The sequence below is a fragment of the Mesorhizobium erdmanii genome (assembly GCF_013170725.1).
GTDB classification, from domain to species: Bacteria; Pseudomonadota; Alphaproteobacteria; order Rhizobiales; family Rhizobiaceae; genus Mesorhizobium; species Mesorhizobium erdmanii.
This window is the reverse complement of sequence record NZ_CP033361.1, coordinates 1772506-2226552: the sequence shown is the minus strand read 5'-3', so window position 1 is coordinate 2226552 and position 454047 is coordinate 1772506. Positions and strand designations below refer to the sequence as shown.

Here is a 454047-nt window from a genome sequence, read left to right as displayed (position 1 = left end):
ACTGGAGCACATCGTGGCACTGACGCAGATGTACCGCGAGCAGGGCCGCTATCTCGAACGCATCTACAAATGGGCCAAGCGCATCGGCATTCCCGAGATCAAGCGCCAGATCATGGACGATCAGAGCAAGCGCGGGGCCTATTACGAGCGCTTTGTCTTCAGCCAGAAATTCGCCCAGGTCGACCCATGGTCGGAGCGCGTCTCCGGCAAGGACAAGCACGAGTTCCGGCCGATGGCTTCGGTCGAGTTTGCGCAGGCGGCGGAGTGAGCGCGTGTTCCCGAAAAGTGGAACCCGGTTTTCGGTCAAGAACGTGCAAAAAGGAAATCTAGATGACCTGGATCGCCATCGGCACCCTCTCCGACATCCCCCGCCGTGGCGCGCGCTGCGTGGCCACACCGCAAGGCAAGGTTGCCGTCTTCCGCACCCAGGACGACCAGGTTTATGCCATCGACGATCAATGCCCGCACAAGGGCGGACCGCTCAGCCAGGGCATTGTCCATGGCACGGCGGTGACCTGCCCCTTGCACAATTGGGTGATCTCGCTGGAAACAGGCAAGGCGCTCGGTGCAGATGAGGGCGTGGTGCGCACGATTTCCGTCAAGGTCGAGGGCGAGCGCCTGTTCCTGGCGCTGGAAGCCCTGGCCAGCCGCGCCGCCTGAACATGGAGATCGACGCAGCACGCGAGGTGAGGACCACCTGCCCCTATTGCGGGGTGGGCTGCGGCGTGCTGGCGAAGGTCGCCGCGGACGGGCAAGTGTCCGTCCGCGGCGACCCCGATCATCCCGCGAATTTCGGCCGACTCTGCTCCAAGGGCTCGGCGCTCGCAGAGACCATCGGCCTCGACGGCAGGCTGGTCCATCCCGAAATCCACGACCGCCGGACAGGCTGGAACGAGGCGCTGGATCTTGTCGCCTCGACCTTTTCGCAAACCATCGCCGAGCATGGGCCGGATGCGATCGCCTTCTACGTCTCGGGTCAGTTGCTGACCGAGGATTATTACCTCGCCAACAAGCTGATGAAGGGCTTCATCGGCTCGGCCAACATCGACACCAATTCCCGGCTGTGCATGGCCTCGTCCGTCGCCGGTCACCGCCGCGCCTTCGGCGCCGACACGGTGCCGGGAACCTACGAGGATCTGGAACTCGCCGACCTCATCGTGCTGGTCGGCTCCAACCTCGCCTGGTGCCACCCTGTGCTCTACCAGCGCATTGCGGCGGCCCGCGAAAAGCGGCCGGAGATGAAGGTCGTGCTCATCGACCCGCGCCGCACAATGACATCCGATATCGCCGACATGCACTTGGCGATCGCGCCAGATGGCGACGTCGCCCTGTTCACCGGCCTGCTCGCCTGGCTCGGCCAGCACAACGCGCTCGACCGTGCCTATATCACGGCGCACACGACCGGCTTCGGCCAGGCCCTTTTCGCCGCCTCCGCGCTCGATCTTGCCGGCGTGGCGGCGGCCACGGGCTTGAGCGAAGACGAGCTCAGCCGTTTCTATAGCCTGTTCGCCGCGACCGCGAGGACGGTGACGGTCTACAGCCAGGGTGTGAACCAATCGTCGTCCGGCACCGACAAGGTCAATGCCATCATCAACTGCCATCTCGCCACCGGCCGCATCGGCAAGCCAGGGACAGGACCGTTCTCGGTGACCGGCCAGCCGAACGCCATGGGCGGCCGCGAGGTCGGCGGCATGGCCAACATGCTCGCCGCCCATATGGAGATCGACGACCCTGGGCATCGCGAACGCGTGCAGCGCTTCTGGAGCGCCCCGGCGATTGCCGGAAAGCTAGGCCTGAAGGCGGTTGAGATGTTTCAGGCAGTAGCCGGCGGGCGCATCAAGGCGCTGTGGATCATGGCCACCAACCCGGTCGATTCGATGCCGGACGCCGATGCCGTCGAAGCGGCGATCAAGGCTTGCCCGTTCGTCGTGGTGTCGGACGTGCTGGCCGGCACCGATACCATCCGCCATGCTCATGTCCGGCTGCCCGCCACCGCCTGGGGCGAGAAGGACGGCACCGTAACCAATTCCGAGCGCCGCATCTCGCGCCAGCGTGCCTTCCTGGCAGCGCCCGGCGAGGCGCGGCCCGACTGGTGGATTGTTGCCGAAGTGGCGCGGCGGATGGGGTTTGGCGAGGCGTTTGGACATGTCACGCCGGCGGAGATCTTTGGTGAGCACGCGGCACTGTCCGGCTTCGAGAACGATGGTGCGCGGGATTTCGATATCGGGATTTACGCGGGGATCGATGGGGAGGAATACGAGGCGCTGGCGCCTTTCCAATGGCCGGCGTCGAGCCGAGCCGCCCAATCTCCACGGCGTCCTGAGCAAGGCGCTCGCGCTGTGCGTGGCTCTTCCACCACCCGCTTCTTCGCCAACGGCAACTTCTACACCTCCGATGGCAAAGCCCGCTTCATCCCCATCCGCGCCTCGACCGACACCCGCACCAATCCCGACTTCCCGCTCATCCTCAACACCGGCCGCATCCGCGACCACTGGCACACCATGACGCGCACCGGCAAAAGTGCGCGTCTGTCCCAGCACATCGCCGAGCCTTTCGTCGAGATCCACCCGGCGGATGCGCAGCACCATGGCATCGGTGACGCCGACATCGTGCGTATCTCCAGCACGCGCGGCGAGGTGCTGGTCCGCGCCCTGATCACGCCCCGCCAGCGCCGCGGCAGCGTCTTCGCGCCGATGCACTGGACCGACCAGTTCGCCGCCAGGGGCCGGCTCGATACACTGACCGCGCCGCTCGTCGACCCGGTCTCGGGCCAGCCGGCGTTGAAACACGTCGCGGTTCGCATCGAGAAATTTGCCGCAAAGGCATTTGGCTTCGCCGTGACGCGGCACCGCCCCGAGGCGATCGCCGCCGATTATTGGGCCGTGGCCCGCTGCAAGGGCGGCTGGCGGATCGAGCTGGCCTTTGCCGACGACGCTGCCGACTGGACAGCCTTCGCCAGCCGGCTCTTCGATGCCTCCTCGGTCGAAATGCTCGCCTATCACGATCGCGACACCGGCCAGCACCGGATCGCCGCCTTTGATGGCGAGCGCCTGGTCGGCGCCTTGTTCGTCGCGCCCGGCCCCGTCGCAGTGTCGCGCGGCTGGGCGACAGAACAGCTCGAAGAGGTCCACGCCAGCCAGCGCGAACGCTTCAGGGTCGTCGCTGGCCGAGCCGGTGCCGAACGGCCCGATGCCGGTGCCACCGTCTGCTCCTGTTTCAATGTCGGGGCCAACCAGATCGTGGCCGAGGTGGCGGCCGGCTGCACCACGGTTGAAGCCATCGGCGGCGCGCTGAAGGCCGGCACCAATTGCGGCTCCTGCCGCTCCGAGATCCGCGCCATCATCCAGGCCAACCGCGTTCAGGCCGCCGAGTGAGCCGCACGCAGGGCCATTGACCCGGCCGGGAAAGCCGCGCCAAACCTGTCCAACTGTTAATTCGACTTCGCGCGGGTTCGGCCATATTGGTTGATGGGGGTAAGAGATGCCGCCATGGACCAGCAGTTGGAAATGCCCCTGCCGACGACCGTCGCGCCACGCCGTTCGCATGGCTGGATTCCGTGGCTGATCTTCATTGCCATTGTCGCCGCCACCGGCGCCTATTTCTATCAGCGCCCGCATGTCGAGGCGAGGCAGCCCGGCGGCAGGCGCGGCGCGCAGCCGACGACGATCGGCGCCGCCGCCATCGAAAAGGGCGCGATAGACGTCACCCTCAATGCCCTCGGCACGGTGACCTCGCTCTCCACCGTCACCGTCAAGCCGCAGGTCACCGGTCCGCTCGTCCACGTGAATTTCAAGGAGGGCCAGGACGTCAAGAAGGGCGACCTGCTGGCTGAGATCGATCCCCGCCCCTACCAGGCGGCGCTCGCCCAGGCCCAGGGCCAGCTGGTGCGCGACCAGGCGATGCTCAAGGATGCCCAGCTCGACCTCGTTCGCGACCAGAAGCTGGTGGCCCAGGGGACGGCGACGCCACAGACCCTCGACGCGCAGGTCGCCCTTGTCGCCCAGGACCAGGGTTCCATCCAGGTCGACCAGGCGATGATACAGACCGCCACCCTCAATCTCGATTATTGCCGCATCCTGGCTCCAGTCGACGGACGCGCCGGACTTCGCCAGGTCGATGAGGGCAACTACGTAACCCCCAGCGATGCCAACGGCATCGTCGTCATCACGCAGGTCCAGCCGATCAGCGTGCTGTTCACCGTGCCCGAGGATGAACTGCCCGCGATCGCGCAACGCATGCGGCAGGGCGCCACGCTGCCCACATCAGCCTTCGACCGCGCCGGAGCCAAGAAGCTCGCCGACGGTCAGCTCGAAACCTTCGACAGCCAGATCGATCCGAGCACCGGCACCATCAAGCTGAGGGCGGGCTTCGCCAACGAAGCGCGCGTCCTCTATCCGAACCAGTTCGTCAACGTCGCGCTTCTGGTCGACGAGCACAAGGACGCGGCCATCGCCCCCATCGCGGCGATCCAGCGCGGCCTGCCCGGCACCTTCGTCTACCTGGTCAATCCCGACAGCACGGTCGCCGTGCGCAAGGTCACGCTCGGCGTCACCAATGGCGAACGCGTCGAGATCCTCGCCGGGCTGAATCCCGGCGACCGCGTCGTCGTCGACGGCGCCGACAAGCTCCGCGACGGCGCTCATGTCAACCTTCAGCAGGACGGCCAGGCGCCGGTCTCGCCTCGGGCGACGGCGCCAATCCCGGCGAGCGAGACCCCATCAGCTCAGACCCCTGCCCCGACCCCGCCACAGGCAGCAGCCCCATCGGACGGACAGGCGTCGGATGGGCAGACACCAAGTGGGGAGACAACCAACGGACAGACGCCCGATGGCACGGCACACAAGCATCAGGGCCACAAGCATCGTCGTTCACAGTCAGGGCAGCCGGAGTCCGGACAGCAGCAATGAGCCCGTCGCGAGCCTTCATCCTGAGGCCGGTGGCGACATCGCTGTTCATGGTCGCCATCATGCTGTCAGGCCTGCTGGCCTATCGCTATCTGCCCGTCTCTGCGCTGCCCGAGGTCGACTATCCGACCATCCAGGTGCAGACCTTCTATCCCGGCGCCAGCCCTGACGTCATGACCTCCTCGGTCACGGCACCGCTGGAAGTCCAGCTCGGCCAGATCGCCAACCTCAACCAGATGAACTCTGTAAGCTCGGCCGGCTCCTCCGTCATCACGTTGCAGTTCAGCCTGGCGATCTCGCTCGACGTCGCCGAACAGGAGGTGCAGGCCGCCATCAACGCCGCCGGCAATCTGCTGCCGGCCGACCTGCCGGCGCCGCCGATCTATGCCAAGGTCAATCCTGCCGACGCGCCGGTGCTCACCCTCGGCCTGATCTCGGCGACCATCCCGCTGCGCGACGTGCAGCAGCTTGCCGACACCAGGCTGGCGCAGAAGATATCGCAACTGCCGGGCGTCGGCCTGGTCAGCCTCTCGGGCGGCCAGCGCCCCGCCGTACGCGTCCAGGCCGATCCGCGCAAGCTCGCCGCCTACGGCCTCAACCTCGACGATCTGCGCACGACGCTGGGTAGCGCCAACGTCAACACGCCGAAGGGCAATTTCGACGGGCCGTCGCGCGCCTACACCATCAATGCCAACGACCAGCTGAAGAGCGCCGACGAATACCGTTCGCTGATCGTCGCCTACAAGGACGGCGCTCCGGTGCGGCTGAGCGACGTGGCCGACGTGGTCGACGCCACCGAGAACAACCGGCTGGCGGCCTGGATGAACAGCACGCCGGCGATCATCCTCAACATCCAGCGCCAGCCCGGTGCCAACGTCATAGACGTGGTCGACCGCATCAAGGCGCTGCTGCCGCAGCTCCAGGCCTCGCTGCCAAACGCCGTCGACGTCAAGGTGCTTACCGACCGCACCACGACCATCCGCGCTTCCGTGCGCGACGTCGAATACGAGCTGACGCTGTCGATCATCCTGGTCGTGCTGGTCATTTTCGTCTTCCTGCGCAGCGCGCGCGCCACGCTGATCCCGAGCCTTTCGGTTCCCCTGTCGCTGGTCGGCACGCTGGGCGTCATGTACCTGTTCGGCTTCAGCCTCGACAATCTGTCGCTGATGGCGCTGACCATCGCCACCGGCTTCGTCGTCGACGACGCCATCGTCGTCATCGAGAACGTGGCGCGCTACGTCGAAGAGGGCGCCACGCCGCTGCAGGCGGCGCTGAAAGGCTCGCAGCAGACCGGCTTCACCATCATCTCTTTGACCGTTTCGCTGATCGCGGTGCTGATCCCGCTTCTGTTCATGGGCGATGTCGTGGGCAGGCTGTTCCGCGAATTCTCCATCACGCTCGCCACCACCATCCTGATCTCGGCCGTGGTGTCGCTGACGCTGGTGCCGATGGCCTGCGCCAAATTGCTAAAACCGGTGGCGGCGGTGCGCGAGAACGCCCTGCAACGCGCCAGCCGCGACTTCTTCGACTGGGTGATCCGGGGCTACGGCAGGGCTTTGACTTGGGTGCTCGACCGGCAGACGCTGATGCTGGTAGTCGCCGCCGCGACCTTGGTGCTGACGGTGGCCCTGTACGTGGTCATCCCCAAAGGGTTCTTCCCCGTGCAGGACACCGGCGTGATCCAGGCGATATCGGAGGCGCCGCAGTCGATCTCCTATGCCGCCATGGCGGAGCGCCAGCAGCAGCTGGCCGCCATGATTCTCAAAGACCCCGATGTCGACAGCCTGTCGTCCTTCATCGGCGTCGACGGCACCAACACCACGATGAATGTCGGCCGAATCCTGATCAATCTCAAGCCGCATGAGGAGCGCAGCGCCGACATCACCACGGTCATCGCGCGCCTGAAGCAGGAAGCCGCTTCGGTGGCGGGTGTGACGCTCTACATGCAGCCGGTCCAGGACCTGACCATCGACGGCCAGGTCAGCCGCACCCAGTATCAATTCGTGCTGCAGGACGCCAATGCCGACGAGCTCGGGGAATGGACGCCGAAGCTACTCGCCAGATTGAACACGCTGCCGCAGCTCGCCGATGTCGCCAGCGACCTCTCGAACAGCGGCCTTGCCGTCTTTGTCGACATCGACCGCGACCAGGCCGCGCGCTTCGGCATCACGCCGGCGACCGTCGACAACGCGCTTTACGACGCTTTCGGCCAACGCATGGTCTCGACCATCTACACCACGTCGAGCCAGTCCCGCGTCATTCTCGAAGCCGCCCCGTCGGAACAGGATTCACTCAAGGCGCTCTCTTCCGTCTACTTGCCGTCGTCGACGGGCGGCGCCCCGGTGCCGCTGTCGGTGGTGGCGACCACCCATGTCGCCACCACGCCGCTGCAGATCACCCATATGGGTCAATTCCCGGCCACCACCGTCTCGTTCAACCTGGCGCCCGGCGCGTCGCTCGGCGAAGCCGTAACCGCGATCCAGCAGGCGCAGGCCGATATCGGCATGCCGCTCAGCATCATCACCAGTTTCCAGGGCGCGGCGCGCGCCTTCCAGGCTTCGCTCGACAACACGCTCTTCCTGATCCTGGCGGCCGTGGTGACGGTCTACATCGTGTTGGGCGTGCTCTATGAGAGCTTCATCCACCCGATTACCATCCTCTCGACGCTGCCTTCGGCCGGCATCGGCGCGCTGCTGGCGCTGATGATCGCCGGCCAGGACCTGACCATCATCTCGATCATCGGCATCATCCTGCTGATCGGCGTGGTCAAGAAGAACGCCATCATGATGATCGACTTCGCGCTCGACGCTCAGCGCCATGAAGGCAAGGCGCCGCGCGAGGCCATTTACCAGGCCTGCCTGCTGCGCTTCCGCCCGATCCTGATGACGACTCTTGCCGCGATGCTGGGCGCCCTGCCGCTGATGCTCGGCACCGGAGTCGGCTCGGAACTGCGCCATCCGCTGGGTGTCTCCATCGTCGGCGGCCTGCTGCTCAGCCAGTTGCTGACGCTGTTCACCACGCCGGTGATCTACCTCTGGTTCGACCGCCTCGCCGCCCGGTTGCGGGGCATCGAACCCAATCTTCCCCGAACTCCCGATCTTCCCCGCACCACGGGCGCGGACGCCAGGCGATGAACCTGTCGGTTCCCTTCATCCGGCGGCCGGTGGCGACGACGCTGCTGACCTTCGGCCTGCTGGCGGCCGGGCTGGTGGCGTTTCCGCAACTGCCGGTGGCGCCATTGCCCGCGGTCGACTACCCCGTGATCTCGGTGACGGCCTCGCTGCCTGGGGCCAGCCCGCAGGTGGTGGCCAACACCGTCGCCAGCCCGCTCGAGCGGCATCTCGGCGAGATCGCCGACGTCAATGAAATGACCTCGTCGAGCAGCGTCGGCAGCGCCCGCATCACCTTGCAGTTCGGCCTCGACCGCGACATTGACGGCGCCGCGCGTGACGTCCAGGCGGCGATCAACGCCGCCCGCGCCGACCTGCCGTCCGGCCTGCGCTCCAACCCGACCTATCGCAAGGTCAATCCCGCCGACGCCTCGATCCTCATCCTGTCGATGACATCCGACACCCTGTCCAAGGGCCAGCTCTTCGATGCCGCCAGCACCGTGCTGGCGCAGAAGCTTTCGCAGGTCGACGGTATCGGCGAGGTGTCGGTGGGCGGCAGCTCGCTGCCGGCTGTGCGCGTCGAACTCAACCCGCAGGTGCTCTACGATTACGGCATCGGGCTGGAGGACGTGCGCGCCGCCCTTGCCTCCGCCAACGCTCACAGCCCAAAGGGCGCCATCGACGTGGGCCAGCAGCGCTATCAGATCTACGCCAACGACCAGGCCAATCAGGCGGATGCCTATCGCTCGCTGATCGTCGCCTACCGCAACGGCGCGCCGGTCAGGCTTTCAGATGTCGGCCAGGTCAATGATTCCGTCGAGAACATCCGCAATGCCGGTCTCGCCAACGGCAAGCCGGGCGTGCTGATCATCCTCAACCGCTCGCCCAACGCCAACATCATCGCGACGGTCGACCGGGTGAAGGCGATGCTGCCGACGCTGCGCGCCTCGATCTCGCCTGCCGTCGACCTGTCGGTGGCGGTCGACCGCTCGACCACTATCCGCGCTTCACTGAGCGAGGTCGCGCACACGCTGATGATCGCCATCGGCCTGGTGATCCTCGTCGTCTTCGCCTTCCTGCGGGACGTCCGCTCCACCCTGGTGCCGATCGTTGCCGTGCCGGTATCGCTGATCGGTACGCTTGGCGTCATGTACCTGATGGGCTTCAGCATCGACAATCTTTCGCTGATGGCAATGACGGTCGCCACCGGCTTCGTCGTCGACGACGCCATCGTCGTGCTCGAAAACATCACCCGCCACACCGCTTCCGGGATGGGCCGCATGGAGGCGGCGATCAAGGGCTCACAGGAGGTCGGCTTCACCGTGCTGTCGATGAGCCTGTCGCTGATCGCGGTCTTCATCCCGATCCTGCTGATGGGTGGCATTGTCGGCCGGCTGTTCCGCGAATTCGCCATCACGCTGTCGGCGGCGATCCTGGTCTCGCTGGCCATATCGCTGACCACCACGCCGATGATGTGCTCCATCCTGCTGCGGCCCGAGGGACAGCGCCAGCACGGTCGGCTCTACCGCTTCAGTGAGCGCATCTTCGAGGGCATGCTGGGCTTCTATCGCCGCTCATTGTCCTGGGCGCTGAACAACCCCTTGCTGATCATGGCGGTGCTGGCGGCAACGCTCTGCCTCAACGGCTACCTCTATGTCACCATTCCGAAGGGCTTCTTCCCGCAGCAGGATACCGGACGGCTGACCGGCTCGATCCAGGCCGACCAGGCGACCTCCTTCCAGGCAATGTCGCAGAAGCTCAGCCAGTTCGCCGGCATCGTCAGCAAGGATCCGGCCGTCGACACCGCGGTCGGCTTCACCGGCGGCGGTCAGACCAATTCCGGCTTCATGTTCGTATCGTTGAAGCCGCTGGCCGAGCGCAAGATCTCCGCCGACCAAGTTATCGCCAGGCTGCGGCCCAAACTGGCTGGTGTGCCTGGCGCCACGCTCTTCCTGCAGGCGGTGCAGGACATACGCGTCGGCGGGCGCCAGTCGAACGCGCAGTACCAGTACACTCTGCAAGGCGACAGTTTCGACGAGTTGGCGGAGTGGGCGCCCAAGCTCGCCGCCGCGCTGCAGACGGAACCCAAGCTCACTGACGTCAACTCCGATCAGCAGAGCAAGGGCCTGGAAGCCGACGTCACCATCGACCGCGACACGGCGACCCGCCTCGGCATATCAGCCAGCGAGATCGACAACACGCTCTACGACGCCTTCGGCCAGCGCCAGGTGTCCACTATCTATGTCCAGCGCAACCAGTATCACGTCATCATGGAGGTGGCGCCGCAATACTGGCAGAACCCGGACGCGCTGAACAAGGTCTATGTCAGCACGTCGGGCGGCTCGGTGCATGGCTCGCAGGCAAGCAATGCGGTCGCCGGCACATTCGTCACTTCGGGCCAGCGCACCAGCGCCCAGTCGGTCGCCGCCGACGCGGCGCGCAACCAGGCCAACAATTCGATCACCAGCACCGGCAGGAGCGCCGCCTCGACCGGTTCGGCGGTCAGCACCGGAGCCGAGACCATGGTGCCGCTGTCGGCCATCGCGCATTATGGGCCCGGCAGCACGCCGCTCTCGGTCAACCACCAGGGCCTGTTCGTCGCCACCACGCTGTCGTTTAACCTGGCGCCGGGCGTGGCCCTCGGCGAAGGCGTCGCGGCCATCAACGCGGCTGCCGACCGCATCGGCATGCCAACAACCATCCACGGCAGTTTCCAGGGCACGGCGCGCGTGTTCCAGGACTCGCTCTCCGACCAACCGCTGCTGATCCTTGCGGCGCTGATCGCCGTCTATGTCGTGCTTGGCATTCTCTACGAGAGTTACGCCCACCCGCTGACCATTCTCTCGACCTTGCCCTCGGCCGGCGTAGGCGCCCTGCTGGCGCTGACGCTGGTCAACATCGAATTCTCGATCATGGCGCTGATCGGCATCATCCTGTTGATCGGCATCGTCAAGAAGAACGCGATCATGATGATCGACTTCGCGCTGGCCGCGGAGCGCAACGAAGGCAAGCCGGCGCACGACGCCATCTACCAGGCATGCCTGCTGCGCTTCCGCCCGATCATGATGACGACAATGGCGGCGCTGTTCGGCGCCGTGCCGTTGGCGATCGGCCTTGGCGAAGGGGCCGAACTGCGTCAGCCGCTCGGCATCGCCATCGTCGGCGGCCTGATCCTGAGCCAGATCCTAACCCTCTACACGACCCCGGTCATCTACATCTATGTCGACCGCTTCGGTCGCTGGTGCCGGCAATTGCGCCTGGCGATGCCGCGCTTGCGAACGCTGCGCCCGCAAGCTGGAGAATGAACGCCGTCGCGCAGCCTACCGCATCGACCCGGCACCACAGACACATCGAAGCGGCAAGCATGGCGGACCGCCCGCCACGCGCCCCGGACCTGCTGGAAACAGACAAGCCTTCGGCTTGTTGGCCAATCGCGATCTTGCTTCTATACTTCACCCGGCCACTCGTTATTCGAGGTAGTATGCGGACAAGGCTTCGCCGCCGGGCGATCGCAGATCGCTCGTCTTCGCAGCCATTTCTCGAATTCATGTCCGAAAGGCGTGCCCCCGCCGCTCGGATGACGCGGAAACTATGCCCGGCATTTGTGAAGGTCAATTCAACGGACGGCCGTTAGACTGACTATTATTGGGAGGAGTTTTCCCAGCCATAGCAATCAGTTAGCGAATTGGATCATGAGCCCTTCGCCGTGGGTGCTCGTCTCGGCTGGCCCTGTTCTCCGTAATCGGTACGTCTGGACACACGTGTTGAAGGCTGGAAAATGGGGAACGCAACTTCGCTATCCGAGTTGATTCCAAGCACCGGGAGATCAGCGCTGAATCTGGAAGACATAGCGGCCCATCCGGCCTTGCACCGCTCCGTTCAGGAACAGTCTCAGTCCCTGATCCGCATCTATGAGGAAACCCCGCGACTGGCTTCCATCTTTGCCACGCAGCAGCGCTGGCTGTTGGCGCATGTCGGCCTTGCCATGCACTTCAGGCGTGACCCCAACGACCGCCGCAAGGAGCTGACGGTCTCGCGTTTCATCGAGGTCGTGCACAAGAACGCCGTGGCGAGCCGCAACACGGCGGACGCCTTCATCAAGGAGATGCTGCATTACAACATCGCCGAGTATGTGGCCGGCGGCGACGGCCGCACGCATCCCCTGCAACCGACGGCGGCCACCATAGAGAGATTCACAGGCTGGGTAACCGCCCATCTACGCACGCTCGACCATATCGATGGCGGCGACCGGCTGGCCAGATTCCTGGATCGGCCTGACATGCTTGCCACGCTGCAGCCGCTGGTGGCTGACGGCCTGCTTGCCTCAAAGCCGGTGCGCGAACCCAACCAGACTTTTTCCCTGTTCATCTGGCTCAACAATGGCGGCATCGTCATGGATTGGCTGATGTCGGGCATCGATCCCGCCCATGCCGGGCTGGAGCGGATTCCGACCAGTGTCGTTTCGATCGGCGACTTCGCCAAATGGCTCAAGCTGTCGCGGACCCATCTCGGCCGCAAACTGCGCACCGCCGAAGAACTCGGCAGCATTGGCTGGCTGGGCCAGCGTGGCCATTCGGTGATGTGGGTGTCGCAGGGGTTCTACAAGGAATACATGACCGTCCAGGCCGCCAAGCTGGCCGTCGTCGATGGCGCCTTTCAGGCTTGTTTCCCCCCTTCGCAAGGCGACAACTGAGCCGCTCCGCGCACAACCCACGGTACACATTCACCCACTATTGACCCCGGCATCTGGACATGGGCGCCGAAGGCTGAAAATGTGTCCCTGCGTCGTCGCGACAAGGGGGCTTATCGCAGCGGGGGAGAATGACGCTCACATTGGAAGATATTGCCGGCCATCCGGCATTGCATCGCTGTGTCCGCGTCCAGGCGCAGGCGATGAACCGGACCTACGAGACGAACCCGCGGCTTTCCTCGGTGTTCGCCACGCAGCAACGCTGGCTGATGGCCCATATCGGTCTCGCACTGCATTTCAGGCGAGAGCCAGACGACTATCGCAAGGAGCTGACGGCGGCGCGTTTCATCGACGTGATCGGCCAGCATTCCGTGGCCAGCCGCAACACGGCCGACGCCTTCATCAAGGAGATGCTGCACTACGGTTTCATCGAGTATGTGCCCGCGCCACAGGACGGCCGCATCCGCCCGCTGCGGCCGTCGCTGGCCTCGCTGGAGCCGGTTACCCTGTGGCTGTTGGCACATCTGCACACACTGGACAGTCTCGACGGTGCGGACCGCGTGGCCCTGTTCCTGGCACGGCCGGACGCACTCGCCAGGGTGCAGCCTGGGATTGCCGATGGCTTGCTCTCGTCCCATCCGGTGCGCGAGCCCAAACAGACCTTTTCGCTGTTTACCTGGCTCAACAATGGCGGCGTCGTGATGGACTGGCTGTTCTCAGGCGTCGATCCCGACCATGTCGACCGCGATCGGATCCCGACCGGCATCGTCTCGATCGGCGATTTCGCCAATTGGCTGAAATTGTCGCGAACGCACCTAGCGCGCAAACTGCGCGATGCCGAGAACCTCGGCAGTGTCGGCTGGCTCGGCCAGCGCGGCAATTCGGTGATGTGGGTGTCGCGCGATTTCCATCAGGAATACATCACCGCCCAGGCAGTGAAGCTGGCCATCATCGACGCCGCCTTCGCCGAAGCCTTTGGCTCGACGGCAGGCCGTTGAGGGGTGCGGCATCCCCCGCACGGGAGAAGCACGAATCCGTCACGCCCGTTGGCACTCCAATGGCCGCCATGCGCGGCGCCGTGATCGGCGAGGACCCGTATGAAGAGACGCCACGAAAAGCCGACGCTGGACAAGCGTCAGAAGCTGTCCAGCGTCACGGCGGCGTGTACGCCTTCCACCTGTGTCGATTGATGCTCGCTTAGCTTGGTCGACACTGACCTCGGGTAAGCCTGGATCTTCTCAATCGATGTCGAACGAGACGCCCTGGGCAAGCGGCAGCGCCTTGGAATAGTTCACCGTGTTGGTGGCACGGCGCATATAGGCCTTCCAGGCATCGGAGCCGCTCTCACGGCCGCCGCCGGTTTCCTTTTCGCCGCCGAACGCACCACCGATTTCCGCCCCCGAAGTGCCGATATTGACATTGGCGATGCCGCAGTCCGAACCGTCGACACCGAGGAAACGCTCGGATTCCTGCAGGTCGCGGGTGAAGATCGACGAGGACAGGCCGGCACCGACCGCATTGTGCTCGTCGAGCACAGCGTCGAAATCCGAATATTTCATCACATAGAGGATCGGCGCGAAGGTCTCTTCGGTCACCGGTGAAACCTGCTGCGGCATCTCGACCAGCGCCGGATGCACATAATAGGCATCCGTGTGGCCGTTCTCGACCCGCGCGCCGCCGGTCACCTTGCCGCCATGGGCGGTGGCTTCCTTGAGTGCTTTTTGCATGGCGTCGAAGGCGGCCTTGTCGATCAGCGGCCCGACCAGCGACGAGGTCTCGAGTGGATTGCCGACCGAGACGCTCTGATAGGCCTTCTTCAGGCGCGGCAGCAGCGCGTCATAGACACTTTCATGCACGAACAGGCGCCGCAGCGTCGTGCAGCGCTGCCCGGCCGTGCCCATGGCGCCAAAGGCAATGGCGCGCAGCGCCATGTCGAGATCGGCTGTCGGACAGACGATGCCGGCATTGTTGCCGCCCAGTTCCAACACGGCGCGAGCGAAGCGCTTGGCCAGCCGCGGCCCGACATCCCGGCCCATGCGGGTCGAGCCGGTGGCCGAAACCAGCGGCACCTTGGGATGGTCGACCAGGATTTCGCCGACGGCCCGATCGCCGATCAGCACCGGCGCCAAGCCCTGCGGCGCGTCAGTGCCGAAACGCTTCACGGCGCGCTTGAAGATCGCCTCGCAGGCGAGCGCGGTCAGCGGCGTCTTCTCCGACGGCTTCCACACCACCGCGTCGCCACAGACCAGCGCCAGCGCCGCGTTCCACGACCACACCGCGACCGGGAAGTTGAAGGCCGAAATGACGCCGACGACGCCGAGCGGATGCCAGGTTTCCATCATGCGATGGCCAGGACGCTCGGTCGCGATGGTCAGGCCGTACAATTGCCGCGACAGACCGACGGCGAAATCGCAGATGTCGATCATCTCCTGCACTTCGCCCAGACCTTCGGACGGAATCTTGCCGACCTCGATCGACACCAGCCGGCCAAGCTCGGCTTTGTGCGCACGCAACTCCTCGCCGAGAAGCCGGACGAGTTCGCCACGCTTCGGGCCCGGCACCAGCCGCCAGGTCTGGAACGCCTTGTGCGCGGCGTCGATGGCCATGGCCGCATCGGCCGGCGAGATCGTTGTCAGCGCCGCGATCTCTTCGCCCGTCACCGGGCTGCGCACGACAAGGTCGCCGCCGACAAGCGCGTCCTTGGCCACACCCAGTTTCGCCAGAAGCTCGGCCGTTTCCTTCGCTATGGTCATTCTTGTTCCTTTCAAATCCCATCATATGGCGTCGGGTCAAAACCTTCGCCATGCCGCCCGCATGCCGAAAAGGCACTTCAGGCACAATCATGGCGTGGCCTTACTCGTTTCAAGGGAAAATCGCCACCCCGGCATGGTCCAAGGCCAAATGACACGATTGATCCAGGCGACACGCCAGGCAACACGAACGGCCATAGGGGCAAACGTGGCTCAGTTGGCCTTTTTCGCCGGCGTGCGCACGGCACCGTCCTTCATCAAACGGTCGATATGCATGCGGATATGGGCCGCTTCCGCCGCCGTGTTGGCAAGAGCGATAGCGCGGTCGAAGGCGACCCGCGCCTCCTCGCCCCGGTCGAGCTGCATAAGCAGCCCGCCCTTCAGGCCGAAGAAGTGGAAATAGCCGGAAAGCCTAGGCTCCAGCGGCTCGATCATGGCAAGCGCGGCTTCCGGGCCGCGCACCTTGGACACCGCCACCGCGCGGTTGAGTGTGATGACCGGCGACGGCTGCATCTGTTCGAGCAGGCCGTACAGCAAGTCGATCTCCACCCAGTCGGTATCCTCGGCCTTCTCTGCCCGGGCATGCAGCGCGGCGATCGCGGCTTGGATCTGGTAGGGGCCGGGCTTGCGATGGCGCAACGCCTTGTCGACCAGCGCCAATCCCTCGTCGATCATCTTGCGGCTCCACATCGAGCGATCCTGGTCCTCGAGCAGCACGATCTCGCCGTCCTCGTCGAAACGGGCCGATGCGCGGGCATGCTGCAGCAAAAGCAGCGCCGTCAGTCCCATGATCTCCGGCTCGGTCTGGAACAGCCGCAGCAACAGCCGGGCGAGCCGGATCGCCTCCTCGCACAGCGGCGCCCGGGCCGGGGCCTCGCCGCTGTTGGTCGAATAGCCTTCATTGAAGATCAGGTAGACCATGGCGGCGACAGCGGCGAGCCGTTCGGAGCGCTCGACCGCGCCAGGCGTCTCGAACGGCACGCCGGCATCGGCAATGCGCGCCTTCGCGCGGGTGATGCGCTGCTCCATGGCGCTCTCGCCGACCAGGAAGGCGCGCGCGATCTGCTTTACGGTGAGACCGGAGACGATGCGCAGCGCGACCGCTATCTGTTGCGTTGCCGGCAAATCGGGGTGGCAGCAGATGAACAGAAGCCGCAATATGTCGTCGCGATAGTGCGCGCCGTCCAGCCGCTCGGCGATATCGCTCTCGGCATCTTCCAGATCGGAGATCTGGTCCTCTTCCGGCATCGGCGCCTGCTTGGCACGCTTGCGCACCGCGTCGATGCCGCTGTTGCGGCCGACAAAGATCAGCCATGCCGCCGGATCACGCGGCGGCCCGTTCTGCGGCCAGTTCTTCAATGCCCTGAGGCAGGCATCCTGGAAAGCTTCCTCCGCCGTGTCGAGATCGCGGAAATAGCGCAGCAGCGCACCCATCGCCTGCGGGCGGGCGGAGCTGATCGCCGAGCTGATCCAGGCAAGTTCGGTCATACGGCCACCTTGGTGGGGTTGAACACCGAGACCGGCCGGATCTCATAGGAGCCGCCGCTCGGATTGACATCGGAGAGCTCACGGGCGAATTCGACTGCCTCGTCGAGGTCGGCGCATTCCAGCGTGTAGAACCCGAGGAACTGCTCCTTGGTCTCGGCGAATGGTCCGTCGATGACGATCGCCTCACCCTTGACCTTCCGCAGCGTCGTCGCTGCCGTCGTCGGCAAAAGCCGCGCCACGGGACCGAGCCGGCCGGCCTTGGCGTACTTGTCCTGGACGTTGAGGAGATTGGCCATGACTTCGTCGTCCTGCGCCTTGCTCCAGGAGCTGACGACGTCTTCGGAGGCATAGCAGAGGATGGCATAAAGCATGATTGGCCCTTTATCTCAGTCAAAGGACGAAACAGTAGGACCGATCCCGACACGACGTCGACAAAAAAAACCGGATGGGACACCGCCAATTGCTACCAGTCACCGTTCGTGCGTCTGCAGCCACCGCAGCACGAGAACTTCCTCGTCATCGAGACCGTCGATCGACCGTTTGCGCTTGTTGGCTTCCGCCATTTCGGCCAGCAGCCGTCCCTGCGACCAGGCCTCGAAAACGCGCGGGTGGATATAGCATTTGCGGCAGACGGCACGGGTGTTGCCCAGCCGCTCGGCGACCTTGTCGATGACGCTGTTCATCGCCCGCTTTTGCTGTGCCTGGCTTTCCGGCAGCTCCGTCCGCGCGAACAGCGACGCGGCATGGATGGTGCCGCCCCACGTGCGGAAATGCTTGGAGCTGAACGCATCGCCGGCAGCGTCCCTGATGTAGCGATTGACGTCGTCGGAACGGACAGGCCGCCTGTTGCCGCCCTCGTCCAGATACTGGAACAGCTTCTGGCCAGGCAGCTCCTGCGCCCCCCGCACGATCCCGGCAATGCGGCGATCGACCAGCTTCAATTTCCATTCCTTGCCGGATTTGCCCTTGAAGGCGAAGCGCAGGCTCGAGCCCACGATATCGACATGACGGTCTCGCAACGTCGTCAGCCCAAAACTCTTGTTGTCGCGCGCATAGGCGGCATTGCCGACGCGGATCATCGTGTTGTCGAGCAGCCAGACGACTGCGGCGACGACACGCTCGAACGGCAGTCCGCGACGGCGCAGATCGCTGTCAATCATGCCCCGCAAGCCCGGCAGGCTTTCGGCAAAGGCGACAAGGCTAGAATATTTGGCGCCGTCGCGTTCTTCGGCCCATTGCGGATGATAGCGATACTGCTTGCGGCCCCGTTGATCCCGACCGGTCGCCTGGATATGGCCATCGGCATCGGGCGAGATCCAGACATCGGTCCAGGCCGGCGGAATGACGATCGCCTCGATGCGCGCCCTTGCGGCATCCGAGACCGCTTTCCCGTCCGGTCGCTTGTAGGAAAACCCGTTGCCGACCTTCAGCCGGCGTATGCCGGGTTCGGCGTCGCTGACATAGGTCAGTGCGGCGTGTTGGGCCGAGCTGTGCCCATGCCGGCCGAGGCTGTCTTCCTCTGCGGATGACCGTCGAAAATTCACCTTCGGCTTGTCCAGCATGATGTCTCCACCAGATCCGATCCGAAGATAAGCAACGGATACGCCACCGGTTCCGAAGAAGTTGCTGGATTGCCGTTATTCCGTGATGCCGCTCGCAAGGTCGGCCATCCACATCCCGCCATCATCGATATGGATCGGCTGGTAATCACGCCCCGGCGAAATGGTCTCGAACCGGGCATCGGTTTCGTCGGCTAAATAGTCGTAGCCGATATCCTGCATCTCATGATTGGGATCGAGATACTGATACAGTGCCTGTCGGCCGAGACGTCGCCTGGGTTCGATCATCTTCAGATGGTACAGGTTGAGACCGCTATCTCGCTCCTTGAACGCAAGGTCCGCAGGGTACCAAAGTCCATGCAGATCCTTTGCGTGGTAGTGTATCGGATCGTATGCGCTGAAAAGGCGATGTTGCATTTTGTCACCCCACAGGCCGTCAACCCTGTAATCCGTTGAGGAATACATCTCGCGGAACCGGAAGCCCCATGCGGTCCTTCGGCGGCGATCCGTCAGTTGCCCGATGCGCTCGGCCGCTGCGCGCTCCAGCCGTTCGTCAGGGTCGACAGCCAGAATCCAATCGGCTCCCGCATCATTCGCGGCTTCGAGCAGCAATTGCCGTCGCTGCGTCTCGCTGCTGAAAACGCCTTCCGCTTGACGATCGTCGAAGGCTATCCAGCCGTCGACAACGGAATCCAGATTGGCAATCAGATCGGGAACCAGATGCGCATCATAGCGATAGCTGAAGACAGCAATTGTTCGCTGGCGCGTCCATAACAGTCTGCCGCGTCGCCAGCGCCTTGGCTTGATGTGGCTAGAGATCATTCTTGGCTCGCCCCGCCATTTTCAACTGGGCGCGAGCGCCTCGATAAACGCCGAGCGATTTCGCCAACAACGCCAACAGGACGAGCGGCATCGAGCGCCTGGCGAAAGCCAGCTCCGCGCCAGACAGTCCAATCTGCACCAATCTTCGAACCTGACGGCGATCGCTGAAAGTATTGCGGGCAAGCCGAAGAGGTTTGGACGGGGTTGTCCCTGTGTAGTAGGCGCCAGTGCGATAGCCGCGCCCATACTGGTCGACGAGCAAACCAAGCAAGCGCGTTTGGTTGCGATGAATAGTTTTGACCCGTGGATACCAGAGTGGCTCGAGTTCCGGCGGCAGCCGCTTCAAAAAATCGGTGTCCTCGGCAACCCGCATCGATTCGTCGAACACGCCGTACTTTTCAAACAACCGGCGATCGAAGGAGACACCGTAGCGAAGCGCAAGCTCCGCCGGCAGGCCAGGAAGCCGGCGGACGAACAAGGCAAGATATGCGGCACAGGCAAATGGATTTTGAGGATGGCTGTTCAAGATCGCGCTCGACACCATCGGGGCGCCGGACAGATGCTGAGATAACCGCGCCTCTGCCCAATCGGGGCAGGCGAGGCAATCATCCGCAAGAAATGCAACAAATGGCGCCTTAGTGGCGGCAATACCGATATTGCGCGCGGCCCCGACAAATAGCCGGTGGGAAATTTCAATCACCGGCACATCCAAACCCGCCTCAGAGAGAAGCGACTTGGCGTCGCCTCCGCCAGAGTTGACCACCAATATCTCGAGAGCCACGCCTTGATCGAGGAGTGATCTGACCGATCCGATCATGCTTGGTGGCGCACGATAGCCAATCACAACGACCGCCAAATTCGGCTTGGCTGTCATAAAGCACTTTGCAAGGGGATTCTTGGCGCCGAAAACCATCGCCAGCAGGAGACTTTGGCCTTGTAACGCATACAACGCCAAGCATCCGACGGTCGCTTGGGCGCGGCGGCGGCCACGGCCAGGAAGCGCGCGGCCATATCCAGGTTTCCGCGAGCGTAGTGAACACGGGCGATTTTGAGGGCGACGAGCCCTTCCCGGGTCTTGAGCGCCGAGACGGGGATATCGCTGTCGACGAGTTTGCGCAATTCCTTGCGCCACTCCAGGAAGCGTCGCACGGGATTGATCGTGAACCGATTGTCGGAACGTTCAACGGAAACCTCGTAGATCATGACCGGCTGCGGGATCATGCCAAGAGATGCTTTGCTCATCAGCCGTGCCCAGAACAGCGTGTCCTCATCATAGGCAAGGCCGACTGGAAACCGCGTCTCGCCGATCAGGTGCCGGGATGCGAGCACGCTGCCCACGGCGACTGACCTGATATCGCCCTTAACATAGGCCGAGGCATTGGCCAGGCACCCTGTTTGGTAGCCATTGGGCACTTTGATCTGCCGATCCTGGCCATTCACCCGTCGCCGGTAGGCACCAACGATCATGCCGGCTTCCGGCTGGCTCTCCGCCTGCCGCAGCAGCGCGCGCAATCCACCCTGGAGGTGCAAATCGTCGGCGTCGATCAGGTACACCCAGGGATGGAGCGCTTGTGCCAGCGCGACGTTGCGGGCACCTCCGGCATCGCGGCAAACGGTCGGCAGAACGCGCAACGGCAGTCCGAGTTGCGCCGACGTCTCCCGTGCCACATCAGCCGTGTTATCGGTCGATGCGTCGTCTACCAGCAAGACCTCGCCGATGACCTCGGCTTCACTGCCAAGCGACGCCAGCGTTCTCGCAATGGTTGCCGCCGCATTGTGAGCAGGAATAACGACGCTGACCGCTTTCAATTACAAGACCCCGCGTCCGTGCGTTTTACCAGTACAATTGGCTGTCCCTCGAAACGACTATAGATTAGCGGCCCTTTCCGCATTTGAGAAGTCGCTTCGCTCTCCAGAATTGCAGCCGCGGAACGCCTCGCGCATTTCGACCCGCTTTCACGTCTTCTCCAATACAACCGGAATGACGTCGACAGCTTGCTCGCCGACCTGTCCGCCGGTGGTTTTCAGCACCCCAACGATCGGTGCCACGTCGGAATAGTCGCGGCCATAGCCGACGGTTATATGGTCGTTGCTGGCTCGCATGCCGTTGGTCGGGTCGAATTCCTGCCAGCCGGCGTCACGCCCGCACCAGACCTTGACCCAGGCATGCATGGCATCGGCGCCTTCCAGCCGCGGCTTGCCCTTTGGCGGGATGGTGCGCAGGAAGCCGCTGACATAGCCGGCCGGAATGCCGAGCCCGCGCAGCCCGGCGATCATGATGTGCGAAAAATCCTGGCAGACGCCGCGCTTCAGCCTGAAGGCATCGCTGGCGCGGGTCCGCACCGTCGTTGCCTCGCCGTCATAGGTGAAATCGCGATAGATGCGGTTGCACAAATTCATCGCCGTCCCGGCCGCCGAGGTGCCGACGCTGTCCTGCGCATAGGAGGTGATCGCACCGTCGAGGCCGGAATGAGCGCTTCCCGCCAGAAAATGGTGCGGGGACGCGGACGCCAGCGATCGCACCGCGGCCAGTTCCTGCCTCAGACGCCCGATATCAGGCGACACGTCGAGCCCCGGCTCGGGCCGCGACACCGAAACGCGCGCGCTCATCCTTATGTCGAGTTCATCATGCGCATCGCGAAAGGCGATCGAGGTGACGATGTTGCCGAAGAAATCGGAAAAATCCGACCGTTCGTTGGGCGCCGGTGCGAAAGACAGGGATGCCGCGATCACGCGCTGGACCCCTGGTATCGTCGACGGCAGCACACGGATCTGATGGCGGCCGCCGCCCGCCGCCGCCGCATAGTCGTAATGGAGGTGAAGCCTGATGTCGTAAAGCATGCCTACTTTTCTTGTTTTGTCGCAGGTTCTTGCCGCAAAACCGCGCGACACTTTCGCGGACCCTGCTTAGCCGAAATAGGCCTTGGAAAGGCTGTTGTAGAGGCCGCCGATTTCGTAGGCGAGTTCGTCCAGCGCCTCTGCGGTCATGTCCGAAGGCTCCTTGATGGCGATGGCCGTGTTGAGTTGCAGGATCTCCTTCGCCGCCGGCGACATGTGCCCCTCGCCGCCTACCGACGGCAGCAGCCCGATCTCCGCCTTCAGCCTTTCCAACTGGAACAGGATGGAGCGCGGATTGAGCGGATCGAGCGCCAGAAGATCGATCACCGTGCGCCGGCCCGCCTGCACCGGATATTGGCGGCGGTGGGTCATGACGCTGTCGCCGATCTCCAGCATCATGTCGAGCGCGCCGTCCGGCGCCTTGGCGCGGGTCAGGCGGGCAAGCGTACGGGCAATCTGGATGCCGCGCTCCAGCCGCCGGCCGATCTCGAGGAACCGCCAGCCGGCGAAACGGTACATATTCTCGTGCAGCAGACCGGAAAAACCGGCGAGCTTACGCAGGATCACCGTCATGGCCCGCGTCGCATCGTCGCCCGGCGCCACCGTCGTGGCAAACTGATGGATGGTCTTCGACAGGTCCTTGAGCGCCAGCCAGCCATCGGGCGAGAAGCGGTCGCGGATCTGGCCGGCACTGTAGACGGCACTGTCGAGCGTGCCGATCAGCCCCAGCGGGATCGCCGTATCGACATCGATGCCGAACGGTTCGAGATAATCCCTCATGTCGGCCAGCAGCGGCATGTCGGGGTCGGACGTTTCGGCGAGCCGCACGTGATAGGCGCGCAGGATGCGCACCGTGTCTTCCGAGCGTTCGATATAACGGCCGAGCCAGGTCAGGTTTTCCGCCGCGCGGCTGGGCAAGCTGCCCGGCCTGGTGCGGGTGAAACTGTCGCCCTCTTGCGGCAGCAGCGTCTCGCGTTCCACCGGCCGGTCGCTGACCACCCAGACGTCGGCCGCATGGCCGCCGCGCTGCATGGCGAGCGCCGTCGGGTCGAGCGAGAGGCCGACGCGGGCAAAGCCGCCCGGCATCACCGTCCAGCCCGCCGGCGTGCGCGCCAGATAGACGCGCAGGCTTGCCGGCCGCGGCTCCAGCCAGCCGCCGACATAGACGGGTGTCGTCGACAGCGTCACCGCTTCCTGGCCAACGAAGGCGTCGCCGCACTCTTCGATGCGCGCCACCAGTTCCGCCCGCTCTCCGGCCGACAGCGCCGAACCGAGCGTGGTCTGGCCATCATCCTCGAAGGCAAGCCTGGTCGACAGCGCCGGGCCGATCACCATGCGGTCGATATTGGCAAGCACATGGGCGCGTTCGGCCGCTTGCCCGCACCACCATGTCGCGACACTCGGCAGCAACAACTCCTCGCCACGCAAGGCGCGTGAAATCTTGGGCAGGAACGCAAGCAGCGCCCGCGTTTCCATTAAGCCGGAGCCCAATGCATTGACCGTGGAAACCGCCCCTTGCCGGATCGCCTCGACCAGCCCCGGCGTGCCGATCTGCGAATCCGAGCGCAATTCGAGTGGATCGGCGAAGGCGGCGTCGAGGCGTCGCCACAGTACGCTGATCGGCATCAGGCCGGAAACGGTGCGCACCATAAGCCTGCCGCCGGAAACGGTCAGATCCTCGCCTTCCAGCAGCATGATCCCGAGATAGCGGGCGATGTAGGCGTGCTCGTAGTAGGTTTCGTTGAGTGGCCCCGGCGTCAATATGGCGACGCGGCCGTCGCTTTCCCTGGCCATGCCGATCAGCGCATCACGGAAACGGCGGAAGAAGCCGGCGAGCCGGTGCACATGCATTTCGCCATAGATGTCGGACAATGCGCGCGTGGTGGCGACGCGGTTTTCCAGCGCGAAGCCGGCCCCCGATGGCGCCTGAGTGCGGTCACCCAGCACCCACCACTGGCCGTCCGGCCCACGGCCAAGTTCGAATGCACAGAAATGCAGATAATGGCCGCCAGCCGGCGTGGTGCCCACGACAGGCCGCAAATATTCGGGGCTGGCCGCGATCAATCCCGCCGGCAAGATGCCTTTTTCGATGAGCCGGTTGGGCCCATAGATATCGGCGATGGTTTCCTCGAACAGCTCGGCGCGCTGGACGAGCCCGGCGCTGATCGCGGCCCATTCTGCATCCTCGATGAGCAGCGGCACATGCGCCAGCGGCCATTCGCGCTCATTGGCGCCGGCCTTGTCATAGACCCGGTAGTAGACGCCGGCATCGCGCAGATACTGGTCGGCGCGAGCAAAGCGCTGGCCGAGCTTTTCAGGCCCCAGTTCGTCGAGCGCCTCGATGAAATGCTTCCAGACCGGGCGGGGATTGCCGGCGGCGTCGACCATCTCGTCGACGACACCGTCGATCGGCCGGTAGTGCTCCAGCAGGCTGTGGACCTGCGGCTTGCCGCGTACCCTTTTGTGATTCCCCTTTGCCATGTCCGATCACAGTCTGGGTGGGCGCCGAAGGTCAAGGGTCATCGGGAAATCTTCCCCCGGCTGTTCCTCGCGCAGCACATAGCCCGATGGTGTGTGGCCACGCGGTTCGAAGCGGGCGAGCCGTCGCGCTTCCGCCTCGTTGCCGTTCACCGGGAAGGTATCGTAGTTGCGCCCACCGGGATGCGCGACATGGTAGACGCAGCCGCCGACCGCCCGGCCTGACCAGCGGTCATAGATGTCGAAGACCAGCGGCGTGTTGACCGGCAGCGCCGGATGCAGGCCCGAAGCCGGCTGCCAGGCCTTGAAGCGCACACCGGCCACCGCCACCTCACGGTTGTCCGTCACCTTCATCGGTACGATGCGGCCGTTGCAGACGATGGCATGACGCTCGGGATTGAGACCTTCGGTCTTGACCTGCAGCCGCTCGACCGAGGAATCGACGAAGCGCACGGTGCCGCCGATCGCGCCCTGCTCGCCCATGACATGCCACGGCTCCAGCGCCTGCCGCAGCTCCAGCTTGATGCCGGCGTGCTGGACCTCGCCGCAGAAGGGAAAGCGGAATTCGAGCTGGGCGTCGAACCATTCGGGCCGGAATTCGAAGCCGTTGAGCTTGAGGTCATCGAGCACGTCGAGAAAATCGGCCCAGACATGATGCGGCAGCATGAAGCGGTCATGCAACGAGGTGCCCCAGCGCACGAAACGGCCGTCGAGCGGGTTCTTCCACGCGCGGGCAATGATCGCCCTGACCAGCAATTGCTGCGCCAGGCTCATGCGCGCATTGGGCGGCATCTCGAAACCACGGAACTCGACCAGTCCCAACCGACCGGTCGGCCCATCCGGCGAGAACAGCTTGTCGATGCAGATTTCCGAGCGATGCGTATTGCCGGTGACGTCGGTCAAAAGATTGCGGAACAGCCGGTCGACCAGCCAAGGCAAAGGGGCGTTGCCTTGATCTGGGTGCGGCACCTGCGCCATCGCGATCTCAAGCTCATACAGCGAATCGTGACGCGCCTCGTCGAAGCGCGGCGCCTGGCTGGTCGGGCCGATGAACAGGCCCGAGAACAGATAGGACAGCGAGGGATGCCGCTGCCATTGCAGCACCAGGCTCTTCAACAGATCGGGCCGGCGCAGGAACGGGCTGTCATTGGGCGTCGCGCCGCCGACCACGACATGGTTGCCGCCGCCGGTGCCCGTGTGGCGGCCATCGATCATGAACTTGTCGGCGCCAAGCCGCGTCCGCCGCGCCTCTTCGTAGATCGCCGTGGTCGTCGCCACGCAATCCTGCCAATTCGACGCCGGATGGATGTTGACCTCGATGACGCCGGGGTCGGGCGCGACGCGGATGACGTTGAGGCGCGGATCGTGCGGCGGACCATAGCCCTCTATGTGCACGGGCAGGCCGATGGCCCTTGCCGCATTCTCGGCGGCGGCGACCAGTTCGAGATAATCTTCCAAAGCTTCCACCGGCGGCATGAACACGCACAGCCGCCCATCGCGCGGCTCGACCGAAAGCGCGGTGCGCACCGCGCCGCCGATCTCGGTGATCTCCTGCTCGACCCGATCCTGCCGACCGGTCGCGGCGGTGAAGGATGCCGCTTGCTGGCGCCTTGCCATTTCGTCGGCACCTTCGAGCTCGGCCGGAGCCGCTGTGGGCAGGATCGCTTCACGCGTCGGCAGCGCCCCACGCGGCAACGACGGATCGACCGGCACGATATAGGGATACTGCGCCGGCGGCACATGGGGCAGCGTTCCGAGTGGCAAGCGATAGCCAACCGGTGAATCGCCAGGGACGAGAAACAGCCGGCCGCGCCGCGTTTTCCACTTTTCCGAGCGCCAGCGCGGCCCCGACGCCTGGCTGTTCCAGCGCTGCACCGGCAGCACATAGCCAGATGGCTTGGTCAGACCGCGTTCGAACACTTTCGCCATGCGGCTGCGTTCTTCCGGGTCTTCCAGCTTCGAATTGGACGGATCGACATTTTCAGGCAGCTTGCCTTCCTTGAGCAACCATTCGGCCGGATCCTCATAGGCTTCGCTGACCATGGCCTGGTCGATACCGAGTTCACCGGCAATCGCGGTGAGCAGGCTTTCAGCCTGTTTTGGACCGATATCAGCCGAACTCTTTTCGCGGGCGATCAGCGACGGATCGCTCCACACCGGCTGGCCGTCGGTCCGCCAGTAGAGCGAGAAGGTCCAGCGGGGCAGGCTTTCGCCCGGATACCACTTGCCCTGGCCGTAGTGGAGAAAGCCGCCCGGCGCGAAACGCTCGCGCAGCCGGCGGATCAGCGCATCGGCCTTTTCGCGCTTGGTCGGGCCGACGGCGGCGGTGTTCCATTCGGCGGATTCGAAATCGTCGATCGACACGAAGGTCGGCTCGCCGCCCATCGTCAGCCGCACGTCGCCTTCGCCAATTGCTGCATCGACCTTGTTGCCGAGCGCGTCGAGCGCCTGCCAGCTTTCATCCGAGAATGGTTTGGTGATGCGCGGATGCTCGGCAATGCGGTCGACCCGCATGTCGAAGCCGAATTCGACATTGGCAAAGCTTGCCATGCCGGAAATCGGTGCCGCGTTGCGGAAATGCGGCGTCGCTGCCAGCGGCACATGGCTTTCGCCGGTCAAGAGGCCCGAGGTCGGGTCGAAACCGATCCAGCCCGCGCCGGGCAGATAAACCTCGCACCAGGCATGCAGGTCGGTGAAATCGACCGATGTCCCGGCTGGCCCATCCAGCGCGACGAGGTCCGGTTTGAGCTGGATCAGATAGCCGGAGACGAAGCGCGCGGCGATGCCGAGATTGCGCAGGATCTGCACCAGCAGCCAGCTCGAATCCCGGCACGAGCCCTTGCCGGCCGCCAAAGTTTCCTCCGGCGAAAACACGCCGGTCTCCATGCGCACTATATAGGCGATCTCGCGTTGCAGACGCGCATTGAGGTCGACGAGGAAATTGACGGTGTTGGGCGCGCTACGGTCGATGGTTTTCAGAAACGCCGAGAGCAGCGGCCCCGCCGGCTCCGGTGTCCGGTAGATGGCGAGATCATCCCTGATCTCTTCCGGATACTCGAACGGAAATGTCTCGGCCGACGGTTCGACGAAAAAATCGAACGGATTATAGACTGTCATGTCGGCGACGAGGTCGACCTCGATCTTCAGTTCGCTTACCGGCTCCGGAAACACGAAACGGGCAAGGAAATTGCCGTAGGGGTCCTGCTGCAAATTGACGAAGTGGTTCGCCGGTTGGACCTTGAGCGAATGGCTGAGCACCTTGGTTCGGGAATGCGGCGCCGGCTGCAGCCTGATGATCTGAGGCCCGAGCACCACCGGCCGGTCGTATTTGTAATGGGTCAGGTGGTAGACGGCTGCCAGAATTGCCATGGGACCCCGGGGATCGCGTTTAACTGGCCGAACCCTGACACAAGTCCCGGGCATTCTCCAAGCACAGATGTTGCGGTGCACCTAAATTAAGCAGCTAAGGACTGTATGGCCGGGTTTGCAGACTGGTTCCACCAGCCTCCAGAATTGGCAAAGGCCTTCGCGTCTTCGTCATCCTTGGGCGAAGCAAGGAGCGCAGCGAGGCAGCGCAGACCCCAGGATCCATTCGGTTAAGCCAGACGTAGAGCGCGTGGGTGCAGGAAACGTTGTGCTCTGTCCTGAAAAATCCTGTACCGCAGTGCCGTCTTGACGTGGCGGCATGGATCCTCGGGTCAATCCCGAGGATGACGAAGCAGAGGGCTCAGAAGAATGCCTGGATACCCGTTTGCGCCCTTCCCAGGATCAGAGCATGCACGTCATGCGTGCCCTCATAGGTGTTGACGGTCTCCAGATTCTGGGCGTGGCGCATGACGTGGTATCCGATCTGGATGCCGTTGCCGCCATGCATGTCGCGGGCCTGGCGGGCGATGTCGAGCGCCTTGCCGCAATTGTTGCGCTTGACGATCGAGATCATTTCCGGTGCCATCTTGCCTTCATCGAGCAAGCGCCCGACGCGCAACGATGCCTGCAGCCCAAGCGCGATCTCGGTCTGCATGTCGGCGAGCTTCTTCTGGTAGAGTTGCGTGCCGGCCAGCGGCTTGCCGAACTGCTTGCGGTCGAGGCCATACTGGCGGGCGCGATGCCAGCAATCCTCAGCCGCCCCCATCGAGCCCCAGGAAATGCCGTAGCGAGCCCGGTTGAGGCAGCCGAACGGACCACCAAGGCCCTTGGCGTTGGGCAGCAGCGCGTCCTCGCCGACCTCGACGCCTTCCATCACCACTTCGCCGGTGATCGACGCCCGCAGCGACAGCTTGCCACCGATCTTCGGCGCCGACAGCCCCTTCATGCCCTTTTCGAGCACGAAGCCGCGGATCTCGTCCTTGCCGTTCTCACCCTTCAGCTTCGCCCAGACCACGAACACGTCGGCGACCGGCGCGTTGGAAATCCACATCTTGGAGCCGGAGAGCTTGTAGCCCTTGGCGGTCTTTTCCGCGCGGGTCTTCATGCCGCCCGGGTCGGAGCCGGCATCCGGCTCGGTCAGGCCGAAACAGCCGATCAACTCGCCGCTGGCGAGCTTGGGTAGATACTTCTTGCGCTGTTCGTCCGAGCCGTAGGCGTAGATCGGATACATCACCAGCGACGACTGCACCGACATCATCGAGCGGTAGCCGGAATCGACGCGCTCGACTTCCCGCGCCACCAGCCCGTAAGTCACATAGCTGGCGCCGAGCCCGCCGAACTCTTCCGGAATGTTGATGCCGAGCAGTCCGGCCTCGCCCATTTCGCGAAAGATCGCCGTGTCGAAGGTCTCGTTGAGATAGGCCTCCTCGATGCGCGGCGCGAGCTTGTCGGCGGAGAAAGCCGCCGCACCGTCTCGCACCATGCGCTCGTCTTCCGAAAGCTGGTCCTCGATCAGGAACGGATCTTCCCAGACGAATGCATTCTTGTCGGCGGCCATGGCTTCTGGTCCTCGAAAACGGGTGAAGCCCGGCTTATCGGCCTCCAGCCTGAAAAAATCAAACGAAATTGCTTCACCAATCAATGAGCGTTAGGAATAGATCATGAGTGTCCAGCGCCGCCTCCTGCCCAACATCAGCGCCCTCGCCGCCTTCGAGGCGGTGGCTCGCCTTGGGTCTTTCACCGCAGCCGCCCAGGAACTGGATCTGACCCAGGGCGCCGTCAGCCGGCAGATCAGCGCCTTGGAAGACCAATTCGGGCGCCGATTGTTCGAGCGCGACAGCCGCAACGTCCGGCTGTCGACGGCAGGGGAAATTTATGCCGAAGCGGTGCGTTCGGCACTTGGCCAACTGCGTGATGCAGCCCTTGGATTGATGAGCAATCAACATGGTGGCATCCTGAATCTGGCCATACTGCCGACCTTCGGCACACGTTGGCTGATGCCGATGATCCCCGACTTCGTCGAAAACAATCCCGATATCACCATAAACTTCGTCACCCGTGTCGGTCGTTTCGACTTCGCCAGGGAACGGCTGGACGCGGCCATCCATTACGGCTTGCCGGACTGGCCGGAAGCGGACTCGACGCTTCTTGTTCGCGAAACCGTGGCGCCGGTGGTGTCGCCGGCATTCCTCGCCGACCGCGCCATCGCCACCCCTGCCGATATCGGCCGCCTGCCCCTGCTGCACATGGCGACGCGCCCTGGCGCCTGGACCGAATGGTTTGAACATCAGGGCCTCAGCGCGCCGACCGGACCGGGCATGCAGTTCGAACAATTCGGCACCGCCGCCCAGGCCTGCATGGCCGGGCTCGGCGTGGCGCTGTTGCCGCTGCTCTTGATCGCCGGCGAATTGCAACGCGGCCAGCTTGTACCTGCGCCCGGCCAGCCGATGCAAAGCCGCAGCGCCTACTACCTCGTCGTCCCGCACGACAAGCGCGGCCATCCGCCCGTCGCCAGTTTTCGCGACTGGCTGCTGGGCCATGTCGAGAAGGACCCCGCGGTCCTGGCTTGGTAGCTACTTCCGCTTCAAGGCATCCGCCAAGGCCGCGCCGAACGCGCCTTGCTGGGCCGGGCGCTCCGGCTGGCGTTGCGGCGCTGGCGAGCGTGGCGCCGGCCTGCCGCCGCCATTGTCGCGCGGCCCGCCTTTCGAGGCACCGCCCTCGCCGCCGTCCTTGCGCATGGAAAGCGCGATGCGCTTGCGCTTGATGTCGACGTCGACGACGCGCACCTTGACCACGTCGCCTGCCTTGACCACCTCATGCGCGTCCTTGATGAACCGGTCGGCCAGTTGCGAGACATGCACCAGCCCATCCTGATGAACGCCGATATCGACGAAGGCGCCGAAGGCGGCGACATTGGTGACCGTGCCTTCGAGCAGCATGCCGGGCTTCAGATCCTTGATGTCGTCGACGCCGTCGGCGAAGGTCGCCGTCTTGAAGCCGGGACGCGGATCGCGGCCGGGTTTTTCCAGTTCGGCAAGAATGTCGCGCACCGTCGGCAGGCCGAAACGCTCGTCGACGAAGACGCGCGGATCGAGCGCCTTGAGGGCCGCGCTGTCGCCCATAAGCGAGCGCACATCGCGGCCGCATGCAGCGACGATCTTCTTGGCCACGCCATAGGCTTCCGGATGCACCGATGAGGCGTCGAGCGGCTCGCTGCCATTGGCGATGCGCAGGAAGCCGGCGGATTGTTCGAACGCACGTGGTCCAAGGCGGGACACCTTCAACAGGTCCTTGCGGCTGGCGAAAGGCCCGGTCGCGTCGCGATGCGCGACGATGGCGTCGGCCAGCGACGCGCCAAGGCCCGAGACGCGCGCCAGCAGCGGCGCCGAAGCGGTGTTGAGATCGACGCCGACCGCATTGACGGCATCCTCAACCACCGCTTCCAGCGAGCGGCCGAGCCGGTACTGGTCGACATCGTGCTGATACTGGCCGACGCCGATCGATTTCGGTTCGATCTTGACCAGTTCGGCCAGCGGATCCTGCAGACGCCGAGCGATCGACACCGCGCCGCGCAGCGACACGTCGAGACCGGGGAATTCCGCCGCTGCCGTCGCCGACGCCGAATAGACCGAAGCGCCGGCCTCGCTGACAATCACCTTGAGCGGCTTCGGGCCACCGTCGGAAGGCATATCGGACAGCATGTCCGCCACCAGCTTTTCGGTTTCACGGCTGCCGGTGCCGTTGCCGATCGAAATCAGCTCCACCTTGTGCTGCCGGATGAGCCTGGCGAGTTCCGCTTGCGTGCCGCGTACATCGTTCTTCGGCGGGAACGGATAGACCGTCGTCGTCGCCACCAGCTTGCCGGTGCCATCGACGATCGCCACCTTGACGCCGGTGCGGATGCCAGGGTCGAGCCCCATCGTCGGACGCGAGCCGGCGGGCGCTGCAAGCAGCAGATCCTTGAGGTTGCGGGCAAAGACGTGGATCGCCTCTTCCTCGGCCCGCTCGCGCAGATCGCGCATCAGATCGAGCGTCAAGTGCAGCGAAAGCTTGATGCGCCAGGTCCAGCCGGCGACGTCCATCAGCCAGCGGTCGCCCGGCAGGCTGGCGCCGATGGCATAGGCGTTGGCGATCATCCGCTCGACCGGCTTCACCGGCGACGCATCGTCGGCATCCACCTCGATGTCGAGCGACAGCACTTCCTCGTTGCGGCCGCGCAGCATCGCCAGCGCGCGATGGCTCGGCACATTGGCCCAGCGCTCGACATGGTCGAAATAGTCGGAGAATTTGGCCCCGGCCTCCTGCTTGCCGTCGACCACCCGGGCGCGCATGAAGGCGCGGTCCTTCATATAAGTCCGCAGCTTGCCGACCAGGTCGGCATTCTCGGCGAACTGTTCCGAGAGGATGTCGCGGGCGCCTTCGAGCGCCGCCTTGGCATCGGCCACCTCCTCGGTGACAAAGGCCAGCGCCGCCTCGGCGGGTACCAGCGACCGGTTCGCAAGAATGGCCTCCGCCAGCGGCCCGAGCCCGCGCTCACGGGCGATCTCGGCCTTGGTCCGGCGCTTCGGCTTGTAGGGCAGGTAGATATCTTCCAGTTCCGCCTTCGTGGCGGCGGCGGCGATCTTGGTCTCAAGCTCCTCGGTCAGCTTGCCCTGCTCGCGGATCGAGCTGAGGATGGTGTCGCGGCGCGCATCGAGTTCGCGCAGATAGGCGAGCCGCTCGGCAAGGTCGCGCAGCTGCGTGTCGTCGAGCCCGCCGGTCACTTCCTTGCGGTAGCGCGCCACGAACGGCACCGTCGCACCCTCGTCGAGCAGTTCGATCGCCGCAGCCGCCTGTTCCGGCCGCGCCTTGATCTCGGTCGCGATGATGGCCGCGATGCGCTTGATGTCGGATGCCATGTCGTTCCTATCGTCACCAAAAGAGCGGCGACCATAGGCGCAGATGACCGCCCCGCCAACCGCGACGTTTTCAGCCATCGCAGGCGGTCCACAGGAAAGCATGCGGCAACGGGATCGCGCCCGACGGGTCAGACCAGCCGAGTCAGCCCTTCGAAGAAGGCGACGATTTCGAGATCAAGTGGATCGTCCACCGGCTCCGGCTGTGACGACATCTTGGCGATCACCACTTCGGTCCTGGGATCGACATAGAGCCACTGCCCATGGATGCCGATGCCGCAATAGGCGCCGTTCGCGAAGCCGGTCTGATACCACTTGTTGCGGTAGCGGCCTTGCGGAAACAGCGGCACCATCGATCCGCGCTGCCATGCCTCGGAACTGCCGCCCGTGACCGTCGTATCGCGTACCCAGGCCTCCGGCACGATGCGGTGTCCATTGACGGTGCCGCCTTGCCGCATCATTTCGCCGACACGCGCCAGGTCGCGCGGTGTCACCGAAATGCCGCCGGCGGTGCGCGCCGTGCCTTCCATGTCGACGCCGATCGAAGCCTCGCTGACGGCGCCGAGCGGCAGCCACAGTCTCTCGCGCATGAGGTCGGTGAAACGCTGGCCGGATGCGCGTTCGAGCAGCAGCCCGAGCAGGTCGGAATTGGGCGAGCGGTAGCGGAAAGTCTGGCCATGCGGCTCGGCCAGCCGCTGCAGGGTCAGGATGAATTCGCGCAGGCTTTCCGTGCCGCCGCCCGGGTTCCACAGCGTCGCGCGGCGATAGCGGGCAAAGGCGCTTTCCGGGTCGAGATATGCCTCCTCGAAGTCGAGGCTGACACTCATGTCGAGCACATGCCGGCAACTCGCATCGCCATAGGCCGAACCGACTGCTTCGGGGATGTACTGCGTCACCGGCGCTTCGGGATCGAACACGCCCTCGCCTTCCAATATGCCGGCAATGATGGCGGTCACCGACTTGCTGATCGAGAAGATGATGTGGCGGGCGCCGAAATCCATATGCGGCGCGAACCAGTCGCCAATGATCTTGCCGCCTTTCATCACCGTCAGCGCGTCGGTGCTCGAGCGCGCGAGGAAGTCGGCCACTGTCTCCGGTGCGCTCCCCACCGAAACCTTTTCGCCGAGCAACCCGCTGAAATCCCGCACGGGTGCCTCGGCACTACCCGATGTAGCGGCCACGCGTGCCGTCGGCACCAGTTCGCCAAGGTTCTGAAACGCCCATCGATTGAACGGATTTTCCCGCCAGTTGGAAAGCAGCACCTCGTTGCGGCGGAAGCCGTAGCGGGTCTCGAACGCGGTCTTGCCGGTCATGGCGTTTCCTTCCAGGTCGTTTCTTATGGGGGCTAGGCCAGTGCGGCGGCGATGGCGTGCACGGCCTTCAGTGTCGCGGCGGAATAGGCGAGGCTGCTGAAATCCGGCCAGGTCGAAAGCTTCACCACGACCATTCCTGTGTTCCAGTCGATGTGGATCATCTGCCCGAACACACCCCGGCACATCAGCGCGCGCGAGCGGGGATTCTCGATCCAGAACTGGTTGCGATAGCTGCCTTCCGGCAGGCTGGGGCTGAAGTCCGGCCCGTGCCTGCCATTGCGCGTCGCCTCGATCCAGTCGGCCGGCACGATGCCGCCACCATTGTCGAGGATCAGCTGGCCAAAGCGGCCATAGTCGCGCAGCGTCGCATTGAAGCCGCCATCGGCCACCGCATAGCCGGCGCTGTCGACGGTGAAGCAGGCGCTTTCATCGGCGCCGAACTTCTGCCAGAGTTCTTCCGAAACCAATTGCGCCAGACGCTTGCCCGTTACCCGCTCCATGAGGAAAGCGAGCACGTCCGTCTCGATCGAGCGGTATTCGAACTGGGCACCATGCGGCCGGACCGTGTCCTTCAAGCCCAGGATCAGCTCATACATATGCGAAGGCCAGCGGAAATCCGGATCGCTGCCAGGCGGCACCGGCTTCCAGCCGGTGGCGACATCGACCTGGCCAATATCGGAATAGCGGTCGGTGTATTCCTCGGAGAAACGCACGCCTGTCGTCATGTCGAGCACATGCTGGACGCTGGCGCCGGCCCAGCCGGTGGCAGCGAGTTCCGGCAAGTAATCGGTCACCGGCCTCGCCGGGTCGATCAGGCCGCGTCCAGCCAGTATGCCGAACACCGAACCGGTGATGGACTTGGCCATCGATTGCGACAGGTGCAGCGTGCGCTCGTCCATACCGTTGAAATAGCGCTCATAGGCAACCTTGCCGTGCTTGAGCACCAGGAAGCCGTCCGTATAGGTCTCGTCGAGCAACCCGGCGAGCGTTGTCGGCTTGCCCTCGCTATCCTCGACCGCCAGCCCGTCGAGATCGACCTCGGCGCGTTCGAGGCGGTGGCGATGGCCGTTGCCGCGCCAGACTTCGGCGGTCGGCAGGATTTCCCTGATGTGCTGGAACGCCCAGCGGTTCCACGGCGGCCGGTCCCAGTCGAGCTTCGGCGGAACCATGGCGGGCGGCGAGCCTTGCATGATCGGCGGCCGCGGATCGCTGTTGCGATAGGAGTCCATGAAAGGCCATTCCCGGAAAAGAAAAAGACCCGGCGTGTACCGCCGGGTCTCTCACGCAGCGATTACTTCTGCAGTTCGGTCCAGATCTTGGTGTAGAGTTCCTGCGTTTCCGGCGCGCACATCTTCTGGAATTCGCCCTTCGGCTTGGCGTCGGCCGGAATGACGACTTCCGGCGCGTCCTTCATGTCGGCCGGCATGTATTTGTCCGAGCCGGTGATGGCGTTGGCATAGCGGTGGAAGGCCGAGAGGCCAGCCGCGTTTTCCGGATCCATGATGAAGTTCTGGAACAGCTTGGCGTTCTCGACGTTCTTGGCTTCCTTGAGGACGACGACGTTGTCGCTCCACAGGCCAAAGCCTTCCTTCGGATAGTTGTAGTGGATGGCCGGGTTGGCCAGCCGCTGGCGCAATGCCGATCCGTTCCAGTCGCTTGTCGCCTTGAAGTCGCCGGCGCCCATCTTTTCGATGGTGTTGTATTCCATCGCGATCCAGTTCGGCTTGGCCGCTACCAGCAGGTCGCGCACCTTCTTCAGCACCGCCTTGTCGTCCGTGCACTGCTCGCCGCCGACATATTTGATCGCCGCGAAGATTACGTCACCCATCTCGGGAACAACGTTGACCTTGCCTTTCAGCTCGTCCGGCGTGTTGAAGACGATACCCCACGTGTTGGCCGGGCCCTTGTAGGCATCGGTGTTGACGACGACGCCGATCGTGCCCCAGGCCCACGGCACGGAATATTTGCGGCCCGGGTCGAATTCAGGATTGGCCCATTCCGGCGCGACGTTCTTGAAGTTCTCCATCTTGCCCGGATCGGTCTCCAGGACGAGGCCCTCCTTGATCCAGATCGGAACATAGGTCTGCGAGGGCACCGCGATGTCGAAACCGGTGCCGCCCTGCCGGACCTTGGCCAGCGCGGTGTCATTGGAATCGTAGTCGGTGATGGTCACCTTGATTTTGTATTTGTCCTCGAACTTCTTGATCACGTCGGGGCTGGTGTAGTTGCCCCAATTGTAGATGTTGAGCACGCCTTCGGCGCGGGCGAGGCCCGTCGAAGCGAGCAGCGCCAACCCCATGGCGGTCGCCGTTGTCTTCCAGTTCATCGTTCTAACTCCCATTGTCGGTTTCAGTCTCTTTTCCTGCTGACAAAGAAAAACAACGTGACGATCGCGACCGAAAGCAGCAGGAAGGCGGTCGATATCGCGTTGATCTCGGGCGTGATGCCGCGGCGGATCTGGCCGAGCATGTAGGTGGGCAGCGTGTCCTGGCCGCCCGATTTGACGAATTCGGTGATGACCACGTCGTCGAGCGAGATGACGAAGGCCAGCATCAGGCCGGCCAGGATGCCGGGCCACAAAAGCGGCAGCGTGATGCGGCGGAATGTCTTCCACGGCGTGGCGTAGAGATCGGCGGCGGCGCGCTCCAGCGTCAGGTCCATATTCTCCAGCCGCGCCCGGATCGGCAGATAGGCGAACGGAATGCAGAACGCCGTGTGCGCGGCGATCAGGTAGCCGAGGCCGGAATAGCCAGTGAAGATCTTGATGCGCGAAAAGAAGATCAGCAGCGCCACCCCGGTGACGATCTCGGGCACCATCAGGGGCTGGTTGATCGCCGCATATTTGAAGGTGAGGCCGGGATACGACGCGGTGCGCGTAGTGGCTAGCGCGGCCATGGTGGCGAAGATCGTCGACAGCACCGCCGCGATGGCGCCGATCTGGAACGAGCGCAGCGTCGCGTCGATGACCTGCGTGTTCTGGTACGCCGACTGGAACCATCGCAGCGATAGGCCGCCCCATTCGGACGTCGAGTTCGCCGCGTTGAAGGCGTAGATGACCAGCACCACGATCGGCAGGTAAAGGACGACGAAACAGGTCGCTGCGATCGCGGTGAAGCCGGGTTGGTGCTTGATGGAGAAGTTGCTAGCCATGACGCACTCCCGACTTGCCGGCATTGCGCACATAGGCAAGCAGCGCCAGCATGACGATGATCATCACCGTGATCGACAGCGCCGAGCCGAGCGGCCAGTTGCGGCCTTGTCCGAACTGCAATTCGATCAGGTTGGAAAGCATCATGTTCTTGCCGCCGCCGAGCACGCTAGGCGTCACATAGGCGCCGAGCGCCGGAATGAAGACAAGGATGGAGCCGGCGATGACGCCCGGCTTGACCAGCGGGAAAATGATCTTCCGCAGCACCTTGAAGCGTGTCGCGTAGAGATCGTAGCCCGCCTCGACGAGGCGAAAGTCGAGCTTCTCCATGCTGGCATAGATCGGCAGCACCATGAGCGGCAGGTAAACATAGGCCATGCCGATCAGGATCGCCGTGTCGGTGTAAAGAATCTGGATCGGCGCCGAGATGATGCCGAGCTTCAGAAGGATGGTGTTGATGATGCCTTCGTTGCGGATGATCTGCAGCACGGCGAAGGTGCGGATCAGGAGGTTGGTCCAGAACGGGATGGTGATCAGGAACAGCCAGAGATCCCTGGTCTTTTCGCTGCGGGTCGCCATGAAATAGGCGGTCGGGAAACCGAGCGCCAATGTCGCCAGCGTCGTCACCACCGCGAGCTTGATCGAGCGCCAGAAGATGGTCACATGCGCCGCCGCGAGCGAAAGCGTGTCGTCGAAAATGTCGCGCTCCAGAAACACCGATGTCCAGGCGTCGGACGAGAACTGCCATTTCACGTCGCCATAGGCGCCGGGCGTCAGGAACGAATAGACGAGCACGATCAGCAGCGGGCCGGTCGCAGCGAGGAAAATGACCAGCAACGCCGGCGCTGACAACAGCCAGCGATCGCGGACATCGCGCCGCTCGGCTGCCTTGGCGACTTCTTCCGCGGTCGCCATGATCAGTCCTTCAACACTTGCGCGGCGTCGTTGCCGATCGCGATGCCGACCTGGCCACCCTGCACGATGCCGTCACCGGCACCGCGGCTGTTCTGGCGCCGCACGATGAAGGGCTCGCCACCAGCAAGGCGTAAATGGAAGTGCGTGTCCGTGCCGAGATAGACGATGTTCTCGACGGTGCCCGACAGTGACGCATTGGGGCTGGCCGCGCTCAACTGCGCATGTTCGGGACGCACGACGATGGTGACCTTGCCGCTGGGGCTGAAACCTTCCGGCAGCGAGGCAGGGATTTCCGTGCCGGACGATAGCTTAACCGTCGCACGGCCGCCGGAGACCCCGACCACATCCGCCTTGAGAAAGTTCGACTCGCCGATGAAGTCGGCGACGAAACGCTCGGCTGGCCGGTCATAGATGTCACGCGGCGAGCCGACCTGCAGGATCTTGCCCGACGACATCACCGCTATGCGGTCCGACATGGTCAAGGCTTCTTCCTGGTCATGGGTCACGAAGATGAAGGTGATGCCGGTCTCATGCTGCAGCCGCTTCAACTCGATCTGCATCTCCTTGCGCAGCTTGTAGTCCAGCGCCGACAAGGGCTCGTCGAGCAACAGCACTTTCGGCTGCGGCGCCAAAGCGCGGGCCAGCGCCACGCGCTGCTGCTGGCCACCGGAAATCTGCGCCGTGCGGCGACCCGCCAGCGCTTCCATCTTGACCAGCTTGAGCATTTCGGCGACCCGCGCCTTGATCTCGGCCTTGGGCTTGCCGAGCATCTCCAGGCCGAAGCCGATATTCTCGGCCACCGTCATGTGCGGGAACAGCGCATAGGACTGGAAGACCGTGTTGACCGGCCGCTTGAAGGGCGGCAGTGGCGCGATGTCCTGGCCGTAGAGCAGGATCTCGCCGGCGGTTGGAAAGTCGAAGCCGGCAATCAGCCGCAGCAAGGTCGTCTTGCCGCAGCCCGATGGTCCTAACAGCGTGAAGAACTCATTCTCGCGGATGGATACCGAGACCGTGTCCAGGGCAGCGACCTGCCCCTCACCCGATCCGAAAATTTTGCTGACGCCTACTACTTCAATCGCATTCCGATCCGGTTTGTCCGGCACGATACGCCTCACTGTTGACCCCGCTCTTGCTGGCGGAGCTGTTCCCCTGTTCGATGTGACCACACGCCCGGAAGGTTGGCAAGTCCGGCATTGAATCACAGTTCAGTAGTCATTTGGCCGGCACGACCCGTGCCAGTGTCAGGCCTGATAGGTGACCTTGCCGCCGCAGATCGCCGTCACCGGGCGCAGTTTGTGCAAGTCGGCCGGCGCCGTCTTCTCGATATCGGCCGACAGGACCACGAGATCCGCCAAGTAGCCTGGTTTCAGCGTACCTTTGCGGTGCTCGGCGAATTCCGCATAAGCGCCTTCGACCGTGTATGCCGCAAGCGATTCATGCAGCGAAAAGCTCTGGTCCGGATCGCTCTCTGCCCATGGTTTGCGCAACAATGCCGCCTGAATGCCCAGGATCGGGTCGATCGGCGATACCGGCCAGTCCGAGGCGAAGACGACATGCGCGCCGGCATTCTTCAAGGTACGCCAAGCATAGCTCAGCGGCCAGCGGGCAGGCCCGATGCGCGACACGGTCGGCTCAAGCGGGAAATCCATTGCACCGGGCGGATGCGGCGGCTGCATCGAGGCGATGACACCAAGTTCGGCGAAACGCGGCACGTCCGATGCGGTGGTGACTTCGATATGTTCGACGCGATGGCGGCTGTCGCGCTTGCCATTGGCCTTTTGCACCGCCTCGTAGCCGTCAAGCACCGCACGCACCGCACCATCGCCGATCGAGTGGACCGCGATCTGCAGGCCGCGCTTGTCGACGGCAACGGCCAGGTCGATGAACTGCTGCGGCGTGAACAGCGGCTCGCCGACCCAATCCGGACGGTCGGCATAGGGCTCGACCATGACAGCGGTCCAGGAATCGAGCACACCGTCGTAGAATACCTTGACCATGCCCGACGAAAGCCACTCGCTGTCATAGCGCTCAGCCATGGCTGACGCTTTGTCGAGCATGTCGAGCGTCATGAAGTTCTTGTAGTGGAAGGGGATCTGCACGCGGCAGGGCAGGCCTTCCTCGGCCTCTATCTCGGCCAGCAGTTCAAGCTGGTAGAGGTTGCCGTCCATGTTCTGGATGGAGGTGATGCCGTGGCGTGCGCACCAGGCGAGCCCGCGCCGCATGATGTCACGGTCGGCGGCGCGTTCGGCTGCCGACGGCATCGGGTCCGGTTCGCCGCCGGTCGCCAGCCCAAGCCGCACCCGGCCTTCACCGGCAAGGTCGAGTACCGGTCCGAAGGCTTCGCCCTCACGCAGCTCGCCCGCTGCCAGGCCATCGTCACCCATGACGATCTCATTGCCCGGACCAAGCGCGCGCCCGTGCAGGATGCCGGCCATCTCCAGCGCTCTGGTGTTGGCCCACATCGTGTGATGATCGGGCGCCGCCATGCAGAAAGGGCGATCGGGCAGGATCGCATCGAGATGGTGACGCGTCACCCGCTCGGCTCCGAGCACGGTGTAGTCGACGCCCTGCGCGACCAGCATCGCGGCATTGGGCCGTATTGATGCATAGTCGCGGATCGCCTTTTGCAGCGCCTCGAATCCGTGGACGCCGCCAAGCTGAAGATGCGCGAGCTCGGCCCCTCCCGAGAACAGATGCATATGGGCTTCAATGAAACCGGGCAGGACCGAACCGCCCTTGGCGTCGATCACCTCCGTGGCCGGTCCCTTGAGTTCTTCGATAGCGGCGCCGCTGCCGATGGCGATGATGGCGCCGTCCTTGACGGCAACGGCCTCGGCGACGGGATTGCCTTCGTCCATGGTCAGCACACGACCATTGATGACGATCAGATCCGCATTACGACCCGCACCCGTAACAGACATCGCGACTCCGCGCTTTTGATGGCCGACTGAAACTGGCAATCGTCTTGTCCGGCAAACTGCCACGTCACCGCGGCTGCGCAATCGGACGAAAATGATGCCAGTGCGCCGTCTTCGAAATTCCCCTTGTGATCTCTTGAAACAGCGTGGATAAAAGAATGCGACTAATTATTCGCGTTTGTCAACGTACCGAATTTCGAATGTATTGTGGACAGCACCCTGCACCTGTGTTGAGGCGCGGCAGGGAACGAGGACGTCGAGCAGTGAAGCGCAGTCTCAGTCGCGAAACCAGGATGGCGCTCGAACCGCGCAAGCAGCCGCGGCAGCAACGCTCGAGCAAGGTGGTGGACAGGATTCTCGACGCCGCGCTGACCTTGACGCGGGAACAGGGAACCAGGACACCGACGACGCTCGCCATTGCACAACGCGCCGGCCTGTCGGTCGGTTCGGTCTACCAATACTTTCCCAACAAGGAGGCCATCCTTCTGGACCTCGCCCGGCGCTGGCTGTCGTCCTTTCCCGAGGTGATCGAGAAGCGCATCAAGGTTCCCCGGCCTACCAACCGCGACGAGTTTCGCCAGGAAGTGCGCAAGCTCTTTATCGACACATCCACGATCTATCTCGACAACGCCACCCTGATGCCGGTGATCGAGGCGATATCCGGCAATGCCGATCTCAGGCCTATCCAGGACGAATACGACGAGCAGATCATCGCGCTTTACGCCGCCTGGCTGCGGCATGTGAATCCTGCGCTCGAAGACAAGATCGCCAAGCGGCTCGGCCTGGTGATGATGGAGGTCGGGCACGCCTGCCGGCTTGTCGGACTGAAGAGAGATCGCAGGACATTCGACCTCATCGAGGACGATGTCGAAGCCATGTGGCTGGCTCTGGTGAACCCCTATCTCAACCTTGACTGATTTCGCATTTCGAGAGGAATTTTATGAAGACTGTCTATTCGCCGCTTCATGCCGGCCATGCCGGCCAGATGGAACTGGTTACATCAGCCATCGTGCCGGGCTTTGAAAAACCTTCGCGCGCCGAATTCATCAAGGCTCGGGTCGAGAGCGAGAAGCTCGGGCCGATCATTCCACCGCTGGAACATGACCTCGCCGCCGCCAAGCGCGTCCACAAATCGGAATACATCGACTTCCTGCCGACCGTCTGGCCGCAATGGGTAGCCGAAGGCCACACGGGCACGGCAATGCCCTTCACCTGGCCGACGCGCGGCCTGCGCGGCGACGTGCCGCCAAAGCGCATCGACGCCCTGCTCGGCTACTATTCCTTCGACGGCGGCGCCACCTTCGTCGAGGGCACATGGGCAGCGATCAAGTCCTCCTACGACGTGGCGCTGACCGCGGCCGGCCTGGTCAAGAGCGGCGAGAACTCGGCGTTCGCGCTCTGCCGGCCGCCCGGCCACCATGCCGGGGCCGGCTTCATGGGCGGCTATTGCTACATCAACAACGCCGCCGTCGCCGCGCAATGGTTCCTCGACCAGGGCGCCAGCCGTGTTTCCATCCTCGACGTCGACTACCATCATGGCAACGGCACGCAGGAGATTTTCTACGACCGCGCCGACGTGCAGGTCCTCAACCTGCATGGCGATCCCATGGTCGAGTATCCGTTCTTCCTCGGCCATGCCGATGAACGCGGCGCCGGCGCCGGCGAAGGTTTCAACATCAACTATCCCATGCCCTTCGGCACCGGCTGGGACGCCTGGAATGCTTCGCTGGAGGATGCGTGCGCCAGGCTCACTGCCTACGCGCCTGACATCGTCGTCGTCTCGCTCGGCGTCGACACTTTCGAGAAGGACCCGATCAGCCAGTTCAAGCTGAAGAGCGCGGACTATCCGAAGATCGGCCGCCGCATCGCAAAGCTCGGCCTGCCGACGCTGTTCGTCCAGGAAGGCGGCTATGCCGTCGAGGAGATCGGCATCAATGCCGTCGGCGTCTTGACCGGCTTTGAAGATCGGTGAGCCAGCAAAGCCGGGACAGATACCAACAGGCGTGAAAAGAGGGCGGGATGACCGCCCTTTTTCTTTTCACCCAGCTACGTCGCGGCACCGGTGCTCGCAGTCCCCATAGGTACGGCCGCTTTGCGTGAGCGACCGGGATAGTCGCCCGCCGGCCCCGCGATCACACCTGCCGCAAAAGCCAGGCAAACGAGGTGCGTGCCCCTTCGGGCGCCTGCGAATCTACCCCGACGGCCCGCATGCCGATATGGGCGGCTTGCGCGGTCCCGGCATTTTCGCGGCGCAACGGTCGCGAGAACCGTCTCCTGAGTCGCACGTGAGTCCATCGGATTCGATTTTGTCAAATCGCGTTTGATGTCGGATTCAACTGCGGGTAGATTAGAACCGAATCAGCCGGTCCTCGGGGGGCGCGGCAACCACCCAAAGTCTCACGTTCCGGAGTTTCCGGCGCCAGACGCGGATGTCGCGTTCCCTGAATGGATTCCGTCTGATTGGCGCGGCCACGCGCCTCGTATGAGTCTCGTGAAAGTAACGCGTTTTCGGTTTCGGCGGCTGGCCTCCAGCATCCGGACAGCAGAAACGATTCCGGCCAAAGCAAAAAATGAGCAGTCCCGCCGCGCTTCTTCAATCCGACACATTGGGCTCGCGCCTGGCGTCGCGCGGTGATCTGACCAGCTTTTTCATGGAACTGACCGCTGAGATCGGCGCCGACAGCTACATGCTGGTTGCCATCGTCCATGACCAGGACCGCAATGACGCGCGCATCGTCTCCTCGAACTGGATCTTCGACGCCATCGAACTGATCGGCAAGCGACTGATCGCCAGCCTTGCCCAGGGGGCGCTCACTGTCGCGCCAGGATTCCGCCCCAGATCGCTGGTGGCCACGCAGGCACCGGATACGGATGGGCTTGTCTCGGGCGAAGAAGCCCGCCTTCTCGATGTACTCGGCCACGCCGAGATCTATTCGCTGCGGCTGAATGTCGGTCGGCAGCGCTTGTTCGCTCTGTTCTCGGCGGCGACGGCTGGCAAGATCGACCAGCCGGCTCTGATGAAGGCGCAGCTGAAATGCTGCTACGCGCTCTCGCATATTCCACAGCTGATCGCCGCCGCGGCGATGCAGGATCCGCTGTCCGACCGCGAGCGCGAATGCCTGTTCTGGGTCTCGGAAGGCAAGACCACCGATGAGGTGGCGGTCATCCTCGGCGTGTCCTCCAACACCGTCAACAGCTACATCACCCACGCCATCCAGAAATTCGCGGCCTCGAACCGCGCGATGGCAATCGCCACGGCGATCAGGAGTGGCATCATTTGAAACACGCTGAAATCAAGGACGCGGCGGAGGCCCTTTTCAACCAGCAGCGCAGCCCCTTCGGTGCCTTCTCGCTCGGCTCCGAAACGCACCACGCCGTCACCGTTCCCGACGCCGTGCGCCGCTGCCGCTGGATATCGGTCGACATCAACGCCTCGGCTTTCGGCTTGTACTTCGTCAGCCCGTCGCCGGAGCGGGCGCGGCTGGTTCCGTGTTTTGATTCCGACTACCCCGGTATTGCCGTGGCGACGAAGTTCATCTCGGGCGCCAATGGCGAGGAGATCGTGCGCCATACCCACAACTCGACGGAGCCACGCTGGTGGACGGATGACGGCATGGCGGCCATGGCCGAAATGTTCGGCAACCTCGCCTGGACCGCACAGATGGCGCCGCTGGCGCCCGGCACCAGCGGCATAGCCTTTCCCGTCCATGCCGATCGCGGCCAGTGCGGGCTCGTCGTCTTCCTGGGATCCGAGATCACGCTGCCGCAGGACGCGCTCTACGAAATCCACGCCCGCTGCTTTTCGCTGTTCGCCGCGGTCGCGCGTATCCGTCCGGGTGATGCCGGCAGGATGCGCGCCATCTCCAAGCGCGAACTCGAATGCCTGAAGCTGACCGCCAACGGCAACACCAGCGAGGAGATCGCGCGGCTCCTGAAGCTGTCGGTGCACACGGCCAATCAGTATCTGACCCAGTCGACCCAGAAGCTCAACGCCACCAACCGCAATCAGGCCGTTGCCAAGGCGCTGCGGCTCGGTCTGATCGAGTAGCCATCTGGTCGAGCAGTCAAGCGACGAGCCTTCGAGGTCTGTTTGGATTCAGGGAGCCGCCATTTGCAGAGCGGCCTCGCCTGCATATCGACAGACCTCAGAAGGCCAGCGGCTCGACCTTGCGGATCCGGGCCTGGTCGATCACCGCCTCCAGCAGCGCGGTGTTGTGCTCGGGATCCTCGCCAGGCTTTTCGAACGACACGTAATTGACCGCGACCGAATTGCCGGCCCCGCAAAGCGTCAGCTGGAAATAGACGGTCACCCCCGGCGGCCGAAGCTCCAGATCGAGCACGATGCGCGGATTGCCGCTCCAGTCGACATGCGCCTCGCCGCCATGGCCGAGCCTGAGCGTGCCCGGCATGAAGAACAGCTCCACCGCTGAATCGACAAGGTCCGACAGGCAGGCGAAATGCTCCAGCCGGATGAAGGCGATGTAGTCGGCGACATCGATCAGCCTCAGTTCGCCGACCACCTGCTCGATGGCCCTGGCGACGATGATCTCACGGGATTTTGCGTGCGGTTGGCGGTTCATGAAATCTGTCTGCGCTCAGCCTTTTTCGAGTAGATGATCCGCACCAGTTCGGCGACGGCCTGGTAGAATTGCGACGGGATCACATTATCGACCGAAACTTGCTTGTACATGGAGCGGGCGAGCGCCACGTCCTCGAAGATCGGGATGTTATGCTCCTTGGCGATCTCGCGGATTTTCAGCGCCACCAGGTCCTGCCCCTTGGCCACCACCAGCGGTGCCGAATCTTCATCGCGCACATATTTCAGCGCGATCGAGTAGTGCGTCGGGTTGGCGATGATCAGCGTCGCGCGCGGCACCGCCGTCATCATCCGCTTGCGCGCCCGGTCGCGCGCCAGCGAGCGCAGCCGCGACTTGACGATCGGGTCGCCCTCGGACTGCTTGAACTCGTCCTTGACCTCCTGCTTGCTCATGCGCAGGTCCTGCTTCCAGTGGAAGCGCGACCAGACGATGTCGATCGCCGCGATCAGCCCCATGACGAAGACGATCGCCACCAGTATGTCGACGGCAATGCCGCGGATGACGAGGCCGAAAGCGACCGGGTTGGTGATCATTCCGGCGAGCAGCTTGCGATGATCCTCCGACAGCGTGAAGGTGAGCACGGCGATGGCGAAGCCCACCTTTGCTAGGGATTTCAGGAACTCGACCCAGCCCTGGGCACCGAACATCCGGCTCCAGCCCTTGGTGATCGAAATGCGCGAAAGCTGCGGCCTGATCCGCTCGCCGACGAATTGCGGCATGTTCTGGAGCACCGAGGCGCCGATGCCCGCGACGGTCAAAAGCACCAGCAGGCTGACGACGGCGCGACCCACTTCCAGCATGACGATCTTGTAAAGCTCGATGACATCGGTCTCGGTGTCCATCGGCCACGCCTCGGGCTTCTCGAGGAACATCGACAGGAACATGCCGAGGTTGACGACCGCATCCTTGGCATAGAAGACGGTGAACACCAGTATGGCGACGAAGGACGCGAGGATCGCGGTTTCCCTCGAATGGGGCAGCTTGCCCTGTTCTATGGTGTCGCGGACTTTCTTTTCCGTCGCCTCTTCGGTTTTGGAGTCCTTGTCGGTGGCGTCGGACATCCCTTAAGCAGCGTTTTGCGTCGAGGGAAGTTCGAATGCGCCTTCGCGCGACAGCCGGATGGTGGTCGTCACGATGGTCTTGCGCGCCGTCATTATATCGGCGGCAGGGACGCCGTCCGACCCCTGTCCGAGTTCGGCTTCGATCATGCGCCGCGACCGCGCGCCGATCGCCGACAGGACCGCTTCGGCGAGCGCCGCCGACGAGCCGCGCAGCGCCAGCGTGACAAGCTCGGTCGACAGCCCGTCGAACAGGAGCACGCGCGCCTTCTGGGTGAGCAGCGGCAGGTCGTCGAAAGCGAAAAGCCGTGCCCGCACCCCGTCCAGGTCGGGCGTGCCGGCGGCTTCCAAGTCCTGCATGACCTCCTCGAGCAGCGGCTTGTCCAGCTCGTTGAGCACGCTGGCGACGCGCGCCTGCCCGGCCGACGTGTCCTTGGTCGAGGTTTCCGACAGCACGCTGGCGCGCAACCGGTTCTCCACGATTCTGGCGGCGGCGTCGGGAACGTTGGCCATCGTCACCATGCGCTTGATGATTTCGCCGCGCATGGACTTGTCCAGCGTCAGAAGCACGCTTGCCGCAGCCTGCGGCCCCAGCTTCGACAGCACCATGGCCGCCGTCTGCGGATGTTCGCCGGCCAGGAAAGTGCCCAGCCGCGAGGGTTCGAGCTTTTCCAGATCGGGCCAGATCGGCGGCGGCCCTTCGGGTGCCGCCTCCGGCTTCTTGTTGCCCATGATGGCGTTCATCTCGTCGGGTGACAGCGATTCGTTGAGGATGGTGTCCATCCTGTCGGCGGAATCGAGCAGGCCGGCGCCTTCGGTGAACTCTGCCTCGAATTCGGCGACGATGCGCTCGAGATCGCTCTGCGGAATGGTCCTCAGCAGCCGGGCGCCCTCGATCAGCGCCTTCAGTTCTTCCTGCTTGAAGAATTTCAACAGGCGGCTGGCGGACGGCTTGCCCATCGCCACCAATATGGCGGCCGCCTTCTGCGCGCGCGTCAGGGTCGTCAGCGGCGTCATGCTGCCTCTCGCCTCCGCTGCAACCGGCAAGCCCCACCAACCATGTCTAGGCGCCCTTCGTGCCGGCGATGATTTCGGTCAGCCTGATACCGAAGCGTGAAGGGTCGCTTTCAAGCACCGTGATCTCGCCACGCGCGATCTTGCGGCCATTGACCACGACGTCGACCGGTTCGCCTATGCGGCGGTTCAGGGCCACTGTCGACCCCTTCTGCAGGGCCATCAGATCGGAAACCGCCATCTCGGTGCTGCCGAGGATGATCTGGACATCGACGGGAATGTTCATGATGACGTTCGAATTGGCGCCAGCGGCCGCCCTGAACGCCGCATCGGGCCGCTGCTCTTCCTCATGCAGGACCCCGCGCAATTCCTCGATGGCGCGATCGAGTTGCTCGTCCGGCTGGTCGAGCTCTGCTTCCACTTTGGTCTTGGCCATGCGTCGTCTCCAAAAGCTCAGGCGCGCCCGGCACCGGCCGGCATGAGCCCATCGATGAAATCCTGCCCGGCATCGAAAGGATGCCTGATTCGGACGGTGTAATTCTGCCCCAGTTTGCCGAACTCGCATACGAACAGCGTCTGGCCCCGGGCGCTGAGACGAGCCCGTGATTGCGCCGTTTCCTCGAAGTCGATGACCTGTCCCACTTCGAGATTGGCAAGGTCGCCAAGCGTCAGCCGTGCCAGCGGCATGGTGGCTTCCAGCGCCACAGTCGAGCGCATCACCTCTTCCGAAAAACGTGCGCGCCAACTGGTGCTGTGATCGTCCTCGCTGGCGCTGGCGGTGCCGTCGCGGCCGGCAAGCACGACACGCTGCGGCATCGTCACGGTGATGGAGCCACTGTCGACCGGTGTCGAGATGCCAAGAACGATACAGATGGCAGCACCGTCGCGCAGTACATGGTGTCTGGCCTCGACGCCGGATATCGCCCGCGGTACCGGCAGCCGCAGATCGAGCGAGCGCCGCCCCGATCCGTTCAAGGCCTGCGCCACCTCCTGGAACACCATGGTCGAAACGTCGGTCTCGATCGGTGACAGGTCGCGCTCGATCGGTGATGTCGGCATGTCCGGATCGCCGCCAAACAGCGTGGAGACCATGATCGCGATCGCGGCAGCGTCGATGACGAGCGTCATCGCATCCGAGGAAGCCGGCGAGCCGACGACGGTCATGGCGAACGTGTCGCCGGCATGCGAGCGCGCCTCGGGGACGCGGCTGACCTCGACGGCCCTGAGGTCGACGATCACGGGGACGCCGAGCTCGCCCGAAAGCCCCTTCTGCAGCAGTGGAACTGCGCGCTCGGCCATGGCTCGGCCGGCATCGATGACCTGATCGGCCTCGCCGCTGTCGCCGACCAGACGCTCGATGATCAGCGAGCGCGCTTGCGCGGGGCTGCCTGGGCTGGTCATGACCGTGTCGGCACCGATCTGTCGTGCATCGCTCAAGCGGCCTTCTTCTCGGCGCCGCCGGTGTTCATCGTGCTCTGTTCGACGGCATCGATGGTCGGCCGTTCATAGGATGAGATGGTCTTGCGGCCGAATTCGATCGCCACCTGCGGCAGCGCGCCGTTCATGTAGGCGAGCAGCGTCTGCTTGACGATGATGTAGAGGCGGTTCTTCTTTTCGCGCACCGTTTTGATCTTGGTGGCCACGGGCCCGACCACGGCGTAGGACAAAAAGATGCCGAGGAAGGTGCCGACCAGGGCCGCGCCGATCAGGCCGCCGAGGATTTCCGGCGACTGGTCGAGCGCGCCCATCGCCTTGACCACGCCGAGCACGGCGGCGACGATGCCAAGCGCCGGCAGGCCGTCGCCGACCGCGACCAGTGCGTGATAGGCCTTCATCTTGTCGGATTTGATGGTCTGGATTTCCTCGTCCATCAGCGCCTCGATCTCGTGCGAGCGGGCATTGCCGATGATGATAATGCGGCAGTAGTCGCAGATGAAACTCATCAGGTCGTGATTCTTCAGTACCGTCGGAAAGGCCTGGAAGATGGCTGATTCTTCCGGATTGTCGATATGCGCCTCGACCTCGCTGCGCGACTTCGAGCGCAGTTCACGCATCAGACTGTGCAGCACGCCGAGCGTTTCCAGATAATCCTGTTCCTTCGGCACCGCCTGCTTGAAGGCTTCGAGAATGCCCCTGCCGGTGTCCTTCACCGTCTTCATCGGGTTGGCGACCAGGAAGGTACCGAGTGCGGCGCCACAGATGACCACGGCTTCCCAAGGCTGGACCAGCACATGCAGATGCCCGCCCATGGCCATGAAGCCGCCAAGGACGCAGCCGAGCGTCACCACAAGTCCAATGAGAATGCCCACGGCATGTCCTTCCGCATTTCACGTCAGTTGAAAGGGATAGTCCCCGTGCCTTGTGTGAGGCTTGAATCCGGGCTGCCTTGGATCCGAATGTCGGCGATTCAGTTTCGCGCAAGGATGTCAGGTTATGGTCGCGATATTAAGCTTCGGCCGGAGGCATGACGTTGCTCAATACCTTTACCAGCTACCAGTTGATCGCCAAAGATATCAACAAGTCGATCGACCGGATCGAGCAACAGCCGACGGTCGATCGCGACACCCAGTATTATCTCGCCAACATCACCAAGGTGAAATCGATCGACGATTTCGTCAACAACGACCGGCTGTTCAAATATGCCATGAAGGCCTTCGGGCTGGGGGACATGGACTATGCCAAGGCCTTCATGGTCAAGGCGCTTAAGGAAGGCGTCACCGATCCCAACAGTTTCGCCAACAAGCTGACCGACAAGCGCTACGCCCAATTCGTGAGCGCCTTCAACTTCGCCGCCAATGGCCCCGATGCGACCATCTATAACAGCGCCCAGCAACTGGTGACGAAGAATTACGCCACGCAGGCGCAGATCGCCGGCCTCGATCCGAACTCCGACTATGTGAAGGGCGAGACGACCTACTACCTCGCCAACATCACCAAGGTGAAGTCCGTCGACGACCTGATGTCGAACAGCCGGCTCTACACCTATGCCCTGGCCGCATACGGTCTCGACTCGGCGACCGAGGACAAGGACCTGATCAAGCAGGTCCTGCAAAGTAAGGTCAGCGACCCTGGCAGCGTCGCCAACACGCAGACGAACCCGGCTTACGCAGGCTTGGCTTTGGCCTTCAATTTCCAAGCCAATGGCGAGAACGCCACCACCATCAATCCGGCGCAGCAGCCGACGGTTGACAAATATCTGCGCCAGACACTGGAAGAGGACGCCGGCCAAACCAACGAAGGTGTTCGGCTGGCGCTCTATTTCCAGCGCAAGGCGCCCGACATCACCAGCTGGTACGACGTGCTGGCCGACACCGCCCTTGCCAGCGTCGTGCGCACTGCGCTGGGGCTCCCGGATTCCTTCGCCACGGCCGACATCGACAAGCAGGCGCAGTTGTTCGAGCAGAAGCTCGACCTCACGGATTTCACCGATCCCGCGAAACTCACCAAGTTCCTGACCCGCTTCACCAGCATGTACGAGATCAACAATCCAACGTCTCCGGCCGTGTCGTCCGTCAGCGTGCTATTCGCCCAGCCGGTCACGTCGGGCATTTCCACCGACCTTATGATGGCCATGCAGAAGTTGAAGTTCTAGTCATGCAGGACAGTCTCTACGTCGCCCTTTCCGCGCAGATGGCGCTCGAGCGCCGGCTCGACACGATCGCCGACAATGTCGCCAACGCCAACACCGTCGGCTTTCGCGCCACCGGTGTGAAATTCGAGGACGTGGTGTCGGGCACCGGGCAGAAATCGGTGTCCTTCGCGTCGTCGGGCAAGACCTATCTTTCGGGCGCCCATGGTTCCCTGAGCGAGACCGGCAACCCGTTCGATTTCGCCATCCAGGGCGATGCCTGGTTCGCCATCGATACGCCGGCCGGCACCGTCATGACCCGCGACGGCCGCTTCTCGATGAACGATAATGGCGAGTTGATGTCGCTCGAAGGCCATCCGGTGCTCGATGCCGGCGGCGCACCGATCCAGCTCGACCCCCGCAACGGCCCGCCCAAGGCCGGCGCCGACGGCTCGCTGCGCCAGAACGACCAGCTTGTCGGCTCGATCGGCCTCTACAATTTCGACCCGGGCGAGAATTTCGTGCGCTACGGCAATTCCGGCATCGTGCCTTCGCGCACCCCCGAGCCGGTCACCGATCGCTCCGATGTCGGCATCGCCCAGGGTTTCGTGGAGGAATCCAACGTCAATCCGGTGATGGAGATGACGCGGCTGATCATGGTCCAGCGCGCCTTCGAGAACACAGCTGCCCTGATGCGCCAAACCGATTCATCCACCGACGAGGCGATCAAGACGCTCGGCTCGAAGTCGTAGTATGACATCAGGCCAGCCCTCCATCCGCGCACCCGAAAGACAGGTCCAGCCGGCGCCGGAGGATCGGCTGGCGGCGTTGGAACGGGTCATCAGGCGCTTCGGCAACGGCGACGGGCTGGTCAAGCGTGGCGGCCTCGTCACCGAAGTCACGCCCACCCACTACAAGGTGCGCGGCCTTTCCGATTTCGCCAGGCTGGGCGACATCGTCGAGCAGCGCGGCCAGGCCGGCGCGCGCCGCGGCGAAATCGTCAAGATCAGCCGCGACGAGGTTGTCGTCGCGCCCTTCGAACGCAGCGCCGATGCCGGCATCGGCGATGCGGTGTTCCGCAGGGGTCCGCTCGCCGTGGCGCCGCACGGCTCATGGCGCGGCCGTACCATCGACGCGCTCACCCGGGCGATCGATGGCGGTCCGCCGTTGATCAGGGGCGACGACCTCTCGGATGGCGTCACCACGCCCGGTGCCATGGCACGGCAGCGCGTCGGCACCGCCTTCATGACCGGCGTCAAGGTCATCGACATCTTCACCCCGCTCTGCTTCGGCCAGCGCATGGGTGTCTTTGCGGGTTCGGGCGTCGGCAAATCGACGCTGCTCGCCATGCTCGCCGGCGCGGACGCGTTCGACACCGTCGTCGTGGCGCTGATCGGCGAACGCGGCCGCGAAGTCCGCGAATTCCTCGAGGACACGATCGGCGACAGCATGGCCAAGACCGTGGCTGTCGTCGCCACCAGCGACGAGAGCGCCATGATGCGCCGCCGCGCGCCCGACACCGCCATGCGCGTCGCCGAGCACTTTCGCGACCAGGGCCAGCGTGTGTTGCTGGTGCTGGATTCGATCACCCGCTTCGCCCATGCGCTGCGCGAGGTGGCGACGGGAACCGGCGAGCCGCCGGTCGCCCGCGGCTATCCCGCCTCGGTTTTCACCGAACTGCCCAAGCTGCTCGAGCGCGCGGGGCCTGGCGCGGAGGGAAAGGGCTCGATCACCGCGATCATTTCGGTGTTGGTCGACGGCGACGATCACAACGATCCGGTCGCCGATTCCGTGCGCGGTATCCTCGACGGCCATGTCGTGCTCGACCGCGCGATCGCCGAACAGGGCCGCTATCCGCCGGTCAATCCTCTGTCGTCCATATCGCGCCTGGCAGGCAAGGCCTGGAGCGCCGAACAGCGCGCCTTGGTGACACGGCTGAAGTCGATGATCTCCCGCTTCGAGGACACGCGCGACATCCGCCTGCTCGGCGCCTATCAGGGCGGCGTCGACGCCGAGCTCGACATCGCCGTGCGCCAGGTGCCGCTGATCTACGAGGCGCTTACGCAATCGCCCAGGGACCGCCCGTCGACCGATCCGTTCTCCGATCTCGCCCGCCATCTCAAGGGAAAGCTGAATGCCGAATCAGGAGACTGAACGCCAATATACCGAGCGCATCCTGAACGAGATGATCGCCGAGGCGAACGCCGCCGAGCGAGCGCGCGCCGAGGAAGAGAGGGGCGCCAAGGCAAAGGCGGCCAGCGCCATGGCCGCCAAGACCGCGGCTGTTCTGGCCAGAGCGGTCAAGCCGGCTCTACCCAGATCAGAGCCTGTTCTGGGTCGGACCGCCGTGCCGGCCACCCACATGATTCCCCGCGTCGATCCTGCCGAGATGACGCAGGCAAGCCGCGAATCGCTGATCGACGGCCTGTTTCCCGTCACCGAATGGCCACAACCGCCAAAGCCGCAATTTCCAAAGTTGAGCAAGAAGCCGGACCGCCGCAGCGACTTCGTCATCGCCGCGCTCGGCGTCACGCTTGGCCTGATCTGTGCACTGTTTCCCTGGTACATCTTCTTCAACCAGGAGCAGTTCGGCGTCCAGGCGATCAAGTTTGGCGGCACGGGCACCAATTCGGGACGCGAGGGTGGCGGCGTGGTCGCCTCGCGCAGCGCGCCGCTGACGGCCAAGGACCTTCCCAATACCAGCATCGACCTGTTCGCCACCGGAGCAGTGCCTAAAGATGCCGCTCCGGCACAGCCGCCCGGCGACCAGCCCTTCCCCGCCGATGTCGCTAAATTCCGCATGGTCCATGTCGCCAACGGCCGCGCCATGATCGAGGACGACACCGGCCTGTGGATCGTCCAGCGCGGCTCGACGCTGCCGGACTCCAGCACGGTGTCGTCGATCGAACAGCGCAACGGCAAATGGGTCATGCTGACCAGCACCAACCAAGTGATCCAGCTTTCCAGGTAGGGCCGTCGCGGTACGACCTTGCGGGCGCCCGCAAGGTCCGCGCAAGACTGGCGGCCTAGTCTTTGGGCACATGCCCGGAGATTCCCATGGAGCCCGTTTCCCTTTTCGATCTTGCCGCCAAGCAAGCGCAGTGGCTTTCGGTGCGCCAGTCGGCGATCGCCGGCAACATCGCCAACGCCAACACGCCGGGCTATACGGCAAACGATGTCGAGCCTTTCGAAAAGGTGCTCGACCGTACCGCGGTGTCGCTGCAGACCACCGAGGCCGGCCACCTCGGCAGCGCGGCCACCAATGCCGGCTTCACCATCAAGCCGCAGGAAGATGACGGCGTCGTCATGCCGTCCAAGAACTCCGTCGTGCTTGAGGACCAGCTTCTCAAGGCCGGCGAGGTGCGCCGCTCCTTCGAGCTCAACACGGCGATCGTCAAGGCCTTCCACTCGATGATGATGATGGCGGTGAAGAGCTGACCATGGACGCGCTGACCGCAGCCCTGAAAGTCGCAGCATCCGGCCTCGGCGCCCAGTCCGAGCGCCTGCGCGTGGTTTCGGAAAACCTCGCCAACGCCCAGTCGACCGGCACCACGCCCGGCGCCGACCCGTATCGTCGCAAGACCATCAGCTTCGTCTCCGAGCTTGACCGGGCCTCCGGCAGCTCGACGGTCCAAGTGAATTCGATCGACCGCGATCCGAGTGATTTTCCCATCGAGTTCCAGCCCGGCAACGAGGCCGCCGACGAGAAGGGCTACGTCAAGATGCCCAACGTCAACGTGCTGATCGAAATGGCCGACATGACCGAGGCCAACCGTTCCTACGAGGCCAACCTGCAAGTCGTGAAGCAGGCGCGCGACCTCATTTCAATGACCATCGACCTGATGAGGAACCAATGATCGTGAACGGCATCGGCGCGCTTAATCTGAAGCCCGGGCTGGGCGATACGGCGACCGACTTGCTGCAGGGCGGTGTCGCGCCGGCGACGTCAGGCAACCTCGGCACCTCCTTCGCCGAAGCGGTCAGCCAGGCCGCCGCCAAGACCGTCAACACGCTGCAGAATGCCGAGCAGGTGTCGCTCCAGGCGCTCAAGGGCGATGCCGACACCCGTCAGGTCGTCGATGCAGTGATGAGCGCCCAGCAGGCGCTTCAGACCGCCGTCGCCATCCGCGACAAGGTCGTTTCGGCCTATCTCGAAGTCAGTCGAATGGGTATCTGAGGAGTAGGCCATGAAAGCACTTGCCATCGCCGCAACCGGCATGAATGCCCAGCAGACAAATCTGGAAGTCATCGCCAACAACATCGCCAACATCAACACCACCGGCTACAAGCGGGCGCGCGCCGAATTCTCCGACCTGCTCTATCAGGTCGACCGCACGCAAGGCGTGCCCAACCGCTCCAACGCCTCGCTGGTGCCGGAGGGCGTTTCGATCGGCCTCGGCGTCAAGACGACGGCGGTGCGCAACGTGCACACACAGGGCGAACTGACCAGCACCGGCAACAGCTTCGACATGGCCCTGACCGGCAGGGGCTGGTTCCAGATCGAGGGCGCCGATGGCGGTACGCTCTATACCCGCGCCGGCGCCTTCAACACCAACGCCACCGGCCAGCTGGTGACGGTGGATGGCGCCAATGTCATTCCGGCCATCACCGTACCGACCAACGCGGTCGAGGTGATCGTCAACAAGACCGGCCAGGTCTTCGCCCGCATCGACGGCCAGACCGCCTTGCAGACGCTTGGCCAGCTTCAGATCGCCAATTTCGCCAACGAGGCCGGTCTAGCACCGCTCGGTGACAATCTGTTCCAGGAAACGACGGCCTCCGGTCCCGCCAATGTCGGCGTGCCCGGCGATCCCGGCTTCGCCACCATCCAGCAAGGCTATCTCGAGGCCTCCAACGTCGACCCGGTCAAGGAAATCACCGAACTGATCTCCGCGCAGCGCGCCTATGAGATGAATTCCAAGGTGATCCAGGCCGCCGACGACATGGCCTCGGTCGTCTCCAAGAACATCAGGTAAGGGATGATGGCCATGCCGATCTCCTGCTCCGCATTCCGCCGCACCGCGCTGATCCTTGCGCTGGTGGCTGGCGGCGTGCCGGCTTTCGCCCAGGAGTCGACAAATCAATCGGCCAATCAATCGGCAACGCAGATCGCCAGCAACCAACCCACCGGCGAGGTCGTGCTGATCCCCAACCGCGTCATCTATCCCGGCGAGAGGATCGAACTCGCCGCCCTGAAACAGGTGACCCTCATCCCCGGCAAGCACAAGCCCGATGCAATGGCGACCCGTATCGAAGAACTCCAGGGCAAGATCGCCAAGCGCACGCTGCTGCCTGGCCGCTACATTCCGTCGTCCGCCATCCGCGAGGCGTGGCTGGTCGAACAGGGTGCTGCCGTGCAGGTCTTCTTCATCGCCGGCGGACTGACGATATCGGCCACCGCCGTGACCTTGCAGCCAGGTGCGGCCGGCGACTTCATCAAGGTTCGCAACAGCGACAGCGGCAAGATCCTCTCCGGCACGGTGATGGCCGACGGAACCATCCAGGTCAGCGCTTCATGATGCGCCTGCTTGCCCTTCTTCTCGCGGCCACGCTCGGCTTGCAGCCGGCGCTGGCCGACGGCCTGACACCCAAGGCCAAGCGCGAGCTCGCCGCCAGGAACGGCGGCGTCGACAACGATCCGGAATATGATCCAGCCACCACCACCCGCATGTTCCGCGTCTCGCCCGGGCCAAGCTCGCTGCCGCCTGGCCAGGTCGCCTCGCGCATCAAGGACATCGCCCAGTTGCAGAGTTCGCGCGACAACCAGCTGGTCGGCTACGGCCTGGTCATCGGCCTCGCCGGCTCGGGTGACAGCCTGCGCAATTCGCCGTTCACCGAACAGTCGATCCGCGCCATGCTCGAAAATCTCGGCATCGCCACCGAAGGCGGCAGCGCGCGCGCCAAGAACGTCGCCGCCGTCATCGTCACCGCCAACATGCCGCCCTACGTGCAGTCGGGCGCTCGCATCGACATCGACGTGTCCTCGATGGGCGATGCCACCTCGCTTGCCGGCGGTACGCTGATCATGACGCCGCTGAAGGCGGCGGATGGCGAAATCTACGCCGTCGGCCAGGGTGCCGTCATCGTCTCCGGCTTCATCGCCCAAGGCCAGGCCCAGCAGCTGACACAAGGTGTGCCGACTGCTGGCCGCGTCCCCAACGGCGCTATTGTCGAGCGCTCGGTGAAGGCCGAATTCGATGATCAATCGACGCTGACGCTGCAATTGCGCAATCCCGATTTCTCGACCGCCATCCGCATCGCCGATGCCATCAACGACTATACCAGCCAGCGCTTCGGCATGCGCGTGGCGGGTGAGCGCGATTCTCGCACCGTGCAGATCAGAAGGCCGAACGGCGTTTCGGCTGCCCGCTTCTATGCCGAGATCGAGAACCTGGTGGTCGAATCCGATACGCCGGCTCGCGTCGTCATTGACGAGCGCACCGGCACCATCGTCATCGGCAACGACGTCAAGATCTCGCGCGTTGCCATCAGCCACGGCACGCTGACCGTGCGCATCACGGAGGCGCCGCGCGTCGTGCAGCCCGAGCCCTTCTCCAAAGGCGAAACCGCTGTCGAACCGTTCACCGCCATCGATGCCAGCCGGCCCAACGGCCGCGTCGCGGTGCTCGACGGGCCCGACCTGCAAACCCTCGTTTCCGGCCTCAACCGCCTCGGCGTCAAGCCGGACGGCATCATTGCCATCCTGCAAGGCATCAAATCGGCCGGCGCCCTGCAAGCCGATCTGGTTCTCCAATAGGCGATGCCGATGATCCCCTCCTTCTCATCCCATGAAAGACGCTCTTCCCGCGCAATCCTGTTTGCGGCCGCGGCCCTCGCGGCTGTCTCCGTTTCCGGCAATGGTGCATATGGCGAGGATGTTGTTCGCCAGGTTCTCCCTGGAGCGCAGCCCGCGGTGGCGCCGCAGCAACTGACGCGGGAGAAGGCGCCCGACCAGAGCGAGATCGAGCGCTTCTGCTCCAACATCGCCGACGCCGCCCGCGACCGCCGTTATGCCTTGCAGGCCGAGGAATTGAAGAAGCTGCAGGCCGGCATCGACGAGCGTATGAAAGCCCTCGACGCAAAAAAGGCCGAATACGAGACCTGGCTGAAGCGGCGTGAAGTCTTCCTGGCCCGAGCCGAGGACGGCGTCGTCAATATCTACGCCGGCATGAAGCCCGATGCGGCGGCCGAACGCCTGGCAATCGTCAACGCCGATCTGGCCGCTGCCATCCTGATGAAGCTCGATCCACGCAAGGCCAGCGTCATTCTCAACGAAATGGACCAGAAGGCGGCGGCGACGCTCACCGGCATCATGGCCAGCGCAGCCCGAAGGGTAGATCCGTCATGATCCGCAAAATGCTCATCCTGTGCGCGGTGGCGGTCCTGACCGGCTGCGGCACCAACCTCAAGGAGGTCGGCAAGGAACCGTCGCTGTCTCCGGTGGGCTCGGGCATCGACGGCGGCAACACCGGATCCCTCTACAAATACCCCCAGACGCCGCGCGCACCGGTCAAGAAATTCTCGCTGTGGGACGACCGCCAGAGCCGGTTGTTCACCGACCCGCGGGCGCTGCAGCAGGGCGACATACTGACCGTCAAGATCAGTATCAACGACCGCGCCAACTTCAAGAACCAGAATGACAGAAGCCGAACCGCCAATCGCAAGCTCGGCTACGACATCAGCGCGCAGTGGGACAAGTTGAGCACTGCGGGCAAGGGTTCCGGAGCGCTCAGCTCGGGTACCGACACAACCGCGGACGGTGAGATCAAGCGATCGGAAACGCTGGAACTCAACGTCGCCGCCATCGTCACCGACGTCTTGCCCAACGGCAATCTGATGATCACGGGATCGCAGGAAGTGCGTGTCAACGCCGAGCTCAGGGTACTGACCATAGCCGGCATCGTGCGCCCGGCCGATATCGGCGCGGAAAACACGATCCCCTACGAACGCATCGCCGAGGCGCGCATCTCCTATGGCGGGCGCGGCCGCATCACCGAGATCCAGCAGCCGGCCTACGGCCAGCAGGTTCTCGACCAGGTTCTTCCGTTCTAGGGATTGGAGACCAAAAGCACCGTGGCCAATGCCGAACAGATCCAGCCTCGCAAAGGCCCTTCCCTTATCGTCCAGGGCGCCATGCTGCTGGTGGTGACGGCGGCCGCCATCGGCATGGGCTGGATGTCCGGCGGCTATCTCAAAGGTGTCGGCGCGCCCTCGTCGGTGCCGGCGGCACCTGAAAATGAGGGCAAGGCTACTCCACCGGCCGCCGCACAACAGCCCGGTACGGGGCCGACGCTCGTCGCGCTGGCGCCGATCACCACCAACATCGCATCCCCCGCCGACACCTGGATCAGGATGGAAGTATCCGTGGTCTACGACGCGCCGCAGCCGCCGGCGATGTCGGAGGACATCCAACAGGACCTTCTGGCCTTCGTTCGCACGCTGAAGATGCATCAGGTCGAGGGCGCCAGCGGTTACCAACACCTGAAAGCCGATCTCGAGGAACGCGCCTCGATCCGCAGCCAGGGGCACGCCAAACAGGTTCTCATCAGGACATTGCTGCTCGAATTAAGAAGCTCCTTCTCGCCGCGGCGCTGATCGGCGCCGCCACCTCCGTCGCGGCGGCGCAGCAGCTGGACCTGGGCGGCATCGGCAAGGCCGACGGCGCCACCGTCGGCTATATCATCCAGATGTTCGGCCTGCTGACCGTGTTGTCGGTGGCGCCGGGACTGCTGATCATGGTGACGAGCTTCACCCGTTTCGTCATCGCCTTCTCGATCCTGCGCGCCGGCATCGGCCTGCAGTCGACGCCGGCCAACCTCATCCTGATTTCGCTATCACTGTTCATGACCTTCTACGTCATGGCGCCGACCTTCGATCAGGCCTGGAACACCGGCGTCAAGCCGCTGATGGACAACCAGATCAGCCAGACCGAGGCCTTCGAGAAGATCTCTGATCCGTTCCGCACCTTCATGCTGCACAATGTGCGCGACAAGGACTTCGACCTTTTCGCCGATCTCGCCCGCGAGCGCGGCCAGGTCGTTGCCAAGGAGACGGTCGACCTGCGCATCCTGGTGCCGGCCTTCATGATCTCCGAGATCCGCCGCGGCTTCGAGATCGGTTTCCTGATCGTGCTGCCTTTCCTGGTCATAGACCTGATCGTCGCCACCATCACCATGGCGATGGGCATGATGATGCTGCCGCCCACCGTGGTGTCGTTGCCGTTCAAGATCCTGTTCTTCGTCCTGATCGACGGCTGGAACCTGCTCGTCGGCAGCCTGGTGCGTTCCTTTACCTGATTTTGTCGTTCCGGCCCGAAGCCTCGACCGCTCGGCAGAACCGGGCGGCGCCGGGGCCGCGTCGAATTTTCCCAAATTATTTTCGATTAACCCTCAGGTTTAGCCCTTTGGTAGGAACTCGGAGCCATAGTCGCTCGCAGATGGCGGGTGACCCAAACGCAACGGTCATTGGCATGATGCCGCTCCGTCATACCGGAAAAGCCGGTATGCAAAAAAACTTGTAAAATCAAGGTATGAGTAGCCATGTCCAGTATCATGACGAACAGCGCTGCATTGACGGCGCTGCAGAGCCTTAACGCCACCCAGAACAACCTCTCCACCACCCAGGCCCGCATCTCGACCGGTTATCGTGTCTCCCAGGCTTCGGACAACGCCGCCTACTGGTCGATCGCCACCACGATGCGCTCCGACAACCAGGCCATGTCCACCGTTTCGGACTCGCTCGGCCTCGGCGCCTCGAAGGTGGACACCGCCTACACCGGCATGAACAGCGCGATCACCACCATCAACTCAATCCAGCAGAAGCTGACCGCTTCCTACGGTCAGACCGACGCCTCCAAGGAAAAGACCCAGGTCGAAATCGCTGCCCTGCAGGCACAGCTGAAGGGTTACGCCGACTCCGCCACCTTCTCCGGCACCAACATGCTTTCGGTGTCCACCGCTTCGGGCACCGCTGCCGACGTTCAGATCGTTTCGGCCTTCAACCGCAGCGCCACCGGCGCGGTTTCGCTTTCGACGATCAATGTCAACGTAGAAAGCATCAAGCTCTATGACTCCGGTGCGGCGCCGACCGCCAAGGGCATCCTCGATGCGGCTCGCCTCGGCACCACTGGCGCTACGACCACCACTGCACAGAACCCGACACTGGGTGCCGCTCCGGCAGCCGGCGATACCTATTCGGTTGCCAGCCTGTCCATCTCTACGGGTGGCACGGCCGCTAGCGACGCTCAGATCTCGCAGATGATGACCGTCGTCGACGCCGCTCTCAAGGACATGACGACCGCGGCCACCAAGCTCGGCGCTGCCAAGAGCTCCATCGACCTGCAGAAGACCTTCACGCAGAGCCTGATGGACTCCATCGACCGCGGCGTTGGCCAGCTCGTCGATGCCGACATGAACAAGGAATCGACCCGCCTCCAGGCCCTGCAGGTTCAGCAGCAGCTTGGCGTCCAGGCGCTGTCGATCGCCAACGGCTCGTCGCAGTCGATCCTGTCGCTCTTCCGCGGCTGATCTTTCTCGAACGGCTAAACCAGACAGAAGGGCCGCGCCAAAAGCGCGGCCCTTTTTTTGCGCTTGCTCCAGCCCGGCGCAACCCTCGTTTCTTACCCCTTGAAAGCGGGCCTTTAACAGGCCGTTAACTATAACGAGCTAGTCATGGTTAACCAAAAGCTTACAACGGATTGACGAATCGGCCCGATTGGCACGACGGCAATCCATGGGCGGGCGAGCGGCTCGCGAGGGCAATGCCGGTTTTTGAGAGACCGGCCCGAAAAAAGGAGCGAGTTTCTTGTCGAGCATCATGACGAACGCCGCGGCGTTGACTGCACTTCAAAGCCTCAACGCCACCAGCAAATCGCTCGAGATGACACAGGCCCGGATCTCGACCGGCTACCGGGTCTCCCAAGCCTCGGACAACGCCGCCTACTGGTCGATCGCCACGACGATGCGCTCCGACAACCAGGCACTGTCGACCGTGCAGGACGCACTAGGGCTCGGCGCCTCGAAAGTCGATACCGCCTACACCGGTATGAACAACGTGCTGACGACCGTCGGCCAGATCAAGACCAAGCTGCTCTCCACCATTGGCCAGACCGATGCCGCCAAGGCAAAGACGCAGACCGAAATCACCGCGCTCCAGGCGCAAATGAAGTCCTTTGCCGATGCCGCCACCTTTTCGGGGTCGAATTACCTTTCAGTGACTTCAACGCAGGTCGCCGCCCCCAATGACGGCGTCCAGGCCGACTCCAAGATCGTCTCGTCCTTCAACCGCTCCTCGTCGGGCGCCATTTCGCTTGGAACGATCGACATCGATGTCGAGAGCACGAAGCTGTTCGATTCGGGTCTCTCCACCGCCGTCAAGAACCAGGGCACGCTCGACCGCCAGACCTCGGTCTATTCCACAGCGGCCGCCCAGAGCCTGTATGACAACGCCTATGCGACCGCGCTCGCCGGCGGCGCCACAGACATCGCCGCCAACACCGCCGGCCAGACCGCCGCAGGAGCGGTTACCAAGGTCGACAACGTTTCCGCTTACAACGTCGACATCACGGCAGCCGGCGTGACCGACGACATCATCACCCAGATGATCGGCAAGATCGACAAGGTCATGAGCCAGCTGACCGACCAGGCCACCATCCTCGGCGCCGCCAAGAGCTCGATCGATCTGCAGAAAACCTTCACGCAGAGCCTGATGGACTCCATCGACCGCGGCGTCGGCCAGCTCGTCGATGCCGACATGAACAAGGAATCGACCCGCCTCCAGGCGCTGCAGGTGCAGCAGCAGCTCGGCATCCAGTCGCTGTCGATCGCCAACAGCTCATCGCAGTCGATCCTGTCGCTGTTCAAGAACGGCTGATCCGGCCGTAACCGAGGAATACATCTACTTCCAATTCACGGGCCGCGCCGCAAGCGCGGCCCGATTTCATTTTCGCACAAGCTTCGGGGGCTAGTGTTCCGGCGGACAATCATGCTGGGAGTCGCTCTATCGTGCCGGAACAGATCCAGAGCATCATCTCGAACCTCCGCGGCTTTGGTGTGAAGCGCCTCGCCATGCTGGCGGGCATCGCCGTTCTGGTGATGGGCGTCATCGGCATCGCCTCGGTCTACCTTAACCGCCCGGCTTACGACACGCTCTACGTCGGCCTCGACCGCTCCGACGTGAACCAGATCGGCCTGGTGCTGGGTGAGGCCGGCATCGGCTTCGACGTCGGCGCCGACGGCACCTCCGTTCTGGTGCCGGCCGGCACCACGGCGCAGGCGCGCATGCTGCTTGCGGAGAAGGGCCTGCCGACCAGCGCCAATGCCGGCTACGAGCTGTTCGACAATGTCGGCGCGATGGGCCTCACCTCGTTCATGCAGCAGATCACCCGCGTGCGTGCGCTCGAAGGCGAGATCGCCCGCACCATCCAATCCATTTCAGGCATCAAGGCGGCGCGCGTCCACATCGTCATGTCCGAACGCGCCAACTTCCGTCGCGACGAACAGCAGCCCTCGGCGTCGGTCGTCATCCGCTATGCCGGCATCGACGCCGAGAAAAGCGCCCAGTCTATCCGCCATCTCGTCGCCGCCGCCGTCCCCGGCCTGTCGGCCGACAAGGTGACGGTGCTCGATTCCAACGGCAACCTCTTGGCCGCCGGCGATGATCCCTCCAACACCAGTGCCGCCCGCACGCTCGGCGTCGAGCAGACCGTGGAGGCGCAGATCGGCGACAATATCCGCCGCGCCCTCACCCCTTATCTCGGTCCGGACAATTTCCGCGCCAGCGTCAAGGCCGAGGTCAACACCGACACTCGTCAGACGGAAGAAACCATTTTCGATCCGAATTCCCGCGTCGAACGCTCGGTGCAGTCGGTGCGCGCCAATGAGAACAGCAACCAGAAGCAGGCCTCCACCCCGTCCAGCGTCGAGCAGAACCTGCCGGAGACCCAGGCGACCAGCACCGAGGGTCCGCAGACCTCTTCGGCGAACGACCGCAAGGAAGAGATCACCAACTACGAGATCAACTCCAAGAAGATCGCCACCGTCTCCAACGGCTACACCGTCACCAAGATGTCGATCGCGGTCGTCGTCAACCAGGATCGCCTTAAGACGATCCTGGGCAAGGACGCGACCCCGGAACAGATCGCCAAGCGCGTCGCCGATATCCAGAAGATGGTCAGCTCCGCCACCGGCCTCGACGACAAGCGTGGCGACGTCATCGACGTCTCGGCGGTCGAATTCATCGACGGGCTGGATGGCGAGGCGATCCCGCAGGCCGGAATGCTTGACTCCATCGGCCAGCATGCGGGCACGCTGATTAACGCCGGCGCTTTCATCGTCGTGGTGTTCCTGGTGGCCTTCTTCGGCCTGCGGCCGATGGCGGCGGCGCTGACGGCAAGGGCAACGCCCGCCTTGTCGGGCCCGAATTTCGATGAAGTCCAGCGTTCGCTGCCGACTCCGGAGGCAGCCGCTTCCGCCGATGCGGGTGCCGCCATCGGCGCCCTGCCCGGCGCACGGCCAGGCACTACCCCGCTCGACGATCTTCGCCAGAAGATCAGGCCGGCGCCACAGGAGCGGCTTGCCCGCATGGTCGACCTCAACGAGGAGCGCACCGCGCAGATCCTGCGCAAATGGGCGGCCCAGGAAGTCGCGGCGTAAACCATGGCCTCCGCAGCCCTTTTCGATCTCCTCCCTGATTTCGGCACGCGCGCGCCACGCGCCAGCCAGCCTCAGGCCGCATCCGAGCACAAACCGGAAGCATCCGCGCCGCAGGCCGACATCGGCACGCTGATCGCCGAGGCGGTCGCCCAGGCGGAGGCAACCTTGGCGGAACGGCTTGTCGCTGCCCATGACGCGGCGCTGGAGGCGGAACGCCGGGCGAACGCCGAGGAAGCAAGGGTTTTCCTCGAGAGCTTCGGCGGCGATATCGGCACGGCGGTCTCGCTGCGCATCGACGCCATGGAGACGCGCGTGACGGACCTCGTCACCGCCACGGTCGCCCGCATCATCGGCGGCGTTGTCAGCGACGATCTGCAGAAGCGCTCGCTTGAGGCGCTTGCCGGCGCGGTTCGCGAAGCCGTCGGCGATAGCGAAGCGGTGCGCGTCGCCGTCCGCGGGCCGCTGTCATTGTTCGAAACCCTGAAGGCATCGCTTGGATCGCGCGCTGCAAATCTCGACTTCATCGAGGCGCCCGGCTTCGACCTGACGGTGACCATTGACGAGGCGGTGTTCGAGACCCGCATCGCCGAATGGTCGGCAACCCTTTCCGAGGTCTTGTCATGAGCGTCGCCGAGGCCGACCACGGCAGGCACGAGATCATCATCGTGCGGCATGCCCATGGTGATCACGACGAGGCACACCACGGTGGCGTCTGGAAGATCGCCTTCGCCGATTTCATGACCGCCATGATGTGCTTCTTCCTGGTCATGTGGCTGATCAACGCCGCCAATGAACAGACCAAGGCAGCCGTCGCCAGCTACTTCAACCCCGTCAAACTGGTTGACCGCAATTCGAGCCGCAAGGGGCTGGAGGATCTCGGCGACGGGCCGAGCGCCATCGGCGCTACGGCCGAAAAACCGCAACAGACGAAAGCCAAACCCGGGCAGGGTGGCAGCGGTGACGCGGGCTCGTCCGACGCCAAGAAGGACAAGCAGCAGGCGCAACAAACCGACGATCACCTCTTCGCCGACCCTTACGCGGTGCTCTCGGAAATCGCGACCGACACCGGCGTCATGCAGAATGTCAGCCAGAAGGGCGACGGTGGCGCGCAAGCCGCCGGCCCGGCGACGGGGGCCTCGGGTGGCGCGTCCTACCGCGACCCCTTCGAGCCGGATTTCTGGTCGCAGCAGGTGGCCACGCCCGTCGCCGAAGCGAGCGCGCAGCGCCCCAAGATCGAGGGCGACCCGCTCAAGCCCGGCGACAAGGCCGCCGAGACGCAGGTGGCCAAGGTCAAGGCCGTGCCACCCGCGCCGCCGATTGAAGACGCTCCGCTCGAGCCGCTTGCGACGGATGGCAAGGAGGCTGCCAAGCCTATCGCCAAGGCCAGTGCGACCAAGGCCAGCGATGCCGAGGCAAAGGATGGCAAAGTCGCCGATGCCAGGTCGGCGGATGGAACCCAGGCGGATGGAACGATCGGCAAGCTAGAGACAGCAAAACCCGAGACCGCGGAAAAGGCGCCCACCGCCGCCGCGTTGAAGGCGGCTGCCGACGTCAAGCAGCAACTGGCTGATGCCTTCAAGCCCGGCGACAAACTGCATGACGGCGTCTCGGTCGAAGCCACCGACAAGGGTGTGGTCATCTCGATCACCGATCAGCTCGACTTCGGCATGTTCGAAGTCGGATCGGCGGTGCCGAGCCGCGAACTGGTGCTGGCGATGGAAAAGATCGGTCGCATCGTCAACAGCCAGAAAGGCACCATCAGCATCAACGGCCACACCGATGCGCGCCCCTTCCGCAGCGCCAGCTACGACAATTGGCGGCTGTCGACGGCGCGCGCGCATTCCGCCTACTACATGCTCGTGCGCGGCGGCGTCGACGAACGCCGCATCACCGAGGTCGCCGGCTTCGCCGACCGGCAGCCGAAGGATGCGGCCGACCCCATGTCGGCGGCCAACCGCCGCATCGAGATCTTGATGACGAGCGGCGGATGAGGGGGGCGGCCGTCACCAGCCGGCTGATGGGCCTGTTGCTGCTGGCAGTCGGATATCCGTCGGCCGGCTTCGCTCAGGACGCGTTGCAGCCTTACCAGTTGGTGCGCTCGCTGCAGCTCGTCCAAGACCGCATCGCCGCCGGCGATCACGCCGCGATGCCGATGCAGGCAAAGCTGCTCGAGATGACCGATGCACGCATGCGCGAGGCGGATGCGGAGGACTTCAAGGATCCCAAGAACTTTCGCGCGCTGCTGGTCTACGGCATGAGCGGCGGCAATCCATCCACCGTCGAGGCGGCGGTCTCTCGCGCCAACTCGCTGGATCCCCAAGACCTCGCAATTGCCAAGGGCGTCATCAACTATCTGGTTGGCCGGCCCGCCGGCGCAATCGAGGTCTTGAAGCCAATCGATCCCATGACGCTGCCTGGCGACCTCGGGGCCTTTCTTGCCCTGGTCAAAGGATCGTTGATGGCGACGGACGACCCGGCGGCGGCGCTCACGCTGCTCGACGAGGCCAAGCTGCTCAGCCCAGGTACGCTGGTCGAGGAAGCGGCCTTGCGGCGCTCGGTCGGCATCGCCGTGACGCAGGGTGACGCGGCGCGTTTCGCGCTTGCCTCCACCCAATATGTCGAGCGCTATCTCTATTCGCCCTATGCCAGCCAGTTCGCCGATTCCTTTGTCTCCGGCGTCATCGCGCTGCACCTGTCGATCAGCCAGGACAAGCTCGCCGACATCACTTTAATGATGGATCCCGAGCGCGAGAAGGTGATTTATCTGCGCATCGCCCGCCGCGCCGCGATCGATGGCCTGAGTGACTTGTCGGCCTTCGCCTCGGCGCGGGCGGAAGAGGGCCGCGACGGCAATACCAACCAGGGCGATCCGCGCGCCCTGCTCTATTCCAGCCTGTCCACGGTGACGTCGGGCACGATCGAGGACGTGCGCACTAAACTCGCCAAGATCGACCGCGGCAAGCTGTCGGATGGCGACCGCGCCCTGCTCGACGCCGCCCAGGCGATCGCCGGCGAGGTGGTGGCGCCGCCTGTTTCCCTTCCCGCCATGAGCCCCGCGACCGTCACGTCGCGGCCCGGACCCGAAGCCGCCGCTACACACGCGGCCGACGAGGCCGGCTTGCCGCCCGTCGAAGGTGCTGTCTCCGAACAGCCAGCGGTCGCCCCCTCCGGCGGCACGGCAGCCGCCGTGCCAAACGCGCCGGCGCCTTCGGCCGCGATCGTGCCGACATCGGCGCCGGCAACTTCCGCCGGTCCCGACACGACCGACCCGACCGATGCCGCCATGATGAAAACCCGTCGACAGCTCGACCTGATCGACCAGATGCTTGGAGCCGCCCCGAAATGACCCCCAGCCTCGGCCCGGCCCTGTCGGGATTTGCCACTGCCCGCACGGCGGAGCAGCCGGCCGCGCCCGGCAAGAAGGATGATGCCGGTTTCGGCAAGATGGTGCATGGCGGCCCCAGCCACCCGGAAAAGCAGCCCGCGACCGAGGCCGGCGCACGCGATCCGCGCTGGAGCAAGCTTGCCGCCGGCCTTGCGGCGCAGGCAGGCGAGGACGAACCGATGCCGCCGAGCAATCCGCGGGCTACGCCGGCCGGATCGACGGCCGCGAAATCCATGAAGGACGGCAAGGATGTCCGAGCGGACAAGGACGCCGATGCCGAAACGCCGACGACCGATGCCGGCGCAACGCCGCTCGACGACCACCTGCCCTTGCTGATGGCGTTTCATGACCTGCGCCATTTCTCGACATCGGCCAAGTCAGCCGGCGCAAACGAGACCGGACAGGAACCGGCGCTCGACGGGCAGGTCCTGCCGAAGGCCTATCGTGCGACATCTGCCGCCGGGCAGGACGACCTCGAACCGATGTCGAAGCCCGAGCGGGTCTCGCTCGTCGACGGTCCGCCGACGAAGCTCGACGGCCACTCCGCCGCCGGTGCTGGCGCCGGCGTGCCGCGGCGTGACAATGCAATCGTTGCCGGCCCGCTGCCCGAGCCGGCGCCGGCCGACGTGCCGCACGTGGAGGCGAAGCAGGCGGCGCCGCAGTTCCAGTCCATCGCCGACGTCCAGTCTTCGTTGCGGTCGGAACCGGGAAAACAGGCGTCGGCGCAGGCGCGCGTCGACGTAGTTTCCGAACGCAGCTTCCCTGCCCCGCCGCAGGCGCCGATCAGCCAGGCGGCGCTCAACGTAATCAATGCCGTAGCGGCCGATGTTAGCCCGCGGCAGGCGTTTTCGGCGGCCTCCGCGACCAGCCAGGTGGCTAGCTCTGTTGCCGTTCCGACACATGTGTTGAAGATCGAACTTCACCCGGCCGAACTGGGCATGGTCACCGCCCATCTTCGCCTCTCCGGAGAACAACTCTCGATTGAACTGAAGCCCGAAACGCACGACGCCTACCGTCGGCTTTCCAGCGACAGCGAGGCAATCGTCAAGTCGCTGCGCGGGCTTGGTTTCGAGGTTGATAAGGTCACCATCATGCAACCTTCAGTAGCTGTTCCGGCTACAACCCGGACAGATACAACCGCCACCCTCACCACCGCACCTGGCCGCGACCAGTCCGCCTTTCAGCCCGGAAACTCCAGCGGCGGCAACAGTGGGGCCGGCGGTCAGCAACCGGGCCAGCAGTCCGCAAGGGGTAACCATGATGACGCGCAAGCACACGGCCGCGCCGCTCCGCCATCTCGCGAGCGCGCTGGCGGCGATATGTTTATCTAGCTTCGCCAACGCCGCCCTCGCCGCCACCAATCCCTGCGAGCCCGAGATCCTGCGCGCCGCCGACCGCTATGGCGTGCCCGCCGGCATTCTCTACGCCGTCGGCCTGACCGAAACAGGCAAGAAAGGCAGCCTGCAGCCCAATGCATTGAATATAGAGGGAAAAGCGGTCTTCCCAAGGAGCCGCGCCGAAGCGCTTGCCACCTTCGCCAATGCCCAGCGCGAGGGCAAGACGCTGATTGATCTCGGCTGCATGCAGATCAACCACCACTATCATTCCTCGCATTTCCGCAGCGTCGAGGACATGCTCGACCCGCGCCAGAACGTCGACTATGCGGCGCGTTTCCTGGCCAGTCTCCACGCCCGCCACGAAACCTGGTCGATGGCCGTCGCCCGCTATCACGCCGGCCCTGACAACGACCCGGCGCAGAAGGTCTATGTCTGCCGGGTGATCGCCAACATGGTTGCCACCGGCTTTGGCAAATGGACAGCCAATGCCCGCTCCTTCTGCAACCCGTAAGCGTATTTTCTGCTCCTAATACGCCAAGTGCACTACTTCTGGCGCGAGGTTTAACTAGCCCACAACTTCCCTCACCGGGCATATCTGGCTGCACGCTAATGCAACCGACGCGATTCCAGACTCCCAAGAAACTAGTTACAAGAAATGACGGTTGTTCAGGATTCCCGCCAGCGGTTACGCCTTTCCCCACGGGGCAGATGTGCTGATTCGGAAGGCGGGGCCGATGATCGTGATCGTTGACGAGCGAGAGCTCGTAACTGAGGGATACAATTCACTTTTTGATCGTGAGGGCGTCGCCTGCGCGGGCTTCGCGCCCGGCGAATTCGGCGAGTGGGTGAACTCGGCCGCCGACACCGACCTGCGTTCGGTGAGGGCCTTCCTGATCGGCGACTGCCGCGACGGCGCCATCTCTCCGCGCCAGATCCGCGACCGCACCGGCGCTCCGGTCATTGCGCTGAGCGAACAGCATTCCCTGGAGAACACGCTGCGGTTGTTCGAGAGTGGCGTCGACGACGTCATCCGCAAGCCCGTTCACATCAGGGAGATCCTGGCTCGCATCACCGCCATCCGCCGTCGCGCCCATGAGGATGTTGCCTACACCGAGATCGGCGCCATGCGCATCTTTATGGACGGCCGCGACCCCGAGATCGACGGCCAGCCATTGCCCTTGCCGCGTCGCGAACGCCGCATCCTCGAATATCTGGCGAGCAACCGTGGTCGCCGCGTCACCAAGACCCAGGTCTTCAACGCGATTTACGGCATCTTCGACGAAGAGGTCGAGGAAAACGTGGTCGAAAGCCACATCAGCAAATTGCGCAAGAAGCTGCGCGAGAAGCTGGGCACCGACCCGATCGACTCCAAACGTTTCCTCGGCTACCGGCTGGTGTTCTGATGCCGCGCCGCGCCAGCCTCGCGCAAGACAGGACGCGTAGCCTCGCTGCCAGTGGCATGGATATTGCGGAGACATCTCGATGAGCCTCTACGGAATGATGCGGACCGGCGTTTCCGGCATGAACGCCCAGGCAAACCGCCTCTCGACGACAGCCGACAACATCGCCAACTCCGATACCACCGGCTACAAGCGGTCCTCCGCCGAATTCTCGACGCTGATCATGCCGTCGACGGGCGGCGCTTACAATTCCGGCGGCGTCACCACGACGATCCGGCAGGCGGTAAGCGATCCCGGCGTGCTGCAGTACACCACCTCGGTGTCCGATCTCGCCGTCAGCGGTGATGGTTTCTTCGTCGTCCAGGACCCGAGCGGCACGCCATTCCTGACCCGCGCCGGCGCCTTCGTTCCGGACGCCCAGGGCAGGCTGGTCAACGCCGCCGGCTTCCAGTTGATGGCCTACAGCTACGCCAACGGTGTGCCGGCAGCGACCGTGAACGGTTTCGAAGGCCTGGAGCCCGTCGTCATCGCCGACCAGGGACTAACCGCAACGCCGAGCACCGAGGGTACCTACAGCGGCAATCTGCCGGCAGGCGCCACGCCGGTCGTCGCCGCCAACCTGCCCTCCACCAACTCGGCAGGCGCGCAATACACCTCGAAATCCTCGATGGTCGCCTACGACAATCTCGGCAACAAGAAACTGCTCGACGTCTATTTCACCAACACGGGAACCGGCACATGGGAAGTGTCGGTCTTCGATCAGTCCAAGGCGACCGCCGGAACATCGTTCCCCTACACGGGCGGTGCGCTGGGCACGGCCAACCTGACCTTCGACACCACCACCGGCAAGCTCACCGGCGCCGTCGACAGCGTCTCGCTTACGGTGCCCGGCGGCAGTGCCTTTTCGCTCGATCTGTCGACGCTGACGCAGCTGGGCGCCGGGTTCACGGTTTCCGACGCCCAGGTCAACGGCAACGCGCCTAGCACCATCGACAAGATCCAGATCAGCAAGGACGGCACCATCTACGCCCAGTACAAGGATGGTTCGACCAAGCCGCTCTACAAGATTCCGCTGGCCGACGTGCAGAGCCCCGACCAGCTCAAGGCGCTGCCCGGCAACGTCTACGCGCAAGGCACCGAGTCGGGCGCGATCCGTGTCGGTTTTGCCAATGAAGGCAGGGCCGGCTCGATCATCTCGGGCGCGCTCGAGAATTCCAACGTCGATATCGCCGAGGAATTGACCGACATGATCGCGGCGCAGCGCAGCTACACCGCCAATTCGAAAGTCTTCCAGACCGGTTCCGACCTGATGGACGTCCTTGTCAACCTGAAGAGATAAACCGGGCGTGGCCCGTGAAAGACCAGCATGTCGTTATCTTCCGCATTGAGCATCGCCCAATCGGCGCTTATGAGTACCTCGCGCCAGACCAGCGTTGTCACGCGCAACGTCTCGGACGCTTCCAATCCGGATTATACGCGCCGCATCGCCGTCGTCACCAGCACGGCGCCCGGCGCGCGTTCGGTTGATATCCAGCGCGTAACCAACGACCTGCTGTTCCGGCAGAATCTCAGCGCCTTGTCGGCCTATAGTGGCCAGAACGCGCTCTACAGCGGCATGGATCAGTTGGACGTGTCGGTCAATGGCGTCGACAACGCCTCCTCGCCCTCGACCGCCATCGCCAATCTGCAGCAGGCGCTGCAGCTCTACGCCACCTCGCCGTCCAACCAGAATCTCGGCTCGAGCGTCATCGACGCGGCCAAGCAGGTCGTTCGCTCCCTGAATGAAGGCTCCCAGGCCATTCAGGATTTCCGTACGCAGACCGATGGCCAAATCGACACGGCGGTGAAGGATCTCAACTCGCTGCTCGGCCAGTTCCAGGATGCCAACCAGGCGGTTATTTCCGGAACCCGCTCCGGGTCGGATGTTTCCGACGCGCTCGACCAGCGCGACGCGCTGCTGAAGAAGATCGCGGACTATGTCCCGATATCGACCTTCACACGCGGCGACAATGACATGGTCATCACCACCGGCGATGGCACCACTTTGTTCGAGACGATCCCGCGCTCGGTGAGCTTCACGCCATCGGCCGGCTACGCCGCCGGGGCCGCCGGCAACACCGTCTATATCGACAACGTGCCGGTCTCGGCGGGAAGCGGCGGCAACACCACCGCCAGCGGCAAGCTCGCCGGCCTGCTGCAGTTGCGCGACGGCGTCGCCTCGACCATGCAGGGCCAGCTCGACGAGACCGCGCGCGGCCTGATCACGGCCTTTGCCGAGACCGCGCCTTCGATGCCCAACGCCGCCGGCCTGTTCACCTGGTCCGGCGCGCCGGCGGTGCCGGCGGCGGGCACGTTGGTCAATGGACTGGCCGGCACGATCAGCATCAATGCGGCGATGGATCCGAGCGCCGGCGGCAATGCGACATTGCTGCGCGACGGCGGCGCCAACGGTGCTGCCTATGTCGCCAACACCAGTGGCGGCGCTTCCTACTCCAGCCTTCTGGTTGCCTATGGCGACCGGCTCGACCAGCCGATGACGTTCGACCCCGCGGCCGGCATTTCAGCTACCTCCAGCGTTTCCAACTACGCTGCCAATTCGATCGGCTGGCTCCAGGGCATGCGCCAGCAAGCTTCGACCGCCGCCGACGCCAAGGAGGCGCTGGCGCAGCGCAGTTCCGAGGCGCTGTCCAACGCGACCGGCGTCAATGTCGACCAGGAAATGTCGCTGATGCTCGACCTCGAACACACCTATCAGGCATCGGCCCGGATGATGAAGACCGTCGATGACATGATGACGGCCCTGTTGAACGCGGTGGGATAATCCATGACCTCAGTCTCCTCGGTCGCCCTCTCCAACGCCATGCGCTATCAGCAGATGCGCATGCAGGCCGACCTCGTCAAAGCCACGAAGGAATCTTCGACCGGCAAGGTCGCCGATGTCGGCCTGGCGCTGGGCGGACGCACCGCCCAGTCCGTCACCTTCCAGCGCGACCTTGACCGGCTGAACGTCATCGTCGATTCCAACGGGCTGGTGACCGCAAGGCTTGCGTCGACCCAGACCTCGCTCGGCCAGCTCTCGGGCGTGGCGCAGACCTTCCTCTCCAGCCTGACCACCGCGTCGTCGGGTGACAACTCCGACAGCCTGACCCAATCAACCGGCCAGACGACTATCCAGCAGCTTACCTCGATCCTCAACACCAGCGTCAACGGCGAATATCTGTTCGCTGGCACCAACACCGACGTCAAGCCGATCAATGATTTCACTGCCGCCGGCTCACCGGCCAAGGCCGCCTTCGACACTTCCTTCGTCGCCAAATTCGGCTTCACGCCCAGCGATCCGGCCGCGGCCAACATCACCACCGCCCAGATGGACGATTTCATCACCAACTATGTCACGCCGCAGTTCCTCGGCGCGGGTTGGCAGACAAACATGTCGAACGCCACCGACCAGCAGATCGTCAGCCGCATCGCGCTCAACGAAACCAGCGACACGTCGACCAGCGCCAACAGCGACGGCATCAAGAAGCTCGCAATGGCGTCCGCAATGGTTTCGAGCCTGATGTCCACCAACATCAGCCAGGCGGCGAAGGACAGCATCATCAGCCACTCGCAGACACTAGTCGGCGAGGCGCTGAGCGGCATCGCCCAGGCCCAGTCGGAGACCGGTATCGTGCAGAAGCGCGTCTCCGATGCCAGCGACCGCATGAAGACGCAGATCGACCTGTTCGAACGCCATATCCTCGATCTCGAAGCCGTCGACCCGGCCACGGCCGCCACCAAGGTCGCCGACCTGACGCAGCATATCGAGACGTCCTTCGCTTTGACAGCGCGCCTGCAGCAGCTCAGCCTGTTGAAATACCTGACCTGACAACTCGAGCGGAACGGTAGAGCCGACGATGTATCAATTTTCCTACGCCGACGTCCAAAGCACCTCCGTCTCGGACGCAAAGGAACGTGAGCGCGAGCTCCTGACCCGCTCGATCGACATGCTGTCGGCGGCCGCCGCGGCCGGTCAGGATTCGATGGAGGCGGTCGAGGCACTTCGATTCACCAACCGCGTCTGGACCGTCTTCGTCGAGGACCTCGGCTCCAGCGACAATGCGCTTCCCAAGGAGTTGCGCGCCAACCTGATTTCCATCGGCCTTTGGTTGCTGCGCGAGGCGGAGGACATCCGCCAGGGCCGTACCAACAATTTCGAAGGGCTGATCGAAGTGTCCCAGATCATCCGCGACGGCATTCAATGACCAACACGCTGAAGATATCGCTGAAGCCCAACGAGAAGATCTACATCAACGGCGCCGTGATCCGGGTCGACCGCAAGGTAACCATTGAACTGATGAACGACGTGCAGTTCCTGCTCGAAAGCCATGTGATCCAGGCCGACGATGCATCGACGCCGCTCAGGCAGCTGTATTTCATCGTGCAGGTCATGCTGATCAACCCGGTCGGCGCCGACGAGGCCCGCGAAATGTTCCGTCGCTCGCTGCCGCTGCTCATCGCAAGTTTCGAGGACGCCGAAATCTGCAGCGCGCTGAAGCAGATCGACCGCATGGTCGGCGAAGATCATATATACGAGGCATTGAAGGCGATACGTTCGCTCTATCCTCTCGAACGCCGCGCACTTGGCGGCAATGACGATGTTCCGGGCGCGCCGCGCCCGCTGGCCGTGGGAGCACGCTACTAATGACCGTGGACATGACGACGACAATACCGGTTGGCGCCAACCAGACCAGCACGCAAACCTCGAAGACAGCGGTCGACTACAACTCGTTCCTGAAGCTTCTGATCGCCGAGATGAAGAACCAGGATCCGACCAAGCCGATGGATTCGACGCAGTATGTCGCCCAGCTCGCCACCTTCTCGCAGGTCGAGCAGTCGGTGCAGACCAACACCAAGCTCGACCAGATCATGCAGTCTTCGGCGTTGTCGCAGGCCGACGCTCTGATAGGCCGCAACATCACCTCGGCCGACGGCAAGACCACCGGCACGGTGGCTTCGGTGACGCTCGGCAGCAACGGACTGATCGCGGTGCTGCAGGATGGCACCACGGTCCCCGTCGGCGCGGGCGTGTCGATCAAGCCGGCTAGCTAGGCCAACCTCTGATATGAACGAGGCCGACGCACTCGACATCGTCCAGTACGCAGTGTGGACGGTCCTGACCGCGTCCGCTCCGGTCGTGCTGGTCGCCATGGCGGTCGGCATCGGCATCGCCCTCATCCAGGCGCTGACGCAGGTCCAGGAAATCACCTTGACCTTCGTGCCGAAGATCGTCGCCATCATGTTGGTGGTGGCGCTCACCGGACCATTCATCGGTGGCCAGATATCGGCCTTTACCAACGTCATCTTCGAGCGCATCCAGAACGGGTTCTGACGCAACGGACGATGAGTGCGGCGATCTCCGTGCCGATGCGTCAGGATGGAACCGCTGCTTGCGGGCAGCTGGGTTGCGGTTAGACTGCCATTGTATCATCCGGCGCATCGCCGGGGCCAGATATCGCGGTATTTGTCTCAATGGCCTCTCATAAATCCCTGGATCAGCACAGGCAGACCGGCGAACCATGTGCGGCATAGCCGGCGTCTGGCGCAAGCGGAACCCGATCGGCGGCGGCGATCTCACCGATGTCGGCCGCATGATGCAGGCACTGGCGCATCGCGGCCCCGACGACCATGCCAGCTGGAACGACAGCCGGCTGGCGCTCGGTCACCGGCGTCTGTCGATCATCGATCTCTCGACACAGGCGCGCGAGCCGATGCTCACCGCCTGCGGCCAGGGCGTGCTGGTCTACAATGGCGAGGTCTACAACTACCGGGCCCTGCGCGCGACACTTGAAACAGAAGGCAGGCGGTTCAGGACGGTTTCGGATGCCGAAGTGGTGCTCGAAGCCTTGCACCATTGGGGACCGGACAAGGCCATCCCGCTGTTCGACGGCATGTTCTCGCTCGCCTATTTCGACGCCCGAGCGACCACGCTCTGGCTGGCGCGCGATCGCCTCGGCATCAAGCCGATGTCGGTGGCCGAGACGCCTGAGCGCATCCTCTTCGCCTCCGAGGACAAGGCGATCCTGGCCTGTGACGACGCCGCCCGCGCCATCGATGCGCGCGAAATCACCTTGCGTCTTGCCTGGCAGAGCCGCGACTCCAGCTCCAGCCTGTTCGAAGGCATAGAGCGGCTGCCGCCGGCGGGACTGTGGAAGATCACCGATGCCGGGATTGAAAAGCGCTGTTTCTGGCATGTCCTCGATGTGCTCGATGCGGCCCGCATTGCCGGCGACACCGCCACCGACGCCGAGCATATGGCATCGCTGGAAGCGCTGATCGAAGACAGCGTCGGGCTGCACTGCGTTGCCGATACCAGGCTGGCTGCGGCCTGCAGCGGCGGCGTCGATTCCGGTCTCGTCACGACGCTGGCAAAGCGGTTCCGGCCGGAGCTGACGGCCTATGTCGTCGATCCGCGCCTCGGCCACAGCGAAGCCGAAGACGCCGAACGCACCGCCCGTCATGCCGGCGTGCCGCTGAACAGGGTGGCCGTCGACAAGGACCGGTTCCTTGAACTCTGGCCAAGAACCATCTGGCATCTCGAAAGCGACGGCTGGCATGCAAGCCATGCCTGCCTGCTGGCGCTTGCCGAGCAGTGCCGCGCCGACGGCATCAAGGTGCTGTTGACCGGGGAAGGCGCCGACGAGCTCTTTGGCGGCTACGACTGGCAGGAAGCCAGCATGCGGCCGTGGCGACCCTGGTCATGGCCGCAGCGGCTGTTTCGCTCCAAGGCCCGGCTTGCCCGCCGGTTCGAGCGCCAGCGTCACGCCCCCTTTCGGACATCGCTCGCCGGTGACCGTGGCTGGGACCGCAACATCGTGCTCAGGGCGTTGTCGCCGGAACTGAATTTCCTTCAGACGAAGATCTTCGACCGCCTCGAGCCTGTCGCATCACTCAGCGATCGCGCCTTCCTGGGATGCTGCCTTCAAGACATGTATGCGCATCTGCAGGACCTGTTGAACAGGCATGACCGGCTCAGCATGGCGGCTTCGGTGGAGCTCAGGGTGCCGTTCCTCGAAAACCGGTTGATCGACTTCGCGATCCACCTGCCGAGGCGGCACAAATACCGCCACAAGCAGGGAAAATGGCTGCTGAAGAAGGTCGCTGAAAAGCACATTCCGCTTCAGAACGTGAATGCTCGCAAGAACGGCTTCCAGGTATCGAACAATTTCACCACGGGTACGGAAGGCCTGCTGCGCGCCGGCTTGCTGCGCGACGTCATGAAGTGGCCGGCGGCTTCGGTCGAGGACCTGATCGGCTTGGCAAGGCGAGACGAGCCGTCGCGGCTGCGGCTGGTCGGCATGGAGCTCTTCCTCCGCCTGCACGCCGACGGCCAGACCACCGGCCAGCTCACCGAAGCGCTGCGTGCCGCGGTCAGGGACGCGCGCTGAGACCATGTCAGCGGCGCCGATACCGGCGTGGCCCTCCTCTATCCCCTGGTTGGACCATGATCTTGCCCGCATGACATTCGCCCTTTCCGGCGTGATGCCATAGTTTCGGCAAACGATGCGGAGAAACCGCAGAAATCAGCACGCCGAGGCAGGAACCCATCGATGATTGACGAGAAACCGGACAGCGAAGGCGTTTCGGCGCTGGCGCCATTCCGGCATGGCATTTTCCGAGCTGTCTGGTCCGCAAGTCTCGTTTCCAATTTCGGTGGCCTGATCCAGGGCGTCGGCGCCGCCTGGATGATGACCACGATCGCCACCTCGTCCTATCAGGTCGCCCTGGTCCAAGCCTCGACCACCCTGCCGATCATGCTGTTCGCGCTCGTCGCTGGCGCCATCGCCGACAGCTTCGACCGGCGCAAGGTGATGCTGGTCGCGCAGACCTTCATGCTGGTCGTTTCGGTGCTTCTGACCGTATTCACTTACTATCACCTGCTCACGCCCTGGACGCTGCTGGCCTTCACCTTCCTGATCGACAGCGGCACGGCGCTCAACAGCCCGTCCTGGCAGGCGTCCGTCGGCGACATGGTGCCCCGCAACAAGGTCCCGGCGGCCGTGGCATTGAACTCGATGGGCTTCAACCTGACGCGCAGCGTCGGCCCGGCGATCGGCGGCATCATCGTCGCGGCCGCCGGTGCCGCCGCGGCCTTCGCGGCGAACGCGGTGAGCTATATCGGCCTCATCATCGTGATGGCGCGCTGGAGGCCTGACGTGCCGGTATCGACCTTGCCGCGCGAGTCGCTGGGTGCCGCCATGGGGGCCGGCCTGCGCTATGTCGCCATGTCGCCCAACATCGGCAAGGTGCTGGTCAGAGGCGCGGCCTTCGGCTTCAGCGCCGGCGCCGTCCTGGCGTTGTTGCCGCTCGTCGCCCGCGATGTCGTCAAGGGTGATGCCTTGACCTACGGCATCATGCTTGGCTCCTTCGGCATCGGCGCCGTCGGCGGCGCGCTGATCAGCGTGCGGCTGCGGCAATTGCTCTCCAGCGAGACGATGGTACGCAGCGCCTTCGCCGGCTTCGCCGTCTGCGCCTTCAACGCAGCGATCAGCCATCACGCCTGGCAGACCTCGCTCGGCCTGCTGGTCGGCGGCGCCTGCTGGGTGATCGCGCTGTCGCACTTCAACGTCACCGTGCAGATGGCGACGCCGCGCTGGGTGGTCGGCCGGGTGCTGTCGGTCTACCAGACCGCGACCTTCGGCGGCATCGCTCTCGGCAGCTGGATCTGGGGCGTCGTCGCCGACGCGCATGGCGCCGAGACCGCGCTGATCGCCGCCGCCATCGCCATGCTGGCCGGCGGCGCCATCGGCCTCGTACTGCCGCTGCCGCAGCAGCAGGTGCTCAACCTCGACCCGCTCAACCGTTTCAAGGAACCGCATCTGGCGCTCGACCTGAAGCCGCGCAGCGGTCCCATCGCCATCATGATCGAGTACATCATTCGCCACGAGGACGAGGCGGAATTCCTCCTCACCATGGCCGAGCGCGGCCGCATCCGCCGCCGTGACGGCGCCCGCAACTGGACGCTGGCGCGCGATCTCGAAAATCCCACAATATGGATCGAGCACTATCACACGCCGACCTGGCTCGAATACGTGCGCCACAATGGCCGCATCACCCACGCCGACGCCATGGTCGGCGAGCGCCTGCGAGCTTTGCACAGCGGCGACGAGCCGCCGCGCGTGCGCCGCGTCATCGAGCGTCCGACCACCGCCGGCACCGCGCTGGTGATGGCCAAGGGACCGATCGAGCACTGATCCGGTGCAGCTGATACCGATCGATCAGCCGGCCGACTGGATCATGTAGAGCTTGCGCGTGGTCTCGCGGATCCGCCATTCGCCCTTCCATCCCTGCGGCAGCACGAGAAGGTCGCCCGGCCCCAGTTCACGCACCTCACCGTCGGCGCGGCTCACTTCCACCCGCCCCGAAATGATGTGGCAGATCTCCGACGATCCCGACCGGTCGGCGGTGAAGCGGCCGGGCGTGCATTCCCAAATGCCGATATCGACGGTTCCGTCCGGTGACTGGAAAAGCGAACGCGCCGCCTCGACCTGATTTCCCTCGATGGAAGTCGGCTTAGGCGAGAACGCACCGATGTCGGTCTCGGCGAGATCGTGGAAGGTCGACAGATCGATCAAATTGGACTCCATTGATCAGTGGCCCGTGAGGCTATCGGCAAGCGCGGCCAGTTTCGATGTGTGCGCAAGGCCAGCGGCTTCACGGCCATCAGCGATGCGATAAAGCTGGTACATCGAATGGACGCCGAGCCAACGGAAAGGCTCCGGCTCCCATGGCCGGACCTTGCGGTTGACCCAGGGCAGGCGCGTCAGCTCCGTCTCCTGGCCAAGGATCAGGTCGGCGAGCGTGCGCCCCGAAAGATTGGAGCTCGATACGCCAAGCCCGACATAGCCGCCGGCCCAGCCGATGCGGGTCGCGGGATCGAGACCGACGGTCGTGCACCAGTCGCGCGGCACGCCGAGCACGCCGCACCAGGCGTGGTCGATGCGGCACCCCGCCGTTTGCGGCAGAAGCGTCGTCAGGATCGTGTGCAACTGGTCGATCGTCGCCTGCTGCGTCTGCCCGTTGACGTCGGTGCGCGAGCCATAGCGGTAGGGCACGCCGCGCCCGCCCATGGTGATGCGCCCCTCGCGCGTGCGCTGGGCATAGCAATAGGCGTGGGCGGCGTTGCCGAGAAGCTCATGGCCCTCCCACCCGATCTGACGCCAAAGCTCCGGCGACAGCGGCTCGGTGACGATCTGCGCGCTGTTGAGCGCCAGCCAGGTCCGCTCCTCGCCGGGGATGCCCGCCGTAAAACCCTCCGTCGCGCGGATGATGGTTTCCGCCCGCACCGTGCCGCGGTCGGTCGTCACGCTGCCCTTGGCGATGGCCGTCACCGTCGTCTTCTCGTAGATCAGCACACCCAGCCGCTCGACGGCGGCGGCAAGCCCGCGCACCAGCTTGGCCGGCTGCACCCGCGCCTGGCCGTGAACGACGAAGCCGCCCATGACATCGCGCACATTGATGCGCGCCCGCGTTGCCGCCTGGTCCAGCATCTCGACGCGGTCCGGGTCGACGTCCCAGGCGCGAATCGTTTCGCACTCCTCGCGCGCGCGTTCGAGCTGCGCGGGATTGGTCGCCACCGTCAGATTGTCGACGCGGCGGATATCGGCATCGATGCCTTCCGCGCTCGCCACCCGGATCACCTCGTCGACGCAGCCCGCCATCGCCGCCTGCATGGCGCTCACGCCTTGCCGGGTCGATGTCTTGAGATATTTTTCGCGCGACCAGCTGAAACCACCCGACAGCCAGCCGCCATTGCGGCCCGAGGCGCCGAAGCCGGCGAACTCGCGCTCGATCAGCGCGATGCGCAACGAAGGCCTGGCCTTCTTCAGATAATAAGCGGTCCACAGCCCGGTATAGCCGGCGCCGACGATCGCGACATCGGCGTCGATATCGCCAGGCAAGGGTGGCCGGAATGCTGGAACCCCTCCCATATCCGCATACCAGAACGATATGTCGCCGTTGCGTTTGGCTTGCATGGAATGACTTCCGCTAGAGCAATTCCAGGAAAAGTGTGAAGCGGTTTTCCGTCCGGAATTGCGTTGAAACAAACATGATCAGGTCAGTGTCGCATCGGCCGTGCTGTCGTCGGCCAGAAGCTTGGCATCGGCACCGTCGAAGCAGAGCTCCACCTCGTCGCCTAGGCCAAAACTGTCGCCGGTCAGCGGCGAGCGCACGATCGCCGTGGAGCCGTCAGCGAGCCTGACTTCATATTTCGATCCCGAGCCTAGATAGATGGCCTCGGCGATCGTCCCCGGCAGCCGGTTGGTGGTGCCTGCCGCGTCCTGGCCGGGCCGGCGGATGGCGAGCTTTTCGGGGCGCAGCAGCATGACCGGACGCGCTTCGCCGGCGATCCGCCGCGGCGCCGTCACCGTCTCGCCGGCAATGGTCAGCGCCGTGCTCGCGCCGTCGCTTCGCCCCTCTCCGCGCAGCACCGTGGAATCGCCGATAAAGCGGCCGACGAACAGCGTCGCCGGTTCATCATAGAGCTCGCGGCCGCTGCCGACCTGCTCGATCCGCCCGCGATTGAACACGGCGATGCGGTCCGACAGAACCAGCGCCTCCTCCTGGTCGTGCGTCACATAGACGAAGGTGGTGCCGAGCTCGCGGTGGATGCGCTTGATCTCGAGCTGCAGCCATTCGCGCAGCTTCTTGTCGAGTGCGCCGAGCGGCTCGTCCATCAGCAGCAGCGGCGGGTCGAAGACGATGGCGCGTGCGAGCGCCACGCGCTGCTGCTGGCCGCCCGACAGTTCGCTGGGATAGCGATGCGCGAAGTCGCCCATCTTGACCATGTCGAGTGCATGGCCGACGCGACGTTCGCGTTCCGCCCCAGTGATGCCACGCAGCGTCAGCGGGTAGGCAACGTTGCGGCCGACGCTCATATGCGGGAACAGCGCGTAGTGCTGGAAGACGACGCCGATGTTGCGCTTGTGCGCCGGCACGCCGACGACGTTCTTGCCGCCGACCAGCAGCTTGCCGCTCGTCAGATCGGTGAAGCCGGCCACGACATTCAGCGTCGTCGTCTTGCCGGAGCCGCTCGGGCCGAGCAGCGTCATGAACTCGCCGGGCTCGATCCGCAGCGACACGCCGTCCAGTGCCTTGAAGCCGCCATAGGCCTTGCTGACCCTATCGAGATCGATCGCCGCGCCCTTGCTCTTTTCTCCCGGCTTCATTGGCGTCCTTTCCGCTCGCGACCAAGAAGAAGCATGCCCCCGCCGATCAGGATCGTGGTGGCGAAAAGTAGGATGGTGCCGACGGCGGCAACGGTCGGGTCGGCGTCTCGGGTGATGGAGGAGAATATCTGCACGGGCAATGTCTTGAGGTAGGGGTTGGTGATGAACAGCGACACGACGATCTCGTCGAAGGACGTGGCGAAGGCGAAGAGCAGGCCGGACAGGATGCCGGGCAGGATGAGCGGCAGCGTTACCGCGCGGAACGCGGTCAGCGCTCCCGCGCCGAGGCTCGCCGCCGCCGTCTCGAGGCGCCTGTCGAACACTTCGAGGCTGGCGGAGACCGCGATCAGCACGAAGGGTAGCGCAAGGATGGTGTGGGCAAGCACGAAGCCCAGCAGCGTGCCGACGAGATGGGTGTCGAGATAGACGGCATAGATGCCGATGGCCAGCACCACGCCCGGCACCACCATCGGCGTCAGCATCAGCATCCGCAACAGATTGGCCGGCCCGGCCCGCATGCGATCGAGGCCGAAGGCCGCGAGCGTGCCGAGCACCGTCGCCAGCACCGCCACCACCGAGGCGACCTTGAGCGAGTTGAGGAAGCTCGACGACCAGTCCGGATTGGTGAAGAAGTTCTGGTACCACTGCCAGGAGAAGCCCTGCGGCGGAAAGGCGAGCGACTTGTTGGCGTTGAACGACATCGGCACGACGACCAGCGTCGGCGCCACGAGCCAGATCGCCACCAGCAGGCAGACGAGGCCGAGGATCGCGCGGGTGAGCGGCTTGATCTCCATCAGTGCCGCCCCGCTTCCCGGTATCGCGAGCGCATCACCGGTGCTGCAAGCGCCAGAAGCACGAACGTGGTGACGAGCAGGACCACGCCCATGGCGCCGCCGCGACCCCATTGCAGCAGGCTGAGCACCTGGGTCTGCACCAGCGTCGACAGCATCGTCGAGCGCGGTCCGCCGAGCAGCGCCGGCGTGATGTAGAAGCCCAGTGCCAGGATGAAGACGATGATCGCGCCGGCATAGACGCCGGGCAGCGACAGCGGCAGGTAGACGGTGAAGACGCGCGTGAAGGTCGTGCACCCAGGCTTTGCGCCGCCCGCATCAGCCTGAGGTCGATGCCCTTCATCACCGAATAGAGCGGCAGGATCATGAAGGGCAGAAGCACCTGTGCCATGCCGATCACCACGCCGGTCTGGGTACGGATCAGCCGGATGCCTTCGAAACCCGCCGACCTCAGCAGCGAATTGATGACGCCTGAATCCTGCAGCAGGATCACCCAGGAAAGCGTGCGCACCACGCCGCTGACCCAGAACGGGATGAGCACGCAAAGCACCAGGACGAGCCGCACGCGCGGTCCGACGGCGGTCATCAGATAGGCGTAGGGATAAGCGCAGATCAAGCAGACGATCGTCACCCAGGCCGAGATGGTGAAAGTGCGCTGGAGCACGATGAGATTGACCGGCGCGCCGAAGAACCAGACATAGTTCTGAACGCCCCATTGCGGCTCCGACAGGCTGCGCAGCACGATGGTAAGCAGCGGGTAGCCGATCACGGCGACCAGCAGGAGGAGCGCCGGCAGCGTGAGCGCGAACGGCCGCCATGCCCATCCTGCCCGGTTCGGGGCGGACGGCGTCGTCGGTTCGAGCGCGCTCACGGGCCTAGCCTCTTTCTCAGCCGGTCAGTTGCCGGCCATCAGCGCCGACCATTTTTCCTGCGCCACCGCGAAGTTCGGGACCCAGAACTTGAAGTTCTGCTTGTAGCCCTGCTTCTGGCGGTCCGCAGTATTGGTCAGGAAGGCGGCGACGGAAGCGTCGACCTTGGGGTGCGCGTCGCTGTTGATCGGCGTGTAGGACGTCTGTTCCGCCAGGACTTCCTGCGCGTGCTTGCCAAGATAGGCATTGAGCAGCGCGTAGGATGCGTCCGTATCCTTGACGCCGACAGGGATCGTCATCTGGTCCATCACCACCAGCCAGTCCTGCCAGGCGGGCGCATATTTGGCGCCGTTCTTGACCGCGGTCATGGCGCGGCCGGTCCACATCATCAGCATGTCCGCCTCGCCGGATTCCGCCAACTGCTGCGATTCAGCACCGGTCTTCCAGAAAATGGTATCCGGGCCGAGCTTGCGGACCACGTCGATCGCCTTGTCGATATCGGCCACCGTCATCGCCTTCGGGTCGCCGCCGGCAACCTTGAACGCCTGTTCGAGCAAGCCGCCGGTCGGGCTGCCGGAGCCGTCGATGCCGCGCACGCCGGGGAATTTCTGCGTGTCGAAGAAGTCGGCCCAGCTCTTGGGTGGGTTATCCTTGTACTTTTCCTTGTTGTACATCAGCACGACGCCGTAGTTCATCGCCGGCACCGAGCATTCGCCGACCTGGCCTTCCGGGATTTTCGAGACGTCGAGCTTGGTCAGATCCAGCTTCTGGAACAGCTTGCCGCAGTAGACGTATGGCGGCAGGTCGTCGATATCGACGACGTCCCAGGTGACATTGCCGGACTCGACCTGCGCCTGCAGCTTGGCGATCTCTGTCGGGCCGTCATTGAGCAGCTTGACGCCGGACTTGTCGACGAATTCCTTCAGCGCCGCCGCCTGGCCGTCCTGGTAGATGCCGCCATAGGAAACGAATGTCAGGGTCTTGCCCTTGAGCGAACCTTCCCTGACCTCGCCCGCCACTGGCTTGTCCTGCGCAAAGGCCGCGCCGGCCACGACGCCAAGCGCCAGAATGGCGCCAAGGCCTGCATATCTCGATTTGAACATCACGCTAACTCTCCCATTCATGCCCGCGTTTTGGATAGGACCTACCTGGCCGCGAGCGGTTTCCAGGTCGTGTATTGGTCGAGTTCGGCGCGCACCGAGGTCGGCGGCGCGATGATCCACATCACTTCGGCCCGGCCACTGCCGATGTTCTCTGAGCGATGCGGTGTCGATGTCGTGTATTCGATGCTGTCGCCCTCTTCGAGCACGTGCCTGGCCTCTCCGAGCGAGACCTCGACGATCCCGCGCAGCACGACGAGCATCTCGTGCGCGTCGCCATGGGTGTAGCGATCTGGCCCGGTCGACCCGCCAATGTCGAATTCCCCGACATAGACTTCCATGTCGCTCAGCGGCGGGCGCGACAACAGCATCTTGCGGCAACCGTCGCTGGGCGGCAGGCTTGGCCGCTCGCTTCGTCTCAGAACGCCATGGTTTTGCGCCGTGCTTTCCTCGAACAGCATGGCGACGCTGACGCCGAGCGCCGAAGCCATCTGGTTGAGTGAGGCGGTGCTGGCGCCGGTCAGGCCGCGTTCAAGCTGGCTGATGAAACTCGCACTCGTCCCGGTCGCCTCCGCAAGCTCCCGAAAGGACAGCCGGCGGGCGAGGCGAAGGCTCTTGAGGCGCATGCCCAGCACTTGATGGGCATGCGTCGCGGCCGATGCATCGCCTGCCTTTACCGAAACCTGGCCGGAAACCTTGCGCATGCGGTCTTCCACTCCACTTAACGGTTTGTACAGTGAGACTGTACAAATGGCAAGACGCGCGCGGACGCAATCACGCTATGTCAGAGCCGGATTGCAAGCAGCGGGATATGTCAGCGACAGCAGGATGTGCCTACCGGTCGACATAGGGAGGTGCAGAAGACTTCCCTAGCCCTCGCCCGACAGGTCGCGGCGGGCCTTTTCGAGTTCTTCGGCATAGCGCCGCATCAGATGGCCCTCGGTCAGCAAACCGAGCACGATGTGGTCGGTGAAATCCTCGACCACCGCCAATTCCTCGGCGCCGGCGCGCTGGAACGTCTCGGCTGCGGTTTGCACGTTCATGCTGGGCACCAGGACGGCATTCTTGTACTGGGCAAGATCGCGCACCGGCACCTCGCCGTCGGACGGATCGCTGTGCAGTTCGGCGACGATCAGCACGCCGACATACTGATCCCCCGGGTCGACGGCGATGACGCGCTGTGCCGAACCGAGCGGGATTTCCTTGCGAAAGGCGGCCAACGTCGTCGAGGCATCGATGGTCTTGATGTCCTCGCGCATCATCGAGCCGACGGTGAGACTGCGCATCCAGCCGACATCGTGGGCACTGCGGATCGTCTCGCCGCGCAGGTGGAAGCGCCATGTCGAGAACGAATAGCCGAAGGTTTCACGCACCAGGATCGCCGCCATGATCGAGGCCGCCAGGACGACGCCGGTGAGCGTCAGGTCACGGGTCGATTCCAGTGCCAGGAAGGTCATGGTCAGCGGCCCGCCGACGACACCGACGGCAAGCGAGGTCATGCCGACGACGGCGGCAACCGAGGGGTCGATGCCGGTCGCCGGCGAGAGCAGCGCCATCACACCGGCGAATGACTTGCCAAGCAGAGCCCCGAGAAACAGCGAGGCGAAGAACAGGCCACCGCGAAAGCCCGAGCCCAGCGAGATTGCCGACGCCGCGAGCTTGAGTACGAAGACGCTGGCGACCGCGGCCAGCCCGTAGTTCATGGCGAATTCGCGGTGCAGGGCGCCATGGCCGCTGGACAGGACCTGCGGCGTGATCAGCCCCAGCAGGCCGACGAGGACGCCGCCGATGACCGGGCGCAGCGAGGCATCGACCGAGAGCCTGTTGAAACCGCGTTCGATCAGCGTCACCAGTTGCATGATGGCGATCGAAGCCGCGCCGCCCAGCAGGCCGAGCAGCAGGAACGGCACGTACTGGCTCGCGGTGAGCTGCGGCAATCCTGAAAGTTCGAGCGGAAACGGCACGCCGCCGAACATCTCGGCGGTGAGCGAGGCTGAGATCGCTGCTGTCATGACAGGCGCGACATTGGCGACCGAATAGATGCCGATGACCAGCTCGAAACCGTAGAAGGCGCCGGTCAGCGGCGCGTCGAAAGCGGCCGCGATGGCACCGGCCGCACCACAGCCGACCATGATGCGGACATCGTTGCGGCGCAGCTTGAACAAACGCGCCAGCCGCGAGGCCAGACCGGAGCCGACTTGCGTGTAGCCCGCCTCCAGCCCGACGGAAGCGCCGAAACCGCTGGAGATCATGGTCTGGCTGGCGATGATGAACGTATCGGTCAGCGACATGCGCCCGCCATAGAGCGCGTTGGCCTCGATCGGATCGACCGGCGTGCGGATCCTGCGCTTCCTCAGCCAGATGACGCTTAAACCCAGCAGTATGCCGCCGATCGCAGGCACCAGCGCCTGCAGAGGATTGCCGAGCGAGAACATGCCGGATAGCCGGCCGCCGGGCTGGACCCCAAACAGCAACCCATGCAGGTCCTGCACGATCTGGCTCATCGCGGTGACCAGTATGCCCGCCATGACGCCGACGATTCCGGCCAGGAGGACCACGGCGATGCCGCGCGCCTCGAGCAGGGGAATTGACCTCAGAAGCACCGCGCGTAGCCGGCGGGCGTAGACTTGTGGTTGGTTTCTGGAAAGCACCGGATGGCTCGCCGATAATCGAAAGGCTATGGCAGACCCGCCTGATACGCCGGGCAGCATGACATGACAACCACAATGGCGACATCAAAGGCGCCATTATGGCCGTGAGACCGGCTGATTTCGGTCTTTGCCGCACTGCACGGGTGACGCAACCGGTTCGCCGTCAGTCCGGTATGGTCAGCGGCCCGCAATCGTCGTCGGCGATGAAGGTCGCCAGCAATTCAGCGGGCTCGGTGGTGCTGGCATTCTCGGCAAAGAGATGGACTGTGCCGGGCGGCTCGAACCAGGTCTGCCCCTTTGTGTAGGTGCCGGCGGGACCGCCCTCGAGTTGCGAGCGCAGCGTGCCCTTGAGGACAAAGGCGCTGACCGAGCCTGGATGCCGGTGGCGCGGCGTGAACCCGTTTGGCGGAAATGCCACGATCACCGTGGTGATCGACTTGCCTGGCACGTTGGGCAACTTTTCGCAGGAGATCGGCGTGACGACCGTCTTCGGCCGCGCCCCGGCGGCGCCGTCCGCATTGATGTTTGCCATGTCCATGTGCGTTTCCATGCCATCAGGCACGGTGCCAATGAGACCCGGGCCGGCCCACTTTGCCGTCAGCGTGAACAAAATCCCGACAGCGCTGACGGCGATAAGGGATTGGCCGGCGCGCGAACGAACTTGATTGCCGATCATATCGAAATCTCCGAATTCAGGCAGGCAAACGAAAATCGGCGCGCCAGCCCAACTGCTCGACCGCCTTTTGCGTTGCGACCGCCTGGTTGGGTTCGGCCACGTTGAAGGCGCCCGTCGCGCCCTTGTCGAGTGCGAGCAGCGCTGCATATGCGGCAGCGTCGACATGCACCGGCGATGCGCCGGCAGGCTTCTCGGTTCCCGTTCCCGGCCCATAGAGCTGGCCGTAGCGCAGCACGACACCGGCGAACGGTGCGTTCAGCACTGCCTTTTCCAAGGCGATCACACCGCCGACACTGATGCCGCGATTGCCGCACGCGCCGCCCTCCAGCGGATCGGATTCGGCATGCGGCTCCGGGCCTGGCGCATAGGCCCAGGCGATGCTTTGCGCCACCATGCGCCGGACACCGGACGCGACGGCGGCTGCAACCAGGTTGCGTGTGCCCTCGTCGCGGATACGGGCATTGCGCACGATCGCCTCGCCCATTCGGCTCGGGTCGAGGCCCGATGGCAGGTCGGTCAACTGATGCACGACGATGTCGGGGCGGACGGAACCCATTGCCCGCGACAGCGCCTCGGCATCAAAGACATCCACCACGAACGGTTCGACGCCCAGGGCAAGCAGTCTCTCGGCCTTGTCCGCACTGCGCGTGGTGCCCATCACCTCATGGCCGGCGGCCAGAAGCTGCGGGATCAACCGCTGGCCGATGGCGCCCGCAGCGCCGGCAAGAAAAATACGATGACCCATCGTCATGGACTCCATATCGTCGTAGTATCAGTGCACGAATAACATATAAGAGCTCTTACATCATGCGCAAGCCCAATCAGCATTCGTCCATTCCGGCTCCCGGCGAAGGCAAACGCGGCGAGGAAGGCTATCTCGGTTATCTCCTGCGGCAGGCCGCCGGCGCGCATCGGCTGAGAATGGATCGGGCGCTGGGCGACCTCGGCGTGACGCAGCCGCAATTTGTCACGCTGACCATGCTTGCCGCCTATCCCGGGCTTTCCAACGCCGACCTCGCCCGGCTGGCGCTGCTCACCCCGCAGACGCTCAGCGTCATCGTCGCCAATCTTGAACGGGCCGGCTCGCTGATGCGCAAGCCGCATGCGGTTCACGGCCGCATCCAGCACATCGACCTCAGCGATAGCGGCCGCGCACTCCTGAAAAAATGCCGCGAGCGCGTGCAAGCCATCGAGGCCGAACTGACCGAAGGCCTGTCGGCTGCGGAAGAACGCGCTGTCAGGCGCTGGCTGGTCGGCATCGCCACGGCCGACTCCTGATTGTTTGCCGTTGCCGGCCAGCCAACGGCGACCGCTCAGGTCGGCATCGGCTCGCCGGCCTCATAGAGCACGAGGTTGCGTTCGCCGATGCCAAGCGTCGGCCAGCTCGAACGCCAGTCGGCAATGTGCCGCGAGCGGAAATGCGCGTCGAGCGAAGCCCTGTCGCGCCACACTTCGGTGACCCGGATCAGCCCGGCATCGAGCACGTCGCGCGCATAGGAATATTCGAGGCAGCCGTCCTCGCCCCGGCTGCCCGAGATCATGCGCTCCATCACGGGCTTCGCGTCTTCGAGCCTGTCGGGCGGCAAACGGATCGTGCCGATGATCAAGAGCATGGGTCTTCCTTCTCGCAAGCTGTCGGTCCAGCCACTCTCCCACCCTCGCGCAAGCTTGGCCAGCTACCCTCGCCGGGCTGTCGCATGCGCGGCAATCTATGGTTCGAGGATTTCAATGGCGATCAGCGAAAGCATCCAGCCCGGCGCGGTGGCCAAGAATGGCCGCGACATCTTCTTCGCGCTCGGCATCGTCATCATCCTGGCCGTGCTGTTCCTGCCGATCCCGGCCTTCCTCATCGACATCGGCCTCGCCTTCTCGATCGCGCTGTCGGTGCTGATCCTGATGGTGGCGCTGTGGATCCAGCGGCCGCTCGATTTCTCCTCGTTCCCGACCGTGCTGCTCATCGCCACCATGCTCAGGCTATCCCTCAACATCGCCACCACGCGCATGATCCTGTCGCATGGCAATGAAGGCACGCACGCCGCCGGCTATGTCATTGCCGGCTTCTCCAAGCTGGTGATGGCCAGCGACTTCGTCATCGGCCTCATCGTCTTCATGATCCTGATCGTGGTGAACTTCATCGTCATCACCAAGGGTGCCACCCGTATCGCCGAAGTCGGCGCCCGCTTCACCCTCGATGCCATCCCCGGCAAGCAGATGTCGATCGACGCCGACCTCTCCGCCGGCATGATCGACGACAAGACCGCGCAGTTGCGCCGCCGCGAACTGGAAGAAGAGAGCTCCTTCTTCGGCTCGATGGACGGTGCCTCGAAATTCGTGCGCGGCGACGCCATCGCCGGCCTCATCATCACCGCCATCAACATCGTTGGCGGCATCGCCATCGGCTATATCAGGCACGGAATGGGCATGGGCGAGGCCGCCGACGTGTTCATCAAGCTGTCGGTCGGCGACGGCCTGGTCACCCAGATCCCGGCCCTCATCGTCTCGCTCGCCGCCGGCCTGCTGGTGTCCAAGGGCGGCACCCGCGGCTCGACCAACCAGGCCGTGTTCGGCCAGCTCGGCGCCCACCCGCGCGCGCTCTACGTGGCGGCGGCCCTGCTGGTGCTGCTCGGCTTGATGCCCGGCCTGCCATTGTTCCCATTCTTTGCGCTCGCCGGCGGCATGGCCGGCCTCGGCTACGTCATTCCGCTGCGCGCCAACCGCGCGCTCGCCCAGGCCGAAGCGCTGAAGACCCAGGAAAAGGCGTCCAAGGCGGAAGAGGAGAAGAACTCGGTCAAGGCCTCGCTCGCCACCGCCGAGATCGAACTGCTGATCGGCAAGCAGCTGTCGACAAGGCTCCTGGTCTCGCATCAGGAGCTGGTCTTCCGCATGGGCAAGATGCGCAAGAAATTCGCCCAACAATACGGTTTCGTCGTGCCGGAAGTGCGCGTCGCCGACGACTTCGCCATCCCGCCGAAAAGCTACCAGATCAAGGTGCACGGCACGGTGGTTGCCGAATATTCGATGCGCGTCGGCGAAATCATGGTGCTGCTCGGCAACCGCGACGTGCCCGAAATACCGGGCGAGGAGATCCGCGAGCCGGCCTTTGGCATGCGCGCCTATTCCGTCATGGAAACCTTCGCCGAGGATCTGAAGCGCGAGAACTACACCTTCGCCGACAACATGTCGGTGCTGCTGACCCATCTCTCCGAGGTCATCCGCAACAACCTGCCGCAGCTCCTGTCCTACAAGGACATGAAAGCGCTGCTCGAACGCCAGGACCAGGAATACCGCAAGCTCGCCGACGAGATCTGCACCACGCACATCTCCTATCCCGGCCTGCAGGCGGTGCTGAAGCTGCTGCTGGCCGAGCGCGTCTCGATCCGCAACCTGCACCTGATCATCGAGGCAATCGCGGAGATCGCGCCGCATGTGCGCCGCACCGAGCAGATCGTCGAACATGTCCGCATCCGCATGGCCCAGCAGATATGCGGCGACCTTTCGGAAGGCGGTGTGCTCAAGGTGCTGCGCCTCGGCAACCGCTGGGACCTCGCCTTTCACCAGAGCCTCAAGCGCGACGCCAAGGGCGAGGTGCGCGAGTTCGACATCGATCCGCGCCAGCTTGAGGAATTCGGCCAGGACGCCACCAAGGCGATCAAGAAATTCCTCGAGGCAGGCGAGCGTTTCGTGCTGGTCACCGCGCCCGACGCGCGCCCCTATGTGCGCATGATCATCGAGCGCCTGTTCACCACGCTGCCGGTGCTCTCCCACGTCGAAATCGCCAAGGGCGTCGAGATCAGGGTGCTCGGGACCATATCGTGAGCGTTCTTTCGCAGAGCGTCGTCATCGCGGCGTTCCTCGCCTTCTGCCGCATCGGCTCCTGCTTCATGCTGATGCCTGGCCTGTCCAGCGCCCGCGTTCCGGCACAAGTCAGGCTGTTCGTGGCGATCGCCGCCACCGGGGGCCTGCTCGCCTTCCTGTGGGACAAGATCATTCCCTTCGTCGATCCGCGCCCGCAGATCCTGGTGCCCATGATCATCTCGGAACTCCTGGTCGGCGGGCTGATCGGCGCCATGACCAGGCTTTACATGGAAGCGCTACGCTTCATGGGCTCGGCCATCGCCATGCTGATCGGCTATGGCGGCTCGGGCGGGCCGGCGATCGAGGAGCCGGAACCGCAGGCCGCCCTTGCCGCCATCATCTCGTTCTCGGCGCTGTTGATGCTGTTCGTCTTCGACTTCGACCACGAGATCGTCCGCGCCCTGGTGTCGTCCTACACGGTTGCGCCGGTCAATGTCTTCTTCAACCCGCAGGCCGCCCTCGTCGACATCACCGACACCGTGTCGGACACCTTCTTCCTGGTCATCCGCCTCGGCAGCCCGTTTGTCGCCTATGCCATTCTGGTCAATCTGACGATCGGGTTCGTCAACAAGCTGACCCCGCAGATCCCGATCTATTTCATCTCCCAGCCCTTCGTCATCGCCGGCGGCATGCTCATCTTCTATTTCGCCATCGGCACCATGCTGTCGTTGTTCGTCGATGGCTTCGTCGACCTGACTTTGGCGAGGTGACGATGAGCACGCGCAAGGACCGTCTCAAGAAACTGGTCAAGGTGCAGGAGCAACTGAAGGCATTGCACGAAACCCGTCACGCCACCTTCCTGGCCGAGGCGAACGCCGCCGAGGCCGAGGCCCAGGAACTGGTCGGCCATTTCGACCAGGACAATTCGCTGTCCGGCCTGTTTCCCGATCTCTATCATCGCCGCATCGCCCAGGCGGTGGTGCGCCAGGAGAAGAGCCTGGAAAGCGCCAGGCAGGAGGCCGGCCTCATCGCCACGGCAAACGCGCGCACCAACATGGTCGAGCGCGCCTACAGGGACGTGCGCAACCGCGACGAGCGCGAACGCTCGGACCGTGAACGGCTGGATCTGATCGCGCAGAAGCGAAGCGAAGAGTAGCCGCGCTCGGGTTTATCTGCGGACAGCGACCGGCCGCGGCTCGTTGGGCAAGTTCCGCGCGGGACCTGCAACCGTCGGGCTCGGATGGAAGCGCGCGCCCTTCAGCCAAAGCTTCAGCGCTTCCCAGTGAATGCCGGCGATGATCTTCAACGTCACGAAGGGAAACTTGATCAGGCACGCGCCAAGGTCCGGCGTGGCAAGCGGGCGAGCGGCGCCGGTAAAGGTTGCCGACAGCAACGGCTCGTTATTCTCCGTCTCATGGATACGCAGCCTGACTGTCTTGCCGGGCGGCAGGATGCGGAAATGGTAGCGTGCGTCCATGCCGATGAACGGCGACACGTGGAAGAGCTTGGCTCGTGTCTGGCGTATCCCGGCTGGCCCGAGTTCGCCCGACTTGATCGGCGCCACGTAAAAATGCCGCCCCCCGAACGTATTGCGCACGGCATAAATCAAGGCGATCAGCGCCTCGCTTTCATCGTAGCAGAAATAGACCGAGATCGGATTGAAGACGTAGCCGAAGATGCGGGGATAGGCGAGCAGCAGCACGCGCGCCGCCGGCTTCTCGAGCCCAGCACCGGCGAGCAGCCTGTCGGCGAAGGCCCGCAGGCTTTCGCCCGGGGTTTCCACGTGGTCGCTCTCATGGAACGACGCCAGGCCGGGACGGTTCACTCCCAACAGCCGCGTCATGCGGCCGAGCTCGACAAGCCTGTCTATGTCGACCAGCAAAGAGAACACGCGGTAGACAAAGCGGTGGCCGAACGGCTTCAGCCGCGCATGCATGACCTCACCCGGATAGAGCACCCCCGCCGCCAGTGGCGTTGGACCGTTCTGTTCCAGTGTCGTGATCCGTTCGTCCATTCCGACAGAGGTCCTATTCCGCCGCCAGCAGCGCCTTGGCCGCCTCGCGCCGCCGCCACGGCACGTCCGCACCGAGCGCGATCGCCGCGTCGAGGCCCGAGCGCAAGCCGTCCTCATGAAACCCGTGGCCGGTCCAAGCACCGGCAAAATAGGTGCCGCGCACGCCCTGTATATCATCGAGACGAGCCTGCGCCGACAAGGCACGCGCATCGTATTGCGGGTGGTCGAACATCCACTCGCCGAAGACCAGTTCCGGACGCGGCTCGACTGCCGGATTGAGCGAAACGAAAAGCGGCTTTGCCGCGTCGATCCCCTGCAAACGGTTCATCCAGTACGTGACCGAGACTTCCGGTTCCTCCCCGTCACAGGAACAGCGCAGATAGTTCCACGCCGCCCAGGCGGCGCGCCGCTTCGGCATCAGGCGAGGGTCTCTGTGCAGGACGACCCGATTGGGACGATATGGTATGGCGGACAGGATCGTTTCCTCGACGCTCGTTGCGTCGCCGAGCATGGCCAAGGCCTGGTCGCTGTGACCGGCGATGATGACATTGTCGAAGCGCTCAGGCGCGTCATGGCCCGCCCACACGGTGACGCCGAACGCGTCGCGCACCAGTGTCTTGACCGGCGACGACAGACGCAGCGCCGAGCCGAGCGGCGCCAGCAGCTTTTGCAGGTAGTTGCGAGAGCCACCGCTCACGGTGCGCCAGATTGGTCGCGTATCATTGTCGATCAGGCGATGGTTCTCGAAGAAGCTGATGAAGCTCGCGGCCGGATAGTCCAGCATCTTGGCGCGTGGCGTCGACCAGATCGCCGCCGCCATCGGTATGAGATAATTGTCGCGAAAGCCGGCGGAGAAACCGCGGGTGCGAAGATAGTCGCCGATCGAGACGTTGCCCAGCGTGCCGCTGTCGCGCTCGGCGATGCACGCCTTGTTGAAGCGCAGGATTTCCCGCAGCATCCACAGGAAGCCCGGCGAAAAGACATTGCGCTTCTGGGCGAATATGGTGCGCAGCGTCGAGCCGCACCATTCGAGTTTGCCTCCGTCGAGCGACAGCGAAAAGCCCATGTCGCTCTCATGCGTGGCGACCCCGAGATGAGAAAACAGCGCGGTGAGATCCGGATAGGCCAGCTCGTTGTAGACGATGAAGCCCGTGTCGACCGAGATCGGCGTGCCGTCATAGTCGATGTCGACGGTGGCGGTATGGCCGCCCGGGCGGTGCGAAGCCTCATAGAGGGTAACGTCGGCGTCCGGATGCAAGGCCCATGCGGCAGCCGCGCCGGAGATGCCCGAACCGATGACGGCGATTTTCTTCCTGTCGGCTGGGCGACCACGGCTGATGGGCACGATGTTCATCGACAATCCTTGTTGGAAATCAAGTCTGTAGGGCGCGGGCGGCACCCCAGGACATTGGTAGATACGGGGCGATCGGGCGCGAGTTTCACTGTGGCGGGAGCGATATTTTGTCGTGAGGCGAAGGCGGTCGGACGAGACCTGCCGCGCCCATTGTCAGCGGGCGCGGGACCAGTTCACCGACTTGCAAACCAGTCCGCCGACAACGCAGCCGCGCGTGACAAGGCTCTGCCCGGCCACCTTGAGCTGGATCGCATAGGTCATCGCACGCTTTGCGTCGTAGGCCTTGCCGCTGAGCGTATCGGCGGACTTCGGCTTCAGCGTCATCACAAGCTTGTCGCCGACGGCTTCGCCGCCGCTGGTGTCCTTGATCCAGACATTGGTGGCACAGATGTTCGAGCCGCATGGGGCGATGCGGACTTTCGCATTACCGTCGCCACGATTCCATGTCCCGCTGGGGTCAGGTGCCGATGCGGCAAGCGCCGATCCGCAGAGTGAGACGCAAAGTATCAGGCCTGCCGCCGCTGCCAGTCGGTTCATCATTCGCCCTATCATCCGTTTTGCAGAGCTACGGATGACAGCAAGAGCGAGTTTCGCCCGTTCGAAACTATCGGCGTTGAAAACCGTTTCTGGAGACAACAGCCAACGGAGTTTGGGGCGAAAATGATCAAGACATACGGCATCGCCTATCTGACGACGGCGGTCGTGTTCCTCTGTATCGACGCCGTCTGGCTGACGGTGATGAGCAGCCGCCTTTACAAGCCGCTGCTGGGACCGATCCTGCTCGATGATTTCAACGTCAAGGCGGCAGTGCTTTTCTACGTAATCTATATCGCCGGCGCCGTCTATTTCGCGGTGCAGCCTGCCTTTCAGAGTGGATCGTGGATGACTGCCTTAGTGAACGGCGCGCTGTTCGGCTTTTGCGCCTACGCCACCTACGACCTGACCAACCAGGCAACGCTCAAGAACTGGCCCGTCGCGGTCACAATTGCCGATATCTGCTGGGGGACCGTGCTCACCGCGATCGCGGCGACGGCTGGGTTTCTCGTTTCCAGTGCTTTGTCGCGAACGGCATAGTGGTCGTCAGCGCTTGGCCGGCGAGGCCATCAGGTTCATCACGAGAAGACCGATGAAAGCGGTGAGCGTACCTGCGCTTAGCGAGTTCATTTTCAAGAACCCTGCATATTCCTCGGCCGAATAGAGATGTACCGGGGCGCCGTAACGCCCATGCAGGAACGTGAAGGCCAGCATGCCGACAGCCGCAATGGCGATCGCAATGATGCGTTCGCGCGGCCGAAACAGCACGAAGCCGAGCAGCACGCAGGGCAGCAGAAAGATCTCCACGCCGGAGGCGACGCCGAACACCTTGGCACTGAGTACCGTGTTGCCGATTCCGACCAGGGGCAGCAGAGCACGGCCGGCACGGCCGTTGATGCGGCCAACCGCCGGGACGGCGAGAAAGAACGGCGTCGAAATGAACGTATAGAAAGTCGGCGCAATGACGGGACCGACGGACCAGTAGACGTAGAGCGGATAGAAGGGCTGGTTCCACAGCACGACCAGCGCAACAAGATTGGCGGTGGCGACGAGAGGATCGTCACTCGCGAAATAGGCCTCCGCCGCGCTCCATGACGTCCACAACATTCCCGATCGGACCGGCGTTTCCAATCTTATCTGGCCGCGCGCAGGCGATAGTGGCTGACGCCCCATTCCTCACCGTTCGCGTGTCCGAAGAGACCGGCGGTGGCGAGGAAAAACAGCCGCCAGCGGCGGCGCCAGACCAATGCGTCCTTGCCGTAGACCCCAGCGAGGATGCGGTCGATCTCGGGCAGGTTGGCATCCATATTGGCGAGCCACTGGTTTGCCGTGCGCTGGTAGTTGCGGCCATTCCATCGCCATTCCTGCTCGACGTCGAACAGGCCGGGGAAATGCCGGATCAGATCATGGCTCGGCATGATGCCGCCGGTGAAGAAGTGCTGCGCGATCCAATCGGATTTGTCGCGATGGTCGAAACGGTACGACCGGCTCTTGTGGGTGAAGACATGGATGAAGAGCCGCCCCTCCCGCGTCAGCCAGGATTGCACCCGTTCGAGCAGCTTTTGCCAGTTCGACATATGCTCGAACATCTCGACCGACACGATGCGGTCGAACAGGCCGTTCGGATGGAAACTGTTCATGTCGGCGGTGATGACGCGGATATTTGCGAGGCCCCTCTGCCGAGCCTGCGCTTCGATATACGCCCTTTGCGGCGCCGAGTTGGACACCGCCGTGATCCTGGCGGCGGGAAAGCGCTCGGCCATGAACAGCGTCAGCGAACCCCAACCGCAGCCGAGTTCGAGGATGTCTTGGCCATCGGCCAGATCGGCGTGGGCAACGGTCTCTTCCAGCGCCAAAAGCTCGGCCTGCGCCAGGCTTTCATCGCCACGCCGGTAGAGGCAGGACGAGTATTTGCGGCGTGGCCCTAGCACCAGCCCGAAGAAAGCCGGCGGCAATTCGTAGTGCTGCTCGTTTGCTGCCTGCGTGTGCTCGGCAATCGGATGATCGGCCATGGCGTGGACGAAGGCCTGCTCATGCGTGGCGGGTCTTTCGAGCAGGTTTCGGCGCGTGCGCCCGACCAGGAAGCCTATCCCCGTTCGGGTCACGGGATCGGGCAACGGGCTGCGTTCTACGGTGCGGATGGCGGATGCTATGAGGCTCACAAGGCTCGACCTTTCGAGGTTTGCGGAGAAGTATGGCGGGACGGCCCCGGCCAGAAGGCATTGACGCGCGCCTGGTAGGCACGGAATTTTTCGCCACGCGATTTCAGCATGTGCGCTTCGAGCGGCGGAATGCCGGACACATGAACCAGCAGCCAGTACATGAAAAGCGGGCCGGACACGGCCAACCAGCCCCATGCGTAGGCACCGGTGAAATCCAGCGCGATCGCGACATAGGCCAGCCAGCCGAACCACTCGAAGAAATAGTTGGGATGACGCGAGAGTCCCCACAGCCCGGCGTCGCAGACTTTTCCCCTGTTGGCCGGGTTGTCACGAAACCGCGCAAGCTGGCGGTCGGCCAGGCCCTCGCCGAGGATGGCAATCACCAGAATGGCAATGCCAAGCCAGTCGCCGATTTGCAGGTGCGGTACCGGGTTGCGCGCGGCCACGAAGATGGAAAGCGCTAGCAGCAAGGCAGCGCCGGCCTGCGCCTGCAGAAACCAGAACAGCCGGCGCGCAAAATCTGTGCCCCATTCGCCGCGCAGTTGCGCATAACGCGGATCGTCGCCGCCGCGCAGGGTTCTGACTGCTATGTGCAGGCCAAGCCTGATCGACCAGATCGCCGCGAGCAGGGCGACGATGACGGGCCTCGTCGCCGATTGCTGCCAACCGGATAGTGGAACAAGCGCCATGGCGATGCCGGCGGCACCCGTCGCGAACGACCAGGTAGCATCCACCCAGCCCGACCTGCCGCCTCGAACGACAATCGCCCACGCGATCGACATAACGATGCACAGGCCAATGCCCACACCGACAAACAACACCGCAAACGTCACATCATCGCCCTGCATCATCACGCTGACCTGTTGCGTGAGTTACGGATCGGCGACGCGGCAAGTTTCCGACGGGCCCAGAGTTTTGCCGAACCGGCAATTCTACCGTTGGCGCGGTGGTGTGGCAGACTCGGGATAGAGGCAAGGCAGCCCCGGTTTTATCCGGAGCCGCTTTGTCGTTTCGGCGGTTATTGCGCTCAAGCTTTAGGTGGAGGCGGCGCGTCATCGCCCGGGCCCCGCCCATGCGCGTCGGGGCCGAAATCACGCCAGCCGTGACGCGGGCCGCGAGGATGTGGGGGCCGCAGTTCGTCGACCCGACCGTCGCCATGGATCACCATGCCGGCATGGATAAAGCCTTCATCGTAGCGTCCTTGTACCGTCACCTCTTCGTCTTGCGCCACAAGCTTGGCATTGCTGCCTTCAGGCCCGACATCGACCAGTGTCCGGCCGGTGCCGTCCGAAATAACGAACTTGTTGCCGAAGATCTCGGCAACCTTGCCCTTGACCGCGACCAGGCTGTCATCGGCCATTGCATTGATCGTGACTGGCGGAAGCAATGCCTGACGTTCATCGTGGCGCGACACCTTCATGGCCACCGCACCTGCCACGGCGCCGACCAGAAGCATGCCAACCAAGGCTGAGCCACCGACCATTTTGGCGCCAAGCCGGCGTTTGGACGATTTGTCGGTTGCGGTGCCGCTGGTTTCCGCCGGGCTCGAGGGTCCGATATTGTCTTGGTTCGACATTCCAAAAATCCTTTTATGCGTTGTAGACACCGCATTTCTAGCGGAGCAGGTCGAACCGAAGCTGAACCGGGCCGTTCAGGTTGAGTTAAGCCGGAGCGCCTATCCGGCATGCTGGAAAGGACATGGTCCAACAGATGCGCATCCTGCTCATAGAAGACGACAAGACGCTCTCTGACGGTATCGCCAAGGCGCTCCGATCGGAGAACTTTGCTGTCGATGTGGCGCGTAACGGTGAAGACGGTATGCATCTTGGCGACACCGAGGCTTACGACGCGGCTGTGCTCGACCTTGGTCTGCCCAAAGTCGACGGAATCAGCGTGCTTACATCATGGCGCAAAGCGAACCGGACGATGCCTGTCCTGATCCTAACCGCGCGGGACGGATGGTCGCAAAAGGTCGAGGGCTTCAAGGCCGGTGCCGACGACTACATGACCAAACCATTTCGCGTAGAAGAGCTTGTCATTCGGTTGCGAGCCCTCGTGCGACGCGCGGCAGGTCATTCAGCCCCACTAATCAGCTGCGGTACGCTGAGCTTTGACGCGCAGCTCGGAATGTTTGAAAAGGACGGACTCCCGCTCAAGCTTACGGCGCTGGAATGGCGGGTCCTGCAATGTCTCATCCTGCGCAAGGATACGACAATCGATCGGTCCAACCTGATCGAACGTGTGTATGAAGGCGACGCAGACGTCGATTCGAACTCCATTGAAGTCATCATTGCCAGGCTCCGCCGAAAGATCGGGCATGAGATGATCGCGACAGAGCGTGGCCGAGGGTACCGTCTGGTATCGTCTCCATGATGCCGCTCGGTCGTCTTCGGCGGTTGACCCCAAAATCCATCGCGGCGCGGCTGGCGCTGGGATCAGCCGTCCTGGTTTTGGCCGCTTTGATCGCCACGGGCATCAGCACGGGGATCGTTCTGTCGCGTTTCATCCGCGACCAGATCGACCAGCGCCTCGATACGCAGATCGGCGCCGTGACGAGCGCGCTTGAGAACAGGCCATCATTGCCGGACGTCCTGACGTTGAACGATCCGCCACCGTTCGATCGACATGGGGCTGGCTGGTACTGGATGGCAACGATCGACGGCCATACCTACCGTTCAGCCTCGCTGGATGGCGCCGATATAACCAACCGGGGATCGGATCACTGGTGGGGCGGGTGGCATGACGGGCCAGCGGACGCCAACACACGTCCTCGCCCCTTCAACGGGGTCGGCCCGCGAGGCGAACCGCTCTATCTGCGTGTCCAGGTCGTGCCTACGAACGGTACATGGATGACAATTACGGCTTCCGCACCCGCTCATGCGCTGGTGCGGCCCCTTCGTGATGCGTTGGTGCCGGTCATTTTGGCGATGCTGGCACTAGGGATTCTGCTCGCGGCTGCAAGCGTCTTGCAGATGCGACTGGGGCTTCGGCCCCTCAAGCGCGTGACAAAAGGCCTGGAGGATGTTCGCGCAGGGCGCGCCAGCCACATCGAAGGCAACCAGCCCAGGGAATTGCGTGGATTGGTGGGTGAGCTGAACTCGCTGATCAAGCAGAACGCCGAAGGCCTGAGACGAGCCCGCGGTCACGTCTCGAACCTTGGTCACGCGCTCAATACACCGCTGGCGGCGTTGTCGTTGTCGCTCAGTGGCAGCAGGAGCCGACGCGATGCCGAGCGTCTGAGGCTTGTTGCCGAGATGCAGGAGCGCATACGACATCATCTTGGGCGAGCGCGCGCCGCAGCGCTTAACGGACCCGCCCACATCAGCACTGCGATCAGGCCGCGCGTGCTCGACTTGAACGTTGTTCTTTCAAAAATCAACGCCGAGCGCGGGTTGAACGTGGCCGTCGATATACCGGAGGCTCTTGCCGTCGCCTGCGAACCCCAGGATCTGGATGAGATGCTCGGCAACATGCTGGACAACGCCTTTAAGTGGGCTTCGAGCACAATCTCCATCAAGGCTCGCAATGCCGGCACCCAAGTCTTGATCGAAGTGGCCGACGACGGTCCTGGCATAAGTATGGAGAAAATCCATGAGGTACTGCAGCCCGGCAAAAGGCTTGATGAGAGCATCGTCGGCCATGGCTTCGGTCTGTCGATCACCCGCGAACTCGCAGAGCTCTATGGCGGGGATCTCAATCTCGGCAAATCTTCGCTAGGCGGACTCGAGGTCGTGGTTCGACTGCCAGGCCCGGTCGCGACGAATGGTTAGGCGACCCGCTTGAGCTTGCCCTCCCGCGCAAGCCTGCCACAAGCTTGTTGAGGCATGGTCGCTCCAGGAAACCCGACAAAAGGCGGACTTTCTTGGCGATTTCTCCACCCAGCGACATCGTTATGGATGTCGCCCGCGCTGTCGACCCGACGGACATCGAGGCTGCCCGCGCCGCGCTGGCGAAGCGTGCGAACGGTGTTGCCGGCACGTTCTCGGTCGATACCTCGACCTCGGTCGACACGACCGCGTCCGGCGATGCCGGCTCGATCCTGTCGCGCGCCACCGCCGACAAGGCGGCGGCGACAGCCGACCCGGCCAAAAAATTCAAGAAGTTCGAGGCGATGGTCCTGCAGACCTTCATCCAGAACATGCTGCCCAAGGACACCGAGGGCGTCTACGGCAAGGGTCTGGCCGGCGACATGTGGAAATCGCAGCTCGCAGAACGCGTCGCCGACGTCATGGCCGAGCGCGGCGGCATTGGCATCGCCAAGTCGCTGGTGGCCGACCACTATATGGACGGCAAGCGCAAGGTGCCGATCGGCCCGGTTTCGAATGGACCGGAAAAGACCGAGATCGACCAGCAAACTCGTCTGTCCACTTCGCTCGTCCAGGAATTGCAGCGCAAGGCCGCCAGGTCGATGACCGGCGACGAGACAACCATAAAGACAGACATCAAGATCTAGGACTGGGAAACACCATGGCCGACTCTTCCGAATTCACCGCCAACCTGCCGGCGCGCGCGACAGCGTCGGAATCGCCGATCCCGTTCGCGCGCCCCGGAAATCTCGCCGCCATCATCGGCCGCATCGAGGAGGTGGTCGAGGAAGAGACGGCCGGCATCCGCACCGATACCGGCTACGACCTCAAGGCGTCGAATGCCCGCAAGAGCCGTTACCTCTACGAACTGACGCGCGCCATGAAGGGCGGCAGCGAAGCCGAATTCCTCGAACAGCACCGCGAGGGTCTGATCCGGTTGCGCCAGAAACTGGCAAAAAACGAAGCCGCGATCCTGGCGCATCTGAGCGCCGTCAACGAGGTCGCCAGCCTGCTGCGCAGCGCCATCCAGCGCGCCGAAACCGACGGCACCTACTCCGCCGGCGAATTCGGCCGGCTGAAAGGGTAGAGCGCGATGATGTCGGGCTCGGCCTCTGAATGATCAAGGTCATCGCCATCGCTGTCTGGATCTGCGCCGCCACGCTCGGCGCGGTGTTCTATTCGTTCCAGGCCGCCGGCGAAAAAGGCGTCGGCGAGAAGCCCAAGCCGATGCTGGGCGGGCTGGATTACGTCAAGACCGACGTCATTTCGGTGCCGTTGATCCGGGACTCCGGGATCGGCGGCTACTTCCTGGCCAAGCTCGTCTACACCGTCGAACCGGAGCAGATAAAGAAGCTGTCGATTCCTGCCGAGGCGCTGATCACCGATCAGGTCTACACCTACCTCTATTCCAATCCCCAGATCGACTTCAGCAAGAAGGCAACGATCGACCTCGATGCCTTTCGCGCCGCGATCCGCGATGCCATCAACACCCGCGTCGGCGCGACCCTGGTGCACGAGGTTCTGATCGATCAGGTGAATTTCCTGAGCAAGGACGAAATCCGCGACAATTGGCTGCGCCGTCGGCAGGATTCCACCACCCCCGCGCCCGAGACAGCCAAGCCGGGCGAAACCGAGGCGCCGCCGGCCCACTGACCGGCGGGCTTGTCCCGGCAGCTCGCCAGGTGCGGCGATAGGAACCACTCCGAGCAATTCGCGTTGACGTAAACGTCAACCCGCCGCTATATGCGGCAGCGATTGTAATCGCCTCGAGGCAGCAAGGGCTTCGGCCGGACCGAAATTCCCTGCATGACGGATGCAACCAGACAGGAGAACAGCGTGAGCGTTCAGGAGATTGCCGAGAAGATCAAGTCGCGCGTGGCCAGCAGCGGGTTCGATCGTTCCGTGAAATTCGACACCGGCAGCGACGGCGTCATCGTCATCGACGGCGCAACCGTCTCGAACACCGATGCCCCCACCGACTGCACCATCAAGCTCTCGCTCGACGATCTGGACTCGCTGATATCAGGCGACCTGAACCCGACCATGGCGTTCATGACAGGCAAGATCAAAGTCGAAGGCGACATGACGGTGGCGATGGCGCTCAGCCAGCTGATCGGCTGAGCGGAGGCTGCTGCCCGTTGGGCTCATGAACCGCAAAAAACGCCGCCTTCCGGGCGGCGTTCTTGTTAGGGAGACAGCGGGGCGGCCTCAAGCGGCCATCGTCGCCTGCGCCTTCAGTTTGCGTCCCGCCGCCTTCAGCGTGCCTTGCGCGCCGTCGAGCGCGCCTTCCACCAGTTCCAGTGCCAGCAAGCGGTGCCGCTCATAGGGCCCTGGCATGGCGAGCGAACCGGTCCTGGCGGCTGAGAAGCCGAAGCGTCCGTAATAGGGCGCGTCGCCGACCAGCAGGATCGCCGCGTGGCCCAGCCGCGCGGCTTCCGCGACCGCATGGCGCATCAGCGCCGAGCCGATGCCGGCATTCTTGAGCGACGGATCGACGGCGAGCGGGCCAAGCAGCAACGCCGCCCGACCGCCCTCGCCCAGCCTGACATCCCACAGCCGCACCGTACCGGCGACGCCGCCCGATGCATCGCGCGCGACGAAAGCCAGCCCTTCCGAAGGCCGGCGACCGCGCCGCAGCTTCTCCGACGATTTTTTCCGCCGCATCGGCCCCATGGCACGATCGAGCAAGGCTTCGCGTGCCGCGACGTCGGCACCGGTTTCGGCGACCATTGCGAAGGCCGGCGCATGAGCTACGATTTCAACTGACATTTCCATTTCCGCAATCCTTGGCGAGCGGAGATCTGTTCCACAAGCGAAGCCGGGCGGACGGCAAGCGCCCGCGCCGGATGATCTGATCGGTTCTCAACGCATTTTCAGGCGAAGTGGTGGCCGAAAATGCGCCAAATAAAGAACCGTCAGATCACGTAGGATCGGAGAGGCTCGAAGCCGTTGAACGCCACCGCAGAATAGGTGGTCGTGTAGGCGCCGGTGCCTTCAATCAGCACCTCGTCGCCGATGGTCAGCGACAAGGGCAGCGGATATGGCGTCTTCTCGTACATCACGTCGGCCGAATCGCAGGTCGGGCCGGCCAGCACGCACGGCGCGGTCTCCGAGCCGTCATGGCGGGTAACCAGGGGATAGCGGATCGCCTCGTCCATGGTCTCGGCCAGGCCGCCGAACTTGCCGATATCGAGGAACACCCAGCGCACATTGTCATTGTCGGCTTTCTTCGAGATCAGCACGACTTCCGACTTGATGACGCCGGCATTGCCGACCATGCCACGACCCGGCTCGATGATGGTTTCCGGAATGGCATTGCCGAAATGCTTGCGCAGCGCCGAGAAGATCGCCTGGCCGTAGGCCTGGGCGACCGGCACGTCACGCAGGTAACGCGTCGGGAACCCGCCGCCCATATTGACCATCTTCAGCACGATGCCCTCCTCGGCGAGCGTCGCGAACACCTTCTTGGCGTCGGCCAGCGCACGGTCCCAGGCGGTCAGGTCGGTCTGCTGGGAGCCGACATGGAACGACACGCCATAGGCGTCGAGGCCGAGCCCCTTGGCATGGCGCAGCACGTCGACGGCCATCGCGGGCACGCAGCCGAACTTGCGCGACAGCGGCCATTCGGCGCCCTCGCCGTCGGTCAGCACGCGGCAGAACACGCGCGCCCCCGGAGCGACGCGGGCGACCTTCTCGACCTCCTCGACGCAATCGACCGCGAACAGGCGGATGCCGAGCTGATAGGCACGTGCGATGTCACGCTCCTTCTTGATGGTGTTGCCGAAGGAGATGCGGTCCGCGGGCGCACCCGCGTCCATCGCCATCTCGACTTCGGCAACCGATGCGGTGTCGAAGGACGAGCCCATCGCAGCAAGCAGGCGCAGGATTTCCGGCGCCGGGTTTGCTTTCACCGCATAGTAGATCTTGGAATCGGGCAACGCCTTCTCGAAGGCGCGGAAATTGTCGCGCACGACATCGAGGTCGACGACGAGGCAGGGGCCGGACGGACGTCGGGTGGCGAGGAAGTCGAGGATGCGCTGGGTAGCCATCGGGTTTCTCCATCACGCCTTTCGGCGCGCACAAGGGTGCGGACGCGGGCTGTCGGCCTCGCGAACACGCGGTCAAACAAAGGCGGGACGGAAATTCCATGGAACCAGCCGGTGGAGACCCCGGAACCATGAAACGCCGTCTCGCGGCGATGAACCTCGGCCTTGCCCGGCTTCGGTCCGCTTTGTCTGCCTTGGCTTGGATTGGGAGAACCCCGTTCCGCACTGCCGGCAATGAAGGTGTGCCTCTTCAGTAACCCCGGTCTTTGGACGACCGGCAGAGAACCAGAAAGGCCCGCACCGTCGTTGCTTCAAGGTGTCCTCGGTCTGGCGGTTGGCCGCTAAACCGACTGGAGGGGTTGGCTCCAGTTACCTTACCGATTTCCCTCACCATTCGAGGATCGGCGGACACCCACAGGCACGTGCGACTTTGGGCAAGCGCGATATATGGCCGGTGGCCGTCACAATCAATAAAAATCGTATCCAAGGTTGTAAAATTTCTGGCATCGAACAATGTAGACGCAATCGTATCCGGATATCGAACGATGACAGGCACGCACGGCCCTCTCAACGCCTTTCTCGATCTTCGCCAGATGCCGGTGGCCAACGCCGAGCTCGGCCCGCTCGCCGGCCTGCGTCTGGCCGTCAAGGACATTTACGACGTCGCCGGCTACCGCACCGGCTGCGGCAATTTACGGAAGTTCGCGCACAGCAATGCCGCCTCGCGCACGGCACCCGCCGTGCAGACGATTCTCGATGCCGGCGCGCGCTTCGTCGGCAAGACGCAGACCGACGAGCTTGCCTTCGCGCTGTTCGGCCAGAACGCGCATTTCTCGTTTCCGGTGAACCCCGCCGCACCCGACCGCGTCACCGGTGGCTCGTCGTCGGGGTCGGCGTCCGCAGTGGCCGGCAGGCTGGCCGACATCGCCACGGGCTCCGACACCGGCGGCTCGATCCGCGCGCCGGCTAGCTTTTGCGGGCTGATCGGGCTGCGCACCACCCATGGCCGCATTTCGCTCGATGGCGCCATGAAGCTGGCGCCGAGCTTCGACACGTTCGGCTGGTTCGCCGACGACATCGAGACCTACGAGACCGTCGGCAAGCTGCTGCTTGGCCGCGACCCGCACCAGCATTCCCTCGACCGCCCACTGACGCTCGGCTGGCTGGACGAGATGGTCGCTCGCCCAGCACTTGCCGAATATGCCGGGATGAAGGCACTGGCGAGCGCGGTTTTCGGCGCCCTGGCCACAACGGCGACGCACTTCAGCTCGTCCCCGGATGAACTCTACTGGTGCTTTCGCCGGCTGCAGGCCAAGGAAGCCTGGGGCGTGCATGGCGAATGGATCACCAGCGGCGAGCGCGAACTTGGCCCCGGCGTCGAGGAGCGATTCGGCTTCGGCCGCGCCGTCGATGACCGCACGGCGCAGGCCGAGAAAGTGCGCCGCCTGACGTTCCGCGGCGAACTCGGCGCCCTGCTCGGCACGGACGGCTTCCTCGTCCTGCCGACGGTGCCGGGTCCGGCGCCCTACGTCGACAGCACCCCGGAACAGTTCCAAACTTATCGCGAGCGAGCCCTGCATCTTCTATGCTTGGCGGGGCTGTCCGGCTTTCCACAGATCACCTTGCCCATCGGCTCGGTCGCCGGCGCACCGTTCGGCCTGTCGCTGCTGGGCCCTTCCGGCAGCGACATTGCCCTGATACGGCTCGGCCGAAAACTTCTCGACGCAGCACAAAGGGCCTGAACAACCATGGACACACTGACCCGCATGCGCGCCTTCATCGACGTCGTCGAGGCCGAGGGCTTTTCAGCGGCGGCGCGCAAGATCGGCCGCTCCAAGGCACTGCTGTCGAAATATGTGCGCGAGCTGGAGGACGAACTCGGCGCGCTGCTGCTCAATCGCACGACGCGCCAGTTCTCGATGACCGAGGCCGGCCACACATACTACCGGCGCGCCTCGGAGATCGTGCGCGAGGTCGACAGCCTGGCCGACGCCGTGCGCGAATCCTCCGGCGACGTACGCGGCAGGATCAAGCTGTCGGCGCCGCGCACCTTCGCCGACGCCCCGGTCGGCCAATCGCTGATCGACTTCGCCAAGCAGCACCCCGACATCGTGCTCGACATCCAGCTCGACGATCGCTTCGTCGACCTCGTCGAGGAAGGTTTCGACCTCGCGGTGCGCATCTCCAGGCTGGAAAATTCGTCGTTGATCGCCCGGCGCCTGGCGCCGTTTTCCGTGAAGCTGTGCGCCTCGCCCGAACTGATTGCCAAGCATGGCATGCCGACGCGGCCGCAGGATCTCGGCCACATGCCCTGTATCGTCGACACCAATGGCCGCGGGCTCAACAACTGGGGGTTCAAGGGCGACAACAACGATCAGCTGAGCGTCGCCGTGTCAGGACCGATCGAGGTCAACAGTCCGATGACGGCGCGAGCCGCCGCCCTGTCGGGGCTCGGATTCTGCATGCTGCCGGATTTCATCGCCGCGCCCGACCTCAAGTCCGGCCAGTTGGTGACGGCGCTCGACGACCGCATCCTGTCCGGCGGCGGCATCTTCGCCGTCTATCCGCACCGCCGTTATCTGCCGGCCAAGGTCCGGGTTTTCGTCGACTTCCTGGTGCAGTGGTTCCGGACGCGCGAGATCGCCTGAGTGTTCTTTGCCTCGTCGCGGTCCCAATTTCGCCCCCTTTCTGATAGCCCCTCGCCCTCACCTCCAAAGCCAAGGGAATCGCGACCGGGAATGCAGTTCAAACGGCACGCAATGATGCTGGCTTCGGCCGTGGCGGCGACCTTTGTCGCCACGGGGCCGGCTTACGTGCATCCGCACGTCTTCGCCGAGGCCCGCCTCGACGTGATCCTCTCTGCGGATCACCAAAGTGTGAAAGCGCTGCGTCATCTCTGGCGTTTCGACGACCTGTTTTCGAGTACGGTGATGATGGAGTTCGACAAGAACTCAGACCTGAAGCTTGACGACAAGGAGCTGAAGGATGTCGCCGACACCGTTCATGCCTCGCTGGCCGAATTCAACTATTTCCAGCTCGTCACGCAGAACGGCAAGGATGTGACGATGGTGCCGCCGCCACATTTGATGGCCAATTTCGACAACGACCAGTTGATCATCCTGTTCGAGTCGGAACCCAAGGTGCCGATCAAGCTGACCGGCACGATCGACATCGGCGTCTACGATCCGACTTTCTATACGGCGATCGACTTTACCGAGGATTCCAACATCACGGTCGAAGGCCTGCCGTCGAACTGTACCAAAAAGGTGATCCGTCCAGATCCGGATGAGGCCATCAAGGAAAACCAGAAGACCTTGACCGATGCCTTCTTCAACGACCCGACAGGCACCGACATGAGCAAGATCTTCGCGACCAAGCTCGAACTGACCTGTCAGCCAGAAGGATGAAACCGGTGACGAAACCGTCCCTGCGTTTGGCACTAGGCCTGTTGGCCCTCACCTTTGCCGCGATGCATTTCGCCAATGCCGCCCATGCCCAGTCTTCGCTCGGCATCGGCGTCAATGACGGCATGGCGCCGACCACCGGTCCGTTCGCCCACATCCTGATGTGGATCAATCTCAGGCAGCAGGAATTCTACCGCGCTCTTGCCGGTGCCATGAAGGCCATGCGCCAGGATGGCAGCAAGATCTGGATCCTCATCGGCCTGTCCTTCGCCTACGGCATTTTCCACGCCGCCGGCCCCGGCCACGGCAAGGCGGTGATCTCCTCCTACATGGTCGCCAATGAAGTGGCGCTGCGGCGCGGCATCCTGTTGTCCTTCGTCTCGGCGCTGCTGCAGGGCCTGACGGCGATTGTGGTGATGCTGCTTGCCTATTTCGTCCTGCGCGGCACCACCATCTCGATGACCGACGCGGCGTGGTTCATGGAGATCATGAGCTTTGCCCTCGTCACCCTGTTCGGCGCCTGGCTCTTGTGGCGCAAGCTCGGCCCTTCCATCCTGCGCCTGTTCGGCAGGGCGCCCGCCTACAGCCTGTCGGCGGCCCACGCCGGCCATTCGCACGGTGGCCACTCGCATGCTGGCCACGCGCACGCGGGTCATTCCCACGCCGGCCATTCGCATGCCGCGCACGGCCATTCGGCGCCTGCCCATTCGCACGCGCTGCGGGTCCATGACGACCACGACCATGTGCATGACCATTCGGCGCATGATCATCACGACCACGGCGCGCATGACCATGACCACGGAGCGCACGATCACGCCCATCATGATCACGCCCATCATGACCATGGGGTGGGCGAGGTCTGCGAAACCTGCGGCCACTCGCATGCGCCCGATCCGGCGTTGCTGTCGGGCGACCGCTTCGACTGGCGCACCGCCTGGTCGGCGGTGGCGGCTGTCGGCATCCGCCCCTGCTCCGGCGCGTTGATCGTGCTGAGCTTTGCCCTCCTCAACGGGCTCTGGCTCGGCGGCCTGCTGTCGGTGCTGGCAATGTCGCTGGGAACCGCCATCACCGTCTCGGCGCTGGCGACGCTTGCCGTCACCGCCAAGAACTGGGCGGTGTATTTCGCCGGCGACGGCCGCATGGGCAACCGCATCCATTCGATCGTCGAGATCGGCGGCGCCGCCTTCGTCTTCCTGTTCGGATTGTTGCTGCTGTCGGCCAGCCTGGCCGGCGCTTGAGTGGCGTCAAATGTCTGGGTTCTAAGATTTAGCTGCTGATTTATGAGGCTCTTCGACTTGCCATTTCCGAATGGCGAATAAACTATTTTAACGAGTTGCCGTCTTTCGTGTGGGCGTGTCAGGCTCATGCGGGTATCTCGCGATGAACAAAGACTTCAGGACGTTTTTGTCGCGTATGGCGCTCGGCATCCCCGCCGTCGTTGCAGGAGTGGTATTACGCCCGTTTTGGCTGTCTGAATGGGGAATGCCCACTTTTATTTTTTTGGCATGGCTCGCAACGTCAATAGCGATAATTTGGGCAGGAAAAGGAACCCGAAATTCGTTCCTCATGGGCATCATTGTGGGAGGCAGTTTTGCACTGGCTCTTGTTGTAGTAGCTCTTACCCACAGCGTCCTTGTCGGAATAGGTTTATTGCTGGCTTTGCTTTACGTGGGAGCAAAGACGAGATTCTTCGCGAGGTGGGGCGAACAAGACAATTCTCGTTCGAAAGAGTAGCGGCTTCAGCGGATTTCAGACGCTATGCTTGCCGCCCAGTTCATCCTCGATATGCGCGCGGATAATCTCGTCAAAGCTCTTCTCGGCGCTGAAGCCGAGTTCCCGTGACCGCCGCGCCTCGAACCGGGTCGGCCAGCCCTTGACGATCGCCCAGATCGTTTCGTCCGGCACCTCGCGGATCAGCTTTGCCACCTTCGGCCCAGCGATGCGCTCCAGCGCCTCGATCTGCTCGCCGACGGTGACGGCGACGCCGGGCATCGTCAGGTTGCGGCGCGGCCCGACCGCGGCGCCGTCGATCCCCGCGGCATGGATCAGGAAACCCACCGCCGAGCGCGGACTCGCGTGGGTGTGGACGACGGAGCGCGGCACCGGGAGGATCGCCTCATGGCCGCTCAGCGGCTCGCGGATGATGCCGGAGAAGAAGCCGGAGGCCGCCTTGTTCGGCGCGCCGGGCCGCACGCAGATTGTCGGCAGACGGATGCCGATGCCGTCGAAGAAGCCGCGCCTGGAATAGTCGGCCAGCAGCGCTTCGCTCATCTGCTTCTGCGTGCCGTAGGAGGTCAGCGGCGTCGGATGGAATTCATCGGGAATGACGTCCGGGAACGGCGCACCGAACACCGCGATCGACGAGGTGAAGACGACGCGCGGCGCAAAGCCCGCCAGACGGATGGCATCGAACAGCGCGCGCGTGCCGTCGAGATTGACGCGATAGCCGAGATCGAAATTCGCTTCCGCCTCGCCCGACACGATGCCGGCAAGATGGAAGACAACATCGGGGCGCGACGAGACCAGGCTCTCGGCGGCACCCGGCGCGGCGAGATCGCCGGTATGGGTGCTGATGGTGACGCCAGCCATGGCCGGGGCCTCCGGCGGCACGATATCGTGCAGATCGAGCGCGGTGATCGTCTTGCCGCTGAGCTGTCCATCCTTGGCCAGCCGGGCGATGAGCTTGCGGCCGACCATGCCCGCGGCGCCGGTGATCAGAATGCGCATGTCAGAATTCCCTTACTTGCCCTGATTTTTGCGCTGGGTGCGCGCGCGCAGCCAGAACACGAGGAAGAACGCCAGCACGAAGACGATGCCGAAGATGCCGGCCAAAACGGTCGAAAAACTGCCGAGAGCCAGCATCACCGTCGGCAGGTAGAAGGCCGCAATGCCGAAAAGAAGCATGATCCACAGCGCTGCGATAGCCGCATTCCTGGTGTCGCGGTCCATCAGGCCGCACCGGGGCAGCGGGCATTCGTCGAGCTGACTTTCAAGGCTGTGGAACTCCTGTGACAAGGCCGATCGATAGCAATGGACCGGGCCTAGTGATAGTGGCGGTGATGCGGGGCCGCATCATGTGCATGACCGTGGTCGTCGCTTTCATCGGCGCACTGGCCGAATTCCGGTTCAACCGTGGCATGGCTGATGCCGTGCTCGCTGGCAAGCCGCTTCTTGATCGTGCTCACCGCTTGATGCGCGTCGACGCCCTCGTCGAGGCAGGCATGCAGCGTCGCCATGGTGCTGGCGCCATCGAGCGACCAGATATGCATATGGTGCACCTCGCGCACCCCCTTGACCGCATTCTGGATGTCGGCCGCGATCAGGTCGCGGTCAAGGCTTGGCGGCACGCCTTCGAGCAGCACATGGGCGGCGGCACGCATCAGCGACCAGGCCGTCGACAGGATCAGCAGCGAGACCAGCACCGACAGGATCGGGTCGATCGGCGTCCAGCCGGTTGCCAGGATGACGATGGCCGCCACGATCGCCGCGGCCGATCCGAGCAGATCGCCCAGCACATGCAAGATGGCGCCGCGCATGTTGAGGCTCTCGCGGTCACCGCCATGCAGCACCAGGAAGGAGCCGATATTGACCAGCAGGCCGAGGATCGCCACCACCAGCATCGGTCCGCCCAGCACCGGCGCCGGTGTAAGCAAGCGTCCCCAGGCTTCATAGACGATCCACAGCGCGATGACGAAGATGGCGATGCCGTTGGTATAGGCCACCAGTGTCTTGACCCGGCCGAATCCATAGGTGAGCCGTCCCGTCGCCGGCCGCCCGGCGAGATGGAAGGCGTACCAGGCGAGACCGAGCGCGATGGCGTCGGCAAGCATATGGCCGGCATCCGCCAGCAGCGCCAGCGACCCGGTGAAGAAGCCGCCGAGCGCCTCCGCCACCATGAACCCTGCCGTCAGCCCGGCCGCGATCAGCACGCGCCTCTTGTCGGTCGAACCATGCACATGGCCAGCGCCATGATCGTGCCCGCCGTGATCGTGGGTATCCGCCAATGGCTACTCCCGTTACGCCCCAAATTCCGCGCGAAAATCCTCGAGCCGTCGCTTCTGCTGGCCGGCGCCATCGAAATTGGCCGGATCGAGCCACGCTTCGTAGGCCCTTCGCAAGGCCGGCCATTCCTTGTCGATGACCGAATACCATGCGGTGTCGCGGTTTTCACCCTTGACGATGAGGTGCTGGCGGAAAATGCCCTCGAACTTGAAGCCGAACCGTTCGGCGGCCCGCTTGGATGGCTCGTTGCGGTTGTTGCACTTCCATTCGTAACGGCGGTAGCCGAGCGCCTCGAAGATGTATTTCATGAACAGGAACTGCGCTTCGGTCGCCGCCGCCTTGCGCGAGATCAGCGGGCCCCAATAAATGTTGCCGATCTCGATGACGCCATAGACTGGATCGATGCGCATCAATGTCTGGCGCCCGGCGACCTTGCCGCTGGCCTTGTCGATAATGGCGAAGAACAGCGGATCCTCGCTCGCCTCGGCCTTGTCCAGCCATGGCTGGAAGGCCGCACGGGTTTCCGGCGGATAATCTGGCAGCCAGGCGAAGCGGCCGTCGACATCGGGCACGGAAGACGCTTCATAAAGCCCATCGCCGTGCTTTGCGGCGCTCAGCGGTTCAAGCCGGACATATCGACCGTCGATCGCCTTGCGCTCCGGACGCGGACGTGGCTGCCAATTCGCGAGATTTTCCGACACCGAACACTCCAATCCGTTTGACTTTTGCGGCCCAAGGCTCACAAAAACGCGACCCAACAGTAAGAACCACACGGACGGGAAAAATGCTCCACACGATTTCGGCCTTCGACCGTCTCGGCGAGGAAAATGCCTTCGCGGTGCTCGCGAGGGCAACCGCACTTGCCCAACAGGGCCGCGACATCGTCAACCTCGGCATCGGCCAGCCGGACTTCAAGACGCCGCAGCACATCGTCGAGGCGGCGATCAAGGCACTGCGTGACGGCCACCATGGCTACACGCCGGCCAACGGTCTTCTGGCAACGCGCGAGGCGGTGGTACGCCGCACGCTGACCACCACCGGCGTCGAGGTCTCGCCCGAGACAGTGATGATCCTGCCCGGCGGCAAGCCGACCATGTTCGCCGCGATCCTGATGTTCGGCGAGCCGGGCGCCGAGATTCTCTATCCCGACCCCGGCTTTCCCATCTATCGTTCGATGATCGAGTTCACCGGTGCGGCACCAATACCGGTGCCGATGCGTGAGGAGAACGGCTTTGCCTTCTCGGCCGAGGAGACGCTGGCGCTGATCACCCCGAAGACCAGGCTCTTGATCCTCAACTCGCCGGCCAACCCGACCGGCGGCGTCACGCCGCGCGCCGAGATCGAGAAGCTGGTCAAGGGGTTGGAGAAGCACCCCGACGTCGCCATTATGTCCGACGAGATCTACGACGTGATGACCTATGACGGCGAGACGCATTGCTCGCTGCTCGGCTACCCCGAAATCCGCGACCGGCTGATCGTGCTCAACGGCTGGTCGAAGACCTGGGCGATGACCGGCTGGCGCATGGGCTGGTCGATCTGGCCGAATGGCGACAAGGGCGCGCATCTCTACGACAAGGTGCGCAAGCTGGCGGTCAATTGCTGGTCCTGCGTCAACGCGCCCAGCCAGTTCGCCGGCATCGCGGCCATCGACGGCCCCCAGGACGACGTCGACACGATGATGCGCGCCTTCGACCGCCGCCGGAAGGTCGTGGTCGAGGGCCTGAACGCCTTGCCCAACATTTCCTGCATCACGCCCAAGGGTGCGTTCTACGCCTTCCCCAATGTCTCGAAGACCGGCTGGAAGGCCAAGAAGCTAGCCTCCGCGCTGCTCGACGAAGCCGGCGTGGCGCTGATCGGCGGCCCTGATTTCGGCATTCTCGGCGAAGGCTATGTCAGGCTATCCTACGCCAATTCCGAGGAGAACATTCTGCGCGCGCTGGAGCGGATCGGAGCGTTCCTCGCCAGGTAGATTTCAAAGCAGGCCGGTGCCCTTTCCAGGCAGTTTGCGGCTGGCCGCCATGACGGTGTCATGATCCGTCCGGAGGCTCGAGGCCGAGACTGTGCGTGCGTGTCGGGAAGGGGTACCGTCCCAGAAACAGGATCGAACGGGGACGCCGGATGTTTTATGCAATCCTTGCCTATCACGTGGAAGGTGTGATCCAGGCGATGACGCCGCAGGAAGATGCGGCGTTGATGGCCGACCTGCTTAGGATCAACACCCGGCTTCATGAGGAAGGCACGCTTGGACCGTCGGCGCGTCTGGGGGCGACCGCGGACGCCTGCACGCTACGCGGCCCTGGCGACGGCACGATCATCGACGGCCCTTTCGCCGAGACCAAGGAACAGTTGCTCGGCCTCTATGTCGTCGACTGCGCCAAGCGGGACGAGGCTATCGCGATCGCCCGCGACCTTCGCCGCGTCAATCCGACCGCGGTCTACGAGATCAGGCCTATTGTGCTATTCAAGCCGGGCGTGCCGCTGGCCGGCAAATGAGCCGGCGGCGAAAGCGCGGCCAGCGTCCGCCGCTCACCCGCGTCCCACGAACGGCATCTTGGTCGCCATCACCGTCATGAACAGCACATTGGCGTCGAGCGGCAGGCTGGCCATGTGGACGACGGCATCGGCGACGCGCTGCACATCCATCACCGCTTCAGCTGATATCGAGCCGTTGGCCTGCGGCACGCCGACGGTCATCGGCTGCGCCATGTCGGTCAGCGCGTTGCCGATATCGATCTGGCCGCAGGCGATGTCGTAGGGACGACCGTCGAGCGCCAGCGTCTTGGTCAGCCCGGTAATGGCATGCTTGGTCGCCGTATAGGGCACCGAGCCCGGGCGTGGCGCATAGGCCGATACCGAGCCATTGTTGATGATGCGACCGCCCATCGGACGCTGCTTGCGCATGGCGCCGAACGCGGCGCGGGCGCACAGGAACGAACCGGTGAGATTGACGCCGACGATATCGTTCCACACCTCGACCGGGATCTCGTCGATCGGCGTCGACTTGTAACCCATGCCGGCATTGTTGAAGAGCAGGTCGACGCGGCCAAAGGCTTCCGCCACCGTCTCGAACAGGTCGTCGACCTCGCCGGCCTTGCTGATGTCGCAGGCAACCGCCAGTGCTTTGGCCTCGGTCGGTCCGGCCTCGGCGACGGCGGCATCCAGCACGGATTTGCGGCGGCCGCAGAATACCGTGTTCCAGCCTTCCTTGAGCAATGCCGTGGCGACGCTCTTGCCGATGCCCGTGCCGGCGCCGGTGACGATGGCGGTTCTTTGCTCGGTCATATCTATCCTCCGGCCGCGCCGCGCGTGCCTAACGTATCTTCGGGATCTGGCTCGGGAAGAAGGCATCGCAAATGGCGGTAGCGATGGCAAGCGCAGCCGCCGGCGCATGCCGTCGAAAAGTGGGAGCCGGTTTTTGAAGGAGCCTTGCAAGGGCCGACAAAAAGGGCGGTCATTGGCGACCGCCCTGATCTGAACCGGGCTTGGGAGGAGGAAAGCCGATCCGACTGTGTAGAATCATGCGCTTCCTGAGTTAACGAAAGGTTAACGCCGGAAAGGGCCGCCTGTGCCGATTTGGCCTACCAGCGCGGATTGGGCGAAGTCCCTGCCTTTGCTGCCGGAACCTTGGCCGCCGAAACCGTCGCCTCGACATGGTCGACCAGCGCGTCCGGCAGGCCAAGCCGGCCGGCGAGCAGGTCGAGATAGCCGCGCTCGGCGCGCGTGTCGGGATCGATGGTGAGGCGCGATGCCGTATAGAGTTCAAGCTTCTGCGCGTCAGTGTGGGCGCCCGCCACCAGCGTGTCGAGGTCGAGCGGGCTCTCCAGTTCCGCCATCAGGAATTTCTCGGCATCGGAGCCGATCCCCGAAAGGCTAAGCTTGCCGGCGATCTTCTTGCGCTCCTCGTCGTCGACATGGCCGTCGGCCTTGGCCGCCGAGATCATCGCCCGCACCAGGGTCAGCGTGAATTCGTCCTCGCCTTGCGGCGCCTGCGAGGGATGGAAGGCGGTGTCCCTGGGGGGCGGCAGCAATTCCGGCTCGCCGGCGGCAGGCGTCTGCTCCGGCGCGTTGCCGGCCTTGTAGTTCTGATAGGCCTTGTAGGCGAGGCCGCCGATCGCTGCCAGGCCACCGAGTTTCACCGCCGCACCGGTCACTTCGCGGCCGGCACCGGTCCCAAGCAGCACCGCCGCCAGGGCACCGGCGGCCAGTGGGTTATCCTTGGCCATCTGCACGGCCTGTCCCGCCTTGTCGCGGACGGTGCCGCTGGTGCCGGGAATTTGCGAGCCGAGGAGATCGTCGAGAAGCTTCTTGGGATCGAACATTCAGTGCCTCCAGCTTTTGCCCGGCCGAACGGGCAGGTTTCGAACGCCGAAGACGTAGGTCCCGAAGCTTGACATTGCAATGACAGGCGGCCGCTTTGCCGGGGGCTCCGATGCCCCGGGGGGTCACGACCCGATATGCGGCCCCTTGCCGCGCGCTTGCGCCAGCTCGACCTGCCGCTGGCGCTCTGCATAGCGCTGGCGGTCCTCGTCGCTACGGGCGTCGAAGCAATGCGGGCAAGAGACACCGGCGGCATATTTTGGCGACGCGAGCTCGCCTGCCGTCAGCGGATGGCGGCAGGCGCGGCAAAGCTCGGCATCGCCCTCGGCGAGGCCGTGCGACACCGAAACCCGTTCGTCGAAGACGAAGCACTCGCCTTGCCACAGGCTCTCTTCGGCCGGAACCTCTTCGAGATATTTGAGGATGCCGCCCTTGAGGTGGAACACGTCCTCGAAGCCGAGCGACTTGACATAGGCGGTGGCCTTTTCGCAGCGTATGCCGCCGGTACAGAACATCGCCACCTTGCGCCCCTCGAGTTCCGCCCGATGCGCCTCCACCCAGGCCGGAAACTCGCGAAAACTCGCGGTCGCCGGATCGACCGCACCCTTGAAGGTGCCGATCGACACCTCGTAGGCGTTGCGCGTGTCGATGACGATCGTGTCGGGCTCGGAAATCAGCGCGTTCCAATCGGCGGGCACGACATAGGTGCCGGCACTGGTCGCCGGGTCGATCGTCTCGACGCCCATGGTGACGATCTCGCGCTTCAGCCGCACCTTCATGCGGTGGAACGGCATTTCCACGGCTCTGCTGTACTTGACCTCGAGGCCCGCCAGCCCGTCGACGGTTTCGATATGACAGATGAGCTCGGCGATCGCCGCTTCGCTGCCGGCGACGGTGCCGTTGATGCCTTCATGCGCCAGAAGCAGCGTGCCCTTGATGCCGCGCCCGCAGCAGAAGGCCGCGAGCGGCGCGCGCAGCGTCTCGAAGGCGTCGAGCCGGGCAAACTTGTAGAGCGCGGCGACGCGGACAGGCTGGGATGGTGCGGACGGTGTCATTGCCAGAGCAACTAGACGCTCGTAAAAGCCGATTCAAGGCGAAACGGCTCGGCGGCTTGTCTTCGGTACCTGTCATGGCGGTGTCGGACAAGAGCCGGTAAGCTGTGCGATGGTGCGTGACATCGCGACGCGACCGGTTTCGTGGACAGGCCAACACCCGTCTGCTAATCGGTTGAAATCACCTTGAGATGGAGAGACAGATGCCAAGCAAGACCGAAAAACTCCTGTCGCTCCTCAACGGCCAGCGGGTCATACCGGTGCTGAAGATCAATGATGTCGCCAACGCGGTGCCATTGGCCCGTGCCCTGGCACGCGGTGGCCTGCCGGCGATCGAGATCACGCTGCGAACCGCGGATGCGCTGGAAGCGATCCGGCGGGTTGCGGCCGAAGTCGAGGAGGCCATCGTCGGCGCCGGCACCATCCTCGACAGCAGGCAGTTCGACGCGGCAGCCAGCGCCGGCTCGCGCTTCATCGTCAGCCCCGGCATCACGCGCGAGCTTCTGGCGGCCGCCGCCGACAGCGAGGTTCCATTGCTGCCCGGCGCGATCACGCCGGGCGAGATCATGGCCGCGCGCGAGGCGGGCCTGCGCTTCCTGAAATTCTTCCCAGCCGAGCAGTCTGGTGGCATCGCTTCGCTGAAGGCCTTCGCCTCGCCGCTCGCCGATGTCAAATTCTGCCCGACGGGCGGCATCACCGGCAAGAACGCCGCCGAGTACCTCAGCTTGCCCAATGTCATCTGCGTCGGCGGCTCCTGGGTCGCACCCGACGACATGGTGAAGGCCGGCAAGTGGGACGAAATCGAAGCGCTCGCACGCGCCGCCAGCCAGCTCAAGAAATAGCCGGTGACCATTCACCAGGGCAACGAACCGTTCTCATCGAAATAGCCACCGGTGGGGCCGCCGGCCTCCAGCGTCGCCAGCTGCACGATGATCCCGGCCGCCTGCTGGACCGTACGGCCGCCCTTGTTCGCATTGAGATCGGTCGCGGTGTAGCCGGGAGCGGCGGCGTTGACCATGATGCCGCGCGAAGAAAGCTCCTTGGCGAAGGCCACCGTGATGGCATTGAGCGCTGTTTTGGAGCTGCCATAACCCATGACATTGGGCGACTGGCCGTTGCCGGCGGCGCGCGCGATCGAACCGAGATAGCTGCTGACCATTACGATTCGGGCGGCGGGCGATGCCAGGAGCAGCGGCAGGAAGGCTTGGGTGACGCGAACCGGGCCGAAGACGTTGACGTCATAGGTGGCCTTCATATCAGCGACATCCTCGCGGCTTGGCGGCCGTTCGTAACGGCCGTTGGGACCGAGCGCGTCGACATAGCCGGGCGCGATGCCGGCATTGTTGACCAGCACGTCGAGGCTGGAGACCCGCGCCGTCAAGGTTCTGGCCGCGGCCGCTACACTGTCGTCGCTGGAGACGTCGAGTTCGAGCCATTCGACATCGAGCCCGTCGTCACGCAGCGCCTTTGCCGCGGCCTCCCCGCGCCCGGCATCGCGGGCGCCGAGCCAGGCCTTGAGGCCCGTGCCCCCCAGCCGGCGAACCGTCTCGAGGCCGATGCCCTTGTTGGCGCCGGTAACCAGCGCATTCATTTGCGTCGTCATTTCCATGTCTCCTTCTGTGAACCCAGAAATGACGTGCGCCCGCCAATTTCGCACGCCGGATACTCGCGCACTCTTGCCTAATCCTCTCAACCGGTTGCGCGGCCCGCATGGATCGGCAATGCTGAAGACATGGAAGAAATCTTGCAGGAATTGATCGCAATCGCTGGGCGCCATGCGCATGGGCGACGCACCAAGACAGCCATCCCGCGTGTCACCATTGGCCGCAGCGAGGTTGCGACCCCGCCGCTGCCCGAGCTTTGCCAACCGACGGTATTGCTCGTGCTGCAGGGGACGAAGGCCGTGCTGATCGGCGACCGCACGCTTGGCTATGGCGCCGGCAGCTATTTCGTCTATGCGGTGGAGACACCCGCCACCAGCCAGTTGATCGAAGCGAGCAGCGCCCGCCCCTATGTGGCCATCGCCTTCGCCCTCGATATCGGGCTGATCGCCAGCCTGCTCATCGACCACAAGCAGGCGGTCGATGGCGACAGCTTCGTGACCAACCGGGCCGATGACGAACTGCTCGATGCATGGCGCCGGATGCTGCGGCTGCTCGATCGGCCAGCCGAGATTCCGGTGCTCGCGCCCATGCTCGAACGCGAGATCGCATTCCGCCTGCTGCAAGGCCCGCAAGGGGCGAAGCTGCGCGAACTCGCACGCGCTGACGGCCGCCTGGCACAGATCCGCCGCGCCACCGCCTGGATACGATCGCACTACAACGAGCCAGTCGACGTGACGGAGCTGGCCGCGCTCGCGCATATGAGCAACGCTTCGTTCCATCGCCACTTCAAGGCGGCGACGGCGATGAGCCCGATCCAGTATCAGAAGCAGGTCCGTCTGCTGGAGGCGCGTCATCTGCTGATCGCGGAGCCGGGCAACGCCACGCGTGTCGCCTTTGCCGTCGGCTATGAGAGCGCCTCCCAGTTCAGCCGCGAATATGCGCGCCATTTCGGGCTGCCGCCGGCGCGCGACGCCGCACGGCTTTTGGCCAGGGGCGAAACAGCGACGCTGGAAATAGACTAACCTAGATCCTGGAGAAGGGTGAAACCGTTGCCCGCCTGGAACATCTGAAACCATCCGAAACAGATCCGGTCCGGCGGTTCCATCAAACGGGCAATCACGAAGCGATCTTGGAAAGCCCGCGATGACTTTCCACCAGCTCGGAGCCAACACGCATGAACCGCGCGAGGCGGCAAACAAAAAACCGGCCGGCTTCCGCCGACCGGTCCTTCAAAATCGACTTTGATCGATCAGTTGCAGACCTTGACCTCTCTGGTCACCTTGTGATGGTGCTTCCAACTCGTGACCACCCTGGTGTGGCAGTGCTTCTTCATCATATGCATATGGTTGTGGGTCTTGACGACAACGGTCTCTGCCTGTGAGGGAGCGATGGCCGCCGAAGTGGTTGCCAGCGCAATGACCGATGCCAATAGAATGTTCTTCATGGATATCCCCGGGGGTTTGAACGTACCCACACCAACCAGGTGATCAGCAAGCCGTTCCGGCCTCACGAGAAGTTCAGCCGCGCGTGATCTTGCGGGATCGAGGCGCCGCATGCATCACGCCTTCGGAAAGCAAGAAGCCGCGCCGGTCGCCCGGCGCGGCTTCTGGCGTTTCTGGCCAGCCGGTTACTTCGTCTGGAAGCGGGCGACCGACATGAACTTGACTGCATTGCCGGTGAAGCGATTCACGTCGGCCACCTCGTTGCTCGCCTGGAAGCCGGCCGTATAGACCTCGCTCGGCGGCGTATGCACGATATTGTAGGCGTAGCCCGGCGCCGTCGTCGCGCTCGAAACGGTGGCGACGTTCTCACCGCTGGTCAGTGCCCAACGGGCCGCCTGCGGTGCCGCGGCGACCACCATGGCCCTGGGGCCGGGCTTCTGGTCGCGGGCGGTGGCCCTGGCTTCCTTGCGGGTCGTCTTCACGCCGGCGCCAATTGCTGCGGCCGGATCGGAACCGGCCGGACGGGCGGCAACAGCCAGACGCGGCGATGCGGCATCGACACCAGACGGATCGTTGAAGGCCGAGCGCGGCTCTTCAGCCAACGACGCGACCTTGTATTCGTCGGCATTGCCGACCTGGGCCCCCACTTGGGCCCCGACTTGGGCATTGGCCTCCTCGAGCACCGCTTTGACGGCGTCGGGCTTGGCCGGCTCCGGCCGCGCCGACGGCAACACCGAGAACGCATCCGTCGCGGTCTTGCCCTGTTCGGCCGTATCCGCCAGCGCCATCAGCACATCCTTGCTGGGCGGCGTCGGTGCGAGTTCCGCGGGCAGCGTGCGTTCGGGACGCCATGTCGGCAAGGGGATGTTGTTGACCGCAACCTGCGCCGGATCGGCGGCGGCGGCAGCCGCCAGCGCCGCAGGGTCGGACTTGCCGAAAGGCATGTTCGCCGGCGCCTGCGCGGTCGCAACGGCTTGTTCAGTAGTCGTCGTCGCATCCGCCATGGCGAAGGGAACATTCTCAGGCTGCGCGCCGACATCCACCTTCGGCCGCGGTGCGAAATCCGGCAGCGGAATTTCCTTGGCCGGCAGCGCGGCAATGATCGTCTCGGGCGTATCCTGTTCCGGCTCCGGCGCCTGTTCGTCGGCGACCTGCGGAATGTCGGCGCGCTGCGCGTTCTCGGGCGCCACGATGGCGATACCCGGCAGGTTGCTGCTCTTGGCGGTCGCGGCCGGCTTCAGGTTCCTGGGCGCCGGAGCAGCCGAAGCGGTCTCTACGTCGGCGCTGTCGTCGGCCTCGTCTGCGCCGCCACCGCCGAAGAGGGCAGAAAGGAATCCGCCGGACTTCTTGCCGCTGCCGCCGGCGCTGGCCAGTTCGATGTTGGGTGTGCCCGAACCTTTGCGCGACTTGTAGGAGGCCAGCGCCTGTTCATAGCCGGGCAACGGCCGGCCGTCGCTCGGCACATGCAGCGTCTTGCCGTTGGGAAACAGGCTGACCAGTTCCTGGCGGCTGATGCCGGGCCAGTGGCGCACATTGCCGACATCCATGTGAACGAACGGCGAACCGGAAGTCGGATAGTAGCCGACGCCACCGCCCTGCATCTTCAGGCCGATATTGCGCAGCTTCTTCAGCGGCACGCCGGGAATATAGAAATCCATCGCCTTGCCGAGCATATGCTGGCTCTTCTCGGCGACACCGCGGCTGCGGCTGCGCAGCATCGAGTTGGTCGACGGCGAACGGTAACCGCAGACGACCTGGATATAGTCGGTGGCGCCGCTTTCGCGATATGCTTCCCAGACCAGGTCGAGCAGGCGCGGATCCATCTTGGTCGGTTCATTGCGGCGCCAGTCGCGCAGGATGATGTTGATCTTGCGCAGGCCCTCGGGAATGTAGCGGCCGTTTCGCTTGTAGACGATCTCGGCCTTTTCGTGCGTGTGGAGGTGATAGAGCTTCAGCGAACGAACTTCGGCCTGGGCGCCGGTGGCGGCCGCGGCAACAAAACCAAAAGCGACGATCACCGCTGCCAGCCATCTCGGCCAGACGCTCAAATGATTATGACGCCCGTTTCTGAATCGTTCGATTCTGTTCAAATCAAAAGGCCTTGCAGGCTGCCGTTTGTCCCCGGATTTGCCCAAACGGACGTGCGGTTTTCACATCCGAATATCGATCCTAATGGTTAATCATCGCTTATTGAAGCCGAAATGCGGTAACACCATGGCGATATCCCGTCAAAAATTGTTCACAAGATTTCTTGGTAAACCGCTGGTTTAGATCAGGATTCCGGTTTTGGCCGAACACGATCTGTTACCGTTAGCCTTAATGCGTGAACAGGCATGTCCACAGCCTCGCCCTATTTCAGCCGAACCGCCCGATACAGGGCCAAATCTGGCATTGCAGGCTGGTCTGGGCCTTGCGTCCGCTTCAGGACGCGAGGCGATCGACGCGTCCGGTTTCCGGGTCGATGCCGTATTCCTTCAGCTTACGGTAAAGCGTCGAACGGCCGATGCCGAGGCGGCGCGCGACTTCGCTCATCTGGCCGTTGTAGTGGTCGATGGCGAGCTTGATCATCTCGAGTTCGACATCGGCCAGCGCCCGCACATTGCCGCGTTCGTCGAGCGCCCGCAGTGTGCCGAACCTGGGCTGAAGCACGGCCGGCCGATCCGGCTCAGCCGTCGGCACCTCCTCGTCGAGCAGTCCAGGCGGCGATGAAAACTGTGGTGTCGCATCGTCCGTTTCGAGGTTGACGGTGCCTTCCACCTGCGCACGAATCTGGGGAAAATCGTCGACATCGAGCACGTCGCCGTCACACAGCACCGAGGCGCGGAAGACGGCGTTTTCCAACTGCCTGATGTTGCCGGGCCAATCATAGGCCTGCAGCACGGCAAGGGCTGCGGCCGAAATGCCCTGCAGGCGGTGGCGCGGGTCGGCGGGCGCTACCTTTTCCATGAAATGCGTGACCAGATGCGCAATGTCGTCACGGCGGTCGCGCAGCGGCGGCACGAAGATCGGGTAGACGTTGAGGCGGTAGAACAGATCCTCACGGAATTTGCCGTCCTTGACCTGCTGCAGGAGGTTGCGGTGCGTCGCCGAAATCAGCCTTATGTCGACCTTGACGGTCGAGCGGCCGCCGACCGGATCGACCTCGCCCTCCTGCACCGCCCGCAACAGCTTGACCTGCACGTCGAGCGGCAGGTCGCCGATCTCGTCGAGAAAAAGCGTGCCCGAATGCGCTTCGACGAACTTGCCGGTGTGCTTGTCGGTAGCCCCGGTGAACGAACCCTTCTCATGGCCGAACAGGATCGATTCGACGAGATTGTCGGGAATGGCGCCACAATTGACGGTGACGAAGGGTTTCGAGCGGCGGTCGCCGCTGCCCTGGATGGCGCGTGCCACCAATTCCTTGCCGACACCGGATTCGCCTTCGATCAGGATCGGGATGTTTGAGGCAGCCGCTTTCTGTCCGAGGCGTATCACCCTGTCCATGGCCGGACTGTGGGTGATCATGTCCTTGAAGGTCAGAAGCCCGCCGCGCTTGCGCGATGTGCGCTTGACCTCGCCTTCGACCGCTTCGACCTTGAGCGCGTTGGCGATCGAGGACTGCAATCTTTCGGGCGAAGCCGGTTTGACGACGAAATCGAAAGCACCATGGCGCATTGCCGAAACCACGGTTTCGATGCCGCCCTGCGCGGTCTGCACGATGACTGGAACGGTGATGTCACGTTCGCGCATCGCCTTCAGCACGCCGATGCCGTCAAGACCGGGCATGACCAGATCGAGAATCACCACCGAGATGTCGCGGGCGCCACGGCCATCGAGCACTTCGAGGCCGGCGGCACCGCCATCGACGACGACTGCCGTGTGGCCGAACCGCGTCACCGCCGCCTCGAGAAGCCGGCGCTGCACCGGATCGTCATCGACTATGAGTATGGAACCTGTCATGACTGTCTTGAACTGCCCGCGCCCGAAATCCCCATGGATCATCTTGGCACAGGGTTCTAAATAAGGTTTCAAAAAACCCGGTGAACGAATTCCTTAGGATTTGACCGGCTTCCCTGTTCCCCCTGATTCTGCTGCTTGATTCCGATCCCATAATTCACAGAAGGTATTGTCGATGCGCATGATGTTTGGTCGGCGGCTTGCGGCACCGGCGTCCGGTCAGGGCGCGGCCGAGCTTGGCGATCTGCCGGAATGGAACCTTGCCGACCTCTATGCCGGCATGGAAGCCCCGGAACTGAAGCGTGACATCGCCAAAGCCGCCGCCAACGCAATCGCCTTCGAGACTCGCTGGAAGGGTACGCTCGCGGCTGAGGCCGGACGCGGCAACGCCGGCCGACTGGGCGAGGCGCTGGTCGCCTACGAGGCACTTGAGGAACTGATCGGCCGCATCGTCTCCTATGCCGGCCTCGTCTATGCCGGCAACACCGCCGATCCGCAGCGCGCCAAGCTCTATGGCGACATCCAGGAGAAGATGACCGATGCCAGCGCGCATCTGCTGTTCTTCGCCCTCGAACTGAACCTGATCGATGACGCCGCGATCGAAAGCGCCCTCGCCGCCGATCCGGCTTTCGGCCACTACCGGCCTTGGGTCCTCGACCTGCGCATGGACAAGCCCTACCAGCTTGAGGACCGCGTCGAGCAGCTTTTCCACGAGAAGTCGATCACCGGACGTGGCGCCTGGAACCGCCTGTTCGACGAGACGATGACCGACCTTCGCTTCGACGTCGATGGCGAGGACATGACGCTGGAGCCGGCGCTCAACCGCCTGCAGGATGCCGATGGCGAGGTGCGCCGGCGCGCCTCCGAGGCGCTGGCCGCGACCTTCCGCAAGAATTTGCGCACCTTTACCCTGATCACCAACACTCTGGCCAAGGACAAGGAAATTTCCGACCGTTGGCGCGGCTTCGAGGACATCGCCGATTCACGCCATCTCGCCAACCGTGTCGAGCGCGGCGTGGTCGATGCGCTGGCCACCGCGGTGCGCGAGGCCTATCCACGCCTGTCGCATCGCTACTACGCGATGAAGGCCCGGTGGCTCGGCATGGAGGTGATGAACCACTGGGACCGCAATGCGCCGCTGCCCGAGACCCCCCAGGCGGTGATCGGCTGGGACGAGGCCAGGAACACCGTGCTCTCCGCCTATCAGCGCTTCTCGCCGGAGATGGCCGAGATCGCGCGCACCTTCTTCGACCGCAAGTGGATCGACGCCCCGGTTCGCCCGGGCAAGTCGCCCGGCGCGTTCGCCCATCCGACCGTGCCGTCGGCGCATCCCTATGTGCTGCTCAATTACATGGGCAAACCGCGCGACGTGATGACGCTGGCGCACGAGCTCGGCCACGGCGTCCATCAGGTGCTGGCCGCCGGCCAGGGCGCGCTGATGGCGTCGACGCCGCTGACGCTGGCCGAGACGGCGTCCGTCTTCGGCGAGATGCTGACGTTCCGTTCGCTGCTCGAGCAGACGACCGACCGGCGCGAGCGCAAGGCCATGCTCGCCCAGAAGGTCGAGGACATGATCAACACGGTCGTGCGCCAGATCGCCTTCTACGAATTCGAGCGCAAGGTGCATGCCGAGCGCCGCAACGGCGAACTGACATCCGACCGGCTCGGCCAGTTCTGGCTGGAAGTGCAGGCCGAAAGCCTCGGCCCCGCGATCAAGCTGCGTGACGGCTACGAAGTGTTCTGGACCTACATCCCGCACTTCATCCACTCGCCCTTCTATGTCTACGCCTATGCGTTCGGCGACTGCCTGGTGAACTCGCTCTATGCCGTCTATCAGAACGCCGAGCGCGGTTTTCAGGACAAGTATTTCGAGATGTTGCGCGCCGGCGGCACCAAGCATCATTCGCAGCTGCTGGCGCCCTTCGGTCTCGACGCCACCGATCCCGCCTTCTGGCAGATCGGGCTCGGCGTCATCGGTGGCCTGATCGACGAACTGGAATCCCTCGACAGCTGAGACACCTCTCGAATGAACAGAACAGTTTAGCCGGAATGCATGTTGGGATCGAACTATTCTTGCGCTAAATATTTGTTCTAGAACAACTCTAGGCGGAAGTTTTTCCCATAGCTTTCCACAAGCCCTATGATAGCCTTCGCTGCAAGCTCAGCCGGAGCGCATGCGGATCGGCGAGGGAAAATCTCGGCCGGCCGTGACGCTCAGGCGAACGCGACAACGGTCGTTGGCCATAGGCAAGCAAAGCCGAGCGCCGACGGCTCGAACCGAAGCCGGCAGTTCCGTGCATCAGCGGAACCATCATCGAGTAGTCCATCGCCGAAGGTCATGACCCACGGCAGACGGATCTGACTGGAGAGAGACAATGGGCACTTTTTTCTACGTGGTCCTGGCGTTCCTGGTAGGCGTGTTGGTCGGTTGGTTCATCTGGGGTCGCCTGCGTGGCGAGCTCGACAGCCTGCGCGGCGACCTCGACCGCACCCGCGGCGAGCGCGACAGGCTGCGTGCCGACAGCGACCGCCTCACCGGCGAACTCAATGCATGCGGCAAGACCCGCGCCGATCTCGAGCGCCAGTTGCGCGATGCGGGAGCCAGCGCGGCAAAGGCCGCCGGCCAGCCGCCGGCAGCGTTGATGTCGACGCCGACCGCGGCCAAATCCGCTCCGGCGGCGGCCAAGCCTGCTCCTGCCAAACCAGCCGCGAAGGCCGCGCCGGCGAAAGCCGCCGCCGCCAAACCCGCGAGCAAACCTGCGGCCTCCACTGCCTCGGCGGCAAAGAGCTCGGCCGCGCCCAAGCCGGCAGCCGCCAAGAAGGCTGCGCCGCCGGCGGCCAAACCGACGGCGGCCAAGCCAGCAACGGCCCAGCCCGACAATCTGCGCCGGCTGATCGGCATCGGCCCGGTCAACGAGAAGCTGCTCAAGGCGCAAGGCGTCACCACTTTCGCCCAGATCGCCGCGTGGACCGCAGCCGACATTAAGCGGATCGAGGATGTGATGAATTTCGACGGCCGCATCGCGCGCGAACGCTGGATCGACCAGGCCAAGCTGCTTGCCGCCGGCGACGAGAAGGAATTCGCCAAGCAGTTTCCGACAGCCGGAACCGCCAGCAACACCTGAGCGGAAGGGCAGATCATCAAGCCGGCGGTGCCAGAAGGTCCGCCGGTTGGTTTTTGCCGGCAGCGCCCGCGCAGGTCGGCCCAAAGGTTGACCCGGAAGGCGGCCCAAAAGGTCGGCCCAAAAGGTCGGCTTTGAGGGGCAAGGTGCCGTTCCCTCGATTGCATGCGGCCGGCCCCCCATATAGAGCGGTCGACGGCTTCATCGATCCCGGTTCCCATGTCCCTGCCCGCCGCCATTTTCCGCAACGACGAAAGCGCGCGCCAGCTCGTTTTCGACCGGCCGGCCGACATCATCGTCGCGCATGCGGCAAAGGACTTTCCTGCGGCATTGGAAGCAGCGCAGGCCGCCCACGACGCCGGCAAGTGGCTAGCCGGCTATTTCTCCTACGAGGCCGGTTATCTGCTGGAACCGAAACTCGTTCCCTTGCTGCCGGGTCGGCGCCGCGCTCCTCTGGTCTGTCTCGGTGTCTTCGATGCTCCGGTCGACGAGCCCGTGCAGCCGCGCGACGCAGCCGCGACCAATGGCCCGATCTTCGACGCAAGGGCAGACTGGTCGTTCGAGGACTACGAGAAACGCTTCTCGCGGCTGCACCAGCACATCAGGCAGGGCGATTGCTACCAGGGTAACCTGACCTTTCCGGTGCGGGCACAATGGTCGGGCGATCCGCTTGCCTCCTTCGATGCGCTGACCGAACGCCAGCCGGTGAAATATGGCGCGCTGGTCGCCCTTGGCGATCCAATCGTACTGTCGCGCTCGCCCGAACTGTTCTTCGAGATCGATGCCGCTGGGATGATCGAGACGCATCCGATGAAGGGCACCGCCCCGCGCGGCGCGACCAGGGACGAGGACGAGCGGCAGAAGAACTTCCTGCGCAATGACGAGAAGAACCAGGCCGAGAACCGGATGATCGTCGACCTCCTGCGCAACGATATCTCGTTGATCAGCGAGGTCGGCACGCTGGAGGTGCCGGAACTGTTTCGCATCGAGAGCTACCCGACGGTCCACCAGATGGTGAGCGACGTCAGGGCGAAGCTGCTGCCGGGACTGTCGATCCGGCAGATCTTTGCAGCGCTCTTTCCTTGTGGCTCGATCACCGGCGCGCCCAAAATCCGCGCGATGGAGATCCTGCACGATCTGGAAGGCACGCCGCGCGACGTCTATTGCGGCGCCATAGGCTGGATCGCGCCCGGCGGCACGATGCGCTTTTCCGTGGCGATCCGCACCATCTCCCTCTTTGCCAGTGGCGAGGCCGTCTACAATGTCGGCGGCGGCATCGTCTTCGATTCGACACCTGAGGAGGAGTATCAGGAGTGTCTGCTCAAAGCCCGCTTCGCGACGGGGACGCCGCCAGTGTCCCGATTCTGAAATTCGTATTCGTTTGATACAGGGGGCAGAGCGAATTTCAGAATCGAAAGGACACTGGCAAACTAATGAGTCCTAGTGTCGTTCTTGATTTCGAAATTCGATGAGAGCGTGATGTCAAATTCAGACGAACTTCGAAATCACGACACTAGTTTCGAGCTGATCGAGACCATGCGCTGGGAGCCCGGTCCGGGCTTCCTGCGCTTCGATCGCCACCTTGCACGCCTTTACAGCTCGGCGGCTGAACTCGGCTTTGCCTGCGACCCGCAAAGGATCGCCGAAGTGCTGAGCGACGCCCTCGACGGCTCCCGAAACGCCATGCGCGCGCGGCTCGCTTTGGCGCGCGACGGCGCAGCCACCGCCTCGGCGCAACCCTACGAACCGCTCGCCGCCGACAAGGTCTGGATGCTGCGGTTGGCGCGAACGAGGCTCGATTCGCACAACACGCTGCTGCGCCACAAGACCAGCTGGCGGCAACTCTACACCCATGCCCGTTCCGAATATCTCGTCACCCAGGCCGACGAGGTGATCCTGGCCAATGAGCGCGGCGAAATCTGCGAAGGCACCATCACCAATGTCTTCGCCGATTTCGGCGACGGCGTGCTGGCAACGCCCCGTCTCGACTGCGGCCTGCTGCCTGGCGTATTGCGCGCCGAGCTTCTGGATGAAGGCCGGGCGCGGGAGGCGATCTATAGCTACGACGAGCTGAAGTCGGCCAAGGCGCTCTTTGTCGGCAATTCGCTGCGCGGCCTCATTCCCGCAAGGCTGGTGTGATCGGGAGTACACCATGTTCGTCGTTTCGCTGAATTACAAGGTGCCATTGACCGAGATCGACCAACTGCAGGCGGCACATGTCGAATGGCTGAAGGCCTGCTATGCGGAGGGCGTCTTTGTTGCGTCCGGGCCGAAGAAGCCGCGGACCGGCGGCATCATCATCGCGCAATGTCCGCGCGACATCCTAGACGCCCGGCTGGCCGCCGACCCCTTCGCCAGGGCAGGTGCCGCGGACTACGAGGTCACTGAATTCCTGGCCAGGATGACCGGCCCCGGTCTCGAAGCTTTCAAGGAAGCATGAACTTGGTCGAGACCCTGCCCACCCACACCCCCTATGACGGCTCGTCGAAGCTGTTCAATATCGGGCTGAAGCCGCTTGACCCCGCAAACTGGATCGAGGTCGACGGCCATCTGCTGCCCTATCTGGCCGAGAAGCGCCGACTCTACGGCGAAATCCCGGAGCGGGTCTTCGTCGAGGAGGCCGGCACGCGCGACGCCCAGCAGGAAGTACTCGACTTGCTCGGCGCGTTTCTGCCGGAGCGGTTTGCGCACACCCACCGCCGCACCGACGCAGGCATCGAGGTGGTGGGGGCCGCGAGCCATCCTGCCTTGCCTGCGGGTCTCGCCGACGCGCCGCTGGTCGCGGCCTCGTTGCTGGTCCAGGAAGACCTGATCCTGATGCGCCGCGACGACAGCGGCTGGCGGCTCGCTGCCGGTTCGCTGTGCTTTCCCTCATCCTGGTCGCTCACCGAGAAATTCGGCAAGCCGCTGCAGCAGATCCACGAGCCCGTGCCGGGCTTCGGACCGGGCACGCGTCCCGCCGCCTTGATCAACCGCATGTTCGATGGCCTGCAGGGCCAGGCGGTAGAACGCTTCAACTGGTCGATCCAGGCCGACAATGCGCTCTATCATCCCCTGTCCAACGTCGAGCGCATCGACCGCGCCACCAACCGTCCGTCGCGGTTTCCCGACGGTGACGTCGAGGCGCACGCCTTCATCCGTGTCGAGCGCCAGACTCTGCGCAAGCTGCCGTCCTCGCGCGACATCCTGTTCACCATCCGCATCCATCTCGACCCGCTCGCCGTGCTGGCGCGCCACCCCGACCGCGCGACGCTTGCCATGTCTTTTGCCGCTCAATTGGAAGCGCTCGATCTCGACCAGCTCGACTACAAGGGCCTGACATCGGATCGCGACCGGCTGATCGAACGATTGAAGACAATGGCCGGCTGAAGCGCCTATAGGCTGCCCGCCAGGAAATCGACGAATGTCCTTGCCCTGGCGCTGGCCTTGCGTCCGGCCGGAAACAGCGCCCACAGTTCGACAGGCGGCAGCGCCCAGTCGACCAGGATCGGCCGCACCACACCGCTGCGCAATTCCTCCTCGAACATCCATTCGGAGCCGACCGTGAAGCCGATGCCGGCAAGTACTGCCTCACGTATCCCTTCGGCGGAAGTCACGCGCAGCCGTCCCTGGCCGGCAAGCGAAACCTCTTCGGCGCCCCGCTGGAACGTCCAGCGGTTGGAAGTGCCTGCTCGGACGAAAAGGATCGCCTCGTGCCGCGACAGCTCATCCGGTGCGATGGGTTCGCCCTCGCGTGCGAGGTAGGAGGGTGCCGCAATCACGAGACGACGGCAGGTGGCGATCTTGCGCCCGATCTGGGCGGGGGCGAAGCTTTCACCCAGACGCAGCATGACATCCACCCCTTCCTCGACGAGGTCGACATTCCTGTCGTCCATCGCCACCTCGACGTTGAGTTTCGGATGAGCGTCCAGGAAGGTCTTCAGCCGGGGCACGACATGCAGGCGGCCGAAAGTCACGGATGTGCCGATGCGCAACAGACCGGTGAGCGCCGCCGACGCCCCCCTTGCCGTGTTTTCGGCTTCGTCCGCTTCGTCGACCGCGCGCTTTGCACCTTCGTAGAAACCCACGCCGGCGTCGGTCGGCGACAGACCTCGGGTGGTACGCGACAGCAGACGCACGCCCAGCCTTTCCTCAAGCTGCGCGATCGCCTTCGAGACTGCGGGCTGCCCGACGCGCAAATGCCGCGCGGCGGCCGAGAACGAACCAGTTTCGACGACCCGTATGAAGGTGCTCATCGCTGCCAGCCGGTCCATTTATTCCTCCCTGGAATTAGTTATATGGCAATTGTTGCCCTACTTGAGCGATTCCGGAATAGCCAATTGCCCGATTGTCAAATCCTTCCAGCCATTCGGAGAAACAAATGGGCAAGCTCACCAACAAGGTCGCCATAGTCACCGGCGCCGCGCGCGGCCATCGGTGCAGGCATCGCCAGACGACTGGCGGCGGAAGGCGCCGCCGTCGTCGTCAGCTACGCCACCAGCCATGAGGCCGCCGAACGCACGGTGAAGGAGATAGTCGCCAGCGGCCGCAAGGCGACCGCGGTTCAGGGCGACGTGGCCGAGGCCGCGGATGTCGAAAAGTTGTTCGAGGCTGCAAGGATCGCGTTCGGCAAGCCAAGCATTCTGGTCAACAATGCCGCCACGGCTGTCTTCGGCGCCTTCGAGGAAGCGAGCGAGGCCGACTATCGCCGATTGTTCGATACCAACGTGCTGGGCACTATCCTGATGATCAAGGCGGCGATACGGCACTTTCCCGAGAGCGGCGGCAGCATCGTGAACATCGGCACGATCAGCAGTTGGAACCCGGTACCGAACACCAGCCTCTATTCCGCGAGCAAGGCGGCAATCGACACGCTGACGCTCAGCCTGTCGAGAGAGCTTGGGTCCCGCAACATCCGGATCAACATCGTGGCGCCCGGCTATACCCACACGGAAATGACCGAGGGCATGGTTGGCACCGATTTCGGCAATATGCTGATTGCCGGCGTCCCGCTTGGCCAGCGCTTCGGCAAGCCCGAGGACATTGCCCCGAGCGTGGCCTTCCTCGCCTCGGATGAGGCAGCCTGGCTGACCGGCGAACGCATCAGCGCATCCGGCGGCGCTCGCTGATACAACGCCGGCTCAACATTCGCCATCGGGCAGGCCCCGGCCTGCCCGATGGCCTCAGCTAGCTCCTCCGACAGCGGGCAGCCGAAGCGTTTTCGCTGCTTTTCCCTTTATTGTGACAATGATCTATGGTTTGTCGCGCGGCGGCCAAGCTGCCGCGGCAAAGCGTTGTCTGAAGGAGTGCTCGATAAAATGGCGAATGAAAACTGGCCCGTTTACGGTGAGATCACCGGCCCCGTGGTGATGATCGGCTTCGGCTCGATCGGACGGGGAACGCTGCCGCTCATCGAACGCCATTTCAAGTTCGACAAGTCGCGCATGACGGTCCTCGACCCTCGCGACACCGACCGCAAGCTGCTCGACGAGCGCGGCATCGCCTTCGTCCAGGAAGCAGTCACCGAGAAGAACTACAAGAAGCTCTTGACGCCGCTGCTGAGCAATGGCGGCGGCCAGGGCTTTTGCGTCAATCTGTCGGTCGATACCGGCTCGGTCGACCTGATGCGGCTCTGCCGCAAGCTTGGCGTGCTCTATATCGACACCGTCGTCGAGCCTTGGCTCGGCTTCTATTTCGACGCCAAGGCCGACAATGCCAGCCGCACCAACTATGCGCTGCGCGAAGCGCTGATCAAGGAAAAGCACGACAAGCCCGGCGGCGCGACGGCCGTCTCCACCTGCGGGGCCAATCCCGGCATGGTTTCATGGTTCGTCAAGCAGGGGCTGGTCAACCTCGCCACCGATCTCGGCCTCGAGTTCTCGGAGCCTGCGCAAGAGGACCGCGAGGGCTGGGCCAAGCTGATGAAAAAGGCCGGCGTCAAGGGCATCCATATCGCCGAGCGCGACACCCAGCGCACCAAGAAGCCGAAGCCGATGGATGTGTTCTGGAACACCTGGTCCGTCGAGGGCTTCATCTCCGAGGGGCTGCAGCCGGCCGAGCTCGGCTGGGGTACGCATGAGAAATGGATGCCCAAGAACGGCAAGAAGCACAAGCACGGCTCCAAGGCCGCGATCTATCTGGAACAGCCCGGCGCCAACACGCGCGTGCGCTCATGGTGCCCGACGCCAGGTCCGCAATACGGTTTGCTGGTGACGCATAATGAGGCGATCTCGATCGCCGATTTCTTTACCGTGCGCTCCAAGAAGGGCAAGGTTCAGTACCGCCCCACCTGCCACTACGCCTACCATCCCTGCAACGACGCGATGCTGTCGCTGGACGAGATGTTCGGCGCCGCCGGCAAGCCGCAGCCGGTGCACCACGTGCTTGACGAGAACGAACTGGTCGACGGTGTCGACGAGCTCGGGGTCCTGCTGTACGGCCACGACAAGAATGCTTACTGGTACGGCTCGCACCTCTCGCTCGCCGAGGCGCGCAAGCTGGCGCCCTATCAGAACGCCACCGGCCTGCAGGTGACCTCGGCGGTTCTGGCCGGCATGGTCTGGGCGCTCGAAAATCCGGATGCCGGCATCGTTGAAGCCGACGAGATGGACTACAAGCGCTGCCTGGAAGTTCAGTCGCCCTATCTCGGACCGGTCGAAGGACACTACACCGACTGGACGCCGCTCGACAGGCGCCCGGGGCTCTTCCCCGAGGACCTCGATCGCAGCGATCCGTGGCAATTCCGCAACATCCTCGTCCGATAGCATCGCGCGCACCATATGCCATTGCCTTGCAATCGCCCGGAAATCGGGCGATTGAAGAAATGCGGCCTGGGGCAGCGTGCGTCTTGCGGGGCGCCCGCCCGTCCCAGCACTTTGGACGTTCGCATCGTGCCTTCCAAAATCGAATCCGATTTTGAGCCGATGTGTTTGGAGAGGATTTCAGATGACTATTGCGCGCAAAGTTCTTTCGATGGGCATGGCGGGTGCCATCGCCACATTGCTCGCGGCCTGTACCACCAGCGGCCCGGAACAACCACCAATGGCGGCAGCCACGCCGAAAGGCGTTGAAGGCTCCTGGATCGATGCCAAAGGCACCGGCCTGTCGACCTTCGCCAACGGCAAATTCACGACTGTCGCCACTGACACCGGGCAGAAGCTCTCCGACGGAAGCTACACCATGGTCGGGCCTACGTCGGTCGAGATCAACGGTACGTCGCTGATCCGCCAGACTGCGGTGAGCTTCAACTGCCTGATGGTCTCTACCAGCCAGCTGAACTGCACCAGCGCATCCGGCCAAAACTTCGTCCTGACCCGGCGCGCCTGAGCCGCCAACTATTGCCTGTTCAAGAGCGGCGGCCAAATGGCCGCCGTCTTTTTGCGCCGTCAGCGACGCGCGCCGTTTCCGCTTGCCTCAGCCCGAACGCGATGGGAACATGACCTAGCCGCTGACTGTTATATCCCAGTCGAGCAAGCGCGTTAAACGCCTCCGATCAGCCCGCCGGGAGACTTAGATGAAGAAGATTGCCGCCATTCTGGCCTTATCCGCATCAACGCTCGGCCTGTCGGCCGGCGCATCCTTTGCCGACTACACATTGAACATTTTGCATTTCAACGATTGGCACAGCCGCATCGAAGGCAACAACAAATACGAGTCGACCTGTTCGGCCGACGAGGAGACCAAGGGCGAATGCATTGGCGGCGCCGGCCGGTTGATCACCGCGATCGCCCAGGAGCGCAAGAAGCTCGAAGGGCAGAACGTGCTGTTGCTCAATGCAGGCGACAGCTTCCAGGGATCGCTGTTCTACACTACCTACAAGGGTGCGGTGGAAGAGGAATTCCTCAACCAGATAAAGCCCGACGCGGTGACGCTCGGCAACCACGAATTCGACGATGGCGAAAGCGCGCTGGTGCCTTACCTCGACAAGGCGAAATTCCCCATCGTCAGCGCCAATGTCGTGCCCAACGACAAGTCCGGCGCGGCGGGCAAGATCAAGCCGTCGATCGTCGTCGAGGTCGGTGGACAGAAGATCGGCATTGTCGGCGCCGTGACCAACGACACGCCCGAACTCGCTTCCCCCGGCCCCAACATCGCGATCGCCGACGACGTCAAGTCTATCACCGCGGAAGTCGAGAAGCTCAAGGCGCAAGGCGTCAACAAGATCATCGCCGTGACCCATATCGGCTACAACAGGGAGCGCGATGTCATCGCCAAGATCCCGGGCATCGACGTTGTCGTCGGCGGCCACAGCCACACGCTTTTGTCGAACACCGATCCGAAGGCGGCGGGCCCCTATCCGACGATGGTCGACAACCCCGGCGGCTACAAGGTGCCGGTCGTGCAGGCGGCCTCCTATTCGAAATATCTCGGCGAGTTCAAGGTCGTGTTCGACGACAATGGCAACGTCAAGTCGGCGAGCGGCGACCCGATCTATCTCGACAAGTCGATCACGCCCGATCCCGCCGTGCTTGCCCGCATCAAGGAACTCGGCGCGCCGATCGAGACCTTGAAGAACAAGGAAGTCGCCGAGACCACCGACGTGATCGACGGCAGCCGCGAGAATTGCCGTACCAAGGAGTGCGCGATGGGCAACCTCGTCTCCGACGCCATACTCGACCGCGTCAAGGGACAGGGCGTCGAGATCGTCATTTCCAATGGCGGCGGCTTGCGTGCCTCCATCGACAAGGGCACCGTCACCATGGGCGAGGTGCTGACCGTGCTGCCGTTCCAGAACACGCTGGCGACCTTCCAGATTTCGGGCAAGGACCTGGTCGCCGGTCTCGAAGGCGGCCTCAGCCAGATCGAGGACGGCGCCGGCCGCTTCCCGCAGGTGGCGGGCCTCAAATATTCCTTCGACAAGTCGGTCGCCCCCAATGCCGGCCGCGTCAAGTCGGTCGAGGTGATGGAGAACGGCGCCTGGACGCCGATCAATCCCGACAAGGACTATCTTGTCGCCACCAACAACTATGTCCGCCAGGGCGGCGACGGCTACAAGGTCTTCGCCGAAAAGGCCAAGAACGCCTATGATTACGGTCCTGGCCTCGAACAGGTCGTGGCCGACTATCTCGGCGCCCACCGGCCCTACACGCCCAAGCTCGACGGCCGCATCACCGAGATTGCCGCGACTGTCGCCGCGGCACCGGCCGCGGAGCCTGCCAAACCAGCCGAAACAGCGCCGGCAACGGCGGCGCCCGCACCGGCCGAGGCCGCGAAACCGGCTGAACCGGCAAAGGCTGCGGAAGCAGCACCGGCAATGCCCGAATTGCCCGCCAACTCAGGCGATATTGCCAACACTCCGCCGGCCATGTCGACGGAGGCTGCACCTGCACCAGCCGAACCAGCAAAGCCGGCCGAAGCTGCTCCGGCACCCGCGCCGGCAGAACCCGCGAAGCCTGCAGAACCGGCAAAGCCCGCTGAAGCCGCTCCCGCTACTACCGGCAGCCATGTCATCGTTGCCGGCGATACCTACTGGGATCTGGCCAAGAAAGCCTATGGCGATGCGACCAAGTGGAAACTGATCTATGAGGCCAACAAGGGTCAAAGACCCCATCAGCTCAAGCTTGGCGCGACGCTGACCATCCCGGCGAAGTAACGCCGCTTCGCCTCTTCCAACACAACCCGCCTGGGAAACCGGGCGGGTTTACCGTTTTCAAGCTAAGGTGCGGCCAGACGCTGCATTGAACGAGCGCGCAAGATGGTTAGGTTCGCGTCTCCTGGAGAACCCTTATGACGCTTTCCACCCCAGTCGATGCCAAAGCCGCGAAGGCCGTCGGCCCGTTACCCGCCGGACATCCGCCGGTCAAGGCCGGCAAGGTCGGCGTCATGCTGGTCAATCTCGGCACGCCTGATGGCACCGAGTTCAAGCCGATGTGGCGCTATCTACGCGAATTCCTGTCCGACCCGCGCGTCATCGAGCTCAACAGGGCGATCTGGTATCCGATCCTCTACGGCCTGGTGCTGACCTCGCGGCCGAAGAAGTCGGGCGCCAACTACGCCAGGATCTGGAACAGTGAGAAGAACGAGTCGCCGCTGCGCACCTACACCCGCGCCCAGGGCGAAAAACTGGCGGAGGCGCTGCGCGACCTGCCCGATGTCACCGTCGACTGGGCAATGCGCTATGGCAACCCTTCAACGGCGAGCGTGGCTGAGAAGCTGGTCGCGCAAGGCTGCGACCGCATTCTGTCGTTTCCGCTCTATCCGCAATATTCCGCGACCACCACCGCGACCGCCAACGACCAGCTGTTTCGCGCCTTGATGAAAATGCGCCGCGCGCCCGCGATCCGCAGCGTGCCGCCCTACTACGACGAACCCGTCTACATCGAGGCGCTGGCGCGTTCGATCGAGCAGCACGTGGCGACGCTGGATTTCGAGCCGGAGGTGGTCATCACCTCCTATCACGGCATTCCCAAACCCTATTTCGAGAAGGGCGATCCCTATCATTGCCACTGCCTGAAGACGACGCGGCTGTTGCGCGACAGGCTTGGCTGGGACGAAAAGAAACTGATCACCACCTTCCAGTCGCGCTTCGGCGCGCAGGAATGGCTGCAGCCTTACACTGACAAGACCGTGGAGAAACTCGGCAAGGACGGCGTCAAGTCGATCGCCATCGTCAATCCCGGCTTTTCCGTCGACTGTATCGAGACGCTGGACGAGATCGGGAGGGAAGCGGCCGAGACCTTCCACCACGCCGGCGGCAAGAATTTCGCCCACATCCCTTGCCTCAACGACAGCGCCGAAGGCATGGCGGTGATCGAGGCGATGGTGCGGCGCGAACTGTCTGGCTGGGTCTAACATCGGAACAACGGCCACTCCGGAGCGTTGAGGCGCGCCTTCGGAGAATTTGATGCCCCGCAAACTCGACCTCAGAACTGGCCGGCCCGTCTGGTCCACCTATCGGGCGCCTGTCGTGCCGACGGCCAGTCTGACAAGGGACGTCAAAACCGATGTGCTGATCATTGGCATGGGCATCAGCGGCGCCATGATGGCCGAGGCGCTGACGGCGGACGGCCATGAGGTGATCTGCATCGACCGGCGCGGGCCGCTGAAAGGCTCGACGCCCGCGACCACCGCGCTTGTGCAGTTCGAAATCGACCAGCCGCTTTCGACCCTCTCGAGGATGATCGGCAAGACATCCGCACGACAGGCCTGGCGACGCTCGCGGCTCGCCGTGACCAATCTTGCTGGCCGCATCGCAGAACTTGGCATCAAATGCCGCCCAACTCGCACGCAGTCGCTCTATCTGGCAGGCACGGTGCTGGGTCCCGCGGAATTGCGGGAGGAGGCCGACGCGCGGCGGCAGGCTGGCATCAAGGCGACCTATCTCACACCGGCCCCGCTGGCCGAGCGATACGGCATCGACCGCGACGGCGCCATCCTCAGCCCGGACAACATCGCGCTCGACCCGCGCAAGCTCACGGCCGGGCTGCTGCTCAAGGCCTTGGAGCGAAATGCCCGCTTCTACGCTCCCGTCGAAGCGACTGCGATCGAGGGCAGTGCCGATGAGGTGGTCGTCGCCACGAAGGATGGCCCGGCCATCACGGCACGGCATGTGGTTCTGGCCACCGGTTACGAACTGGTCGACATCGTGCCGGCGGCGGCGCACCAGGTCATCTCGACCTGGGCGATCGCGACACGCCCGCAGCCGCGGAAACTCTGGCCGGGTGCGGCGTTCATCTGGGAAGCGTCGGATCCCTATCTCTATGTCAGGGCGACGGCCGACGGCCGTGTCATCTGCGGTGGCGAGGACGAGGATTTTGTCGACGAGACGCGGCGCGATGAACTGATCGCCGACAAGAGCGCCCGCATCGCCGCGAAACTCGGTCAGCTGTTTCCCCATCTCGATGTCGACCCCGAATTCGCCTGGACCGGTTCGTTCGGCACCACGACCACCGGCCTACCCTATATCGGTGCCATTCCCAGGCATCCACGCATCCATGCAGTCATGGGTTATGGCGGCAATGGCATCACCTTCTCGCAGATCGCTTCCGAAATTATTTCGGCTTCGATCAAAGGGCTCGCCGACACGGATGCAGAGCTCTTCGCCTTCAACCGGTGAGTGTAGCCCGTAAACAATCCATCATCACCTGATTGTAACGCACCTGAAACACACTTAAGTCTTTGGTGAAGCTGGTTGCGCGGGAATGGCTCGCGTGGCCCGCTTTCGAGGGAGAGCCAAATGGGTTTCAGTGGTTTTGATATTGCGATTGGTGCACTTGCACTTCTGGTACTGGTGCTTCTCATCAAAGGCATCAGGACTATTCCGCAAGGCTACAACTATACGGTGGAGCGTTTTGGCCGTTACACCAAGACACTGAGCCCGGGCCTCAACTTCATCTTCCCGTTCGTCGACCGCATTGGCGCCAAGATGAACATGATGGAGCAGGTGCTCGACGTTCCGAGCCAGGAGATCATCACCCGCGACAACGCCATCGTCGGCGTCGACGGCATCGCCTTCTTCCAGATCCTCAACGCGGCGCAGGCCGCCTACCAGGTTTCCGGCCTGCAGAACGCCATCCTCAACCTGACCATGACCAACATCCGTACCGTCATGGGTTCGATGGACCTCGACGAGTTGCTGTCGAACCGCGACGCCATCAACGAGCGCCTGCTGCGTGTCGTCGACGAGGCGGCGCATCCATGGGGCATCAAGATTACCCGCGTCGAGATCAAGGACATCAACCCGCCGGCCAATCTCATCGAATCGATGGGCCGCCAGATGACCGCCGAGCGTAACAAGCGCGCGCAGATCCTGGCCGCCGAAGGCCTCAAGCAGTCGCAGATCCTCGAAGCCGAAGGCCGCAAGGAAGCCGCCTTCCGCGACGCCGAGGCGCGTGAACGCTCGGCCGAGGCCGAGGCTCGCGCCACCCAGGTGGTGTCGGAAGCGATTTCCAAGGGCGACGTGCAGGCGCTGAACTACTTCGTTGCCCAGAAATACACCGAGGCCCTGACCAGGATCGGTTCGGCCACGAACAGCAAGGTGGTGCTGATGCCACTCGAAGCCTCGTCGCTGATCGGCACGCTTGGCGGTATCGGCGAGATCGCCCGGGAAGTGTTCAAGGGCGACGGTCCGGCCGGTACGCAACGGCAGGCAGCGCGCCCGCCGGTCATCAAGCCAAGCGACAATTAATCCCTATGAGCGGATCAAGATCATGATCGACCGCATCGTTTCCGAACTCGGCCCGTGGAACTGGATGGTTCTGGGCTTCGTGCTGCTGGTGGTAGAGGTCATCGCGCCTGGCTTCTTCATGCTTTGGATCGGCATCGCCGCGCTGATCGTCGGCGCGGTGTCGCTGCTGATCTGGGATGCCACCATCTGGAGCTGGCAGATCCAGGTACTCGCCTTCCTCGTCCTGTCGCTCGTCTCGGCCTTTGTCGGCAAGACACTCATGGGCGGACACGACCAGCCATCGGACCAGCCGCTTCTCAACCGTCGCGGCGCTCAGCTGGTCGGCAAGATGGCGACGCTGGCCGAGCCGATCAAGGATGGCCGTGGCCGTATCAAGCTCGGCGACACGCTATGGCGCGTCTCTGGCCCGGACCTACCGGCCGGCACGCAGGTGCGCGTAACGAGCGCCGCGGATACGGACCTCGAACTGACGGTGGAGCGGGTCTGAATTGCAGACCGGCCTCACCTGAATATCAGCGCGCCCTAGGTGTTTGGTCCCGGCATTTGCTGGAGCGGATTGAGTTTGAAGCGTTCCGGTTGTGAGACCCATGCCTTGCAGATGAACTCGTATGGGGTGAGACCTTTGAGGGTCTTGAGCCTGCGAGCGAAATTGTAGGCGGCAACGAAGTCGGCGAGATGGGTGCGTAGTTGGTCGTGGCCCTCATAGTAGAAGCGCTTGACGGTGGCGTCCTTGATGGTTCGGTTCATTCTCTCGACCTGGCCGTTGGTCCACGGATGCCTCGCCTTGGTCGTGCGATGCTCGATGTCGTTCCTGGCGCAGGTGTACTCGAAGGCGTGAGCGCGGAAGATCTCGCCATTGGCGATTGCCTCCTTGATCAGCGGCACCGCCGAGCCACCGGCACCGGGCGTGGTGAACTGAATGCCGTTATCGGTAAGCACGGTATGAATCTTGTAGGGAACGGCCGCGATCAGGCGCAGTAGAAAGTCTCTCGAGACGGCGGTGGGGGCCTTCTCGTGCAACTCGACGAAGGCGAACTTCGAGGTCCGATCAATGGCGACGAACATGTGCAGCTTGCCCTGCTCGGTCCTCACCTCGGCAATGTCGATGTGGAAGTAGCCGATCGGGTAGCTCTTGAATTTCTTCTTCGCCGGTTTGTCACCCTCGACATCCGTCAGGCGGCCGATGCCATGGCGTTGCAGGCAGCGATGCAATGAAGACCGCGTCAGGTGCGGGATGGTTGGCTGCAAGGCATAAAAGCAGTCGTCGAGCGGTAGCAACGTGTAGCGCCGGAAGGCGACGATGATTGCCTCCTCCTCGATCGAGAGCACTGTCGATCTCGGTTCCTTCGGACCAGTCGGCAGATCGGCGACTGAAGTTCGCCTCTTCCATTTGGCGACCGTCTTCTGGTTGATCCCGTAGCGCTTGGCCAGAGCCCTCAGGCTCTCTTGACTATACTGTATCGCTCGACGGACCGCCTCTGTCGTTGTGGCGCTCCCATGCAGAACCTGGCCCATAGCGCATCCTTTGATTCGGAAGATAAGGATGCCCCATCAAAGCCTGGGATCAAACACCTAGGCGGCGCCGATGCGCAGCAGATCATGGAAATGGACGACGCCGAGCGGCATGTTGTTCCTGGTCACCACCAGGGCGCCGATATTGTGCTCGTTGAGCAGCGCGATCGCGGTGCCGGCTAGCGTCTGCGGGTCGACCGTCTTGGGCGTGCGGGTCATTACCTCGTCGACGATGACGTCGGCCAGATTGCGGTGCAGGTTGCGCGCCACGTCGCCGTCGGTGATGATCCCTGCCAGTTCGCCATTGGCGTCGACGATCAGCACGCAGCCGACCTTCTTCTGCGACAGCGTCATCACCGCTTCCGGCATCTTGGTGCCGAGCGCGGCCAGCGGCATCTGGTCGCCGACCCGCATGATCTCCGAGACCACAGTCAAATTGGCGCCGAGCTGGCCACCTGGATGGAAGGTGCGGAAATGGTCCGGCGTGAAGCCGCGCGCCTCGAGCAGAGCGATCGCCAGCGCATCGCCGATGACCAGTTGCAGCAGCGTCGAGGTCGTCGGCGCCAGGCCGTGCGGGCAGGCTTCCGGGGCGCGCGGCAAAAGCAGCACGATGTCGGCCGCGCGTGCCAGCGCCGATGTTTCGCCTGATGTGACGGCGATGAGCGGAATGGAAAAGCGCCTGGAGTAGGCGACGATGCCCATCATCTCCTTGCTCTCGCCCGACCAGGAGATGGCGATGATGGCATCGTCCCGGGCGATCATGCCGAGATCGCCATGGTTGGCCTCGACGGGATGGACGAAGAAGGCCGGTGTGCCGGTCGAGGCCAGCGTCGCCGCGATCTTCGAGCCGATATGGCCGCTTTTGCCAACGCCGGTGACGATCAACCGCCCTTCGATCTTCGAGATCATCTCGACGGCCTGGGCGAAAGGCGCGGCCAGTCCGTTCTCGAGCGCTTCGGCCAGGGCGGCGATTCCAGCCTGCTCGGTCGCCACCGTTCTCAGTGCCGAATCAATCGACGCTTGCCTGTCCAGGGGCTTCTTATCGAGGGGTCGCGCATGCATGGATGATGCGATTAGCGCTTTGCCGCACGCCTGTCCAACAGAAATGGCACTGATGTCCGGGAGCGGCGGCCTCGCGCACCTGCAAACAGCGGCGCTTTGTCAGGTCAGGCGGCCGCCGCCTCAACCCTCCGTTAACCATCCCCATTTACGGTTCGGTAAGTATGGCGCGCACAGCGCCGCGCAAGCAGTGGTGGCGATGTCCGGGGTCCAGCCAGAAAAATCGACAGGACGACGGGGCAAGGCGGTATGCACCTTGCTGCTGGCGACCAGCATGCTTGGCTTGCTGCGCCCGGGGCAGCTTCATGCCCAGGAAACAGAGCTGCGCGGCGAGGTTTCGGAATCGGCGATCCTGTCCGACCAGCAGCGCAAGGCAAGGCAGCTTGCGCTTGCCGCTCAAGGCCAGCAACAACCGGCCAACGCCGCCCAGGACGATACGCCGCCGCGCACCTATTTGCCGGCCAGCGCCGGCGCCGTTCCCGACGACACGAACACCGATGCGGCCACCGGCAGCATTTTCGACCCGCAGCAGGCGACCGAGGATACCTCGATCGACAATGCGACGCCGCCCAAGCCTCGCCGCCGTCCATCGAGCGCCGGGCAGAAAGCGGCGGATCAGGACAAGGCCAAGCCGGACGCCAAGGCGACCGACAAGTCAAAGAAAAAGAAGAAGGCTGCGACCGCGACCACGGACACCACAGCGGCGGCCGCCAACGACACCGACAACGCCACGACGGACCAGGAAGCGGCCAACCGCCGTGCCCTTACCGTCGACAGTGCCGACAGGCAGAAGCTCGACCCCGGCGCTGAACGGACTGCCGCCATCGAGGGCCAGAACAAGAAAGCCGAGGACGATCCATTCGCCGCCACCGGCGTCAAATGGGGCTCTTTTGTCATCCGGCCGTCGATCGAACAGGGCCTGACCGCCACGACCAACGGCGATTCCAGCAGTGCCGGCACATCGGCGCTGCTGTCGGAGACGGCGTTGCGCTTTACCGCCGTTTCGGACTGGCGCGAAAACTCCGCCACCATCGATGGCTACGGCCTGTTCCGCGAGACCGTATCGGGCTACCGGGTTCACGACGCGCAGGGCCGCATCGAGGGCCAGTTCAATATGGACCTCGACAACGAACTGCGCGCCATCGCCAAGCTCGGCTATGAAGCCGTGCCGGAAACGGCCTCATCGCCCAATGCCATTGCCGGCGTCAGCACTCAGCCCCTGCGGCAGACGATCGACGGAAGCCTCGGCGTCGAAAAGGCCGTCGGCAAGATGCAGTACACCTTGACCGGCGCGGTCTCGCACGACTTCTATGGCGACGCCGAGCTTTCAGACGGCACCTCCTTGTCCCAGAAGGACCAGGACAACACGCTCTATACCGCGACCTTGCGCGCCGGTTACGAAATCTCCCCGGCCCTCACCCCATTCACCGAAATCGAGATCGGCCGCCGAGCCTACGTTCAGCGGGTCGACAATGAAGGCTTCGAGCGTTCCTCGACGCGGCTCGGCGCGCGCGCCGGTCTGCAACTCGACATGGGCGAAAAGCTCTCCGGCGAGTTTTCCGCCGGCTGGCTGCGGGAAGCGATCGATGACAAGAGCCTGGAGGCGGTTTCGGGCGCCACCGTCAACGCCGACCTCAAATGGTCGCCGGAGCGCGGCACCACGATCGGACTGACCGGCAAGACGACCGTCGAGACCACGACCACCGCGGGGGAAAGTGGCGATATCCTCTATTCCGGCCGTCTGACTGGTGAACGCCAGATCCGCGCCAATCTGACCGCCAACGCGGCCCTGGGTCTCGACTGGCGCCACTATGTCGGCATCGATGGCCATGACAGGATCTTGACCGCCGAGACCGGGCTGACCTGGTGGCTGAACCGCTATGCCGGCCTCACCACGCGGGTGAGAACCGAAAAGCTGACCAGCAACCTGCCCGGCCGCGACTACACCGCCAACAGCATCTATCTCGGCCTGAAAGTGCAGCGCTGAAGGCGCCTACTGAAGGCATAGTGCCCTAAAAGGCGGCCCCGCGGCGCTCCGATGGCTTCATCTCGTCGAGCAGCGTTCGGATGACGCCGGCCATGTTCTCGTTCATGTCGCTGCGCCACAGCGCGAAGGCGACATTGGCCTCGACAAAGCCCTCAGGCGAACCGCAATCGAAGGTGCGGCCCTGATAATGGTAACCGTAGAAAGCCTGCTGCTTTTCCAGCTTCAGCATCGCGTCGGTGAGCTGGATTTCGTTGCCGGCGCCCTTTTCCTGGCCTTCGAGAATCCCGAAGATTTCGGGCTGGAGGATGTAGCGGCCGTTGATGTAGAGATTGGACGGCGCTGTGCCGGTCTTCGGCTTCTCCACCATCCCGGTGATGCGGAAGCCGTGATGCGTATCCTCGCCACGGCCGACGATACCGTATTTGTGGGCCTCCGCCGGGTCGCATTCCTGCACGGCGATGATGTTGTTGCCGGTTTCCTCGTAGAGCTCGACCATCGATTTCATGCAGCTCTTTTCCGACTGCATGATCATGTCGGGCAACAACAGTGCGAACGGCTCGTCGCCGACCAGTTCGCGCGCGCACCAGACGGCATGACCGAGCCCCATCGGCACCTGCTGGCGAGTGAAGCTGGTTTGTCCCGGCGCCGGCTGCAGCCGCTGCAGGCGGGCAAGCTGCTCGTCCTTGCCGCGCTGGGCCAGCGTGTCATACAGCTCGAACTGGATATCGAAATGGTCTTCGATGACCGCCTTGTTGCGGCCGGTCACGAAGATGAAATGCTCGATGCCCGCTTCCCGCGCCTCATCCACCACATACTGGATGACCGGCCGGTCCACGACGGTCAGCATCTCCTTGGGGACAGCCTTGGTGGCTGGGAGGAACCGCGTGCCGAGACCGGCGACCGGGAATACTGCCTTGCGAACTCTCTTCATGCTTTCAATTATCCGTTTGCTGGCCGGCTCCGCAATCCCCGTCTCGCGACATTTTCACGCCGGAATCGAAGATTACTGGTGCGGGTGAGGAAAACTACCACCGGTTAAAGCATCGAGGTGTCTTTTCGTTCCAGGCGACACCTATGGTAAACTAATTCCTAACCCGGTTCGGCGATGAATGGTCTTTCCTGAGACAGAGAAGGAGGAAAACATGTCCGTTCGCAATGCCGCAAAAATTTTGACCAGCGTCATGACGGCCGCCAGCCTCTCGCTCGCTGTGCTGATGCCTGCCGGTCCCGCCTTCGCCGATGCCGGTTTCCGGCAATGGGTCGCCGGCTTCCGTGCCACCGCCGTCGCGGGCGGCGTATCCGGCGCTGTGTACGACCAGGCCTTCAGGGACATCAAGGAGCCTGATCCGGTGGTGCTGGAAAAGGCCCGCACGCAGCCCGAATTCACCGCGCCTGCCTGGGATTATTTCGACAACCGCGTCCACGATCAGTCGATCGCCGTCGGCCAGCAGATGGCGAAAAAATGGAAGCCGTGGCTGGACAGGATCGAGGCGCGATTCGGTGTCGATCGCTACATTCTGCTCGCCATCTGGTCGATGGAATCGAACTATGGCGAGATCCTGAAGCGCGACGACATCATGCGCAATGTCATCCGTTCGCTGGCGACCTTGGGTTATGGCGATCCGAAGCGCTCGAAATATGCCCGCACCCAGTTGGTCGCGGCCCTGAAGATCCTGCAGACCGGCGACATCGATGAAAGCCATCTGATGGGCTCCTGGGCCGGCGCCATGGGCCAGACCCAGTTCATCCCCACCAGCTACCAGCACTATGCCGTCGACATGGACGGCAACGGCAAGCGCGACATCTGGAATTCCATCCCCGATGCACTGGCAACATCGGCCAATCTGCTGAAAAAGAATGGCTGGCAGGCCGGCAAGACCTGGGGCTACGAGGTCACCATACCAGCCGGCAAACTGCCGGGAGGCTCGAAGACGCTGGCGCAGTGGCAGGCGCTTGGCGTCGTCAGGGCCAGCGGCAAGCCGTTCAAGACCCTCACCGACAAGGCGACGCTGAAAGTGCCGGATGGCCGTGGTGGGCCGGCCTTCCTGATGATCAGGAATTTCTCGGTCATCAAGGCCTACAACAATGCCGACAAATATGCCCTGGCCGTTGGCCTTCTCGCCGACGAGATCGCCGGCGGCAACGGCCTGGTCCAGGACTGGAAGCGTCCCTTCACCAAGCTCTCCTTCGAGGAAAGACAGGAGCTGCAGAAGCGTCTTTCGCAGCACGGGCTTTACGACGGCAAGTTCGACGGAAAGATCGGTGACGGCTCGAAAACAGCCATCATGGCCTATCAGGCAAAGGTCGGCTTGACCCAGGACGGCTATCCGAGCCTGGAAGTGCTCAAATGGCTCAGGCAAAAATAGAGCCGGCCACGGCGCCTTGTGCGTTTTTGGCGTACATAACCGGCGCCATGGCACTTTGAACTTGCGCCCGGCCGCAAAACCGGGTCCGTTCCGCGGGACCAGGCGCAAGGGGATGGAGGAGTGATTGGTCTCGGCCGCGCGTATCGCGATCCTTGTTCGTCGCACGCCGATGCTTTGTCTGGCGATCGTTCTGTTGGCGATTGCTGCCGCCGGTGCTTTCCATGCGCCAGCCATGGCGCAGGAGCAGCCGCAGCAGAATCGCGGCTGGTCGCTGCGCGACCTTCTGTTTCCGCGCCGCAGCGAGCGTATCGAGCCGCCGCTGGATGTCCAGAAGGCGACGCCCAAGGCCAAGAAGAAACCTCGCGCGCCGCGTCCGCCCGCGGAACCCGAAACCCCGATCGTCGAAAAGGCGCCGGACGCCCGCACCGTGCTCGTGGTCGGCGACTTCATGGCGGCAGGCCTTGCCGAAGGCCTGGACACCGCCTTTGCCGACAATCCTGGCGTCAGGATCGTCGCACGCAGCAATGGCTCGTCAGGGTTCGTGCGCGATGATTTCTACAACTGGCCCGAACAGATCAAATCGCTGATCGAGACCGAGAAACCCGCCGCCGTGGTCGTCATGCTGGGCTCCAACGACCGCCAGCAGATGAAGGTCGGCGATGTGCGCGAACAGCCCCGGTCCGAGAGCTGGACCAAGGAATATGAACGCCGCACCGACGCGCTCGGCAAGGCGATCGCCGCCGCCAAGGTGCCTTTCCTTTGGGTCGGCATGCCGGCCTTCCGGGTGCCGAAGATGACTTCCGACATGCTCGCCTTCAACGACATCTACCATCAGGCCGCCGAAAACAGTGGCGGCGAATTCGTCGATGTCTGGGACGGCTTCGTCGACGAGAACGGCGCCTTCGTCACCACCGGCCCCGACATGAACGGCCAGCCGGTGCGGCTGCGCGCCGATGACGGCATCAATGTCTCCAAGGCCGGCAAGCGCAAACTCGCCTTCTATACCGAAAAGCCGCTGGCCAAGATCCTGGGTCTGGCCGCACCCGGCAGCGTGGCTCCTGCGACAGCACCGGCGGGTGCGCCGGTCGAGGCACCGGCCTCGGCCGCCGCACCCATTGTGATCGACCGCACCGCGCCCATGCTGCTCAGCGACCCGGCACTCGACGGCGGCACCGAACTGCTCGGCGCCGCGCCCCCGGCAAAAGCCGATCCGGCTCTGCCTGGAGAAAGACTGGTGATCGAAGGTAGGGCGCCAGAAGCTTCGCCCGGACGCGCCGACGATTTCGCCTGGCCGCCCAAGGCCGAGCCGCCGGCGACGGCCGCTGCGACCGACACGACGACGGCGATCACCCCTTAGGGCAATTCCAGGAAAAGCGTGAAAAGGTTTTCCCGGGAGAAGCGGATAGCGCTTCCCCTTGGGAATTGCGTCAAAACAGAGAGTTAGAGCGGTTTGCCGTTTCCGTGAAACGGTGAGCTACTCTAACGGGGCAGTACCGTCGACCCCATCAGCGCCTCGTCGATCGAGCGCGCCGCCTGGCGGCCTTCGCGGATCGCCCAGACCACCAGCGACTGGCCACGGCGCACGTCACCCGCCGCATAGAGCCGGTCGACGCTGGTCCGGTAGTCGCGATCATTGGCCTCGACATTCCGGGAGCGGCGGCTGTCGGTGGTGATTTTCATTTCACCCTCGAGTTCCTTCGCCACGCCGGCGGCGGCCGGTCCGGCAAAGCCGATGGCGATGAAAGCAAGATCGGCCCGGATGACGAATTCGGTGCCGGCGATCGGCTTGCGCTTGTCGTCGACCTCGCAGCACTTGACGCCGGTCAGCTGGCCGTCTTCGCCGATGAATTCGAGCGTCGCCACCTGGAATTCGCGCTCGGCGCCCTCGGCCTGCGAGGATGAGGTGCGCATCTTGGTCGCCCAATAGGGCCAGACGGCAAGCTTGTCTTCCTTCTCGGGTGGCTGCGGACGGATGTCGAGCTGGGTGACGCGCACCGCACCCTGGCGGAAGGCGGTGCCGACGCAGTCCGACGCGGTATCGCCGCCGCCGACGACGACGACATGCTGGCCGCCGGCGATGATCGGATGTGACGGCCACGCCACCGACTGGATCGGCTCGCCGCCGACGCGGCGGTTCTGCTGTACCAGATAGGGCATGGCGTCGTGCACGCCGCCGAGATCGTCGCCTGGAATGTTGGCCGCGCGCGGCGTTTCCGAGCCGCCGCAATAGAGCACGGCATCATGCTCGGCGAGCAGTTCGGCGACCTTCTTGTCGACACCGACATTGACGCCGCAATGGAATGTCACGCCCTCGCCCTGCATCTGCTCGATGCGCCGGTCGATATAGTGCTTCTCGATCTTGAAGTCGGGAATGCCGTAGCGCATCAGCCCGCCCGGACGGCTCTCGCGCTCATAGACATGGACGTCATGGCCCGCGCGGCCAAGCTGCTGGGCTGCGGCCATTCCGGCCGGGCCGGAACCGATTATGGCGACCCGCTTGCCGGTCTTCTTCTCCGGCGGATAGGGCCGGATGTGGCCGGTCTCGTAAGCCTTGTCGGCGATCGCCTGCTCCACCGTCTTGATGGCGACCGGAATGTCCTCGAGGTTCAGCGTGCAGGCCTCCTCGCAGGGCGCGGGGCAGATGCGGCCAGTGAATTCCGGGAAATTGTTGGTCGAGTGCAGGTTGCGGATCGCGTTGTCCCAGTCCCGGTTGTAGACGAGGTCGTTCCAGTCCGGGATCTGGTTGTGGATCGGGCAGCCTGTCGGCCCGTGACAGAACGGAATGCCGCAATCCATGCAGCGCGCGGCCTGTTTCTCGACCTCCTTGTCCGACATCGGCAGCGTGAACTCGCGGAAATGCCGGATGCGGTCGGAGGCCGGCTGGTACTTGTGCACCTGCCGGTCGATTTCGAGAAAGCCTGTTACCTTGCCCATAGTCCAGTTCCTGCTGTCCAGAAGGTACGGTTTTCGCCGCACCCGTTAACCTCTTGAGGCAGCCATGGCAACCTTGCGCCAGAGGTCAAACTGTCGATGAAGGGGCCGGGAAGCCTGGGCTCCCCGGCAATTCTCTTAAGCCTACTCGGCCGCGACGCCCATGCGCATGCGTTCCATCTCGATCAGCGCGCGGCGGTATTCGACCGGCATGATCTTGCGGAATTTAGGCCGGAACGTCGTCCAGTCGTCGAGGATCTCGCGGCCGCGCACCGAACCCGTATAGTGGACGTGGTTCGAGATCAGCTGATAGAGCCTTTCCTCGTCATGGCTGGTCATGTCGCCCGACACGTCGACGCGGCCCTTGTGGTCGAGGTCGCCGCCATGGTGCAGCAGCTTTTCCATCAGATCGTCTTCTTCCGGAACCGGCTCCAGCTCGACCATCGCCATGTTGCAGCGCTCGGCGAAATCGCCGGCCTCATCCAGCACATAGGCGACGCCGCCCGACATGCCGGCGGCAAAGTTGCGCCCGGTTTTGCCGATGACGACGACGACACCGCCGGTCATGTATTCGCAGCCATGGTCGCCGACGCCTTCGACGACGGCGGCGACGCCCGAATTGCGAACCGCGAAACGCTCGCCGGCGACACCGGCGAAATAGGCTTCGCCCTCGGTCGCGCCATAGAGCACCGTATTGCCGACGATGATGGAGTCGGCCGCGACGATCCGGGCCTCTTCCGGCGGCCGGATGACGATGCGGCCGCCTGACAGGCCTTTGCCGACATAATCGTTGCCGGCGCCGACGAGCTCGAACGAGACGCCGCGCGCCAGGAAGGCACCGAAGGACTGGCCGGCGGTGCCGGTCAGCTTCACCGAGATGGTGTCCTCGCGCAGGCCCTTGTGCTTGAAGCGCTTGGCCACTTCGCCCGACAGCATGGCGCCCGTCGAACGGTCGACATTGCGGATGTCGACCTCGATCTTGACCGGCTGCTTGGCCTCCAGTGCGGGCTTGGCCAGTTCGATCAGCTTGCGGTCGAGCACGTCGTCGATCGGGTGCTTCTGCCGTTCGGTCCAGTGCACCGCCTCATGCGGCGCATCGGGCTTGTAGAACATCTTCGAGAAGTCGAGGCCCCGCGCTTTCCAATGCTGGATGACGTCACGCTTTTCCAGAAGGTCGCTGTCGCCGATGATCTGGTCGATATGGGTGAAGCCCATGTCGGCCAGCAGCGCCCTCACCTCTTCCGCCACATAGAAGAAGAAGTTGATGACATGCTCGGGCGTACCCTTGAAGCGCTTGCGCAGAACCGGATCCTGGGTGGCGACGCCAACCGGGCAGGTGTTGAGGTGGCACTTGCGCATCATGATGCAGCCGGCCGCGATCAAGGGCGCGGTCGAGAAGCCGAACTCGTCTGCGCCAAGCAACGCGCCGATGATGACATCGCGCCCGGTGCGCAAACCGCCATCGACCTGCAGCGCCACACGTGAGCGCAAGCCGTTCAGCACCAGCGTCTGGTGCGTCTCGGCGAGGCCCATTTCCCAGGGGCTGCCGGCATGCTTGAGCGAAGTCAGCGGCGAGGCGCCCGTGCCGCCGTCATAGCCCGAGATGGTGATGTGGTCGGCTCGCGCCTTGGCGACCCCGGCCGCGACCGTGCCGACACCGACTTCCGACACCAGCTTGACCGAGACGTCGGCCGCCGGATTGACGTTCTTCAGATCGTAGATCAGCTGCGCCAGATCCTCGATTGAATAGATGTCGTGGTGCGGCGGTGGCGAGATCAGGCCGACGCCCGGCGTCGAGTGCCGGACCTTGGCAATGGTCGCGTCGACCTTGTGGCCGGGCAATTGGCCGCCCTCGCCGGGCTTGGCGCCCTGCGCCACCTTGATCTGCATCACATCGGAGTTGACGAGATACTCGGCCGTCACACCGAACCGCCCTGAGGCGACCTGCTTGATCGCCGAGCGTTCCGGGTTCTTGCCGCCGCCGGGCAGCGGCAGGTAGCGGTCGGCCTCTTCGCCGCCCTCGCCGGTGTTCGACTTGCCGCCGATCTGGTTCATGGCGCGCGCCAGCGTGGTGTGCGCCTCACGCGAGATCGAGCCGAACGACATCGCCCCGGTCGAGAAGCGCTTGACGATGTCGGCTGCGGACATGACGTCGTCGAGCGCGACCTTCTTGCGCCCGGTCTCGTCCGCCAGCTTGATCTTGAACAGGCCGCGGATCGCCTGGGCGCGGGCCGTCTCGCTGTCGATCTGCGCCGAATAGTCCTTGAACGTCTCCCACGAGCCCTGGCGCACCGCATGCTGCAAGGTAGCGACCGCGTCGGGCGACCACATATGCGCCTCGCCGCGCATGCGGAACAGATATTCGCCGCCAACCTCCAGATTGTTGCGCAGCACCGGATCGTTGCCGAAACCGTCCGTGTGACGGCTGACGGTTTCGTCGGCGACCTCGTCCAGCCCGACGCCTTCGATCAGCGTCGCCGTGCCGGTGAAATACTTCTGCACGAAATCGGTCTTCAGCCCGATAGCGTCGAAGATCTGCGCGCCGCAATAGGACTGGTAGGTCGAGATGCCCATCTTGGACATCACCTTGAGGATGCCCTTGCCGATCGACTTGATGTAGCGCGACACGACTTCATAGGCGTCGACCTCTTCCGGCAGCTCGCCGCGCTTGTGCATGTCGAGCAGCGTGTCGAAGGCAAGGTAGGGGTTGATCGCTTCGGCGCCATAGCCGGCGAGGCAGCAGAAATGATGCACTTCGCGCGGCTCGCCGGATTCGACGACGAGGCCGACGGAGGTGCGCAGCCCCTTGCGGATCAGGTGATGATGCACAGCGGCCGTCGCCAGCAGCGCCGGAATGGCGATGCGATCCGGGCCGAGCTGACGGTCGGACAGGATGATGATGTTATAGCCGCCGGCGACCGCCGCTTCCGCGCGCTCGCACAAGCGGTCGATAGCGCCCTGCATGCCGGCAGCGCCTTCGTTCGAACCGTAGGTGATGTCGATCGTCTTGGTGTCGAAACGGTCCTCGGTGTGGCCGATCGAGCGGATCTTTTCGAGATCGCCATTGGTCAGGATCGGCTGGCGCACTTCGAGCCGCTTGCGGCGCGAATTGCCGACAAGGTCGAAAATGTTCGGCCGCGGCCCGATGAAGGACACCAGGCTCATCACCAGTTCCTCGCGGATCGGGTCGATCGGCGGATTGGTGACCTGGGCGAAGTTCTGCTTGAAATAGGTGTAGAGCAGCTTCGACTTGTCCGACATCGCCGAGATCGGCGTGTCGGTGCCCATCGAGCCCACCGCTTCCTGGCCGGTGGTCGCCATTGGCGACATCAACAGCTTGGTGTCTTCCTGGGTGTACCCGAACGCCTGCTGGCGATCGAGCAGGCTGACATCCTTGCGCAGCGCACGCGGTTCGACCGGCTTCAGATCCTCCAGGATGAGCTGCGTGTTGGCGAGCCAGGTTTTGTAGGGATGCTTGGTCGCGATCTCCGACTTGATCTCCTCGTCGGGGACGATGCGGCCCTTGGCGAGGTCGATCAGAAGCATCCGGCCGGGTTGCAGCCGCCACTTCTGGACGATCTTTTCTTCCGGCACCGGCAGCACGCCGGCCTCGGACGCCATGATGACGCGGTCGTCGTCGGTGACGATGTAGCGTGCCGGGCGCAGTCCGTTGCGGTCGAGCGTAGCGCCAATCTGGCGGCCGTCGGTGAAAGCCACCGCCGCCGGCCCGTCCCACGGCTCCATCAGCGCCGCATGGTATTCGTAGAAGGCCTTGCGATCCGCATCCATGAGCTTGTTGCCGGCCCAGGCTTCCGGGATCAGCATCATCATGGCATGGCTGAGGCTGTAGCCGCCCTGGAACAGGAATTCGAGCGCATTGTCGAAACATGCCGTGTCGGACTGGCCGTCATAGGAGATCGGCCAGAGCTTCGAGATGTTGTTGCCGAACAGTTCCGAATCGACAGAAGCCTGTCTGGCCGCCATCCAGTTGTTGTTGCCGCGCACGGTGTTGATCTCGCCATTGTGGGCGACCATGCGGTAGGGATGCGCCAGCTTCCACGACGGGAAGGTGTTGGTCGAGAAACGCTGATGCACGAGGATCAGCGCGGTCTCGAAACGCGGGTCCTTGAGATCCTTGTAGTAGGCGCCAACCTGATAGGCCAGGAACATGCCCTTGTAGACGATGGTGCGCGCCGACAGCGACACGCAATAGGCGCCGATGTCCTTGTTGTCGTTCTCGGAATAGATTCGGCCCGAGATGACCTTGCGCAGCAGATAGAGCCGGGCCTCGTATTCTTCGTCGTCGGGAATGTCGGCCGTGCGGCCGATGAAGACCTGGCGATGGAACGGCTCGGACGCGACGATGTCGGGCGCCTTCGACAGCGAGGAATTGTCGACGGGCACGTCGCGGAAGCCGATGAGCGGGAGCCCTTCGGACTGCGCCGATTCGGCGATGATGTCCTCGATATGGGCGCGCAGGGCCGCGTCCTGCGGCATGAACCAGTGTCCGACGCCGTACTGGCCCGCCGCCGGCAATTCGATGCCCTGGGCCGCCATTTCCTCGCGGAAGAACTGGTCGGGAAGCTGCACCAGCACGCCGGCGCCATCGCCGACCAGCGGGTCGGCGCCGACGGCGCCGCGATGCGTCAGGTTTTCGAGCACGGCAAGCCCGTCCTTGACGATCTGATGCGACTTCACGCCCTTCATGTTGACGATGAAGCCGACGCCGCAGGCGTCATGTTCGTTGCGCGGATCGTAGAGGCCCCGAGGGGCAAACCCGGTTCGGCCAATGTCGGTTCGACCAGTATCGGTTCGCGAAGTATTTTTGACGGCAGCCGCTTTCGTCTGCGCGGCCTGGCCGTTCGTCGCAGAGAGCGTCATGTCCGTCATTGTCTTGTCCTCCGTTCCAGCCCTTCAGGCGCTGGCCATGTCTTCGGTCGCTAATTTGCCTCGGCAAGCGCTTGGCTCACCCTGATCCTTGCGGCACGTCTTGCGAAATCCTTGCCGAACCAGGCGGCTTTCCGCATGGTTCGCATCTGGTATCGTACAGGCCAGCGTCTGGCCGTCCACCTGTCGCTCGCGGCAACAGCCGGAGAGGCCAATATGTTACGCCAATCCAGCCTGTTTTGTGCGACAAAATAAGACAGCACTACTGTCCTAAATTTTTATGGCAGAATTCCCCGACGCGCACAAGACCGATTCACAAAAAACTTGAGCTTTCCGCGACATAAAATTACGCGAAACTGAGAGAAAACGTAAGCTTCAGTCGTCGATCCCTACGCCTGTCGACTGGCTGGCTTTAACGGTTTTCCGGCGTCTGGCCCTTGCGGTTGGCCGCCTAAACCGGTCAACTCCTCGCCATTTCCCCAAGAACCCGATTTCCCCAAACCACAGGCAGATGCATGTTCTTCGCTTCCGACAACTGGGCAGGCGCCCATCCCAACATCGTTGCCGGCCTGTCGGCTGCGGCCGGCGGCTTTGCGACCGCCTATGGCGACAGCGCACTCGACCAGGCAGTCTACCAGCGCTTCGGCGAAATTTTCGAGCGCGAGGTCGCGGTGTTCTTCGTGGCGACCGGCACCGCCGCCAACTCGCTGTCTTTGACCACCTTCAACAAGCCCGGCGGCATTTCCTTCGCCCACCGCGAATCGCATGTCATCGAGGACGAGTGCGGCGCGCCGGAGTATTTTTCCGGCGGCGCGCGGTTGCATGCCATCGACGGCGCGCTCGGCAAGATCGACCCGCACAATCTGGAACGGACCATTGGCCGCTTCGCACCCGAAATCGTCCACTGGGGGCGGCCGATGGCGGTTTCGATCACCCAGTCGACCGAGGTTGGCACCATCTACGGCCTGAATGAGATCGAGGCGATTTCGGCCATCGCCAAAAGTCATTCCGTGCCGCTGCACATGGACGGTGCCCGCTTTGCCAATGCGCTGGTCGCGCTCGACACGACGCCGGCCGAAATGACCTGGAAACGCGGCGTCGACATCCTGTCCTTCGGCGGCACCAAAAATGGCTGCTGGTGCGCCGAGGCGATCGTTCTGTTCGACCTCGACCGCGCCAAGGAATTGGCTTTCCTGCGCAAACGCGCCGCGCAGCTGTTCTCCAAGTCGCGCTTCGTCGCGGCGCAGTTCGAAGCCTATTTCAAGGACGGCCAATGGCTCGACACCGCGCGCCACGCCAACGCCATGGCCGCACGCCTCGCGGCGGCGATCGAGGATTCGGCCCACGCCAAACTGGCCTGGCTGCCGCAGGCCAACGAGGTGTTCGCGGTAATCAAGAAGACCGAAGCCGACAGGCTGCAGGCGGCGGGCGCCGCTTTCTACGACTGGCACAAGCCGCATGGCTTCGACGGCCATATGGGCGAGGACGAACTGCTCTACCGCTTCGTCACCAGTTTTGCCACGACTTCGGAAGACGTCGACCGCTTCGGCCAGCTGATCGCCGGATAACAACCCGTCGCACGGACAACAAGAAAGCGGCGCCTTCCGGCGCCGCTTCCGTCTCGGGAGGAGACGCTTCTGTTCCTGGGCTGCGATTACGCAGCCGTCTTGGCCTCGATCTGCTTGGCCTTGGCCGGAGCCGAGGTGATCGCGATCTTGCGCGGCTTCAACTCCTCGGGAATGTTGCGCTTGAGGTCGACGAAGAGCAGGCCGTTCTTCAGCGCGGCGCCGACGACTTCAACGTGATCGGCAAGCTGGAAGCGGCGCTCGAAGGCCCTGGAGGCAATGCCGCGATAGAGCAGCTCCGAACCTTCGCCCGTGCCCTCGTCCTTGCGCTCACCCTTCACGGTCAGCACGTTGCGGTGGGCTTCGATCGAGATTTCCTCGTCCGAGAAACCAGCGACCGCCATCGAGATCCGGTAGGAATCCTCGCCGGTGCGCTCGATGTTGTAGGGCGGATAGGTCTGCGCGCCATCGGGCTGCGCAAGCGAATCGAGCATGGTGAAGAGACGGTCGAAGCCGACGGTCGAGCGATAGAGCGGGGAAAAATCAACGTGACGCATGAGGTGTTCTCCTGTTGAGCAACATGGTTTGCGTATGGCCGGTTCGAAACCCGTAAGCGGCGTTTCGGAAGGACCAGCGGCCCCGACATTGGCGACCGCAACACACATCTGGGGAGCGCCGGAATGCATTTCAAGTTTCGTCTGGCGGCAAAAGACGCAATGGCCTGCCAGTTGATGAACGGCAGATGAACCGGCGCTTCGGCGCCCGTTCAGACAGCCACCGCTAAAGTGCCTCTCAAGATCGGGATTGGCGGCGCCGGATTATGAGAGGTGCCGCAACGAGGCCGAACCGGGTGTTAACGTCCCTTCCTCCCGGATCGACAGGGGCCGGAAGCACGCCTTCGAGCGGCTTCCGGCCTTCCCCGTTGCAATCCCGGCGTAGCCCAGATTTGCTTTGCTTTTGATGCGTTGGCGTCTATCACCTTGACGGGGCCAGCCGCGACAGGCTGGCACGTGAAGACGCCGAGCACAAAGCGCCGAATGACGGACCTTTTCCACGACACGCCGCTTTTCCACGAAACCGAGGGCAATCCGCGACCGGAAAATGCCACCGGCGGTTTCTTCACCACGCGCGACGGCAAGAAGATCCGCTACGGCCTGTTCGGCGCCGTCGCGCGTCCGCTTCGGGGTACCGTGGTGCTGTTGTCGGGCCGCAACGAATGCATCGAGAAATATTTCGAAACCATCCGCGACCTTGCCGCGCGGGGCTTTGGCGTCGCCACGCTGGACTGGCGCGGTCAGGGCGATTCCGACCGGCTGATCCGCGATCGCCAGCGTGGCTATGTCAGGTCGTTTCGCGACTATACCGCCGACCTCGAGCAGTTCTTCGAGGAGATCGTGCTGCCCGACTGCCGCGGGCCGTATTACATTCTCGCCCATTCCGCCGGCGCCGTGATCGCGCTGCTGGCTTCGCCGTCCATGGTGAACCGGGTGCGCCGCATGGTGCTCATCGCACCCTTCCTGACCTTGCCGGATCTGCCGGTCTCGATATCTACGGTGCGCCGGGTCTGTTCGCTCTTCTGTTTCATGGGTCTGGGCAGGCTCTATGCCGCCATGGGCCCACGGCCGAAAGAGACGCTGCCTTTCGAAGCCAACAAGGTAACGTCGGACCCCGAGCGTTATTGGCGCAACACGCTGCTTTACGAAACCTACCCGCAACTGGCGCTTGGTGGGCCGACCATCCGCTGGCTGCGGGCTGCCGCCAAGGCATCGGAAGCCATCAGCGATCCTGATTTCATGGCAAGGATCCAGGTCCCCCTGTTAATCATCGCTGCCGGTGCCGACCGGGTCGTCTCGACCAAGGCAGTGGAAGCCTATGGCAGGCAGTTGCGTCTCGGCTCGCTGCTGATGATCGATGGCGCGCAGCACGAGATCCTGCAGGAAATCGACCTCTACCGCGAACAATTTCTGGCCGCCTTCGACGCCTTCATTCCCGGCTCCGACGATCCGACGGCCTGACAGCACCGCAGCCCCTTCACGAGCCGGCATAGTTGACACACCGTTGTCAGGATGACCGGGCTGCCATGCCCCGCGGCACTCAAACTGCTAAAGATTCTGACAGCCCGCGCCTGGCCGGAATGCTCATCTGCATGCGTCGAATTTGAACGCCATGGAGATGAGATCATGACCGAGAAAACCTGCGCCGCCTGCGATTGCCAACTCGACGCCAATCCGATCCGCGTCAAGGTCGGCGGCAAGGCCGTCGAGGTCTGCTGTGAGGAATGCGCCTTCGCGCTGAACGAAGCCGGCGCGTCGGCGGTCGCCGCGAGCGAGGACTGAGCCATGCGCCCGCATCATACAGCGGCACAACACCTCGCAGGCGAGGTCCCGACACCGGTCCGCGACGCAACCATCCTGCGGGCCTTGCACAGCCGATGCATTGCGGCGGCGAGATGGCTCACCCGCCAGATGGAGAACCGCCGAAGCCGGCTTGCTTTGCTCGAAATGACCGACGAACAGCTCAAGGACATCGGCCTGTCGCGCGGCCAGGCCTATTCGGAATTCAGGCGCCGCTGGTGAAGCGCCTGTCCAGAAGTCTCCTGACAGGATTGGGCCGGCTGCTTGCGTACACTGTCCATCGCAATGGCGGAATCGGTTTCCGGCATGAGGGATGAGCGCTGCGGTCATGTCGCAATTCACGGTAAGGCCGCTTCTGGACACCGGCACTGTCAGGGTGCGGGATGTCGTGTGCAGCGGCGAATGCCGGCACAGGAGCGAAGAGGAATGCACGGCGGCGACGCATCTTGTGTTTCCCTATCGCGGCGTCTTCGTGCGCCACGTGGGCCGCAATGATGCCGTCGCGGAAGCCAATCAGTTGCTGTTCCTCAATGAGGCCGAGCCCTACCAGGTCAGCCATCCCGTCGAGGGTGGCGATGCGTGCCTCGACCTCGTCATCGAGGAAGGCCAGTTGCGCGAACTGGCGCCGAAAGAGCAGTTGCGCTCCGGCGACCGCCTGGGGTTTCGCCGCCAACGTCGGCGCATCGATCCGCGCGCCCAGGCGCTGGTGGCACTTCTGCGCCACAGCCTGAGCCGCAATGTCGCCGAAACGCTGGAGGCCGAGACGCTGGCGCTGACGCTGGTGCGACGCTCGCTCGGCGACCGCACCTCGCATGTCGCGGGCGCCAGCCCCGGACGGCAGAAACTGGTCGACCGCGCCAAGCTCGTCTTGTCGTCGGACCTGTCGCGGCGCTGGACGCTGGCCGAGATCGCCGCCGAGGTCGGCGTTTCGCCGGTCTATCTGACGCAGGTCTTCCAGCAGGTCGAAGCCATGCCGCTCTATCGCTATCATCTGCGCCTGCGGCTGGCGCGCGCGCTCGACCTGCTTGGCCGCTACGACAATCTGACCACGCTGGGCCTGGATCTCGGCTTCTCCAGCCACAGCCATTTCAGTTCGGCGTTCAGGCAGGTCTACGGGCGAACGCCCGCGGAATTCCAACGCTCGATCCAGCCGCGCTAATGCATGTCGCCCAGAAGTGTGCAGCGGTTCTGGGAAAGCGACATGCATCAGAACAAACTTTTAAAGCGCGTCGCATGAATCCGCTTCAGCGCGACGCGCTTTAAGGCAACCGCTTCAAAGAAAAGCACCGAGATATCAGCCGCGCAGGGCCGCCATGGCCGCGGCATGAAGCTCCGGCGTTGCCGCCGCCAGCACGTCTCCGCCCTTTTCCGCCGGCCCGCCGTCGAAGGTGGTGACGACGCCGCCCGCCTTCTCGATGATCGGGATCAGCGCCACGATGTCGTAGGGCTTCAGGCCGGGATCGGCGACGACGTCGACGCTTCCCGAGGCGATCATGGCGAAGGCGTAGCAATCGGCGCCGTAGCGGGCGAGTTGCACCTGCTTCTCGAACGCGTCGTAGCGCATGCGCGCCTCGCCCTTGAACAGCGCCGGCGTCGTGGTGAACAGCGTCGCCTCGTCGAGCTTTGTCGTCTTGCGGGTCGAAAGTTTGCGCGGTCCGCCCGGCCCTTCATAGTGCGAGCCCGAGGCGTTGGCGTAGAACAGTTCGCCGGTGAAGGGCTGTGCCATCATGCCGGCGACCGCGTCGCCATCGACGGTCAGCCCGACCAGCGTCCCCCATACCGGCAGGCCGGAGATGAAGGCGCGCGTGCCGTCGATCGGGTCGATCACCCAGACATGCCGGCTGGCGATGTTCTCGCTGCCGTGCTCCTCGCCGAGAATGCCATGGTCGGGATACTCAGCCGATATCAGCGCCCGGATGGCGCGTTCCGCCTCGCGGTCGGCTTCCGTAACCGGGTCGAAGCTGCCCTTTTCCTTGTTGGCCACCGCACCTTGGGCGCGGAAGCGCGGCAAGGTTTCCGCCGCCGCCGCCCGCGCGATGCGACGCATGAAATCGATGCTGATGTCCAACTGATTCTCCCGCACTGCCGAGTGTCCAACCGGGCTCTGCCGACACTTTCCGGCCAAAACAAGCCTGTTTATCGATTTATTCGCCGCGACATCTGTTGCCCCAATGTCACATCGACGTCATCGAAACGCAATTTCCACATCACTCTGAATTAAAAAAGGCTGAAGATCGCTTGACATTTGTGCACCGCACAATAGGCTCGACCTCGGACAGGTTTTCCTGTCCATGCCCTCCTTGGGCGTTTCCTCCCTAGACTTCGACCGTATCGTGCAACCGATGCGGTCTTTTTTTACGCCCCGATTTCCGATGCATGTCGCCTAAAAATGCTTAGCGATTTTGGGCAACGACATGCATGAAAACAAAGGCCCGATTTCACTCTGCGGCCAGCGGCAGGTCGATGAAGTGATGGTCTGGCATCGCCATCAGATCCGCTGAAAATCGCGTCAGATCGTCGGCCAGCGCATCGAAGCCGGCGGCCTTTTCGAACGTCCGCTCGTTCATGTAGAGCCCGCGATTGACCTCGATCTGCAACGCATGCAGATGACGCGCCGGGCGGCCATAATGTTCGGTGATGAAGCCGCCGGCATAGGGCTTGTTGTGTGCGACGGTGTAGCCCATCGCACTCAGCAGGCCGATCGCGGTTTCGGTCAGGGCCGCGGTCGCCGAGATGCCGAAGCGGTCGCCGATGATGAAGTCCGGCCGCAGGCCGTTGTCGCCGACGCGGATGCTCGCCGGCATCGAATGGCAGTCGATCAGCACGGCAAAGCCGAAGCGCGCATGGGTTCTGGTCAAAAGCCGTTTCAGCGTTTCGTGATAGGGCTTGTAGACGGCCTCGATGCGGGCAACGGCCTCGGCCAGCGGCAAGCGGCCGGAATATATGTCGAGCCCCTCGCCCACCAGCTTCGGCACGGTGCCAAGTCCGCCCGCCACCCGCGCCGAGCGGATGTTGCAGAAGGACGGCACCGGCTCGGCGAACATGCGCGGGTCGAGTTCCCACGGCTCGCGGTTGACGTCGAGATAGGCGCGCGGGAAATTCGCCGCCAGCATCGGCGCGCCGAGCGCCACGGCGCCGCCGAACAGCTCGTCGACGTAGCAATCCTCCGAGCGGCGGATGGCGTTGCGATCGAGCCTTGCCATGGCAAGGAAACGCTCGGGATAGTAGCGGCCGCTATGCGGTGAGTTGAAGAGGAAGGGGACGCGCTGTTCGGCGCCCGATCGGATTTCGAAGGGTTGAACGACCGAAAAATCCTCGGCTGCCGTCTTCAATTTGCACGAACCCGAAAACACCGATGCATCATGATATGAAAGTGCCACCTTGCTGGCCGCATGTCCAGCATTTCGCCGCGCCGGCCGCCCTGTCGAATGCGGATAATGCTTCCGCGCGTTCACTTGATGTTTACCGTCACCTCCTCATATACAGGATGGTTAACGGGCCTGCCCGACGGCAGTCTCGGGCGGGTGATTCGGACGGGATATCATGGCACGCATTCTTCTGGCGGAAGACGACGACGATATGCGTCGGTTCCTCGTCAAGGCGCTGGAACGCGCCGGCTACCAGGTCAGCGATTTCGACAATGGCGCCAGCGCCTATGAGCGGCTGCGCGAGGAACCGTTCTCGCTGCTGTTGACCGACATCGTCATGCCGGAGATGGACGGCATCGAACTGGCACGGCGCGCCACCGAGATCGATCCCGACCTCAAGGTCATGTTCATCACCGGTTTCGCCGCCGTGGCGCTGAACCCGGATTCCAAGGCGCCGAAAGACGCCAAGGTGCTGTCGAAGCCCTTCCACCTGCGCGATCTCGTCAACGAGGTCGAGAAGATGCTGCAGGCGGCCTGAGCCGCCCTTCCGCTAAGGCATCGCCGCTGCGGCGAGACGACGCCTTTTTCCTTTTTTCCTGCTATTGACGCGCCGGACCAAAAATGGTGTATGCGCGGCTTCGGATGGGCGTGTAGCTCAGCGGGAGAGCACTGCATTGACATTGCAGGGGTCACAGGTTCAATCCCTGTCACGCCCACCATTCGAACCCTCTGAAAACATAAAGAAATTCGGTCTGTAGCTTTCTCGGAAGACTGCTCGAATTCGCTGCTGGTCACACTCTGGTCACAGCAAAGGATTCGTCATGGCCACAATTCGGAAGCACCGCGACAAGTACCAGGTGCAGATTCGCAGGAAGGGCGTTGCCCCCTTAACCAAGACATTCACTCTCCTTGCCGATGCGAAGGAATGGGCGAGGCATCAGGAGAGACTGGCAGACAGGGCAGAGCTTGGACCTGATAGGAAGGAACTGGAGAGAACGACCCTCGCCAAGCTTATCCAACGTTACCTTGATGAAATCGTACCCGCCAAGAAAGGGGCCGAAATCGAAAGGATTGTGCTTGAAGCCTTCCTACGGCATCGGATTTGCAAAAAGCGCCTCTCGGAGCTGACAACAGCCGACTTTGCGACCTATCGAGACGAACGGCTGAAAACGATCACCACCACAACCCTGAAGCGCCAGATCGCTCCTGTCAGCAACATGTTTGAAGTTGCAAGAATGGATTGGAACCTCCCTCTCCGCTGGAATCCGCTTACGGACCTTGCCTTGAAGGTCACCGACAACAAGAGGGAAAGGCGGCTAAGCGAAGGCGAATTCGAGAAGCTGCTGGAGGCAGGCAAGAAGACCCGAAACCCTCTGTTGATCCCAATCGTTCGGTTAGCGCTGGAAACGGCCATGAGACGGGGAGAGATACTTGCCCTGCGGTTCCGTGACGTGGACATTGAACGCTGCACGGCAACAATTCGAGACTCGAAGAACGGCCATTCAAGGACCCTTCCGCTTTCTTCGCTGGCCGTGGCCATCCTTCAAACAGACATTGCCGTGATGAGCGACAAGGACAAAGCGAGGAATGCACCTATCTTCCCGCTTACACCTATCGCGGTTCGTCTCGCATGGGACAAGCTGACAAAGCGGGCAAAGATAGACGATCTACATTTCCACGACCTTCGGCATGAGGCGATTTCCCGGTTTTTCGAGAAAGGTCTAACGGTGCCGGAGGTGGCGTCGATCAGCGGACATCGGGACATTCGCATGCTGATGCGATACGCTCATGCCGACGGAGGGAAGCTTGTACGAAAGCTGAATGGAGCAGCCCTTGTGAATTAGCAGACCGCACCCTCAAAAACATCCCAAATCCTGCTAGGCCCTTGGGGTCCTTCCTTGGGCCTTTTTCTCTCGCCATCGGCTAATTGCTGTGCCTGCGTGTTAGGATATCTGCCTATTTCTTTTTGCAAGCGGAGGAAGGGCTCCATTTTTCACAATTCTGAAACATGCTATCGGTAAGCGGAGCGTCTCCCGTAGCTTCTCCTGAAGCCCCTAGTGCGTCTCCCGTAACTTCACCCAAAGCCCCTAGTGTCCCTGAGCTATCTTTAGGTGCTTTCTCAGGTTGGCTGCATCCCGCGTAGCGGTACACGTTGGAGGGGGCGAGTTCCTCATTCTCCTCAGGGGTAAAGCCGCCTAGCAAGTCCACAGCAAGGCCTCCGTATTTACCTCTGTCGAGCGCGTTCCAATCCGACAAATAAACGTTCTCTCTAAGTGAGGGAATGACAATCATCTCCAGAGATGATTCCTGTGTTTCAACTGTCTCGTATGGCAGCTCAACGGAACCTTTCGACTTCAAAGGAAGGATAATATAGCAGATCGAAATTCCATTTGAGCAGGTAGCCTCGCCATGTGCGACCCAAACAGCCTTGCCATGTCTATATTCCGTTAGTTTGACTGTACCGAAATACCCACCGACGAATTGAAGCTCTTGTTCGGAATTCTTGTCGTTAGCCTCTTTGACGAGAGACCGGTAAAGTCGCGAATTAAGTTCACAATCCGCTTTAGCGTCTGCAGTACCGCATGCCGAAAGCAGCGCAATGCAAACAGTCACCAATCCTAGCCCACGCATCCGTTTTGCCCTACTCGGAAAGATGGAGGTTGCAGACGATTTTTATCAAGGACCATTAATTTTTCAGTGCCTTAACATCCGGCAGCGCAACGTATAGCTCTTGCACCGCCAAGGTAAAATGCGCTAACGGGTGATTTTCGCAGTAATTGAGCAGAAATGCCATTTGCCCTTGAATGGTCACGTCTCCCAGACTCTTAATTGGCTGACCTTGGGCAATTTTATGAGCTTTATTTACCACCCGATCCATGTTCATGCCGCTCATGTAACCTTGAGCCCAAGCCAGCACGACGGCGCCGCCATCGTTACCAAACGCCGGGTGCAGCTGGAGGATCTCCGCGCAAGTTGACGTACCTTCCCCCATCAAGCCAAATTCCGTCGCGTATGAGTGGCTACCGAAAATCAATAGGGCGCCCAGGGCAATCGCGAACCTCACACCCATTCCTCCCACACTCGGACCGTCCCATCATTTGGCTGATCGCTCCAGAAGCAGTAATCGATCTCACGCCCGGATAGCGAACTCGGCTTTTGTTTAATATATCGAGGTGCGCATTTTGAGCAACCGGGTTCGTTTCCGGCATGGACCTACGGGACGTGCTCGCTATAAATTTGCGCCGCTTGAGGCATGCCAAGGAGCTGTCTCAGGACGATCTCGCTTATGAGGCGGAAGTCAGCCGGAGCTACCTGAGCCAGATCGAGAAGGGTAAGTACTACGCTAGCCTCAAGATCATCGAAAAGCTTGCGGGCGTGCTTGAGGTTGAGGCCTGGGAGCTTCTGAAGCTACCGGGAGAGTGACGTAAAGAACCTCCTGCACCGGTGTGGTAGCAGGTGAGGCTTGCATTCTGCTGCTCAACGGCTGGGCTTGGACTCACGGAAAGCCGAAGGACCAGCTATAAAGGCGTGCTACGCAACGCTAATTTTGATACTTACGGATGACAAATCGATTTTCGTTTGGATCACTGCATGTATCTCTTACCTGAAGCGTGTTGTTTCCGATATATGTGACGCATGAATTTGGATGACCTGCCCATTGAATGACAATATCACTCAGATTTGGATTGCTGTCGATTTTTTCCAGCGAGCTATTTAGGGTATTTATATTCGCCTGAAGGCAGGCAATGCGCTTCTTTGCGGAACCTTGACTGCAGTCCTTCAATTGCACTGCAGAAGCACCGGTTACGCCGCTTATAAGTAGGCCGATTGCTAACGGTATTGATTTACGCATTTCCCCCTCCATCTTGAGCGCAGCCGCAAGCTATCTTCGCCAAGTGAAACCGACAATATACATTTCCGTGATATTTGAAATATTCCGCACTACAACAATGGTCGGAATAGCTGAAATTTGCCGACGTATACTCTCCACGACAGCTTTGGCGGAGGCTCTGCACGGTCTCCCCTGCCCTAGCGGATGGACCCCCGAGAGCAACGGCGACTGATGTCAGAGCAACAGCCTGTACCTTGAAGCCGAGACGCATCACTGCCGCCCCTATCCGAGTCTTATGCACTCTACCGATGATAGACAGGAGGTTCCAGTCTCGACCTATGCCGACGGACATCATCCCGCCGGGAAGGCTATTGCACTTTTGCAAGGTTGTTGGGGAGGGTTGGCGGGCTGCCCCCTTACCGACGCGCTAAAAGTGGCTTCGAGCGCCCTGTTTAATGCGTAACAAAAAATCTCTCGTATGGCCTTGAAGGCTGATTTTTCTGGTGCTAGTTAATAACCTGAAAGTTGTGGTGCTGAAGGGTTTTGCCTTAAAGCAGGAATCCGCAGCTTGCGGTGGTGCCGCTTAGTGGAAACCCATTTGTGGTGGGAAATTCCATTTTGGACCGGATGATAATCCTTTCTCTGGTTTGTTGCCCACTCTCAGAACAATAGTCAGCAATTTTTTTCCTATGCTTAAGCACGCGGGCAGATGGCCGCTGTTTATTGTTAATTTCGTGCGTGCATTTTTGAAGAGAATGAAAATGAGTGAGAAGAGAACTGACGAAACTACCAATGGCCAGAATGAACTGCTCCAACGGTGTGGAGGACTTGAGAGACAAACCAACATCATCGAAATCATGGGACAGGAGACAAAAGCCCTCGGATTCGCGGGAAACACAAAACTGCCTCAGCTTGTGTACCTCACACTGCTAACCGGGATGCTTGATCGTCCTGTTTCACTCCTAATCAAAGGACCGTCGGGAGCAGGAAAATCGTTCAGCCTGAAAACGGGGAAATACTTCATCCCTAAAGCTGCGTACGAAGAGTTTGAGGGAATGTCGGAGAAGGCGATTGTCTACCTCCAGAACCTGTCGCTAATAAACCGCCACCTGATAATCGGAGAAGCCTCGGGGATGGCCGATGGGGCCGGAAGAACGCTCCTAAGGCAGCTACTCAGCGAGGGCAAGGTTCGATATGCCACCGTCGAAAGCACGGACAGCGGTCTAAAGGGATCCGAGCTGCCCACCCTGAAAGGCCCTTGCGGGCTGATCATGACAACCACCGCAGTTGGCATCCATCCTGAAGATGAGAACCGCATGCTGTCAGTGAACATGAAGGAATCTCCCGACCAGATCGGAGCGGCTTTGATTGCCCAGGCCGAAGGCATCATCAAACCAGTGAGTGAGCCGAATACCGGCCCTTGGTTCGCGCTATATGAGTACATGCAAACGTTGCCTAAGACTGTCAAAATTCCTTTTGCGAGGGAGATCGCGGTCAGAATGCCCCAGACGCATGACAAAGTTAAAAGGGATTTTCCCCAAATCCTGTCACTCATCAGGGCGTCTGCACTCCTGCACTCCTGTACGAGAGATAAGGACGAGGATGGGGACGTGATCGCAACACTCGACGACTACCGGATCGTCTACGACTCAGCCAACGAAGCAGTGTCACAGGGATTGGCAAAAAGCGTCCCTGAAAGCATCCGCACTTTGGTTGAAGCGGTAGGCAGAAAGCCATATGAAGGGCTCAGCGTCACCCTCTTGGCCGAAAAGCTCGGACGCGACATCTCCGTGATCAGCCGAACCGCAAAGAAGGCTGTTGACGAGGGCTATCTCATAGACACGAATCCCGGTCAGGGCAGAATTTCCAAGCTGACTGTCGGAGACAGGAAGTTACCTTCTGGGTCAGCCATGCCGAGTCCTGAAGAGATCTCGCGAGTTGAGATCAAAGCGCTAGCGATGCGTTCCGCATAGTTCAAAAATCCATGCAAAAGTGCAAAAGTAGCCTGTGTAAACCTTGCGATTTCTATCGCCAATTCGAACTAGGTTTGATGCATATAGACAAAGGTTTACAAATAATTTGACCAAAATTTGGGGGTGTTGATCTACAGTCATCCGTTACCCCCCAGAGGCTCCTCCAGGCCCCCTGAAACAAAGGTTTACAAATTCTCGGGATGGGATTGTGGGGAGCGAACGCCTACCCTTTTAAAGGACAGTACTCGGTGAAGATCACTCCTCCGTCGTCACTCACCTGAAATACCGAAATACCTAGGTACTCGAGTGCTGGTTGCAGCCGCCGAAGGTGCTTGTCAAACCAGTAGGAAGACGGGATGCCAATGGCAAAGCGCTCCCCCGGAATGTCTTTCTGAAACCGCCATCCGGCAGTCATGGAGAACGCTGCACCGACTCTTCCCCACGAGGCGTTGGAATTGTCTAATCCTGAACGCGCGCCGCCCTTTGCCTCAATCAACCAACGCTCACCTGTGGCGTCACGTCTGGCAACGATATCATAACCGCGCGCCCCGGCTACGATGGCTTCGACCTCCGAAAAACCGCTTTCTTTTAGCCATGCCTCAATCGCGTCAACTACACCCTGTTCGCCCAGCGGCATATCAATCCCTCTCTCCCACAGATTGGAACTCGTAGAGGACTGGCGTGCGATTCGTCTAGGCTGCAACCGTCCCGGAATTGGCGCCAAGTGTCGGAATTGCGTTGGATCGATGCTGCTAGGCGTGTTCAAAAAACCCCACGCGAGTTCGGCCTCCCTAGTGCTTGATTTTCACCGCCTTCAAAGAGTCAAGATTGCTGTTCAAAAAAGGGATGTTTTCTGAACGCGGAGGCATCTGTGAAACGCGCAGCTTTATATCTCAGAGTCAGCACCAAAGAGCAGACTACCGAGAACCAGAGGATTGAGTTGGAGAGGGTCGCTAGCGCCAAAGGCTGGTCGATCACCGCCAATTACCAGGACGAAGGAATCAGCGGCGCCAAAGGACGAGACAAGCGCCCTAGTTATGACAGCATGCTAAAAGACGCTATTAGGGCGAAATTCGATGTCGTTATGGCTTGGGACGTGTCCCGGCTTGGACGGAGCCTGATCGGATTGGTTCAGGCCTTGGACGATCTTCATACAAATGGCGTGGACCTTTACCTCCATCAGCAGGCAATTGACACGACGACACCCTCTGGCAAAGCCATGTTTCAAATGACGGGTGTCTTTGCCGAGTTTGAACGCGCGATGATCCGGGAAAGAGTCAAAGCCGGCTTGGAGCGGGTAAAAGGCAAGGGCCTCAAGCTCGGGAGACCACCGCTCCGAATCGACCTACTAGATATCAAGCGAGACACTGCGAACGGAATGTCCGTCAGACAAATCGCCAAGAAATATAACATCTCAACCGGGAGCGCCTTTTCGCTTATCCAGAAAGCATGAATGGCTTGCAGTTCCTAATCTTTTTTCGCAATTCTCCTAGAAAGCCTCAGTTCATCAAGCCTCTGCGCAACCTCAGTTAGTTTACGAGATCGCTTCTCCCCTGTTAGGCCGAGAATGTTAACGTTTAACTCCGCAATTAGACGCCTAAAAGGAGCAACGTATTTCGACTCCATGCCAAATCTCAGAAAGCTATCTCGCAGCTTCCACATCATTGACTCCAACAAGGAATTACTTGACTTGTTGTCACGCGCAAAAGCCTCGACGTCTTTCAAGAAATCCTTCGACCTCATGTCAACCAACATCGACACTCTAATGAAGTCAGAAAATCCCGTGACCTCCAGTGACCTAACCAAGTCAGACAACTTTCCGGATGCTAGGTACATTCTGGAGTACGTGCTAACAAAACCGGGTACATTGGCGACAATTGTACGGATAACGCGAGGATCAGCTAGCCGCCTCACCCCAAAATTAAATTCGTAAGTCCCAATCTTGACTATTCCATTCTCAAACAGAAGGCCCACCACCTGGAATGACAGGCTTGCCACGATACCCCAACCGACCATTATTTGCTGTAGATGTTTCTCCTTTACCTCCTTCGACAGTCGATCCGAGTTCTTTATGCAGACGCTATAGCAGGCAAGAATCTTCACCCATCTGATTAACAAGTTAGTCTTTTCGGGTCGTTTGAAGCTTTGAATAAATTGTGTCGGTTTGTCTTTTCTGCCTTCAACTTTACCATCACGTTGCTCTTCGTCTCCACCTTCACTGTCTGTGACCACACGGTCAGTCAACATCGACATGAATTCGTTGAGATTTTTCGTCTTAGGAAGCTTAAGATCAGCAGCCGCCTCAATGCTCAACAGTGGCCCAAATTCCTTCTCGATTTCCTGCGATACTCTGAGGTATTCGCCGCTTATGAAGGCCAACGCCTCTTCATCTTTTCGATTAATACCAAAATAAATGTCAAGTTCGGGTACGAAATCGAAAATTCTCTCTTCATCAAATACGTATTTCCGGAAATCTACTTCTAGCTCGATCTGCTTAGCAACCAAATAATTGAACACCATCCGATATCTGAAATAGACCCGAGCATTATTTTCCTCAAATATGTTCTTGTCGCAAAAAAACTTCACTATATCGGTAGCTTGACGAGATATCCCTTTCTCAGAATAATAGTGCCGAATTACCGTGTGAAGCTCGTCAGGTGTAAACGAGTCGATATTCCCCCTAACAAGCTTCTCCGCAATGCATGCCAGTAGAGAAACCTGTTCACTATAATCAAAATCACCCTGAAATACGACCGAAGTAACGCCCTTCTCAAGAGTCACTTCAATGAAATTTTCCGTCACCGCAGCCGCGTTTATGGGCGCATAACTTTTCCTCTCTCGTAAGATTGTCAGATACATCGCCACGATAGGACCAGAGAGAGGTATGCCTATGTTCCTAAATTTTGAAATAATATCGTCAACGATCAAATTTTTATCTATGTTGTCAGGGAGACCAAATCTCTTAACGATTGCGCGGACTTCACCGCGATCAAGTGGATAAAGTACCCAAGAGCGATAGCCGAATGGCAAATCTAGGTTAGTTCTAGCATTGGTGCTTTGCGCTGCAAACGGCGACTTTGCACATATTACGAACCTCGCCTTTGGCAGCAATTGATGCGCGGTCTGGAGCCAGGCTACATGTTGCTTGTCGTTTGGGCTATAGTTGTCGACCAACAAGACAAAGGGCTGATCCTCAATACGAGCGCTCCAGCCAAAAAGCGGATCATCAGCTTCGGGGAGAGCCGATTTCACGACACCTTTGACAGCGCTTGGATACGGTTTGCATTCGCGAATGTCGATAAAGATGGGGATTCTAGGCTTGGAACACTCATCCGCTCGCTGACAAAACTGAATGGCAAGATAGGCCAAAAGGCTAGTGGCGCCCGTCTCTGACGGAAGGTGGCAACAGACGTTGTCGTCAATCTCGAGAAAGTCGGCCTCCCGACGAAAAACCTCCAAGGCAGCGCCGCTCGGTCCATCCTTAGATGGATCGACTTCAGCCAAGGTTGGGAAAACATACGTATCCAGAAGGGACTGATCCGAAATCCCCACATTGTAGTTGTCGAGGTAGTACTTAGAAATAGGCCCAGACAAATGGTCAACTAGCTTCTGGTTTGTGTACGATGGCTTCCTGTCGTACCAATACTTTTTTGACAAATCACTATCAAAAAATTCACCTCTGCGCCCCACGTTAGTTGCTTCGTCGAACATCGACCGTTCATCATAATAAGATCTATAGGTGGCTCTGAGATTTCTCGCCTCTTCCTCAATATACGAATATCCTTTGAAATTATCATCTTTGGCGTAGAGAGCCCCTGATTGCAACCTGATTAGCGAGCTGTCGGCGGTTACCAGAGTCGTCGGTCTCGGGTTATGGACATGGCCGAACAAATATAAATGCGATTTGTTCTGAACCTCCCTTTCAATTAACTTAGCATGCGGCTCATTCAAATCAGACAGTGGGAAATGCCCTGTCAATATATCACAATGCCCTGACTGAACTTCGAGAAGCGCTTTAGATAAGGCACTCGCAGGAAAGAACAACTTTCCTCGATCAGCTTTTGAACCGCCTAAGCTACATGAGAAGGCCATGTTCAGTGAGATAGCTACTTGCCCGCCAACTTCATAAACTTTGTAAAAAGGATTATCCCACGGCTGTTCCAAGTACTCGGAAAATTCGAAGAACTGCTCGCAAATGGTTTTGGCATAATCATCTAGTTTTCCGTCTCCATACAACCCATCAATTGACGCTGGGTCATCGCGCATCTTTTCAAGCCCATCTCTAAAAATACTGTTTGCCTTCAGGCTGGTAAAGCTAACATCATGGTTACCTGGACAAAGTATTATATTTTTGGGTGAAATCGACGTTATCTGCTGCAGTGGGTCGATGAACCTCTCAATAACATCGAGGTACACATTCTTTTCGTCCGGATTGTTGACAATATCTCCAGAGAAGACCATTGCAGTTGGCTTCTCATCTTGCGAAAATACCTCTTGCAGGTCTTTGAAGAAGGCGTCCCTTAGGTAGAGGTTCTGTGTTGCATTTTTGTCCGAATAGTGCAGATCGCTGATATGCAATACATTTGATTTCATGATTCTTCTCCGCCTGAAAAGAGACTAGCTTCTCGGGTTAAGAAGCGCAATGAGAAGGCACGTTTGGGCGGGCATCGCCGACTATTGCCCTTGGCCGTATCCACGAGCCGCAAATGGCACCAGATTAACGTGACGCGCTTTTTTTGTTCTCCCGCTCAGTCGGAGCCTGCGATGTCGGCCCGGCCCGGTCACACTCCGGTCACAACGAAAGGCGCAAACCTGCTCTTTTTTGTTGAGGATTGCGTGTAGCCGAGAAAGATCGTAGACTGCGCAAGCAGCTGAATTTATTCAGTCTTTCGACAGGAGCGAACGCGAGTTCAGCGGGAGAGCACTGCATTGACATTGCAGGGGTCACAGGTTCAATCCCTGTCACGCCCACCATTCGAACCCAGACAATCTGATTTTCAGCCGCTGAGCCGTGGCTGCTCAATCAAGAGCCCTACGGCCAGGACGTCATCAGCCGGCCAAGGCGCCATTTTATTCTCGCAAGGCCGGATTTCGGTTTCTTGCCCAACCGCACACGCCGTTTGATTCTCCTGAAGATTCGGTTTGCCGGCTCCATCGTCACCAGCTTCCCAGCCATCTCGACCGCCGCCTTCCTGTCTCCCAAAACTTCAAGAAGGATGTAGGCCGAGCATGCCATGGCGTAGGGATGGCCGGCCCGTGCCGCCGCGAAGAACACCTCGAAATCCCTCACCATTGTAAGCTGATCGCCGACCCGATCGACCAGGATATCCATCATCGGCAAGGGAATCTTGGTGCGAACCCGGGACTGGCTTGTCATCAGGGATTTCAGGATGGCATCGCCGGCCGGATAATTGCCCTCGCGAAAATGAGCCGCTGCCATCTTCAGGTCATAGGCGTCGTTTTCCGGGTCCAGTGCTTGGGCTTTTTCCAGCAACGCCCTTGCCCGCGCCGGACTGATCTCGTCTTCCAGCGACAGGAACGACCACTGATAGCCGAAGGCGGCTTCGAGAGGATGGTAGTCGGCTTGATGCGCCTTCAATTCCTCCACGATGATTTCCGCCGCGCGCGGCTTGCTGAACAGCGCGCTGGCGCCCACGCACGGGACCTCACCCATGACGGACGCGACCGCCGCGTAGATGCTGTTGCCGGCGTGAATCTGCTGGCACCTTGCCATCAGCGCCATCTCGAAGAATGCGCTGAGGGCCTCCTCGCCCCTGAAGTCCGCCACGCCGAAGTCATCGGTCCGCAGCGCTCCGGTTTGTGCGCTGATATAATCGACCGTCGCTCGATCCTGGCCGACAAGCAGCGTCGTCAGGCCTTTCGACGAGAGTTCCGACACGATCGCCTTGGCCAGGGTCGACGGGATGACCTTGTCGGCGAAGACCAGTCTTCTGCGGTGACGGCCGTAGACGATGTCGCCACTGCGAAGATGCAAAGCGGCCATCGGGCCGGGAAAGCGGCATTTGTCGGCGGCATCCAGCGCCTGCCGCACGGCCGGCGCGAACCCGAAGGCCCGCAGCGTTTCGGATCGAGCCGGCGGGACACCCTCGTCACGAAAGAAATCGAGGACATCGAAGTCGTCGCAGATCCAACCGCGCAGCTTTCCCCCTCTTGCAACCGCCTCCAGGTCCGACGGCACGAACGCCGTCCCGCCAAGGACGCCGAAGTCGGCAGCCTTGATTGTCTCGCCCAGCCAATGCTTCTCGATGAAGTCGGCGGAGAATATCTTCCCGACCACATCGACGGTATGGGATTCCTGGTCGACGATATCCCTGCTGTTCCAGGTAAAGCCAAAACGATAGCCGAGCCGGTCTGCAAGGGACTTTGCGTTGGCCATCGCCAGCAGACGGCCACCCAACCCGTCTTCCCGGTTGACGACAATCAGCATCGATTTGTCGTCACCTGGCCCCGAGCCGGACCCCGCCTTTTTCCCGGACATCGCCTTCTTCAATGTGGCGGAGAAACCATGCATATGTCTGTTCCAGTTCATTGCGCAGTTCGAAGCGCCGACCGGGGGCTAGTGCATTTCGCCGTCTCACGGAAACGGCGAAACGCACTATCTCTTTGTTTTTACGCAATTCCGAACGAAAAACCGCTCACGCTTTTTCCTGGAATTGCTCTAGCCTCGCAAGAGCGAGCTGTCATTTGCCGCCGCGGCTGTCCGAACCGCCAGTTCGACGTCCCGGAACAGGCGGTTGGTGGGTTCCGCTTCGAGCGATAGCGTAGCCATTGCCAGGGCGTCCTCGATTCTGCCTGGAGCCGTGCGAAGGATATGGGCCGAGCATGCCGCGGCGTAGGGATGGCCCGCCTTGCCAGCGGCAAAGTAGAGTTCGAAGTCACCGGCCATCATCTGGCGGCGTGACGAAGGGTGCGTCAGAACCTGCAGAATCCGCATGGAATCCTCAACAAGGACATCGATTTCCTTGAGCATGAACGCTTTCAGAACGGCCTCGCCCTCTCGATAATTGCGTTCACGAAAATAGCCTGCAGCCAGCTTCAGCGCATAGGCGGGGTTTTGCGGATCGAGCGCGGCCGCCTTTTCGAGGATCTCCCTCGCCCGCGCCGGGGCAATGCTGTTTTCCGTCAGCACGAAAGCCGCCTGGTAACCGAACGCCGCCTCCAGCGGATGGTAATCGGACTGCCGCGCCTTCAATTCGTCCAGGATGGCTGTCGCCGTTCCGCGTTCGCCGAACACGGCTTTCGGCCTGATAACCCGGATGCCGCCCATCACCGACGCGATCGTCGCGAATACACTGCTTCCCGCGTGGATTTGCCGGCACCGAGCCATCAATGCCATTTCGAAAAACGCCTTGAATGTCTCGTCTTCAAACTGACTGGCGCCGAAATCGTCGGTGACGAAGGCTCCGGTCTCCGATTTCAGATAGTCGAGCGTCGCTCGGTCCTGGCCGATCATCAGCGTCGCCAGGCCTCTCGACGCCAGTTTCATCACGATCGCCTTGGCCAGCGGCGCGGGAATGACCTTGTCACAAAACTCCAGCTCCGAACGGTAGTGCCCGTGGACAATGTCGCCGCTGCGCAGGTGCAACGCGGCCATGGGCCGGGAAAACCGGGGCTTGCCGGCGGCGGCAATAGTTGCTCGCACCGGTTCGGAAAAGCCAAACGTGCCAAACGTCCGATGTCTCGATCGGGCCGACCTGTGGGCGGGCAGCATCGCCTTGAACAAGCCCTGCCGGTACGACTTCAGGATGCGGAAATTATTGCAGATCCAGCCCTCGTATCCGTTCCGACGGCCATCTGCCACCAGGCTGGACCGGGTGAACCGGGTAGCATCGAGGACGGCGAACCGGGCCGTGTCGATCTTTTCGCCCAGCCAGTGTTTTTCGATAAAATCGCCGGCAAAAACTTTGTCGACGGGATCGACGCTATGGAATTGCATGTCGATGGATCGCCGGTTCCAGGTGAAGCCGAAACGGCACCCCATTTCGTCGGCGAGGCATTTTGCATTGACCATGGCCAGCAGGCGCCCGCCAAGACCATCTGTCCTGGTCGCCGCCAATGTCTTCATGGAGAAATCGCTCAAGCGGCGTCAACTTTCAGGCGCTGTCAGCCGGACCTGACCGCCTTCGATATGCCGAAGGAACCAAGCATAGGTTTCGTCCAACCCGCTACGCAGCGAATGCCGGGGGCGCCATCCCATGCCAAACAGCCGCGAAACATCCAGCAACTTGCGCGGTGTGCCGTCCGGTTTGGCCGCATCGAACGTAATCTCCGCGTCCGCGCCAACGACGGAGGCGACCGTCCTGGCCAGCTCGGCGATGGTGATGTCCTGGCCCGAGCCGACATTGACATGACAATCATCGCTGTAGGTTTTCAGGAGGCAGACAAGGGCATCGGCGGCATCGTCGACATACAGAAACTCGCGCATCGGCCTGCCCGATCCCCAGACTTGCAAGGTCTTGTCACCGGCCTGCTTTGCTTCGTGCGCCTTGCGCATAAGTGCGGGTATGACGTGACTGGATTCAAGGTGGAAATTGTCACCTGGACCAAAGAGGTTGGTTGGCATCGCCGAGATGTAGTCGACGCCGTATTGACGCCGGTAGGCCTGGCAAAGTTTCAGCCCGGCGATCTTGGCGATCGCATACCATTCGTTCGTGGGTTCAAGCGGACCAGTCAGCAAGGCGTCCTCGGGAATCGGCTGCGGCGCCAGTTTTGGATAGATGCAGGAGGAGCCGAGGAACAGCAGTTTGCCCACTTCGGTGCGGAAGGCGGCCTCGATGAGATTGGTCTGGACGGTGACATTGTCATACAGGAAATCGGCCGGAAACCGATCATTCGCCAGGATACCGCCGACCTTGGCCGCGGCGATCACCACGGCATCCGGCCGACGGTCGCTCATCCAGCGCCGCACACCGGCCTGATCCAGGAGGTCGAGCTCAGCGCGTGGGGCGGTCAGGATCTCGCAATCCTCGCTCGCCAGCCGGCGCACCACGGCAGACCCCACCATGCCGCGATGCCCGGCCACGAAAACCCGCTTGCCTCTGAGGTCGAAGGTTTGGTCCACGGCTCAGCCTCTCACGAACCGCCGCCAGGCCTGCCATCGGCGTCGATATCTTCCAGATCGGCCCGCACCATCTCGGCCACCAGTTCCTTGAAACCGGTTGTATGCGACCAGCCGAGCTTGGCTTTTGCCTTGGATGCATCCCCGACAAGCAGATCAACGTCGGTCGGCCTAAAATAGCGCGGATCGATCCGCACCAGAACGGCTCCCGAGCTGGCGTCGGCGCCGATTTCGTCGACACCTTGCCCTTGCCAATGAACGGTCCGTCCGGTCTGGGCAAAGGCCAGTTCGACAAATTCGCGCACCGAATGTGCCTCGCCTGTTGCCAGCACGAAATCATCCGCTTCCTGATGCTGCAGTATACGCCACATGCCTTCGACATAGTCGCGCGCATGGCCCCAGTCGCGCTTGGCGTCGATATTGCCGAGGTAGAGCGCGTCCTGCTTGCCGCGATGAATGGAAGCAACCGCCCGCGTGATCTTGCGCGTCACGAAAGTCTCGCCGCGAACCGGGCTCTCATGATTGAACAGGATGCCATTGGATGCGAAAATGCCGTAGGCCTCGCGATAGTTGACCGTCGTCCAATAGGCATAAAGCTTGGCGGCTGCGTAAGGCGACCGGGGACGGAATGGCGTCGTCTCATGCTGTGGGACCTCGAAGGGATTGCCGTAAAGTTCCGAGGTCGAGGCCTGGTAGAAACGCACCTTTTGTTCCAGGCGCAGGATACGGATCGCCTCAAGCAGCCTAAGCGTTCCCAGTGCATCGGCATTGGCCGTGTATTCAGGTGTCTCGAAACTCACCTGGACGTGGCTCTGGGCGCCGAGATTGTAGATCTCGTCCGGCTGTGTCTCCTGCACCAGCCGGATCAGATTGGTGGCGTCCGTGAGATCGCCATAGTGCAGGAACAACCTGACACCGCCTTCATGCGGATCGACATAAATATCGTCGATGCGCTCGGTGTTGAACGAGGATGAACGGCGTTTGATGCCATGGACAACATAACCCTTCTGCAAGAGCAGTCGCGCCAGATAAGCCCCATCCTGACCGGTTACCCCGGTGATGAGCGCCACTTTGTCTGCCATTGCCCGTTGGTCCTCTGATCCTCCCAGACCGAAAGCAATACCGCAAATTCCCCGCGCGGGGGAATCTTCTGGCCATTTTTCGTTTGGATCAGACGCCGGCGACAGCACACAGGCTCTTCATCCGGGATATGGCAAGGTCGGGATCGGCCAGCAATCCCGCCTGGTCAGCAAGGCGGAAGATTTCGGCATAGTGGCGGATGCCGCGCGCCGACTGCATGCCGCCAACCATGGCGAAATGGTCCTGGTGGCCGTTCAGCCAGGCCATGAAGACGATGCCGGCCTTGTAGTATTCCGTCGGCGTCTCGAAGATTTTTCGCGACAGCGGCACCGTCGGCGCCATCAGCGCGTCATAGACGGCCTGATCGCCCTCTGCGAGCTTGGCCAGGGCAGCGTTGGCGACCGGGGCTATGGCGTCGAAAATGCCGAGCAGGGCGTGCGAGTGCCTCTTGCCGTCTCCAGCGATCAACTCGGGATAGTTGAAGTCGTCACCGGTGAACATCACCACGCCATCCGGCAGCCGGTTTCGGAGCGCGACCTCCTTGCCGGCATCGAGCAACGATATCTTTATGCCTTCGACCTTGTTCGCGTGGCGTTCGATGATGGCGACCACAGTATCGAGCGCGGTCTCGAAATCGTCGCTGCCCCAATAACCCTTCAACGCTGGGTCGAACATGTCGCCCAGCCAGTGCAGGATGACTTTTCCGGACGCCTGGCTTAGCATACGGTCGTAGACGCGCGCATAATCATCCGGCCCCTTCGCCACCGCCGCCAGCGCGCGGCTGGCCATCATGATCGCCTTGCCGCCCTCTCCCTCGATGAAAGCGAACTGCTCCTCATAGGCCGCTATCACATCATGCAGCGACTGGACCGACGCCGGCTCCAGATGGTCTGTTCCCACACCCGAGGCGAGATCGGCACCTTCGACGGTGCGGGATTCGGCGATCGACCTGCGGATCAACTCCCGGGCGCTTGTCCAGTCGAAACCCATGCCGCGCTGCGACGTGTCCATCGCCTCGGCGATGCGGAAACCAAGCCGCCACAAATGATGACGGAACGCCATCGTCCTGTCCCAGTCGACCACCGGCCGCGACCATGGATCGGTCATTTCGAAGGGATCGGCAACGACATGCGCGGCGGCATAGGCAATGCGTGAAAACCGCGCGCCGATGTCAGGCCGCACCGGTTGTCCGACGACCGTGTAACGGGTGATGCGGCCACCCTCATCAGGTAAGGCAATGTCCATCGATCGCTCCCTTTTCAGCGCCTATAAATGGAACGTTCCAATAAATCAAGAACCTTTAAGATCCGAAGTCGACCGCCGATGAATGCTGCGATGCAGCACAGAAAGCCTTTGATGGCATGTCATTGGACCACCTACGATCGTATCTCCCTATAGAGGAAAAACCCGATTGACTCATCCATGGCGCAGGGATTAGAACGTTCCAATAGATTTTGCAGAAACCGGGAGGAGATATCTGGATGGCCAGCCGGGCCAAGGCGACGATCTTCGACATCGCCCGCGAGGCTGGCGTGTCCAAATCGACGGTATCGCTCGTGCTCCAGGGCAGCGGGCTGATCCGGCCTGAGACCGCGGTCAAGGTGCGCAAGGCGATCGAGGATGTCGGCTATGTCTACAACCGCGGCGCCGCCAATCTGCGCAAGGCCCATTCCAACGTCATCGGCATGGTCATCAACGATCTCACCAATCCGTTCTTCGCCGAACTGGCGGTCGGCATGGAGCGCGTCTTCCAGTCGGCCGGTATCGTGCCTTTCATCGCCAATACGGCGGAAAATCCGGTGCGCCAGGAAGAGGTGCTGAAATCGCTGATGGAGCAAGGCGTCGCCGGCCTCATCGTCTCGCCAGCGCGCGGCACGATGCCAAGCGCTTTCCGCCGGCTGGAGATGGCGGGCGTGCCGGTCGTCTTTGCCATGCGGCGCCTGCCTGAAAGCCGTGTCCCGGTGATCGCGCCGGACAATCATCGCGGCGCCTATCTTGCCGCTGCCCATCTCATCGGCAAAGGGCATCGACGGCTCGCCTTCTTCGGCGGCTCTTCGGATCTCGTGGTCTACCAAGAGAGGCTCGGTGGTTTTCGCGAAGCCTGCGAGACGCAGGGCATCGCCGCCCGCGATGTGCTCGTGATCGAAGGCGAAACCAGCCGCAGAGGCGGCCTCGCTTGCCTTGAAGCCGCTCTTGCGATGGCCGAACCACCGACCGCGGCGCTTTGCTTCAACGATGCCGTCGCTTTCGGCGTGATGCTAGCGTTGCGCAAGCGCAGGCTTGAACCGGGTGCGGATTTCGCCGTGGTCGGCTTCGACGACGTGGTCGAGGCCGAGCACTACATGCCGGCGCTGACCAGCGTCGCGGTCGACACGGCCGGCCTCGGCGAGCGCGCCGCCCATGTCATGCTGAAGATGATCCAGTCGCGCACGACGCGCGCCGAAGACCATATCGGCGCGGTCAACCTCGTGGTCAGGGAAAGCTGCGGTCCGGACCGCCGCACGCGAAACAGGCCCGCGGGAACGGGAGGCGTCGCGTGAGTGTCAAATGGGGGCTGATCGGCGCCAGCGCGATCGCCAGGCAATTCATGATCAACGCCATTCGTGCGCAGGCCGATGGCAAGATCGCCGCGGTGATGAGTTCCAGCCCGGAGCGGGCCCAGGCGTATGCCGTGGAAAACAACATTCCGCTTGCGGTCTCGACGCTTGATGAACTCCTTGGTGAGGATGTCGACGCCGTCTACATCTCGACCACCAACGAATTGCATCTCGAACAGGCGCTTGCCGCCATCGAAGCGGGAAAGCATGTGCTGTGCGAGAAGCCGCTGGCGCTGGCCAGTGCCGACGCCCGCAGGATGGTCGCGGCCGCCAGGGACGCGGGCATCGTGCTCGGCACCAACCATCATCTGCGCAACGCCGGCGCCCATCGCGCCATGCGTGAGGCCGTCGCGGCCGGCCGCATCGGCAGGCCGATCGCGGCGCGCGTCTTCCATTCCGTCTATCTGCCGGAGAATCTGCAGGGCTGGCGCATCACCAAGCCGGAAGCAGGCGGCGGTGTTGTACTCGACATAACCGTGCACGATGCCGACACGCTGCGCTTCGTACTTGGTGACGATCCAGTCGAGGTCTCGGCCTTCACACAAGCCGCCGGCATGGCCGGCGGCGGCCTGGAAGACGGCGCCATGTGCATATGGCGCTTCAAGTCCGGCCTCATCGCCCAGTCGCATGAAGGTTTCACCACCAAATTCGCCGGCACCGGCTTCGAAGTGCATGGTTCGCAAGGCTCGTTGATCGCCAGCGACGTGATGACCCAGAGGCCGGGCGGCTTGGTGCTGTTGCGCACTGCCGAGGGCGAAGAGCAATTGAGCTTCGACCACGAGGATCTCTACGTCAGATCCGTGCGCCAATTCCATGCCGCGATCCACGGCGGGGGCCAACCTGCCGCCACCGGCGAGGACGGCGTCTGGTCGCTGGCCTCGGCCGAGGCAGCGCTTCAATCGGCCAACTCCGGCAAAGCCGTCAAGATCGACCCGAAACTCGGGAGCATGAAGTGAGCAAGGTCGTTTCCGCAACGCAGGCAGCCAGCCTGATCAAGGACGGCATGACGGTATCCGTGTCGTCGTCGAGTGGGCTTGGCTGTCCGGACGCCGTGCTGGCCGCCATCGGCGAACGCTTCGACAGCGAAGGCCATCCGAAGAATATCACCACGCTGCACCCCATCGCCGCCGGCGACATGTATGGCATCAAGGGCATCGATCATCTCGCCAAGCCCGGCCTGTTGAAGCGCACGCTGTGCGGCTCCTATCCATCCGGCCCCTCCTCGTCCGAGCCGCCGCAAATATGGAAGATGATCGGCGACAATTCGGTCGCCGCCTACAACGTGCCGTCCGGCATCCTCTTCGACATGCACCGCGAGGCCGCCGCCAAGCGGCCAGGCGTGCTGACCAAGGTCGGCCTCGATACGTTTGCCGATCCGCGTCATCAGGGCTGCGCCATGAACGACGCCGCAAACGAGCCCATCGTCTCGGTGCAGCAATTCGATGGCGAGGAATGGCTCTATTTCCGCTCGATCGTGCCGCAGGTTTCGATTATCCGCGCCACCACATCAGACGAGCGCGGCAACCTCACTTATGAACATGAAGGCGCCTATCTCGGCGGCCTCGAACAGGCGCTCGCCGCCCGCAACAATGGCGGCATCGTCATCGCGCAGGTCAAGCGCGTCGTCGAGAACGGCACGCTGAAGCCGCATGACGTGCGCGTGCCGGGCGTGCTGGTTGATCACATCGTGGTTGCGCCTGACCAGTTGCAGACGACGCTGACGCCTTACGACCCGGCGATTTCGGGCGAGATCTTCCGGCCGCTGTCGACCTTCCGCAACGCCGAGATGAACGTCCAGAAGGTGATCGCGCGCCGCGTCGCCATGGAATTGCGCGACGGCATGGCCGTCAACATCGGCTTCGGCATCTCGGCCAATGTGCCGCGCATCCTTCTGGAAGAAGGCCAGCACGGCAAGGTCACCTGGGTGATCGAACAGGGCGCGGTCGGCGGCGTGCCGCTGCTCGACTTCAAGTTCGGCTGCGCCTCCAATGCCGAAGCGATTATGCCCTCGCCGCACCAGTTCATCTATTTCCAGGCAGGCGGCTTCGACGCCTCGCTGCTATCGTTCCTGCAGATCGACCGCCACGGCTCGGTCAACGTCTCGAAACTGTCGGCGCGGCCGCATGTCACCGCCGGCGCCGGCGGCTTCGTCGACATCACATCGCGGGCGAAGAAGATCGTCTTCTCGGGCTTCTTCAATGCCGGCGCAAAACTCTCGCTGGCCGAGGGCGGCATCCGCATCGACCAGGAGGGCAAGGTCAAGAAGGTAGTCAACGAGGTCGAGCACATCTCCTTCTCCGGCAAGCGTGCGGTCGCGCAAGGGCAGGACATCACTTATGTCACCGAGCGCTGCGTGATGAAGCTGACGCCGGACGGTTTGATGGTGACGGAACTGGCGCCCGGCATCGACCTCGAGCGCGATGTGCTGGCGCAGTCCGAGATTCCGCTCGGCGTCGCCAACGACCTCAAGGTGACGCCGGCGGCGCTCTATCAGGACCGTCCGATTGGCCTGTCGCTCAATGGCGGCGCCTCGCTCGGAGGCGCGCATGGCTGAGCGTCTCGTCACCTTCGAAAAGGAGGGCGCCATCGGCGTCGTCTCCTTGCGCCGGCCAGAGAAATTCAACGCGCTCGATATCCCGATGCTGCGCGCGCTGGAGACCGCGCTTGATGAGGCGGAGATGGCCGACGGCGTCCGCGTCGTGCTGCTGCGCGGCGAAGGCAAGGGCTTTTGCGCCGGCGGCGACGTCGAGGCCTGGGGCGCCATGAGCGCCGCCGATTTCCAGGTGCAATGGGTACGATATGGCCATCGTGTCTTCGACCGGCTGGCGCGGCTCAGGCAACCGACCATAGCCGTGCTGTCCGGCCATGCGCTGGGCGGCGGCCTGGAACTGGCGGTCGCCTGCGATTTCCGGGTCGCCGAAACACACATCAAGCTCGGTTTCCCCGAAACTTCGATCGGCGTCGTCCCCGGCTGGTCCGGCACGCAGCGCGCGGTGCGTCGCTTCGGTGCGCAAACGGTGCGCCGCATGGCACTGGGTGGTGAAATACTTCTCGCTCCCGAAGCGCTGGCCCTTGGCGTGGTGGACCGGGTGGCCGAAACGGGTAACGGCTTGGTCGAAGCCACGGCCTGGGCCGAAAAGATCGCAGAACGCGGCCCGCTGGCGACGGAAGCCGCCAAACTGATGATCGCGGTTGCCGAAGGCGAGGAAAGTGCGGCGGCAACGGAAGCGCTCGCCAGCGGGTTCATCGCATTGACCGGCGATCTCAAGGCTGGCGTCGACGCCTTCAAGACCAGGCAGAAGCCGGCATTTTCAAGAACCTAGAGAAGACAATCCTGATGAACGCACCTCTCAACATCGCCATGCCCGCCGAGGCATCAGCCGCGCCAAAGACCTATCGGCTGCTGATCGACGGCAAGCATGTCGATGCCCGCGACGGCCGCACGATTGCGCGCAACAGCCCCGGCCATGGGTTTACCGTTTCGCGCTATGCGCAGGCCGGCGAGGCCGAAGTGGAAGCGGCCGTGCAGGCCGCGCACAAGGCGTTCGAGACCGGCCCATGGCCACGCATGAAGGCCTCCGAACGCGCCGCCGTCCTTTTCAAGGCGGCCGACCTGATCGAGGCGCAACTGGAACAGATCGCCCGGCTCGACGCCCTGGAATCCGGCAAGCCGATCGCCCAGGCGCGCGGCGAGATCGGCGGCGCCGTCGACATCTGGCGCTATGCCGCCTCGCTTGCCCGCACACTGCATGGCGAGAGCTATGCCAATCTCGGCGATGCCATGCTGGGCGTGGTCGTGCGCGAACCGATCGGCGTCGTTTCGATCATCACGCCGTGGAATTTCCCGTTCCTCATCGTCAGCCAGAAACTGCCTTTCGCCCTCGCCGCCGGCTGCACGGCTGTGGTCAAGCCGAGCGAAATGACCTCGGCCTCGACCTTTGTCCTTGGCGACATCCTGATGCAGGCCGGGCTGCCAGCGGGCGTCGTCAACATCCTCGCGGGCCTGGGCGCCGATGTCGGCGCGCCGATGGTCAGCCATCCCCTGGTCGAGATGGTGTCGTTCACCGGCTCGACCCGCGTCGGCAAGATGACCATGGCGTCCGCCGCGCAGTCGCTGAAGAAGGTCTCGATGGAACTCGGCGGCAAGAACGGCCAGATCGTCTTCCCCGATGCCGACCTCGAAGCGGCCGCCGACGCGGCCGTGTTCGGCGGCTTCTTCAATGCGGGCGAATGCTGCAATGCCGGCAGCCGGCTGATCGTGCATGAAGCGATCGCGGACGATTTTCTCAGCGCCGTCAAGGCGCTCACCGCCAAGGTAAAAGTCGGCGATCCACTCCACGACAGCACCAAGGTCGGCGCGATGATTTCGTCCGACCATCTGGCCAAGGTGACCGGTTACGTCACGGCAGCCGCGAGCGGCGGCAGCAATGTCTACAGCGGCGGCAAGCAATTGGCCTCCAATGCCGGCCAATACCTCGATCCAACCATCATCCGCGGCGTCACCGAGGATATGGCCGTCGCACGCGAGGAAGTGTTCGGACCGGTGCTCTCCGTGCTCACTTTTGAAACGATTGAAAAGGCGTTGCACATCGCCAACAACACGCCCTATGGTCTGTCGGCGGGTGTGTGGAGCGCCAGCATCGACACTTGCATGTCGGTGGCGCGCGGGGTGCGCTCGGGGACGGTTTGGGTGAACACATTCATGGAAGGTTATCCCGAGCTGCCTTTCGGAGGCTACAAGCAGTCCGGTCTCGGACGCGAACTCGGCAAACGCGCCGTCGAGGATTATACCGAGGAAAAGACAATCCAGTTTCATCGCGGCCAGCGCACCGGTTGGTGGGTTGGCTGAGTTGGGAAGAACCCGGTGGCCTGCCACCGGTCGTGTAATGCAACAAGGGAGGAAGTACATGTTGCGCAAACTGCTTATCGGAACGGCTCTCGCGACGAGCTTTGCGTTCTCAGCGCATGCTGCGGACGTCAAGGAAGTGCAGATGCTGCATTGGTGGACGTCGGGCGGCGAAGCGGCTGCTCTCAACGTCCTCAAGGGCGATCTGGCCAAGGAAGGCTATGCCTGGAAGGACGTGCCGGTGGCCGGCGGTGGCGGCGACGCTGCCATGACCGCGCTGAAGGCGATGGTCGCGGCCGGCAATTACCCGACCGCGTCGCAGATGCTTGGCTACACCGTGCTCGACTATGCGGCTGCCGGCGTCATGGGCGACCTGACCGAGACGGCGAAGAAGGAAGGCTGGGACAAGTCGGTTCCGGCCGCCCTGCAGAAATTCTCGGTCTATGACGGCAAGTGGGTCGCGGCTCCGGTCAACGTCCACTCGGTCAACTGGCTGTGGATCAACAAGGCCGTCATGGACAAGATCGGCGGCACTGAGCCGAAGACCTTCGACGACTTCGTTGCCCTGCTCGACAAGGCCAAGGCAGCAGGCGTGATCCCGCTCGCTCTCGGCGGCCAGAACTGGCAGGAAGCCACCATGTTCGACTCGGTCGTGCTGTCGACCGGCGGACCTGAGTTCTACAAGAAGGCCTTCAACGACCTCGACGACGCTTCGCTCAAGTCGGACACGATGAAGAAGTCGTTCGACAACCTCGCCAAGCTCGTCACTTATGTCGACCCGAACTTCTCGGGCCGTGACTGGAACCTTGCCACGGCCATGGTCATCAAGGGCGATGCCCTGGTGCAGGTCATGGGCGACTGGGCCAAGGGTGAATTCCACGCCGCCAAGAAGACCCCGGGCACGGACTTCCTGTGCTATCGCTTCCCGGGCACCGATGGCTCCGTGATCTACAACTCCGACATGTTCGGCATGTTCAACGTTCCGGATGACCGCAAGGCCGCCCAGGTCGCACTGGCCACCGCCACACTGTCGAAGAGCTTCCAGTCGGCCTTCAACGTCGTCAAGGGTTCGGTTCCGGCCCGTACCGACGTTCCCGACACCGACTTCGACGCTTGCGGCAAGAAGGGCATCGCCGATTTGAAGGCAGCCAACGAAGGCGGCACGCTGTTCGGCTCGCTCGCCCAGGGCTATGGCGCGCCCCCGGCGGTCGCCAATGCCTACAAGGACGTCGTTTCGAAGTTCGTCCATGGCCAGATCAAGACCTCGGACGAAGCCGTGACCGAACTGGTCAAGGCGATCGACGACGCCAAGTAAGCGCCACCTGAAGACACCTTCCCCGCTTCGGCGGGGGAGGTTCTATCTCAACGATTGGCCGGCCTGAACATCATGCCGACCAAGGACCCGTATGCATGGGCCGCCTTGCCGCCTGACGGCAGAGCACGGACGACCCGAAGCGGGAGGAGCTCATGAGCACGGTAGCAACAACCCAGATCAAGCTGACGCCGGAGCGGTCGCGCCCCACCGTGCGTGCGCGCTTGCAGGACGCCTTGCCGAAGATCGTGCTGGCGCCGAGCTTCGCCATCACCATCGTCTTCGTCTACGGCTTCATCCTGTGGACGATCTATCTGTCCTTCACCAATTCCAAGACCTTTCCGTCCTATGTCATAACCGGGTCGCGCGCCTATCAGCGGCTGTGGGGCTGGACCTTCGACACCGACCCGCCGTCGAGCTGGTACACGTCGATCACCAATATGGGCATTTTCGGCTTTCTCTACATCCTGATCTGCCTGGCGCTCGGCCTGTTCCTGGCCATCCTGCTTGATCAGAAAATCCGCGGCGAAGGCGTGCTGCGGCCGATCTACCTCTATCCCATGGCGCTGTCCTTCATCGTCACCGGCGTCGCCTGGAAATGGTTCCTCGATCCCGGCCTCGGCCTCGAACAGACCCTGCATCAATGGGGCTGGACGAGCTTCCACTTCGACTGGATCAAGAACAAGGATTTCGTCATCTACACGGTGGTCATCGCCGGTGTCTGGCAGGCCTCCGGCTTCATCATGGCGATGTTCCTGGCCGGCCTGCGCGGCATTGACGGCGAGATCATGAAGGCGGCGCAGATCGACGGCGCCACCACCTTCCAGCTCTATCGCCGCATCGTCATTCCGCTGCTGCGGCCGATCTTCTTGTCGGCCTTCATCGTGCTCGCCCACCTCGCCATCAAGTCGTACGATCTGGTGGTGGCGCTGACCAGCGGTGGACCGGGCGGCTCGGCCTGGCTTCCGTCCAACTTCATGTATGAATACACCTTCAAGCGCAACGAGATGGCCGTCGGCTCGGCCAGTGCCGTGATCATGCTGATGACCATCGTCGCCATCATCGTGCCCTATCTCTATTCGGAACTCAGGGAGAAGCCGCGATGAGCGCTATCGCCACCCCTGCCCGCCAAACCGCGTCCCGGCAAAACTCCGGCGGCCTCAGCACCAAGACCATCAACCGCATCGTCATCTACGGGCTTTTGGCGCTGTTCGCCCTGTTCTACCTGATGCCGCTGTTCGTCATGCTGGTCACCTCGTTCAAGACCATGGACGAGATCCAGAACGGCAACATGCTGGCACTGCCCAAGGCGCCGACCTTCGACCCGTGGCTGAAGGCCTGGGGCGAGACCTGCGTCGGCCTCACCTGCGCCGGCATCAAGGGCTATTTCTGGAACTCCATCAAGATGGTGGTTCCGGCCGTGCTGATCTCGACCATGCTCGGCGCGCTCAACGGCTACGTGCTGACCAAATGGCGTTTTCGCGGCGCGACGCTGGTGTTCGGCCTGATGCTGTTCGCCTGCTTCATCCCGTTCCAGTCGGTGCTGCTGCCGATGGCGACCATCCTCGGCAGCCTCGGCCGTTTCGGCGTCTCACTGCAGAACTCGGTCGGCACCAGCTTCGGCCTCGGCAATCCGACGGTCAATCTGGTCTTCGTCCACGTCGTCTACGGCATCGGCTTCACCACCTTGTTCTTCCGCAACTATTACGAAGCCTTCCCGAACGAGCTGATCAAGGCAGCACAAGTCGACGGCGCCTCCTTCTTCCAGATCTTCCGCCGCATCATGCTGCCGAACTCGATGCCGATCTTCGTCGTCACCGTCATCTACCAGTTCACCAACATCTGGAACGACTTCCTGTTCGCCTCGGCCTATGCCGGCACCGGCGACGCCATGCCGATGACCGTGGCGCTCAACAACGTCGTCAACACTTCGACCGGCGTCGTCGAATACAACGTCAACATGGCGGCCGCGATGATCGCGGCGCTGCCCACCCTGATCGTCTATGTCGTCGCCGGGCGCTATTTCGTGCGCGGGCTGATGGCGGGCGCGGTCAAAGGCTGACCTCTTTATCGAAGGAACGACCATGGCTTTTCTGGAAATTGACGGGCTGAAGAAGCGCTTCGGGAATGTTGAGATCCTGAAAGGCATCGATGTCGAACTCGAAAAGGGCGGCTTCCTGGTGCTGGTTGGCCCGTCCGGCTGCGGCAAGTCCACGCTGCTCAACACCATCGCCGGGCTGGAGCAGATCACGGAGGGCGAAATCCGCGTCGACGGGCGCGCCATCAACGATCTTCACCCGTCCAAGCGCGATATCGCCATGGTGTTCCAGAGCTACGCGCTCTACCCCAACATGACGGTGGCCGGGAACATCTCCTTCGGCATGGAGATGCGCGGCGTGCCGGCGGACGAACGCCAGAAGGCGATCGACAAGGTGGCGAAGGTCCTGCAGATCGGCCACTTGCTGCAGCGCAAGCCGAGCCAGCTTTCCGGCGGCCAGCGCCAGCGCGTCGCCATGGGCCGGGCGCTGGTGCGCGACCCCAAACTGTTCCTGTTCGACGAGCCTTTGTCCAACCTCGACGCCAAGCTGCGCGTCGACATGCGCATCGAGATCAAGCGCCTGCACGCCACGACCGGCACGACCATCGTCTACGTCACCCACGACCAGATCGAGGCGATGACGCTGGCGACCAAGATCGCCGTCATGCGCGACGGCGAGGTGCAGCAGTTCGGCACGCCGGCCGAAATCTACAACAACCCGACCAACCTGTTCGTTGCCGACTTCATGGGTTCGCCGGCCATGAACCTGATCCCGGCGACCATCGCCACCTCGGGCAATGCGCTGTCCGTCGTGCTGCAGCGGGAGATGCGCGAGCCGATCACGCTGCCGATGGCCAATGCGCCGGCGGGTCTCTCGGCATTCCAGGGCAAGCCGATCATCTTTGGCGTACGGCCGGAAGCGTTGACCGATCCGGAAGGCGCCGAGCGCAATGCCTCCAACATCGCCACCGCCGACCTGCATATAGAAGTGGTAGAGCCGGCCGGCTCAGACACGTTCGCCGTCACCAATCTCGGCGGCAAGGGCGTTGTGGCGCGATTGCGCGCCGACGCCAACATCCAGCCGGGCACCAACACGCCGCTCGCCTTCAACCTGACCAAGGCGGTGTTCTTCGATCCGGCGACCGAAAACCGCATACGCTGATGCATGTCGCCCAAAAGTGGATTCGGTTTTGGGGCAACGACATGCATCCCTGCAAAAACCTGAAGCGCGTCGGGACGCGATTTAGGCCATGACAAATCCGGACATCGTCATCATCGGCTCCGGCATCGGCGGCGCCACGATCGCTTCCGGTCTGGCCGGCAGCGGCGCCTCGATCCTGATGCTGGAGCGCGGCGAGCCCTTGCCGGCAACGCCGCATGCCCGCGACACGCGCGCGATTTTCCTCGACGGTCACTATCGGCCGAAGGAGATGTGGCGCGAGGCCGGCGGTGCGGCCTTCAACCCGGGCAATTACTACTATGTCGGCGGCAATTCGAAATTCTTCGGCGCGGTGCTGATCCGCTACCGCAAGGAAGATTTCTCCGCCATGGAGCACTTTGGCGGCATCTCGCCGGCCTGGCCGTTTTCCTATGACGAGTTCGAGCCCTGGTATTCGAAGGCCGAGCAGCTGTTTCGCGTGCGCGGCGCGCTGGGCGAGGACCCGACCGAACCGTTCCACTCGATTCCCTATGCCTTCAAGCCAGTGCCCGACGAGGCGCCGATTGCGCGTGCCCGCGCCGAGCTCAGAGGGCTCGGCCTGCATCCGGCCTCGCTGCCGCTCGGCGTCGACATCGACACCTGGCTGAAGGAGGGCAGGACCGGCTGGGACGCGTTTCCGAACACCGGCCATGGCAAGATGGACGCCCAGACGGCACCGCTGGCGGCGGCCCTCAAGGACGAGAACATCCGGCTCGAGACCGGATGCCATGTCGAATACCTCGAAGTCGCACAAGATGGCAAAAGCATCGCCGCCATCCACTACCGGCAGAATGGCGGGCTGAAGAAACTGTCGTCAAAACTGGTCATCCTGTCCGCGGGTGCGGTCAATTCTGCCGTCATCCTGCTGCGCTCGCCTTCACCAGATGGCAAAGGACTCGCCAACCGTTCCGACCAGGTCGGCCGCAATTTCATGAACCACAATTCCAGCGCCATGCTGGCCATCGACCCGCGCCGCAGGAACGACGCCGTCTATCAGAAGACGCTGATGCTAAACGACTACTATCTCACCGACGGCAAGGGCGGCAAACCGCTCGGCAATGTCCAACTGCTCGGCAAGATCGACGGCAACATGCTCAAGGCCAATGTGAAGTCTGTGCCGAAATTCGCGCTCGACTACATGGCCGGCCACGCCGTCGACTGGTACTTGATGTGCGAGGACCTGCCCGATCCCGAAAGCCGCATCATGGTCGACGGCAAGGACATCGTCATGCAGTGGCGCCGCTCCAACATGCAGTCGCTCGACGGGCTGACCAAGGTGATGCGCGAACACTTCCGCGCCTGCGGTTATCCCATCGTTCTGTCGCGCCCCTTCGACAAGCGCACCCCCTCGCACCAGTGCGGCACGGTCAAGATGGGCGACGATCCGGCAACCGCGCCGCTCGACCCCTTCTGCCGGTCGTTCGACCACCGAAACCTGTTCGTCGTCGACGCCAGTTTCCTGCCCAACTCGGCTGCCGTGAACCCGGCGCTATCGATCGCGGCTCAGGCGCTGCGCGTGGCCGACCACATCCGCAAGTCGGACCTCGTGGCATGACCCGCCCGGCGGCCATCGTCACCGGCGGCGCGCGCGGCATCGGGTTGGCCTGCGCCGAGGCGCTGGCCGATTCGGACTTCGACATCCTGGTCGCCGATCTCGCTGAACAAGCGCCGGATAGGCTTGCTGCCGACATCGCCGGGCGTGGCGCGAAGTTCGCCTACATCAAATGCGATATCGCCAACCTCAACGATCACGCTGTGTTGGTCGATGCCGCCATGCGCGCCTTCGGCCGCATAGATTGCCTTGTCAACAATGCCGGCGTCGGCGCCGTGGTGCGCGGCGATCTCCTGGAATTGAAACCCGAGAACTTCGATCGCACGCTCGGCATCAACCTGCGCGGCACGGTGTTCCTCAGCCAAGCTGTCGCCAAGGCGATGCTGGCCACACCCGGCGACCACCCGAAATCGATCATCACCATCACGTCGGTCAGCGCCGAGATGGCCTCGCCGGAACGTCCCGACTACTGCGTCTCCAAGGCCGGGCTTTCCATGTGGGTAAAGAACCTGGCGCTGCGGCTTGCTCCCGAAGACATCGGCGTGTTCGAGCTGCGGCCGGGCATCATCCGCACCGACATGACGGGGGGTGTATCAGCAAAATACGATGCTTTGATCGACAGCGGCCTGGTGCCGGCCAAACGCTGGGGCGAAGCATCCGACATCGGCGCCGTGGTGGCGACGCTTGCAGCCGGCAGGCTCGGCTTTTCGACCGGCTCGATCATCAATGTCGACGGCGCCCTCTCCGTGCCCCGGCTATGAATGGATGAGACTATGACCGACTACATCATCGTGGGCGCCGGCCCGGCCGGGTGTGTTCTGGCCAATCGGCTGAGCGAGGATCCTTCCAATTCGGTGCTGTTGCTCGAAGCCGGCGGCAAGGACTGGCATCCCTATATCCACATGCCGGCGGGCTTCGCCAAGATGACCAAGGGCATTGCCTCCTGGGGTTGGTCGACAGTGCCGCAGAAGAACATGAAGGACCGTGTGTTCTGGTACACGCAGGCCAAGGTCGTCGGCGGCGGCTCCTCCATCAACGCCCAGATCTACACGCGCGGCAATGCCCGCGACTATGATGCCTGGGAGAAGGAAGAAGGGCTGACCGGTTGGGGTTATCGTGACGTGCTGCCCTATTTCAAGCGCGCCGAAAACAACCAGCGATTCGCCAACGATTTCCACGGCGACCAGGGTCCGCTCGGCGTGTCGAACCCGATTTCGCCGCTGCCGATCTGCGAAGCCTATTTCCGCGCCGGCCAGGAGATGGGCATCCCCTTCAACCCGGACTTCAACGGCGCTGCCCAGGAAGGCGTCGGCTACTATCAACTGACGCAGAAGGATGCCCGCCGGTCCTCCGCTTCCGTCGCCTATCTGAAGCCGATCCGCGCCCGCAACAACCTCACCGTCCGGACCGACGCGCTGGTGACCCGTATCGTCGTCGAGAGGGGCCGCGCCGTCGGTGTGGAGGTCGTCGACCGCCCCGGTGGCGAGAAGAAGATCCTGCGCGCCGAACGTGAAGTGATCGTCTCGTCCGGCGCCATCGGCTCGCCGAAACTCTTGATGCAGTCGGGCATCGGCCCCGCCGACCACCTGAAATCTGTCGGCGTCACGCCGGTTCACGACCTGCCGGGCGTCGGCTCCAACATGCAGGACCATCTCGATCTGTTCGTCATCGCCGAGTGCACGGGCGATCACACTTACGACAACTACGCCAAGCTGCACCGCACGGCCTGGGCAGGTCTGCAATATCTGCTGTTGAAGAAAGGGCCGGTCGCCTCCAGCCTGTTCGAGACAGGTGGCTTCTGGTACGCCGATCCGACCGCCGCCTCGCCCGACATCCAGTTTCACCTGGGCCTCGGCTCCGGCATCGAGGCCGGCGTCGAGAAGCTGAACAATCCCGGCGTCACCTTGAACTCGGCCTTCCTGCGGCCGCGCTCGCGCGGCACGGTGCGGCTGAAAAGCGCCGACCCGGCCGATCATCCGCTGATCGACCCGAACTACTGGTCCGATCCCTATGACCGCGGCATGTCGATCAAGGGCCTGCGGCTGGCGCGCGAGATCATGCGGCAGAAGGCGCTTGCCCCTTACGTGCTGCGCGAAGTGCTGCCTGGCCCGTCGCTCGCCAGCGATGACGAGCTGTTCGACTATGCCTGCCGCACCTCCAAGACCGACCATCACCCGGTCGGCACCTGCCGCATGGGCCATGACGAGATGGCCGTGGTGACGCCGGACCTGCGGCTGCGCGGCATCGAGGGGTTGCGCGTCTGCGATGCCTCGGTGATGCCGCGCGTGCCCTCCTCCAACACCAACGCACCGACGATCATGGTTGGCGAAAAGGGTGCCGACCTGATCCTCGGCCGCGAGCCGCTGCCGCCGGCCGTGTTTTCCGGCAACCGGGCCGCTTAGAAGCAATTCCAGGAAAAGCGTGCAGAGGTTTTTCCGGGAAGAGTGCACAGAGCTTTCCCTCGGGAATTGCGTGAAAAGGGGTAAGAAAATGATCAGGCACTGTGTTTTCGTCAGCTTTCGCGGCGATGTGTCCGACGACGAGCGCGCGGCGATCCATGCCGACCTGGAAGCGCTGCGCTCTGTTATCGACGGCATGGACGGCGTCCACTTCAGTGCCAATGTCAGCCCCGAACCTTTCGCGCGCGGCTTCAGCCATGGCTTCACCATCGATTTCCACAATGCCGCGGCGCGCGACGCCTATCTGGTGCATGAGGCGCACCAGCGCGCGGGAGCAAGACTGGTCGCCGCGCTCGAAGGCGGCACCGATGGATTGATGGTCTTCGATCTCGATCTTACGAAAAAGTGACCGCCGGTTCTTCGAAAGCCGGCTGATCGCTGTTCTCTTTTGCGAACAGGGCGACATATCGTTCCTTTGGGGGTACAGAGGAGGACGCCTTGAATCTCACTGCCGAGCAGAAGAAAACCGTTCTGGCTTCATTCCTGGGCTGGACGCTCGACGCTTTTGATTTCTTCCTCCTGACATTCCTGCTCACCGATATTGCGAGTGAATTCCACACGGATGTCCCGGCAGTCTCGAAGGCATTGTTCCTGACCTTGGCGACGCGCTTCATCGGCGCGTTCTTCTTTGGCATGCTCGCCGACAAATATGGGCGCAAGCCCATCCTCATGCTCAACATCGTCAGCTATTCAGTGATCGGCGCGCTCGCCGCCTTCTCGCCCAATCTCGGCATTTTCCTGGCACTGCGGGCTCTGTTCGGCATCGCCATGGGCGGCGAATGGGGGCTCGGCTCCTCGCTCGCCATGGAATCCATCCCGCCGAGCGCGCGCGGCATGGTTTCGGGCATCCTGCAATGCGGCTACCCGGCCGGCTACCTGTTGGCGGCGGTGGTCTATGGCCTGCTCTACCAGCAGACGATCGGCGGCTATACGGTGGGCTGGCGCGCCATGTTCCTGCTCTCTTTCGTGCCGGCGCTGATCGTGCTCTTCATCCGCTCGCACGTGCCGGAATCACCGGCCTTCGTCGAAGCGCGGAAATCGGTGAGACCGGGGCTCCTGGAAACGCTGCAGAAGCACTGGGGCGTCGCGCTCTATGCTGTCGTGCTGATGATGTTCTTCAACTTCTTCAGCCATGGCACGCAGGACCTCTACCCGACATTCCTGAAGAAGCAGCATGGCTTCGACCCGCACACCGTGAGCTGGATCACCATCGTCGCCAATCTCGGCGCTATCGTCGGCGGCCTGGCCTTCGGTGCCCTGTCCGAGAAGATCGGCCGCGTCAACGCCATCACGCTTGCCTGCCTGATCGCCCTGCCGGCGATCCCTCTGTGGGCCTACAGCACCACGCCCTTCATGCTCGCCATTGGCGCCTTCGTCATGCAGATCGCGGTCCAGGGCGCCTGGGGCGTCATCCCCGTGCATCTGAACGAATTGTCGCCCGGGGCGGTGCGCGCGACCTTGCCCGGCTTCATCTACCAGGCCGGTAATCTCGCGGCGTCCTATGGCGGTCCGTACCAGGCGGGAATCGCGGAAAGCGTTGGCGGCAGCTACGGCTACGCGCTGGCGCTTTTTGCCGGCGTGGTCGCCGTCTGCATCATCGTCGTCATCCGCTTCAGCCCGGAGCGGCGCGGCCAGGTGATGACGGTGCTGGGCTGAGCGCCCTTTTGAGCATGATCTTCGTCCGAAAAGCCTGCAACTTTTCGGGATCATGCTTTAACCGAGCCGAAGCGCAATAACCCCGGCGACGATGCTGAGCGCGGCCGCACCGCGCCAGCCCGTCATCTTCTCGCCGAGCGCGTAGACCGAGATCAGCAGGGCGAACAGGATCGAGGTTTCGCGCAACGACGCCACGGAAGCGATCGGCGCCTTGGTCATCGCCCACATCACGATCCAGTAGGCAGCACCGCTGAGCACGCCGGTGAACAGTCCGGTCTTCCAGTCGCGCGCCAGCACCGGAAGCGCCTTGGGACCACGGAAGACGAGGCACAGCACCAGCGCGCCAAACGCGTCGCAGATGAACAGCCAGGCCGCATAACTCTGCGCTGTCGCCGCCAGCCGCGCACCGCTGCCGTCGGACAGCGTGTAGCTGGCGATGAAGATCGAGGTGCCCAGCGCAAAGCCGACAGCGCGCAAATTGAGCTTCTCCAGATGCGCGCCGCCGCGAAACGACATCACCAACGTGCCGGCCGACAACAGCAGGATGCCGACAATGGCAAGCGGCGCCGGCACTTCGGCGACGACGAACATGCCGCCGATTGCCGCCAGCAAAGGTGCCGTGCCACGCGCCAGCGGATAGGTCTGGGCGAAGTCGCCGGCCTGGTAGGCGCCGATCAGGAAGGTGCGGTAACCCATATGGAAAATGACGGAGGCGATGATGTAGGGCCACACTTCCGCCTTCGGCACCTCGACGAAGGGCAGCGTCACGAGTGCGGCGGCGCCCATTCCGAGCGTCATCAGCGTGATCGACAGGAAGCGGTCTAGATGCACTTTGACCAGCGCATTCCAGATCGCATGCATGGCGGCCGCGGCAAGCACCGCGAAGAAGACGAAAAGCGTCATTTCGGCCTTATCGACCTCCCGAGCCGAAGGGCGTTTCGAGATCGATGTCGATCCGCACCGGGAAGTGATCGGATGCCACCTCGCCCATGTCCGAGACAACCGAGCGCACCCGTCCGGCCAACATGCCGCCGACGAAACAATGGTCGAGCCGGCGCTTTGCCAGCCTGCCGTCGATGATCTTCTCATGCGTGTGGAAATCGGCTGCCGGTTCGATCGCCACGGCAGCGGCATCGACGAACCCGTCGAGATAGGCCGCGCCGCGATGATAGGGCGTGCTGCCGACGATGCGGCGGTATTCGGCGCTGCCCGGTTCCATGTTGAAATCGCCCATCCAGATCGCCGCCAGCGGATTCTCAGGTTCGGCTTCGCCGCTGGTCCAGTTGCGCATGGGCTCGTCGTCGATACCGCTCCACGGCCCGCCGTCGGAAGGCGCTCGGCGATGTTCGGCCATGAGATAGTCGATCTGCTCCAGCCGCTCTTCAGCCGCGATGTGCGCAAGATGCAAGGACAGCACGCGCACCGGGCCGGCTGGTGTGCGGATCATGCATTCGAGTGCAGCGTTGCGGGTGTTGAGCGGCCGCAAGGTGCGGCGCATCGGCAGCGCATGCAGCCGCGACCAGACGATGGGCAGCTTCGACAGCACCATGGTGCCGAACTGCCGGCGCCGATTGACCAGGCGACCCTCATGCCGCTCGCTGGCATCCATGTCGAATGCCGGGCCGTAGACCCGGTAATAGTCGGGCAGGAGACGCGACAGCAGTTCCGGCTGATCGTCGAAATTGCTGCGCTGCCAGTGCCGCTCCACCTCCTGCAGCGCAATGATGTCGGCGCCGTCGACGATGCGCGCCGCGCGAGCAAGATCGTAGCGGCCGTCACCGCCGAACCCGTACTGGATGTTGTAGCTGACCAGCTTCATTGATTAATCGGCTCAGTTTCGATTTTGGCAGTAACGGTTCGGTCAATCGCTTGCAATGTGCAGGAAGCCCGGCGGAGCTTGGGCCAGCAGAGCGGCCGAAACGCAGGATCTGCTAGTCCGTGGTCAGCGGCTGGAAACGTCCTGCCGGCGACGCCGCCAGTTCCGCCCAGTCGATCTCTTCCTCCAGCCGGTGATAGGCCTCGTCGCCGATCGTGCCGTTGCGGCGCAATTCCTCGAGCGTGTCGCGCTGGCGGTTGATGGCGTAGAGGCGCAGCCAGTCATATTCAGTTGCCGCCTGTGCGTCTTCCGGATTTTCCGCGATCAGCCGTTGAGCCTCATATTGTTCGCGCACGACAGCCGCCGCGGCCGACGTCTTGCGGCTCAACACGTCAAGCGCTGCCTGCATGACGGCGACGCGCGCCTGCGCCACCTCATTGTCGACTGTTCTGTCCGGATCGAAGTTGAGGATGCGCAGCAGAGGCTTCAAGGTCATCCCCTGCAGCACCAGCGTGCCCAGAACCGCGGCGAAGGCGGCAAGCACGATCGGATCGCGACCAGGAAAATTGGCCGGCAGGGCAATCGCCACCACCAGCGTCACCAGCCCGCGCATGCCGCACCAGCCGACGAGCACGGCGCCGCGAAACGTCGGCAGATCTCGCCTCTTGTCTTCGCCACCGAAGCGGGCAAACCACCGGATGATCGCAACATAACTCGCCACCCAGACCAGGCGCGCCACGATCACCACCGCCAACACCGTCGCTGCGAAGAGAAAGGCTTCGCCTTGTCCTTCGCCGGAGAGCCGGCCGACGATCGAGCGGGCCTGCAGGCCCATCAGCACGAACGCCAGCACGTTGAGCACGAACACCGCCGACTCCCAGACCGAATAGGTGCTGACGCGGCGTCTCGCCGAGATGCGGCGTGGCGCCCTGCGCGCGATGGTGATGGCATAGACGACGATGGTGATGATCGCGGAAAGACCAAGCCTGTCGGCCAGGATCCACACGCCGAACGTCCCGGCGAACTGCACCACGGTGCTGCTCGCCGCGTCCTCGATCCGGGTGAGCGTCAATAGCGAGAACCGGCCAAGCACATAACCCGCGACCAGGCTGCCTATGGTTGAGAGCAAGATCGTCGGAACGGCATTGCTCAGCATGATCGAGCCGAGCGCCGCCGAAACCGCCAGCCGGTAGATCAACAGCGCGGTGGCATCGTTGAGCAGGCTCTCGCCCTGCAGGATGGCGGTGATGCGGTGCGGCACCTTGAACTGCCCAAGCACGGCACTTGCCGCCACCGCGTCCGGCGGTGCGACGATGGCGCCAAGCGCGATCGCGGCGGCGATCGGCAGACCGGCCATCTTCCAGCCGACAAAAGCGACGATCACGGTGGTGAAGACAACGGCGCCAAGCGCCAGCAGCAACAGCGACAGCCGGTAGCGCTTGAGGTCGCGCAGCGAGGTGTCGTAGGCGGCATCGAGAAGCACCGGCGCGATGAACAGCGCAAGCGCCAGTTCCGGATCGATCTCGATCACCGGCGCGCCAGGCACGAAGGCAATCGCGACCCCGGCCAGCGCCAGCAGCGACGGATAGGGAATCTCCAGCCTCCGCGACACCGCCGTCAACGCGACGGCGGTCAAAAGCAGGACGAGCGTGAGTTCGAAAAGGGCCATGGGCTTTTACTTCGGTGAGACAGGATTGCCGGCGCGAATATGCCCGCAGGATGCGGTGAATTGGCCATAAAACCAAGCCCCTGGCAGTACGCCTCGATCCGCCTCCTGCCGTAGGACAGCGGCATCATCGGTCAATATGACTCGCCGATCGGGCCGTGAGGCCAACATCCCACTGGTTCGGCGACCGCATCGGTCATGCCGATGTCTCGGTCGCCGCCGTGCTCCGCTTCATCGGCGAGGCGCATCCCGGCTTGGTGTCGCTGGTCGACTTCCCGGCGCTCGACGCCCACGCCGGCCGAATGGAAGCTTGGCGGTCCTTCAGGACATATCGCAGCCCTTCATCGCACCGGCTTGAACGCGGCGCCCGCCGGGCACTTCAATGCAGTACCAGCATGTCGCCCGAGGAGAACGAAATCTCGGCCTTCTCGCCGACGGCGGGCGGCGGCGTGGCGGAATTGTTGAAGGTGTCGAGCGAGACCGTGTTTCCGCCGATACCGACGCGAACCCGGATGACCGAGCCGAGGAAATGCACTTCGGAGATTTCGCCAGAGAGGCTGGAATCGCGGCCGGGTTGGCGTCCCAGCGAAATCGCCTCTGGGCGGAGCGCCAGCGAGAGTGTGTCGCCGGACTTCGAGCCGTTGAGCTTGCCCTTGAGTTCGACTTCCTGTGTGTTGACCTGCACCTTGCCCGACGCGGCGTCGGTGACGGTGCCTTCCAGCACGTTCAGCGTACCGACGAAATTGGCGACGAACTTGGTTGCCGGCCGGTTGTAGATCTCGAACGGCGTGCCGACCTGCTCGGCCTTGCCGCCATACATGACGGCGATGCGGTCGGAGATCGACAGCGCCTCTTCCTGGTCATGCGTGACGAAGATGGTGGTGATGCCGAGCTTTTTCTGGATCGAGCGGATTTCCTCGCGCAGCGACACGCGCACCTTGGCGTCGAGCGCCGACAGCGGTTCGTCGAGCAGCAGCAATTTTGGCTTGGGCGCGATGGCGCGGGCCAGCGCGATGCGCTGCTGCTGACCGCCCGAGAGCTGGTAGGGATAACGGTCAGCCATCTGCGGCAGCTTGATAATGCCCAGCATTTCCGCGACCCGGGCATCGATGTCCGCCCTGGGCATGCCAGCGACCTTCAATCCGAAGCCAATGTTTTGCGCCACGGTCAGGTTCGGAAACAGTGCATAGGCCTGGAACACCATCCCGACATTACGCTGATTGGGCTTCAGCCTCGTAATATCCTTGCCGCCAACGACGATCTTGCCGGCGCTCGGCTCCTCGAAACCCGCGACCATGCGCAACACCGTTGTCTTGCCGCAGCCGGATGGTCCGAGGAAAGAGACGAATTCACCACGTTCGACGTCGAGATTGAAATCCTCAACCACAGTGGTGGCGCCGAAGGATTTCCGAACGTGCTGGATGGAGAGGAACGGGTCGGCCATGGTGTTGTTCTTTCGATCAGTTCGGACGGTTCGCCGATCGCGGCGCGAAGCGGGACAGGACTTGGATCAGCGACATGCAGCCCCAGGTGATGGCGAAGGCGATAATGGCAAGGGCTGCCGGCTCGTAGGCGCGGTTGGCGCCGATGTTCTGCAGATACGGTCCGAAGGCCGGCCGGTTGAGCAAGCTGGCCATGGTGAACTCGCCGATGACGATCGCGAAGGTCAGGAACGCGCCCGACAACACCGCGATCAGCACATTGGGCAGGATAACCCGTGTGATGATAGTCGACCAGCCGGCACCCAGGATCTGCGCTGCTTCTGTCAGCGTCCGCACATCGATGGTGCGCAACCCGGTGTCGACGGCACGGTACATGTAAGGCAGCGACAGCGTCGCATAACCAATCACCAGCAACGCATTGGTGCCGGTGTCGCTTGCCAGGAACGGCAGCGGCGAATTCGAGCCATACATTCTGATGTAGCCGAAGACGATGACGATGGCCGGGATGACCAGCGGCAGCAGCGTGATGAACTCGACGACCGGCCTGAGCTGCGGCAGCCGAAGCCGGATCCAGTAGGCAGCCGGCACCACGATCAGCACGCCGAGGATGATGGTGAAGACGGCGGCGAGCACCGAATAGCCGAACGTCGCCTGGAAGCGTTCGTCACCCAGCACGACCTTGTAGGCGTCGAACGAATAGGCGCCGCGCCGCATGCGCATGGAGAACTCCACCGTCGCGATCAGCGGAATGAAGAAATAGGCCGCGCCCAGCGCGAAGACGACCCAGGCCCAGAACCTGCCAGCCTTCATTTGAGCCACCTCTCGGAACGGGTGCGGAACCAGATGTAGAAGACATTGGCAAGACCGGTGATCAGGATCATGCCGAAAGCGATGGCGTAGCCGAGATGGGCATTGTGCAGCACGTCGCCACGGATCTGGGCATAGAGCAGGATCGGCACGATGTTGAGCGACGAACCGGTCAGCGCATAGGCGGTGGCGATGGCGCCGAAGGCATTGGCGAACAACAGGATCACGGTGCCGAGGAAGCTCGGCCAGATCACCGGAATGACCACCATGCGCCAATACTGGGACATGGTCGCACCCAGCGTTGCGGCGGCCTCGCCCCATTCCTTCTTCAGCCCGTCGATGGCCGGCACGATGATGACCACCATCAGCGGAATCTGGAAGTAGACATAGGTCAGCGTCAGTCCCCAGAACGACAGGATGTTGAAGCCGTGCGCGTAGATGTTGAGACCGAACAGCGTGTTCAGAATCACTGTCGCAAGGCCGAGCCGGCCGAGCGTGGCAAGGAAGGCGAAGGCCAGCGGCACGCCGGCAAAGTTCGAGGCGACACCGGAAAACGTCAGCGTCGCCGAGCGTATCCAGTTCGGCAGGCCGCCACGCACGATGGCAATGGCAATCGCCAACCCCGCAAAGGCGCCAATCAGCGATGAAGCAAGGCTGACCTTGATCGAAATCCAGTAGGCGGCAACGATCGACGGCTGTGCCAATGCAACTATGTTTTCGATTGTGAATTCACCAGCATCGTTCTGGAACGCGCCCAGCATCAGGTAGAGCGTGGGCAAGATCAGGAACATGATGGCGAAGATGAAGAACGGCGCAACCCCGAGCCATTGCGTCGGCAACCTCATGCTGCGCGCCTCTGCGGGGGGCGCGGTCTTGCCGGCAACAGCGTGATCGGAAAATGGGAGATCGGTCATACGCCGGCTACCGTCTTCGAGAGAAAGAACCGGGCAGCCGGAGGCCGCCCGGTGGATTTCAACTGTTACTTGACGTTGGCGCCGACCACGGCGTCCCAGTTCTTGGTGATGGCTTCCTTGGCCTTACCCTGCTCGTCGAGCGTCGGGAACACCGCGGCCGCGTAGGACTCAGCCGGCGGCAGCTTGGCCAGCACGTCCGCCGGGATCTTGCCGTTCTTGGCGAGATCGTTGAAACGGATCGGGTGGCAATAGCCCTTCAGCCAAGCGATCTGGCCTTCGTCGGAATAGAGATATTCCAGCCAGAGCTTGGCCGCATTCGGATGCGGCGCGTAGGCGCTGATCGCCTGCACGTAGACACCGGCGACGACACCTGTCTTCGGCACGACGACGTCGACGGGCGGGTTGCCCTTCAGCGTGTCGCGGCCGGCGAGCGCGTTGTAGTCCCAGGTGACGAGGATCGGGGTCTGGCCCTGGGCCAACGTCGCGGCCTTGCCGATGACCGGCACGAAATTGCCGGCGGCGTTGAGCTTCTTGAAGAAGTCGAGGCCAGCGGTGCCGGCAGCTTCACCAGCAGCCGCACCCGTCGACAGGCCAGCGGCATACACCGCCTGGATGGCCTGGTTCGAGGCGCGCGGGTCACCGGCAAGGGCTACCGAGTTGGCGAATTCCGGCTTCAGCAGGTCCGCCCAGTCGGTCGGCGACGTCTTCACCAGGTCCTTGTTCACCTGGAAGGAGAGCACGCCGTAGTAGTCGCCGGTCCAGAAGCCGTCGGCATCCTTGGCGCTGTCGGGGATCGAGTCCCAGGTCGATACCTTGTAGGCCTGGATCAGACCGTCCTTCTTGGCGGACGGACCGAAGGACAGGCCGACGTCGATGACGTCGGGCGCCTGCGGACCCTTGTTGTCCTTGTTGGCCTTGATCGCCTCGACCTCGTCGCCGGACCCGGCATCGGGGTTGAGCTCGTTGATGGTGATTTCCGGATACTTCGCCTTGAAGCCGGCGATGACATCGCCGTAACCGCACCAGTCATGCGGCAGCGCGATGGTGGTGAGCTGGCCCTCGGCCTTCGCGGCCTTGACGAGATCGTCCATCGAAGCCGCGGACGAAATCACCGACGAAACCATAAGGGTCGCGGCCGAAAGGGAAAGCACCTTCCCCGTGAATTTGAACATGTGTTCTCTCCGTTGAACTGACGCCGTTGGACGCCTGCGATGCGGTATCGTTTTCATGTGACAGCCAGATGAAAGCTTTGTGAAACCGGCTGCTCGCAGTACGAAAAAGTAAACTCTTTTTAACCGGTTGTAGCAATCGCCTCGCGATTCTTTTTCCGGCTAATTAGTTTGTGCCTTGCCCTTCATCCCCTCCCCTTGTTTTTCTACCCCTTTTCCCGATCAATTTCCTATGCGGAAAGCGTCTCAGACCGTGCCGGCGATGGCGTTTTCGAGCAATGTCAGCGCCGCCTTCTTGGTCAGCTTGACCGGGTTGCCGCCGGCCGTCGGATCGACCACCGCCATGTCGGCGATCAGCGCCTTGCGCTTCTTGTCCATGTCGAGCCCCTTGATCAGGCCGGGCAGCGCATGCGGCACCTTCAACTCCTTGCGCAGCTTGATGATCGCCCTTGCAAAGCCGTCAAAGCCGCCCTTGATGCCGCAATAGGCGGCGAGCCGTGCAATGCGCTCCTCGATGGCGTCGCGGTTGAAGGCCAGCACATAGGGCATGAACACGGCATTGGTCATGCCGTGATGGGTGTCGTAGAGCGCGCCGATCGGATGCGACAGCGAGTGGATGGCGCCGAGCCCCTTCTGGAAGGCGGTGGCGCCCATGGCGGCGGCGCTCATCATATGGGCGCGCGCGACGAGGTCCTTGCCGTTGGCATAGGCCTTCGGCAGGTTCTCGAACACCAGGCGAATGCCTTCCACCGCGATGCCGTCGGCCATCGGATGGTAGCCCGGCGCACAGTAGGCCTCGAGGCAGTGGGCAAGCGCATCCATGCCGGTGCCGGCGGTGATGAAGCCCGGCATGCCAACCGACAGTTCCGGATCGGCGATCACGATCGCCGGCAGCAGCTTCGGATGGAAGATGACCTTCTTGGTGTGCGTCTCCTCATTAGTGATGACGCCGGCACGGCCGACTTCCGACCCGGTGCCTGCCGTGGTCGGCACGGCGATGATCGGGGCGATGGCGTCGGAATTGGCGCGCGTCCACCAGTCGCCGACATCCTCGAAATCCCACACCGGCCGCGTCTGGCCCGCCTGGAAGGCGATCAGCTTGCCGAGGTCGAGCGCCGAGCCGCCGCCGAAGGCGATGACGCCGTCATGCTTGCCCTTCTTGAACACGGCAATGCCGGCGGTGAGGTTGGACTCGACCGGGTTCGGCCTCACCTCCGAGAAGACGCCGTAGGGCACCTTGGCGTCGTCGAGGATCTTCAGCGTCGAAGCGACGACCGGCAGCTTGGCCAGACCCGGATCAGTGACGAAGAGCGGCCGCTTGATGCCGGTGGCCGCCAGGACCTCAGGCAATTCCTTGATGCGTCCAGCGCCGAAGCGGACGGTGGTGGGATAGTTCCATTTGGAGATCAGCTTGGACATTCTTTGTCTTTCGAAAATCAGATGGCTTCGCGCAGGTGGAAGGATTTCGGACGAGTGAGATTGTCGTAGCCGAGCGCCGAAAGGGCAACGCCCTTGCCGGTGTCCTTGACGCCGGTCCATACCAACGCCGGATCGAGATAGTCGCAGCGGTTCATGAACACGGTGCCGGTCTCTACACGGTCACCGATGGCGATGGCGTGCTCGGTGTCGCGCGTCCAGATCGAGGCGGTCAGGCCGTAGGGGCTGTCATTCATCAGCGCGATCGCCTCCTCATCGTTGCGCACCTTCATGATGCCGACGATCGGCCCAAAACTTTCCTCGCGCATGACGCTCATCTGATGGTCGACGTCCGTCAGCACTTCCGGTGCCAGATAGGGCGAGCCAGCTTTGTCGTTAGCCACCTTCATGTTGATGTGCGCCTTGGCCCCCTTGCGCAGCGCCTCGGCCCTCTGCTCGCGGATCAAATCGGCGAAACGCGCCTGCGCCATCGGCCCCATCGTCGTCGCCTGTTCCAGCGGATTGCCCACGACATAGTTCTTCGTCTCGGCGATGAAGCCTTCGACGAACTCATCATAGACTTTCTCGTGCACATAGACGCGTTCGATGCCGCAGCAGCACTGGCCGGAATTGTAGAAGGCGCCGTCGACCAGGTTGGCCACCGCATGGTCCATCTTGGCGTCGGACAGCACATAGGCCGGATCCTTGCCGCCCAGTTCGAGGCCGAGCGTCATGAAGGTGCCGGCCGCCGCCTTTTCGATGGCGCGGCCGCCGCCGACCGAGCCGGTGAAGTTGACATGATCGATCTTGCCCGAGCCGAGCAGTTTCTCGGTCTGCGCATGGTTGAGCACGACATTCTGGAACACGCCCTTGGGCAGGCCGGCTTTGTCGAAGGCCTGTTGAAAGCGTTCGCCGACCAGCAGCGTCTGCGCCGCATGCTTGAGGATGACGGCGTTGCCGGCCATCAGCGCCGGCACGATGGTGTTGACAGCGGTCAGATAAGGATAGTTCCACGGCGCGATCACCATGACCACGCCGAGCGGGTCCTTCTTCACATAGCGGCGGAAGCCATCCTTCGGGTTGGACGCCGGAACGGATTTCAGCGCCTGCTCGGCGATCTCGACCATGTAGTTGGTCCGTTCCTTGACGCCGCCGAACTCGCCGCCATAGCGCACGGGGCGCCCCATCTGCCAGGCAATTTCAGGCACGATCTCGTCGGTCATCGCGACCAGAGCTTCGAGCATCGCAAGCATGTACTTGCCGCGCTCGACGATCGGCGTCAGCGCCCACTTTTCCTGCGCGGTTTTTGCACGCTCGACAGCAGCATTGACCGCCTGATCGGTCGCGATCGGCCGCTCGGCATAGATCGAGCCGTCGACGGGAGTTATCAACTTGACCGTTTCGGTCATTCCTTCAGTCCTCGCACTTCATGAAGTCTTGATTTTGGCGTCGCCCACCATTCAGACGATGGCTAGCAAGGGCGACGCCGACAAAGTTTAGTATCGCTCGAACCCTCTGTGCAGTTCCCAATCCGTAATCCGGCGGTCGTATTCGAACTGCTCCCACTTGGCGGTGTGGACATAGTGCTCCAGCACGTCCTCGCCGAGCGCCTCTTTCAGCATCTTCGACTTGGCCAGCGTCTCGGTTGCGTCACGCAACGTTTTGGGGATCTCCGGCAGGCGCGAGGCCTGATAGGCATCGCCGACGAACGGCTTCTGCAGTTCAAGCTTCTCGTCGATGCCGGCAAGGCCCGCGGCGATCAGCGCGGCGAAGGCAAGATAGGGGTTCAGGTCGGCGCCACCGATGCGGCACTCCATGCGGATGCCCTTGGTGCCCTCGCCACACAGGCGGAAGCCGGCGGTACGGTTGTCCTCGCTCCACATGATCTTGGTCGGCGCGAAGGTGCCGGCCTGGAAGCGCTTGTAGGAGTTGATGTAGGGCGCCAGGAACCAGGTGAACTCCTTGGCATATTTCAGCTGCCCCGCCGCCCATTGCTGGCCGAGCGTCGACAGCGTCCAGTCGGCGTTTTTGTCGAAGAACAGCGGCGTCTTGCCGTCGGCGCTCCACAGTGAATTGTGGATGTGGCTGGAGTTACCGGCGAGCCCGTAATTGTATTTCGACATGAACGAGATCGCCTTGCCTTCGGACTCGGCAATCTCCTTGGCGCCGTTCTTCAGGATGACGTGGCGGTCGGCCATGTCGAGCGCCTCGGCATAGCGCACATTGATCTCTTCCTGGCCCGGACCCCACTCACCCTTGGAGTTCTCGATCGGAATGCCGGCCGCTTCCATTTCGTTGCGAAGGCGGCGCATGACGCCTTCTTCCTTGGTGGTGATGCCGATCTGATAGTCGCCGATATAGGGCGAAGCGGTATCGAGACCCTGCCAGTGCTTCTTGCGGGCGGAATCGTAGGTCTCGTTGAACAGGTAGAATTCGAGCTCGGAAGCGAAGTAACCGATATAGCCGCGTTCGGTCAGCCGCTTGACCTGCTTTTTCAGGATGGCGCGCGGCGAGTGCGGCAGGTCGTCATGCGTGTGGTGATCGAGCACGTCGCAGATCACCAGCGCGGTCTTTTCGAGCCATGGAACGCGCCGCAGCGTGGCCAGGTCCGGCTTCATGACGAAATCGCCATAGCCCTTCGACCAGCTGGCCGCCTTGTAGCCGGGCACCGGCTCCATATCGATGTCGGCGGCGAGCAGATAGTTGCAGCCATGCGTTTCGTCATGGGCGGAATCGACGAAGTACTGCGCCAGGAAACGCTTTCCCGCCAAGCGCCCCTGCATGTCGACGATGCAGGCCAGCACCGTGTCGATCTCGCCGCTGGAGACCGCCTTCTTCAACTGATCGAACGAGAAATTTCCAGCCATTCCTTTGGCACTCCAGTGCTTGGTCGTTTCGGGCATGTCATATTGAAGGAGAACAAAAAACCGTGGCGAGAGAACCCGCCACGGTTTGATTGCCGTTCAGGCGGATTCGCCGACGGCCTTTTCTGCCGCTGCGATGGTCGCCCTGCGCTTGGCGATTGCCGCCTCGCCGATAGGCGGTCCCTGGAAGCGGCGGTTTTCAACGGCGAACCACAAAACGACGAGCAGAACGATCAAGCCGATGGCATAGTTGATCAGGATGTCGAAGGGCGGCTGGATGCCGGCATACATCAACACCAGAACACCAAGCACGGTGATGATGGCGAAGGGCTTTGACCAGATGCCGAGCCGGAATGGCCCGAATTCGGTCCAGCTCTTTCCTTCCGCGAGAAGTCCGGCTGCGATCGGCATGGCATAAGAGACGTAAAGGAAGAGAGCGCAACCAGCAGCGAGTGCCGCGAAAGCCGGCGAATAAAGCGTGGCGGCAATCGACAGCACGACGCCGAGCCAGATGGCTGGGACAGGCGTGCGCCAGGTTGGCGAAACCTGCTTCCACAGGGATGACCCCGGCAAACCTCCGTCACGCGAAAAGGCAAAGATCATGCGCGAGGTCGACGTGAGCCCGGCCAGCGCGCACAAATAGTTTGACAGCACGATGGCAACGCCGAGCAAAGCCTTTAGCCAGGTTGGCGCTGGCAGGTTGTTGAACAGGTTGAACCAGGCATTGCCGCCGTCCTTGGCCGTCGCCACGAGATCGGGGCTTGCAAGGACGAAGGAGACTGCCATGACGAAGCCGAAGACGAGAGACCACAGGACCGCGTGGATCATGCCTCTCGGCACGGCGATGCGGGCATTGTGCGTCTCCTCGGCGGTATGAGCCGAGGCGTCGAAGCCAGTGATGGTATAAAGCGGGTAGAGAAGGCCGATAAGGAAGGCCACAAGTGCGGTACGGGCCGTCGGGACATAGCCACCGCCGGCATCGCCGGTCGTGTTGACGAAAGTCGTCAGCCGGGCAAGATCGAAGCCATGCGCCCCCCAGATCAAGAAGGTCAACGTCAGCACGACCGCAACAACGAGGATGAGGTAGCCGGAAAAGTCGGTCAACATCGTCGTTGTCTTGATGCCGAGATGATTGAAGAGACCTTGGGTGACGGTAATCAAGACGACTGCCGCCGTCTGCTGCCAGAACCCCCAGGCCGATGTGTCCCAACCGAAGATCGGACCCGCGACCAGCCCCTGAAACAGCAAGTAGACGCCGACATTCACCGAAGCGACGACGAAGATCAGGCCGAGCAGGTTGATCCAGGCCGTGGCCCAGCCCCAGCCACGTCCGCCGAGGATCGACGACCAGTGATAGAGGCCGCCGGCTGTCGGATAAGCTGATCCAATCTGGCCGAGCGAAGCCGCGACCACGAGCGCGAAGACGCCGCCGATTACCCAGCCGATGGTCGCCTCGAAACCGCTGCCGGTGGCCATGGCCAGCGGGAAAGACGTAATGCCGCCCGCCAGAATACAAATGATCGAGAAGGAAATGGCGAAGTTGGAGAAGCCGCTCATGCGGCGAGCCAATTCCTGGGCGTAGCCCATACTGTGGAGGATTTTTGTGTCCTCCGACTTGTCGGTGTGATCAGGTGTTGTCATGTCAGAGTTCCCCATTGGTTCTTAGCTGGCCGATTGAACTGACTTTCCGACTGCGATTGATCGAGAGCCCCTGGCCTCCTCGGGCTCCAGATTCGAAAAAATGCCTGTGAGCATATCCGCCCATTTCCGCTGCCCGGTCTCGCCGGAGATTTCGTCGTTGCGGATTTCGATCATCGCGCAAGGGAGCCCGCGCGAACGCGCATGCCGCTCCAGCGTGAAATAGACGCGGTCGGCAGGCGAATAGGGTTCGTTGACGCCGACGGTGATGCCGGCAAGCCGCTTCAGCGCCGATATCAACGGCGATGCCAGCCGGCGGTCCTCGTCATGGATGATGCCGATATGCCACGGCCGGTCGTAGCCCTTGTAGACCGGCGTGAAGGAATGGACGGAAACCAGCCGCGTCTCCTGGCCACGCGCCAGCCGCTCCTCGACGATGTGCTCGATGGCACTGTGGAACGGCTGCCACGACAGGGCGACCCGCGCAGCGCGCTGCTTTTCCGTAAGCCCGGTATTGCCCGGTATGGCCGTCGTCTCGCTGACAGGCGGCACCAGGTCCGGCGCGTCGAGCGGCCGGTTGCAGTCGACGACCAGACGCGAGATGCGGGTCTCGATCAGCGTCGCATCGAGCGCCTGCGCCATCCGCGTTGCCACCGGCAGCGCGCCGGGATCCCAGGCGATGTGGCGGGACAGGTCTTCGGCGGCAAGGCCGAGCGTGCCGAATTGGGCGGGCAGGAAATTGGAAGCGTGGTCGCATGTCAGCACGAAGGGGCTTGATCCGAGAGGGTTCGTCACCCTCACGGAATCGGACGATGCATGGCTGGCGGGCCGCGCTGTCTCCATAGTCCTGCCGTCCCCGGGGAGCGCTGTATCGTATGTTACGTATTTTGTCTCATTGCGTCCCTATGGATGATTTCATACAGTTTGTCCGGCTTTGTCAAATGCGATCTCTAAGGCCAAGCCAACGGGTAGGGGAAAAGATGATTTCCAGCATTGCCGAACTGATCGCCGATCGCATCGGCACGATGCCGGCCGGCGAACGGCGCGCGGCGCAGACGCTGATTGCCAGCTATCCGATGATCGGCCTGAAGACGGTCGCTGAATTCTCGACCGCCGCCGGCGTCTCCTCGCCGACCATCCTGCGCTTCGTGGCCCGGCTCGGGTTCCAGAACTATCCGGAATTCCAGTCGAGCCTGCAGGACGAACTGGCGGCGCAACTGCAGTCGCCGGCGATCCGCACGCTCAACCCGCCCTCGCCCGGCGGCGGCACGGCCTCACCGATGCTGGAGGCGACGCTCGACAATATGCGCGAGACCTTCCGCCACCTCTCCGACAAGCAGCTTGCCGACATCGCCGCCCGGCTCGCCGAACGGCGTGGCAAAACATTTCTCGTCGGCGGCCGCTTCACCGACCCGCTGGCGCGCTACATGGCCGCCCACCTCGCCGTCATCCAGCCCGATGTGTTCCACCTCGCCGGACAGGAGAGCATGTGGCGCGACCGGCTGATCGACATGGGCAAGCGCGACGTGCTGGTGATCTTCGACATCAGGCGCTACCAGGATAGCCTCGTCCGCTTCGCCGAGAAGGCGCACCAGCGCGGTGTCCAGATCGTGCTGTTCACGGACCAGTGGCTGTCGCCGATTTCCAGGTTTGCCCGCCATGTCATCGCTGGACGCACGGCGGTGCCGTCGGCATGGGATTCCTCGGCGGCACTTTTCGTCGTCGCCGAAACGCTGATCGGCGCCGTTACGAGGCAGCTCGAGGCCGACGGCGCTCGGCGTATTCGGGAAATGGAAGGGCTGCGTTAAGCGGGCTCCGGGCAAGCGCATCCGCCCCTGATCAAGCGTCCGGCGTTCACGTTACCGAGATTTAATGTGCACGATTGCGTGATAATTGCCATAAACCGATGATATCGGAAGGTGCGGGTGGCCGGTTTTGCCCCCCAGCCCTTGTCGTCGCTACATCCGCTTCCACTTGGAACCGGCAGACGATTCTTGCCGCTGGAGTGTCGATGTCGCGCTGGAAACAGATTGTCCTTGGGCTTGTCGTCGTGGTTGTCGCCGCGGCCGCGTGGGCTCGTTTCCACCCCGGCGCTCCCGAAGTGCTGGCGCGCTGGGGCATGGACTGGGCCTATGGCGCGACGACGAAAGAAACGGCGGCTGACTCCCGGCAGTCGGGGCACGGCGGCGTCCGGATTGCCACCATCGTCGCATCGCCAGCCGCCTCGGCTGTTATCAACGACCGCTTGCAGGCGATCGGCACCGGCCGCGCCAACGCCTCGGTGGCCGTCAATCCCTACAGTTCCGGCCGCCTTGCCGAGCTGCTGGTCGAATCCGGCAGCCACGTCGACAAGGGACAGATCATCGCCACGCTCGATTCCGAGACCGAGATCATCTCTCAGGACCGGGCCAAACTCGCTCTGCAGGATGCGCAATCCAAGCTCGATCGTGTAAAATCGCTTCGTGCTTCCAATGCCGCGACGCCGGTCGCCGTTGCCGACGCCGAGGTAGTTCTGGCAGGCGCCAAGCTGGCGCTTCAGGATGCGGAGCTCGCATTGCAACGTCGGTCTGTCCTGGCACCGATATCGGGCACTGTCGGCATCCTGCCGATCTCGGCCGGCAACTATGTCACCAACCAGTCGGCGATCGCCACGCTCGACGACCGCTCGTCGATCCTCGTCGATTTCCAGGTGCCCGAGCGTTTCGCAGCCGCCGTCAAGGTCGGCGCGCAACTGACGGCGACACCAATCGCCAATCCCAGCAACGCCTATACCGGTACGGTATCGGCCATCGACAATCACATCGACGAGAAGAGCCGCACGCTGCTGGTCAAGGCCAAGATCGCCAATCCCGCGGATTCGCTGCGCGCCGGCATGTCGTTCTCCATCACCATGAAATTCCCCGGCGAGACCTATCCGGCCGTCAGCCCGCTGGCGATCCTGTGGGGCTCGGACGGCGCCTATGTCTGGCAGGTCGAGGGGGGTAAGGCCAGACGCGTGCCGGTGCGCATCATCCAGCGAAACACCGAGACCGTGCTGATCGACGCCGAGATCGACAGCGGCGACATGGTCGTGACCGAAGGCACGCAGAGCGTCAGCGAGGGCGGCGAAGTCCGCATCGCCGGCCAGGACCAGCGCGCAGCCAACACCGCCGAAGGCTCATGACCGCACCCGTCAACGCCGCCAGCGATACCGGCTTCACCGCCCTGTTCATCCGCAGGCCGGTCATGGCCTTCGTGCTGAACGTCCTTATCGCGGTAGCCGGCCTCGCGGCCTTCTACGGCGTCGAGATCCGCGAATTGCCCGACGTCGACCGTGCCGTGGTGACTGTCTCGACCGCCTTCGAGGGCGCCGCCGCCGAAACCGTCGACCGCGAACTGACCGACACGATCGAGGGCGCTGTCGCCCGCGTCTCCGGCGTCAAGTCGATCTCGTCGTCCTCCTCCTTCGGCTCAAGCCGCGTCACCATCGAATTCAACGACGGCGTCGACCTCAATGTCGCCGCCTCCGACGTGCGCGATGCAGTCGGCCGCGTCGCCAACCAGATCCCGGACACCGCCGATCCCCCGCGCATCGTCAAGGCCGACGCCAATTCCGACGCGGTGATGCGGCTGGCGGTGACCTCCGACAACATGTCGATCCAGGACATGACCGTCGTGGTCCAGGACCAGATCGAGGACGAACTGGCCGCCGTGCCCGGCGTCGCCGACGTTCAGGTCTATGGCGACCGCGACAAGATATTCCGCATCGACGTCGACCAGAACAAGCTCGCCAGCCTCGGCTTCACGGTTGCCGATCTCAGGAAAGCCCTGGCCTCCGTCGCCTTCGATTCCCCGGCCGGTTCGATCACCACGACCAACCAGGACCTGATCGTGCGCACCACGGCCGACGTGACCACGCCCGAGGAATTCGAAAACATCATCATCGGCGGCACGACCCGCATCCGCGACGTCGCCACCGTCACGCTCGGCCCCGATGTCGGCCAGACCACGCTGCGCTCCGATGGCAAGACCGGCATCGGCATCGGCATCATCCGCCAGGCGGAATCGAACACGCTGGATATTTCGACCGGTGTCCAGGCCGCCGTCGCCAAGCTGCAGGAGAACCTGCCCAAGGGCATGGCGATCAAGATCACCAGCGACGATGCCGTCTTCGTCAAGGGCGCGGTCCACGAGGTCGAGATCGCCCTCGGCCTGTCGGTAACGATGGTGCTGATCGTCATCTACATCTTCCTGCTCGACTGGCGCGCCACGTTGATCCCGGGCCTGTCGATGCCAGTCGCCATGATCGGCACCATAGCCGCCATCTATCTGGCCGGTTTCTCCGTCAACATCCTAACGCTGCTCGCCATGGTGCTGGCGACCGGACTGGTGGTGGACGATGCCATCGTGGTCCTGGAAAACATCGTGCGGCGGCGCAATGAAGGCATGGGGCCGCGCGCGGCCGCCGTGCTCGGCGCCCAGGAAGTGTTCTTCGCCGTCGTCGCCACGACGCTGACGCTGGTCGCCGTCTTCGTGCCGATCTCCTTCCTGCCCGGACAGACCGGCGGCCTGTTCCGTGAATTCGGCTTCGTGCTTGCCATGTCGGTGCTTCTGTCCTGCGTGGTGGCGCTCACGCTTTGCCCGATGCTCGCCTCGCGCATGCTGACCGGCGCCTCGCTCCACCACGAGGGCGGCCACGGCATCGGCGCGCGTATCGGCGGCGCATTGAATGCAGCCTACAAGCGGACACTGCACGCTTGCCTCGATGCGCCGTGGATCGTGGTTCTGGTCGCGGTACTGTTTGCCGGTACCGCCTTCACCCTGTTCGGCACCATCCGCCAGGAACTGACGCCGACCGAGGACCGTGCGGCCGTGCTGTTGCGCATCAATGCCCCGCAAGGCGTCAGCCTCGATTACACGACGCAGCAGATGCAGAAGATCGAGAAGCTGATCCAGCCGATGCGCGATTCCGGCGAAATCCGCTCGACTTTCGAGAATGCCGGGCAGAACGGCTCCTACAATTCCGGCTTCATGGTGATGACGCTGGCGCCCTGGAACGAGCGCAGCCGCAGCCAGCAGGAGATCATGGCCGAGATCAGCCAACTGACCAGGCAGGTGCCGAGCGTGCGCATCTTCCCGGTGCAGCCCAACAGCCTCGGCATCCGCGGCGCCGGCAACGGCCTGCAATTCGCGCTGGTCGGCAACAACCGCAAGGCGCTCGGCGAGGCGGCGGTCAAGATCATCGCCGAGATGCAGAAAGACCCGCGCTTCCAGACGCCGCGCCTGTCGATCGATCCGACGCAGCCGCAACTGGCCGTCGCCATCGACCGCGAGCGCGCCTCGGACCTTGGCATCGACATTACGGGGCTCGCCAACACCATGCAGGCCATGCTCGACGGCAATGATGTCGTCGACGTCTACATCGCCGACCGCAGCTATGGCGTGAAGCTGGTCTCGACCACCAATCCGATCAACGATCCGACCGATCTGGAAAATGTCTTCCTGAAGACAGGCGACGGCCGCTTCGTGCCGATGTCGACCATCGCCACGCTGACCGAGCGCGCGGTGCCACCATCGCTGTCGCGCGAGCAGCAGCAGCCATCGGTGGCCATCACCTCCAACCTTTCCGGCGATTTCGCGCTTGGCGATGCGCTGAGCCAAGCCGAGGCAATCGCCACGCCGCTGCTGCCGCCGGCCAGCCGCATCCTGCCGCTGGCCGAGGCCGCGACGCTGGGTGAAACCAACAGCGCCATGGTCACCATCTTCGGCTTCGCGCTGGTCATCATCCTTCTGGTGCTGGCCGCCCAGTTCGAAAGCTTCGTCAGCGCCGTCATCATCATGGCGACGGTGCCGCTCGGGCTGGCCTGCGCCATCTTCGCGCTGCTGCTGTCAGGCACCAGCCTCAACGCCTACAGCCAGATCGGCCTGGTGCTCCTGGTTGGCGTCATGGCCAAGAACGGCATCCTGATCGTCGAGTTCGCCAACCAGCTGCGCGATCGCGGGCTTGGTGTCCGCGAGGCGATCGAGCAGGCCTCGACGATCCGGCTGCGGCCGGTGATGATGACGATGATCTGCACCATACTCGGCGGCGTACCGCTGGTGCTGGCGGCGGGCGCCGGCGCCGAGGCACGCGTGGCGCTCGGCTGGGTGATCGTCGGCGGGCTGGGGCTGGCCACCATCTCGACACTGTTCCTGACGCCGGTCGCCTATCTCCTGCTTGGCCGCTTCGTCACCCCCAAGACCCATGAGGAAACGCGCCTCAAGCGCGAACTCGAGGAAGCCGCCTATACCAATATGGAGCCCGCGGAATAGGGTAAAGTCGGGACGCGGAATGGCTGTTTTGCGCCCAATTTTGCAAAGGAAGAGTGCGCTGCTACTTCAGCAGCCGGCCCTCGATCGACCAGCGCGCGGCGAGGAAATTCAGCACCGCCGCCACAATGACACCGCCGATCTTTGCCGGCCACACACCGGCAATACCGGCGAAGAGTTCGATCGACAGGCTGGATACACCGAGCGAAATCAGCGCGCCGAGCGAGACGAAACGCAGGAAGGCATCATGCAGCCGGATGGCTTGGTTGCGCTCGAACGACCAGAAACCATTCGCCACGAAAGAAAAGACGACGGCGATCGACCATGAGATGACGTTGGCCGGCAATGGCGGCAGATGCATCTTGAGCAACAGGAAAAAGCCGGCAAGGTCGATAGCCGTGTTCACCAACCCGACAATGGCAAAGCGAACAATCTTGCTGCCGGTCGAGCGGCGGGGCTGGTCGGCGCCGCTCATCCCTTGCCGTCCATGATCTCGACACCGGCGCGGGCTAGGCTGGCGCCAAATGCGTCCGAGGCCAGGACGGTGAATTCCACTTCGCGCACGCCTTGCATCGGGTCGCGCGCCCGCAGCGTCTCGTCGACATGGCCGGGATGGCACATGAACAGGCCTCGTTCCGGCAGCGCCTCCACGGCGGCCTGCAGAACCGGCGCGAACCGTTCGGGTTGCCGCCAGTCATAGATGCCGGCGAGCGGCCTGAAAATGCTGAAGCCGGCGCGCGCCATCGACTGGTTGAAGCCGGTGGCCAAGGCTGCGATTGCCGCGACTTTCGGCGCCACGGCGGCATGGCCTAGCGCCGGCGCACCGCGCAGCGCCGGCTTGCCCCCAGCGTCGGAGAAATGCCCCCGCAGCCACGTGCGCACGATGGGCAGGAAATGCACGTGCTGGTGTCCGTCGATGAAGTCAGGCTGGCGGCCAAGCGCCTCGACAAAGCGGTTGTATTGCGCGTCGAGCTCGGCATGGACGTCTCGCGCGTCAATGCCGCCGCGCAGGACCGGCAGCGCCAGTGAACGCAGCGGTGGCAGTCGGCCTCCCGGCGCCAGGCCAGACCGGCCGGTGACGGCCGGCTGGTCGGTGAGGGTCAGGTGCAGCCCGACCGCCGCGCGGCCGCACAGCGGCTTTATGCGCGCCGCCGCATCCGGCCATTCCGGAAAGCCGGTCATGCAGCCGGTGCCGGTCAAGCGGCCACGGTCGAGCAGCTCGAGAATCGCTGCGGAGACCCCAGGCGCCAAGCCGTAGTCGTCGGCGATCAGGCGGATGCGTCGCGTCATGCGCCGGGTGCGCCTGGCGGCCGGTCCAAAACATCGCCGCGCACGACATCGCGCACGATATAGACCGGCCGGTCCTTGCTTTCCGAGAGCGTGACCCAGACATACTCGCCGATCAGGCCAAGCAAGGTGAGGTTGAGGCCGCCGAGCAGGACGACGGCGACCATGAGGCTGGGATAACCGGGGACGGCGATGCCGTAGAACATCACCTCGAAGAACACTTTGGCGCCGTAAGCGAGGCCGGCCAACGCCGCCAGCATCCCGCTCAGGCTGATGATGCGCAACGGGATGACGGAAAAGGAGGTAAAACCTTCCAGCGAGAAAGCGATCAGGTTGAGCCGGCTCCATTTCGACGTGCCCGTGGCGCGGTTCTCCGGCGAATATTGTATGGCCTTCTGGCGGAAACCGGCCCAGGCGAACAGACCCTTGTTGAAGCGCCGCTTGTCGCGCAGGCTGGTCAGGGCGCGCACCACGGCACCGCGCATGACGCGAAAATCGCCGGCATTCTCGGGAATGTCGAAACGCTGGCTCGAGTTGATCAGGCTGTAGAAAAGCCGAGCCAGCTGACTGCGCCGCCAGCTGGCCTCGCGGCGATCGTTCTGCGCGTAGACGACATCGATATCCGGGTTCTCCACCAGTTCGGCGATCATCGTCAGGCTGGTGTCCATCGAATGCTGGAGATCGGCGTCCATCACCAGCGCCATGTCGCCGCGCGACCGGTCGAGGCCGGCGAGTACGGCGACCTCCTTGCCGAAATTGCGGCTGAGCCGCACGATCTCCCACGAACCCGACAGCGCCCGCGAGAACCGCTCGGCGCCATCGTCGCGGCTGCCATCGTCGACCAGGATCTTGTGGACGGCGATGCCGAAACGCTGCGACACTTCGGCTTCGAGCTTGTCGAGCAATGCGGCAAAGGCCGATGCCGATGGCGCCTCGTTGAAGAACGGCGCGACGATATCGAGGACGGGCCGCGACTCAGCCATTTGCGACGGGCCTTTCATTCATCACCTTGTCTCGCATCGTCGTGTCTCGCGCCCCCTTGTCGCCTGCTTTCGCCCAGAACCACCAGATCAGGGAACCGGCGATGACGGTGACCGCGACCGGCCTGAACCAGGGGTATGTCAAATCCTGGATATGGCGCTCGACCCCCGTCAATCCGGTCAGGAACAGCATCAAGGACAGCACCGAAGCCAGCACGCCACCTCGTTCCTCGCGCCACAACAAGGCGACAGCGAGACCGGCGGGCACCGCGATCATGGCATAGGTATTGGGCTCGACGCGCGGGTTGAAGACGCACATGTAGAACGTCGCCGTCAGGAAGATGGCGAGACCGGCCGTTCCGCGTTCGAGCTTGCGGTCGAACCAGACCGCCGCGCAAAGCGTGAACAGGGCCATGACCATGCGCACGATCGTGGCACCGAATTCCGGGAGAGGCAGCCCCATTTTGGTAAACGGCGCTGTGAAATCGGTGGGAACGAAATGGTTGGCATTGTCGACGGCCATCGAGGTCAGCATTTCTGCAAAAAGACGATACTGGTCGTTGAGATAGCTGGCGGGAGCAAAGGCGTAGGGCAAAGCGAGCACGAACAGCACCGCCAGCACCAGCACCGGTATCAGCCGGAAACGCAGGGCACCAACCAACAGCAACATGATGACCGCGGTCGGCTTGGCGATGATGGCGACCGAAGCCCAGAAGAAGGTTTCGGCGCGTCGTCCCTCGAGCGCCGACAGGGTGAGAAGCCAGCAGGCGCCGGTCAGAAGGATCGTCGCCTGACCGTTGCGGATCGCCCCCAGCGCCATCGGCAGGGCAAGGAACAGTCCGAAGGACAGCAACCATGGCAATTCCCCGCCGCCGAGCTTGCGCACCTGCCGCATCGCGGCAAAAGTCAGCACCGCGAAGCCGATGATATGCCACAGCAGGCCGCCGAGATGCGGACCGAGCTTTACCAATGGAACATAAAGCGTGGCAAAAGCCGGCGCGTAGAGATAGCCCATCTCGGATTGGAGATTGTAGAGCGGCCGGCGGGCCAGCAGCGCCTCACTGCCGTCTATATAGGCTTGCCAGACCGTCCGCGTGTGGGGAGACCACAGAACCAAGGCAAGAACGATCAGGAACGCCCCGATCCACAGGCCAAGTCCCAAACGGTCGAAAACCGGCTTGGACATCGTCATCAAAGACACCCCACAACACCCGGGACAGGCTCAGTCCAGCACTGCCTCGGCATTCGATGGCGGCGGCATATCACGGACAAAGCGGCGTGGCATAGAGGGCTGAAAGACGCGGCCGTAAGCCCGGCGGGCCATCGGGAGTAGTGGAATGCCGGGGCACCCTGACCTGCAAGGGGCCTCTTGAAAGCCTCGTATTCAGGGCTCTGATACCCTTCGAACTGCATCAAGGCCGGATGAACACCTTGCCGTTGGGCTTGGCCAGTTCGGCCGGTACCCGCGTCATCGCCTCGGCGAACGGCACGACGGCCGTCACGTCGGTTGCCCAGCGCCCGTCGGAAAACCGCTGCTGCGCCTCCAGGATCGCCGGACCCCGCCGCTCCTTGGATTGTCGCATCCATTCGCTCAGCCAGAAACCTTCGATATGTTTGTGCTGGAAGATCAGTTGGCCGGGCTCGCGGATTACCGTGGCTTCAGGATCGAGCCGGCCATAGATGATCCAGCGCGCACGCTTCGGCATCGCATTGAAGATGGCCGAGGCCAGCGGTCCGGTGACCGCATCGAGGAAGATGCGCGGCTGTTCGGCCTTCATCACCTCACGCAGCGTAGCTTCGAAATCCGGCGCCTTCTCATTGAGCACATGGGCAGCGCCGATCTCTTTCAGAAGCTCGATCTGCTCGTCGCGGCGCACCGTGACGATTGGCCGAAACCCTTCCTCGCTGGCCAAGCCGATGATCAGCTTGCAGAGCTGGCTGGCGCCGGCGGTCATCACGAACGCCTTTTCGCCTTCCTGCTTGACGATGTCGAACATGGCGATCGCGGTGAGCGGATTGACGATCATCGCCGCGCCATCCTCGTCGCGCACCGTGTCGAGCAGCGGAATGCAGGCCGCCGCCTCGGCGACGGCGAATTCGGCCCACGACCCCCAGTTGCTGAGGCCGGTGGCGAAGGCGACGCGCTTGCCGACGAGGCTTTGGGGATAGGGCTCGTCACCGCTGGCGACGACGGTGCCGACACCCTCGAAGCCGGCCGGCCGGCCCTTGGCGCGCGGCTGGCCGTACTGGCCCTTGATGAAGGCAACATCGGACGGGTTGATCGACGCCAGGCTGACCTTGATCAGCACCTGGCTCGGTCCGGGCACCGGCACCGCGATGCTGCCCGGCTCGAGATAGGGCTCCATCGCCTCGAGCGCACTGCCGCTCGGCGTCTTGGTGTAGCCGTCGCCGACCAGGAGCAACGCCTTCATTTCGGAGGGAATGGTCATCGGTGACACTCCGTGGTTGTTGACAGAAGGTCCAAAGCGCGGCGGACCGGGCTGCCGCTCAGACCTTCTCCTGCGTGTATTTCCTCAGCTCCGTCCGCGCCACCTGCCGGCGATGCACGGCGTCAGGCCCGTCGGCAAGGCGCAATGTCCTCAGATGTGTCCACGAGCGCGCCAGCGGCGTGTCCTGGCTGATGCCTTGCGCGCCGAACATCTGCACCGCCTCGTCGGTGACCTTGAGGGCGACGCGCGGTGCGATGACCTTGATCTGGCTGATCCAGGGGGCAGCGGCACGCGCGTCGCCCTGGTCGATCATCCACGCCGCCTTGAGGCAGAGCAGCCGCGCCATCTCGATCTCCATGCGGCATTCGGCGATGATGTCGAAATTGGCCCCGAGTTTGGCCAGGGGTTGGCCGAAGGCCTCGCGGCGCACCGAACGCTGGCACAGCAGTTCCAGCGCCATCTCGGCCTGGCCTATGGCGCGCATGCAGTGATGGATGCGGCCGGGCCCGAGCCGCCCTTGCGCGATCTCGAATCCCCTGCCCTCGCCGAGGATCATGTTCGAGGCCGGGACCCGGACATTGTCGAAGCGAAGGTGCATGTGGCCATGCGGCGCGTCATCGTCGCCATAGACCTGCATGGCCCGTACCTTGGTCACTCCCTTGGTGTCGGCAGGAACCAGGATCATCGAATGGCGGCGGTGCTGCGGTGCTGCCTCGCCCCCCGTCCGCACCATCACGATGTAGATGGCGCAGCGCGGATCGCCGGCGCCCGACGCCCACCATTTTTCGCCGTTGAGGACATAGTCGTCGCCTTGCCGCTCGCAGCGCATCGCGATGTTGGTGGCGTCGGATGACGCGACATCCGGCTCGGTCATCAGATAGGCCGAGCGGATTTTCCCATCCAGAAGCGGTTCGAGCCATGTTTTCTTATGGTCGGCCGAGCCATAGCGCTCCAGCACCTCCATATTGCCGGTGTCGGGCGCGGAGCAGTTGAAGGTCTCGGCGCCGAGATGTGCCTTGCCCATTTCCTCGGCGAGATAAGCGTATTCGACGGTTGAGAGGCCGTAACCGCGTTCCGAGCCGGTCAGCCAGAAGTTCCACAGGCCACGCTCACGCGCCGTCGTCTTCAGTCCATCGAGGATCTCGGTTTGACGTTTGCTGTGGACCCAGCGGTCGCCTGCCTTGCCCACCTCACCGAGAAATTCGTGGTCGAGCGGCATGATTTCGTCGCGCACCATGGAAGCGACGCGCGCGTGGATCGGCTTCAGCCGCTCGGTCATGCCGAGATTCATCTCCGTCATCGGTCGCTAACCCTTCATGCAGGCCTGGCATTTTGTCAGTGGCAAGGATGACTGTACTTCGGATAGCCTTGTCAACGCGAACTCTTTGCCCAGGCGAGGCGCGGAGGATTGGAATGGCCTATCTGGACGAGCTGTTTTCGGTGGCCGGCAAGACCGCGCTGGTTACGGGCGCCGCGACCGGCATCGGCCGCATGGCGGCAACCGCCCTGGTCAGGGCCGGCGCCAGCGTGATGATCGCTTCGCGCAAGGGCGAGGACTGCATCAAGGTCGCCGCCGAACTGAACGGGCTGGGCGCGCCGGGCCGGGCCGAGGGCTTCGCCGGCGACGTCTCCAGCGAGGCTGGCATCGCCGCGCTCGTCGCCGAGGTCAAGGCGCGCACCGACAAACTCGAGATTCTGGTCAACAACGCCGGTGTTTCCTGGGGTGCGCCGCTGGAGAGCTTTCCCTATTCGGCATGGGCCAAGGTGTTCGGTGTCAATGTGACCGCTGTCTTCCACCTGACGCGCGAATTGCTGCCGCTGCTCGAGGCGGCCGCCAGCGACGCCGATCCGGCCCGCGTGATCAATCTGGGTTCGGTGATGGGCACGCAGCCGCTGGCCGACGACGCCTATTCCTATACCGCGTCCAAGGCCGCGGTGCATCATCTGACACGCACGCTCGCGCTCGAATTCGCCCCCCGCCGCATCACCGTCAACGCTTTTGCCCCCGGCCCCTTCCAGAGCCGGATGACAGCCTTTGCCACCGGTACGGATGAGCAGGCCAGGCATGTCGGCAGCCATGTTCCGATCGGCCGTATCGGCGCACCGGATGACATTGCCGGCGCAACGCTCTATTTGTGCAGCCGTGCGGGCAGCTATGTCACCGGCGCCATCCTGCCGATCGACGGCGGGCAGTCGGTGCAGCATGGATTGACCTTGTTCAAGGCCTGACCTTATTCAAGAATGACATTTTCCGGCCGTAGAAGCCGGAGGTGAACTGGAGGACATGAGCGTGGAACCGATCAGTCTCGATGTGCTTCTGGCCAGTGTCGGCAAGGAGGTTGGTGTCTCGCCGTGGCGGGTGGTGACGCAGCGCATGATCGACCAGTTCGCCGACGCCACCGACGACCACCAGTTCATTCACTGCGACCCCGAACGAGCCAAGCGCGAGACGCCGTTCGGCGGCACCATCGCGCATGGCTTCCTGTCGCTGTCGCTGCTCTCGGCCATGACCTTCGAGACCATGCCGCCGCTGGAAAACGGCAAGATGGGCGTCAACCACGGCTTCGATTCGCTGCGCTTCCTGGCGCCGGTGAAGACCGGTGCGCGCATCCGCACCCGTTTCGTGCTGGCCGACGTCAAGGTCAGGCCGTCGGGCTGGGTGCAGACGGCGCACGACGTGACGATCGAGATCGAGGGTTCGAAGAAACCGGCGCTGACCGCCCGCTGGCTGACGCTGACGCTGATCGAACGCCAGCCCGAGACCGCATGAACGACCCCAACGCGCTCGACCAGGCAGCGCTCGCGCCTTACCTCGAGGCGGAAATCCCGGGCTTTGCCGGGCTCGCTTCAATCGAAAAATTCAAATCCGGCCAGTCGAACCCGACCTATCTCCTGACGGCGGCCAGCGGCCGCTACGTGCTGCGTGCCAAGCCGCCCGGGCAATTGCTGAAATCGGCGCATCAGGTCGACCGCGAATTCCGCGTGATGAAAGCGCTTGCCGGCACCGCCGTGCCGGTGCCCGAAATGCTGCATCTGTCGGCGGAAGAGTCGCCGATCGGCCGCATGTTCTATGTCATGGATTTCCTCGGCGGCCGCATCTTCTGGGATCCGGCGCTGCCAGAAGCCCGCGACAATGGTGAGCGCGCCGCGATCTACGACGCCATGAACGCCACGCTCGCGGCCCTGCACGATGTCGACGTCGTCGCCGTGGGACTTTCGGATTTCGGCCGGCCGGGCAATTATTTCGAGCGGCAGTTGGCGCGCTGGACCAGCCAGTACCGGGCTTCGGAAACCGGCGGCATTGCCGACATGGACCAACTGATCGCCTGGCTGGAAACGCACATGCCCGCGGACGACGGCCTGATATCGCTTGTCCATGGCGACTACCGGCTGGACAATCTGATCTTCGCACCGGACCGGCCACGGGTCATCGCGGTGCTCGACTGGGAGTTGTCGACCTCAGGCCACCCCTTTGCCGACATCGCGTATCAGTGCATGCAGTGGCGCCTGCCGCATGCCTCCGGCTTTCGCGGCCTCGGCGGCGTCGACCGTGCCGCGCTCGGCCTTCCTTCCGAGGAAGACTATGTCGCCGCCTATTGCCGGCGGCGCGGGCTCACCGGCATCGGCAACTGGACGTTCTTCCTCGCCTTCTCCTTCTTCCGCCTGGCGGCGATCTGCCAGGGCGTCTACAAGCGCGCGCTGGACGGCAACGCCTCCAATCCCGAAAAGGCCAGAACCTATGGCGAGGCGGTGAAGCTGCTTTCGCACCTCGCAGCCAGACTGATCGACAGGCAGGCATGATGGGGAGACATGATGGGCCGCTTTGATGGAGCAACAGTGCTGATCACCGGAGCCGCCGGCGGCCTCGGCAGCAGTGCTGCGAAAGGCTTCGCCTCCGAAGGCGCGCGGCTGGTGCTGTCGGACATCGACGAAAAGGCGCTCGCCGACCTTGCCGGCATGTTGCCGTCCGAAACGGCGATCCTGGCCGGCAACGTAGCCGACGAGAAACTGTCCGGGGATCTGGTCGGGCTGGCGATCGAAAAATTCGGCAGGCTGGATATCGCCGTAAACAATGCCGGCATTGTCCAGAGCTTCGTGCGTCTGCCGCAGGTCCCCTCCGACGAGGCGCGCCGTGTGCTGGAGATCGACCTGCTCGGCGTCTTCTATGCCATGAAGCACCAAATCCCGCAGATGGAGCGGCAGTTCAAGACATCCGGCAAAGGCGGCGCCATCGTCAACATCGCTTCGGCCGCCGGCCTGTCCGGCGCGCCGAAGCTGTCGGTCTATGCCGCCGCCAAGCACGGCGTCGTTGGCCTGACTCGCTCGGCGGCGGTCGAATATGCCAGCAAGGGCCTGCGCATCAACGCCATCTGCCCGGCCCACACCCGAACGGCGATGGTGGACAGCTTCGTGCGCGTCTCCGGCGCGCCGGAGGCCGAGGCCCTGGCTGAACTGACGCGAGGCGTGCCGATGAGGCGGGTTGCCGAAGTGGAAGAAGTCGTCACCGCCATCCTGTTCGCCGCCGACCCGGCCAACTCGTTCATGACCGGTCATGCACTGGCCGTCGACGGGGGCGTCGGCGCGATCTGACTCCCGTTCCGCTTGGGAACTTCCCGTGCCCTTGTCCGTTTTCGTACAGCGTATATAATTTAGCCAGACACCAACCAACCCAGACACCACCGAAAGGCACCGGATTTGCCGCCGAGCGTCCAGAAACGCCGCGAAAAACAGAAGGCCGAACTGCGCTCCGAGCTGGTCGAGGCCGCTCATAAGCTTGTCCAGGAAGAAGGCTATGAAGGCCTGACGATCCGCAAACTGGCCAAGCGGGTCGGCTACGCGCCGATGTCGGTCTATTCCTATTTCGCCGACAAGCAGGACATTCTGTTTGCACTTGCCGAGGACGCCTTCGAGACGCTGGCCCGCCGCATCGAGGAGCACTCGTCAGATGATCCGATCGAAGCCTTGCGGGCGGTGATGACCGAATATGCCGCGTTCGGGCTCGGCAATCCCAATGAATATCGCACTGTCTTCATGACCGAAAAAACCAGGCCCCCGGAAGGCCGGAGTTTTCAAGAGATGCACGAGGCCAACCCGGCGATGAAGGCGCTGATCACCCGGGTCGAAGCCTGTGTCGCCGCTGGCAAGCTGCAGGGCGACCCGCGCGCCATCGCCACCATGCTGTGGGCGGTGGGCCACGGCACGATCTCGCTGCTGATCACCTTCCCTTTCTATCCCTTCGGCGACCCGTATGCCTTCGTGAAGCGGATGTGCGATTTCCAAATGGCCGCGCTTAGCACGCAGAACGTGCCACCACTGACCGAAACACCGGTCAACTGCTGAACGACATCTCCTTCGTTTCCATACTTCCTCGCCACTTTTGCCAGACCGGGGCCTAGCCAGACCGGGGGCAAATTTCTTGGTTAACAAAATGTTTATCGTACGCGTACGATTCTGACTTGAACTTCGCTATCGGCAGTCGTATCTGTACGACACATCGTACATGTACGAAAAAGAATTCAGCCGTCGAAACGGAGACTGACAATGAAAAAGACCCTCCTCACCCTCGCCGCCGTTCTGGCCCTTTCCGGCTCGGCCTTTGCCGCCAACACCACCCATCCGGTAAAGCACCTGCCGGCCGCGACCTGCGTGGACACCAAGGCCAATGTGAAGCTCGATTGCGCCTCGACCGGTTCGGTCGAGAAGAAGGCCACCACGGAAAACACCGCTGAAGGCAAGGGCCCGCGCCTCGGAATCAGCATCAATCCGTGGATCGTGCCGAGCGCGTTCTGATTGTCTTCGGCAGGTCGGTCCTGGCCGGAACAGCCGGCCAGGAGATGATTTCAGCCGATCGAGACCGGCAGCTTGGTTGCTGAACTCTCGAAGGCCGCGTCGATCAGCTTCTGCATGTCGGCGGCGCGCCGGAAGGACGGATCGCCGTTCTGTCTGCTATCCAGCGCGTCGACAAAGCGCCGGGCGTTGCGCTTTACCTCTGGCAGTGTCAGCTCTCGCCAGAGCTGAACATCGACATCCTCTCCCAGGCACGCCGACAGCCGCGCTGCCTTACCGTCGGTCTCGACCTTGAGCGCTCCTTTGGTGCCGTGCAGCGCCAGCGACAGGTCATTGCCGTGGCCGGTCGTGTAGCGGCTCGCCATGATCGTTGCCAGCGCACCGGACTTCAGCCGCGCCGTCATCGCCACGCTGTCGTTGGCGTCCAGCACATAGTCGCCGATCTGGTTGCCCTCGGCCTTCGGAAACGTCACCAGATCGGCATGCAGACTGACAATATCCTGAGCCGCGCCATAGGTAGCGAAGTCCAGGATGTGGATGCCGACATCGCCCAGAACCCCCGTCGAACCGTGCCGGGTGGAAAGGCGCCACAGCCATTTGTCCTCGACACGCCAGTCCCCCCAGGACTTGCTGACCAGCCAGCTCTGCTTGTAGCTCGCCTCGACATGGCGCAATTCGCCGATCGCGCCCGCCAACACTTGACGCCGCGCTTCCTGGATCGCCGGTGAATTGCGGTAGGTGAGATTGACCATGTTGATGACGCCTGCCGCCTCGGCGGCGCGCACCATCTCGAGCGCGTGGGCATGGTTTGGCGCCAGCGGCTTTTCGCAAAAGACATGTTTCCCCGCCGCAAGCAGCGCCAGCGTCGTCGCCTTGTGCACACCGTCCGGCGTCGCGTTGATGGCGGCGTCGAATTCACCCCAGGCGATCGCCGCTTCTAGGCTCTCGAAGGAAACGCCGATCTGGTTGGCAGCGGCAAACGCCGCCGCGCGGCCAGGCAGTTGATCGACACAGGCGACAATGCCGCAGCCAGAAACCTTGGCGAACTCCTCGATATGATGTCCGGCGATCCAGCCGGTGCCGAGCAGGAGCAGTCGATGCATCAGATCAGGTCCCTCATTAACTCAAGCCCCCCATTAACGCAGGCCCCCCATTAACGCAGGCCCCCCATTAACTCAGGCCCTTGTCGCCGTCGGCATGCAGGCGCAGGCCCTTCTGGACGATCTTCTCCTTGGCCTTGTCCGTCGGCACGTTCGGCGCGTTGGTGATGCCGGACCATGCGGGTGCCGGGTTGTGCGCCCAGTGCACCGCATTGCGCAGCACCTGTTGCACGCCCTCATTGTGGTAGATCGGATAGGTCTCGTGGCCGGGTGAGAAATAGAAGATGCGGCCGGCGCCGCGCTGGTAGGTCAGTCCCGACCGGAACACTTCGCCGCCCTCGTACCAGGACACGAACACCGTCTCCAACGGCTCCGGCACCGCGAACGGCTCGCCATACATTTCCGTCTCGCCGATCTCCAGGCATTCGCCGATGCCTTGCGCGATCGGATGGCTGCGGTTGATCGCCCAGACGCGTTCGCGCTCGCCCGCCTCGCGCCATTTCAGCGAACAGGGCGTGCCCATCAGCCGCTTGAAGATCTTCGAGTAGTGGCCCGAATGCAGCACGATCAGCCCCATGCCTTCCCAGACCCGCTTTTGCACGCGTTCGACGATCTCGTCCTTGACCTCGCCATGCGCCGCATGGCCCCACCATATCAGCACGTCGGTGGCCGCCATGCGCTTCTCGCTCAGGCCGTGTTCCGGCTCCTGCAAGGTGGCGGTGGTCGCCTCGATGCCCTTGTCCTGGTTGAGCGCCGCGGCAATCGTGCCGTGCATGGTCAGCGGATAGAGTTCGCGCACGGCGGCATTGGTCTGCTCATGGACGTTCTCGCCCCAGACGACAGCTTTTATCGGCATTTTTCCTCTCCAAAGCGCTTTGAATATCTCATCTGACGATGGCTTGGGAAGACGCGTCTCGATCAAATTTGCTGAAAATCAGGGCTTGCGGGTTTTCCGTCCGGGCACGGTCTTGGCCTTGCCCGGCTTGGCCGGCGCACCGGGGATCGCCGAACTGGTGATGGAGACCGGGTCGCTGGCCGGGAACGTGTCCTCGAGGCCTTCCTCGAGTTCCTCCTCGGCGTCGGCCTCGTGATGCCGCTCATGCTCAAGCGAACGAACAGCCGGCGTCTTTTTCACCGGCGATTTCGGTGCGGATTTTGACGGCATCGGCAGTTCTCCCTCGACCTGTTGCCGCACAACGGGCGCCGGCGGCAAACGTTCCGGGGTCAGCCGGCCGCGTCGCGTGCTCCCTCGGACAGGAAAGTAAAGACATAGTCCGAGAAGGAACGCCAGCACTCGACCCGGAATGCGTCGGCGGCCGTGCGCAACAGCACGATCTCGGCCTTGCCGAGGATGGTGCGCGAGGCCGCTCCCACCGGGAAGGCTTCGAGCGAAAGATCCTGCGGGCAGCCCGAATTGATCGCGGCTTCGGCCGCCGGACCAGCGACGGAGATCGCGATGTTGCGATGCGAGATGCCGACCGCCGAATGCAACGCGGCGACCGTGGCGCAATCGGCGAGCGGGTCTTTGCCGGCATCGTCGATGACCAGCCATTCGTCGGGGCCAAGCCACAGTGCGGTGCGGCCTGCTTTCGATGCCGAGGTTTTGGGCTTTTTCGGCAAGGTCACGCCGAGCGCCTTCGAAAGCGCCGCGGCCGAAGCCTCCGGCGCGCGCAGCGAGATGCGTTCGGCCGGCGGCAGTACTTCGACCTTGACGCCTGTCGCGGACGTGCTGCGCCCAGCCAATGCAGGGCGGCGCTCGACCGAAGGCGATGCGACCGGAGCCGTTTTCTTTGCAGCGGCCTTAGCCATTGAGGCGCCCTCCCGTCTCGTCGAAGAACACCATGCCGGTAACCTCCACTTCGATCACCCCGTTCGGCATCGGCACATAAAGCGTATCGCCCACCCGATCGCGGCCGCCGGCAACCAGTGCCAGCGCGATCGAGCGGCCGCAATTCTGCGACCAGTAGCTCGAGGTGACATGGCCGATCATCTTCATCGGGATCGCTTGTTTGGGATCCTCGACGATCTGCGCGCCCTCTTCCAGCACCACCTTGGGGTCCTTGGTCTTCAGACCAACCAGTTGCTTGCGGTCCTTGGCGACCAGATCCGGCCGCGCCATGCCTCTGATACCGACGAAGTCGGCCTTCTTTTTGCCGACGGCCCAGTCGAGCCCGGCATCGTTCGGCGTCACCGTGCCGTCCGTATCCTGGCCGACGATGATGTAGCCTTTTTCGGCGCGCAGCACGTGCATGGCTTCGGTGCCGTAGGCCGTGGCACCATGCTTTTGGCCTTCGGCCCACAGCGCTTCCCACACGGCCTGGCCGTAATCGGCCGGCACGTTGACCTCGAAGCCGCGCTCGCCGGTGAACGACATGCGGAACAGCCTTGTTGGCACGCCGCAGATCTTGCCTTCACGCACCGACATATGCGGCAGCGCCTCATCCGACATGTCGATGCCTTCGACCAGCGGTGCGATGATGTCCCGCGACTTGGGGCCTTGCACCGCGATGACCGCCCACTGCTCGGTGATCGAGGTCAGCCAGACATTGAGATCCGGGAACTCGGTCTGGAGATAGTCCTCCATATGGTTCATGACGCGCGGCGCGCCGCCGGTCGTCGTCGTCACATGGAAACGATCCGGCGCCAGCCTGCCGACGACGCCGTCATCATAGATGAAGCCGTCCTCGCGCAGCATGATGCCGTATCGGCAACGGCCCGGCTCCAGCTTCTCCCACGGATTGGTGTAGAGCAGTTCCATGAATTTCGCCGCATCCGGCCCGACCACTTCGATCTTGCCGAGCGTCGAGGCATCGAACAGGCCGGCCGTGGTACGAACGGCAACGCATTCGCGGTCGACCGCCGCATGCATGTCTTCGCCGGTTTTCGGGAAATACCAGGCGCGCTTCCACTGCCCGACATCCTCGAACACCGCGCCTTGCGCTTCGGCCCACGGATGCGTCGCCGTCTTGCGCGTCGGATCGAACAGCGGCCCGCGTGCATGGCTGACGATCGCACCGAAGGTGACAGGCGTGTAGGGCGCACGGAAGGTGGTCAGGCCGACTTCGGGGATCGGCTTGCCCAACGTCTCCGCGGCGATCGCCAGGCCGTGCATGTTGGAGGTCTTGCCCTGGTCCGTGGCCATGCCGTTGGTGGTGAAGCGCTTGACGTGCTCGATCGAGCGCATGCCTTCATGCACCGCCTGACGGATGTCCTTGGCGGTAACGTCGTTCTGGAAGTCGACGAACGCCTTCACCGTGGTGTCCGGTCCGGCGCCGGGCGCCGCGCCCAGCATGCCGCGCGACCAGCTCTCCGAGGCATCGACCTTAGGCTTGGTGCCCTTTACGGTTTTGGCACCCGCATCCTTGGCTGCCTTGGCGCCGGCCGCATAGGCTTCGTCCACCGTTGCCGACAGCCCGTCGGTGCCGTTGCAGGCGCCGACCGAGACGCAGTCTTGCGCATAGGTGCCCGGCACGAAGCGCTTGGTCTCGTCGTTGAAGGCGACCTTGCCGCGCGACTGCGAGAACAGATGTACCGACGGCGTCCAGCCCGCCGACATCAGGATCGCGTCGACGGCAATGGTGCGCTCGCCGCCGCCATTCTTCGGCTGCACGGTCATCGACGACACCCGCAATTTGCCGCCGGCGCGGATCACCGCGCGTCCGAAATTGATCTCGATGCCGAGCGCCCGCGCCTCGTCGATCACCGGTCCGGTCGGGTTGTCGCGCAGATCGACGATCGCCGCCACGTTGACGCCGGCCTTCTTCAGGTCGATCGCCGCGGCGTAAGCGGAATCATTGGCAGTGTAGACGCCGACATTCCTGCCGACCGCCACGCCATACTGGTTGAGGAAGGTGCGCGCCGCGCCCGCCAGCATGATGCCCGGCCGGTCGTTGTTGGCGAACACCATGTGGCGCTCGATGGCTCCCGAGGCCAGCACGACACGCTTGGCGCGCACCTGCCACAGCCGCTCGCGCGGCAAGTCATGGCCGGGGGCTTTCAGGTGATCGCTGACGCGCTCGACCAGGCCGACGAAATTCTGCGCGTAATAGCCAAACGCCGTCGTGCGCGAAAGCACGCGGACATTGTCCATCGCGCTCAGCCTGGCGATCGCACCTTTAGCCCAGGCAAAACCGTCCTGGCCGTCGATCCTCGCCCCCGTCTCGAAACGAAGGCTGCCGCCGAACTCGGCCTGCTCGTCTGCCAGGATGACACGCACGTCGGTCTCGGCCGCCGCCAACGCCGCCGCGATGCCGGCGGCACCGCCGCCCAGCACCAGCACGTCGCAATGCGCGTAGCGCGAGGAATAATGGTCGGGATCGGGCTTGTCGGGCGAAACGCCAAGGCCGGCGGCTTCGCGAATCTTGGGCTCGTAAAGGCTCTTCCAGGCCGCCTTCGGCCACATGAAGGTCTTGTAGTAGAAGCCGGCCGAAAATAGCGGTGACGCCAGGTCGTTGACCGCGCTGACGTCGAAGGCCAGCGATGGCCAGCGGTTCTGCGAGTTGGCGACGAGCCCGTCATAGAGTTCCTGCACGGTCGCCCGCACATTCGGCGTCTTGCGTGCGTCGTCGCGCACGATCTGCACCAGCGCATTGGGTTCTTCCGCGCCGGCCGACAGGAAGCCGCGCGGACGGTGGTACTTGAACGAGCGGCCGACCAGATGCACGCCATTGGCAAGCAGCGCGGACGCCAGCGTATCGCCCTCGATTCCGGTATAGGACTGGCCGTCGAACGAGAATCGCGCGGTCTTGGCCTGGCTGAGGCGACCGGCTCTCGGGATGCGGAACGCGCCGCTCATTTGGATGCTCCCGGCAGCTTGGCGGGTTTGGGTTCGCCGGCCTTGTAGGTCATGACGAACTTATCGGTGACGGTGTCGCGCACCGCGTTGAAGAAGCGCGCGCAGCCATGCATGTGGCGCCACCGCTCATAGATGATGCCCTTGGGGTTCGAACGGATGAAGAAGAACTTCTCGAAATCATCATCGCTCTCGCCCGCCATGTTGGCCGAGCGCGCAATATGCGCCTCGCCGGCGTTGCGGAATTCGAGCTCCGGGCGCTCTTCCTCGCAATAGGGGCAGCGGATGAGAAGCATTTTCTTGTTCCCTAAAATTCGCTGTGGCCAAGTAGTCTGCAGGCCATGATCAATGCGCGACCGCCGCCGCCGCCGCCTCGTCGATGAGGCGGCCGGTACGGAAGCGCTCGATGGTGAAGGGCGCGTTGATCGGGTGCGGATCGTCTTTGGCGATGGTGTGGGCAAAGACATGACCCGAACCCGGCGTCGCCTTGAAGCCACCCGTACCCCAGCCGCAATTGACGTAGAGGCCGGGCACCGGCGTCTTGGCTAGGATCGGCGAGCGGTCGGGCGTGACATCGACGATGCCGCCCCAGGAGCGCAGCATCTTCATGCGCGTGAAGATCGGGAACATCTCGCAGATGGCGTCCAGCGTGTGCTGCAGAATGTGCAGGCCGCCGGTCTGCGAATAGGAGACATACTGGTCGGTGCCGGCGCCGATCACCAACTCGCCCTTGTCGGACTGCGAGATATAGGCGTGCACGGTGTTCGACATCACCACGCAAGGCACGACCGGCTTGATAGGTTCCGACACCAGCGCCTGCAGCGGATAGCTTTCCAGCGGCATGCGCACGCCGGCCATGTTCATGATGACCGAGGAATGGCCGGCGGCGACGACGCCGACCTTCTTGGCGCCGATGAAGCCGCGCGTCGTGTCGACGCCCATGACCGCGCCATTGGCGGCCCGCTTGACGCCGGTAACCTCGCAATTCTGGATGATGTGGACGCCGCGCGCCGAAGCGCCGCGGGCATAGCCCCACGCCACCGCGTCGTGGCGCGCCGTGCCGCCACGCCGCTGCAGGGCAGCACCCACGACCGGATAACGGGCATCCCTGGAGATGTTGAGTGGCGGGCAGAATTCCTTGGCCTGCTCCGGCGACAGCCATTCATTGTCGATGCCGTTCAGCCGGTTGGCGTGGACGTGGCGCTTCAACACCTGGATGTCGTGCACATTGTGGGCGAGCATCATGACGCCGCGCGCCGAATACATGACGTTGTAGTTGAGCTCCTGGGACAGCCCGTCCCACAGCTTCAGCGCATGGTCATAGATGCCGGCGCTCTCGTCATAGAGATAGTTGGAACGAATGATGGTGGTGTTGCGGCCGGTGTTGCCGCCGCCGAGCCAGCCCTTTTCCAGCACCGCGACATTGGTGATGCCGTGTACGGTGGCGAGATAATAGGCGGTGGCCAGGCCGTGGCCGCCGGCGCCGACGATGATGACGTCATATTCCTTCTTGGGCTCCGGCGAGGACCACTGTTCCTCCCAACCCTTGTGGCCGCGCATGGCCTCTCGGGCGATGGCGAATACCGAATATTTTTTCAACGTCGCAACCCTCGCGCCAAAGAGGCATGGCATATGGCGGCAGGGCGTTCACTGGGCCCCGGCCCGCGAGGTGTATCACTAGCGAAACAGCGCTGCCACCCTTGCGCTGTTTGCGACGGCGCTTGCCGTTTTGCGCCACGCCGAAAAAGAGGCATGCTCTCTGGCACCCACGAAGACCTTAAGTCACATTGTCCGTGGCCAAACTCCGGAGGACGATCATGGGCAATGGGTGGAATTTGACGTTGCGCTTCCTATTGGAGCTTGCGGCCTTGCTCGGCCTGGGCATGGCGGGCTGGACTTTCTCGAGCGGATGGGAGCGCTGGGTCCTGGGCCTAGCGTTACCCCTCATTGCGGCTGTCTTGTGGGGCTCCTTCGCGGTACTCGACGATCCAAGCCGGTCAGGCCGTGCGCCAGTACCGGTTCCGGGGGCCGTGCGGCTGGCACTGGAACTCGTCATCCTGTTCGGCGGTGCGGCAGGGTTCTATGCCGCCGGTTATGCGACCACAGGCGTCGTCGTCGCCCTGCTCATCGCCATTAGCTACGCCTTTTCGCTCGACCGCCTCGGTTGGCTGCTGAGGCAATAGTTCGGACTGGCGAGGCATCGCAGGTTTCGGGTGGCTCCGACCTGCTCGGTCTGCGATCAGGCATCCCGATTGCCGGCGACATCGGCGCCAGGAACAGGGATGCAAAAAAATGCTCGCACTCGCCAACAGGATCGCCATCGTCACCGGCGCCAGTTCCGGCATCGGCCGCGCCACGGCAAAGCTTTTCGCCGAGGAAGGCGCCAGGATTGTCGTCTCCGCCCGCCGTCAGGCCGAACTTGATACGCTTGTCGCCGAGATATCGGACGCGGCGGATGGCACGGCCGTCGCACTTGCCGGCGACGTCAGGGACGAGGCCTATGCAAAGGCCCTCGTCGATCTGGCGGTCGAAAGCTTCGGCGGCCTCGACATAGCTTTCAACAATGCCGGGGCCGTCGGCTTGATGGCACCGCTGCCCGACATGATGCCGGCGGCATGGCACGACACGATGGAGACCAACCTGACCAGCGCCTTTCTCGGCGCGAAGTACCAGATACCGGCGATGCTGGAGCGCGGCGGCGGTTCGCTGATCTTCACCTCGAGTTTTGTCGGCTACACCGCCGGCATGCCGGGCATGGCCGCCTACGCCGCCGCCAAGGCCGGCCTGATCGGCCTGACGCAGGTTCTGGCCGCCGAATACGGGCCGCAAGGCCTGCGCGTCAACGCATTGCTGCCCGGCGGCACCGACACGCCCGGCGCGACGACGACCACGCCCGAAGCCCGCGCTTTCGTCGAAGGCATCCATGCCCTGAAACGCATGGCACAGCCGCAAGAGATCGCCCGCTCGGCGCTCTATCTCGCCTCCGATGCCTCGAGTTTCACCACGGGAACCGCGCTGTTTGCCGATGGCGGCGTCTCGATCAACCGGACGTGAAGGTTTTTTGCAGGGGACAGGCGGTCTCGCTGCTTTGACGCAGGCAGCCGGGCTTGCTTTTTCCGCGCGATTTGGCGATTCCGTTTCCTGTCGAAACGGGTCCCGAAACCATGATGCTGATCCGAACCTATGTGGCCGCGAGCGCGATCGAAGGCGTCGGCATGTTCGCCGCCGAGCCGATCCGGAAGGGCGCCTCGATCTGGCGCCTCGACCCGGATTTCGACCGGCTGATCCCGATGGACAAATACGAGGCAGCACCGCAGCCTCTGAAGGAATTGCTCGACCGCTATGCCTATCCGAGCCCGGATCGGCCTGGCTTCATGGTCTATGAAGTCGACAATGGCCGCTTCATGAACCATTCGGCGACGCCGAACACCGACTTTTCCCAATATGGCGGCGCGACCGCGACCCGCGACATCGCGACAGGCGAAGAGATCACCTGCGACTACGGCGAGTTCTTCGAGGATTTCGAGCGGCTGCACCTGGCCACCGCCTAGTTGGCGCCCTATCTCGGGGCGACCGTGGCAATTTGGCTGTTGTCCTGCATTTCGACTGTGGACAGCGCGGCCTGATTCTGCTATCAGCCGCCACAATTCGTGGTGTCGACCGCCGCGGAGGCTAGTGGCTATGGCTGCTTGCCTGTTGATATCAAACCCGAAAGACAGGATTGCCCGTGCAGGTACTCGTCCGCGACAATAACGTTGATCAGGCGCTTCGCGCGCTCAAGAAGAAGATGCAGCGCGAAGGCATTTTCCGCGAAATGAAGATGCGCGGTCACTACGAGAAGCCGTCCGAGAAGCGCGCCCGCGAAAAGGCCGAGGCCGTGCGCCGCGCCCGCAAGCTGGCCCGCAAGCGCGCCCAGCGCGAAGGCCTGCTGCCGATGACGCCGCGTCCGGTGCCTGCTGGCGGTGCTGCCGGTGCAGCGCGTCCGCCGCGCTGATTATCGCCAATATTTCGTCCTTTTCGAAGGATACCAAGGTGGCGCGATGCGGAATCGCCGCCACCTTTTTATTTTGATGTGACCCGGCCCGGAGGGGGGATCCGGGCCTGAACGGCGCGGCTTGAAGTGAGGACAGGGCAGACATGAACGCAACGAGCGTGGAGCGCGGAACCGCATTGCGTGGTTTCGCCCTGACAGCGGCCCTGCTTTCCGGACTGGTGCTTGCCGGCTGCCAGACGTCGGGTCCGACCGGCGAGTTCAACAACATCGACAAGGCGCAAGGCTCGAGCGAGAACATCTCCTCGCTGTCGGCGGTCATCCAGCGCAATCCCCAGGATCCCGAGGGCTACAATGTGCGCGGCTCGGCCTATGGCCGCGGCGGCCAGTACCAGGCGGCGCTCAAGGACTTCAACCAGGCCATCCAGCTCAATCCGAATTTCTTCCAGGCCTATTCGAACCGCGCGCTCATCCAGCGCTTCCTCGGCAACCAGGAAGCGGCTCTCGCCGACTACAACCGCTCGATCCAGATCAACGGCAATTATGACGCCGCCTATATCGGCCGCGGCAATCTCTACCGCAAGGCAGGCCGCACCCAGGATGCCTTCAACGACTTCCAGAAGGCGATCCAGCTCGACACGACGGATGCGCGCGCCTACCACAATCGCGGCCTGATCTATCAGAGCCAGGGCCAGCACAAATTCGCCATCGAGGATTTCTCGACCGCCATCTCGCTGGCGCCGGATGCCGCCGAACCCTACAACGGTCGTGGCCTCTCCTACCTGGCCACGGGCGACGAGGACAACGCCTTCTCCGACTTCAACATGGCCATCAAGCTCGACGGCCAAAACGCCGAGGCCTGGGCCAACCAGGCGCTGATCTACGAGCGGCGCGGCGACAAGGCGAAGGCCGCGAAATCCTATCGCGAAGCCGTGCGCCTCAACCCCAGCTACCAGCCGGCCAAGGACGGCTTGTCGCGTGTCGGCGCCGGCGCCAGCTAATATCGGCTTCAGCAGATCCGGCTGACCATTGCAGCTTGTTTGCGTGTCCAAAAGGACACGCGGCGCTGAAGATCGCTGCCAATCCGACAACCCCGCGTTAACCCCCGCGACAAGCCGTCGACGCTTGCCTTGTTCGCGCCAAGTTTTCGGCGGAACGGTCTGGCCATTGAAGCCGTTGTTCAATGGCAATTACGAAAGGACGCTCCCATGATCAAGAAACTCGCCTGCGCCGCGGCGCTCGCCACGACGGTGTTCGCAGCCGCTCCGGCCAGCGCCGGCAAGCTGCAGCTCGGCACGCTCGACTGCACCATCGACGGCGGCACATCCTTCGTCGTCGGCTCAAACAAGGGCGTGTCCTGCGTCTTCCGTCCCTACCATCACGGGCCGTCGGAGATCTACACCGGCGTCATCTCCAAGCTTGGCGTCGATCTCGGCCAGACGCATCAGGGCCAGCTGATCTGGGCGGTTTTCGCCGCGACCCGCGACCGGGATGCAGGCGATCTCGCCGGCAACTACTATGGCGTCAACGCCGAGGCGAGCGTCGTCACCGGCGGTGGTGCCAACCTGCTGGTCGGTGGCTTCGACAGCGCCTTCATGCTGGAGCCGCTCAGCGTCCAGGCACAGACCGGTGTCAATCTCGCCGTCGCCGTGACCTCGCTGGAGTTGATCCACTCGCTCAAGTAAGTGGATGGAGCCACGCGCTCCACGACCCCTCACCCTGCGGCGCGGAACCAGATAGGATGGTTTCGCGCCGTTTGATTTTGGGGGGAAGAATATGCCGAGAACAGCCATCGCCGCTGCCGTGATTGCAACCCTGCTTGGCGCGACGCAGGCGCAAGCACAGGACCGGGGCATCGAACTCGGCACGCTTGAATGCGCCATATCGGGCGGCACCGGCTTTATCTTCGGCTCGAGCAAGGATCTGAGCTGCACCTTCACGCCGACCGACAAGAGCTTCGCGCCGGAAGCCTATTTCGGCGCCGTCAACAAATACGGCCTCGACATCGGCACGACGAAGCAGGCGGTGATGCAATGGCTGGTGTTGACGCCGCTGAAGAACATCTACGCGCCCGGCGCGCTGGCCGGCGACTATATCGGGGCCAGCGCCGAGGTGACCGCGGCGGTCGGCGCCGGCGCCAATCTTCTGGTCGGCGGCTCCTCGCAGGCCTTCACCCTCCAGCCGCTCAGCCTGCAGACGCAGACCGGCATCAATCTCGCCATCGGCGTCAGCCAGTTCCAGCTGCGCAGCACCGAGAACTGACTGGTGCACCTCACCGGTGAGATGAAGAGGCGCATCCCGAGGCTTCGTCATCCACGGGCGGAGCAGCCGCGTAGCGGCGTCGCGAAGACCCGAGGATGACGAAGTTGGGAAGGCTTCGGCCAATCTCGAACGTTGCGATGGTCCACTGAGACAAACCGCTTGAGCTCAACCGCGGTTGAGGTCCTACAAGCCAGCCCACTGAAGAGCGCCCGCCGCGCATGGTCCTGCCGGAAGGCCTTGCTGGCTTCTGGCGCCACGCGCCGGCATCGCGATATGAAAAACATGGGGTGGACATGACCGACATCGGCAAAAACAGGGTCGACTGGCGCGCATTGTGGGCGAGCGGCGACCTGGCGCGCTTCTGCTTCATCAGCCTTGGCATCCTGCTGCACGCCACCAATGAGACGATGGTGGCGACCGTCATGCCGGCCATGGTCGGCGAACTGGCAGGAGTGCAGCTCGTCGGCTGGTCGCTGGCGATCTACGAGCTCGGCGCCATCGTCGCAGGCGCTGCCGCCGGGCGGCTGGTCAGCTATGTGGCGCTGCGCACGAATATGGTGGTCGCGGCCCTTCTCTACGCCGCCGGGGCGCTGCTCTGCGCCACCTCGCCTTCCATGCAACTGTTCCTGGCCGGCCGCCTCATCGAGGGGCTGGGCGGCGGCGCGCTGGTGTCGCTGGCCTTTGTCTCGGTCGAGCGGCTGTTTTCGCGCGCCATCTGGCCGCAGCTTTTCGGCATCATGTCGGCGATCTGGGGCGTCGCGGCATTCAGCGGCCCTTTGCTGGGCGCGATCATGACCGAATTGCTGTCGTGGCGCTGGGCGTTTGGCGTCTTCACTCTAGGCGGCATCGCCATGGCGCTGGCCAGCTTCCTTGTGCTCGACACGCCGGAGGCGACGCGACCGAGCACAAGCGGGGGCAAGGTACCGCCCTTCCCGTTCGCCGCCCTTGGCTGCCTTGCCGTCGCCGTGGTGCTGATCGCCTCGGCCGGCGTCGACATCGCCGTGCTGCGCTCCTCGCTGCTGATCGTGCTTGGCCTCGCCGGCCTGGCGCTGTTTTTTGCCATCGACGCAAGGAAGCCTCGCTCGCGGCTGTTCCCGTCGCGGCTGTTCTCGTGGCGCACGCCGGTCGGCGCCGGCATGACCATGGTCGCCGCCTTTTCCGTCGCCACCTGTTCCTTCGGCGTCTATGGACCGCTGCTTTTGACCAGCCTGCACGACATTCCGTTGCTGACCACCGGCTACATCATCGCCGCTGAATCGATCGCCTGGTCGATCCTGTCAATCCTCGTCGCCAACGCACCGCCGCGACGCGAACGGCTGATCATCGTCTGCGGCGCGCTGATGATCGCGGCGGGCATTGCCGGCTTCGCCTATACGATACCGCTGGGCTCGATCCCGCTGATCCTGGTCTGCGCCCTGTTGCAGGGCGGCGGCTTCGGCATTGCCTGGCCGTTCCTGACCCGCGTCATCGTCGCCTCCGCCCCTGACGACGAGCAGACCATCGCCTCGGCGGCGGTGCCGACCATGCAACGCATCGGCTATGCCGTGGGTGCGGCGCTTGCCGGCATCGTCGCCAATGCCAGCGGCTTTTCGCAAGGCCTGAACCACGACGCGGCGGCCAATGTCGCGAGCTGGCTGTTCCTTGCCTTTGTGCCGCTTGGCATCCTCGGCTGTCTGGCAGCCTTGCGGGCCTCAGCGGCGCCAAACCGGCCGCTCGGAGCCTTAGGCTGACTCCATCGAGAGGACCCGTTCACTCGACGCGCAGCCGGTAGCCTACACCGGTCTCGGTGGTGATGTAGCGCGGCTGGTCGGGGGTCTTCTCGATCTTCTGCCTGAGCTGCCGCACATAGACCCTGAGATACTGCACGTCGGTCGTATCGCCCCAGATCTGCTTCAGGATGAAATGGTGGGTCAGCACCTTGCCGGCATGCTGCACCAGGATCCGCAGTATGTCGTATTCCTTGGGCGACAGCTTTATCTCCTTGCCCTCGACCTTGACGATGCGCTTGACCAGATCGACGCTGAGGTCGCCGCTCTGGAAGACCGGCTTCTCGCCTTGCTGCTGGAACTTGTGCCGCAGCGCCACGCGGATGCGCGCCACCAGCTCGTTCATGCCGAACGGCTTGGTGACATAGTCGTCGGCGCCGAGTTCCAGCGCCTGGACGATGCCGGCTTCGTCGGTGCGGCTGGAGAGGATGACGACGGGAATGTCGAGACCCTCGTCACGCCATTTGCGCAACAACTCATGGCCACCCATTCCTGGCAGGCCGAGATCGAGCAGCACCAGGTCCGGCCTTTCCTGTTCCATCAGTTCGATCGCCACCTTGGCGTTCGGCGCCTCGCTGATTGCGTAGCCCTGGCTGCCGAGCCCGACCCGAAGCAGCTTGCGGATCGGCGGCTCGTCATCGACGACCAGTATCCTGACATTCAGATTTGTCATCGAAGCTGATCCACGCTGGTCTCTTCGCCGCGATTGTCGATATCGGGCGCTTCCGTAGGCACCGGCATCGTGATGGTGAAGGCGGCACCGGGGCGGTCGGTCCGGTTGGCGGCCGAGATCGTGCCGCCCATCGATTCGACAAAGCCGCGGCAAATCGACAGGCCGAGCCCGGTGCCGGCGCGGACCTGGTCGCCCTTGCGCACCCGGTAGAAAGTGTCGAACACGCGTTCGAGGTCCTGCGCCGGAATGCCCGGCCCCTCATCCATGATCTGCACCATGACGGATCCATTATCGGCCCATCCCTGCACGCGGACCGTCGAGCCGGGCGGCGAATATTTCGATGCATTGTCGAGAAGGTTGAACAGGACCTGTTCGAACAGCACGGGATCGAGCTTCAGCATCGGCAGGTCGGGCGGAATATCGACCTCGATCTTGTGTTCGCCGGTGATCTTGCGGGCACGGTTGAGCGCCGTACCGACGACGTCGCCGACATAATGCAGGGCATAGTTCGGCTCCATCGCCCCGGACTCGATCTTGGTCATGTCGAGCAGATTGGCGATGAAGCGGTTCAGCCGTTCCGATTCGTCGATCACCGTCGATAGAAGCTCCGCCCGGTCCTGCTCGGGCAGATCAGGCGCGAATTCCTTGAGCGTACCGGCCGCTCCCATGATGGCCGAGAGCGGCGTTTTCAGATCATGCGAAATCGAGGTCAGCAGGGCCGAGCGCAGCCGGTCTGCTTCGGCAGCGAGCTTGGCGCGGTCGACATCGGCGACGAGCTGGACGCGTTCGATCGCCACCGCCGCCTGGTCGGCCAGCGCATCGAGCAAGCGCTGTTGCTCGGGCGTCAGCAGCGGGCCCTGCTTGTCATTGTCGAGGCCGACGACACCGATCGCGGTGCGGCCTGTCCGCAAAGGCAGATAAAGACGCTTGGCGCCGGGCAGCGTGTCGGCGCCGCGCCCCGCGGCACGGTTGTGCTCCCAGGCCCAGCGCGCGGCGGCGATATCGGCCTCGGCCAGCGTATCGTCGGGCGGATAGCCGGCCTTTACGGTGATGGTGCCGTTCTCGGGCAGAAGCAGCACCACGCGCAGCTTCAGCATCGAGGCGATCTGGAAGGCGGTGGCCCACAACACATCGTCGAGCGTGCCGGCGCCGGCGAGTTTCTTGGAGAAGAGGTAGATGTCCTCGGTGGCCCGTGCCCGCGAGCGGGCAGCAACTGCCTGGCGTTGCATGCGCGCGGCGAGATTGCTGGCGATGACTGCGACGGCAAGAAAGACGGCGAGCGCGACGATGCTCTCGGGATCGCGGATCGTCAGCGTGTAGCGCGGCTCGAGGAAGAAATAGTTGAAGGCAAGGGCACTGAGGAAGCAGGCATAGAGCGCCGGCCAAAGGCCGCCGGCCACCGCCGACGTCAAAACCCCCAGGAGGAAGACGATGGCCAGATTGCGGACGTCGAGAAACTGGTCGAGGACAGCGCTGAGGGCCAATGATCCCGCGACATAGGTCGTGGCGAGCAGATAGGGCCATATCTGGAACTGCTTCTGCTCGGCCGCCGCCTTGACCCTTCGCGGCGTCGCCTCGGCATCCCTTTCGGTCCCCGAAATGACATGGACGCTGATGTCGCCGGCATTGCGGATCAGGTCGTAGGTGAGCGAACCCTCGATCAATTCGCGCCAGCGCGACCGCGTCGGCCTGCCGACCACGATATGGGTGAAATTGTTCGCAGTCGCATGGCGCACGATGTCTTGCGCGACATTCTGGCCGGGAATGGTCGTCGCCTCGGCGCCGAGTTGTTCGGCAAGGCGCATGAGCGTGGCGAGCCGGTCCTTGTCTTCCTCCGACATGCCGGCCGAACGGGGCGTATCGACATGCAGCGCCGTCCATGGCGCACGCAGCCGGTCGGCCAGCCTGCGTGCGTAGCGGATGCGGGCAGCACCCCCCGGGCGCGGGTCGACGCAGACGAGCACCCTCTCGCCCGCGGCCCAGGGACCCTGGATGGCATGGGACTGCATGTGATTGAGCAATTGCTCGTCGACACGCTGGGCGGTGCGGCGTAGCGCCAGTTCGCGCAGCGCCGTCAGATTGCCCGACGAGAAATAATTCTCGATGGCGCGCTGCGCGGTGTTGGGGAAATAGACCTTTCCCTCTTCCAGCCGCTTGATCAGGTCGTCGGGCGTGAGGTCGATGATTTCGACGTCATCCGCCTGGTCGATAATGGAATCGGGAACCGTCTCGCGCACCCTGACCCGGGTGATCTGCGCGACGACGTCGTTCAGGCTCTCGACATGCTGGATGTTGAGCGTCGTGTAGACGTCGATGCCGCGCGCCAGGATCTCCTGGACGTCGAGATAGCGCTTGGGGTGGCGGCTGCCGGGCGCATTGGTATGGGCGAGTTCATCGACGAGAACCAGCGCCGGGCGCCGGGCGAGGATGGCGTCGATATCCATCTCGTCGAGGATGCGCCCCTTGTAGTCGACCTTGCGGCGCGCAATGACTTCATAACCCTCGACCAGGGCCTGGGTTTCCTTGCGGCCATGGGTCTCGACGACGCCGATCACCACGTCGACGCCGTCGGCCAGCCTGGCACGGCCCGACATCAGCATTTCGTAGGTCTTGCCGACCCCGGGTGCGGCGCCGAGGAATATCCGCAGACGGCCGCGTCCCTCCCGCTCGGCATGCTCGAGCAGCGCGTCGGGGGAAGGTCTGTTTTCGTTGCTTCTGTCTTCCGGCATCAGGATCGATCATGAAGAGGTCCGGGGATGCTGTCGATCCCCGGCCCTTGCCATCGCCTATTTAGCGGCGTCCAGCGCCAGGTTGAGGGCCAGCACGTTGACCACAGGCTCTCCCATGAAGCCGAGTTCCCTGCCCTCGACCTGGCTATCGACAAGCGCCTTGACCTTGGCTTCGTCGATGCCCCTGGCCTTGGCGACGCGCGGAACCTGGAAATAGGCGGCCTCCGGGCTGATCTGCGGATCGAGCCCGCTGCCGGACGTCGTCACCATGTCCATCGGCACGGGCACATTCGGGTTCTCCGCTTTAAGCTTTTCGGCATCGCCCTTGATACGCTCGATCAGCTTGGGGTTGGTCGGGCCGAGATTGGTGCCGCCGGAGGCGGTTGCGTCGTAACCATTGCCGGCCGCGGAAGGCCGGCCATGGAAATACTTGTCGCTGGCGAAGGCCTGGCCGATCAGTTCGGAACCGATGACCTTGCCATCCTTCTCGATCAGGCTGCCATTGGCCTGGCGCGGGAACAGCGCCTGGGCGATGCCGGTCATGCCCAGGGGATAGATCAGGCCGGTCAGGATCGTGAAGAAAACGATCATGATGATCGCGGGTCTAAGTTGTTTGAGCATCGGAATGATCCTTAAGCGAGGCCGAGGGCGGTGACGATCATGTCGATCGCCTTGATGCCGACGAAGGGGACGATGATGCCGCCGAGGCCATAGACCAGAAGGTTGCGGCTGAGCAGCGCGCCGGCGCCGATCGCACGATACTTGACGCCTTTCAGCGACAGCGGGATCAGCGCGATGATGATCAGCGCGTTGAAAATGATGGCCGACAGGATGGCGCTCTGCGGCGTCGACAGATGCATGATGTTGAGCGCCTGCAGCGGGCCGGTGGTCTGTCCGGGCGCAACGTAGAAGACGGCGAACATCGCCGGAATGATGGCGAAGTACTTGGCAACATCGTTGGCGATCGAGAAGGTCGTCAGCGAGCCGCGCGTCATCAGCAGGGCCTTGCCGATCTCGACGATCTCGATGAGCTTGGTCGGATCGCTGTCGAGATCGATCATGTTGCCGGCTTCGCGCGCCGCGACCGTGCCGGTGTTCATGGCGACGCCGACATCGGCCTGGGCAAGCGCGGGCGCATCGTTGGTGCCGTCGCCGCACATGGCGACCAGCTTGCCCTTGGCCTGTTCGTCGCGGATCAGCTTCAGCTTGTCCTCGGGCGTGGCCTGGGCAAGGAAGTCGTCGACGCCTGCTTCCGCCGCGATCGCGGCGGCCGTCAACGGATTGTCGCCGGTGATCATCACCGTGCGGATGCCCATGCGCCGCAGTTCCGTGAAGCGCTCGCTGATGCCGCCCTTGACGATGTCCTTGAGATGGACGACGCCCAGCAGACGCCCGTCACGCTCGACTGCCAGCGGGGTGCCGCCGGACTTGGCGATCTCGTCGGCGACCGCCTGCAGATCCCTGACGGAATCGCTGCTGGGACGTGTGCCGTGGGCGGCTGATGTCGGCTGGTTGACATGGGCAAGCACGGAATCAACAGCGCCCTTGCGCACCGATGAGCCGTCGACGTCGACGCCGCTCATACGGGTCTGCGCGGTGAAGGGAACGAAGGTGGCATGCAGCGTTGCCATGTCACGGGCGCGGATGCCGTACTTCTCCTTGGCCAGGACGACGATCGAGCGCCCCTCCGGCGTTTCGTCGGCGAGCGAGGCAAGCTGGGCCGCATCCGCGAGTTCCTGTTCGGTGACGCCCTTGACCGGACGGAATTCCGTCGCCTGGCGGTTGCCGAGCGTGATCGTGCCGGTCTTGTCGAGCAGCAACGTGTCGACGTCGCCGGCTGCCTCGACGGCGCGGCCCGACATCGCCAGCACATTGAAGCGCACCAGCCGGTCCATGCCGGCGATGCCGATCGCCGACAAAAGCGCGCCGATTGTGGTCGGGATCAGGGTGACGAACAGGGCGACCAGCACGGTCACCGAGATATAGCCGCCAGAATAGGAGGCAAAGCTTGGAATCGTCGCCGTAGCCAGCACGAAGATCAGCGTCATGCCGACGAGCAGGATGTTGAGGGCGATCTCGTTCGGCGTCTTCTGGCGCTCGGCACCTTCGACCAGCGAGATCATGCGGTCGAGGAAGGTATGGCCCGATGCCGCGGTGATGCGCACGCGGATCCAATCGGACAGCACCTGCGTGCCGCCGGTCACCGCCGAACGGTCGCCGCCGGATTCGCGGATGACCGGCGCGGATTCGCCTGTGATCGCCGCCTCGTTGACCGAGGCGACGCCCTCGACCACCTCGCCGTCCGACGGGATGATGTCGCCGGCCTCGACCAGCACGGCATCGCCGACTTTCAGGCTGGTGCCAGGCACCAGTTTGTATTTCGTGCGATCCTCACCGGTCAGAAGCTTGGCCTGGGTCTCGGTGCGCGCCTTGCGCAGCGAGTCGGCTTGCGCCTTGCCGCGGCCTTCGGCGACGGCTTCGGCGAAATTGGCGAAGAGCACCGTGAACCACAGCCAGATGATGATCTGTAGCGTGAACTTGAAGTCGCCGCCGCCGGTGATCAGGTCCCTGACGAACAGCACTGTCGTCAGCGCCGAGACGACGGCGACGACGAACATCACCGGGTTCCTGATCAGCGTGCGCGGGTTGAGCTTCCTGAAGGCTCCGCCGATGGCGGGCCACAGGATGCCGGCATCCATGATGCTGGCGGATTTGGACTGGCTCATTTGTTGGCTCCAGTATCGATATTGTTGGCAGGCACCGATCGATCGGATGCCGAAGGAAGATGCGGCGGCCCGTAGACCAGCAGCCAGACCACGATCATGACTGCCGCTATGCCGAGGAATGTGGACACGGTCGGGAAAGGAGGGGGGATTGTCTCCCCCTCCCTGTCGCTCCGACGCTCGACCTTGCGTCGCATGATGTTGAACCAGCACATGATTTTTACCTAAGACGGGGCGCTCTCAGAATGTCTGCCCATGGATCATGGCCAGGTGTTCGACGATCGGACCGATCGCCAGCGCCGGGAAGAAGGTGAGACCCACGACGATCAGGATGACGCCGACCAGCAGCCCGACGAACAGCGGGCCGTCGGTCGGGAAGGTACCGGCCGACGCCGGCACCGTCTTCTTCGTCGCCAGCGAGCCGGCGATGGCAAGCGCTGGAATGATGACGAAGAAGCGCCCCATCCACATGGTGACCCCGAGCGTGATGTTGTACCAGGGCGTGTTGCCGGAAAGGCCACCAAAGGCCGAGCCGTTGTTTGCGGCCGCCGAAGTGTAAGCATAGAGAACTTCGGAGAAGCCGTGCGGACCGCCATTGGCCATCGAGGCCACGGCGCTTGGCAGCACGACCGCGATGGCTGTGAACGTCAGCATCGCCAGCGGCAGGCAGAGGATGGCGAGCATCGCCATCTTGACCTCCTTGGCCTCGATCTTCTTGCCGAGATATTCGGGCGTGCGGCCAACCATAAGGCCGGCGACGAACACGGCGACGACGATGAACATGATGATGCCGTAGAAGCCGGCGCCGACGCCGCCGACGATGACTTCGCCAAGCTGCATGTTGATCATCGGGATGAAGCCGCCGATGGCGGTGAAACTGTCATGCATGGCGTTGACCGCGCCGCAGGACGCGGCCGTGGTGATGACGGCGAACAGGGCCGACAAGGCAATGCCGAAGCGGCTCTCCTTGCCTTCCATGTTGCCGCCGTCGATGCCCAGCGCATGCACCAGCGGATTGCCCGACGCTTCCGCCCAGTAGCAGATGGCGACACCGGCGATGAACAGCACGCCCATCGTGGCCAGGATCGCCCAGCCCTGGCGCTGATTGCCGACCATGCGGCCGAAGACGTTGGTGAGCGAGGCGCCGAGCGCGAAGATCGTCACCATCTGGATCAGGTTGGAGATCGCATCGGGGTTTTCGAAAGGATGCGCGGCATTGGCGTTGAAGAAGCCGCCGCCATTGGTGCCAAGCATCTTGATGGCGACCTGCGAGGCGACCGGGCCGAGAGCGATCGTCTGCTTGGCGCCTTCGAGCGTGGTGGCGTCGACATAGGGCCCGAGCGTCTGCGGCATGCCGAGCCAGACATAGACAAGGGTGAGCACGATTGAGAGCGGCAACAGGATGTAGAGCGTGCAGCGGGTCATATCGACCCAGAAATTGCCGATCGACTTGACCGAATGCCGGGCGAAGCCGCGGATCAGCGCCACCGCGATGGCGACGCCGACCGCCGCCGACATGAAATTCTGCACCGTCAGGCCGGCCATCTGCACGAGGTAGGACATCGTGCTTTCGCCGCCGTAATTCTGCCAGTTGGTGTTGGTCACGAAGCTGACGGCGGTGTTGAAGGCGAGGTTCTGCTCGACGGCAGGCATCCCTGCCGGATTGTAGGGCAGGACGCCCTGCAGGCGCTGCAGGGCATAGAGCGCCAGGAAGCTGGCCAGGCTGAAGAACATGATGCCTGCCGCATAGGCGGTCCAGTGCTGCTCCTCGCGCTCGCTGGTTCCCGATACTCGATAAAGCCCGCGTTCAATCGGGCCTAGAACCGGCGAAAGGAATGTTCGGTCGCCATTGAAGACGCGGTACATGTAACCGCCGAGCGGCTTCACGAGCAAAACGACGATCCCGCAGTAAACGAGGATCTGTAACCATCCGGTGAGAGTCATTTAAGTAGCTTTCCAGGCCTTGCGCCAGTTGCGGTCAGAAGCGTTCTGGACGAACGAGGGCGTATGTCAGATAGACGAGCAGGAACAAGGTCACGCCGCCACCGAGGATATAGTCGAGAAGCATGTTTCGATCCTCCGGTTCAAAGAATGTCGCAGATTTTAATGTAGGCGATGGAGAAAGCGAAAAACAAAATCTCTAACCCAACAATGACGATATCCATCGTGCATGTTCCTTATATTCGTTCTATTTGCGCTTCGCACTGTACGCCTGCGATCGGCAGGCGAAAACCATATGGAAACACTCCGCCACGATAGATAGTCGCGACCGAGCTGTGTCTTCCCTCGAGAATATGGACCCAATCGCCATAAAGGTTCGAGACGGCGCGGAGCGGAAAGAAATAGGAATTTTATAAAGGTTTTTGCCGGACGGCTCCTCGCGGCAGCTCATTGGCCGAACCGCCGGAACAAATCCTGCGATGCGAGATTGTCGACCCGAGGGACCACCTGAAGGAGACGACAATGGCAAAGCAGAAAATGCTCGATGACCTGTTTCATGACACGCTGAAAGACATCTATTTCGCCGAAAAGAAGATCTTGGCGACGCTGCCGAAAATGGCCAAGGCAACGCAAAGCGCCGAGTTGAAGGCCGCTTTTGAAAAGCACCGCACCGAAACCGAAGGCCATGTCGCAAGGCTGGAGAAAGTCTTCGGCGTGATCGGCAAGAAGCCGGTAGGCAAGACCTGTGCCGCCATCATGGGCATCACCGAGGAAGGCGCCGAGATCATGGACGAGTACAAGGGATCTCCCGCGCTCGATGCCGGCCTGCTGGCCGCTGCTCAGGCGGTCGAGCATTACGAAATCTCGCGTTACGGCACGCTGAGGACCTGGGCCGGCGAACTCGGGCTGAGCGACGCCGTGACACTTCTCGAAGCGACGCTGAAGGAAGAGAAGGCGACCGACGAAGCCCTGACGCAGATTGCGGACTCGGCCGTGAACGTCGCCGCCGAAGCAGCGTAATCTGCTGAATGATCGTCGAGCCGCGTTCGGAAATTAGCTAGCGCGGCTCGCGCGTCATGCTGAGGTAGGTCGGATCGAACTCGGCGATTTCCCGCAGCTTGTGCCAGTCCAGGATGGTGACAGTGTGGTTTGCCCAGCTGACGACACCGACCTTGCGCAAGGCGCCGATGACACGGTTCATATGCACGACGGAAAGGCCAAGCACATCGGCCATTTCGGCTTGCGAGAGCGGCAGGTGAAAGCTCATGCCGTTGGTGCGCTGCACCACCTGCAACCGCACGAAGAGCTCACACACGAGATGGGCCAGATGCGAGGTCTTGGAGCGCCGCCCCATGGCGACGATCCACTCGCGGTGGATGGCGCCGTCGACCAGCGTGTCCAGCCACAACAGCCTTGTCAGGTGGGGCGCCTGCTCGGTGATGGTGCGCAGCCGGGCATGATCGGCGAACATGACATGACAGGGCGACAGGGCGACGATGCCATGATCCATGGTCTTCAGCAGGAAGGCATGGAGATCGACGAAGTCGCCGGGCACCTGCAATGACGTGAACTGCCGGCCACCATTCTCCAGCACCTTGTAGCGCGCCGCCAGCCCGTCGAGGATCAGCGTCGAATACGTCGGCCGCGATCCCGATGCGACGATGTCCTGGCCGATCGAGAAATGCCGCTCGAAGGTCATGGCATCGGCCAGCAGCGCCTTCTCGGCGTCTGACAGTGCATCGTGTTGGCCCAGGTTCAGGTAAAGGGATTCAAGCACCGCAATCTCCGGCGAAAGGGCTTCAGAAGCCGATCGCCAAGTGTTTCTGTAGGAAGCAAGGCGGCTACGGATGCACTAGACCTTTGGCCGCTGATAGGCATTAACATTTGTTGCACCCGCTTGTTCCCCGGCAAATGCCACCGTTGGTGGAACAACTGCCCAGCCCGCGAATTGTCGGTTGAATGTCTCGCAATTTCGCCAGCCTGAGGGTCCAGCCCGTCATGCCTCGATATTATCTTGACCTCTACAATGGCGACGGTCTGACGGTGGATAATGAAGGCCAGGTCTTCGAAACGCCCGAGCGCATGCGGCGCGAAGCGATCCGCATCCTGCCCGACATCGTCCGCGACGAGATCATCGAAAACGACCATACCGCGATCACCGTCAAGGTACGCGACGAGGACGGACGCCAGATCTTCGAGGCGTCGCTCGTCGTCTCTTCGGGATGGTGCGGCTGACAACCCTCCCCTGCGTCGATGACAAAAGTCTTGCGACCATCATTTGTAATCGCCGTCTCCGCCGCAACGCTGCAGCATGCGCGACCGGAAGATCATGGAGGCGGCGAATGTTCCGAAACCGCCGCGCAGAAGGAGTAGCGACCATGAATCGCGCAAAAGTCGACACACAGCGTGACGAGCGCGCCAAGCGTGAATCGGAAATCGTGATTGCCGCGGAGCGGGCAGCTCGCGAGGAAAAGACCGCGAGACTAAGAGCACTGCGCCTTGCGGCACAAGCAGCGGACGAGCCCGATTCGGTGAACCCGAAGCCGAACGGTCGGCACGCATCTCCAAAACGGTGAGTTATCTCAAGCACAGCAACGAAAAAGCCCGGCTAGGAATGGCCAAGCCGGGCTTTGGGTGGTGGCACCAACTGGCCACCATGATGACAGATTCCGACGGTCAGGCGGCGTAGCCGCCATAGCCGCGCGCGACGGCGCGCGCCACGATGACCGGCTCGATCTCGGCCCAGAGAATGCCGGCGGCTTTCGCGAACTCGACGAGCGCATGGCGCGCCTCGTCCCTGGTGATGCAGCCTTCCAGCGCAAGGCCACACGCCTCCACGGCATTGCGATATAGAGGGCCACGGCGCGAGGTCGTCCAATTGGTCAGGAAATCGTGCATTTCGGCCAGCGAGGCAATCTCGCGCTTGAAGCCGAGGCCGACGGTCAGTGCGACCGGTGAATGAAACAGCTTGTCATGCATGAAGCGGGCTCCTGATTGTCGCAGCGCCGGGAGAGTATCCGGGCTGGTCCACGAACGGGACGCGGGGAAACGCGCGGTGCGCCGGGAGGTTCCGGATGGACGCCTTATTCCTGCTTTTCGCACCGACGGCTAGTGGAACTACATCAAATTTTCAGCTGCCGGAGACAGGACGGCCATAGAACCAACTCGGCCGGCAACGAGGCTAGATGGCTGGCTTACTCGCTTTGCCAAACGGACTCGCTGACTTAATCCGGGATCAACTGCCAAGCGTTAGATTGGTCCAAAGGCTGACAGTGCAGCCGCGCAAATTCGAGGCGTGTAAAAGCAATATATTTCAATTATTTAGGCGGGGCTGGCGGAGAGAGCGGGATTCGAACCCGCGTTACGGTCTCCCGTAAACACACTTTCCAGGCGTGCGCCTTCAACCACTCGGCCACCTCTCCGTCCGTGCATTTTTCGCGATGGCCGGTTGCGCCGCGCGGGTTGGGGACAATGCGGTCCCTTCAGGGAGGCCGGCACGCGATTTCCGCGCCGTGGGTGCCGCCAACCAGCAAACACCTTCCCTTCGCACCTGAGCCGTCAAAGCAACAGGCGCGGGGCTCATCTAGTCGATCCCGCGTCGAATGCCAAGCCATAAGCGCAGTCTATTCTCTTTGCCGGCCGCACAGGGTTTGGATAAGCCGCCCGCACACGTGTTTCCGAAGCCTCGCCACCCCGAATGATGTGCACAGGCAAGGCCGCGAGGCCCGGCGCGCTTGACTTCGCAGCCAGCCGCCTGTCGAGTGAGGCAGAGGCTTTGCGGGGGCATCGTCCTGATATGACATCCAGCAGCAACCAACCAGGTAACGGGCAGGCACCGGCCGGCCGCCCCGGCGGCGATCTCTTTTACGTCCCGGTCGGCTGGCTCATCTTCGTCATGGCGTGGTCGGTCTATGGCCTGGCGTCGTCATGGTGGCTGTTCGGCAATTCCAGCCTGCCGGATCGGGTCTTCTACTTCTTCATCGGCGGCCTCGTCACCAATGTCATCACCATCCTGTGGGGACTTTATCTGCTCGGCCTCGCCTTTGGCCGCTCGGGGCGCTTCCCCCGCCATTTCACCATCTGGCAGATCGCCCTCATCGTCTGGGTGCTGGCAAGGCAGGTCTATGTGCTTGCCGTGCCGGATTTCGTCTTCTCCATCAGGGGCGTCGGCATTGCCGCCATCGAGATCGGCATCGGCCTGCTTTGCATCTACCTGCTGCGCCGCGGCTCCGGCGCCGAGGCCGTCTACGCCAGGCCGCAAACCGAGGCGCCGCCTCTCGGCGTTTCCATTCTTGCAGCCTTGCTAGGCATCGTCCTCGGCGCCATCGTCGGTGCCGTGGGCGGCTTCCTCGCCGGTTCGTTGATCGCCGATGTCGCCCAGGTAAGCTGCTTCGAGGGTGGCTGCGGTTATTTCGCCGCCTTCTTCGGCCTGGGCGGGTTGGTGGTCGGCGCCATTGGCGGTGGCATTCTGGCTGTCTGGCTCGTGCATCGGCGCAAGCGCAAGCCGGTGACCTAGGGCAAGCGCGGGCCTTCAAATTCGCGTATCGCGGTTGCGGGCAAGCCATGCGCACTCTATTTCTCGTTTCGGGACAGGTGCCGGAGATTCCTTGGGAACGCATCCAGGATCGGCCGGGGGAGAGCTTGATGTTTCGCTTCGTTTTTCGCCTTGCGGCCATGGTCGCGCTATCGGTTTCAGTCATCATGGCGGTGCTCGACACGACGCGCACGGTGGCGGCTTCGGCGCTTGTGCTGACGCCGCTCAACACCAGCTGGCTCGCCGTCTCGCCGGACACGCGGGCGGCCTTCGAAACCTTTGTCCGTGCCAAGGCCAGCCCGCTGCTGTGGGATGGCGCCATCGCCTGGATACTCAACCAGCCGGGCTTCGCCGTCTTCGCGGTGCTGGCCTTCCTGCTCTACGCCATCGGCTACAGGCGCCAGCGGCGCACAGGCCAATTCGCCGCCAACTGATCCATTTCTTGCGATCCTGCCAGGGAAGGAAGGCCGCCGATGTTCTTTCTCAGCGACATGCTGAACAAGAAGCTCAATCTGCCAAAACCATCCGAGGCGTTGCCGGGCCGTGCCAAGGCCATCGCAACCGCGCCCAGGCATTTCGTTTCGAAACGGCCGCTCAAAGGGCCTTACCCGGAGGAACTGGAGACGGCGATGTTCGGGCTCGGCTGTTTCTGGGGCGCCGAGCGCCTGTTCTGGCAGATCAAAGGCGTCTGGGTGACGGCCGTCGGCTACGCCGGCGGCATCACGCCCAACCCGACCTATCAGGAAACCTGTACCGGCCTCACCGGCCATGCAGAAGTGGTGCTGGTCGTTTTCGACCCCGGGATCGTCTCCTATGGCGACCTTCTGCGGCTGTTCTGGGAAAGCCACGACCCGACGCAAGGCATGCGCCAGGGCAACGACGTCGGCACCACCTACCGTTCCGCGATCTATACATCGGGCGATGCGCAGCACCGGGCGGCGCTCGCCTCGCGCGATGCCTATGACGCCATGCTGCGCGGCGCCGGCCACGGCAGGATCACCACCGAGATCGCGCAGGCACCCGCTTTCTACTTCGCCGAGGCCGGGCACCAGCAATATCTGGCGAAGAACCCTAACGGTTATTGCAACCTCAAGGGCACGGGCATCGCGTGCACCATGCCGGTGGCCATCACCTGACGGCCAGAGCGATTCCGGGGAGAGCAATTCCAGGACGTGTGAAACGGTTTTCCAGGGAAAAGCGCATGGCGCCTTCCCTGCAGGAATTGCGTCAAATCAGAAAGTTAGGGTGGTTCGGCGTTTCCGTGGAAACGATGAACCGTTGTGTAGCGCGCAAGGATCGCATTGCGGCGCGGCTTGCCATCAGCACGCTTTTCCAAAAGGTCAAAATTCCGCGTGAATTTTGTTTCGGGCCGTGCCAGATTGCCCGCGAGCGGGAGGGGAATACACTCCTGGCTGACGTCGCATGCCTGCCGCAGAACCGGGCCGGCAGGCGGGGCGTAACGTAAAAAATAACCGACAGGGTGTGGATCACATGAAACGTATCGTTCTCGGCCTCCTGGCCGCAACCGCAATGGTTCTTCCGGCTTTCGCCGCGGATGTCCAGCCGGCCATCCTCTATGATCTGGGCGGCAAGTTCGACAAATCCTTCAACGAGGCTGCCTTCCATGGCGCCGAGAAGTTCAAGACCGAGACCGGCACGCCCTATGTCGAGTTCGAGGTATCCAACGCCTCGCAGCGCGAGCAGGCGCTGCGCCGCTTCGCCGAGGACGGCCGCAACCCGATCGTCATGGCGGGTTTTGCCTGGGAAGATGCGCTGAAAGCGGTCGCCAAGGATTATCCCGACCTCAACTTCGCCATCATCGACGATGCTGTCGATATGCCTAATGTCCGCTCGCTGGTGTTCAAGGAAAACGAAGGCTCCTATCTCGTCGGCATCATGGCGGCGATGGCATCGAAGTCGAAGAAGGTTTCCTTCATTGGCGGCATGGACATTCCGCTGATCCGCAAGTTCGAATGCGGCTATGTCGGCGGCGCCAAGTCGGCCGGCGCGACGGACGTCATCCAGAACATGACCGGCGACACGCCGGCAGCCTGGAACGACCCGGCCAAGGGCGGCGAGATCGCCAAGACTCAGATCGACCAGGGCTCGGACGTGGTCTACGCGGCCGCCGGCGGCACCGGCGTCGGCGTGCTGCAGGCGGCGGCGGATGCCGGCAAGCTCGGCATCGGCGTCGATTCCAACCAGAACGGCCTGCAGCCCGGCAAGGTGCTGACCTCGATGATGAAGCGTGTCGACGTTGCCGTCTACAACGCCTTCATGGACGGCAAGAAAGGCACCTTCAAGGGCGGCCTGCAGAACCTCGGCCTCAAGGAAGGCGGCGTCGACTACGCCCTGGACGACAATAACAAGGCGCTGGTCACCCCCGAGATGAAAGCCGCCGTCGAAAAGGCCAAGGCCGACATCATCGCCGGCACGATCCAGGTGCACGACTACACGGCCGACAACGCCTGCCCCTATTGATCGGCAGCGCTATACAGCCACGATCTGCAACCGCCGGGCGCAAGTCCGGCGGTTTTGCGTTGGCCTATAATTTGCCGACGAGATAGCCCAGCGCGAAGACCGCGATCAGCACGATGGCGACGACCGCTCCGCGCCGGCCGCCGAGCGAATGCACGCCAACGCCGTATGGTGACTGGGAGAGGTTGCGGATCACCGTTGGAGACCGCGCATCGCCCACTCCGGACGTACGCATCTGCGGCAATTCCGCGATACGCTGGGTGACCAGCTCCCAATGATTGGCTGGCAGGCCACCCGGTTTTTCGGCGCGGTCGAACATATGCATGCGTTCGGCAAGCTGCAGCACGGCGTCGCGGAAGGCGGGGTCGATTTCCAGATCGCGCTCGGCCCGTTCGCGATCGGCATCGTTCATCAGGCCAAGCACATAGTCACCGGCCCTTGCGATGCGGTCGCTCATGATTTGCGCCCTCCCCTTTTGCTCACCAATGTGGCGGCTTGGTTATCGGCACGTCGGGCGCCGCCTGTTCCTCCAGCGCCAAGAAGCGGTCGGTCAGCGCGTCGAGCTTGCGTTGCATGCGTTCGACCACTTTCCATTGCTCGGCGATCTGCCCCGACAGTTCCTCGATGGTCTTCTCCTGCTCGGCGGCGCGGATTTCCAGCGTTGTCAGCCGGTCGTCGGGCATGGTCATTGGCAATCCCTGGCTTTCATCAAGATGCCGATTTCGGCTTCGTCATATTAGCGAATATGGAGGCCGCGGACACGTTGGAAATTGACAAGCGCACCGGGATTTGCCGAGAGTGAATGCTGCTCCGGCCAATTGGCACGGGCGGAGCGTCATGCTAGGCATTTTGACCAAGCGATAAAAAAATAAGAGTGGGACTGGCTGCATGGCGCAAGCCGCAATCGAACTGATCGGCATCAACAAGAGTTTTGGCGCCGTGCGCGCCAACCGCGACATCAACCTGGAGATCGCACGCGGCACTATCCACGGCATCGTCGGCGAAAACGGCGCCGGCAAGTCGACGCTGATGTCGATCCTCTATGGCTTCTACCAGGCCGACAGCGGCGAGATCCGCGTCGGCGGCAAGCCGGCGTCGATCAAGACGCCCAACGATGCCATCGCGCTCGGCATCGGCATGGTGCACCAGCATTTCATGCTGGTCGACAATTTCTCCGTGCTGGAGAATATCATCCTCGGCGCGGAGAGCGATGCGCTGTTGAAGCGCAGTATTGCCAAGGCGCGCTCCGAGCTGGAGCGCCTGGAGCGCGAATACGGGCTCGAGGTCGATCCCGACGCCATCATCGAGGAACTACCGGTCGGCCTGCAGCAGCGCGTCGAAATTCTCAAGGCGCTCTATCGCGGCGCCGAGATCCTGATCCTCGACGAGCCGACAGGCGTGCTGACGCCGGCCGAGGCCGACCACCTCTTCCGCATCCTCAAGCAGTTGAAGGACCAGGGCAAGACCGTGGTGCTGATCACCCATAAGCTGCGCGAGATCATGGCCATCACCGACACCGTCTCGGTCATGCGTCAGGGCACGATGGTGGCGACCAGGGAGACGAGGAAAACCACCGTCGAGGAACTGGCCGAACTGATGGTCGGACGCCGCGTCCTGTTGAGGGTCGAGAAGGGCGAAGCCGAAGCCGGTGCCGTCAAGCTCGCGGTCAAGAACCTGACGGTCAAGGATTCGCGCGGCGTCACCATGGTCGACGACATCTCCTTCGACGTGCGTGGCGGCGAGATCGTCGGCATTGCCGGGGTCGCCGGCAACGGACAATCCGAACTGCTCGAAGCGATTTCCGGCATCAGGCGCGCCGTTTCCGGCTCGGTCATGCTCGACGGCAAGCCGATCGACCTGACCGGGGCCGCCGATCCCGGTGAATTGCGCGACCGCGGGCTCGCCCATGTGCCTGAGGACCGCCATCATGTCGGGCTGGTGCTGGCCTTCGAGGAGAACGAGAATTCCATCCTCGGCTATCACGACGACCCTCGTTACTTGAAAGGGCCGTTCCTCAACCTGGATGCCATCATGGCCGACGCCAAGGACAAGATCGAAAAGTACGATATTCGTCCCGGCAATCCGCGCCTGAAGACCGCCAATTTCTCCGGCGGCAACCAGCAGAAGATCGTACTGGCGCGGGAGATCGAACAGGATCCAGGCGTGCTGATCGTCGGCCAGCCGACGCGCGGCGTCGATGTCGGCGCCATCGAATTCATCCACAAGCGCCTCATCGCCATGCGCGACCAGGGCAAGGCGGTGCTGGTGGTTTCGGTCGAGCTCGACGAGATCCGTTCCCTCTCCGACCGCATCCTGGTGATGTTTGCCGGCCGCATCGTCGGCGAGCGCGGCCCGGAGGCGACAGAGGGCGAGCTTGGCCTGCTGATGGCGGGCGTCGAGCGCCAGGAGGCTGCCGCATGAGCACGCCTTACGCAAAACTGCCGGCCTGGGCCGACTATGGGCTGATTCCGCTGATCAACCTCTCGGTGGCTTTCATCGTCGCCGGCTTCGTCGTGCTTCTGGTTGGCGAAAATCCGTTCCGCGCCGCCGTCATCCTGGTCGAGGGCGCTTTCGGCAAGGGAACGGGCATCGCCTTCACCCTTTTCTATGCCACCACCTTCATCTTCACCGGACTTTCAGTGGCGGTGGCGGCGCATTGCGGCCTGTTCAACATCGGCACCGAGGGGCAGGCCTATATTGCCGGTCTCGGCATCGCCATCGTCTGCCTCTCCTTCGACAGCGTGCTGCCGTGGTGGCTGACCTTCCCGCTGGCCATCGTCGCTTCGGCCGCCGTTGGCGCGCTTTGGGCGCTGATCCCCGCCTATCTGCAGGCCAAGCGCGGTTCGCACATCGTCATCACCACGATCATGTTCAACTTCATCGCCGCTTCGATCATGGTCTATCTGCTGGTCGGAGCGTTGAAGCCGGCAGGATCGCAAGCCCCGCAAACCCGGAACTTCCTCGCCGGGGCCGAGTTGCCGAAACTCAACTGGATCATCGAGCTGTTCGGCGCCAAGATCCGCTCGGCGCCGCTCAACGTCACCTTCCTGCTGGCGCTCGCCATGGCTTTCCTGGTCTGGCTGCTGATCTGGCGCACCAAGCTCGGCTACGAGATGCGCACCTACGGCCACAGCCCGAAGGCGGCGCGCTATGCCGGCATCTCGGAAACCCGCATCATCATCACCGCGATGATGATCTCGGGCGGGCTGGCCGGCATGACGGCGCTCAATCCGGTGATGGGAGACCAGCACAATGTCGCGATCGATTTCGTCTCCGGCGCCGGCTTCGTCGGCATCGCGGTCGCCTTGATGGGGCGCCTGCACCCGGTCGGCATCGTGCTGGCGGCGATCCTGTTCGGCATGCTCTACCAGGGCGGTGCCGAACTCGCCTTCGAGATGCCGGCGATTTCCCGCGACATGATCGTCATCATTCAAGGCTTGGTGATCCTGTTCGCCGGCGCGCTCGAACACATGTTCCGGCCTTACATCCAGGCGCTGTTCGCCTCGTTCAGCCCGCGGTCGGTCGGCATGGAAGCGGTCAAGGGAAAGGGCGCCTGAGATGGATTTCGTCAACGCCATCGTCCAGGTCCTGGACTCCACCATCCGCCTTTCGGTGCCGCTGCTGCTCGCCTGCCTTGCCGGGCTCTTTTCCGAGCGTTCCGGCATCTTCGATATCGGGCTCGAAGGCAAGATGCTGGTCGGTGCCTTCGCCGGCGCCGCCGCGGCCTCGGTCTTCCACTCCGCCTTTATCGGCCTTGGCATGGCCATCCTGATCTCGGTCGCCTTCGCCATGGTGCACGGCTTCGCCTCGATCACCCATCGCGGCAACCAGATCGTTTCGGGCGTGGCGATCAATTTCATCGCCGCCGGCTCGACCATCATTCTGGGCCAGGCCTGGTTCCAGCAGGGCGGGCGCACCCCGGCCTTGCAGCCCGGCGAACGGTTTGAATCGATAACGGCGGATGTGATCTCGAACTTCCTTTCCACATACAGCTTCAGCACCGCGAGCTTCGCCGATTTTCTCGCCTCGATACGCGGGCTCATTCTTTACCTGCCGGCGCTGCTGATCGATGCGCTGGCACGGATTCCCGGCTTCGGCCCGATTTTTGCCGAGCTCGTGCTCGGTCATTCGATTTTGGTCTACTTCGCCTTCGCGATGGTGCCGTTCACCTGGTGGGTGTTGTTCCGCACCCGCTTCGGCCTGCGGCTGCGCGCCGTCGGCGAGAACCCGGCAGCCGTCGACACCGCCGGCATTTCGGTCGCCTGGCTGCGTTATCGGGCGCTGATCTGCACCGGCATCCTCACCGGCGTCGCCGGCGCCTACCTGTCGATGGTGCAGAATGGCGGCTTCGTGAAGGACATGACCGCGGGCAAGGGCTATATCGCGCTGGCCGCGCTGATCTTTGCCAAGTGGAAGCCTGTCAACGCCATGTTCGCTTGCCTGCTGTTCGGCTTCCTCGACGCGGCTTCGATCCGCCTGCAAGGCTCGCCGCTGCCCATTGTTGGCAAAGTGTCGGCACAATTCATGCAGGCCCTGCCCTATGTCCTTACCGTCGTCCTGCTTGCCGGCTTCATCGGCAAGGCCATCCCGCCGCGCGCCGGCGGCGTGCCATACGTCAAGGAACGCTAATGCATGTCGCCCAAAAGTAACCTCGGTTTTGGGAACACGACATGCATAAAACAAAAAGTCAAAGCGCGTCGCCTGTATCCATTTCGGTGCGACGCGCTTTAAGGACCGATGCCTCGGCGCGAAGGACGCGCCGGGTTTTGGACATGATCATCGGAGAGAACAACTGAATGTCGCATGATCTGTTCGAAGCGGCCAAGACCGCCATGGCCAAGGCCTATGCGCCCTATTCCAAGTTTCCGGTGGGCGCCGCCTTGCGCACCGAGGATGGCCGCGTCTTCACCGGCGCCAACATCGAGGTCGCCTCCTATCCGGAGGGCTGGTGCGCCGAGACGACAGCGCTTGGCCACTACATCATGGCCGGCGGCGGCAAGATCGTGGAAATCGCGGTCCTAGCCGAACGCATGGCCAAATGCTCACCCTGCGGCGGCTGCCGTCAGCGGCTGGCCGAATTCTGCCGGCCGGATACGAAACTCTATCTCTGCGACAACACGGGCGTGGCCGAGACCGTGACCATGGGCGAGATGCTGCCCTACGGTTTTCGTGGCGACATCCTCAAATGAAGAATCGGCTCAAAATCAAGTATTGGCTCAAATGACCGGCTGGCTGCAATGACCCAGAAGACCGTGGACCATCTGATCGAGAGGCTGGACGGTCTGGCGCCGTCGACCGCAATGGTGCTCGGCTCGGGGCTCGGCGTCCTCGTCGACCGGATCGAGAACTCGATCCGTGTCCCCTATGCCGACCTGCCCGGTTTTCCGAGCAGCGGCGTCAGCGGCCATGCCGGCGAAGTGGTGGCGGGACTGTTTGCCGGCACGCCGGTGCTGATGCTTTCCGGCCGCGCGCATTACTATGAGCACGGTAACGCCGCGGCGATGCGGCCGGTGCTGGAAGTGCTTGCCGGCATCGGCATTACCAAACTGATCCTCACCAATGCCGCCGGCTCGGTCGATCCGGAGATGCCGCCGGGCTCGATAATGCTGCTCACCGACCACATCAATTTCTCCGGCAGCAATCCGCTGATCGGCGAGCCGAGCGACCGCCGCTTCGTCGGCCTGACCGAAGCCTATGATGCCGGTATCCGCAAGGCGATCGAGCATGCGGCGAAGGCGACCGGCATCGCGCTGCACAAGGGCGTCTATATGTGGTTTTCCGGCCCGTGTTTCGAAACGCCGGCTGAAATCCGCATGGCGCGCATCATGGGCGCCAATGCGGTGGGCATGTCGACGGTGCCGGAAGTCATTCTCGCCAGATTCCTTGGCCTGCGCGTCGCCGCCTGCTCGGTGATCACCAATTTGGCGGCCGGCATGACCGGAGCCGAGCTTTCGCACCAGGAGACCAAGGATATGGCGCCGGTCGGCGGCTCGCGGCTGGCGACGGTGCTGCAGTGTGTGTTCCGCGACAGGCTGCTGGAGAGCTGATGCTTCCGCAGGAAATCATCCGTCACAAACGCGACGGCCACAGGCTCTCGGCTGGTGAAATCGCCGCTTTCATAGACGGCGTGACCTCGGGTGCCGTCACCGACGGCCAGGCCGCGGCCTTTGCCATGGCAGTGTTCTTCAACGGCATGAACCGCGACGAGGCCGTCGCGCTGACGCTGGCCATGCGCGATTCCGGCGACGTGCTCGACTGGTCGGACCTGCCCGGTCCGGTCACCGACAAGCATTCCACGGGCGGTGTCGGCGACAACGTCTCGCTGATGCTGGCGCCGATCGTCGCCGCCTGTGGCGCCTATGTGCCGATGATCTCCGGCCGTGGCCTTGGCCATACCGGCGGCACGCTGGATAAGATGGACGCGATATCAGGCTATGCCAGCCAGCCCGATATCACGCTGTTTCGCCGCGCCGTGCTGGAAACGGGCTGCGCCATCATCGGCCAGACCGCCGATCTGGCGCCGGCCGACCGCCGGCTCTATGCCATCCGCGACGTCACCGGCACCGTGGAATCGGTGCCGCTGATCACCGCCTCGATCCTGTCGAAGAAACTGGCCGCCGGCCTGGGCTCGCTGGTGCTCGACGTCAAGGTCGGCAATGGCGCCTTCATGGAGAAGTCGCGCGACGCCACCGCGCTCGCCAACAGCCTGGTCGAGGTCGCCAGCGGCGCCGGGCTGAAAGTCTCGGCGCTGATCACCGGCATGAACGAGCCGCTGGCCTCGGCGGCCGGCAATGCCGTCGAGGTGCGCAACGCCGTCGATTTCCTCACCGGCCGTCTGCGCGACCGGCGGCTGGAGGATGTGACGCTGGCGCTGGCCGCCGAAATGCTGCAGTCGGCCGGGCTGGTATCGTCAAATCAGGATGGCATGCGGCGCGCCACGGAGACGCTGGCCAGCGGCCGCGCCGCGGCCACCTTCGCCCGCATGGTGGCGGTGCTTGGCGGCCCCGTGGACTTTATCGAAAAGCCGGAAAAATACTTGCCCGAAGCGGCAACGGAATTCGCGGTCAAGGCGACGACCGACGGCTTCGTCACCGGCATCGCCACCCGCGACATTGGCCTTGCGGTGGTTGCTCTGGGAGGCGGCCGCACCCGGCCCGACGACAAAATCGATCCCACGGTCGGCATCACAAGGCTGCTGCCGATAGGCGCGGAAGTACACGTCGGAGATGCTCTGGCGCTGATCCACGCCCGCTCGCCCTCCGACGCCGAAGCGGCGGCCGACGCCGTGCTCTCGGCCTATGCTGTCGGTGCTTCGAAACCACCGGCGGATAAAGCCGTGATCCGGCGGATCCTGCCGCGCGGCTAGCTACTGGACAAGCAGCAGCGTGCCATCCTCGGCCTGGTATTTGCTGAGCCGTTTAAGAAAACTCATGCCGATCAGGTTGGTCTGCAAGGCCTTGTCGTCGAGCACGATGGCCTGCACGTCATCGACGACAACGCTTCCGACCTGCAGGCGATTGATCATCACCACGGCCGCTTTGATCGTACCGTTGGCGGTGCTGACCTCGTGGCTGAAATCCGACGGATTGAGCGACAGCCCGATCCGACGCGCCGTTGACGCGTTGACGGCAACCAGGGTGGCACCGGTATCGATCATGCCGTCAACCTGGCGGCCGTTGAGCCTGAAGATCGACGTGAAGTGCCCGCGGGCGTCCGCATTGATGATCACCTTGCGGCCAGTCGCAAGCGGCGCCACAGGCTTGTCTGGAACCGATGCAAGGTTGATCTTCGGTTGCTGCCCGGCATCAGGCTTGGCAATCGTTGCCGATTTCAGCAGGTTTTCGAAGATCTGCGGATTTGACTGATAGACGACAGGGATCGACGCCGATGTGCCGGCGAAAACGCTGAGGATTAGAAGTTTGCGGAGCATGGACCGGCCTTTGTGACGGCCGATCCTTAAGCACTGATGGTGTTTGCCGCTTTAACGCCCGCCGAAACCAAGGCTTTGCGTAAACGTTTGGTAAATTATTTCGTCCCGTACATGCGGTCGCCGGCGTCGCCGAGGCCGGGCATGATGTAGCCCTTCTCGTTGAGCTGACGGTCGATGGAAGCGGTGAAGACCGGCACGTCCGGATGCGCCTTGGTGAAGCGCTCGATGCCTTCGGGCGCAGCCAAAAGGCAGAGGAACCGGATGTTGGTGGCGCCGCGCCCCTTCAGCTTGTCGATCGCCGCGATCGCCGAATTGGCGGTCGCCAGCATCGGGTCGACGACGATCACCAGACGGTCGGCAAGATCGCTCGGCGCCTTGAAGAAATATTCGACCGCTTCCAGCGTCTCGTGATCGCGGTAGAGGCCGATATGGGCGACGCGCGCCGCCGGCACCAGGTCGAGCAGGCCTTCGAGCAGGCCGTTGCCGGCGCGCAGCACCGAGGCGAAGACCAGTTTCTTGCCCTCCAGCGTCGGCGCTTCCATGGTCTCGATCGGCGTTTCGATCGTCGTCGTCGTCAGTTCGAGATTGCGGGTGACCTCGTAGCCGAGCAGCAGCGATATCTCCCGCAACAGCCGCCTGAAGCCGGCCGTCGAAGTCTCCTTCTTGCGCATGATGGTCAGCTTGTGCTGGACAAGCGGGTGGTCGACGACGGTGACGCCCTTCATGATGGTCTCCTGATGCGTGTCGCCCGAACCGCGCGCATGGATCCCCGGGGACATGTCGCGCTTCAAGCTGCCTGGGCGAACCCTAACGACAATGGGCCGGCCAAGGAACCGCTTGGCCGCCACCGACCACAGCTTTGTCGCCAGAAATCGTCGGTGAAGAAATCAACGCGCCGCGCCGTTCAGCCGGGCGAGAAGTGCCGTCTTGGTCTTTCGATCGACGAAACCGGCCTCGATGGCCGTCCGGGTGACCGTCGCGAGCGCTTTCTCATTCATCGAGAAATGCTCCGCCGCGATGTCGTATTCGCGCTTCAGCGACGTCCAGAAATACGGCGGATCGTCGGAGTTGAGCGTCACCTTGCAGCCGGCGGCCCGCAAGGCCGGGAACGGATGGTCGGCGAAACTGTCGAAGACCTTTAGCGCGATGTTGGAGCCGGGGCAGCATTCCAGCACCACGCCCTCGTCAGCGATGCGCCGGACAAGGTCCGAATTTTCGATCGCACGCACGCCGTGGCCGATGCGCGAGGGGCGGATATGGTCGAGCGCTGCCTGGACAGTCTCCCAGCCCGTCAGCTCGCCAGCATGGATGGTGATGCCAAGCCCCGCCTCGCGCGCGATCTCGACGGCCCTGACATAGTCTTCCATTTCGCCCATGCGTTCATCGCCCGCGACCCCGAAGCCGGTGACCAGCGGATGCCCGCAGCGTGCCGCGAAACGCGCCGCCTTCTCGATCGACTCGACGCCGGCATGGCGCACGCCGGTGACGATCATGCGGCCCTCTATGCCGGTCTTGGCCTTGGCGCGGAGCATGCCTTCGCCGAGCGCGTCGGTGTAGGCCTTGGGCGACAGGCCGGCTTTCGTCGCATGGTCCGGCGAGGTGAAGACCTCGGAATAGATGGCCCCGTCGCGGGCCAGGCTGGTCAGATAATGATCGGCGAGGCGGGCATAATCCTCTTCGGTGCGGAACAGATCGGCGGAAAAATCATAAGCCGCCAGGAAGGAGGTGAAATCGTGCCAGACAAACGAACCGTTCTGGATATAGGGCGAGGTGTCCTTGCCGTATTTCTGCGCCTGGCGGATGACGAGTTCTGGCGCCGCTGCCCCTTCAATGTGGCAGTGCAATTCCGCTTTCAAAGGCATTCAAACATCCCGTCGGTCAGTCCAGGTCTTGAAAACCAACCACCTGGAAGCGCGGCTGAACACCGCGCCTTAAACAATAGCGCCCACAGCATCGATCGGCTATGGTCCCGCCGGTTTTATGACGGATCAAAAAAATGTCAGTTGAGAGAACCACGGCCGCGGGCGGCATGGAAACCTCTTATGGTTTCAAGCGTGTAGGGGAAGGCGAGAAGCAGTCCCTGGTCAACGACGTTTTCCATAAGGTCGCCAACCGCTACGACCTGATGAACGACCTGATGTCGGGTGGCCTGCACCGGCTGTGGAAGGATGCCATGGTGACATGGCTCAATCCGCCGAAGCGGGCGGGCTGGAAAGTCCTGGACGTGGCCGGCGGCACCGGCGACATCGCCTTCCGCATCGTCGACGCCAGCCATGGTAACGCGCACGCCACCGTGCTCGACATCAACGGCTCGATGCTCGCTGTCGGCCGCGACCGGGCCGAGAAGAAAGGCCTGTCCGGCAACATCGATTTCGTCGAGGCCAATGCCGAGGAATTGCCTTTCACCGATGCCACATTCGACGCCTACACCATCGCTTTCGGCATCCGCAACGTACCGCATATCCATGTCGCGCTCAGCGAAGCGTTCCGCGTGCTGAAGCCCGGCGGGCGGTTCCTGTGCCTGGAATTTTCCGAGGTCGAGATGCCGTTGCTCGACAAGGTCTATGAGGCCTGGTCGTTCAACGCCATTCCCAGGATCGGCAAGATGGTCACCGGCGACGGCGAGCCCTACTCCTATCTGGTCGAATCGATCGCCAAATTCCCCAACCAGGCGAACTTTGCGTCCATGATCACCCATGCGGGCTTCGACCGCGTTTCCTTCCGCAACTATTCCGGCGGTATCGCCGCGCTTCATTCGGGCTGGAAGCTTTGAGGCTGCAGCGCATTTCCCATCCCCGATATGGCTCGCACCGGTCGCAAGGACCGGCCTGGGTGCGGCCATGAGCAGCGTCGGCGCTGGTTTCAGGCTCGCACGGGCCGGCTGGGTGCTGGTGCGCGAGGGCGTCATCGCCGCTCTGCCGGGCGAGGAATTGTCCGGCCTGCCGAAATTCGGCTGGCGGCTGGCGCGTCTATTCACCCGCCGCCGCGCGCTGGCCTATGAGCGCAGCGACCGGCTGGCCAAGGCTGTGGTGCGGCTCGGGCCCTCCTACGTCAAGCTCGGCCAGTTCCTGGCGACGCGGCCTGATGTCGTCGGCAACGACATGGCGCTCGATCTCGCCATGCTGCAGGACAAGATGCACACCTTCCCGAGGGCCGAGGCAGTCGCGGCCATCGAAGCCTCGCTCGGGCGCAAGGTGGCCGATCTCTACGCTGAATTCGGCGACCCGGTCGCCGCCGCCTCCATCGCCCAGGTCCATGCCGCCGACACCATCCATGACGGCGCCGCCACCAAGGTCGCGGTCAAGGTCATCCGGCCCGGCGTGCGCCGCCGCTTCTTCCAGGATCTCGAAAGCTATTTCCTCGCCGCCCGCCTCCAGGAGAAGTACATCCCGTCGTCGCGCCGGCTGCGGCCCGTCGAGGTGACCGAGACGCTGGCGCAGACCACCAAGATCGAGATGGACCTGCGCCTCGAGGCGGCGGCGCTCTCTGAACTCGGCGAGAACACCAGGGACGATCCCGGCTTTCGCGTGCCATCCGTCGACTGGGAGCGCACCGGCCGTGACGTGCTGACCATGGAATGGGTCGACGGCGTCAAGATGAACAACATCGCCGGGCTTGAAGCCGCCGGCCACGATCTGAAGGCGATCGCCGCCAATCTCATCCAGTCGTTCCTGCGTCATACGCTGCGCGACGGCTTCTTCCACGCCGACATGCATCCCGGCAATCTGTTCGTCGAGGCCAACGGCACCATCGTCGCCGTCGATCTCGGCATTGCCGGACGGCTCGGCAAGAAGGAGCGCCGCTTCCTCGCCGAAATCCTCTACGGCTTCATCACCCGCGACTATCTGCGCGTCGCCGAAGTGCATTTCGAGGCCGGCTACGTGCCGCGTCAACATAATGTCGCGGCCTTCGCGCAGGCGATCCGCGCCATTGGCGAGCCGATCCACGGCCAGCCGGCCGAAACCATTTCCATGGCCAAGCTGCTGACGCTGCTGTTCGAAGTGACCGAACTCTTCGACATGGCGACAAGGCCGGAACTGATCCTGCTGCAGAAGACCATGGTGGTGGTCGAGGGCGTGGCGCGTACGCTCGACCCTGCCTTCAATATGTGGAAGACGGCCGAACCGGTGGTCGGCGGCTGGATCGCCGGCAACCTTGGCCCGCGCGGCATGATGATCGACGCGCGCGACGGCGCCAAGGCGCTGCTGACGCTCGCCCGCCAGGCGCCCGAGCTTGCCGCGCGCACCGACCGGCTGTCGCGCGAGATCGACCTGATGGCCGAGCACGGCCTGCGCTTCGACGAAAGCACCGCCCGCGCCATCGGCAAGGCCGAAGCCCGCTACAGCCGCTCCGGCCGCGTGGCGTTGTGGGTGATCGCGCTGACGTTGGTCTATATCGCCTGGAAGTTGCTTTGAGCACTTTCAATGACAGCAATGCAGGCATTGCTGTCATTGAAAGCAACGCTTTCATGAACTATGTTGAGGGTAAGGAGCAAAACATGAGCACACTTACTATCCGCAATCTCGACACCAACGTGAAGCAGAAACTGCGTGAGCGAGCTGCCGTGAGGGGAGTCTCAATGGAAGAGGAAGCGCGCAGCGTTCTTGCCAAGAGTGTTCTTTCGGACGGTGTGGATCAAGACCCTCGGGGCGAGTCCCTGTACGCCGCGATTCGTAGGCTGGTTGAGCCCCATGGCGGTTTCGATATCGAGTTGCCGGAGCGCGGCCCCACGCGCGGGCCACTGAAATTTGACTAACCATGTTCGTGCTGGATACGAATGTTATTTCCGAAACCTTCAAACCACGGCCGGATGCAGGGGTGGCTACCTGGATGGATAGCTCGCTCGCGACCCGCTCATATGTCACGGCGATGACCAAGGCAGAGCTGCTCGTTGGACTTGCGAACATGCCGGACGGAAAGCGTAAAGCTGCACTGGGTAGTGTCATCGGGGCCTTTTTCACCACGTGGCTCAAGACCCCAGTGCTCGCGTTTGGAGACCGTGAGGCCGAAGCATATGCAGAGATTGTTTCGAAGAGACGATTTCTGGGACGCCCTATCCGCGAATTTGACGCACAGATCGCCTCGATTGCTCGCTCGCGAGGCTTTGCGGTAGTGACTAGAAATGTTGCTGACTTTTCCGACTGCGGTATCAACATAGTCAATCCTTGGGTGGGTGCATGAGCCTCTCCGGCAAGCGCATCCTGCTCATCATCGGTGGCGGCATCGCCGCCTACAAGGCGCTCGACTTGATCCGCCGGCTGCGCGAGCGCGGAGCTTCGGTGCGGGTGGTGATGACGGCGGCGGCACAGGAATTCATCACCACTCTGACCGCCGGCGCACTGTCGGCCGACCATGTTTTCACCGAATTGTTCGACCGCAATGACGAGCACGATGTCGGCCATATCAGGCTGTCGCGTGAGGCCGACCTTTTGGTGGTGGCGCCCGCCACTGCCGACCTGATGGCCAAGCTCGCCAACGGCCACGCCAACGATCTGGCCTCGACCGTGCTTCTGGCCACCGACAAGCCGGTGCTGATGGCACCTGCCATGAACCCGAGGATGTGGGCGCACGCCGCCACCCGCCGCAACCGTGCGACACTGGGCAAGGACGGCATCGCCTTCATCGGCCCGGGCAGAGGCGAGATGGCCGAGAGCCATGAGGCTGGCGAAGGCCGCATGGCGGAACCGCTGGAGATCGTCGCCGCGGTCGAGGCGCTGCTCGATGCGGGCCCCAAGCCGCTTGCGGGCCGAAAGATCATCGTCACCTCCGGCCCGACGCATGAGCCGATCGACCCGGTGCGCTATATCGCCAACCGTTCGTCCGGCAAGCAGGGCCATGCCATCGCGGCAGCCCTTGCCAGGCTTGGTGCCGATGTGCGCCTGGTCTCCGGTCCGGTGAGCATTGCCGACCCCGCCGGCGTGACGACCATCCATGTCGAGCGCGCGCGGGAGATGCGCGATGCGGTCGAACAGCTGCTGCCCGCCGACGCCGCGGTGTTCGTCGCCGCCGTCGCCGACTGGCGCAGCGAGAATTCAGCCGGTGAAAAGATCAAGAAGGTAGCGGGCGAAGGTCCGCCGGTGCTGCGCATGGTGGAGAACCCCGACATCCTTGCCGGGGTCGGCCATCACAGCCAGCGCCCCGGCCTGGTCGTCGGTTTCGCCGCCGAAACGCAGGATCTCCTGCGCAATGCGGAGGCCAAGCTCAGGAAGAAAGGCGCCGATTTCATCGTCGCCAACGACGTGTCGCACGAGAGCGGCATCGGCCCCTCGGGCGTCATGGGCGGTGATCGCAACCGGGTGCGGATCGTGTCCAGGGCCGGCGTCGACGAATGGCCCGAAATGACCAAGGACGAGGTGGCAACGCGGCTTGCCGCTCTCATCGCCGAGCGGTTGAAAACAACAGTCGTTTGAAAAGCGCTGGCGGTGGACAGACCACCACCAGCATCCCGCAGGCTGCGTCAGTTGGACAAAAGCTCGGCCGTGCGGGCAAGCGCCCCGCCGAAACCGTTGAGCGGAATGGAGAAGCTCACGGCCTGCCCGGTATCCGCCGCGAAGGCGTCGATCTTGAGCGTGGTGCCGTTCTTGAGCAGCGGCGTCACATTGGCGTCGAACGCCACCGGCACCAGACAGCCGACCACCTGGCAGGTGTTGAACGCCAGGCTACCGTCGAGTTTCTGGTCATCGATGGTCAGCGTGACGCCCTTGGCCAGCGCCAGGCCGAATGGCAGGGCAAGGGTGCCGGTCGCATCGTCACCGGTCTTGCTCGACAGTTCGATCGCCAGCAGACGCTGGTTGTTTTGCTTGTTGAATTGCTGGTGCGACAGGCTGCAGACCTTGTTCGTGCCCGATATCTGGCAATTGACCGTCCAGTCGCCATGCGTCTCGGACAAGGCCGATGCACCGCCGGGCAGCGTTGGCGCGTCGGCGGCGGGAGCCGGTGCCGCAGTCACCTTGTCGCCCTTGGTCTGCGCGGCCACGGCCGGCAGACCGGCAATGCAGGCCGCACCCAGCACCGCAACGAAATACGCGTATTTCCTCATCAAGACTTCTCCCGCCCGGCTCGGTCCCAAGCCAGCCTAGAAACTGACCTTAGGAGAGGCGCTGACTGCATTCTGTTTGACCATTTGCCCGAAGGCGTCGTTATACCCGACAGGCGTGCCGACGCCGTTGACGCCATTCAATTCGAGGCCGGCTCCGACGCGATAGAGCGGCGAATCGACCGCCTCCGTCAAGTGCAATGCGGGGTTGCCGGGCAAATTCTCCGCAGCCGCGAAGCGACCTTCGATCTCCCACTCCTTTGTTGGAGAACTCCACCCCGGCTTTCCATCGAGACGAATGCTGGCGACGTCGCTGAGCCGCAAACCGGAAGGACGTGGCGGAGGCATGATCGACTTCAAGCCGGGTACCGACCATGGCATCGCCGGACAAACGCCCTATATACCGATAATGAGCAGGATTTTTCGCGGGAATGACCGGATGTTTGCGCGGCGACCATCGATGAAACTCGCATCGGCGATGCTGGCCGCGACGATTGTGGTCGGCTTTGCGCTGCCTGCCTCTGCACAGGTGCTCAATTCCACCACCAGCCGCAACGGGCTGATCCAGCGGAACGACCTGCAAATCCTGCAGAACCAGATTCAGCGGCAGCAATTTCAGCAGCAGCAGCAGCAGTATCGTGCCCAGGACCGCGTGATCGTCCAGCCGCCGCCGCCGGTGGTGCCGCAGGCCAGGCCGACCTGCCAGACGCAGATAATCGGCAGCACCGCCGTGAGCACCTGCCGCTGACAGGCGAGCTCCTGCTTTTATTTAGCCGACTTACGTGATAGGGGCGTCCGGGTACCCGTGTGGCAGTTTGGGTTTTGCAAAGGCGCCGCATCACGCTATGGGGCACTGCACGACTGGATTTTTACGCATGGCAGCCACCAGGAAAAAGGCCGTACGCCGAGCCAAGAAGGGCGAACGAATCCGCCAGGTGGCGGCTATCCCCTTTCGGCTGAACGCCGATGGCGGCATCGAGGTGATGCTGGTCACCTCACGGACCACGCAGCGCTTCATCGTCCCCAAGGGATGGCCGATGAAAGGCAAGAGCGGCCGCAAGGCAGCCGCCATCGAGGCGATGGAAGAAGCCGGCGTGCTCGGCAAGACCCTGAAGGAGCCCGCGGGCACCTATTCCTATTGGAAGCGACTGACCAACCGCTTTGTCCGCGTCGACGTGATCGTCTATCTGCTCGACGTGACGGAAGAGCTTGTCAACTGGCAGGAAGCCAAGCGGCGCCAGCGGGCCTGGCTCGCGCCGGCCGACGCCGCAATGCTCATCGACGAGCCCGATCTCTCGACGCTGGTGGCGACCTTGAAGCTTCCCGAACTGGCGCCGCAGGGCCAGGCGTAAGCAATTCCAGGAAAGCCGATAGTGCTTCCCCCAGGAATTGCGCCAGGGCAAATAACTCCGTGCTTCATTCGCCAGCGTCGTCCTCTCCCGGAAACGGCCTCGGCGGCGTGCCAGTATAGGCCCACAGCCATTCGCGTGGCAGCGGCCCCTTGTTGCGCTCGCTCTGCTGCGATTGTTCCCAGGCATGCGCCAAGATGCCGACGGAACGCGACAGCACGAAGAGCCCGCGCGTCAGCGGTGGCGGAAAGCCGAGTTCGCCATAGATGACGGCCGTGGCGCCATCGATATTGAGCGGGATTTTTCTGCCTTTACGCCGCGCGACATCGGCCTCGATCGCCTCGGCGATATCGGCGAACCGGCCACTAACCACGCCCCGCGCGGCAAAGGCGCGGGTCAGTTCGAGCAGCCGCGGTGCGCGCGGATCGATCGGGTGAAAGCGGTGGCCGAGCCCCGGCACATAATCCTTTTCGCCGACAAAGAACCGGTCGAGCCGTGCCGAGACCGCCCCGTCGAGCGTCGCCCCGCCATCGATCGCCACGGCGATATCGCCATAGAACGACAGCGCCTGTTCGCCGGCGCCGCCATGCACGTCGCCGAGCACGTTGATGGCCGAGGCCATGACGCTATTGATGCCAACGCCGCAGGTCGCCGCCATGCGCGCGATGGCGATTGACGGCGCCTGCGGTCCGTGGTCGACGGCGGCACCCAGCGCGATGCCGAGCAAGGAGGCCTGATCCTCGCTGGGCAATTCGCCACGCAGCATCAGCCAGACGACTGCCGGGAAGCTGGCGCGACCGATCAGGTCCTGGATTTCATAGCCGCGCAGCCGGATGATGCCGGGGCTCATCTCGATGATTGCGGTCTGCCACCATTCCTCGCCCAGTTCACGGCCTGACTTCTTCTCCGCGCCGCTCATGCCCGTGCTCCGGCCTTGGCACGCGGCGGCAGACCGGCGAAAATCTCGTCCCTATGCGCGTTGAGCGCTGGTGGCGGCTTCGTCGGCAAAGGCGCCTCACCATCGACCATGAAGCCTCCACGCAGCACGGTCAGCGGCGTATCCATCCCGGCAACATCGTCAAAATTCGCTGTCACCTGACGTTCCAGCACTTGCGGCTCGGCCAGCACTTGCGGGATCGTCAGCACCCTGCCCGCCGGCACGCCGGCGCGGTTGAGCGTCTCTTCCCAGGCAGCCGCCGGCGCGGCCCTCAGGGCGTCCTCGATCTCGGCCTTCAGCGCCGCACGGTTCTTCTTGCGCGTCTCGCGCTCCGCGAAGCGAGGATCGGACGCCAGTTCCGGCCGCCCGATCAGCCGGCAAAGCGTCACGAACTGCTCCTGCTTGTTGGCGGCGATGTTGAGCAACCCATCGCTGGTGCGAAAGGCGCCCGACGGCGCCGCCGTCATGTTCTCATTGCCCATCGGCTTGGGATCGAGCCCTGCCGTCAGATAGTTCGACACCGGCCAACCAAGCGCCGAAAGCGTGCATTCGAGCATCGACACGTCGAGGAAGGCGCCCTCGCCCGATGCCTTCTGCCTGACCAGCGCCGACGCGACCGCGAAGGCGCCGACCAGCCCGCCCAGCGTGTCGGCGACCGGATAACCGACGCGCAGCGGCGCCGTTTCCGGCGTGCCGGTGATGCTCATGATGCCGGAAAGACCCTGGATGATCTGGTCATAGGCGGGATTGTCGCGCATCGGCCCGGTCTGGCCGAAACCCGATATCGCGCAATAGATGAGACCGGGGCGGACCGCCTTCAGCTCGATATAGCCGAGGCCGAGCCGATCCATCACGCCGGGTCGGAAATTCTCCACCAGCGCATCGGCACTGGCGACAAGGTCGAGGAAGCGCTCGCGATCGGCTGCCGTCTTCAGGTCGAGCGTGACAGATCGTTTGCCGGCGTTCTGTGCCAGGAAGGAGGCGCCCATGCCGGCCTGGTTGAGCTTTGGCGAACCGCCGAGCTGGCGCGCCAGGTCGCCGCCTTGCGGCGCCTCGACCTTGATCACGTCAGCCCCCAGCAGCCCCAGCTGATAGGCGCAATAAGGCCCGGCCAGGACATTGGTCAGGTCGAGCACGCGGATACCGGAAAGCAGGTCGGTCATATCTTCTCAAATCGGTCAGGCATCGCCCGGCACATGCTCTGGTCCGTGCCGCCGGCGATGTTCGATGAAGGCCCAGATATGCGGTCCGACCAAGCCGATGAAGGCGAGCGTCAGCAGCGTCAGCGACAGCGGATGCTTGTAGAACACCGACCAATCGCCATTCGAGATGGTCATTGCCCGGCGGAACTGGGTTTCGGCGAGCGGTCCCAGGATCATGCCGATAATGACGGGCGCGGTCGGGAAATCGAAACGCCGCATCAGGAAGCCGGCCGCTCCCAGGAGATAAAGGATGACCAGGTCTATCGGCGATTGCGAGATGCCATAAGTGCCGACGGTCGCGAACACCAGGATGCCGGCATAGAGCTGCGGCGCCGGGATCTTCAGCAGCCGCACCCACAGTCCGATCAATGGCAGGTTGAGGACGACGAGGATGACGTTGGCGATGAACAGGCTGGCGATCAGCCCCCAGACCAGATTGGCCTGCGTCGTCAGAAGCAGCGGTCCCGGGTTGATGCCATAGCTCTGGAACGCCGACAGCATGATCGCCGCCGTTGCCGAGGTCGGCAGGCCGAGCGTCAGCATCGGCACCAGCACGCCGGCGGCGGACGCATTGTTGGCGGCCTCGGGACCCGCAACGCCCTCGATGGCGCCGACCGTGCCGAACTCCTGCTTGTGCTTCGACAGTTTCTTTTCCACGGCGTAGGACAGGAAGGTCGGGATTTCGGCGCCGCCGGCCGGCATGGCGCCGATCGGGAAGCCGATCGCCGCACCGCGCAACCAGGCCTTCCACGAGCGGCCCCATTCGGCCGCTGTCATATAGAGCGAACCCTTGAGCGGTACGATCTCGTCCTTGCCGGCATAGCGGCGCGATGCCATGTAAATCGTCTCGCCGACGGCGAACAGCCCTACGGCGGCGATGATGACGTCGACGCCGTCGAGCAGTTCGGTCGAGCCGAAGGTGAAGCGCGGCTGGCCGGTCTGCAGGTCGACGCCGATCATGCCGATGACGAAGCCGGCAAACAGGCTGGTGAGCCCGCGTACCGACGATGAGCCGAGCACGGCCGAAACCGTGATGAAGGCCAGCACCATCAGCGAGAAATATTCGGCCGGGCCGAAGGCCAGCGCGAACTTGACCACCACCGGCGCCAGGAAGGCGACGCCCAGCGTGCCCAGCGTGCCGGCGACGAAGGAGCCGATCGCCGAGGTGGCGAGGGCCGCGCCGCCACGCCCGGACCGCGCCATCTTGTTGCCTTCCAGGGCGGTGACGATGGTGGCGCTCTCGCCTGGCGTGTTGAGCAGGATCGATGTCGTCGAGCCGCCATACATGGCACCGTAATAGATGCCGGCGAACAGGATGAAGGAGGCTTCCGGCGCCACCTGGTAGGTGATCGGCAGAAGCAGCGCGATGGTCAGTGCCGGCCCGAGGCCGGGCAACACGCCGATGGCGGTGCCGAGCGTGGTGCCGAGCAGGCACCACATCAGGTTCATCGGCGTAAAAGCGACCGAGAAGCCGTGAGCGAGATGGCTAAGCGTTTCCATGGCGTCAGCCTCCCAGCGCGCCGACGATCGTATCGATCGCCGCGTTCAGCTGGTTCTCGATGAAACCGGCGCCGATGTTGACGCCGAGCGCCCTGGCGAAGCCGAAATAGGCCGCCAGCGCCAGGATTAGGCCGGTGAGCGCATCGCGCAGCGTATGCCTGCTGCCGAAGCCGTAGCAGACGAGAACGAACATGATGACCGATGCCGCGGTGAAGCCCAGCGGCCGGATGAGCAGCAAATTGGCCAGAAGGCCGATGATGACGAAACCCATCGCCTTCCAGTCGGTCGGTGTCTCCTTTTCTTCCTCGGGCTGCCAGCCGCCGCGAAACGCCGCGACGATGAGCAGCAGCGAGAGCACCGCCAGGCCGACCATGGTGAGATAGGGGAAGACGGTCGGGCCGACCTTGGAATAGAGCGGCGACACCGGGATCGCCAGCGTCTGCCAGGCCACGGCACCGGCACAGGCGAGAACGCCGATGCCAACAAGCAATTCCGGTACGGCAAGTCGTGATGGCGCCGCCGACTGGTTGATGGTGCTCATGAATGTCCTCCCAAGACAGCCGGCATCCGCCAGCGGCTTCACGTACCTTCACGCGTTGACTGACCGCACTCGCTCCTGCGATCGGCTCGACCTGAAAACTGAGGGACGGCTCGCGCCGCCCCCTTGGGGAAAATCAGGCGAGGCCGAGATCCTTGAGGATGGCTTCGATGCGTGCCGAATCCTCGGCGACGAATTTCGCATAGTCGTCGCCGGTGAGGAGGATGGATGTCCAGTTGCGGTTCTTGCATTCGGTCGCCCAGGCATCGCTCTTGGCCATGGCCTCGACCATCGTGATCATCGCCGCCTTGTCCGCGTCGGACACGCCGGGAGGCGCGAAAACCCCGCGCCAGTTGAACAGTTCTTCATCGATGCCGGCTTCCTTCAGCGTCGGCGCATCGATGCCGTCCTGGCGCTTGTCGGCCGAAATGGCCAGCAGCCTGAGCGCGCCGGCCTTGACCTGTTCGGAGAATTCGCCAAAGCCTGAGATGCCGGCCGCCACCTGATTGCCGAGCAGCGCCGAGAGGGCCTCGCCGCCACCGGCGAACGGCACATAGGACAGATTGGCCGCCGGAACGCCGACCGTCTTGGCGATCAGGCCGAACAGGATGTGATCGGAGCCGCCGGCCGAACCACCGGCGACGGGAACCTTCGTCGGATCGGCCTTGAGCGCGGCGACGAAATCGGCGGCGGTCTTGAATGGCGATTCCGCCGGCACCACCAGGGCCTCGAATTCCCCGGTGAGACGGGCGATCGGCGTCACCTGCGTCAGATTGTTGGCGGCCTTGTTGGCGATGATGGCGCCAACCATGACCATGCCGCCGACCATCAGCGAATTGCCCTTGCCGTTCCACTGGCTGATGAACTGCGGCAGCCCGACCGTGCCGCCGGCACCGCCGACATTGGTGATCTGCGAGCCGGAGATCAGCTTCTCTGAGCGCAGCACCTGATCCATCGTGCGCCCTGTCTGATCCCAGCCGCCGCCGGGAGCGGCCGGCACGAAAATCTGGATCTGCGGTGCGCCTTCGGCGAAAGCGGGCGTGTGATGAAGTCCTGCAAGGCCGGCAGCGCCTGCCGCCGCCGTGCTCATCAAAAATCTGCGTCTGTTCAGCATGGGATTCCTCCAGATCACGACACCTCCTCCGGTGCCTGCCAAACGCGCCTGCATTCACAGACCCGTGATCGAGTTCAAGCAGATGTTACCGAGTTCTGTCAACGGGAACGATATTCTGCTGGACAGAACACCCCTGATGGCGCGACAGAGTGGCTCCGCTCGGGTTTCACCGAACTGGGAACCGCAATGGACTTGCCAGACAGATCGACTGATGTGGAAAACCGGCTCGCGTCGGCCGAAGGTGTTGCGGCCCTGGATCGGGCGATCGCCATCCTCGATGCCTTCACCACGGCTGACCGTTCGCTCAGCCTGGCCGGACTCGCCGCCCGCACCGGCCTTTACAAGAGCACGATCCTGCGGCTGGCGAACTCATTGCTGCGCGGGCAATTGCTCGAGCGCCTGGACGACGGGCGCTACCGGGTCGGGCCGGCTGCATTCCGGTTGGGCGCGCTCTATCAGCGTTCGGTCGTGGCGGTCGACATCCTGCTGCCGATCATGCGCGACCTCTCCGAGCGGAGTTGGGAAAGCGTTGCCTTCTATGTCCGTTCAGGCGATGTCCGCACCTGTCTCTACCGCGTCGAATCCAAACATCCGATCCGCTACACCATTCGCGAGGGCGACGTCTTGCCCTTGCTTGTCGGCTCGGGCGGACGCGTGCTTGCGGCGTTTTCCGGCCAGCCCGGTGAACCCTACGAAACCATCCGAAAAACCTGCCACTGCCTTGCCGTCGGCGATCGCGACCCCGACACGGCGGGTGTCTCGGCGCCGGTATTCGGACCGGGACACATCCTGCTCGGTGCATTGACGCTGGCTGGCCCGAGCACGCGCGTCGATGCCGCCTTCCTTCAACGCATGAAACGTCCGTTGCTCGAGGCGGCGGCCCGCGCCACCCGCGCCTTCGGCGAGGATGCCTCGCTGCTGGAACAGGCAAGTCTTGCCGCGTAGGCTCAGCCCAGCCCGCGTTGTTACGGGCCGGTAAAAGACCGATACGCTTCGAATACAAACCGATTCAACTTTAAGCAGTCACTTGACGTCGCGTAATATTCGGCTGCGCCGGCAAGAAAAGTCGTCTTAGAAAACGAAACCATTTATTTGCTGTTAAGCCCCTCATGATACCCGGTTTGTTGTCGCCATCGAGCGACATGTGGGGAAGAAAATCGTCTCAACCGGCGGATGAAACAGTCGGACAGACGCTGACAGGATCATGGCACGTCCATGAAGTCTATGAAGCTGTCATCGATAGACGCCAGCCCCCGTCTTCTCGGGCTCGTCTGGCCGTTCATCGCCGTCGTCCTGATCCAGGCGCTGGTCGCCAGCCTCAGCCTCTACACCCTTTCGGCGGTTCGCGCCTATGTCGGCGGCGAAAGCCATTGGTCCAAGGGGCAAAAGCACGCCATCTATTTCCTCAGCCTTTACGCGGACACCGGCAATGATCAATTCTTCGGCGAATATCGCCAAGCGATAGCCGTTCCGTTGGCCGACCGCTCGGCCCGCCTGGCGCTCGAGCAGCCCACCCCCGATGCGGAGGCAGCGCGCGCGGGCTTTCTGCAGGGCAGAAATCATCCGGACGACGTCGCCGGGCTGATCTGGCTGTTCCAGAATTTCCGGAATTTCAGCTATCTCGACACAGCCATCCGGGACTGGGCGGCGGCCGATACGATGATCCTCGCCATCCAGCGGCTCGGCGACACGATGCATGCGACGCTGGTGAAGGGGCCGGCGTCGGCGGCGGAGATCAGCGCCTGGAAGGCGGAAATCCATCGGCTCGACCGTCAGGTCACGCCATTGTCCAAGGCCTTCTCGGACAGTCTGGGCGAGGGATCGCGCTTCATCCGGAGGCTACTCACCTTTGCCAATCTCGTCACCGCCGCCTCGTTGATCCTTCTTGCCGTTTGGCGCACGCGCAAGCTCTTGGCGCAACGCCAGGCCTTCCAGTTGGCGCTCAATGCCGAGCGCGAGCGCGCCCAGGTCACGCTTGCTTCGATCGGCCAGGCCGTTATCAGCACCGGCCGTGACGGGCGGCTGGACTACATGAACGCGGTTGCCGAAAAACTGCTGGCCTGCCCGTTCGGCACCGCCAGGGGCAGACCGATCGCATCGCTGTTTCGTCTCGTCGACAAGGACACCAGTGTGGAGGAAACGCAGCTGATTGAGCGTCTCCTGGCCGGCGAAGCGCGCCGTTCCAGCGCCCGTCCGCAATTGCTGCAGCGGCCAGACGGGTCCGTCGTTCCCGTCGCGCTGACCGGCGCGCCGCTGCTTGTTGCCGGTGAGGTCGTCGGCGCCGTGCTCGCCTTCCACGACATGACGCGCGAAGAGGACTATATCGAGCGGCTCTCATGGCAGGCCTCGCATGATGCGTTGACCGGGCTCGCCAACCGGCGCGATTTTGAAAGCCGGCTGGAAAGGGCGATCGTCGATTTGCAGGGCCAGCCCCGGCAGCACGCTTTGATGTATCTCGATCTCGATCAGTTCAAGCTCGTCAACGATACGTGTGGCCATGCCGCGGGCGACCAGTTGCTGCGCCAGATCTCGGCACTGCTGACCCACGAATTGCGGCCGTGTGACGTGTTGGCACGATTGGGCGGCGACGAGTTCGGCGTGCTGCTGGTCGATTGTGAAGCCGATGATGCGGCCGACATCGCCGAACGGCTGCGCGCGGGCGTGCAGGACCTGCATTTCGCCTGGGACGGCAGGCCCTTCAACACCAGCGTCAGCATCGGCATGGTTGAGATCGCCAACGCGCAGGTGACGATAGAGGAGACACTGCGGGCCGCCGATGTCGCCTGCTACATGGCCAAGGAGAAGGGCCGCAACCGCGTCCAGATCCACAGCGACGGCGACATGGCCTTGCGAGAGCGTTTCGGCGAGATGACGTGGGTACAGCGCCTGCACGCCGCTTTGGAGCAAAACCGCTTCAGGCTGCATGCCCAGGAAATCCGGCCGCTCAACGACGACGTCGCCGAGGCGGGCGCGCATATCGAGATCCTGTTGCGGCTGACCGACGAGGACGGCAGCTTCGTCACCCCGCAGAGCTTCATTCCGGCTGCCGAGCGCTACGGCCTGATGCCGTCGATCGACCGCTGGGTGGTGCGCAACACCTTCCGCATCCTGGCCGCCCGGCAGGCGGATCCGGGCACGCCGCCGATCGCCACATGTGCCATTAATCTCTCCGGCGCGACCTTCGGCGACGAGACTTTCCTCGGCTTCCTGCTGGAGCAATTCCTCGTCCACCGCATTTCGCCTGCCATGATCTGCATGGAGATCACTGAAACCAGCGCCATCGCCAATCTCACCAACGCCATGCGCTTCATCGCCGATCTGCGCGGGCTTGGCTGCCGTTTCGCGCTCGACGATTTCGGCTCCGGCATGTCATCCTTCGCCTATTTGAAGCATCTGCCGGTCGACTACCTCAAGATCGACGGCAGCTTCGTCAAGGACATGCTGGACGACCGCATCGACCGCGCCATGGTCGAGATGATCCACCACATCGGCAAGGTCATGGGAAAGCGCACCATCGCCGAATTCGTCGAAAGCGACGGTATCGCCGCCGCGCTGAAGGCGATTGGCGTCGACTATGCCCAGGGCTATGGGATCGCCAGGCCGAAACCATTCGATGCTTCGATGGTGCTGCTTGGCCGTGGCGTCACGCCAGCCGCCGGGAGCGCCGATCCATGGGCCGACGTGGCGCGGAAGCTGCGCCGCAAGGCCGGCTAGCCCGGGAACCGCAACCCAGTTTAGGACAGCCGCTCCAGCAGGACGGTCGGGGCGTCGTGATAAGTGGTTCGCAGCACTTCGCGATAACCGACCTTGCCAGCCACATTCAACGAGGCGATGTTCTCGGGATCGATGATGCAGACGGTTCTCGCCCGTCCGAATGTTTCCTCACCCCAGGCCAGGATACGGCCGACGACCTCGGTGGCAAGGCCGGCACCGTGCACGGCCGGAGCCAATGCCCATCCGGCCTCGGGAATGCCTTCGATCGGCGGCTCGATGTCGCGCTTCAGATCGTGAAACCCGGCCTCGCCGACGAAGCGGCCCGTCGCCTTGTCCTCGATCGCCCAGAAGCCGTAGCCGAGCAGCGACCACAGGCCGGCGTGACGCAGGAAGCGCATCCAGCTTTCCTCGCGCGTACGCGGCTTGCCGCCGATGAAACGGGTGACGGCCGGATCGGCCCACATGGCGACATAGGCATCGAAATCGTCCAGCCGGTGCGCCCGCAGGATGGTTCGTTGCGTCTCGATGACGGGGGCGACGGTCGGTTGGCTGTTGTTCATGGGACTGCCTCGCTGATGGTGCCTGCGCTTAGCAAATCGCCCCTGCGGTGCAAGGGCCAGCGGAAGATGCGCCATCATCCAGGCAAGCAGCGACGGACAACGTTCAGAAGCGGCGAGTCCGTCATGGGAATTCTGCCCGGCGGTGTTAGGTTCCAGGCATGCTGATTCAGCAGCTGCCGGCGTGGGATCTTTCTGACGCCGCTGGTGCTCAAACCCGAGGGAAGAAGCATGGAAACGACCGACCTTGCGCTTGCCATTGTCCATCACCTGCTGGTGTTTTCCCTGGCAGGCATCATCGGCGCCGAATTCGTTCTGATCCGCGGCGACCTGCCCGCGGCGACGCTCAAGCGGCTCGCCGGCATCGACCGTCACTATGGTATCATCGCCGCGCTGATCATCATCGTCGGCATCGGCCGCGTCTTCTGGAGCCTGAAAGGTTGGGAGTTCTATATCCACAACTGGGTGTTCTGGGCCAAGATGGCGGCCTTCGGCGTTGTCGGCCTGCTATCGATCGTCCCGACCGTGCGCTTCATTTCCTGGAACCGGCAGGCTGGCGCCAATCCCTCCTTCGCTGTACCCGCGAGCGAACTGGTCTCGGTCAATGCCTATATCCGCGCCGAGGCCTTCGTCTTCCTGCTGATTCCGGTCTTCGCGGCGGCGATGGCGCGCGGTTACGGCATTTGATTTTCCGCTGAAGCCGTTTCAAGCGAAGCGATCGGCACCAGCGGCGCCGGCACGTCGGTCGTCTTCTCCTCGGCTTTGCAGATATCGGCGATGACGCAGGCCGGGCAGTCCGGCTTGCGCGCCTTGCAGATATAGCGGCCATGCAGGATCAGCCAGTGATGCGCATGGCGCATATATTCGTCCGGGATGATCCTGAGCAGCCCTTGCTCGACCTGCTCAGGCGTCTTGCCAGGCGCCAGGCCCAGCCGGTTGCCGATGCGGAAGATATGCGTGTCGACCGCCATTGTGTGCTGGCCGAAGGCCATGTTGAGCACGACATTGGCGGTCTTGCGCCCGACGCCCGGCAGCTTGACCAGTTCATCGCGGTCATCAGGCACCGCGCCGCCATGGTCGCGTATCAGCGCTTGCGACAGCGCAATCACGTTCTTGGCCTTGTTGCGCCAGAGCCCGATGGTTCTGATGTATTCGCCGACCTTTGCCTCACCCAGCGCCAGCATTTTCTGCGGTGTGTCGGCGACCTTGAACAGCGCCCGTGTCGCCTTATTGACGCCGGCATCCGTCGCCTGCGCCGAAAGCACCACCGCCACCAGCAGGGTGAAGGCGTTGACATGTTCGAGTTCGCCCTTCGGCTCCGGCCGCTGGACGCAGAAGCGCCGGAAGATCTCGTGCACTTCGGCCGGACTGTAGCGCGACGTCCGCCGCACCGGCCGTGCGCGGGGCTTGGCGTTCGAGCCATCGCGTCGGCCGGGCAACAGCTCTTTTTTGGGCATCGGAGACTCTTTGGACTTGGGGCTCGCCATTCCCTTCCTATAATATCCAGTCATGAGCGACACAAACGCCTCATTCCAGGCCGACGAACCCTTCTTCCGCGCATTGCTGACCCCGCACCGGTCGCTGGGCAGGACGGGTTTCCTGGTCCTGATGAGCGCGCTGCTGTTCGGCTGGCTGGTGACAGGTGCATTTTTCCTGTCGCGTGGCGCCTGGCCGGTGTTCGGCTTCTTCGGCCTCGACGTGGTCGCCGTCTACGTCGCCTTCCGCGCCAACTACCGCGCCGCCCGCGCCCGTGAGGAAGTGTCGGTCTCGCGCACCAGCCTCGACATCCGCAAGACAACTCCCTCGGGAAAATCGGAAGCGCACCGCTTCAACCCGTTCTGGGCACGATTCTCGGTCGCCCGGCACGCCGAGATCGGTATCACCAAGATGACGGTCGAAGGGCAAGGCCAGAACGTGCCGATCGGCGGCTTCCTCGATCCTGAGTCCCGCGAGAGCTTTGCCACCGCCTTTTCGCGGGCGCTGGCGACCGCCAAGACGCGCTAGAAGCAATTCCCGGAAAAGTGTGAAGCGGTTCCCTAGAAAAGCGCGCAGCGCTTTCCCTTGGGAATTGCGACAGACAAAGTGCTTAGAACCGATACCGCAAAAGCCTGCCGACCTTGCGCAGCGCCGGAATGTGCTTCCAAAGGCGAACGAACAGTTTGGCGGACCAGCCCATGCGGGCGGCGTGTTCAGGCTTGTAGGCGGAAATGTCCTCGACGAACCGCAGCTTGGGAACCGCCTGCTCCAGCTCGTGCGGATCGTCGATCGCCCAGTGAACTTCTGCGCCCGTCGCCTTGATGGTCGGATTGAGGCGAAGCAACGTCAGGCCGAAACGACTATAGGCGTCGAACATCAACTCGCCGCCGGCAAGATGCGAGACAAGCCGAGAAACCAGACGCAGCCCCTCGTCGGCGGGGAGATAGGGCGTCAGCCCCTCCGCCACGACGATGGCCGGGCGGTTGCGAGGCACTTCAGCCAGCCAGCCGGGCTCGGTCACCGACGAAGCGATGAGGTGGTAATGGTCGCGCGACGGGTAGAGCTTGTGCCTGAGCTCGATAACTTCTGGATAGTCGACATCGAACCAGTCCACGCCCGGTCGCGGATCCACACGGAAGATGCGCGTATCGAGCCCGCAACCCAGATGCAGCACGATGGCGCCGGGATTTCTCGCCAGGAAATCCTCGACACGAACGTCCAGTGTCTTGGCCCGGATCGCCAGGCCGATGCCGAGATTCTCGTCGACCTTGAGCCTGGCAAAATCATAGTCGATCTTGCGCACCGCCTTGTCGGCGAAATGATCACCGAGCAGCGAATCGGGCAGCCGGCTTTCCAACGCCTTGCCGTAGAGCGTCATCAGCAAGGTTTCCCTTGCCCCGGTCAGATGCACTTTCTCGCCGGCCATGAGCGACTCCTCGCAAGAGCATGATCCCGAAATGTGGATGCCGGGTTTCGGAAAAGATCATGCTCGAACACAAAGATAGAGCCCCATCCCGACACGTCGGGATGGAACAGGCTCACGAAACCCGAGTCTATCTGGGTATGCGCGGCAAGAAGGCAAGTTTCGGGTGGCGATCGGCGCCCCAAGGGGCGATATTCCTGGCCAAGGAGACAGTCCGATGAGCACACAGACAGCAGTCCTCAAGAAGGACATCACGCCGCAAGGCAGCGACTATGAGATCGTGCGCCGCGCCATCGAGAAGATCAGCCTCGACTACCGCGACCAGCCCTCGCTCGAGGAGCTTGCCGAGGAGGTCGGCGAGACGCCGACTGGTCTGCAGAAACTTTTCACCCGCTGGGCCGGCCTGTCGCCAAAAGCGTTCCTGCAGGCGGTGACGCTGGATCACGCCCGCCGGCTGCTCGATTCCGGCATGCCGCTGCTCGAAACCTCGTTCGAACTGGGCATGTCCGGTCCCGGCCGGTTGCATGACCTGTTCGTCACCCATGAGGCGATGTCGCCGGGCGACTACAAGACGCGCGGCGCCGGTCTCACCATCCGCTACGGCTACCATCCCTCGCCTTTCGGCACCGCCCTGATCATGGCCACCGACCGTGGCCTTGCAGGCCTCGCCTTCAGCGATCCAGGCGAGGAACGCGCGTCGTTCGCCGACATGTCCAGCCGCTGGCCGAACGCCATCTATGTCGAGGACATGGCGACCGGTCCCTATGCCGCGCGCATCTTCGACCAGACGCTGTGGCGCCCCGACCAGCCGCTGCATGTCGTCATGATCGGCACCGACTTCCAGGTTCGCGTCTGGGAGGCTCTGCTGCGGATTCCGATGGGCAAGGCCCGCACCTATTCCTCGATCGCCGCCAGCATCGGCGCGCCGAGCGCCAGCCGGGCAGTCGGCGCCGCCAATGGCGCCAACCCGCTCTCCTTCGTCGTGCCTTGCCACCGCGCCATCGGCAAGTCCGGCGACCTCACCGGCTATCACTGGGGCCTGACTCGCAAACGCGCCATATTGGGCTGGGAGGCGGGGCAAGTGTCATCCTGAATATCGATTTTTCAATCTTCAGCGAACGAATATATGAATATTCGCATCTCTAAGTATTAGTACGATTTATTCTACGAATTTCGGATTACAACCTGAGACAACCGTCGGTTTATTCACCGGTGTTATTTGGGTGCGTTATTTAAGTTTACGCTAAATTAACCATGATAAAGCGATCATGACTCCTGTTAATTCGGGCAATCCGATTTGATAGGAGGGGCGCGATGAAGTCGTTTGGCACCGCCATCGGTGCAACATTGCTGGTCGCGTGCATGGGCCAGGCCGCGTCGGCGACGACGCAAAATGTCATTTTCAATGGCACAGTCAGCCCGACCTGCACGCTTGTCATCGCCACCAATGGCACGATGACGGTCAGTCCCGATCTCCAGTCCCTCAGCTCCCACAACAGCGGCGGCTCGGCCGGAACCGTCACTCTGACGACGACCGGCGGCGTGTCGCTGAGCGTCGATCCGGTGACCACCACGACGGTGCCGTCGGCCGACACCACGTCGACCACCTGGACACCGACCTATTCGGCCGCGGGCGCGCATTCGATCGTGGAGACAGGCTCGGCCACCGCAATCACCACACCCGGCGCCGATCTCGTCTCGGTCAATCTGGCCGGCACCAAGAGCGGCAGCAACCGCTTCTCCAACGGAAACTATCAGGCAACGGTGACGCTGCGCTGCGAATAGCCCTCAGGAAGGAGGGGTCCTTGACACATGTTCGAACCTTGGCGACGGCAATGGCCGTGGCGCTGATGCCTATTGCCGCCGGCGCCCAGTCGATGTCGCCGATGCGTGGCGAGATCAACAGTTTCACCGACGTCTTCGCCGTCCGTGTCTTCCCGGCCAATCCCTACGACCAGAAGATCAGGGTCGAAATCCACGTCTACGATCAGGACTTTCAGCCGGTTGACGCCAGGATCTCTCCGAGTGTCTTCCAACTCGGCTCCCAGGCCTCCCGACCCGTCCTCGTTGTCGTCCCCTTCGGCGGCGCGGTCGAGCGCAAAGTCCGTATCTGTACCGAAAGCATCCCCTTCCCCAATCAACAGACGCAGATAAAGGCACAGATATGCGGAAAGTTTTTTGGGCATCGCAAGTCCTGACGCTGGCACTTGCAGTTGCTGTGACAAACACCGCTCCATCCCAGGCGCAGGACCAGATCTACAATCTCAACCAGAACGAGAACGGGTTCAATTTGCCCGGTGTCACCTTGCCCCAAGGCCAGGACGAGGTGCATGCCGCGGACGGCACCACTTGCCGTTCCGCAGTCTCCGGTTCAGGTGCCTACGTCGATCTCGGCGTTATCAGGGGTAACGGCCAGACGGACAATGGCGTCGCCACCTATGGCCGGGTGGTGATCCCGATCGGACGTACGCCGAAGCGTCTCGACTGCAGCCGCCTGTACGAACTCGAGGTCCAGCGCCTGCAGTTGGAGTTGAAACTCCTCAAAATGGGTCTCGGCGCCGACGGCCAGACCGGGAGCGTGGCCGCCACCGCTCCCGCCGCTGCCGCGACCGCGTCACCCGGATGGGCCAATGAGGGCTGGAGTCTCAGAACCGGAAATGCCAATGGCAAGAAAAAGAAGAGGAAATAGCCGCACACTGTTCGCGATGGCAGTCCTGGCCGGCTTCTGCCAGCCAGCGCCGGCCGCGATTATCGGCACCTGCACCATCATGGTCGGGACATCGGGAACGATGAAGGCAAATCCCGCCATCAGTATACTGGGCTCCAAACAAGCAGGCGGATCGAGTGCGAACGCCACCATCGTGGCAAGCTCACTGCTGTGTTCCTTGTTCGACTTGCTTGACTGCTATTCGGTTTCGGCGCCTGCCCCTGCCGCATTTTCGTCCGCGCCGAGCGGCGGCGGCACCAACGTGACCTTCGTCTCGGTCTTCCGCCTCGACGGCTCGGGGGTCGACAACAACGGAAGCGTGCCGCAAAGGGTCACCAACGGCACCCACGCCATGCAGGTCGATCTCACCGCTACCAAGTCGAGCGGTATCTTTCCTGCCGGCACCTATCAGGGCACGGTCACGGTGCTCTGCGAATAGGTTGATATAACACAAAACCGACTGGACCCATTGGAGTGGTCTGGCAAGCTGCTGCCTTACAGGTTAGCTTCCCGCGCGATTGGAGCGACGTGCATCTGCCCGGAACGCGCCAACACCTTGAGTTTTTGTACCGACAGGAGGCCTTGCTTGATCATCGTCATCGGCTCGATCAACCTCGACCTCATCGCCAAAGTCGACCGCCTGCCGAGCCCTGGCGAAACGGTGAGCGGCTCCGGTTTCACCACGGCGCCCGGTGGCAAGGGCGCCAACCAGGCGCTGGCCGCTGCACGTGCCGGTGTCCCGGTGCGCATGGTCGGCGCCGTCGGCAGGGACAGTTTCGCCACCGAGGCGCTGGCATTGCTGCGCGAGGCCAAGGTCGACCTGTCAGGCGTGGGGGAAACCTTTGCCTCGACCGGCACGGCGCTGATCATGGTTGGCGACGACGGCGAGAACATCATCGCCGTGGTTCCCGGCGCCAACGCGTCCGTCTTGCCCGGGGACCTGTCCAAAGCCTTTCTGAAAAAGGGCGATGTCGTGCTTTTGCAGCATGAGATCCCGTTGGCGACCGTAGATGCCGCGCTCGACCAGGCCCGCGCGGCCGGCGCCATCACCGTGCTCAACACCGCTCCCTTCCAGGGCGATGCGGCGGCTTTCCTCGGCAAGGCCGATTATGCCGTCGCCAACGAGACCGAATTCGACCTCTATGGCGAGGCGCTGGCTCTGAACGGCCGCGATCGGGCGGCACGCATGCGCGACTTCGCGGCGAAAACCGGCCGCACCATCGTCGTCACGCTCGGCGGCGACGGCGTCATGGCGGCAACGCCTAGCGATTTCCTGACCGTTGCTGCCATGAAGATCACGCCTGTCGACACGGTCGGCGCCGGCGACACCTTCTGCGGCTACTTCGCTGCCAGCCTGTCGTCCGGCCTCGCGCTCGACAAGGCATTGGCGCGCGCCGGTGCGGCCGGTTCGCTGGCTTGCCTGAAGCCTGGCGCCCAGCCGGCGATCCCGCTGGCCAAGGATGTCGACCAGGCATTGCAAGAAGCCAGCTGAAATGACGCGTCCCCGCACCAAACACGCCGTGCCGCCGGCCGGCGACATCTGCCGCCTGTCGGCTGTAGAACTGGCCGAGGCGATCCGTCGCAAGAGCCTTTCCGTACGCGAGGTGGTGACGGCTTTCCTTGACCGCATCGATGCGGTCAACCCGCTGGTCAACGCCATCGTCTCGTTGCGCGAACGCGGCGACGTCCTGCGTGAGGCTGATGCAGCCGATGCCAGACGGGGAGCCGAAACCGGGACGCTCTTTGGCCTGCCGATAGCCATCAAGGACCTCGCCTCGACCACGGGCCTCAGAACCTCCTTCGGCTCGCCGATCTTCGCCGATTTCGTGCCGCAGGAAGACGATTTCTTCGTCGAGCGCATCCGCGACGCCGGCGCCATCATCATCGGCAAGACCAATGTCCCCGAATTCGGGCTGGGATCCAACACCTACAACACTGTCTTCGGGCCGACGCTGAACGCGTTCGACCCCGCGCTCACCGCCGGCGGCTCGAGCGGCGGTGCGGCGGTGGCGCTGGCGCTCGACATGCTACCTGTCGCCGACGGCAGCGATTTCGGCGGCTCGCTGCGCAATCCGGCGGCCTGGAACAATGTCTACGGTTTTCGGCCCTCGCAGGGGCTTGTGCCCGGCGGGCCGGACGTCGAGGTCTTTCATGCGCAGATGGGCGTCGAGGGGCCGATGGGCCGCAACGTCGCCGACATGGCGCTGCTGCTCGACGTGCAGGCTGGCTACCATCCGCAGGCACCGTTGTCCTATGAGAAGCCGGGCTCGTTCCTCGATGGGCTTGCACCGCCCTCGACTGGCGGCCGCATCGCCTGGCTCGGCGACCTCGGCGGCCATCTGCCGCTCGAAGCCGGCATTATCGATCTGTGCGAGGCGGCACTTCATCGGTTCGAGGACGCATCCTTCGTGACAGAGCCGCTGCTGCCGGATTTCGATTTCGAAGCGCTGTGGCAGGCCTTCGTCACACTGCGCCAGGCCAGCAGTGGCTGCGCCCTCAAAGTCCACTATGACGACCCCTCCAGGCGCGGCCTGCTGAAGCCGGAAGCCGTCTGGGAGGTGGAAAATGCGATGCGGCTGACGGCGCCGCAGATCCGTGCTGCCTCGGTCGTCCGCACGTCCTGGCATCGCACGCTGCTGTCGATCTTCGACCGCTTTGCTCTCATCGCGCTGCCGACCGCGCAGGTCTTCCCCTTCGACGTCGGCATCCATTGGCCGCGCGAGGTCGCCGGGCGGCCAATGGACAGCTACCATCGCTGGATGCAGGTTTCCGCCTACGCTACGCTAGGCGGCTGCCCGGCGGTCAACGTGCCGGTCGGCTTCGACGGCCAGGGCCGCCCGATGGGCATGCAGCTGATCGGACGGCCGCGCGGCGACCTCGCGGTGCTGAGGGCGGCAGCCGCTTATGAGGCGACGCTGCCCTGGCCCGTCGGCGCTTGAAGCGCAAGCCAGCGGCGCTTCGCCGATGGCTTGCGCACCCGGCTGCCGCTATGCATTGATTGTTCCCGGTTGCGCCGCATCGGCAGAATTTTTGAGGAAAACCTATGTCGCTGGAACTCTACGCCGCCTATGTCCTCGCCTGCATCGTCATCATCCTGGTGCCCGGACCGACAGTCACGCTGATCATCGCCAACAGCATCCGCCATGGCTCCCGCGCCGGTCTTGCCAATGTCGCCGGCACCCAGGCCGGCCTTGCCATCATGATCGCCATCGTCGGCATCGGCCTCAACACGCTGATCTCGGGCATGGGCCACTGGTTCGAATGGGTCAGGCTGATCGGCGCCGCCTACCTGATCTGGATGGGCGTGCAGATGTTCCGCTCCAAGGGCACGCTGAATGCGGATGGAACGGCGAGAAAGCCGCGTGGCGGCTTTTTCCTGCAGGGCCTGCTGGTGGCGCTGAGCAATCCCAAGACGCTGATCTTCTTCGGCGCCTTCTTCCCGCAGTTCATCGCGCCGCAAGGCAACTATTCGCTGCAGATCGTCGTCATGGGCCTGACCGCCATGATCTTCGCCGCCATGTCGGACTCGACCTATGCGCTGGCCGCCGGCCGCGCCGGCCGAATGCTGTCGGCCCGCCGCGTCAAGCTCCTGTCCAGGATCAGTGGCAGCTTCATGGTCGGCGGCGGCCTGTGGCTGGCTTTTTCACGGTCGAAGTAATAGCGGCCCTTCCCTCGCCCGTGTACGGGCAGAGGTGGTCGCGAAGCGATCGAGCGAGGGGCAGCGCCGAGGATGCAGGCATACTCTCGGCGGTTGCGCTGCCCCTCATCCCCTTGCCGGGACCTTCTCCCCGTGAACGGGGAGAAGGGAGTTTTCACAGCCTTCCCAGCCTCTCCACCAGCAATGCGAAGAAACCGTCATGGTCGATGTCGCGCATCACCATGGCGTTCTTTTCCCTGGCTGTGACACCCCACCAGTCGATGACGGTCATGCCCATGGTCAGCTCCGAGGCGGTCTCGACGGTGACGTTGCAGTTGCGGCCCTTGAACAGCTCCGGCTTCAACAGATAGGCGATGACGCAGGGGTCGTGCAGCGGCCCGCCATCGGTGCCGTACTTGCCCTCGTCGTAACGTTCGAAGAATTCCAGCATCTCGGCGGTCGCGATGCCGACCTTGGTGCCGAGGTCGCGGAAGGCCTTGATGCGTTTCGTGGTGGTCAGTGCCTTGTGGGTGACGTCGAGCGGCATCATCACGATCGGGATGCCGGACTTGAACACCAGATCGGCGGCCTGCGGGTCGACATAGATGTTGAACTCGGCCGCCGGCGTGACGTTGCCGCCCTCGAAGAAGCCGCCGCCCATCAGCACGATCTCCTTGATGCGCGGGGCGATGCGCGGTTCGCGGATCAGCGCCAGCGCGATGTTGGTCAGCGGCCCGAGCGGGCAGAGCGTGATGGTGCCGCTCTCTTCCTTCATCAGCGTCTCGACGATGAAGTCGACGGCATACTGCTCCTGCACCGGCATCGTCGGCTCGGGCAGTTGCGGCCCGTTGAGGCCGGTCTTGCCATGCACTTCCTCGGCGGTGACCAGTGTGCGCGCCAGCGGGCGGATGGCACCGGCATAGACCTTGATGTCAGGCCGGCCGGCCAGTTCGCAGATCCTGCGGGCATTCTTTTCGGTAAGCTTCAGCGGCACGTTCCCGGCGACGGCTGATAGGCCGACGATCTCCAGTTCGCTGCTGCCGAGCGCCAACAGAATGGCGACGGCATCGTCCTGTCCAGGATCGGTGTCGATGATGATCTTGCGTGGTTGGGGCATTTCAATTCCTTGTTTGGCTGGCCGTGAACTCACCGGATCGAGAGCACGCCCGAAGCAGGACCTTGGCGCTTCTCCTTGCATCCAAGCGTCGTTTCAAGCGCCATGTCGATTATTCCTGTGAGTCCAAGGCCTGGTCTTTTTGGGCGGGTCTTCTGGTGGCTTGAACTTGGTCGCGGGGCGGACCATATCAAGAGCATCGGGAAAAATGCCATCCGGGTTTTTCCAGTTTATGTCGCTCTTGAGAGGACAGTGTAACATGAGCCGAATGACGCCTTTTTCCAGCCCGCTTCTCCTTGGTTTCGACGCCATGGAAAAGACCCTGGAGCGCCTGGCGAAATCCGGCGACAGCTACCCTCCCTATAACATCGAACGGCTCAGCGGCGCCGACGGCAAGGCCGAAAGGTTGCGCATCACGCTTGCCGTCGCCGGTTTCGCCGAAAGCGATCTCGATGTGACCACGGAGGAGAACCAGTTGGTCGTGCGCGGCCGTCAAACCGACGACACCGAGCGCGAATTCCTTCATCGCGGCATCGCCGCGCGCCAGTTCCAGCGCTGTTTCGTGCTGGCCGACGGCATGCGGGTGATCGCGGCGGAACTGAAGAACGGCCTGTTGTCGATCGACCTCGATCGGCCGGAGTCCGAACGGCTGGTACGGAAAATAAACATATCGGTGAAAGACTGATCTTCGCCGATGGCTCTATGCGGGACGGCCAATCGTGGCGTCCTCGCGCCAAGGAGGCTTGAAATGACTAGAACTGACGAAACCATCACCATGACCAGCGGCGAATTCGCCCATCTCGGCGAAGGCTCGGTCGCTTACCTCCGCAAGGTCTCGAGCGACGATCTGCTGGGCCGTTTCCCCAACATCGGCGAACTCGCGCCCGGCATGACGCTGTGGGCACTGTTTGCGGCCAATGGCCAGCCGATCCTGCTTTCCGATGCGCGTGACCGCGCGCTGGCCGGCGCCATGGAAAACGACCTGACCACCGTCGCCATTCATTAAGAGCATTCCAACGAAAGCGCTTAGCGTTTCCGTTGCGGACTTGGCGATTGGTTAGCTGAAACTAAGAGGGCCGCTTGACGCGGCCCTTGGCGATCACACCCCAAAATGGCTTCAGGCGGCGTGCGAGGCCTGTGTATCAGACAGCAGCGCGTGGATCGCAGCGGCGTCGCGCGTGCCCCTGATCTTGGCCACCGTGTCGGCGTCGCGCAGCACGCGGGCAATGCGCGACAGGGCCTTCAGATGGTCGGCGCCCGCCCCTTCCGGCGCCAGCAGCAGAAACACCAGATCGACAGGCTGGTCATCCAGCGACTCGAAATCGACCGGCGTTTCCAGCCGGGCGAAAACGCCGGCGATGCGCTTCACGCCGGCGAGCTTGCCATGCGGAATGGCAATGCCGTTGCCGACACCGGTCGAGCCCAACCGTTCACGCTGCAGGATGGTGTCGAACACTTCCCTCTCCGGAATGCCCGAAATCGCCGCTGCCCGTTCGGACAGCAATTGCAGAAGCTGCTTCTTGGAGTTCGCCTTCAACGCCGGCAAAATCGCCGGAACGCTGATAAGATCGCTCAGATCCATGCTTGAAAATCCCTTGTTCGCCTGCCGTCACCAGTCCCCACCCCTCGTGCGGCTGGCTTTATCCCTGTGCGATCTCGGTCGTCACCTGTGCGACGTTGGTCGTCACGCTTGTGCGACCTTGGTCGTGGACGGGTCGATCCAGCCAATGTTTCCGTCGGGCCGGCGATAGACGATATTGAGATGGTCGGTTCCGGCGTTGCGGAAAACGAACACCGGGCTGTCCTTGTTATCGAGCTCGATGACCGCCGAGGCCACCGACATGGTCTTCAGCGTCATGGTTGATTCGGCGACGATGGCCGGTGCGAAATCCTCCGGGATATCCTCGTCGTCATCGGCAAGCGGCGCCATCACCGTATAGGCGATGTCGGTCAGATCGCCGTTGCCGTTGCCGGAGTTGTGCGATTTGAGACGGCGCTTGTAGCGCCGGAGCCGGGTCTCCAGCCGATCGGCCGCGGCCTCGAAGGCCAAGGTTGGGTCCTGGGCATCGCCGGTGGCCTGCAGCGAGGCGCCGGAATCCAGCCGGATCATGCAATCCGCCTGGTAGCGCGAGCCCGATTTGATGACGGTGACGTGTCCCGCAAAGCCGCGATCGAAATATTTGCCGATCGCTTCGCCGACACGATCGTTGATGCGTGTGCGGAACGCATCGCCGATATCCATGTGTTTTCCCGATATGCGCAGATTCATCTGAAAACTGACCTTCCTTGCTCAGGCTTCAAACTGGCCTGAGTTTATACTCGTGATCCGTGCGCACAAGCTTTGCGGCGTCACTCGCGCCGATTTAAATCCGAACTTTCCGGTTGATCGCAAGCCGCCTTTTTGACCGTCCCGAGGCCATTGTCGTGACGGACCATCCGCTAGCGGGCATCGGGCCCGTCTCATGCGGGCGGGCTTCTAGACACTTCCCCGCGGCTTGTCAATGAAGCTCGAAAGCTGTGGAAAATGCCCGAGGCCTGGAGCAGTTCATCGTTTCAGGGAAACGCTGAACCGCTCCATCTCTTTGTCTTGACGCAATTCCTTCTGGAAAACCGCCTTACACTTTGCCAGAGTTGCTTTAACGACCGGCGCTGGCAAGCGCCCGCTTTTCGCGCCGGCGCTGCACGGAAGACGGAATATTCATGCCTTCCCGGTACTTGGCGACCGTGCGCCGGGCGATATCGACGCCGTTTTCCTTGAGCATATCGACGATCGCGTCGTCCGAAAGGACATCGACGGGTTTCTCCTCGTCGATCAACTGCTTGATGCGGTCGCGCACCGCTTCCGAGGAATGCGCGTCGCCGCCGCCCGACGCGGCGATCGAGGCTGTGAAGAAATAGCGCAGCTCGAACACGCCGCGCGGGGTCAGCATGTATTTGTTGGCGGTGACGCGGCTGACGGTCGATTCGTGCATGCCGATGGCGTCGGCCACCGTGCGCAGGTTGAGCGGCTTCAGATGGCGCACGCCATGGACCAGGAACGCATCCTGCTGGCGCACGATTTCCGAGGCCACTTTGAGGATGGTCTTTGCTCGCTGGTCGAGGCTGCGCGTCAGCCAGTTGGCGTTTTGCAGGCATTCGGCCAGAAAATCCTTTTCCACCTGGTTCTTGGCATGCGGCGAGACCTGGGCGAAATAGATATGGTCGACCAGCACGCGCGGCAGCGTTTCGGCGTTGAGTTCGACGGTCCAACTGCCGTCATTGGCCGCGCGCACCTCGACATCGGCAACGATGGCGTCGCTGACGCCGCCCGAAAACGCCATGCCCGGACGCGGATCGAGTGCCCGGATCTCGGCCAGCATGTCGAGCAGGTCCTCCTCGTCGACGCCGCAAATCCGCTTCAGCGTCTGGAAATCGCGCCGCGCCAGGAGTTCGAGATTGGCGACCAGGGCCTTCATCGCCGGATCGAGGCGATCGCGCACCGCAAGCTGCAGTGACAGGCACTCGGCAAGGTCGCGGGCGAACAGACCGGCCGGCTCGAACGTCTGGCACACCGCCAGCACCTTGGCCACGGTGGCAGCGTCGGTGCCAAGCCGTGCGGCGACCTCGGCCGGGTCCGCGCGTAGATAACCGGCCTCGTCGAGCCCGTCGGCAAGGTCGGCCGCGATCAGCCGCGCCACCGGTTCGGCGAAGGCAAGTGCGACCTGCTCGCCGACATGGTCGCGCAAGGTGATGGCGCCCGCTGCCATGTCACCGGCGTCAAGCCCCTCGGACGAGGAGCCGCCGCCATTGCCGGAAGCCGATTTCCATTGCGCCGTCAGGTCGGGTCCGAGCCGCTCGCTGGTGCCGGGATCATCGGGAAACAGGTTCTCAAGCGACGTATCGAGTTTTTCCGAGATCGCCTCGGCGCTCCATCCCGCCTCGTTCTCGAACCAGTCGCCATCGGCCGCCGCCTGCGGCTCCGCCTCGGTCTTCTGCGCCTGGTCGCTGGCGGCGTCGTCCTGCGGCTCGGCGCGCTCCAGAAGCGGGTTGCGCTCGATCTCCTCGTCGATGAAGTGCTCGAGCTCGACATGGGTGAACTGCAGCAGCCGAATCGACTGCATCAGCTGCGGCGTCATCACCAGCGACTGCGACTGTCGGAGCTGTAGTTTCGCCGCCAACGCCATGGTTCGGTTTCAAACGCCTCCTCTAGCGTCCGGACTTGCCGCAAATGAATTTCGCGGCTGGCCATAGAAACTGGCCCGGCTTTTGCTTGTCAAGGCAAAGCCTAGCAAAAGCCGCTTACCGGAGCGTTATCCCGGAGCAAAATCGCCGAAAATCAGGCCGTCACACCCAAAAAATCGTGTCAGGAAACAAATTTCACGCCCAGGGCAAAATCCCGGAAGCAGCGCCGCCGTCCGCAATTGCATGGAAAACTCAGAGCGTAAAACCCTCGCCGAGATAAAGACGCCGCACGTCGGGATTTGCCACCACTTCGTCGGCGCGGCCATGGGTCAGCACCTGACCGGCATGGATGATGTAGGCGCGGTCGATCAGCCCGAGCGTCTCGCGCACATTGTGGTCGGTGATGAGGACACCGATACCGCGCGCCGTCAGGTGACGAACTAGCTGCTGGATATCGGCGACCGCAATCGGATCGATGCCGGCGAAAGGCTCGTCGAGCAGCATGTAGGCCGGGCGCGTCGCCAGCGCGCGCGCGATTTCCAGGCGCCGCCGCTCGCCGCCGGAGAGCGACATGGATGGCGCCTTGCGCAGGTGGCTGATATGGAATTCCTCGAGCAGTTCGTCGAGACTGCGCTCGCGCGCCTTGCGGTCCTTTTCGACCACTTCGAGCACCGCGCGGATATTCTGCTCGACATTGAGGCCGCGAAAGATCGACGCCTCCTGCGGCAGATAGCCGATGCCGAGACGCGCACGGCGGTACATCGGCATCGAGGTGACGTCGAAGCCGTCGATCTCGATCGTGCCTTCATCCACCGGCACCAGGCCGGTGACCATGTAGAAACAGGTCGTCTTGCCGGCACCGTTGGGGCCGAGCAGCCCGACGGCTTCGCCGGCACGCACGCCCAGCGTGACGCCACTGACCACCTTGCGGCCCTTGTAGCTCTTGGTCAGGCCCTTGGCGATCAAGGTTCCCTTGAACTTCGCCTTGTCGACGTTGATCGTGGCCGGAGCCGAAACCTTAGCCGCGGCTCGTCCCGGAAGACGCGCCGTCAGCGATGACAGGCTGGCCATCAGGGGTTCGTCGCTCCCGATTTCGGCGCATCCGATTTCGGCGGCGGCGTGATCGACATCTGGACGCGCTGCCCGGCGCATGGATCAACCTGGGCCAGCCCGCTTTTCATCTGGACGGTCAGCTTGCAACCGACCAGGACGTTGTCGTTTTGCGAAAGAACGACCTTCTTGCCTGAAAGCACCAGCACCTGGCTCTTCATGTCGAAGCTTCCCTGATCCCCGGTAGCTACCTGCTGATCCGACTTGATGTAGACCTTGTCGGAGATCTCCAGATGGTCGATGTTGGCCGATCCGGTCATCGCCGCGCCGGCAGCTTCCGTGCCCTTGGCCGCCGCATTCGGATCCTTGATGTAGTAGACCATCATCTTGCCGGCCTTCATCAGCGTCGGTCCCTGGACGACGGTGACATTGCCCGTGAAGATGGCGACATTTTCGGCCTGCCGGACTTCCAGCTTGTCGCTTTCGATCTGGATCGGCTTGTCGCCCGCCAGTTTGAGGCCCGACACCTGACTGGTGGCGCCGGACTGTGCCAGCGACGGCGCAAGGCCCAGCAGGAGCAACGCCGAAGTTGCGGCCGCAAGCCGTGTCGAACTATTGACCCACATTCGCTTCTTTGCCCTCTGCCTCAGCCGCCTTCAGAGCGGCAGGATCGATGTTGACGCGCACCCTGTTCTCGAACACCAGGACCTTGCCATTGTCCTGGACCGTCAGGGAATTCGCAGTGATCTGTGACCCGCCACGGCTGACATCGACGGGATCATCCGTCTTCATAGTGCCTTTGCCCATGTCGAGGAAGACCGATTTGAACTTGGCTTGCATGCCGTCGGTTGTGGTGATGATGACGTCGCTGGTCATTTTCATCGTATTGCCGTTGCGATCATAGGTACCGCGCGAGGCTTTGATCGCAGCGACATTGTCCGGCCCGACCGGCACCTTGGCATCTATGCCTTCGAGTTCGATGATGCCTTGCGTGCTAACATCCTGTATCGCCCGCAGGGCGGTCATCGAATAGGGCTGCTTCTGCTTGGTGAAACCGTTGAGCTTGGGGTTGGCCATTACCAGCTTGCCGTTGGAAAAGGCGGTGCCTTCCGACTGCACCGCGACGGAGACGGGTGCGGCCAGATAGGAATAGACCGGGAAGGCGACTGCGATCAGCGCCGCGGCCAGCGGCACGGCGAATTTGAGCACGCGCACGCGGCGCGAATGGCGCTGGGCACGGTCGAACGCATCGCCCCGCGTCCAGCCATCCGCCGGGGGAGCCAACTCCGTCTCGGGGCTGGTCGGTTCATTCGATCGCGCTAACATGACTGCTTTCTTCTAGACCCCTGTCCGCCAGGGAGCACCGCCTATAGGTGGTGGGCCGGCGCCTTCAAGCAAGCACAAGCCCACGAAAACCGCAAAAATGTGACAACTGTGGTTGAACAAACGAAAACGAGGTCGGCACAACAACCGGTACTTCATAGCAGAAATGGGCACGCCTGCGCCGTTTTTTCATCGCCGCCTTTCCTCCCTTATCTCGCGTCCCTTGCGCGGGCCAGTCACAAAACAGACAGCGCCGGGATCGCGGCGGGCGGATTGCCACGCCATCGGCAAGACGGAACCGCTTCCCGATGCGTTCATCATGGTCTAAAAGCGTCTCTTCCCGCCGACTGTGAGGCTGACCATGGCATTGAGAGCCGACGACCTGATCGACCGCCGCCGCTTGCGGCGCAAGCTGACATTCTGGCGTGTTGCGGCCATCGGCATCGTCGCGCTCGGAGTGATTGCGCTGTCGGCCTGGTTCTATCGCGACGATCTCGGCGGCTCGTCCGTCGACCATATCGCCAAGGTCAGGATCGAAGGCACGATCACCGAGGACGAGGAACTGATCAAGCGGCTGGAGGACATCCGCAAATCGTCGAAGGTGAAAGGCGTTATCCTGGCGATCGATTCACCCGGCGGTACCACTGTCGGCGGTGAATCGATCTATGAGGAAGTGCGCAAGGTGGCAGCCGACAAGCCGGTCGTGGCCGAAGTCGGCACGCTCGCCGCGTCGGCGGGTTACATGATCGCCAGCGCCGCCGATCACATCGTCGCCCGCAAGACCTCGATCGTCGGCTCGATCGGCGTGCTGATCCAGTACCCCGACGTCAGCGGCCTGATGGACAAGCTCGGCGTCAAGCTGGAGGAGGTGAAATCCTCGCCGCTCAAGGCCTCGCCCTCTCCCTTCAAGCCGACCAATGACGACGAGCGCGCCATGGTCCGCAAGCTTATCCTCGACAGCTACGACTGGTTTGTCGGCATTGTCGCCGAACGGCGCAAGATGACCCGCGAACAGGCACTGGCGCTTGCTGACGGGTCGATCTTCACCGGCCGCCAGGGTGTCGCCAACGGGCTGATCGACGCCGTCGGCGGCGAGACCGAGGCGATCGACTGGCTGGCGACCAAGGGTGTCGACGCCAAGCTCAAGGTGGTTGAATGGAAGGACACCGACCGGCGCGGCAGCTTCCTGTGGTCGAAAGCCACGGTGAAAATGGTCGGTAGCGCACTCGGCCTGCCGGACTCCAGCGGCGATGTCATCCACGAACTTGGCGCCGACCGCTTGTTTCTTGACGGCCTCGTTTCCGTCTGGCACCCTTGAGTGCGGTTTGGGACAGCTGAAAAAGCCAATAAAATCATCCTCATAATTTTGACCGCACTGCTTTCACGGGGACACGTCTGATGATCAAGTCCGAACTTGTGCAGATTATTGCCACGCGCAATCCGCATCTTTTCCTGCGCGACGTCGAAAACATCGTCGGCGCGATCTTCGACGAGATCACCGACGCCCTTGCCGAAGGCAATCGGGTCGAGTTGCGCGGTTTCGGTGCTTTTTCGGTGAAAAACCGACCCGCCCGCACCGGCCGCAACCCGCGCACCGGAGAATCCGTCGAGGTCGAGGAGAAATGGGTGCCGTTCTTCAAGACCGGCAAGGAACTGCGCGAAAGGCTGAACGGCGGCAAGTAGGCGCGGCTTCAGCGCCGGCTTCCGACGGAAAACATAATGCTCAATCGTTTCATGCTCATCGTGGTCTTCGTGCCTCTTGCGATCATCCTGATCGCGCTCGCCGTCGCCAACCGCGAACTCGTCGCCTTCACGCTGGACCCGTTCAATCCCGGCAATCCGAAGCTGACGCTCACCTTGCCGCTGTTTATCTTCCTGTTCCTGGCGCTCGCCATCGGCATGATCGTCGGCAGCCTGGCGACCTGGGTCAAGCAGGGCCGCTACCGCAAGCTGGCGCGCCAGCGCGGCGTCGAGGCGGAAAATCTGCGTCAGGCGGTCAGCCGCGCGCCGGCGGCGCCACAGGGATCATCTCAGGGATCGGCCCAAGGATCGGCCCGAGGATCGGCATTGCCAAAGCCGACCAATTGATGAGCCGGCTGGCGCCTTTTCTTCCACGGAGCTTGTCATGCTGACCATTTCGGCCGCCGAGGTCGATCATGCGCTGACCTTCCCCGGATTGGTCGAGACGTTGCGCACGGCTTTCCGTGATGGCGCCGTACAGCCCGTCAGGCATCATCACGCGGTCGAGCGGCCGGATGGTGCGGCCTCGACCTTGCTGCTGATGCCGGCATGGACCGATTTCAACGCCGCCGGCAGCTCGGCCGGTGGCCATATCGGCGTCAAGATAGTCACGGTCTCGCCCGACAACAACGCCATCGGCAAGCCGGCGGTGATGGGGCTCTATCTCCTGCTCGATGGCAGCACCGGCGAACCCGAAGCCCTGATCGACGGCCAGCGCCTCACGCAGTGGCGCACCGCCTGCGCTTCGGCGCTGGCGGCGTCCTACCTGGCCCGCGACGATGCCTCGCGGCTGCTTGTGGCCGGCGCCGGCGCGCTGTCGCCGTTCCTCGCCAAGGCGCATTGCGCGGTGCGGCCGATCAAGACCATCCGCATCTGGAACCGTACACCGGCCAACGCCGAGAAAGTCGCGGCCGAGTTGCGCGCCGAGGGCTTCGCGGCCACCGCCGCGACCGATCTCGATGCCGAGCTTGGCGAGGCCGATATCGTTTCCTCGGCGACGATCACCACCACGCCGCTGATCAAGGGAGCGCGGTTGCGGCCGGGGACCCATGTCGACCTGGTCGGCGGCTTTACGCCGACGATGCGCGAAAGCGATGATGACGCGATCACGCGTGCCCGCGTCTATGTCGACACCCGCGCCGGCGCCACCAAGGAGGCCGGCGACATCGTCCAGCCGCTGGCCTCCGGCCTGCTGAAGCCGGACGCCATAGTCGCCGATTTGCACGAACTGGCGCGCGGCCAGAAGAAAGGCCGCCAGAGCCCCAACGAGATCACGCTGTTCAAATCGGTCGGCGCGGCACTCGAGGACCTCGCCGCCGGTATTGCCGTTTATGACGCGCTGAAAGCGTAGTCTAACTCGCCGTCTCCATTCCTGCGCCCATCGCGTCGGCGATCAGGCGAAAATCGCGATCGGTGATTTCGAACAGACCAAGGCGCAGCTGATATCCCCAGTTCGACTTGCCAGCGGTGAAGGCCAGTTGTTGGAGCAGCGGCTTGATCGACGCTTCCTCGGCAAGCGCCCAGTCGACATCGCGCCGGAACGGGGTAAAGCCGCTGCCCATGTCGCCCTGATAGGGTTCGCCTTCCCGCACGGTGCCGATTGCCGTGAAAGCCTGCAGGCCATCCTTTTCCCCCAGAATTGTAGTCGGCGAATAATAGACGATGCCGTCGCCGGGCTTGATGCGACGCAGCGGCGCCGCCTTGCCGTGGTTGACCTGCATGAAGCCGTCCCTGCGGCCGCGCCGGACATGCTCGGCCGATGCGACCGCGACCCAACACGCGCTCATTTCTGTTCCCCATTGGCCTGTTTCCCATCGGACAGCCAGTAGACACGCAGGCGGTGATTGTCAGGATCGAGCGCGACGAAAGTTCGGCCGAAATCCAGATCGGTCGGCGTCTGCAGGATCTTAAGGCCGCGGCCGGACCAGTCGGCATGGGTGGCGTCGACCGCATCAGGCGTCTCCATTGCGAACACGATCTCGCCGCCACCCCCCGTCGCGGCCGCCGCCGGTTCGACCGTATGACGCGACCAGAGGCCGAGCTTGAAGCCGTTGTCGAGCACGAACAGCACGAAGGTCGGCGCGCTTTCGGCCGGCTCGCGTCCGAGCAGGGCGCTGTAGAAGGCACCGCTCCGCAATGGCTGGTCGACATAGAGGATGACGAAATTCGGGGTGGTCATGTCTGCCGTCCAAAGGTCAGCGTTTCGATGTGCTGAACCTAGAGCAGGCTACTGTCAGATTCCGGCAGTAGCCGTCATGACTCACGGGGCTTGTCGAACGTCGCCCGCCATTCCTTGAGCAGCACCTGGCGGCGGCGCGGATAGCGCGTGTCGGTGGCGTTGAGACCGGATATGCGATCGGCGCGAAAATGCCGGAAATCCTGCCGCATCTCGCACCACGCCACCACCACCCGCACCTTGTCGAAGAAACCGAGCGCAAACGGCCAGACCACACGCTGCGACGCGGCACCGCCGGCATCCTGGTAGAGAAAACCGATCTTGCGTTCGTTGCGGATGGCCTGCCGAACGGTGCCGAGATCGATGCCCTCGATGGCTTGCGCCGATGGCCCGACCAGCAGCGTCGAGGCATCAAGATCCTCGCGCAGATCGTCCGGCAGCACGGCCGCGATCTTGGCCAGCGCACTGACGGCGGCGGCGGAAAGACGCCGGTCCGGCTGCCTGGCGACCCAGCGTGAGCCGAGCACGATGGCTTCGATCTCCTCGTCCGAGAACATCAGCGGCGGCAGCATGAAACCGGGCTTCAGCACGTAGCCCAGACCCGCCTCGCCCTCGATCGGCGCGCCCTGCCCCTGCAGCGTGGCGATGTCGCGGTAGAGTGTGCGGATCGAAATCCCTAGCTCAGCGGCCAGCACCTGCCCGCTCACCGGCCGGCGATGCCGGCGCAGGCACTGGATAAGGTCGAACAGGCGTTCGGAGCGGGACATCCAGCAGATTTGCCTGTTTCTTTGACATCGGTCCATCTCTGACCGACATGAGCATTAGAACGGCCGCAGCGGGTAGTGGGTCAGTTTGAAATCTGGCCTTTGAACTGACAGGCCGCAATGCCATATTGCGCTGATGGCAGCACGTGATGGATGGTCGGTTTCGCTCAAATGCCCACGGTGCGGGAAACAAGGCGAAATAACGTTTTCCGAAGATGACCATCCCTACATGAAGGATGACACACTTAGCGTTGAGCGTATGTCGCCTGGGTTCGCAATCCGAACCTACGGCCGGACGTCGGCAGGCACTCTCGTTGAATGCTTGGATTGCAAGGAGTTAGCTAAGTGAGCAATCCAAAACGCCCGCGCGATCCTAACCAGTTGGCAAGTCGATTGTCGCACTTGCCACAGGCGAGGCTGAAGACCCATCAGCTTCGACAAGAGGACGCGAAGGCGGACTAAAAGGCGGGGCAGCCAGAGCTAAGGCACTTGATCCTCAAAAGCGTCGGCAGATCGCTCAAAAAGCGGCAGCCGCACGGTGGGAGAAGAAACCTGAGTAGGCTGCGCCAACAACAAATCTGAGATGATTTGAACGATTGGCTTTGCCGTCTGTGTATCCAGAATGGTCGTAGCCCATTCAGCGCACATCGCTTGCCAAAGCGTTTCGCCCGGCAATGTCAAACTGCTAGCCGCTTGCTTCACCCAATCATGATGATCAGTAAGCGCCATCGCCTTTGTGCAGATATCGGCTACCTCGGCGTATGGCCTTCCGATTCTCTCGCGAAGCTTGCCCCAAGCAAATCGTTGTAGATCGCCGAAAACCACCCGTTCTGGAGCATCACCACCGGGCAAGAGCGTACATCCCGGCGCTTCCGATTGGTCTCCGTCCAGAAACACATATGAGGGGCGCGGGAACCTGTTTTGAGAAACCATTATACCCAACGTTCGACCAACGCTTGCCAGACCAAAAGGGATCATTGAGCAACGCTCGACCAGCCCTTTGGAGTGGGCAACAAGGATCTCCCGCAAAAGCGTTTGAGAGCGTATGTCTTCGACATAAATTTCGCACTCGGGATGGGGGTATTCATCCATCTTGGTCATTGCGAATTCGGGACTAACCCCTGTCATGACGTGCCGACCAGACTGGCCCTGCATTAGATAAATTCTGGCCTCCAGCGGCAGTTCCGCAAGCACATATGGCGAGTGGGTTGTTACGATGATCTGCATATCCCGCTCACGGCACATCTCCGCCAAATCGCGGATAAGACGGCGTTGCGCTCGTGGGTGAAGTGAGGTCTCGATTTCATCAATCAGAAGCAAGCTATGTTGCTCCGGTTCAACGCGCAGAAATTCCGCGATTGTCATCTGTCCGGCGCCCGCGTGATAGCCGGAGTACGTTTGGTCTCTATCTTGGAAAACCGGGACAATGCGCTTGTCGTCGGCATCGGTTAGCGCCATGCGAGTTGCCCCAAACGCGCGGCCCATTATCTGGCTAAGCCTAGCAAGCTTCACCTTGTCGAAAGCTGAGGCGGACATTTCCATAGTGGCGTCCTTAGCTAATTTTGAATAGCCAGTTCGTGCCACAATCGGTTGTAGACGGCGGAGGTCGATGTAGTTCACGCTTCTATCTGGCCGCTCCGGATTGCCGCGCCAGCGATCACCAGGTTTGCGAACCGATCCGATCCTGGAACGTTCCCCCTCGCGAACCGAGAACTTGATCTCGCCGGCCCTCACGTCTTCCCAAATTGTCTTAGGAAGGAAGTCGGAAGCAAACCATCCTTTGCTGTTTTCCGAATCCTCCGATCGGCGAGCGTTAGCGGGTGGCTGGTAGGTTGATGCGGCGCACTGGAGGATTGTGCTCTTCCCAGAACCGTTTTCCCCCACAACTGCGACTATGGGGAAGTTGAACGGGATTCTTTGCCCGACCCACCCTCGAATTCCTTCAATTTCAATCCAGTCGAGCCGCTTCGGCCAGCCTGTGTTTTGTTGCCACTTGGCCTGAAGGCGACGAATTTCGCGGCTATTGCTCATAGCGGCTCTCCAATCTGTCTAAAGCCGGGCTAGCACGGTTCCAAGCCGAGTCCGCTACCGGCCTAATGACAGATTATTGCCATAAAATATTGATTATGGCAACAGATACCCGGTAGTGACCCCATAGTCACTACCGTTAAATTGACCAAAAGGATGAAACCCCTCGATATTAAGGGTATGAACAAGCTCGACACCAAGACCCGCGCGCAAATCCTCCATGCTCTGTGAAGGCCAGTCGATCCGCGCAATAACGCGCGTCATGGGTATGAGCAAAAACACGGTCGCCAAGCTGCTTTCGGACGCGGGCGCTGTATGTGCCTACTATCAAGACGAAACTCTTCGCAACCTGACCAGCAAGCGCATTCAGGACGATGAAATCTGGTCGTTCACCTATGCCAAGGAAAAGAACGTCCGCGCTGCCAAGGCTGCACCGGAATGGGCTGGCGACACTTGGACTTGGACAGCCATTGATGCCGACACCAAGCTTGTCATGTCTTGGCTGGTCGGCGGTCGCGACAGCGAATACGCGATGGCCTTCATTGACGATCTTTCGCGCCGTCTCGCCAATCGCGTCCAGCTGACCAGCAATGGCCATAGGACCTACCTTGAAGCGGCGGAAGGCGCTTTCGGTGGTGACGTTGATTACGCTATGCTGATCAAGATTTACGGCACGTCGCCGGATAGCGCCAAAGGCCGCTATAGCCCCGCCGAATGCACTGGCGCTCGCAAAGAGACCATCGAAGGCAATCCCGAGCACGTCAGCACGTCATTTGCCGAACGCCAGAACCTCACAATGCGGATGCACATGCGCCGCTTCACCCGCCTGACCAACGGCTTCTCAAAGAAGGTGGAAGCCCACGCCAACGCGGTCGCCCTGCACTTCATGTATTCAACTTCGTCCGCATCCATAAGACGCTGCGTGTCACGCCAGCTATGGCCGCTGGCGTGACTGACAAGCTTTGGGAGATTGCGGATGTCGTTGCGCTGATCGAAGCGAAGGAAGATGAAAAGCCAACCATGCGCGGTCCCTACAAAATACGCGCCGAAAGCTAAGCTTTAAGAAAAAGCCGGTAGCGTCTCAATTTAGAAGAACGGCGAGGCGCGCAATGAGCGAAACTTTCCAGTCATTTATGGGCGTCGTCGGAATCCCGACCATAGGCGCCATCTTTTTTTGGGGAATTGGAATCTTCGTCAGGAATTTGCCACTTGGCGTGCGCATCCTGATACTTGTCTTTGCCGCCGTGCTAAGCCTGCCTGGTCTCTTCGCCCTCTATCTTCTGGCGATCTTTTCATCGCTAGGGCATACCTAACGGGCTTGCGATAAGCGCCATCGGAATTTCAAACTGACCCACTACCCAGCGGCGGACTTGGTTGCGAAGCCGGTTGCCCTATGCCAAAAGCGGCACGCCGCTCGGAGATGCTCCCGCTTGAAGTCTTTTCGCGACAAACGCCGCGACAACCGCCCGCCCGCGAAAGGCGGAACCGCGGAATTGCGTCCGAACGAGCCCCGTGGAGCCGCACGACCGGATGCCAGGCCGCGCGAGCGGCATGAGACCAGGACCGATGATCGCGCCGAACCGAAATCCGCACCCCGCATCCTCGCCCGCCGCGAAGGGTCATTGCCCGCCGAGCAGCTTCCGGTAATCCTCGAAGTGGCGCCCAACGCCGATTATGCGCTGCTCGACAGCGGCACCGGCCAGAAACTCGAACAATATGGCCCCTACCGCATCGTGCGGCCCGAGGGCCAGGCAATCTGGCAGAAGGCGCTGCCGGCGAAGGACTGGGAGCGCGTCGACGCCGTCTTTACCGGCGACACCGACGAGGAAGGCATCGGACGCTGGCGCTTTCCCAAAGCGCCGCTCGGCGAAACCTGGCCGATGAAACATGACGGCATCGACTATCTCGGCCGCTTCACCTCGTTTCGCCATGTCGGCGTCTTTCCCGAACAGGCCTCGCACTGGGACCATATGGCGGGCCTGATCGCGGCGGCCAGGCGGCCGGTCAAGGTGCTCAACCTGTTCGGCTATACCGGCCTTGCCTCGCTGGTGGCGGCCCGCGCGGGTGCCGAGGTCACTCATGTCGATGCCTCGAAGAAGGCGATCGGCTGGGCGCGTGAAAACCAGGAGATGGCCGGGCTCGGCGGCAAGCCGATCCGCTGGATCGTCGACGACGCGGTGAAATTCGCCGAGCGCGAGGAGCGCCGCGGCAGCCGCTACGACATCGTGCTCTTCGATCCGCCGGCCTATGGTCGCGGTCCCAAGGGCGAGGTCTGGCAATTGTTCGAGGACCTCCCGGCATTGACCGATCTATGCCGGGCGATCCTGACGCCGAAACCGCTCGCCGTGGTGCTGACCGCCTACTCGATCCGCGCCTCCTTCTTCGCCATCCATGCTCTGATGCGCGACACCTTTGCCGGTATGGGCGGCAGGGTTGAATCGGGTGAGCTGATCATCCGCGAAAAGTCCGCCGGCCGGGCGCTTTCGACCTCACTGTTTTCGCGTTGGTTGGCCTGAATGCCCGGGAGTCCCGAATGAACGAACGGCACGTCGGTGCACCCGGCCAGGTGAAGGAAGTCACCAGCCTCGCCAATCCGCTGATCAAGGACATCAAGGCGCTCGCCCTGAAGAAATTCCGCGACCAGCAGAACGCCTTCATGGCCGAGGGGCTGAAGCTGGTCATCGATGCGCTCGACCTCGGCTGGCAGATCAGGACGCTGGTGTTTGCCAAGGCCGGGCGTGGCAATGCCGCGGTGGAAAAGGTCGCTGCGCGCACGGTTGCCGCCGGCGGCACGGTGCTCGAAGTGTCGGAAAAAGTGCTTGTCGCCATCACCCGCCGCGACAATCCGCAGATGGTGGTCGGTGTCTTTACGCAGAAATTCCTGGCCCTGAAGGACATCCGCGCCGACAATGGCGATGTCTGGGTGGCGCTCGACCGGGTGCGCGATCCCGGTAATCTCGGCACCGTCATCCGTACCGTCGATGCCGTCGGTGCCAAGGGCGTCATCCTGGTCGGCGACACCACCGATCCGTTTTCCGTGGAGACGGTGCGCGCCACCATGGGTTCCATTTTCGCCGTGCCGGTGGCGAGGGCAAATACCGAGGCGTTCCTTGCCTGGCGCGGCGGGTTTTCAGGTCTGGTCGCCGGCACGCATCTGAAAGGAGCCGTCGACTACCGCTCGGTCGATTTTTCCCGTGGGCCGGTGCTGTTGATGATGGGCAATGAGCAGCAAGGCCTGCCCGAAAGCCTGGCGGCGAGCTGCGACAGGTTGCTCAGGATTCCGCAAGCGGGCCGTGCCGATTCGCTCAATCTCGCCGTCGCCACCGGCATCATGCTGTTCGAGATCCGGCGCGGCGCGCTGAAGCTTGAACCGATCGCCGACCAACAATGAAGGTTGCCGCCTTGAGATCATGGTCCCCCTACGCCCTTCTCGTCGTCGCGGCCATCGCGCTCGATCAGTGGATAAAGCATCTGGTCGAGACCGGCCTGCCCTTTCAGGAAAAGCTCGATCTGGTCCCGTTCCTGGCGCTGTTTCGCACCTACAACACCGGCATCGCCTTCTCGATGTTCTCCTCCTTCGGCGACACCGGCCTGGTGGTCATTGCCGCGCTGGTCGTCGCTTTCGTGCTCTACCTTGCCACCCATACGCCGTCAGGCCATGTCTCCGCCCGTATAGGCTTTGCCCTGATCATCGGCGGTGCGCTGGGCAATCTGATCGACCGCGCCGTCTACGGCCACGTCATCGACTACATCCTGTTCCACACGCCGGTCTGGTCCTTTGCCGTCTTCAACCTCGCCGACGCTCTCATTTCCGTGGGCGCGGCTCTTGTCGTCTTCGACGAACTCATCGGCTGGCGGCGCGAGCCCAAACCTTCGAACGCCACGCCCTCCAAAGCCACGCCTTCCAAAGCCAAGCCTTCCAAAGATTGACCGCGCGCGGCCATCGCCGCACAGTCCAGGACGCCAAGCAAGCTCGCGGAGAAAAAGATGTCGCAAACCTTCAAAGCCATTCTCGTCTCGCGCGACGCCGACAAGAAGCAGTCGGTCGCCGTGGCGGATCTCACCGAAGCCGACCTGATGGAGGGTGACGTCACCGTCGCGGTCGAGGCAACGACGGTGAACTACAAGGATGGACTGGCCATATCAGGCAAGGCGCCGGTGGTCCGCCGCTGGCCGCTGGTGCCGGGCATCGACTTTGCTGGCACGGTCATCTCGTCCTCCAATCCCGACTGGCGCAAGGGCGACAAGGTCATCCTCAACGGCTGGGGTGTCGGCGAGACGCATTTTGGCGCCTATGCGGGGCGTGCCCGAGTCAAGGGCGACTGGCTGGTGCCACTGCCGGAGGGCATCAGCGCGCATGACGCCATGGCGGTCGGCACCGCCGGCTACACCGCCATGCTCAGCGTCATGGCGCTGGAGCGTCACGGCATCCTGCCCGATCGCGGTCCGGTCGTGGTGACGGGTGCGGCCGGCGGCGTCGGTTCGGTCGCGGTCTCCATCCTGTCCAGCCTCGGTTACCACGTCATTGCCTCGACCGGGCGCAATGCCGAAAGCCCCTATCTGATCAACCTCGGCGCCGCCGAGGTGATCTCGCGCGACGAACTGAGCCAGCCGGCCAAGCCGCTGGCCAAGGAACGCTGGGCGGGCGGGATCGATTCGGTCGGCAGCCACACACTGGCCAATGTGCTGTCGATGACCTCCTATGGCGGCGCGGTCGCGGCCTGCGGTCTGGCCGGCGGCATGGATTTGCCGTCGAGCGTCGCCCCCTTCATCCTGCGCGGCGTCTCGCTTCTTGGTATCGATTCGGTGATGGCGCCGAAGGCCGTTCGCCTCGAGGCTTGGCGGCGCATCGGCGCCGATCTCGACCTGGAGAAGCTCGCCAGCCTATCCACGACCATTGGTTTCGACGGCATCATCGATGCCGCGCGCGACATCGTCGACGGCAAGATCCGCGGTCGCGTCGTCGTCGACATGTGAGTTCGCCAGGCCGGAAGGTTGGCGGAATTGACACTCTGCGACGACAAATCGGGCGCCGCGGGCAAAAAGAGGCGCATCCGCTAAAATTCGAACGATCCGCCGCAATTTTCCATAATCTCTCTCTGCCAAGGGTTTCGCATGATCGCGGAATCCGACAGCCAGCAGGTGGACAAGGGCGACGACGTCGACGCAGTTGCCGTGCCGGCGCCGGGACGGCGGTTTATCGCCGCGCCGCCGCTGGTGCCCGAGCAGCAATTGGTCAGACGGGAAGGCCTGCCGCCGCTCACCTTCGTTGCCATCATGATCCTGGCGGGCCTTGCGTATCTCACTGGGGCGCCGATCTTCATCAGTCTCGCATTGCTGGCAACCGGCCTTGCCGGCCTGGGAATGCACCTGCATGCCAGACGCCGCGTCCACCGGACCGTGGTGCTGCTCGACGAGACCACCGCTCGCAGCCGCGCCGAGATCGAGACGCTGGCCGACCGCATGTGGGAAATGCAGGAAAGCGAGGAGCGCTTTCGCGGTCTCATCGACGCGCTTGGCGATCTCGTCATCCACCGCGACCGTGACGGTTACATCGTCTATGCCAACAAGGTGTTCGCCGATCTCGTCGAAACCGATCCGCGCGATCTTGCCGGCAAGACCCTGGCCGAACTCGGCATCGAGGTCGGCATCGTTCCCGACGCCGCCTTTTCCGACCACGAGTGCCTGAGTTCCACCGATGTCGCCATCCGCACGCCGGGCGGCTCGCGCTGGTTCTCCTGGATCGAGCTTTCGGTGCGCGAAAAGGACAGCGGTGCGGTTTCGCATCGCGCCATCGCCCGCGACATCACCGCCCGCAAGCGCGCCGAATCCTCGCTGATCACCGCGCGCGAACGGGCCGAATACGCAAGCCAGGCCAAATCGCGCTTTCTCGCCACCGTCAGCCATGAAATCCGCACGCCGATGAACGGCATCATGGGAATGGCGAGGCTGCTCGCCGACACCAGCCTGTCGCCGGAACAGCAGACCTATGTCGGTGCCATCTCGACCTCGGCCAGTGCCTTGCTCGCCCTGATCGAGGACCTGCTCGACTATTCCAAGATCGAGGCCGGTCGCTTCGACCCGGAACCGCAACCGATGTCGGTGCGCGAGATCGCCGACAACATCATCGAATTGCTCGCCGCGCGCGCCTTCGCCAAGGGTATCGGCCTCGGCTGCCACGTCGAACCGGATGTACCGCAATTAATCACCGCCGATCCAGGCCGGGTCCGTCAGGTGCTGCTCAACCTGATCGGCAATGCCATCAAGTTCACCGACGGCGGCGGCGTGCTGGTCAGCGTCGCGCGCGCCCGCACCGAAAACAGCGACCGCATCTGCTTCACCATTACCGACACCGGGCCCGGCCTGCGCGACGAGGACATGGAGCGCATCTTCGAGGAGTTCGAGCAGGCCGACGGCACCTCGACGCGCGCGCATGGCGGAGCGGGGCTGGGGCTTGCCATTTCCAAGCGCCTGGTGGCTGCCATGGGTGGCACGATTTCGGTCTCTAGCCGGCTTGGTCAAGGCTCGGAATTCGTTTTCGAGATCCCGGCCAGGGAGGCCACCGAGGCGCCACAGGGCCGGCAGAACGCGCTTGCCGGCAGGCACGCGGTGATCCTCTCCAGGAATGCCGTCGAGGCCGAGGCCATCGCCCGCACCATCCGTGCCAATGGCGGTACCGCCGGTATTGCCAGCACCATGGCGCAGGCGGCGCCGCTGGCCGAGGGCTGCGACGCGCTTCTCGTCGATGCGGCCATGGAAGAGAGTGACGGAAGGCTGCTCAAGCGGTTGCGCCAAAGCGGTTTTTCCGATTGCGAAGCCATCACCCTGATCGCGCCGACCGACCGCGGCATGCTCGGCGAGTTCCGCGCCAGCGGCTACGCGACTTTCCTGGCTCGACCGGTGCGCGGGGGGACACTTTTGCGTGTGCTTTTGACCAGCCATGCATCGGCCCTTGCCCAGCCGCAGCCGGAGAAGCGCCGTGCCCCGGCCAGTGCCTCGAGCGGCCGCCAGCAGGGCTTGTCCGTGCTGATCGCTGAAGACAACGACATCAATGCCATGCTGGCCCGCGCCACGCTGTTGAAGGCGGGGCACCGCGTCACGGTGGTCGGCAACGGCAAGGCCGCGGTCGAGGCCGTCACCAGTGCCGGGCACAAGCACCGCTTCGACGTGGTGCTGATGGATCTGCATATGCCGGTCATGGACGGTCTGGACGCCATTGCCGCGATCCGCCGCCATGAGGAGGAAATATCCGCGCCGCCGGTGCCGATCATGGTGCTTTCGGCCGACAGCCAGGAAAAGACCCGCCATACGGTGCTTGCCCACGGCGCCTCCGGCTTCGTCACCAAGCCGCTCGACCCCGACGCCCTGGTCAACGCCGTCGAGGGCCAGGCCGCCGCTTGAGCGGCCTGTTTTCAGGTGCAAGTCTGCCGTATGTCGATCAAAAATTGTCGCGGTTTTGCCGCGACGGCACGCATGAAAACGAGAAACTGAAGCGGCTCGTGCGGATCGGTGCAAACGCGACGCGCTTGCTTTTTCCTGACCCAACGTAGCCGGTTGACCGTTTTCGCCAGCCGACGAAGTATTGCCCGAGACGCCGTATCACGGTACTGTCACAATCCTGTTGCACCTACACCGTATCCCCGTGCCAAGAGGGATGGCTCGAAGGAGAATCACTCGTGCATACAGTTATGCCTGAATGTGACACTCGGCCGAACGCCGGCAGCGCCTTGCTTGCCGGACGTAATGTCGATTCCGTCATAAAAGGCGCAGCGCTCGGCCGTATCGGCAATCTCGAAGTGCGGCTCGCCCGCAACGAGGCCGAGATCGCGGCGGCGCAGGAAGTGCGCTACCGGGTATTTTATGACGAGCTTGGCGCCAGGAAGGACCTGTTCCAGGCGCAGGACCGCCGCGACGCCGACCGGTTCGATCCGCTTTGCGACCATCTGCTGGTGCTGGACACGACGCTTTCCGGTCCCGAACACCGCCGTATCGTCGGCACCTATCGCCTGCTGCGGCAAGAAATCGCGGCCACCGCCGGCGGCTTCTATTCAGAAGGCGAATTCGAGCTGACCAAGCTCATCGCCCGCCATCCCGGCCAGCGTTTTCTTGAGCTCGGACGTTCCTGCGTTTTGCCGGAATACCGCTCGAAACGCACCATCGAGGCGCTTTGGCAAGGCATCTGGGCCTACATCAATCACTACGAAATCGGCGTGATGACCGGCTGTGCCTCCTTCCATGGCACCGTGCCGGCGGCGCATGCCGAGGCGCTTACCTATCTCGCTCATCACTGCCGCACCAACTCGGCCTGGGACGTGCGTGCGGTGTCGGGGCGCTATTGTTCCATGGACCTGATGCCGATCGAGGCGGTCAACACCAAGGCGGCGATCGCGGCGATGCCGCCTCTGGTCAAGGGCTATCTGAGGGTTGGTGCCCGCATCGGCGACGGCTGCGTCATCGACCGCGAATTCTCGACCGTCGACGTCTTCGTGGTGATGCCGGTCAAGGAGATCGGTGCCCGCTACGTCAATTATTATGGCGGCGAAGCGCAGCGTTTCGCGGCATAGCGAGTAGCGAGGGCTCCGCGGCAATCCTGTTCTATTCGCTATCCGCTTCCTTTCACGGAATATCTTCCGGACGCCTTCCCGGCCGGCTCTTGTACGACGGAAACGACCAGCCGAAACGCAGCGCGCCGCCGCGCACTGCAAGCGCCATCACGAAGCCGGCCAACCCCGAGACAATCTGCGGCAATCCGGCAACGTCGCCGAATGTGAAGATGGCGGCGCCCGCCAAGGCGGCCGTGACGTAGATTTCGGGCCTCAGCAGTACCGACGGCTCGCCCGCCAGGAGATCGCGCAATATGCCGCCGAAGGTCGCGGTCAGCATGCCTGTGATGATCGAAACCACCGGCGAACCGGTGATTGCCAGCCCCTTGGCCGCGCCCATGACCGAAAACGCGGCGAGGCCGATGGCGTCGAGCCACAAAAGCAGCTTGTAGCGGGATTCGACGCGGTGCGCCGTGAAGAAGACCAGGACCGCCACCACCGCGCAGATCAGCACGTAGTCGCGGTTTCCCACCCAGAAGACAGGCACATTGAGGATGAGATCGCGAAACGTGCCGCCGCCAATACCGGTGACACTGGCCAGGAACAGGAACCCGATAATGTCGAGCTGCTTGCGCGACGCGGCCAACGCCCCGGTCGCCGCAAAAACGGCGACGCCGGCATAGTCGAGAAGGGCGATGGGGTTAAAGGGCATGAGGCAGTAGGGATTAGGAATTAGGAATGGGGCATATGCATAGCACGAAGCCGCGCGATTGATACGACTGCCTATTTCCCTACTGCCTACTGCCTACTGCCTACTGCCTACTGCCTAATCCCTATCAAGCATCCTTCTCCGCCTGCTCATTGACCGGCCCCGGCTCGACCGGCGCCTCGGCGGCAATCTTCGGGCCGCCCTTGGCGACGCCAACCATGGCCGGACGCAGCACGCGCTCTCCGATCGAATAGCCCGGTTGCACCACCTGGATGACAGTGCCGGCGGGAACTTCCGGATTGGGAATCTCGAACATGGCCTGGTGGAAGTTCGGATCGAACTTCTCGCCTTCCGGCGTCAGTTTCTTTACCCCGTGCCGTTCCAACGCCGACAGCATGGCGCGCTCGGTCAGGTCGACGCCTTCGATCAGCGCCTTGAAGCCGGCGTCGCCAGACGCCTTGGCCTCGGCGGGGATGGCGTCCAGCGCGCGGCGCAGATTGTCCGACACCGACAGCATGTCGCGGGCGAAATTCGCAACCGCATAGGTGCGCGCGTCGTGCACGTCGCGCGCGGTCCGGCGCCGCAGGTTCTCCATCTCCGCCGCTACGCGCAGCGCGCGGTCCTTCAGCTCTTCATTTTCCTTCAACAGCCGCACAAGCGCTTCATAATCGCCGTCAATGCCGCCTTCCGTGCGCTCGGCATTGGCCTCGGCCGCCTCGGCTTCACTGGGCGCGCGTTCGTCTTTTGCCTGGTCGCTCATCGCCGTTTCCCGTCATCTTGAATGGTATGGATTTTGTGCCCGATATCGAGGTTTGGCGGTCAAAAATCAAGGGGCAAGCCACCATTGAAGCTTTGACCGGACCTGGAAGGCGATCAATGGGGATGCCTCGATTTTAATTCAAATTTTACCGTGCTTGCCAGCTTGGCTTGCCACGGAAGCGTGATGGGGGAACCATTCCCTTGCTGGAGGAGTTTTGGAGCCGACACAGGATTTTGAAATGATGACTCGCGACAAGGCTGAAAAAGGAGAAAGGCTCGCCGCCGAAGTCAGGCGCCAGTTCGGTGCCGAGGCGATGACGCGCTTTCTGCGCACCTTGCCGGCTTTCCGTGCGGAAGCCGACATTCCCAATCGCTTCAGGGAATTGCTTGACCATCTCGATCGGATGGAGAGCAAAAGCCTTGGCGGCGGTCGCCGATAGGCAGCCGACCGGTCAATCGCCGCCTCTCAGGACGCAAGGAGCGGTTCAAAATCGTCTTTCGCGCGACAATTACGCACAGTAATTTTACGTGATGGTCGCCTTGCGGCGGCCACACGCCCCGCCTATGATTCCTGATGAACATGATTTCCCCCGACGCGGCCGCCAACAGCAAGCGTGCCTGGCTGAAGATTCTGGCACGCTACAAGAAGCCGGACCGGCGACGCAGCGCCGTCGAACTCGCCATCACCCTCATTCCGTTCGCCACGCTCTGGGCCATGTCCGCGGCGGCCTATGCCTATGGCCATTGGTGGGGACTGATCCTGGTTCTTCCGGCGGCCGGGTTCCTGGTGCGCATCTTCATGATCCAGCACGATTGCGGCCATGGCTCCTTCTTCGCCAACCGCTACGCCGACGACTGGATCGGCCGCGCGCTCGGCGTGCTCACACTGACGCCCTACGATTGCTGGCGGCGCGCCCACGCGACACATCATGCCAGCGCCGGCAATCTCGATGAGCGCGGTATGGGCGACATCAGGACGCTGACGGTTGCCGAGTACAGGCAATTGTCCTGGCGCGGGCGCCTTGGCTATCGTCTCTATCGCCACCCGCTGGTGATGTTCGGTCTTGGACCGATCTGGCTGTTCATCTTCTCGCAAAGGCTGCCGATCGGCATGATGCGCGGCGGCTTGACGCCTTGGGTGTCATCGATGACCACCAATCTCGCCATCGCGCTTGCGGCGGCCCTGCTTATCTGGGCCGTCGGCCCGGGTGCGTTCCTGGTCGTCCACTTGCCGATCGTCGTTCTCGCCGGTTCGGCCGGCATCTGGCTGTTCTACGTCCAGCACCAGTTCGAGGAGACGGAATGGGCGAAGGATGACGACTGGGAATTCCAGCATGCCGCCCTGCACGGCTCGTCCTATTACGACCTGCCGCCGGTGCTGAACTGGTTCACCGGCAATATCGGCGTCCACCACGTCCATCACCTCTCCGCCAAGGTGCCGGGCTACCGGCTGCAGGAAGTGCTGCGGGATTATCCGGAACTGCGTGGCATTGGCCGCGTCACGCTGCTCGACAGCCTGCGCTGCGTCAAACTGGCCTTGTGGGACGAAAACCGCCGTAAGCTGGTGTCGTTCCGCGAGGCACACGCCTTGGCGTAGAAAGACTGCCGCGCCATGGCGCGGCAGCTTGCCATCGGATCAAGCCGCCTGGCGCTCGTCACGCATCAGGATTTCGCCGTGACGGATTTCGGTACCCAGCACCTTCAGGCATTCGCGGATGAAGTTGGACAGGCCAGGCCAGCCCTTGGCTGAAACGAGATTGCCGTCGACATGGGCGCCGGTCGGCGCGACGTCGATGTAGATGCCGCCGGCCAGCGTCACTTCCGGCTCGCAATAGTGCAGCGCCGCCACTTCCCTGCCGCGCACCACGCCGTCGACCGCGATCAGGATCTGCACGCCATGGCAGATGGTGAAGATCGGCTTGCCCGCCTCGTGGAAATGCCGCACCAGGGCCTGCACCCGCTTGTCGATGCGGATGTATTCGGGGCCGCGCCCGCCCGCCGCATAGACGGCGTCATATTTGGCCGCGTCCACTTCGGAGAATGTCTTGTTGAGGATGTAGTCGTGGCCGGGCTTTTCCGTGTAGGTCTGGTGGCCTTCGAAATCATGCAGCGAGGTCTTCAGCACCTCGCCCGCCTTCTTGTCCGGGCAGACGACGTGCACGGTGTGGCCGACGGCGTGCATGGCCTGTTCAAAGACGAAAATCTCATACTCCTCGCTGAACTCGCCAACGAGCATCAATATCTTCTTGCCAGCCATTCCCGGTTCCTCCCTTGTGGCCATATTTATTTCTGGTCACGAAATAATACCCGTATCCTAGGGGGCGGATGTCAAAAGGAAAAGCATAAATCGCACAATTGGTCCGACCAGCCTGCTTTGCGATCGGCAAAAGACACCACACAACCCTCCCTGGTGGACGAAAACAGCACCCCCTGGTTCGACCAAATATCAGTCAGGCAGCCGCCTTGATCATGTCGGCCGCCTTTTCGGCGATCATGATCGTCGGCGCATTGGTGTTGCCGCCGATCAGCGTCGGCATCACCGAGGCGTCGACGACCCGCAGCCCTTCAAGCCCGTACACCCTGAGTTCAGGATCGACCACGGCCATGTCGTCGACGCCCATCTTGCAGGTGCCGACGGGGTGATAGATGGTGTCGGCGCGAGCCCTGATATGCGACATCAAATCAGCGTCGCTGGAAACGCCGGCAGTGTAGATTTCCTTGTCGCGATATCTGGCCAGCGCCGGCGCCTCCAGTATGGCGCGCATCATTCTGGCGCCCTTGAGCAGCAGGTCGGCATCGCGCTGGTCGGACAGAAAACGCGGATCGATGCGCGGTGGCGCCAGCGGGTCCGGTGACGACAGCCCCACCTCGCCGCGCGAATGCGGACGCAGCACACAGACATGGCAGGAAAAGCCGTAGCCCATATGCAGCTTGCGACCATGATCGTCGACGATGGCGATGCAGAAATGCAGTTGCAGGTCCGGCCGGTCGATCGCCGGATCGGATTTGAGGAAAGCGCCACCTTCGGCGTAGGGCGTCGCAATCATACCACCGCCATCCTTGCGCCAGCGCAGCATGTGCCGCAACAGGCCGGGCAGGCCGCGCAGGCCGATGCCCATCATGTCGGCATTCCTTGACGTCCAGCCCATGATAAAATCGAGATGATCCTGCAGGTTCTTGCCGACGCCTGGCAGTTCGTGCGCAACCGCAATGCCATGCGCGGCAAGCTCGACCGCCGGACCGATCCCGGACAGCAAAAGCAGCTGAGGCGAGCCGAAGGCTCCGCCACAGACGATGACCTCGCGCCGGGCCTTCGCCATGGCCTCGCTGTTGCCCTTGCTATAGCGCACCCCCGTAGCCCGCTTGCCGTCAAGGACGACGCCGGTGGCACGCGCTCCGGTAATGACGGTGAGGTTCGGCCGGTTCATCGCCGGGTGCAGATAGGCGGCCGCAGCCGAACAGCGCTCGCCATTGCGGCGCTCACCCCAGAATTGCGTGACCTGGTAAAGCCCAGCACCTTCCTGCTCGATGCCGTTGAAATCATCATTGCGGCGTATCTGGTTTTCGCCGCAGGCCTCGACAAAGGCCCTGGAGAGTTCACGCGGATCCTGCTGCTCGGCGACCCGCAACGGCCCATCGTCACCGTGCAGCGCGTCGGCCCCGCGCTGATTGCCTTCTGCGCGGCGGAAATAGGGCAGCACCTCGTCCCACGACCAGCCGTTGCAGCCGAGGCCGGCCCATCCGTCATAGTCGCTGCGATGGCCCCTGACATAAAGCATGGCGTTGATGGCACTGGAACCACCCAGCGCCTTGCCGCGTGGCTGGTAGCCCTTGCGGCCGCCGAGACCTTGCTGCGGCACCGTGTCGAAGGCCCAGTTGTTGATCTTCGGTCGGCCCGGCAGCAGTGCGATCACACCCGCAGGAGCGCGGATCAGCAAATCCTTGCCCTCGCCGCCGGCTTCGATCAGGCAGACCGTCTTCGAAGGGTCTTCGGAAAGCCGTGAAGCAAGCGCGCAACCGGCCGACCCGCCGCCTGCGATGACATAGTCGAAAGCCATGGTTTCCTCCTCGCACCCGGCGGATGTTTCCGTCCGGACAGCCAAGAGAAGGCCTGATCAGAGCTGATGTAAAGACGCGCTCGATTACCGCTGCGTCAGCTCTCGCGAACGCGGCGCCAGGAATATTTCGGACCCTTGGGCTCCGGCACGGCGGTCGGCTGGTAGTAAAGCCCCAGCCCACCGGTACGGCCCTCTTCCAGGCGCTTCAACAACACCGGGTTCGAAATCTCGAACTCGTCGAAGCCCAGCCGCAGCATATGCGGCAACGGGTCGACCAGCACCTGGCCGGTGGCGCGAACGGCGCCTTCGAAATGATAGCGGCTACGCAGCAGCTCAGCCTTGGAGAAGGAGCGGCCGTCGCTGAAGGCCGGGAAAACCAGCGCCACCAGCGACAGCTGATCGAGCAGGTCGGCGATCTTCTCGAGCTGGTCGCCGGGCTGCAGCACCACGCCGAGCCGCTCCTTGGCGGACCGGCGCACCTCCGGATCAAGACCGAGGAATGCCTGCAACGGCAGGATGAAGCGGCCATTGCCCGAAAGCGCGTCCGCACTTTCGGCGTGAGCCCATTCGTCCTCGCGAAAACCCTCCGGGGTCCAGAGCCGGGTCTCTGGTGTCGTCGTTTCAGTCATAAAAGGTCCTAAATATTCAAACGAGCCAAGGACGTGTTGAGATTCAGGTCAGGCTGCGCCGAAAATGGCGGCTTCCGAGAACCGGAGCGGAGCGTACTTGAACTACGTCAGCACCGGAAGCGTAGGAAGCTGCCGTTTGCAGGCCAGCCTCACCTGAATATCAGCACATCCTAGAGGGATGCGTCGGTCAGCGATACTTCCAGTCCCGACAGGTGAATGCCGCACTCGGTCTTGGCATGACCGGCCCAGCGGCCGCTGCGCGCGTCCTCACCCGGCTGCACCGGTTGCGTGCACGGGAAGCAGCCGATCGACAGATAGCCATAGGCGACCAGCGGATTTTCGCGCAGCGCATGCGCGCGCATGTAGTCCGCCTGGTCCGATGTCGTCCAATGCGCCAATGGATTGATGCGGATGCGCGCGCCGACCGCCTCGAACACCGGCAGTGCCGCCCGCGTCGAGGCCTGGAAGCGCTTGCGGCCGGTGAACCAGGCCCGGAACGGCGCAACGCCCCTAGCCAACGGCTCGACCTTGCGCACGTCGCAGCAGGCATCGGTGTTGCTCTGATGCAGATTGCCCGTCGGGTCGATCCGCGCGAGCGCCGCTTCCTCGGGTTTGATGACCTGGATGTTGGTCAGCCCGAAATCCGCGACGAGGGCGTCGCGATAGCCGAGCGTCTCCTCGAAATGCTTGCCTGTGTCGAGGAAGATGACCGGCAGCGTGCGGTCGATCTCCGCGATCATGTGCAGCAGTACCGCCGAGTCCGCCCCGAAGGACGACACGGCGGCGATTTCGTCGTGAAACAGTTCGCGCGCCGAACGTTCGATGATCTCGAGCGGCTTCAGATGGCCATAGAGCGCATCGAGCCCCGCCGCCTTGGCGGCGACGCCGTCATCGACGTCGGCTATATGGTCAAGCGGCCTTGGCTTCGCCAGCATAGAGCGCCTCCTTGAACGGCGCGGGACCGACACGGCGGTAGGCGTCGATGAATTTTTCTTGGGCATTGAGCCGAAGGCCGAGATAGGTCTCGACGATCTGCTCGATGGCGTCGGTGATCTCTTCCGAAGAAAAGCCGCGGCCGATGATCTCGCCGACCGACGTATTCTCGTCGGCCGAACCGCCCAGCGTCACCTGATAGAGCTCGGAGCCCTTCTTCTCGACGCCGAGGATGCCGATATGGCCGACATGGTGATGGCCGCAGGCATTGATGCAGCCGGAGATCTTCAGCTTCAGTTCGCCGATCTCGCGCTGCCTCTCCATCGAAGCGAAGCGCTGCGATATCTCCTGTGCGATCGGGATCGAGCGGGCCGTCGCCAGCGCGCAATAGTCGAGGCCTGGGCACGAGATGATGTCCGATATCAAATTGGAATTAGCCGTCGCCAGTCCGATGTCGACCAGCGCGTCATAGACCGCCTTGAGGTCGGCGCGCGCCACATGCGGCAGGATCAGGTTCTGCTCATGGCTGACGCGCAGCTCGTCGAAAGCGTATTTCTCGGCGATGTCGGCGACCGCTTCCATCTGGCTGTCGGACGCGTCGCCAGGCACCTCGCCGATGCCCTTGAGCGAGATCGTCACCGCCGCGTAGTCGGGATGGCGATGCGTTACCACATTCTGGTCGAGCCAGTCGGAAAAGCCCTTGGAATCGAGGCGCGCCAGCTTGACCGCCTGGTCGCCTTCCGGCCGGTCGGTCTGCGCCGGCGGTGCGAAATAGGCTTCGATGGCGCGGATGTCGGCATCCGGCAGCTTCAGCTCGGCGTCCTTCAATTCCTGCCATTCGGCCTCGACCTGGCGGGTGATCTCCTCGACGCCGGTCTCGTGCACGAGGATCTTGATGCGCGCCTTGTACTTGTTGTCGCGGCGGCCATAGAGGTTGTACACGCGCAGGATCGCCGTGCAGTAGGACAGAAGATCGGCTTCCGGCAGGAAGTCTCGGACCTTCTTCGCCACCATGGGCGTGCGGCCCTGGCCGCCACCGATATACACAGCAAAGCCGAGTTCGCCGGCGGCGCTCTTCTTCAGATGCAACCCGATATCGTGCGTCTGGATGGCGGCGCGATCGCGCTCGGCGCCCGTCACCGCGATCTTGAATTTTCTCGGCAGGAACGAGAATTCCGGATGCACCGATGACCATTGCCGCAGGATTTCCGCATAGGGGCGCGGATCGGCGACCTCATCGGCGGCAGCACCGGCAAAGTGGTCGGCGGTGACGTTGCGGATGCAGTTGCCGCTGGTCTGGATGGCGTGCATCTCGACACTGGCCAGATCGGCGAGGATCGCTGGAATATCCGACAGCGCCGGCCAGTTGAACTGGATGTTCTGGCGCGTGGTGAAATGGCCGTAGCCCTTGTCGTATTTGCGGGCGATGTGGCCAAGCATGCGCAACTGCTTGCCGTTGAGCGTGCCGTATGGCACCGCGATGCGCAGCATGTAAGCGTGCAGCTGCAGGTAGACGCCGTTCATCAGCCTGAGCGGCCGGAACTGCTCCTCAGTGATCTCGCCGGACAGCCGGCGCTGGACCTGGTCGCTGAACTCGGCGACGCGGGCCTGGACAAAATCGTGGTCGAACTCGTCGTAACGGTACATGCTTCGTCTTTCAGGGCGCGTCCGCCCGTTTCACTCAAATCCTGGCTATGCCGCCCGCTCGGCCTGCTTGCCGAGATCGCCGCGGATGGTCGGGCCTGCTGCGCGGATCTTTTCACGCAACCGCACCGGCTCGACGACGCCGTCGACGACGTCCGCGTCGATCAGATTGACATCGACCACTTCATTGTCGGCATAGGCCTTGGCGCCGATTGCCTCCAGGCGGTCCTCGGCAGCCTTGTCATGGGCAAGGTCGGCCTGGCCCACCGTCTCGGCCCAGCCGCCATCGGCGTACCAGACGGCTATGCCATCTGTCAGGCGGTTGGCGGTCAGTATCTTCATGGCTGAACTCCTTCGGCGGCGACGGACGCACTTGCAGTCCTGCATGCCGCGAGCGGCTCGGACCGCTCGAAATTGGCGCCGGCGACGGCATCGCCGATAATGGTCATGACCGGGCCGGAAAGATCGCCACGCGCTTCCAGCGACGGCAGGTCGGCAAGCGTGCCGTGGAAACGGCGCCGGTTGGCAAGGCTGGCATTCTCGACCACGGCGACCGCCGTGTCCGGCGACAGGCCGGCTTCGATCAGCCGGCCGGCGACTTCGGCCGCCACCGAGCGGCCCATGTAGACGGCCACGGTGGCGCCGGAAATGGCGAGCTTGGCCCAGTCCGGCAATGAATTGCCCTTGAGGTCGTGGCCGGTGGTGAAGACCATCGACGACGACACACCGCGCAAGGTCAGCGGCAGTTCGAAATCGGCGGCGGCGGCAAAGGCCGCGGTGACGCCTGGAACCACCTCATAGGCTATGCCGGCATCACGCAGCGCCGCCATCTCCTCGCCGGCGCGGCCGAACACCAGCGGATCGCCCGACTTCAGCCGCACCACACGCTTGCCCTGGCGGCCGAGTTCGACCAACAGCGCATTGATCTCGGCCTGGCTCTTGGTGTGGCAGCCCTTGCGTTTGCCGACCGGCAGGCGCTCGGCGTCGCGGCGGCCCATGGCAACGACCGCCTCCGGCACCAGCGCGTCATGGACGATGACATCGGCTTCCATCAGCAGGCGATGCGCGCGCAGCGTCAAAAGATCCTCGGCGCCAGGACCGGCGCCGACCAGGGCGATGTGGCCGCAAGCCGGTGCGTTCGACAGCAGAAGATCCACCGCGGCGTCATGCGCCCGCGACAGCTGGCCAGCTTCCACGGCATGGGCAGGCGCACCCTGGAAAAAACTGTTCCAGAAGCGGCGGCGGACATTGCCCCTCGGCAGCAATTTCTCGGCCGCACCACGCAACGAGGCGGCAAGCGTCGCCAGCGACCCGAGCGATGGCGGCAGCATCTGGTCGATGCGGCCGCGCAGCATCTGGGCCAGCACCGGGCCCGCGCCCTCTGTGCCGATGGCAATGGCGACCGGCGCGCGGTTGACCAGCGCCGGGGTGAAGAAATCGCAGAGCTCCGGACGGTCGACCGCATTGACGGGAATGCCTGAGTGACGCGCGTCCACGGCTACCTGACGGTCGAGCGTCTCGTCGCCGCTAGCGGCAAACACCATCACCGCGCCGTCGAGCTGCGAGGCATCGTAAGGCGCCGCGACATGGCTGGCTCCGAACTGAGCGATGAAGGCTAGCAGTTCCGGCTCGGCATTTTCGGCGATGATGCGCAGCACCGCACTCGACTGTCCGATCAGCCGCGCCTTGGCCAGCGCTTCCTCGCCGCCGCCGACAATGGCCACGGTTTCGCCTTCGACCCGCACGAAGACGGGGAAGGCATTGAGCTTGGCATTGGCTTGCGGCATGAGAAGTGCAATCCGGGAACAGTTTCGCAGTTTTACGCCCGGGCGCGAAAAACCAGAAGCAAAGCACTCGCGCATCCTGCGATGGCAGGCAATCGCTTTTTCGCAACTGCGAAAGGCAGGAGAAAAATATTCCACATTTGGAGAATGAATGAATTCAAGCCGCTGAACCAAGCCTTGATTTCAGGCCTTTTTAGCCGCTGACCCCTGGTTTCGCAAAACAGATTTTTCTAATTTCTACTAATTCAGTAGATTAAAGCGGCCGCCATGGGGAGTTCCGTTTCGCATGGAATGGCCAGCCGCCCGGCGCGATCCTTCGGTTGGAACATTACCGCTTCAGGGCGCGTTCCCCATCCGTCTGTCGCCTGAAGAGCAACCATCGGGCGAAGCATTCATAAACGCCACCCTGTTGAGAAGGAGCCCGTCATTATGAGCATCAATCTGAGACACGGCATATGGGTCATGGTGGCCGATGGTGAAAAGGCGCTTTTCCTGAAGAATGCGGGCGACAATCTCTATCCCAACCTGGAAGTCGTGCACCAGATGGAGCAGGAGAATCCGCCGACCCGCGAACAAGGCACCGACAGCCCGGGCCGGTACAATGACGGCCCGTCAGTGCACCGCAGCGCGGTCGAGGACACCGACTGGCACCGGATCGGCAAGGAGCGTTTCGCTGACGAAATCGCCGCCTGGCTATACAAGCTGGCCCATCGCGGCGAGTTCGACGAGATCGTGCTCGTCGCACCGCCATTGGTGCTTGGGACGATGCGCAAGAAGCTGCACAAGGAGGTCGGGGACAAGGTCACCGCCGAGATCCCAAAGACACTGACCAATCACGCTGTATTCGAAATCGAGGCATTGCTGAAGGCGGCCTGATCATCAGGCCGATCGGCGCCGATCAAGACGCCGCGCCTTGGTGAAAGACTTTACCGCCGGCCTCGCCGCCGCCGGTAAAGTATTGAGGCCTGACTGTCGATTTTCGCATCCGTGCGGGTTGCATCACCGTCACCCCTTCCACCATATTGCAAACAGGCGGCGGCTTCGGGCGGCGCACATCCGACATCGCAAACTTGAAAGGCGCTCCATAGACAATGCCGCATGACACGCCCCTTATCGCCACCATCGTCGCCGGTCTGGGGCTGGCATTCGTCTTCGGCGCTCTCGCCAATCGTTTCCGCATCCCGCCGCTGGTCGGCTATCTCGTTGCCGGCGTGCTGGTCGGGCCGAACACGCCCGGTTTCGTCGCCGATGCCGGCCTCGCCAATGAACTGGCCGAAATCGGCGTCATCCTGCTGATGTTCGGCGTCGGCCTGCATTTCTCGCTCAAGGACCTGCTATCGGTCCGCGCCATCGCCGTGCCTGGCGCCATCGTCCAGATCGGCTTTGCCACTCTGCTCGGTGTCGGGCTTGCCTGGATGCTCGGCTGGTCCATGGGCGCTGGTGTGGTATTCGGCCTGGCGCTGTCGGTCGCCTCGACCGTGGTGCTGCTGCGCGCGCTTCAGGAACGCCGGTTGATCGAGACCGAACGCGGACGCATCGCCGTCGGCTGGCTGATCGTCGAGGATCTCGCCATGGTGCTGGCGCTGGTGCTTTTGCCGGCTCTTGCCGGCGTGCTCGGCGGCCAGGAACAGGCGGATGTGCACGCAAGCGGCCTGCTGTCGCTGCCGGCTAGCTACGGCATCTGGGGCGTCGTCGGCATTACCCTCGCCAAGGTCGCCGCCTTCGTCGTCGTCATGCTGGTGGTCGGCCGCCGGGTCATTCCCTGGATCCTGCACTACGTCGCCCATACCGGGTCGCGCGAACTGTTCCGCCTTTCCGTGCTCGCCATTGCGCTCGGCGTCGCCTTCGGCGCGGCGAAACTGTTTGGCGTCTCGCTGGCGCTGGGCGCCTTCTTCGCCGGCATGATCATGAGCGAATCCGAGCTCAGCCACCGCGCGGCGGAAGAATCGCTGCCGCTGCGCGATGCCTTCTCGGTGCTGTTCTTCGTCTCGGTCGGCATGCTGTTCGACCCGTTCAGCCTGTTCAGCAACGGCCTGCCGATCCTGGCGACGCTGGCAATCATCGTCATCGGCAAGTCGTTGGCGGCCTTCGTTATCGTCGTCGCCTTCGGCTATCCCGTGGCCACGGCCTTGATGATTTCGGCAAGCCTTGCGCAGATCGGCGAATTCTCCTTCATCCTGGCCGAACTCGGCGTTGGGCTGAAACTTCTGCCCGAGCAGGGCCGCGACCTGATCCTGGCCGGCGCCATTCTGTCGATCGTGCTCAACCCGCTGATGTTCCTGGTTATTGATTGGATGAAGCCGTGGCTTGAGGCCCGTGCCGGCAGGACAGCCCCGCCGGCGGACGCCAAGCCGGTCGGCCCGGCGACGGAACCCGGTCAGGTCGCCTCGGTTGCCGCGACGTCCAAAGAAGATGGCCCGCCGCCGAAGACGGCCCTTGCCGGCCATGCCATCCTGATTGGCTATGGCCGTGTCGGCAGCCTCGTCGGCGCGGCGCTTAAACAAGCGGCGCAGCCCTTCCTCGTCATCGAGGATGCCGACAAGACACTGTCCAGGTTGAAAGCCGACGGTATCGAGACCGTCGCCGGTAACGCGGCCAACGCCGAAGTATTCGCCGCCGCCAATCCCGAAGGCGCCAGGCGGCTGATCCTCGCCATCCCCAATGCGTTCGAGGCCGGCCAGATTGTGTTGCGCGCCCGTGCGGCCAACCCCAACATCAACGTCGTCGCCCGCGCCCATTCCGATGCCGAGGTCGAGCATCTCAAGGGGCTCGGGGCCGACACCGTGATCATGGGCGAGCGTGAGATCGCACGCGGGATCGTGGAAGAGGTGCTCGGTCACAAGCCTTCCGCGACTGAGCCGTCCGCCGCCTGATCACGCCACGAACGCAGAACCGCCATTACGGGCGATGCTGCCGAGATATTGTGCGGGAGGCTTGCCGAGCGCCTTTTTGAACATGGTGATGAAGGCTGTGACGGACCCATAGCCAAGATCGCCGGAAACCCGCTGAACACTTGCGCCCGAAGCCAGCTCCCTGATCGCAACGATCAAGTGCAATTGCTGGCGCCAGCGGCCGAAGCTCAAGCCGGTCTCCTTGACGACGAGACGGGCGAGACTGCTCTCGCTGAGCGCAAGGCGATTGGCCCACTGCGCCAGCGTGCTGCGGTCCGCGGGGTCTTGCGCCAACGCTTCGGCGATCCGCCGCAGGCGCGGCTCGGAAGAGATCGGCAGATGCAATTGCTGGACAGGCATATCAGGCAGTTCGGCGAGCAGAACGCTTCCCAGGAAAGCGCACCGTACGTCATCAGGCGCACACTCCGACAGCTCGATGATGAGTTCGCGCAGCAGCGGCGAGATCCAAAGCGTGCAGCACCGATCCGGCAGTTCGGTCGCCCCAGGCTCGATGTAGACGAAGAATAGCCGGGCATTGGCGGTCGCGATGTTGCTGTGTTCCATGGTGCTCGGCACCCACACGCCGCAATGCGGCGGCACCATCCAGAGGCCACTGGGAACACGGCAGGTGACGCCGCCGCCAAGCGCGAAAACGAGCTGCCCTTTGCGATGCCAATGCTGCGACACCTCGGCCTTGGTCTCGGTGACGTCGACGCGCACGGCGATCGCCGGAGCAAGAACGTCATCGACGTCGAAATTGAGCCATGGGTAGCGAAGAGGCTGTCTCATCATTGCCGATTTTTAGCGATCGATTGCTTCTACATCTAAATTATTCGCTCACACAAATCGATAGGCTTGGGGTCGTTCTCGCCGCAATTGGCAAAGGTGCACCCATGCTCGCCCTCACCATCTCTTCCGAAGATGCAGCCCGATTGAAACGCACCGAGGTCGATGAGCCACGACCTCGCGCGAACGAAGCGCTGATCGCCGTCCACGCGACCTCTTTGAACCGCGGCGAGCTGCGCCTGCTCGCCATACGCCCGGACGGCTGGATACCCGGCCAGGATGTCGTCGGGTTCGTCGAGCGGGCGGCGGCCGACGGCTCCGGACCGGCCGTGGGCACCCGGGTGGCGGCTTTGGTCGACGAGGGTGGCTGGGCCGAACGCGTCGCCATTCCGACCGATCGCCTCGCCATCATGCCGGATGAGGTCGGCTTCGCGTCCGCGGCCACGCTTCCGGTCGCGGGCACGACGGCGCTGAGGACCTTGCGCCACGGTGGTGACCTCGCCGGCCAAAAGGTCCTGATTACCGGCGCAAGCGGTGCGGTCGGCCGTTTCCAGATCCAGATCGCTCGCGAGCAAGGTGCCTCGGTGACCGCGATCGCCGCCGCCCGGCATGAAGAGGATCTCCACGGGCTCGGGGCCGGGCAAGTTGTCGAGGCGATCGATCAGGCCGAGGGGCCGTTTTCGCTGATCACCGAGTCGGTCGGCGGCGAAAGCCTCGCCCGCGCGATCGACCGCATCGCCCCTGGCGGGACGATCGTCATGTTCGGTTCGAGCAGCGGCGAACTGACGCCGGTTGGATTCCGCCAGTTCGTTCCCGACCACGAGGGGGCGAGGCTTCAGACTTTCGCCTACTACACGTCTGGTGCGGGCATCGGCGCAGATATCGCCTCCCTGCTTGCCCTGGTTGCAGCTGGCCGGCTGGAAACCCGCATCGCCTTGACGGTGCCGTGGACGGACATCGCCCAGGCTCTCGGCGCCCTGCGCCAACGCAGCTTCAGCGGCAAGGCTGTCCTCACCATGACCGGATGAGCAAGCCTTGGCCCGAACGGCTCAAACGTGCTGGCCGCCATTGATGTGGATTTCCGAGCCGGTCACGTAGGAGGCCTGCTGCGAGCACAGGAAGAAGATGATGTCGGCGACCTCCGCCGTGGTGCCGAGGCGCCTGAGCGGGATCGTCTCGACGATCTTTTCCGTGCCTGGCGACAGGATTGCCGTGTCGATCTCGCCCGGGGCGATGGCGTTGACGCGGATGCCGTGCGGGCCGAAATCATGCGCCATCTCGCGCGTCAGCGAGCCCAGCGCCGCCTTCGAGGTCGCATAGGCGGTGCCGGCGAAGGGATGCACGCGGGTGCCGGCGATCGAGGTGACGTTGACGATCGAGCCCTTGGCCGCGGCTAACTCTTTAAACAAACCCCGCGCGAGCATGATCGGCGCGAAGAAATTGACCTGGAACACGTCGCGCCAGACATGCATCGGCGTGTCGATCGAATTCATGCGGCCGTTGCCGTCCTTGAGCTTGGGCGAAATGCCGGCATTGTTGACCAGTGCGTTGAGCTGGCCGCCATGTGCTTCCAGCCGATGGCGGATTTCCGAGACGGCGATGCCGACATCTTCCTGGTCGGCGAGGTCGACCTTGATGTGGTCTTCCGGACCGGCCGGCCACGGGCAGTCCTCGGCAAAGGCCTGCCGCGAGCAGGTGATGACGCGCCAGCCCTCGCGCGAAAAACGCTTAACCGTGGCATGGCCGATGCCCCGGCTGGCGCCGGTCAGCACGATGGTTTTTCTGGTGTCGAGTTCAGCCATGTCACGGTCTCCGGCCGGAGATGTAGCCGAACACCGTGGCGCTGGCGAGAGGCGGATTGACGCCGCTGCTGGCCGCCGAGGCGACCGCGATCAGCCGCCGCCCAGAATATCCAGGATCGAAGTCTGCTTCTTCTTCAGCGGACCGCCGACACTGCCCGGAGGCACCGGATGCCCGACTGAGGCGGTCGTGCCATTGTCAGCCGGCATATCGAAACCATCGGCATCGACCGTCTGGGCGGGTCGCACCGGGCGGACCGGCGTTGGCGCTTGAGCAACGGGAGCGGCTCGCGGCGCCGCCGGAGCCTGCTGGCCAACCGACGCGGACGGAACCGGCGCCGGCTGGTTGTTGTCGGCCGAGGGTATGTCGTCGGGCACGATCGTGTCGGCCGGCGTCGATTTCCAGGTGCCGGGCAGCGGCCGCACGGGTACGCCCTCATGTGCCGCGACCATGAATTCGTGCCAGGCCTGTGCCGGCAGCGCGCCGCCGGTGACCTTCTTCATCGCCGTGCCATCATCATTGCCGAACCACACGCCGGTGGTGAGATTGGCGGTGTAGCCGACGAACCAGGCATCGCGTGAATTCTGGCTCGTGCCGGTCTTGCCGGCCGACGGCCAGGCAAAAGCCGCCTTCTTGGCCGAGCCGAACTCGACCGTGCCCATCATCATCGAGTTCATCATGCCGACGATCTCGGGTTTGACGACGCGCGGCGCACTGCCGCTGCCACCGCTGTCATAGAGCACCTTGCCGTCGGCCGAGGTGATGCGGCGGATGAAATGGATGTCGGGCTTGTAGCCGCCATTGGCGAACGGCACATAGGCCGAGGTCAGTTCCAGCGGCGTCACTTCCGAGGTGCCGAGCGCGATCGAGGTGTTGGCCTGCAATTCGGACTGGATGCCCATGCGGTGCGCCGCCTCGACCACGGCGTTCGGCCCGACTTCCATCGCCAGTTGTGCCGCCACCGAATTCAGCGACTTCGCCAGCGCCGTCGCCAGCGTCACCTTGCCGAAATACTTGCCGCCGTAATTGTCCGGCGTCCAGTTGCCGATCTTGATCGGCGCGTCGTTGCGGATGCTGTCGGGCGTGCGGCCGGCTTCGAGCGCCGCCATATAGACGAACGGCTTGAACGCCGAGCCGGGCTGGCGGCGCGCCTCGGAGGCGCGGTCGAACTGGCTGGTCGAATAGTCGTAGCCGCCGACCATGGCGCGCACCGCGCCGGAATCGTCGATCGACACCAGCGCGCCCTGGGTGACGTTGAGCTTCTTGCCGCTCTCGTCGATCAGCCGGCGGATCGACTGCTCGGCGAGCTTCTGCAGATTCAGGTCGACGGTCGAGTCGATGACGATGTCGCCGCGCACGTCGCCGATCAGGTCGGGCAGTTCTTCCATGATGGTGTCGGCGACGTAGTTTTCCGAGCCGGTCCAGTAGGACGGCGCGCGCGTCGCTGGCGCGCTGAGCGCCGTCTTCAGCTCCTTGTCGCTGATCTTGCCCTCCTCGCGCATGGCGGCGAGCACGAGTTGCGAGCGCTCTTCGGCAGCTTTCGGATCACGGGCCGGCGACAATTTCGATGGCGCCTTCAACAGGCCGGCAAGCAGGGCGGCCTCCGACAGCGTGACATCGCGCGCGCTCTTGCCGAAATAGCGCCGCGAAGCCGCCTCGACGCCGTAGGCGCCGGAGCCAAAATAGACCCGATTGAGGTACATTTCGAGGATCTGGTCCTTGGTGTGCTTGTGCTCCAGCCACAGCGCCAGAAGCACCTCCTGCACCTTGCGCTCCAGCGTGCGGTCGGGCTTCAGGAACAGGTTCTTGGCCAATTGCTGCGTCAGCGTCGAACCGCCTTGCGAAAAATGCCCGCCGAGCAGGTTGGTCACCATGGCGCGCGACAGGCCGATCGGATCGACACCGAAATGCGAATAGAACCGGCGGTCCTCGATGGCGATGACGGCTTCCGGAATATAGGGCGACATTTCGTGCAGGCCGACGGCCTCGCCGCCGCTCGTGCCCCTGTTGGCGAGCAACTGGCCATCGACCGAAACGATCTTGATGTTGGGGGCGCGGTCGGGGATCGACCAGGTGGTGGCCGCCGGCATCTTGGCGCCGTAATAGACGACGACGCCAGCCACGGCGATGCCGCCCCAGATGGCGAGCACGAAGCACCAGTAGAACAGCCGGCCGAGCAGGCCGAACAGGCCGCGCCGGCTTCTGCCGCGCCCGCCGCGCGACGATTTCGCCTTCGACGATTTGCGTTTGGCGGAGACTTTGCGGTTGCTCGGCACGACGCGATCCTCCTCGCTCACCGAAAGACCCGCCTGGGATCGCGCCTGTGGCGGTCCCTCGAAACTGGGCTCGATGCGACTGTCTCTGCGGTTCGCCATGCGCTGCGCTTGATGTCCCCGGGGTGCCTATGGCGCTCCGGTTGCAGAGTAGATGCGGCGATTTAAGGGCGGGTTAAAGCAAGGTTTATGCAGCCTTTTGAAATTCCTTACAATTTTCTAAATTCGTCACCGCCATTGCCGTTGTGTCTTGGCCGGGCGCCTCAAGCGGAAGCGGTCCCGCCGTCCGTGAACCGGTCATCGACGCCCGCGAGCAAAACGCCAGCGTCTGGTCCTCACAGGGATCGCGAAATGTCCAACTGCTCCCTGTCATCGACAGCTGCCTGCCCCGCTTCGATGTCGCCGACTAAGCCTGATCACGGCCCCCGACGGTCAAGCGTAATGCAGGAGTTCAGGCCATAACGGTGAGACACCCGCCGCCTTTGCCAGATCGGGCACCAGCGCGTAGGTCACCGTCATATGGTTGATGTCGCCGCGCAATCGGCGGCGGGCTCAGTTCTGCTGGATCGAAATGCCCTTGTCGTCGATCTTCAGTTCGACGCCTTTCGGCTTGGTCTGCTCGCGGTAGACATAGACGCCAAGCGCGATGACCACGACGATGAGCGCGCCAATGATCAGATAGAGCGTATTCTGCTTCATGGCGCGCTCCTTTAAAGCAATTCCCGGAAAAGTGTGAAGCGGTCTTTCCCGGGCAAAGCGCATAGCGCTTTGCCCTTGGGAATTGCGTTGGTTGCAAAGCTCGAGCCTCAGGCTCGTTTCAAGACCTTGACCAGCACCAGCAGGATGATGGCGCCGATCGTGGCATGGATGATGGAGGCGATGATGCCGCCGCCGATGGAGAAGCCGATCCGCGGAAACAGCCAGCCGGCGATGAACGCGCCGACGATACCGACGATGATGTTGCCGATCAGGCCGAAGCCGAAACCGGAAACGATGAGACCGGCGAGCCAGCCGGCGATGGCACCGATGATGATGAAGACGAGCAGGCTTTCGACACCCATGACGATTTCCTCCGAGGAAGAGCACGATCGCGCAGCGGAAGGCTCCGAATCGGCTCCGATATCAACGGCTTCAGGCTATTCGAAAGCAACCGGCCTCGCCAGCTTGGCGCTCACTAACCAATTCCAGGAAAAGTGTGAAGCGGTTTTCCCGGAAAAAGCGCACAGCGCTTTTCCTTGGGATTGCATCAAAACAAGGACTTAGGGCAGCTCGCCGTTTCTGTGAGACGGTGAGCCGCGCTAATCTTCGTCGTCGCTGGAAGCGGGCCGCCAACTGGTCGGCTCGACCTTTTTCTGGGTGTCGCTGTCGGTATAGACCCACCATCCGCCGTCGCGATATTGCGCGATGGATTCGCTGACGACGCCGTCGCTGTTCTTCCACATGACGGAAACCTTGGAGCCATCGGTCGGCGCGGTCGATATCGGCTTTCGATCGGTCATCTCATCCCCTCTTCGAGCCCAACAGAACGCGTCCGCATGCGTCTGGTTCCCTGGCGGCGGACACGGCAGCGGACGCGAGCCGTCAGCTGTGGGCGAAGATATCCTCTTCGGCCCAGCCCATCAAATCGAGTTTGGCGCGCGTCGGCAGGAAGCGGAAGCAGGCATCGGCCTCCTTTGTCCGCCGTTCGCGGGCCAGCCGCCCGGCCAGCACATCGCGCAACCGGTGCAGGTAGAGCACGTCGGAGGCGGCATATTCGAGTTGCTCGGGCGACAGCGTCTCGGCCGCCCAGTCCGACGATTGCTGCGCCTTGGACAGGCCGACGCCGAGAAGCTCGAAGCAGATATCCTTCAGCCCGTGACGGTCGGTGTAGGTGCGGGTCAGCCGTGACGCGATCTTGGTGCAGAACACCGGCTCGGGCATCACCCCGAACGCGTTGTAGAGCACGGCAAGGTCGAAGCGGCCGTAGTGGAACAGCTTCGTCACGCTGCGGTTCCTGAGCAGGCTGACGAGGTTCGGCGCCTTCTTCTGGCCGGGGGCGATCTGGATGACGTCGGCGCTGCCGTCGCCCGGCGAAATCTGCACCACGCATAGCCGGTCGCGATGCGGGTTCAGGCCGAGCGTTTCGGTGTCGATGGCCACCGCCCCGACATTGTAATGGTTGAGGTCGGGCAGATCATGCTTGTGGAAACGGATGTCGGCCATTGTCTTCTCCGGTCGCGGCGTTCCCCGTCCTCGCCGCGATCCGGTGAAAAATCAACAGGAAAACGACTTTCCCGCCGCTCAGCGCGTCAGTGCGTCGAGAATGCGCGCCCAGGAGCGCTGGCCCTTGTGAAAGGAGGAGAGCTCATACTTCTCGTTGGGCGAGTGGATGCGGTCGTCGTCGAGGCCGAAGCCGACCAACAGCGATTCCATACCGAGATAAGTCTGGAAGTCGCCGACCACGGGAATGGAGCCGCCGCTGCCGGTCGTCACCGCCGGCTTCGGCCATTCATCGGAAAGTGCATCCTTGGCTTTGGCGAGGAACGGCGAGTCATAGGAAAGCTGGATTGCCGGCGAGCCACCATGCGGATGGAATTCGACCGAACAGTCGGCGGGAATGCGTTCCTCGACGAATTTCTGGAACGCGTCGCGGATCTTGGCCGGGTCCTGCTTGTGGACGAGACGAAACGATACCTTTGCCGAGGCTTCCGCCGCGATCACCGTCTTGAAGCCCTTGCCGGTATAGCCGCCGATGATGCCGTTGAACTCGGCTGTCGGGCGTGCCCAGGTCAATTCCAGCACCGAGCGGCCCTTTTCACCCGACGGGATCGACAGGCCGACAGGCCCGAGGAACGTCTCGGCGGTTTCGCCTAGCGTCTCCCAGGATTTCAGCACCTGCGAGGGCGTCTCCTCGACGCCGTCATAGAAGCTTGGGATGGTGATGTGGCCATCCTTGTCGTGGATGTCGGCCAGGATCTTGGACAGGATGCGGATCGGGTTGGCGGCCGCGCCGCCGTAGAGGCCCGAATGCAAATCGCGGTCGGCGGCCTTGACCGTTATCTCTTCGCCGACCAGCCCGCGCAGCGTCACGCAGATCGACGGCGTGTCGCGGTCCCACATGCCGGTATCGCAGACCAGCGCGAAATCGGCTTTGAGTTCCTCGGCATTGGCCTCGAGGAACGGCTTCAGCGACGGCGAGCCGGACTCCTCCTCGCCCTCGAACAGGATGGTGACTCGGCACGGCAGACTGCCGTGCACCTGTTTCCAGGCGCGGCAAGCCTCGACGAAGGTCATCAGCTGGCCCTTGTCGTCGGCCGAGCCGCGCCCTGATATCACCTTGTGATCGGGTCCGACCTCCTTGATCGCAGGCGCGAACGGGTCGTTTTCCCACAACTCGATGGGATCGACCGGCTGCACGTCGTAATGGCCGTAGAACAACACATGCGGCGCACCGGCCGGTCCTTGATGATGCGCGACCACCATCGGGTGGCCTGGCGTGTCGCGCACGCTGGCGTCGAAGCCGATCAGCTTGAGTTCCGCCACCAGCCACTCCGCCGCCTTGCGGCAGTCGGCGGCATAGGCCGGATCGGTGGAGATCGACTTGATCCTGAGCAGGCCGAACAGGCGTTCCAGGCTCTGGTCGAGATTCTGGTCGAGGCGGTCGAGGACGGGGGAAACTGCGGACATTTGGCAAGCCTTTCGATTCAGTGCCGGAACCGTAAAGGGAGCGGGCCAAAACGAAAAGCCCGCGATCGTTGGACCACGGGCTGCAAATGCTGTCGCAAGGCAAAAAAAGACCGCCGTGGTGGAGGGGGAACCACGGCGGCCTCATACTCGAAACGATGCGGCAGCCCGGAGAGGGGGGACAGGCTGCCGCAGGTGTCCGGGATAGGCGGGGGACGGGCCTTGCTCCGGACTTCGGCGAAAACTGCCGATGACGTGTATTTGGGTCCGCGAACGTGGCGATTCAAGGGCGTCAACGTTACACTTTTGTAACGTGGGCGTGATCGCAGCCGGTTAGCCAGCGGCGTGTGCGACATTGACCCCAAGTTCATAAACCAGTTGGCCGCCATAGTAGGCGGTGGTCATGACCAGTGCCGCGCCGAGGAATTCCATGGCGGGTACTGCCGCGCCAAGCCGGCCGCTCAAGCGAATGTCGCGCCACCATAGAAAGGCACGCACAGCGGCCCAGATGACAAAGGCAGTCGCGGTGGCCATGCCGAGACTTTCATGAATCTCGGCAATGTCACTTGAGAACCCTCCATTCTCGGCAATTGTGAGTGCCAGATCGCCGAAGAAGTACGCGACGATAGCGGAAAGCCCGGCCAGGAGGGCCAACCCGGTCGAGGCATTTGCCGCGGAAGAACGTCCGGTCACCGCTTTGCCGCGAAATGCTGCGACCATGTCGAACGCTGCGAGCGTGAGAAAGAAAACGATGGGAAAGTGGACGAGAACAGGATGAACATGCTGTAGTGAAATCATATTGTAACCTCGGGTTCCGGTTGTCCGCCGGTTCCGTCTGCGGGACCGGTTACCGGCCCGACTAGCAACGCGGACCTGTCAACTCGCTGTCAGTCGCGACTGCCGTGCGCGAAGCTGGATGGCAGCAAAAAACCAGCCTTGTCAGTGGACGCGATGCCGGCCCCGCGCTATCCCTGCCGACATGAAAAAAGGCGATCATCTCTTCCTTGTCGACGGCTCCGGCTACATCTTCCGTGCCTATCATGCGCTGCCGCCGCTGACCCGCAAATCCGATGGTTTGCCGGTCGGCGCCGTTTCCGGCTTCTGCAACATGCTGTGGAAGCTGATGCTCGATGCCCGCAACACCGATGTAGGCATCGTGCCGACGCATTTCGCGGTCATCTTCGACTATTCCTCCAAAACCTTCCGCAATGACCTCTACCCCGAATACAAGGCCAACCGTTCTGCGCCGCCGGAAGACCTGATCCCGCAATTCGGCCTGATCCGCCAGGCCACCAGGGCGTTCAACCTGCCTTGCATCGAGATGGAGGGCTTCGAGGCCGACGATCTCATCGCCACCTACTGCCGGCTTGCCTGCGAAGCGGGCGGCGATACCACCATCATCTCCTCCGACAAGGACCTGATGCAACTGGTCGGCGACACCGTCGGCATGTACGACCCGATGAAGGACCGTCAGATCGGCATTCCCGAAGTCATCGAGAAATGGGGCGTACCGCCGGAAAAGATGGTCGACCTGCAGGCGCTGACCGGCGATTCCGTCGACAATGTCCCCGGCGTGCCCGGCATCGGGCCAAAGACTGCGGCGCAGTTGCTCGAGCAGTTCGGCGACCTCGACACGCTGCTGGCCCGCGCCGGCGAGATCAAGCAGGACAAGCGACGCGAATCGATCATCGCCAATACCGACAAGGCGCGCATTTCGCGCCAATTGGTGACGCTGAAGAACGACGTGCCGGTGGCCGAGGGGTTGGACGATTTCGTCCTGCATGCCCCGGACGGGCCGAAGCTGATCGGCTTCCTGAAAACCATGGAATTCACCTCGCTGACCCGCCGCGTCGCGGAAGCGACCAGCACCGAGGCCGGCGACGTCCAGGCCGTGGCGGTGGCCGTCGAACGCGCCGACAATGCGCATGGCCCTGACGTCGGTGCCGGAGCGCCGGCCCGCGGCGCTGTCGAGCCCGGTCAGGCCAACGGAGCGGCGCTATCCGCGACGGACGCCCCCAAGCAAGGCGATACCCCTTCCCTGCTCTCAGCCTTGCGGCTGGAGCGCGCGACCACCGGCAAGATCGACACGGCGGCCTATCACTGCATCCGCGATATCGAGACGCTGAAAGCCTGGGTCGCCGAGGCGCGCGAGGCCGGCATCGCCGCCTTCGACGTCAGGGCAACGTCGAGCGATCCGATGCAGGCCGAACTGATCGGCATGGCCATCGCCACGGCACCCGGCCGCGCTGGCTACGTCCCCTTCGCCCACAAGAGCGGCAATGGTGATCTGCTCGGCGGCGGCACGCTCGAAAACCAGATCCCGCTGCGCGAAGCGCTGGCGGTGCTGAAACCGCTGCTCGAGGACAAATCGGTCCTCAAGATCGCGCAGAACCTGAAATACGATCTGGTCATCATGAGCCGTTACGGCATCGATGTCGCGCCTTTCGACGATACCATGCTGATCTCCTACGTGCTCGACGCCGGCACGCCTCACGGTCACGGCATGGACGCGCTGGCCGAGAAATGGCTCGGCCACACCCCGCTCCAGCTCAAGGACGTGACCGGTTCCGGCAAGAGCTCGGTCGGTTTCGACCAGGTCGACATCGACAGGGCGACCGCGCACGCCGCCGAAGACGCCGACGTGACGCTGCGGCTCTGGCTGGTGCTGAAGCCCAGGCTTGCCGCCAAAGGACTGGTCTCGGTCTATGAGCGGCTGGAACGGCCGCTGGTGCCGGTGCTGGCGCGTATGGAACAGCGTGGCATCTCGGTCGACCGCCAGATCCTGTCCAGGCTGTCGGGCGAACTGGCACAAGGTGCCGCCCGGCTCGAAGAGGAAATCTACCAGCTCATCGGCGAGCGCATCAACATCGGCTCGCCCAAGCAACTCGGCGACATCCTGTTCGGCCGCATGGGCCTGCCCGGCGGCTCGAAGACCAAGACAGGCCAGTGGTCGACCTCGGCGCAGCTGCTGGAAGACCTCGCCGCCGAGGGTCACGAACTGCCGCGCAAGATCGTCGACTGGCGCCAGCTGACCAAGCTGAAATCGACCTATACCGACGCGCTGCCCGGCTTCGTCAACCCGGACAGCAAACGCGTCCACACCTCCTACGCGCTGGCCGCGACGACGACCGGCCGACTGTCATCCTCCGACCCGAACCTGCAGAACATTCCGGTGCGCACCGCCGAAGGCCGCAAGATCAGGACAGCCTTCATCGCCGACAAGGGCAACAAGCTGGTTTCGGCCGACTACAGCCAGATCGAACTGCGCGTGCTTGCCCATGTCGCCGAAATTCCACAGCTGCGGCAGGCTTTCGCCGACGGCGCCGACATCCATGCCATCACCGCCTCGGAAATGTTCAACGTACCGGTGGAGGGCATGCCATCGGAGATACGCCGCCGTGCCAAGGCGATCAATTTCGGCATCATCTACGGCATTTCTGCCTTCGGCCTCGCCAACCAGCTGTCGATCCCGCGCGAGGAAGCCAGCAACTACATCAAGAAGTATTTCGAGCGTTTCCCCGGCATCCGCGACTATATCGAGGAGACCAAGGCCTATGCGCGCGAGCACGGTTTCGTTGAAACGATCTTCGGCCGCCGCATCCATTATCCTGATATCCGCTCCTCGAACCCGTCGCTGCGCGCATTCAACGAGCGCGCCTCGATCAACGCCCGCCTGCAAGGCACGGCCGCCGACATCATCCGCCGCGCCATGGTGCGCATGGAGGAAGCGCTGGACGAGGCAAAATTATCGGCCCGCATGCTGCTGCAGGTGCATGACGAACTGATTTTCGAAACGGTGGAAGGGGAAGTCGAGGCGACAATCCCGGTCGTGCGCCACGTCATGGAAAACGCCGCGATGCCGGCGGTATCGATGTCGGTGCCGCTGCACGTCGACGCCCGCGCGGCGAACAACTGGGACGAGGCGCATTGAACGTTCGATGATCGTCTTTGTCGCTGGAAACCTCCTGGCAGCAAGGGAAAGCTACATTGCTCAAGGCGTCGCCGAAGGCAATCAAGAAGGTCTTGGTACCGGACTTGCGCTGAAGATTGCAAAAAGATGGCCAGATGTACAGGCCGCGTTCAAGAAGTACGCACGGACCGGCAGATTTACTGGCGGACAGTTATGGGTGATTACACCAACTGGCGAAAGACCGGGCTTCGTGTATCTGGCCACCCAGCCGGATATGTATCACGCTACGCTTCCGTATCTCCGAAGGCGGTGCGTGAACTTGCCATGTGGGCAAAGAAAAATGAGGTGGAATCTGTAGCCTTGCCCAAAATCGGATCAGGCCTCGGCAAATTGTCGTGGCATGACCAAGTGAAGCCCCTATTGGTCGAGCACCTCACGCCAAGCATTACCCGCTTCGTTGTCTATGAAACGTTCCTGAATGAATTCGAGGGCTTGGAAGACGCCTAGGCCGCTTCAGCCCGGCACTTGGCACATGTCCCGCGAAATTCGATCACCGCCTTCTTGGCGGCGAAGCCCGTCGAATTGACCCAATCGTTCAGCCGGTGGTCGACATCGTGATCGGACATCTCCGTCACTTGCCCGCAAGTGTCGCAGATGGCGAAAGCGGTCATCGAATGGCTGTGGTCGTGCGGCTCGGCGCAGGCGACGAAGGAATTGATGCTTTCCAGCCGGTGCACGAAGCCGGATTTCACCAGCGTGTCCAGCGCCCGGTAAACCTGCAATGGCGCGCGAAAACCGCGCTCGCGCAGCTGGTCGAGCAAGGTGTAGGCACTGAGCGGCCCGCTGGCGGTCTCGAGCTTCTCGAGCACGCACAACTGGTTCTTCGTCAGCACATCCCTTGCCGCCATGGTTCTGTTCCAGTCTGCCCTGCGCCATCCCCAGGCCGTTTGCCCGTGCAAACGGCCTGATCCCATTCAGATAGCGACGAACCGTCGTCTTTGCTACTCTTCTGTTGTTGTCCCGGGCCAATCTGTGAAGTGCCGGCACATTTGATGACGTCTGGCTTAATGGCGCGGCGACATTCAAAATACTGACAAAATCCTCGGCGAGGGTGGTATCGCTTGGGAAATTCGATCGGGCTTGGGGAAGCAGTATGATCAAATTGACACGCCGGACGCTGCTTGTCGGCACGTCCGCGCTGATGGCGGCCGGTACGATTTCGTTCCGGGCATTGGCGGCATCGCGCAGCTACCATGCGCTGCTGGTCGCCTGCACCGAATATCCGGCCCTGCCGCAGAGGAACTGGCTGATCGGGCCGAAGAACGATGCCGGCCTGGTCCACGAATACCTTCTGAAGAACGTGCCCGATCCCGTGCGGTTCAAACCCGAAAACGTCACCTTGCTCGCCAAGGACGTGCCCGGCGCCAGCGGCCTGCCGACCCATGCGGCAATCAAGGCGGCGCTGACCGACCTCGCCGCCAAGGTGCAGCGCGACGACTTCGTCTACCTGCATCTGTCCGGCCACGGCGCGCAGCAGCCGGAAATGGTCAAGGGCGACGAAACCGACGGGCTCGACGAGATCTTCCTGCCCGTCGACATCGAAAAGTGGATCAACCGCGACGCCGGCGTGCCGAACGCGCTGGTCGACAACGAGATCGGCGATGCGCTGGACGCCATCCGCGACAAGGGCGCCTTCGTCTGGGCCGTGTTCGACTGCTGCCATTCCGGCACCGCGACACGCGCCGTCGAGGTCGACGACGAGTTGGAGCGCAAGGTCGAATTCGCCGATCTGGTCGGCGGTGACGAGGCCGCTAGGGCGGCAGCCATCAAGACGTATGAGGACACGGTCGCGGGCGCCTCGCGCGGCCTTGACGAGAATGGCGCGCGCAAGCCAGCCTTCAACCTGACGCCGACCGGCGGCGAGCCGATCACCAAGGGCAAGCTGGTCGCCTTCTACGCCGCGCAGACGGTGGAGACGACGCCGGAGATGCCGCTGCCCAAGGGCACGACGGACGCGCCGCGCTTCGGCCTGTTCACCTTCACCATCCTGTCGAAGCTCGCCGAAAACCCCAACGTCACCTATCGCCAGCTCGGCCAGGCCGTGCTGCAGCAATACTCGGCCGACAGCCGCACGCGGCCGACGCCGCTGTTCGAGGGCGAACTCGACGCGCGCGTCTTCGGCACTGACAAGACCGACGCCGTCATGCAATGGCCGATCGTCGTCAAGGACGGCGAGGCGACGATCGGCGCCGGCCTGCTGCATCGCCTCACGCCCGGTAGCAAGCTCGCCATCCTGCCTTCGGCGCTGTCGTCGCTGTCGGACGCGGTCGGTTATCTCGAGGTGGAGTCGGCAAAGAACCTGGAAAGCCACGTCAAGCCGGTCGAGTTCGAGAAGAAGCCGGCACTCAACCTGGCCGACATTCCCGCCAACGCCTATGCGCGGGTGGCCGAGATCGCCGTCGACTACAAGCTCGCCGTCGCGCGGCCCGCCGCGAGCAAGGGACTGGAGAAGGAAGCCGAACTCGTCAATTCGGTTCTCGACGAACTGGCCACGGCCAAGGAGACCGGCTTCAACATCGAGCTGGTCGACCCGGGCAAAGGCGCCGAGCTGCGCTTCGCGGTGATGCGCGAGAACGCCATTGAAGGCGCCGCCAAGGATGCGACGGACAAGCCGGCGCTGTGGTTCCTGCCGGCATCCGGCGACGTTACCTTGAAGGACGGCACCAAGCCGCCGCTGATCATCATCCACATGGACGACCGCCAGAAGCTGGTCGATGCCGCGACCCGGAACCTGCGCACCATTTTCCGCGCCACCGGCCTGTCGCGGCTGGCGGTGGCCTCGGACTACAAGCCTGAGGATGTCGACGTCCAGTTCCAGGTCAAGCGCCGCGACGCGGACGGGCTCGAGCCGCTGCAGGCTTCGGTGGTGCCGCGCGTCTCGCCGGGCGACGAGGTGCATGTGCTGGCCAAGAACAGCTCGGACCAGCTGGTCGACATCAACGTGCTCTATGTCGGCAGCGATTACTCGATCACCCACATCGTTGCCGAGCGCCTTGCCCCGCAGGCCACGCTCGAGGAGGGGCTGCTAGCCTTCACCGATACCAGCTTCGGCATGGAGCGGATGATCGCGGTGCTGACTGAAGCGCCGCCGGAGAGCGAGAAGGAAGACCTGAGCTTCCTGGCGCAGGACGGCGTCGCGTCGATGACGCGCGGCCTGGGACCCGCCAGTTTCTCCGACATGCTCGCCGATATCGGTGCGGCGCCGCCGACCCGCTCGGTGATGCGGCTTGCCGACAAGAGCGGCCCGAAAGGCGCGGTGATGATCTTCCCGATGGAGACGGTGCCGCGCGCCTGAGTTCCGGCGCCGGGTCGCGCGGCCCGATAACGCCGGCTCTTGCGCGATTGGCGCGATATGAGAACATTCCCGGCCGCAGCCAGGGGCCAGCGGCTGATGAAGCAGATAGGATCGATTGTGCAGATAGGATCGATTGTGAAGAAATCTCTTTTCTCCTGGCGCGGAACAGTTGCCGGACTTGCCGGCGGCCTGTTGCTGATCGCCAATGCCTCGGCGCAGGACATTTGTGGACTTTGCGTCAAGCAGATCGTTACCAATTCGGAACTGGCGACCTGCTTCCTCGACCAGTACGACCAATTCGCCAAGACCAGCAGTAATGCGGTGGTGGTCGATCTCTCGAGCTGCGCCTCGCGCGGCATTGTCGAGGCATTGCCCTCGCCGAACAAGACGCCTGTGGAGCCGGACGTACAGTTCATTGTTTCGCACCAACAACTGCAGTGCCTCAAGAAGCAGCTCGAAGCGCCCGGCATCGTGCTTGATCCCTCCGCCACCATCGAACTGGACAGCTGCAAATGAAGAAGCCGGGGGGCACGGTAAAGCAGGCAGGGGTGGCGGCGCCGGCCAAGGCGTCGGCGGCGAAGCAGACGCTGCCGGAAACCACCGAAGGTTTCCCGTGGCCGAGCAGCCACGAGATCAAGAAAGAGAGCAATCCCTTCACCGATCGCGACTGGCGCATGCTCGTCTATGCCTGGTCGGGCATGCTGGTGCGTTTTGCTATCATCTTCACCCTGGCATTCTCGGTCTACCAGTTCCTGGCCAACCAAGAGCAGAAGCGCGTCGAGCAAACCATGTCGCTGGTCGAGCTCTGGGAAACCAAGGACTATCAGCAGGCGCAGCGGGCGCTGAAAGATCGTCTCTCGGCCCTCAATGCCAAATACGACAATCTGCTCAGCGCCAACCCCTCGCCGACCGAGGAGCAGGTCTTCCGGCAGCGCATCGGCATCGAGGCGATGAGCGCTTCCGGCGGCGACATGCCGCTTGCCGATTTCAACGAGAATTTCGACCGCATCGTCTATTTCCTCAACCGCCTGTCCTTCTGCATCGATGGCAATTTGTGCTCGCGCAAGGTGACCGACGCCTATTTCCGCGACTACGCCGTTTCCTTCTGGAGCTATTTTGCCGGCTATGTCGACAAGCAGCGCAAGGCCGGTTCGCCGACGTTCGCCACCGCTATCGAAGCCTATGTGCGCAACGGGCAGCCGGCGGCCGAAGCCAAATAGCGATGCGAAGAGCCGGGATCAGCGTCCGCCTCAAATCTGCCTGCCGCTGGCTGGCCATGGCCGCGGCCATGGTCGCGGCCCCGGTCGTCCGTGCCGACGACGCCCCGGACTTCCATCTCGACCTTGACACCGGGGGACATACCGCCCGGATTGCCGACCTCGCCTTTACCCCCGACGGCGAGAACGTCGTCTCGGCATCCGATGACAAGACCATCCGCATCTGGGACTGGCGGAGCGGCGTGACTCTGCGCACCATCCGCGGCTATCTCGGCACGGGAAACGACGGCAAGGTCTTCGCGATCGCGGTCTCGCCGGACGGAAAGACGATCGCCGCCGGCGGCTATTTCGGCCCCGGCCTCGGCGACAAGCCGCCCTATGGCGACATCAGGCTGTTCGACTTCGCCACCGGCAAGATCGAGGCCGTGCTCAAGGCCGCCGACTACGCCACCTATGACCTCGCCTTCTCTCCCGACGGCAAGACACTGGCCTCCGGTGGTGGCGATGGCGTCGTCAATCTGTGGAAGCAGGACGACAAGGCCACGCCTGGCTGGACGCTGGACAAGAAACTCGACGCCGATTCCTGGCACGTCGACAAGCTGGCTTTCGCGGCGGGAGGAACCCGGCTGGCGGCAACGACGACCGACAACGGCATCCGGCTCTGGGATGTCGCCAAGGGCGAGGAGATCGCCTTGCCGGATGAAGCCGAGCCATTGCGGGACATCAGCGTCCTGGCGCTGGCGGTCTCGCAGGACGGCAGCGTGTTTGCCACCGGCAGCAAGGATGGGCAGGTCCAGCTCTGGCATGCTGCTGACGGCACGCTGGCGCGCACAATGCCGAAACAGGATTTCCTCATCGGCTCGCTGGCTTTTGCAAAGGGTGCCCTTCTGGTCGCCTCCTGCGGCTATCGCTGCGCCGACAAGCATCGGTCCGTCGTCTGGAACAGCGACACCGGCGAGAAGCGGCTCGACTATGCCGGCCATGACGGCATCGTCTATGCCAGCGCAGCCAATGCCGACGGCTCGCTCGTGGCGACAGCCGGCGGCACTCGCAACGCCATTCAGGTCTGGGACCCGGCGACCGGCGAACGCAAGGCTCTGCTGCAGGGTTTGGGCGAGCCGGTGACTTCCGTCGGCATCGACGCGGCAAACGGCATCATCGCCTGGGGCAATGCCAACCCTTGCCCGGAGCGCGTGGCTTGCCCCGAACAAATGGGGGCGTTGGACAAAAGGCTGGAACTGCCTACTTCCGAGCGGTTCTTCGATGATCCGCAGCCGCTGACCGGATCCGGCTCGTTTGCGCGCGCCGCGCTGAGCGACGGCCAGTGGTCGCTGCACGCCGCGACAGGCGGCAAGGACGCGCTGGAAAACGCCGTGCTGGAGATCGCCAATGGCGGCAAGGTGGTACGCTCGATCGAGAACGATGCCACCAACGGCTTTGCCCATTCCGCCTTCACGCTGATCGACGATGGGCTTGGCCTGATCACCGGCGGCAATGACGGCACGCTGCTGGAATACAAGGCCGCGACCGCCAGGGTTTCCGGCGAATTCACCGGACATACCGGCGAGATCAACGCCATGGTCGCTTCGCAGAAGGCCGGCCTGCTGGTCACCGGCAGCGCCGACCAGACGCTCAGGCTGTGGAATTTGAAGACGCACGAGCTGATCGTGTCGATGTTCTTTGCCGGCTCGCAATGGATCGCCTGGATGCCGCAGGGCTACTATTATTCCTCCGACGAGGGCGACAAGCTGATCGGCTGGCAGGTCAACCAGGGGCGTGACCATGAAGGCCGCTTCATTCGCGCCGGCCAGTTGAAGAAATATCTCTGGAGCCCGGAAATGGTGCGCCGCGCCATTATCCTGCGCAGCGCCAAACAGGCGGTCAAGGAGATGCGGCCGGGCGTCGACAATGAGTTGCAGAAACTCTTGCAGCGCAAGCCGCCGGAATTCGGCATCCGCCTCGCCGAGGACCAAAGCAAGGCCCGCGACGGCTATGTCGCCGTCGAGATAACAGGCGCCAGGGACGCCGGAACCGATGTATCCGGCTTCTCGATCCTGTCGGACAGCCGCAATGTCGGCGACGTCACCACGCGTTCGGTGGACGGCGACAAGACGATTGTCGAAGTGCCGGTCGAGAATGGCCAAAACACCATCCGCATCACCGGTACCAACGAATTTGGCTATCTGACCGAGCGCAGCGTGACGGCGCTGGCGAGAAAGACCGAAAAGGTCGAGGCCAAGGGCAAGCTCTATGTCGCCGTCATCGGCGTCGACAAATACCCGTTCCTGACCGACGCCTGTTCGGGCCACGCCTGCGACCTGCGCTACCCCGTCGACGACGCCACCGAATTCCTCAAGGTGATTGCGCAGAAATCGGCGCCATTGTTCTCGTCGATGGAAACGCTGGTGCTGGTCAACCGCGAGGCGCTCGACGAAAGCCCCGACAAGGCCCAGCAGACCTACACCGTCGCCAACGCCGGCAACATCATGGAGCCGGACTCGCACACGATCGACGACCAGCTCGCCGACTTCCTCGACAAGCCTGGCGAGCACGACACCACCATCGTCTTCGTCGCCGGCCATGGCATCAACATCGACGAGGATTACTATTTCATCCCCACCGATGGCCGCAAACAGGATGCCGATCGCTGGAAGCGCTCCTCGCTTGTCGATTGGGGTGATATCCAGAAGTCGGTCGAACGGGCCAAGGGCATGCGCTTCATGCTGCTCGATACCTGCCATGCCGCCAACGCCTTCAATCCGCGACTGGAAAAGGACGCGCAGGACGCGCGCATCGTCGTCTTTTCGGCGACCGCCGCCAACAACACCGCCGCCGAATTGCCGGAACTCGGCCATGGCGTGTTCACCTATTCGGTCCTCGAAGGTCTGCGCGGCAAGGCGAAGACCTCGGATGGCGGCGTCACGCTGTTCGGGCTCGCCGATTTCATCTCGCGCGAGGTGGTGCGGCTGACCGCGTCGAAGCAAAAGCCGTTCTATTATGTCGGCGGCGTGGAGAACATCGTGTTGGCCGAGCCGTGAGGAGGCCAGATCCGCGTTCAGGCACCAGCCTCGCGCAGATGTGGCCCGTTATGGCAATAGTGCTATTCCTCCTGTGCATCCTCGGCCTTCCGGGCCCGGCCCAGGCAGCCCCTGTCGTCTGCCCGCCCGGCAACGAAAACTTCCCGCCCTTCTATGACGACGCCACACTGTTCAAGGACGCCATCGCCAGCGTCGCCAACGTCCCTCTCTCCAACCAGCGGCTGACCGGCATCACCGTGCCGCATCATCTCTTGGCCGCCGACCTGGTGGCTCTCGGTTTCCAGGCCGCCTCCGGCTTCCGCTACAAACGCATCGTCATCCTGTCGCCGGACCATTTCCACAAGACGCACATGCTCTATGCCACCACGCTGCGCGGCTTCGACACCGTGCTCGGCCCGGTGGCCGCCGACGGCGATGCCGTGCGCCTGCTGGAAGCACATGGAGACATGGTCGAAGAGTCCTGTCTGTTCGACAAGGAACACGGCGTGCGTGCCATGCTGCCATTCCTGCACCACTATTTCCCCGAGGCGAAGATCGTGCCGGTGGCGATGTCGGTGAAGGCGAAGCGCGGCGACTGGGACAGGCTGGCCGAGGCGCTCAAAGCCATCGTCGACCGGGACACGCTGATCGTCGAATCCACGGACTTCTCGCACTATCTGCCGCAGCATGAGTCCAGGCTTTTCGACCAGCAGACCCTGAACATGCTGGCCGCCGGCTCGCTCGAAGGCATCGCCGCGCTGCGCCAGCCGGACCATGCCGATTCCGTCGGCGCGCTTTACATCCAGACCAGGCTGCAGCGCGAACTGTTCGGCGCCCAGCCGCTGGTCGTCGCCAACGAGAATTCGCAGGAACACACGTCGGACTATGTCGAGCGGACCACCAGCTATGTGGTGGCGCTGTTCGGCGCCTTCGGCCCCGGCTTCAACAACCCGGCGCGACCCAAGGACAGCATCTACTATCTCGCCGGCGACGTTAATTTCGGCCGCGCCATGAGGAAGATCCTGGTCCGCGACGGCGTTGCCGACAGGATCGTCGACAGCGTCCTGGCGCTGACCGGATCGCGGCCGCTGATCGTCAACCTCGAAGGCGTCATCCTGCCCAACGTGCCGGAAGCGATCGACGACATGACGCTGGCCATGCCGCAAGACCTCGCCGCCAGCATGCTGAAGCGGCTGCATGTCGCCGGCGTCAGCCTCGCCAACAATCATGCCTACGATCTCGGCCCGTCGGGCTATGCCGAAACGCTGCGCGCGCTGGACGAGGCCGGCATCCCGCATTTCGGCCAGGGCGAGACGCTGGCTCTCGCCGGTCTTGACCTTGTCGGCCTGACCGACATCGATACAAACGGCTCGAGGAACACCGACCTTTTGACCCCTGCCCTGCTCGACCGGCTGCTGCATGAAAATGCTGAGCGACCGGTTGTCGCCTTCGTCCACTGGGGCCGCGAGTACAAGACCGAACCATCGCCGCGCGAGGAGATGCTTGCCGGCGAGATGCGGCTGCGTGGCGCGTCAGTTATTGTCGGCGGCCATCCGCATGTGTCGAGCGAGGCGATCGTCCCGCTTGCCGGCGGCGATGTTGCGGAAGTCTATTCGCTCGGCAACTTCCTGTTCGACCAGAGTGCCGAGCGCTCGTCAGGATCGATGCTGGAACTGCGCGTCTTTCCCCAGGGCACGATCTTCACCCGCCTCATCCCGCTGCCCAACTATTTCGAGATGGGCAGGAAATAGCCGCCTCTTGGCGGGCGTAGGGAAGGTCGAGATTCAGGTCAGGCCGAGTGGAGAATTGGCGGTTCTTGAGAACGGGGGCGGAGCGTACTGAAGTACGCGAGCACCGGCCTACGCCGGCCGTAGCCTCAATTAGACGCCGCGCCATTCAAAAATGCTTCGGCCGGCGAAGGCCGGAAGCGCAGAGAACTGTCATTCGCTGGCCGGCCTAACTAACGACACACCCTAACCGCAACCGACCATGTCGCGCGGCAGATAGCAGGCCGCCGGCTCGGTTTTGGTCTCGAACAGCGACCGCTTCGGCTTGAAATAGAAGAAGGTCACCGGCTTACTCTCGCGCACGCTGCCATCGGCAAAATGCGCCGCGATGTTGAACCTGTGGATCGACGACATCGCCGACCACATCTTCAGCCGCGCCGTATAGGCGCCGACGTTCTTGTTGCCGCGCACCGGCATGGCGATCGTGTAGTCGTGCTTGCCGATCGGGAATTCGATGTTCTGATAGCGCATCGCTTCCGGGCTGCCGCCACCGCCATCGCCACATTCGGCCATCGATTCCGGGGTCTCGAAAACCGCCATGGTCACAGAGGTGCGGAACGGCTCGCTCTGTTGGTAGACGTGACCTTCGTCATCCGTCCAGGAATAATCGAACTTGCCGATGGCATTCAGCGTCATCGCCTGTTGCATGTTGCCCAGATAGTCGGCGACCTCGCCGAACTTGATCTTATTGGTCAACTGGCTGCGGCAGACATTGAGACTGTCGACCGAAGGACAGGGAAAACGTCCCGTCTCCAGGCTGGCCGTGTCGACGCCGGCCTCGTCGAGCACGCTCTTGATCGACACGTCGGCACCTTCGCCGAAACCGCCGATGTCCTTGGTGAACATCCGGCTAGGCTGGCCGGTGGGGTTGCCATCCTCGTCCACCGTTGTGAACTGGATCGACATCTTCATGTCCTTGGCATCGCCCCAGCCATTGTTGATAATCGAGAAATCCGGCCGGAAGCCGACGCAGCCGAAATGCTCCGATATCGACAGCATCGGCTTGCGGTAGGCTTCGCTCGACGCGACCTTCATTTCCAGTTTGTCGAGCTTGACTTTTGATTGGTCTGTCGTCTTGAGGTCGACCTCGGCGAAGGCCGGCGCGTCGTCCCAGTCCTTGCTGCCAAAGACGTTGTTGGTCGTGATCTGCCCGGTGCCGTTCCAGCTATTATTGTCCTCATCCGCCTGCGGATAGATGGCAATGTCCTCGTCGCGCACCAAATGCTGGTATTGCATGTCGGACTGCTGGGTCATGCGCTGGTCGACCACGACGCCGATCTCCACCTTGTCGGCATCGCCGCTGCCGGCCTGCGCCTTGAGCAGGCCACCGACCCTGGCGTCGGCCAGAACGTCCGGGCGCAAGCCGCCGATCTCCTTGCCCATCACCCATTGCGATGCGTAGACCGTGCCGCCGGCGAGCCGCGTGGTGCCCTTGCCGTTCTTCAGCCCGCCGGTGAATGAGCCGGCAAAGATCTCACCCGTCTTCGACAGCAGCCGGCCCTCGCCGTTCGGAACGCCGGCGACGAACTGGCCTTCATAGCGGTTGCCGTCGGCATCGACATGGATGCCCTGTCCATCGAGTTCACCTGCCAGCCAATGCCCGTCGAAAACCTCGCCGGACCGCAATTCGAGCCGGCCTTGCCCATCGGGGCGGCCGTTCCTGACATCGCCAAAATAGCTGGAGTAGACGGTCTTCGGGTCATAGCTCGCCGAGCCGCGCACCCGCCACACCAGCCTGCCCTTGCCGTTGATGGTGCCGTCCTCGGCGATCGTCTTGTCGGGCGACTGGCCCGCCGCCGGCTCCCAGACGAAATCAAGGTTCTTCTCCGGATGGAAGTCCCAGACGCGGACCGCCCTGCGCAGCACCGAGCGTGTCTCGGCCTGGTAGAGGATCTGCACCCGTTCGGCCCAGGCGCCGCCGACTGGGGCCGGATCGGCAAAAGCCGTTGAAAGCATCAGCGTGGCCAGCATCGATGCGGCCGCGACCCCGAACACTGCCCTTGCCCGCGCCATCCCTTGAATCCCCGTGGAGGCCAACCCCTTGGCTGATCAAGCGTAAAGCAATTCCAGGAAAAGTGTGAGCGGTTTTCCCGGGACGGCGCCTAGCCACGCAGGAAGCGCCGGCATGAAAAAGGCGGCGGGATTGACCCACCGCCTCGCATTCTCTCAGATCCCAGCCTGGATTATTTGTACAGGCTGTTGATCCACTGAACGTTGGCTGCGTTCAGGCGCACGGCGGTGTTCGCCTCGGGGCTTTCCGCCACGTTGACGCCGGTGATGATGCGCTGCTTGGAGCTGTTGTCATAGGCATACACCGAGCTGCCGCTCGACCCCGGGAACGTATCGCAGTCGTACTGGAAATATTCCGGAGCGATGTTTTCGGCATGCACTTCGCAGCTTGTCTTCCACATCGTGCCCATCGGCTTGTCGCCGGGGTAACCAACGAGGTTGGCGGTGAAGTCGCCCAGGTCGTCATAGTTGGCGTAGCCCAGCCAACCGAGGTTGGTGCCGACATCCTGCTTCAACGTGACGATACCCAGGTCCCACGGGATCACCGAGCCGTAATAGCCCTGGTAGTTGTCGATGAAGCCCTGCAACACATAGGCGCTCTCATAGGTGAAGGCGCCGAACGGGGCGTCATCGGCGGTGCTGCCGTTGAGGCCTGGCACGAACAGATAGTCGGACAGCCAGTCCTTATCCTCATGGCTGTAGAGGCAGTGCGCCGCCGTGAGCACCGTGCGCGGGCCGATCAGCGTCGCCGAACAGCTGCCATAGCCGGTCTTCGACTTGGCTTCGAGATAGCCGATCGCCGAGAATGGATAGGTCTTGGTGTTCTTGACCTGCTCGCGATCGTCGGTGCCGAAAACCTGGCGGCCGGCTTCGCCCTCGCCAAGCCCGGGATCCTCGGTCTTGCGCGGGCCACCTTCAGCGCCGTTGGCCGGAGCGTTCAGTTCCTTGATGATGATCTCGCGCAGCGCTTCGCTCGGCTCGATCTTGATCATCTTGCCATCGGCGGACCGTCCGACGATGCCATAGGATTTGACAGCCGTCTTCTCGTCGGTGAGCGGCGCGGCGCGGCTGTCTTCGTCAGTAAGTTTCGGTGTCGTGATCGGTTTTGCCCGACCGGCCTTGAAGTCGCCTGAAGATACGTCCCGCATGCTTTCGCCATTACCGCCACTGGCGGAGCCGGGATCGGCGGCGAAAGCCGGAACAGCCCACATCGCAGAGGACAGCAATGCGGACGCTATAAAGGTGTTTGTCAGTTTCGTCATGGTGAGACTCTCCCAAAAGTCAGCAAGGACTGAATGAAAATACAGAAATATTGTCGGGATCGTGGTGACGGCGAAAAATGATATCTAGCCACCGGCATTCCGCCGAGCGTTGTTCTAAGCGGTCATTTTCAAGGCCCCCGCCAAAAAAAATCCTGCCGTGGTATACTGCCTAAAATAATCCAAGATTGGCAATGACAAATCGCTTCCACGTAGCCCGTGGGGGGCTATAGGATTTTGTGCGGGTTCTGCTCGCGGGCACGGTTGGCAAAAGTGGGATTCGGTTTTGTGACCGATCGCGCGCCGTTTCGATATGGCACGCGTGCGGATCGCCGAACCGGCAACGCCTCCTTGCACGATGCCCGGCGTCGATCCGCGGGAAATTGTCTGAGGAGGGTTCAGGTGCACACCACAAATCAATTCGGGCCAATCGTTGCCGCTTCGCTGCTTGGCATCGCCGCTACGGTCATTTCAATCAACACCGGCCAGGCGGATGAAAGCACCGTCAGGCCGGAAGCGGCGATCTCGCCGATGCAGCGGGTGACCGACGCCAGGGCCAAGGCCGCGGCGGAGAACCCCGACGGCGCCGACCGCGTCTACGGCGGCAACCAGGCCGAAAAAGGCGCCTATCCGTTCCAGGTTGCGCTGCTTACCACCGCCAGGCTGGACGAGAACCCGGCCTCGCAGGCCAATGCGCAATTCTGCGGCGGCAGCCTGATCGCCCCGCAATGGGTGCTGACGGCGGCGCACTGCCTCAACGACAAGGGCAAGCCGATCTCGCCAGACTCGGTCACCGTGCTGACCGGCGCCACCGACCTCAGCGAAGGCAAGCGCCACAAGGTATTGCAGGTCATCGTCAACGAGGGCTACAGCGAACAGACGCTCGACAACGATCTTGGCCTGCTCCGGCTCGCCGAGCCGGCCGACGCGCCGACCATCAAGCTCACCCATGAATCGACCCCCGACACCGGCAAGACCACCGTCACCGGCTGGGGCAAGATGCAGGACGGAACGTTCCCGACCACGCTGATGGTCGCCGACCTCGAGCTGCAGCCGAACAGCGCCTGCAACAGCGGCATCAAGGCCATCTACGCGCATGATCTGAAGGCAGCTCTCGGCGACCTGTCCCATCGCATGCGCTATTCGGAAAAGGGCATCGATGCCGCCGCCAACGCGATCGCCGCCGACATGACCGACCCGCTGACATCAAACATGATCTGCGCCGGCACCACCAGCGGCGTGCGCGATGCCTGCAACGGCGACAGCGGCGGCCCGCTGTTCATGACCGGCGCCGGTAGCCCGGTCCAGGTCGGCGTCGTCAGTTGGGGCGAAGGCCCGGCCGACGGCAGTGCGGCCTGCGGACACAAGGACGCCTATGGCATCTACACGCGGTTGGCCAACTACAGCAGCTGGATTGAGGCGAAGATGAAGACCCCTGCTCCGGCGCCGGAAAAGCCGAAAGCGGGACTGGGCACCGCGCAAAAGCCGAAAACACCCTGAAGCGCGGCATTTTGGGCGCACATGAAAACGGCGGGATGTCCCGCCGTTGCTTGCCGGCTTGTCAAACGGAGTTATTCCCTTGGCAACCCTATTTCCTCGGCGGACCTTTGCGCTCGGCGGAAGCCGCCCACAGATTGATGTCGGATTCGCGCGCGTAGCTGTCGATCTCGGCGAGTTCCGCGTCACTGAAATCGAGCACCTTCAGCGCGCCGACGCAGTCCTCGACCTGCTCCGGCCGGCTGGCGCCGATCAGCGCCGACGTCACCTTGCCCTTGCGCAACACCCAGGCCAGCGCCATCTGCGCCAGGGTCTGGCCACGCTTACCGGCGATGGCGTTGAGCGCCTTGATGTTGGCGATGGTGCGGTCGTTGATGAAGGCGGTCTTCAGCGACTTGCCCTGCGAGGCGCGGCTGCCTTCGGGGATGCCGCCGAGATATTTGTCGGTCAGCATGCCTTGCGCCAGCGGCGAGAACACGATCGAGCCGACGCCGAGCCCTTCCAGCGTATCGAGCAGGCCGTCCTCCTCGACCCAGCGGTTCAGCATCGAATAGCTCGGCTGGTGTATGACGCATGGCGTGCCGAGCTGCCGCAATATGTCGGCGGCCTCGCGGGTGCGCTGCGAATTGTAGGACGAGATGCCGGCATAAAGCGCCTTGCCCGAACGCACCGCATGGTCGAGCGCGCCCATGGTTTCTTCCAGCGGCGTGTCGGGATCGAAGCGGTGCGAATAGAAGATGTCGACATAGTCCAGCCCCATCCGCTTCAGGCTCTGGTCGAGGCTGGCCAGCATGTATTTGCGCCCGCCCCATTCGCCATAGGGACCGGCCCACATTTCATAACCGGCCTTGGTCGAGATGATCAATTCGTCACGATAGGCGGAGAAATCGGTGCGCAGGATTTCACCGAAAGCGGTTTCGGCCGAGCCGGGCGGCGGCCCGTAATTGTTGGCGAGATCGAAATGCGTGATGCCGAGATCGAAGGCCTTGCGGACAATCGCCTGCTTGGTCCGGTGCGGCGTGTCATTGCCGAAATTGTGCCACAGCCCGAGCGAGATCGCCGGCAGCTTGAGACCGGACCGTCCGCAACGGTTGTAGATCATCTTTTCATAGCGATTTTCGGCAGCGACATAGGGCATTGGGAAAAATCCTCGGATGTAAACAGACCGCACGGCTTCATCGCAAACGCGGTGAGCCGGCCCGGCGCCCTTTTACCCTCTCCCCGGCGGTACGGGGAGAGGGGCAGGTCAAAATTATCGATAATCCTGCGCTACTTCTTTTTCGCCAGCAATTCCTTGGCGGCCTTGATGCCAAGCGCGGCCGGCCGCTCGCATGTGGTCTGCATGGCCACGAACTTGCCGGTTTCGCCGGAACGCAGGAGGCCGGTCATGACATCGACGGCATGCAGCGCCAGTTCCATCGAGCAGCGGTGCGGCCGCCCTTCGACGATCGCCAGCGCCATGTCGGCGAGGCCCGATGTACGGTAGTTGGCCATCATGCCCTGGCCGTGCATCTCATTGGGCACGCCAAGCGGGTGCTTCCATTTCGGCAGCTTCTTGACCGGCTTGCCCTCTTCGGTGAAGCGCACGTCGCCACCGAAGAAGTTCGGGTCCGGCACGAAAACCGTGCCCGCCTCGCCATAGAGCTCCATCGGCGCGTGGCCGTGCGCCCATACGTCCCAGCTGGTGTTCAGCGTCACCACGGCGCCATTCTCGAACTCCAGCAGACCGTGGATGGTGGTCGGCGTGTTGACCGGGATTTTTTCACCCGCGCGCGGTTTCGATGAAATCGTCCGCTCCTTGGCCGGGGTCGTGGCAAAAGCCGCCACCTGCTTCACCGGCCCGATCAGCTGGATCAGATTGGTGATGTAGTACGGACCGATATCGAGCACCGGTCCGGCGCCCGGCTGGAAGAAGAAATCCGGATTGGGGTGCCAGTGTTCCATGCCGTGACCCATGACATGGCAGGTGCCGCTGGTGATCTTGCCGAGCTTGCCCTCGTCGATCAGTTCGCGCACCAGCTGGTGCGCGCCGCCGAGGAAAGTGTCGGGTGCCGAGCCAATGCGCAACCCCTTCTTCTCCGCCCGCGCCTTGAGATCCTGGCCCTCCTTGAGCGAGAGCACGAACGGTTTTTCCGAATAGACATGCTTGCCGGCGTCGAGCACCCGCTTCGACACCTCGTAGTGCACGGCCGGTATCGTCAGGTTGACGATGATGTCGATGTCGTCGGCCTCGAGCAATTCCTCGACGGTCTCGGCGCGCAGCTTGAACTCCTTTGCTCGCGCCCTCGCCGCGTCCATGTTGATGTCGGCGCAGGCGCGCATCTCGATGCCGCGAAACAGCGGCGCCAGCGAAAAATACGCCTTCGAGATGTTGCCGCAGCCGATGACGCCAATACCCAGTTTCTTTGCCATGTTGATTGTTCCTAGTAAGCCTTGACGGATGCGATCGAGCGGCGGGCGAAGCGCTCGATATCGTTGGGGTTGTCCTGTTCCATGACAAAGTATTTCGCCGCGCTCTTGGCCCGCAAGACCTTGATCAGGCCAGCCCAGTCGATCGTACCGTGGCCGACATCCGACCAGCCATCCTCGTCCAGTCCTTCGCCCGGCCTGGCAATGTCCTTGACATGCACGGCGACGATGCGCTTGCCGTGCTTCTCGATCCAGGGCAGCGGATCGGCGCCACCGCGCACCACCCAGGCGAGGTCCATCTCCCAGCCGATATCGGGGGCGGCAGACAGGATGTGGTCCTGCGGCACGGAACCGTCGGCGAGTGCCTTGAACTCGAAATCATGGTTGTGCCAGGCAAAGCCGTAGCCCGCCTTCGCGGCAACCTCGCCGACCTTGGCCAGGCGTTCGCCGAAGCCGCGCCAGCCGGCGGCATCGGACGGCCTGTCCTCGGCCATCAGATAGGGGCAGATCAAGAGCTTGATGCCGAGCGCGTCGGCTGTCGTGCGAACGCCGTCGAAATCCTTCTCCAGCGCATCGATCGAGAAATGCCCGGTCGGCATGGCAAGACCGTTCTTGTCGAGTTCGGCGCGGAAGGCCTTGGGATTTTCATAGACGCCGCCGAAGCCTTCGACTTGCGTGTAGCCGAGCTTGCCGAGTGTGGCGAGCACGCCCTCCCAGGGCTGGAAATTGCGGGCGCTGTAAAGTTGGAATGACCAGTTCATCGTCTCTGTCCGTTCTGCTTGGGGATAGTCTTTGGGAAGATGGTTCTCGGGGCCTACATGCGGTTGCCGGATGGTGTCTCGAACAAAGAGGCGCGGGCCGGATCAAAGCCGATCCGTACTGGATCGCCAGTGCGCAGCGTCTTTTCCGCCTCGACACGGAAGGAAAAATTGCGGCCGCCGAGTTTGGTCCACACCAGCGTGTCGGAGCCCATCGGCTCGACGATTTCGACTGCGGACTCGGCCGTGAACGGCATAGCCTTGGCAGCATCTCCAAAGGCAATGTGCTCGGGCCTGATGCCGAACACGCAGGGCTTACCCCCGCCACCGGCATCGTTGTCGAACTCGTAGCGGTCGAGCGGTATCGAAACGCCGTCGGCGGTGAAAGTCGCGGCATTGCCCGCTTCCAGTTGCCCCTCGATGAAATTCATCGCCGGCGAACCGAGAAAGCCGGCGACGAACCGGTTGACCGGACGATTGTAGATGGTCTGCGGCGCGTCTAGCTGCTGGATGACGCCGCCCTTCATCACCGCGATGCGGTCGGCGAGCGTCATCGCCTCGATCTGGTCGTGGGTGACGTAGATCATGGTGTTTTGCAATTTGCGATGCAAAAGCTTGATCTCGACGCGCAGTTCGGATCGTAGCTTGGCGTCAAGATTGGACAGCGGTTCGTCGAACAGGAAGACGTCGACATCGCGCACCAGCGCCCGCCCGATCGCCACGCGCTGCCGTTGACCGCCGGAAAGGGCGGAAGGCTTGCGCTGCAACAGCGGCTCGATCTGCAGGATCTCGGCAGCGCGCGCGATGCGTTTGGCGATCTCGTCCTTGGGCACGCCCGCGACACGCAGGCCGAAGGATAGGTTCTTCTCGACGGTCATTTGCGGATAGAGCGCATAGGACTGGAACACCATGCCGATGCCGCGATCCTTCGGCTCTTCCCAGGTGACGTTCTTGCCCTTGATGAAGATGCGGCCCTTCGAAATGTCGAGCAGCCCGGCAATGCAGTTGAGCAAGGTCGACTTGCCGCAGCCGGAGGGTCCGAGCAGCACGATGAACTCGCCCTCGGCGATGTCGAGATTGAGTGTCTGCAGAACCGACACCGCGCCATAGTTCAGCGACAGGTTCTGGATCGATACGCTGGGACTAGTGATTTCTGCCATTATCACCCTTTCACCGCGCCGGCAGCAATGCCACGCACGAAAAGCCTGCCGGAAATGAAATAGATGACGAGCGGGACCAGCCCGGTCAGGATGGTGGCCGCCATATTGACGTTGTATTCCTTCACGCCCTGCACGGAATTGACGATGTTGTTGAGCTGCACCGTCATCGGGTAGGTGTCAGGACGGGTGTAGACGACGCCGAACAGGAAGTCGTTCCAGATGCCTGTCACCTGCAGGATGACGGCGACGACGAAGATCGGCAGCGACATCGGCAGCATGATGCGCAGATAGATGCCCCAGAAACCGGCACCGTCGACACGCGCCGCCCGGAACAGCTCCTCCGGCATGGAGGTGAAATAGTTGCGGAACAAAAGGGTCAGGATGGGCATGCCGAAAATGGAATGGACGATGACCAGGCCAGTGAGGCTGCCGTAGAGCCCGATCTCGCGCAGGATGATGACGATCGGATAGATCATCACCTGATAGGGGATGAAGGCACCGACGATCAGGATGATGAAGAACGTGTCGGCGCCCTTGAAGCGCCAGTTGGCCAGCGCATAGCCGTTTACCGATGCTATCGCGATCGACAGGATCACCGAGGGCACGGTGATGCGAACGGAGTTCCAGAAGCCGCGCGATAGTCCGTCGCAATTCAGCCCGGTGCAAGCCGTCGACCACGCCTTGACCCAGGGCTCGAAAGTGATCTCGAGCGGTGGCGAGAAGATGTTGCCGAGACGAATTTCCGGCATGCCTTTGAGCGAGGTAACGACCATCACATAGAGCGGCAAGAGATAGTACAACGCCACCAGGATGAGCGTGCCATAGAGGAAGATGTTGCGGCGCGAGAACACGTGACGCGGCTTCGGTCCACTTGGGCCCCAGGCATCGGCATTGATGGAGGGGGACGGTGCGGAAAGGGAAACGGCATGGTCAGACACGCTTCCTGCCTCCGAATTCGAGATAGGCCCACGGCACGATGACGATCATCACCGAGAGCAGCATCATGGTGGAGGCGGCAAAACCCTGGCCGAGATTCTGGGCGAAGAACATGTAGTCATAGACATACTTCGCCGGCACTTCGGAGGCGATGCCGGGGCCTCCGCTGGTCTGGGCGACGACCAGGTCGTAGACCTTGACGATGCCCGATGCGATGATAACGAGCGTGGTGATGAAGACCGGCCGCATCATCGGGATGATGATGAACAGGTAGGTCTTCCACATCGGAATCCCGTCCACCCGGGCCGCCTTCCAGATGTCCTCGTCGATGCCGCGCAGGCCGGCCAGCATCAGGCACATGATCAGCCCGGTGCCTTGCCACAGCGCAGCGATCGATATGCCGTAGATGACGATGCTGGAATTGTAGAGCGGATCGAAGTCGAAGCTTGTCCAGCCAAGGCTTCGAATCACACCCTGGATGCCGAAGTCCGGATTGAGCAGCCATTGCCAGACGAGACCGGTGACGATGAAGGAGAGCGCGAAGGGATAGAGGAAGATCGTGCGGAACGTGTCTTCGAAGCGGATCTTCTGGTCGAGCAGCGCCGCCAGGACGAAACCGATCACCAGCGAGAACACCAGCGAGATCACGCCGTAGATGAGGAGGTTCTCGATCGAGACCAGCCAGCGCGGCGTCGCCCACAACCGGTAGTATTGGTCGAGGCCGACGAAATTCAGCCGCGGCAACAGCTTCGAATTGGTGAAGGAATAGAGCACCGTCCACGCCGTGCCGCCGACGAACACCACCAGAGCGGTGAGGATCATCGGGATCGAGGCGACCTTCGCATTGAGGTTGCGAAACAGTCGGCTGGGGCGTTCGCTCTTGCTCATCGGTACAGCCACGCTGGATCGGGTAAGGGCGGCGCGTTCCCGGCCTGGCGCACCAGGCCGGGAACGAAGGAGGCCTGCGATATCAGTCCGCCGTCGCGATGATGGCGGCGAAGCGCTTCTGCGCCTCTTCCACGGTCATCTCGGGCTTGGCAAAGAACTCGGAGAACAGGTCCTCCTTCTGCTTCTGGCTGTCCTGCGAAAGCAACTGGTCCGTCCATGGAATGACGGCGCCCTTGGCCAGGATGGCGAGACCCTTCTTCATACAATCGTTCGCCGCGTTGAGGTCGACGTCGCCACGCACGGGCAGTGAGCCCTTCTTGAGATTGAAGGCAACCTGGGTCTTGGGATCGAGCAAGGTCTCGGCCAGCACTTCCTGCGCCTTGGCCTTGTCGGCATCCTTGAGCAGCGGGAAGTAGAAGGCATCGCCGCCGGTGGCGATGACCTCGTTCAGGCCAAGGCCAGGAAGACAGGTATAGTCCTTGCCGGCGGTCTTGCCGGCCACTTGGAATTCACCTTGCGCCCAGTCGCCCATGATCTGACCGCCGGCTTTGCCGGTGATGACCATGTTGGTGGCTTGGTTCCAGTCCTGCACATTGGTGTTCTTGGCCATCTTGCGGGCATCGTCGGCCGCCTTGAACACCTTGGCGACTTCGGGACCGGCTGCGAACTTGGCGTCCTTGTCCTTGTAGACCTTGAGGAAGGTGTCGGTGCCGCCGACCGCGGCAAGCAGCACGTCGAAGGCGCCGGACGACTGCCAGGCCTGCCCGCCGACCGCGAGCGGCACGATGCCTGCCTTTTCCAGCGCTGGGGCGGCCGCAACGAGTTCATTCCAGTTCTTCGGCAGCGGCACGCCGGCCTTCTGGAAGGCTTCGTTCGAGAGCCACAGCCACTGCCAGGAATGGATGTTGACCGGCACGCAGTAGATCTTGCCGCCGATGGTGCAGCTGTCGAGCAGGCTCTTCGGCCGCACGACCTCTGTCCATTTGCCCTTGGTGGCGACATCGGTGAGGTCGCGCATCAGGCCGGCCTGCACCAGCTCTTCCGCTTGCCGGCCATGATTGAACTGAGTGGCGCCCATCGGATCGCCGCCCGTGATGCGGCTGATCATGATCGGCCGTGCCGTACCGCCGGACCCGGCAATGGCGCCGTCGACCCAATGATTGCCGGTGGCGTCGAAAGCCTTGGCAAGTTCCGCGACCGCCGCCGCCTCACCGCCGGAGGTCCACCAGTGAGTGACTTCCAGGTCCGTGGCAGTGGCCGGACCGGCGAACTGCAGCGCGGCCGTCGCCGCCAGCACGGCGGTCAAAAGTTTGTATCGCATTTCGGTTCCTCCCAGAATCTGAAACGTTACAGATTTTCGATACGGCAATTGCGCGGATGGTGCAACCCCAGGAGTGAAGGATGTCCGATATTTTTCGAGCCGCGAACAAAATCCATTGGCCGGAGAGTCCATTGTGCGTCGCAATATGAGCTATTGCAGTGCAAAATAAGCAAAAGCCGGCAAAATGGCAGGAAGGATGACGGTTCGCCTTGGATTCTCTGGAGAATTCACGCTCACGTGTTTGCTTCCGCATTCGCCAGTCAGGCCATGAGATTGGCAATCTGTAACGTTTCAGTATATTGACACCCCGACGGGTTAAAATCATGCCACGCCGCCAATCGCGGCGATTGCCGACCAGGCTTGCGGCTGCTATGCGCCTGACGGGCGGGACGAATGGACAGACGGCGAACGGAAAAGAACGACGAGACGTCGGCGCAAGGGCGGCCGACGCTGAAGACGCTTGCCTTCATGACCGGGCTCGGCGTCACCACCGTATCGCGCGCCCTGAAGGATGCCCCCGAGATCGGCGCCGAAACCAGGCGCCGCGTCCAGCTCGTCGCCAAGCAGATCGGCTACCGGCCGAACCGGGCCGGCGTGCGCCTCAGAACCGGCAAGACCAATGTCATCAGCCTCGTGCTCAATACCGAGCAGGAGATCATGAGTTTTGTCTCCGACATCATTTACGGCGTCTCGGAGGTCATTGCCGACACGCCCTACCATTTGATCGTCACGCCTTATTCGCGCTCGCAGGATCCGCTTGACCCAATCCGCTATCTGGTCGAGACCGGCTCTGCCGATGGTGTCATCATCTCGCGAACGCAGCCGAATGATGCCAGGGCCCGCTATATGCTGGAGCACGGCATTCCCTTTGCCACGCATGGCCGCACCGATATGGGGCTGGTCCATCCCTATCATGATTTCGACAATCACGCCTTCGCGGTCGAAGCGGTGCGGCGCCTTGCGAGCATGGGACGCCGCAAGCTCGCTCTGCTGGCGCCACCCGTCGGACTGACCTATCACGGCCATACGGTCAACGGTTTTGCCGACGCCCTGAGCGAGGTCGGCGCCAGCGAGGTCCCGTTCAGCACCGTCTCGATCGACCATTCGATCGAGCAAATCAGGACGAGGACGGCGCAGCTGATGCGCCGCGACATCAGGCCGGACGGTTTCGTCAGCAGCGCCGCGGCGGCGACACTGGCACTGGTTGCCGGCATCGAGGATGCCGGCCTCAAGCTTGGCCGCGATGTCGACATCGTCTCCAAGCAATCATCGGACCTTTTGCACCTGTTCCGGCCCGAACTGCTGATCGTCAACGAGAACTTCCGGCTGGCAGGCTCGGAGCTCGCCCGCTCCGTGCTCGGCTGGATCAGCGGCGCAGCACCTGGCTCGCTGCAAAGTCTCAGCGTGCCAGGCGAGGTTCTTGCCTACCAGCGCTCCACGGACTAACCCGCAGCCCCGCTCCCCCACGGGCCGTGGAACGCGCCCTGCTCGCCGATGCGTTCGAAGCCATGCGCACCGAAGAAGTCGCGCTGCGCCTGGATCAGGTTCGAGGTGCCACGGCCCTGGCGGTAGCTGTCGAAATAGGCAAGAGCCGAAGACAGCGCCGGCACCGGCGAGCCGGCCTCGGAAGCCCTTGCCACGATGCGCCGCAGCGACGGATGCGCCTCCTGCATCAAGGCGATGAAAGCCGGCGCCATCAACAGATTGGTCGCCGCGCCGCCGCTGCTGAAAGCCTCGGCCATCGTATCCAGCATCTGCGAGCGGATGATGCAGCCGGCGCGCCAGATCCTGGCGATTGTCGGCATCGGAAGGTTCCAGTTGAATTCCTTCGAGGCCCCGCTCATCACGGCGAAACCTTGCGCGTAGGCGGCGATCTTGCCGGCGAACAGCGCCAGTTCGAGGTCTTTCAGCAGTGCGTCCTTGTCGCCGGAAATCTTTGTCACGCCGATCGTGCCATAGGCTTTTTCCGCCGCCAGCCGCTCGTCCTTGATCGACGACAGCACGCGTGCCGCCACCGCCGCCTCGATCGCGGTCGCTGGAATGCCGAGCTGCTGCGCCTCGATGACAGACCATTTGCCGGTGCCCTTCTGGCCGGCACGGTCGAGGATGATGTCGACCACCGGCCTGCCGGTCTTGGGATCGTCGGCGGCCAGCACCTTGGCGGTGATCTCGATCAGGTAGGAATTGAGCCGGCCCTTGTTCCAGTTGGAAAACACCGTGCCGATGTCCTTCGGCCCCATGCCCAGGCCATCACGCAGAATGCCGTAGATTTCGGCGATCATCTGCATGTCGGCATATTCGATGCCGTTGTGGATGGTCTTGACGAAATGCCCGGCACCATCGGTACCGAGCCAGGCGGCACAGGGTTCGTCCTTGAATTTTGCCGAGATGGCGGTGAGCACGTTTTCGACACGCTTCCACGACTCTTCGGTACCACCGACCATGATCGACGGCCCGTGCCGCGCGCCCTCCTCGCCGCCGGAGACGCCCATGCCGATGAAGGTGAGGCCCGAGCCGGACAGCTCGGAGAAGCGCCGCATCGTGTCGCGGAAATTGGCGTTGCCGGCATCGATGACGATGTCGTTGTTGGACAGCACGCCGCGCAAGGCTTCGATCTGTTCGTCGACCGGCTTGCCGGCCAGAACCATGATGATGATCGGGCGCGGCGGCCGGATCGCCGCGGCAAGCTCCTCCAGGCTGTAGCAGGGGACAACCATGTTCCTCAGCGCGCCGGCATTCTCGACAAAGGCGTCGGTGCGGGCGCGGGTGCGGTTGAAGACGGCGATGCGGTGCCCGTGTTCGGCGATGTTCAGCGCCAGGTTGGAGCCCATCGTGCCAAGGCCGATCAGGCCGATTTCGGCTTTTTCCATCGTTTCTTCCCTGCTTTCGGATCTTGTTGGTTGGAGCCCGCGATTTGGCGGATGATTGACGAGCGTTCAGTGCCGCGTCAACCGCCTGGCTTCGCAAGCGGCCATATAGACCATCACGGCCTGATGTCCACCGGCGCTTCGATCTTCACGATCTGGAAGTCCGAAATCAGGATGTCGATGCGCACCGTCCAGCGGCCGGGAACCGGAATGACGAGGTTGTCGACACGCCAGCTGCCATCGCCCGGCTTGGTAGCCGCGCGCTTCAGCGGTTCGATGCCGGAATCGGGTTTCGACAGCACCAGCGTCACTTCCTTGGCGTCGAGCGGGCCGAAATCACCGGTCATGATGATCATCGAGGCCCCGACCTGGCCGGCATGGCCTGGTGTGATGCTGAGATCGGCCATCGCCTGTAGCGTATGGATATGGACTGAAACCGGCTGCGCCGCCGCGATCGCCAGCGCCCGCGGCGGCGGCGTGAAGCGCCAGCCGGCGGCCACGCCGAAGATCGCCAGCACGAGCAGCATCTCGACCGAAATCGAGCGGGTCAGCCTGCGTTGCACCTCCGTTGCCCCCGCCTCGACCGAGGCGGTGAGTTTCCAGCGGTTGACGGCGGCCAGCGTGAACAGGAAGACCAGTAGCGCGAGCTTGACCAGAAGCAGCCGGCCATAGGCGGTACCGACCAACGCCGAGGGCGTCTGCACCTGGATGACGGCGAGCACGATGCCGGCCGTCGCAAGCACGGCCACGACAGGCAGGATCGCCAAGGAGAAACGGTGCAGGAAAACGACGGCATCGGCCGTTTGACGCTTCAGCGCAAGGCCGAGCGGCACCAGCGCGCCGGCCCAGAAGCCAATGCCGGCGCCATGCACGAAAACCAACGGCCGCGTCAGCCATTGCGGCTCAGCCGCGCTGGCGTGGCCGCTGGCCGCAAGTGCCGCGCCCACACCGGCCAGTGCGGCCAGCGCAAAGGGCCTGGCGGCCCGGCGCGGGCCAGCCAGCGACAAGAGACCGAACCCCAGCGAAACCAGGGCGACCTGCACCGTCCAGCCGAAACTGGTGCCGAGCCCGGTCCGCCAGATTATCGGCTGCGCCAGATGGGAAAGCGGCGCACCGAGCGCGTCGAGCCCCTGAAAGCCGAGCGACAAGGGTGCCGCCACCAGCCCGCAAAGCACCGCCGCCGAGACAAAACGCTGACCGGGTCGTCGCTCGCCACTCAGCCAGGCCAGCGCGAAGGCGCCGCCGACGCCGATGAAAAGACCGATGTAGAGCAAAACCTTGCCGATCCAGATCGCCGAGCGCAGCGGCCAGTCGACCGCTTCGGATATGGCGGGCGGCTCGCTTGGCGCACCGATGGAAAACAACAGCGAGCCGCCGACCGGATGGCCGTCGGCGGAAATGACACGCCAGCTCAGCACATGGGTGCCGGACTTGAGCGCTTGCGGATTGTCGATCTCGACCGTCTGGTCGGTAAGGCGGAAGGACGTCAGTGGAAGCGGCGTGCCGTCGGGCTTCACCAGAGTGAGCACGAGCGGCGAAACCGGCTCGCTGAAAGTCAACGACAACCGTGTCGGAGCCTGTGCCAGCACGGCACCGTCGGCCGGATCCGTCTTGATCAGCGCGGCATGGGCAAAGGCCTGATCTGTCGATGCCATGACGGTAAAAGCCATGAGCAGGGCCAGTAGCCCACCGGCAAGCCAGCCGGATAGCTTGCTGGTGGTATCGACCATCGGAGACGATATTGCGGTCATGCCATGCCACGGTGACGCGGCGCGCTCCGGCAATCGGAGCGCGCCAAGGAGAAAACTATTTCTTCGGCGTGAGCTTGATGCCGGGCGCCGGGTTCTCCAGCGCGTCTTCATCCTGCCCTGCCGCCGGTATCTCGATCCAGCGGTCGGTGGCATCGCCGCATTCCTGCACCACCGGGAAGTAGAGCTTCTGGCCGGCCGGCAGATCCGCGGTCAGCGTGGCGCGGAAGACGAACTCGTCATAGAATTCATCCGGCAGATTGCCGCCGCTCCAGTCGACTTCCTTGACGCCGTCGGTCACCGCTTGGCCATAGAGCTGGTAGGATTTTTCATATTTGCCCTTCTTGGTCTGTAGCGTCCAGCCCGGCTTCGGCATCGGCTTCACCGCGATCGCCCCTTCCGGGATCTGCACGCGCACGGCGGTCGTTGCCTTGCCGTCGCAACCATGTGGCACGCGCAGCACCGCCTTGTAGGTCGAACCGACAGCCGCTTCCTGCGTTTCGAGCGTGATGTGCGAAAAGGCGACGTTCGTCCCCAGCACCAGAAGCGCTGCGGCCGCCAAAAGATACTTGTTCATGATGGTCCCTCTAGAATCCTGATCGGTACGACGGCCGGTTTATTCGTTGTCTTCTTGGGGTGCCGCGCTGCCAATGGCTTGAACGGCGAATTTGATCGTCACCGTCCCCGCCTTTTCGAAGGTCAGCGTGGCGGCGAACATCTCACCTTGCTTGGGTGGCTGCTTCAAATCCATGAACATCACATGATAGCTGCCGGGACCCAGAACGACCTTGCCGCCGGCCGGAATTTCGAGACCGCCGGTAACCGGCCGCATGGTCATGACGCCGTCCTTGACGCCCATTTCGTGCAGCTCGGCCTTTCCGGAGATATCGGAGCTAATCGACACCAGCCGGTCCGGCGTGCTGCCATTGTTGGTGATGGTGAGATAGCCGCCGGCCACCTTGGCGCCGGCCGGCGTGGCACGCGACCAGGGATGCCCGATCTCGAGATCGCCGACTTTGAATTCATGCGCGAAGACCGTCTGGGCGCCTAAGAACAACACGACAAAGGCCAACACGGCAATGCCGAGACGCTGCTCTAGGGTGCGCCGGACGGATCTGTTGCGGCCGAGCATGGGACGCGGGGCGATTGGGAAGGAATAGGACATGGTTGCTCCATGAAGTAATGATCGCGCCGTCGCCGGTCGCGAGCCGTTTGATCTTTGGATAGGTGGGCCGGCGAAAGGTTTCACCGGACAATCTGGCTCAGGCCGCCAGCGGCGGCGCGCGCGGGTTCGACGGCGTGCGTTCGCGCGCAAAATCGAGGTGAATGCTCGCCGGAAAGACGAAGGCGACCGCTCCAAAGGACAGGCTGGCCAGGGCTAGCCCGGCATCGGGTGGCGGGGCGAAGGCCGATGAAAACATGCTGCAGCCAAGCGTGCAACAAGCCGGCAGGTGCGAAGGGTGCTGGTCGCCGCCAGGAAGCTGGGTGGCGCCATCGTGGCTACAGATGACATTGCCGAAAGCGTCGAGCTGCGCGGCATTCGGCCCCGTGCCGAAGGCAAACGCGCCGAGCGTCGACTGCAGCAGCAGCAGGTAGGCCGCGACCAGCGCGACCGGCATGCTCCAGCGTCTCCCCCGGCTGTTCAAACGATTTCCCTCTTCAGCGACCTGGAAACATCCCTATCATGGTAGCGTCAGGCCGAAAATCGGGAATTCGATGCTGCGGCAACGCGGCGCGACTGGTGCTTGCCGTCGAAAAGTGCGCAGCGGTTTTGGGATAACGACAGGCATAAGACAGAAACTTGAGCCGCGGCGCGGCTCAGGGTTTTTGCGAGGGTCGGTTTTCCGGGATCGACGTCAGCAATGTCTGGCGCGCCGACTTCAGGTGTTTGCGGCAGGCGGCGTCGACCTTGCCGAGGTCGCGCGACTTGAGCGCCTCGATATAGGCAAGATGCTCGCCGACCGCGACTTCGTTGCGCTCGCGTTCCTGCGCCTTGTTCCACTGGTAGTGGTAATGGAAGATCATGGCGATGACATCGTAGAAATCGACGATGAAGCGGTTGCGCGAAGCGCGATGGATGAGCCGATGAAAGCGCTCGTCCAGCTCGGAAAATTCGTTGAAGCGGGTGGCGATCTCGCTGGCCAACAGGCGATGCTCGTCCTCCAGGCGATCGAGATCGGCCCAGACCGCGCTGTCCTGCGGCAGCGCGGCGAAGGCAGCCGCAGAGCGCAGTTCGAACATCTCGCGGATTTCGGTCAGTTCGAGCGCGAAAGCCCGCGTAAAGCCCTTCAGCACCCAATGGCTGTTGCGGCGTTTCTCGATCAGACCGAAGCGCGAGAAGCGGATCAGGAACTCGCGCACGCTGGTGGTACCGACTCCGATCTCGCGCGCCAGTTCGAGCTCGTTGATCTGCATGCCGGCCTCGGCGCCGCCGGCGAGCAGCCGCCGCATGAACGAGCGCTCGATGATCTCGGCCAGCGTGTCGGTCTCCTCCTCGGGGAAGAAATCATCCGGACGCGGGTCTCGCAGTACCGTCTTGGCGCGTTTGTTCCAGGCGATCAGCCCGGTTTCCTCCATGCGCGTCAGGATGCTGCGCACGGTGGTGCGGCTGACGCCGAGCAGCGCGCCCAGTTCCGGTTCCGACGGCAGGCTGCGCGTTTCGTCGAGCAGCCTGAGGCACCTGTTGTAGGCGTCCTTGTAGACGTTGTTGCTCTTCGACATTCCCTGCCCCACTCGTGCCGGCGCTTGCGGTGGCCGGCTTGAAGCGCAATATGACGTTCCCATGACCCTGAAAAGCAGGAAACGCTTTCGCTGGGGTCCCGTCCGTTGTTTGCCGCGCCGCCACTGCCAGAGGCACGCGCGGCGCCTGCGAAAAAACAATTGACGCAAAACTGTTTTTTCACGATAAAAGACATTAACTCTTAACAGGCGCGTGTCAATCCGCGCATCCCAGGATCACCCAGGAAACCGCCCGTGAACGTCTCCAATACCATTCTTCTGTCCCCCGCCGACAATGTCGCCGTTGCCAATGGCCGCATCGAGATCGGCACCGTTCTGCCGGGCGGTGCGTCTGCCACCGCCGTCATCGAGCCCGGCCACAAGGTGGCGATCAAGCCGATTGCCGCCGGCGAAGCCGTGGTCAAATATGCCCAGGCGATTGGCCGCGCCACGCAGGACATCGCGCCGGGCGAGCACGTCCATTCGCACAATCTGGTTTTCGAGGCCGGCCGCCTGCCGGTGGTGCCGCCAAGCGAGGCCGAGCATGCGACCGAAGCCGACCGCGCCCGCACCTTCATGGGTTTTCGACGCGCCGACGGCCGCGCCGGCACGCGCAACTTCATCGGCATCGTCGCCAGCGTCAATTGCTCGGCCACGGTCTGCCATTCCATCGCCGACACCGCCAACCGGACCTTGCTGCCGAAATATCCCGGCATCGACGGCTTCGTGCCCATCGTCCACGGCCAGGGCTGCGGCATGAGCGGCACCGGCGACGGCATGATGGTGCTGCACCGCACGCTCGCCGGCTATGCCCGCCACCCGAATTTCGGCGGCGTGCTGATGGTCGGCCTGGGCTGCGAGGTCAACCAGCTCACCCTCTACGGCCAGAAGGGCGTCGCCGCCGGCAAACGCCATTTCAACATCCAGGACGCCGGCGGGTCGCGCAAATCGGTGGAAAAGGCGATGGGGGTGCTGGCCGAGATCGCCGAGGAAGTCGGCCAGCTGAAGCGCGAGCCGATCCCGGTCTCGGAGATCGTCGTCGGCCTGCAGTGCGGCGGCTCCGACGGCATGTCGGGCATCACGGCCAATCCGGCGCTGGGCGCGGCCGTCGACATTCTGGCCGGCGTCGGCGGCATCGGCATCCTCTCCGAGACCACGGAAATCTATGGCGCCGAGCATCTGCTCGCCTACCGCGCGGCGACGCCCGAGATCGCCAAAAAGCTCGATGGCTATGTGAAGTGGTGGGAAGACCACGTCGCCAAGCATGGCGCCTCGATCGACAACAACCCCTCGCCCGGCAACAAGCGCGGCGGCCTCACCACCATCCTGGAGAAGTCGCTGGGCGCGGTTGCCAAGGGCGGCCAGACGCCCCTCAACGGCGTCTTCGGCTATGCCGAAAAGGTCACCGGCAACGGACTGGTGTTCATGGACACGCCCGGCTACGACCCGGTCTCGGCCACCGGCCAGGTCGCCGGCGGCGCCAATGTCATCGTCTTCACCACCGGCCGCGGATCCTGCTTCGGTTGCCGGCCGACACCGTCGATCAAGGTCGCCACCAACTCGACCATGTATCATCAGATGGAAGAGGACATGGACGTCAATTGCGGCGTCATCGCCTCGGGCGAAAAGACCATCGCCGGCATGGGCCGCGAGATCTTCGAACTGATTGTCGAGACGGCTTCTGGCCGCAAGACCAAAAGCGAGGATTTCGGCTATGGCGACAACGAGTTCGTGCCCTGGCATCTCGGCGCGACGCTCTAATTCTCTGAGCAATTCCTAGGGGATGCGCCATGCGCTTCTCCCGGGAAAACCGCTACTCACCTTTCGTGGAATTGCTCTGAATCCGACTGACATATGGTAGACTGCCGGGCCGGGCAACGGCCGGCAAAGGGGAGGCTTTGCATGGAAAAACGCCGCATCGGCCAGACGGCGCTCGAGGTCACCGAGGTGAGTTTCGGTGGTGCCGCCATCGGCGGCCTCTACCGCGCCTGTTCGCGCGAGGCGGCGATGGAGACGCTGCAAGGCGCCTGGGAGGCGGGCTTGCGCTATTTCGACACCGCGCCCTTCTACGGTTTCGGTCTGTCGGAGCGACGCTTCGGCGATTTCCTGCGCTACAAGCCGCGCGATTCCTATGTGCTGTCGACCAAGGTCGGACGTCTTTTCCGTCCGGTGCCGGAAGACCAGGTGCCCGATCACTCCTATGTCGATCCGCTGCCTTTCGCGGTCGACTACGACTATTCCTATGACGGCATCATGCGGTCGGTCGACTTCAGTTATGCGCGACTTGGCCTGAACAAGATCGATATCCTCTATGTGCACGACATCGGCGCCTACACGCATGGCGTCGAGAAGACCAAGTTGCACTTTCGCCAGCTGATGGATGGCGGGCTCAAGGCACTCGATGAGCTGAAACGCTCCGGCACGATTTCCGCCCATGGGCTCGGCGTCAACGAGGTCCAGATCTGCCTCGACGTGATGCGCCGGGCGCCGCTCGACTGCATCCTGCTCGCCAGCCGCTATTCCTTGCTTGATCGCAGCGCGGAAGTCGAGCTGCTGCCGTTGTGCCTGAAACAACAGACATCGCTCGTCATCGGCGGTGTCTTCAACTCCGGCATATTGGCGACCGGGCCAGTGCAAGGCGCGCATTTCGACTACCAGCCCGCCAGTCGTGATGTGCTCGACCGGGTCGACGCTATGGAGAAGATCGCCGGCGAAGGCGGCTACCCGCTGGCCGCCGCGGCTTTCCAGTTTCCCCTGGATGAGCCAACGGTCGCCACCGTGCTGACCGGGACCGCCAAACTGACGAACCTGACACGCAACCTCGAACTGCTCGAGGTTGACGTGCCGCGGACAGAATACGAAAAATATCGTGCCTACACCGTGGTGCAGACGCTGGCCTGAAGCCGGCAGCAGCGGGGCGCGACTTCACAAAGTCGCGAACCCGCAAAAAGAATGAATGTTCCACATTGACTACGGCATGGAATTAATATTCCATGCCGTAGTGGAACGGAACGGGAGCACTTGGCCGCGTCCAGGGAGGAGCGGCGCCTGAATGTGTCTCTGCCTGCCCAAGGGAGGTCAGGCGCGAAACATCGCTTGCATCGTCCATGTCGATGCACTATCAAAACAGCGTAAATGTTTTTTATTGATAAAGTTCTGTTTAGGGCCCCGCCTATCCTGACGGAGCTTCCGTAACGTTCACCGGGCGACTTAGGGAGGAATCCTATGAAATTCGTGACCAGCATTCTCAACCGCCGTGCCGTGATGGCTCTGGCAGCAGCCTCGATGCTCGCCGGCGTCATGCATACGGCACCGGTTTCCGCTGCCGACGTGACCATTCCGATCATCGTCAAGGACACCACATCGTTCTACTGGCAGATCGTGCTCGCCGGCGCCCGCAAGGCCGGCAAGGATCTCGGCGTCAACGTGCCGGAACTCGGCGCCCAGGCTGAGACCGACGTCAATGGCCAGATCTCGATCCTCGAGAACGCCGTCGCCGGCAATCCGGCCGCCGTCGTCATCGCGCCGACCGAAGCCAAGGCGCTCGGCAAGCCGATCGACGAGGCCGCCGCCAAGGTCAAGATCATCGGCATCGATTCCAGCGCCGACTCCAAGGCCTTCACCTCGTTCCTGACCACCGACAACGTGCAGGGCGGCCGCGTCGCCGCGGACGGCCTTGCCGCTGCCATCGGCGCCGCCAATGGCGGCAAGGTCGAAGGCAAGGTCGCTCTGATCACCGCGCTGCCTGGTGCCGGCTCGCTCGAACAGCGCGCCCAAGGCTTCAAGGAACAGCTCAAGGCCAAGTATCCCGGTCTCGAACTGGTCGCCGACAAATATGCCGACGGCCAGGCCACCACCGGCCTCAACATCGCGACCGACCTGATCACCGCCAACCCGGACCTGAAGGGTATCTTCGCCTCCAACCTGATCATGGCGCAGGGCGTCGGCCAGGCGATCGCCGAGAACAAGCTTGCCGGCAAGGTCGGACTGATCGGCTTCGACAGCGACGAGAAGCTGATCAAGTTCCTGAATGACGGCGTCATTTCCGGCCTCGTCGTCCAGGACCCGTACCGGATGGGCTATGACGGCATCAAGACCGCGCTCGCTGCCTCGAAGGGCGAAAAGGTCGAGGCTAATGTCGACACCGGCGCCAACCTCGTTACCAAGGCCAACATGAAGGATCCAAAGATCGACGCGCTGCTCAATCCGAAGCTCAACTAAGCCTCGGCGCAGCCGCACAGTTTCCGGGGCCTCGTGCCCCGGAAACAGCCATGTCGTTTGGAAATCCGCCGGCCTGGGCTAAACTTGCTCAGACCGGCATCTCAAAGCCTCGCCGCGTGCCAAATCGCGAGGCAATCCGGGAGGCCGATCTGGGAGGATTGTCATGACATCGACGGCACAAAAGCTGCACCCTCACCCCGTGCTGGAGCCCGGCAGGACGATCCTCGAACTGCGCGGGCTCGAGAAGAGATATCCCGGCACCCATGCCTTGAGGCCGGTGAACCTCGCCTTCAAATCCGGCGAAATCCACGCCATCGTCGGCGAGAACGGCGCCGGCAAATCGACGCTGATCAAGCTTCTGACCGGCGTCATGCCGCGCACGTCAGGCGATGTCATCTGGGAAGGCAAGCCGGCGGCGCTGGCAACGCCGCATGAGGCGATGGCGCTCGGCATCAACGCGGTGCATCAGGAAGTCGTGCTCTGCCGTCACCTGACCGTCGCCGCCAACATGTTCCTCGGCGAGGAGAATTCCCGCTTCGGCATCCTGCAGCAGCGCGCCATGGTCAAGGAAGCGCAGAAGATCATCGACGATCTCGGCTTCGACCTGCCGGCGCATGTCGTGCTCGGCGACCTCACCATCGGCCAGCAGCAGCTGATCGCCGCCGCCCGCGCCACCGTGCGCGGCACCAAATTCCTGATCTTCGACGAGCCGACCGCCTACCTCACCCGCAAGGAGGCCGACCAACTCTTCACCCTGATCCGCCGGCTGAAGGGCGAAGGCGTGACCATCATCTATATCAGCCATCGCATGGAGGAAGTCTTCGAGCTGGCCGATCGCGTCTCGGTGCTGCGCGACGGCACGCTGGTCGGCACTAGGAACATCAGTGAGACCAACGACGCCGAACTGGTCAAGCTGATGATCAACCGCTCGATCGAACAGATCTACCACAAGGAGCATTTCACCCCGGGCGCTGCAATCATCGAAGCGAGGGGCCTGTCGGGCAAGGGCTTCGAAAACGTCTCGATGACCGTTCGCGCCGGCGAGATCGTCGGGCTCTACGGGCTGATCGGCGCCGGGCGCAGCGAGTTCGTCACCACGCTTTACGGCCGCCACCGCAAATCAGCGGGCCAGATTCTCTGGGAGGGCAAGGAGGTCCAGGTCAATTCCGAGCACGATGCCATAAAGCTTGGCATGGCGCTGGCGCCGGAGAGCCGCCGCGACCAGGGCCTGTGTCTCAACCTGCCTGTAGGTTTCAATCTCAACCTGCCGATCTACAAGCGCATCTCGAACAATCTTTTGATCTCCGGCTCTCAGGAGAAGACCCAGGCCGACCGCCAGATCGCCGATCTCAGGATCAAGACGCCGACGCGCAACGCGCTGGCCTCCAGCCTGTCCGGCGGCAACCAGCAGAAGATCGTCATCGGCAAATGGCTGGCGCACGGCGCCAAGCTGTTCATCTTCGACGAGCCTACGGTAGGTGTCGATGTCGGCACCAAGGCCGAGATCTACCGCCTGTTCGGCGCGCTGTTGTCGAAGGGCGCAGGCATCATCCTGATCTCGTCCTATTTGCCGGAAGTCTATGAACTTGCCGATACGCTGCATGTGTTCCGTCGCGGCAAGCTGGTGGCGACTCACGGGTTCCGCACCGCCGATCATGAGGAAATTCTCACACAGGCGCTCGCCGAGAAACAAGAAAAGCTGGGAGGAAAGATATGAGCACCGAGGCAGTCCCCGCCGAAAAACCCAAGCGTAATTACAACGCCCTGTTCGGGCTGACGCTGCTGGCGCTGCTGGTGCTGCTCTGGGTCATCCTGTCGCTGGCGACATCGAGCTTCGCCTCGGCCAACAACATCTCGAACCTTTTGCGTCAGGGTTCGATGATCGCCATTCTGGCGGTCGGCCAGACCTTCGTCATCATCACCGGCGGCATCGATCTGTCCGTCGGCGCCGTGGTCGGCTTCGCCACCGTCATCGCCGCGATGCTGATCAATGCCGGCCTGCCGGTTTTCCTCGCCATCCTGATCACGCTTCTGGTCGGCGTCGCCATTGGCCTGTTCCATGGCTTCGGCATCGTCAAGATGGGGCTGCCGCCCTTCATCATCACGCTCGCGACGCTGACGTCGCTGCGCGGCATCGGCCTTCTGATGACGAACGGCAATTCGATCTCGATCAACAACGATGCCTTCCAGGAATTCTCGCGCAACTCCTTCCTCGGTGTCCCCAATCTGTTCTGGATGGTCATCCTGGTCGGCATCCCGGCCTACATCTTCTTGCATCACAGCCGCTGGGGCCGCTATCTCTTTTCGGTCGGCTCCAATGCCGAGGCTTCCCGCCTGTCCGGCGTCAATGTCCAGCGCACCATCTACATGGCCTACACGTTGTCGGGCCTGTGCGCGGCCTTTGTCGGCGTGCTGCTCGCCTCGCGCATCGGCATCGGCAACCCGACCCAGGCCGAGGGCTGGGAGTTGCAGGCGATCGCCTCGTCGGTGATCGGCGGCACCTCGCTGTTCGGCGCGGTCGGCTCGGTGCACGGCCCGCTGCTTGGTGCTTTCATTCTGGCCACCATCAACAACGGCGCCAACTTGCTCAACGTCAACGCCTTCTGGCAGCGCATCATCACCGGCGCGCTGATCATCATCATCGTCTATTTCGACGGGCTGCGGCGCCGCGGCAAATAGGCATCCCCGACCGATCGCCGGTCTGCCGCAACTGGCGGGCCGGTGATTTTCGTGAACAGACTGGACCAGAGAATGAAAGCCGTTGTTTGCCGATCGCCCGGCGACCTTGTCGTCGAAGACCGACCCGCGCCGGGCGCGCCGCCGGCCGGCTGGGCGCTGGTGGCGGTCAGCCATGTCGGCATCTGTGGCACCGACTATCACATTTTCGAGGGCAAGCACCCTTTCCTCGCCTACCCGCGCATCATGGGCCACGAAGTGTCGGGAACGATCGTCGAGACCGGCGACGGCGTCGACCTTGCCATTGGCGAGCCGGTCGTCATCAACCCCTATCTGTCCTGCGGCAAATGCATTGCCTGCCGGCACGGCAAGCCCAACTGCTGCGTCAGGATCGAAGTACTCGGCGTCCATCGTGACGGCGCCATGTGCGAAAGAATTCTGGTCCCGGCGCAAAACCTCTATCCGGCCAACGGCCTGTCGCTGGCCGACGCCGCGGCGGTGGAGTTCCTCGCCATCGGCGCCCATGCAGTGCGCCGCGCCAAGGCCGAAACCGGCGCCCGCACGCTGGTCATCGGCGCCGGCCCGATCGGGTTAGGCACCGCCATCTTCGCCCGCATCGCCGGGCTCGAAGTCAGCCTGCTCGACATGAGCAGCGAGCGGCTCGGCTTTGCCGAAAGCGAGCTAGGCTTCGCCACGCTCGACGGCTCGACGAAAACGGGCGCCGAGTTGGTTCGCGACGCGACCGGCGGTGAAGGTTTCGACGTCGTCTTCGACGCCACCGGCAACACGGCCTCGGTCCAGTCGGCCTTCGCCCATGTCGCGCATGGCGGCGCGCTGGTGCTGGTCAGCGTCGTCAAGGACGACATCGTCTTTTCCGATCCCGAATTCCACAAACGCGAAATGACGCTGATCGGCAGCCGCAATGCGCTGAAGGCCGACTTCGACCACGTCGCCGCCTCGATCCGCAACGGCGCCGTGCCATTGGCGAAACTCGTCACCCACCGCACCACGCTGGAAGACACGCCGCGCGATCTCGCAAGGTGGGCGCATGAGAAATCCGGCCTGATCAAGGCGGTCATCGAGGTCGGGTCATAACATGGCAGACGGTGAACCCGGCCCGAATTGACGCCGCCCTGCGCAGTCGACCCCCACTCCGTCTCGGCTTCGCCGAGCCACCTCTCCCCCGATCGACGGGGTAGAGGAAGGGTGCGAGCCTGTTGCTGCAGCACCTCAACCAGATCGGCTCCTTCTTCCGCCACCAGCGGGCTCCTTTCCTCTCCCTCCGGAGGGGGGAGAGGTGGCTCGGCGAAGCCGAGACGGAGTGGGGGAAGGCGGTCCTCAAATGCCAGGCCGCTGACAAGCGAGCGCGACCGAGCCGGTCTGATATCAGCGTGAGTTAAACAGATCTCGTATCTTCTATAGCGCCGACAGCTTCAGCTCCACCCGCTCGGCCGGAAAGCGCGACTCGGAAAACTGGATCGGCTGTCCATCCGGCGTCACGTTGACGGCCACCGTGACCAGCACGATGGCGCCCGGCTGCAGGTCGAGATCGGCAAGGTCGGCCGCATCGGCATGGCGCGCCGACAGAACGGTCGATTGCCTGAGATAGTCGTCTATGCCGAAGCGGGCCAGCGACGCGGTGATCGAGCCGGTCTCGGCCATCGCCTTGTCGATGCCGGCAAAACGCCTCGCCTCGAACCAGCCGGCAGCGCGCGACACCGGCCGTCCGTCCGCTTCGCCGCGTGTCTCCAACCTGATCACCTCGGTGCCCCTGGCCAGGCCAAGCCCCTCCGCAACGCGCTGGCTGGCCAGCTCGACCGCGGACGAGAGCAGCACGATGTGCCGCTCCGACGTCTGTCCTTGCAAGCCCGTCGAAAAGCGCGTGCGCGCGCCGATCGGATAGGACAGCCGCTTGCGCGACAAAACGAAAGTGCCACGCCCCTGCTCGGCCCGCAGTACCCCTTCCTGGACAAGCGCCGATATGGCGCTGCGCACCGTGTGACGGTTGACGCCGTAGCGCTCGGCCAGTGTCACCTCCGGCGGCAGCGCGGCATTCTCGGCGAAGTCGCCGGTGGCGATCGCTTGCAGGATCCTGTCGGCGATCTGCCGCCACAGCGAGACGCCACTGCGCCGCTCGATGCCGTCGGCCTGCTGTCGTTCGATCATGGATTGCCCCCGCCTTCCATCCGATGTCATCCACCCGTCATGGACTCGCGTTAGGTAATATGTATAATTTGTATAGTTGTCTATATCAATAGACAAATTTAGCAAAGAGGAATGCTGCCTATGCGAGGACAGGAAGCCCGCGACCAGGCCGACCGCAAGGCCGCCATGGCGACGCTGGCGCAATCGAGCGGAGACGATATCGTCCGGCTCTGGAACGAGGCCGGCCTGCCCTCGCAAGCCGAATTGCTGCGCGGTCCCGAGACCGGGCTGGTGACGCTGCGCGGCCGCATCGGCGGCGGCGGCGCCCCGTTCAATGTCGGCGAGGCGACCGTCACCCGCGCCACCGTCCGGTTGCCATCCGGACAGGTCGGCCATTGCTACGCGCTTGGCCGCGACAAGCAGAAGGCGAAGCTGGCGGCGATCGCCGACGCGCTCTGGCAGGACCCTGCCCGCCGCGCCGAGGTTGAGACCAGGCTGATCGCGCCTTTGAGGTCGGCGCTCGCCACTGCCCATGAAAAACGCCGCGCCGAGACAGCGGCGACGAAGGTGGATTTCTTCACCATGGTTCGCGGAGAAGACTGATGGATATTGCGGCACAATCGATCGAGGGCGGTTTCGCCGATCCGGTCTTCAATGCCCAAGCCGTTTTTCGCGCGATCATGGACGCGATGGCGCGGCCGGGCAGCGTGCAGCCTTTGCCCGCCTTGGCCCGCCCGCCTTCGCCGCTCTCGGCAACCGCTGGCGCCGTGGCCCTGGCGCTCTGCGACAACGACACGCCGCTTTGGCTCGACCCGGCCTTGCACGCCTCGGCCGCGATCGTCTCCTGGCTTGGCTTCCACACCGGCGCACCGCTGGCCAACACGGCGGCCGATGCGCATTTCGCCATTGTCGCCGCGCCGGCCGAGATGATGGCGCTCGACGGCTTTTCGCAAGGCACGCAGGACTATCCCGACCGTTCGACCACGCTGATCCTGCAAGTCGGCGACCTGACCTCAGGCGCTCCGCTGCTGCTCGAAGGCCCCGGCATCGAAACCAGCGCCACGATCGCCCCGGCCCAGATGCCGCGTCATTTCATCGAGCAGTGGAAGCAGAACAACAAACGCTTCCCGCGCGGCGTCGACATCATCCTCGCCACCGCGGACGGCATAGCCTGTCTGCCGCGCACCACGCGCATCAAGACGATGGAGGCTTGAGATGTATGTCGCGGTAAAAGGCGGCGAGGCCGCGATTGCCAACGCCCACAGCCTGCTCGCCGATCGCCGGCGCGGCGACCGTTCGGTGCCCGCACTTCGTCTCGACCAGATCGTCGAGCAGCTGGCGCTCGGCGTCGACCGGGTGATGAGCGAAGGCTCGCTCTACGACCGTGAGTTGGCCGCGCTCGCCATTGTGCAGGCGCGTGGCGACATGATCGAGGCGATCTTCCTGGTGCGCGCCTATCGCACGACGCTGCCGCGTTTCGGCTACAGCAAACCGATCGACACCGGTACCATGCTGGTCGAGCGGCGTGTCTCGGCAACCTACAAGGACCTGCCCGGCGGCCAGTTGCTCGGCCCGACCTTCGATTACACGCACCGGCTGCTCGATCCCGAGCTTGCCGCGGGCGCCGATGTCGCCGAGCCGTTGCAGCGCGAGACGGAAGCGCAGGCCATGCCGCGCGTCTCGGCGATCCTCGACCGCGAAGGCCTGATCGAACCGGATGGCGAGATGCCTGGGGATCATGTCCCCGGCGACATCACCCGCGAGCCGCTGGAATTCCCGATGGCGCGCGACATCCGCCTGCAGGCTCTGTCGCGGGGCGACGAGGGTTTCCTCCTGGCGCTCGGCTATTCGACCCAGCGCGGCTATGCCCGCAACCATCCCTTCGTCGGTGAGATCCGCATCGGCGAGGTCGAGCTGGAACTCGACGTTCCCGAACTGCCTTTCGCAGCACCCCTTGGCACGGTGCGGGTCACCGAATGCCAGATGGTCAACCAGTTCAAGGGCTCGGCCAAGGCGCCGCCGCAATTCACCCGCGGCTACGGCCTTGTCTTCGGCCAGAGCGAGCGCAAGGCGATGGCCATGGCGCTCTGCGACCGCGCGTTGCGCGCCTCCGAACTCGGCGAGGACATTGTCGCCGCCGCCCAGGACGAGGAGTTCGTCATCTCACACTCCGACAATGTCCAGGCAACCGGCTTCGTCGAACATCTTAAGCTGCCGCACTATGTCGATTTCCAGGCCGAACTTGACCTCGTGCGCCGCATGCGCGCCGAATACGAGGCGCGGGAGAACCCGGCCAAGGCGGAAGAGAAGCGGGAGGCCGCGGAATGATCGAGGGCCTCTCCCACATCACTTTCATCGCCAGGGATCTCGACCGGATGACTGAAATCCTGACCGGAATTTTCGACGCCCGCGAGGTCTATGCCAGCGACGCCGAGCAGTTCTCCCTGTCGCGCGAAAAATTTTTCCTCATCGGCGACCTTTGGATCGCCATCATGGAAGGCGAGGCGCTGCCCGAGCGCAGCTACAACCACATCGCCTTCAAGATCGATGACGCCGACTTCGACCGCTACGCCGAGCGTGTCGCCGAGCTAGGCCTCGACATGCGCCCGCCGCGTCCGCGCGTCGAGGGTGAAGGTCGCTCGATCTATTTCTACGACGACGACAACCACATGTTCGAACTGCACACCGGCACGCTAGCCGAGCGGCTGAAGCGCTACGCCAAGGAACTTGAGGTCGCATCATGACCGACATCGCCACCTACAACTTCGCCTACCTCGACGAACAGACCAAAAGGATGATCCGCCGGGCGATCCTCAAGGGCATCGCCATCCCCGGCTATCAGGTGCCGTTCGCCTCGCGCGAAATGCCGATGCCCTATGGCTGGGGCACCGGCGGCGTCCAGGTCACCGCCTCAATCATCGGCCCTGACGACGTGCTGAAGGTCATCGACCAGGGCGCCGACGACACCACCAACGCCGTCTCCATCCGTGCCTTCTTCAAGAAGGTCGCCAATGTCGCTGTCACCACCGACACCGCCAGCGCCACCATCATCCAGACACGCCACCGCATTCCCGAACATCCGCTGACCGCAAGCCAGGTGCTGGTCTACCAGGTACCGATCCCCGAGCCGCTGCGCTTCCTCGAGCCGCGCGAGACCGAAACGCGCAAAATGCATGCGCTGGAGGAATACGGCCTCATGCATGTCAAGCTCTACGAGGACATCGCCAAGCATGGCCGCATCGCCACCACCTATGCCTATCCGGTCAAGGTCGAGGGCCGTTATGTCATGGATCCGTCGCCGACGCCGAAATTTGACAATCCCAAGATGCACCGCTCGCCGGCCTTGCAGCTGTTCGGCGCCGGCCGCGAAAAGCGCATCTATGCGGTGCCGCCCTTCACCGATGTCGTCAGCCTCGACTTCGAGGACCACCCCTTCGAAGTGCAGACCTTCGACCAGCCCTGCGCGCTGTGCGCGGCGGAGAATGTCTATCTCGACGAGGTCATCCTCGACGACCATGGCGGCCACATGTTCGTCTGCTCCGACACCGACCACTGCGAGAAGCGGCGTGAAGAGGGCCATCGCGGCCATCTTGCTCCGGAAACCCATCCCGCCTCGGAAACCCGTTCTGCTTCAGAAAAAATGGAGCCGGCCCAATGACCGACGAACCGCTGCTGCGCGTCTCGGCGCTGTCCAAATTCTACGGTTCGCGCGTTGGCTGCGACAACGTCTCCTTCGACCTTTGGCCGGGCGAAGTCCTGGCTGTCGTCGGTGAATCCGGTTCCGGCAAGACGACGCTGCTCAACTGCCTGTCGACGCGGCTGCTGCCAAGCTCCGGCACCGCCAGCTACCGCATGCGCGACGGCCAGTTCCGCGAGCTCTACCGCATGAGCGAGGCCGAACGCCGCTTCCTGATGCGAACCGACTGGGGCTTTGTCCACCAGAACCCGGCCGACGGCCTGCGCATGACGGTGTCGGCCGGCGCCAATGTCGGCGAACGTCTGATGGCGGTCGGCGACCGTCACTACGGCAAGATCCGCGCCACTGCCGTCGACTGGCTGTCGCGCGTCGAGATCGAGGAAGACCGCATCGACGACGAGCCGCGCGCCTTTTCCGGCGGCATGCGCCAGCGCCTGCAGATCGCCCGCAACCTCGTCACCGGCCCGCGGCTGGTTTTCATGGATGAGCCGACCGGCGGCCTCGACGTCTCGGTGCAGGCACGCCTGCTCGACCTCTTGCGCGGGCTGGTCACCGACCTCGGCCTCGCGGCCATCGTCGTCACCCACGACCTCGCCGTGGCGCGCCTTCTGTCGCAGCGCATGATGGTGATGAAGGACGGCCGCGTCGTCGAAAGCGGCCTCACCGACCGCGTGCTCGACGACCCGCGCGCGCCTTACACGCAGCTTCTCGTTTCATCGATTTTGCAGGTGTAGCCGCATGATCCCGAAAAGTGGAAGCAGGTTTTCGGATCAGATCATGCGGCAAAGCAAAGGACTTTGACATGCCAACCCCGCTCGTTGTTTCCGACGTCGCCAAGAGCTTCACCATGCATTTGCGCGATGGCATCAAACTGCCCGTTGTCGCGGGGGTTTCCTTCTCCATCAAGGCTGGCGAATGCACTGTGCTCGGCGGCCCCTCCGGTGCCGGCAAGAGCTCGATCCTGAAAATGCTCTACGGCAATTATGCCGTCGATGAAGGCCAGATCATCGTCAATCACGAGGGCGGGCTGATCGACCTCGCCCATGCCAGCCCGCGCGCCGTGCTTTCCATACGCCGGCAAACGATCGGTTATGTCAGCCAGTTTCTGCGTACCGTGCCGCGCGTCTCGGCGCTCGATGTCGTCGCCGAGCCGCTGGTCGAACGCGGCGAGGACCGCGAGGCGGCCAGGGGCAAGGCACGCGCGCTGTTGGCGCAGCTCAATTTGCCGGAAAAACTCTGGGCGCTGCCGCCGGCGACTTTCTCCGGCGGCGAGCAGCAGCGCGTCAACATCGCGCGCGGCTTCATCACCGAGCATCCGATCCTGCTGCTCGACGAGCCGACCGCCTCGCTCGACGCCAAGAACCGCGACGTGGTCATCGAACTCATCGCCGCCAAGAAGACGGCTGACGTTGCCCTGCTCGGCATCTTCCACGACCACGATGTGCGCGAAGCGGTGGCCGACCGCATCATCGACGTCACCGCCTTTGCTCCGGGAAAACTCGCCGCATGACCAGGAAATTGTCGGAGACGCCGCTGGTGCACCCGACGGCGGAAGTGCACAACTCGACGCTCGGCCGCTGGACCGAGATCGCCGACCGCAGCCGAGTTTCGGAGAGCGAGCTCGGCGACTATTCCTACATGATGCAGGATTGCGCCGTCTGGTGTGCGAGGATCGGCAAGTTTGCCAACATCGCGGCAAGCGTGCGCCTCAACGCCACCAACCACCCGACCTGGCGGCCGACACTGCACCATTTCACCTACCGCGCCTCGGACTATTGGGACGACGCCGAGCATGAGAGCGAATTTTTCGCGGAGCGCCGCGCCAAGCGCGTCACCATCGGCCATGACACCTGGCTCGGCCACGGCTCGACGGTGCTGCCCGGCGTCACCATTGGTGATGGCGCGGCGGTCGGCGCCGGTGCGGTGGTTTCAAAGGATGTCGCACCCTACACGATCGTCGCCGGCGTGCCGGCCAAGCCGATCCGCGAGCGCTTCGACCGCCGCACCACCGAGCGCTACCAGGCGCTCGCCTGGTGGGACTGGGACCATGCCAGGCTGCGCGCGTCACTGAACGATTTTCGCGAACTGTCGGCCGGGGCGTTTCTGGAGAAATACGAGGGATAGTCTCTCACATCGTCGTCATAGTAGAGGCCCGTTCATATCCTTGACACAGGACTCGGACAGGACGCCATCTCCCCAAGGAGATTGCCATGCTCGACACCGTCAGACCCTCGCTCGCCGGATTCTTTGCCGGCTCGAACCCCACCACCCCAGTGCATCTCGGCACACGCTACGACACATCAGGCAATTTCCTGACCGAGCCCGGCAACACCGTCGTCAGCCATCTGGTCGGCGGCTCGCCCTCCGAAGCCGTGGTGCTTGCCGTACGTGAGAAGATGCTGGCCATGCCCGACGCCGACCGGCTCGCCTTCACCCCCGTCTCCAGCCTGCACATGACGCTGTTCCAGGGCATCATCGAATATCGCCGCCGCCTGCCCTACTGGCCGCAGGACGTCCCGCTCGACACCAGCATCGATGCCATGACCCGCCTCTATCTGGAGCGCCTGAAAGGCTTCCAGGGTGCCGGCCCATTCAACATCAAGGTGGTCGAAATCGTGCCCACGGGCCTTACCGTCGCCGGCGCGACCGACGACGACGTGCGCGTCATGCGTCAATGGCGCGATGCGCTGGCGGCACCGTTCGGCTACCGGCACCCCGATCACGACGCCTACGTCTTCCACATCACCTTCGCCTATCAGATCCAGCGTCTGGCCGACGACAGGGCCGGCGCGTGGCAGGCCCTCTTCGACGACTGCCTGGCACTGTTCGCAAGGCAGGCTCCGGTGATCGAGATCAAGGCGCCTGCCTTCTGCGCCTTCCGCGACATGAAGCATTTCGAGGAATTGCTGGTGCTCGGCTGAAGCGCGACGCGCTTCAGCCCTCACGCCTGTGGAGCGTAACAAAACTGACATGGTGGCGACATGGCAGGTTCATGTGGCTGCGTTAGGCGAGAGCCTGACGATCAATATGCTCCGCACTGGAACCTGCTCATGTCAGCAAGCTCTGCCACGCTCGAAATCCGCGGCGTCAGCCGACGATTTGGCAAGAACACCGCCGTCAGCGACGTCAACATCTCGATTCCGCAGGGTCAGATGGTCGGCGTCATCGGTCGTTCGGGCGCCGGCAAATCGACCCTTCTTCGCATGATCAACCGTCTCGTCGACCCCAGCCAGGGGTCGATTTTTTTTGACGGCGCCGAGGTCTCCCAGTTGCGAGGCTCGCCGCTGCGGCGCTGGCAACGCGACTGCGCCATGATCTTCCAGCAGTTCAACCTGGTGCCGCGCCTCGACGTGCTGACCAACGTGCTGCTTGGCAAGTTGAACCACCGCTCGACCCTGTCGAACCTTCTCGGCATGTTCTCGCGCGCCGAATGTGCCGAGGCCGTCGCGGCCCTCGAGCGGCTCGACATCGCCCGCACCGCACTTCAGCCCGCCGGCACGCTGTCTGGCGGCCAGCAGCAGCGCGTCGCCATCGCCCGTGCCCTGATGCAGCAGCCCAAAGTGATCCTCGCCGACGAGCCGATCGCCTCGCTCGACCCGCTCAACGCCAAGGTGGTGATGGATTCGCTGCAGGACATCAATCTGCGCGAAGGCATTACCGTCGTCACCAATCTGCATACGCTGGATACCGCCCGCGCCTATTGCAACCGCATCATCGGCATGTCCGCCGGCAAGGTCGTCCTCGACGGCCCGCCCGAAGAACTCAACCGCGAGGCGGTGCGTCTCGTCTATGGCGCCGACGCCAGTGGCAGCGAAATCTCCGAGGCAATCACCTCCACCAGCGCTGCCTTCAGGCAGAAGATTGCAGCATCCGCGGACCGCTCGAACCTGCATTCCCAGGTTACTGAGTTCAAGAAAGAGCGGCCTGGATCGTCCGCCCGCGTCAAGGGCACTTGTTGAGATCAAGAACGCTGCCGGCGCGGGGCCGGAACTTACAGGAGAAATGACAGATGTTCAGGAAGATGGTCTTCAGCGCCGTTTCGGTGCTCGCCATGGCAACCAGCATGGCCCACGCCGCCGACATGAAGGAATTCCGCGTCGGCATTCTCGGCGGTGAAAACGAAACCGACCGGCTGCGCAACTATCAGTGCCTGGCCGACCATCTGAAGGCCGAATTCGGCTTCGAGAAGGTCTCGCTGTTCCCCGCCGCCGACTATGACGGCGTCATCCAGGGCCTGCTCGGCGGCACGCTCGACTTCGCCGAACTCGGCGCCTCCGGCTATGCCAGCGTCTACATCAAGGACCCGAAGGCCGTCACGCCGATCCTCACCACCCAGCAGACCGACGGCGCCACGGGCTATTATTCGATCGGCCTGGCGCTGAAGTCCTCCGGCATCACCGACATCAAGTCGGCCAAGGGCAAGAAGCTCGGTTACGCCGATCCGGATTCGACCTCCGGCTACCTGATCCCGCTGACCCAGATTCCGAAGACCACCGGCGCCTCGAACGAGACCTATTTCGCCTCGACCCAGTTCAATGGCGGCCACGAGAACAACGTCCTGGCCGTGCGCGACGGCAAGGTCGATGTCGCAGTGGACGATTCCTCCGGCATTGGCGACTTCAAGAACGGCTACACCTCCGGCACCTTCCACAAGGAAGTCGCCAAGGGCGCCGTCGACCCCAACGACTTCGTCGAAGTCTGGCGCTCGGGCCTGATCCCGAACGGCCCGCTGGTCGTGCGCGCCGCGCTCGGCGACGAGATGACCGCCAAGCTCGCCGCCTTCTTCACCGACCTCCCCAAGAAGGACAAAGCTTGCTTCGAGGGCGTCGAAGGTGGCGATTTCACCGGCTACGTTCCGGTGAAGCCGGACTTCTACAACGTCATCGTCGAAGCCCGTAAGGCGGCCATCGGCGGCTAACGGCGAAATCGGAAAGGGTGGCGTTACTAAAGCGACGTGCGTCCACTTGGACGCACAAAGTACGCTTTAGCAACTAGGATTGCCGCATCGGACTTTCCGAAAATCGGACTTCGATTTTCGGGCCGATGCGGCGGCACCGCCCTTTTGCATCTCCGATCATGACCCTGTCCGTGACAGCACCCTCTTTGACAACGCCTTCTGTCGCCACCCGCCAGATGGCCGATGCCTGGCGACGCCAGACGTCGCTGCGCCGGTTCTACACGGTGCTCGGCGTCGGACTGCTGCTCGTCGCCATGTTCGCCAGCATGTGGTTCGCCGACGAAGCCAATGCCGGTCATTTCTTCGACCGGCTGCCGCACATCCTGGATTTCCTGAGCTGGCTCATCCCGAAGGACTGGAACGACGTCTGGCGGGCGCTGTTCGACGTTGCCTCGCCGCATGACACCGGCACGCAAGAATTCAACTTTCCGCTCGGCCGCGTCTATGTCTGGGGCGGATTCTACATTCCCGAATATTTCGAGCTCATGATCACGACGGTCAATGTGGCACTGGTCTCGACCTTCGTCGGCTTCGTCTTCGCGGTACCCTTTTCCTTTATCGCGGCGCGCAACCTGACGCCCCACCCCGCTTTGAGGCTGGTCGTCAAGCGCTTCATGGAGCTGCTGCGCGCCTTTCCGGAAATCGTCATCGCCGGTCTCTTCGCGGCCATCGTCTCGACCGGCCCGATCGCCGCCATCATCGCCATCGGCCTGCATTCGATCGGCGCGCTCGGCAAGCTGTTCTACGAAATCAACGAGAACATCGACATGCGCGCCGAGGAAGGCCTTCGCGCGGTCGGAGGCAACTGGTTCGAGCGGGTGCGCTTCGCCGACCTGCCGCAGGTGCTGCCCAATTTCATGTCCTACACGCTGCTGCGCGTCGAGATCAATGTGCGCGCCTCGACCATCATCGGCGCCGTCGGCGGCGGCGGCATCGGCGAAGAACTGAAGCTATCCATCTCGCGAGGATTCGGCGCCAAGACGCTGGCGCTGGTGCTGCTCCTGTTCACCACCATCTTCATCATCGACCAGTTTTCCGCCTGGCTCCGCCGCAAGCTGGTCGGCGAACAGGCCTTTATGATGGGGGCTTAGACCATGACGCCGAATCGAAAGACCATGTTAGCGAAAAGTGGCATCCGGGGTTCTCGGACAAATGGGAACTGTTTTGTCCAAGAGGTCTTGGCCAAATGGAAAGACAAAACATGGCGACCATGACCGCGCAGGAGATGCTGTCGATCGAGGAGCGCTATCCCCAGGTGTTCCGGCGGCCGCTGTACAAGCGCTTTGCTCCGCTCTTCCTGTTCGTCGGTATCCTGACTTACCTCATCTACGTCCTGTGGTTCTTCAGCCTGCCGCAAGTGCTGCGGGAATCGCATTGGGAGCGTCTGCCGCTCTTCCTGACGCAATGGATCAGCTATGATCTGCAGCCGGAGTTCCGCCTCGACCAGCCTCAGATCACGCCCCGATACCCGCGCTTTTCAGCGCTTGGCGAAAGCCCGAACCCTGACTGGGTGATCAGGAACCCGGACGGCAGCTTCACCGTGCTGATCGACGGCGCGGCAAAATCCGTCACCTTCGACAAGGCGCTGGCGACGATCGTGGCCAACGGCCAGACGGTGCCGATGTCGCTGACCAGCGGCAAGCCCGTGGTCGCGGGTCCGGTGCCGGACTGGATCACGGTGCATGACGACGAGGTCGTCGCCAAGATGGGCTTCGTCGGCGAGGTGCGCGTCACCGTCGACCGCGTCAAGGTGCGCAAGCGCTTCCTCGGCTGGGCGAACTTCGTCTTCGACACACGTTCGCCCTTCTTCGGCAAATCGGCGGGAGAAGTGGTCTCGCTGATCGTTTCAGGGCCTGAACTCAAGCCCGGCACATCCAATCTGGCGCTGGCCGGCGACAACATCTGGAACAACGCCCAGTGGCAGCACGGCGATGTCTGGACGAAGCTTTTGCAGACCATCGTCATGGCATTCCTGGGCACGCTGCTCGGCGGCATCGTCGCCTTCCCGCTTGCCTTCTTCGCCGCCCGCAACATCACGCCGAGCGGCGTGCTCAGCCAGGTGCTCAAGCGCTTCTTCGACTTCATGCGCTCGGTCGACATGCTGATCTGGGCGCTGTTCTTCACCCGCGCCTTCGGTCCCGGCCCGCTGGCCGGCAGTGCCGCGATCTTCTTCACCGAGATCGGCACGCTCGGCAAAACCTATTCCGAGGCGCTGGAAAACATCGATGACAAGCCGCGTGAGGGCGTGCTGTCTACCGGCGCCAACGGCTTGCTGGTGCAGCGCTACGGCGTGATGCCGGAAGTGATACCCGTCTTCATCAGTCAGACACTCTATCAGTGGGAATCCAACACCCGCGGTGCCACCATCATCGGCGCCGTCGGTGCCGGCGGCATTGGCCTGAAGCTTTGGGAGGCGATGCGCACCAACTCCAACTGGGCCAACGTCTTCTACATGGTGCTGTTGATCCTGGTGGTTGTCTTCATCTTCGACAACATCTCGAATTTCCTGCGCCGGAGGCTCAGCCGCACCATCCATGACTACAACAGGCTCCAGGCAGAGCAGGGTTAGCCGGCGCAATGTCAGCGCCGCACCGCCTTCGCCATCCAAGGACGAAGCGACGCGACGCAGAGCCGAGGATGACGAAGGACGAGCGGGCTTAAGCCGCCTTCTTCCAGCCGTTCTTGATATGCTTATACCCCTCCCGATAAACCGCTTCCGGCGTTTCGGAAAAGTCGCGCCAAACCTTGGTCGCCGCCGCCAGATCCTTCAGCGAGCGGCCGAAGGACTCGATCGTCAGCCAGTCGTCATAGCCGCTCTTGCGGATCGCCGCGAAGGTCTCTTTCCACGGAATGTTGCCGCGCCCCGGCACGCCACGATCATTCTCCGATATGTGGATATGAACGACATTCCTGCGATGTTTCGTATAGGCGCCGATCGGGTCGGCCTCCTCGATATTGGCATGAAAAGTGTCGTACATCGCCTTGATGTGCGGCCGGCCGACGGCGTCGATGTGCTCGGACAGGTCCGCCATGGTGTTGAAAAGATAACATTCGAAGCGGTTCAGCGCCTCCAGCCCGATGGTGACGTTGCGCTTGCCGGCATGGTCGCCGATGGCGCGTTGCGAGGCGAGGGAACGGTTCTTCTCGGCGGGTGTAGGCCCGCTGCCGGAGAAGGCGCCAAGCGTCGAATGCAACGGTCCGCTCAGCGTCCTCGCGCCAAGCGCATCGGCGCAATCGACGGCCCATTTCATGTACTCGACACCGGCCTTGCGCGTTGCCGCATCGGCCGAGATCAGGTTCATCGAGGGATCGCCCATCGCCGAGACCGCTGTGCGCTCCAAACCGATGCGATCGAGCAGGTCGCCTAGCTTTTTGTAATCGTCAGGTACCCCGACAAAGATCGGTATCTCGACGCCGTCGAAGCCCGTCGCCTTGATGTCGCGAAGCAGCGGCTCGTGCTTCTTCGACACCGCTGTCGTCCACAAGAACATGCACATGCCGATTTTCATCGACGCCCTCCCCCATCACCTTCGGCCAAGGGGTGTCGAGGTTCAGGTCAGGCCGAGCCGAAAATGGTGGATTCCGAGAACCGGAGCGGAGCGTACTTTTGGGTACGTGAGCTCAGTTCTACTGCGACGCAGTAGAACGGGGAAGCGCAGAAAGCCATCGTTTGCAGGCCGGCATCACCTGAAGATCATCACCCCCTAAAGCTTCGTCCACGCCCCGTTCTTCCTCGACGACTTCACGCAGGCTTCGATGAAGGCCATGCCCTCGACGCCATCCTGGATGGTCGGGAAGACGACATCCTTCGCCGGCTTGCCCCCCTTCCTGCGCGCCGCGCGGATTGCGCGTGCCGCCTCCTGGTAAATATTGGCGAAACCTTCGAGATAACCCTCGGGATGGCCCGGCGGCACGCGGCTGACACGGCCCGCCACCGGCAGCGCGCCGGCGCCGTTGCGGGTGATCAACTGCTTCGGCTGGCCGAACGGCGTGTACCAGAGATAGTTCGGATCGGCCTGTACCCATTCCAGCCCGCCCTTCGAGCCATAGATGCGCAGCTTCAGCCCGTTCTCATGGCCGGGCGCTACCTGGCTAGCCCAGATCATACCCTTGGCCGGATGCGTCTTGCCGGTGGGCTTGAAGCGCAGCATGACGTTGACATTGTCATCGAGCAGCCGCCCCGGCACGAAGGCGTCGAGGTCGGCCGAGAGCGAATCGAGTTCCAGCCCGGAGACGAAGCGGGCCAGATTGTAGGCGTGGGTGCCGATGTCGCCCAGCGCACCGCCCGCCCCCGCCTGTTTCGGATCGCCGCGCCATGAAGCCTGTTTCTGGCCGGTGGCGGCGAGGTCTTCGGTCAGCCAGTCCTGCGGATATTCCGACTGCACGATGCGGATGTCGCCGAGCACGCCCTTGGCCACCATCTCGCGCGCCTGCCGTACCATCGGATAGGCAGTGTAGTTGTGGGTCAGCACGAACACCTTGCCGGTCTTCTCGACGATCGCCGCGAGCTTCTTCGCTTCGGCCAACGTCGTTGCCAGCGGCTTGTCGCAGATCACGTGGATGCCGGCCTCGAGAAAGGCCTTGGCAGCCGGCACATGGACATTGTTCGGGGTGACGATGGCCACCGCCTCGATGCCGTCGGGGCGCTTGGCCTCGGCCTTCGCCATCTCGGCATAGGAGGCGTAGCTGCGCTCCGCATCGAGGCCGAGTTCGGCGGCCGATGCCTTGGCGCGCTCGGCATTGGCCGACAGCGCGCCGGCCACCAGCACGAACTCATTGTCCATGCGCGCCGCGATGCGATGCACCGCGCCGATGAAGGCGCCTTGCCCGCCGCCAACCATGCCGTAGCGGATCGGGCCGCCTCCCGTCTCCGATTTCGATGCGCCGACCATTTTGTTCTCCTGGTTGTTCACCTCCCCCTTGAGGGGAGGTCGATCCGCGCAGCGGATCGGGTGGGGTCGCCGGGCGTAGAGCTCGGCATCAACCGACCCCACCCGGCCCTTCGGGCCACCCTCCCCTCGAGGGGGAGGGAAACGTTTTTAGATTCCCATCATGGCCCGCAGCAGCTTCTTGTCGGTCGTACCGCTGGCGAAATCGTCGAATGCCCTCTCGGTCACTCGGATGATGTGGTGCTGGATGAAGGGCGCGCCCTCCGCCGCGCCATCCTCGGGATGCTTCAGGCAACACTCCCATTCCAGCACCGCCCAGGAATCATAATTGTACTGCGTCAGCTTGGAGAAGATGCCGCCGAAATCCACCTGCCCGTCGCCGAGCGAGCGGAAGCGGCCAGCACGATTGGTCCAGCTCTGATAGCCGGAATAGACGCCCTGCCGCCCGGTCGGGTTGAACTCGGCGTCCTTGACGTGGAAGGCCTTGATCCGCTCGTGGTAGATGTCGATGAATTCGAGATAGTCGAGCTGCTGCAACAGGAAGTGCGACGGGTCGTAGTTGATGTTGCAGCGCTTGTGGCCGCCGACCACATCAAGGAACATCTCGAACGTCGCGCCGTCGAACACGTCTTCCGAGGGATGGATTTCGTAGCCGACATCGACCCCATTGTCCTCATAGACATCGAGGATCGGCTTCCAGCGTTTGCCGAGTTCGCCGAAGGCTTCCTCGATCAGCCCGGCCGGCCGCTGCGGGAAGGGATAAAGGTAAGGGAAAGCCAGCGAGCCGGTGAACGACACCGAGGCATTCAGCCCGAGATTGCGCGATGCCTTGGCGCCGAATTTCATCTGCTCGACCGCCCACTTCTGCCGTGCCTTCGGATTGTTGTGCACCGAAGGCGGCGCGAAACCATCCATCTGCGCGTCATAGGCCGGATGCACCGCCACCAGCTGCCCCTGCAGATGCGTCGACAGTTCGGTGATCTCGACGCCGGCATCGGCGCAGATGCCCTTCACCTCGTCGCAATAGGTCTTGGACGAGGCCGCCTTCTCGAGGTCGAACAGGCGAGCGTCCCAGGTCGGGATCTGCACGCCCTTGTAGCCGAGACCGGCGGCCCATTTGGTGATCGAGGCCAGCGAATTGAATGGCGCCGCGTCACCCGCGAACTGCGCCAGAAACAGTCCAGGGCCCTTCATTGTCGTCGGCATCGGCATCCTCCCTCATTGTGTCGCGACCAAGCATAGCGCCGATTGGAAGCAGGGCCAGCCATTTTGGTCTTTTCGCAGCAGGCGCTTCGGTGGCGCTGCCATTCTGGTATTACCAAATAGCGGAATTTGGTCAAGCCTGACAATGGTTCGGCAAAACCCTCGGCATATCCAGATTATTGGCATAAATCGCAATATAATCAATGAAATAATTCTTACAAAAAGTTGCATTGCCGCGCTTCTTGCCGTTCCTCGGAATTTGCTGTAGACCTCACTTAAGGCCCAATTGGTCGAACCAGTTGTAGGAAAAAGGCTGGGGATGCCTTGGGGAGGAACCCTTGCGTCGCCTTTCGGCGATGCATGTCGCAGGCAAACCATACGGACGAATTTGGGAAGGACAGACCATGCATCTTTCGACGCACAACTGGATGCGCGCGGAACCGTTGGAGACGACGCTGAAGCGCATCAAGAAGTTCGGCTATGAGTCGATCGAGATTTCCGGCGAGCCCGAGCAGTACAAGACCAAGGAGACGCGCGCGCTGTTGAAGGAGCACGGCATCCGCTGCTGGGGCGCGGTGACCTTGATGCTGGGTGAACGCAATCTTGCCGCCAGGAACCAGGGCCAGCGCGAGCGCTCCGTTCAATACGTCAAGGACGTGCTGACCATGGTCAGCGAGCTTGATGGCGAGATCATCACGCTCGTCCCCGCGACGGTCGGCAAGGTGGTGCCGGACGGTACCGAGGAAGAGGAATGGAAGTGGGTGGTCGACGCGACCCGAGAGTGCTTCACCCATGCCAAGAAGGTCGGCGTCAAGATCGCCGTCGAGCCGCTCAATCGGTTCGAGACCTATCTGTTCAACCGTGGCGCCCAGGCGCTGGCGCTGGCCGACGCGGTCAGCCCCGAATGCGGCGTCTGCCTCGACGCCTACCACATCCACATGGAGGAATTTAACGTCCATGACGCGATCCGTCAGGTCGGAAAGCGCCTGTTCGACTTCCACGTCGCCGACAACAACCGCTTCGCCGCCGGCCTTGGCCAGATCGACTGGCCCAGGATCGTCGCCACCTTGAAGGAGGTCGGCTACGACGGCGCGCTGACCAACGAGTTCGTCGCCCCGGTCGACCGCACGCCGGCGGCGCCGTATCCGGATATGGTCGAGCGCCACCCGGTCGATATTTCGCCTGAGCAACTGAAGTTCATCCAGGACCACGGCTCCAGCGTGCTCACCGAAAAATTCTACACCGACCAGATGCGCATCACCGCCGAAACGCTGCTGCCGCTGATCAAGTAGTCGACTGCTTCCGGGAAATTTGCCCTTCCGCCCGACCGGCGGCAGGGCTGGGGAAAGACATGCGCATCAAGACCGTCCAAGCCTGGTGGGTCCGCATCCCGATCGAAGCCGCGAAGCAACATCGCAGCGACTTCGGCCAGGTGACGACCTTCGACGCCGCCATCCTGCGCATCGAAACCGATGACGGGCTGGTCGGCTGGGGCGAAGGCAAGAACGCCGCCGGCAGCGCCGGCAGCTACGGCGCCCTTGTCCACATGCTGAACCAGGAGGTCGGGCCGCAGTTGATCGGCCGCGACCCGGCCGACATCGGCATCATCTGGGAAATGCTCTACAATGGCGTGCGCCACGACAGCGCCGCACGCGCCGGCCACGCCATGCCGCAACTGGCGCGGCGCGGCATGAGCATCGCCGCCATCAGCGCCGTCGACATCGCGCTCTGGGATATTTTGGGGAAGTCGCTGGGCCAGCCGGTCTGGCGGCTGCTTGGCGGGCGCAAGGCTGATCGCATCCAGGCCTATGCCTCCGGAGGCTGGGCGTCCGCCGATGCGATCGGCGAACAACTGAAATCCTACATTGCCAGGGGCGGCTTCAAGGCGCTGAAGATGCGCGTCGGCTCCATGGATGGCGCCGCGCACATTTCAGCCGCCCGCGTGCGCGCCGCGCGCCAGGCGCTCGGCCCTGATGTCGAGCTGATGGTCGACGCCCACGGCACCTATACGGTGGCGGAAGCCAAGCGCTTCATCCATCTCGTCAACGACCTCGATCTGGCCTGGTTCGAGGAACCTGTGATCGCCGACGACAAGCCGGGGATGGCGGAAGTGCGCGCCTCCGGCGCCGTGCCCATCGCCACCGGCGAAAGCGAGGCGACACGCTATGCCTTCCGCGACCTCGCCATGCTCAAGGCCGCCGACATCTTCCAGCCCGATCCCGCCTTCTGCGGCGGCATCAGCGAGGCGATGAAGATCGGCACCATCGCCAGCGCCTTCAATCTGCGCTTCGCGCCGCATCTGTGGGCCGGCGCCCCTTGTTTCTTCGCCGGCCTGCATGTCTGCGCCGCCTCGCCATCGAGTTTCACCATCGAATATTCGCTCGGCGCCAACCCGATGATCCACGATCTGATCGAAGAGACTGTCGAAGCAACGGACGGTATGATAGCGATCCCGGAAAAGCCCGGATTGGGATTCACCATTTCGCAGCGATTCCTGGAGGCGCACGCGCAACGCAATTGACGATGAAAGAAAAGAACCTTCTCGCGGAACTCGCCGCCTATCTGTTCTCACACTCGGACAGTGAGACCGGCCGTACGCCGTCGGAGCGTGAACTGGCGGAGCATTTCGGCGTCAGCCGTGGCCAGATCCGCGAGGCGCTGGCCATCCTCGAGGCCATGCGCATCGTCGAGCGCCGCGCCAAGTCAGGCATCTACATCGACACCAAGCAGGCAAGCGTGGAAGCGCTGGCGCTTTTCGCCCGCGCGGGCCTGCCGCTCGATCCCTTGCAGATTTACGAGACGGTCGAATTGCGCAAGATCCACGAGATCAAGGCAGCCGAGCTTGCCTGCTCGCGCGCCACCGAGGAGAATTTCGAACGGCTGCGCGAAATCCTCAAGGCTTCCGAGGAACGCATCGCCGCCGGCGAAGGCCTGGCCAAGGAAGACCGGGAGTTTCACCTCGAAATCGTGCGCGCCACCAAGAACAGCGTCTTCCACAATATCTGCAGCGTCTACTATCTGATGGGCGAGCAGCGCCTGCCGATCTACTTCAACGACCCCGAACGCTCGGTGCGCTCGCATGCCGAGCACGTGCAGATCTACGAGGCGCTGCTGCGTCGCGACGGCAATCTCGCCCAAGCGCTGATGAGCGCCCACCTGCAAGGGGCGGAGAGCTACTGGAAGGGTCTGATCGAGGGCGACAAGGCGGTTGCGTCGCCAAGCCCGGCGCTCGAAAAGGCCTGACCGTGGACCAGCCAAAGATCCTGTCGACCCATCCGCTGCACCCGCGTGCGTCGGCCAAGCTCGCCGGCGCCGGCCAGCTTGTGATCGCATCGGCGCTTGACCCTGCCACCCTGGCCAGGGAAGCCAGGGATGCCGACATCGTCATCGTGCGCGCGCCGCTGCCGCCGGCACTGTTCGAGGGCGCCTGGAAGCTGCGGGCTGCCATCCGCCATGGCGCCGGGCTCGACATGATCCCGATGGAAGCAGCAGCAGCAGCCGGCGTGCTGGTGGCCAATGTGCCGGCGGTCAATGCACGCTCGGTCGCGGAACACGTCATGTTCGCCGCACTCGCGCTGCTGCGGCAATTCCGCCGGGTCGACCGCGACCTGCGCGCCCGGGGCTGGCTTGCCGGGCGCGAGCATGCCAACGCCAATACCGAGCTCGCCGGCAAAACCATCGGCATTGTCGGCCTCGGCGCCGTCGGACAAGCCGTCGGCCATATCGCCGCGCACGGTTTCGACCTGAAAGTGGTGGCAACGACGCGCAGCATGCAGCCGGCGCCTGAAAAAGTCGGCTTCCTGTCGATCGACGCGCTGGTCGAGCAGAGCGACATTATCGTGCTCTGCTGCCCACTGACGCCGGAAACGCGCGGCCTGATCAGCCGCGAGCGTATCGCCCGCATGAAGCCCACCGCGCTGTTGATCAACGTGTCGCGCGGGCCGGTCGTCGATGACGACGCCCTGATCGACGCCTTGCGGGAACGCCGCATCGGCGGTGCCGCACTCGACGTGTTTTCGACGCAGCCGCTGCCGTCAGATCATCCTTATTTCGGCTTCGACAACGTCATCATCACCCCGCATATGGCAGGCATCACCGAGGAATCGATGATGCGCATGGGCGTCGGCGCGGCAGGAGAAGCCTTGCTGGTGCTGGCGGGCAAGCTGCCGGTCAATCTGCGCAATCCCGAAGTGGTCGACCATTACCGCAGGCGGTTTCCGCTCGACATATAGCAATCGCGGTTTCGCCCCAATTCTCCGCGACGTTGCGGCCATGTCCGGTCTTCGCCTCGCATTTCTGACTGTTGTCGCTTCGTCGATCTGCACCCTGCCGGCAGTCGCCGCGGCCGAGAGCAGCTATGTCTACTGCGACAACGGACTGCGCTGCTTCAAAGCGCCCTGCCCCTCGAACAGCGCGCTCGACCTTGTCAACGGCGCAATCATCAAGGGTGTGTCAATCGACACGAGCGGATTGCCGCAATCGGACAAGGCTATAACGGATCAGTCCGACGTGCTTTACAGCGGAAAGATCGTCGTCAGGGCTTCGATAGAGCATCGCACCCAGACCTTCACCGGCAAGGACTACAGCCTGCCATGGCTGGTCGCGACCCGCATCGTGCGCACCACCACGGCTAACGAACGCAAGCACTGTTCGTCGCCCTGATTATCCGCCAATTGCCGATGAGCCACCCAGCAGCCTCTCCACTTCAGCGGCAATCCGCAGAAGACGGCGGTCATGGCCGTTGCGCGCGACCAGCATCAGTCCCGCCGGCAGCGCCATACCGGGCATCGGCAGCGAGATCGCGCAGAGGTCGAACTGGTTGGCAACCTGCGTGTTGCGCAGAAGCAGGCCTTCGACATGGTCGCGCAATTCGGTATCCCCGGCCAGGGAAACAATGGTCGGTGCCGTCACCGGCGTGGTCGGCAGAGCCAGCACGTCCAACGATGCCAACCGCTCGTCCATGGCGGCTGCCAGGGCGGCGCGGCGGCGCAAGGCCCTTATATAGACCGGCGTCGGCAGCATTGCCGCCCGTGACAAGGGGCCGCTGACGTGCGGGTCGACCGGCATCAAGACGCCCGTCGCCAGCCAGTCGGCATGAATCTCGGCTCCTTCCATGGCGGCGATCGAACCCCGCTTGGTGGCCGCGCGCAACTCCGCGATCATATCGTCAATCGATAGATCCGTAATGCGCGCACCAGCCTGTTCGATCTTGCCGAGACAATGCTCGAAGGTCGCCGCAACCTCGCCTTCCATGTTACCGAAAAGAACGCCGCGTGGGATGCCAATGCGAAGTCCCGAGAGGGGAATTGCCGCCAGTTCGCTTGGTGCCTCGCCGACCATCACCGCGTCCGTTGCGGCGCATTGCGCGACGGTTCGGGCAAGCGGCCCGATCGAGTCCAATGTACCCGACAGTGGAAATGCACCGGCCAGCGGCACGCGCCGCGCCGTCGGTTTGAAGCCGACGACGCCATTAAGCGCCGCCGGAATGCGGATCGATCCGCCGGTGTCGGAGCCGATCGAGACGTCGCTCGTGCCCTCGCCAACCGAGACGCCGGCGCCCGAGGATGAACCGCCGGGAATATGGCCGGCGTCGGCGGCATTGCCTGGCGTGCCGTAGTGCATGTTGTCGCCGATCGCCGTGAAGGCGAATTCGGTCATGTTGGTCTTGCCGACGATCACCGCGCCGGCCTGACGAAGCCGGCTGACGATGATGGCATCGCGCACAGCCGGTGCGGCGGTCTTGCGCATCAGTGAGCCGGCCGTCGTCGCCTCGCCGGCGACATCGAACAGATCCTTGATCGAGACCAGGGTGCCGTCGAGCGGTCCGAGCGTCACGCCGGCTCGGCTGCGGGCGTCACTGGCATCAGCCGCGGCCCGTGCGGGTTCGACATAGAGCCTGGTGAAGACCTTCTCGTCGGCCGCACGATTGGCGAGACGTGACAGGATGATTTCGAGACGGTCGCGGATGGATTGCATGTCGATGTCGGACTCCGTCAGGATGCAACGTCTTTAAGGCAAGCAGCCGTTCGGCCTGCGGAAGGGATAACCCGGCCAGCGTGCCTTTGCACCTGCCAGCGATAGGAAGATACTGATGCTGTATAAGGGCAGCTGTCATTGCGGCAACGTCGCATTCGAGGTCGAGGGCGAGCTTGGCGGCGCTGTGCGCTGCAATTGCTCGATCTGCGCCCGCAAGGGTGCGCTGCTGTGGGCCGTGCCGCATGACAGGCTTACCCTCGTCGCCTGGGGCGACGATCTTGGCCGCTACACATTCGGCGAGGCGAAGATCGCGCATCGCTTCTGCCGCGGTTGCGGCATCCACCCTTTCGCCGAGGACGTCCGCGAAGATGGTGAGCGCAACGCCTATATCAACCTCAACTGCGTTGCCGATGTCGACCCTTCCACCTTGTCGGTCTTCGATTTCGACGGGCGTTCGGCCTGAGCGATTCTACATTGCCTTACCGGTAACCCGTCGCGTCGGCGGGCTTGCCGGCGTCCTGCACCTCCGGCACGTAGCGCCAGGCATCGGGCCGCGAACCGTCGAGATCGGTAAAGCCATAGACCTGCGCCAGTCCGCCGCTGGACAGGGACTGGCCGTTCCAGCGCGAGCGACCCGGGTCCGCCGCCAGCGCGGCAACCGCGCGCCCAACAAAGCGCGGCGTCTCCGAAATCACGAAATGCGGTACCGTTGCCGTGGCATCGCGCCAATTCTCCTCGCGCACTCCAAAAGTATCCAGCATTATTTCCGAGCGCATCCAACCGGGCGTCAGCGAGACGGACGTGGCATCGTGTTTCGCAAGGTCCTTTGCGTGAGCCCACGCCATGCGGTTCACCGCGACCTTGGCAAGGTCGTAGAAGGGCGACAGGCGGTAGTGCTCGGCATTGTATTCGGCGGTGCCATCCGTGACTTCGACCAGCAGTGCGCCCGGCTGCCTGATCATGAGGGGCAGCGCATGATGAGCGGTGATCAGATGCGTATCGATGGCCAGACGCAGCATGCGCAAACCATTCTCCAGATTGTGCTCCCAGACCGGCTTGTCCCATTCGAACAGCTTTTCACCGCCCCAGATATCGTTGACGAGGATGTCGAGACGGCCCTGCTCGGCACGGATGCGCTCGACCAGACTGCGCACGTCGTCAGGCACAAGATGGTCGACCTGGACGGCGATGCCCGTGCCACCGTTCGCCGTGACCATTTCCGCCGTCTCCTCGATGGTTTCGGGCCGGGCGTATTCGGATTGCTGGGCACGCGTGCTCCGTCCCGTGACATAGACCGTGGCGCCGGCGGCGCCGAGCTCGACCGCTATGCCGCGCCCGGCGCCTCGTGTTCCGCCGGCGACCAGGGCAACTTTTCCTTGCAACGTCATTGAACTCTCCCAAACGGCACCATTGATGAAATCCGAGCTGGCTTGCGTCACTCGCATCATATATAAATGATCATTCGGTTATATCAGGATGTCAAGGTGACCCGACCCAAAACGCAGTCCGATGAGCAGGTGCTGGAAGCTGCCTTGCGATTGATCCACGAGCATGGCCCCGAGGCGCTCACCTTCGAGCGCCTCGCAAGAGCATGCGGCCTTTCCGGTGCAACCCTGGTGCAACGCTTTGGCAACAAGGCGCGGTTGAAGCAGCGGACCCTGCTGCATGCCTGGGATGGTCTTGACGACAAGACCAGGACGCTGGCGGCCAGCGTCGCCAAAACTCCGGCCGGCGCGGTCGAATTGCTGGTCGCGCTGTCGCAGGGCTATGGCGGCATCGAATCTTATGCCGAAGGTCTGCTCGTTCTGCGCGAAGATCTGCGTGATCCGCTGCTCAGGGCGCGCGGCGCGGCCTGGAAGACAACCCTGTGCAATGCAATCGCGGCTTGCTTCGCGCGAACGCCGAACTCGCCACCGGATATCGGCCTGCTGATGGCGTCGCATTGGCAGGGATCGTTGCTGTGGTGGAGTTTCGATCCGACGATCGCGGTGGCCGTCTATGTCGAGGATAGTCTCGACCGCTTCGTCGCCGCCGTCACGACGGCACCGGCCCGGGGACCATGATGGTTCCCGGACCGAGCGCGCGGCATCAGCCGCATCGCCATCGCCGCCGACGTTGCCCGGACGTCGCCAAGTGCTAAGCCGAGCACGAAGCGAGCAGAAGCCTACGAGCCCGGCCTTCCACACCTGCTGGAGTCCATGGCGCGCGAAGTGACGGTGGAGCGATATTTCGGTCGTTGCCGCGCGCCTCGGCTATGAATCGGATGCCGCCTTCAGCCGCGCCTTCAAGCGCGTCATCGGCTCGGCGCCCAGCAATCTGCGCGCCGAGGAATAGGCCGACATCGGCCAGGCCGGGTAACACGTCTTGGCCGTGACTGACCGGCGGTTCCACGCTAGAAAACCGGTATGGATTTCACGTCATCTGAGAGTGTCTTGCCGGCTTCGGACGGTCCGCTGACCGAAATGCTGCGTGGATTGCGGCTTGACGGCGTCGATTACGGCCGCTGCGAACTTGGCGAGCCGTGGGCCGTGTTCTTTCCAGCCCAGGCGGCGGCGCGGTTTCACTTCATCGGCCGGCATGGATGCTGGCTGTTTTCGCCATCTAGGCAATGGCTGGAACTGAAGGCCGGCGATGCGCTCCTGTTGCCACGCGGCGCCGAGCACATTCTCGCCAGCGCGCCGGGCGTCCCTGCCGTGCCGATCGAGAGCTACAGCGTCAAGCCGTTGGAGGACAACGTCTACGCCGTCTCGAACGGCGGCGATGGCCAGAAGACCCTGCTGTTTTGCGGCAGTATGCGCTTCGATCTGGGTGGATCGCATCCTGTGCTCGCCATGATGCCGGCAATGATGCGCGCGCGGGAATTGATGACGGGTGAGCCGGGCATTCCGCACCTTCTGGACGCCATGGCCAGCGAAGTGACCGGCAATCGCGCTGGCGCCGGCGGCATGCTGGCGCGGCTGGCAGACGTGTTGGCCGCAAGCATCATCCGCTCTTGGATAGAGAACGGTGGCGGCGGCACTACCGGCTGGACCGCGGCGATCAGGGATCGGGACGTTGGCCGCGTGCTGGTGGCTATTCATCGCCAGCCCGACAGGAACTGGACCGTCGAATCCCTCGCCCGCGAAATGGGAGCCTCGCGTTCGGCCTTCGCCGGACGGTTCACCGCCGTCGTCGGCGAGACACCGGCTCGATATGTCGCCAGCGTGCGCATGCACCAGGCGCGACAATGGCTGATCGAAGACCGAATGCGGGTATCGGTGGTGGCCGCCAGACTGGGCTACGAGTCCGAAGCATCGTTCAGCCGCGCGTTCAAGCGGATAGTCGGCAAGGCGCCCAGCCATTTGCGCCCGGTCGACGGCGCCTCCGAAGAACGCTGAGGCCATCCCAGGCTTGCAGAGGTACTTGCCGGATCTGGATGAATTGCCACGTCTTCCGGACGCAATGTCATTGCAGGGTCGACTGCATGCAATAGCTTGCCATTGTCAGCAATGAGGGGCCGGCGGCACGTCGTCTCAAGGAGAGAATCCATGATGAATCATCTGAAGGTCCTGGCGTTCGCCGCCATGTTCGTTGTCCCCGGGCGCGCCTTTGCCCTGGAGGACAGCTACCTGCCGGCCAGCAAGATTCCCTATGTTTCCGAAGCACCGGACCAGCCACAGCGCCTTGGACCACTGTGGGGGGAACGGGCCAGGGGCCCGGCGGGTACGTTGCTGAAAGTTCCAGGCAACTGGCGGGCGCCTGTTCACGCGCATACGGCCGACTACCGCGCCGTGGTTATCCAGGGTCTATGGGCGCATTGGCAGATGGCAGGCGGCGAAGCAACCAAGGTGGAACTGCCTCCGGGATCCTACTGGACCCAGAAGGCTAATGAGATGCATGACGACGCTTGCCTGTCCGACACGGAGTGCGTGATCCTGCTGATCAACGACATGCCCTACGAGACCTACCTGCAGAAATAAGCGAGGGTGCGGCTATGACGCGTGCCGCAAACTCACACCGCTGCCCTTGTCGAACAGCACCACCTTGTCCGGGTTCCAGGCAAAGCGCACAGGCTGTTCGATCTCGACATCGGTCCTGGCCGGCACCGTGGCGCGCAGCGTCGTATCGCCGACCCGCAGCGTCAGGATCTTTTCCACGCCATGGTTCTCGACATCATGGACGCGCGCCTCGACCGGCGCGCCGCTTTCCAGATAGACATCCTCCGGGCGGATGCCGAAGACGAGCGGGCGACCGTCGGTCGCACCGCCCGCCTTGTCTCCCGGAAAAGCCCTGGCTCCCCCTGAAAAGGGCAGTTCGAAATTCAGCGGCGCCATCACCGCGCGGCCATTGACCAGCTTGCCGTCGATGAGGTTCATCGGCGGCGAGCCTACGAAGCTCGCCACATAGGTGTCGCGCGGATTGTTGTAGATCTCGTGCGGCGTGCCGGTCTGCACGATGCGGCCGTGGTTGAGCACGCCGACCTTGTCGCCCATCGACATCGCCTCGATCTGGTCGTGGGTGACGAACAGGAAGGTGGCGCCGAGCTGGATCTGCAGGTTCTTCAGTTCCGTCCGCAGCGCCTCGCGCAGCTTGGCGTCGAGCGCCGACAGCGGCTCGTCCATCAGGAACACGCGCGGCTTGCGCACGATGGCGCGGCCGATCGAGACCCGCTGCATCTCGCCGCCCGACAGCCGGTCGGTCTTGCGGTCGAGCAGATGCTCGATCCGCAGCGTTCGGGCGGCGCGGTCGACGCGGTCCTTGATCTCGGCGTCGGGCAACCGGCGGATCTTCGGCTTCAGCGGGAATTCGAGGTTCTCCCGCACCGTATAGCGCGGATAGAGCGAATATTGTTGCAGCACCAGCGCCACGTCGCGTTCGGCAGCGCCCCAGTCGGCAACATCGACGCCATCGATCACGACCTGCCCCTCACTGGGCCTTTCGAGGCCCGCGATCAGCCGCAGCGTCGTCGTCTTGCCGGCGCCTGTCTCGCCGAGCAGCACGAAGAACTCGCCATCGGCGATGTCGAGATCGAGCCCGGTCAAGGCCGTGTGGTTGCCAAATGTCTTCGAGATGTTCTTGAGCTGGATATGGGCCATGTCTACCGTCTCTATTTCTTTTTCGAGGGCGCCTGCCCTCCGCTATGGCTCCGGGCGTTCAACGGTTCGAAAGGCCAAATCGTTGGCCTTTCGTGTCCTTCGGCCATCACAATCTCACTTCCAGCGACTTGCCGCTTGCCTTGTCGAAGAAATGCGCCTGCGTCGGATCGATCCTGGCGAAAACCTTCTCGCCGGGACCTGAGATGAAGCCGCTCTTGGTGCGGGCCCGCAGCATGTTGGAACCCACTTTCAGATCGACGATGTCGAAGGAGCCGAGCGGTTCGACGATTTGCGTTTCGACGGCCATGAACCCGTCGGCCGCCTCACGGCGAATGAGCACGCCCTCCGGCCGTATGCCGAGCGCAAGCCCGCCGCCGGCGTGGCCGTTGAGTTTTGACAGCAACGTGCTTGGGAACTCGAAGCCGGTGGCCGCGTCGCCGACGGTCACCGATACGGACGAGGCTTTCTCGGCCACCGCCGCATCAGTGACATTCATCACCGGGCTGCCGACGAATTGCGCCACGAACAGATTGGCCGGGCGCGAATAGACCTCGTCGGGCGTGCCCACCTGCTGCAGCACGCCTTCGTGCATGATGACGATGCGGTCGGCGAGGCTCATCGCCTCGATCTGGTCATGCGTGACATAGATGGTGGTGGAGCCCTGCTTGATATGCAGCCGCTTGATCTCGGCCCGCATCTCCTCCCGCAGCTTGGCGTCGAGCGCGCCGATCGGCTCGTCCATCAGCATCGCCTTGGGACGCCGCACCAGCGCCCGGCCGATGGCGACGCGCTGCATGTCGCCGCCCGACAGCGCCGACGGCTTCTTGCCAAGCAGATCCGATATCTGCAGCGTCTTCGCGACCGAGCGCACCTCGCTGTCGATCTCCGCCTTGCTCTTGCGCGTGGCGCGCAAGGGGAAGGCGATGTTCTCGTATACGTTCATATGCGGGTAGAGCGAGAACGACTGGAACACCATGGCGATGTCCCGGTCGGCGGCCTTCAGATGCTGGACCGGCTTGCCGTCGATGAGGATGTCACCCTCGTCGATCGTCTCCAGCCCGGCGATGGCGCGCAACGTCGTCGTCTTGCCGCAGCCCGATTGGCCAAGCAGCACGATGAACTCGTTGTCTGATATCTTGAGGTTGAGGTCCTTGATGACCTGGACGGCGCCGAAGAATTTCTGGACGCTGCGAAGCTCGATCTGGGTCAATGCTGTGCTCCCGGATTTCGCGTGGCGTGACCGGTGCCGGCCTCTTGCTCAGGCGCGATCTTCGAGGTGATGTTGAAGCCGATCAGCCCGATCAGGATGATGGTCAGGCCATATGTGTGCAGCAGCATGTTCCACGGCTGGCAGAGCGCCACGATGCCGAGCACCATGAGCACCTGCGAACCGGGCTCCAGATATTTCTGATTGATGGCGCGAAAGCTCATTTGCGGATCGCTCCGAAGGACATGCCGCGCAACAGATGATTGCGGAGCAGGAAGGTGAAGATGGCGACCGGCAGCAGGAACAGGAAGGTTCCCGCCGCGATCACCGTCCAGTCCGGCAGGCCGGAGCCGACCTGGCTGGGGATGAAGGGCGGTGCCGTCTGCGCACGGCGATTGGTCATGATCAGCGCGAAGGCATATTCGTTCCACGCCGTGATGAAGCAGAACACGGCGGTGGCGGCGATGCCGGTGGCAGCCTCCGGCAGCACGATCTTGAAGAAGGCTTCCATGCGCGTGTAGCCGTCGACGAGGGCCGCTTCCTCATATTCTTTCGGGATCTCGTCCATGAAGCCCTTCATCAGCCAGACCGAGAAGGACAGGTTGAAGGCGGTGTAAAGGATGATCAGCCCGATATGGGTGTCGTTGAGACCGACCGCGCGGTACATCAGGAACATCGGGATCGCCACCACCACCGGCGGCAGCATGCGGGTCGACAGGATGAAGAAGAGCAGATCAGCCTCCCCTTTCACCTTGAAGCGCGAAAAGCCGTAGGCGGTGAACGTACCCATGCCGACCGCCAGCACCGTCGAGGTGATGGCGATGATCAGCGAATTCAGGAAGCGGCTCGGATAGCCCGACCACTGTACCTGGCCCTTGCCGTCACGCACGATCTTTTCGCCGCCGTCGAAAACGACGCGCTCCCACCATGGCGCCGCTGCGTATTCTTCCGGCGATGGCGGGTTGCGCATTTGCGAGCGCTTGGTGAACAGCTTCACGAAAGGCGATATCTCGGGCTGGAAGACGACCGTCGGCGGGATGGTCGTGGCCAGGTTGCGCGGCTTGAACGCCGTCGAGGCGATCCAGTAGATCGGCGCCAGGAAGATGATCGTCACCAGGAGCACGGCGACGATGGCAACGCGGTTGAAGCCGATTTCGGAAGAAGTGCGGACTGCGGCCATCTCAGCGCTCCTTCACCTTGTTGAGGTATTTGACGTAGATGTTGGTGATCGCCAGCACCATGATCAGCACGATGTAGGCCATCGCGCAGGAGCGCCCGGTCTGCCACTCCTGAAACGCCATCTTGTAGAGCCTGATCGAGATCAGTTCGGCCGTCGGCTGACTGGTCAGGATGTAGGCGAGGTCGAAGGTCTTGAATGCTTCCATGGTGCGGAAAATGACCGCGATCATCAGGATCGGCGCGACCAGCGGCAGCGTGATGCGGAAGAAGGTGTAGAACGGCCCGGCGCGATCGATTGCGGCGGCTTCGTAGAGATGTTTCGGCACCGCCGACAGGCCGGCCAGCGACAGCAGCATGACGAACGGCGACCACATCCAGATGTCGGTCAGCGCGACGGCATAGAGCGCCATCTTGGGGTCGGCCAGCCACTCGAAATTGCCGAGCCCGAGCGCATAGTTGATGACACCCCATGACGGGTCGTAAAGCAGTTTCCAGAACAGGCCGACGACAGCCATCGACAGCATCATCGGCAGCAGCAGCAGCGTCGTGATAAGCCCCTTGAGCGGAATATCGCGATTGAGCAGCATCGCCACGCCGAAGCCGACGAGCAGCTGTCCGACGACCGAGACGATCACGTACTTCGCGGTGATGGCGAAGTTCGACCAGACATAGGGGTCGTTGAGCAGATCACGATAGTTCTGCAGCCCGACGAAATTGGCCGGCGCGTTTGTCGACGCGCGGAAATCGGTGAAGGAATAGCCAAGCGAATAGATCAGCGGAAAGATGTTGAAGACGATCAGGAACAGAACCGTCGGGATGATGAAGAGATTGCGGATGGAAATATCGCTCAGACCGCGCGCCGCGGCGCGCGAGGACCTGTCGAGCGTGGTGATCATCGTGGTCGCCAAGACCCTGCTCCCAGTTCAAGAAAAAAACGGAGGAGGCAACACCGCCCCCTCCGTGGGACATCAAGGATTATTGGACGCGGCCGTACTTCTTGAAAGTCGCGTTCCAGTCTCCCGCCAGCGCGTCCAGCGTCTCCTTGGCAGTGCCACTGCCGCCGATCATATAGGGATAGATGCGCTGGTTGAGCTGCTGCAGCAGCTCGGCATATTCCGGCACGGCCCAGAAGTCCTTCACCTTGAACATGGTCTCGTAGAAGGCCTTGTTGTAGGGCGTGGCGTTCTGGAACTCGGGCGACTTGAGGACCGCCTGGCTGCAGGTATAACCGCCAAGTGCCGCCCACTTCTTCTGGGTCTCGTCCTTGATGAACCATTCCAAGAACTTCATCGCCTCGTCCTGCTTCTGCGAGTAGGAGATAACGGAGATGCCCTGCCCGCCGAGTGCGGCGAACTGATCGCCGTTGGGGCCGGGAGGATTGGCGAAGAAGCCAGTGTTCTTGGCGTTGGGGTTGGACGACTCGTTGATCAGCGAGGGAAAGAACGCGAAGAAATTCATGCTCATCGCGGCCAGGTTTTCGGTGATCGCCTGGTTGTCCTCGACGAAGAACGACTTCGCCCAGCCCGGAGGCGTGAACTTGTAAAGTTCCTTGTAGGCATCGAGCGCGGCCACCGCCTTGTCGGAGTTGATGTGGCCGTCGACCTTGTAGGTCGAATAGTCACCCAGTTCGCCGCCATAGGAGAACAGCGCGTTCTCGAAACCCATCGCCATCGCGTCGTAAGAATTGTCGGTGTAGATGGCGATTCCGTATTTCTTCTGATCCGGCCGATAGAAGAATTCGGCGATGTCACGCAGCGCCTTGAAATCCTTCGGCACGTCGAGTTCGTACCCGTATTTGGCCTTGAAGGCTTCTTTTTCCTTGGGGTCTTCGAACCAGTCCTTGCGGTATGACCAGCCGACCGCGTCGCCTTCGAGCGGGATGGCCCAGTACTTACCGCTGTTGCCGGGATATTCGGAGTAATATTTCACCGTCGCCGGCGCCATGACGTTGCCGAGATCATGCTTTTTGAAGAAGTCCGTCAGGTCGACATAGTGGCCGCCGGTCGAGCCGGCGCCGAGCCATTGCGAGTCGCCGACGACCAGGTCATAGGCGTCGCCATGAGCGTTGAACTCGGTGAAGGCCTTCGTCTGGAAGTCGGACCAGGGGGTGGTCTCCACCGTGATCTTGACGCCGGTTTCCTTCTCGTACTCGTTGCCGAGTTCCTGCAGATAGTTGGCCGGATCCCACTCCGCCCAGAAGATGGTGAGCGACTTTTCCTGCGCGTAGACGGACGTTCCGCAGGCAAGCGTTAAGCCGATACCAGCAAGCACGCTGGTCACTAACTTGCGCATAATGATTTCCTCCCTTGTGCGCATTCTACCTGTCATGAGAACCGGCAACGGGGCCGGCTCCGGTAGTTCCTCCCGTGATCGCACCTTTCCGGTTCCGGGCCTCCTCGCCCTGCCGGAAAATGGATCGCAGCCCTCACTTTTGACCCACTTTTCTTTTCTAATCTGGTATTACCAATTTAGCGTCGACGTCAAGCCCTTTCTTGGGAAGGGGACTTGGCCATTCCAGCGGAATTCAAGCTTTATCCGCCTGTTTTCCAATGATTTTCCTACTCAGTGATACGCAGAGGCGTTGTGCAGCCCTGAGCGCCAGAGGTAATATTGATAGTCGGCATGCAAATCTGGTCGAACCAGATAGGGCCTACTCCACAGCCACTCTTGAATCGTCGCCGCCTCCTTCACCGCTCGATTCGGCCACCGCCGCGCGTACCAGCGCACCTGCCGCCCATTGCGCGACAGACTGCGTCCTGCGGCTGTCCAACCCCCATATATCCTTGAGCACGATCAGCACCTCGACGCCGAAAATCAGCGACAGGGCCTGCGCCAGGCGCTTGAAATCGCGCGGCGGCAACTGCCCCTTGAGCGGTGCGATCGCCTCCTGCAGCAAGTCGATACGATGACCGCGCGTGAAGGCCGGTTCGCCGCCCAGCGTGCCGGCCTGGCGCCGCGCCCATTGATCGAGCGACAGCTTCAGCGCCGCCTTGAACGTCGCTTCAAAAGCCTCGATGCGCGGCATCGCCGTGTCGAACAATTCCGCCACCCGGCGCTCGGCGTCCGCCGCGGTCGATTGCCATGTCAGGATTGGTCCCAGCCCCTCGTCGACGACGGCCTGCACCAGTGCCGCCTGGCTCGGGAAATAGCGATAGGCGGTGGCACGGGAAACTTCAGCCGCTTCCGCCACCTCGCTGACCGAAGGCGTGACGCCCGCCTGCATCAGCCGTGTCGCGGTCTCCAGCATCAGCCGTTTTGTCCGCGCCCGCGGTCCACGCTCGGCGGTCGCGCCGCTTCCCAGTTCGGTGCGGCCGCTTGCAGTGGATCGTTGACGTGAGATATCCATATCAATATGATACGCGCGTCTCAAAAATTTGCAATGACCCGGGAACCGCCCATGAAGCGCATTTACGTCGTGGGCACCGCGGACACCAAGGGCGAGGAACTCGCCTTCCTGGCCGATGCCATCGCCGCCACCGGCGCTGCCGTTTGCCGCGTCGATGTCGGAACACGCGATGCCACCGTTCCCATAGACATCCCGGCGAAGGAAATTGCCCCCTATCATCCTGGCGGTAGCGCCGCTGTACTCGGTGGCGATGACCGTGGCGCTGCGGTTGCCGCTATGAGCGTCGCCTTCACCCGCTTCGTCCAATCGCGAAAGGACATTGCCGCCTTGATCGGTATAGGCGGCGGCGGCGGCACTTCGATCATCACCGCAGGCATGCGCGCCCTGCCGCTCGGCCTGCCGAAAATCATGGTCTCGACGCTCGCCTCGGGTGACACGGCTCCTTATGTCGACGTCTCTGACATCATCATGATGCCATCGGTTACCGACATGGCCGGCCTGAACCGGCTCTCCCGCGTCGTGCTGCACAATGCCGCCCAGGCGATATCGGGCATGGCGGCGAGGCCCGCGCCGGCGCCCGACGGCAAGCCGTCGATCGGACTGACCATGTTCGGCGTCACCACGCCTTGCGTGACCGCGATCGCTGATCAGCTCCGCACTGAATATGACTGCATGGTCTTCCACGCCACCGGTACCGGCGGCCGCAGCATGGAAAAGCTGGCCGACAGCGGCCTGCTGTCCGGCGTCATCGACATCACCACGACCGAGGTCTGCGATCTGCTGTTCGGCGGCGTGCTGCCGGCGACGCAGGATCGCTTCGGCGCGATCGCTCGCACTAGGCTGCCCTATGTCGGCTCGGTCGGCGCGCTCGACATGGTCAATTTCTGGGCACCCGCGACCATTCCCGAACAGTATCGGGGAAGACTGTTCTACGAGCACAATCCCAACGTCACGCTGATGCGCACCACCGCCGACGAATGTCGCGCAATCGGCGAGTGGATCGGCGGCAGGCTCGCCCTTTGCGAGGGGCCGGTACATTTTCTCATCCCGGAAAAGGGCGTCTCGGCGCTCGACATCGAAGGCGGCGCTTTCTTTGACCCGGAAGCCGACGCCGTACTGTTCGAAGCCATCGAGCGCACCATACAGCCGACTGCCACACGCCGCGTCACACGCCTGCCGCTGCACATCAACGACCCCGAATTCGCCAAGGCCGCGACCGCTGCCTTTCTCGACATCGCCAGACAGTGAGATCCAGAAAATGCCCGCAATACCGCGCAAGGACATACTGAAGAAATTCCGGGGGATGATCGACAAGGGTATGCCGATCGTCGGCGGCGGCGCCGGCACCGGTCTGTCGGCCAAGGCCGAGGAAGCCGGGGGCATCGACCTCATCATCATCTACAATTCCGGCCGCTACCGCATGGCCGGGCGCGGCTCGGCCGCCGGCCTGCTCGCCTATGGCAATGCCAACGAGATCGTCAAGGAGATGGCCTATGAGGTGTTGCCGGTGGTCAGACACACGCCGGTGCTGGCCGGCGTCAACGGCACCGACCCGTTCGTCATCATGCCGCTGCTTCTGGCTGAGTTGAAGACGATGGGCTTTTCCGGCGTGCAGAATTTCCCGACCATCGGCCTGTTCGACGGCACCATGCGGCAGAGCTTCGAGGAGACGGGAATGGGCTTCGGGCTCGAGGTCGACATGATCGCCGAGGCACGCAAGCTCGACCTGTTGACCACGCCCTATGTCTTCAACCCCGACGAGGCGCGCGCCATGACCAAGGCCGGCGCCGACATCGTCGTCGCCCATATGGGCGTGACCACAGGCGGCTCTATCGGCGCCACATCGGCGAAGTCGCTCGACGACTGCGTGGTCGCCATCGATGCCATCGCCGAGGCTGCCCGCTCGGTGCGCAAGGACGTCATCCTGCTTTGCCATGGCGGCCCGATCTCGATGCCGGATGACGCCCGCTACATTCTCGACCGCTGTAAGGGCCTGCACGGCTTCTATGGCGCGAGCTCGATGGAGCGGCTGCCGGCGGAAGCCGCGATCGCCAGACAGACGGCCGATTTCAAGGCCGTCACGCTGGGCGGCGACAAAGCGACCACGAAGAAAAAGAAGGGATGAGGAAATGACCGACAAGAGCAAGGTGTTTGTCTATCCGAAGGACGTCAGCGCCTTCGGCTTCGACTGGGGCAGGCTGGCGCTGACGGTGGCCCCGGAAGTGAACGGCGCGACGCGCTTTTCCGGCGGCGTCGTCGACCTGCCGTCGGGCAAGGGCCATACGCGCCACAACCATCCCGGCGCCGAGGAAATCATCTTCGTTATCTCGGGCCATGGCGAGCAGATGGTCGAGGACGAGAAGGGCAATCCGGTGGTCGAGAAGGTCGGTCCCGGCTGCACCATCTATGTGCCTGAAAGCCGTTTTCACTCGACGCTGAACACCGGCGACGGGCCGATGCAGCTGTTTGTCGTCTATTCGCCGGCGGGTCCGGAGTTGGTGCTAAGGGAGCTTCCGGATTTCAAATTATTGCCGGCTGGGAAGTGATCAACTTATTCCAAGGTGGCGCTGCCCCTCATTGTCCTGCCGGTGTCCAGCCGATAGATGGGTACCAGTTTGAACCGGATACATGGGTAACAGTTCTCCCCCTTATGATGGGTTCGCCGCCGCGCCAGGCGGTTTGGTTGGTGTGGCGCTTCGGCGAACCAGTTTCATGTGCTTGTGGTCGATGAAGCCGAGCGGATGGGCATAGAAGCGCATCGCCCATTCGCCGTTCTCAGTCTCTTCGATGGCAATCGGCTCGCCTGCCAGCGTGGCCGAGACGTAGATTTCGGCGCCCTGCCATTTGACGGCGCCGTTCTGGCGCACGCTGCGCACCGCCGCCTCGGCCGGATAATCCGGCTCGGGGGGCTTCCTGGGCATGGGACGGGTTGAGGGACAATAATGCTGTGATGGGGTGCCCATGCCAAGCGCCTCGTGCGGGCGCTCTTCATTGTAGCTGCGCCGGAAGGCCTCGAAGGCCTGGGCTTGAGCCGCCCTGTCGGCCTCCGGTGCCTTGGCCATCGGCAGCATGGTCAAATGGAAACGCTCATGGCGCCCGTTCTGCTGCGGCTTGCCCGGTTGGATGCGCTCAAGGGCGATGCCGAGCTTGATGAAGCGCGCCGCAAGCGGCGTCAGCCCGGCGACGCCGGCCGACGCAAATGGCGAGCCATTGTCGCTTCTGAACCGATCCGGCAGGCCGTTCTCCTCAAACAACCGCTCAAACACAGGCCAGGCTTCTTCATCCGCCGTCGAGCTTGTTGCCTCGAGCCCCAATAGGTAGCGGCTCGACACATCCATCACCGTCAGCGGTTCGCAACGCCATCCGTCGCGGGTCCGGAACCAACCCTTGTGGTCCCCGGTCCACACCGCGTTCGGCTCCGAAGCTTCCGGCCATGGCCCATTGCCTGCCGCCTTCCAGCGTTTGCGCCTACGCCCCACAAGTCCATGCCGCCTCAGAATCTCACCGGCCGTCGAGACCGCAGGCCAGCCGCAGCAGGGCTCCGCTCGCTTGAGCCTGGCCATGATCTTCTTGGGCCCCCACAGCGGGTGGATCTCCTTCATAGCCACGATCCGCCCCACCAAATCCTCGGCCGTCGCCCGGCCGTGATTGAGCGGCGCTCGCGGCCGATCGTGCAAACCTTCCGGACCAAACTCCCGATAACGCCCTAGCCATTTGTAGCCGCTCTTGCGCGAGATGCCGTAGGCCGCACACAGCTGCGTCATCGTCTCCTCGCCAGAAAGGCAGTCCACAACAAACCGGAGCCGCTCATCCATGATGCCAGTCTCTCGCCAAACCATCGCCGGTCCTCCCGGCGGACAAGAAAACTGTCACCCATCTAATCAGTCCATTCTGTTACCTATCTATCCGGTTCGGACACCGGACATTTCTCCCCGTATAGCGACGGGGAGAAATGCGCTGCCATCGACGCTGCACCCTTCTCCCCGTTCTACGGGGAGAAGATGCCGGCAGGCAGATGAGGGGCCGCGCCAGCCTTCGGTGTTACGAACCTCCACCCCTGTTCCAACCCCGGCCCCGGTCCCCGAACATCACATAGCCGGTATCCGTCACCGCCAGCGTATCTTCCAGCTTGATGAAGCCGCGTGTCGGGTGAAGCATGGTCGTTTCCACCGACAGCACCATGTTTCTTTCCAGCGGCCTAGCCGCGTAGGTGCCTTCATAAGCCACCGGATGGTTGGTCATCAGGAACGGCGCTTCGTGCGTGATCAGGCCCATGCCGTGGGCGAAGAAATCCGTATAGGCCGCGACCTTGGATTTCTTCAGCACGCCCTCGGCATGCGAAATCATGTCGCCGCCCAGCGTGCCCGCCTTGACCTTCGAGAACGCCGCCTGCTGCACCGTCTCCACCTCGGCCAGCAAATCTTCCAGTTCGGCATCCGGTTCCCCCAGAATGCCCATGCGGCAGAGATCGCCGATATAGCCGTGATAATTACCGCCGGAATCGATCGACAGCACCTCGCCCTTCTTCCAGGCCTGCGGTGAAGCGGCACGGTTGTGGCTGGAGCCCAGCGTCAGCAGGCAATATTCGAAATGCGCGCCGCGATTGGTCTCCTCGCGCCTGATCTGCTCGATCATCTCGGCTTTGGTCGTGCCTTCGCGCGCCCAGGCAATGGTCGCCAGCATCGAATCGGTGATCAGTTCCGAGGCCGTGCGCAGCTTCTCCAGTTCCGCGTCGGTCTTGATGGCGCGCATGTTCTCCAGCATGCCGGTCGCGTCGACCAGCCTGGCGTCCGGCAGCGCCTTGCGGATCAGCGTGTAGGCGTCCGACGGCAGGAAGCCGGGCTCGATGCCGATGCGCGCATCCGCCTTGCCGATTTTCTGCAAATGCTCGACGGCAAGGTTGGCGGCATCCAGCGTGCCCCAGCAGGCGGCATGCAACGTCGGCGTCCAGAACGGATTGTTCTGGTGCTCGCCGCCTTCCATGCGGTTGCCGATATAGGCGGCATGGTCCGGTCCGCCCTTCTCATAGACGACGATTGGCAGGTAACGGCTGTGGCCGATTGCATCCATGGCGGCGAAGAAGATGAATTTGTACCCGCCGAGCAGATATTGCGTGTTGTGCTTGGAGGTGGCGAGCAACACATCGATGCCGGCCTCCTCCATCAACCGATCGACCCTTGCCTGGTCGAACGGGATATTGCTGACGGCATTCTTGCCCGGCGCAATGTTCATGTCTCTCTCCCTGAATTGCCTGGGATCAACGCTGTTGCGCGCCGGATCCGTGGCTGTCGATCAAATCTGCACCATTTTTCCCATTCTGGTCTAGCCAGAAATGCATGGTATGCGCGAATTGGCGGTCACCAAGTCGTCATCCGTAGCCAGTTCGCCCGATCTGGTCCTACCAGATATGGTGAATTGAGCCGATCTCCAGAACTGGTCCAGCGGACGAAAACTTCAAAGCCAAGCCAGGATGCGCCAATTCCGTCTCTGGCGAAACCCTCGGCAAGGCCCATAATCGCCGCCGCAAGGATGCCGATGCCGGCATTCGAGAGGTGTTGTCGCGCCCGACCGGTCGCGGAGAGGACGGAGTTCGACCATGTCAGGTTTCACGATTTCCAGACGCGGAATGCTTGCCGGGTCGGCGATGCTGCTCGCCTCCACCACTATGCCGACACTTGGCCGGGCGCAGACGCCGAAGAAGGGTGGACGCCTGGTCCTTGCCGCTGATTCAGAACCGCGCAACCTCAACCCGGCGATCGTCGCTTCCAATGGCGTCTTCTTCATCTCCAGCAAGATCGTCGAAACGCTGGCCGAAGCTTCCTTCGACGGCAAGGACGGGCTTGCCCCCCGTCTGGCGCTGACCTGGGAGGGTGCCGCCGATGGGCTCTCGGCAACGTTCAAGCTGCGCGACGGCGTCAAATGGCATGACGGCAAGCCGTTCACCTCGGCCGACGTCGCCTTCTCGGCGCTGCAGATCTGGAAGCCTCTGCAGAATCTCGGCCGCACCGTTTTCAAGGATCTGGCCAGCGTCGACACCCCGGACGACCTCACCGCCGTGTTCAAATTCGCCAAGCCGACGCCGTTCCAGCTCATCCGCAACGCGCTGCCAGCGCTGTCGAGCGTCGTGCCGAAGCACATCTACGAGGTCGGCAAGATCGAGGACAATCCGGCCAACAACGCTCCCATCGGCACCGGTCCGTTCAAATTCGGCGAGTACAAGGCCGGCCAATACTACCGACTGACGAAGAACACCGATTACTGGGGCAAGGACGAACCCTGGCTCGACGAGATCATCTACCAGGTGCTGCCCGACCGCACGTCGGCCGCGAACGCGCTGGAAGCCGGGGAAATCCAGCTCGCCGCTTTCTCGGCCGTGCCGCTGGCCGACCTCGACCGCATCTCCAAGGTGCCGGGACTGAGGGTGATCTCCAAGGGCTATGAAGGGCTGACATACCAGCTCGTCGTTGAGATCAACCATCGACGCAAGGAACTGGCCGACGTGAAAGTTCGCCAGGCCATCGCGCATGCCATCGACAAGGATTTCGTCGTCAAGACGGTATTCCTCGGCTATGCCGCGACCGCCACCGGCCCGGTGCCGAAGAACGATCCGCAATTCTACACCGCCGACGTGCCGACCTATCCATTCGATGTCGCCAAAGCCAACGCTTTGCTCGACGAGGCCGGCTATAAGAAAGGCCCGGACGGCAAGCGCTTCACGCTCAAACTTTTGCCGGCGCCCTATTTCAACGAGACCAAGCAGTTCGGCGACTATCTGCGCCAGGCGCTGGCGGCAATAGGCATCGACGCGGAACTGGTCAACAACGACTCCGCCGCCCACATCAAGGCCGTCTACACCGACCATGCCTTCGACCTCGCCGTCGGCCCGCCGGTGTTCCGCGGCGACCCGGCGATCTCGACCACCATCCTGGTGCAGAGCGGCATTGCCGACGGCGTGCCGTTCTCCAACCAGGGCGGCTACAAGAACGACGCGCTCGACGCGCTGATCGCCAAGGCCTCCGAGACGCTCGACACCACGGCCCGCACCGACCTCTACAAGAAGTTCCAAAAAGAGGTCGCGGCAGACCTGCCGCTGATCAACGTCGCCGAATGGAGTTTCATCAGCGTCGCCAGTGACAAGGTCGGCAACATCGCCAACAATCCGCGCTGGGCGGTGTCGAACTGGGCGGACACGTATTTGGCTGGCTGATCTTTCCTTGCGGATTGCTTTTCGGGGTGCTCAGCTTTGAGAATGAGAGTTCCTTCGCGCCCCCCTCTGTCCTGCCGGACATCTCCCCCACAAGGGGGGAGATTGGCGGTTTCCACGCCCCGCGCCTCATTGCAACGTTGGAGATTGGCGAAAGCCGCGATGACAGCTGATCTCCCCCCCAGTGGGGGAGATGTCCGGTCCACCCTCCGCAGCTGCAGCGCAGCTGCTGCGGAGGACGGGCAGGACAGAGGGGGGCGCCGTAGAGCGCTACGTTCGTGGCATGGCCTCAGCCGGGCTTCGTCATGACCCGCGCCCTCACCCTCATTCGCCGCCGTCTCGTCGGCAGCATCTTCGTGCTGCTGATTGTCGTGATCGGCACCTTTCTGCTCCTCGAAGCAGCCCCCGGCGATGCCGTCGATGCCTATATCGTCTCCACCGGCGGCGACGCCGGCATGATCGAATTGCTGCGCCATCGCTGGGGCCTCGACCAGTCGGAGCTGACGCGGTTGGCCAACTATCTTTGGGCGCTGCTGCATCTTGATCTCGGCCAGTCGGTGACCTTTTCCAGGCCGATCCGCGACGTCATCCTGGAGCGCCTGCCCAACACGCTGTTGCTGATGGTCAGCGCCACCGCGTTGTCCTTCGGGCTTGGCTCCGCTCTTGGCATCTATGCCGGCGCCCGCCCCGGCAGTTTCCGCGACCGATTCCTCTCGATCGGCTCGCTGGCGCTCTATGCCGTGCCGGGTTTCTGGCTCGGCCTTGTGCTGATCGTCATCTTTGCCGTCGATCTGCGCTGGCTGCCAATCGGCGGCATCGAGACACTCGCCTCGGACAAGACCGGCCTCGCCCGTGCCGCCGACATCGCCATCCATCTGGTGCTGCCGGTCTCCGCGCTGGGCTTCATCTACCTGGCGCTTTATCTGCGCATGATGCGCGCCGGCATGGCCGAGGCCTGGCGCCAGGATTTTGTGCTGGCCGCTCGCGCCAGGGGGCTTTCGCGCCGGCGCATCGTGCTTTCCCATGTCGCCCGCAACGCGCTGCTGCCGCTGGTCACCATGCTTGGCCTCCAATCGGCGCAGATGCTCGGCGGCAGCGTGGTCATCGAAAGCGTCTTTTCCGTGCCCGGCCTTGGCCGGCTGGCGCAGGAAGCGGTGGCTTCGCGCGACACGCCGCTGCTGCTCGGCATCATTCTTGTCAGCGCCGTCCTGGTCATCATCATCAACCTGCTCGTCGACATCGCCTATGCCTTCCTCGACCCCCGCGTCGGCGCCAGCGAGGCCGGCGCATGAGCGCGCTACGCCGCTTTCTGCGCACGCCCGAGGCGGTCGCCGGCGCACTCCTTCTGGCCGCGCTGATTGCGATGGCGCTCATCGCGCCGCTGCTGTTTCCTGGCGATCCGCAAGCCATTGCCGGACCGGCGCTACTGCCGCCCTTCCAGGATTGGTCGCTGCCGCTCGGCACCGATCGGCTTGGCCGCGACGTGCTGGCCGAACTGTTCCACGGCGCCCGCACCTCTTTGGCCGTTGGCCTCGCGGCGGCGGCGGCATCACTTGCCATCGGCGCGGTGGTCGGCACGCTTGCGGGTTTTGCCGGCGGTCTCGTCGACGAGGTGCTGATGCGCATCACCGACGCCTTCCAGACCGTGCCGAGTTTCCTGCTGGCGTTGGCTTTCGTCAGTGTCGTCGGGCCGTCGCTCGTCGTCGTCGTGATTGCCATCGCGCTCGGCACCTGGACGGGGCCCGCTCGCATCGCCCGCGCCGAAGTTCTCTCCATCCGCGAACGCGACTATGTCGCCAGCGCCCGCGCCATCGGCATGCATCCGCTGGAGATCGCCTTTGGCGAGGTCCTGCCCAACGCCTTGCCACCGGTGCTGGCGATGTCGTCGGTGATCGTCGCCGCCGCCATCCTCACCGAGGCGGCGCTGTCCTTCCTTGGCCTCGGCGACCCCAACCGGGTCACCTGGGGCGGCATGATCGCCGAGGGCCGCACTGTTTTGCGCACCGCACCCTTCCTCTCGATCGTCCCGGGCATGGCGCTGGTGCTGACCGTGCTCGGCGTCTATCTCGCTGGTGAAGGCATCGTCGAGACGACGGCCGACAGGAGAGGCCTATCGTGACCGTGCTGGCGTCGATCGGCGAATTGACGGTGACCTACCGCCGCGACGGCGGTAAGGTGACGGCGCTGAGGAGCGTTAGCCTCGATATCATGGCTGGCGAACGTCTCGCCATAATCGGCGAAAGCGGCTCCGGCAAAAGCACGCTGGCGCTGGCGATCGCGGAGCTGTTGCCGTCGTCGTCGGCGGACGGAAGGATTGAATGGCCCGGCCTTGGCCGCACACCCCTCCTCGGCCGCGACATCGGCTTCGTCTTCCAGGATCCGTCCGCCAGCCTCGATCCGGTCATGACCATCGGCAAACAGATCGCCGAAGTCGCACGCACGCATCTCGGCCTCAACTGGTCGCAGGCCTATGCAAAGGCGAGGAACCTGCTCGAACGCGTCCGCCTGCCCGACCCGGACGCGGCCCTGCATGCCTTCCCGCATCAGCTTTCCGGAGGCCAGAAGCAGCGCGTGGCGATCGCCGCGGCCATCGCGGCAGGGCCAAAACTGCTGATCGCCGACGAGGCGACCAGCGCGCTCGACACCATCGTGCAGACCGAGATCGTCGCCTTGATCCGGCAGCTGGTGGCCGAGGACGGCATGACGCTGCTGTTCATCAGCCACGACATCGCGCTGGCGGCCGAACTCGCCGAGCGCATCGCCGTGTTCCGCCACGGCCGGCTGGTCGAGCTTGGTACGACGGCACGGATTGTCGGCGCCCCAACTCAAGCCTACACACGCGCGCTGCTCGACGCCCATATCGGCCTCGACGCCGCGCCATTGCTGGACCTGGCCGGGCGGCGCGCATGAGCCTGCTCGCAGCATCCAACCTCACCAAACGCTACCGTCGCGGCGGCAAGACCGTCATCGCCGTCGACGATGTCTCTTTTCGTATCGAGCCCGGCGAAACACTGGCGCTGGCTGGCCCCTCCGGCAGCGGCAAGTCGACGATCGCCCGGCTGGCGCTGCGCCTGATCGAACCGGACGCCGGGCGCATCGAATTCGAAGGCGATGACTTCCTGGCCTTGCGCGGAGCAGTGCTGAGGGCACGCCGCGCCCGCTTGCAAATGGTGTTCCAGGATCCGCTGGCCGCCTTCAACCCGCGCGCCACCGTGGCGCGTGTCCTCGACGATCCCTTGCGCATCCATGGCATCGCCTCCCGAGCCGAGCGCCCGCGCCGCATCGCCGCCTTGCTCGAACGTGTCGGGCTGGCGGCCGATCTCGCGCGCCGCGCCATCCATGAAATCTCCGGCGGCCAGCGGCAGCGAGTGGCCATCGCCCGCGCGATTGCGACGAAACCGTCCCTCATCGTGCTCGACGAGGCGGTGTCGGCCCTCGATGTCTCGGTGCGCGGCCAAATCCTCCACCTTCTGCTCGACCTGCAGAGGCAGGAACGAATCGCCTATCTCTTCATTTCCCATGATCTCGGCGTCGTGCGCGCCGTCGCCCACCGCATCATCCTTCTCGATGCCGGGCGGATTGCCGAGAGCGGCGATGCCCGTGCCGTCATCGACGCCCCGCAATCGGCCATCGGCAAGGCGCTGGTGGCTGCGGCACCAAGATTGCACACCAAACGGGATGCAGGTTAGAAACTAACCGCCGACCATCAGCTTGACGACTTCATCATGATTGGTCTCGGAGATCTTGCGCTCGCCGGCCTGGACGCCGCGCCGCAGCACGACGATGCGGTCCGAGACCGCGAAGATGTCCTGCAGATTGTGCGAGATGAAGATCACGCCGCGCCCTTGCGCCTTGAGCTGATGGATCAGCGAGATCACCTTGCGCTGTTCCGGCACGCCAAGGGCGGCGGTCGGTTCGTCCATGATCAGAATCTGCGCGTCCCAGTAAACGGCGCGGCCGATGGCGACCGCCTGGCGCTGGCCGCCGGAGAAATTGCTGACCGGAGCCTCGAGCCGGCTGACATGGAAGTCCAGCCGACCCATCGTCTGCTTTGCCGCTTCTGCCATCGCCTTGCGGTCGAGCACGGGCAGGAAGCCGAACGCCTTGCGCATCGGTTCGCGGCCAAGGAAGATGTTGGCGCCGATGGATAGATTGTCGGCGAGCGCGAGATCCTGGTAGATCGTCTCGATGCCCTTTTCGCGCGCCTCTTGCGGTGTCGCGAACGTCACCGGCTGCCCCCTGAACAGGATTTCGCCGCCGGTCGGCTGGAACACGCCCGAGATCGCCTTGATCAGCGTCGTCTTGCCTGCGCCATTGTCGCCGGCCAGCGCCACCACTTCGCCCGGCCGCACGGCCATGGAGAAGTCGTTGAGCGCACGCACGGCGCCGAAATGTTTCGACAGGTTGCGGACTTCCAGCAGGGGGCCGTTCTGGTTGGTGCTATTCATCCTGACGGGCTCCACTGAACCGGCGCTGCGCCTGGTCGATAAGGACGGAAATGATGATGACGACGCCGACGGCGATGAACTGCCAGAACGGCTCGACATTGACGAAGACCAGCCCGTATTGGATGACCGCGATCACCAGCGCGCCGGCGACGGTGCCGAAGATGGTGCCGGAGCCGCCGAACAGGCTGGCGCCGCCGATGACCACCGCAGCGACGCTGTCGAGCAGCAGCGGCTCGCCGGCTTGCGCCGCACCCGCCGTGAAGCGCGCGGCGTAGAGCGCGCCGCCGAGACCGGCGCACATCGCCGACAACACATAGAGCCGCAGGATGTGGCCCCTGATGTCGATGCCGGCGCGACGCGCCGCCTGCACATTGGCGCCGATGGCATAATTGTGCTGGCCAAACCGGGTCTGGCTGAGCAGATAGTGCATCACGATGACGAAGATTGCGGTGATGAGCACCAGGTAGGGCACGCCATAGAACTTGCCGTTGCCGAGCAGCGCGAACCAGGAATTCTGCACTGGCACGGTGGTGCCGCCGGCAAGCAGGAAGGCGGCACCGCGCGCGACGCCGAACATGCCGAGCGTGCCGATGAAGGGCGGCACCTTGAGGCGTGAGATCAGCAGGCCGTTGATGACGCCGGGCACGCCGGCAACGATCACCGAGGCGAGGATGCCCGCCAGCATGGCCAACGGCAGGGGAATGGCGGCGCCCGCCATGTTGGTGGCGTGCGCGGCGATGACGGCGGCCAGCCCCATGATGAAACCGAGCGACAGATCGATGCCGCCCGAAATGATGACGAAGGTCTGGCCGGTCGCCAGTAGCAGCGGCGCCACGGCGAAAATCGCGATGGATTGCAGGTTGAACGGATTGAGCACGAAGGTAGCGCCGAAGGCCACCCGCGACCAGACCTCGAAACAGATGAGCAGCCCGGCCAGGAACAGCCAGGCACGCCCTTCGGCGATACGCGCGACCAGGCTCCTGGCCGGATCGCCGTGATCAGCCTGAGGGGCGACATGCTTCTCGGCAGGCTGGGCTGGTGATGTCGAGGTCATGGATACTCCGCGGCGCCTTCAAACGGTTCTCGATTCGCGAAGACCCGGTGCAGGCTCCTCCCGGTGGACCGGGAGGAGCCAAGCCGGTCTGGACTTACTCGGAGTAGAGATACTTCGAGATGTTCGGATCCGCGATGTTGGACTTGTTCATGATCGTGAAGCCGGTGCCGATGGTGACCGGGATCGAATGGCCGGTCAGATGGGCATAGGCCGAGACGACGCCGTAATAGCCGATCTCGGCCGGATGCTGGGCGATCGCCACGTCGACCAGGCCGGTGTTGATGTTGTCGACGATGCTGGTCGGGGCGTCGAAAGCCACAACCTTGACGGTGCCTGTCTGTCCCGCCTGCTTGACGCCATTGGCCGCGCCCAGCGCGGAGAACAGATTGGCGCCGAACACGCCGACCAGGTCGGGATTGCGGGCGAACACCGCCTGCAGCTGCGAGGCCGCCTTGTTGGCGTCGTCATCGTTGAACTGGGTCTCCAGCACGGTAATGCCCGGATGCTTGGCCATCTCCTTCTTGAAGCCCTCCTCGCGCTGATCCGTGGTCGAGATGCCGGGCTTGACGTTGGAGACGTAGACCTTGCCCTTGTCGCCGATGGATGTCGCCAGGGCCCGCGCCGCGATCTCGCCGCCGAGCACGTTGTCCGAGGCGATGTAGGCCAGCGGGAAATCGGCATCGCCGGCACCGGTCTGGTAGACGCCGCTGCCGATGAACGTGTCGACGGTGATGACCGGAATGCCGGCATCATTGGCCTTGCGCAGCGGCTCGACCAGTTGGACCTTGTCGGTCGGCGCGATCAGGATCGCGTCAGGCTTCTTGGCGATGACCGCGTCGAGCACCGGCACCTGTGTGACCGGGTTGAAGTCCGGCGCGCCCTGGAAGACCAGGGTCACGCCGAGCGCGTCGGCCGCCGCCTGGGCGCCCTTGCGCATGGTGATGTAGAAGCCGTCGGTGGTCAGGCCCGGAATGAGCGCAATGGTGTATTTCTTGTCCTGCGCCTGCGCGGGCGCGATCAGCACCGTCGCACTGACGGCAAGCGCCGCGAGCGCGGCAACAATCTTCTTCATGACATCCTCCTCATTGTTGGCAGATCTGCCGTTGCAAGTGACATTGGAATGGCCGTCATCCGTTTCGGATACCGACGGCCGGGAACGCCTGTTTGCCTTTCGTGGGCAGCTCCTCCCAAGCGCCCTCCAGTCGATATGTCAGCCGGTCAACCGACCGGCGCACCTGGCCACAGCCCGGTTCTTCCGCCTCCGCGAAGCCCGACAAACTGTGCCCGACGCCTCGCCTTGCCGGCGGGCGTTCGAACTTGTAACACTTTGCAGAAATAAATTGCAACTCGGTTTTTCCGAGCTGGCAGCGCCGGGCTTTTCACACCGTACAACATACGACTGCTCCGCGGAGCCCCGGTCAACTATCGCCCGTGGCTTTCGGCGGCACAACTGGTTTTCGTGGCTGCGCCAAGGGCTCCGCCGAGAGCCGCCAATCGCGGCAGTGCTATGCGAGCGCGGCGAGGATGGCCTGCGCTGTCTTGGTATCCGTCACCAGCGTGTTGATGAGCCCGGCGCGAACGGCGGCAATGATTGCCGTCGCCTTTTCCGGCGATGCTGCAAGGCCGATGACAAGCGGCACGGCACGCAACTGCGCCGGCGACATGGCGATCATCCGGCTCTCCCCTTCCCAGGCGATCAGTGTCCCCTCGGCGTCGAAATAATGGCGAAGCACGTCGCCGGCGGCATGAACTAGCGCTTGCTCTGTCGGCGTCGCGGCACTTGCCTCGGGGGCATTGATGGCATGCGGCAGGCCGATGCCGACGATCGCGACATCGGTCCTCTCCCACAAGGCCACGGCATCGCGGATGGCGGCGTCGCGCAGGAAGACCTCGCGCAACTCGGTGGAGGGCAGATAGGGCGCATGGATGAAATGCGGGGTGCCGCCGAACTCCTCGGCGGCGAGCCGCACGAATTCGTTGACCTGAAAATGCGCCGCCTGCTGCTGCATGCCGCCTGTGGCGGCCACGGTCAGCACGCCGGGGATGCGCGGCAAGCCGGCCCGGATCACCTCGCGCACGGCGCGTCCCCAGCCTATGGCGACGACGGAGCCGGCCACCAGCTGCGCCTGCCTGAGGAGACCGCCAAGCGGCGCCGCGAGCGCGGCCAGCGTGCCCGCCGCCGGTGTCTCGACCACGGCGGCATCCCGCAATTTCAAACCTTCGATCAGCTGCCTGGTGATGTCCTCCGGCGTTGCCAGGTCGAGAACCTCGATGCGGACAATGCCCTCGGCCCGCGCCCGCTGCAGCAGACGCGAAATCGTTGCGGTGGAGACACCAAGCCGCCGGGCGATATCGACCTGCGACATCTCTTCCACGTAGTGCAGCTTGGCCACGGTGTGCAGCATCGTCCGTGATGCGGTTGCGTCCTGTATGGGGGAAACAGACAGCTTGCAATTCCTTTCAGCAACGTGTTACACACGTATATGCCGATGGGAGTTATCGCGCAAATCCAGCCAACTCGCAACGTGCGGCCGCTCCCTGGCCGCGAGGTCGACGAGGCGGCTTTCTTCGAGGGCGAAGCGCCGATCACGGCGTCCTGCCGGCAAGGCAGGCAGAACTGAACATCGTTGTTTCCACTGGATCCGCGCCCCTTCGTGAAAGGCGCCAACATCGGATTGAGACCATGACGAAAATGACCACCGCCGAGCTGCGCGGCTATCAGCAGATATGCGGCAAGGATGGGGCCATGGTGGCCATCGCCTGCGACCAGCGCGGCGGTATGCGGACCTTGCTGGCGTCCGACCCCGCGGAACAGGCCAAGATCACCAACGACATGCTCGGCGACACCAAGGCCGATATCACCCGCTACCTCGCCAGTGCGGCGTCTTGCGTGTTGCTCGACCCGCTCTGCGCGGTGCCGCGCATTGTCGACGAGGGTGTCTTGAATCGCGATACGGCGCTGCTCATCGGCCTCGACGCTTCCGGTTTCGACGTCTCGCCCGAGGGCTACCGCCTGTCACGGCTTGTTCCCGGCATCGACGCGCGCCGCGTCCGCGAGCTCGGCGGCACGGGCGGCAAGATCATGGTGTATCTGCGGGCCGACAAGCCTGAAGCCAATGACCACAACATCGCCATCCTGCGCCAGTGCATCGCCGATTTCGGGCAAGAGGACCTGCTGCTGGTCGTCGAGTTCCTGAGCTATCAGCTCGATGGGGAAAGCCCCGAGGATTATGCGGCCAAGACACCATGGCTTGTCGAGGAAGGCACCAGGATCTCGCTGGAGTGCGGGGCCAAGGTGCTGAAGCTTCCCTACCCTGGAACTCCCCAGGCCTGCGCCAACATCACTGAAATGGCCGGCGACGTGCCGTGGGCGGTGCTTTCGGCCGGCGTCAACCACGCGACCTTCCTTGGCCAGGTCGAGATCGCCATGCAGAACGGCGCCTCTGGCGTCATCGCCGGCCGTTCGCTGTGGAAGGACTGCATCTCGCTCGACCGTGACATCCAGCGCGAAAGGCTTAAGACCATCGCAGTGCCGCGATTGCGTGAGATCCAGGCCGTGATCGGGCACTATCGGCAGAAAGCCGCCGCCTGATAATCTAATGCATGTCGTCCAGAAGTGTGGAGCGGTTCCGGGACAACGACATGTATCAAAACAGGGGCTTGAAGCGCGTCGCCTGAACCCGTTCAGCGCAACGCGCTCTAATTCGATCACGCAGGACGCCATGCCTCTCAGCATAGGAATCGACATCGGCGGCACAAATCTGCGTGCCGCACGCATCTCCGCGACCGGTGAAATCCTCAAGCGTGTTTCCGAAAAAAGCGCGCCCGATCCGGAGCTGGTGCTCGGCCGGATCGCCGACATGGTGCGCCTTCTCGACACGCCGGATGTGAAGGCCATCGGCGTCGGCGTTCCCGGCCGCGTCGACGCGCGGCGTGGCGCGGTCCTGTCGGGCGGCTATGTCAACCTCGCCTCGGTTGCGCTGGCGCAACGCCTGGAAGACATGACAGGCAAGCCTGTCGTCATCGACAATGACTGCAACATGGCGCTGGCCGCCGAGATGGCGCTCGGCGCCGGGCGCGGCCACGGCAACATCGTGATGTTCACCATCGGCACCGGCATTGGCGGCGCCGTCGCTCAAGACAGGCGGATCACGCGAGGCTCGGCAACGGCTGGCCAGCTCGGTCACATCACCGTCGACGTCAATGGCGAGGTCTGCGCCTGCGGCCGGCGCGGCTGCGTCGAGACCACCAGTTCGGGCACGGCGCTCGGCCGGCACATTGCACGCGCCGGGCTCGGCGCCGAGATTTCGGTCGATCAGCTCTTTGCCCATGATGCGGCCGGCGACATCCAGGCACGCGACATACTGGACGCCTGGGCGAGGCCGTTGCGGGCCGCCATCGACACAGCCGTTGCCGTGCTTGCTCCTGATCTGGTGCTGCTTGGCGGCGGCCTTGGCCGGGCTGCACATGCGGCCCTCGGCCGCGCGCCGGCGATGGCACCCTGGTATCAGTGCCAGGTCGAAGCCGCGCAGCTTGGCGACGACGCGGGCGTGATCGGCGCCGGCCTGCAGGCACTGGCGGCAGAGCCGCATGCCGGAACGGTTGCGCCCTTGGCCCAGTCCGGCCACGTCAGGCGCGCCGTGCTCGTCAACGGCATTCCTGCCAGCGGAAAGAGCACGGTCTCGCGCGGCGTTGCCGACCGCATGGGCTGGCCGTTGCTGGCGCTCGACACGATCAAGAACCCGTTCCTCGAAGTGCTCGGCGGCGGCGACCGCTTGTTCAACCGCACACTCGGCCGCGCCAGCTACCAGGCGATATGGTCGGTCGTCGGCGAAGCCCCCGCCGGTACGACCGTCATCGTCGACGCCTGGTTCGGCTTCCAGCCGCGCGAGGTTCTGGAGGATCATCTGCGAAAAGCTGGGGTCGAACAGACTGTGGAAATCTGGTGCCACGCGCCCGGCGAAGTGCTCGCAGAGCGCTATGGAGCCCGGCTCGACCAGCGTCCCGCCGGCCATCCCGGCGCCGCCTATATCCCCGAATTGATCGAACTCGCCAAGCGTGCCGAGCCGTTGCGGCGCGGACCACTCTTCGACGTCGACACGACCAAACCAATCGACTTCGATGCCATCACCGCCTGGCTGCGGTCGGTCATGGCTGGCGTTGCATAGGCGAATTCACGCCGGGGGCCGCAGCGCGGTGCGGGCGATCTGCCAGGCGGATTCGACGTGGCGCCGCGCCGCGGCTTCCGCCTCTTCCGGCTTGCGTGCGCGGATCGCATCCATGATCTCGTTCATCTCCGCGATCGCCGCTTCGCGCCGCTTGGCCGAGGCAATGGTCATCGAACGGAGCTGGTTGATGCGGACATTCAGCCCGCTGACGATTTCCCAAGCCACACGCTTGTCGGCGGCCTCGAACAGTGCCTCGTAGAATTTCGTCGTCGCCCGCATCACCGCCGGGGGCATCCCCGACGCCCACGCCGCGAATAGGTCGGCCAGGGCGCGTTCAAGCGTCGCCAATTGTTCACCGGTGGCCGACAGCGCACAGGCGCGCGCCGCGATGCCTTCCAGCAAGGCCCTCAGCTCGTATATCTCGTCGGTGCGGCCGAGATCGGGCCTAGCCACCGCCGGCCCATGCCCAGGGATCATCTGCACCAGCCCCTCGGCCTCCAACTGCCGCAGAACCTCGCGCACGACGGAACGGCTGACGCCAAGCTGGTCGCAGAGCGGCCGCTCGACCAGCCTTTCGCCGGGCTGGAAATGAAAATCCATGATCGCTTCGCGCATACGCTCCAGCGCCAGAGTCCTCAAGGTCTTGGCGCTGCGGTCGATGCGAAGCGTGTCGTCTGGCATGTGTCGTCTCCTGCGCCGTCACGAAAACCGATTCGATACCCGGTTGACAAGGCACTTGGCACTCCATAGCATGGTATACCATAAGATGATACGGGGATCGCACAGCCCTGTAACGTCGCCGATCGAGGATTTCCATGCAGCCTGCCATTCGCAAGATTGTGACCTATACCGAGAACACGCTGATCGAAGGCGGCAAGGCCGCACCCCGGCCGCTTCGCCTGATCGGCGTCGCCGCGGTGCTGACCAACCCCTGGGCAGGACGTGGCTTCACCGAGGATCTGTCGCCAGAGATCCGCGCCTGTGCGCCGGTGCTCGGCGAAATCCTGACCCGCGAGATCATTGCCATCGCCGGTTCAGGCGAGGCGATCGAGGGCTACGGCAAGGCCGCCCTCTGCGGCACATCGGGCGAGATCGAGCACGCTTCGGCACTGATCCACACCCTGCATTTCGGTAATCATTTTCGCCGTGCCGTCGGCGCCAAGACCTATCTCGCCTTCACCAATCTGCGCGGCGGGCCGAACACCCCGATCATGATCCCGCTGATGGACAAGAATGACGAGGGGCGGCGCTCGCATTACCTGACGGTGCACTTTCAGATCGGCGACGCGCCGGCGCCGGACGAACTGGTGGTGGCGCTTGGAGCATCGATCGGCGGCCGCCCGCACCACCGGATCGGCGATCGCTACCAGGACCTCAAGGAACTCGGGGGCCTGCATGACTGACGCTTCGGCATCGGCATGGGCTCGACAGGGCAAGGCCCCCGACGGGACCAGCTTCATCCGCGCCGGCGCGGGCACGCCGGTGCTGTTCATCCATGGCGTCGGCATGAACGCCGCGATCTGGCAGCCGCAGATCGAGCGCATGGCCGACCGCTTCGACGTGATCGCCATCGACATGCTCGGCCATGGCCAATCGCCACTGCCGCCGCGGCATCCGCAACTGGCCGACTACGCCGATCAAGCCATTCGCGTGCTCGATCATCTCGGCCTCGACCAGGCGTCCATCGTCGGCCATTCCATGGGTGCACTTGTTGCCCAGGAGCTCGCGCTGCGCGCACCGGAGCGCGTCCGCCGCATCGTGTCCCTGAATGCCGTGTTCCGTCGCCCGCCTGACCTGGCCGAGGCGGTTCGCGAACGCGCGGCCGCTCTCGACGGGCGTGGCGACGCTGCCGGTGCCGCGCAGACCATCGCGCGCTGGTTCGGAGATCCGGTGCCGGCCGAGCTGGAAACGGCAGCTCGGACGACGGCATCCGCACTGAGTGCGGTCGACCCGGAAGGCTATGCCCGCACCTATCGCCTGTTCGCGCGGGCCGACGGCGATCATGCGGAGCGCCTGCCGACGCTGGCCGTCCCGGCGCTGTTCATGACTGGATCCGAGGACAGGAATTCTTCGCCGGCAATGTCGGCGGCCATGGCACGCCTGGCACCGCATGGCCGCTGCACGGTGTTGCCGGGCGAGAAGCACATGATGGCCGTTGCGGCCCCCGATCTGACAACGCGCCATATCGTCGACTTTCTCGAGGAAGGCGAAGCGGGTCGGCAGGGCAACGGCTCGGAAACCGGTTTCGACAGCGGCGAGTTCCGCCGCGCGCTGGGTTCTTTCCTCACCGGCGTCACCATCGTCACCACGATCGGCCCGGAAGGCGAGCCGCGCGGCTTCACCGCCAACTCCTTCACTTCCGTCTCGCTCGACCCGCCGCTGGTGCTGGTCTGCATCGCTCACAAGGCGCTTGGCCATCCCATCTTCGCCACCGCCAAGAGCTTTGCCATCAACGTGCTCAACGAGGATCAGAAGGCTGCCTCCGGCATCTTCGCCTCCAAGGCGACGGACAAATTCGCCGCCGTCGCCTGGCAGCCGGGCCGGACCGGCAGCCCGGTGCTCGACGGCTCGGTCGCATCCTTCGACTGCGACTTGGAGCGGCTGATCGATGCCGGCGATCATTCCATCCTGATCGGCCGCGTCCGCAATTTCGCGCACAACGCCGCGCAGCCTCTCGGCTACTGCCGCGGCGCCTATGTCACACCCGGCCTCAGCCAGGAGGCGCTCGCCGCGGCCCAGCCCGGCACCGATGTAGGCGCTGTCCTCGAGAATGGCGGCAGGGTCCTTTTCCTCGAAACGGCTGACGGCTTCTACGATTTGCCACGCGGCCGCGGGCTTGGCTCGCCAAGCGACGGCAAAAGCCTGAAAGGCCTTCTTGCAGCGAAGGCCATCGAGGCGCAGCTCGGTTTCCTCTTCGCCGTCTGGGACGACGCCGGCAATGTCGCGCGCACGCATGTCTATTATCGCGGCACATTCGATGTGCCCGCCTCCAGCGATCGCGGCATCCGCCTGATCGACATCGACGCCATCGAAGAACTGAAGATCGCCGATCCGGCGGTTCGTTCGATGCTTGCCCGCTACATCAGAGAATGCAGGGAAGACGCATTCGGCGTTTATGTCGGCAACGAGGTCGAAGGTGAGGTCAGGCCACTCGCCCAGACCGCCCTCTCCGCCGCCAACACAGGTGACCAGGAATGAAGTTCTCGCTCTTCGTGCACATGGAACGGTCGGATCTGGCCAAGCCGCATTCCGAGCTTGTCGCCGAGCTCGAAGAGCTGGTGCTGATGGCCGAGCGAGCCGGCTTCGAAACCGCCTGGATCGGCGAACATCACGGGATGGAATTCACCATCTCGCCCAACCCCTTCATCAACATCGCCTATCTCTCGGCCAGGACCAGCCGCATCCGCCTCGGCACCGGAACGGTGATCGCCCCCTTCTGGCACCCGATCAAGCTTGCCGGCGAGGCGGCGATGGCCGACGTCATCAGCGGCGGACGGCTCGACATCGGCATCGCGCGCGGCGCCTACAGCTATGAATATCAACGCGTCTTCCCGGGGCTCGACGCTTGGGGCGCCGGCCAGCGCATGCGCGAGATCATCCCGGCGATCCGTGGCCTCTGGGACGGCGACTTCGAGCTTTCCGGCGAATTCTGGCAGTTCCCCTCGACCACCTCCGCGCCAAAGCCACTGCAGAAACCCTACCCGCCGGTCTGGGTGGCGGCGCGCGACCCGAACTCGCACGACTTCGCCGTCGCCAATGGCTGCAAGGTCCAGGTGACGCCGCTAGCATCCGGCGACGACGAGGTGACAAGCCTGATGCAGCGCTTCAACACAGCATGCGACGCGCATCCGGACATCCCGCGTCCGGAAATCATGCTCTTGATGCACACATTCGTCGCCGAAGACGCGGCCGATGCCGATCGTCTCACCCGGGACCTGTCGAATTTCTACTGCCAGTTCGGCGCCTGGTTCCAGAACAAGAAGCCGGTGCACCAAGGCATATTGGAGCCGCTCACCCCGGACGAGATCGCGGCCATGCCGCAATACGCGCCGGACAAGATCAGGCAAAACCTGGTGATCGGCGAAGCAGACGAGGTGATCGCCAGACTGAAGACCTATGAGGCGCTCGGCTACGACCAGTATTCGATCTGGATCGACAGCGGCCTTTCGCATGAACGCAAGAAGAAATCGCTGCAACTGTTCATCGACCGGGTGATGCCGGCCTTCCTCTGATCGCGAGCCCTTGACTGACGAGCCAATGACCGACGCTGCATTCAGAAATTTCATCGATGGCCGCTTCGACGAGCCATCGGCTACCTTCGACAGCATCGACCCGTCGACCGGGACAGCCTGGGCGAAATTGCCGGCGGCGGGCGAAGCCGATGTTGATCGCGCCGTCGAGGCGGCGCACCGGGCGCTACGCTCGGGACCGTGGCGAACGACAGCGGCAACGGCGCGCGGAAAACTACTGGTCAAGCTCGGTGACCTCGTCGCCGCCAATGCCGGACACCTCGCCGAACTCGAAACGCGCGACACCGGCAAGATCATCCGCGAGACCCGTGCCCAGATCGCCTATGTCGGCGATTACTACCGGTATTATGGCGGGCTTGCCGACAAGCATGAAGGCGCGCACGTGCCGATCGACAAGCCGGATCTCGACGTCACCATCCGCCGCGAACCGATCGGCGTCGTCGCCGCGGTGGTACCCTGGAATTCGCAGCTCTTCCTCTCGGCCGTCAAGCTCGGCCCGGCGCTCGCCGCCGGCTGCACGGTCGTGCTCAAGGCCTCCGAGGACGGCCCGGCGCCATTGCTCGCCTTTGCCGAATTCGTCCAGGAAGCCGGCTTTCCCGCGGGCGTCGTCAACATCCTCACCGGCTTCGGCCAGGAATGCGGCCGGCGCCTGACCAGTCACCCGTTGGTCTCGCGCGTCGCCTTCACCGGCGGTCCGTCGACCGCGCGCGCCGTCGTCAGGAACACGGCGGAGAACCTTGCCTACACCACGCTCGAGCTCGGCGGCAAAAGCCCGGTTGTCGTTTTTGCCGACGCCGATCTCGACAGCGCCGCCAACGCGGTGGTCGCCGGCATTTTCGCGGCGACCGGCCAGAGCTGCGTCGCCGGCTCGCGGCTGCTGGTCGAGCGCTCGGTCAAGGATGAATTCCTTGGCCGCTTGAAGCGCAAGGCCGAAGCGATCCGCATCGGCGATCCGCAGGACCCGGCGACCGAAATGGGTCCGCTCGCCACACTGCGCCAGCGCGACTGGATCGAGAGGGTCGTCGCCGACAGCCTTGCCGCTGGCGGCAGACTGGTCACCGGCGGAACACGGCCGGCCGGCGACGGCTTCTACTACCCACCGACCATCATCGATGCCGGCAGCAGCGACCTGCCCTGCATGCGCGAGGAATTGTTCGGGCCGGTGCTCAGCGTGCTTGCCTTCGACAGCGAGGCACAAGCGCTGGCGTTCGCCAACGACACGCCCTTCGGCCTGGCTTCGGGTGTGTTCACCAGCAATCTCGGCAAGGCGCACCGCATGGCGCGCGACATCCATGCCGGCGTTGTCTGGGTCAACACCTATCGCGCCGTCTCACCGCTGGTTCCGTTCGGCGGCTACGGCCTGTCGGGGCTCGGCCGCGAGGGCGGGCTCGACGCCATCAGAGACTACACGCGCTCGAAATCGGTCTGGATCAAGACCTCGGACGAGCCGATCCCCGATCCCTTCGTCATGCGCTGAGGAGCGCCGGACGCGGGTGCACTGAGAACAACAAGAACAGACCAACAGAGGAGAATGACATGAAACTGATTTTGACCGGCATTCTGGCCGGGCTGCTCGCGGCAACCGCCGCCAAGGCCGACGAGATGGCGTTCACCAGCTGGGGCGGCACCACACAGGAAGCGCAGACCAAATCCTGGGCAGCGCCTTTCGAGGCCAGCTCCGGCATCAAGGTGCTGCAGGACGGGCCGACCGACTACGGCAAGCTCAAGGCCATGGTCGATGCCAAGAACGTCACCTGGGATGTCGTCGACGTCGAGATGGACTTCGCCATCAAGGCGGCCAAGGACGGGCTGCTGGAGCCGATCGACTATGCGGTCGTGCCGAAAGCCGACCTTGATCCGCGCTTCAGCAATGAGCATGCCGTCGGTAGCTTCTATTATTCCTTCGTGCTCGCCTGGAACAAGGGCGCCGTCCCGGGTGAGCCGAGTGGCTGGGCCGACATGTTCGACACCAAGAAATTCCCAGGCAAGCGGACGTTCTACAAATGGTCGGCGCCCGGCGTCATCGAAATCGCGCTGCTCGCCGACGGCGTGCCGGCCGACAAGCTCTATCCGCTCGACCTCGACCGCGCCTTCAAGAAACTCGACACCATCAAGTCGGACATCGTCTGGTGGGGCGGCGGCGCCGAATCGCAGCAGCTGATCGCCTCTGGTGAGGCCGCCTTCGGCCAACTCTGGAACGGGCGCGTCTTCGCGCTCCAGCAGGATGGCACCGATGTCGGCGTCTCCTGGAACCAGAACCTCACGGCCGCCGACGTGCTCGTCGTGCCGAAGGGCGCCAAGAACAAGGACAGCGCGATGAAGTTCCTAGCCGCTGCCACCAGCCCGACCGGCCAGGCGAAATTCGCCGAAGCGAGCGGCTATGCGCCCATCAACACCAAGGCCAAGGCGCAGATGCCCGCCGACGCGGTCAAGGCACTGCCCGATGCCCATGTCGATGGCCAGATCAACCTCGACATGAACTACTGGGCCGAGCATCGCGACGAGATCGCCACGCGCTGGTACGCTTGGCAGACCAAGTAGCGCCGTTGCAGATCAACGGGGCGCGGCTTTCGCGCCCCGTTTGCAGAGCAATTCCAGGAAAAGTGATAACGGTTTTCCGTCCGGAGTTGCGTAAAAACAAAGAGTTAGAGCGGTTCGGCGATTCCGTCAAACGCTGAACCGCTCTAGACAGGACCACTCGATGCAGGAAAGTTCTCTCAGACGCGGCCCGATCGCCGGCCTCCCGGCCGGCAGCGGCAGCGCCTTGCCTGCCATTCTGCTGGTCGGCCTGTTCTTCATTGTGCCGGTGGTCGCGCTTTTGCTGCGCAGCGTCACCGATCCCGAACCGGGCTTGCAGAATTACGCGGCCCTTTTCGGCAGCGATACCTATGTGCGGGTGTTCCTCAATACCTTCCTGGTCGCATCGGTCGTCACCGCCGTCACCATCGTGGTGGCTTTCCCAGTCGCCTGGATGCTGGCGATCATGCCGCAGGCCATGGGTTCGATCGTCTTCGGCATCATCATCCTGTCGATGTGGACCAACCTTCTCACCCGTACCTATGCCTGGATGGTGCTGCTGCAGCGCACCGGCGTGATCAACAGGGCGCTGATGGCGCTCGGCATCATCCATGAGCCGCTGCCGCTCATCAACAATCTGGCCGGCGTCACCATCGGCATGGTCTATATCATGCTGCCCTTCATGATCCTGCCGCTGGTCGGCACACTGCGCGCCATCGACCCGATGACGCTGCGCGCCGCTGCCCTTTGCGGCGCAAGCCCGTTCGATGCCTTTCGCCGCATTCTTCTGCCGCTGTCGCTTCCCGGTGTCGCCGCCGGCGGCCTGATGGTCTTCGTCATGTCGCTCGGCTACTTCGTCACGCCCGCCTTGCTCGGTGGCACATCCAATATGATGCTGGCCGAAATGATCGCCCAGACCGTGCAGTCCCTGCTCAACTGGGGGCTCGGAAGCGCGGCCGCCTTCGTCCTGCTTGTCGTCACCATGGCGCTTTACGCGATCCAGCTTCGCCTGGTCGGGGCCAGACGCGCTGGCGGAGGGCTCTGACATGCTGCTCGACTATGACCGGCTCGGATGGCTGCGCGTGGCGCTTGTCGGCTTCACGGCGGCAGTCGCAGCATTCCTGCTGCTGCCGGTGGTCTTCATCGTGCTGTTGTCGTTCGGCTCATCGCGCTGGCTGGCCTTTCCGCCACCCGGCTGGACGCTGAAATGGTACCAGCAATTGCTGGCCGACCCAACCTGGATCGACGCGGCCCTGACCAGCGCCAAGATCGCCGCCATGGCCGCCATATCAGCCGTGATCATCGGCCTCTTCGCCTCTTTCAGCCTGGTCAGGGGCGAGTTTCGCGGACGCCAGCTCCTGCGTGGGCTGTTGTTGACGCCGATGGTGCTGCCGGTAGTCGTCTTCGCCATCGCCGTCTACGCCTTCTTCCTGCGCATCGGACTGGCCGGCACCACGATCGGCTTCGTCATCGCCCACACCATTCTGGCGCTGCCCTTCGCCATTATCCCGATCACCGCCGCGCTCGAAGGTTTCGACAAATCCATCGAGGACGCCGCCATCGTCTGCGGAGCCAGCCCGCTGCAGGCGAAGCTGAGGATCACCTTGCCGTCGATCCGCATCGGCATCTTCTCGGCGGCGATCTTTGCCTTCCTGGCCTCCTGGGACGAAGTCGTGGTGGCGATCTTCATGGCGAGCCCGACCTTGCAAACCTTGCCGGTCAAGATCTGGGGTAGCCTGCGCGCCGACCTCAGCCCAGTCGTCGCCGCCGCCTCCAGCCTGCTCGTCGGCCTGACACTGTGCCTGATGATCGTAACCGCACTCCTTCGCAGAAAATTGTCCAGATGACCCGGTCCTTCCTGTCCATAAGCGCGGTGAGAAAGACGTTCGGCGCCTTCGTCGCCGTCCATGACGTCACCATCGACGTGCCCAAGGGCGAGTTCCTGACGTTCCTCGGCCCCTCGGGCTCAGGCAAGTCGACCACGCTCTACGCCATCGCCGGCTTCCAGGATCCGAGCTCCGGTGATGTGCTTCTGGAAGGCAAGTCATTGCTCTCGGTGCCTTCGCACAAGCGCAACATCGGCATGGTGTTCCAACGCTACACGCTGTTTCCGCATCTGAGTGTCGCCGAGAATGTCGCCTTTCCGCTGCGCGTGCGCCGCCGGCCCGACAGCGAGGTCAGGCGCAAGGTCGCCGACATGCTGGCACTGGTGCGCCTCGAGAACTTCGCCGACCGCCAGCCCGGCGCATTGTCGGGCGGCCAGCAGCAGCGCGTGGCGTTGGCCCGCGCGCTCGCCTACGATCCGCCGATCCTGTTGATGGACGAGCCGCTGTCGGCGCTCGACAAGAAATTGCGCCAGGATATCCAGACCGAAATCCGCCGCATCCATCGCGAGACGGGCGTGACCATCCTCTATGTCACCCACGACCAGGAAGAGGCGCTGCATCTTTCGGACCGCATCGCTCTGTTCAGGGAAGGCCGCATCGAACAGATCGGCACCGGCGAGGATCTTTATCTCAGACCGGACAGCGAGTTCGTTGCCGGTTTCATCGGTAATTCGAATTTCCTGCCGGCAGAGCATCTGGAAACCGCAGCCGGCGCGGCGACGGTGCGCCTGGCCGATGGTTCGATCGTCTCCGGCCTGAAAACGGCAAGGCCGTTCGGCAAAGGCCAAAAAGTCCGGCTGATGGTGCGCCCGGAAGCACTGAGCCTGACGCCTGGACCGGCGAGCGCCGCTCTTGCCGTCGAGATCGTCGACACCGCCTTCTTCGGCGACCGCCGCCGCGTCGTGGCGCGCACGGCAGGCGGAGACGAAATCGATGTCAGGCCAACCTCGGACGCGGTGCCGGTCGGTGCCGCCACGGGCCAGCGCATCTATTTCGATCCGGCCTCGGCATTCCTGTTCCCCGTCTGACGGTCGGCGTTCTTTCTGCCGGATACGGATTGCGACTGATCGGCCGCCTTCCGGCATCGGCGCTCAGGCACCGCTGAAGACGCGGAGTTCCGTTCCAGCTGCCTCGATGATGGCGCGCAGCGCCGGCTGCGGCTCCCGATCGGTAACGATGTCGGAGAGCGCGTCGAGTGCGCAGACGCGTTCGAGGCTGTTGCGGCCGAACTTGTCATTGGTCACCACCAGCGCCGTCGACAATGCGCGCGCAATCATCGCCCGCTTGACCGCCGCCGCCCCGGGGATCATGTCGCTAGGCCCGTCCGCGGACAGGCTCGAGGCGCCGATGATGGCAATATCGGCGTTGTAGCGCCTGACGAACTCCACCGTATCCTCCCCGACAACGCTGGCTTCACGGCTGTCGTAGGTGCCTGGGCACAGGATAACCCGGAACGTCGGATTGGCGCCCGCCACCGAGGCAACGCCGATTGAATTGGTGATGACAGTCAGCTCGCGTTTCAGCTGCGAGAGGCTGCGCGCGACCTCATAGGTCGTCGAGCCGCCATCGATCATCACGATCTGGCCTTTCTCGACCAATCCCGCCGCACCGCGCCCGATCCGGGCGCGCTCCTCGATCATGGTCAGGCTGCGCTCGGCGATGACCGGTTCGGATGTCACCAGAGAGATCGTCGCGCCGCCATAGGTGCGGTTGAGCAGTCCCGCATCGCCAAGCTCGATAAGGTCGCGGCGGATGGTCTCGCCGGCGACACCCAGGCGCAGTGCGAGCCTGGAGATACGGATCGAGGCCGAGCGGCGCACCTCCGACAGGATGAGCTGATGCCGCTCCTTCTTCGACAGCCGGCTTTGGTCCATGATCGATCCTTTCCGCGAAATCGACACTATTAACCATGCCGACGCTGATGGGGAAGGAGTCTCGCGAAGCCCAGTTGGCGCCACCGGCGATGAGGTAGCGCTTCACGCCGGAATCGCGCACGGCGGCGATCAGCGTTCCGCAGTGGCTATCCAGGAAATGCACGGCGCTAATCACCACATCATGGCCGCGGATCAGGTCGGTGGGGCCTTGCCTGTCGAAGACATCGCCCTCATCCACATGCCCAAATCCGCTACTCGCCGAGCACTCGCCGTCGTTCCTCGAATTCGACCCTGTCGATTTCGCCGCGCGCAAATCGCTCCTTGAGGGTGTCGAGCGGCGTCCGGCCCGGCCACGCGTGATACGGTGGCATTGCCGGCCCGCTCAGCCAGTGGACCAGAAGCACGACGGTTGCAATCACTGCCACGAGAAAGAGGATCATGAACAGTGGACCGAACATAAGTGGGTACCAGCCTCCACCCCACCACATCATGTGAGACCCCCGAGGGTAACGTTCGGCGTCTAGCGGTAGCTGCGCCCATGCGTGGCTTGAACAGAGGGCCAAAGCGACGCTCGCCGCCAACTTGACCAAGGTTTTCTGCATTGCCTTACTCCGTCATCGATCGAAGCATTTTACCTCGCCGATCGCAGCCCGGCTTTGCGTTAGGTCAACGCCAATTCACCCGACGTTTCTGGATCGCCCCGCGACGGCCCTGGGAGACAAACGCCGAAGCCACCTCGTCGCTGGCTCGGATAAGATCCAGGCCATCCGCCATCGCCGTGAGAGGACTATGCAAGCGCAGCGTCTTACGCTCAGCGAGCCATGATGATCGGCAATCCCGGGTTCTCGATCATCGACCTGGTCACACCTCCGAAGATCCGCTCGCGCAACCGGGAATGACCGTAGGCGCCCATGACCATGAGCTCGGCGCTGGTGTCGACCGCGTGCTGGCGAAGAACTTCGCCGATCGAGTGATTTGAACTCGGCAGACGCTCTACCGTAACCTTCGCGCCATGACGGGAGAGATAGGTCGCCACGTCCGCCCCGGGTTCGTCGCCGTGGTGCCGTTCATCCTCGATCGGGTCGACCATGACCACGCGAACCTCATCGGCCCTTGACAGGATGTCGAGCGATTCCCGCACGGCACGCGCCGCCTCCAGACTGGCGTCCCAGGCGACAAGGACGTGTTTTGGCTTCAACGTTGCGCGCGCTCCTTTCGGGACCAGCAAGACCGGCCTCCCGGACGAGAACAGTGCACCGGCAACGATCTTTTCCTTGAGCATCTGGCTTGCGAGCACTTCCGGTCCGACAATGGTCAAGTCGGCGTAGCGGGCGCGCCGGCCGATGACGTCATCCGCCCAGGACTGCTCGGGGTAATCGCTGCTGAGGTCAGTCGATACGGGGATCGCCGACAGCATTTTGGAAACGGCCGAGGTCCGCTTCTGAAGCATTTCCATTTCGACCTCTCGCTCCGCGAGCCAAGCCGGCGAAACCACCTCGGCATATGCTCCGCCAGCGGGAGGCGCCGCGATGACTAGTACAAGCGCCGAGAGATGGGCATTGATTTCTTCGCACAGGCCGGCGGCAAGCTTCAGATCATCGTCTCCCTGATCGGCTCCTGTAACCGTGAGCAATGTCTTGAATGGCATGGCGGCGTCTCCTAGTTCGGGAAAGATTTCCAGTGGACTTAGCCGTAGCCAGCAGGTCGGATTCCTTCCTTGCGCTAAATCAAATCGATCGCTTAGCAGGATTGATCCCGATCAACGTCCGCGTCGGCGACACGCCTTAGCCTGATCCATTGGCTGGAGGCGGATTCGATGAGATTCTGGACGACGATGGGTCTTTTTACGCTGACGCTGAGCACCGCGGCGGCACAACAGATGAGCAATGGGCAGCAGGAATATCTCAATTCCTGCGCCGTCTGCCACGGCGCGGACGGCAGGGGCGACGGACCAATGGCCGACGTATTGCGGAAGCGCCCCGCGAATTTGACGACGCTTACGAGGGGCAATGGCGGGGAGTTCCCCTACTGGCGGGTCTACGCGACGATCGACGGCCGCGGCCTCGTTCCAGAGCATGGCGCGCGCGACATGCCCGTTTGGGGCAATCAGTTCCTGCCCGACGACGTGAAGAAGTACGGTCCCTATGGCGGCGAGGCCGTAACCACGGAACGCATTCAAAACCTTGCCGGTTACGTCCAGACGCTCCAGCGCTAGCAAGACTTGCAGGGCTTCAGCGGCGAGGCCGAAGAATGATGCAACCAAAATCAGGGGGGAACACCTGGCATAAAATCGATGCGGACGAAATCACCGCCGAGAGGATGGCCTTGGTCGAGGCCGCTGCTTCAACTACTGCCAGCTTCAGAAAGACCGGATGACAGGCCTTGGCGTCGCTTAGATGATCTCCAAAGTCGCAACAGAAAGGCCCGGCTCGCTGGGATGGTGAGCAACCGAGAATCCAAACTCCCGGCACATTGTAAGCATCTTGCTGTTTTCGTTGAGGACTATGCCCTCGATGCGACCGATGCCTTCAGCCTTCGCATAGTCGATGACCTGGTTCAGGAGGTCCCATCCGAGGCCATGGCCCTGCAGGTCCGACCGCACGAGCAGCGCATATTCGCCAGTCCGGTGATCGGGATCGCAGGAAAGCCGGCCGATTCCGGCCAGCGCTCCCGTGTCCTTTTCAAGCGCGACGAAGGCGATGTCGCGATCATAGTCCAGCTGGGTGAGCCGCTTCAGCATCTGGTCCGGAAAGTTCTTCCGCACGGACAGGAATCGCAGCCGTAGATCATCGGGCGAAATCTTGGCCAGGAACGCGGGATAGAGCGCGACGTCAACCGGCTTGATCGGTCTGATGTGGAAGGAGAAACCGTCGGAGACAAAATCGCGACTCCATCCTGACGGATAGGGTCTGATCGCAAGAGCCGGGTTTGGCGCCGCTTCATCCACCCGTCGTGGGTCGATTTCGATACGGGCGTCAAGCGCGATCACACCCTCTGCGTCCGCCAGCAGCGGGTTGATGTCGAGCGACACCAGGCAAGGGAAGTCGACGATCATTTGCGACAGGCCGTTCAGCGCGGCGATGATCGCATCGCGGTTGGCCGGCTTGCGATCGCGATAGCCGGCTAGCAGGCGGCTTACCCTGGTCGCGTCGATCACGTCGCTAGCCAGCACATCGTCCAGCGGCGGCAGGGCGATCGCGGTGTCATTCACAACCTCGACCGCTGTGCCGCCGGCGCCGAACAAAATGACCGGGCCGAACATCGGGTCCAGGTTCATGCCCAAAATGAGCTCCTGTGCATGCTTGCGCACGACCATGGCTTGCACAGTGTAGCCGTCCACCTCTGTCCCTGGTGACTGCGTGCGCAGGCTTGTCTCGATCGACTGGGCGGCCTCCGCAGCCTTGTCGGCGGTCGCAATATCGAGGACCACGCCGCCGACGTCCGACTTGTGCGAAACCACCTTCGACAGCAATTTGACGACCACTCTTTCAGAGTTTTCGAGAAGCTGACCGGCTGCCTGCGCCACTTCAGAGGCAGACCTTCCAACAATGGTTCGCGGCACAGGGATGCCGTAGGCGGCGATTGCCGCTTTTGCTTCCGGCTCCGTCAGCATGCGTCGCCCTTCGCTGGCTACCTGCCTGAAGATGGCATACGCCGCTGCCTTGCCGGCAGCCTGGCCTTCAGTCCAGCTCGAGGGCGTACGCAGGAGCGCCCGCTGAGCCCGCGACCATTCGCTGAGATAGGACGCGGCGATCGCCGCATCCTCCGGCGTTTCGAAGCTTGCAATGCCGGCTTCCGTCAGGATGCGCCTGCCTTCGTTGGCGGTGCGCTCGCCGAGCCAGCACGCCAGCAGCGGCTTTCCTCCGATCTCGCCCTCGTCGCCGAGCTCGGCCACCTTCCTGGCCGCTTCTGCCGAAGAACCAAGCCCGGTGGGGCAGTTCATCACCAGGATGACGTCCGTCCCCCGATCCGCCGCCAAGGCTTCGAGCGCCGCCCCATAGCGCTTCGGTGCCGCGTCCCCGACGATGTCGATCGGGTTCGCACGCGACCAGGTCGGCGGCAGCACACGGTCGAGCTGCGCAATGCTCGAAGGCGCAAGTTCAGCCAACTCGCCACCACGATCGACGAGCTTGTCGACGGCAAGAACGCCGGCGCCGCCGCCATTTGTGACGATGCCGACGCGCGCCCGCTCGAGCGGAGAATAGCGCGCGATCGTTTCAGCGGCATCGAACAACTCAGCGAGATCATCCACACGCAGCACCCCTGCCCGCCGCAGCGCGGCGTCCACCACCCTGTCCGCGCCCGAAAGCGCGCCTGTGTGTGTCGCCGCCGCCCTGGCCGCCTGTTCGTGCCGGCCAGGTTTGATTGCGATAACCGGCTTGAGGCGTGCAGCCGCCCGTGCGGCAGACATGAACTTGCGCGGATTGGGTATGGTTTCGAGATACATCACGATAGCTCGCGTGTGAAAATCGCCCGCCAGCATGTCGAGGCAGTCGCCGACGTCGACGTCCGCCATCTCGCCGAGGGAAATGATCCGGGAAAAGCCGACATTGTTCTCGGCCGCCCAGTCGATCAGCGATGTGGCGATCGCGCCTGACTGCGAGATCAGCGCGATGTTCCCAGGCTTCGCGGCCATATGGGCGAAACTGGCGTTGAGCTTCGCTGGAGGGACTATCAACCCGATCGTGTTTGGCCCGATGATCCGCATAAGCCAAGGTTTGGCTGCATCGAGCATCGCCTGGCGCAGTCCGTTCCCGTGATTGAGCCCCGCCGTGATGACAACGGCGGCACGTGTCCCCTTCTCAGCAAGCTCGCGCACGATCCCGGGAACGGTGTCGGGAGGGGTAACGATCACGGCCAGGTCGGGAATGCCCGGCAGGTCGGCAACACTGCCGTAGCAGCGGTGGCCGGCCACCTGTGAGTGTTTGGGATTAACCGGCCAGATCTCTCCCTCGAAGCCGCCGCTGACAATGTTGTCGAAGACAACGCAACCGACCGAGCCAATGCGCCCGGTCGCGCCGATGACAGCGACGGATTTCGGCGAAACGGCATATTCAAGATTTCGGATTGTCATTCCGGAAAACTCCTCGCCGCCACATTCACCGAAGGCGGCGAACATTCATTGCGCTGGATCAAAGCTTCACCGGCACCCTGCGGCTAGCTAGAGCGACGATGCGACCAAGCTGCTCTGAGGGCGAAGGTATTTCGTTGAAGGAAGATCCGATGAGTTACTATTTCAGCAGAAACCTCGACATGCCGTTTGCCGCGGCGATCGAACATGTCACCAAAAAGCTTGCCGGCAAGGGCTTCGGCATCCTGACAAGGATAGATGTCCAGCACACGATGAAGGTCAAGCTGGGCGTCGATTTCAAGCCCTACATGATCCTTGGCGCCTGCAATCCGCATTTCGCATGGCGCGCACTGCAGGCCGAGGACAAGATCGGCGCGATGCTGCCTTGCAACGTGATCGTGACCGAGATCTCGCCAGGCAAAGTCGAAATTGCCGCGGTCGATCCGGCAGCGGCGATGGGGTCCGTCAAAAATCCAGCACTTGCCGAAACAGCAAAGGATGTCCAGTTGTTGCTGCGGGAATTGATCAGCGAACTTTGACGGCCGACGCCATGGGCGGCACGGTGCTGGAAGACTTTGCTCGCGGCAAGGCGGAACGAAATCTCAAAGCTCTGACCGACACGGCACCCCACCTAGCGCATCGTAGAGCCGCGAATGGTCAGCAGTCCCTCAGTTGGTAGGAGCCAAGTGGTGCCACGCCGTATCCTCGTTGTCATCGGCCATCCCGACCCTTCTCCCGACCGGCTCTGCCGGGCCTTGACTTCTGCGTATACCGAAAGCGCGGAACGCGCTGGCCACACCGTGCGCAAGATCGACCTCGCCTTGCTGGACTTTCCGATGCTCCGGACAATGGAGGAGTTCGAGCATGGCAAGATTCCCGACAGCCTAAGAGAGGCCACAGAGGCAGTCGTCTGGGCGGAGCATTTCGTCTTTGTCTTCCCGCTTTGGCTGGGCACCGTGCCGGCCATGCTGAAGGCTTTCCTGGAGCAGGTGATGCGACCAGGCACGGCATTCGCCTACCCGGCCAAAGGCGAAGGTTTCGCCAAATCCTTGCTGCGCGGCCGCTCCGCCCGCCTGGTGGTGACGATGGGAATGCCGGCGGCCGTTTACCGGATATGGTTCTTCAGCCACGGGATTGCCGGCATGCGGCGCGGCATTCTCAACTTTGTCGGGATCAGGCCGGTGCGCGAAACCTTGTTCGGCATGGTCGCAAGCGCCAGCGACGCGAAACGCGCTAAGTGGATCGGGCGAATGCGCGAGCTGGGCCAGCGAGGGCTTTGAGACGCTGCTCCGGAAGTCGCGAAGGCAATTTGGATTGCCGGCGCGGCAACAAATCCCGGAGCCACTAATCTTGGTATGCGCCCAAACTTCTGGAACCTGTCCGTCCGGGCAGGCAGCGACGATCGCGGATGTCGGCCGACGAGCCTATGGATTGACGGTAAATTCGGCCCACATGCCGGCGCCGTAGTGGCCTGGCACGTTACAGATGAGCAGGTACTTTCCCGCTTGCAGGTCAACGGTCAAAGCGCCTGATTTGCCCGGATCAAGTTCCGAAACCTCCCCCTTGTCGCCCGCCTTGTCTTCGTCGACCCGGTTCTCGGCGTCAATGTAAGGGAGCGGCTTTTTCGGGTCGGCAAGGAACATCACGATCATTTCGTGAACGGTATCCTTGGAATCGTTCTTGACCTTGAAAGTGACCTTTCCGGCCTTCACCGCGCCGGGCGAGACCTTGAGGCCCATGGTAGCTTTTGAGATGTCCAGTCCTGGCGTCGCGTAGGCGAGGCCCATCGGCATCTCCGTACTCGCGCCCTTGTCCCAAAGAGAGACCTGGACAAGCGAAGCAGCCCAGACCGAACCGGTAGTGCCGGCCATCAGCATGGCGACGGCAATTCCCAGCTTGGAAACGGTGTTCATATTGATCCTCCATCAGTACGACAGCACAAGCGCTGACATTATCTATCCACACTGCTCGCGCAGTCGTCCGCTGTCCTTGCGCTAAATCAAACTGGCCGGCGGCAACTCATCCGCGGCATCATGGCGTCAGGACAGCGGCGCCGCTCAGCCTGCCCATCCGCAAATCGTCCAGCGCCTGATTGGCCTGCTCGAGCGGATAGACTTTTGTGTGCGTGCGCACCTGAGCACGCTGTGCCATCGGAAAGAATTCCTCCGCGTCACGGCGAGTGAGATTAGCGACTGACACCAACTCTCGTTCTTCCCAGAGAAGTCGGTAGGGCATCGATGGGACGTCGCTCATGTGGATACCGCCGCAGACCACGCGGCCGCCTTTGCGCACAGCCCGCAACGCCGCGGGCACCAGTTCGCCAACCGGTGCGAAGATGATCGCCGCGTCAAGCTCGGCGGCGGGTAATTCATCGGACGACCCTGCCCAGACAACGCCCAACGAGCGCGCGAATTGCTGGGCCTGGATGTCGCCGGAACGTGTGAAGGCGAATATCTCTCGTCCCTGCCAGATCGCGACCTGGGTGATGATATGTGCTGCGGCACCGAAGCCATAGATGCCCAGTCTTCGGCCGTCGCCCGCCTTCTTGAGGCAGCGCCAGCCGATCAACCCTGCACACAGGAGCGGCGCCAGCGACACCGGGTCCGCCGCGGCGTCGAGCTCGAAAGCGAAATGCTGATCGGCAACGACATGGCTCGCGAAGCCGCCGTCGCGCGTGTAGCCGGTGAAGAGCGGCTCGTCGCAAAGATTTTCGGCGCCAGCGACACAATAGGGGCAATGCCCGCAGGTATGTCCGAGCCAAGGAACGCCTACTCTCTGGCCAAGCCGAGACGGCGACACGCCCTCACCAACCAGATCCACGATGCCGACGATTTCGTGGCCTGGGACAAGCGGCAACTTCGGGCGCGGCAGATCGCCGTCGACGACATGCAGGTCGGTCCGGCATACCGCACAGGCTTCGACCCTGAGCCTTATTTCACCCGGTCGCGGCGTAGGGTCGGGGCGATCGGTGGCCTTCAAAGGAGTGCCCGGCCTCTCCAGCACCATTGCCCTCATGAAACACCTCAGTCCGGAAATGATTGTGGCTAAGTCTGCCGCCCGCTCGGCAAAAAAGGGAAATGCACTACCTGACGGGAAATGGAATTATCGGGAGTGCTTGCTCTCCATCGCGCGCGGCCTGATGCGACCACCGAAGCCATGGCTCGCCGCGACGTGACTGCGCTTCCGAGCGGAAAGCATCTCGAAATAAAGGCCTAAGGCCGCAAGATAGGCAAGGCCGAGCATCCCGGCCCAGATTTCGATGATGTCGGAGGTCATGGCCAAATTCCCTTGTTTGCATGGTTGGTTCTGACCGGATGGTCGCCCAGCCAATTCATGCCGGCCTTGATCGTGGTCAATCGCATGAAGCGCGCGTCTTGCACGGCGGGGGCTGGATAGATCGGGGGCTTTCGAACTCGGCCTAAGTAGTTTCCCGTAGGGACATAACCGAATTTCGGCGTGGCGGGATTTGCGCGATTGCTGTTGTCACAGATTCACCGGGACCACAGCCATGTACGCTCAAGCCTCCGCCAAGATTGAACTGCCGTCATACCTCCTCCAGCAGAACCCGGCTGCCATCTTTGACGGCGCGACCGTGCAGCCGGTGAGCTTCTTCTCGGCAGGCGCCGAGATCTACGCCCAGGGCGAAAAGGCGGGTGCCCTCTACCAGGTCGAGTTCGGCGCGGTCCGCATCTACCGCCTGCTCGCCGACGGCCGCAGGCAGATCAGCGCGTTCCATCTGGCGGGAGAAACCTTCGGCTTCGAGGCCGACCCCACTCACCATTTCTTCGCCGAAGCGATCAACGCAACCGGTGTCCGGGTCTTCCGCGCTCCATCAGGCACGGACATGTCGCGCCAGCTTCTGCCTCTCGCACTCAAAGGCCTGACCCGGGCGCAGGAACATCTTCTGGTACTTGGCCGCCAGAACGCCATCGAGCGCGTAGCGGCATTCTTCATCGAAATGTCGGAGAGTCAGGGCGGACTGCGGCAGGTGGAACTGCCCATGTCGCGAAACGACATCGGCGACTATCTCGGCCTCACAATCGAAACCGTCTCGCGGGTCTTCACCCGCCTGAGAGAGAAGGGTGTGATCCGCCTGCTCAGCCTTCGCAGCATCGAAATCATCAAGCGGGACACGCTGCTGGCGATGGGGGAATGAGGCATTCGAGCCAGTTTCACGCAAAAGTCCTGAGAGGGACGACAATGAAAAGCACGCTCACCACGCACACGGGATTTCGGTTCGAAGTGCGCCGCGCTCGCCCCGACGACGAGCAGCTCGTCGCGGAGTTCTTCAAGCATGTAGTAACGCCAGAGGATTTGCGCTTCCGTTTCCTCGGCGCGTTGCGGGAAGTGTCGCATGAGCGCTTGGTGGCGATGACCCGTTCCGACGATCCCCACATCCATAACTTTCTCGCCTTTTCGACCGACGGAATGCTGATCGCGGTAGCGACGCTCGCAGCCGATCCGGCCGACCGCCGGGGCGAAGTCGCCATTTGCATCCGCGAGGACCGCAAACATCTCGGCGTCGGCTGGGAATTTCTCGGCTATATGGCGCGTTACGCCGACGACCTGACATCGAGACGATCGAGTCGATCGAGAGCCGCGAAAACCGCGCGGCGATCGAACTTGAACGCGACATGGGTTTCACCGTCAAAACCGACCCCGACGACCCGACACTCGTCTTGGTTCAGCGGAAGCTCGGCGCCAAGTTGGCGAGCTAGATACCATCTTGGCTTTCAGTCCTTGGGGAGTCCGCCGTCAGATCTTGAACCGGTAGCGGGCCGACGAATGGCTTCCCCCCCTGAGGGATACCCACGCGTGAGTGGACAACTCTGGCACGTGAGCGGCGCCCCGCCAACTGGCGGCTGTCGTGATCAAACCGCCTCGAACTCGAGCAACTCTGCAGCCACCGCACGCTCTTCGTCCGCTGCGATGACCAGAACATCGACAGGGGAATCCCCGGTGCTGATCAATTCTTCGCTGTCGGCGTTCAGCTCCCTGTCGATCGCAACGCCCAGCCATCCAGCAGCTTCGCAAATCCCCTGTCGGATCACCGGCGCATGCTCGCCGATGCCCGCGGTGAACACGAGCGTGTCGAGGCCTCCGAGCGCCGCTGCGAGCGACCCGACCTCACGGCCGACGCGATAGACGAAGAGATCGACGGCGCGCATCGCCGCCGGATCTCTCGACGCAAGCAGCGTCTGCATATTCCCGGAGATGCCGGATACCCCCAGCAGGCCGGATCGCTCGTAGAGCAAGTCGATCAGTCCATCGGATGACATCTTCCGGTCGTGCAGGAGGTGCAGGAGGACGCCAGGATCGATCGCGCCGCAACGCGTACTCATGACGAGGCCGTCAAGCGTCGAGAAACCCATCGTGGTGGCATGGCTTGCGCCTGCCTTCATCGCACACAGGCTCGCTCCGCTGCCAAGGTGGGCAACGATCGTTCTGCCACCGGCGGCTGCGCCGTAACGGTTGCGGAGCTCGCTCGCGATATGGCTGTAGGACAGCCCATGGAACCCATAGGACACGATGCCTTGCTCCGACATCTCATGCGGCAAGCCATAAAGTCTTGCGAGCTCGGGCTGCGTCGCGTGAAAGGCGGTGTCGAAGCAGCCGACCTGCGTTGCGCCGGGCAGAAGGCGGCTGGCCAAGCCGACCAGTTCCAGGTTGATTGCTTGATGAATCGGGGCGAGCGGCGCGAGCCCGCGCAAGGCGTCGAGCGTGCGCTGATCGAGCGGCGTTGCGCGAGCAAACTCCCGACCGCCATGCACGATGCGGTGTCCGACCTTGCGCACCCGGCGCAACAGGCCACGGTTTGCCAGATAGGACGCAATGGCTTCAAACGCCTTGTCGATGGAGATTGGTTGTTCGCCTAGGCTCCTGTCGAACGGTGGCGTCGTTGCCGTGGGCGCGACGTGAAGCCGGGGCCGCTCGCCCATAGACGAGACACTGCCACGCACCAGCAGATGAAGCTCGTCGCGGCCTTGAAAGGCGGCGAACTTCAGGCTCGACGAGCCGCCATTGAGGACAAGAATTACATCCGTCACGGTCGACTGGCTCCACCCACTGTTGCGGGTCCGATCCTGTCAGCCTGGCGCTTCGCCATCACTACTGCTCCCACTTCCAACCGAGTATCTCGGGCATGTCTTGTCCGTGCTCGCGGATATAGGCCTGGTGCTCGATCAGCTTGCCTTCCATGGCCTGTTTCAGCCGAATATGCGCGCCGGCCGGCTCGGGGATGCGCTCGAGAACGCCGAGCACCAGGTGATAGCGGTCAAGCCCGTTCAGCACGGTCATGTCAAAGGGCGTCGTCGTCGTTCCTTCCTCATTGTAACCGCGTACATGGATGTTGTCGTGATTGGTCCGTCGATAGGTCAGACGATGGATGGTCCATGGATATCCGTGATATGCGAAGATGACGGGCTTGTCCCTGGTGAACAGCGCATCGAACTCCCGATCCGAGAGACCGTGCGGATGATGTTCCTTTGGCTGCAGGGTCATCAAATCGACGATGTTGACGACACGAACCTTGAGGTCGGGAATGTGGTGTCTGAGGATCTGAACAGCAGCCAGCGTCTCGAGCGTCGGCACGTCGCCGGCGCAGGCCATCACCACATCCGGCTCGGCCCCACGGTCGGTCGATGCCCAATCCCATATGCCGATGCCGGCGTTGCAGTGGACCTTCGCCTCATCGATGGACAGCCATTGCCAGGAATTGGCCTTGCCGGCGACGACGACATTGATGCGGTTCCATGTCCGCAGCACATGGTCGGTCACGCAAAGCAGGCTGTTGGCATCCGCCGGCAGATAGACGCGCACGACGTCCGCCTTCTTGTTCAAGGCCACGTCGATGAAGCCCGGATCCTGATGGCTGAACCCATTATGCTCCTGCTGCCAGACATGGCTGGACAACAGATAGTTCAGCGAAGCGATCGGCCGCCGCCAGGCGAGCTTGCGGCAGGCATCTAGCCATTTCGCATGCTGGTTGAACATGGAATCGACGATGTGCGTGAAGGCCTCGTAGCACGAGAAGAAGCCGTGGCGCCCGGTAAGCAGGTAACCTTCCAGCCAGCCCTGGCAGGTGTGCTCGGATAGAATCTCCAGAACCCTGCCTTCCCGCGCCAGGTGCACATCCTCGGGAAGTATCCTTTCCATCCAGGCGCGCTCCGTCACCTCGAATACATCCTGCAAGCGGTTCGAAGCCGTCTCGTCCGGCCCGACGATTCGGAAGTTCCTGCTGCCCTGGTTCAACGTCATAACATCGCGCAGGAAACTACCCATGACCCTGGTCGACTCCGCCTTGACATCCCCGGGCCGCTCGATCGGGACGGCGTGCTCATGCAAGCCAGGCAATTCCAAGGACCGACGCAGCAGGCCGCCATTGGCATGTGGATTGGCGCTCATGCGCCTTTCACCTTCCGGTGCAGTGGCGCGGATCGCGGCCACAGGCGCGCCGGCGCCATCGAAAAGCTCTTCAGGCCGGTAGCTTCTCATCCACTCTTCAAGCATCTTCAGATGCGCGGGGTTTTCGGCGAGGCCGGCAAGTGGAACCTGGTGGGAACGCCAGAAACCCTCGGTCTTCAGTCCATCTACCTCCTTGGGACCAGTCCAGCCCTTCGGGCTTCGAAGCACAATCATCGGCCATTTCGGCCGCGGCTGTGCCGCCTTTAGGCCGCCGCGGGCCGCATCCTGGATTGCCCTGATGTGGTCAAGGGCATCGTCGAGCACAACTGCCATGCGCTCATGCATCAAGGCCGGATCGTCGCCCTCGACAAACAGCGGCTCGTAGCCATAGCCAATGAACAGCGCACGCAGTTCTTCCTCGGGGATGCGAGCCAGAATCGTGGGGTTGGCGATCTTGTAGCCGTTGAGGTGGAGGATGGGCAGCACCGCGCCGTCAAGCGCCGGATTGAGGAACTTGTTGGAATGCCAGGAGGTGGCGAGCGGCCCAGTTTCCGCCTCTCCGTCACCCACGACACAAGCGACGACAAGGTCCGGGTTGTCGAAGGCCGCGCCATAGGCATGCGAAAGCGCATAGCCGAGCTCGCCGCCTTCATGAATCGAGCCGGGAACATCGGGCGCCGCATGACTTGGGATGCCGCCTGGAAATGAGAACTGCCTGAAGAGCTTCTTCATTCCGGCCTCGCCCAACGTAATGTCCGGATTGGTCTCGCTGTAGGTACCCTCAAGATAGGTGTTTGCCACCATCGCCGGTCCGCCATGACCAGGACCGCAGACATAGATGACATTGACATCGCGCTGCCTGATCGCCCGATTGAGATGCGCGTAGATGAAACTGAGGCCAGGTGATGTTCCCCAATGACCCAGCAGCCTCGGCTTGACATGTTCCAGCCGGAGAGGCTCGCGAAGCAGCGGGTTGTCGAGCAGGTAGATCTGTCCGATGGTCAGGTAGTTGGCGGCGCGCCAGTAGGCATCGATGTCATGTAATTCCTGGGCGGACAAGCGACTGGTGCGGGGATGCTCGGTCATTTCTCGTTCCTTCGCTGGTTCCAAACCGACGCGGGCTGAGGCACAACGCGTCGATGCTTGCCACTGGTTCACGACGGGGCGGTGTCAACACCGGTCGCCATCGATCTATCCGGCGAAGGACGACCGAGCCTTGATCCATCGCAAATGCCGAGGCAGGCGGATCTGAACGCGCCCCGAGTTGTCGCTTCATCTCGCGAAGGCAACGCAGGGCCCCTTTGGTTCAACGCAACGAACTTTGGGAAGCCAGGCAGCATCCTGTGTCCGAACCGGATAGATAGGTAACAGAATGGACTGATTAGATGGGTGACAGTTTTCTTGTCCGCCGGGAGGACCGGCGATGGTTTGGCG

The 454047-nt window shown here is 63.2% G+C and carries 429 protein-coding genes, 2 tRNA genes and 5 pseudogenes (2 of these 436 cut by a window edge); 237 read left to right on the top strand and 199 right to left on the bottom strand.

The window, feature by feature from the left end:
• The 8 genes from nirB to EB233_RS10685 all read left to right on the top strand — a co-directional run.
• Positions 1 to 268, top strand: partial view of a nitrite reductase large subunit NirB gene (gene nirB, locus EB233_RS10720; RefSeq protein ID WP_064988900.1) — the end only. Its footprint begins 2183 nt before the window's first position; the window shows 268 of its 2451 coding nt (coding positions 2184-2451); its start codon lies beyond the left edge, outside the window; the stop codon is at positions 266 to 268.
• A 62-nt stretch (positions 269 to 330) separates the two neighbouring features.
• Positions 331 to 660, top strand: a complete 330-nt coding sequence (nirD, locus tag EB233_RS10715; RefSeq protein WP_027056878.1) for a nitrite reductase small subunit NirD — start codon at positions 331 to 333, stop codon at positions 658 to 660.
• A gap of 2 nt (positions 661 to 662) precedes the next feature.
• Entirely contained in the window at positions 663 to 3374 is a 2712-nt protein-coding gene (locus tag EB233_RS10710; RefSeq protein WP_064988901.1) for a nitrate reductase, read from the top strand.
• Positions 3375 to 3488: 114 nt separating this feature from the next.
• Entirely contained in the window at positions 3489 to 4907 is a 1419-nt protein-coding gene (locus EB233_RS10705) for an MdtA/MuxA family multidrug efflux RND transporter periplasmic adaptor subunit (protein ID WP_064988902.1), read from the top strand.
• Positions 4904 to 8038: an MdtB/MuxB family multidrug efflux RND transporter permease subunit gene (locus EB233_RS10700; RefSeq protein WP_064988903.1), complete on the top strand. Its 3135-nt coding sequence runs from the start codon at positions 4904 to 4906 to the stop codon at positions 8036 to 8038. The genes EB233_RS10705 and EB233_RS10700 overlap by 4 nt, the downstream gene beginning before the upstream one ends.
• Positions 8035 to 11319, top strand: coding sequence for an efflux RND transporter permease subunit (locus tag EB233_RS10695; protein ID WP_064988904.1), 3285 nt, complete (start codon positions 8035 to 8037; stop codon positions 11317 to 11319). Before EB233_RS10700 ends, EB233_RS10695 begins: the two co-directional genes overlap by 4 nt.
• A 473-nt stretch (positions 11320 to 11792) precedes the next feature.
• On the top strand, positions 11793 to 12707 hold the full coding sequence (locus EB233_RS10690) for a hypothetical protein (RefSeq protein ID WP_064988905.1): 915 nt from the start codon (positions 11793 to 11795) through the stop codon (positions 12705 to 12707).
• Between the two features lie 128 nt (positions 12708 to 12835).
• Positions 12836 to 13702 (top strand): hypothetical protein, encoded by an 867-nt coding sequence (locus EB233_RS10685; RefSeq protein ID WP_064988906.1) that lies wholly within the window; start codon positions 12836 to 12838, stop codon positions 13700 to 13702.
• 240 nt (positions 13703 to 13942) lie between these two features.
• On the opposite strand, the gene amaB is transcribed toward EB233_RS10685, so the two are convergent.
• The 11 genes from amaB to EB233_RS10630 form a co-directional block, all read right to left on the bottom strand.
• Complete coding sequence (gene amaB, locus EB233_RS10680) at positions 13943 to 15457, bottom strand: L-piperidine-6-carboxylate dehydrogenase (RefSeq protein WP_064988907.1); 1515 nt, start codon at positions 15455 to 15457, stop codon at positions 13943 to 13945.
• Positions 15458 to 15667: 210 nt separating this feature from the next.
• Entirely contained in the window at positions 15668 to 16942 is a 1275-nt protein-coding gene (locus EB233_RS10675; protein ID WP_064988908.1) for an RNA polymerase sigma factor, read from the bottom strand.
• Positions 16939 to 17313: a YciI family protein gene (locus tag EB233_RS10670; RefSeq protein WP_064988909.1), complete on the bottom strand. Its 375-nt coding sequence runs from the start codon at positions 17311 to 17313 to the stop codon at positions 16939 to 16941. The genes EB233_RS10675 and EB233_RS10670 overlap by 4 nt, the downstream gene beginning before the upstream one ends.
• 99 nt (positions 17314 to 17412) lie before the next feature.
• Positions 17413 to 18504 carry a DNA topoisomerase IB gene (locus EB233_RS10665; protein ID WP_064988910.1) on the bottom strand — a complete coding sequence of 364 codons (1092 nt, stop codon included), beginning with the start codon at positions 18502 to 18504 and terminating at the stop codon, positions 17413 to 17415.
• A 75-nt stretch (positions 18505 to 18579) separates the two neighbouring features.
• A complete protein-coding gene (locus tag EB233_RS10660; protein ID WP_155765316.1) occupies positions 18580 to 19323 on the bottom strand; it encodes a glycosyltransferase family protein in 744 nt (247 codons plus the stop codon).
• Positions 19313 to 20197 (bottom strand): glycosyltransferase family 2 protein, encoded by an 885-nt coding sequence (locus EB233_RS10655; RefSeq protein WP_171892222.1) that lies wholly within the window; start codon positions 20195 to 20197, stop codon positions 19313 to 19315. The genes EB233_RS10660 and EB233_RS10655 overlap by 11 nt, the downstream gene beginning before the upstream one ends.
• Complete coding sequence (locus EB233_RS10650; RefSeq protein ID WP_064988914.1) at positions 20194 to 21132, bottom strand: glycosyltransferase family 2 protein; 939 nt, start codon at positions 21130 to 21132, stop codon at positions 20194 to 20196. The genes EB233_RS10655 and EB233_RS10650 overlap by 4 nt, the downstream gene beginning before the upstream one ends.
• Positions 21133 to 21279: 147 nt before the next feature.
• Positions 21280 to 22164 (bottom strand): transglutaminase family protein, encoded by an 885-nt coding sequence (locus tag EB233_RS10645; protein WP_064988915.1) that lies wholly within the window; start codon positions 22162 to 22164, stop codon positions 21280 to 21282.
• 66 nt (positions 22165 to 22230) lie between these two features.
• Positions 22231 to 24642: a circularly permuted type 2 ATP-grasp protein gene (locus tag EB233_RS10640; RefSeq protein WP_064988916.1), complete on the bottom strand. Its 2412-nt coding sequence runs from the start codon at positions 24640 to 24642 to the stop codon at positions 22231 to 22233.
• A 6-nt stretch (positions 24643 to 24648) separates the two neighbouring features.
• Positions 24649 to 28008 carry a transglutaminase family protein gene (locus EB233_RS10635; protein ID WP_064988917.1) on the bottom strand — a complete coding sequence of 1120 codons (3360 nt, stop codon included), beginning with the start codon at positions 28006 to 28008 and terminating at the stop codon, positions 24649 to 24651.
• Positions 28009 to 28366: 358 nt separating this feature from the next.
• Entirely contained in the window at positions 28367 to 29563 is a 1197-nt protein-coding gene (locus EB233_RS10630; protein ID WP_064988918.1) for an acyl-CoA dehydrogenase, read from the bottom strand.
• 103 nt (positions 29564 to 29666) lie between these two features.
• Between EB233_RS10630 and EB233_RS10625 the strand changes: the two genes are divergently transcribed.
• A complete protein-coding gene (locus EB233_RS10625; RefSeq protein ID WP_027056860.1) occupies positions 29667 to 30578 on the top strand; it encodes a LysR family transcriptional regulator in 912 nt (303 codons plus the stop codon).
• Here EB233_RS10625 and EB233_RS10620 read toward each other — a convergent pair whose 3' ends face one another.
• From EB233_RS10620 to EB233_RS10585, 8 genes are all read right to left on the bottom strand, one after another.
• Positions 30579 to 32903, bottom strand: a complete 2325-nt coding sequence (locus EB233_RS10620) for a Tex family protein (protein WP_064988996.1) — start codon at positions 32901 to 32903, stop codon at positions 30579 to 30581. It abuts the gene before it with no gap.
• Between the two features lie 128 nt (positions 32904 to 33031).
• Positions 33032 to 34213 (bottom strand): serine hydrolase domain-containing protein, encoded by a 1182-nt coding sequence (locus tag EB233_RS10615; RefSeq protein WP_064988919.1) that lies wholly within the window; start codon positions 34211 to 34213, stop codon positions 33032 to 33034.
• A 32-nt stretch (positions 34214 to 34245) separates the two neighbouring features.
• The gene (locus tag EB233_RS10610; protein ID WP_064988920.1) at positions 34246 to 35442 is read right to left on the bottom strand and encodes a serine hydrolase domain-containing protein; all 1197 of its coding nucleotides are present in this window, start codon (positions 35440 to 35442) and stop codon (positions 34246 to 34248) included.
• A 62-nt stretch (positions 35443 to 35504) separates the two neighbouring features.
• The gene (locus tag EB233_RS10605) at positions 35505 to 36539 is read right to left on the bottom strand and encodes an ABC transporter substrate-binding protein (RefSeq protein ID WP_064988921.1); all 1035 of its coding nucleotides are present in this window, start codon (positions 36537 to 36539) and stop codon (positions 35505 to 35507) included.
• Between the two features lie 23 nt (positions 36540 to 36562).
• A complete protein-coding gene (locus EB233_RS10600; protein WP_064988922.1) occupies positions 36563 to 37363 on the bottom strand; it encodes an ABC transporter permease in 801 nt (266 codons plus the stop codon).
• A complete protein-coding gene (locus tag EB233_RS10595; RefSeq protein WP_064988923.1) occupies positions 37356 to 38276 on the bottom strand; it encodes an ABC transporter permease in 921 nt (306 codons plus the stop codon). The genes EB233_RS10600 and EB233_RS10595 overlap by 8 nt, the downstream gene beginning before the upstream one ends.
• A gap of 2 nt (positions 38277 to 38278) precedes the next feature.
• Positions 38279 to 39379, bottom strand: coding sequence for an ABC transporter ATP-binding protein (locus EB233_RS10590; protein ID WP_064988924.1), 1101 nt, complete (start codon positions 39377 to 39379; stop codon positions 38279 to 38281).
• Between the two features lie 138 nt (positions 39380 to 39517).
• On the bottom strand, positions 39518 to 41197 hold the full coding sequence (locus EB233_RS10585; RefSeq protein ID WP_064988925.1) for an amidohydrolase: 1680 nt from the start codon (positions 41195 to 41197) through the stop codon (positions 39518 to 39520).
• Positions 41198 to 41457: 260 nt separating this feature from the next.
• Here EB233_RS10585 and EB233_RS10580 point away from each other — a divergent pair, with 260 nt between their 5' ends.
• The 4 genes from EB233_RS10580 (at position 41458) to EB233_RS10565 (ending at position 45242) form a co-directional block, all read left to right on the top strand.
• Entirely contained in the window at positions 41458 to 42111 is a 654-nt protein-coding gene (locus EB233_RS10580) for a TetR/AcrR family transcriptional regulator (RefSeq protein WP_027056851.1), read from the top strand.
• Positions 42112 to 42134: 23 nt separating this feature from the next.
• Entirely contained in the window at positions 42135 to 43166 is a 1032-nt protein-coding gene (locus EB233_RS10575; protein ID WP_064988926.1) for a histone deacetylase family protein, read from the top strand.
• A 598-nt stretch (positions 43167 to 43764) separates the two neighbouring features.
• Positions 43765 to 44475 (top strand): helix-turn-helix transcriptional regulator, encoded by a 711-nt coding sequence (locus EB233_RS10570; protein WP_064988927.1) that lies wholly within the window; start codon positions 43765 to 43767, stop codon positions 44473 to 44475.
• Positions 44472 to 45242 (top strand): helix-turn-helix transcriptional regulator, encoded by a 771-nt coding sequence (locus EB233_RS10565; protein ID WP_064988928.1) that lies wholly within the window; start codon positions 44472 to 44474, stop codon positions 45240 to 45242. Before EB233_RS10570 ends, EB233_RS10565 begins: the two co-directional genes overlap by 4 nt.
• A gap of 97 nt (positions 45243 to 45339) precedes the next feature.
• Here the strand turns inward: EB233_RS10565 and EB233_RS10560 are convergent, their stop codons facing one another.
• The 6 genes from EB233_RS10560 to motA are packed head-to-tail and all read right to left on the bottom strand — an operon-like array spanning position 45340 to position 50173.
• Positions 45340 to 45774: a hypothetical protein gene (locus EB233_RS10560; RefSeq protein ID WP_064988929.1), complete on the bottom strand. Its 435-nt coding sequence runs from the start codon at positions 45772 to 45774 to the stop codon at positions 45340 to 45342.
• Positions 45771 to 46853 (bottom strand): flagellar biosynthesis protein FlhB, encoded by a 1083-nt coding sequence (gene flhB, locus EB233_RS10555; protein WP_064988930.1) that lies wholly within the window; start codon positions 46851 to 46853, stop codon positions 45771 to 45773. Before flhB ends, EB233_RS10560 begins: the two co-directional genes overlap by 4 nt.
• A gap of 3 nt (positions 46854 to 46856) precedes the next feature.
• Positions 46857 to 47867 carry a flagellar motor switch protein FliG gene (locus EB233_RS10550; RefSeq protein WP_027056845.1) on the bottom strand — a complete coding sequence of 337 codons (1011 nt, stop codon included), beginning with the start codon at positions 47865 to 47867 and terminating at the stop codon, positions 46857 to 46859.
• A 46-nt stretch (positions 47868 to 47913) separates the two neighbouring features.
• Positions 47914 to 48300, bottom strand: a complete 387-nt coding sequence (gene fliN / locus EB233_RS10545) for a flagellar motor switch protein FliN (RefSeq protein WP_064988931.1) — start codon at positions 48298 to 48300, stop codon at positions 47914 to 47916.
• Positions 48301 to 48317: 17 nt separating this feature from the next.
• Positions 48318 to 49265: a FliM/FliN family flagellar motor switch protein gene (locus EB233_RS10540; protein ID WP_064988997.1), complete on the bottom strand. Its 948-nt coding sequence runs from the start codon at positions 49263 to 49265 to the stop codon at positions 48318 to 48320.
• Positions 49266 to 49297: 32 nt separating this feature from the next.
• Positions 49298 to 50173, bottom strand: a complete 876-nt coding sequence (gene motA / locus EB233_RS10535) for a flagellar motor stator protein MotA (RefSeq protein ID WP_027056842.1) — start codon at positions 50171 to 50173, stop codon at positions 49298 to 49300.
• Positions 50174 to 50328: 155 nt separating this feature from the next.
• Between motA and EB233_RS10530 the strand changes: the two genes are divergently transcribed.
• The 32 genes from EB233_RS10530 (at position 50329) to EB233_RS10375 (ending at position 80439) form a co-directional block, all read left to right on the top strand.
• A complete protein-coding gene (locus tag EB233_RS10530; RefSeq protein ID WP_425487728.1) occupies positions 50329 to 51456 on the top strand; it encodes a DUF1217 domain-containing protein in 1128 nt (375 codons plus the stop codon).
• A 2-nt stretch (positions 51457 to 51458) separates the two neighbouring features.
• Positions 51459 to 52184, top strand: a complete 726-nt coding sequence (gene flgF / locus EB233_RS10525) for a flagellar basal-body rod protein FlgF (protein ID WP_064988932.1) — start codon at positions 51459 to 51461, stop codon at positions 52182 to 52184.
• Between the two features lies 1 nt (position 52185).
• The gene (fliI, locus tag EB233_RS10520; RefSeq protein ID WP_064988933.1) at positions 52186 to 53586 is read left to right on the top strand and encodes a flagellar protein export ATPase FliI; all 1401 of its coding nucleotides are present in this window, start codon (positions 52186 to 52188) and stop codon (positions 53584 to 53586) included.
• Positions 53567 to 54403 (top strand): hypothetical protein, encoded by an 837-nt coding sequence (locus EB233_RS10515; RefSeq protein WP_064988934.1) that lies wholly within the window; start codon positions 53567 to 53569, stop codon positions 54401 to 54403. Before fliI ends, EB233_RS10515 begins: the two co-directional genes overlap by 20 nt.
• A gap of 86 nt (positions 54404 to 54489) precedes the next feature.
• Positions 54490 to 54870 carry a flagellar basal body rod protein FlgB gene (gene flgB, locus EB233_RS10510; protein ID WP_027056837.1) on the top strand — a complete coding sequence of 127 codons (381 nt, stop codon included), beginning with the start codon at positions 54490 to 54492 and terminating at the stop codon, positions 54868 to 54870.
• 2 nt (positions 54871 to 54872) lie between these two features.
• Entirely contained in the window at positions 54873 to 55289 is a 417-nt protein-coding gene (flgC, locus tag EB233_RS10505) for a flagellar basal body rod protein FlgC (protein ID WP_027056836.1), read from the top strand.
• On the top strand, positions 55286 to 55609 hold the full coding sequence (gene fliE / locus EB233_RS10500) for a flagellar hook-basal body complex protein FliE (RefSeq protein WP_027056835.1): 324 nt from the start codon (positions 55286 to 55288) through the stop codon (positions 55607 to 55609). The genes flgC and fliE overlap by 4 nt, the downstream gene beginning before the upstream one ends.
• 10 nt (positions 55610 to 55619) lie before the next feature.
• Positions 55620 to 56408, top strand: a complete 789-nt coding sequence (gene flgG, locus EB233_RS10495) for a flagellar basal-body rod protein FlgG (RefSeq protein WP_064988935.1) — start codon at positions 55620 to 55622, stop codon at positions 56406 to 56408.
• Between the two features lie 6 nt (positions 56409 to 56414).
• Entirely contained in the window at positions 56415 to 56951 is a 537-nt protein-coding gene (gene flgA, locus EB233_RS10490) for a flagellar basal body P-ring formation chaperone FlgA (protein WP_171892221.1), read from the top strand.
• On the top strand, positions 56948 to 58189 hold the full coding sequence (locus EB233_RS10485) for a flagellar basal body P-ring protein FlgI (protein WP_027056832.1): 1242 nt from the start codon (positions 56948 to 56950) through the stop codon (positions 58187 to 58189). The genes flgA and EB233_RS10485 overlap by 4 nt, the downstream gene beginning before the upstream one ends.
• 3 nt (positions 58190 to 58192) lie before the next feature.
• Positions 58193 to 58780 (top strand): MotE family protein, encoded by a 588-nt coding sequence (locus EB233_RS10480; protein WP_064988937.1) that lies wholly within the window; start codon positions 58193 to 58195, stop codon positions 58778 to 58780.
• Positions 58777 to 59484 carry a flagellar basal body L-ring protein FlgH gene (flgH, locus tag EB233_RS10475; protein ID WP_027056830.1) on the top strand — a complete coding sequence of 236 codons (708 nt, stop codon included), beginning with the start codon at positions 58777 to 58779 and terminating at the stop codon, positions 59482 to 59484. The genes EB233_RS10480 and flgH overlap by 4 nt, the downstream gene beginning before the upstream one ends.
• Before the next feature lie 21 nt (positions 59485 to 59505).
• The gene (locus EB233_RS10470) at positions 59506 to 60027 is read left to right on the top strand and encodes a flagellar basal body-associated FliL family protein (RefSeq protein ID WP_064988998.1); all 522 of its coding nucleotides are present in this window, start codon (positions 59506 to 59508) and stop codon (positions 60025 to 60027) included.
• Positions 59997 to 60728 (top strand): flagellar type III secretion system pore protein FliP, encoded by a 732-nt coding sequence (fliP, locus tag EB233_RS10465; RefSeq protein ID WP_027056828.1) that lies wholly within the window; start codon positions 59997 to 59999, stop codon positions 60726 to 60728. The genes EB233_RS10470 and fliP overlap by 31 nt, the downstream gene beginning before the upstream one ends.
• 243 nt (positions 60729 to 60971) lie before the next feature.
• Positions 60972 to 61958, top strand: coding sequence for a flagellin N-terminal helical domain-containing protein (locus EB233_RS10460; protein WP_064988938.1), 987 nt, complete (start codon positions 60972 to 60974; stop codon positions 61956 to 61958).
• 277 nt (positions 61959 to 62235) lie between these two features.
• Positions 62236 to 63303, top strand: coding sequence for a flagellin N-terminal helical domain-containing protein (locus tag EB233_RS10455; protein ID WP_064988939.1), 1068 nt, complete (start codon positions 62236 to 62238; stop codon positions 63301 to 63303).
• A gap of 131 nt (positions 63304 to 63434) precedes the next feature.
• The gene (fliF, locus tag EB233_RS10450) at positions 63435 to 65084 is read left to right on the top strand and encodes a flagellar basal-body MS-ring/collar protein FliF (protein ID WP_064988940.1); all 1650 of its coding nucleotides are present in this window, start codon (positions 63435 to 63437) and stop codon (positions 65082 to 65084) included.
• A gap of 3 nt (positions 65085 to 65087) precedes the next feature.
• The gene (locus EB233_RS10445) at positions 65088 to 65708 is read left to right on the top strand and encodes a hypothetical protein (protein ID WP_027056824.1); all 621 of its coding nucleotides are present in this window, start codon (positions 65088 to 65090) and stop codon (positions 65706 to 65708) included.
• A complete protein-coding gene (locus tag EB233_RS10440; protein ID WP_064988941.1) occupies positions 65705 to 67075 on the top strand; it encodes a MotB family protein in 1371 nt (456 codons plus the stop codon). Before EB233_RS10445 ends, EB233_RS10440 begins: the two co-directional genes overlap by 4 nt.
• Positions 67072 to 68430: a chemotaxis protein MotC gene (locus EB233_RS10435; RefSeq protein WP_064988942.1), complete on the top strand. Its 1359-nt coding sequence runs from the start codon at positions 67072 to 67074 to the stop codon at positions 68428 to 68430. Before EB233_RS10440 ends, EB233_RS10435 begins: the two co-directional genes overlap by 4 nt.
• Complete coding sequence (fliK, locus tag EB233_RS10430; protein ID WP_064988943.1) at positions 68427 to 69800, top strand: flagellar hook-length control protein FliK; 1374 nt, start codon at positions 68427 to 68429, stop codon at positions 69798 to 69800. The genes EB233_RS10435 and fliK overlap by 4 nt, the downstream gene beginning before the upstream one ends.
• On the top strand, positions 69730 to 70317 hold the full coding sequence (locus EB233_RS10425; protein ID WP_064988944.1) for a transglycosylase SLT domain-containing protein: 588 nt from the start codon (positions 69730 to 69732) through the stop codon (positions 70315 to 70317). Before fliK ends, EB233_RS10425 begins: the two co-directional genes overlap by 71 nt.
• Before the next feature lie 223 nt (positions 70318 to 70540).
• The gene (locus EB233_RS10420; RefSeq protein WP_010911291.1) at positions 70541 to 71209 is read left to right on the top strand and encodes a response regulator transcription factor; all 669 of its coding nucleotides are present in this window, start codon (positions 70541 to 70543) and stop codon (positions 71207 to 71209) included.
• 79 nt (positions 71210 to 71288) lie between these two features.
• On the top strand, positions 71289 to 72545 hold the full coding sequence (locus tag EB233_RS10415) for a flagellar hook protein FlgE (protein WP_027056819.1): 1257 nt from the start codon (positions 71289 to 71291) through the stop codon (positions 72543 to 72545).
• A gap of 27 nt (positions 72546 to 72572) precedes the next feature.
• Entirely contained in the window at positions 72573 to 74027 is a 1455-nt protein-coding gene (gene flgK, locus EB233_RS10410; protein ID WP_064988945.1) for a flagellar hook-associated protein FlgK, read from the top strand.
• A gap of 3 nt (positions 74028 to 74030) precedes the next feature.
• On the top strand, positions 74031 to 75074 hold the full coding sequence (locus tag EB233_RS10405; RefSeq protein ID WP_064988946.1) for a flagellar hook-associated family protein: 1044 nt from the start codon (positions 74031 to 74033) through the stop codon (positions 75072 to 75074).
• 28 nt (positions 75075 to 75102) lie between these two features.
• Complete coding sequence (gene flaF, locus EB233_RS10400) at positions 75103 to 75450, top strand: flagellar biosynthesis regulator FlaF (RefSeq protein WP_027056816.1); 348 nt, start codon at positions 75103 to 75105, stop codon at positions 75448 to 75450.
• Entirely contained in the window at positions 75447 to 75890 is a 444-nt protein-coding gene (gene flbT, locus EB233_RS10395; protein ID WP_027056815.1) for a flagellar biosynthesis repressor FlbT, read from the top strand. Before flaF ends, flbT begins: the two co-directional genes overlap by 4 nt.
• A complete protein-coding gene (gene flgD, locus EB233_RS10390) occupies positions 75890 to 76297 on the top strand; it encodes a flagellar hook assembly protein FlgD (RefSeq protein WP_027030837.1) in 408 nt (135 codons plus the stop codon). Before flbT ends, flgD begins: the two co-directional genes overlap by 1 nt.
• 13 nt (positions 76298 to 76310) lie before the next feature.
• On the top strand, positions 76311 to 76577 hold the full coding sequence (gene fliQ, locus EB233_RS10385) for a flagellar biosynthesis protein FliQ (RefSeq protein WP_013893193.1): 267 nt from the start codon (positions 76311 to 76313) through the stop codon (positions 76575 to 76577).
• Positions 76578 to 76764: 187 nt separating this feature from the next.
• Positions 76765 to 78633: an asparagine synthase (glutamine-hydrolyzing) gene (gene asnB / locus EB233_RS10380; RefSeq protein ID WP_064988947.1), complete on the top strand. Its 1869-nt coding sequence runs from the start codon at positions 76765 to 76767 to the stop codon at positions 78631 to 78633.
• A gap of 162 nt (positions 78634 to 78795) precedes the next feature.
• Positions 78796 to 80439 (top strand): MFS transporter, encoded by a 1644-nt coding sequence (locus EB233_RS10375; protein ID WP_064988948.1) that lies wholly within the window; start codon positions 78796 to 78798, stop codon positions 80437 to 80439.
• Positions 80440 to 80463: 24 nt separating this feature from the next.
• Here EB233_RS10375 and EB233_RS10370 read toward each other — a convergent pair whose 3' ends face one another.
• The 10 genes and pseudogenes from EB233_RS10370 to EB233_RS10325 all read right to left on the bottom strand — a co-directional run bounded on the left by EB233_RS10370 (position 80464) and on the right by EB233_RS10325 (position 90247).
• Positions 80464 to 80832 carry a cupin domain-containing protein gene (locus EB233_RS10370; RefSeq protein WP_081294002.1) on the bottom strand — a complete coding sequence of 123 codons (369 nt, stop codon included), beginning with the start codon at positions 80830 to 80832 and terminating at the stop codon, positions 80464 to 80466.
• 3 nt (positions 80833 to 80835) lie between these two features.
• Positions 80836 to 82221 carry an NAD(P)/FAD-dependent oxidoreductase gene (locus EB233_RS10365; protein ID WP_064988949.1) on the bottom strand — a complete coding sequence of 462 codons (1386 nt, stop codon included), beginning with the start codon at positions 82219 to 82221 and terminating at the stop codon, positions 80836 to 80838.
• A gap of 78 nt (positions 82222 to 82299) precedes the next feature.
• On the bottom strand, positions 82300 to 83415 hold the full coding sequence (locus EB233_RS10360; RefSeq protein WP_064988950.1) for an ABC transporter ATP-binding protein: 1116 nt from the start codon (positions 83413 to 83415) through the stop codon (positions 82300 to 82302).
• Positions 83412 to 84209, bottom strand: a complete 798-nt coding sequence (locus EB233_RS10355; RefSeq protein WP_064988951.1) for an ABC transporter permease — start codon at positions 84207 to 84209, stop codon at positions 83412 to 83414. The genes EB233_RS10360 and EB233_RS10355 overlap by 4 nt, the downstream gene beginning before the upstream one ends.
• Positions 84209 to 85077: pseudogene (locus EB233_RS10350) on the bottom strand (ABC transporter permease). The gene EB233_RS10355 and the pseudogene EB233_RS10350 overlap by 1 nt, the downstream one beginning before the upstream one ends.
• Positions 85078 to 85101: 24 nt before the next feature.
• Positions 85102 to 86178 carry an extracellular solute-binding protein gene (locus EB233_RS10345; protein WP_064988952.1) on the bottom strand — a complete coding sequence of 359 codons (1077 nt, stop codon included), beginning with the start codon at positions 86176 to 86178 and terminating at the stop codon, positions 85102 to 85104.
• 41 nt (positions 86179 to 86219) lie between these two features.
• On the bottom strand, positions 86220 to 86879 hold the full coding sequence (locus EB233_RS10340; protein ID WP_064989000.1) for a helix-turn-helix domain-containing protein: 660 nt from the start codon (positions 86877 to 86879) through the stop codon (positions 86220 to 86222).
• A gap of 165 nt (positions 86880 to 87044) precedes the next feature.
• The gene (locus tag EB233_RS10335; RefSeq protein ID WP_064988953.1) at positions 87045 to 88826 is read right to left on the bottom strand and encodes a chloride channel protein; all 1782 of its coding nucleotides are present in this window, start codon (positions 88824 to 88826) and stop codon (positions 87045 to 87047) included.
• Positions 88827 to 88989: 163 nt separating this feature from the next.
• The gene (locus EB233_RS10330; RefSeq protein ID WP_064988954.1) at positions 88990 to 89502 is read right to left on the bottom strand and encodes a cupin domain-containing protein; all 513 of its coding nucleotides are present in this window, start codon (positions 89500 to 89502) and stop codon (positions 88990 to 88992) included.
• Positions 89503 to 89518: 16 nt separating this feature from the next.
• Complete coding sequence (locus EB233_RS10325) at positions 89519 to 90247, bottom strand: NAD-dependent epimerase/dehydratase family protein (RefSeq protein WP_064989001.1); 729 nt, start codon at positions 90245 to 90247, stop codon at positions 89519 to 89521.
• Between the two features lie 62 nt (positions 90248 to 90309).
• On the opposite strand from EB233_RS10325, the gene EB233_RS10320 reads away from it, so the two are divergent.
• Positions 90310 to 90780: a MarR family winged helix-turn-helix transcriptional regulator gene (locus EB233_RS10320; RefSeq protein ID WP_064988955.1), complete on the top strand. Its 471-nt coding sequence runs from the start codon at positions 90310 to 90312 to the stop codon at positions 90778 to 90780.
• A 35-nt stretch (positions 90781 to 90815) separates the two neighbouring features.
• On the opposite strand, the gene EB233_RS10315 is transcribed toward EB233_RS10320, so the two are convergent.
• On the bottom strand, positions 90816 to 91115 hold the full coding sequence (locus EB233_RS10315) for a putative quinol monooxygenase (protein ID WP_064988956.1): 300 nt from the start codon (positions 91113 to 91115) through the stop codon (positions 90816 to 90818).
• A gap of 115 nt (positions 91116 to 91230) precedes the next feature.
• Between EB233_RS10315 and flhA the strand changes: the two genes are divergently transcribed.
• From flhA to EB233_RS10300, 3 genes are read left to right on the top strand one after another with little or no spacing between them, the layout of a single operon-like run.
• The gene (flhA, locus tag EB233_RS10310; RefSeq protein ID WP_027056805.1) at positions 91231 to 93318 is read left to right on the top strand and encodes a flagellar biosynthesis protein FlhA; all 2088 of its coding nucleotides are present in this window, start codon (positions 91231 to 91233) and stop codon (positions 93316 to 93318) included.
• Positions 93315 to 94067, top strand: a complete 753-nt coding sequence (gene fliR / locus EB233_RS10305; protein ID WP_027056804.1) for a flagellar biosynthetic protein FliR — start codon at positions 93315 to 93317, stop codon at positions 94065 to 94067. Before flhA ends, fliR begins: the two co-directional genes overlap by 4 nt.
• A gap of 2 nt (positions 94068 to 94069) precedes the next feature.
• A complete protein-coding gene (locus EB233_RS10300) occupies positions 94070 to 94453 on the top strand; it encodes a hypothetical protein (RefSeq protein WP_027056803.1) in 384 nt (127 codons plus the stop codon).
• Between the two features lie 12 nt (positions 94454 to 94465).
• Here EB233_RS10300 and EB233_RS10295 read toward each other — a convergent pair whose 3' ends face one another.
• The 3 genes from EB233_RS10295 to EB233_RS10285 all read right to left on the bottom strand — a co-directional run bounded on the left by EB233_RS10295 (position 94466) and on the right by EB233_RS10285 (position 97205).
• Positions 94466 to 95311 carry a DUF1365 domain-containing protein gene (locus tag EB233_RS10295; RefSeq protein WP_064988957.1) on the bottom strand — a complete coding sequence of 282 codons (846 nt, stop codon included), beginning with the start codon at positions 95309 to 95311 and terminating at the stop codon, positions 94466 to 94468.
• A gap of 13 nt (positions 95312 to 95324) precedes the next feature.
• Entirely contained in the window at positions 95325 to 96665 is a 1341-nt protein-coding gene (locus EB233_RS10290) for an NAD(P)/FAD-dependent oxidoreductase (RefSeq protein ID WP_064988958.1), read from the bottom strand.
• A 153-nt stretch (positions 96666 to 96818) separates the two neighbouring features.
• Entirely contained in the window at positions 96819 to 97205 is a 387-nt protein-coding gene (locus EB233_RS10285; RefSeq protein WP_027056800.1) for a DUF2147 domain-containing protein, read from the bottom strand.
• Positions 97206 to 97328: 123 nt separating this feature from the next.
• Between EB233_RS10285 and EB233_RS10280 the strand changes: the two genes are divergently transcribed.
• Positions 97329 to 97739 carry a DUF2177 family protein gene (locus tag EB233_RS10280; RefSeq protein WP_064989002.1) on the top strand — a complete coding sequence of 137 codons (411 nt, stop codon included), beginning with the start codon at positions 97329 to 97331 and terminating at the stop codon, positions 97737 to 97739.
• A 6-nt stretch (positions 97740 to 97745) separates the two neighbouring features.
• On the opposite strand, the gene EB233_RS10275 is transcribed toward EB233_RS10280, so the two are convergent.
• From EB233_RS10275 to EB233_RS10260, 4 genes are all read right to left on the bottom strand, one after another.
• On the bottom strand, positions 97746 to 98306 hold the full coding sequence (locus EB233_RS10275) for a hypothetical protein (RefSeq protein ID WP_064988959.1): 561 nt from the start codon (positions 98304 to 98306) through the stop codon (positions 97746 to 97748).
• A 26-nt stretch (positions 98307 to 98332) separates the two neighbouring features.
• Entirely contained in the window at positions 98333 to 99361 is a 1029-nt protein-coding gene (locus EB233_RS10270) for an SAM-dependent methyltransferase (protein ID WP_064988960.1), read from the bottom strand.
• Positions 99358 to 100212 (bottom strand): DUF1295 domain-containing protein, encoded by an 855-nt coding sequence (locus EB233_RS10265; protein WP_244277625.1) that lies wholly within the window; start codon positions 100210 to 100212, stop codon positions 99358 to 99360. Before EB233_RS10265 ends, EB233_RS10270 begins: the two co-directional genes overlap by 4 nt.
• Positions 100213 to 100388: 176 nt before the next feature.
• The gene (locus EB233_RS10260; protein WP_210262468.1) at positions 100389 to 100817 is read right to left on the bottom strand and encodes a single stranded DNA-binding domain-containing protein; all 429 of its coding nucleotides are present in this window, start codon (positions 100815 to 100817) and stop codon (positions 100389 to 100391) included.
• A 254-nt stretch (positions 100818 to 101071) separates the two neighbouring features.
• On the opposite strand from EB233_RS10260, the gene EB233_RS10255 reads away from it, so the two are divergent.
• The 6 genes from EB233_RS10255 (at position 101072) to EB233_RS10230 (ending at position 105288) form a co-directional block, all read left to right on the top strand.
• Positions 101072 to 101734, top strand: coding sequence for a response regulator (locus EB233_RS10255; RefSeq protein ID WP_064989004.1), 663 nt, complete (start codon positions 101072 to 101074; stop codon positions 101732 to 101734).
• Positions 101731 to 103131, top strand: a complete 1401-nt coding sequence (locus EB233_RS10250) for a sensor histidine kinase (RefSeq protein WP_244277626.1) — start codon at positions 101731 to 101733, stop codon at positions 103129 to 103131. The genes EB233_RS10255 and EB233_RS10250 overlap by 4 nt, the downstream gene beginning before the upstream one ends.
• 122 nt (positions 103132 to 103253) lie before the next feature.
• Complete coding sequence (locus EB233_RS10245; RefSeq protein WP_081294003.1) at positions 103254 to 103814, top strand: rod-binding protein; 561 nt, start codon at positions 103254 to 103256, stop codon at positions 103812 to 103814.
• Between the two features lie 14 nt (positions 103815 to 103828).
• The gene (locus tag EB233_RS10240; protein WP_027056792.1) at positions 103829 to 104254 is read left to right on the top strand and encodes a hypothetical protein; all 426 of its coding nucleotides are present in this window, start codon (positions 103829 to 103831) and stop codon (positions 104252 to 104254) included.
• Positions 104255 to 104283: 29 nt separating this feature from the next.
• Complete coding sequence (locus EB233_RS10235) at positions 104284 to 104820, top strand: hypothetical protein (protein WP_027056791.1); 537 nt, start codon at positions 104284 to 104286, stop codon at positions 104818 to 104820.
• Positions 104821 to 105003: 183 nt separating this feature from the next.
• The gene (locus tag EB233_RS10230; protein ID WP_027056790.1) at positions 105004 to 105288 is read left to right on the top strand and encodes an SCP2 sterol-binding domain-containing protein; all 285 of its coding nucleotides are present in this window, start codon (positions 105004 to 105006) and stop codon (positions 105286 to 105288) included.
• An 87-nt stretch (positions 105289 to 105375) separates the two neighbouring features.
• Here EB233_RS10230 and EB233_RS10225 read toward each other — a convergent pair whose 3' ends face one another.
• Complete coding sequence (locus tag EB233_RS10225) at positions 105376 to 105942, bottom strand: GNAT family N-acetyltransferase (RefSeq protein WP_027056789.1); 567 nt, start codon at positions 105940 to 105942, stop codon at positions 105376 to 105378.
• Positions 105943 to 106082: 140 nt separating this feature from the next.
• Entirely contained in the window at positions 106083 to 107216 is a 1134-nt protein-coding gene (gene odc2, locus EB233_RS10220) for an ornithine/lysine decarboxylase (RefSeq protein WP_064988963.1), read from the bottom strand.
• 542 nt (positions 107217 to 107758) lie between these two features.
• On the opposite strand from odc2, the gene EB233_RS10215 reads away from it, so the two are divergent.
• From EB233_RS10215 to EB233_RS10195, 5 genes are all read left to right on the top strand, one after another.
• Positions 107759 to 108955, top strand: a complete 1197-nt coding sequence (locus EB233_RS10215) for an amidase (RefSeq protein ID WP_064988964.1) — start codon at positions 107759 to 107761, stop codon at positions 108953 to 108955.
• A gap of 6 nt (positions 108956 to 108961) precedes the next feature.
• Positions 108962 to 109861, top strand: coding sequence for a LysR family transcriptional regulator (locus tag EB233_RS10210; RefSeq protein WP_027056786.1), 900 nt, complete (start codon positions 108962 to 108964; stop codon positions 109859 to 109861).
• A 90-nt stretch (positions 109862 to 109951) separates the two neighbouring features.
• Positions 109952 to 110620, top strand: coding sequence for a DUF1007 family protein (locus tag EB233_RS10205; RefSeq protein WP_064988965.1), 669 nt, complete (start codon positions 109952 to 109954; stop codon positions 110618 to 110620).
• Entirely contained in the window at positions 110617 to 111855 is a 1239-nt protein-coding gene (locus tag EB233_RS10200; protein WP_064988966.1) for a nickel/cobalt transporter, read from the top strand. The genes EB233_RS10205 and EB233_RS10200 overlap by 4 nt, the downstream gene beginning before the upstream one ends.
• Before the next feature lie 142 nt (positions 111856 to 111997).
• Complete coding sequence (locus EB233_RS10195; RefSeq protein WP_244277627.1) at positions 111998 to 112351, top strand: hypothetical protein; 354 nt, start codon at positions 111998 to 112000, stop codon at positions 112349 to 112351.
• Positions 112352 to 112366: 15 nt separating this feature from the next.
• Here the strand turns inward: EB233_RS10195 and denD are convergent, their stop codons facing one another.
• The 4 genes from denD to EB233_RS10175 form a co-directional block, all read right to left on the bottom strand.
• Complete coding sequence (denD, locus tag EB233_RS10190; RefSeq protein WP_064988967.1) at positions 112367 to 113344, bottom strand: D-erythronate dehydrogenase; 978 nt, start codon at positions 113342 to 113344, stop codon at positions 112367 to 112369.
• 12 nt (positions 113345 to 113356) lie between these two features.
• Entirely contained in the window at positions 113357 to 113569 is a 213-nt protein-coding gene (locus EB233_RS10185; protein WP_027056782.1) for a hypothetical protein, read from the bottom strand.
• 89 nt (positions 113570 to 113658) lie between these two features.
• The gene (locus EB233_RS10180; protein ID WP_064988968.1) at positions 113659 to 114621 is read right to left on the bottom strand and encodes a cation diffusion facilitator family transporter; all 963 of its coding nucleotides are present in this window, start codon (positions 114619 to 114621) and stop codon (positions 113659 to 113661) included.
• A 12-nt stretch (positions 114622 to 114633) separates the two neighbouring features.
• Positions 114634 to 115320, bottom strand: a complete 687-nt coding sequence (locus tag EB233_RS10175) for a GNAT family N-acetyltransferase (protein WP_064988969.1) — start codon at positions 115318 to 115320, stop codon at positions 114634 to 114636.
• Positions 115321 to 115403: 83 nt separating this feature from the next.
• Between EB233_RS10175 and EB233_RS10170 the strand changes: the two genes are divergently transcribed.
• Together EB233_RS10170 and EB233_RS10165 are read left to right on the top strand one after the other, a co-directional pair.
• Complete coding sequence (locus tag EB233_RS10170; RefSeq protein WP_027056779.1) at positions 115404 to 116588, top strand: pyridoxal phosphate-dependent aminotransferase; 1185 nt, start codon at positions 115404 to 115406, stop codon at positions 116586 to 116588.
• A gap of 149 nt (positions 116589 to 116737) precedes the next feature.
• Positions 116738 to 117112: a YciI family protein gene (locus EB233_RS10165; RefSeq protein ID WP_064988970.1), complete on the top strand. Its 375-nt coding sequence runs from the start codon at positions 116738 to 116740 to the stop codon at positions 117110 to 117112.
• Positions 117113 to 117145: 33 nt separating this feature from the next.
• Here EB233_RS10165 and EB233_RS10160 read toward each other — a convergent pair whose 3' ends face one another.
• The 3 genes from EB233_RS10160 to trhO form a co-directional block, all read right to left on the bottom strand.
• Positions 117146 to 117901: an SDR family oxidoreductase gene (locus EB233_RS10160; protein WP_027056777.1), complete on the bottom strand. Its 756-nt coding sequence runs from the start codon at positions 117899 to 117901 to the stop codon at positions 117146 to 117148.
• A gap of 296 nt (positions 117902 to 118197) precedes the next feature.
• Positions 118198 to 118938: a tellurite resistance TerB family protein gene (locus EB233_RS10155; protein ID WP_027056776.1), complete on the bottom strand. Its 741-nt coding sequence runs from the start codon at positions 118936 to 118938 to the stop codon at positions 118198 to 118200.
• A gap of 123 nt (positions 118939 to 119061) precedes the next feature.
• Positions 119062 to 119991 carry an oxygen-dependent tRNA uridine(34) hydroxylase TrhO gene (gene trhO, locus EB233_RS10150; protein WP_027056775.1) on the bottom strand — a complete coding sequence of 310 codons (930 nt, stop codon included), beginning with the start codon at positions 119989 to 119991 and terminating at the stop codon, positions 119062 to 119064.
• A gap of 200 nt (positions 119992 to 120191) precedes the next feature.
• On the opposite strand from trhO, the gene EB233_RS10145 reads away from it, so the two are divergent.
• The gene (locus tag EB233_RS10145; protein WP_064988971.1) at positions 120192 to 120830 is read left to right on the top strand and encodes a 2-dehydro-3-deoxy-phosphogluconate aldolase; all 639 of its coding nucleotides are present in this window, start codon (positions 120192 to 120194) and stop codon (positions 120828 to 120830) included.
• A gap of 11 nt (positions 120831 to 120841) precedes the next feature.
• Here the strand turns inward: EB233_RS10145 and EB233_RS10140 are convergent, their stop codons facing one another.
• Positions 120842 to 121591, bottom strand: a complete 750-nt coding sequence (locus EB233_RS10140) for an SDR family NAD(P)-dependent oxidoreductase (protein ID WP_064989006.1) — start codon at positions 121589 to 121591, stop codon at positions 120842 to 120844.
• 129 nt (positions 121592 to 121720) lie between these two features.
• On the opposite strand from EB233_RS10140, the gene EB233_RS10135 reads away from it, so the two are divergent.
• Positions 121721 to 122614 carry an AraC family transcriptional regulator gene (locus EB233_RS10135; protein WP_064988972.1) on the top strand — a complete coding sequence of 298 codons (894 nt, stop codon included), beginning with the start codon at positions 121721 to 121723 and terminating at the stop codon, positions 122612 to 122614.
• A gap of 227 nt (positions 122615 to 122841) precedes the next feature.
• Here the strand turns inward: EB233_RS10135 and EB233_RS10130 are convergent, their stop codons facing one another.
• From EB233_RS10130 to EB233_RS10120, 3 genes are all read right to left on the bottom strand, one after another.
• A complete protein-coding gene (locus EB233_RS10130) occupies positions 122842 to 123036 on the bottom strand; it encodes a hypothetical protein (protein ID WP_064988973.1) in 195 nt (64 codons plus the stop codon).
• Positions 123037 to 123219: 183 nt separating this feature from the next.
• The gene (locus EB233_RS10125; RefSeq protein WP_064988974.1) at positions 123220 to 125082 is read right to left on the bottom strand and encodes a peptidoglycan L,D-endopeptidase MepK; all 1863 of its coding nucleotides are present in this window, start codon (positions 125080 to 125082) and stop codon (positions 123220 to 123222) included.
• Between the two features lie 373 nt (positions 125083 to 125455).
• Positions 125456 to 126973, bottom strand: a complete 1518-nt coding sequence (locus EB233_RS10120) for a sigma-54-dependent transcriptional regulator (protein WP_064989007.1) — start codon at positions 126971 to 126973, stop codon at positions 125456 to 125458.
• A 172-nt stretch (positions 126974 to 127145) separates the two neighbouring features.
• Between EB233_RS10120 and EB233_RS10115 the strand changes: the two genes are divergently transcribed.
• The 6 genes from EB233_RS10115 to EB233_RS10090 all read left to right on the top strand — a co-directional run bounded on the left by EB233_RS10115 (position 127146) and on the right by EB233_RS10090 (position 133461).
• Positions 127146 to 128984, top strand: a complete 1839-nt coding sequence (locus EB233_RS10115) for a M3 family oligoendopeptidase (protein WP_064988975.1) — start codon at positions 127146 to 127148, stop codon at positions 128982 to 128984.
• 361 nt (positions 128985 to 129345) lie between these two features.
• Complete coding sequence (locus EB233_RS10110) at positions 129346 to 130095, top strand: NADH dehydrogenase (protein WP_064988976.1); 750 nt, start codon at positions 129346 to 129348, stop codon at positions 130093 to 130095.
• Positions 130096 to 130299: 204 nt separating this feature from the next.
• Positions 130300 to 131460 carry an aminodeoxychorismate synthase component I gene (locus EB233_RS10105; RefSeq protein ID WP_425487734.1) on the top strand — a complete coding sequence of 387 codons (1161 nt, stop codon included), beginning with the start codon at positions 130300 to 130302 and terminating at the stop codon, positions 131458 to 131460.
• Positions 131461 to 131571: 111 nt separating this feature from the next.
• Positions 131572 to 132231 (top strand): aminotransferase class IV family protein, encoded by a 660-nt coding sequence (locus tag EB233_RS10100; protein WP_064989008.1) that lies wholly within the window; start codon positions 131572 to 131574, stop codon positions 132229 to 132231.
• Positions 132232 to 132244: 13 nt separating this feature from the next.
• On the top strand, positions 132245 to 132532 hold the full coding sequence (locus tag EB233_RS10095) for a YciI family protein (protein WP_064988978.1): 288 nt from the start codon (positions 132245 to 132247) through the stop codon (positions 132530 to 132532).
• Positions 132529 to 133461 carry a heme-dependent oxidative N-demethylase family protein gene (locus tag EB233_RS10090; RefSeq protein ID WP_064988979.1) on the top strand — a complete coding sequence of 311 codons (933 nt, stop codon included), beginning with the start codon at positions 132529 to 132531 and terminating at the stop codon, positions 133459 to 133461. The genes EB233_RS10095 and EB233_RS10090 overlap by 4 nt, the downstream gene beginning before the upstream one ends.
• 5 nt (positions 133462 to 133466) lie before the next feature.
• On the opposite strand, the gene EB233_RS10085 is transcribed toward EB233_RS10090, so the two are convergent.
• Positions 133467 to 134345, bottom strand: a complete 879-nt coding sequence (locus tag EB233_RS10085) for a LysR family transcriptional regulator (protein WP_064988980.1) — start codon at positions 134343 to 134345, stop codon at positions 133467 to 133469.
• Positions 134346 to 134452: 107 nt separating this feature from the next.
• On the opposite strand from EB233_RS10085, the pseudogene EB233_RS10080 reads away from it, so the two are divergent.
• The 8 genes and pseudogenes from EB233_RS10080 (at position 134453) to EB233_RS10045 (ending at position 143684) form a co-directional block, all read left to right on the top strand.
• Positions 134453 to 135200: pseudogene (locus EB233_RS10080) on the top strand (SDR family NAD(P)-dependent oxidoreductase).
• Positions 135201 to 135389: 189 nt separating this feature from the next.
• Positions 135390 to 136835 carry a homospermidine synthase gene (locus tag EB233_RS10075; protein ID WP_064988981.1) on the top strand — a complete coding sequence of 482 codons (1446 nt, stop codon included), beginning with the start codon at positions 135390 to 135392 and terminating at the stop codon, positions 136833 to 136835.
• Between the two features lie 181 nt (positions 136836 to 137016).
• Positions 137017 to 137397, top strand: a complete 381-nt coding sequence (omp10, locus tag EB233_RS10070) for an outer membrane lipoprotein Omp10 (protein WP_027056759.1) — start codon at positions 137017 to 137019, stop codon at positions 137395 to 137397.
• A 187-nt stretch (positions 137398 to 137584) separates the two neighbouring features.
• A complete protein-coding gene (locus EB233_RS10065; protein ID WP_064988982.1) occupies positions 137585 to 139663 on the top strand; it encodes a bifunctional metallophosphatase/5'-nucleotidase in 2079 nt (692 codons plus the stop codon).
• A gap of 134 nt (positions 139664 to 139797) precedes the next feature.
• Positions 139798 to 140862, top strand: a complete 1065-nt coding sequence (hemH, locus tag EB233_RS10060; RefSeq protein ID WP_064988983.1) for a ferrochelatase — start codon at positions 139798 to 139800, stop codon at positions 140860 to 140862.
• A 52-nt stretch (positions 140863 to 140914) separates the two neighbouring features.
• On the top strand, positions 140915 to 142126 hold the full coding sequence (locus tag EB233_RS10055; protein WP_064988984.1) for an NAD(P)/FAD-dependent oxidoreductase: 1212 nt from the start codon (positions 140915 to 140917) through the stop codon (positions 142124 to 142126).
• A gap of 120 nt (positions 142127 to 142246) precedes the next feature.
• Positions 142247 to 143197: an SPFH domain-containing protein gene (locus EB233_RS10050; RefSeq protein ID WP_027056755.1), complete on the top strand. Its 951-nt coding sequence runs from the start codon at positions 142247 to 142249 to the stop codon at positions 143195 to 143197.
• 22 nt (positions 143198 to 143219) lie between these two features.
• Positions 143220 to 143684, top strand: coding sequence for an NfeD family protein (locus EB233_RS10045; protein WP_064988985.1), 465 nt, complete (start codon positions 143220 to 143222; stop codon positions 143682 to 143684).
• A 35-nt stretch (positions 143685 to 143719) separates the two neighbouring features.
• Here EB233_RS10045 and EB233_RS10040 read toward each other — a convergent pair whose 3' ends face one another.
• Both EB233_RS10040 and EB233_RS10035 read right to left on the bottom strand, forming a co-directional pair.
• Positions 143720 to 144712, bottom strand: a complete 993-nt coding sequence (locus tag EB233_RS10040; RefSeq protein ID WP_027055698.1) for an IS481 family transposase — start codon at positions 144710 to 144712, stop codon at positions 143720 to 143722.
• Between the two features lie 57 nt (positions 144713 to 144769).
• A complete protein-coding gene (locus EB233_RS10035) occupies positions 144770 to 145771 on the bottom strand; it encodes a KpsF/GutQ family sugar-phosphate isomerase (protein WP_064992109.1) in 1002 nt (333 codons plus the stop codon).
• Between the two features lie 196 nt (positions 145772 to 145967).
• Between EB233_RS10035 and EB233_RS10030 the strand changes: the two genes are divergently transcribed.
• Positions 145968 to 147755: an outer membrane beta-barrel protein gene (locus EB233_RS10030; RefSeq protein ID WP_064992108.1), complete on the top strand. Its 1788-nt coding sequence runs from the start codon at positions 145968 to 145970 to the stop codon at positions 147753 to 147755.
• 25 nt (positions 147756 to 147780) lie between these two features.
• Here EB233_RS10030 and galU read toward each other — a convergent pair whose 3' ends face one another.
• Positions 147781 to 148686, bottom strand: a complete 906-nt coding sequence (gene galU / locus EB233_RS10025; RefSeq protein WP_032918626.1) for a UTP--glucose-1-phosphate uridylyltransferase GalU — start codon at positions 148684 to 148686, stop codon at positions 147781 to 147783.
• A gap of 211 nt (positions 148687 to 148897) precedes the next feature.
• Between galU and EB233_RS10020 the strand changes: the two genes are divergently transcribed.
• Both EB233_RS10020 and EB233_RS10015 read left to right on the top strand, forming a co-directional pair.
• Positions 148898 to 150121: a lytic murein transglycosylase gene (locus EB233_RS10020; protein ID WP_064992132.1), complete on the top strand. Its 1224-nt coding sequence runs from the start codon at positions 148898 to 148900 to the stop codon at positions 150119 to 150121.
• A 124-nt stretch (positions 150122 to 150245) separates the two neighbouring features.
• A complete protein-coding gene (locus EB233_RS10015) occupies positions 150246 to 151478 on the top strand; it encodes an SGNH/GDSL hydrolase family protein (protein WP_064992107.1) in 1233 nt (410 codons plus the stop codon).
• A 122-nt stretch (positions 151479 to 151600) separates the two neighbouring features.
• Here EB233_RS10015 and EB233_RS10010 read toward each other — a convergent pair whose 3' ends face one another.
• Positions 151601 to 153055, bottom strand: coding sequence for a glutamate synthase subunit beta (locus EB233_RS10010; protein ID WP_027056748.1), 1455 nt, complete (start codon positions 153053 to 153055; stop codon positions 151601 to 151603).
• Between the two features lie 141 nt (positions 153056 to 153196).
• Positions 153197 to 157942, bottom strand: coding sequence for a glutamate synthase large subunit (gltB, locus tag EB233_RS10005; protein WP_064992106.1), 4746 nt, complete (start codon positions 157940 to 157942; stop codon positions 153197 to 153199).
• Between the two features lie 512 nt (positions 157943 to 158454).
• On the opposite strand from gltB, the gene EB233_RS10000 reads away from it, so the two are divergent.
• A complete protein-coding gene (locus EB233_RS10000) occupies positions 158455 to 159507 on the top strand; it encodes a threonine aldolase family protein (RefSeq protein ID WP_064992105.1) in 1053 nt (350 codons plus the stop codon).
• Positions 159508 to 159593: 86 nt separating this feature from the next.
• Here EB233_RS10000 and EB233_RS09995 read toward each other — a convergent pair whose 3' ends face one another.
• Positions 159594 to 160061, bottom strand: a complete 468-nt coding sequence (locus EB233_RS09995; RefSeq protein WP_013893124.1) for an Hsp20 family protein — start codon at positions 160059 to 160061, stop codon at positions 159594 to 159596.
• 480 nt (positions 160062 to 160541) lie between these two features.
• Here EB233_RS09995 and EB233_RS09990 point away from each other — a divergent pair, with 480 nt between their 5' ends.
• The 4 genes from EB233_RS09990 to EB233_RS09975 all read left to right on the top strand — a co-directional run bounded on the left by EB233_RS09990 (position 160542) and on the right by EB233_RS09975 (position 163017).
• Positions 160542 to 161519, top strand: coding sequence for an alpha/beta fold hydrolase (locus EB233_RS09990; protein WP_064992131.1), 978 nt, complete (start codon positions 160542 to 160544; stop codon positions 161517 to 161519).
• Positions 161520 to 161684: 165 nt separating this feature from the next.
• Positions 161685 to 161840, top strand: coding sequence for a hypothetical protein (locus EB233_RS09985; RefSeq protein WP_171892220.1), 156 nt, complete (start codon positions 161685 to 161687; stop codon positions 161838 to 161840).
• Positions 161841 to 161843: 3 nt separating this feature from the next.
• Positions 161844 to 162080 carry a DUF1127 domain-containing protein gene (locus EB233_RS09980; RefSeq protein WP_064992103.1) on the top strand — a complete coding sequence of 79 codons (237 nt, stop codon included), beginning with the start codon at positions 161844 to 161846 and terminating at the stop codon, positions 162078 to 162080.
• Positions 162081 to 162186: 106 nt separating this feature from the next.
• The gene (locus tag EB233_RS09975; protein ID WP_064992130.1) at positions 162187 to 163017 is read left to right on the top strand and encodes a helix-turn-helix domain-containing protein; all 831 of its coding nucleotides are present in this window, start codon (positions 162187 to 162189) and stop codon (positions 163015 to 163017) included.
• A gap of 135 nt (positions 163018 to 163152) precedes the next feature.
• Here the strand turns inward: EB233_RS09975 and hisN are convergent, their stop codons facing one another.
• Positions 163153 to 163926, bottom strand: coding sequence for a histidinol-phosphatase (hisN, locus tag EB233_RS09970; protein ID WP_064992102.1), 774 nt, complete (start codon positions 163924 to 163926; stop codon positions 163153 to 163155).
• 370 nt (positions 163927 to 164296) lie between these two features.
• A complete protein-coding gene (locus tag EB233_RS09965; RefSeq protein ID WP_027056741.1) occupies positions 164297 to 165238 on the bottom strand; it encodes an N-formylglutamate amidohydrolase in 942 nt (313 codons plus the stop codon).
• A gap of 163 nt (positions 165239 to 165401) precedes the next feature.
• Here EB233_RS09965 and cpdR point away from each other — a divergent pair, with 163 nt between their 5' ends.
• From cpdR to EB233_RS09950, 3 genes are all read left to right on the top strand, one after another.
• Entirely contained in the window at positions 165402 to 165764 is a 363-nt protein-coding gene (gene cpdR, locus EB233_RS09960; RefSeq protein ID WP_006199474.1) for a cell cycle two-component system response regulator CpdR, read from the top strand.
• 106 nt (positions 165765 to 165870) lie between these two features.
• Positions 165871 to 165945 (top strand) — tRNA-Val (locus EB233_RS09955).
• 102 nt (positions 165946 to 166047) lie between these two features.
• The gene (locus EB233_RS09950) at positions 166048 to 167070 is read left to right on the top strand and encodes a site-specific integrase (protein ID WP_064992101.1); all 1023 of its coding nucleotides are present in this window, start codon (positions 166048 to 166050) and stop codon (positions 167068 to 167070) included.
• A 112-nt stretch (positions 167071 to 167182) separates the two neighbouring features.
• On the opposite strand, the gene EB233_RS09945 is transcribed toward EB233_RS09950, so the two are convergent.
• Positions 167183 to 167857, bottom strand: a complete 675-nt coding sequence (locus tag EB233_RS09945) for a hypothetical protein (RefSeq protein WP_155765453.1) — start codon at positions 167855 to 167857, stop codon at positions 167183 to 167185.
• Positions 167858 to 167912: 55 nt separating this feature from the next.
• A complete protein-coding gene (locus EB233_RS09940; RefSeq protein WP_171892219.1) occupies positions 167913 to 168290 on the bottom strand; it encodes a hypothetical protein in 378 nt (125 codons plus the stop codon).
• Positions 168291 to 168433: 143 nt separating this feature from the next.
• On the opposite strand from EB233_RS09940, the gene EB233_RS09935 reads away from it, so the two are divergent.
• The gene (locus EB233_RS09935; RefSeq protein WP_064992099.1) at positions 168434 to 168649 is read left to right on the top strand and encodes a helix-turn-helix domain-containing protein; all 216 of its coding nucleotides are present in this window, start codon (positions 168434 to 168436) and stop codon (positions 168647 to 168649) included.
• Between the two features lie 118 nt (positions 168650 to 168767).
• On the opposite strand, the gene EB233_RS09930 is transcribed toward EB233_RS09935, so the two are convergent.
• Positions 168768 to 169079 carry a hypothetical protein gene (locus EB233_RS09930; RefSeq protein WP_155765452.1) on the bottom strand — a complete coding sequence of 104 codons (312 nt, stop codon included), beginning with the start codon at positions 169077 to 169079 and terminating at the stop codon, positions 168768 to 168770.
• Between the two features lie 740 nt (positions 169080 to 169819).
• Here EB233_RS09930 and EB233_RS09925 point away from each other — a divergent pair.
• Positions 169820 to 171031, top strand: coding sequence for a hypothetical protein (locus EB233_RS09925; protein ID WP_155765451.1), 1212 nt, complete (start codon positions 169820 to 169822; stop codon positions 171029 to 171031).
• 223 nt (positions 171032 to 171254) lie between these two features.
• Here the strand turns inward: EB233_RS09925 and EB233_RS09920 are convergent, their stop codons facing one another.
• Positions 171255 to 171668, bottom strand: coding sequence for a hypothetical protein (locus tag EB233_RS09920; protein WP_064992097.1), 414 nt, complete (start codon positions 171666 to 171668; stop codon positions 171255 to 171257).
• A 234-nt stretch (positions 171669 to 171902) separates the two neighbouring features.
• Here EB233_RS09920 and EB233_RS09915 point away from each other — a divergent pair, with 234 nt between their 5' ends.
• Complete coding sequence (locus tag EB233_RS09915) at positions 171903 to 172484, top strand: recombinase family protein (protein WP_064992096.1); 582 nt, start codon at positions 171903 to 171905, stop codon at positions 172482 to 172484.
• A 14-nt stretch (positions 172485 to 172498) separates the two neighbouring features.
• Here EB233_RS09915 and EB233_RS09910 read toward each other — a convergent pair whose 3' ends face one another.
• The 6 genes from EB233_RS09910 to EB233_RS09885 all read right to left on the bottom strand — a co-directional run bounded on the left by EB233_RS09910 (position 172499) and on the right by EB233_RS09885 (position 182435).
• A complete protein-coding gene (locus tag EB233_RS09910) occupies positions 172499 to 175624 on the bottom strand; it encodes a metallophosphoesterase (RefSeq protein ID WP_081294343.1) in 3126 nt (1041 codons plus the stop codon).
• 439 nt (positions 175625 to 176063) lie between these two features.
• Positions 176064 to 177581 carry a hypothetical protein gene (locus EB233_RS09905; RefSeq protein WP_244277825.1) on the bottom strand — a complete coding sequence of 506 codons (1518 nt, stop codon included), beginning with the start codon at positions 177579 to 177581 and terminating at the stop codon, positions 176064 to 176066.
• A gap of 129 nt (positions 177582 to 177710) precedes the next feature.
• A complete protein-coding gene (locus tag EB233_RS09900) occupies positions 177711 to 179117 on the bottom strand; it encodes a hypothetical protein (protein ID WP_064992094.1) in 1407 nt (468 codons plus the stop codon).
• Positions 179118 to 179138: 21 nt separating this feature from the next.
• The gene (locus EB233_RS09895) at positions 179139 to 180056 is read right to left on the bottom strand and encodes a GDP-L-fucose synthase family protein (RefSeq protein WP_064992128.1); all 918 of its coding nucleotides are present in this window, start codon (positions 180054 to 180056) and stop codon (positions 179139 to 179141) included.
• 68 nt (positions 180057 to 180124) lie between these two features.
• Positions 180125 to 181192, bottom strand: a complete 1068-nt coding sequence (gmd, locus tag EB233_RS09890; RefSeq protein WP_064992093.1) for a GDP-mannose 4,6-dehydratase — start codon at positions 181190 to 181192, stop codon at positions 180125 to 180127.
• A gap of 88 nt (positions 181193 to 181280) precedes the next feature.
• Positions 181281 to 182435: a dihydrodipicolinate synthase family protein gene (locus tag EB233_RS09885; RefSeq protein ID WP_064992092.1), complete on the bottom strand. Its 1155-nt coding sequence runs from the start codon at positions 182433 to 182435 to the stop codon at positions 181281 to 181283.
• A gap of 236 nt (positions 182436 to 182671) precedes the next feature.
• On the opposite strand from EB233_RS09885, the gene EB233_RS09880 reads away from it, so the two are divergent.
• From EB233_RS09880 to EB233_RS09815, 14 genes are all read left to right on the top strand, one after another.
• Entirely contained in the window at positions 182672 to 183730 is a 1059-nt protein-coding gene (locus EB233_RS09880; RefSeq protein WP_064992091.1) for a LacI family DNA-binding transcriptional regulator, read from the top strand.
• Positions 183727 to 184743 (top strand): Gfo/Idh/MocA family protein, encoded by a 1017-nt coding sequence (locus EB233_RS09875; RefSeq protein ID WP_081294341.1) that lies wholly within the window; start codon positions 183727 to 183729, stop codon positions 184741 to 184743. Before EB233_RS09880 ends, EB233_RS09875 begins: the two co-directional genes overlap by 4 nt.
• Positions 184740 to 186341 (top strand): acyl CoA:acetate/3-ketoacid CoA transferase, encoded by a 1602-nt coding sequence (locus EB233_RS09870; RefSeq protein WP_064992089.1) that lies wholly within the window; start codon positions 184740 to 184742, stop codon positions 186339 to 186341. Before EB233_RS09875 ends, EB233_RS09870 begins: the two co-directional genes overlap by 4 nt.
• Entirely contained in the window at positions 186334 to 187110 is a 777-nt protein-coding gene (locus tag EB233_RS09865; RefSeq protein WP_064992127.1) for an enoyl-CoA hydratase/isomerase family protein, read from the top strand. Before EB233_RS09870 ends, EB233_RS09865 begins: the two co-directional genes overlap by 8 nt.
• Before the next feature lie 14 nt (positions 187111 to 187124).
• Complete coding sequence (locus tag EB233_RS09860; protein ID WP_064992088.1) at positions 187125 to 188636, top strand: aldehyde dehydrogenase family protein; 1512 nt, start codon at positions 187125 to 187127, stop codon at positions 188634 to 188636.
• Positions 188637 to 188694: 58 nt separating this feature from the next.
• Positions 188695 to 189948 carry an ABC transporter substrate-binding protein gene (locus EB233_RS09855; protein ID WP_064992087.1) on the top strand — a complete coding sequence of 418 codons (1254 nt, stop codon included), beginning with the start codon at positions 188695 to 188697 and terminating at the stop codon, positions 189946 to 189948.
• A 152-nt stretch (positions 189949 to 190100) separates the two neighbouring features.
• Entirely contained in the window at positions 190101 to 191051 is a 951-nt protein-coding gene (locus tag EB233_RS09850) for a carbohydrate ABC transporter permease (RefSeq protein WP_027056730.1), read from the top strand.
• Positions 191048 to 192007: a carbohydrate ABC transporter permease gene (locus tag EB233_RS09845; protein WP_027056729.1), complete on the top strand. Its 960-nt coding sequence runs from the start codon at positions 191048 to 191050 to the stop codon at positions 192005 to 192007. The genes EB233_RS09850 and EB233_RS09845 overlap by 4 nt, the downstream gene beginning before the upstream one ends.
• Before the next feature lie 22 nt (positions 192008 to 192029).
• Positions 192030 to 193145: an ABC transporter ATP-binding protein gene (locus tag EB233_RS09840; RefSeq protein WP_064992086.1), complete on the top strand. Its 1116-nt coding sequence runs from the start codon at positions 192030 to 192032 to the stop codon at positions 193143 to 193145.
• Between the two features lie 88 nt (positions 193146 to 193233).
• On the top strand, positions 193234 to 194736 hold the full coding sequence (locus EB233_RS09835) for an FAD-dependent oxidoreductase (RefSeq protein WP_064992085.1): 1503 nt from the start codon (positions 193234 to 193236) through the stop codon (positions 194734 to 194736).
• Entirely contained in the window at positions 194733 to 195494 is a 762-nt protein-coding gene (locus tag EB233_RS09830) for a 3-ketoacyl-ACP reductase (RefSeq protein WP_064992084.1), read from the top strand. The genes EB233_RS09835 and EB233_RS09830 overlap by 4 nt, the downstream gene beginning before the upstream one ends.
• Positions 195495 to 195506: 12 nt before the next feature.
• Positions 195507 to 197135 carry a GMC family oxidoreductase gene (locus EB233_RS09825; RefSeq protein WP_064992126.1) on the top strand — a complete coding sequence of 543 codons (1629 nt, stop codon included), beginning with the start codon at positions 195507 to 195509 and terminating at the stop codon, positions 197133 to 197135.
• A gap of 88 nt (positions 197136 to 197223) precedes the next feature.
• Positions 197224 to 197541, top strand: a complete 318-nt coding sequence (locus tag EB233_RS09820; protein ID WP_064992083.1) for a Dabb family protein — start codon at positions 197224 to 197226, stop codon at positions 197539 to 197541.
• 89 nt (positions 197542 to 197630) lie between these two features.
• A complete protein-coding gene (locus EB233_RS09815) occupies positions 197631 to 198848 on the top strand; it encodes an MFS transporter (RefSeq protein WP_064992082.1) in 1218 nt (405 codons plus the stop codon).
• A gap of 57 nt (positions 198849 to 198905) precedes the next feature.
• Here the strand turns inward: EB233_RS09815 and EB233_RS09810 are convergent, their stop codons facing one another.
• The 12 genes from EB233_RS09810 to EB233_RS09755 all read right to left on the bottom strand — a co-directional run bounded on the left by EB233_RS09810 (position 198906) and on the right by EB233_RS09755 (position 213423).
• Entirely contained in the window at positions 198906 to 199751 is an 846-nt protein-coding gene (locus EB233_RS09810; protein WP_064992081.1) for an EamA family transporter, read from the bottom strand.
• A gap of 7 nt (positions 199752 to 199758) precedes the next feature.
• Positions 199759 to 200667 (bottom strand): endonuclease/exonuclease/phosphatase family protein, encoded by a 909-nt coding sequence (locus tag EB233_RS09805; RefSeq protein WP_064992080.1) that lies wholly within the window; start codon positions 200665 to 200667, stop codon positions 199759 to 199761.
• 112 nt (positions 200668 to 200779) lie between these two features.
• The gene (locus EB233_RS09800) at positions 200780 to 202333 is read right to left on the bottom strand and encodes a cation:proton antiporter (protein WP_064992079.1); all 1554 of its coding nucleotides are present in this window, start codon (positions 202331 to 202333) and stop codon (positions 200780 to 200782) included.
• Between the two features lie 376 nt (positions 202334 to 202709).
• Complete coding sequence (locus EB233_RS09795; RefSeq protein WP_064992078.1) at positions 202710 to 203774, bottom strand: ABC transporter ATP-binding protein; 1065 nt, start codon at positions 203772 to 203774, stop codon at positions 202710 to 202712.
• A 16-nt stretch (positions 203775 to 203790) separates the two neighbouring features.
• On the bottom strand, positions 203791 to 204582 hold the full coding sequence (locus tag EB233_RS09790; RefSeq protein ID WP_064992077.1) for an ABC transporter permease: 792 nt from the start codon (positions 204580 to 204582) through the stop codon (positions 203791 to 203793).
• Positions 204579 to 205493 carry an ABC transporter permease gene (locus EB233_RS09785; RefSeq protein ID WP_064992076.1) on the bottom strand — a complete coding sequence of 305 codons (915 nt, stop codon included), beginning with the start codon at positions 205491 to 205493 and terminating at the stop codon, positions 204579 to 204581. Before EB233_RS09785 ends, EB233_RS09790 begins: the two co-directional genes overlap by 4 nt.
• Positions 205494 to 205558: 65 nt before the next feature.
• Positions 205559 to 206665 (bottom strand): ABC transporter substrate-binding protein, encoded by a 1107-nt coding sequence (locus EB233_RS09780; RefSeq protein ID WP_064992075.1) that lies wholly within the window; start codon positions 206663 to 206665, stop codon positions 205559 to 205561.
• Positions 206666 to 206908: 243 nt separating this feature from the next.
• Positions 206909 to 208081: an iron-containing alcohol dehydrogenase gene (locus tag EB233_RS09775; protein ID WP_064992074.1), complete on the bottom strand. Its 1173-nt coding sequence runs from the start codon at positions 208079 to 208081 to the stop codon at positions 206909 to 206911.
• Positions 208082 to 208098: 17 nt separating this feature from the next.
• Positions 208099 to 209487, bottom strand: coding sequence for an aldehyde dehydrogenase family protein (locus EB233_RS09770; RefSeq protein WP_064992073.1), 1389 nt, complete (start codon positions 209485 to 209487; stop codon positions 208099 to 208101).
• Between the two features lie 87 nt (positions 209488 to 209574).
• On the bottom strand, positions 209575 to 210945 hold the full coding sequence (locus EB233_RS09765) for a glutamine synthetase family protein (protein WP_064992072.1): 1371 nt from the start codon (positions 210943 to 210945) through the stop codon (positions 209575 to 209577).
• Positions 210946 to 211041: 96 nt separating this feature from the next.
• Positions 211042 to 212583, bottom strand: coding sequence for an amino acid permease (locus EB233_RS09760; RefSeq protein ID WP_064992071.1), 1542 nt, complete (start codon positions 212581 to 212583; stop codon positions 211042 to 211044).
• 21 nt (positions 212584 to 212604) lie between these two features.
• Positions 212605 to 213423, bottom strand: a complete 819-nt coding sequence (locus tag EB233_RS09755) for an N-formylglutamate amidohydrolase (RefSeq protein ID WP_064992070.1) — start codon at positions 213421 to 213423, stop codon at positions 212605 to 212607.
• A 137-nt stretch (positions 213424 to 213560) separates the two neighbouring features.
• Here EB233_RS09755 and EB233_RS09750 point away from each other — a divergent pair, with 137 nt between their 5' ends.
• From EB233_RS09750 to EB233_RS09740, 3 genes are all read left to right on the top strand, one after another.
• Positions 213561 to 214388 (top strand): MurR/RpiR family transcriptional regulator, encoded by an 828-nt coding sequence (locus tag EB233_RS09750; protein ID WP_064992069.1) that lies wholly within the window; start codon positions 213561 to 213563, stop codon positions 214386 to 214388.
• Positions 214389 to 214591: 203 nt separating this feature from the next.
• Positions 214592 to 215743, top strand: a complete 1152-nt coding sequence (locus EB233_RS09745) for an efflux RND transporter periplasmic adaptor subunit (RefSeq protein ID WP_064992068.1) — start codon at positions 214592 to 214594, stop codon at positions 215741 to 215743.
• Positions 215740 to 218871, top strand: a complete 3132-nt coding sequence (locus EB233_RS09740) for an efflux RND transporter permease subunit (protein WP_064992067.1) — start codon at positions 215740 to 215742, stop codon at positions 218869 to 218871. Before EB233_RS09745 ends, EB233_RS09740 begins: the two co-directional genes overlap by 4 nt.
• A 61-nt stretch (positions 218872 to 218932) precedes the next feature.
• Here EB233_RS09740 and EB233_RS09735 read toward each other — a convergent pair whose 3' ends face one another.
• The 6 genes from EB233_RS09735 to EB233_RS09710 form a co-directional block, all read right to left on the bottom strand.
• Positions 218933 to 219343, bottom strand: coding sequence for a GtrA family protein (locus EB233_RS09735; protein WP_064992066.1), 411 nt, complete (start codon positions 219341 to 219343; stop codon positions 218933 to 218935).
• Complete coding sequence (locus tag EB233_RS09730) at positions 219340 to 220158, bottom strand: ChbG/HpnK family deacetylase (RefSeq protein WP_064992065.1); 819 nt, start codon at positions 220156 to 220158, stop codon at positions 219340 to 219342. Before EB233_RS09730 ends, EB233_RS09735 begins: the two co-directional genes overlap by 4 nt.
• A complete protein-coding gene (locus EB233_RS09725; RefSeq protein ID WP_064992064.1) occupies positions 220155 to 221138 on the bottom strand; it encodes a glycosyltransferase family 2 protein in 984 nt (327 codons plus the stop codon). Before EB233_RS09725 ends, EB233_RS09730 begins: the two co-directional genes overlap by 4 nt.
• The gene (locus EB233_RS09720) at positions 221131 to 222327 is read right to left on the bottom strand and encodes a glycosyltransferase family 87 protein (protein ID WP_064992063.1); all 1197 of its coding nucleotides are present in this window, start codon (positions 222325 to 222327) and stop codon (positions 221131 to 221133) included. Before EB233_RS09720 ends, EB233_RS09725 begins: the two co-directional genes overlap by 8 nt.
• A 220-nt stretch (positions 222328 to 222547) precedes the next feature.
• A complete protein-coding gene (locus EB233_RS09715) occupies positions 222548 to 223585 on the bottom strand; it encodes a zinc-binding dehydrogenase (protein ID WP_064992062.1) in 1038 nt (345 codons plus the stop codon).
• Between the two features lie 58 nt (positions 223586 to 223643).
• A complete protein-coding gene (locus EB233_RS09710; RefSeq protein WP_064992061.1) occupies positions 223644 to 224885 on the bottom strand; it encodes an acyl-CoA dehydrogenase family protein in 1242 nt (413 codons plus the stop codon).
• Positions 224886 to 224998: 113 nt separating this feature from the next.
• Between EB233_RS09710 and EB233_RS09705 the strand changes: the two genes are divergently transcribed.
• The 6 genes from EB233_RS09705 (at position 224999) to EB233_RS09680 (ending at position 229375) form a co-directional block, all read left to right on the top strand.
• Positions 224999 to 225814: an SDR family oxidoreductase gene (locus tag EB233_RS09705; protein WP_064992060.1), complete on the top strand. Its 816-nt coding sequence runs from the start codon at positions 224999 to 225001 to the stop codon at positions 225812 to 225814.
• 55 nt (positions 225815 to 225869) lie between these two features.
• The gene (locus tag EB233_RS09700; RefSeq protein WP_019861112.1) at positions 225870 to 226355 is read left to right on the top strand and encodes a MaoC family dehydratase; all 486 of its coding nucleotides are present in this window, start codon (positions 225870 to 225872) and stop codon (positions 226353 to 226355) included.
• On the top strand, positions 226352 to 227386 hold the full coding sequence (locus EB233_RS09695) for a phosphotransferase (protein ID WP_064992059.1): 1035 nt from the start codon (positions 226352 to 226354) through the stop codon (positions 227384 to 227386). The genes EB233_RS09700 and EB233_RS09695 overlap by 4 nt, the downstream gene beginning before the upstream one ends.
• 12 nt (positions 227387 to 227398) lie before the next feature.
• Positions 227399 to 228175, top strand: a complete 777-nt coding sequence (locus EB233_RS09690) for an SDR family NAD(P)-dependent oxidoreductase (RefSeq protein ID WP_064992058.1) — start codon at positions 227399 to 227401, stop codon at positions 228173 to 228175.
• A gap of 105 nt (positions 228176 to 228280) precedes the next feature.
• The gene (locus EB233_RS09685) at positions 228281 to 228925 is read left to right on the top strand and encodes a TetR/AcrR family transcriptional regulator (protein WP_064992057.1); all 645 of its coding nucleotides are present in this window, start codon (positions 228281 to 228283) and stop codon (positions 228923 to 228925) included.
• A 201-nt stretch (positions 228926 to 229126) separates the two neighbouring features.
• Positions 229127 to 229375 carry a DUF680 domain-containing protein gene (locus EB233_RS09680; protein WP_064992056.1) on the top strand — a complete coding sequence of 83 codons (249 nt, stop codon included), beginning with the start codon at positions 229127 to 229129 and terminating at the stop codon, positions 229373 to 229375.
• A 50-nt stretch (positions 229376 to 229425) separates the two neighbouring features.
• Here the strand turns inward: EB233_RS09680 and EB233_RS09675 are convergent, their stop codons facing one another.
• From EB233_RS09675 to EB233_RS09645, 7 genes are all read right to left on the bottom strand, one after another.
• Positions 229426 to 230475 carry a Gfo/Idh/MocA family protein gene (locus EB233_RS09675; RefSeq protein WP_064992055.1) on the bottom strand — a complete coding sequence of 350 codons (1050 nt, stop codon included), beginning with the start codon at positions 230473 to 230475 and terminating at the stop codon, positions 229426 to 229428.
• A 67-nt stretch (positions 230476 to 230542) separates the two neighbouring features.
• Positions 230543 to 231328 carry a ThuA domain-containing protein gene (locus EB233_RS09670; RefSeq protein WP_064992054.1) on the bottom strand — a complete coding sequence of 262 codons (786 nt, stop codon included), beginning with the start codon at positions 231326 to 231328 and terminating at the stop codon, positions 230543 to 230545.
• A 78-nt stretch (positions 231329 to 231406) separates the two neighbouring features.
• A complete protein-coding gene (locus tag EB233_RS09665) occupies positions 231407 to 231637 on the bottom strand; it encodes a hypothetical protein (protein ID WP_081294347.1) in 231 nt (76 codons plus the stop codon).
• A 59-nt stretch (positions 231638 to 231696) separates the two neighbouring features.
• On the bottom strand, positions 231697 to 232281 hold the full coding sequence (locus tag EB233_RS09660) for a sarcosine oxidase subunit gamma (protein WP_064992052.1): 585 nt from the start codon (positions 232279 to 232281) through the stop codon (positions 231697 to 231699).
• Complete coding sequence (locus tag EB233_RS09655; RefSeq protein ID WP_064992051.1) at positions 232274 to 235267, bottom strand: sarcosine oxidase subunit alpha; 2994 nt, start codon at positions 235265 to 235267, stop codon at positions 232274 to 232276. Before EB233_RS09655 ends, EB233_RS09660 begins: the two co-directional genes overlap by 8 nt.
• The gene (locus EB233_RS09650; RefSeq protein ID WP_027056691.1) at positions 235264 to 235560 is read right to left on the bottom strand and encodes a sarcosine oxidase subunit delta; all 297 of its coding nucleotides are present in this window, start codon (positions 235558 to 235560) and stop codon (positions 235264 to 235266) included. Before EB233_RS09650 ends, EB233_RS09655 begins: the two co-directional genes overlap by 4 nt.
• A 49-nt stretch (positions 235561 to 235609) precedes the next feature.
• Positions 235610 to 236863, bottom strand: coding sequence for a sarcosine oxidase subunit beta (locus EB233_RS09645; protein WP_064992050.1), 1254 nt, complete (start codon positions 236861 to 236863; stop codon positions 235610 to 235612).
• 218 nt (positions 236864 to 237081) lie between these two features.
• Here EB233_RS09645 and EB233_RS09640 point away from each other — a divergent pair, with 218 nt between their 5' ends.
• The 8 genes from EB233_RS09640 (at position 237082) to EB233_RS09605 (ending at position 243247) form a co-directional block, all read left to right on the top strand.
• Positions 237082 to 237447 (top strand): DUF2568 domain-containing protein, encoded by a 366-nt coding sequence (locus EB233_RS09640; RefSeq protein ID WP_064992125.1) that lies wholly within the window; start codon positions 237082 to 237084, stop codon positions 237445 to 237447.
• Between the two features lie 109 nt (positions 237448 to 237556).
• Positions 237557 to 238318: an SDR family oxidoreductase gene (locus EB233_RS09635; protein WP_064992049.1), complete on the top strand. Its 762-nt coding sequence runs from the start codon at positions 237557 to 237559 to the stop codon at positions 238316 to 238318.
• 110 nt (positions 238319 to 238428) lie between these two features.
• Positions 238429 to 238815 (top strand): SET domain-containing protein, encoded by a 387-nt coding sequence (locus EB233_RS09630; RefSeq protein WP_064992124.1) that lies wholly within the window; start codon positions 238429 to 238431, stop codon positions 238813 to 238815.
• Positions 238816 to 238991: 176 nt separating this feature from the next.
• Positions 238992 to 239258 carry a 30S ribosomal protein S21 gene (gene rpsU / locus EB233_RS09625; protein WP_027056687.1) on the top strand — a complete coding sequence of 89 codons (267 nt, stop codon included), beginning with the start codon at positions 238992 to 238994 and terminating at the stop codon, positions 239256 to 239258.
• Positions 239259 to 239401: 143 nt separating this feature from the next.
• Positions 239402 to 240256, top strand: a complete 855-nt coding sequence (locus tag EB233_RS09620) for a tetratricopeptide repeat protein (protein ID WP_064992048.1) — start codon at positions 239402 to 239404, stop codon at positions 240254 to 240256.
• Between the two features lie 207 nt (positions 240257 to 240463).
• Entirely contained in the window at positions 240464 to 240940 is a 477-nt protein-coding gene (locus tag EB233_RS09615) for a DUF992 domain-containing protein (RefSeq protein ID WP_027056685.1), read from the top strand.
• Positions 240941 to 241031: 91 nt separating this feature from the next.
• The gene (locus EB233_RS09610) at positions 241032 to 241517 is read left to right on the top strand and encodes a DUF992 domain-containing protein (protein ID WP_064992047.1); all 486 of its coding nucleotides are present in this window, start codon (positions 241032 to 241034) and stop codon (positions 241515 to 241517) included.
• Between the two features lie 293 nt (positions 241518 to 241810).
• Complete coding sequence (locus EB233_RS09605) at positions 241811 to 243247, top strand: MFS transporter (RefSeq protein ID WP_064992123.1); 1437 nt, start codon at positions 241811 to 241813, stop codon at positions 243245 to 243247.
• A 19-nt stretch (positions 243248 to 243266) separates the two neighbouring features.
• Here the strand turns inward: EB233_RS09605 and EB233_RS09600 are convergent, their stop codons facing one another.
• Genes EB233_RS09600 through EB233_RS09570 form a run of 7 tightly spaced genes read right to left on the bottom strand, consistent with a single transcriptional unit; the run spans position 243267 to position 251476 of the window.
• On the bottom strand, positions 243267 to 243956 hold the full coding sequence (locus tag EB233_RS09600; protein WP_027056682.1) for a response regulator transcription factor: 690 nt from the start codon (positions 243954 to 243956) through the stop codon (positions 243267 to 243269).
• Complete coding sequence (locus EB233_RS09595) at positions 243953 to 246685, bottom strand: sensor histidine kinase (protein WP_064992046.1); 2733 nt, start codon at positions 246683 to 246685, stop codon at positions 243953 to 243955. The genes EB233_RS09600 and EB233_RS09595 overlap by 4 nt, the downstream gene beginning before the upstream one ends.
• Positions 246686 to 246742: 57 nt before the next feature.
• Positions 246743 to 247306: a potassium-transporting ATPase subunit KdpC gene (gene kdpC / locus EB233_RS09590; RefSeq protein WP_064992045.1), complete on the bottom strand. Its 564-nt coding sequence runs from the start codon at positions 247304 to 247306 to the stop codon at positions 246743 to 246745.
• An 11-nt stretch (positions 247307 to 247317) separates the two neighbouring features.
• The gene (gene kdpB, locus EB233_RS09585) at positions 247318 to 249411 is read right to left on the bottom strand and encodes a potassium-transporting ATPase subunit KdpB (RefSeq protein ID WP_064992044.1); all 2094 of its coding nucleotides are present in this window, start codon (positions 249409 to 249411) and stop codon (positions 247318 to 247320) included.
• Positions 249408 to 249623, bottom strand: a complete 216-nt coding sequence (locus tag EB233_RS09580) for a hypothetical protein (RefSeq protein WP_064992043.1) — start codon at positions 249621 to 249623, stop codon at positions 249408 to 249410. Before EB233_RS09580 ends, kdpB begins: the two co-directional genes overlap by 4 nt.
• 25 nt (positions 249624 to 249648) lie before the next feature.
• Positions 249649 to 251352 carry a potassium-transporting ATPase subunit KdpA gene (kdpA, locus tag EB233_RS09575; RefSeq protein WP_064992042.1) on the bottom strand — a complete coding sequence of 568 codons (1704 nt, stop codon included), beginning with the start codon at positions 251350 to 251352 and terminating at the stop codon, positions 249649 to 249651.
• Between the two features lie 34 nt (positions 251353 to 251386).
• Positions 251387 to 251476: a K(+)-transporting ATPase subunit F gene (locus tag EB233_RS09570; RefSeq protein ID WP_064992041.1), complete on the bottom strand. Its 90-nt coding sequence runs from the start codon at positions 251474 to 251476 to the stop codon at positions 251387 to 251389.
• Positions 251477 to 251871: 395 nt separating this feature from the next.
• On the opposite strand from EB233_RS09570, the gene EB233_RS09565 reads away from it, so the two are divergent.
• Positions 251872 to 252369, top strand: a complete 498-nt coding sequence (locus tag EB233_RS09565; RefSeq protein WP_064992122.1) for a YciE/YciF ferroxidase family protein — start codon at positions 251872 to 251874, stop codon at positions 252367 to 252369.
• Positions 252370 to 252406: 37 nt separating this feature from the next.
• Here EB233_RS09565 and EB233_RS09560 read toward each other — a convergent pair whose 3' ends face one another.
• A complete protein-coding gene (locus EB233_RS09560; protein ID WP_064992040.1) occupies positions 252407 to 253126 on the bottom strand; it encodes a Crp/Fnr family transcriptional regulator in 720 nt (239 codons plus the stop codon).
• 221 nt (positions 253127 to 253347) lie between these two features.
• Here EB233_RS09560 and EB233_RS09555 point away from each other — a divergent pair, with 221 nt between their 5' ends.
• Positions 253348 to 253584 carry a DUF6894 family protein gene (locus tag EB233_RS09555; protein WP_064992121.1) on the top strand — a complete coding sequence of 79 codons (237 nt, stop codon included), beginning with the start codon at positions 253348 to 253350 and terminating at the stop codon, positions 253582 to 253584.
• Between the two features lie 143 nt (positions 253585 to 253727).
• Positions 253728 to 253925, top strand: coding sequence for a hypothetical protein (locus EB233_RS09550; RefSeq protein ID WP_081294346.1), 198 nt, complete (start codon positions 253728 to 253730; stop codon positions 253923 to 253925).
• A gap of 100 nt (positions 253926 to 254025) precedes the next feature.
• Here the strand turns inward: EB233_RS09550 and EB233_RS09545 are convergent, their stop codons facing one another.
• Together EB233_RS09545 and EB233_RS09540 are read right to left on the bottom strand one after the other, a co-directional pair.
• A complete protein-coding gene (locus EB233_RS09545; RefSeq protein WP_064992039.1) occupies positions 254026 to 254328 on the bottom strand; it encodes a DUF982 domain-containing protein in 303 nt (100 codons plus the stop codon).
• 353 nt (positions 254329 to 254681) lie between these two features.
• Positions 254682 to 254771, bottom strand: a tRNA-Ser gene (locus EB233_RS09540).
• Between the two features lie 374 nt (positions 254772 to 255145).
• Here EB233_RS09540 and EB233_RS09535 point away from each other — a divergent pair.
• The 5 genes from EB233_RS09535 (at position 255146) to EB233_RS09515 (ending at position 258364) form a co-directional block, all read left to right on the top strand.
• Positions 255146 to 255865 carry a CPP1-like family protein gene (locus EB233_RS09535; protein ID WP_244277824.1) on the top strand — a complete coding sequence of 240 codons (720 nt, stop codon included), beginning with the start codon at positions 255146 to 255148 and terminating at the stop codon, positions 255863 to 255865.
• 128 nt (positions 255866 to 255993) lie between these two features.
• On the top strand, positions 255994 to 256317 hold the full coding sequence (locus EB233_RS09530) for a hypothetical protein (protein WP_064992037.1): 324 nt from the start codon (positions 255994 to 255996) through the stop codon (positions 256315 to 256317).
• Between the two features lie 39 nt (positions 256318 to 256356).
• Positions 256357 to 257019 carry a peptide-methionine (S)-S-oxide reductase MsrA gene (msrA, locus tag EB233_RS09525; RefSeq protein WP_064992036.1) on the top strand — a complete coding sequence of 221 codons (663 nt, stop codon included), beginning with the start codon at positions 256357 to 256359 and terminating at the stop codon, positions 257017 to 257019.
• Between the two features lie 65 nt (positions 257020 to 257084).
• Positions 257085 to 257348 (top strand): hypothetical protein, encoded by a 264-nt coding sequence (locus EB233_RS09520; protein WP_064992035.1) that lies wholly within the window; start codon positions 257085 to 257087, stop codon positions 257346 to 257348.
• 26 nt (positions 257349 to 257374) lie between these two features.
• A complete protein-coding gene (locus tag EB233_RS09515) occupies positions 257375 to 258364 on the top strand; it encodes a BMP family lipoprotein (protein WP_064992034.1) in 990 nt (329 codons plus the stop codon).
• Positions 258365 to 258428: 64 nt separating this feature from the next.
• Here EB233_RS09515 and EB233_RS09510 read toward each other — a convergent pair whose 3' ends face one another.
• Positions 258429 to 258818 carry a hypothetical protein gene (locus tag EB233_RS09510; RefSeq protein ID WP_064992033.1) on the bottom strand — a complete coding sequence of 130 codons (390 nt, stop codon included), beginning with the start codon at positions 258816 to 258818 and terminating at the stop codon, positions 258429 to 258431.
• Positions 258819 to 258840: 22 nt separating this feature from the next.
• Positions 258841 to 259050, bottom strand: coding sequence for a SlyX family protein (locus EB233_RS09505; protein WP_064992032.1), 210 nt, complete (start codon positions 259048 to 259050; stop codon positions 258841 to 258843).
• A 199-nt stretch (positions 259051 to 259249) separates the two neighbouring features.
• Here EB233_RS09505 and EB233_RS09500 point away from each other — a divergent pair, with 199 nt between their 5' ends.
• From EB233_RS09500 to deoA, 6 genes are all read left to right on the top strand, one after another.
• Entirely contained in the window at positions 259250 to 260782 is a 1533-nt protein-coding gene (locus EB233_RS09500; protein ID WP_064992031.1) for an ABC transporter ATP-binding protein, read from the top strand.
• Positions 260779 to 261918: an ABC transporter permease gene (locus EB233_RS09495; protein WP_064992030.1), complete on the top strand. Its 1140-nt coding sequence runs from the start codon at positions 260779 to 260781 to the stop codon at positions 261916 to 261918. The genes EB233_RS09500 and EB233_RS09495 overlap by 4 nt, the downstream gene beginning before the upstream one ends.
• A 1-nt stretch (position 261919) precedes the next feature.
• Positions 261920 to 262990, top strand: a complete 1071-nt coding sequence (locus EB233_RS09490) for an ABC transporter permease (protein ID WP_064992029.1) — start codon at positions 261920 to 261922, stop codon at positions 262988 to 262990.
• A gap of 167 nt (positions 262991 to 263157) precedes the next feature.
• Positions 263158 to 263550: a cytidine deaminase gene (gene cdd, locus EB233_RS09485; RefSeq protein WP_064992028.1), complete on the top strand. Its 393-nt coding sequence runs from the start codon at positions 263158 to 263160 to the stop codon at positions 263548 to 263550.
• Positions 263551 to 263598: 48 nt separating this feature from the next.
• A complete protein-coding gene (locus tag EB233_RS09480; RefSeq protein ID WP_064992027.1) occupies positions 263599 to 264408 on the top strand; it encodes a purine-nucleoside phosphorylase in 810 nt (269 codons plus the stop codon).
• On the top strand, positions 264408 to 265727 hold the full coding sequence (deoA, locus tag EB233_RS09475; protein WP_064992026.1) for a thymidine phosphorylase: 1320 nt from the start codon (positions 264408 to 264410) through the stop codon (positions 265725 to 265727). Before EB233_RS09480 ends, deoA begins: the two co-directional genes overlap by 1 nt.
• On the opposite strand, the gene EB233_RS09470 is transcribed toward deoA, so the two are convergent.
• The 3 genes from EB233_RS09470 to EB233_RS09460 form a co-directional block, all read right to left on the bottom strand.
• Positions 265728 to 266291 (bottom strand): TIGR02281 family clan AA aspartic protease, encoded by a 564-nt coding sequence (locus tag EB233_RS09470; RefSeq protein WP_064992025.1) that lies wholly within the window; start codon positions 266289 to 266291, stop codon positions 265728 to 265730.
• A 95-nt stretch (positions 266292 to 266386) separates the two neighbouring features.
• Positions 266387 to 267016, bottom strand: a complete 630-nt coding sequence (gene upp, locus EB233_RS09465; protein ID WP_010911460.1) for a uracil phosphoribosyltransferase — start codon at positions 267014 to 267016, stop codon at positions 266387 to 266389.
• 162 nt (positions 267017 to 267178) lie between these two features.
• The gene (locus tag EB233_RS09460) at positions 267179 to 268153 is read right to left on the bottom strand and encodes an adenosine deaminase (RefSeq protein ID WP_064992024.1); all 975 of its coding nucleotides are present in this window, start codon (positions 268151 to 268153) and stop codon (positions 267179 to 267181) included.
• Between the two features lie 134 nt (positions 268154 to 268287).
• Between EB233_RS09460 and ubiE the strand changes: the two genes are divergently transcribed.
• From ubiE to coaBC, 5 genes are all read left to right on the top strand, one after another.
• Positions 268288 to 269064: a bifunctional demethylmenaquinone methyltransferase/2-methoxy-6-polyprenyl-1,4-benzoquinol methylase UbiE gene (gene ubiE, locus EB233_RS09455; protein ID WP_064992023.1), complete on the top strand. Its 777-nt coding sequence runs from the start codon at positions 268288 to 268290 to the stop codon at positions 269062 to 269064.
• Positions 269065 to 269131: 67 nt separating this feature from the next.
• Positions 269132 to 270706: a 2-polyprenylphenol 6-hydroxylase gene (gene ubiB, locus EB233_RS09450; protein ID WP_064992022.1), complete on the top strand. Its 1575-nt coding sequence runs from the start codon at positions 269132 to 269134 to the stop codon at positions 270704 to 270706.
• Entirely contained in the window at positions 270703 to 271047 is a 345-nt protein-coding gene (locus EB233_RS09445) for a FitA-like ribbon-helix-helix domain-containing protein (protein ID WP_244277823.1), read from the top strand. The genes ubiB and EB233_RS09445 overlap by 4 nt, the downstream gene beginning before the upstream one ends.
• Positions 271048 to 271049: 2 nt before the next feature.
• Positions 271050 to 271472: a type II toxin-antitoxin system VapC family toxin gene (locus EB233_RS09440; protein ID WP_064992021.1), complete on the top strand. Its 423-nt coding sequence runs from the start codon at positions 271050 to 271052 to the stop codon at positions 271470 to 271472.
• Complete coding sequence (gene coaBC / locus EB233_RS09435) at positions 271469 to 272701, top strand: bifunctional phosphopantothenoylcysteine decarboxylase/phosphopantothenate--cysteine ligase CoaBC (RefSeq protein WP_064992020.1); 1233 nt, start codon at positions 271469 to 271471, stop codon at positions 272699 to 272701. The genes EB233_RS09440 and coaBC overlap by 4 nt, the downstream gene beginning before the upstream one ends.
• 47 nt (positions 272702 to 272748) lie before the next feature.
• Here coaBC and EB233_RS09430 read toward each other — a convergent pair whose 3' ends face one another.
• Positions 272749 to 273330, bottom strand: a complete 582-nt coding sequence (locus tag EB233_RS09430; RefSeq protein WP_027056653.1) for an invasion associated locus B family protein — start codon at positions 273328 to 273330, stop codon at positions 272749 to 272751.
• A gap of 36 nt (positions 273331 to 273366) precedes the next feature.
• Complete coding sequence (locus EB233_RS09425; protein WP_155765450.1) at positions 273367 to 273687, bottom strand: hypothetical protein; 321 nt, start codon at positions 273685 to 273687, stop codon at positions 273367 to 273369.
• Between EB233_RS09425 and EB233_RS09420 the strand changes: the two genes are divergently transcribed.
• Both EB233_RS09420 and EB233_RS09415 read left to right on the top strand, forming a co-directional pair.
• On the top strand, positions 273674 to 274075 hold the full coding sequence (locus tag EB233_RS09420; protein ID WP_244277822.1) for a hypothetical protein: 402 nt from the start codon (positions 273674 to 273676) through the stop codon (positions 274073 to 274075). The genes EB233_RS09425 and EB233_RS09420 overlap by 14 nt on opposite strands.
• A gap of 127 nt (positions 274076 to 274202) precedes the next feature.
• Complete coding sequence (locus tag EB233_RS09415) at positions 274203 to 274679, top strand: NUDIX hydrolase (RefSeq protein ID WP_064992019.1); 477 nt, start codon at positions 274203 to 274205, stop codon at positions 274677 to 274679.
• A 64-nt stretch (positions 274680 to 274743) separates the two neighbouring features.
• Here the strand turns inward: EB233_RS09415 and EB233_RS09410 are convergent, their stop codons facing one another.
• The 5 genes from EB233_RS09410 to EB233_RS09390 form a co-directional block, all read right to left on the bottom strand.
• Complete coding sequence (locus EB233_RS09410; RefSeq protein ID WP_064992018.1) at positions 274744 to 275595, bottom strand: citryl-CoA lyase; 852 nt, start codon at positions 275593 to 275595, stop codon at positions 274744 to 274746.
• Positions 275592 to 276776 (bottom strand): CaiB/BaiF CoA transferase family protein, encoded by a 1185-nt coding sequence (locus tag EB233_RS09405; protein WP_064992017.1) that lies wholly within the window; start codon positions 276774 to 276776, stop codon positions 275592 to 275594. The genes EB233_RS09410 and EB233_RS09405 overlap by 4 nt, the downstream gene beginning before the upstream one ends.
• Positions 276777 to 276791: 15 nt before the next feature.
• Positions 276792 to 278315, bottom strand: a complete 1524-nt coding sequence (locus EB233_RS09400) for a tripartite tricarboxylate transporter permease (protein ID WP_064992016.1) — start codon at positions 278313 to 278315, stop codon at positions 276792 to 276794.
• 4 nt (positions 278316 to 278319) lie between these two features.
• A complete protein-coding gene (locus EB233_RS09395; protein WP_064992015.1) occupies positions 278320 to 278856 on the bottom strand; it encodes a tripartite tricarboxylate transporter TctB family protein in 537 nt (178 codons plus the stop codon).
• A 133-nt stretch (positions 278857 to 278989) separates the two neighbouring features.
• A complete protein-coding gene (locus tag EB233_RS09390) occupies positions 278990 to 279967 on the bottom strand; it encodes a Bug family tripartite tricarboxylate transporter substrate binding protein (RefSeq protein ID WP_064992014.1) in 978 nt (325 codons plus the stop codon).
• Between the two features lie 186 nt (positions 279968 to 280153).
• On the opposite strand from EB233_RS09390, the gene EB233_RS09385 reads away from it, so the two are divergent.
• Together EB233_RS09385 and EB233_RS09380 are read left to right on the top strand one after the other, a co-directional pair.
• Positions 280154 to 280912, top strand: a complete 759-nt coding sequence (locus EB233_RS09385) for an IclR family transcriptional regulator (RefSeq protein WP_064992013.1) — start codon at positions 280154 to 280156, stop codon at positions 280910 to 280912.
• Positions 280913 to 281191: 279 nt separating this feature from the next.
• Entirely contained in the window at positions 281192 to 283681 is a 2490-nt protein-coding gene (locus tag EB233_RS09380; RefSeq protein WP_208986342.1) for an EAL domain-containing protein, read from the top strand.
• Between the two features lie 20 nt (positions 283682 to 283701).
• Here the strand turns inward: EB233_RS09380 and EB233_RS09375 are convergent, their stop codons facing one another.
• On the bottom strand, positions 283702 to 284241 hold the full coding sequence (locus EB233_RS09375) for a GNAT family N-acetyltransferase (protein WP_064992011.1): 540 nt from the start codon (positions 284239 to 284241) through the stop codon (positions 283702 to 283704).
• Positions 284242 to 284469: 228 nt separating this feature from the next.
• Between EB233_RS09375 and EB233_RS09370 the strand changes: the two genes are divergently transcribed.
• Positions 284470 to 284925 (top strand): DUF2214 family protein, encoded by a 456-nt coding sequence (locus tag EB233_RS09370; RefSeq protein WP_064992010.1) that lies wholly within the window; start codon positions 284470 to 284472, stop codon positions 284923 to 284925.
• On the opposite strand, the gene nth is transcribed toward EB233_RS09370, so the two are convergent.
• Positions 284913 to 285725, bottom strand: coding sequence for an endonuclease III (gene nth / locus EB233_RS09365; protein WP_064992009.1), 813 nt, complete (start codon positions 285723 to 285725; stop codon positions 284913 to 284915). The two genes, EB233_RS09370 and nth, sit on opposite strands and share 13 nt — an antisense overlap.
• 22 nt (positions 285726 to 285747) lie before the next feature.
• On the opposite strand from nth, the gene EB233_RS09360 reads away from it, so the two are divergent.
• Positions 285748 to 286242 carry a DUF2244 domain-containing protein gene (locus EB233_RS09360; RefSeq protein ID WP_064992008.1) on the top strand — a complete coding sequence of 165 codons (495 nt, stop codon included), beginning with the start codon at positions 285748 to 285750 and terminating at the stop codon, positions 286240 to 286242.
• Positions 286243 to 286324: 82 nt separating this feature from the next.
• On the opposite strand, the gene EB233_RS09355 is transcribed toward EB233_RS09360, so the two are convergent.
• Positions 286325 to 287140, bottom strand: coding sequence for a class I SAM-dependent methyltransferase (locus EB233_RS09355; RefSeq protein WP_064992007.1), 816 nt, complete (start codon positions 287138 to 287140; stop codon positions 286325 to 286327).
• Positions 287141 to 287354: 214 nt separating this feature from the next.
• Here EB233_RS09355 and EB233_RS09350 point away from each other — a divergent pair, with 214 nt between their 5' ends.
• The 8 genes from EB233_RS09350 to EB233_RS09315 all read left to right on the top strand — a co-directional run bounded on the left by EB233_RS09350 (position 287355) and on the right by EB233_RS09315 (position 293502).
• Positions 287355 to 288230 carry a methylated-DNA--[protein]-cysteine S-methyltransferase gene (locus EB233_RS09350; protein ID WP_064992006.1) on the top strand — a complete coding sequence of 292 codons (876 nt, stop codon included), beginning with the start codon at positions 287355 to 287357 and terminating at the stop codon, positions 288228 to 288230.
• Positions 288231 to 288451: 221 nt separating this feature from the next.
• Complete coding sequence (locus EB233_RS09345; protein WP_064992005.1) at positions 288452 to 288922, top strand: hypothetical protein; 471 nt, start codon at positions 288452 to 288454, stop codon at positions 288920 to 288922.
• Between the two features lie 50 nt (positions 288923 to 288972).
• Positions 288973 to 289335, top strand: a complete 363-nt coding sequence (locus EB233_RS09340; RefSeq protein ID WP_064992004.1) for a hypothetical protein — start codon at positions 288973 to 288975, stop codon at positions 289333 to 289335.
• On the top strand, positions 289302 to 289826 hold the full coding sequence (locus EB233_RS09335; protein WP_064992003.1) for a hypothetical protein: 525 nt from the start codon (positions 289302 to 289304) through the stop codon (positions 289824 to 289826). The genes EB233_RS09340 and EB233_RS09335 overlap by 34 nt, the downstream gene beginning before the upstream one ends.
• On the top strand, positions 289801 to 290283 hold the full coding sequence (locus EB233_RS09330) for a hypothetical protein (RefSeq protein WP_064992002.1): 483 nt from the start codon (positions 289801 to 289803) through the stop codon (positions 290281 to 290283). The genes EB233_RS09335 and EB233_RS09330 overlap by 26 nt, the downstream gene beginning before the upstream one ends.
• 147 nt (positions 290284 to 290430) lie before the next feature.
• Positions 290431 to 291336 carry a ribokinase gene (locus EB233_RS09325; RefSeq protein ID WP_064992001.1) on the top strand — a complete coding sequence of 302 codons (906 nt, stop codon included), beginning with the start codon at positions 290431 to 290433 and terminating at the stop codon, positions 291334 to 291336.
• A gap of 1 nt (position 291337) precedes the next feature.
• A complete protein-coding gene (locus tag EB233_RS09320) occupies positions 291338 to 292783 on the top strand; it encodes an amidase (protein ID WP_064992000.1) in 1446 nt (481 codons plus the stop codon).
• Positions 292784 to 292887: 104 nt separating this feature from the next.
• Positions 292888 to 293502, top strand: coding sequence for a LysE family translocator (locus EB233_RS09315; RefSeq protein ID WP_064991999.1), 615 nt, complete (start codon positions 292888 to 292890; stop codon positions 293500 to 293502).
• Between the two features lie 154 nt (positions 293503 to 293656).
• On the opposite strand, the gene EB233_RS09310 is transcribed toward EB233_RS09315, so the two are convergent.
• Positions 293657 to 294598 carry a nucleoside hydrolase gene (locus tag EB233_RS09310; RefSeq protein ID WP_064991998.1) on the bottom strand — a complete coding sequence of 314 codons (942 nt, stop codon included), beginning with the start codon at positions 294596 to 294598 and terminating at the stop codon, positions 293657 to 293659.
• Between the two features lie 256 nt (positions 294599 to 294854).
• On the opposite strand from EB233_RS09310, the gene EB233_RS09305 reads away from it, so the two are divergent.
• Positions 294855 to 295280, top strand: coding sequence for an Hsp20 family protein (locus EB233_RS09305; RefSeq protein ID WP_013893014.1), 426 nt, complete (start codon positions 294855 to 294857; stop codon positions 295278 to 295280).
• A gap of 63 nt (positions 295281 to 295343) precedes the next feature.
• Complete coding sequence (locus EB233_RS09300; protein ID WP_032918604.1) at positions 295344 to 295601, top strand: BQ00720 family protein; 258 nt, start codon at positions 295344 to 295346, stop codon at positions 295599 to 295601.
• 111 nt (positions 295602 to 295712) lie between these two features.
• On the opposite strand, the gene ptsN is transcribed toward EB233_RS09300, so the two are convergent.
• The 6 genes from ptsN to lptC all read right to left on the bottom strand — a co-directional run bounded on the left by ptsN (position 295713) and on the right by lptC (position 301132).
• The gene (gene ptsN / locus EB233_RS09295; protein ID WP_019861194.1) at positions 295713 to 296177 is read right to left on the bottom strand and encodes a PTS IIA-like nitrogen regulatory protein PtsN; all 465 of its coding nucleotides are present in this window, start codon (positions 296175 to 296177) and stop codon (positions 295713 to 295715) included.
• A gap of 102 nt (positions 296178 to 296279) precedes the next feature.
• Positions 296280 to 296864 (bottom strand): ribosome hibernation-promoting factor, HPF/YfiA family, encoded by a 585-nt coding sequence (gene hpf, locus EB233_RS09290; RefSeq protein ID WP_064991997.1) that lies wholly within the window; start codon positions 296862 to 296864, stop codon positions 296280 to 296282.
• Positions 296865 to 297231: 367 nt separating this feature from the next.
• The gene (gene rpoN / locus EB233_RS09285) at positions 297232 to 298758 is read right to left on the bottom strand and encodes an RNA polymerase factor sigma-54 (RefSeq protein WP_064991996.1); all 1527 of its coding nucleotides are present in this window, start codon (positions 298756 to 298758) and stop codon (positions 297232 to 297234) included.
• 250 nt (positions 298759 to 299008) lie between these two features.
• Positions 299009 to 299827, bottom strand: a complete 819-nt coding sequence (gene lptB / locus EB233_RS09280; RefSeq protein ID WP_064991995.1) for an LPS export ABC transporter ATP-binding protein — start codon at positions 299825 to 299827, stop codon at positions 299009 to 299011.
• On the bottom strand, positions 299827 to 300432 hold the full coding sequence (locus EB233_RS09275; protein ID WP_064991994.1) for an LptA/OstA family protein: 606 nt from the start codon (positions 300430 to 300432) through the stop codon (positions 299827 to 299829). Before EB233_RS09275 ends, lptB begins: the two co-directional genes overlap by 1 nt.
• Positions 300419 to 301132 carry an LPS export ABC transporter periplasmic protein LptC gene (lptC, locus tag EB233_RS09270; protein ID WP_064991993.1) on the bottom strand — a complete coding sequence of 238 codons (714 nt, stop codon included), beginning with the start codon at positions 301130 to 301132 and terminating at the stop codon, positions 300419 to 300421. Before lptC ends, EB233_RS09275 begins: the two co-directional genes overlap by 14 nt.
• Before the next feature lie 358 nt (positions 301133 to 301490).
• On the opposite strand from lptC, the gene sppA reads away from it, so the two are divergent.
• The 4 genes from sppA to lhpI all read left to right on the top strand — a co-directional run bounded on the left by sppA (position 301491) and on the right by lhpI (position 304220).
• Entirely contained in the window at positions 301491 to 302447 is a 957-nt protein-coding gene (gene sppA / locus EB233_RS09265) for a signal peptide peptidase SppA (RefSeq protein WP_064992118.1), read from the top strand.
• A gap of 80 nt (positions 302448 to 302527) precedes the next feature.
• Positions 302528 to 302812 carry an integration host factor subunit beta gene (locus EB233_RS09260; RefSeq protein WP_006200394.1) on the top strand — a complete coding sequence of 95 codons (285 nt, stop codon included), beginning with the start codon at positions 302528 to 302530 and terminating at the stop codon, positions 302810 to 302812.
• Between the two features lie 36 nt (positions 302813 to 302848).
• Entirely contained in the window at positions 302849 to 303217 is a 369-nt protein-coding gene (locus EB233_RS09255; RefSeq protein ID WP_064991992.1) for a DUF1049 domain-containing protein, read from the top strand.
• A 37-nt stretch (positions 303218 to 303254) separates the two neighbouring features.
• A complete protein-coding gene (lhpI, locus tag EB233_RS09250; RefSeq protein ID WP_064991991.1) occupies positions 303255 to 304220 on the top strand; it encodes a bifunctional Delta(1)-pyrroline-2-carboxylate/Delta(1)-piperideine-2-carboxylate reductase in 966 nt (321 codons plus the stop codon).
• A 1-nt stretch (position 304221) separates the two neighbouring features.
• Here the strand turns inward: lhpI and EB233_RS09245 are convergent, their stop codons facing one another.
• The 4 genes from EB233_RS09245 to EB233_RS09230 form a co-directional block, all read right to left on the bottom strand.
• Positions 304222 to 304656, bottom strand: a complete 435-nt coding sequence (locus EB233_RS09245; RefSeq protein WP_064991990.1) for an EVE domain-containing protein — start codon at positions 304654 to 304656, stop codon at positions 304222 to 304224.
• Entirely contained in the window at positions 304653 to 305048 is a 396-nt protein-coding gene (locus EB233_RS09240) for a VOC family protein (RefSeq protein WP_064991989.1), read from the bottom strand. The genes EB233_RS09245 and EB233_RS09240 overlap by 4 nt, the downstream gene beginning before the upstream one ends.
• A gap of 74 nt (positions 305049 to 305122) precedes the next feature.
• Positions 305123 to 305812: a helix-turn-helix transcriptional regulator gene (locus EB233_RS09235; RefSeq protein ID WP_064991988.1), complete on the bottom strand. Its 690-nt coding sequence runs from the start codon at positions 305810 to 305812 to the stop codon at positions 305123 to 305125.
• Positions 305813 to 306289: 477 nt separating this feature from the next.
• Positions 306290 to 307840, bottom strand: coding sequence for an ATP-dependent nuclease (locus EB233_RS09230; protein WP_081294337.1), 1551 nt, complete (start codon positions 307838 to 307840; stop codon positions 306290 to 306292).
• Between the two features lie 177 nt (positions 307841 to 308017).
• On the opposite strand from EB233_RS09230, the pseudogene EB233_RS09225 reads away from it, so the two are divergent.
• From EB233_RS09225 to olsB, 8 genes and pseudogenes are all read left to right on the top strand, one after another.
• Positions 308018 to 308893: pseudogene (locus tag EB233_RS09225) on the top strand (IS1 family transposase).
• A 53-nt stretch (positions 308894 to 308946) separates the two neighbouring features.
• Entirely contained in the window at positions 308947 to 309150 is a 204-nt protein-coding gene (locus EB233_RS09220; protein ID WP_064991986.1) for a hypothetical protein, read from the top strand.
• Positions 309151 to 309267: 117 nt separating this feature from the next.
• Entirely contained in the window at positions 309268 to 310353 is a 1086-nt protein-coding gene (locus EB233_RS09215) for an RsmD family RNA methyltransferase (protein WP_064991985.1), read from the top strand.
• 17 nt (positions 310354 to 310370) lie between these two features.
• Positions 310371 to 311228 (top strand): TrmH family RNA methyltransferase, encoded by an 858-nt coding sequence (locus EB233_RS09210; protein ID WP_027056617.1) that lies wholly within the window; start codon positions 310371 to 310373, stop codon positions 311226 to 311228.
• A gap of 11 nt (positions 311229 to 311239) precedes the next feature.
• Positions 311240 to 311767 (top strand): signal peptidase II, encoded by a 528-nt coding sequence (lspA, locus tag EB233_RS09205; RefSeq protein WP_064992117.1) that lies wholly within the window; start codon positions 311240 to 311242, stop codon positions 311765 to 311767.
• Positions 311768 to 311824: 57 nt separating this feature from the next.
• Complete coding sequence (gene acuI / locus EB233_RS09200) at positions 311825 to 312814, top strand: acrylyl-CoA reductase (NADPH) (RefSeq protein WP_064991984.1); 990 nt, start codon at positions 311825 to 311827, stop codon at positions 312812 to 312814.
• Positions 312815 to 312952: 138 nt separating this feature from the next.
• Entirely contained in the window at positions 312953 to 315238 is a 2286-nt protein-coding gene (locus EB233_RS09195; protein ID WP_064991983.1) for a PAS domain-containing hybrid sensor histidine kinase/response regulator, read from the top strand.
• A 287-nt stretch (positions 315239 to 315525) separates the two neighbouring features.
• A complete protein-coding gene (olsB, locus tag EB233_RS09190) occupies positions 315526 to 316401 on the top strand; it encodes a l-ornithine N(alpha)-acyltransferase (protein WP_064991982.1) in 876 nt (291 codons plus the stop codon).
• Positions 316402 to 316453: 52 nt separating this feature from the next.
• On the opposite strand, the gene EB233_RS09185 is transcribed toward olsB, so the two are convergent.
• Both EB233_RS09185 and grpE read right to left on the bottom strand, forming a co-directional pair.
• A complete protein-coding gene (locus EB233_RS09185; RefSeq protein WP_064991981.1) occupies positions 316454 to 317092 on the bottom strand; it encodes a trimeric intracellular cation channel family protein in 639 nt (212 codons plus the stop codon).
• Positions 317093 to 317216: 124 nt separating this feature from the next.
• Positions 317217 to 317849, bottom strand: a complete 633-nt coding sequence (gene grpE, locus EB233_RS09180) for a nucleotide exchange factor GrpE (protein WP_027056611.1) — start codon at positions 317847 to 317849, stop codon at positions 317217 to 317219.
• A 238-nt stretch (positions 317850 to 318087) separates the two neighbouring features.
• On the opposite strand from grpE, the gene EB233_RS09175 reads away from it, so the two are divergent.
• Positions 318088 to 318288 carry a hypothetical protein gene (locus EB233_RS09175; RefSeq protein ID WP_027056610.1) on the top strand — a complete coding sequence of 67 codons (201 nt, stop codon included), beginning with the start codon at positions 318088 to 318090 and terminating at the stop codon, positions 318286 to 318288.
• Between the two features lie 134 nt (positions 318289 to 318422).
• Positions 318423 to 319445, top strand: coding sequence for a fatty acid desaturase (locus EB233_RS09170; RefSeq protein WP_064991980.1), 1023 nt, complete (start codon positions 318423 to 318425; stop codon positions 319443 to 319445).
• A gap of 39 nt (positions 319446 to 319484) precedes the next feature.
• Here EB233_RS09170 and EB233_RS09165 read toward each other — a convergent pair whose 3' ends face one another.
• The 7 genes from EB233_RS09165 to cysG form a co-directional block, all read right to left on the bottom strand.
• Positions 319485 to 320105 (bottom strand): DJ-1/PfpI family protein, encoded by a 621-nt coding sequence (locus EB233_RS09165; protein WP_064991979.1) that lies wholly within the window; start codon positions 320103 to 320105, stop codon positions 319485 to 319487.
• 193 nt (positions 320106 to 320298) lie between these two features.
• A complete protein-coding gene (locus EB233_RS09160) occupies positions 320299 to 321906 on the bottom strand; it encodes a GMC family oxidoreductase (RefSeq protein WP_064991978.1) in 1608 nt (535 codons plus the stop codon).
• A 95-nt stretch (positions 321907 to 322001) separates the two neighbouring features.
• A complete protein-coding gene (locus EB233_RS09155; RefSeq protein ID WP_064991977.1) occupies positions 322002 to 322535 on the bottom strand; it encodes a DUF934 domain-containing protein in 534 nt (177 codons plus the stop codon).
• 170 nt (positions 322536 to 322705) lie between these two features.
• Entirely contained in the window at positions 322706 to 323470 is a 765-nt protein-coding gene (locus tag EB233_RS09150; protein WP_064991976.1) for a phosphoadenylyl-sulfate reductase, read from the bottom strand.
• Complete coding sequence (locus EB233_RS09145) at positions 323445 to 325115, bottom strand: nitrite/sulfite reductase (RefSeq protein WP_064991975.1); 1671 nt, start codon at positions 325113 to 325115, stop codon at positions 323445 to 323447. The genes EB233_RS09150 and EB233_RS09145 overlap by 26 nt, the downstream gene beginning before the upstream one ends.
• Positions 325116 to 325160: 45 nt before the next feature.
• Entirely contained in the window at positions 325161 to 325454 is a 294-nt protein-coding gene (locus tag EB233_RS09140) for a DUF2849 domain-containing protein (RefSeq protein ID WP_027056603.1), read from the bottom strand.
• Positions 325451 to 326899, bottom strand: coding sequence for a siroheme synthase CysG (gene cysG, locus EB233_RS09135; RefSeq protein ID WP_064991974.1), 1449 nt, complete (start codon positions 326897 to 326899; stop codon positions 325451 to 325453). Before cysG ends, EB233_RS09140 begins: the two co-directional genes overlap by 4 nt.
• Before the next feature lie 426 nt (positions 326900 to 327325).
• On the opposite strand from cysG, the gene EB233_RS09130 reads away from it, so the two are divergent.
• Both EB233_RS09130 and EB233_RS09125 read left to right on the top strand, forming a co-directional pair.
• Positions 327326 to 327772: a baeRF12 domain-containing protein gene (locus EB233_RS09130; RefSeq protein ID WP_418001092.1), complete on the top strand. Its 447-nt coding sequence runs from the start codon at positions 327326 to 327328 to the stop codon at positions 327770 to 327772.
• 215 nt (positions 327773 to 327987) lie between these two features.
• Positions 327988 to 329769: a cation:proton antiporter domain-containing protein gene (locus EB233_RS09125; RefSeq protein WP_064991973.1), complete on the top strand. Its 1782-nt coding sequence runs from the start codon at positions 327988 to 327990 to the stop codon at positions 329767 to 329769.
• Here EB233_RS09125 and EB233_RS09120 read toward each other — a convergent pair whose 3' ends face one another.
• Entirely contained in the window at positions 329770 to 330576 is an 807-nt protein-coding gene (locus EB233_RS09120) for an AraC family transcriptional regulator (RefSeq protein ID WP_064992116.1), read from the bottom strand.
• A gap of 104 nt (positions 330577 to 330680) precedes the next feature.
• Here EB233_RS09120 and EB233_RS09115 point away from each other — a divergent pair, with 104 nt between their 5' ends.
• Complete coding sequence (locus EB233_RS09115) at positions 330681 to 331601, top strand: zinc-binding dehydrogenase (protein WP_064991972.1); 921 nt, start codon at positions 330681 to 330683, stop codon at positions 331599 to 331601.
• Between the two features lie 21 nt (positions 331602 to 331622).
• Here the strand turns inward: EB233_RS09115 and EB233_RS09110 are convergent, their stop codons facing one another.
• The 8 genes from EB233_RS09110 to EB233_RS09075 form a co-directional block, all read right to left on the bottom strand.
• Entirely contained in the window at positions 331623 to 332375 is a 753-nt protein-coding gene (locus EB233_RS09110) for an SDR family NAD(P)-dependent oxidoreductase (RefSeq protein WP_027056597.1), read from the bottom strand.
• A gap of 90 nt (positions 332376 to 332465) precedes the next feature.
• Positions 332466 to 334748 (bottom strand): transglycosylase domain-containing protein, encoded by a 2283-nt coding sequence (locus EB233_RS09105; RefSeq protein WP_064991971.1) that lies wholly within the window; start codon positions 334746 to 334748, stop codon positions 332466 to 332468.
• A gap of 450 nt (positions 334749 to 335198) precedes the next feature.
• Positions 335199 to 335345 carry a hypothetical protein gene (locus EB233_RS09100; RefSeq protein ID WP_027056595.1) on the bottom strand — a complete coding sequence of 49 codons (147 nt, stop codon included), beginning with the start codon at positions 335343 to 335345 and terminating at the stop codon, positions 335199 to 335201.
• 107 nt (positions 335346 to 335452) lie between these two features.
• Positions 335453 to 335707, bottom strand: a complete 255-nt coding sequence (locus EB233_RS09095) for a GlsB/YeaQ/YmgE family stress response membrane protein (protein ID WP_027056594.1) — start codon at positions 335705 to 335707, stop codon at positions 335453 to 335455.
• 237 nt (positions 335708 to 335944) lie between these two features.
• Positions 335945 to 336145 carry a hypothetical protein gene (locus tag EB233_RS09090; RefSeq protein WP_064991970.1) on the bottom strand — a complete coding sequence of 67 codons (201 nt, stop codon included), beginning with the start codon at positions 336143 to 336145 and terminating at the stop codon, positions 335945 to 335947.
• Positions 336146 to 336227: 82 nt separating this feature from the next.
• Positions 336228 to 336848 carry a ribonuclease D gene (locus EB233_RS09085; protein WP_064991969.1) on the bottom strand — a complete coding sequence of 207 codons (621 nt, stop codon included), beginning with the start codon at positions 336846 to 336848 and terminating at the stop codon, positions 336228 to 336230.
• A gap of 78 nt (positions 336849 to 336926) precedes the next feature.
• Positions 336927 to 338312, bottom strand: coding sequence for a M20/M25/M40 family metallo-hydrolase (locus EB233_RS09080; protein ID WP_064991968.1), 1386 nt, complete (start codon positions 338310 to 338312; stop codon positions 336927 to 336929).
• 330 nt (positions 338313 to 338642) lie between these two features.
• Positions 338643 to 339107, bottom strand: a complete 465-nt coding sequence (locus tag EB233_RS09075; protein WP_027056590.1) for a DUF2231 domain-containing protein — start codon at positions 339105 to 339107, stop codon at positions 338643 to 338645.
• Between the two features lie 181 nt (positions 339108 to 339288).
• Between EB233_RS09075 and polA the strand changes: the two genes are divergently transcribed.
• Both polA and EB233_RS09065 read left to right on the top strand, forming a co-directional pair.
• Positions 339289 to 342240 (top strand): DNA polymerase I, encoded by a 2952-nt coding sequence (gene polA, locus EB233_RS09070; RefSeq protein WP_064991967.1) that lies wholly within the window; start codon positions 339289 to 339291, stop codon positions 342238 to 342240.
• A gap of 192 nt (positions 342241 to 342432) precedes the next feature.
• Positions 342433 to 342726, top strand: coding sequence for a macro domain-containing protein (locus EB233_RS09065; RefSeq protein WP_155765449.1), 294 nt, complete (start codon positions 342433 to 342435; stop codon positions 342724 to 342726).
• On the opposite strand, the gene EB233_RS09060 is transcribed toward EB233_RS09065, so the two are convergent.
• Positions 342723 to 343127, bottom strand: coding sequence for a Fur family transcriptional regulator (locus EB233_RS09060; protein WP_027054422.1), 405 nt, complete (start codon positions 343125 to 343127; stop codon positions 342723 to 342725). The genes EB233_RS09065 and EB233_RS09060 overlap by 4 nt on opposite strands.
• A gap of 245 nt (positions 343128 to 343372) precedes the next feature.
• Between EB233_RS09060 and EB233_RS09055 the strand changes: the two genes are divergently transcribed.
• From EB233_RS09055 to amrB, 5 genes are all read left to right on the top strand, one after another.
• Positions 343373 to 345574, top strand: coding sequence for a caspase family protein (locus EB233_RS09055; RefSeq protein ID WP_244277821.1), 2202 nt, complete (start codon positions 343373 to 343375; stop codon positions 345572 to 345574).
• A gap of 135 nt (positions 345575 to 345709) precedes the next feature.
• The gene (locus tag EB233_RS09050; protein WP_064992115.1) at positions 345710 to 346090 is read left to right on the top strand and encodes a hypothetical protein; all 381 of its coding nucleotides are present in this window, start codon (positions 345710 to 345712) and stop codon (positions 346088 to 346090) included.
• Positions 346087 to 346794, top strand: coding sequence for a DUF4760 domain-containing protein (locus EB233_RS09045; RefSeq protein WP_027054419.1), 708 nt, complete (start codon positions 346087 to 346089; stop codon positions 346792 to 346794). Before EB233_RS09050 ends, EB233_RS09045 begins: the two co-directional genes overlap by 4 nt.
• Positions 346795 to 346850: 56 nt before the next feature.
• Positions 346851 to 349829 carry a caspase family protein gene (locus tag EB233_RS09040; protein WP_064991965.1) on the top strand — a complete coding sequence of 993 codons (2979 nt, stop codon included), beginning with the start codon at positions 346851 to 346853 and terminating at the stop codon, positions 349827 to 349829.
• A gap of 50 nt (positions 349830 to 349879) precedes the next feature.
• Positions 349880 to 351559, top strand: coding sequence for an AmmeMemoRadiSam system protein B (amrB, locus tag EB233_RS09035; protein WP_244277820.1), 1680 nt, complete (start codon positions 349880 to 349882; stop codon positions 351557 to 351559).
• A gap of 222 nt (positions 351560 to 351781) precedes the next feature.
• Here amrB and EB233_RS09030 read toward each other — a convergent pair whose 3' ends face one another.
• Together EB233_RS09030 and EB233_RS09025 are read right to left on the bottom strand one after the other, a co-directional pair.
• On the bottom strand, positions 351782 to 353608 hold the full coding sequence (locus EB233_RS09030) for an MORN repeat-containing protein (protein WP_064991963.1): 1827 nt from the start codon (positions 353606 to 353608) through the stop codon (positions 351782 to 351784).
• A gap of 170 nt (positions 353609 to 353778) precedes the next feature.
• A complete protein-coding gene (locus EB233_RS09025) occupies positions 353779 to 354867 on the bottom strand; it encodes a trypsin-like serine peptidase (RefSeq protein WP_064991962.1) in 1089 nt (362 codons plus the stop codon).
• 399 nt (positions 354868 to 355266) lie between these two features.
• Between EB233_RS09025 and EB233_RS09020 the strand changes: the two genes are divergently transcribed.
• Positions 355267 to 356364: a serine protease gene (locus EB233_RS09020; RefSeq protein WP_064991961.1), complete on the top strand. Its 1098-nt coding sequence runs from the start codon at positions 355267 to 355269 to the stop codon at positions 356362 to 356364.
• 88 nt (positions 356365 to 356452) lie between these two features.
• Here the strand turns inward: EB233_RS09020 and mgrA are convergent, their stop codons facing one another.
• The 7 genes from mgrA to EB233_RS08985 form a co-directional block, all read right to left on the bottom strand.
• Entirely contained in the window at positions 356453 to 357499 is a 1047-nt protein-coding gene (gene mgrA / locus EB233_RS09015; RefSeq protein WP_027054413.1) for an L-glyceraldehyde 3-phosphate reductase, read from the bottom strand.
• A 131-nt stretch (positions 357500 to 357630) separates the two neighbouring features.
• Positions 357631 to 358773: a Gfo/Idh/MocA family protein gene (locus tag EB233_RS09010; RefSeq protein WP_064991960.1), complete on the bottom strand. Its 1143-nt coding sequence runs from the start codon at positions 358771 to 358773 to the stop codon at positions 357631 to 357633.
• An 11-nt stretch (positions 358774 to 358784) separates the two neighbouring features.
• Positions 358785 to 359531 carry a sugar phosphate isomerase/epimerase family protein gene (locus tag EB233_RS09005; protein ID WP_027054411.1) on the bottom strand — a complete coding sequence of 249 codons (747 nt, stop codon included), beginning with the start codon at positions 359529 to 359531 and terminating at the stop codon, positions 358785 to 358787.
• A gap of 53 nt (positions 359532 to 359584) precedes the next feature.
• Positions 359585 to 360688: an ABC transporter ATP-binding protein gene (locus tag EB233_RS09000; RefSeq protein WP_064991959.1), complete on the bottom strand. Its 1104-nt coding sequence runs from the start codon at positions 360686 to 360688 to the stop codon at positions 359585 to 359587.
• A 2-nt stretch (positions 360689 to 360690) separates the two neighbouring features.
• Positions 360691 to 361626 carry a carbohydrate ABC transporter permease gene (locus tag EB233_RS08995; protein ID WP_064991958.1) on the bottom strand — a complete coding sequence of 312 codons (936 nt, stop codon included), beginning with the start codon at positions 361624 to 361626 and terminating at the stop codon, positions 360691 to 360693.
• On the bottom strand, positions 361619 to 362512 hold the full coding sequence (locus EB233_RS08990) for a carbohydrate ABC transporter permease (RefSeq protein ID WP_064991957.1): 894 nt from the start codon (positions 362510 to 362512) through the stop codon (positions 361619 to 361621). Before EB233_RS08990 ends, EB233_RS08995 begins: the two co-directional genes overlap by 8 nt.
• Positions 362513 to 362594: 82 nt before the next feature.
• Positions 362595 to 363833 carry an ABC transporter substrate-binding protein gene (locus EB233_RS08985; RefSeq protein WP_064991956.1) on the bottom strand — a complete coding sequence of 413 codons (1239 nt, stop codon included), beginning with the start codon at positions 363831 to 363833 and terminating at the stop codon, positions 362595 to 362597.
• 393 nt (positions 363834 to 364226) lie between these two features.
• On the opposite strand from EB233_RS08985, the gene EB233_RS08980 reads away from it, so the two are divergent.
• Complete coding sequence (locus EB233_RS08980; protein WP_064991955.1) at positions 364227 to 365279, top strand: LacI family transcriptional regulator; 1053 nt, start codon at positions 364227 to 364229, stop codon at positions 365277 to 365279.
• Here EB233_RS08980 and gndA read toward each other — a convergent pair.
• The 6 genes from gndA to EB233_RS08950 all read right to left on the bottom strand — a co-directional run bounded on the left by gndA (position 365276) and on the right by EB233_RS08950 (position 371169).
• A complete protein-coding gene (gene gndA / locus EB233_RS08975) occupies positions 365276 to 366703 on the bottom strand; it encodes an NADP-dependent phosphogluconate dehydrogenase (protein WP_064991954.1) in 1428 nt (475 codons plus the stop codon). The two genes, EB233_RS08980 and gndA, sit on opposite strands and share 4 nt — an antisense overlap.
• Before the next feature lie 113 nt (positions 366704 to 366816).
• Positions 366817 to 368451 (bottom strand): copper resistance CopC/CopD family protein, encoded by a 1635-nt coding sequence (locus EB233_RS08970; RefSeq protein ID WP_081294334.1) that lies wholly within the window; start codon positions 368449 to 368451, stop codon positions 366817 to 366819.
• Positions 368452 to 368506: 55 nt separating this feature from the next.
• Positions 368507 to 369025: a YcnI family copper-binding membrane protein gene (locus EB233_RS08965; RefSeq protein ID WP_064991952.1), complete on the bottom strand. Its 519-nt coding sequence runs from the start codon at positions 369023 to 369025 to the stop codon at positions 368507 to 368509.
• A gap of 39 nt (positions 369026 to 369064) precedes the next feature.
• Positions 369065 to 369613, bottom strand: coding sequence for a copper chaperone PCu(A)C (locus EB233_RS08960; protein ID WP_064991951.1), 549 nt, complete (start codon positions 369611 to 369613; stop codon positions 369065 to 369067).
• A 97-nt stretch (positions 369614 to 369710) separates the two neighbouring features.
• Positions 369711 to 370067, bottom strand: a complete 357-nt coding sequence (locus EB233_RS08955) for a DUF2946 family protein (RefSeq protein ID WP_064991950.1) — start codon at positions 370065 to 370067, stop codon at positions 369711 to 369713.
• 199 nt (positions 370068 to 370266) lie between these two features.
• Positions 370267 to 371169, bottom strand: a complete 903-nt coding sequence (locus EB233_RS08950) for a GntR family transcriptional regulator (RefSeq protein ID WP_064991949.1) — start codon at positions 371167 to 371169, stop codon at positions 370267 to 370269.
• A gap of 252 nt (positions 371170 to 371421) precedes the next feature.
• Here EB233_RS08950 and EB233_RS08945 point away from each other — a divergent pair, with 252 nt between their 5' ends.
• The 6 genes from EB233_RS08945 (at position 371422) to EB233_RS08920 (ending at position 379158) form a co-directional block, all read left to right on the top strand.
• On the top strand, positions 371422 to 372927 hold the full coding sequence (locus EB233_RS08945) for a UxaA family hydrolase (protein ID WP_064991948.1): 1506 nt from the start codon (positions 371422 to 371424) through the stop codon (positions 372925 to 372927).
• 141 nt (positions 372928 to 373068) lie between these two features.
• Positions 373069 to 374067: an aldo/keto reductase gene (locus tag EB233_RS08940; RefSeq protein WP_064991947.1), complete on the top strand. Its 999-nt coding sequence runs from the start codon at positions 373069 to 373071 to the stop codon at positions 374065 to 374067.
• 324 nt (positions 374068 to 374391) lie between these two features.
• A complete protein-coding gene (locus tag EB233_RS08935) occupies positions 374392 to 375387 on the top strand; it encodes an ABC transporter substrate-binding protein (RefSeq protein ID WP_027054397.1) in 996 nt (331 codons plus the stop codon).
• Positions 375388 to 375550: 163 nt separating this feature from the next.
• The gene (locus tag EB233_RS08930; RefSeq protein ID WP_064991946.1) at positions 375551 to 377104 is read left to right on the top strand and encodes a sugar ABC transporter ATP-binding protein; all 1554 of its coding nucleotides are present in this window, start codon (positions 375551 to 375553) and stop codon (positions 377102 to 377104) included.
• The gene (locus tag EB233_RS08925) at positions 377101 to 378066 is read left to right on the top strand and encodes an ABC transporter permease (RefSeq protein ID WP_064991945.1); all 966 of its coding nucleotides are present in this window, start codon (positions 377101 to 377103) and stop codon (positions 378064 to 378066) included. Before EB233_RS08930 ends, EB233_RS08925 begins: the two co-directional genes overlap by 4 nt.
• 72 nt (positions 378067 to 378138) lie before the next feature.
• Positions 378139 to 379158: a zinc-binding alcohol dehydrogenase family protein gene (locus EB233_RS08920; RefSeq protein ID WP_064991944.1), complete on the top strand. Its 1020-nt coding sequence runs from the start codon at positions 378139 to 378141 to the stop codon at positions 379156 to 379158.
• Positions 379159 to 379479: 321 nt separating this feature from the next.
• On the opposite strand, the gene phnF is transcribed toward EB233_RS08920, so the two are convergent.
• Positions 379480 to 380229, bottom strand: coding sequence for a phosphonate metabolism transcriptional regulator PhnF (gene phnF / locus EB233_RS08915; RefSeq protein WP_064991942.1), 750 nt, complete (start codon positions 380227 to 380229; stop codon positions 379480 to 379482).
• A 120-nt stretch (positions 380230 to 380349) separates the two neighbouring features.
• Between phnF and phnG the strand changes: the two genes are divergently transcribed.
• From phnG to phnE (EB233_RS08850), 13 genes and pseudogenes are all read left to right on the top strand, one after another.
• Positions 380350 to 380811 carry a phosphonate C-P lyase system protein PhnG gene (gene phnG / locus EB233_RS08910; protein WP_064991941.1) on the top strand — a complete coding sequence of 154 codons (462 nt, stop codon included), beginning with the start codon at positions 380350 to 380352 and terminating at the stop codon, positions 380809 to 380811.
• Positions 380811 to 381422: a phosphonate C-P lyase system protein PhnH gene (gene phnH / locus EB233_RS08905; protein WP_064991940.1), complete on the top strand. Its 612-nt coding sequence runs from the start codon at positions 380811 to 380813 to the stop codon at positions 381420 to 381422. Before phnG ends, phnH begins: the two co-directional genes overlap by 1 nt.
• Before the next feature lies 1 nt (position 381423).
• Positions 381424 to 382536, top strand: a complete 1113-nt coding sequence (locus tag EB233_RS08900; protein WP_064991939.1) for a carbon-phosphorus lyase complex subunit — start codon at positions 381424 to 381426, stop codon at positions 382534 to 382536.
• Complete coding sequence (fosX, locus tag EB233_RS08895; RefSeq protein ID WP_064991938.1) at positions 382533 to 382952, top strand: FosX/FosE/FosI family fosfomycin resistance hydrolase; 420 nt, start codon at positions 382533 to 382535, stop codon at positions 382950 to 382952. The genes EB233_RS08900 and fosX overlap by 4 nt, the downstream gene beginning before the upstream one ends.
• Entirely contained in the window at positions 382949 to 383866 is a 918-nt protein-coding gene (locus EB233_RS08890) for an alpha-D-ribose 1-methylphosphonate 5-phosphate C-P-lyase PhnJ (RefSeq protein ID WP_064991937.1), read from the top strand. The genes fosX and EB233_RS08890 overlap by 4 nt, the downstream gene beginning before the upstream one ends.
• Complete coding sequence (gene phnK, locus EB233_RS08885; protein ID WP_015315654.1) at positions 383863 to 384639, top strand: phosphonate C-P lyase system protein PhnK; 777 nt, start codon at positions 383863 to 383865, stop codon at positions 384637 to 384639. Before EB233_RS08890 ends, phnK begins: the two co-directional genes overlap by 4 nt.
• A gap of 68 nt (positions 384640 to 384707) precedes the next feature.
• The gene (gene phnL, locus EB233_RS08880) at positions 384708 to 385415 is read left to right on the top strand and encodes a phosphonate C-P lyase system protein PhnL (RefSeq protein ID WP_064991936.1); all 708 of its coding nucleotides are present in this window, start codon (positions 384708 to 384710) and stop codon (positions 385413 to 385415) included.
• Positions 385412 to 386029 (top strand): DapH/DapD/GlmU-related protein, encoded by a 618-nt coding sequence (locus EB233_RS08875; protein WP_064991935.1) that lies wholly within the window; start codon positions 385412 to 385414, stop codon positions 386027 to 386029. The genes phnL and EB233_RS08875 overlap by 4 nt, the downstream gene beginning before the upstream one ends.
• An 86-nt stretch (positions 386030 to 386115) precedes the next feature.
• On the top strand, positions 386116 to 386826 hold the full coding sequence (locus EB233_RS08870; RefSeq protein ID WP_064991934.1) for a DUF1868 domain-containing protein: 711 nt from the start codon (positions 386116 to 386118) through the stop codon (positions 386824 to 386826).
• A 129-nt stretch (positions 386827 to 386955) separates the two neighbouring features.
• Positions 386956 to 387812, top strand: a pseudogene (gene phnC, locus EB233_RS08865) (phosphonate ABC transporter ATP-binding protein).
• Between the two features lie 102 nt (positions 387813 to 387914).
• On the top strand, positions 387915 to 388823 hold the full coding sequence (gene phnD / locus EB233_RS08860) for a phosphonate ABC transporter substrate-binding protein (RefSeq protein WP_064991933.1): 909 nt from the start codon (positions 387915 to 387917) through the stop codon (positions 388821 to 388823).
• 158 nt (positions 388824 to 388981) lie between these two features.
• On the top strand, positions 388982 to 389953 hold the full coding sequence (gene phnE / locus EB233_RS08855; RefSeq protein ID WP_064992114.1) for a phosphonate ABC transporter, permease protein PhnE: 972 nt from the start codon (positions 388982 to 388984) through the stop codon (positions 389951 to 389953).
• 110 nt (positions 389954 to 390063) lie between these two features.
• Complete coding sequence (gene phnE / locus EB233_RS08850) at positions 390064 to 391431, top strand: phosphonate ABC transporter, permease protein PhnE (protein WP_064992113.1); 1368 nt, start codon at positions 390064 to 390066, stop codon at positions 391429 to 391431.
• Positions 391432 to 391519: 88 nt separating this feature from the next.
• Here the strand turns inward: phnE (EB233_RS08850) and EB233_RS08845 are convergent, their stop codons facing one another.
• The 3 genes from EB233_RS08845 to EB233_RS08835 form a co-directional block, all read right to left on the bottom strand.
• On the bottom strand, positions 391520 to 392371 hold the full coding sequence (locus tag EB233_RS08845; RefSeq protein ID WP_064991932.1) for a sugar phosphate isomerase/epimerase family protein: 852 nt from the start codon (positions 392369 to 392371) through the stop codon (positions 391520 to 391522).
• A gap of 195 nt (positions 392372 to 392566) precedes the next feature.
• Positions 392567 to 393754 (bottom strand): Gfo/Idh/MocA family protein, encoded by a 1188-nt coding sequence (locus tag EB233_RS08840; protein WP_064992112.1) that lies wholly within the window; start codon positions 393752 to 393754, stop codon positions 392567 to 392569.
• 147 nt (positions 393755 to 393901) lie between these two features.
• Positions 393902 to 394957, bottom strand: coding sequence for a sugar phosphate isomerase/epimerase family protein (locus EB233_RS08835; RefSeq protein ID WP_064992111.1), 1056 nt, complete (start codon positions 394955 to 394957; stop codon positions 393902 to 393904).
• A 401-nt stretch (positions 394958 to 395358) separates the two neighbouring features.
• Between EB233_RS08835 and EB233_RS08830 the strand changes: the two genes are divergently transcribed.
• Genes EB233_RS08830 through EB233_RS08810 form a run of 5 tightly spaced genes read left to right on the top strand, consistent with a single transcriptional unit; the run spans position 395359 to position 399616 of the window.
• Entirely contained in the window at positions 395359 to 396246 is an 888-nt protein-coding gene (locus tag EB233_RS08830) for a sugar phosphate isomerase/epimerase family protein (protein WP_027054376.1), read from the top strand.
• 59 nt (positions 396247 to 396305) lie between these two features.
• Positions 396306 to 397475 carry a mandelate racemase/muconate lactonizing enzyme family protein gene (locus tag EB233_RS08825; protein WP_027054375.1) on the top strand — a complete coding sequence of 390 codons (1170 nt, stop codon included), beginning with the start codon at positions 396306 to 396308 and terminating at the stop codon, positions 397473 to 397475.
• A gap of 2 nt (positions 397476 to 397477) precedes the next feature.
• The gene (locus EB233_RS08820) at positions 397478 to 398197 is read left to right on the top strand and encodes a FadR/GntR family transcriptional regulator (protein WP_064991931.1); all 720 of its coding nucleotides are present in this window, start codon (positions 397478 to 397480) and stop codon (positions 398195 to 398197) included.
• A 2-nt stretch (positions 398198 to 398199) separates the two neighbouring features.
• Entirely contained in the window at positions 398200 to 399186 is a 987-nt protein-coding gene (locus tag EB233_RS08815; protein WP_081294333.1) for a hydroxyacid dehydrogenase, read from the top strand.
• 40 nt (positions 399187 to 399226) lie between these two features.
• On the top strand, positions 399227 to 399616 hold the full coding sequence (locus tag EB233_RS08810; protein ID WP_064991929.1) for a hypothetical protein: 390 nt from the start codon (positions 399227 to 399229) through the stop codon (positions 399614 to 399616).
• On the opposite strand, the gene EB233_RS08805 is transcribed toward EB233_RS08810, so the two are convergent.
• A complete protein-coding gene (locus EB233_RS08805) occupies positions 399617 to 400930 on the bottom strand; it encodes an amidase (protein WP_064991928.1) in 1314 nt (437 codons plus the stop codon). It abuts the gene before it with no gap.
• A gap of 115 nt (positions 400931 to 401045) precedes the next feature.
• Here EB233_RS08805 and EB233_RS08800 point away from each other — a divergent pair, with 115 nt between their 5' ends.
• The gene (locus EB233_RS08800) at positions 401046 to 401393 is read left to right on the top strand and encodes a GFA family protein (protein ID WP_064991927.1); all 348 of its coding nucleotides are present in this window, start codon (positions 401046 to 401048) and stop codon (positions 401391 to 401393) included.
• Between the two features lie 16 nt (positions 401394 to 401409).
• On the opposite strand, the gene EB233_RS08795 is transcribed toward EB233_RS08800, so the two are convergent.
• Complete coding sequence (locus tag EB233_RS08795; RefSeq protein ID WP_064992110.1) at positions 401410 to 402318, bottom strand: SDR family oxidoreductase; 909 nt, start codon at positions 402316 to 402318, stop codon at positions 401410 to 401412.
• A 96-nt stretch (positions 402319 to 402414) separates the two neighbouring features.
• Here EB233_RS08795 and EB233_RS08790 point away from each other — a divergent pair, with 96 nt between their 5' ends.
• From EB233_RS08790 to EB233_RS08780, 4 genes and pseudogenes are all read left to right on the top strand, one after another.
• Positions 402415 to 402993, top strand: a complete 579-nt coding sequence (locus tag EB233_RS08790; protein ID WP_244277819.1) for a TetR/AcrR family transcriptional regulator — start codon at positions 402415 to 402417, stop codon at positions 402991 to 402993.
• Positions 402994 to 403156: 163 nt separating this feature from the next.
• A pseudogene (locus tag EB233_RS31780) lies at positions 403157 to 403264 on the top strand (AraC family transcriptional regulator); the annotation flags it as partial.
• 71 nt (positions 403265 to 403335) lie between these two features.
• On the top strand, positions 403336 to 404307 hold the full coding sequence (locus EB233_RS08785) for an AraC family transcriptional regulator (RefSeq protein ID WP_064991925.1): 972 nt from the start codon (positions 403336 to 403338) through the stop codon (positions 404305 to 404307).
• Positions 404308 to 404457: 150 nt separating this feature from the next.
• Complete coding sequence (locus tag EB233_RS08780) at positions 404458 to 404889, top strand: DUF4437 domain-containing protein (RefSeq protein ID WP_064991924.1); 432 nt, start codon at positions 404458 to 404460, stop codon at positions 404887 to 404889.
• A 12-nt stretch (positions 404890 to 404901) separates the two neighbouring features.
• On the opposite strand, the gene EB233_RS08775 is transcribed toward EB233_RS08780, so the two are convergent.
• The 7 genes from EB233_RS08775 to EB233_RS08745 all read right to left on the bottom strand — a co-directional run bounded on the left by EB233_RS08775 (position 404902) and on the right by EB233_RS08745 (position 411737).
• Positions 404902 to 406005 (bottom strand): ABC transporter ATP-binding protein, encoded by a 1104-nt coding sequence (locus tag EB233_RS08775; RefSeq protein WP_064991923.1) that lies wholly within the window; start codon positions 406003 to 406005, stop codon positions 404902 to 404904.
• A 106-nt stretch (positions 406006 to 406111) separates the two neighbouring features.
• Positions 406112 to 407215: an ABC transporter ATP-binding protein gene (locus EB233_RS08770; RefSeq protein WP_064991922.1), complete on the bottom strand. Its 1104-nt coding sequence runs from the start codon at positions 407213 to 407215 to the stop codon at positions 406112 to 406114.
• Positions 407212 to 407436, bottom strand: a complete 225-nt coding sequence (locus tag EB233_RS08765; protein WP_064991921.1) for a hypothetical protein — start codon at positions 407434 to 407436, stop codon at positions 407212 to 407214. Before EB233_RS08765 ends, EB233_RS08770 begins: the two co-directional genes overlap by 4 nt.
• Positions 407433 to 408392, bottom strand: coding sequence for a carbohydrate ABC transporter permease (locus EB233_RS08760; protein WP_064991920.1), 960 nt, complete (start codon positions 408390 to 408392; stop codon positions 407433 to 407435). Before EB233_RS08760 ends, EB233_RS08765 begins: the two co-directional genes overlap by 4 nt.
• 1 nt (position 408393) lies before the next feature.
• On the bottom strand, positions 408394 to 409299 hold the full coding sequence (locus EB233_RS08755; protein ID WP_015315632.1) for a carbohydrate ABC transporter permease: 906 nt from the start codon (positions 409297 to 409299) through the stop codon (positions 408394 to 408396).
• A gap of 67 nt (positions 409300 to 409366) precedes the next feature.
• The gene (locus tag EB233_RS08750) at positions 409367 to 410683 is read right to left on the bottom strand and encodes an ABC transporter substrate-binding protein (protein WP_064991919.1); all 1317 of its coding nucleotides are present in this window, start codon (positions 410681 to 410683) and stop codon (positions 409367 to 409369) included.
• 358 nt (positions 410684 to 411041) lie between these two features.
• Entirely contained in the window at positions 411042 to 411737 is a 696-nt protein-coding gene (locus EB233_RS08745) for a TetR/AcrR family transcriptional regulator (protein ID WP_064991918.1), read from the bottom strand.
• Positions 411738 to 411788: 51 nt separating this feature from the next.
• Between EB233_RS08745 and EB233_RS08740 the strand changes: the two genes are divergently transcribed.
• From EB233_RS08740 to EB233_RS08730, 3 genes are read left to right on the top strand one after another with little or no spacing between them, the layout of a single operon-like run.
• Entirely contained in the window at positions 411789 to 412985 is a 1197-nt protein-coding gene (locus EB233_RS08740) for a Tm-1-like ATP-binding domain-containing protein (RefSeq protein WP_064991917.1), read from the top strand.
• Between the two features lie 10 nt (positions 412986 to 412995).
• A complete protein-coding gene (locus tag EB233_RS08735) occupies positions 412996 to 413862 on the top strand; it encodes a phosphoenolpyruvate hydrolase family protein (protein WP_064991916.1) in 867 nt (288 codons plus the stop codon).
• A gap of 4 nt (positions 413863 to 413866) precedes the next feature.
• The gene (locus tag EB233_RS08730) at positions 413867 to 414283 is read left to right on the top strand and encodes a cupin domain-containing protein (protein WP_064991915.1); all 417 of its coding nucleotides are present in this window, start codon (positions 413867 to 413869) and stop codon (positions 414281 to 414283) included.
• Positions 414284 to 414385: 102 nt separating this feature from the next.
• On the opposite strand, the gene EB233_RS08725 is transcribed toward EB233_RS08730, so the two are convergent.
• Positions 414386 to 415576, bottom strand: a complete 1191-nt coding sequence (locus EB233_RS08725) for an integrase core domain-containing protein (RefSeq protein ID WP_064990865.1) — start codon at positions 415574 to 415576, stop codon at positions 414386 to 414388.
• A gap of 202 nt (positions 415577 to 415778) precedes the next feature.
• Entirely contained in the window at positions 415779 to 416969 is a 1191-nt protein-coding gene (locus tag EB233_RS08720; RefSeq protein ID WP_064990853.1) for a M24 family metallopeptidase, read from the bottom strand.
• 364 nt (positions 416970 to 417333) lie between these two features.
• Here EB233_RS08720 and EB233_RS08715 point away from each other — a divergent pair, with 364 nt between their 5' ends.
• From EB233_RS08715 to EB233_RS08695, 5 genes are all read left to right on the top strand, one after another.
• On the top strand, positions 417334 to 418944 hold the full coding sequence (locus EB233_RS08715; protein ID WP_064990852.1) for an ABC transporter substrate-binding protein: 1611 nt from the start codon (positions 417334 to 417336) through the stop codon (positions 418942 to 418944).
• A gap of 302 nt (positions 418945 to 419246) precedes the next feature.
• On the top strand, positions 419247 to 420233 hold the full coding sequence (locus tag EB233_RS08710) for an ABC transporter permease (RefSeq protein ID WP_064990851.1): 987 nt from the start codon (positions 419247 to 419249) through the stop codon (positions 420231 to 420233).
• A complete protein-coding gene (locus EB233_RS08705) occupies positions 420230 to 421060 on the top strand; it encodes an ABC transporter permease (RefSeq protein ID WP_064990850.1) in 831 nt (276 codons plus the stop codon). Before EB233_RS08710 ends, EB233_RS08705 begins: the two co-directional genes overlap by 4 nt.
• Positions 421057 to 421851: an ABC transporter ATP-binding protein gene (locus EB233_RS08700; protein ID WP_064990849.1), complete on the top strand. Its 795-nt coding sequence runs from the start codon at positions 421057 to 421059 to the stop codon at positions 421849 to 421851. The genes EB233_RS08705 and EB233_RS08700 overlap by 4 nt, the downstream gene beginning before the upstream one ends.
• On the top strand, positions 421848 to 422630 hold the full coding sequence (locus EB233_RS08695; protein ID WP_064990848.1) for an ATP-binding cassette domain-containing protein: 783 nt from the start codon (positions 421848 to 421850) through the stop codon (positions 422628 to 422630). Before EB233_RS08700 ends, EB233_RS08695 begins: the two co-directional genes overlap by 4 nt.
• Positions 422631 to 422633: 3 nt before the next feature.
• Here the strand turns inward: EB233_RS08695 and EB233_RS08690 are convergent, their stop codons facing one another.
• The 4 genes from EB233_RS08690 to EB233_RS08675 form a co-directional block, all read right to left on the bottom strand.
• Positions 422634 to 423389 carry an ATP-binding cassette domain-containing protein gene (locus EB233_RS08690; protein ID WP_064990847.1) on the bottom strand — a complete coding sequence of 252 codons (756 nt, stop codon included), beginning with the start codon at positions 423387 to 423389 and terminating at the stop codon, positions 422634 to 422636.
• Positions 423382 to 424443 carry an ABC transporter permease subunit gene (locus EB233_RS08685; RefSeq protein ID WP_064990846.1) on the bottom strand — a complete coding sequence of 354 codons (1062 nt, stop codon included), beginning with the start codon at positions 424441 to 424443 and terminating at the stop codon, positions 423382 to 423384. The genes EB233_RS08690 and EB233_RS08685 overlap by 8 nt, the downstream gene beginning before the upstream one ends.
• 94 nt (positions 424444 to 424537) lie before the next feature.
• Positions 424538 to 425515 carry an ABC transporter substrate-binding protein gene (locus EB233_RS08680; RefSeq protein ID WP_027054347.1) on the bottom strand — a complete coding sequence of 326 codons (978 nt, stop codon included), beginning with the start codon at positions 425513 to 425515 and terminating at the stop codon, positions 424538 to 424540.
• A 433-nt stretch (positions 425516 to 425948) separates the two neighbouring features.
• Positions 425949 to 426848: a sugar-binding transcriptional regulator gene (locus EB233_RS08675; protein WP_064990845.1), complete on the bottom strand. Its 900-nt coding sequence runs from the start codon at positions 426846 to 426848 to the stop codon at positions 425949 to 425951.
• Between the two features lie 278 nt (positions 426849 to 427126).
• On the opposite strand from EB233_RS08675, the gene EB233_RS08670 reads away from it, so the two are divergent.
• Both EB233_RS08670 and EB233_RS08665 read left to right on the top strand, forming a co-directional pair.
• On the top strand, positions 427127 to 428035 hold the full coding sequence (locus tag EB233_RS08670; RefSeq protein ID WP_064990844.1) for a tagatose-bisphosphate aldolase: 909 nt from the start codon (positions 427127 to 427129) through the stop codon (positions 428033 to 428035).
• Between the two features lie 130 nt (positions 428036 to 428165).
• A complete protein-coding gene (locus EB233_RS08665; RefSeq protein ID WP_064990843.1) occupies positions 428166 to 429611 on the top strand; it encodes an ROK family protein in 1446 nt (481 codons plus the stop codon).
• A gap of 6 nt (positions 429612 to 429617) precedes the next feature.
• On the opposite strand, the gene EB233_RS08660 is transcribed toward EB233_RS08665, so the two are convergent.
• Positions 429618 to 430292: a GntR family transcriptional regulator gene (locus EB233_RS08660; RefSeq protein WP_064990842.1), complete on the bottom strand. Its 675-nt coding sequence runs from the start codon at positions 430290 to 430292 to the stop codon at positions 429618 to 429620.
• Positions 430293 to 430426: 134 nt separating this feature from the next.
• On the opposite strand from EB233_RS08660, the gene EB233_RS08655 reads away from it, so the two are divergent.
• From EB233_RS08655 to EB233_RS08620, 8 genes are all read left to right on the top strand, one after another.
• The gene (locus EB233_RS08655; RefSeq protein WP_027054342.1) at positions 430427 to 431014 is read left to right on the top strand and encodes an amino acid synthesis family protein; all 588 of its coding nucleotides are present in this window, start codon (positions 430427 to 430429) and stop codon (positions 431012 to 431014) included.
• A complete protein-coding gene (locus EB233_RS32125; protein ID WP_064990841.1) occupies positions 431007 to 432809 on the top strand; it encodes an alpha/beta fold hydrolase in 1803 nt (600 codons plus the stop codon). Before EB233_RS08655 ends, EB233_RS32125 begins: the two co-directional genes overlap by 8 nt.
• Positions 432806 to 433843 (top strand): LLM class flavin-dependent oxidoreductase, encoded by a 1038-nt coding sequence (locus tag EB233_RS08645; RefSeq protein ID WP_064990840.1) that lies wholly within the window; start codon positions 432806 to 432808, stop codon positions 433841 to 433843. The genes EB233_RS32125 and EB233_RS08645 overlap by 4 nt, the downstream gene beginning before the upstream one ends.
• Before the next feature lie 25 nt (positions 433844 to 433868).
• On the top strand, positions 433869 to 435338 hold the full coding sequence (locus tag EB233_RS08640) for an aldehyde dehydrogenase (RefSeq protein WP_064990839.1): 1470 nt from the start codon (positions 433869 to 433871) through the stop codon (positions 435336 to 435338).
• 59 nt (positions 435339 to 435397) lie between these two features.
• Positions 435398 to 436402: an ABC transporter substrate-binding protein gene (locus EB233_RS08635; RefSeq protein WP_064990838.1), complete on the top strand. Its 1005-nt coding sequence runs from the start codon at positions 435398 to 435400 to the stop codon at positions 436400 to 436402.
• Positions 436403 to 436562: 160 nt separating this feature from the next.
• On the top strand, positions 436563 to 437423 hold the full coding sequence (locus tag EB233_RS08630) for an ABC transporter permease (protein WP_064990837.1): 861 nt from the start codon (positions 436563 to 436565) through the stop codon (positions 437421 to 437423).
• A gap of 1 nt (position 437424) precedes the next feature.
• Positions 437425 to 438225 (top strand): ABC transporter permease, encoded by an 801-nt coding sequence (locus EB233_RS08625; RefSeq protein WP_027054336.1) that lies wholly within the window; start codon positions 437425 to 437427, stop codon positions 438223 to 438225.
• Complete coding sequence (locus EB233_RS08620) at positions 438222 to 439292, top strand: ABC transporter ATP-binding protein (RefSeq protein ID WP_064990836.1); 1071 nt, start codon at positions 438222 to 438224, stop codon at positions 439290 to 439292. Before EB233_RS08625 ends, EB233_RS08620 begins: the two co-directional genes overlap by 4 nt.
• A 63-nt stretch (positions 439293 to 439355) precedes the next feature.
• Here EB233_RS08620 and EB233_RS08615 read toward each other — a convergent pair whose 3' ends face one another.
• The 3 genes from EB233_RS08615 to EB233_RS08605 form a co-directional block, all read right to left on the bottom strand.
• Positions 439356 to 440138: a DeoR/GlpR family DNA-binding transcription regulator gene (locus EB233_RS08615; RefSeq protein WP_064990835.1), complete on the bottom strand. Its 783-nt coding sequence runs from the start codon at positions 440136 to 440138 to the stop codon at positions 439356 to 439358.
• A 251-nt stretch (positions 440139 to 440389) separates the two neighbouring features.
• Entirely contained in the window at positions 440390 to 440596 is a 207-nt protein-coding gene (locus EB233_RS08610; protein WP_208986338.1) for an SHOCT domain-containing protein, read from the bottom strand.
• A gap of 353 nt (positions 440597 to 440949) precedes the next feature.
• Entirely contained in the window at positions 440950 to 441786 is an 837-nt protein-coding gene (locus EB233_RS08605) for a universal stress protein (RefSeq protein ID WP_027054332.1), read from the bottom strand.
• Positions 441787 to 441954: 168 nt separating this feature from the next.
• Between EB233_RS08605 and EB233_RS08600 the strand changes: the two genes are divergently transcribed.
• Positions 441955 to 442353, top strand: a complete 399-nt coding sequence (locus EB233_RS08600; protein WP_027054331.1) for a c-type cytochrome — start codon at positions 441955 to 441957, stop codon at positions 442351 to 442353.
• A 177-nt stretch (positions 442354 to 442530) separates the two neighbouring features.
• On the opposite strand, the gene EB233_RS08595 is transcribed toward EB233_RS08600, so the two are convergent.
• Positions 442531 to 445212, bottom strand: a complete 2682-nt coding sequence (locus EB233_RS08595) for a bifunctional acetate--CoA ligase family protein/GNAT family N-acetyltransferase (protein WP_064990857.1) — start codon at positions 445210 to 445212, stop codon at positions 442531 to 442533.
• A 149-nt stretch (positions 445213 to 445361) separates the two neighbouring features.
• Here EB233_RS08595 and EB233_RS08590 point away from each other — a divergent pair, with 149 nt between their 5' ends.
• Positions 445362 to 445748, top strand: a complete 387-nt coding sequence (locus tag EB233_RS08590; protein ID WP_064990856.1) for a DUF302 domain-containing protein — start codon at positions 445362 to 445364, stop codon at positions 445746 to 445748.
• A 150-nt stretch (positions 445749 to 445898) separates the two neighbouring features.
• Positions 445899 to 446489, top strand: a complete 591-nt coding sequence (locus tag EB233_RS08585) for an NAD(P)H-dependent oxidoreductase (protein WP_064990855.1) — start codon at positions 445899 to 445901, stop codon at positions 446487 to 446489.
• 144 nt (positions 446490 to 446633) lie between these two features.
• On the opposite strand, the gene EB233_RS08580 is transcribed toward EB233_RS08585, so the two are convergent.
• The 3 genes from EB233_RS08580 to EB233_RS08570 form a co-directional block, all read right to left on the bottom strand.
• Positions 446634 to 447122 (bottom strand): cupredoxin domain-containing protein, encoded by a 489-nt coding sequence (locus tag EB233_RS08580; protein WP_081294212.1) that lies wholly within the window; start codon positions 447120 to 447122, stop codon positions 446634 to 446636.
• A gap of 118 nt (positions 447123 to 447240) precedes the next feature.
• Entirely contained in the window at positions 447241 to 448224 is a 984-nt protein-coding gene (locus EB233_RS08575; RefSeq protein ID WP_064990833.1) for a zinc-dependent alcohol dehydrogenase family protein, read from the bottom strand.
• An 87-nt stretch (positions 448225 to 448311) separates the two neighbouring features.
• Complete coding sequence (locus EB233_RS08570; RefSeq protein WP_155765408.1) at positions 448312 to 448485, bottom strand: hypothetical protein; 174 nt, start codon at positions 448483 to 448485, stop codon at positions 448312 to 448314.
• A 232-nt stretch (positions 448486 to 448717) separates the two neighbouring features.
• Here EB233_RS08570 and EB233_RS08565 point away from each other — a divergent pair, with 232 nt between their 5' ends.
• Positions 448718 to 449365 carry a helix-turn-helix domain-containing protein gene (locus EB233_RS08565; RefSeq protein ID WP_064990832.1) on the top strand — a complete coding sequence of 216 codons (648 nt, stop codon included), beginning with the start codon at positions 448718 to 448720 and terminating at the stop codon, positions 449363 to 449365.
• Between the two features lie 715 nt (positions 449366 to 450080).
• On the opposite strand, the gene EB233_RS08560 is transcribed toward EB233_RS08565, so the two are convergent.
• The gene (locus EB233_RS08560) at positions 450081 to 451256 is read right to left on the bottom strand and encodes an acetate/propionate family kinase (protein ID WP_064990831.1); all 1176 of its coding nucleotides are present in this window, start codon (positions 451254 to 451256) and stop codon (positions 450081 to 450083) included.
• A gap of 61 nt (positions 451257 to 451317) precedes the next feature.
• On the bottom strand, positions 451318 to 453699 hold the full coding sequence (locus tag EB233_RS08555) for a phosphoketolase family protein (RefSeq protein ID WP_064990830.1): 2382 nt from the start codon (positions 453697 to 453699) through the stop codon (positions 451318 to 451320).
• 337 nt (positions 453700 to 454036) lie between these two features.
• Here EB233_RS08555 and EB233_RS08550 point away from each other — a divergent pair, with 337 nt between their 5' ends.
• Positions 454037 to 454047, top strand: partial view of an integrase core domain-containing protein gene (locus tag EB233_RS08550; RefSeq protein WP_064990865.1) — the 5' end (the start) only. 1180 nt of this gene lie beyond the right edge of the window; 11 of the gene's 1191 nt are visible here — the first part of the coding sequence; the start codon lies at positions 454037 to 454039; the stop codon falls past the right edge of the window.

What these genes read in the sequence shown, in the direction of transcription:
- nirD (WP_027056878.1), top strand. Translation starts at nt 331, where the DNA reads ATGACCTGGATCGCCATCGGCACCCTCTCCGACATCCCCCGCCGTGGC.
- EB233_RS10710 (WP_064988901.1), top strand. Translation starts at nt 663, where the DNA reads ATGGAGATCGACGCAGCACGCGAGGTGAGGACCACCTGCCCCTATTGC.
- EB233_RS10705 (WP_064988902.1), top strand. Translation starts at nt 3,489, where the DNA reads ATGGACCAGCAGTTGGAAATGCCCCTGCCGACGACCGTCGCGCCACGC.
- EB233_RS10700 (WP_064988903.1), top strand. Translation starts at nt 4,904, where the DNA reads ATGAGCCCGTCGCGAGCCTTCATCCTGAGGCCGGTGGCGACATCGCTG.
- EB233_RS10695 (WP_064988904.1), top strand. Translation starts at nt 8,035, where the DNA reads ATGAACCTGTCGGTTCCCTTCATCCGGCGGCCGGTGGCGACGACGCTG.
- EB233_RS10690 (WP_064988905.1), top strand. Translation starts at nt 11,793, where the DNA reads ATGGGGAACGCAACTTCGCTATCCGAGTTGATTCCAAGCACCGGGAGA.
- EB233_RS10685 (WP_064988906.1), top strand. Translation starts at nt 12,836, where the DNA reads ATGACGCTCACATTGGAAGATATTGCCGGCCATCCGGCATTGCATCGC.
- amaB (WP_064988907.1), bottom strand. Translation starts at nt 15,457, where the DNA reads ATGACCATAGCGAAGGAAACGGCCGAGCTTCTGGCGAAACTGGGTGTG.
- EB233_RS10675 (WP_064988908.1), bottom strand. Translation starts at nt 16,942, where the DNA reads ATGACCGAACTTGCCTGGATCAGCTCGGCGATCAGCTCCGCCCGCCCG.
- EB233_RS10670 (WP_064988909.1), bottom strand. Translation starts at nt 17,313, where the DNA reads ATGCTTTATGCCATCCTCTGCTATGCCTCCGAAGACGTCGTCAGCTCC.
- EB233_RS10665 (WP_064988910.1), bottom strand. Translation starts at nt 18,504, where the DNA reads ATGCTGGACAAGCCGAAGGTGAATTTTCGACGGTCATCCGCAGAGGAA.
- EB233_RS10660 (WP_155765316.1), bottom strand. Translation starts at nt 19,323, where the DNA reads ATGATCTCTAGCCACATCAAGCCAAGGCGCTGGCGACGCGGCAGACTG.
- EB233_RS10655 (WP_171892222.1), bottom strand. Translation starts at nt 20,197, where the DNA reads ATGACAGCCAAGCCGAATTTGGCGGTCGTTGTGATTGGCTATCGTGCG.
- EB233_RS10645 (WP_064988915.1), bottom strand. Translation starts at nt 22,164, where the DNA reads ATGCTTTACGACATCAGGCTTCACCTCCATTACGACTATGCGGCGGCG.
- EB233_RS10640 (WP_064988916.1), bottom strand. Translation starts at nt 24,642, where the DNA reads ATGGCAAAGGGGAATCACAAAAGGGTACGCGGCAAGCCGCAGGTCCAC.
- EB233_RS10635 (WP_064988917.1), bottom strand. Translation starts at nt 28,008, where the DNA reads ATGGCAATTCTGGCAGCCGTCTACCACCTGACCCATTACAAATACGAC.
- EB233_RS10630 (WP_064988918.1), bottom strand. Translation starts at nt 29,563, where the DNA reads ATGGCCGCCGACAAGAATGCATTCGTCTGGGAAGATCCGTTCCTGATC.
- EB233_RS10625 (WP_027056860.1), top strand. Translation starts at nt 29,667, where the DNA reads ATGAGTGTCCAGCGCCGCCTCCTGCCCAACATCAGCGCCCTCGCCGCC.
- EB233_RS10620 (WP_064988996.1), bottom strand. Translation starts at nt 32,903, where the DNA reads ATGGCATCCGACATCAAGCGCATCGCGGCCATCATCGCGACCGAGATC.
- EB233_RS10615 (WP_064988919.1), bottom strand. Translation starts at nt 34,213, where the DNA reads ATGACCGGCAAGACCGCGTTCGAGACCCGCTACGGCTTCCGCCGCAAC.
- EB233_RS10610 (WP_064988920.1), bottom strand. Translation starts at nt 35,442, where the DNA reads ATGGACTCCTATCGCAACAGCGATCCGCGGCCGCCGATCATGCAAGGC.
- EB233_RS10605 (WP_064988921.1), bottom strand. Translation starts at nt 36,539, where the DNA reads ATGAACTGGAAGACAACGGCGACCGCCATGGGGTTGGCGCTGCTCGCT.
- EB233_RS10600 (WP_064988922.1), bottom strand. Translation starts at nt 37,363, where the DNA reads ATGGCTAGCAACTTCTCCATCAAGCACCAACCCGGCTTCACCGCGATC.
- EB233_RS10595 (WP_064988923.1), bottom strand. Translation starts at nt 38,276, where the DNA reads ATGGCGACCGCGGAAGAAGTCGCCAAGGCAGCCGAGCGGCGCGATGTC.
- EB233_RS10585 (WP_064988925.1), bottom strand. Translation starts at nt 41,197, where the DNA reads ATGTCTGTTACGGGTGCGGGTCGTAATGCGGATCTGATCGTCATCAAT.
- EB233_RS10575 (WP_064988926.1), top strand. Translation starts at nt 42,135, where the DNA reads ATGAAGACTGTCTATTCGCCGCTTCATGCCGGCCATGCCGGCCAGATG.
- EB233_RS10570 (WP_064988927.1), top strand. Translation starts at nt 43,765, where the DNA reads ATGAGCAGTCCCGCCGCGCTTCTTCAATCCGACACATTGGGCTCGCGC.
- EB233_RS10560 (WP_064988929.1), bottom strand. Translation starts at nt 45,774, where the DNA reads ATGAACCGCCAACCGCACGCAAAATCCCGTGAGATCATCGTCGCCAGG.
- flhB (WP_064988930.1), bottom strand. Translation starts at nt 46,853, where the DNA reads ATGTCCGACGCCACCGACAAGGACTCCAAAACCGAAGAGGCGACGGAA.
- EB233_RS10550 (WP_027056845.1), bottom strand. Translation starts at nt 47,867, where the DNA reads ATGACGCCGCTGACGACCCTGACGCGCGCGCAGAAGGCGGCCGCCATA.
- fliN (WP_064988931.1), bottom strand. Translation starts at nt 48,300, where the DNA reads ATGGCCAAGACCAAAGTGGAAGCAGAGCTCGACCAGCCGGACGAGCAA.
- EB233_RS10540 (WP_064988997.1), bottom strand. Translation starts at nt 49,265, where the DNA reads ATGACCAGCCCAGGCAGCCCCGCGCAAGCGCGCTCGCTGATCATCGAG.
- EB233_RS10530 (WP_425487728.1), top strand. Translation starts at nt 50,329, where the DNA reads ATGACGTTGCTCAATACCTTTACCAGCTACCAGTTGATCGCCAAAGAT.
- flgF (WP_064988932.1), top strand. Translation starts at nt 51,459, where the DNA reads ATGCAGGACAGTCTCTACGTCGCCCTTTCCGCGCAGATGGCGCTCGAG.
- fliI (WP_064988933.1), top strand. Translation starts at nt 52,186, where the DNA reads ATGACATCAGGCCAGCCCTCCATCCGCGCACCCGAAAGACAGGTCCAG.
- EB233_RS10515 (WP_064988934.1), top strand. Translation starts at nt 53,567, where the DNA reads ATGCCGAATCAGGAGACTGAACGCCAATATACCGAGCGCATCCTGAAC.
- flgB (WP_027056837.1), top strand. Translation starts at nt 54,490, where the DNA reads ATGGAGCCCGTTTCCCTTTTCGATCTTGCCGCCAAGCAAGCGCAGTGG.
- flgC (WP_027056836.1), top strand. Translation starts at nt 54,873, where the DNA reads ATGGACGCGCTGACCGCAGCCCTGAAAGTCGCAGCATCCGGCCTCGGC.
- fliE (WP_027056835.1), top strand. Translation starts at nt 55,286, where the DNA reads ATGATCGTGAACGGCATCGGCGCGCTTAATCTGAAGCCCGGGCTGGGC.
- flgG (WP_064988935.1), top strand. Translation starts at nt 55,620, where the DNA reads ATGAAAGCACTTGCCATCGCCGCAACCGGCATGAATGCCCAGCAGACA.
- flgA (WP_171892221.1), top strand. Translation starts at nt 56,415, where the DNA reads ATGGCCATGCCGATCTCCTGCTCCGCATTCCGCCGCACCGCGCTGATC.
- EB233_RS10485 (WP_027056832.1), top strand. Translation starts at nt 56,948, where the DNA reads ATGATGCGCCTGCTTGCCCTTCTTCTCGCGGCCACGCTCGGCTTGCAG.
- EB233_RS10480 (WP_064988937.1), top strand. Translation starts at nt 58,193, where the DNA reads ATGCCGATGATCCCCTCCTTCTCATCCCATGAAAGACGCTCTTCCCGC.
- flgH (WP_027056830.1), top strand. Translation starts at nt 58,777, where the DNA reads ATGATCCGCAAAATGCTCATCCTGTGCGCGGTGGCGGTCCTGACCGGC.
- EB233_RS10460 (WP_064988938.1), top strand. Translation starts at nt 60,972, where the DNA reads ATGTCCAGTATCATGACGAACAGCGCTGCATTGACGGCGCTGCAGAGC.
- EB233_RS10445 (WP_027056824.1), top strand. Translation starts at nt 65,088, where the DNA reads ATGGCCTCCGCAGCCCTTTTCGATCTCCTCCCTGATTTCGGCACGCGC.
- EB233_RS10440 (WP_064988941.1), top strand. Translation starts at nt 65,705, where the DNA reads ATGAGCGTCGCCGAGGCCGACCACGGCAGGCACGAGATCATCATCGTG.
- EB233_RS10435 (WP_064988942.1), top strand. Translation starts at nt 67,072, where the DNA reads ATGAGGGGGGCGGCCGTCACCAGCCGGCTGATGGGCCTGTTGCTGCTG.
- fliK (WP_064988943.1), top strand. Translation starts at nt 68,427, where the DNA reads ATGACCCCCAGCCTCGGCCCGGCCCTGTCGGGATTTGCCACTGCCCGC.
- EB233_RS10425 (WP_064988944.1), top strand. Translation starts at nt 69,730, where the DNA reads ATGACGCGCAAGCACACGGCCGCGCCGCTCCGCCATCTCGCGAGCGCG.
- EB233_RS10420 (WP_010911291.1), top strand. Translation starts at nt 70,541, where the DNA reads ATGATCGTGATCGTTGACGAGCGAGAGCTCGTAACTGAGGGATACAAT.
- EB233_RS10415 (WP_027056819.1), top strand. Translation starts at nt 71,289, where the DNA reads ATGAGCCTCTACGGAATGATGCGGACCGGCGTTTCCGGCATGAACGCC.
- flgK (WP_064988945.1), top strand. Translation starts at nt 72,573, where the DNA reads ATGTCGTTATCTTCCGCATTGAGCATCGCCCAATCGGCGCTTATGAGT.
- EB233_RS10405 (WP_064988946.1), top strand. Translation starts at nt 74,031, where the DNA reads ATGACCTCAGTCTCCTCGGTCGCCCTCTCCAACGCCATGCGCTATCAG.
- flaF (WP_027056816.1), top strand. Translation starts at nt 75,103, where the DNA reads ATGTATCAATTTTCCTACGCCGACGTCCAAAGCACCTCCGTCTCGGAC.
- flbT (WP_027056815.1), top strand. Translation starts at nt 75,447, where the DNA reads ATGACCAACACGCTGAAGATATCGCTGAAGCCCAACGAGAAGATCTAC.
- flgD (WP_027030837.1), top strand. Translation starts at nt 75,890, where the DNA reads ATGACCGTGGACATGACGACGACAATACCGGTTGGCGCCAACCAGACC.
- fliQ (WP_013893193.1), top strand. Translation starts at nt 76,311, where the DNA reads ATGAACGAGGCCGACGCACTCGACATCGTCCAGTACGCAGTGTGGACG.
- asnB (WP_064988947.1), top strand. Translation starts at nt 76,765, where the DNA reads ATGTGCGGCATAGCCGGCGTCTGGCGCAAGCGGAACCCGATCGGCGGC.
- EB233_RS10375 (WP_064988948.1), top strand. Translation starts at nt 78,796, where the DNA reads ATGATTGACGAGAAACCGGACAGCGAAGGCGTTTCGGCGCTGGCGCCA.
- EB233_RS10370 (WP_081294002.1), bottom strand. Translation starts at nt 80,832, where the DNA reads ATGGAGTCCAATTTGATCGATCTGTCGACCTTCCACGATCTCGCCGAG.
- EB233_RS10365 (WP_064988949.1), bottom strand. Translation starts at nt 82,221, where the DNA reads ATGCAAGCCAAACGCAACGGCGACATATCGTTCTGGTATGCGGATATG.
- EB233_RS10360 (WP_064988950.1), bottom strand. Translation starts at nt 83,415, where the DNA reads ATGAAGCCGGGAGAAAAGAGCAAGGGCGCGGCGATCGATCTCGATAGG.
- EB233_RS10355 (WP_064988951.1), bottom strand. Translation starts at nt 84,209, where the DNA reads ATGGAGATCAAGCCGCTCACCCGCGCGATCCTCGGCCTCGTCTGCCTG.
- EB233_RS10345 (WP_064988952.1), bottom strand. Translation starts at nt 86,178, where the DNA reads ATGTTCAAATCGAGATATGCAGGCCTTGGCGCCATTCTGGCGCTTGGC.
- EB233_RS10340 (WP_064989000.1), bottom strand. Translation starts at nt 86,879, where the DNA reads ATGCGCAAGGTTTCCGGCCAGGTTTCGGTAAAGGCAGGCGATGCATCG.
- EB233_RS10330 (WP_064988954.1), bottom strand. Translation starts at nt 89,502, where the DNA reads ATGATCGGCAATCAAGTTCGTTCGCGCGCCGGCCAATCCCTTATCGCC.
- EB233_RS10325 (WP_064989001.1), bottom strand. Translation starts at nt 90,247, where the DNA reads ATGGGTCATCGTATTTTTCTTGCCGGCGCTGCGGGCGCCATCGGCCAG.
- EB233_RS10320 (WP_064988955.1), top strand. Translation starts at nt 90,310, where the DNA reads ATGCGCAAGCCCAATCAGCATTCGTCCATTCCGGCTCCCGGCGAAGGC.
- EB233_RS10315 (WP_064988956.1), bottom strand. Translation starts at nt 91,115, where the DNA reads ATGCTCTTGATCATCGGCACGATCCGTTTGCCGCCCGACAGGCTCGAA.
- flhA (WP_027056805.1), top strand. Translation starts at nt 91,231, where the DNA reads ATGGCGATCAGCGAAAGCATCCAGCCCGGCGCGGTGGCCAAGAATGGC.
- EB233_RS10300 (WP_027056803.1), top strand. Translation starts at nt 94,070, where the DNA reads ATGAGCACGCGCAAGGACCGTCTCAAGAAACTGGTCAAGGTGCAGGAG.
- EB233_RS10295 (WP_064988957.1), bottom strand. Translation starts at nt 95,311, where the DNA reads ATGGACGAACGGATCACGACACTGGAACAGAACGGTCCAACGCCACTG.
- EB233_RS10290 (WP_064988958.1), bottom strand. Translation starts at nt 96,665, where the DNA reads ATGAACATCGTGCCCATCAGCCGTGGTCGCCCAGCCGACAGGAAGAAA.
- EB233_RS10285 (WP_027056800.1), bottom strand. Translation starts at nt 97,205, where the DNA reads ATGATGAACCGACTGGCAGCGGCGGCAGGCCTGATACTTTGCGTCTCA.
- EB233_RS10275 (WP_064988959.1), bottom strand. Translation starts at nt 98,306, where the DNA reads ATGTTGTGGACGTCATGGAGCGCGGCGGAGGCCTATTTCGCGAGTGAC.
- EB233_RS10265 (WP_244277625.1), bottom strand. Translation starts at nt 100,212, where the DNA reads ATGATGCAGGGCGATGATGTGACGTTTGCGGTGTTGTTTGTCGGTGTG.
- EB233_RS10260 (WP_210262468.1), bottom strand. Translation starts at nt 100,817, where the DNA reads ATGCTTCTGGTCGGCGCCGTGGCAGGTGCGGTGGCCATGAAGGTGTCG.
- EB233_RS10255 (WP_064989004.1), top strand. Translation starts at nt 101,072, where the DNA reads ATGCGCATCCTGCTCATAGAAGACGACAAGACGCTCTCTGACGGTATC.
- EB233_RS10250 (WP_244277626.1), top strand. Translation starts at nt 101,731, where the DNA reads ATGATGCCGCTCGGTCGTCTTCGGCGGTTGACCCCAAAATCCATCGCG.
- EB233_RS10245 (WP_081294003.1), top strand. Translation starts at nt 103,254, where the DNA reads ATGGATGTCGCCCGCGCTGTCGACCCGACGGACATCGAGGCTGCCCGC.
- EB233_RS10240 (WP_027056792.1), top strand. Translation starts at nt 103,829, where the DNA reads ATGGCCGACTCTTCCGAATTCACCGCCAACCTGCCGGCGCGCGCGACA.
- EB233_RS10235 (WP_027056791.1), top strand. Translation starts at nt 104,284, where the DNA reads ATGATCAAGGTCATCGCCATCGCTGTCTGGATCTGCGCCGCCACGCTC.
- EB233_RS10225 (WP_027056789.1), bottom strand. Translation starts at nt 105,942, where the DNA reads ATGGAAATGTCAGTTGAAATCGTAGCTCATGCGCCGGCCTTCGCAATG.
- odc2 (WP_064988963.1), bottom strand. Translation starts at nt 107,216, where the DNA reads ATGGCTACCCAGCGCATCCTCGACTTCCTCGCCACCCGACGTCCGTCC.
- EB233_RS10215 (WP_064988964.1), top strand. Translation starts at nt 107,759, where the DNA reads ATGACAGGCACGCACGGCCCTCTCAACGCCTTTCTCGATCTTCGCCAG.
- EB233_RS10210 (WP_027056786.1), top strand. Translation starts at nt 108,962, where the DNA reads ATGGACACACTGACCCGCATGCGCGCCTTCATCGACGTCGTCGAGGCC.
- EB233_RS10205 (WP_064988965.1), top strand. Translation starts at nt 109,952, where the DNA reads ATGCAGTTCAAACGGCACGCAATGATGCTGGCTTCGGCCGTGGCGGCG.
- EB233_RS10200 (WP_064988966.1), top strand. Translation starts at nt 110,617, where the DNA reads ATGAAACCGGTGACGAAACCGTCCCTGCGTTTGGCACTAGGCCTGTTG.
- EB233_RS10195 (WP_244277627.1), top strand. Translation starts at nt 111,998, where the DNA reads ATGAACAAAGACTTCAGGACGTTTTTGTCGCGTATGGCGCTCGGCATC.
- denD (WP_064988967.1), bottom strand. Translation starts at nt 113,344, where the DNA reads ATGCGCATTCTGATCACCGGCGCCGCGGGCATGGTCGGCCGCAAGCTC.
- EB233_RS10170 (WP_027056779.1), top strand. Translation starts at nt 115,404, where the DNA reads ATGCTCCACACGATTTCGGCCTTCGACCGTCTCGGCGAGGAAAATGCC.
- EB233_RS10165 (WP_064988970.1), top strand. Translation starts at nt 116,738, where the DNA reads ATGTTTTATGCAATCCTTGCCTATCACGTGGAAGGTGTGATCCAGGCG.
- EB233_RS10160 (WP_027056777.1), bottom strand. Translation starts at nt 117,901, where the DNA reads ATGACCGAGCAAAGAACCGCCATCGTCACCGGCGCCGGCACGGGCATC.
- EB233_RS10155 (WP_027056776.1), bottom strand. Translation starts at nt 118,938, where the DNA reads ATGTTCGATCCCAAGAAGCTTCTCGACGATCTCCTCGGCTCGCAAATT.
- trhO (WP_027056775.1), bottom strand. Translation starts at nt 119,991, where the DNA reads ATGACACCGTCCGCACCATCCCAGCCTGTCCGCGTCGCCGCGCTCTAC.
- EB233_RS10145 (WP_064988971.1), top strand. Translation starts at nt 120,192, where the DNA reads ATGCCAAGCAAGACCGAAAAACTCCTGTCGCTCCTCAACGGCCAGCGG.
- EB233_RS10140 (WP_064989006.1), bottom strand. Translation starts at nt 121,591, where the DNA reads ATGACGACGCAAATGAATGCGCTGGTTACCGGCGCCAACAAGGGCATC.
- EB233_RS10135 (WP_064988972.1), top strand. Translation starts at nt 121,721, where the DNA reads ATGGAAGAAATCTTGCAGGAATTGATCGCAATCGCTGGGCGCCATGCG.
- EB233_RS10130 (WP_064988973.1), bottom strand. Translation starts at nt 123,036, where the DNA reads ATGAAGAACATTCTATTGGCATCGGTCATTGCGCTGGCAACCACTTCG.
- EB233_RS10120 (WP_064989007.1), bottom strand. Translation starts at nt 126,973, where the DNA reads ATGACAGGTTCCATACTCATAGTCGATGACGATCCGGTGCAGCGCCGG.
- EB233_RS10115 (WP_064988975.1), top strand. Translation starts at nt 127,146, where the DNA reads ATGCGCATGATGTTTGGTCGGCGGCTTGCGGCACCGGCGTCCGGTCAG.
- EB233_RS10110 (WP_064988976.1), top strand. Translation starts at nt 129,346, where the DNA reads ATGGGCACTTTTTTCTACGTGGTCCTGGCGTTCCTGGTAGGCGTGTTG.
- EB233_RS10100 (WP_064989008.1), top strand. Translation starts at nt 131,572, where the DNA reads ATGTCAAATTCAGACGAACTTCGAAATCACGACACTAGTTTCGAGCTG.
- EB233_RS10095 (WP_064988978.1), top strand. Translation starts at nt 132,245, where the DNA reads ATGTTCGTCGTTTCGCTGAATTACAAGGTGCCATTGACCGAGATCGAC.
- EB233_RS10090 (WP_064988979.1), top strand. Translation starts at nt 132,529, where the DNA reads ATGAACTTGGTCGAGACCCTGCCCACCCACACCCCCTATGACGGCTCG.
- EB233_RS10085 (WP_064988980.1), bottom strand. Translation starts at nt 134,345, where the DNA reads ATGGACCGGCTGGCAGCGATGAGCACCTTCATACGGGTCGTCGAAACT.
- EB233_RS10075 (WP_064988981.1), top strand. Translation starts at nt 135,390, where the DNA reads ATGGCGAATGAAAACTGGCCCGTTTACGGTGAGATCACCGGCCCCGTG.
- omp10 (WP_027056759.1), top strand. Translation starts at nt 137,017, where the DNA reads ATGACTATTGCGCGCAAAGTTCTTTCGATGGGCATGGCGGGTGCCATC.
- EB233_RS10065 (WP_064988982.1), top strand. Translation starts at nt 137,585, where the DNA reads ATGAAGAAGATTGCCGCCATTCTGGCCTTATCCGCATCAACGCTCGGC.
- hemH (WP_064988983.1), top strand. Translation starts at nt 139,798, where the DNA reads ATGACGCTTTCCACCCCAGTCGATGCCAAAGCCGCGAAGGCCGTCGGC.
- EB233_RS10055 (WP_064988984.1), top strand. Translation starts at nt 140,915, where the DNA reads ATGCCCCGCAAACTCGACCTCAGAACTGGCCGGCCCGTCTGGTCCACC.
- EB233_RS10050 (WP_027056755.1), top strand. Translation starts at nt 142,247, where the DNA reads ATGGGTTTCAGTGGTTTTGATATTGCGATTGGTGCACTTGCACTTCTG.
- EB233_RS10045 (WP_064988985.1), top strand. Translation starts at nt 143,220, where the DNA reads ATGATCGACCGCATCGTTTCCGAACTCGGCCCGTGGAACTGGATGGTT.
- EB233_RS10040 (WP_027055698.1), bottom strand. Translation starts at nt 144,712, where the DNA reads ATGGGCCAGGTTCTGCATGGGAGCGCCACAACGACAGAGGCGGTCCGT.
- EB233_RS10035 (WP_064992109.1), bottom strand. Translation starts at nt 145,771, where the DNA reads ATGCATGCGCGACCCCTCGATAAGAAGCCCCTGGACAGGCAAGCGTCG.
- EB233_RS10030 (WP_064992108.1), top strand. Translation starts at nt 145,968, where the DNA reads ATGTCCGGGGTCCAGCCAGAAAAATCGACAGGACGACGGGGCAAGGCG.
- galU (WP_032918626.1), bottom strand. Translation starts at nt 148,686, where the DNA reads ATGAAGAGAGTTCGCAAGGCAGTATTCCCGGTCGCCGGTCTCGGCACG.
- EB233_RS10020 (WP_064992132.1), top strand. Translation starts at nt 148,898, where the DNA reads ATGTCCGTTCGCAATGCCGCAAAAATTTTGACCAGCGTCATGACGGCC.
- EB233_RS10010 (WP_027056748.1), bottom strand. Translation starts at nt 153,055, where the DNA reads ATGGGCAAGGTAACAGGCTTTCTCGAAATCGACCGGCAGGTGCACAAG.
- gltB (WP_064992106.1), bottom strand. Translation starts at nt 157,942, where the DNA reads ATGACGGACATGACGCTCTCTGCGACGAACGGCCAGGCCGCGCAGACG.
- EB233_RS10000 (WP_064992105.1), top strand. Translation starts at nt 158,455, where the DNA reads ATGTTCTTCGCTTCCGACAACTGGGCAGGCGCCCATCCCAACATCGTT.
- EB233_RS09995 (WP_013893124.1), bottom strand. Translation starts at nt 160,061, where the DNA reads ATGCGTCACGTTGATTTTTCCCCGCTCTATCGCTCGACCGTCGGCTTC.
- EB233_RS09990 (WP_064992131.1), top strand. Translation starts at nt 160,542, where the DNA reads ATGACGGACCTTTTCCACGACACGCCGCTTTTCCACGAAACCGAGGGC.
- EB233_RS09985 (WP_171892220.1), top strand. Translation starts at nt 161,685, where the DNA reads ATGACCGAGAAAACCTGCGCCGCCTGCGATTGCCAACTCGACGCCAAT.
- EB233_RS09980 (WP_064992103.1), top strand. Translation starts at nt 161,844, where the DNA reads ATGCGCCCGCATCATACAGCGGCACAACACCTCGCAGGCGAGGTCCCG.
- EB233_RS09975 (WP_064992130.1), top strand. Translation starts at nt 162,187, where the DNA reads ATGTCGCAATTCACGGTAAGGCCGCTTCTGGACACCGGCACTGTCAGG.
- cpdR (WP_006199474.1), top strand. Translation starts at nt 165,402, where the DNA reads ATGGCACGCATTCTTCTGGCGGAAGACGACGACGATATGCGTCGGTTC.
- EB233_RS09950 (WP_064992101.1), top strand. Translation starts at nt 166,048, where the DNA reads ATGGCCACAATTCGGAAGCACCGCGACAAGTACCAGGTGCAGATTCGC.
- EB233_RS09945 (WP_155765453.1), bottom strand. Translation starts at nt 167,857, where the DNA reads ATGCGTGGGCTAGGATTGGTGACTGTTTGCATTGCGCTGCTTTCGGCA.
- EB233_RS09935 (WP_064992099.1), top strand. Translation starts at nt 168,434, where the DNA reads ATGGACCTACGGGACGTGCTCGCTATAAATTTGCGCCGCTTGAGGCAT.
- EB233_RS09930 (WP_155765452.1), bottom strand. Translation starts at nt 169,079, where the DNA reads ATGCGTAAATCAATACCGTTAGCAATCGGCCTACTTATAAGCGGCGTA.
- EB233_RS09925 (WP_155765451.1), top strand. Translation starts at nt 169,820, where the DNA reads ATGAGTGAGAAGAGAACTGACGAAACTACCAATGGCCAGAATGAACTG.
- EB233_RS09920 (WP_064992097.1), bottom strand. Translation starts at nt 171,668, where the DNA reads ATGCCGCTGGGCGAACAGGGTGTAGTTGACGCGATTGAGGCATGGCTA.
- EB233_RS09910 (WP_081294343.1), bottom strand. Translation starts at nt 175,624, where the DNA reads ATGAAATCAAATGTATTGCATATCAGCGATCTGCACTATTCGGACAAA.
- EB233_RS09905 (WP_244277825.1), bottom strand. Translation starts at nt 177,581, where the DNA reads ATGAACTGGAACAGACATATGCATGGTTTCTCCGCCACATTGAAGAAG.
- EB233_RS09900 (WP_064992094.1), bottom strand. Translation starts at nt 179,117, where the DNA reads ATGAAGACATTGGCGGCGACCAGGACAGATGGTCTTGGCGGGCGCCTG.
- EB233_RS09895 (WP_064992128.1), bottom strand. Translation starts at nt 180,056, where the DNA reads ATGGTGGGGTCTGCCGTGGTGCGCCGGCTGGCGAGCGAGGATTGCGAG.
- gmd (WP_064992093.1), bottom strand. Translation starts at nt 181,192, where the DNA reads ATGGCAGACAAAGTGGCGCTCATCACCGGGGTAACCGGTCAGGATGGG.
- EB233_RS09885 (WP_064992092.1), bottom strand. Translation starts at nt 182,435, where the DNA reads ATGGACATTGCCTTACCTGATGAGGGTGGCCGCATCACCCGTTACACG.
- EB233_RS09880 (WP_064992091.1), top strand. Translation starts at nt 182,672, where the DNA reads ATGGCCAGCCGGGCCAAGGCGACGATCTTCGACATCGCCCGCGAGGCT.
- EB233_RS09865 (WP_064992127.1), top strand. Translation starts at nt 186,334, where the DNA reads ATGGCTGAGCGTCTCGTCACCTTCGAAAAGGAGGGCGCCATCGGCGTC.
- EB233_RS09860 (WP_064992088.1), top strand. Translation starts at nt 187,125, where the DNA reads ATGAACGCACCTCTCAACATCGCCATGCCCGCCGAGGCATCAGCCGCG.
- EB233_RS09855 (WP_064992087.1), top strand. Translation starts at nt 188,695, where the DNA reads ATGTTGCGCAAACTGCTTATCGGAACGGCTCTCGCGACGAGCTTTGCG.
- EB233_RS09850 (WP_027056730.1), top strand. Translation starts at nt 190,101, where the DNA reads ATGAGCACGGTAGCAACAACCCAGATCAAGCTGACGCCGGAGCGGTCG.
- EB233_RS09845 (WP_027056729.1), top strand. Translation starts at nt 191,048, where the DNA reads ATGAGCGCTATCGCCACCCCTGCCCGCCAAACCGCGTCCCGGCAAAAC.
- EB233_RS09840 (WP_064992086.1), top strand. Translation starts at nt 192,030, where the DNA reads ATGGCTTTTCTGGAAATTGACGGGCTGAAGAAGCGCTTCGGGAATGTT.
- EB233_RS09835 (WP_064992085.1), top strand. Translation starts at nt 193,234, where the DNA reads ATGACAAATCCGGACATCGTCATCATCGGCTCCGGCATCGGCGGCGCC.
- EB233_RS09830 (WP_064992084.1), top strand. Translation starts at nt 194,733, where the DNA reads ATGACCCGCCCGGCGGCCATCGTCACCGGCGGCGCGCGCGGCATCGGG.
- EB233_RS09825 (WP_064992126.1), top strand. Translation starts at nt 195,507, where the DNA reads ATGACCGACTACATCATCGTGGGCGCCGGCCCGGCCGGGTGTGTTCTG.
- EB233_RS09820 (WP_064992083.1), top strand. Translation starts at nt 197,224, where the DNA reads ATGATCAGGCACTGTGTTTTCGTCAGCTTTCGCGGCGATGTGTCCGAC.
- EB233_RS09810 (WP_064992081.1), bottom strand. Translation starts at nt 199,751, where the DNA reads ATGACGCTTTTCGTCTTCTTCGCGGTGCTTGCCGCGGCCGCCATGCAT.
- EB233_RS09805 (WP_064992080.1), bottom strand. Translation starts at nt 200,667, where the DNA reads ATGAAGCTGGTCAGCTACAACATCCAGTACGGGTTCGGCGGTGACGGC.
- EB233_RS09800 (WP_064992079.1), bottom strand. Translation starts at nt 202,333, where the DNA reads ATGGCCCTTTTCGAACTCACGCTCGTCCTGCTTTTGACCGCCGTCGCG.
- EB233_RS09795 (WP_064992078.1), bottom strand. Translation starts at nt 203,774, where the DNA reads ATGGCCGACCCGTTCCTCTCCATCCAGCACGTTCGGAAATCCTTCGGC.
- EB233_RS09790 (WP_064992077.1), bottom strand. Translation starts at nt 204,582, where the DNA reads ATGAAGGCTGGCAGGTTCTGGGCCTGGGTCGTCTTCGCGCTGGGCGCG.
- EB233_RS09785 (WP_064992076.1), bottom strand. Translation starts at nt 205,493, where the DNA reads ATGACCGATCTCCCATTTTCCGATCACGCTGTTGCCGGCAAGACCGCG.
- EB233_RS09780 (WP_064992075.1), bottom strand. Translation starts at nt 206,665, where the DNA reads ATGTTCAAATTCACGGGGAAGGTGCTTTCCCTTTCGGCCGCGACCCTT.
- EB233_RS09775 (WP_064992074.1), bottom strand. Translation starts at nt 208,081, where the DNA reads ATGTCCAAGCTGATCTCCAAATGGAACTATCCCACCACCGTCCGCTTC.
- EB233_RS09770 (WP_064992073.1), bottom strand. Translation starts at nt 209,487, where the DNA reads ATGACCGAAACGGTCAAGTTGATAACTCCCGTCGACGGCTCGATCTAT.
- EB233_RS09765 (WP_064992072.1), bottom strand. Translation starts at nt 210,945, where the DNA reads ATGGCTGGAAATTTCTCGTTCGATCAGTTGAAGAAGGCGGTCTCCAGC.
- EB233_RS09760 (WP_064992071.1), bottom strand. Translation starts at nt 212,583, where the DNA reads ATGACAACACCTGATCACACCGACAAGTCGGAGGACACAAAAATCCTC.
- EB233_RS09755 (WP_064992070.1), bottom strand. Translation starts at nt 213,423, where the DNA reads ATGGAGACAGCGCGGCCCGCCAGCCATGCATCGTCCGATTCCGTGAGG.
- EB233_RS09750 (WP_064992069.1), top strand. Translation starts at nt 213,561, where the DNA reads ATGATTTCCAGCATTGCCGAACTGATCGCCGATCGCATCGGCACGATG.
- EB233_RS09745 (WP_064992068.1), top strand. Translation starts at nt 214,592, where the DNA reads ATGTCGCGCTGGAAACAGATTGTCCTTGGGCTTGTCGTCGTGGTTGTC.
- EB233_RS09740 (WP_064992067.1), top strand. Translation starts at nt 215,740, where the DNA reads ATGACCGCACCCGTCAACGCCGCCAGCGATACCGGCTTCACCGCCCTG.
- EB233_RS09735 (WP_064992066.1), bottom strand. Translation starts at nt 219,343, where the DNA reads ATGAGCGGCGCCGACCAGCCCCGCCGCTCGACCGGCAGCAAGATTGTT.
- EB233_RS09730 (WP_064992065.1), bottom strand. Translation starts at nt 220,158, where the DNA reads ATGACGCGACGCATCCGCCTGATCGCCGACGACTACGGCTTGGCGCCT.
- EB233_RS09725 (WP_064992064.1), bottom strand. Translation starts at nt 221,138, where the DNA reads ATGGCTGAGTCGCGGCCCGTCCTCGATATCGTCGCGCCGTTCTTCAAC.
- EB233_RS09720 (WP_064992063.1), bottom strand. Translation starts at nt 222,327, where the DNA reads ATGACGATGTCCAAGCCGGTTTTCGACCGTTTGGGACTTGGCCTGTGG.
- EB233_RS09715 (WP_064992062.1), bottom strand. Translation starts at nt 223,585, where the DNA reads ATGACCATTCCCTCCGAAATGAAGGCGTTGCTCCTGGTCGGCGACGGC.
- EB233_RS09710 (WP_064992061.1), bottom strand. Translation starts at nt 224,885, where the DNA reads ATGACGGAGATGAATCTCGGCATGACCGAGCGGCTGAAGCCGATCCAC.
- EB233_RS09705 (WP_064992060.1), top strand. Translation starts at nt 224,999, where the DNA reads ATGGCCTATCTGGACGAGCTGTTTTCGGTGGCCGGCAAGACCGCGCTG.
- EB233_RS09700 (WP_019861112.1), top strand. Translation starts at nt 225,870, where the DNA reads ATGAGCGTGGAACCGATCAGTCTCGATGTGCTTCTGGCCAGTGTCGGC.
- EB233_RS09695 (WP_064992059.1), top strand. Translation starts at nt 226,352, where the DNA reads ATGAACGACCCCAACGCGCTCGACCAGGCAGCGCTCGCGCCTTACCTC.
- EB233_RS09690 (WP_064992058.1), top strand. Translation starts at nt 227,399, where the DNA reads ATGGGCCGCTTTGATGGAGCAACAGTGCTGATCACCGGAGCCGCCGGC.
- EB233_RS09680 (WP_064992056.1), top strand. Translation starts at nt 229,127, where the DNA reads ATGAAAAAGACCCTCCTCACCCTCGCCGCCGTTCTGGCCCTTTCCGGC.
- EB233_RS09675 (WP_064992055.1), bottom strand. Translation starts at nt 230,475, where the DNA reads ATGCATCGACTGCTCCTGCTCGGCACCGGCTGGATCGCCGGACATCAT.
- EB233_RS09670 (WP_064992054.1), bottom strand. Translation starts at nt 231,328, where the DNA reads ATGCCGATAAAAGCTGTCGTCTGGGGCGAGAACGTCCATGAGCAGACC.
- EB233_RS09665 (WP_081294347.1), bottom strand. Translation starts at nt 231,637, where the DNA reads ATGCCGTCAAAATCCGCACCGAAATCGCCGGTGAAAAAGACGCCGGCT.
- EB233_RS09660 (WP_064992052.1), bottom strand. Translation starts at nt 232,281, where the DNA reads ATGGCTAAGGCCGCTGCAAAGAAAACGGCTCCGGTCGCATCGCCTTCG.
- EB233_RS09655 (WP_064992051.1), bottom strand. Translation starts at nt 235,267, where the DNA reads ATGAGCGGCGCGTTCCGCATCCCGAGAGCCGGTCGCCTCAGCCAGGCC.
- EB233_RS09650 (WP_027056691.1), bottom strand. Translation starts at nt 235,560, where the DNA reads ATGCTTCTCATCCGCTGCCCCTATTGCGAGGAAGAGCGCCCGGAGCTC.
- EB233_RS09640 (WP_064992125.1), top strand. Translation starts at nt 237,082, where the DNA reads ATGGGCAATGGGTGGAATTTGACGTTGCGCTTCCTATTGGAGCTTGCG.
- EB233_RS09635 (WP_064992049.1), top strand. Translation starts at nt 237,557, where the DNA reads ATGCTCGCACTCGCCAACAGGATCGCCATCGTCACCGGCGCCAGTTCC.
- EB233_RS09630 (WP_064992124.1), top strand. Translation starts at nt 238,429, where the DNA reads ATGATGCTGATCCGAACCTATGTGGCCGCGAGCGCGATCGAAGGCGTC.
- EB233_RS09620 (WP_064992048.1), top strand. Translation starts at nt 239,402, where the DNA reads ATGAACGCAACGAGCGTGGAGCGCGGAACCGCATTGCGTGGTTTCGCC.
- EB233_RS09615 (WP_027056685.1), top strand. Translation starts at nt 240,464, where the DNA reads ATGATCAAGAAACTCGCCTGCGCCGCGGCGCTCGCCACGACGGTGTTC.
- EB233_RS09610 (WP_064992047.1), top strand. Translation starts at nt 241,032, where the DNA reads ATGCCGAGAACAGCCATCGCCGCTGCCGTGATTGCAACCCTGCTTGGC.
- EB233_RS09605 (WP_064992123.1), top strand. Translation starts at nt 241,811, where the DNA reads ATGACCGACATCGGCAAAAACAGGGTCGACTGGCGCGCATTGTGGGCG.
- EB233_RS09600 (WP_027056682.1), bottom strand. Translation starts at nt 243,956, where the DNA reads ATGACAAATCTGAATGTCAGGATACTGGTCGTCGATGACGAGCCGCCG.
- EB233_RS09595 (WP_064992046.1), bottom strand. Translation starts at nt 246,685, where the DNA reads ATGCCGGAAGACAGAAGCAACGAAAACAGACCTTCCCCCGACGCGCTG.
- kdpC (WP_064992045.1), bottom strand. Translation starts at nt 247,306, where the DNA reads ATGCTCAAACAACTTAGACCCGCGATCATCATGATCGTTTTCTTCACG.
- kdpB (WP_064992044.1), bottom strand. Translation starts at nt 249,411, where the DNA reads ATGAGCCAGTCCAAATCCGCCAGCATCATGGATGCCGGCATCCTGTGG.
- EB233_RS09580 (WP_064992043.1), bottom strand. Translation starts at nt 249,623, where the DNA reads ATGTGCTGGTTCAACATCATGCGACGCAAGGTCGAGCGTCGGAGCGAC.
- kdpA (WP_064992042.1), bottom strand. Translation starts at nt 251,352, where the DNA reads ATGACTCTCACCGGATGGTTACAGATCCTCGTTTACTGCGGGATCGTC.
- EB233_RS09570 (WP_064992041.1), bottom strand. Translation starts at nt 251,476, where the DNA reads ATGCTTCTCGACTATATCCTCGGTGGCGGCGTGACCTTGTTCCTGCTC.
- EB233_RS09565 (WP_064992122.1), top strand. Translation starts at nt 251,872, where the DNA reads ATGGCAAAGCAGAAAATGCTCGATGACCTGTTTCATGACACGCTGAAA.
- EB233_RS09555 (WP_064992121.1), top strand. Translation starts at nt 253,348, where the DNA reads ATGCCTCGATATTATCTTGACCTCTACAATGGCGACGGTCTGACGGTG.
- EB233_RS09550 (WP_081294346.1), top strand. Translation starts at nt 253,728, where the DNA reads ATGAATCGCGCAAAAGTCGACACACAGCGTGACGAGCGCGCCAAGCGT.
- EB233_RS09545 (WP_064992039.1), bottom strand. Translation starts at nt 254,328, where the DNA reads ATGCATGACAAGCTGTTTCATTCACCGGTCGCACTGACCGTCGGCCTC.
- EB233_RS09535 (WP_244277824.1), top strand. Translation starts at nt 255,146, where the DNA reads ATGACATCCAGCAGCAACCAACCAGGTAACGGGCAGGCACCGGCCGGC.
- EB233_RS09530 (WP_064992037.1), top strand. Translation starts at nt 255,994, where the DNA reads ATGTTTCGCTTCGTTTTTCGCCTTGCGGCCATGGTCGCGCTATCGGTT.
- msrA (WP_064992036.1), top strand. Translation starts at nt 256,357, where the DNA reads ATGTTCTTTCTCAGCGACATGCTGAACAAGAAGCTCAATCTGCCAAAA.
- EB233_RS09520 (WP_064992035.1), top strand. Translation starts at nt 257,085, where the DNA reads ATGGCGCCTTCCCTGCAGGAATTGCGTCAAATCAGAAAGTTAGGGTGG.
- EB233_RS09515 (WP_064992034.1), top strand. Translation starts at nt 257,375, where the DNA reads ATGAAACGTATCGTTCTCGGCCTCCTGGCCGCAACCGCAATGGTTCTT.
- EB233_RS09510 (WP_064992033.1), bottom strand. Translation starts at nt 258,818, where the DNA reads ATGAGCGACCGCATCGCAAGGGCCGGTGACTATGTGCTTGGCCTGATG.
- EB233_RS09505 (WP_064992032.1), bottom strand. Translation starts at nt 259,050, where the DNA reads ATGACCATGCCCGACGACCGGCTGACAACGCTGGAAATCCGCGCCGCC.
- EB233_RS09500 (WP_064992031.1), top strand. Translation starts at nt 259,250, where the DNA reads ATGGCGCAAGCCGCAATCGAACTGATCGGCATCAACAAGAGTTTTGGC.
- EB233_RS09495 (WP_064992030.1), top strand. Translation starts at nt 260,779, where the DNA reads ATGAGCACGCCTTACGCAAAACTGCCGGCCTGGGCCGACTATGGGCTG.
- EB233_RS09490 (WP_064992029.1), top strand. Translation starts at nt 261,920, where the DNA reads ATGGATTTCGTCAACGCCATCGTCCAGGTCCTGGACTCCACCATCCGC.
- cdd (WP_064992028.1), top strand. Translation starts at nt 263,158, where the DNA reads ATGTCGCATGATCTGTTCGAAGCGGCCAAGACCGCCATGGCCAAGGCC.
- EB233_RS09480 (WP_064992027.1), top strand. Translation starts at nt 263,599, where the DNA reads ATGACCCAGAAGACCGTGGACCATCTGATCGAGAGGCTGGACGGTCTG.
- deoA (WP_064992026.1), top strand. Translation starts at nt 264,408, where the DNA reads ATGCTTCCGCAGGAAATCATCCGTCACAAACGCGACGGCCACAGGCTC.
- EB233_RS09470 (WP_064992025.1), bottom strand. Translation starts at nt 266,291, where the DNA reads ATGCTCCGCAAACTTCTAATCCTCAGCGTTTTCGCCGGCACATCGGCG.
- upp (WP_010911460.1), bottom strand. Translation starts at nt 267,016, where the DNA reads ATGAAGGGCGTCACCGTCGTCGACCACCCGCTTGTCCAGCACAAGCTG.
- EB233_RS09460 (WP_064992024.1), bottom strand. Translation starts at nt 268,153, where the DNA reads ATGCCTTTGAAAGCGGAATTGCACTGCCACATTGAAGGGGCAGCGGCG.
- ubiE (WP_064992023.1), top strand. Translation starts at nt 268,288, where the DNA reads ATGTCAGTTGAGAGAACCACGGCCGCGGGCGGCATGGAAACCTCTTAT.
- ubiB (WP_064992022.1), top strand. Translation starts at nt 269,132, where the DNA reads ATGAGCAGCGTCGGCGCTGGTTTCAGGCTCGCACGGGCCGGCTGGGTG.
- EB233_RS09440 (WP_064992021.1), top strand. Translation starts at nt 271,050, where the DNA reads ATGTTCGTGCTGGATACGAATGTTATTTCCGAAACCTTCAAACCACGG.
- coaBC (WP_064992020.1), top strand. Translation starts at nt 271,469, where the DNA reads ATGAGCCTCTCCGGCAAGCGCATCCTGCTCATCATCGGTGGCGGCATC.
- EB233_RS09430 (WP_027056653.1), bottom strand. Translation starts at nt 273,330, where the DNA reads ATGAGGAAATACGCGTATTTCGTTGCGGTGCTGGGTGCGGCCTGCATT.
- EB233_RS09420 (WP_244277822.1), top strand. Translation starts at nt 273,674, where the DNA reads ATGATCGACTTCAAGCCGGGTACCGACCATGGCATCGCCGGACAAACG.
- EB233_RS09415 (WP_064992019.1), top strand. Translation starts at nt 274,203, where the DNA reads ATGGCAGCCACCAGGAAAAAGGCCGTACGCCGAGCCAAGAAGGGCGAA.
- EB233_RS09410 (WP_064992018.1), bottom strand. Translation starts at nt 275,595, where the DNA reads ATGAGCGGCGCGGAGAAGAAGTCAGGCCGTGAACTGGGCGAGGAATGG.
- EB233_RS09405 (WP_064992017.1), bottom strand. Translation starts at nt 276,776, where the DNA reads ATGACCGACCTGCTTTCCGGTATCCGCGTGCTCGACCTGACCAATGTC.
- EB233_RS09400 (WP_064992016.1), bottom strand. Translation starts at nt 278,315, where the DNA reads ATGGAAACGCTTAGCCATCTCGCTCACGGCTTCTCGGTCGCTTTTACG.
- EB233_RS09395 (WP_064992015.1), bottom strand. Translation starts at nt 278,856, where the DNA reads ATGAGCACCATCAACCAGTCGGCGGCGCCATCACGACTTGCCGTACCG.
- EB233_RS09390 (WP_064992014.1), bottom strand. Translation starts at nt 279,967, where the DNA reads ATGCTGAACAGACGCAGATTTTTGATGAGCACGGCGGCGGCAGGCGCT.
- EB233_RS09385 (WP_064992013.1), top strand. Translation starts at nt 280,154, where the DNA reads ATGGACTTGCCAGACAGATCGACTGATGTGGAAAACCGGCTCGCGTCG.
- EB233_RS09380 (WP_208986342.1), top strand. Translation starts at nt 281,192, where the DNA reads ATGAAGCTGTCATCGATAGACGCCAGCCCCCGTCTTCTCGGGCTCGTC.
- EB233_RS09375 (WP_064992011.1), bottom strand. Translation starts at nt 284,241, where the DNA reads ATGAACAACAGCCAACCGACCGTCGCCCCCGTCATCGAGACGCAACGA.
- EB233_RS09370 (WP_064992010.1), top strand. Translation starts at nt 284,470, where the DNA reads ATGGAAACGACCGACCTTGCGCTTGCCATTGTCCATCACCTGCTGGTG.
- nth (WP_064992009.1), bottom strand. Translation starts at nt 285,725, where the DNA reads ATGGCGAGCCCCAAGTCCAAAGAGTCTCCGATGCCCAAAAAAGAGCTG.
- EB233_RS09360 (WP_064992008.1), top strand. Translation starts at nt 285,748, where the DNA reads ATGAGCGACACAAACGCCTCATTCCAGGCCGACGAACCCTTCTTCCGC.
- EB233_RS09355 (WP_064992007.1), bottom strand. Translation starts at nt 287,140, where the DNA reads ATGGCCGGCGAGAAAGTGCATCTGACCGGGGCAAGGGAAACCTTGCTG.
- EB233_RS09350 (WP_064992006.1), top strand. Translation starts at nt 287,355, where the DNA reads ATGAGCACACAGACAGCAGTCCTCAAGAAGGACATCACGCCGCAAGGC.
- EB233_RS09345 (WP_064992005.1), top strand. Translation starts at nt 288,452, where the DNA reads ATGAAGTCGTTTGGCACCGCCATCGGTGCAACATTGCTGGTCGCGTGC.
- EB233_RS09340 (WP_064992004.1), top strand. Translation starts at nt 288,973, where the DNA reads ATGGCCGTGGCGCTGATGCCTATTGCCGCCGGCGCCCAGTCGATGTCG.
- EB233_RS09335 (WP_064992003.1), top strand. Translation starts at nt 289,302, where the DNA reads ATGCGGAAAGTTTTTTGGGCATCGCAAGTCCTGACGCTGGCACTTGCA.
- EB233_RS09330 (WP_064992002.1), top strand. Translation starts at nt 289,801, where the DNA reads ATGGCAAGAAAAAGAAGAGGAAATAGCCGCACACTGTTCGCGATGGCA.
- EB233_RS09320 (WP_064992000.1), top strand. Translation starts at nt 291,338, where the DNA reads ATGACGCGTCCCCGCACCAAACACGCCGTGCCGCCGGCCGGCGACATC.
- EB233_RS09315 (WP_064991999.1), top strand. Translation starts at nt 292,888, where the DNA reads ATGTCGCTGGAACTCTACGCCGCCTATGTCCTCGCCTGCATCGTCATC.
- EB233_RS09310 (WP_064991998.1), bottom strand. Translation starts at nt 294,598, where the DNA reads ATGCCCCAACCACGCAAGATCATCATCGACACCGATCCTGGACAGGAC.
- EB233_RS09305 (WP_013893014.1), top strand. Translation starts at nt 294,855, where the DNA reads ATGAGCCGAATGACGCCTTTTTCCAGCCCGCTTCTCCTTGGTTTCGAC.
- EB233_RS09300 (WP_032918604.1), top strand. Translation starts at nt 295,344, where the DNA reads ATGACTAGAACTGACGAAACCATCACCATGACCAGCGGCGAATTCGCC.
- ptsN (WP_019861194.1), bottom strand. Translation starts at nt 296,177, where the DNA reads ATGGATCTGAGCGATCTTATCAGCGTTCCGGCGATTTTGCCGGCGTTG.
- hpf (WP_064991997.1), bottom strand. Translation starts at nt 296,864, where the DNA reads ATGAATCTGCGCATATCGGGAAAACACATGGATATCGGCGATGCGTTC.
- rpoN (WP_064991996.1), bottom strand. Translation starts at nt 298,758, where the DNA reads ATGGCGTTGGCGGCGAAACTACAGCTCCGACAGTCGCAGTCGCTGGTG.
- lptB (WP_064991995.1), bottom strand. Translation starts at nt 299,827, where the DNA reads ATGGCCAGCCTGTCATCGCTGACGGCGCGTCTTCCGGGACGAGCCGCG.
- EB233_RS09275 (WP_064991994.1), bottom strand. Translation starts at nt 300,432, where the DNA reads ATGTGGGTCAATAGTTCGACACGGCTTGCGGCCGCAACTTCGGCGTTG.
- lptC (WP_064991993.1), bottom strand. Translation starts at nt 301,132, where the DNA reads ATGTTAGCGCGATCGAATGAACCGACCAGCCCCGAGACGGAGTTGGCT.
- sppA (WP_064992118.1), top strand. Translation starts at nt 301,491, where the DNA reads ATGGCATTGAGAGCCGACGACCTGATCGACCGCCGCCGCTTGCGGCGC.
- EB233_RS09260 (WP_006200394.1), top strand. Translation starts at nt 302,528, where the DNA reads ATGATCAAGTCCGAACTTGTGCAGATTATTGCCACGCGCAATCCGCAT.
- EB233_RS09255 (WP_064991992.1), top strand. Translation starts at nt 302,849, where the DNA reads ATGCTCAATCGTTTCATGCTCATCGTGGTCTTCGTGCCTCTTGCGATC.
- lhpI (WP_064991991.1), top strand. Translation starts at nt 303,255, where the DNA reads ATGCTGACCATTTCGGCCGCCGAGGTCGATCATGCGCTGACCTTCCCC.
- EB233_RS09245 (WP_064991990.1), bottom strand. Translation starts at nt 304,656, where the DNA reads ATGAGCGCGTGTTGGGTCGCGGTCGCATCGGCCGAGCATGTCCGGCGC.
- EB233_RS09240 (WP_064991989.1), bottom strand. Translation starts at nt 305,048, where the DNA reads ATGACCACCCCGAATTTCGTCATCCTCTATGTCGACCAGCCATTGCGG.
- EB233_RS09235 (WP_064991988.1), bottom strand. Translation starts at nt 305,812, where the DNA reads ATGTCCCGCTCCGAACGCCTGTTCGACCTTATCCAGTGCCTGCGCCGG.
- EB233_RS09230 (WP_081294337.1), bottom strand. Translation starts at nt 307,840, where the DNA reads ATGAGCAATAGCCGCGAAATTCGTCGCCTTCAGGCCAAGTGGCAACAA.
- EB233_RS09220 (WP_064991986.1), top strand. Translation starts at nt 308,947, where the DNA reads ATGAGCGAAACTTTCCAGTCATTTATGGGCGTCGTCGGAATCCCGACC.
- EB233_RS09210 (WP_027056617.1), top strand. Translation starts at nt 310,371, where the DNA reads ATGAACGAACGGCACGTCGGTGCACCCGGCCAGGTGAAGGAAGTCACC.
- acuI (WP_064991984.1), top strand. Translation starts at nt 311,825, where the DNA reads ATGTCGCAAACCTTCAAAGCCATTCTCGTCTCGCGCGACGCCGACAAG.
- EB233_RS09195 (WP_064991983.1), top strand. Translation starts at nt 312,953, where the DNA reads ATGATCGCGGAATCCGACAGCCAGCAGGTGGACAAGGGCGACGACGTC.
- olsB (WP_064991982.1), top strand. Translation starts at nt 315,526, where the DNA reads ATGCCTGAATGTGACACTCGGCCGAACGCCGGCAGCGCCTTGCTTGCC.
- EB233_RS09185 (WP_064991981.1), bottom strand. Translation starts at nt 317,092, where the DNA reads ATGCCCTTTAACCCCATCGCCCTTCTCGACTATGCCGGCGTCGCCGTT.
- grpE (WP_027056611.1), bottom strand. Translation starts at nt 317,849, where the DNA reads ATGAGCGACCAGGCAAAAGACGAACGCGCGCCCAGTGAAGCCGAGGCG.
- EB233_RS09175 (WP_027056610.1), top strand. Translation starts at nt 318,088, where the DNA reads ATGATGACTCGCGACAAGGCTGAAAAAGGAGAAAGGCTCGCCGCCGAA.
- EB233_RS09170 (WP_064991980.1), top strand. Translation starts at nt 318,423, where the DNA reads ATGAACATGATTTCCCCCGACGCGGCCGCCAACAGCAAGCGTGCCTGG.
- EB233_RS09165 (WP_064991979.1), bottom strand. Translation starts at nt 320,105, where the DNA reads ATGGCTGGCAAGAAGATATTGATGCTCGTTGGCGAGTTCAGCGAGGAG.
- EB233_RS09160 (WP_064991978.1), bottom strand. Translation starts at nt 321,906, where the DNA reads ATGGCTTTCGACTATGTCATCGCAGGCGGCGGGTCGGCCGGTTGCGCG.
- EB233_RS09155 (WP_064991977.1), bottom strand. Translation starts at nt 322,535, where the DNA reads ATGACTGAAACGACGACACCAGAGACCCGGCTCTGGACCCCGGAGGGT.
- EB233_RS09150 (WP_064991976.1), bottom strand. Translation starts at nt 323,470, where the DNA reads ATGCTGGCGAAGCCAAGGCCGCTTGACCATATAGCCGACGTCGATGAC.
- EB233_RS09145 (WP_064991975.1), bottom strand. Translation starts at nt 325,115, where the DNA reads ATGTACCGTTACGACGAGTTCGACCACGATTTTGTCCAGGCCCGCGTC.
- EB233_RS09140 (WP_027056603.1), bottom strand. Translation starts at nt 325,454, where the DNA reads ATGAAGATACTGACCGCCAACCGCCTGACAGATGGCATAGCCGTCTGG.
- cysG (WP_064991974.1), bottom strand. Translation starts at nt 326,899, where the DNA reads ATGCCGCAAGCCAATGCCAAGCTCAATGCCTTCCCCGTCTTCGTGCGG.
- EB233_RS09130 (WP_418001092.1), top strand. Translation starts at nt 327,326, where the DNA reads ATGAGCATCAATCTGAGACACGGCATATGGGTCATGGTGGCCGATGGT.
- EB233_RS09125 (WP_064991973.1), top strand. Translation starts at nt 327,988, where the DNA reads ATGCCGCATGACACGCCCCTTATCGCCACCATCGTCGCCGGTCTGGGG.
- EB233_RS09120 (WP_064992116.1), bottom strand. Translation starts at nt 330,576, where the DNA reads ATGAGACAGCCTCTTCGCTACCCATGGCTCAATTTCGACGTCGATGAC.
- EB233_RS09115 (WP_064991972.1), top strand. Translation starts at nt 330,681, where the DNA reads ATGCTCGCCCTCACCATCTCTTCCGAAGATGCAGCCCGATTGAAACGC.
- EB233_RS09110 (WP_027056597.1), bottom strand. Translation starts at nt 332,375, where the DNA reads ATGGCTGAACTCGACACCAGAAAAACCATCGTGCTGACCGGCGCCAGC.
- EB233_RS09105 (WP_064991971.1), bottom strand. Translation starts at nt 334,748, where the DNA reads ATGGCGAACCGCAGAGACAGTCGCATCGAGCCCAGTTTCGAGGGACCG.
- EB233_RS09100 (WP_027056595.1), bottom strand. Translation starts at nt 335,345, where the DNA reads ATGAAGCAGAATACGCTCTATCTGATCATTGGCGCGCTCATCGTCGTG.
- EB233_RS09095 (WP_027056594.1), bottom strand. Translation starts at nt 335,707, where the DNA reads ATGGGTGTCGAAAGCCTGCTCGTCTTCATCATCATCGGTGCCATCGCC.
- EB233_RS09090 (WP_064991970.1), bottom strand. Translation starts at nt 336,145, where the DNA reads ATGACCGATCGAAAGCCGATATCGACCGCGCCGACCGATGGCTCCAAG.
- EB233_RS09085 (WP_064991969.1), bottom strand. Translation starts at nt 336,848, where the DNA reads ATGGCCGACATCCGTTTCCACAAGCATGATCTGCCCGACCTCAACCAT.
- EB233_RS09080 (WP_064991968.1), bottom strand. Translation starts at nt 338,312, where the DNA reads ATGTCCGCAGTTTCCCCCGTCCTCGACCGCCTCGACCAGAATCTCGAC.
- EB233_RS09075 (WP_027056590.1), bottom strand. Translation starts at nt 339,107, where the DNA reads ATGATTTCACTACAGCATGTTCATCCTGTTCTCGTCCACTTTCCCATC.
- polA (WP_064991967.1), top strand. Translation starts at nt 339,289, where the DNA reads ATGAAAAAAGGCGATCATCTCTTCCTTGTCGACGGCTCCGGCTACATC.
- EB233_RS09065 (WP_155765449.1), top strand. Translation starts at nt 342,433, where the DNA reads ATGGGTGATTACACCAACTGGCGAAAGACCGGGCTTCGTGTATCTGGC.
- EB233_RS09060 (WP_027054422.1), bottom strand. Translation starts at nt 343,127, where the DNA reads ATGGCGGCAAGGGATGTGCTGACGAAGAACCAGTTGTGCGTGCTCGAG.
- EB233_RS09055 (WP_244277821.1), top strand. Translation starts at nt 343,373, where the DNA reads ATGATCAAATTGACACGCCGGACGCTGCTTGTCGGCACGTCCGCGCTG.
- EB233_RS09045 (WP_027054419.1), top strand. Translation starts at nt 346,087, where the DNA reads ATGAAGAAGCCGGGGGGCACGGTAAAGCAGGCAGGGGTGGCGGCGCCG.
- EB233_RS09040 (WP_064991965.1), top strand. Translation starts at nt 346,851, where the DNA reads ATGGCCGCGGCCATGGTCGCGGCCCCGGTCGTCCGTGCCGACGACGCC.
- amrB (WP_244277820.1), top strand. Translation starts at nt 349,880, where the DNA reads ATGGCAATAGTGCTATTCCTCCTGTGCATCCTCGGCCTTCCGGGCCCG.
- EB233_RS09030 (WP_064991963.1), bottom strand. Translation starts at nt 353,608, where the DNA reads ATGGCGCGGGCAAGGGCAGTGTTCGGGGTCGCGGCCGCATCGATGCTG.
- EB233_RS09025 (WP_064991962.1), bottom strand. Translation starts at nt 354,867, where the DNA reads ATGACGAAACTGACAAACACCTTTATAGCGTCCGCATTGCTGTCCTCT.
- mgrA (WP_027054413.1), bottom strand. Translation starts at nt 357,499, where the DNA reads ATGCCCTATGTCGCTGCCGAAAATCGCTATGAAAAGATGATCTACAAC.
- EB233_RS09010 (WP_064991960.1), bottom strand. Translation starts at nt 358,773, where the DNA reads ATGGCAAAGAAACTGGGTATTGGCGTCATCGGCTGCGGCAACATCTCG.
- EB233_RS09005 (WP_027054411.1), bottom strand. Translation starts at nt 359,531, where the DNA reads ATGAACTGGTCATTCCAACTTTACAGCGCCCGCAATTTCCAGCCCTGG.
- EB233_RS09000 (WP_064991959.1), bottom strand. Translation starts at nt 360,688, where the DNA reads ATGGCAGAAATCACTAGTCCCAGCGTATCGATCCAGAACCTGTCGCTG.
- EB233_RS08990 (WP_064991957.1), bottom strand. Translation starts at nt 362,512, where the DNA reads ATGAGCAAGAGCGAACGCCCCAGCCGACTGTTTCGCAACCTCAATGCG.
- EB233_RS08985 (WP_064991956.1), bottom strand. Translation starts at nt 363,833, where the DNA reads ATGCGATACAAACTTTTGACCGCCGTGCTGGCGGCGACGGCCGCGCTG.
- EB233_RS08980 (WP_064991955.1), top strand. Translation starts at nt 364,227, where the DNA reads ATGGACAGACGGCGAACGGAAAAGAACGACGAGACGTCGGCGCAAGGG.
- gndA (WP_064991954.1), bottom strand. Translation starts at nt 366,703, where the DNA reads ATGGAAAAAGCCGAAATCGGCCTGATCGGCCTTGGCACGATGGGCTCC.
- EB233_RS08970 (WP_081294334.1), bottom strand. Translation starts at nt 368,451, where the DNA reads ATGACCGCAATATCGTCTCCGATGGTCGATACCACCAGCAAGCTATCC.
- EB233_RS08965 (WP_064991952.1), bottom strand. Translation starts at nt 369,025, where the DNA reads ATGAACAAGTATCTTTTGGCGGCCGCAGCGCTTCTGGTGCTGGGGACG.
- EB233_RS08960 (WP_064991951.1), bottom strand. Translation starts at nt 369,613, where the DNA reads ATGTCCTATTCCTTCCCAATCGCCCCGCGTCCCATGCTCGGCCGCAAC.
- EB233_RS08955 (WP_064991950.1), bottom strand. Translation starts at nt 370,067, where the DNA reads ATGCCGGTCGCGCTGGTCGCGGCCTACCTGCTGCTGCTGCAGTCGACG.
- EB233_RS08950 (WP_064991949.1), bottom strand. Translation starts at nt 371,169, where the DNA reads ATGTCGAAGAGCAACAACGTCTACAAGGACGCCTACAACAGGTGCCTC.
- EB233_RS08940 (WP_064991947.1), top strand. Translation starts at nt 373,069, where the DNA reads ATGGAAAAACGCCGCATCGGCCAGACGGCGCTCGAGGTCACCGAGGTG.
- EB233_RS08935 (WP_027054397.1), top strand. Translation starts at nt 374,392, where the DNA reads ATGAAATTCGTGACCAGCATTCTCAACCGCCGTGCCGTGATGGCTCTG.
- EB233_RS08930 (WP_064991946.1), top strand. Translation starts at nt 375,551, where the DNA reads ATGACATCGACGGCACAAAAGCTGCACCCTCACCCCGTGCTGGAGCCC.
- EB233_RS08925 (WP_064991945.1), top strand. Translation starts at nt 377,101, where the DNA reads ATGAGCACCGAGGCAGTCCCCGCCGAAAAACCCAAGCGTAATTACAAC.
- EB233_RS08920 (WP_064991944.1), top strand. Translation starts at nt 378,139, where the DNA reads ATGAAAGCCGTTGTTTGCCGATCGCCCGGCGACCTTGTCGTCGAAGAC.
- phnF (WP_064991942.1), bottom strand. Translation starts at nt 380,229, where the DNA reads ATGATCGAACGACAGCAGGCCGACGGCATCGAGCGGCGCAGTGGCGTC.
- phnG (WP_064991941.1), top strand. Translation starts at nt 380,350, where the DNA reads ATGCGAGGACAGGAAGCCCGCGACCAGGCCGACCGCAAGGCCGCCATG.
- phnH (WP_064991940.1), top strand. Translation starts at nt 380,811, where the DNA reads ATGGATATTGCGGCACAATCGATCGAGGGCGGTTTCGCCGATCCGGTC.
- EB233_RS08900 (WP_064991939.1), top strand. Translation starts at nt 381,424, where the DNA reads ATGTATGTCGCGGTAAAAGGCGGCGAGGCCGCGATTGCCAACGCCCAC.
- fosX (WP_064991938.1), top strand. Translation starts at nt 382,533, where the DNA reads ATGATCGAGGGCCTCTCCCACATCACTTTCATCGCCAGGGATCTCGAC.
- EB233_RS08890 (WP_064991937.1), top strand. Translation starts at nt 382,949, where the DNA reads ATGACCGACATCGCCACCTACAACTTCGCCTACCTCGACGAACAGACC.
- phnK (WP_015315654.1), top strand. Translation starts at nt 383,863, where the DNA reads ATGACCGACGAACCGCTGCTGCGCGTCTCGGCGCTGTCCAAATTCTAC.
- phnL (WP_064991936.1), top strand. Translation starts at nt 384,708, where the DNA reads ATGCCAACCCCGCTCGTTGTTTCCGACGTCGCCAAGAGCTTCACCATG.
- EB233_RS08875 (WP_064991935.1), top strand. Translation starts at nt 385,412, where the DNA reads ATGACCAGGAAATTGTCGGAGACGCCGCTGGTGCACCCGACGGCGGAA.
- EB233_RS08870 (WP_064991934.1), top strand. Translation starts at nt 386,116, where the DNA reads ATGCTCGACACCGTCAGACCCTCGCTCGCCGGATTCTTTGCCGGCTCG.
- phnD (WP_064991933.1), top strand. Translation starts at nt 387,915, where the DNA reads ATGTTCAGGAAGATGGTCTTCAGCGCCGTTTCGGTGCTCGCCATGGCA.
- phnE (WP_064992114.1), top strand. Translation starts at nt 388,982, where the DNA reads ATGACCCTGTCCGTGACAGCACCCTCTTTGACAACGCCTTCTGTCGCC.
- phnE (WP_064992113.1), top strand. Translation starts at nt 390,064, where the DNA reads ATGGCGACCATGACCGCGCAGGAGATGCTGTCGATCGAGGAGCGCTAT.
- EB233_RS08845 (WP_064991932.1), bottom strand. Translation starts at nt 392,371, where the DNA reads ATGAAAATCGGCATGTGCATGTTCTTGTGGACGACAGCGGTGTCGAAG.
- EB233_RS08840 (WP_064992112.1), bottom strand. Translation starts at nt 393,754, where the DNA reads ATGGTCGGCGCATCGAAATCGGAGACGGGAGGCGGCCCGATCCGCTAC.
- EB233_RS08835 (WP_064992111.1), bottom strand. Translation starts at nt 394,957, where the DNA reads ATGCCGACGACAATGAAGGGCCCTGGACTGTTTCTGGCGCAGTTCGCG.
- EB233_RS08830 (WP_027054376.1), top strand. Translation starts at nt 395,359, where the DNA reads ATGCATCTTTCGACGCACAACTGGATGCGCGCGGAACCGTTGGAGACG.
- EB233_RS08825 (WP_027054375.1), top strand. Translation starts at nt 396,306, where the DNA reads ATGCGCATCAAGACCGTCCAAGCCTGGTGGGTCCGCATCCCGATCGAA.
- EB233_RS08820 (WP_064991931.1), top strand. Translation starts at nt 397,478, where the DNA reads ATGAAAGAAAAGAACCTTCTCGCGGAACTCGCCGCCTATCTGTTCTCA.
- EB233_RS08810 (WP_064991929.1), top strand. Translation starts at nt 399,227, where the DNA reads ATGTCCGGTCTTCGCCTCGCATTTCTGACTGTTGTCGCTTCGTCGATC.
- EB233_RS08805 (WP_064991928.1), bottom strand. Translation starts at nt 400,930, where the DNA reads ATGCAATCCATCCGCGACCGTCTCGAAATCATCCTGTCACGTCTCGCC.
- EB233_RS08800 (WP_064991927.1), top strand. Translation starts at nt 401,046, where the DNA reads ATGCTGTATAAGGGCAGCTGTCATTGCGGCAACGTCGCATTCGAGGTC.
- EB233_RS08795 (WP_064992110.1), bottom strand. Translation starts at nt 402,318, where the DNA reads ATGACGTTGCAAGGAAAAGTTGCCCTGGTCGCCGGCGGAACACGAGGC.
- EB233_RS08785 (WP_064991925.1), top strand. Translation starts at nt 403,336, where the DNA reads ATGGATTTCACGTCATCTGAGAGTGTCTTGCCGGCTTCGGACGGTCCG.
- EB233_RS08780 (WP_064991924.1), top strand. Translation starts at nt 404,458, where the DNA reads ATGATGAATCATCTGAAGGTCCTGGCGTTCGCCGCCATGTTCGTTGTC.
- EB233_RS08775 (WP_064991923.1), bottom strand. Translation starts at nt 406,005, where the DNA reads ATGGCCCATATCCAGCTCAAGAACATCTCGAAGACATTTGGCAACCAC.
- EB233_RS08765 (WP_064991921.1), bottom strand. Translation starts at nt 407,436, where the DNA reads ATGAGCTTTCGCGCCATCAATCAGAAATATCTGGAGCCCGGTTCGCAG.
- EB233_RS08760 (WP_064991920.1), bottom strand. Translation starts at nt 408,392, where the DNA reads ATGGCCGCAGTCCGCACTTCTTCCGAAATCGGCTTCAACCGCGTTGCC.
- EB233_RS08750 (WP_064991919.1), bottom strand. Translation starts at nt 410,683, where the DNA reads ATGCGCAAGTTAGTGACCAGCGTGCTTGCTGGTATCGGCTTAACGCTT.
- EB233_RS08745 (WP_064991918.1), bottom strand. Translation starts at nt 411,737, where the DNA reads ATGGATATCTCACGTCAACGATCCACTGCAAGCGGCCGCACCGAACTG.
- EB233_RS08740 (WP_064991917.1), top strand. Translation starts at nt 411,789, where the DNA reads ATGAAGCGCATTTACGTCGTGGGCACCGCGGACACCAAGGGCGAGGAA.
- EB233_RS08735 (WP_064991916.1), top strand. Translation starts at nt 412,996, where the DNA reads ATGCCCGCAATACCGCGCAAGGACATACTGAAGAAATTCCGGGGGATG.
- EB233_RS08730 (WP_064991915.1), top strand. Translation starts at nt 413,867, where the DNA reads ATGACCGACAAGAGCAAGGTGTTTGTCTATCCGAAGGACGTCAGCGCC.
- EB233_RS08725 (WP_064990865.1), bottom strand. Translation starts at nt 415,576, where the DNA reads ATGGTTTGGCGAGAGACTGGCATCATGGATGAGCGGCTCCGGTTTGTT.
- EB233_RS08720 (WP_064990853.1), bottom strand. Translation starts at nt 416,969, where the DNA reads ATGAACATTGCGCCGGGCAAGAATGCCGTCAGCAATATCCCGTTCGAC.
- EB233_RS08715 (WP_064990852.1), top strand. Translation starts at nt 417,334, where the DNA reads ATGTCAGGTTTCACGATTTCCAGACGCGGAATGCTTGCCGGGTCGGCG.
- EB233_RS08710 (WP_064990851.1), top strand. Translation starts at nt 419,247, where the DNA reads ATGACCCGCGCCCTCACCCTCATTCGCCGCCGTCTCGTCGGCAGCATC.
- EB233_RS08705 (WP_064990850.1), top strand. Translation starts at nt 420,230, where the DNA reads ATGAGCGCGCTACGCCGCTTTCTGCGCACGCCCGAGGCGGTCGCCGGC.
- EB233_RS08695 (WP_064990848.1), top strand. Translation starts at nt 421,848, where the DNA reads ATGAGCCTGCTCGCAGCATCCAACCTCACCAAACGCTACCGTCGCGGC.
- EB233_RS08690 (WP_064990847.1), bottom strand. Translation starts at nt 423,389, where the DNA reads ATGAATAGCACCAACCAGAACGGCCCCCTGCTGGAAGTCCGCAACCTG.
- EB233_RS08685 (WP_064990846.1), bottom strand. Translation starts at nt 424,443, where the DNA reads ATGACCTCGACATCACCAGCCCAGCCTGCCGAGAAGCATGTCGCCCCT.
- EB233_RS08680 (WP_027054347.1), bottom strand. Translation starts at nt 425,515, where the DNA reads ATGAAGAAGATTGTTGCCGCGCTCGCGGCGCTTGCCGTCAGTGCGACG.
- EB233_RS08675 (WP_064990845.1), bottom strand. Translation starts at nt 426,848, where the DNA reads ATGCTGCACACCGTGGCCAAGCTGCACTACGTGGAAGAGATGTCGCAG.
- EB233_RS08670 (WP_064990844.1), top strand. Translation starts at nt 427,127, where the DNA reads ATGACGAAAATGACCACCGCCGAGCTGCGCGGCTATCAGCAGATATGC.
- EB233_RS08665 (WP_064990843.1), top strand. Translation starts at nt 428,166, where the DNA reads ATGCCTCTCAGCATAGGAATCGACATCGGCGGCACAAATCTGCGTGCC.
- EB233_RS08660 (WP_064990842.1), bottom strand. Translation starts at nt 430,292, where the DNA reads ATGCCAGACGACACGCTTCGCATCGACCGCAGCGCCAAGACCTTGAGG.
- EB233_RS08655 (WP_027054342.1), top strand. Translation starts at nt 430,427, where the DNA reads ATGCAGCCTGCCATTCGCAAGATTGTGACCTATACCGAGAACACGCTG.
- EB233_RS32125 (WP_064990841.1), top strand. Translation starts at nt 431,007, where the DNA reads ATGACTGACGCTTCGGCATCGGCATGGGCTCGACAGGGCAAGGCCCCC.
- EB233_RS08645 (WP_064990840.1), top strand. Translation starts at nt 432,806, where the DNA reads ATGAAGTTCTCGCTCTTCGTGCACATGGAACGGTCGGATCTGGCCAAG.
- EB233_RS08640 (WP_064990839.1), top strand. Translation starts at nt 433,869, where the DNA reads ATGACCGACGCTGCATTCAGAAATTTCATCGATGGCCGCTTCGACGAG.
- EB233_RS08635 (WP_064990838.1), top strand. Translation starts at nt 435,398, where the DNA reads ATGAAACTGATTTTGACCGGCATTCTGGCCGGGCTGCTCGCGGCAACC.
- EB233_RS08630 (WP_064990837.1), top strand. Translation starts at nt 436,563, where the DNA reads ATGCAGGAAAGTTCTCTCAGACGCGGCCCGATCGCCGGCCTCCCGGCC.
- EB233_RS08625 (WP_027054336.1), top strand. Translation starts at nt 437,425, where the DNA reads ATGCTGCTCGACTATGACCGGCTCGGATGGCTGCGCGTGGCGCTTGTC.
- EB233_RS08620 (WP_064990836.1), top strand. Translation starts at nt 438,222, where the DNA reads ATGACCCGGTCCTTCCTGTCCATAAGCGCGGTGAGAAAGACGTTCGGC.
- EB233_RS08615 (WP_064990835.1), bottom strand. Translation starts at nt 440,138, where the DNA reads ATGGACCAAAGCCGGCTGTCGAAGAAGGAGCGGCATCAGCTCATCCTG.
- EB233_RS08610 (WP_208986338.1), bottom strand. Translation starts at nt 440,596, where the DNA reads ATGTTCGGTCCACTGTTCATGATCCTCTTTCTCGTGGCAGTGATTGCA.
- EB233_RS08605 (WP_027054332.1), bottom strand. Translation starts at nt 441,786, where the DNA reads ATGCCATTCAAGACATTGCTCACGGTTACAGGAGCCGATCAGGGAGAC.
- EB233_RS08600 (WP_027054331.1), top strand. Translation starts at nt 441,955, where the DNA reads ATGAGATTCTGGACGACGATGGGTCTTTTTACGCTGACGCTGAGCACC.
- EB233_RS08595 (WP_064990857.1), bottom strand. Translation starts at nt 445,212, where the DNA reads ATGACAATCCGAAATCTTGAATATGCCGTTTCGCCGAAATCCGTCGCT.
- EB233_RS08590 (WP_064990856.1), top strand. Translation starts at nt 445,362, where the DNA reads ATGAGTTACTATTTCAGCAGAAACCTCGACATGCCGTTTGCCGCGGCG.
- EB233_RS08580 (WP_081294212.1), bottom strand. Translation starts at nt 447,122, where the DNA reads ATGAACACCGTTTCCAAGCTGGGAATTGCCGTCGCCATGCTGATGGCC.
- EB233_RS08575 (WP_064990833.1), bottom strand. Translation starts at nt 448,224, where the DNA reads ATGAGGGCAATGGTGCTGGAGAGGCCGGGCACTCCTTTGAAGGCCACC.
- EB233_RS08570 (WP_155765408.1), bottom strand. Translation starts at nt 448,485, where the DNA reads ATGACCTCCGACATCATCGAAATCTGGGCCGGGATGCTCGGCCTTGCC.
- EB233_RS08565 (WP_064990832.1), top strand. Translation starts at nt 448,718, where the DNA reads ATGTACGCTCAAGCCTCCGCCAAGATTGAACTGCCGTCATACCTCCTC.
- EB233_RS08555 (WP_064990830.1), bottom strand. Translation starts at nt 453,699, where the DNA reads ATGACCGAGCATCCCCGCACCAGTCGCTTGTCCGCCCAGGAATTACAT.